Origin of the sequence: Agrobacterium sp. ICMP 6402, from assembly GCF_009498615.1 — a bacterium.
GTDB lineage: Bacteria > Pseudomonadota > Alphaproteobacteria > Rhizobiales > Rhizobiaceae > Agrobacterium > Agrobacterium burrii.
The window spans coordinates 191,337-638,184 of record NZ_QSNV01000001.1; the positions used below are offsets into that span (position 1 = coordinate 191,337).

General features: G+C 60.2%; 453 protein-coding genes, 3 tRNA genes, 2 pseudogenes and 1 riboswitch (2 of these 459 only partly in view). Of the genes and pseudogenes, 248 read left to right on the forward strand and 210 right to left on the reverse strand.

Translation table 11 applies throughout. The features are described from left to right. The 8 genes from DXT96_RS00920 to DXT96_RS00955 form a co-directional block, all read right to left on the reverse strand. Positions 1-1,240, reverse strand: partial view of a glutamate--cysteine ligase gene (locus DXT96_RS00920; RefSeq protein WP_153513223.1) — the 5' portion only. The gene continues 134 nt to the left of window position 1, outside the view; 1,240 of the gene's 1,374 nt are visible here — the first part of the coding sequence; the start codon lies at positions 1,238-1,240; its stop codon lies off the left edge, out of view. Positions 1,241-1,358: 118 nt separating this feature from the next. After that, positions 1,359-2,096 carry a 16S rRNA (uracil(1498)-N(3))-methyltransferase gene (locus DXT96_RS00925; RefSeq protein WP_194287516.1) on the reverse strand — a complete coding sequence of 246 codons (738 nt, stop codon included), beginning with the start codon at positions 2,094-2,096 and terminating at the stop codon, positions 1,359-1,361. A gap of 17 nt (positions 2,097-2,113) precedes the next feature. Beyond that, positions 2,114-3,619, reverse strand: a complete 1,506-nt coding sequence (locus DXT96_RS00930; RefSeq protein ID WP_149898638.1) for an inorganic phosphate transporter — start codon at positions 3,617-3,619, stop codon at positions 2,114-2,116. A 163-nt stretch (positions 3,620-3,782) separates the two neighbouring features. Then, positions 3,783-4,223, reverse strand: coding sequence for an NUDIX hydrolase (locus DXT96_RS00935; protein WP_188355960.1), 441 nt, complete (start codon positions 4,221-4,223; stop codon positions 3,783-3,785). 261 nt (positions 4,224-4,484) lie between these two features. Next, positions 4,485-5,255 (reverse strand): HAD-IIB family hydrolase, encoded by a 771-nt coding sequence (locus DXT96_RS00940; protein ID WP_153513225.1) that lies wholly within the window; start codon positions 5,253-5,255, stop codon positions 4,485-4,487. Beyond that, the gene (locus DXT96_RS00945) at positions 5,252-6,598 is read right to left on the reverse strand and encodes a glycosyltransferase family 1 protein (protein ID WP_188355961.1); all 1,347 of its coding nucleotides are present in this window, start codon (positions 6,596-6,598) and stop codon (positions 5,252-5,254) included. The genes DXT96_RS00940 and DXT96_RS00945 overlap by 4 nt, the downstream gene beginning before the upstream one ends. A gap of 103 nt (positions 6,599-6,701) precedes the next feature. Continuing rightward, entirely contained in the window at positions 6,702-7,475 is a 774-nt protein-coding gene (locus DXT96_RS00950; RefSeq protein WP_153513226.1) for a FadR/GntR family transcriptional regulator, read from the reverse strand. A gap of 156 nt (positions 7,476-7,631) precedes the next feature. Continuing rightward, positions 7,632-8,531, reverse strand: coding sequence for a LysR family transcriptional regulator (locus DXT96_RS00955; protein ID WP_371418760.1), 900 nt, complete (start codon positions 8,529-8,531; stop codon positions 7,632-7,634). A gap of 97 nt (positions 8,532-8,628) precedes the next feature. Between DXT96_RS00955 and DXT96_RS00960 the strand changes: the two genes are divergently transcribed. The 3 genes from DXT96_RS00960 (at position 8,629) to glcF (ending at position 12,799) form a co-directional block, all read left to right on the forward strand. Continuing rightward, positions 8,629-10,077 carry an FAD-linked oxidase C-terminal domain-containing protein gene (locus DXT96_RS00960; protein ID WP_153513227.1) on the forward strand — a complete coding sequence of 483 codons (1,449 nt, stop codon included), beginning with the start codon at positions 8,629-8,631 and terminating at the stop codon, positions 10,075-10,077. A 202-nt stretch (positions 10,078-10,279) separates the two neighbouring features. Then, positions 10,280-11,482 carry a glycolate oxidase subunit GlcE gene (gene glcE, locus DXT96_RS00965; RefSeq protein WP_153513228.1) on the forward strand — a complete coding sequence of 401 codons (1,203 nt, stop codon included), beginning with the start codon at positions 10,280-10,282 and terminating at the stop codon, positions 11,480-11,482. Positions 11,483-11,497: 15 nt separating this feature from the next. Further along, on the forward strand, positions 11,498-12,799 hold the full coding sequence (glcF, locus tag DXT96_RS00970) for a glycolate oxidase subunit GlcF (RefSeq protein ID WP_153513229.1): 1,302 nt from the start codon (positions 11,498-11,500) through the stop codon (positions 12,797-12,799). Here glcF and DXT96_RS00975 read toward each other — a convergent pair. Further along, positions 12,796-13,455, reverse strand: a complete 660-nt coding sequence (locus DXT96_RS00975) for an outer membrane protein (RefSeq protein ID WP_153513230.1) — start codon at positions 13,453-13,455, stop codon at positions 12,796-12,798. The genes glcF and DXT96_RS00975 overlap by 4 nt on opposite strands. A gap of 263 nt (positions 13,456-13,718) precedes the next feature. Beyond that, positions 13,719-14,495, reverse strand: a complete 777-nt coding sequence (locus DXT96_RS00980; RefSeq protein WP_153513231.1) for a L,D-transpeptidase — start codon at positions 14,493-14,495, stop codon at positions 13,719-13,721. A 238-nt stretch (positions 14,496-14,733) separates the two neighbouring features. Between DXT96_RS00980 and DXT96_RS00985 the strand changes: the two genes are divergently transcribed. Then, positions 14,734-15,363 (forward strand): DNA-3-methyladenine glycosylase I, encoded by a 630-nt coding sequence (locus DXT96_RS00985; RefSeq protein WP_153513232.1) that lies wholly within the window; start codon positions 14,734-14,736, stop codon positions 15,361-15,363. Beyond that, a complete protein-coding gene (locus DXT96_RS00990; protein WP_153513233.1) occupies positions 15,360-15,803 on the forward strand; it encodes a hypothetical protein in 444 nt (147 codons plus the stop codon). Before DXT96_RS00985 ends, DXT96_RS00990 begins: the two co-directional genes overlap by 4 nt. A 7-nt stretch (positions 15,804-15,810) precedes the next feature. On the opposite strand, the gene DXT96_RS00995 is transcribed toward DXT96_RS00990, so the two are convergent. Further along, positions 15,811-16,854, reverse strand: coding sequence for a YeiH family protein (locus DXT96_RS00995; protein ID WP_149898650.1), 1,044 nt, complete (start codon positions 16,852-16,854; stop codon positions 15,811-15,813). Between the two features lie 81 nt (positions 16,855-16,935). Here DXT96_RS00995 and DXT96_RS01000 point away from each other — a divergent pair, with 81 nt between their 5' ends. Beyond that, the gene (locus tag DXT96_RS01000) at positions 16,936-17,853 is read left to right on the forward strand and encodes a LysR substrate-binding domain-containing protein (RefSeq protein WP_149898651.1); all 918 of its coding nucleotides are present in this window, start codon (positions 16,936-16,938) and stop codon (positions 17,851-17,853) included. A gap of 163 nt (positions 17,854-18,016) precedes the next feature. On the opposite strand, the gene DXT96_RS01005 is transcribed toward DXT96_RS01000, so the two are convergent. Genes DXT96_RS01005 through DXT96_RS01025 form a run of 5 tightly spaced genes read right to left on the reverse strand, consistent with a single transcriptional unit; the run spans position 18,017 to position 20,147 of the window. Then, complete coding sequence (locus DXT96_RS01005; RefSeq protein ID WP_153513234.1) at positions 18,017-18,391, reverse strand: DUF305 domain-containing protein; 375 nt, start codon at positions 18,389-18,391, stop codon at positions 18,017-18,019. A gap of 58 nt (positions 18,392-18,449) precedes the next feature. Beyond that, complete coding sequence (locus tag DXT96_RS01010) at positions 18,450-18,854, reverse strand: hypothetical protein (RefSeq protein WP_246670514.1); 405 nt, start codon at positions 18,852-18,854, stop codon at positions 18,450-18,452. A 41-nt stretch (positions 18,855-18,895) separates the two neighbouring features. Beyond that, a complete protein-coding gene (locus DXT96_RS01015) occupies positions 18,896-19,660 on the reverse strand; it encodes a hypothetical protein (RefSeq protein ID WP_153513235.1) in 765 nt (254 codons plus the stop codon). A gap of 6 nt (positions 19,661-19,666) precedes the next feature. Continuing rightward, on the reverse strand, positions 19,667-19,936 hold the full coding sequence (locus DXT96_RS01020) for a type II toxin-antitoxin system RelE/ParE family toxin (RefSeq protein WP_149898654.1): 270 nt from the start codon (positions 19,934-19,936) through the stop codon (positions 19,667-19,669). Then, positions 19,920-20,147: a DUF6290 family protein gene (locus DXT96_RS01025; protein ID WP_063947698.1), complete on the reverse strand. Its 228-nt coding sequence runs from the start codon at positions 20,145-20,147 to the stop codon at positions 19,920-19,922. Before DXT96_RS01025 ends, DXT96_RS01020 begins: the two co-directional genes overlap by 17 nt. A gap of 156 nt (positions 20,148-20,303) precedes the next feature. Here DXT96_RS01025 and hisS point away from each other — a divergent pair, with 156 nt between their 5' ends. The 4 genes from hisS to hisG all read left to right on the forward strand — a co-directional run bounded on the left by hisS (position 20,304) and on the right by hisG (position 24,367). Then, positions 20,304-21,887, forward strand: coding sequence for a histidine--tRNA ligase (gene hisS / locus DXT96_RS01030; protein WP_153513236.1), 1,584 nt, complete (start codon positions 20,304-20,306; stop codon positions 21,885-21,887). 278 nt (positions 21,888-22,165) lie between these two features. Continuing rightward, a complete protein-coding gene (locus DXT96_RS01040) occupies positions 22,166-22,534 on the forward strand; it encodes a VOC family protein (protein WP_153513238.1) in 369 nt (122 codons plus the stop codon). Positions 22,535-22,550: 16 nt separating this feature from the next. After that, positions 22,551-23,678 (forward strand): ATP phosphoribosyltransferase regulatory subunit, encoded by a 1,128-nt coding sequence (locus tag DXT96_RS01045; RefSeq protein WP_153513239.1) that lies wholly within the window; start codon positions 22,551-22,553, stop codon positions 23,676-23,678. Then, on the forward strand, positions 23,675-24,367 hold the full coding sequence (gene hisG, locus DXT96_RS01050) for an ATP phosphoribosyltransferase (protein ID WP_149898657.1): 693 nt from the start codon (positions 23,675-23,677) through the stop codon (positions 24,365-24,367). The genes DXT96_RS01045 and hisG overlap by 4 nt, the downstream gene beginning before the upstream one ends. Positions 24,368-24,433: 66 nt before the next feature. Here hisG and DXT96_RS01055 read toward each other — a convergent pair whose 3' ends face one another. The 4 genes from DXT96_RS01055 to groES form a co-directional block, all read right to left on the reverse strand. Further along, entirely contained in the window at positions 24,434-24,880 is a 447-nt protein-coding gene (locus DXT96_RS01055; RefSeq protein ID WP_149898658.1) for a DoxX family protein, read from the reverse strand. 153 nt (positions 24,881-25,033) lie between these two features. Continuing rightward, entirely contained in the window at positions 25,034-25,468 is a 435-nt protein-coding gene (locus tag DXT96_RS01060) for a hypothetical protein (RefSeq protein ID WP_149898659.1), read from the reverse strand. 632 nt (positions 25,469-26,100) lie between these two features. Beyond that, the gene (gene groL / locus DXT96_RS01065) at positions 26,101-27,735 is read right to left on the reverse strand and encodes a chaperonin GroEL (protein WP_153513240.1); all 1,635 of its coding nucleotides are present in this window, start codon (positions 27,733-27,735) and stop codon (positions 26,101-26,103) included. A gap of 73 nt (positions 27,736-27,808) precedes the next feature. Beyond that, a complete protein-coding gene (gene groES / locus DXT96_RS01070; protein ID WP_003522946.1) occupies positions 27,809-28,105 on the reverse strand; it encodes a co-chaperone GroES in 297 nt (98 codons plus the stop codon). Positions 28,106-28,477: 372 nt separating this feature from the next. Here groES and DXT96_RS01075 point away from each other — a divergent pair, with 372 nt between their 5' ends. The 4 genes from DXT96_RS01075 (at position 28,478) to DXT96_RS01090 (ending at position 34,390) form a co-directional block, all read left to right on the forward strand. Continuing rightward, positions 28,478-29,326: a TIGR01459 family HAD-type hydrolase gene (locus DXT96_RS01075; RefSeq protein ID WP_153513241.1), complete on the forward strand. Its 849-nt coding sequence runs from the start codon at positions 28,478-28,480 to the stop codon at positions 29,324-29,326. A gap of 43 nt (positions 29,327-29,369) precedes the next feature. Continuing rightward, positions 29,370-30,350 carry a bifunctional riboflavin kinase/FAD synthetase gene (locus DXT96_RS01080; RefSeq protein ID WP_142839169.1) on the forward strand — a complete coding sequence of 327 codons (981 nt, stop codon included), beginning with the start codon at positions 29,370-29,372 and terminating at the stop codon, positions 30,348-30,350. 280 nt (positions 30,351-30,630) lie between these two features. After that, a complete protein-coding gene (gene ileS / locus DXT96_RS01085) occupies positions 30,631-33,534 on the forward strand; it encodes an isoleucine--tRNA ligase (protein WP_153513242.1) in 2,904 nt (967 codons plus the stop codon). A gap of 199 nt (positions 33,535-33,733) precedes the next feature. Then, entirely contained in the window at positions 33,734-34,390 is a 657-nt protein-coding gene (locus DXT96_RS01090; RefSeq protein ID WP_149898664.1) for a hypothetical protein, read from the forward strand. A 75-nt stretch (positions 34,391-34,465) separates the two neighbouring features. Here the strand turns inward: DXT96_RS01090 and DXT96_RS01095 are convergent, their stop codons facing one another. Next, the gene (locus DXT96_RS01095; RefSeq protein WP_153513243.1) at positions 34,466-34,924 is read right to left on the reverse strand and encodes a nucleoside deaminase; all 459 of its coding nucleotides are present in this window, start codon (positions 34,922-34,924) and stop codon (positions 34,466-34,468) included. A 71-nt stretch (positions 34,925-34,995) separates the two neighbouring features. Here DXT96_RS01095 and DXT96_RS01100 point away from each other — a divergent pair, with 71 nt between their 5' ends. The 3 genes from DXT96_RS01100 to DXT96_RS01110 all read left to right on the forward strand — a co-directional run bounded on the left by DXT96_RS01100 (position 34,996) and on the right by DXT96_RS01110 (position 38,567). Further along, entirely contained in the window at positions 34,996-37,017 is a 2,022-nt protein-coding gene (locus DXT96_RS01100) for a pseudouridine synthase (RefSeq protein WP_153513244.1), read from the forward strand. Beyond that, on the forward strand, positions 36,998-37,555 hold the full coding sequence (gene rsmD / locus DXT96_RS01105) for a 16S rRNA (guanine(966)-N(2))-methyltransferase RsmD (protein WP_153513245.1): 558 nt from the start codon (positions 36,998-37,000) through the stop codon (positions 37,553-37,555). The genes DXT96_RS01100 and rsmD overlap by 20 nt, the downstream gene beginning before the upstream one ends. Positions 37,556-37,640: 85 nt before the next feature. Further along, positions 37,641-38,567, forward strand: coding sequence for a patatin-like phospholipase family protein (locus DXT96_RS01110; protein ID WP_153513246.1), 927 nt, complete (start codon positions 37,641-37,643; stop codon positions 38,565-38,567). A 202-nt stretch (positions 38,568-38,769) separates the two neighbouring features. Here DXT96_RS01110 and DXT96_RS01115 read toward each other — a convergent pair whose 3' ends face one another. Continuing rightward, positions 38,770-40,596, reverse strand: a complete 1,827-nt coding sequence (locus DXT96_RS01115; protein WP_153513247.1) for a monovalent cation:proton antiporter-2 (CPA2) family protein — start codon at positions 40,594-40,596, stop codon at positions 38,770-38,772. Positions 40,597-40,712: 116 nt separating this feature from the next. Between DXT96_RS01115 and DXT96_RS01120 the strand changes: the two genes are divergently transcribed. From DXT96_RS01120 to lpxK, 6 genes are all read left to right on the forward strand, one after another. Next, the gene (locus tag DXT96_RS01120; RefSeq protein WP_153513248.1) at positions 40,713-42,059 is read left to right on the forward strand and encodes a TldD/PmbA family protein; all 1,347 of its coding nucleotides are present in this window, start codon (positions 40,713-40,715) and stop codon (positions 42,057-42,059) included. Between the two features lie 93 nt (positions 42,060-42,152). After that, positions 42,153-42,959, forward strand: coding sequence for a 3'(2'),5'-bisphosphate nucleotidase CysQ (locus DXT96_RS01125; RefSeq protein ID WP_153513249.1), 807 nt, complete (start codon positions 42,153-42,155; stop codon positions 42,957-42,959). Between the two features lie 61 nt (positions 42,960-43,020). Then, positions 43,021-43,260, forward strand: coding sequence for a DUF4170 domain-containing protein (locus DXT96_RS01130; RefSeq protein WP_046800695.1), 240 nt, complete (start codon positions 43,021-43,023; stop codon positions 43,258-43,260). 213 nt (positions 43,261-43,473) lie between these two features. Next, positions 43,474-44,796 carry a lipid IV(A) 3-deoxy-D-manno-octulosonic acid transferase gene (gene waaA, locus DXT96_RS01135; protein ID WP_153513250.1) on the forward strand — a complete coding sequence of 441 codons (1,323 nt, stop codon included), beginning with the start codon at positions 43,474-43,476 and terminating at the stop codon, positions 44,794-44,796. Continuing rightward, positions 44,790-45,527 (forward strand): HAD family hydrolase, encoded by a 738-nt coding sequence (locus tag DXT96_RS01140; protein ID WP_153513251.1) that lies wholly within the window; start codon positions 44,790-44,792, stop codon positions 45,525-45,527. The genes waaA and DXT96_RS01140 overlap by 7 nt, the downstream gene beginning before the upstream one ends. 230 nt (positions 45,528-45,757) lie before the next feature. After that, complete coding sequence (lpxK, locus tag DXT96_RS01145) at positions 45,758-46,804, forward strand: tetraacyldisaccharide 4'-kinase (protein ID WP_153513252.1); 1,047 nt, start codon at positions 45,758-45,760, stop codon at positions 46,802-46,804. 201 nt (positions 46,805-47,005) lie between these two features. Here lpxK and DXT96_RS01150 read toward each other — a convergent pair whose 3' ends face one another. Both DXT96_RS01150 and mutL read right to left on the reverse strand, forming a co-directional pair. Continuing rightward, complete coding sequence (locus DXT96_RS01150) at positions 47,006-47,227, reverse strand: DUF2093 domain-containing protein (RefSeq protein WP_153513253.1); 222 nt, start codon at positions 47,225-47,227, stop codon at positions 47,006-47,008. 139 nt (positions 47,228-47,366) lie between these two features. After that, positions 47,367-49,199, reverse strand: a complete 1,833-nt coding sequence (gene mutL, locus DXT96_RS01155) for a DNA mismatch repair endonuclease MutL (RefSeq protein ID WP_149899007.1) — start codon at positions 49,197-49,199, stop codon at positions 47,367-47,369. A 405-nt stretch (positions 49,200-49,604) separates the two neighbouring features. Here mutL and DXT96_RS01160 point away from each other — a divergent pair, with 405 nt between their 5' ends. Next, entirely contained in the window at positions 49,605-51,224 is a 1,620-nt protein-coding gene (locus DXT96_RS01160; protein WP_194287586.1) for a response regulator, read from the forward strand. 140 nt (positions 51,225-51,364) lie between these two features. Next, a complete protein-coding gene (locus tag DXT96_RS01165; RefSeq protein ID WP_153513255.1) occupies positions 51,365-52,717 on the forward strand; it encodes a bifunctional diguanylate cyclase/phosphodiesterase in 1,353 nt (450 codons plus the stop codon). 52 nt (positions 52,718-52,769) lie between these two features. On the opposite strand, the gene DXT96_RS01170 is transcribed toward DXT96_RS01165, so the two are convergent. Genes DXT96_RS01170 through DXT96_RS01185 form a run of 4 tightly spaced genes read right to left on the reverse strand, consistent with a single transcriptional unit; the run spans position 52,770 to position 55,990 of the window. Continuing rightward, a complete protein-coding gene (locus DXT96_RS01170; RefSeq protein WP_153513256.1) occupies positions 52,770-53,657 on the reverse strand; it encodes an SMP-30/gluconolactonase/LRE family protein in 888 nt (295 codons plus the stop codon). A gap of 4 nt (positions 53,658-53,661) precedes the next feature. After that, positions 53,662-54,291, reverse strand: coding sequence for a 2-dehydro-3-deoxy-6-phosphogalactonate aldolase (locus DXT96_RS01175; protein WP_153513257.1), 630 nt, complete (start codon positions 54,289-54,291; stop codon positions 53,662-53,664). A 14-nt stretch (positions 54,292-54,305) separates the two neighbouring features. Next, positions 54,306-55,220: a 2-dehydro-3-deoxygalactonokinase gene (locus DXT96_RS01180; RefSeq protein ID WP_153513258.1), complete on the reverse strand. Its 915-nt coding sequence runs from the start codon at positions 55,218-55,220 to the stop codon at positions 54,306-54,308. Next, entirely contained in the window at positions 55,220-55,990 is a 771-nt protein-coding gene (locus DXT96_RS01185) for an SDR family NAD(P)-dependent oxidoreductase (protein ID WP_246670516.1), read from the reverse strand. The genes DXT96_RS01180 and DXT96_RS01185 overlap by 1 nt, the downstream gene beginning before the upstream one ends. An 82-nt stretch (positions 55,991-56,072) precedes the next feature. Here DXT96_RS01185 and DXT96_RS01190 point away from each other — a divergent pair, with 82 nt between their 5' ends. The 12 genes from DXT96_RS01190 (at position 56,073) to DXT96_RS01245 (ending at position 67,990) form a co-directional block, all read left to right on the forward strand. Further along, the gene (locus tag DXT96_RS01190) at positions 56,073-56,942 is read left to right on the forward strand and encodes an IclR family transcriptional regulator (protein WP_194287517.1); all 870 of its coding nucleotides are present in this window, start codon (positions 56,073-56,075) and stop codon (positions 56,940-56,942) included. Positions 56,943-57,151: 209 nt separating this feature from the next. Continuing rightward, positions 57,152-57,892, forward strand: a complete 741-nt coding sequence (locus DXT96_RS01195) for a LuxR C-terminal-related transcriptional regulator (protein ID WP_153513261.1) — start codon at positions 57,152-57,154, stop codon at positions 57,890-57,892. A gap of 78 nt (positions 57,893-57,970) precedes the next feature. Continuing rightward, complete coding sequence (locus tag DXT96_RS01200; RefSeq protein WP_153513262.1) at positions 57,971-59,194, forward strand: CmpA/NrtA family ABC transporter substrate-binding protein; 1,224 nt, start codon at positions 57,971-57,973, stop codon at positions 59,192-59,194. Positions 59,195-59,323: 129 nt separating this feature from the next. After that, positions 59,324-60,457 (forward strand): Mrp/NBP35 family ATP-binding protein, encoded by a 1,134-nt coding sequence (locus DXT96_RS01205; protein ID WP_153513263.1) that lies wholly within the window; start codon positions 59,324-59,326, stop codon positions 60,455-60,457. 338 nt (positions 60,458-60,795) lie between these two features. Continuing rightward, on the forward strand, positions 60,796-61,773 hold the full coding sequence (locus tag DXT96_RS01210) for a magnesium transporter CorA family protein (RefSeq protein ID WP_046800709.1): 978 nt from the start codon (positions 60,796-60,798) through the stop codon (positions 61,771-61,773). Positions 61,774-61,788: 15 nt separating this feature from the next. Further along, complete coding sequence (locus DXT96_RS01215) at positions 61,789-63,708, forward strand: potassium transporter Kup (protein WP_149898686.1); 1,920 nt, start codon at positions 61,789-61,791, stop codon at positions 63,706-63,708. A 165-nt stretch (positions 63,709-63,873) separates the two neighbouring features. After that, complete coding sequence (locus tag DXT96_RS01220) at positions 63,874-65,037, forward strand: cell wall hydrolase (RefSeq protein ID WP_194287518.1); 1,164 nt, start codon at positions 63,874-63,876, stop codon at positions 65,035-65,037. A gap of 270 nt (positions 65,038-65,307) precedes the next feature. Next, on the forward strand, positions 65,308-65,673 hold the full coding sequence (locus DXT96_RS01225) for an AtpZ/AtpI family protein (protein ID WP_153513265.1): 366 nt from the start codon (positions 65,308-65,310) through the stop codon (positions 65,671-65,673). 60 nt (positions 65,674-65,733) lie between these two features. Continuing rightward, complete coding sequence (locus DXT96_RS01230) at positions 65,734-66,483, forward strand: F0F1 ATP synthase subunit A (RefSeq protein WP_003503121.1); 750 nt, start codon at positions 65,734-65,736, stop codon at positions 66,481-66,483. A 73-nt stretch (positions 66,484-66,556) separates the two neighbouring features. Beyond that, the gene (locus DXT96_RS01235) at positions 66,557-66,784 is read left to right on the forward strand and encodes a F0F1 ATP synthase subunit C (protein ID WP_003494147.1); all 228 of its coding nucleotides are present in this window, start codon (positions 66,557-66,559) and stop codon (positions 66,782-66,784) included. Between the two features lie 80 nt (positions 66,785-66,864). Then, positions 66,865-67,503, forward strand: a complete 639-nt coding sequence (locus tag DXT96_RS01240; RefSeq protein ID WP_153513266.1) for a F0F1 ATP synthase subunit B — start codon at positions 66,865-66,867, stop codon at positions 67,501-67,503. 1 nt (position 67,504) lies between these two features. Further along, complete coding sequence (locus DXT96_RS01245) at positions 67,505-67,990, forward strand: F0F1 ATP synthase subunit B (protein ID WP_153513267.1); 486 nt, start codon at positions 67,505-67,507, stop codon at positions 67,988-67,990. A 526-nt stretch (positions 67,991-68,516) separates the two neighbouring features. Here the strand turns inward: DXT96_RS01245 and DXT96_RS01250 are convergent. The 3 genes from DXT96_RS01250 to DXT96_RS01260 all read right to left on the reverse strand — a co-directional run bounded on the left by DXT96_RS01250 (position 68,517) and on the right by DXT96_RS01260 (position 71,818). Then, positions 68,517-69,539 (reverse strand): RelA/SpoT domain-containing protein, encoded by a 1,023-nt coding sequence (locus tag DXT96_RS01250; RefSeq protein WP_246670517.1) that lies wholly within the window; start codon positions 69,537-69,539, stop codon positions 68,517-68,519. 130 nt (positions 69,540-69,669) lie between these two features. Beyond that, on the reverse strand, positions 69,670-70,323 hold the full coding sequence (locus DXT96_RS01255) for a ribonuclease HII (RefSeq protein WP_153514131.1): 654 nt from the start codon (positions 70,321-70,323) through the stop codon (positions 69,670-69,672). A gap of 337 nt (positions 70,324-70,660) precedes the next feature. Then, entirely contained in the window at positions 70,661-71,818 is a 1,158-nt protein-coding gene (locus tag DXT96_RS01260) for a PA0069 family radical SAM protein (protein WP_194287519.1), read from the reverse strand. A gap of 306 nt (positions 71,819-72,124) precedes the next feature. Between DXT96_RS01260 and DXT96_RS01265 the strand changes: the two genes are divergently transcribed. After that, entirely contained in the window at positions 72,125-72,643 is a 519-nt protein-coding gene (locus DXT96_RS01265; RefSeq protein WP_153513268.1) for a glycosyltransferase family 2 protein, read from the forward strand. Between the two features lie 159 nt (positions 72,644-72,802). Beyond that, positions 72,803-73,663: a glycoside hydrolase family 75 protein gene (locus DXT96_RS01270; protein WP_153513269.1), complete on the forward strand. Its 861-nt coding sequence runs from the start codon at positions 72,803-72,805 to the stop codon at positions 73,661-73,663. A 71-nt stretch (positions 73,664-73,734) separates the two neighbouring features. Here the strand turns inward: DXT96_RS01270 and DXT96_RS01275 are convergent, their stop codons facing one another. Genes DXT96_RS01275 through DXT96_RS01285 form a run of 3 tightly spaced genes read right to left on the reverse strand, consistent with a single transcriptional unit; the run spans position 73,735 to position 76,860 of the window. Continuing rightward, complete coding sequence (locus tag DXT96_RS01275) at positions 73,735-75,165, reverse strand: FAD-binding oxidoreductase (protein WP_153513270.1); 1,431 nt, start codon at positions 75,163-75,165, stop codon at positions 73,735-73,737. 48 nt (positions 75,166-75,213) lie between these two features. After that, entirely contained in the window at positions 75,214-76,191 is a 978-nt protein-coding gene (locus DXT96_RS01280) for an L-threonylcarbamoyladenylate synthase (protein ID WP_153514133.1), read from the reverse strand. A 60-nt stretch (positions 76,192-76,251) separates the two neighbouring features. Next, complete coding sequence (locus tag DXT96_RS01285) at positions 76,252-76,860, reverse strand: DUF6656 family protein (protein ID WP_371418762.1); 609 nt, start codon at positions 76,858-76,860, stop codon at positions 76,252-76,254. A 332-nt stretch (positions 76,861-77,192) separates the two neighbouring features. Between DXT96_RS01285 and DXT96_RS01290 the strand changes: the two genes are divergently transcribed. From DXT96_RS01290 to DXT96_RS01305, 4 genes are all read left to right on the forward strand, one after another. Next, complete coding sequence (locus DXT96_RS01290) at positions 77,193-78,437, forward strand: aromatic ring-hydroxylating dioxygenase subunit alpha (protein WP_153514134.1); 1,245 nt, start codon at positions 77,193-77,195, stop codon at positions 78,435-78,437. Between the two features lie 7 nt (positions 78,438-78,444). Continuing rightward, positions 78,445-79,527, forward strand: a complete 1,083-nt coding sequence (locus DXT96_RS01295; RefSeq protein WP_149898697.1) for a hybrid-cluster NAD(P)-dependent oxidoreductase — start codon at positions 78,445-78,447, stop codon at positions 79,525-79,527. 177 nt (positions 79,528-79,704) lie between these two features. Beyond that, on the forward strand, positions 79,705-80,169 hold the full coding sequence (locus tag DXT96_RS01300) for a BA14K family protein (protein ID WP_153513272.1): 465 nt from the start codon (positions 79,705-79,707) through the stop codon (positions 80,167-80,169). Positions 80,170-80,390: 221 nt separating this feature from the next. Then, complete coding sequence (locus tag DXT96_RS01305; RefSeq protein WP_153513273.1) at positions 80,391-80,912, forward strand: BA14K family protein; 522 nt, start codon at positions 80,391-80,393, stop codon at positions 80,910-80,912. 57 nt (positions 80,913-80,969) lie between these two features. Here the strand turns inward: DXT96_RS01305 and DXT96_RS01310 are convergent, their stop codons facing one another. Next, on the reverse strand, positions 80,970-81,965 hold the full coding sequence (locus DXT96_RS01310; RefSeq protein WP_153513274.1) for a transporter: 996 nt from the start codon (positions 81,963-81,965) through the stop codon (positions 80,970-80,972). 223 nt (positions 81,966-82,188) lie between these two features. Between DXT96_RS01310 and DXT96_RS01315 the strand changes: the two genes are divergently transcribed. The 3 genes from DXT96_RS01315 (at position 82,189) to DXT96_RS01325 (ending at position 85,327) form a co-directional block, all read left to right on the forward strand. Next, the gene (locus DXT96_RS01315) at positions 82,189-83,973 is read left to right on the forward strand and encodes an acyl-CoA dehydrogenase (RefSeq protein ID WP_153513275.1); all 1,785 of its coding nucleotides are present in this window, start codon (positions 82,189-82,191) and stop codon (positions 83,971-83,973) included. A 10-nt stretch (positions 83,974-83,983) separates the two neighbouring features. Beyond that, entirely contained in the window at positions 83,984-84,742 is a 759-nt protein-coding gene (locus DXT96_RS01320; protein ID WP_153513276.1) for a crotonase/enoyl-CoA hydratase family protein, read from the forward strand. A gap of 270 nt (positions 84,743-85,012) precedes the next feature. After that, the gene (locus tag DXT96_RS01325; protein WP_153513277.1) at positions 85,013-85,327 is read left to right on the forward strand and encodes a hypothetical protein; all 315 of its coding nucleotides are present in this window, start codon (positions 85,013-85,015) and stop codon (positions 85,325-85,327) included. Here DXT96_RS01325 and DXT96_RS01330 read toward each other — a convergent pair whose 3' ends face one another. After that, positions 85,328-86,578 carry a class I SAM-dependent RNA methyltransferase gene (locus DXT96_RS01330; protein WP_153513278.1) on the reverse strand — a complete coding sequence of 417 codons (1,251 nt, stop codon included), beginning with the start codon at positions 86,576-86,578 and terminating at the stop codon, positions 85,328-85,330. It lies immediately after the preceding gene. After that, positions 86,575-87,327 carry a TlyA family RNA methyltransferase gene (locus DXT96_RS01335; RefSeq protein ID WP_149898704.1) on the reverse strand — a complete coding sequence of 251 codons (753 nt, stop codon included), beginning with the start codon at positions 87,325-87,327 and terminating at the stop codon, positions 86,575-86,577. Before DXT96_RS01335 ends, DXT96_RS01330 begins: the two co-directional genes overlap by 4 nt. A 270-nt stretch (positions 87,328-87,597) precedes the next feature. Between DXT96_RS01335 and DXT96_RS01340 the strand changes: the two genes are divergently transcribed. Further along, positions 87,598-89,622: a methyl-accepting chemotaxis protein gene (locus DXT96_RS01340; RefSeq protein ID WP_153513279.1), complete on the forward strand. Its 2,025-nt coding sequence runs from the start codon at positions 87,598-87,600 to the stop codon at positions 89,620-89,622. A gap of 93 nt (positions 89,623-89,715) precedes the next feature. Here the strand turns inward: DXT96_RS01340 and DXT96_RS01345 are convergent, their stop codons facing one another. Continuing rightward, a complete protein-coding gene (locus DXT96_RS01345) occupies positions 89,716-90,678 on the reverse strand; it encodes a nucleoside recognition domain-containing protein (RefSeq protein ID WP_153513280.1) in 963 nt (320 codons plus the stop codon). Positions 90,679-90,797: 119 nt separating this feature from the next. Between DXT96_RS01345 and DXT96_RS01350 the strand changes: the two genes are divergently transcribed. Further along, complete coding sequence (locus DXT96_RS01350) at positions 90,798-91,250, forward strand: Lrp/AsnC family transcriptional regulator (RefSeq protein WP_149898707.1); 453 nt, start codon at positions 90,798-90,800, stop codon at positions 91,248-91,250. 7 nt (positions 91,251-91,257) lie between these two features. Here DXT96_RS01350 and DXT96_RS01355 read toward each other — a convergent pair whose 3' ends face one another. Next, positions 91,258-91,578, reverse strand: coding sequence for a putative quinol monooxygenase (locus DXT96_RS01355; protein ID WP_371418763.1), 321 nt, complete (start codon positions 91,576-91,578; stop codon positions 91,258-91,260). 5 nt (positions 91,579-91,583) lie between these two features. After that, positions 91,584-92,378 carry a helix-turn-helix domain-containing protein gene (locus DXT96_RS01360; protein ID WP_153513281.1) on the reverse strand — a complete coding sequence of 265 codons (795 nt, stop codon included), beginning with the start codon at positions 92,376-92,378 and terminating at the stop codon, positions 91,584-91,586. 107 nt (positions 92,379-92,485) lie between these two features. On the opposite strand from DXT96_RS01360, the gene DXT96_RS01365 reads away from it, so the two are divergent. Next, positions 92,486-92,848 (forward strand): nuclear transport factor 2 family protein, encoded by a 363-nt coding sequence (locus DXT96_RS01365; protein WP_153513282.1) that lies wholly within the window; start codon positions 92,486-92,488, stop codon positions 92,846-92,848. Positions 92,849-92,890: 42 nt separating this feature from the next. Here DXT96_RS01365 and dxs read toward each other — a convergent pair whose 3' ends face one another. The 7 genes from dxs to DXT96_RS01400 all read right to left on the reverse strand — a co-directional run bounded on the left by dxs (position 92,891) and on the right by DXT96_RS01400 (position 99,031). Then, a complete protein-coding gene (gene dxs, locus DXT96_RS01370; protein WP_149898711.1) occupies positions 92,891-94,810 on the reverse strand; it encodes a 1-deoxy-D-xylulose-5-phosphate synthase in 1,920 nt (639 codons plus the stop codon). Positions 94,811-94,909: 99 nt separating this feature from the next. After that, entirely contained in the window at positions 94,910-95,833 is a 924-nt protein-coding gene (locus tag DXT96_RS01375; protein WP_149898712.1) for a pirin family protein, read from the reverse strand. A gap of 101 nt (positions 95,834-95,934) precedes the next feature. Beyond that, a complete protein-coding gene (locus DXT96_RS01380; RefSeq protein ID WP_153513283.1) occupies positions 95,935-96,189 on the reverse strand; it encodes an exodeoxyribonuclease VII small subunit in 255 nt (84 codons plus the stop codon). A gap of 2 nt (positions 96,190-96,191) precedes the next feature. Continuing rightward, on the reverse strand, positions 96,192-97,127 hold the full coding sequence (locus DXT96_RS01385) for a histone deacetylase family protein (protein ID WP_153513284.1): 936 nt from the start codon (positions 97,125-97,127) through the stop codon (positions 96,192-96,194). A gap of 25 nt (positions 97,128-97,152) precedes the next feature. Continuing rightward, on the reverse strand, positions 97,153-97,716 hold the full coding sequence (locus DXT96_RS01390) for a biotin transporter BioY (RefSeq protein WP_153513285.1): 564 nt from the start codon (positions 97,714-97,716) through the stop codon (positions 97,153-97,155). A gap of 5 nt (positions 97,717-97,721) precedes the next feature. Then, on the reverse strand, positions 97,722-98,354 hold the full coding sequence (locus DXT96_RS01395; protein WP_153513286.1) for an energy-coupling factor transporter transmembrane protein EcfT: 633 nt from the start codon (positions 98,352-98,354) through the stop codon (positions 97,722-97,724). Next, on the reverse strand, positions 98,351-99,031 hold the full coding sequence (locus tag DXT96_RS01400; RefSeq protein WP_153513287.1) for an energy-coupling factor ABC transporter ATP-binding protein: 681 nt from the start codon (positions 99,029-99,031) through the stop codon (positions 98,351-98,353). The genes DXT96_RS01395 and DXT96_RS01400 overlap by 4 nt, the downstream gene beginning before the upstream one ends. Before the next feature lie 110 nt (positions 99,032-99,141). Between DXT96_RS01400 and DXT96_RS27040 the strand changes: the two genes are divergently transcribed. Both DXT96_RS27040 and DXT96_RS01410 read left to right on the forward strand, forming a co-directional pair. Then, the gene (locus DXT96_RS27040) at positions 99,142-99,438 is read left to right on the forward strand and encodes a hypothetical protein (protein ID WP_153513288.1); all 297 of its coding nucleotides are present in this window, start codon (positions 99,142-99,144) and stop codon (positions 99,436-99,438) included. A gap of 85 nt (positions 99,439-99,523) precedes the next feature. Continuing rightward, positions 99,524-100,720 (forward strand): winged helix-turn-helix domain-containing protein, encoded by a 1,197-nt coding sequence (locus DXT96_RS01410; RefSeq protein ID WP_153513289.1) that lies wholly within the window; start codon positions 99,524-99,526, stop codon positions 100,718-100,720. A gap of 268 nt (positions 100,721-100,988) precedes the next feature. Here DXT96_RS01410 and ribB read toward each other — a convergent pair whose 3' ends face one another. Continuing rightward, a complete protein-coding gene (ribB, locus tag DXT96_RS01415; protein WP_149898718.1) occupies positions 100,989-102,089 on the reverse strand; it encodes a 3,4-dihydroxy-2-butanone-4-phosphate synthase in 1,101 nt (366 codons plus the stop codon). A 12-nt stretch (positions 102,090-102,101) separates the two neighbouring features. Next, positions 102,102-103,199: a chorismate synthase gene (gene aroC / locus DXT96_RS01420; RefSeq protein WP_153513290.1), complete on the reverse strand. Its 1,098-nt coding sequence runs from the start codon at positions 103,197-103,199 to the stop codon at positions 102,102-102,104. A 435-nt stretch (positions 103,200-103,634) separates the two neighbouring features. Between aroC and DXT96_RS01425 the strand changes: the two genes are divergently transcribed. Then, positions 103,635-103,895: a DUF1344 domain-containing protein gene (locus DXT96_RS01425; protein ID WP_006309807.1), complete on the forward strand. Its 261-nt coding sequence runs from the start codon at positions 103,635-103,637 to the stop codon at positions 103,893-103,895. Between the two features lie 163 nt (positions 103,896-104,058). Here the strand turns inward: DXT96_RS01425 and DXT96_RS01430 are convergent, their stop codons facing one another. The 4 genes from DXT96_RS01430 to DXT96_RS01445 all read right to left on the reverse strand — a co-directional run bounded on the left by DXT96_RS01430 (position 104,059) and on the right by DXT96_RS01445 (position 107,411). Then, a complete protein-coding gene (locus DXT96_RS01430) occupies positions 104,059-104,652 on the reverse strand; it encodes a histidine phosphatase family protein (protein WP_153513291.1) in 594 nt (197 codons plus the stop codon). 32 nt (positions 104,653-104,684) lie between these two features. Next, positions 104,685-105,503, reverse strand: a complete 819-nt coding sequence (gene fabI / locus DXT96_RS01435; protein WP_153513292.1) for an enoyl-ACP reductase FabI — start codon at positions 105,501-105,503, stop codon at positions 104,685-104,687. A 131-nt stretch (positions 105,504-105,634) separates the two neighbouring features. After that, positions 105,635-106,750, reverse strand: a complete 1,116-nt coding sequence (locus DXT96_RS01440; RefSeq protein ID WP_153513293.1) for a DnaJ C-terminal domain-containing protein — start codon at positions 106,748-106,750, stop codon at positions 105,635-105,637. Positions 106,751-106,961: 211 nt separating this feature from the next. Then, on the reverse strand, positions 106,962-107,411 hold the full coding sequence (locus DXT96_RS01445) for an RT0821/Lpp0805 family surface protein (RefSeq protein ID WP_149899011.1): 450 nt from the start codon (positions 107,409-107,411) through the stop codon (positions 106,962-106,964). A 56-nt stretch (positions 107,412-107,467) separates the two neighbouring features. On the opposite strand from DXT96_RS01445, the gene pdxH reads away from it, so the two are divergent. Further along, positions 107,468-108,088 carry a pyridoxamine 5'-phosphate oxidase gene (gene pdxH / locus DXT96_RS01450; protein ID WP_153513294.1) on the forward strand — a complete coding sequence of 207 codons (621 nt, stop codon included), beginning with the start codon at positions 107,468-107,470 and terminating at the stop codon, positions 108,086-108,088. A 30-nt stretch (positions 108,089-108,118) separates the two neighbouring features. Here the strand turns inward: pdxH and DXT96_RS01455 are convergent, their stop codons facing one another. Beyond that, on the reverse strand, positions 108,119-108,898 hold the full coding sequence (locus tag DXT96_RS01455; protein ID WP_188355966.1) for a sulfite exporter TauE/SafE family protein: 780 nt from the start codon (positions 108,896-108,898) through the stop codon (positions 108,119-108,121). Positions 108,899-109,053: 155 nt separating this feature from the next. Between DXT96_RS01455 and DXT96_RS01460 the strand changes: the two genes are divergently transcribed. After that, positions 109,054-109,359: a MazG nucleotide pyrophosphohydrolase domain-containing protein gene (locus tag DXT96_RS01460; protein ID WP_153513295.1), complete on the forward strand. Its 306-nt coding sequence runs from the start codon at positions 109,054-109,056 to the stop codon at positions 109,357-109,359. Between the two features lie 43 nt (positions 109,360-109,402). Here DXT96_RS01460 and DXT96_RS01465 read toward each other — a convergent pair whose 3' ends face one another. The 5 genes from DXT96_RS01465 to DXT96_RS01485 all read right to left on the reverse strand — a co-directional run bounded on the left by DXT96_RS01465 (position 109,403) and on the right by DXT96_RS01485 (position 113,401). Continuing rightward, positions 109,403-109,780, reverse strand: a complete 378-nt coding sequence (locus tag DXT96_RS01465; protein ID WP_149898725.1) for a hypothetical protein — start codon at positions 109,778-109,780, stop codon at positions 109,403-109,405. A 129-nt stretch (positions 109,781-109,909) separates the two neighbouring features. Then, complete coding sequence (locus tag DXT96_RS01470) at positions 109,910-110,584, reverse strand: HAD family phosphatase (protein ID WP_153513296.1); 675 nt, start codon at positions 110,582-110,584, stop codon at positions 109,910-109,912. A 5-nt stretch (positions 110,585-110,589) separates the two neighbouring features. Next, positions 110,590-111,075 carry a VOC family protein gene (locus tag DXT96_RS01475; RefSeq protein WP_149898727.1) on the reverse strand — a complete coding sequence of 162 codons (486 nt, stop codon included), beginning with the start codon at positions 111,073-111,075 and terminating at the stop codon, positions 110,590-110,592. Between the two features lie 302 nt (positions 111,076-111,377). Further along, positions 111,378-112,793 carry a metalloprotease TldD gene (gene tldD / locus DXT96_RS01480; RefSeq protein WP_153513297.1) on the reverse strand — a complete coding sequence of 472 codons (1,416 nt, stop codon included), beginning with the start codon at positions 112,791-112,793 and terminating at the stop codon, positions 111,378-111,380. Positions 112,794-112,876: 83 nt separating this feature from the next. Beyond that, entirely contained in the window at positions 112,877-113,401 is a 525-nt protein-coding gene (locus tag DXT96_RS01485) for an invasion associated locus B family protein (RefSeq protein WP_003494243.1), read from the reverse strand. A 446-nt stretch (positions 113,402-113,847) separates the two neighbouring features. Here DXT96_RS01485 and coxB point away from each other — a divergent pair, with 446 nt between their 5' ends. The 12 genes from coxB to DXT96_RS01545 all read left to right on the forward strand — a co-directional run bounded on the left by coxB (position 113,848) and on the right by DXT96_RS01545 (position 124,102). After that, on the forward strand, positions 113,848-114,711 hold the full coding sequence (gene coxB / locus DXT96_RS01490; RefSeq protein ID WP_153514136.1) for a cytochrome c oxidase subunit II: 864 nt from the start codon (positions 113,848-113,850) through the stop codon (positions 114,709-114,711). A gap of 17 nt (positions 114,712-114,728) precedes the next feature. Further along, complete coding sequence (gene ctaD, locus DXT96_RS01495) at positions 114,729-116,444, forward strand: cytochrome c oxidase subunit I (protein ID WP_153513298.1); 1,716 nt, start codon at positions 114,729-114,731, stop codon at positions 116,442-116,444. A 390-nt stretch (positions 116,445-116,834) separates the two neighbouring features. Beyond that, entirely contained in the window at positions 116,835-117,788 is a 954-nt protein-coding gene (locus DXT96_RS01500) for a heme o synthase (RefSeq protein ID WP_153513299.1), read from the forward strand. Then, positions 117,788-117,919 carry a hypothetical protein gene (locus tag DXT96_RS27300; RefSeq protein WP_149898732.1) on the forward strand — a complete coding sequence of 44 codons (132 nt, stop codon included), beginning with the start codon at positions 117,788-117,790 and terminating at the stop codon, positions 117,917-117,919. The genes DXT96_RS01500 and DXT96_RS27300 overlap by 1 nt, the downstream gene beginning before the upstream one ends. A 29-nt stretch (positions 117,920-117,948) precedes the next feature. Then, positions 117,949-118,581, forward strand: coding sequence for a cytochrome c oxidase assembly protein (locus DXT96_RS01510; RefSeq protein ID WP_149898733.1), 633 nt, complete (start codon positions 117,949-117,951; stop codon positions 118,579-118,581). A 58-nt stretch (positions 118,582-118,639) separates the two neighbouring features. Further along, positions 118,640-119,515, forward strand: a complete 876-nt coding sequence (locus DXT96_RS01515) for a cytochrome c oxidase subunit 3 (protein WP_153513300.1) — start codon at positions 118,640-118,642, stop codon at positions 119,513-119,515. Positions 119,516-119,867: 352 nt separating this feature from the next. Continuing rightward, positions 119,868-120,284, forward strand: a complete 417-nt coding sequence (locus DXT96_RS01520; RefSeq protein ID WP_153513301.1) for a DUF983 domain-containing protein — start codon at positions 119,868-119,870, stop codon at positions 120,282-120,284. Positions 120,285-120,294: 10 nt separating this feature from the next. Beyond that, positions 120,295-121,029, forward strand: coding sequence for an SURF1 family protein (locus DXT96_RS01525; RefSeq protein ID WP_153514137.1), 735 nt, complete (start codon positions 120,295-120,297; stop codon positions 121,027-121,029). Positions 121,030-121,104: 75 nt separating this feature from the next. Next, positions 121,105-122,151: a 4-hydroxy-3-methylbut-2-enyl diphosphate reductase gene (gene ispH, locus DXT96_RS01530; protein WP_149898736.1), complete on the forward strand. Its 1,047-nt coding sequence runs from the start codon at positions 121,105-121,107 to the stop codon at positions 122,149-122,151. Positions 122,152-122,245: 94 nt separating this feature from the next. Then, complete coding sequence (locus tag DXT96_RS01535; protein WP_153513302.1) at positions 122,246-123,214, forward strand: homoserine kinase; 969 nt, start codon at positions 122,246-122,248, stop codon at positions 123,212-123,214. Further along, positions 123,211-123,651 carry a ribonuclease HI gene (gene rnhA, locus DXT96_RS01540; protein WP_003511799.1) on the forward strand — a complete coding sequence of 147 codons (441 nt, stop codon included), beginning with the start codon at positions 123,211-123,213 and terminating at the stop codon, positions 123,649-123,651. The genes DXT96_RS01535 and rnhA overlap by 4 nt, the downstream gene beginning before the upstream one ends. Positions 123,652-123,793: 142 nt before the next feature. After that, positions 123,794-124,102 carry a Dabb family protein gene (locus DXT96_RS01545; protein ID WP_149898738.1) on the forward strand — a complete coding sequence of 103 codons (309 nt, stop codon included), beginning with the start codon at positions 123,794-123,796 and terminating at the stop codon, positions 124,100-124,102. A gap of 147 nt (positions 124,103-124,249) precedes the next feature. Here the strand turns inward: DXT96_RS01545 and DXT96_RS01550 are convergent, their stop codons facing one another. Both DXT96_RS01550 and DXT96_RS01555 read right to left on the reverse strand, forming a co-directional pair. Beyond that, on the reverse strand, positions 124,250-124,735 hold the full coding sequence (locus tag DXT96_RS01550) for a peroxiredoxin (RefSeq protein ID WP_153513303.1): 486 nt from the start codon (positions 124,733-124,735) through the stop codon (positions 124,250-124,252). A 122-nt stretch (positions 124,736-124,857) separates the two neighbouring features. Further along, a complete protein-coding gene (locus DXT96_RS01555) occupies positions 124,858-125,706 on the reverse strand; it encodes a protein-disulfide reductase DsbD domain-containing protein (RefSeq protein WP_153513304.1) in 849 nt (282 codons plus the stop codon). A gap of 161 nt (positions 125,707-125,867) precedes the next feature. On the opposite strand from DXT96_RS01555, the gene DXT96_RS01560 reads away from it, so the two are divergent. The 3 genes from DXT96_RS01560 (at position 125,868) to DXT96_RS01570 (ending at position 128,052) form a co-directional block, all read left to right on the forward strand. Continuing rightward, the gene (locus DXT96_RS01560) at positions 125,868-126,473 is read left to right on the forward strand and encodes a YqgE/AlgH family protein (RefSeq protein ID WP_142839235.1); all 606 of its coding nucleotides are present in this window, start codon (positions 125,868-125,870) and stop codon (positions 126,471-126,473) included. Positions 126,474-126,595: 122 nt separating this feature from the next. Then, positions 126,596-126,787, forward strand: a complete 192-nt coding sequence (locus tag DXT96_RS01565) for a CsbD family protein (RefSeq protein ID WP_003494272.1) — start codon at positions 126,596-126,598, stop codon at positions 126,785-126,787. Between the two features lie 170 nt (positions 126,788-126,957). After that, positions 126,958-128,052: a putative zinc-binding metallopeptidase gene (locus DXT96_RS01570; RefSeq protein ID WP_153513305.1), complete on the forward strand. Its 1,095-nt coding sequence runs from the start codon at positions 126,958-126,960 to the stop codon at positions 128,050-128,052. A gap of 186 nt (positions 128,053-128,238) precedes the next feature. Here the strand turns inward: DXT96_RS01570 and DXT96_RS01575 are convergent, their stop codons facing one another. Genes DXT96_RS01575 through thrC form a run of 4 tightly spaced genes read right to left on the reverse strand, consistent with a single transcriptional unit; the run spans position 128,239 to position 134,500 of the window. Next, positions 128,239-131,154: an EAL domain-containing protein gene (locus DXT96_RS01575; RefSeq protein ID WP_153513306.1), complete on the reverse strand. Its 2,916-nt coding sequence runs from the start codon at positions 131,152-131,154 to the stop codon at positions 128,239-128,241. Then, a complete protein-coding gene (locus DXT96_RS01580; RefSeq protein ID WP_153513307.1) occupies positions 131,151-131,750 on the reverse strand; it encodes a GNAT family N-acetyltransferase in 600 nt (199 codons plus the stop codon). Before DXT96_RS01580 ends, DXT96_RS01575 begins: the two co-directional genes overlap by 4 nt. A gap of 32 nt (positions 131,751-131,782) precedes the next feature. Next, positions 131,783-133,081, reverse strand: a complete 1,299-nt coding sequence (locus DXT96_RS01585; protein ID WP_149899014.1) for a pitrilysin family protein — start codon at positions 133,079-133,081, stop codon at positions 131,783-131,785. Positions 133,082-133,102: 21 nt separating this feature from the next. Continuing rightward, positions 133,103-134,500 (reverse strand): threonine synthase, encoded by a 1,398-nt coding sequence (gene thrC / locus DXT96_RS01590; RefSeq protein WP_371418764.1) that lies wholly within the window; start codon positions 134,498-134,500, stop codon positions 133,103-133,105. Positions 134,501-134,764: 264 nt separating this feature from the next. Here thrC and DXT96_RS01595 point away from each other — a divergent pair, with 264 nt between their 5' ends. Beyond that, positions 134,765-135,304: a PilZ domain-containing protein gene (locus tag DXT96_RS01595; RefSeq protein WP_153514139.1), complete on the forward strand. Its 540-nt coding sequence runs from the start codon at positions 134,765-134,767 to the stop codon at positions 135,302-135,304. A 71-nt stretch (positions 135,305-135,375) separates the two neighbouring features. On the opposite strand, the gene DXT96_RS26850 is transcribed toward DXT96_RS01595, so the two are convergent. From DXT96_RS26850 to DXT96_RS01605, 3 genes and pseudogenes are all read right to left on the reverse strand, one after another. Then, positions 135,376-135,690 (reverse strand): BrnA antitoxin family protein, encoded by a 315-nt coding sequence (locus DXT96_RS26850; RefSeq protein WP_194287589.1) that lies wholly within the window; start codon positions 135,688-135,690, stop codon positions 135,376-135,378. Between the two features lie 12 nt (positions 135,691-135,702). After that, positions 135,703-135,864, reverse strand: a pseudogene (locus DXT96_RS27105) (BrnT family toxin); the annotation flags it as partial. 71 nt (positions 135,865-135,935) lie between these two features. Then, a complete protein-coding gene (locus DXT96_RS01605) occupies positions 135,936-136,625 on the reverse strand; it encodes an HAD family hydrolase (protein ID WP_153513310.1) in 690 nt (229 codons plus the stop codon). Between the two features lie 221 nt (positions 136,626-136,846). Here DXT96_RS01605 and DXT96_RS01610 point away from each other — a divergent pair, with 221 nt between their 5' ends. Together DXT96_RS01610 and DXT96_RS01615 are read left to right on the forward strand one after the other, a co-directional pair. Then, on the forward strand, positions 136,847-137,527 hold the full coding sequence (locus DXT96_RS01610) for a GntR family transcriptional regulator (RefSeq protein ID WP_153513311.1): 681 nt from the start codon (positions 136,847-136,849) through the stop codon (positions 137,525-137,527). Between the two features lie 47 nt (positions 137,528-137,574). Then, positions 137,575-138,036 (forward strand): DUF1284 domain-containing protein, encoded by a 462-nt coding sequence (locus tag DXT96_RS01615; RefSeq protein ID WP_153514140.1) that lies wholly within the window; start codon positions 137,575-137,577, stop codon positions 138,034-138,036. Here the strand turns inward: DXT96_RS01615 and DXT96_RS01620 are convergent. Continuing rightward, positions 137,996-139,096, reverse strand: coding sequence for a hypothetical protein (locus DXT96_RS01620; RefSeq protein WP_153513312.1), 1,101 nt, complete (start codon positions 139,094-139,096; stop codon positions 137,996-137,998). The genes DXT96_RS01615 and DXT96_RS01620 overlap by 41 nt on opposite strands. Positions 139,097-139,330: 234 nt before the next feature. Here DXT96_RS01620 and DXT96_RS01625 point away from each other — a divergent pair, with 234 nt between their 5' ends. The 3 genes from DXT96_RS01625 to DXT96_RS01635 all read left to right on the forward strand — a co-directional run bounded on the left by DXT96_RS01625 (position 139,331) and on the right by DXT96_RS01635 (position 143,274). Beyond that, complete coding sequence (locus tag DXT96_RS01625; protein WP_153513313.1) at positions 139,331-140,476, forward strand: site-specific DNA-methyltransferase; 1,146 nt, start codon at positions 139,331-139,333, stop codon at positions 140,474-140,476. 558 nt (positions 140,477-141,034) lie between these two features. Further along, the gene (locus DXT96_RS01630; protein ID WP_153513314.1) at positions 141,035-141,511 is read left to right on the forward strand and encodes a hypothetical protein; all 477 of its coding nucleotides are present in this window, start codon (positions 141,035-141,037) and stop codon (positions 141,509-141,511) included. A gap of 248 nt (positions 141,512-141,759) precedes the next feature. After that, positions 141,760-143,274: a DegQ family serine endoprotease gene (locus DXT96_RS01635; RefSeq protein ID WP_153513315.1), complete on the forward strand. Its 1,515-nt coding sequence runs from the start codon at positions 141,760-141,762 to the stop codon at positions 143,272-143,274. Between the two features lie 66 nt (positions 143,275-143,340). On the opposite strand, the gene DXT96_RS01640 is transcribed toward DXT96_RS01635, so the two are convergent. Then, positions 143,341-143,952, reverse strand: coding sequence for an HAD family phosphatase (locus tag DXT96_RS01640; RefSeq protein ID WP_153513316.1), 612 nt, complete (start codon positions 143,950-143,952; stop codon positions 143,341-143,343). Then, the gene (mutY, locus tag DXT96_RS01645; RefSeq protein ID WP_153513317.1) at positions 143,949-145,052 is read right to left on the reverse strand and encodes an A/G-specific adenine glycosylase; all 1,104 of its coding nucleotides are present in this window, start codon (positions 145,050-145,052) and stop codon (positions 143,949-143,951) included. The genes DXT96_RS01640 and mutY overlap by 4 nt, the downstream gene beginning before the upstream one ends. 97 nt (positions 145,053-145,149) lie before the next feature. Between mutY and DXT96_RS01650 the strand changes: the two genes are divergently transcribed. The 3 genes from DXT96_RS01650 to DXT96_RS01660 all read left to right on the forward strand — a co-directional run bounded on the left by DXT96_RS01650 (position 145,150) and on the right by DXT96_RS01660 (position 150,040). Then, positions 145,150-145,677, forward strand: a complete 528-nt coding sequence (locus DXT96_RS01650; RefSeq protein WP_153513318.1) for a DUF721 domain-containing protein — start codon at positions 145,150-145,152, stop codon at positions 145,675-145,677. Between the two features lie 130 nt (positions 145,678-145,807). Beyond that, the gene (locus DXT96_RS01655; RefSeq protein ID WP_149898756.1) at positions 145,808-146,488 is read left to right on the forward strand and encodes a DsbA family protein; all 681 of its coding nucleotides are present in this window, start codon (positions 145,808-145,810) and stop codon (positions 146,486-146,488) included. Positions 146,489-146,572: 84 nt separating this feature from the next. Next, the gene (locus DXT96_RS01660) at positions 146,573-150,040 is read left to right on the forward strand and encodes a chromosome segregation SMC family protein (protein WP_153513319.1); all 3,468 of its coding nucleotides are present in this window, start codon (positions 146,573-146,575) and stop codon (positions 150,038-150,040) included. 466 nt (positions 150,041-150,506) lie between these two features. Here the strand turns inward: DXT96_RS01660 and DXT96_RS01665 are convergent, their stop codons facing one another. Then, the gene (locus DXT96_RS01665) at positions 150,507-151,484 is read right to left on the reverse strand and encodes a VOC family protein (RefSeq protein ID WP_149898758.1); all 978 of its coding nucleotides are present in this window, start codon (positions 151,482-151,484) and stop codon (positions 150,507-150,509) included. Positions 151,485-151,712: 228 nt separating this feature from the next. Between DXT96_RS01665 and ppdK the strand changes: the two genes are divergently transcribed. Next, positions 151,713-154,439, forward strand: coding sequence for a pyruvate, phosphate dikinase (ppdK, locus tag DXT96_RS01670; protein ID WP_153513320.1), 2,727 nt, complete (start codon positions 151,713-151,715; stop codon positions 154,437-154,439). Here the strand turns inward: ppdK and DXT96_RS01675 are convergent. The 4 genes from DXT96_RS01675 to DXT96_RS01690 all read right to left on the reverse strand — a co-directional run bounded on the left by DXT96_RS01675 (position 154,417) and on the right by DXT96_RS01690 (position 157,564). Continuing rightward, positions 154,417-154,689: a hypothetical protein gene (locus DXT96_RS01675; protein WP_149898760.1), complete on the reverse strand. Its 273-nt coding sequence runs from the start codon at positions 154,687-154,689 to the stop codon at positions 154,417-154,419. The genes ppdK and DXT96_RS01675 overlap by 23 nt on opposite strands. A 166-nt stretch (positions 154,690-154,855) precedes the next feature. Beyond that, a complete protein-coding gene (locus DXT96_RS01680; RefSeq protein ID WP_246670518.1) occupies positions 154,856-155,449 on the reverse strand; it encodes a demethoxyubiquinone hydroxylase family protein in 594 nt (197 codons plus the stop codon). A gap of 201 nt (positions 155,450-155,650) precedes the next feature. Further along, entirely contained in the window at positions 155,651-156,049 is a 399-nt protein-coding gene (locus tag DXT96_RS01685; protein ID WP_153513322.1) for a hypothetical protein, read from the reverse strand. Positions 156,050-156,199: 150 nt separating this feature from the next. Continuing rightward, entirely contained in the window at positions 156,200-157,564 is a 1,365-nt protein-coding gene (locus DXT96_RS01690; protein ID WP_153513323.1) for a dicarboxylate/amino acid:cation symporter, read from the reverse strand. Between the two features lie 762 nt (positions 157,565-158,326). Between DXT96_RS01690 and DXT96_RS01695 the strand changes: the two genes are divergently transcribed. Continuing rightward, positions 158,327-159,247 (forward strand): DUF1499 domain-containing protein, encoded by a 921-nt coding sequence (locus tag DXT96_RS01695; protein WP_153513324.1) that lies wholly within the window; start codon positions 158,327-158,329, stop codon positions 159,245-159,247. A 279-nt stretch (positions 159,248-159,526) separates the two neighbouring features. Here the strand turns inward: DXT96_RS01695 and DXT96_RS01700 are convergent, their stop codons facing one another. Continuing rightward, entirely contained in the window at positions 159,527-160,435 is a 909-nt protein-coding gene (locus tag DXT96_RS01700; RefSeq protein WP_153514141.1) for an MBL fold metallo-hydrolase, read from the reverse strand. A gap of 203 nt (positions 160,436-160,638) precedes the next feature. Between DXT96_RS01700 and DXT96_RS01705 the strand changes: the two genes are divergently transcribed. Next, positions 160,639-160,713, forward strand: a tRNA-Gln gene (locus DXT96_RS01705). A 12-nt stretch (positions 160,714-160,725) separates the two neighbouring features. Here the strand turns inward: DXT96_RS01705 and DXT96_RS01710 are convergent. The 4 genes from DXT96_RS01710 to DXT96_RS01725 all read right to left on the reverse strand — a co-directional run bounded on the left by DXT96_RS01710 (position 160,726) and on the right by DXT96_RS01725 (position 164,140). Next, complete coding sequence (locus tag DXT96_RS01710; RefSeq protein ID WP_149898765.1) at positions 160,726-161,037, reverse strand: type II toxin-antitoxin system RelE/ParE family toxin; 312 nt, start codon at positions 161,035-161,037, stop codon at positions 160,726-160,728. Continuing rightward, a complete protein-coding gene (locus DXT96_RS01715; RefSeq protein WP_149898766.1) occupies positions 161,027-161,308 on the reverse strand; it encodes a type II toxin-antitoxin system ParD family antitoxin in 282 nt (93 codons plus the stop codon). Before DXT96_RS01715 ends, DXT96_RS01710 begins: the two co-directional genes overlap by 11 nt. Positions 161,309-161,597: 289 nt before the next feature. After that, positions 161,598-163,331: a malate dehydrogenase (quinone) gene (mqo, locus tag DXT96_RS01720; protein WP_194287520.1), complete on the reverse strand. Its 1,734-nt coding sequence runs from the start codon at positions 163,329-163,331 to the stop codon at positions 161,598-161,600. Positions 163,332-163,720: 389 nt separating this feature from the next. Continuing rightward, positions 163,721-164,140: a hypothetical protein gene (locus DXT96_RS01725; RefSeq protein WP_153513326.1), complete on the reverse strand. Its 420-nt coding sequence runs from the start codon at positions 164,138-164,140 to the stop codon at positions 163,721-163,723. A 264-nt stretch (positions 164,141-164,404) separates the two neighbouring features. Between DXT96_RS01725 and DXT96_RS01730 the strand changes: the two genes are divergently transcribed. Next, positions 164,405-164,481: transfer RNA gene (locus DXT96_RS01730), tRNA-Pro, on the forward strand. A gap of 263 nt (positions 164,482-164,744) precedes the next feature. Here DXT96_RS01730 and DXT96_RS01735 read toward each other — a convergent pair. From DXT96_RS01735 to DXT96_RS01755, 4 genes are all read right to left on the reverse strand, one after another. Next, entirely contained in the window at positions 164,745-164,966 is a 222-nt protein-coding gene (locus tag DXT96_RS01735; protein ID WP_142839283.1) for a hypothetical protein, read from the reverse strand. Between the two features lie 486 nt (positions 164,967-165,452). Next, entirely contained in the window at positions 165,453-166,934 is a 1,482-nt protein-coding gene (cysN, locus tag DXT96_RS01745; protein ID WP_046798544.1) for a sulfate adenylyltransferase subunit CysN, read from the reverse strand. Beyond that, complete coding sequence (gene cysD, locus DXT96_RS01750; RefSeq protein WP_153513328.1) at positions 166,934-167,887, reverse strand: sulfate adenylyltransferase subunit CysD; 954 nt, start codon at positions 167,885-167,887, stop codon at positions 166,934-166,936. Before cysD ends, cysN begins: the two co-directional genes overlap by 1 nt. 28 nt (positions 167,888-167,915) lie before the next feature. Continuing rightward, a complete protein-coding gene (locus DXT96_RS01755; protein ID WP_174372946.1) occupies positions 167,916-168,698 on the reverse strand; it encodes a phosphoadenylyl-sulfate reductase in 783 nt (260 codons plus the stop codon). 204 nt (positions 168,699-168,902) lie between these two features. On the opposite strand from DXT96_RS01755, the gene DXT96_RS01760 reads away from it, so the two are divergent. The 5 genes from DXT96_RS01760 (at position 168,903) to DXT96_RS01780 (ending at position 173,812) form a co-directional block, all read left to right on the forward strand. Next, positions 168,903-169,343 (forward strand): Rrf2 family transcriptional regulator, encoded by a 441-nt coding sequence (locus DXT96_RS01760; protein ID WP_153513330.1) that lies wholly within the window; start codon positions 168,903-168,905, stop codon positions 169,341-169,343. 472 nt (positions 169,344-169,815) lie between these two features. After that, complete coding sequence (locus DXT96_RS01765) at positions 169,816-170,841, forward strand: sulfate ABC transporter substrate-binding protein (RefSeq protein ID WP_149898773.1); 1,026 nt, start codon at positions 169,816-169,818, stop codon at positions 170,839-170,841. Positions 170,842-171,037: 196 nt separating this feature from the next. Continuing rightward, positions 171,038-171,895 (forward strand): sulfate ABC transporter permease subunit CysT, encoded by an 858-nt coding sequence (gene cysT, locus DXT96_RS01770; protein WP_153513331.1) that lies wholly within the window; start codon positions 171,038-171,040, stop codon positions 171,893-171,895. Beyond that, positions 171,888-172,760 (forward strand): sulfate ABC transporter permease subunit CysW, encoded by an 873-nt coding sequence (cysW, locus tag DXT96_RS01775; RefSeq protein ID WP_153513332.1) that lies wholly within the window; start codon positions 171,888-171,890, stop codon positions 172,758-172,760. Before cysT ends, cysW begins: the two co-directional genes overlap by 8 nt. 11 nt (positions 172,761-172,771) lie before the next feature. Continuing rightward, the gene (locus DXT96_RS01780; RefSeq protein WP_153513333.1) at positions 172,772-173,812 is read left to right on the forward strand and encodes a sulfate/molybdate ABC transporter ATP-binding protein; all 1,041 of its coding nucleotides are present in this window, start codon (positions 172,772-172,774) and stop codon (positions 173,810-173,812) included. A 405-nt stretch (positions 173,813-174,217) separates the two neighbouring features. On the opposite strand, the gene DXT96_RS01785 is transcribed toward DXT96_RS01780, so the two are convergent. From DXT96_RS01785 to DXT96_RS01800, 3 genes are all read right to left on the reverse strand, one after another. Continuing rightward, positions 174,218-175,231: an NAD(P)H-quinone oxidoreductase gene (locus tag DXT96_RS01785; RefSeq protein ID WP_194287521.1), complete on the reverse strand. Its 1,014-nt coding sequence runs from the start codon at positions 175,229-175,231 to the stop codon at positions 174,218-174,220. Positions 175,232-175,569: 338 nt separating this feature from the next. Further along, the gene (locus DXT96_RS01795) at positions 175,570-177,372 is read right to left on the reverse strand and encodes a GGDEF domain-containing protein (RefSeq protein WP_149898779.1); all 1,803 of its coding nucleotides are present in this window, start codon (positions 177,370-177,372) and stop codon (positions 175,570-175,572) included. Between the two features lie 180 nt (positions 177,373-177,552). Further along, positions 177,553-177,789 carry a type II toxin-antitoxin system ParD family antitoxin gene (locus DXT96_RS01800; protein ID WP_149898780.1) on the reverse strand — a complete coding sequence of 79 codons (237 nt, stop codon included), beginning with the start codon at positions 177,787-177,789 and terminating at the stop codon, positions 177,553-177,555. 359 nt (positions 177,790-178,148) lie between these two features. Here DXT96_RS01800 and betI point away from each other — a divergent pair, with 359 nt between their 5' ends. The 3 genes from betI to betA all read left to right on the forward strand — a co-directional run bounded on the left by betI (position 178,149) and on the right by betA (position 182,129). Next, entirely contained in the window at positions 178,149-178,769 is a 621-nt protein-coding gene (gene betI / locus DXT96_RS01805) for a transcriptional regulator BetI (RefSeq protein WP_149898781.1), read from the forward strand. Between the two features lie 12 nt (positions 178,770-178,781). Continuing rightward, on the forward strand, positions 178,782-180,263 hold the full coding sequence (gene betB, locus DXT96_RS01810; RefSeq protein ID WP_153513334.1) for a betaine-aldehyde dehydrogenase: 1,482 nt from the start codon (positions 178,782-178,784) through the stop codon (positions 180,261-180,263). Positions 180,264-180,479: 216 nt separating this feature from the next. Then, positions 180,480-182,129: a choline dehydrogenase gene (gene betA / locus DXT96_RS01820; RefSeq protein ID WP_149898783.1), complete on the forward strand. Its 1,650-nt coding sequence runs from the start codon at positions 180,480-180,482 to the stop codon at positions 182,127-182,129. A 3-nt stretch (positions 182,130-182,132) separates the two neighbouring features. Here the strand turns inward: betA and DXT96_RS01825 are convergent, their stop codons facing one another. Continuing rightward, positions 182,133-182,432 (reverse strand): type II toxin-antitoxin system RelE/ParE family toxin, encoded by a 300-nt coding sequence (locus DXT96_RS01825; protein WP_149898784.1) that lies wholly within the window; start codon positions 182,430-182,432, stop codon positions 182,133-182,135. Beyond that, complete coding sequence (locus DXT96_RS01830; RefSeq protein WP_149898785.1) at positions 182,429-182,701, reverse strand: YlcI/YnfO family protein; 273 nt, start codon at positions 182,699-182,701, stop codon at positions 182,429-182,431. The genes DXT96_RS01825 and DXT96_RS01830 overlap by 4 nt, the downstream gene beginning before the upstream one ends. Positions 182,702-182,847: 146 nt before the next feature. On the opposite strand from DXT96_RS01830, the gene DXT96_RS01835 reads away from it, so the two are divergent. Then, entirely contained in the window at positions 182,848-184,191 is a 1,344-nt protein-coding gene (locus DXT96_RS01835) for a chloride channel protein (protein ID WP_174372935.1), read from the forward strand. A gap of 4 nt (positions 184,192-184,195) precedes the next feature. Here the strand turns inward: DXT96_RS01835 and DXT96_RS01840 are convergent, their stop codons facing one another. Beyond that, a complete protein-coding gene (locus DXT96_RS01840) occupies positions 184,196-184,948 on the reverse strand; it encodes a DUF3750 domain-containing protein (protein WP_371418765.1) in 753 nt (250 codons plus the stop codon). Positions 184,949-185,021: 73 nt separating this feature from the next. Between DXT96_RS01840 and DXT96_RS01845 the strand changes: the two genes are divergently transcribed. Next, positions 185,022-186,020 (forward strand): asparaginase, encoded by a 999-nt coding sequence (locus DXT96_RS01845; protein WP_153513336.1) that lies wholly within the window; start codon positions 185,022-185,024, stop codon positions 186,018-186,020. Positions 186,021-186,168: 148 nt separating this feature from the next. Then, positions 186,169-186,789, forward strand: a complete 621-nt coding sequence (locus DXT96_RS01850) for a glutathione S-transferase family protein (protein ID WP_153513337.1) — start codon at positions 186,169-186,171, stop codon at positions 186,787-186,789. 140 nt (positions 186,790-186,929) lie between these two features. Here DXT96_RS01850 and DXT96_RS01855 read toward each other — a convergent pair whose 3' ends face one another. Together DXT96_RS01855 and DXT96_RS01860 are read right to left on the reverse strand one after the other, a co-directional pair. Next, positions 186,930-187,589, reverse strand: coding sequence for a glutathione S-transferase family protein (locus DXT96_RS01855; RefSeq protein WP_149898789.1), 660 nt, complete (start codon positions 187,587-187,589; stop codon positions 186,930-186,932). Between the two features lie 82 nt (positions 187,590-187,671). Next, complete coding sequence (locus DXT96_RS01860) at positions 187,672-188,187, reverse strand: MarR family transcriptional regulator (protein ID WP_174372932.1); 516 nt, start codon at positions 188,185-188,187, stop codon at positions 187,672-187,674. A 141-nt stretch (positions 188,188-188,328) separates the two neighbouring features. On the opposite strand from DXT96_RS01860, the gene DXT96_RS01865 reads away from it, so the two are divergent. Beyond that, positions 188,329-189,858 carry an MDR family MFS transporter gene (locus DXT96_RS01865; protein WP_194287522.1) on the forward strand — a complete coding sequence of 510 codons (1,530 nt, stop codon included), beginning with the start codon at positions 188,329-188,331 and terminating at the stop codon, positions 189,856-189,858. 31 nt (positions 189,859-189,889) lie between these two features. Here DXT96_RS01865 and DXT96_RS01870 read toward each other — a convergent pair whose 3' ends face one another. Beyond that, on the reverse strand, positions 189,890-190,189 hold the full coding sequence (locus DXT96_RS01870) for an addiction module antidote protein (protein ID WP_207135581.1): 300 nt from the start codon (positions 190,187-190,189) through the stop codon (positions 189,890-189,892). Further along, on the reverse strand, positions 190,170-190,484 hold the full coding sequence (locus DXT96_RS01875) for a type II toxin-antitoxin system RelE/ParE family toxin (RefSeq protein WP_153513339.1): 315 nt from the start codon (positions 190,482-190,484) through the stop codon (positions 190,170-190,172). The genes DXT96_RS01870 and DXT96_RS01875 overlap by 20 nt, the downstream gene beginning before the upstream one ends. Positions 190,485-190,719: 235 nt before the next feature. On the opposite strand from DXT96_RS01875, the gene DXT96_RS01880 reads away from it, so the two are divergent. From DXT96_RS01880 to DXT96_RS01890, 3 genes are all read left to right on the forward strand, one after another. Further along, a complete protein-coding gene (locus DXT96_RS01880) occupies positions 190,720-191,736 on the forward strand; it encodes a ligase-associated DNA damage response exonuclease (protein ID WP_194287523.1) in 1,017 nt (338 codons plus the stop codon). A gap of 1 nt (position 191,737) precedes the next feature. Next, positions 191,738-193,363, forward strand: a complete 1,626-nt coding sequence (locus DXT96_RS01885; RefSeq protein WP_153513340.1) for a cisplatin damage response ATP-dependent DNA ligase — start codon at positions 191,738-191,740, stop codon at positions 193,361-193,363. A 128-nt stretch (positions 193,364-193,491) separates the two neighbouring features. Further along, positions 193,492-194,457 (forward strand): S9 family peptidase, encoded by a 966-nt coding sequence (locus tag DXT96_RS01890; RefSeq protein WP_153513341.1) that lies wholly within the window; start codon positions 193,492-193,494, stop codon positions 194,455-194,457. 44 nt (positions 194,458-194,501) lie between these two features. On the opposite strand, the gene DXT96_RS01895 is transcribed toward DXT96_RS01890, so the two are convergent. Beyond that, positions 194,502-197,180 (reverse strand): heavy metal translocating P-type ATPase, encoded by a 2,679-nt coding sequence (locus tag DXT96_RS01895; protein ID WP_153513342.1) that lies wholly within the window; start codon positions 197,178-197,180, stop codon positions 194,502-194,504. Positions 197,181-197,347: 167 nt separating this feature from the next. On the opposite strand from DXT96_RS01895, the gene DXT96_RS01900 reads away from it, so the two are divergent. Further along, positions 197,348-198,256, forward strand: coding sequence for a L,D-transpeptidase (locus DXT96_RS01900; protein ID WP_149898795.1), 909 nt, complete (start codon positions 197,348-197,350; stop codon positions 198,254-198,256). A 154-nt stretch (positions 198,257-198,410) separates the two neighbouring features. Next, positions 198,411-199,136: a L,D-transpeptidase gene (locus tag DXT96_RS01905; RefSeq protein ID WP_003494344.1), complete on the forward strand. Its 726-nt coding sequence runs from the start codon at positions 198,411-198,413 to the stop codon at positions 199,134-199,136. 58 nt (positions 199,137-199,194) lie between these two features. On the opposite strand, the gene DXT96_RS01910 is transcribed toward DXT96_RS01905, so the two are convergent. Further along, positions 199,195-199,653, reverse strand: a complete 459-nt coding sequence (locus DXT96_RS01910; RefSeq protein WP_153513343.1) for a MarR family winged helix-turn-helix transcriptional regulator — start codon at positions 199,651-199,653, stop codon at positions 199,195-199,197. 193 nt (positions 199,654-199,846) lie between these two features. Between DXT96_RS01910 and DXT96_RS01915 the strand changes: the two genes are divergently transcribed. The 3 genes from DXT96_RS01915 (at position 199,847) to DXT96_RS01925 (ending at position 201,472) form a co-directional block, all read left to right on the forward strand. Continuing rightward, complete coding sequence (locus DXT96_RS01915) at positions 199,847-200,269, forward strand: organic hydroperoxide resistance protein (RefSeq protein WP_003511906.1); 423 nt, start codon at positions 199,847-199,849, stop codon at positions 200,267-200,269. 98 nt (positions 200,270-200,367) lie between these two features. Continuing rightward, complete coding sequence (locus DXT96_RS01920; protein ID WP_153513344.1) at positions 200,368-200,751, forward strand: MbcA/ParS/Xre antitoxin family protein; 384 nt, start codon at positions 200,368-200,370, stop codon at positions 200,749-200,751. Next, a complete protein-coding gene (locus tag DXT96_RS01925) occupies positions 200,711-201,472 on the forward strand; it encodes an RES family NAD+ phosphorylase (RefSeq protein WP_194287524.1) in 762 nt (253 codons plus the stop codon). Before DXT96_RS01920 ends, DXT96_RS01925 begins: the two co-directional genes overlap by 41 nt. A gap of 206 nt (positions 201,473-201,678) precedes the next feature. Here DXT96_RS01925 and DXT96_RS01930 read toward each other — a convergent pair whose 3' ends face one another. Both DXT96_RS01930 and DXT96_RS01935 read right to left on the reverse strand, forming a co-directional pair. After that, positions 201,679-202,101: a YciI family protein gene (locus DXT96_RS01930; protein WP_153513345.1), complete on the reverse strand. Its 423-nt coding sequence runs from the start codon at positions 202,099-202,101 to the stop codon at positions 201,679-201,681. Between the two features lie 113 nt (positions 202,102-202,214). Continuing rightward, positions 202,215-202,661: a MarR family winged helix-turn-helix transcriptional regulator gene (locus DXT96_RS01935; RefSeq protein ID WP_153513346.1), complete on the reverse strand. Its 447-nt coding sequence runs from the start codon at positions 202,659-202,661 to the stop codon at positions 202,215-202,217. Between the two features lie 150 nt (positions 202,662-202,811). Here DXT96_RS01935 and DXT96_RS01940 point away from each other — a divergent pair, with 150 nt between their 5' ends. The 3 genes from DXT96_RS01940 to DXT96_RS01950 all read left to right on the forward strand — a co-directional run bounded on the left by DXT96_RS01940 (position 202,812) and on the right by DXT96_RS01950 (position 204,938). Beyond that, positions 202,812-203,540, forward strand: coding sequence for a thioredoxin family protein (locus DXT96_RS01940; RefSeq protein ID WP_149898800.1), 729 nt, complete (start codon positions 202,812-202,814; stop codon positions 203,538-203,540). 26 nt (positions 203,541-203,566) lie between these two features. Next, complete coding sequence (locus DXT96_RS01945) at positions 203,567-204,061, forward strand: DUF1579 domain-containing protein (RefSeq protein WP_149898801.1); 495 nt, start codon at positions 203,567-203,569, stop codon at positions 204,059-204,061. Positions 204,062-204,158: 97 nt separating this feature from the next. Next, the gene (locus DXT96_RS01950; protein WP_153513347.1) at positions 204,159-204,938 is read left to right on the forward strand and encodes a VOC family protein; all 780 of its coding nucleotides are present in this window, start codon (positions 204,159-204,161) and stop codon (positions 204,936-204,938) included. A 57-nt stretch (positions 204,939-204,995) separates the two neighbouring features. Here DXT96_RS01950 and DXT96_RS01955 read toward each other — a convergent pair whose 3' ends face one another. Next, positions 204,996-206,510, reverse strand: a complete 1,515-nt coding sequence (locus DXT96_RS01955; protein ID WP_153513348.1) for an ABC-F family ATP-binding cassette domain-containing protein — start codon at positions 206,508-206,510, stop codon at positions 204,996-204,998. A gap of 495 nt (positions 206,511-207,005) precedes the next feature. On the opposite strand from DXT96_RS01955, the gene DXT96_RS01960 reads away from it, so the two are divergent. Both DXT96_RS01960 and DXT96_RS01965 read left to right on the forward strand, forming a co-directional pair. Further along, the gene (locus DXT96_RS01960; RefSeq protein ID WP_153513349.1) at positions 207,006-207,383 is read left to right on the forward strand and encodes a type II toxin-antitoxin system RelE/ParE family toxin; all 378 of its coding nucleotides are present in this window, start codon (positions 207,006-207,008) and stop codon (positions 207,381-207,383) included. After that, complete coding sequence (locus DXT96_RS01965) at positions 207,380-207,682, forward strand: XRE family transcriptional regulator (protein ID WP_149898805.1); 303 nt, start codon at positions 207,380-207,382, stop codon at positions 207,680-207,682. The genes DXT96_RS01960 and DXT96_RS01965 overlap by 4 nt, the downstream gene beginning before the upstream one ends. A gap of 106 nt (positions 207,683-207,788) precedes the next feature. On the opposite strand, the gene DXT96_RS01970 is transcribed toward DXT96_RS01965, so the two are convergent. Further along, positions 207,789-209,363, reverse strand: coding sequence for a helicase HerA-like C-terminal domain-containing protein (locus DXT96_RS01970; protein ID WP_153513350.1), 1,575 nt, complete (start codon positions 209,361-209,363; stop codon positions 207,789-207,791). 313 nt (positions 209,364-209,676) lie between these two features. Between DXT96_RS01970 and DXT96_RS01980 the strand changes: the two genes are divergently transcribed. Next, positions 209,677-210,075: a DUF937 domain-containing protein gene (locus tag DXT96_RS01980; RefSeq protein WP_046798576.1), complete on the forward strand. Its 399-nt coding sequence runs from the start codon at positions 209,677-209,679 to the stop codon at positions 210,073-210,075. Positions 210,076-210,082: 7 nt separating this feature from the next. On the opposite strand, the gene DXT96_RS01985 is transcribed toward DXT96_RS01980, so the two are convergent. Next, on the reverse strand, positions 210,083-210,514 hold the full coding sequence (locus DXT96_RS01985) for a helix-turn-helix domain-containing protein (RefSeq protein WP_065115118.1): 432 nt from the start codon (positions 210,512-210,514) through the stop codon (positions 210,083-210,085). 103 nt (positions 210,515-210,617) lie between these two features. Between DXT96_RS01985 and DXT96_RS01990 the strand changes: the two genes are divergently transcribed. The 3 genes from DXT96_RS01990 (at position 210,618) to DXT96_RS02005 (ending at position 213,157) form a co-directional block, all read left to right on the forward strand. After that, entirely contained in the window at positions 210,618-211,376 is a 759-nt protein-coding gene (locus tag DXT96_RS01990) for an SDR family oxidoreductase (RefSeq protein ID WP_153513351.1), read from the forward strand. A gap of 70 nt (positions 211,377-211,446) precedes the next feature. Beyond that, complete coding sequence (locus DXT96_RS01995) at positions 211,447-212,253, forward strand: AraC family transcriptional regulator (protein WP_153513352.1); 807 nt, start codon at positions 211,447-211,449, stop codon at positions 212,251-212,253. A gap of 292 nt (positions 212,254-212,545) precedes the next feature. Further along, positions 212,546-213,157, forward strand: coding sequence for a LysE family translocator (locus tag DXT96_RS02005; RefSeq protein WP_153513353.1), 612 nt, complete (start codon positions 212,546-212,548; stop codon positions 213,155-213,157). Between the two features lie 24 nt (positions 213,158-213,181). Here the strand turns inward: DXT96_RS02005 and DXT96_RS02010 are convergent, their stop codons facing one another. Then, the gene (locus DXT96_RS02010; RefSeq protein ID WP_153513354.1) at positions 213,182-214,009 is read right to left on the reverse strand and encodes an aldo/keto reductase; all 828 of its coding nucleotides are present in this window, start codon (positions 214,007-214,009) and stop codon (positions 213,182-213,184) included. Between the two features lie 214 nt (positions 214,010-214,223). Here DXT96_RS02010 and DXT96_RS02015 point away from each other — a divergent pair, with 214 nt between their 5' ends. Together DXT96_RS02015 and DXT96_RS02020 are read left to right on the forward strand one after the other, a co-directional pair. Next, positions 214,224-214,934 carry a YafY family protein gene (locus tag DXT96_RS02015; protein ID WP_153513355.1) on the forward strand — a complete coding sequence of 237 codons (711 nt, stop codon included), beginning with the start codon at positions 214,224-214,226 and terminating at the stop codon, positions 214,932-214,934. 48 nt (positions 214,935-214,982) lie between these two features. Next, entirely contained in the window at positions 214,983-215,351 is a 369-nt protein-coding gene (locus DXT96_RS02020) for a VOC family protein (RefSeq protein ID WP_149898812.1), read from the forward strand. Between the two features lie 2 nt (positions 215,352-215,353). Here DXT96_RS02020 and tam read toward each other — a convergent pair whose 3' ends face one another. Next, positions 215,354-216,124 carry a trans-aconitate 2-methyltransferase gene (gene tam, locus DXT96_RS02025; RefSeq protein ID WP_153513356.1) on the reverse strand — a complete coding sequence of 257 codons (771 nt, stop codon included), beginning with the start codon at positions 216,122-216,124 and terminating at the stop codon, positions 215,354-215,356. A gap of 397 nt (positions 216,125-216,521) precedes the next feature. On the opposite strand from tam, the gene DXT96_RS02035 reads away from it, so the two are divergent. Together DXT96_RS02035 and DXT96_RS02040 are read left to right on the forward strand one after the other, a co-directional pair. Beyond that, complete coding sequence (locus tag DXT96_RS02035; protein WP_153513358.1) at positions 216,522-217,403, forward strand: branched-chain amino acid aminotransferase; 882 nt, start codon at positions 216,522-216,524, stop codon at positions 217,401-217,403. Between the two features lie 163 nt (positions 217,404-217,566). Then, positions 217,567-219,915 (forward strand): HAMP domain-containing methyl-accepting chemotaxis protein, encoded by a 2,349-nt coding sequence (locus tag DXT96_RS02040; RefSeq protein WP_153513359.1) that lies wholly within the window; start codon positions 217,567-217,569, stop codon positions 219,913-219,915. Positions 219,916-220,122: 207 nt separating this feature from the next. Here DXT96_RS02040 and DXT96_RS02045 read toward each other — a convergent pair whose 3' ends face one another. After that, positions 220,123-221,010, reverse strand: a complete 888-nt coding sequence (locus tag DXT96_RS02045; RefSeq protein ID WP_153513360.1) for a LysR family transcriptional regulator — start codon at positions 221,008-221,010, stop codon at positions 220,123-220,125. A gap of 96 nt (positions 221,011-221,106) precedes the next feature. On the opposite strand from DXT96_RS02045, the gene DXT96_RS02050 reads away from it, so the two are divergent. After that, positions 221,107-221,649: a GNAT family N-acetyltransferase gene (locus DXT96_RS02050; protein ID WP_153513361.1), complete on the forward strand. Its 543-nt coding sequence runs from the start codon at positions 221,107-221,109 to the stop codon at positions 221,647-221,649. 4 nt (positions 221,650-221,653) lie between these two features. On the opposite strand, the gene DXT96_RS02055 is transcribed toward DXT96_RS02050, so the two are convergent. Beyond that, on the reverse strand, positions 221,654-221,998 hold the full coding sequence (locus DXT96_RS02055; RefSeq protein WP_194287525.1) for a hypothetical protein: 345 nt from the start codon (positions 221,996-221,998) through the stop codon (positions 221,654-221,656). A gap of 220 nt (positions 221,999-222,218) precedes the next feature. Between DXT96_RS02055 and DXT96_RS02060 the strand changes: the two genes are divergently transcribed. Together DXT96_RS02060 and DXT96_RS02065 are read left to right on the forward strand one after the other, a co-directional pair. After that, the gene (locus tag DXT96_RS02060) at positions 222,219-222,821 is read left to right on the forward strand and encodes a superoxide dismutase (protein ID WP_077982731.1); all 603 of its coding nucleotides are present in this window, start codon (positions 222,219-222,221) and stop codon (positions 222,819-222,821) included. 120 nt (positions 222,822-222,941) lie between these two features. Then, complete coding sequence (locus DXT96_RS02065) at positions 222,942-223,787, forward strand: metallophosphoesterase (protein ID WP_153513362.1); 846 nt, start codon at positions 222,942-222,944, stop codon at positions 223,785-223,787. On the opposite strand, the gene DXT96_RS02070 is transcribed toward DXT96_RS02065, so the two are convergent. Then, the gene (locus DXT96_RS02070; RefSeq protein ID WP_153513363.1) at positions 223,776-224,474 is read right to left on the reverse strand and encodes a YafY family protein; all 699 of its coding nucleotides are present in this window, start codon (positions 224,472-224,474) and stop codon (positions 223,776-223,778) included. The two genes, DXT96_RS02065 and DXT96_RS02070, sit on opposite strands and share 12 nt — an antisense overlap. A gap of 132 nt (positions 224,475-224,606) precedes the next feature. Here DXT96_RS02070 and DXT96_RS02075 point away from each other — a divergent pair, with 132 nt between their 5' ends. The 6 genes from DXT96_RS02075 (at position 224,607) to DXT96_RS02100 (ending at position 228,649) form a co-directional block, all read left to right on the forward strand. Beyond that, entirely contained in the window at positions 224,607-225,251 is a 645-nt protein-coding gene (locus DXT96_RS02075) for a LysE family translocator (protein WP_153513364.1), read from the forward strand. A 247-nt stretch (positions 225,252-225,498) separates the two neighbouring features. Beyond that, positions 225,499-225,933 carry a cytochrome c gene (locus tag DXT96_RS02080; RefSeq protein ID WP_174372908.1) on the forward strand — a complete coding sequence of 145 codons (435 nt, stop codon included), beginning with the start codon at positions 225,499-225,501 and terminating at the stop codon, positions 225,931-225,933. 87 nt (positions 225,934-226,020) lie between these two features. Next, entirely contained in the window at positions 226,021-226,941 is a 921-nt protein-coding gene (locus DXT96_RS02085; RefSeq protein ID WP_153513365.1) for a cytochrome c, read from the forward strand. 90 nt (positions 226,942-227,031) lie between these two features. Further along, positions 227,032-227,261, forward strand: a riboswitch (cobalamin riboswitch). A gap of 161 nt (positions 227,262-227,422) precedes the next feature. Continuing rightward, positions 227,423-227,605, forward strand: a complete 183-nt coding sequence (locus DXT96_RS02090) for a CbtB domain-containing protein (protein WP_046798597.1) — start codon at positions 227,423-227,425, stop codon at positions 227,603-227,605. 11 nt (positions 227,606-227,616) lie between these two features. Then, positions 227,617-228,330, forward strand: a complete 714-nt coding sequence (locus DXT96_RS02095; RefSeq protein WP_065115137.1) for a CbtA family protein — start codon at positions 227,617-227,619, stop codon at positions 228,328-228,330. Positions 228,331-228,334: 4 nt separating this feature from the next. Continuing rightward, complete coding sequence (locus tag DXT96_RS02100) at positions 228,335-228,649, forward strand: hypothetical protein (RefSeq protein ID WP_153513366.1); 315 nt, start codon at positions 228,335-228,337, stop codon at positions 228,647-228,649. An 87-nt stretch (positions 228,650-228,736) separates the two neighbouring features. Here the strand turns inward: DXT96_RS02100 and DXT96_RS02105 are convergent, their stop codons facing one another. The 5 genes from DXT96_RS02105 to DXT96_RS02125 all read right to left on the reverse strand — a co-directional run bounded on the left by DXT96_RS02105 (position 228,737) and on the right by DXT96_RS02125 (position 231,911). Continuing rightward, on the reverse strand, positions 228,737-229,303 hold the full coding sequence (locus DXT96_RS02105) for a type 1 glutamine amidotransferase family protein (RefSeq protein WP_153513367.1): 567 nt from the start codon (positions 229,301-229,303) through the stop codon (positions 228,737-228,739). Positions 229,304-229,324: 21 nt separating this feature from the next. Beyond that, positions 229,325-229,813 carry a GNAT family N-acetyltransferase gene (locus DXT96_RS02110; protein WP_003509304.1) on the reverse strand — a complete coding sequence of 163 codons (489 nt, stop codon included), beginning with the start codon at positions 229,811-229,813 and terminating at the stop codon, positions 229,325-229,327. A gap of 194 nt (positions 229,814-230,007) precedes the next feature. Beyond that, positions 230,008-230,943: a prolyl aminopeptidase gene (pip, locus tag DXT96_RS02115; RefSeq protein WP_153513368.1), complete on the reverse strand. Its 936-nt coding sequence runs from the start codon at positions 230,941-230,943 to the stop codon at positions 230,008-230,010. A gap of 84 nt (positions 230,944-231,027) precedes the next feature. Further along, positions 231,028-231,441: a helix-turn-helix domain-containing protein gene (locus DXT96_RS02120; protein WP_035218370.1), complete on the reverse strand. Its 414-nt coding sequence runs from the start codon at positions 231,439-231,441 to the stop codon at positions 231,028-231,030. Between the two features lie 113 nt (positions 231,442-231,554). Further along, a complete protein-coding gene (locus tag DXT96_RS02125) occupies positions 231,555-231,911 on the reverse strand; it encodes a hypothetical protein (protein ID WP_153513369.1) in 357 nt (118 codons plus the stop codon). Between the two features lie 127 nt (positions 231,912-232,038). Here DXT96_RS02125 and dmeR point away from each other — a divergent pair, with 127 nt between their 5' ends. Together dmeR and dmeF are read left to right on the forward strand one after the other, a co-directional pair. After that, entirely contained in the window at positions 232,039-232,311 is a 273-nt protein-coding gene (gene dmeR, locus DXT96_RS02130; protein ID WP_003509296.1) for a Ni(II)/Co(II)-sensing transcriptional repressor DmeR, read from the forward strand. Positions 232,312-232,389: 78 nt separating this feature from the next. Beyond that, positions 232,390-233,373, forward strand: a complete 984-nt coding sequence (gene dmeF, locus DXT96_RS02135; protein WP_153513370.1) for a CDF family Co(II)/Ni(II) efflux transporter DmeF — start codon at positions 232,390-232,392, stop codon at positions 233,371-233,373. A gap of 10 nt (positions 233,374-233,383) precedes the next feature. Here dmeF and DXT96_RS02140 read toward each other — a convergent pair whose 3' ends face one another. From DXT96_RS02140 to DXT96_RS02165, 5 genes are all read right to left on the reverse strand, one after another. Further along, positions 233,384-233,671 carry a hypothetical protein gene (locus DXT96_RS02140; RefSeq protein ID WP_149898828.1) on the reverse strand — a complete coding sequence of 96 codons (288 nt, stop codon included), beginning with the start codon at positions 233,669-233,671 and terminating at the stop codon, positions 233,384-233,386. A gap of 405 nt (positions 233,672-234,076) precedes the next feature. After that, on the reverse strand, positions 234,077-235,210 hold the full coding sequence (locus DXT96_RS02145; protein ID WP_153513371.1) for a glycine betaine/L-proline ABC transporter ATP-binding protein: 1,134 nt from the start codon (positions 235,208-235,210) through the stop codon (positions 234,077-234,079). After that, positions 235,203-236,111, reverse strand: a complete 909-nt coding sequence (locus tag DXT96_RS02150; RefSeq protein WP_149898830.1) for a proline/glycine betaine ABC transporter permease — start codon at positions 236,109-236,111, stop codon at positions 235,203-235,205. The genes DXT96_RS02145 and DXT96_RS02150 overlap by 8 nt, the downstream gene beginning before the upstream one ends. 256 nt (positions 236,112-236,367) lie before the next feature. Next, the gene (locus tag DXT96_RS02155) at positions 236,368-237,378 is read right to left on the reverse strand and encodes an ABC transporter substrate-binding protein (RefSeq protein ID WP_153513372.1); all 1,011 of its coding nucleotides are present in this window, start codon (positions 237,376-237,378) and stop codon (positions 236,368-236,370) included. A gap of 497 nt (positions 237,379-237,875) precedes the next feature. After that, on the reverse strand, positions 237,876-239,975 hold the full coding sequence (locus DXT96_RS02165) for a S9 family peptidase (RefSeq protein ID WP_153513373.1): 2,100 nt from the start codon (positions 239,973-239,975) through the stop codon (positions 237,876-237,878). Between the two features lie 255 nt (positions 239,976-240,230). On the opposite strand from DXT96_RS02165, the gene DXT96_RS02170 reads away from it, so the two are divergent. The 4 genes from DXT96_RS02170 to DXT96_RS02185 all read left to right on the forward strand — a co-directional run bounded on the left by DXT96_RS02170 (position 240,231) and on the right by DXT96_RS02185 (position 243,783). Then, positions 240,231-240,632, forward strand: a complete 402-nt coding sequence (locus DXT96_RS02170; RefSeq protein ID WP_153513374.1) for a DUF930 domain-containing protein — start codon at positions 240,231-240,233, stop codon at positions 240,630-240,632. Between the two features lie 105 nt (positions 240,633-240,737). Further along, on the forward strand, positions 240,738-241,646 hold the full coding sequence (locus DXT96_RS02175; protein WP_153513375.1) for a dihydrodipicolinate synthase family protein: 909 nt from the start codon (positions 240,738-240,740) through the stop codon (positions 241,644-241,646). A 53-nt stretch (positions 241,647-241,699) separates the two neighbouring features. Next, entirely contained in the window at positions 241,700-242,425 is a 726-nt protein-coding gene (locus DXT96_RS02180) for a polysaccharide deacetylase family protein (protein WP_153513376.1), read from the forward strand. A 266-nt stretch (positions 242,426-242,691) separates the two neighbouring features. Then, a complete protein-coding gene (locus DXT96_RS02185) occupies positions 242,692-243,783 on the forward strand; it encodes a bifunctional transcriptional activator/DNA repair enzyme AdaA (protein WP_153513377.1) in 1,092 nt (363 codons plus the stop codon). Positions 243,784-244,137: 354 nt separating this feature from the next. On the opposite strand, the gene DXT96_RS02190 is transcribed toward DXT96_RS02185, so the two are convergent. Further along, positions 244,138-245,322 (reverse strand): AI-2E family transporter, encoded by a 1,185-nt coding sequence (locus DXT96_RS02190; RefSeq protein WP_153513378.1) that lies wholly within the window; start codon positions 245,320-245,322, stop codon positions 244,138-244,140. An 86-nt stretch (positions 245,323-245,408) separates the two neighbouring features. Then, entirely contained in the window at positions 245,409-246,269 is an 861-nt protein-coding gene (locus DXT96_RS02195) for a VOC family protein (protein WP_153513379.1), read from the reverse strand. Here DXT96_RS02195 and DXT96_RS02200 point away from each other — a divergent pair. From DXT96_RS02200 to DXT96_RS02220, 5 genes are all read left to right on the forward strand, one after another. After that, positions 246,252-246,500 carry a hypothetical protein gene (locus DXT96_RS02200; protein ID WP_153513380.1) on the forward strand — a complete coding sequence of 83 codons (249 nt, stop codon included), beginning with the start codon at positions 246,252-246,254 and terminating at the stop codon, positions 246,498-246,500. The two genes, DXT96_RS02195 and DXT96_RS02200, sit on opposite strands and share 18 nt — an antisense overlap. Before the next feature lie 48 nt (positions 246,501-246,548). Continuing rightward, positions 246,549-246,959: a universal stress protein gene (locus DXT96_RS02205; protein WP_149898841.1), complete on the forward strand. Its 411-nt coding sequence runs from the start codon at positions 246,549-246,551 to the stop codon at positions 246,957-246,959. Positions 246,960-247,019: 60 nt separating this feature from the next. Beyond that, complete coding sequence (locus tag DXT96_RS02210) at positions 247,020-247,340, forward strand: TraR/DksA C4-type zinc finger protein (protein ID WP_153513381.1); 321 nt, start codon at positions 247,020-247,022, stop codon at positions 247,338-247,340. 338 nt (positions 247,341-247,678) lie between these two features. Continuing rightward, positions 247,679-248,347: a hemolysin III family protein gene (locus tag DXT96_RS02215; RefSeq protein WP_149898843.1), complete on the forward strand. Its 669-nt coding sequence runs from the start codon at positions 247,679-247,681 to the stop codon at positions 248,345-248,347. 122 nt (positions 248,348-248,469) lie between these two features. Next, the gene (locus tag DXT96_RS02220) at positions 248,470-248,964 is read left to right on the forward strand and encodes a GNAT family N-acetyltransferase (protein ID WP_153513382.1); all 495 of its coding nucleotides are present in this window, start codon (positions 248,470-248,472) and stop codon (positions 248,962-248,964) included. Positions 248,965-249,184: 220 nt separating this feature from the next. Here DXT96_RS02220 and msrB read toward each other — a convergent pair whose 3' ends face one another. Further along, a complete protein-coding gene (gene msrB, locus DXT96_RS02225; protein WP_149898845.1) occupies positions 249,185-249,592 on the reverse strand; it encodes a peptide-methionine (R)-S-oxide reductase MsrB in 408 nt (135 codons plus the stop codon). Positions 249,593-249,819: 227 nt separating this feature from the next. Between msrB and DXT96_RS02230 the strand changes: the two genes are divergently transcribed. From DXT96_RS02230 to DXT96_RS02275, 10 genes are all read left to right on the forward strand, one after another. After that, positions 249,820-252,189, forward strand: a complete 2,370-nt coding sequence (locus DXT96_RS02230) for a putative monovalent cation/H+ antiporter subunit A (protein WP_153513383.1) — start codon at positions 249,820-249,822, stop codon at positions 252,187-252,189. Beyond that, positions 252,186-252,605, forward strand: coding sequence for a Na+/H+ antiporter subunit B (locus DXT96_RS02235; protein WP_149898847.1), 420 nt, complete (start codon positions 252,186-252,188; stop codon positions 252,603-252,605). The genes DXT96_RS02230 and DXT96_RS02235 overlap by 4 nt, the downstream gene beginning before the upstream one ends. Further along, positions 252,605-252,982: a Na+/H+ antiporter subunit C gene (locus DXT96_RS02240; protein WP_142839358.1), complete on the forward strand. Its 378-nt coding sequence runs from the start codon at positions 252,605-252,607 to the stop codon at positions 252,980-252,982. Before DXT96_RS02235 ends, DXT96_RS02240 begins: the two co-directional genes overlap by 1 nt. Before the next feature lie 20 nt (positions 252,983-253,002). Next, a complete protein-coding gene (locus tag DXT96_RS02245; RefSeq protein WP_153513384.1) occupies positions 253,003-254,577 on the forward strand; it encodes a Na+/H+ antiporter subunit D in 1,575 nt (524 codons plus the stop codon). Continuing rightward, entirely contained in the window at positions 254,574-255,053 is a 480-nt protein-coding gene (locus DXT96_RS02250) for a Na+/H+ antiporter subunit E (RefSeq protein WP_371418767.1), read from the forward strand. Before DXT96_RS02245 ends, DXT96_RS02250 begins: the two co-directional genes overlap by 4 nt. Beyond that, entirely contained in the window at positions 255,050-255,436 is a 387-nt protein-coding gene (locus DXT96_RS02255) for a cation:proton antiporter (protein WP_149898850.1), read from the forward strand. The genes DXT96_RS02250 and DXT96_RS02255 overlap by 4 nt, the downstream gene beginning before the upstream one ends. After that, positions 255,433-255,765: a monovalent cation/H(+) antiporter subunit G gene (gene mnhG / locus DXT96_RS02260; protein WP_153513385.1), complete on the forward strand. Its 333-nt coding sequence runs from the start codon at positions 255,433-255,435 to the stop codon at positions 255,763-255,765. The genes DXT96_RS02255 and mnhG overlap by 4 nt, the downstream gene beginning before the upstream one ends. Positions 255,766-256,198: 433 nt before the next feature. Further along, the gene (gene ros, locus DXT96_RS02265) at positions 256,199-256,627 is read left to right on the forward strand and encodes a MucR family transcriptional regulator Ros (protein WP_003512037.1); all 429 of its coding nucleotides are present in this window, start codon (positions 256,199-256,201) and stop codon (positions 256,625-256,627) included. A 390-nt stretch (positions 256,628-257,017) separates the two neighbouring features. Continuing rightward, positions 257,018-257,455 carry a helix-turn-helix domain-containing protein gene (locus DXT96_RS02270; RefSeq protein ID WP_153513386.1) on the forward strand — a complete coding sequence of 146 codons (438 nt, stop codon included), beginning with the start codon at positions 257,018-257,020 and terminating at the stop codon, positions 257,453-257,455. After that, positions 257,448-258,308, forward strand: coding sequence for a DUF6456 domain-containing protein (locus tag DXT96_RS02275; protein ID WP_153513387.1), 861 nt, complete (start codon positions 257,448-257,450; stop codon positions 258,306-258,308). Before DXT96_RS02270 ends, DXT96_RS02275 begins: the two co-directional genes overlap by 8 nt. Positions 258,309-258,311: 3 nt before the next feature. Here DXT96_RS02275 and DXT96_RS02280 read toward each other — a convergent pair whose 3' ends face one another. Beyond that, entirely contained in the window at positions 258,312-258,728 is a 417-nt protein-coding gene (locus DXT96_RS02280) for a SufE family protein (protein ID WP_149898854.1), read from the reverse strand. A gap of 192 nt (positions 258,729-258,920) precedes the next feature. Continuing rightward, positions 258,921-259,346, reverse strand: coding sequence for a DUF5330 domain-containing protein (locus DXT96_RS02285; protein WP_149898855.1), 426 nt, complete (start codon positions 259,344-259,346; stop codon positions 258,921-258,923). 485 nt (positions 259,347-259,831) lie between these two features. Here DXT96_RS02285 and DXT96_RS02290 point away from each other — a divergent pair, with 485 nt between their 5' ends. The 3 genes from DXT96_RS02290 to DXT96_RS02305 all read left to right on the forward strand — a co-directional run bounded on the left by DXT96_RS02290 (position 259,832) and on the right by DXT96_RS02305 (position 262,885). Further along, positions 259,832-261,361 carry a HAMP domain-containing sensor histidine kinase gene (locus DXT96_RS02290; RefSeq protein ID WP_153513388.1) on the forward strand — a complete coding sequence of 510 codons (1,530 nt, stop codon included), beginning with the start codon at positions 259,832-259,834 and terminating at the stop codon, positions 261,359-261,361. Continuing rightward, a complete protein-coding gene (locus DXT96_RS02295; protein WP_194287526.1) occupies positions 261,333-262,247 on the forward strand; it encodes a peptidoglycan-binding protein in 915 nt (304 codons plus the stop codon). Before DXT96_RS02290 ends, DXT96_RS02295 begins: the two co-directional genes overlap by 29 nt. 284 nt (positions 262,248-262,531) lie before the next feature. Beyond that, positions 262,532-262,885, forward strand: coding sequence for a DUF1491 family protein (locus DXT96_RS02305; protein WP_153513390.1), 354 nt, complete (start codon positions 262,532-262,534; stop codon positions 262,883-262,885). 23 nt (positions 262,886-262,908) lie between these two features. On the opposite strand, the gene DXT96_RS02310 is transcribed toward DXT96_RS02305, so the two are convergent. Further along, positions 262,909-263,850, reverse strand: coding sequence for a DUF2336 domain-containing protein (locus tag DXT96_RS02310; protein WP_153514150.1), 942 nt, complete (start codon positions 263,848-263,850; stop codon positions 262,909-262,911). Between the two features lie 554 nt (positions 263,851-264,404). On the opposite strand from DXT96_RS02310, the gene DXT96_RS02315 reads away from it, so the two are divergent. Beyond that, positions 264,405-264,593, forward strand: a complete 189-nt coding sequence (locus tag DXT96_RS02315) for a hypothetical protein (protein WP_153513391.1) — start codon at positions 264,405-264,407, stop codon at positions 264,591-264,593. A gap of 20 nt (positions 264,594-264,613) precedes the next feature. On the opposite strand, the gene DXT96_RS02320 is transcribed toward DXT96_RS02315, so the two are convergent. The 3 genes from DXT96_RS02320 to DXT96_RS02330 all read right to left on the reverse strand — a co-directional run bounded on the left by DXT96_RS02320 (position 264,614) and on the right by DXT96_RS02330 (position 266,462). Further along, positions 264,614-265,162 (reverse strand): DUF1254 domain-containing protein, encoded by a 549-nt coding sequence (locus DXT96_RS02320; protein WP_153513392.1) that lies wholly within the window; start codon positions 265,160-265,162, stop codon positions 264,614-264,616. Then, on the reverse strand, positions 265,155-265,742 hold the full coding sequence (locus tag DXT96_RS02325) for a DUF1214 domain-containing protein (protein ID WP_149898862.1): 588 nt from the start codon (positions 265,740-265,742) through the stop codon (positions 265,155-265,157). Before DXT96_RS02325 ends, DXT96_RS02320 begins: the two co-directional genes overlap by 8 nt. 111 nt (positions 265,743-265,853) lie before the next feature. Beyond that, entirely contained in the window at positions 265,854-266,462 is a 609-nt protein-coding gene (locus DXT96_RS02330) for a LysE/ArgO family amino acid transporter (RefSeq protein WP_153513393.1), read from the reverse strand. Positions 266,463-266,592: 130 nt separating this feature from the next. Here DXT96_RS02330 and DXT96_RS02335 point away from each other — a divergent pair, with 130 nt between their 5' ends. Further along, positions 266,593-267,492: a LysR family transcriptional regulator ArgP gene (locus tag DXT96_RS02335; protein ID WP_153513394.1), complete on the forward strand. Its 900-nt coding sequence runs from the start codon at positions 266,593-266,595 to the stop codon at positions 267,490-267,492. A gap of 277 nt (positions 267,493-267,769) precedes the next feature. On the opposite strand, the gene DXT96_RS02340 is transcribed toward DXT96_RS02335, so the two are convergent. From DXT96_RS02340 to DXT96_RS02350, 3 genes are all read right to left on the reverse strand, one after another. Beyond that, positions 267,770-269,065 (reverse strand): serine hydrolase, encoded by a 1,296-nt coding sequence (locus tag DXT96_RS02340; RefSeq protein ID WP_194287590.1) that lies wholly within the window; start codon positions 269,063-269,065, stop codon positions 267,770-267,772. A 25-nt stretch (positions 269,066-269,090) separates the two neighbouring features. Then, positions 269,091-270,536: an alginate export family protein gene (locus DXT96_RS02345; protein ID WP_153513396.1), complete on the reverse strand. Its 1,446-nt coding sequence runs from the start codon at positions 270,534-270,536 to the stop codon at positions 269,091-269,093. A 314-nt stretch (positions 270,537-270,850) separates the two neighbouring features. Continuing rightward, positions 270,851-273,037 (reverse strand): transglycosylase domain-containing protein, encoded by a 2,187-nt coding sequence (locus DXT96_RS02350; RefSeq protein ID WP_149898867.1) that lies wholly within the window; start codon positions 273,035-273,037, stop codon positions 270,851-270,853. A 265-nt stretch (positions 273,038-273,302) separates the two neighbouring features. Here DXT96_RS02350 and DXT96_RS02355 point away from each other — a divergent pair, with 265 nt between their 5' ends. Both DXT96_RS02355 and blaOXA read left to right on the forward strand, forming a co-directional pair. Next, complete coding sequence (locus DXT96_RS02355; protein WP_153513397.1) at positions 273,303-273,782, forward strand: YcgN family cysteine cluster protein; 480 nt, start codon at positions 273,303-273,305, stop codon at positions 273,780-273,782. Positions 273,783-273,894: 112 nt separating this feature from the next. Continuing rightward, entirely contained in the window at positions 273,895-274,719 is an 825-nt protein-coding gene (gene blaOXA, locus DXT96_RS02360) for a class D beta-lactamase (protein ID WP_142839376.1), read from the forward strand. 27 nt (positions 274,720-274,746) lie between these two features. On the opposite strand, the gene DXT96_RS02365 is transcribed toward blaOXA, so the two are convergent. Both DXT96_RS02365 and DXT96_RS02370 read right to left on the reverse strand, forming a co-directional pair. Next, the gene (locus tag DXT96_RS02365) at positions 274,747-275,082 is read right to left on the reverse strand and encodes a type II toxin-antitoxin system YafQ family toxin (RefSeq protein ID WP_149898870.1); all 336 of its coding nucleotides are present in this window, start codon (positions 275,080-275,082) and stop codon (positions 274,747-274,749) included. Continuing rightward, positions 275,079-275,354 carry a type II toxin-antitoxin system RelB/DinJ family antitoxin gene (locus DXT96_RS02370; protein ID WP_153513398.1) on the reverse strand — a complete coding sequence of 92 codons (276 nt, stop codon included), beginning with the start codon at positions 275,352-275,354 and terminating at the stop codon, positions 275,079-275,081. Before DXT96_RS02370 ends, DXT96_RS02365 begins: the two co-directional genes overlap by 4 nt. Positions 275,355-275,470: 116 nt before the next feature. Here DXT96_RS02370 and DXT96_RS02375 point away from each other — a divergent pair, with 116 nt between their 5' ends. The 8 genes from DXT96_RS02375 to DXT96_RS27115 all read left to right on the forward strand — a co-directional run bounded on the left by DXT96_RS02375 (position 275,471) and on the right by DXT96_RS27115 (position 280,879). Beyond that, positions 275,471-276,079, forward strand: a complete 609-nt coding sequence (locus DXT96_RS02375) for a class I SAM-dependent methyltransferase (protein WP_153513399.1) — start codon at positions 275,471-275,473, stop codon at positions 276,077-276,079. Positions 276,080-276,242: 163 nt separating this feature from the next. After that, positions 276,243-278,828 (forward strand): heavy metal translocating P-type ATPase, encoded by a 2,586-nt coding sequence (locus DXT96_RS02380; protein WP_194287527.1) that lies wholly within the window; start codon positions 276,243-276,245, stop codon positions 278,826-278,828. Further along, positions 278,825-279,247 (forward strand): Cu(I)-responsive transcriptional regulator, encoded by a 423-nt coding sequence (gene cueR, locus DXT96_RS02385; RefSeq protein ID WP_371418768.1) that lies wholly within the window; start codon positions 278,825-278,827, stop codon positions 279,245-279,247. Before DXT96_RS02380 ends, cueR begins: the two co-directional genes overlap by 4 nt. A 56-nt stretch (positions 279,248-279,303) precedes the next feature. Further along, on the forward strand, positions 279,304-279,504 hold the full coding sequence (locus DXT96_RS02390; RefSeq protein ID WP_153513400.1) for a heavy-metal-associated domain-containing protein: 201 nt from the start codon (positions 279,304-279,306) through the stop codon (positions 279,502-279,504). Positions 279,505-279,573: 69 nt separating this feature from the next. Continuing rightward, the gene (locus DXT96_RS02395; RefSeq protein WP_149898875.1) at positions 279,574-279,840 is read left to right on the forward strand and encodes an AbrB/MazE/SpoVT family DNA-binding domain-containing protein; all 267 of its coding nucleotides are present in this window, start codon (positions 279,574-279,576) and stop codon (positions 279,838-279,840) included. Beyond that, the gene (locus tag DXT96_RS02400; RefSeq protein ID WP_153513401.1) at positions 279,840-280,199 is read left to right on the forward strand and encodes a type II toxin-antitoxin system PemK/MazF family toxin; all 360 of its coding nucleotides are present in this window, start codon (positions 279,840-279,842) and stop codon (positions 280,197-280,199) included. Before DXT96_RS02395 ends, DXT96_RS02400 begins: the two co-directional genes overlap by 1 nt. Before the next feature lie 79 nt (positions 280,200-280,278). Then, a complete protein-coding gene (locus DXT96_RS02405; RefSeq protein WP_153513402.1) occupies positions 280,279-280,548 on the forward strand; it encodes a type II toxin-antitoxin system ParD family antitoxin in 270 nt (89 codons plus the stop codon). Then, positions 280,538-280,879 (forward strand): type II toxin-antitoxin system RelE/ParE family toxin, encoded by a 342-nt coding sequence (locus tag DXT96_RS27115; protein ID WP_371418769.1) that lies wholly within the window; start codon positions 280,538-280,540, stop codon positions 280,877-280,879. Before DXT96_RS02405 ends, DXT96_RS27115 begins: the two co-directional genes overlap by 11 nt. A gap of 17 nt (positions 280,880-280,896) precedes the next feature. Here the strand turns inward: DXT96_RS27115 and DXT96_RS02415 are convergent, their stop codons facing one another. Continuing rightward, positions 280,897-281,145, reverse strand: coding sequence for a hypothetical protein (locus DXT96_RS02415; RefSeq protein WP_153513403.1), 249 nt, complete (start codon positions 281,143-281,145; stop codon positions 280,897-280,899). A gap of 176 nt (positions 281,146-281,321) precedes the next feature. Between DXT96_RS02415 and DXT96_RS02420 the strand changes: the two genes are divergently transcribed. Continuing rightward, complete coding sequence (locus DXT96_RS02420; protein WP_194287592.1) at positions 281,322-282,710, forward strand: MFS transporter; 1,389 nt, start codon at positions 281,322-281,324, stop codon at positions 282,708-282,710. Positions 282,711-282,737: 27 nt separating this feature from the next. Here the strand turns inward: DXT96_RS02420 and DXT96_RS02425 are convergent, their stop codons facing one another. Beyond that, positions 282,738-282,911 carry a hypothetical protein gene (locus DXT96_RS02425; protein ID WP_149898881.1) on the reverse strand — a complete coding sequence of 58 codons (174 nt, stop codon included), beginning with the start codon at positions 282,909-282,911 and terminating at the stop codon, positions 282,738-282,740. Between the two features lie 73 nt (positions 282,912-282,984). After that, positions 282,985-284,703 carry a glycoside hydrolase family 32 protein gene (locus DXT96_RS02430; RefSeq protein ID WP_149899026.1) on the reverse strand — a complete coding sequence of 573 codons (1,719 nt, stop codon included), beginning with the start codon at positions 284,701-284,703 and terminating at the stop codon, positions 282,985-282,987. 177 nt (positions 284,704-284,880) lie between these two features. Here DXT96_RS02430 and DXT96_RS02435 point away from each other — a divergent pair, with 177 nt between their 5' ends. After that, positions 284,881-286,341: a YdiU family protein gene (locus DXT96_RS02435; RefSeq protein ID WP_371418808.1), complete on the forward strand. Its 1,461-nt coding sequence runs from the start codon at positions 284,881-284,883 to the stop codon at positions 286,339-286,341. A 205-nt stretch (positions 286,342-286,546) separates the two neighbouring features. Here DXT96_RS02435 and DXT96_RS02440 read toward each other — a convergent pair whose 3' ends face one another. Further along, entirely contained in the window at positions 286,547-287,647 is a 1,101-nt protein-coding gene (locus tag DXT96_RS02440; protein WP_153513406.1) for a saccharopine dehydrogenase family protein, read from the reverse strand. A 147-nt stretch (positions 287,648-287,794) separates the two neighbouring features. On the opposite strand from DXT96_RS02440, the gene DXT96_RS02445 reads away from it, so the two are divergent. Beyond that, a complete protein-coding gene (locus tag DXT96_RS02445; RefSeq protein WP_153513407.1) occupies positions 287,795-288,226 on the forward strand; it encodes an Lrp/AsnC family transcriptional regulator in 432 nt (143 codons plus the stop codon). 130 nt (positions 288,227-288,356) lie between these two features. Here the strand turns inward: DXT96_RS02445 and DXT96_RS02450 are convergent, their stop codons facing one another. Continuing rightward, positions 288,357-288,725 carry a helix-turn-helix domain-containing protein gene (locus DXT96_RS02450; RefSeq protein ID WP_153513408.1) on the reverse strand — a complete coding sequence of 123 codons (369 nt, stop codon included), beginning with the start codon at positions 288,723-288,725 and terminating at the stop codon, positions 288,357-288,359. Between the two features lie 143 nt (positions 288,726-288,868). Between DXT96_RS02450 and DXT96_RS02455 the strand changes: the two genes are divergently transcribed. Then, the gene (locus DXT96_RS02455; protein WP_153513409.1) at positions 288,869-289,708 is read left to right on the forward strand and encodes an SDR family oxidoreductase; all 840 of its coding nucleotides are present in this window, start codon (positions 288,869-288,871) and stop codon (positions 289,706-289,708) included. Positions 289,709-289,736: 28 nt separating this feature from the next. Here DXT96_RS02455 and DXT96_RS02460 read toward each other — a convergent pair whose 3' ends face one another. Then, the gene (locus DXT96_RS02460) at positions 289,737-291,377 is read right to left on the reverse strand and encodes an alpha/beta-hydrolase family protein (RefSeq protein ID WP_194287593.1); all 1,641 of its coding nucleotides are present in this window, start codon (positions 291,375-291,377) and stop codon (positions 289,737-289,739) included. 233 nt (positions 291,378-291,610) lie between these two features. Between DXT96_RS02460 and DXT96_RS02465 the strand changes: the two genes are divergently transcribed. From DXT96_RS02465 to DXT96_RS02515, 11 genes are all read left to right on the forward strand, one after another. Beyond that, positions 291,611-292,138 carry a hypothetical protein gene (locus tag DXT96_RS02465; protein ID WP_153513411.1) on the forward strand — a complete coding sequence of 176 codons (528 nt, stop codon included), beginning with the start codon at positions 291,611-291,613 and terminating at the stop codon, positions 292,136-292,138. Beyond that, on the forward strand, positions 292,135-293,394 hold the full coding sequence (locus tag DXT96_RS02470) for a DNA-packaging protein (RefSeq protein WP_153513412.1): 1,260 nt from the start codon (positions 292,135-292,137) through the stop codon (positions 293,392-293,394). The genes DXT96_RS02465 and DXT96_RS02470 overlap by 4 nt, the downstream gene beginning before the upstream one ends. Positions 293,395-293,944: 550 nt before the next feature. Beyond that, a complete protein-coding gene (locus tag DXT96_RS02475) occupies positions 293,945-294,583 on the forward strand; it encodes a hypothetical protein (RefSeq protein WP_153513413.1) in 639 nt (212 codons plus the stop codon). A gap of 42 nt (positions 294,584-294,625) precedes the next feature. Continuing rightward, a complete protein-coding gene (locus DXT96_RS02480; protein WP_153513414.1) occupies positions 294,626-294,949 on the forward strand; it encodes a Dabb family protein in 324 nt (107 codons plus the stop codon). A gap of 262 nt (positions 294,950-295,211) precedes the next feature. Next, positions 295,212-296,378 (forward strand): phage portal protein, encoded by a 1,167-nt coding sequence (locus DXT96_RS02485; RefSeq protein ID WP_153513415.1) that lies wholly within the window; start codon positions 295,212-295,214, stop codon positions 296,376-296,378. A 196-nt stretch (positions 296,379-296,574) separates the two neighbouring features. After that, on the forward strand, positions 296,575-296,895 hold the full coding sequence (locus DXT96_RS02490; protein ID WP_149898890.1) for a DUF6107 family protein: 321 nt from the start codon (positions 296,575-296,577) through the stop codon (positions 296,893-296,895). Positions 296,896-296,941: 46 nt separating this feature from the next. Then, a complete protein-coding gene (locus DXT96_RS02495) occupies positions 296,942-297,532 on the forward strand; it encodes an HK97 family phage prohead protease (RefSeq protein ID WP_153513416.1) in 591 nt (196 codons plus the stop codon). Between the two features lie 37 nt (positions 297,533-297,569). Then, complete coding sequence (locus DXT96_RS02500) at positions 297,570-298,838, forward strand: phage major capsid protein (RefSeq protein WP_153513417.1); 1,269 nt, start codon at positions 297,570-297,572, stop codon at positions 298,836-298,838. A gap of 198 nt (positions 298,839-299,036) precedes the next feature. Beyond that, positions 299,037-299,606 (forward strand): head-tail connector protein, encoded by a 570-nt coding sequence (locus tag DXT96_RS02505; RefSeq protein ID WP_153513418.1) that lies wholly within the window; start codon positions 299,037-299,039, stop codon positions 299,604-299,606. Positions 299,607-299,609: 3 nt separating this feature from the next. Beyond that, a complete protein-coding gene (locus DXT96_RS02510; RefSeq protein WP_153513419.1) occupies positions 299,610-299,945 on the forward strand; it encodes a phage head closure protein in 336 nt (111 codons plus the stop codon). Next, on the forward strand, positions 299,942-300,337 hold the full coding sequence (locus DXT96_RS02515) for a DUF3168 domain-containing protein (protein ID WP_153513420.1): 396 nt from the start codon (positions 299,942-299,944) through the stop codon (positions 300,335-300,337). Before DXT96_RS02510 ends, DXT96_RS02515 begins: the two co-directional genes overlap by 4 nt. 16 nt (positions 300,338-300,353) lie before the next feature. Here the strand turns inward: DXT96_RS02515 and DXT96_RS02520 are convergent, their stop codons facing one another. Continuing rightward, positions 300,354-301,544, reverse strand: a complete 1,191-nt coding sequence (locus DXT96_RS02520; protein ID WP_194287528.1) for an MFS transporter — start codon at positions 301,542-301,544, stop codon at positions 300,354-300,356. A 92-nt stretch (positions 301,545-301,636) separates the two neighbouring features. On the opposite strand from DXT96_RS02520, the gene DXT96_RS02525 reads away from it, so the two are divergent. The 3 genes and pseudogenes from DXT96_RS02525 to DXT96_RS02535 all read left to right on the forward strand — a co-directional run. Beyond that, the gene (locus DXT96_RS02525; protein WP_153513421.1) at positions 301,637-302,044 is read left to right on the forward strand and encodes a phage major tail protein, TP901-1 family; all 408 of its coding nucleotides are present in this window, start codon (positions 301,637-301,639) and stop codon (positions 302,042-302,044) included. Next, a complete protein-coding gene (locus DXT96_RS02530) occupies positions 302,044-302,403 on the forward strand; it encodes a gene transfer agent family protein (protein WP_153513422.1) in 360 nt (119 codons plus the stop codon). The genes DXT96_RS02525 and DXT96_RS02530 overlap by 1 nt, the downstream gene beginning before the upstream one ends. After that, a pseudogene (locus tag DXT96_RS02535) lies at positions 302,400-302,612 on the forward strand (rcc01693 family protein); the annotation flags it as partial. The gene DXT96_RS02530 and the pseudogene DXT96_RS02535, both read left to right, overlap by 4 nt. Before the next feature lie 5 nt (positions 302,613-302,617). Here the strand turns inward: DXT96_RS02535 and DXT96_RS02540 are convergent. Continuing rightward, a complete protein-coding gene (locus tag DXT96_RS02540) occupies positions 302,618-303,022 on the reverse strand; it encodes a DUF2442 domain-containing protein (protein ID WP_153513423.1) in 405 nt (134 codons plus the stop codon). Continuing rightward, on the reverse strand, positions 303,015-303,242 hold the full coding sequence (locus tag DXT96_RS02545) for a DUF4160 domain-containing protein (protein ID WP_149898900.1): 228 nt from the start codon (positions 303,240-303,242) through the stop codon (positions 303,015-303,017). The genes DXT96_RS02540 and DXT96_RS02545 overlap by 8 nt, the downstream gene beginning before the upstream one ends. Before the next feature lie 113 nt (positions 303,243-303,355). On the opposite strand from DXT96_RS02545, the gene DXT96_RS02550 reads away from it, so the two are divergent. From DXT96_RS02550 to DXT96_RS02630, 17 genes are all read left to right on the forward strand, one after another. Continuing rightward, positions 303,356-303,937: a phage tail tape measure protein gene (locus DXT96_RS02550; RefSeq protein ID WP_153513424.1), complete on the forward strand. Its 582-nt coding sequence runs from the start codon at positions 303,356-303,358 to the stop codon at positions 303,935-303,937. Positions 303,938-303,982: 45 nt separating this feature from the next. After that, positions 303,983-304,621 carry a TIGR02217 family protein gene (locus DXT96_RS02555; RefSeq protein WP_153513425.1) on the forward strand — a complete coding sequence of 213 codons (639 nt, stop codon included), beginning with the start codon at positions 303,983-303,985 and terminating at the stop codon, positions 304,619-304,621. Next, the gene (locus DXT96_RS02560) at positions 304,618-305,502 is read left to right on the forward strand and encodes a DUF2163 domain-containing protein (protein ID WP_153513426.1); all 885 of its coding nucleotides are present in this window, start codon (positions 304,618-304,620) and stop codon (positions 305,500-305,502) included. The genes DXT96_RS02555 and DXT96_RS02560 overlap by 4 nt, the downstream gene beginning before the upstream one ends. Further along, positions 305,499-305,933 carry an NlpC/P60 family protein gene (locus DXT96_RS02565; RefSeq protein ID WP_153513427.1) on the forward strand — a complete coding sequence of 145 codons (435 nt, stop codon included), beginning with the start codon at positions 305,499-305,501 and terminating at the stop codon, positions 305,931-305,933. Before DXT96_RS02560 ends, DXT96_RS02565 begins: the two co-directional genes overlap by 4 nt. Before the next feature lie 17 nt (positions 305,934-305,950). Continuing rightward, positions 305,951-309,751, forward strand: a complete 3,801-nt coding sequence (locus DXT96_RS02570; protein ID WP_153513428.1) for a glycoside hydrolase/phage tail family protein — start codon at positions 305,951-305,953, stop codon at positions 309,749-309,751. Positions 309,752-309,785: 34 nt separating this feature from the next. After that, entirely contained in the window at positions 309,786-309,992 is a 207-nt protein-coding gene (locus DXT96_RS02575; protein WP_149898906.1) for a hypothetical protein, read from the forward strand. 136 nt (positions 309,993-310,128) lie between these two features. Next, entirely contained in the window at positions 310,129-310,383 is a 255-nt protein-coding gene (locus DXT96_RS02580) for a hypothetical protein (protein ID WP_045017107.1), read from the forward strand. 91 nt (positions 310,384-310,474) lie between these two features. Continuing rightward, complete coding sequence (locus DXT96_RS02585) at positions 310,475-311,146, forward strand: response regulator transcription factor (protein ID WP_153513429.1); 672 nt, start codon at positions 310,475-310,477, stop codon at positions 311,144-311,146. Next, a complete protein-coding gene (locus DXT96_RS02590; protein ID WP_149898908.1) occupies positions 311,136-312,536 on the forward strand; it encodes a HAMP domain-containing sensor histidine kinase in 1,401 nt (466 codons plus the stop codon). The genes DXT96_RS02585 and DXT96_RS02590 overlap by 11 nt, the downstream gene beginning before the upstream one ends. Positions 312,537-312,641: 105 nt before the next feature. Continuing rightward, complete coding sequence (locus tag DXT96_RS02595) at positions 312,642-313,070, forward strand: hypothetical protein (RefSeq protein ID WP_153514159.1); 429 nt, start codon at positions 312,642-312,644, stop codon at positions 313,068-313,070. Between the two features lie 160 nt (positions 313,071-313,230). After that, positions 313,231-314,394, forward strand: a complete 1,164-nt coding sequence (gene ccmI / locus DXT96_RS02600; protein WP_194287529.1) for a c-type cytochrome biogenesis protein CcmI — start codon at positions 313,231-313,233, stop codon at positions 314,392-314,394. Continuing rightward, positions 314,391-314,900 (forward strand): cytochrome c maturation protein CcmE, encoded by a 510-nt coding sequence (ccmE, locus tag DXT96_RS02605; RefSeq protein WP_153513431.1) that lies wholly within the window; start codon positions 314,391-314,393, stop codon positions 314,898-314,900. The genes ccmI and ccmE overlap by 4 nt, the downstream gene beginning before the upstream one ends. After that, positions 314,897-316,891: a heme lyase CcmF/NrfE family subunit gene (locus tag DXT96_RS02610; RefSeq protein WP_153513432.1), complete on the forward strand. Its 1,995-nt coding sequence runs from the start codon at positions 314,897-314,899 to the stop codon at positions 316,889-316,891. The genes ccmE and DXT96_RS02610 overlap by 4 nt, the downstream gene beginning before the upstream one ends. After that, the gene (locus DXT96_RS02615) at positions 316,888-317,352 is read left to right on the forward strand and encodes a cytochrome c-type biogenesis protein CcmH (protein WP_153513433.1); all 465 of its coding nucleotides are present in this window, start codon (positions 316,888-316,890) and stop codon (positions 317,350-317,352) included. Before DXT96_RS02610 ends, DXT96_RS02615 begins: the two co-directional genes overlap by 4 nt. Positions 317,353-317,507: 155 nt before the next feature. Next, complete coding sequence (locus DXT96_RS02620; protein WP_149898913.1) at positions 317,508-319,061, forward strand: Do family serine endopeptidase; 1,554 nt, start codon at positions 317,508-317,510, stop codon at positions 319,059-319,061. Positions 319,062-319,333: 272 nt separating this feature from the next. Beyond that, on the forward strand, positions 319,334-320,092 hold the full coding sequence (locus DXT96_RS02625; protein WP_149898914.1) for a response regulator transcription factor: 759 nt from the start codon (positions 319,334-319,336) through the stop codon (positions 320,090-320,092). A gap of 9 nt (positions 320,093-320,101) precedes the next feature. After that, on the forward strand, positions 320,102-321,511 hold the full coding sequence (locus tag DXT96_RS02630) for a HAMP domain-containing sensor histidine kinase (RefSeq protein WP_149899031.1): 1,410 nt from the start codon (positions 320,102-320,104) through the stop codon (positions 321,509-321,511). A gap of 61 nt (positions 321,512-321,572) precedes the next feature. On the opposite strand, the gene DXT96_RS02635 is transcribed toward DXT96_RS02630, so the two are convergent. Further along, entirely contained in the window at positions 321,573-322,436 is an 864-nt protein-coding gene (locus DXT96_RS02635; RefSeq protein ID WP_153513434.1) for a MipA/OmpV family protein, read from the reverse strand. 321 nt (positions 322,437-322,757) lie between these two features. On the opposite strand from DXT96_RS02635, the gene DXT96_RS02640 reads away from it, so the two are divergent. Further along, on the forward strand, positions 322,758-325,727 hold the full coding sequence (locus tag DXT96_RS02640) for a bifunctional [glutamine synthetase] adenylyltransferase/[glutamine synthetase]-adenylyl-L-tyrosine phosphorylase (RefSeq protein ID WP_371418771.1): 2,970 nt from the start codon (positions 322,758-322,760) through the stop codon (positions 325,725-325,727). 192 nt (positions 325,728-325,919) lie between these two features. Here the strand turns inward: DXT96_RS02640 and DXT96_RS02645 are convergent, their stop codons facing one another. The 3 genes from DXT96_RS02645 to pepN all read right to left on the reverse strand — a co-directional run bounded on the left by DXT96_RS02645 (position 325,920) and on the right by pepN (position 331,597). Next, the gene (locus tag DXT96_RS02645) at positions 325,920-328,256 is read right to left on the reverse strand and encodes a PAS domain-containing sensor histidine kinase (protein WP_153513435.1); all 2,337 of its coding nucleotides are present in this window, start codon (positions 328,254-328,256) and stop codon (positions 325,920-325,922) included. A 236-nt stretch (positions 328,257-328,492) separates the two neighbouring features. Then, positions 328,493-328,813: a carboxymuconolactone decarboxylase family protein gene (locus tag DXT96_RS02650; protein WP_153513436.1), complete on the reverse strand. Its 321-nt coding sequence runs from the start codon at positions 328,811-328,813 to the stop codon at positions 328,493-328,495. A 135-nt stretch (positions 328,814-328,948) separates the two neighbouring features. Continuing rightward, positions 328,949-331,597, reverse strand: coding sequence for an aminopeptidase N (gene pepN / locus DXT96_RS02655; RefSeq protein WP_153513437.1), 2,649 nt, complete (start codon positions 331,595-331,597; stop codon positions 328,949-328,951). A gap of 348 nt (positions 331,598-331,945) precedes the next feature. On the opposite strand from pepN, the gene DXT96_RS02660 reads away from it, so the two are divergent. Together DXT96_RS02660 and DXT96_RS02665 are read left to right on the forward strand one after the other, a co-directional pair. After that, positions 331,946-332,350, forward strand: coding sequence for a hypothetical protein (locus tag DXT96_RS02660; protein WP_153513438.1), 405 nt, complete (start codon positions 331,946-331,948; stop codon positions 332,348-332,350). Positions 332,351-332,535: 185 nt separating this feature from the next. Beyond that, a complete protein-coding gene (locus DXT96_RS02665) occupies positions 332,536-333,474 on the forward strand; it encodes a DMT family transporter (protein WP_153513439.1) in 939 nt (312 codons plus the stop codon). Positions 333,475-333,852: 378 nt separating this feature from the next. On the opposite strand, the gene DXT96_RS02670 is transcribed toward DXT96_RS02665, so the two are convergent. The 3 genes from DXT96_RS02670 to DXT96_RS02685 all read right to left on the reverse strand — a co-directional run bounded on the left by DXT96_RS02670 (position 333,853) and on the right by DXT96_RS02685 (position 336,446). Further along, positions 333,853-334,044 carry a hypothetical protein gene (locus DXT96_RS02670; RefSeq protein ID WP_003509784.1) on the reverse strand — a complete coding sequence of 64 codons (192 nt, stop codon included), beginning with the start codon at positions 334,042-334,044 and terminating at the stop codon, positions 333,853-333,855. Between the two features lie 151 nt (positions 334,045-334,195). Next, on the reverse strand, positions 334,196-335,104 hold the full coding sequence (locus tag DXT96_RS02680) for a uracil-DNA glycosylase family protein (protein ID WP_153513440.1): 909 nt from the start codon (positions 335,102-335,104) through the stop codon (positions 334,196-334,198). 43 nt (positions 335,105-335,147) lie between these two features. After that, positions 335,148-336,446, reverse strand: a complete 1,299-nt coding sequence (locus tag DXT96_RS02685; RefSeq protein WP_149898922.1) for an Hsp70 family protein — start codon at positions 336,444-336,446, stop codon at positions 335,148-335,150. Between the two features lie 431 nt (positions 336,447-336,877). On the opposite strand from DXT96_RS02685, the gene DXT96_RS02690 reads away from it, so the two are divergent. Next, entirely contained in the window at positions 336,878-337,855 is a 978-nt protein-coding gene (locus DXT96_RS02690; RefSeq protein WP_153513441.1) for a sensor domain-containing diguanylate cyclase, read from the forward strand. Between the two features lie 22 nt (positions 337,856-337,877). Here the strand turns inward: DXT96_RS02690 and DXT96_RS02695 are convergent, their stop codons facing one another. Continuing rightward, a complete protein-coding gene (locus DXT96_RS02695) occupies positions 337,878-338,666 on the reverse strand; it encodes an SDR family oxidoreductase (protein WP_153513442.1) in 789 nt (262 codons plus the stop codon). Positions 338,667-338,746: 80 nt separating this feature from the next. Here DXT96_RS02695 and DXT96_RS02700 point away from each other — a divergent pair, with 80 nt between their 5' ends. Continuing rightward, positions 338,747-339,667 carry a cation diffusion facilitator family transporter gene (locus DXT96_RS02700; protein ID WP_153513443.1) on the forward strand — a complete coding sequence of 307 codons (921 nt, stop codon included), beginning with the start codon at positions 338,747-338,749 and terminating at the stop codon, positions 339,665-339,667. Positions 339,668-339,758: 91 nt separating this feature from the next. On the opposite strand, the gene DXT96_RS02705 is transcribed toward DXT96_RS02700, so the two are convergent. After that, the gene (locus DXT96_RS02705; protein WP_153513444.1) at positions 339,759-340,652 is read right to left on the reverse strand and encodes a sensor domain-containing diguanylate cyclase; all 894 of its coding nucleotides are present in this window, start codon (positions 340,650-340,652) and stop codon (positions 339,759-339,761) included. Positions 340,653-341,236: 584 nt separating this feature from the next. Here DXT96_RS02705 and DXT96_RS02710 point away from each other — a divergent pair. Together DXT96_RS02710 and DXT96_RS02715 are read left to right on the forward strand one after the other, a co-directional pair. Then, positions 341,237-342,901, forward strand: a complete 1,665-nt coding sequence (locus DXT96_RS02710; protein WP_153513445.1) for an electron transfer flavoprotein-ubiquinone oxidoreductase — start codon at positions 341,237-341,239, stop codon at positions 342,899-342,901. Positions 342,902-343,284: 383 nt separating this feature from the next. Then, positions 343,285-344,025 (forward strand): pentapeptide repeat-containing protein, encoded by a 741-nt coding sequence (locus DXT96_RS02715; protein WP_153513446.1) that lies wholly within the window; start codon positions 343,285-343,287, stop codon positions 344,023-344,025. Positions 344,026-344,116: 91 nt separating this feature from the next. Here DXT96_RS02715 and DXT96_RS02720 read toward each other — a convergent pair whose 3' ends face one another. Next, positions 344,117-345,133, reverse strand: coding sequence for a zinc-binding alcohol dehydrogenase family protein (locus DXT96_RS02720; RefSeq protein WP_153513447.1), 1,017 nt, complete (start codon positions 345,131-345,133; stop codon positions 344,117-344,119). Between the two features lie 103 nt (positions 345,134-345,236). Here DXT96_RS02720 and DXT96_RS02725 point away from each other — a divergent pair, with 103 nt between their 5' ends. Next, positions 345,237-345,626, forward strand: a complete 390-nt coding sequence (locus DXT96_RS02725; protein WP_149898930.1) for a helix-turn-helix domain-containing protein — start codon at positions 345,237-345,239, stop codon at positions 345,624-345,626. Between the two features lie 120 nt (positions 345,627-345,746). Next, positions 345,747-346,583 (forward strand): undecaprenyl-diphosphate phosphatase, encoded by an 837-nt coding sequence (locus DXT96_RS02730; RefSeq protein ID WP_149898931.1) that lies wholly within the window; start codon positions 345,747-345,749, stop codon positions 346,581-346,583. A gap of 68 nt (positions 346,584-346,651) precedes the next feature. On the opposite strand, the gene mgtE is transcribed toward DXT96_RS02730, so the two are convergent. Together mgtE and DXT96_RS02740 are read right to left on the reverse strand one after the other, a co-directional pair. Beyond that, entirely contained in the window at positions 346,652-348,025 is a 1,374-nt protein-coding gene (mgtE, locus tag DXT96_RS02735; RefSeq protein ID WP_153513448.1) for a magnesium transporter, read from the reverse strand. Between the two features lie 247 nt (positions 348,026-348,272). Continuing rightward, positions 348,273-349,517 carry an MFS transporter gene (locus DXT96_RS02740; RefSeq protein WP_153513449.1) on the reverse strand — a complete coding sequence of 415 codons (1,245 nt, stop codon included), beginning with the start codon at positions 349,515-349,517 and terminating at the stop codon, positions 348,273-348,275. A 235-nt stretch (positions 349,518-349,752) separates the two neighbouring features. Here DXT96_RS02740 and DXT96_RS02745 point away from each other — a divergent pair, with 235 nt between their 5' ends. The 3 genes from DXT96_RS02745 (at position 349,753) to DXT96_RS02755 (ending at position 352,860) form a co-directional block, all read left to right on the forward strand. Further along, a complete protein-coding gene (locus DXT96_RS02745) occupies positions 349,753-350,661 on the forward strand; it encodes a diacylglycerol kinase family protein (protein WP_149898934.1) in 909 nt (302 codons plus the stop codon). Between the two features lie 292 nt (positions 350,662-350,953). Continuing rightward, positions 350,954-352,327 carry an aspartate aminotransferase family protein gene (locus DXT96_RS02750; protein WP_153513450.1) on the forward strand — a complete coding sequence of 458 codons (1,374 nt, stop codon included), beginning with the start codon at positions 350,954-350,956 and terminating at the stop codon, positions 352,325-352,327. Positions 352,328-352,389: 62 nt separating this feature from the next. Next, a complete protein-coding gene (locus tag DXT96_RS02755) occupies positions 352,390-352,860 on the forward strand; it encodes an OsmC family protein (RefSeq protein ID WP_153513451.1) in 471 nt (156 codons plus the stop codon). A gap of 588 nt (positions 352,861-353,448) precedes the next feature. Here the strand turns inward: DXT96_RS02755 and DXT96_RS27120 are convergent. From DXT96_RS27120 to DXT96_RS02785, 6 genes are all read right to left on the reverse strand, one after another. Continuing rightward, positions 353,449-353,532, reverse strand: a complete 84-nt coding sequence (locus DXT96_RS27120) for a type II toxin-antitoxin system VapB family antitoxin (protein WP_369809632.1) — start codon at positions 353,530-353,532, stop codon at positions 353,449-353,451. Positions 353,533-353,592: 60 nt separating this feature from the next. Further along, positions 353,593-355,098 (reverse strand): AMP nucleosidase, encoded by a 1,506-nt coding sequence (gene amn / locus DXT96_RS02770; protein ID WP_153513453.1) that lies wholly within the window; start codon positions 355,096-355,098, stop codon positions 353,593-353,595. Positions 355,099-355,201: 103 nt separating this feature from the next. Beyond that, complete coding sequence (locus DXT96_RS26870) at positions 355,202-355,375, reverse strand: hypothetical protein (protein ID WP_194287531.1); 174 nt, start codon at positions 355,373-355,375, stop codon at positions 355,202-355,204. A gap of 10 nt (positions 355,376-355,385) precedes the next feature. After that, positions 355,386-355,568, reverse strand: coding sequence for a hypothetical protein (locus tag DXT96_RS26875; RefSeq protein WP_174372822.1), 183 nt, complete (start codon positions 355,566-355,568; stop codon positions 355,386-355,388). A 159-nt stretch (positions 355,569-355,727) separates the two neighbouring features. After that, the gene (locus tag DXT96_RS02780) at positions 355,728-356,324 is read right to left on the reverse strand and encodes a hypothetical protein (RefSeq protein ID WP_153513455.1); all 597 of its coding nucleotides are present in this window, start codon (positions 356,322-356,324) and stop codon (positions 355,728-355,730) included. 156 nt (positions 356,325-356,480) lie between these two features. Then, positions 356,481-356,819 (reverse strand): DUF2147 domain-containing protein, encoded by a 339-nt coding sequence (locus tag DXT96_RS02785; RefSeq protein WP_153513456.1) that lies wholly within the window; start codon positions 356,817-356,819, stop codon positions 356,481-356,483. Between the two features lie 480 nt (positions 356,820-357,299). Here DXT96_RS02785 and DXT96_RS02790 point away from each other — a divergent pair, with 480 nt between their 5' ends. Then, entirely contained in the window at positions 357,300-357,566 is a 267-nt protein-coding gene (locus tag DXT96_RS02790) for a sel1 repeat family protein (RefSeq protein ID WP_046798706.1), read from the forward strand. Positions 357,567-357,855: 289 nt separating this feature from the next. On the opposite strand, the gene DXT96_RS02795 is transcribed toward DXT96_RS02790, so the two are convergent. Both DXT96_RS02795 and DXT96_RS02800 read right to left on the reverse strand, forming a co-directional pair. After that, complete coding sequence (locus DXT96_RS02795; RefSeq protein ID WP_153513457.1) at positions 357,856-358,968, reverse strand: pyridoxal phosphate-dependent aminotransferase; 1,113 nt, start codon at positions 358,966-358,968, stop codon at positions 357,856-357,858. Between the two features lie 138 nt (positions 358,969-359,106). Then, positions 359,107-359,454, reverse strand: coding sequence for a hypothetical protein (locus DXT96_RS02800; protein ID WP_149898944.1), 348 nt, complete (start codon positions 359,452-359,454; stop codon positions 359,107-359,109). 328 nt (positions 359,455-359,782) lie between these two features. Here DXT96_RS02800 and DXT96_RS02805 point away from each other — a divergent pair, with 328 nt between their 5' ends. Both DXT96_RS02805 and DXT96_RS02810 read left to right on the forward strand, forming a co-directional pair. Continuing rightward, a complete protein-coding gene (locus DXT96_RS02805; RefSeq protein ID WP_371418809.1) occupies positions 359,783-361,000 on the forward strand; it encodes an NAD(P)/FAD-dependent oxidoreductase in 1,218 nt (405 codons plus the stop codon). 7 nt (positions 361,001-361,007) lie between these two features. Next, positions 361,008-361,808, forward strand: coding sequence for an aldolase/citrate lyase family protein (locus DXT96_RS02810; RefSeq protein ID WP_153513459.1), 801 nt, complete (start codon positions 361,008-361,010; stop codon positions 361,806-361,808). Between the two features lie 3 nt (positions 361,809-361,811). Here DXT96_RS02810 and DXT96_RS26880 read toward each other — a convergent pair whose 3' ends face one another. Together DXT96_RS26880 and DXT96_RS02815 are read right to left on the reverse strand one after the other, a co-directional pair. Further along, a complete protein-coding gene (locus DXT96_RS26880) occupies positions 361,812-361,988 on the reverse strand; it encodes a hypothetical protein (protein ID WP_194287532.1) in 177 nt (58 codons plus the stop codon). A 93-nt stretch (positions 361,989-362,081) separates the two neighbouring features. Further along, positions 362,082-362,423 carry a hypothetical protein gene (locus DXT96_RS02815; RefSeq protein ID WP_149898946.1) on the reverse strand — a complete coding sequence of 114 codons (342 nt, stop codon included), beginning with the start codon at positions 362,421-362,423 and terminating at the stop codon, positions 362,082-362,084. A gap of 163 nt (positions 362,424-362,586) precedes the next feature. Between DXT96_RS02815 and DXT96_RS02820 the strand changes: the two genes are divergently transcribed. The 4 genes from DXT96_RS02820 (at position 362,587) to DXT96_RS02840 (ending at position 366,623) form a co-directional block, all read left to right on the forward strand. Next, positions 362,587-362,677, forward strand: a tRNA-Ser gene (locus DXT96_RS02820). A 288-nt stretch (positions 362,678-362,965) separates the two neighbouring features. Beyond that, on the forward strand, positions 362,966-363,274 hold the full coding sequence (locus tag DXT96_RS02825) for a hypothetical protein (RefSeq protein ID WP_153513460.1): 309 nt from the start codon (positions 362,966-362,968) through the stop codon (positions 363,272-363,274). A 694-nt stretch (positions 363,275-363,968) separates the two neighbouring features. Further along, a complete protein-coding gene (locus tag DXT96_RS02835; protein ID WP_153513461.1) occupies positions 363,969-365,060 on the forward strand; it encodes a porin in 1,092 nt (363 codons plus the stop codon). A 516-nt stretch (positions 365,061-365,576) separates the two neighbouring features. Next, positions 365,577-366,623 carry a porin gene (locus DXT96_RS02840; RefSeq protein WP_153513462.1) on the forward strand — a complete coding sequence of 349 codons (1,047 nt, stop codon included), beginning with the start codon at positions 365,577-365,579 and terminating at the stop codon, positions 366,621-366,623. Between the two features lie 167 nt (positions 366,624-366,790). Here the strand turns inward: DXT96_RS02840 and DXT96_RS02845 are convergent, their stop codons facing one another. Further along, positions 366,791-368,863, reverse strand: coding sequence for a lytic transglycosylase domain-containing protein (locus DXT96_RS02845; RefSeq protein WP_194287533.1), 2,073 nt, complete (start codon positions 368,861-368,863; stop codon positions 366,791-366,793). A 401-nt stretch (positions 368,864-369,264) separates the two neighbouring features. On the opposite strand from DXT96_RS02845, the gene dapA reads away from it, so the two are divergent. Beyond that, positions 369,265-370,149 (forward strand): 4-hydroxy-tetrahydrodipicolinate synthase, encoded by an 885-nt coding sequence (gene dapA / locus DXT96_RS02850; protein ID WP_153513463.1) that lies wholly within the window; start codon positions 369,265-369,267, stop codon positions 370,147-370,149. A 161-nt stretch (positions 370,150-370,310) separates the two neighbouring features. Beyond that, the gene (smpB, locus tag DXT96_RS02855) at positions 370,311-370,793 is read left to right on the forward strand and encodes an SsrA-binding protein SmpB (protein WP_149898000.1); all 483 of its coding nucleotides are present in this window, start codon (positions 370,311-370,313) and stop codon (positions 370,791-370,793) included. Between the two features lie 181 nt (positions 370,794-370,974). On the opposite strand, the gene DXT96_RS02860 is transcribed toward smpB, so the two are convergent. Next, positions 370,975-372,474 carry a globin-coupled sensor protein gene (locus DXT96_RS02860; RefSeq protein ID WP_153513464.1) on the reverse strand — a complete coding sequence of 500 codons (1,500 nt, stop codon included), beginning with the start codon at positions 372,472-372,474 and terminating at the stop codon, positions 370,975-370,977. A 216-nt stretch (positions 372,475-372,690) separates the two neighbouring features. Further along, a complete protein-coding gene (locus tag DXT96_RS02865; RefSeq protein WP_013635795.1) occupies positions 372,691-373,260 on the reverse strand; it encodes an NYN domain-containing protein in 570 nt (189 codons plus the stop codon). A 392-nt stretch (positions 373,261-373,652) separates the two neighbouring features. On the opposite strand from DXT96_RS02865, the gene rpoZ reads away from it, so the two are divergent. The 11 genes from rpoZ (at position 373,653) to recO (ending at position 383,062) form a co-directional block, all read left to right on the forward strand. Further along, positions 373,653-374,042, forward strand: a complete 390-nt coding sequence (gene rpoZ, locus DXT96_RS02870; RefSeq protein ID WP_006311530.1) for a DNA-directed RNA polymerase subunit omega — start codon at positions 373,653-373,655, stop codon at positions 374,040-374,042. A gap of 132 nt (positions 374,043-374,174) precedes the next feature. Further along, positions 374,175-376,409, forward strand: coding sequence for a bifunctional (p)ppGpp synthetase/guanosine-3',5'-bis(diphosphate) 3'-pyrophosphohydrolase (locus DXT96_RS02875; RefSeq protein WP_149897998.1), 2,235 nt, complete (start codon positions 374,175-374,177; stop codon positions 376,407-376,409). Positions 376,410-376,606: 197 nt separating this feature from the next. Continuing rightward, positions 376,607-376,753, forward strand: a complete 147-nt coding sequence (locus DXT96_RS02880) for a hypothetical protein (protein ID WP_003496944.1) — start codon at positions 376,607-376,609, stop codon at positions 376,751-376,753. Between the two features lie 451 nt (positions 376,754-377,204). Next, entirely contained in the window at positions 377,205-377,783 is a 579-nt protein-coding gene (locus tag DXT96_RS02885; protein ID WP_149897996.1) for a DUF2062 domain-containing protein, read from the forward strand. Beyond that, positions 377,780-378,184 carry a holo-ACP synthase gene (acpS, locus tag DXT96_RS02890; RefSeq protein WP_153513465.1) on the forward strand — a complete coding sequence of 135 codons (405 nt, stop codon included), beginning with the start codon at positions 377,780-377,782 and terminating at the stop codon, positions 378,182-378,184. Before DXT96_RS02885 ends, acpS begins: the two co-directional genes overlap by 4 nt. A 210-nt stretch (positions 378,185-378,394) precedes the next feature. Then, positions 378,395-379,141: a signal peptidase I gene (gene lepB, locus DXT96_RS02895; RefSeq protein ID WP_149897995.1), complete on the forward strand. Its 747-nt coding sequence runs from the start codon at positions 378,395-378,397 to the stop codon at positions 379,139-379,141. Then, positions 379,138-379,857 carry a ribonuclease III gene (rnc, locus tag DXT96_RS02900; RefSeq protein WP_149897994.1) on the forward strand — a complete coding sequence of 240 codons (720 nt, stop codon included), beginning with the start codon at positions 379,138-379,140 and terminating at the stop codon, positions 379,855-379,857. Before lepB ends, rnc begins: the two co-directional genes overlap by 4 nt. Before the next feature lie 74 nt (positions 379,858-379,931). Continuing rightward, the gene (era, locus tag DXT96_RS02905) at positions 379,932-380,882 is read left to right on the forward strand and encodes a GTPase Era (RefSeq protein ID WP_174372814.1); all 951 of its coding nucleotides are present in this window, start codon (positions 379,932-379,934) and stop codon (positions 380,880-380,882) included. A gap of 90 nt (positions 380,883-380,972) precedes the next feature. Continuing rightward, positions 380,973-381,725, forward strand: a complete 753-nt coding sequence (locus DXT96_RS02910) for a Crp/Fnr family transcriptional regulator (RefSeq protein ID WP_149897992.1) — start codon at positions 380,973-380,975, stop codon at positions 381,723-381,725. A gap of 137 nt (positions 381,726-381,862) precedes the next feature. Further along, positions 381,863-382,240, forward strand: coding sequence for a response regulator (locus DXT96_RS02915; RefSeq protein WP_149897991.1), 378 nt, complete (start codon positions 381,863-381,865; stop codon positions 382,238-382,240). A 57-nt stretch (positions 382,241-382,297) separates the two neighbouring features. Next, entirely contained in the window at positions 382,298-383,062 is a 765-nt protein-coding gene (recO, locus tag DXT96_RS02920; RefSeq protein ID WP_149897990.1) for a DNA repair protein RecO, read from the forward strand. A gap of 2 nt (positions 383,063-383,064) precedes the next feature. On the opposite strand, the gene DXT96_RS02925 is transcribed toward recO, so the two are convergent. Beyond that, the gene (locus tag DXT96_RS02925; protein ID WP_153513466.1) at positions 383,065-384,279 is read right to left on the reverse strand and encodes an MFS transporter; all 1,215 of its coding nucleotides are present in this window, start codon (positions 384,277-384,279) and stop codon (positions 383,065-383,067) included. Positions 384,280-384,459: 180 nt separating this feature from the next. Here DXT96_RS02925 and DXT96_RS02930 point away from each other — a divergent pair, with 180 nt between their 5' ends. Further along, positions 384,460-385,194 carry a class I SAM-dependent methyltransferase gene (locus DXT96_RS02930; RefSeq protein WP_153513467.1) on the forward strand — a complete coding sequence of 245 codons (735 nt, stop codon included), beginning with the start codon at positions 384,460-384,462 and terminating at the stop codon, positions 385,192-385,194. A 30-nt stretch (positions 385,195-385,224) separates the two neighbouring features. Here DXT96_RS02930 and DXT96_RS02935 read toward each other — a convergent pair whose 3' ends face one another. From DXT96_RS02935 to DXT96_RS02950, 4 genes are all read right to left on the reverse strand, one after another. Next, positions 385,225-386,067 (reverse strand): MOSC domain-containing protein, encoded by an 843-nt coding sequence (locus DXT96_RS02935; protein ID WP_153513468.1) that lies wholly within the window; start codon positions 386,065-386,067, stop codon positions 385,225-385,227. An 11-nt stretch (positions 386,068-386,078) separates the two neighbouring features. Beyond that, positions 386,079-386,723 (reverse strand): HD domain-containing protein, encoded by a 645-nt coding sequence (locus DXT96_RS02940; RefSeq protein ID WP_153513469.1) that lies wholly within the window; start codon positions 386,721-386,723, stop codon positions 386,079-386,081. Then, positions 386,720-389,491, reverse strand: coding sequence for a DUF2339 domain-containing protein (locus DXT96_RS02945; RefSeq protein ID WP_194287534.1), 2,772 nt, complete (start codon positions 389,489-389,491; stop codon positions 386,720-386,722). Before DXT96_RS02945 ends, DXT96_RS02940 begins: the two co-directional genes overlap by 4 nt. Positions 389,492-389,761: 270 nt before the next feature. Next, positions 389,762-391,321: a VOC family protein gene (locus DXT96_RS02950; RefSeq protein WP_153513470.1), complete on the reverse strand. Its 1,560-nt coding sequence runs from the start codon at positions 391,319-391,321 to the stop codon at positions 389,762-389,764. Positions 391,322-391,611: 290 nt separating this feature from the next. Here DXT96_RS02950 and DXT96_RS02955 point away from each other — a divergent pair, with 290 nt between their 5' ends. The 3 genes from DXT96_RS02955 to DXT96_RS02965 all read left to right on the forward strand — a co-directional run bounded on the left by DXT96_RS02955 (position 391,612) and on the right by DXT96_RS02965 (position 394,466). Further along, positions 391,612-392,655, forward strand: a complete 1,044-nt coding sequence (locus DXT96_RS02955; RefSeq protein WP_153513471.1) for an ABC transporter substrate-binding protein — start codon at positions 391,612-391,614, stop codon at positions 392,653-392,655. A 207-nt stretch (positions 392,656-392,862) separates the two neighbouring features. Further along, the gene (locus tag DXT96_RS02960) at positions 392,863-393,651 is read left to right on the forward strand and encodes an ABC transporter ATP-binding protein (RefSeq protein WP_194287535.1); all 789 of its coding nucleotides are present in this window, start codon (positions 392,863-392,865) and stop codon (positions 393,649-393,651) included. After that, complete coding sequence (locus DXT96_RS02965) at positions 393,648-394,466, forward strand: ABC transporter permease (RefSeq protein ID WP_149897983.1); 819 nt, start codon at positions 393,648-393,650, stop codon at positions 394,464-394,466. Before DXT96_RS02960 ends, DXT96_RS02965 begins: the two co-directional genes overlap by 4 nt. Before the next feature lie 193 nt (positions 394,467-394,659). On the opposite strand, the gene DXT96_RS02970 is transcribed toward DXT96_RS02965, so the two are convergent. The 9 genes from DXT96_RS02970 to DXT96_RS03010 form a co-directional block, all read right to left on the reverse strand. Continuing rightward, positions 394,660-395,346: a metal-binding protein ZinT gene (locus DXT96_RS02970; protein ID WP_153513472.1), complete on the reverse strand. Its 687-nt coding sequence runs from the start codon at positions 395,344-395,346 to the stop codon at positions 394,660-394,662. Between the two features lie 185 nt (positions 395,347-395,531). Beyond that, positions 395,532-396,353: a mechanosensitive ion channel family protein gene (locus DXT96_RS02975; RefSeq protein WP_153513473.1), complete on the reverse strand. Its 822-nt coding sequence runs from the start codon at positions 396,351-396,353 to the stop codon at positions 395,532-395,534. Positions 396,354-396,431: 78 nt separating this feature from the next. Further along, positions 396,432-396,950 (reverse strand): tyrosine phosphatase family protein, encoded by a 519-nt coding sequence (locus DXT96_RS02980; RefSeq protein ID WP_153513474.1) that lies wholly within the window; start codon positions 396,948-396,950, stop codon positions 396,432-396,434. Then, on the reverse strand, positions 396,947-397,570 hold the full coding sequence (locus tag DXT96_RS02985; protein ID WP_174372803.1) for an HD family hydrolase: 624 nt from the start codon (positions 397,568-397,570) through the stop codon (positions 396,947-396,949). Before DXT96_RS02985 ends, DXT96_RS02980 begins: the two co-directional genes overlap by 4 nt. 2 nt (positions 397,571-397,572) lie before the next feature. Beyond that, on the reverse strand, positions 397,573-398,421 hold the full coding sequence (locus DXT96_RS02990; protein WP_153513475.1) for a folate-binding protein YgfZ: 849 nt from the start codon (positions 398,419-398,421) through the stop codon (positions 397,573-397,575). A gap of 122 nt (positions 398,422-398,543) precedes the next feature. Next, positions 398,544-399,311, reverse strand: a complete 768-nt coding sequence (locus DXT96_RS02995; protein WP_153513476.1) for a hypothetical protein — start codon at positions 399,309-399,311, stop codon at positions 398,544-398,546. Between the two features lie 14 nt (positions 399,312-399,325). After that, positions 399,326-399,583 (reverse strand): hypothetical protein, encoded by a 258-nt coding sequence (locus DXT96_RS03000; protein WP_003496894.1) that lies wholly within the window; start codon positions 399,581-399,583, stop codon positions 399,326-399,328. 105 nt (positions 399,584-399,688) lie between these two features. Next, the gene (locus DXT96_RS03005; RefSeq protein ID WP_149897977.1) at positions 399,689-400,129 is read right to left on the reverse strand and encodes a TIGR02301 family protein; all 441 of its coding nucleotides are present in this window, start codon (positions 400,127-400,129) and stop codon (positions 399,689-399,691) included. 83 nt (positions 400,130-400,212) lie between these two features. Beyond that, positions 400,213-400,629: an NUDIX hydrolase gene (locus tag DXT96_RS03010; RefSeq protein ID WP_153513477.1), complete on the reverse strand. Its 417-nt coding sequence runs from the start codon at positions 400,627-400,629 to the stop codon at positions 400,213-400,215. A gap of 142 nt (positions 400,630-400,771) precedes the next feature. Here DXT96_RS03010 and DXT96_RS03015 point away from each other — a divergent pair, with 142 nt between their 5' ends. Together DXT96_RS03015 and DXT96_RS03020 are read left to right on the forward strand one after the other, a co-directional pair. Further along, the gene (locus DXT96_RS03015) at positions 400,772-401,095 is read left to right on the forward strand and encodes a YnfA family protein (RefSeq protein WP_149897975.1); all 324 of its coding nucleotides are present in this window, start codon (positions 400,772-400,774) and stop codon (positions 401,093-401,095) included. 10 nt (positions 401,096-401,105) lie between these two features. Next, complete coding sequence (locus DXT96_RS03020; protein ID WP_153513478.1) at positions 401,106-401,867, forward strand: SOS response-associated peptidase; 762 nt, start codon at positions 401,106-401,108, stop codon at positions 401,865-401,867. Between the two features lie 221 nt (positions 401,868-402,088). Here DXT96_RS03020 and DXT96_RS03025 read toward each other — a convergent pair whose 3' ends face one another. From DXT96_RS03025 to DXT96_RS03045, 6 genes are all read right to left on the reverse strand, one after another. Beyond that, positions 402,089-403,381 (reverse strand): PleD family two-component system response regulator, encoded by a 1,293-nt coding sequence (locus DXT96_RS03025; RefSeq protein ID WP_153513479.1) that lies wholly within the window; start codon positions 403,379-403,381, stop codon positions 402,089-402,091. 386 nt (positions 403,382-403,767) lie between these two features. Further along, the gene (locus tag DXT96_RS27305) at positions 403,768-403,899 is read right to left on the reverse strand and encodes a hypothetical protein (RefSeq protein ID WP_256367995.1); all 132 of its coding nucleotides are present in this window, start codon (positions 403,897-403,899) and stop codon (positions 403,768-403,770) included. A 171-nt stretch (positions 403,900-404,070) separates the two neighbouring features. Then, positions 404,071-404,934: a CDP-diacylglycerol--serine O-phosphatidyltransferase gene (gene pssA, locus DXT96_RS03030; protein WP_149897972.1), complete on the reverse strand. Its 864-nt coding sequence runs from the start codon at positions 404,932-404,934 to the stop codon at positions 404,071-404,073. A gap of 23 nt (positions 404,935-404,957) precedes the next feature. Continuing rightward, positions 404,958-405,692: a phosphatidylserine decarboxylase gene (locus DXT96_RS03035; protein WP_149898154.1), complete on the reverse strand. Its 735-nt coding sequence runs from the start codon at positions 405,690-405,692 to the stop codon at positions 404,958-404,960. A 128-nt stretch (positions 405,693-405,820) separates the two neighbouring features. Continuing rightward, entirely contained in the window at positions 405,821-407,707 is a 1,887-nt protein-coding gene (locus DXT96_RS03040) for an ABC transporter ATP-binding protein/permease (protein WP_153513481.1), read from the reverse strand. A gap of 110 nt (positions 407,708-407,817) precedes the next feature. After that, positions 407,818-409,851, reverse strand: coding sequence for a LysM peptidoglycan-binding domain-containing protein (locus DXT96_RS03045; protein WP_153513482.1), 2,034 nt, complete (start codon positions 409,849-409,851; stop codon positions 407,818-407,820). A gap of 156 nt (positions 409,852-410,007) precedes the next feature. On the opposite strand from DXT96_RS03045, the gene DXT96_RS03050 reads away from it, so the two are divergent. Both DXT96_RS03050 and DXT96_RS03055 read left to right on the forward strand, forming a co-directional pair. Continuing rightward, positions 410,008-410,628 carry a TIGR00730 family Rossman fold protein gene (locus DXT96_RS03050; protein WP_080842185.1) on the forward strand — a complete coding sequence of 207 codons (621 nt, stop codon included), beginning with the start codon at positions 410,008-410,010 and terminating at the stop codon, positions 410,626-410,628. Between the two features lie 242 nt (positions 410,629-410,870). Beyond that, entirely contained in the window at positions 410,871-412,631 is a 1,761-nt protein-coding gene (locus DXT96_RS03055) for a penicillin-binding protein 2 (RefSeq protein WP_153514165.1), read from the forward strand. A 54-nt stretch (positions 412,632-412,685) separates the two neighbouring features. On the opposite strand, the gene rarD is transcribed toward DXT96_RS03055, so the two are convergent. From rarD to alr, 14 genes are all read right to left on the reverse strand, one after another. After that, positions 412,686-413,594, reverse strand: a complete 909-nt coding sequence (gene rarD / locus DXT96_RS03060) for an EamA family transporter RarD (protein WP_153513483.1) — start codon at positions 413,592-413,594, stop codon at positions 412,686-412,688. 241 nt (positions 413,595-413,835) lie between these two features. Next, positions 413,836-414,792, reverse strand: a complete 957-nt coding sequence (gene pip / locus DXT96_RS03065) for a prolyl aminopeptidase (RefSeq protein WP_149897967.1) — start codon at positions 414,790-414,792, stop codon at positions 413,836-413,838. Continuing rightward, complete coding sequence (locus tag DXT96_RS03070; RefSeq protein ID WP_153513484.1) at positions 414,789-415,274, reverse strand: GFA family protein; 486 nt, start codon at positions 415,272-415,274, stop codon at positions 414,789-414,791. The genes pip (DXT96_RS03065) and DXT96_RS03070 overlap by 4 nt, the downstream gene beginning before the upstream one ends. After that, positions 415,274-415,735, reverse strand: a complete 462-nt coding sequence (locus DXT96_RS03075) for a GFA family protein (protein ID WP_153513485.1) — start codon at positions 415,733-415,735, stop codon at positions 415,274-415,276. Before DXT96_RS03075 ends, DXT96_RS03070 begins: the two co-directional genes overlap by 1 nt. Continuing rightward, positions 415,732-416,208 (reverse strand): GFA family protein, encoded by a 477-nt coding sequence (locus DXT96_RS03080; protein ID WP_153513486.1) that lies wholly within the window; start codon positions 416,206-416,208, stop codon positions 415,732-415,734. Before DXT96_RS03080 ends, DXT96_RS03075 begins: the two co-directional genes overlap by 4 nt. Continuing rightward, positions 416,205-416,513 (reverse strand): endonuclease domain-containing protein, encoded by a 309-nt coding sequence (locus tag DXT96_RS03085; RefSeq protein WP_246670519.1) that lies wholly within the window; start codon positions 416,511-416,513, stop codon positions 416,205-416,207. Before DXT96_RS03085 ends, DXT96_RS03080 begins: the two co-directional genes overlap by 4 nt. 331 nt (positions 416,514-416,844) lie before the next feature. Further along, complete coding sequence (gene cysS, locus DXT96_RS03090; RefSeq protein ID WP_153513488.1) at positions 416,845-418,230, reverse strand: cysteine--tRNA ligase; 1,386 nt, start codon at positions 418,228-418,230, stop codon at positions 416,845-416,847. Between the two features lie 216 nt (positions 418,231-418,446). Next, positions 418,447-419,187 carry an SDR family NAD(P)-dependent oxidoreductase gene (locus tag DXT96_RS03095; RefSeq protein ID WP_149897962.1) on the reverse strand — a complete coding sequence of 247 codons (741 nt, stop codon included), beginning with the start codon at positions 419,185-419,187 and terminating at the stop codon, positions 418,447-418,449. 146 nt (positions 419,188-419,333) lie between these two features. Continuing rightward, positions 419,334-420,842 carry an amidophosphoribosyltransferase gene (gene purF / locus DXT96_RS03100; protein WP_149897961.1) on the reverse strand — a complete coding sequence of 503 codons (1,509 nt, stop codon included), beginning with the start codon at positions 420,840-420,842 and terminating at the stop codon, positions 419,334-419,336. Positions 420,843-420,980: 138 nt separating this feature from the next. Further along, a complete protein-coding gene (locus DXT96_RS03105) occupies positions 420,981-421,568 on the reverse strand; it encodes a CvpA family protein (RefSeq protein WP_153513489.1) in 588 nt (195 codons plus the stop codon). Between the two features lie 89 nt (positions 421,569-421,657). Then, positions 421,658-423,064, reverse strand: coding sequence for a DNA repair protein RadA (gene radA / locus DXT96_RS03110; protein WP_153513490.1), 1,407 nt, complete (start codon positions 423,062-423,064; stop codon positions 421,658-421,660). 6 nt (positions 423,065-423,070) lie between these two features. After that, the gene (locus DXT96_RS03115; protein ID WP_153513491.1) at positions 423,071-423,379 is read right to left on the reverse strand and encodes a type II toxin-antitoxin system RelE/ParE family toxin; all 309 of its coding nucleotides are present in this window, start codon (positions 423,377-423,379) and stop codon (positions 423,071-423,073) included. Then, the gene (locus DXT96_RS03120) at positions 423,318-423,629 is read right to left on the reverse strand and encodes a type II toxin-antitoxin system ParD family antitoxin (RefSeq protein WP_153513492.1); all 312 of its coding nucleotides are present in this window, start codon (positions 423,627-423,629) and stop codon (positions 423,318-423,320) included. The genes DXT96_RS03115 and DXT96_RS03120 overlap by 62 nt, the downstream gene beginning before the upstream one ends. A 65-nt stretch (positions 423,630-423,694) precedes the next feature. Continuing rightward, a complete protein-coding gene (alr, locus tag DXT96_RS03125) occupies positions 423,695-424,870 on the reverse strand; it encodes an alanine racemase (protein ID WP_153513493.1) in 1,176 nt (391 codons plus the stop codon). A gap of 86 nt (positions 424,871-424,956) precedes the next feature. Here alr and DXT96_RS03130 point away from each other — a divergent pair, with 86 nt between their 5' ends. The 3 genes from DXT96_RS03130 to DXT96_RS03140 all read left to right on the forward strand — a co-directional run bounded on the left by DXT96_RS03130 (position 424,957) and on the right by DXT96_RS03140 (position 426,910). Next, entirely contained in the window at positions 424,957-425,814 is an 858-nt protein-coding gene (locus DXT96_RS03130) for an AraC family transcriptional regulator (protein ID WP_194287536.1), read from the forward strand. A gap of 92 nt (positions 425,815-425,906) precedes the next feature. Beyond that, a complete protein-coding gene (locus DXT96_RS03135) occupies positions 425,907-426,611 on the forward strand; it encodes an AzlC family ABC transporter permease (RefSeq protein WP_153513494.1) in 705 nt (234 codons plus the stop codon). Further along, positions 426,608-426,910: an AzlD family protein gene (locus DXT96_RS03140; RefSeq protein WP_153513495.1), complete on the forward strand. Its 303-nt coding sequence runs from the start codon at positions 426,608-426,610 to the stop codon at positions 426,908-426,910. Before DXT96_RS03135 ends, DXT96_RS03140 begins: the two co-directional genes overlap by 4 nt. A 202-nt stretch (positions 426,911-427,112) precedes the next feature. On the opposite strand, the gene DXT96_RS03145 is transcribed toward DXT96_RS03140, so the two are convergent. Continuing rightward, the gene (locus DXT96_RS03145; protein WP_153513496.1) at positions 427,113-428,600 is read right to left on the reverse strand and encodes a replicative DNA helicase; all 1,488 of its coding nucleotides are present in this window, start codon (positions 428,598-428,600) and stop codon (positions 427,113-427,115) included. 312 nt (positions 428,601-428,912) lie between these two features. On the opposite strand from DXT96_RS03145, the gene DXT96_RS03150 reads away from it, so the two are divergent. From DXT96_RS03150 to DXT96_RS03160, 3 genes are read left to right on the forward strand one after another with little or no spacing between them, the layout of a single operon-like run. Continuing rightward, the gene (locus DXT96_RS03150) at positions 428,913-429,368 is read left to right on the forward strand and encodes a MarR family winged helix-turn-helix transcriptional regulator (RefSeq protein ID WP_149897953.1); all 456 of its coding nucleotides are present in this window, start codon (positions 428,913-428,915) and stop codon (positions 429,366-429,368) included. Further along, on the forward strand, positions 429,365-431,110 hold the full coding sequence (locus DXT96_RS03155) for an MFS transporter (RefSeq protein ID WP_194287537.1): 1,746 nt from the start codon (positions 429,365-429,367) through the stop codon (positions 431,108-431,110). The genes DXT96_RS03150 and DXT96_RS03155 overlap by 4 nt, the downstream gene beginning before the upstream one ends. A 19-nt stretch (positions 431,111-431,129) precedes the next feature. Continuing rightward, on the forward strand, positions 431,130-432,197 hold the full coding sequence (locus DXT96_RS03160; protein WP_153513497.1) for an HlyD family secretion protein: 1,068 nt from the start codon (positions 431,130-431,132) through the stop codon (positions 432,195-432,197). 269 nt (positions 432,198-432,466) lie between these two features. Here the strand turns inward: DXT96_RS03160 and rplI are convergent, their stop codons facing one another. The 6 genes from rplI to DXT96_RS03200 form a co-directional block, all read right to left on the reverse strand. Beyond that, on the reverse strand, positions 432,467-433,042 hold the full coding sequence (rplI, locus tag DXT96_RS03170; protein WP_149897951.1) for a 50S ribosomal protein L9: 576 nt from the start codon (positions 433,040-433,042) through the stop codon (positions 432,467-432,469). A gap of 14 nt (positions 433,043-433,056) precedes the next feature. After that, entirely contained in the window at positions 433,057-434,031 is a 975-nt protein-coding gene (locus DXT96_RS03175; protein WP_174372785.1) for a DUF2232 domain-containing protein, read from the reverse strand. Positions 434,032-434,216: 185 nt separating this feature from the next. After that, positions 434,217-434,465, reverse strand: a complete 249-nt coding sequence (gene rpsR, locus DXT96_RS03180; RefSeq protein WP_003496832.1) for a 30S ribosomal protein S18 — start codon at positions 434,463-434,465, stop codon at positions 434,217-434,219. 13 nt (positions 434,466-434,478) lie between these two features. Continuing rightward, positions 434,479-434,940 carry a 30S ribosomal protein S6 gene (gene rpsF, locus DXT96_RS03185; protein ID WP_045016900.1) on the reverse strand — a complete coding sequence of 154 codons (462 nt, stop codon included), beginning with the start codon at positions 434,938-434,940 and terminating at the stop codon, positions 434,479-434,481. A 266-nt stretch (positions 434,941-435,206) separates the two neighbouring features. Further along, positions 435,207-435,842: a DUF2272 domain-containing protein gene (locus DXT96_RS03195; protein WP_153513499.1), complete on the reverse strand. Its 636-nt coding sequence runs from the start codon at positions 435,840-435,842 to the stop codon at positions 435,207-435,209. A 174-nt stretch (positions 435,843-436,016) separates the two neighbouring features. After that, a complete protein-coding gene (locus tag DXT96_RS03200; protein ID WP_153513500.1) occupies positions 436,017-437,060 on the reverse strand; it encodes an aldo/keto reductase in 1,044 nt (347 codons plus the stop codon). Between the two features lie 221 nt (positions 437,061-437,281). Between DXT96_RS03200 and fabD the strand changes: the two genes are divergently transcribed. From fabD to fabF, 4 genes are all read left to right on the forward strand, one after another. Beyond that, a complete protein-coding gene (gene fabD / locus DXT96_RS03205) occupies positions 437,282-438,226 on the forward strand; it encodes an ACP S-malonyltransferase (protein WP_153513501.1) in 945 nt (314 codons plus the stop codon). Positions 438,227-438,323: 97 nt separating this feature from the next. Beyond that, positions 438,324-439,061, forward strand: coding sequence for a 3-oxoacyl-[acyl-carrier-protein] reductase (gene fabG, locus DXT96_RS03210; protein WP_149897945.1), 738 nt, complete (start codon positions 438,324-438,326; stop codon positions 439,059-439,061). A gap of 351 nt (positions 439,062-439,412) precedes the next feature. Further along, the gene (locus DXT96_RS03215; RefSeq protein ID WP_003502080.1) at positions 439,413-439,649 is read left to right on the forward strand and encodes an acyl carrier protein; all 237 of its coding nucleotides are present in this window, start codon (positions 439,413-439,415) and stop codon (positions 439,647-439,649) included. A gap of 251 nt (positions 439,650-439,900) precedes the next feature. Further along, positions 439,901-441,163 (forward strand): beta-ketoacyl-ACP synthase II, encoded by a 1,263-nt coding sequence (gene fabF, locus DXT96_RS03220; protein ID WP_153513502.1) that lies wholly within the window; start codon positions 439,901-439,903, stop codon positions 441,161-441,163. Positions 441,164-441,389: 226 nt separating this feature from the next. On the opposite strand, the gene DXT96_RS03225 is transcribed toward fabF, so the two are convergent. Then, positions 441,390-441,572 carry a hypothetical protein gene (locus DXT96_RS03225; RefSeq protein WP_153513503.1) on the reverse strand — a complete coding sequence of 61 codons (183 nt, stop codon included), beginning with the start codon at positions 441,570-441,572 and terminating at the stop codon, positions 441,390-441,392. On the opposite strand from DXT96_RS03225, the gene mltG reads away from it, so the two are divergent. The 3 genes from mltG to gmk all read left to right on the forward strand — a co-directional run bounded on the left by mltG (position 441,562) and on the right by gmk (position 444,402). Further along, positions 441,562-442,782, forward strand: coding sequence for an endolytic transglycosylase MltG (gene mltG / locus DXT96_RS03230; RefSeq protein WP_149897942.1), 1,221 nt, complete (start codon positions 441,562-441,564; stop codon positions 442,780-442,782). The two genes, DXT96_RS03225 and mltG, sit on opposite strands and share 11 nt — an antisense overlap. 65 nt (positions 442,783-442,847) lie before the next feature. Beyond that, positions 442,848-443,735 (forward strand): YicC/YloC family endoribonuclease, encoded by an 888-nt coding sequence (locus tag DXT96_RS03235; protein WP_153513504.1) that lies wholly within the window; start codon positions 442,848-442,850, stop codon positions 443,733-443,735. Between the two features lie 4 nt (positions 443,736-443,739). Beyond that, positions 443,740-444,402, forward strand: a complete 663-nt coding sequence (gene gmk, locus DXT96_RS03240) for a guanylate kinase (protein WP_153513505.1) — start codon at positions 443,740-443,742, stop codon at positions 444,400-444,402. A 13-nt stretch (positions 444,403-444,415) separates the two neighbouring features. Here the strand turns inward: gmk and DXT96_RS03245 are convergent, their stop codons facing one another. The 3 genes from DXT96_RS03245 to pdxA form a co-directional block, all read right to left on the reverse strand. Beyond that, positions 444,416-445,027, reverse strand: a complete 612-nt coding sequence (locus DXT96_RS03245; RefSeq protein ID WP_174372781.1) for an alpha/beta hydrolase — start codon at positions 445,025-445,027, stop codon at positions 444,416-444,418. Positions 445,028-445,100: 73 nt separating this feature from the next. Further along, positions 445,101-445,931 carry a 16S rRNA (adenine(1518)-N(6)/adenine(1519)-N(6))-dimethyltransferase RsmA gene (gene rsmA / locus DXT96_RS03250; RefSeq protein ID WP_153513506.1) on the reverse strand — a complete coding sequence of 277 codons (831 nt, stop codon included), beginning with the start codon at positions 445,929-445,931 and terminating at the stop codon, positions 445,101-445,103. Next, positions 445,931-446,848 carry the 3' portion of a 4-hydroxythreonine-4-phosphate dehydrogenase PdxA gene (gene pdxA / locus DXT96_RS03255; protein WP_174372780.1) on the reverse strand. Its footprint extends 105 nt past the window's final position, so only the last 918 of its 1,023 coding nucleotides appear in the window; its start codon lies off the right edge, out of view — the gene reads right to left on this strand; it ends in the stop codon at positions 445,931-445,933. The genes rsmA and pdxA overlap by 1 nt, the downstream gene beginning before the upstream one ends.

The window sequence follows — 446,848 nt, forward strand, 5'->3', positions numbered from 1 at the left end:
CCTGTCCTTCGCCATTCAGCCTGTTGCGGTTTTTGAGGCCGGTGCGGGAAATATCGACAACCTCGCGGGCGATACCGAGAAGCGGCTTGCCGGCAATCTCGGCGCCCAGACCCTTGACCGGCACGGCATCGCGAAGCGCGATGACCTCGTCGAAGCTCCAGCCAGCGGTCAGTGCATCGGCAGCGTCAAGCGCTTCCTGATTATAAAGAAGGCCAACCCAGAAAGCCGGCAGGGCGCAGATGCGCCTCCATGGGCCGCCATCCGCGCCGCGCATTTCCAGAAAACGCTTCAGGCGCACATCCGGGAAGAGGGTGGAGAGATGGTTTGTCCAGTCACCCATGGTCGGCTGCCAATCGGCGATTTCGCCTTTCAGCGCTCCATTCATGAACTGACGGAAGGTGACATGGGTGCAATCGTGATATTTGCTGTCGCGTACGATGAAATACATCGGCACATCAAGCGCCCATTCGACATAGTCCTTGAAGCCGAAATCGTCGTTGAAGGTGAAGGGCAGCACGCCGGAACGCTGATTGTCGGTGTCGCGCCAGATATCGCCGCGCCAGGAGAGAAGGCCGTTCGGCTTGCCTTCGGTGAAGGGCGACGAGGCAAACAGTGCTGTCGCCAGCGATTGCAGCTTCATGGAAACGCGCATCTTCTGGCGCATATCCGCTTCGGAGGAGAAGTCGAGGTTCACCTGGATCGTGCAGGTGCGGTACATCATGTCAAGACCCTTGGTCCCGACCTTCGGCATATAACGCGTCATGATCGCATAGCGTGATTTGGGCATATGCGGTGTTTCGTCATAGCTCCACAGCGGGCTGCCGCCGATGCCGAGGAAACGGATGCCCATCGGCTCGGCCACTTCGCGCAGCGTCGCCAGATGCTGGTTGGATTCCTTGCAGGTCTGGTGCAGGTTTTCGAGCGGCGCGCCTGACAGTTCGAACTGGCCGCCCGGCTCGATGGAGATGGCCCCCATACCGTGCTCCTCGCCAAGCCCGATGATGTTCTCACCGTCCATGATCGGTTCCCAGCCGAGCTTTTCCTGCATGCCCTTAAGAAGCGCTGAAATGCTGGCCTCGCCGAAATAGGGAACCGGGCTGTTATCCTCGCGGAAGAAGGCAAATTTCTCGTGCTCGGTGCCGATGCGGAAATCGGCTTCAGCTTTGTTCCCGCCCGCCAGATAATCGGTAAGCTCCGTAACGGAGGAGAGGGGGGTCTGGTCGGTCGTGTCGCGTGCCATGGCTTACCTTGTTATGACGTCTCTGTTGCGGCGAGGCATATGATTGGCAGATAGAGCCGGATCGTATCTGGTGGCAAATGAATTTCTTTTAAAGATGCATGAAGCGTAATATTCGCCTTCAATTCCAGTCGCCGACGGTTGCCTGAATGACCGCCAATGCTGCGACCGCGGCCGTGTCGGCCCGAAGGATGCGCGGCCCGAGCGGAATGGGGGTGACGAAGTCAAGACTGCGCAGAAGCTCCCGTTCCTCCTCGGAAAACCCGCCTTCCGGGCCAACCAGCAGGGCGATTTTGCGTTCCTTGACGGATTGCAGAACGGGCAGCGGATTTTGTCCGGTATCGCCTTCGTCGCAATAGATGATGCGCCGGTCATGTGGCCAGCTCTCCAGCATGTCTTTCAGTTTCACCGGCTCCGCGACATCGGGCAGGGACAGTATGCCGCATTGCTCGGCGGCCTCGATGGCATTGGCGCGCAGCTTTTCGGTATTGTGGATCTTGCCCTGAACATGCTGCGTCATCACCGGCTGCAAAAGACCAGCACCCATCTCAACCGCCTTCTGCACCAGATAATCCATGCGCCCGACTTTCAGCGGCGCGAAGAGATAATGCAGATCCGGCGCGTCCGGCTGTGGCCGCGTCTGTTCCAGAGGGACAAGGACGATCTTCTTGCGGCTCGGAAAGGACAGTTTTGCCTTCCACTCGCCGTCACGGCCGTTGAACAGCAGGATTTCCGCGCCATCGGTCATGCGCAGCACATTGGCGAGATAGTTGAATTGTTCGCCTGTCGCCTCCAACGCCACGCCATCGGCAAGGGCGGCTTCGATAAACAGGCGTTGCATCCGGAAATTTGCGCGCATGGGATTTGGTTTCAGGTTCACATAAAGAGGAAAGACATCAGCCAGTAAAGCAGCGCCGCAAGCGTAGCGCTTGCGGGAACGGTGACCAGCCAGGCGGCGATAATCGTCATGAAGTGGGAACGCCGGACAAGATAGCGCCGGCGCACCTCGGACGGGTTTTCAGCATATCTGTCGGCTCTGCGGATTTGGCCGGAACCAACCTGGACCAGTTCCTGCCGCCGTCGCGACGCCTGCGTGTACCATTCGCGGAAGAAACCGACGCCGAACACCGCGCCGATTGCGGTGTGGGTGGTGCTGACCGGCAGGCCGAAGCGTGATGCGACAAGAACGGTGAGTGCCGTCGCCACGGAAACACAGAAGGCGCGCATCGGATTGAGCTTGGTGATCTGCTCACCGACAAGGCGGATGAGACGCGGGCCATAAAGCAGAATACCGCAGGAAAGGCCGAAAGCGCCGACCAGCATCACCCATAACGGTGCGCGTGCCGAGGTTCCAACCGTCTCGTCATGCAAGGCCCGCACGATGGCCACCACCGGGCCGATGGCGTTGGACACGTCATTCGCCCCGTGCGCGAAGGACATCAGCCCGGCGGCCAGCACGAGCGGCCACTGGAACAGGATCCGAAGCGACTGGTTGCGGTTCTCCAGCCCTTGCGATTGTTTGCGGATGATCGGTACGCAGAGACGCCAGGCGACGAGACCGGTCACGAGCCCGATGAGGCTGGCATGGCCAAGCGACACATGCATGAGCTGCCGCAACCCGACCCAGATGAGATAAGCGGTGAAAACCCCCGCCATCAGGCCGATAAGCACCGGCACCCACAGCCGCGCGGATTCTATCTTGTCCTCGCGGTAGATGATGCATTCCTTGATGAAGGCAAGCATGAGGATGGCGATGGCGGCGCTGATGAAGGGTGCCAACACCCATGCAAACGCAATGCTGCCGAGCGACAGCCAGTCGACGGCACCGATGCCATAGGCCGCCATGCCGGCACCTGCAACGCCGCCGACCACCGTATGGGTGGTGGAAATCGGCGCTTTGGTCCAGGTTGAAAGATTGACGAGAAGGCCGGCGGCGAGAAGTGCCGACAGCATCGCCCAGGAAAACACGGTCCTGTCGGGAATGGTCTCGATATTGATGATGCGGCTGGAAATGGTCTCGACGACATTACCGCCGGTGATCAGCGCGCCGGCGATCTCGCAGATGGCGGCAATGATGAGCGCTGCGGCCAGCGGCAGCGCCTTGGCGCCGACCGCCGGGCCGACATTGTTCGTCACATCGTTCGCGCCGATATTGATCGCCATATAGGCGCCGATGGCGACGGCCGCGATGATGATGACCGAGCCGTCTGTGCCGGTAACAAAGGCACCGGCGAATATGGCCGCCAGGACAACGAACATGAACCCCGCGCCAAGGCCGGCAAGCTGCTGCGTGACATGCAGCGTCGCCTCTTCGACACGGGTGATCTTGTCGAGATCCTTGTCGAGCGTCGGCTTCATGTTCGATGGCGGCTTTATTGCCAATTCAGACCTCGTTTGCCAGCATTCCCTCTCGTCCGGCAATGTCGCAGGTTGAAGGCAATTTTACAGAAAGACTGTTACATCTCGCACATCTTTCCAAAATGAAAGACGATAAAAGCCATGTTGGAAAAACAAACTGCACATTGCCACGCTTCGGGCGGCAGCGCTATTTCGAATGCGCCATCCGCTTGTCGAAAGCGAGCATCAGCGCCTTCAGCTCCGGCTCGTTGACCCGCCTGTTGGCTTCCTGGGGGGTGACCCATTCCAGCCGTCTGGAGTCTTTTTCGGGAAAGCTATCCTGCATTTCCGAGACTTCGAGCAGATGCACCTGAACCCTGCACGGCACGTTGATGCCGCTGTTCAGTTTTTTCTCATATTCATAAAAGCCGAAGGGAGCCTTCTCCACCGTGCCTTTGACACCGGCTTCCTCATAGGCTTCCTGTTCGGCCACCGCATGGGCTTTCTTGCCGCCCATCGGCCAGCCCTTGGGAATGACCCATCGTCCTGTATCCCTGCTGGTCAGCAACAGGACTTCCGGCTCCGGATGTTTTTTGGAGAATCGATAGCACAGCGCCGCATATTGCTGTCGCGGCGGTCTGCGCAACATCAAGCCAACATCTGTCGCCAATCGATTCAAAATCTTCAATCCGTATAAATCCTTGTTTGCCGGGTAGTGATAATTGCTAATATAGATACACTGTATGTTCCGCCAATCCCCCTTTATCCATAACCCACTATTGTCTTCACGCTGATGAAGATTAAAGGGCACAAATGGAGGCGAACGGAAGCTTGCCGGGGTCCCCGGTTCAACAGCCGATTGCGGAATTCCGTATCTGTCTGCTTTCAGGTCATTCGGAACGCAAACCGCTCAACGGTTACGGCCGGAATTGCGCTGGCCCGCATCCAGTCCCCAATGCCGGAGACCTTCCATCACACCATCCGCTTCAGTCGCGCCCGAGAGGTAAAACCGGCTATTGCCGTTTGCCAGGGAAACAAGTTCCGGCAACGCATTGCCAACGATCACGCCGCGAACGTCATTTAACTCGAACATCGCCCGATCATTGCCAGTATCGCCTGCGACGACCGATTCGTCGAGACCGATATGCAGTTGTCCACATAACCATGCCAGTGCGGCACCCTTGTCGGCGGCCTTCGGCAAGATGTCCAGGTCGCGACCGCTGGAGTAGACGATCCGGGCATCGATATCGGCCGTCAGCAGCGCGTTTTCAATATCGGCAAGCGCCCTTTCATCGGCATCATGCAGGAACCAGCTGGATTTGAGGCCGTGCTGATATTGCTCTTCCTGCATCGTCACATCGGATATGCGGCCCATGACATCGGCAATCCTCTTCGCGTCGAAGCCGGTGCCGAGGGAGTGCCTGTAGGCGCCTTCCAGCTCGCTGCGCTCCTTGGCATGCAGCATGGTTCCGACGCCGCCGATTATATAATCGGGCCGCGGCAGCGGCACCTCTTCCAACAGCGCAAGCTGGTCATCGACCAGCCTGCCGCTGTTAAAGACCAGAACCGGACGATGCTCGTCCGGCAAGGATTGCCAGAAATCGCGAAACCGGCGCGTGGCATCGTTGTTGCCAACGACGGTTCCGTCAAGATCGGTGGAAAAAAGGCGAAGCGGTCTCAATCGCCGTCATTCCACGGTTCGGCCCAGTCCGCCTCTTCGAGAACCGGCATCATGGTCCTGCCTTCAACAAGCGCCAGCAATTGCTGGGCAATGCCCGTCCAGGTGAACAGGCTGCGCGCCTTGTGTGCGCCCATGCGGGAAAGCCGCCCGTAAAGTCGCTCATGCTTGAACGGTTTCATCATGGTAATGCCGAGGTCTTCCTTGTCGAAAGGATCGGCAAACAATGCATGGCGGCCATAACTGACAGCCCGGAATAGCCCGCCATGGATGGTAACGACGGTCGGCGTGCCGCTCGCCATCGCTTCGATCGCCGTCATGCCGAAAGGTTCGTAACGGCTGGAAAGCACGAAGAGATCGGCAGCGCGGTATATATCCGGCAGGTCCTCATCTGCGACGTAACCGGAAAATGCCACCTTGTCTTCCAGTCCAAGCGCTTTTACGCGGTCCTTCAGCTGGTTGAGGATGGTGGTTTCCTGCTCGTCCATATTCTCGCCGCCGACGGCCAGATGCAGGCGGGCCTCCGGCTCGCGCTCGGCAAGGACGGAAAAGCCGTCGATCAAAAGGTCGTAACCCTTGTTGGTGGCCAGCCGCCCCAGCGCCAGCACCACCTTGCCTTCGAAACCGAAACGCTGGCGGATCATCTGCCGCGTCGCATCCGAAACCGGGAAGAAGCGGTTGTCGTCATAACCCGGCGGGATCATGTGGATGTGTTTGCGCTTTTGCCCGTAATCTTCGATCAGCACGTCAAGCTGCACCGGTGTCGTCGCGATCACCATGTCGCAGCTGCGATAGATGATCAGCTCGTGCTGGATACGCTCCCTGAAATTGAATTCCAGTTCGAACGTATCGGCCTTTTCCGGATAGTCGGTCTCCATCTGGCGTTTCTTCCAGATGCCGAGCGAATGCGGCGTATGCAGATGCGGAATTTTCAGCGCTTCGGAAAGCCGCTGCCCGGCCACGCCCGCATCCCAGTAGTGACTGTTGATGAAGGAGTAATTGAGGTCATTTTTCTTGATGAAACGCAGTGCGTTTTCGCACCATTCCATCAGGTGACGATGCAGATATTCCTTGGGAATGAAATCGCGCCCGCCACAGGGAATGCGCACCACGCGGACGCGCTCGTCAACCTCGTCGAATTCCGGCTGGTCTTCGAAGCGGCGGGTATAAAGATCGACAGTATAACCGAGCTGGCCGAGTTTGCGTGCAAGCTCAAGCACATAAACCACCTGTCCACCGGTGTCGGCAGCGCCCAGTGGTGGATGCGCGGCGACATAGCCATGCGTCGATATGAGAGCTATCCGCGGATAGCGTTCAGTTTCGCTCGTGGTTGTCATGGGTCCCATCTTGGTAAATTTTTCCAATTAACCCGATAAAAAGACCAAAGAGCACAAAAGGTTCCATAAAAACCTGAATAAAGTAGGTGCCGTATTTCGCCGGATAGCGTTTTCAGACGCTGCGCTGCTGCTGCCTCAAACGGGAAATCCGGTCCCATTCACGCGCCTGATGCGCCCTGGATGTCGTCTCCACGATGAAGTCGATATGGGCCTCCGCCGCTGCTCTTGCCGCTGCCGGACTACCCGCCGCAATGGCGTCATGGATGGCGATATGCTGTCTCAGCACCTCATCATGCGCGCCTGCGACGGTGAAGATGAGATGGCGATTATAAAAGATATCATCGCTCAAAAGCCGGTAACATGACCGCAACGTATGCATCAGCACGATGTTATGCGCCGCTTCGCCAATGGCATTGTGAAATTCCACGTCGCCGGAAAGCTCTTCGTCGAAACGGCCCGCCTCATGGGCCTCACGCATCCTGTCTATAATGGCGGCAAGGTTGCGCCTGTCCGGCTCCGTCGCCCGCTGCGCCGCAAGTTCGGCGGTCATGCCTTCGATATAGCGGCGATATTCGAGAAAATCCCGCGTCGCCCGGTTGTGGCGGGTGATCAGCGCGCTCAGGGGGTCGGAAAACACGGGGCCGACAATATCGGCGACATAGGTGCCGCCTCCATGTCTGCTCACGAGAAGGCCACGGGTTTCAAGCTCCTTGAGCGCTTCCCGAAGGATCGGCCGCGAGACGTCCAGCCGCTGCGCCAGTTCACGCTCGCCGGGCAGCCGGTCGCCATCCCGCAATATGCCGTCGAGGATCAGTTCCTCGAAACGCAAGATCACCTCCTGCGATGTGCGGCTGTGCTCAATGCGCGCAAAAAGCGTTTCGTCCATCGCAGAAGTCTCCGGCGAAATCCCGCCTTCATGTTTGATGTCGGGCAAATTATCAGCGAAGCATTGCACTGGTCAAATATTCTGTCCAGTTCCGCGCCAGCCGAACTCATCGGCATCTGCGGCAGCGCGGAACCTGTTCAAATCGGCTTCGGCGCTTCAATCCTGTTCCCAATAGGGTGCAGGCCCATAAAGCCCGGCCAGATAATCGATGAACAGCCGTACCTTCGCTGGCAGAAACTGCCGGCTTGGATAAACCGCCGAAAGCGTGACGTTGCGCGAACCCTCGTAACCCGGCAGAACCTGCACCAGTTTGCCGGCGCGCAATTCATGGCCGATATCCCAGGTGGAACGCAGTGCAATGCCAAGCCCAGAAATCACCGCCTCGCGGATCACCTCACTGGAATTGGTGACCAGCATGCCTTCCGGGCGGATGCTGAGCGCGCCGCCCGATCCTTCCAGCCGCCATACGTCGTTATTATGCGCCGGCAGGCAACGGTGCTTCTTCAGATCCTCGATTGTCGCCGGCATGCCGTGCGCGGCCACATAATCCGCCGATGCGCAGAGCACACGGCGAACCGGCGCCAGCCTGCGGGCCACGAGGCTCGACGAGTTGAGGTCGGCGATACGGATCGCCAGATCGTAACTGCCCTCAATGATATCGATGAATTCATCGCTGAGCACCAGATTGACCGAGAGGTCCGGATGCCGCTCCATGAAGGTCTTCAGATGCGGCGCGATATGCATGCGCCCGAAGGAGGTGGGGGCGGAAATCTTCAGCGTGCCGTTGACGGTGTTGGCCCGTCCGGACACGAAATCTTCGGCCTCTTCAAGCCCTTCCAGCACGGCAAGTACCCGCTCGTAAAATCCCTGTCCGGCCTCGGTCAGCGAAATTTGCCGCGTGGTGCGCTGGAAAAGCCGTGCGCCAAGCTTTTCTTCCAGCCGCTTGATGCGCTTGGAAATGACGGCCGGCGAATAGCCAAGCTCCTTGGCGGCCAGCGACATGCTGCCGGAGGCGACAACGCTTGCGAAGACTTCCAGATCACCCAGATTTGTCACAGCTGCCCTCGATTATTTCCAGAATAGAAAAAATCCATAACATTTGATTGCTTTGTTTCAAAGTGGTAAAGAAAGAATACCAGTTGGCAGGACGTACATGGAGGAGGGGGCGGTGACGCAGCCGATCAAGTTTCTGGAGACGCGTGCGAAGGTCGTCGCAAGCCGTGACCGCATCATATCCGACCTGAAGGATATCTTGCCGGAAGACTGTCTTGTGCACCAACCGCGCGAACTCGTGCCCTTCGAGACCGATGCTTTCGTTTCCTACCGCCGTCTGCCACTCGCCGTCGCACTGCCGAAGACGACGGAGCAGGTGTCAGCGGTGCTGAAATATTGCCACCGTTATGGCATTCCGGTTGTGCCGCGCGGCGCCGGCACCTCGCTGTCCGGTGGCGCCATTCCGCAGGAAGATGCGGTGGTAATCGGCCTTTCGAAAATGGCCTCGATACTCGAACTCGATTTCTATAACCGCACCGCACGGGTGCAGGCGGGCGTCACCAATCTCTCCATTTCCGATGCGGCCGGCGCGGAAGGCTTTTTTTATGCGCCGGACCCAAGCTCACAGCTTGCCTGCACCATCGGCGGCAATATCGGCATGAATTCTGGCGGCGCGCATTGCCTGAAATACGGCGTCACCACCAACAATCTGCTTGGCGTGAAAATGGTGCTGGTGGATGGCACGGTGCTGGAACTGGGCGGTAAGCACCTCGACGCTGACGGTTACGATCTGCTCGCCCTCGTCTGCGGCTCGGAAGGCCAGCTTGGTATCGTAACGGAAGCCACGGTGCGGCTGATCGCCAAGCCGGAAGGCGCGCGACCGGTGCTGTTCGGTTTCGAAACGTCCGAGGAGGCCGGCTCCTGCGTCGCCGATATCATCGGCGCGGGCATCATTCCTGTTGCCATCGAATTCATGGACAAGCCGGCGATCGAGATTTGCGAGGCCTTCGCCCATGCGGGATATCCGCTGGATGTCGGCGCGCTTCTGATCGTCGAGGTCGAAGGCTCCGAAGCGGAAATGGACGCCATGCTGGCCGATATCGTCACCATCGCCAGAAAACACGGCGTGAAGACCGTAAAGGAATGCCAGTCGGCCATGGAGGCGGCGGCGATCTGGAAAGGCCGCAAATCCGCCTTCGGCGCGACGGGCCGTATTGCGGATTATATCTGCATGGATGGCACGGTGCCGCTCTCCCAGCTTTCCTATGTGCTGAAAAAGACCAGCGAGATTACCGACCGGCTCGGTCTTCGCGTTGCCAATGTTTTCCATGCGGGCGATGGCAACATGCACCCGCTCATCCTGTTCAACGCCAACGATCCGGATGATGCGGCCCGCGCCGAGGAGGCGGGCAATGAGATATTGAAGCTCTGCGTCGATGCCGGCGGCTGTTTGACCGGCGAGCATGGTGTGGGTATCGAAAAACGGGATTTGATGCGCCATCAGTATGGCGAGGCCGATCTGGCCCAGCAGATGGCGGTGCGGGCAGCTTTTGACGAGGGGTGGTTGATGAACCCGTCGAAGGTGTTTCCGCTGGAGGGGAGGGAGTGATGGGTGTGAGGTTTGTGACGCTTACGGGTGTGGCTCCCCCCCCTCTGCCCTGCCGGGCATCTCCCCCTCAAAGGGGGAGATCGATATGCCGCGCTCGCCCGTTCCATAGGCAGGGTGCCATCCACTTGCCGATCTCCCCCCTTGAGGGGGAGATGCCCGGCAGGGCAGAGGGGGGTATCTCTTGCTCAAAGGCCTCCACCCCATGCTGACCCCCTACGCAGAAACACAGGCCGCCGATATCATCCGCGACCACGCAACCCGAAAAGCCCCACTGAAAATCATCGGCGGCAACACCCGCTCCGGTTTCGGCAACGCAGTCGCGGCAAATAATACGCTCTCTTCCCGCGCCATGAACGGCATCGTCTCCTACATCCCCGCCGAAATGGTCATGACCGTAAAGGCCGGCACCCCGCTCGCCAGCGTCGAAGCCGCCCTTGCTGAAAACCGCCAGATGATGGCTTTCGAGCCGATGGATCACCGCCCGGTCATGGGCACCGCAGGCGAACCGACCATTGGCGGCGTCTTTGCCGCCAATGTTTCCGGGCCGCGCCGTTATGTGGCAGGTGCGGCACGCGACAGCCTGCTCGGCATCCGTTTCGTCAATGGCAGCGGAGAGATCATCAAGGCAGGCGGCCGGGTGATGAAAAATGTCACCGGGCTCGACCTTTCGAAATTCCTCGCTGGCTCCTTCGGCACGCTCGGTTTCCTCACCGAAGTTACCTTCCGCGTTCTGCCGAAGCCGCAAGCTGAAAAAACCGTGGTCGTGTCCGGTCTGGATGACGAGGCGGCGACGCGCATCATGGCGGCGGCGATGGCTATGAGTGTCGAGGTTTCCGGTACGGCGCATCTGCCGGAAAATGTCCGTTCCCGTTTCATCAACGGCGCTCTGCCGGAAGGTCCGGCAACGATCCTGCGGCTGGAAGGGCTTGCCGCATCTGTGGAAGCGCGCTCTGCCAAACTCCTCTCCGTCATGGATAGGGTCGGGCCGTGGGTGCTGCTGGAGGATGAAGAGAGCAGTCTGTTATGGCGACAGGTGCGTGATGTCGCACCCTATGCCGGGCAAAATGCCAAACCGCTCTGGAAAGTCTCGGTCGCGCCGGCCGAAGGCCATAGGCTGGTCGGCGCCCTGCGCATGGAAGCGGGCATCGATGCCTTTTACGACTGGCAGGGCGGCCTTGTCTGGATGCAGATGGAGGCCGACCCCGAGGCGGATTTGCTACGCGGCGCCATCCGGGCGCTCGGCGGCGGCCATGCAACGCTGGTGCGGGCGAGCGATGCGGCGCGCGCCACCGTTGCCGCCTTCGAACCGCGTCCGGCGGCGGAAACCATCCTGTCGGCACGGATCAGGGAAAAGCTCGATCCGGTAGGTATATTTAATCCCGGCAAGATGGCCGGAACGATATAAAGGGCGGTCTGAACCATGCAAACATCCTTCACGCCCGAGCAGCTGGCCGATCCGCATGTGGCGGAATCTGAAAAAATCCTGCGCAAATGTGTGCATTGCGGCTTCTGCACCGCCACCTGTCCCACCTATGTCACGCTTGGCAACGAGCTGGACAGCCCGCGCGGCCGCATCTACCTCATCAAGGACATGCTGGAAAACAGCCGTCCGGCCGACCGTGAGGTCGTCACCCATATCGACCGGTGCCTGTCGTGCCTTGCCTGCACCACCACCTGTCCCTCCGGCGTGGACTACATGCATCTGGTCGATCATGCCCGCGCCCATATCGAACAGACCTATAAACGGCCGTTGATGGATAGGCTGTTCCGCAATCTTCTGGTTGCCGTCCTGCCCCATCCCACGCGTTTCCGGGTGGCCTTGCGCCTGGCCCGACTGGCGCGGCCCTTCGCAGGTCTGCTTGCCAAGGTTCCGGCGCTGAAACCGCTGCAATCCATGCTCGCTCTTGCGCCCGCTGCCGTACCTCCGGCTTCCGCTTCCGCCCGTCCGGGTGAGCGGCCAGCCGAAGGCGAAAAACGCGGCCGTGTCGCCATTCTGACCGGCTGCGCCCAGCCCGTGCTCGACCCCGGCATCAACGAGGCGACGCTGCGCCTGCTTGCGCGGCTCGGCATCGAGGTCGTGGTGCCGAAGGGGGAGGGCTGTTGCGGTTCTCTGGTGCATCACATGGGCCGGGAGGAAGAAGCGCTCGCTTCGGCGCGCCGCAATGTCGATGTCTGGACACGGGAGATGGAGAATGGTGGTCTGGACGCCATCATCATCACCGCTTCCGGTTGCGGCACCACCATCAAGGATTATGGCCATATGCTACGGCTCGATCCGGCCTATGCGGACAAAGCCGCGCGGGTCTCGGCGTTTGCAAAAGACATCACCGAATATCTCGCCAGCCTCGATCTGCCGCAAATGCAAAGCCAGGGACTGACGGTCGCCTATCATTCGGCCTGCTCCATGCAGCATGGCCAGAAGATCACGCTTGCGCCGAAGCAATTGCTGAAAGCGGCGGGTTTTACCGTGCGCGATCCGGCGGAGGGCCACCTCTGTTGCGGATCGGCCGGAACCTACAACATCCTGCAGCCGGAGATTTCCGACAAACTGAAGGCCCGCAAGGTGAAGAACATCGAAGCCACGCGTGCCGATGTCATCGCCACCGGCAATATCGGCTGCATCACGCAGATCGGAACCGGCACTGATATGCCGATCCTGCACACGGTTGAGCTGCTGGACTGGGCCTATGGCGGGCCGAAGCCTGCCCGGCTTTCCGCTTAGAACTTATACGCAACGCCGAAGTTCACCGCATTGGTCATAATATCGGTTTTCAGCTTGCCGCCATTGTCCATATCGACATCGATAAAGGAATAGGTGCCCTTATATTCCACGAAGGTCGACCAGTTGTCGGTGATGCGGTAGCTGAGGCCGGCCTGCGCCTGCAGGGTGGCGCCGCCCAGCTGGTACTCGAAGGTTTTGCCCGACGGGCGGGTGACTTCCACATGCGGCACGTTGATGCCGACGCCGGCGCCGACATAAGGGGTCAGGCGCCATGTCTCCAGCGGAAAGCGATAGAGCGCGTTCAGCGTCAGAAGGTTCAGGCCGTTGGTAAACTCGAAATGCGACCAGCCGGAGCGGGCAAGGGTCTGATCGTCGGCATAGACCTTGTCGTGGGTGTAATCGAGCGAGATACCGAAATTGTTGAGCTGGCCTTCCTCGAACCAGTAGGTGCCGCGCACGCCCCAATAGGCCGGGCTGGAAAACGACTTGCCTTCCCATCCGGCCCTGAAGTCCGGTCCGTCGGAAACCGTCACATCGCTGTGCGGGGCGCTTTGCCAGCCGCCATAGCCGGAAATTTCAAATTCGCCTGCGATGGCGGCAGAGAAGGAAACGCCGCTGAAGAGCAGGGCGCAGACAAATGAAGTATAGCGCGGCATGAAGAGAATCCAGATTGATATCAGAAATCCACCAAACCGCTTTTTGATAACATTTGAATGACAGAAACGAAAAACGGGCGGTCAGTTGACCACCCGTTTCAAGGCCGTTCCATCATCCCCCTGAGAGAGGTCCGGCGCCTGGCGTCCCCCGCCAAGTCTCGCAAAATCAATCTAGTAACGATTGTATTGCTCCGGGACAGCAATTCAAGCGTGATGCGCCGCCAGGCCGGCTGCGAGCCGGCGTATTAGCGGCACCGTTGCCGTCATATCACAATGACGGTGGTTCCGACGTTCACGCGCTCGAAAAGATCGGTGACATCCTCATTGCGCATGCGGATGCAGCCCGACGAATTGTTGCTGCCGATCGTCCATGGCTGGTTGGTGCCGTGGATGCGGTAAAGCGTGGAGCCGAGATACATGGCGCGTGCGCCCATCGGGTTGGCCGGGCCGCCTTCCATGAAGGCCGGCAGGTAGTGTCCCTTCGCCGCTTCGCGGGTAATCATTTCCTTCGGCGGCGTCCAGCTTGGCCATTCGGCCTTGCGGGTCACCTTGTGGGTCCCGGCCCATTCGAAGCCGGGTTTGCCGACGCCGACACCATAACGCCGCGCCTTGCCATCCGCCATGACGAGATAAAGGAAGCGGTTCGGCGTATCGATGACGATGGTGCCGGGTTTTTGAGTGGTCGGGTAGGTCACGATCTGCGGCAGGAATTGCGGTGCGATCTGCGTGCGCACTGGTGCGTTGGGACGCACGGCGGCATTCTGCACCCGCGCCGGACGCTGCGATGTGACGCCGGAGCTGGGGCGCTGCGGCATGGCGACCTGGCGCTGCTGGAAGAACGGCTGGCGTGCGGCAGGGGCGCGCGGATAAACCACCGGGCGCACATTGCCGCGGCCACCCAGCTGCGTGACCCATGGTGCGGAAAGGTCCGGGCTGACGACGACCGGCGGGCGCTCGCGATAACGCTCATTGGCCAGGGCGGCCGGCACTGCGAGGGTGGAAACGAGGCTCAGCGCCAGAAAAACGGACTTCATCGTCATCGGGTGGACTCTCTCTGCGGGATGCCGCAACAATGGAAATGGCGGGGAATATTGTCCCGCATTGCCGGACACGTTCGCACCTCGACGCCAGCGAATCGTAAATGGCCGTTCATTAAAAAGCCCTTGATTAGGGAAAGCTGGATTTAAGGTTAGCACCCGGTTTTGAAACGTGGTGAATGAGTGGTAAGTGCGCAGCTTCCAACGGTTACGGGCGGGAGCGGAAAAGGGTTGTTGCGGAATGAGTGAAGCGGGACTTGAAACCGGTGCGGATGGTCGGGTGCGGTGCTTCTGGCAGCAGGGGCTGGAGGATTACAGCCGCTATCACGATGAGGAATGGGGTTATCCCGTCACGGATGATCGCCGCCTGTTCGAGAAGGTCTGTCTGGAAGGTTTCCAGTCCGGCCTTTCCTGGTTGACGGTTCTGCGCAAGCGCGAAGCTTTCCGGCTTGCCTTCGCCAATTTCGAGTTCGAAAAAGTGGCTGAGTTCGGTGATGCGGATATTGAGCGCTGCGTTGCGGACAAGGGCATCATCCGCCATCGCGGCAAGATCGTTTCGACCATCAACAATGCCCGTCGCGCTTTGGAACTGCGCGATGAATTCGGCTCGCTTGCCCGATATTTCTGGGGTTTCGAACCCGCTGCCGCAGAAAGGCCGCAAAGGCTGGACTATGCGACGTTAAGGGCCAATCCCACCAGCGCCGCCTCCGTTCGCCTTTCCAAGGATTTGAAGAAGCGGGGCTGGACTTTCGTCGGCCCGACGACCGTCTATGCATTCATGCAGGCCATGGGTATGGTCAATGACCACATCGAAGGCTGCCATTGCCGCCAGCCGATTGAGGCCATGCGGCGGGAGTTTGTACGTCCATGAAGGTAACCTCCCTGCTTCTGGCTTTCACCATGACTGTGGCCGCCGTGCCGCATCCGTCCTTTGCGGAAAGCCGCAATGTCGACGGTATCTGGCTGGATGATGGCGAAAGACTGAAGGAGGTCGCGCTGCCGCCGTCCGGACCACTGACGCTGGATGGCTGGACTCGGCGCGGACGTGGTGATGTCTATCGCCTGAAAGTGAAAGCCGGGCAGACGGTGAAGATCGAGCTCGCCGCCTCCAGTGAATTCGTCCTGATGGCGGTCTTCGATTTTTCGACACCGGATGAGGATGCCATCTTCTTCAGCGATTCCGGCGGCAAGATCGCCACCTTGACACCGAAGGCGGATACCGAATGGCTGATCCGCCCGACACTCATTCTGGGGTCGCCGCGCCGTGGGCTCGGCGCGCATTACACGTTGACGGTCAGCACCGGAAAATAACGTCGCCTCAGATTGTCTGCGTCAGCATGATCAGGCCAAAGCTCAGAACACCAAGCAGCACCAGCGACAGGCTGGCGGCGAGGATGACCTTGCCGCCAGCATGGCGAAGGCTGCGGATATCGACAGAGAGGCCCAGTGCCGCCATCGACATGATGGTCAGGATATTGGAGAGCGAGGCGACCGGAGAAAGCAGAACTTCGGGGATAAGTCCAAAGGAACGGGCCATGATCATCAGTACGAAGCCGATGATGAACCACGGAACCATCTGCTGCAACTTCAGGCGTCCCTTGCCGGACTGGCCATGGATGACGGAGAGCGTGGCGATGACAGGACCCAGCATCAGGACGCGGATAAGCTTGACGATGGTGCCGGTCTGCACGGCCACGGCTCCAAGCGGGGCGGTGGCGGCCAGAACCTGCGGCACGGCATAAACCGTCAGGCCAGCGAAGATGCCATATTGGGTGGCATCGAGGCCAAGGAGTTGTGGCAGGAACGGCATCAAAAGCACGGCGACGACGCCGAGGACCGCAGTGAAGGCAATCGAAGCGGCAACATCTTCCGGTTTTGCTCCGATGGCGGGCGCGGCGGCAGCGATGGCGGAGTTGCCGCAGATGGAATTGCCGCAGGCGATCAACGTTGCAAGCTTGGGCGGCAGCCCCAGCATCCGCCCGGCGAAATAGCTGATGATCAGCGACAGTGCGACGATCAGCGCGATGCCACCGATCAGCAGCCCGCCGGCGCCCTTGAGAATGGCAAGGCTGAGGGACGCACCGAGAAGCGCCACGGCGATCTCAAGCAGGGTCTTGGCGCTGAATTTGATGCCGGCCGAAGCAACCGCCGGCAGGGACACCAGCGACCGCAGAAGCGTGCCGATCAGAATGGCCAGCACGAGATCGCCAAGCCATGCATGGCCTGCTAGCCGCACCTGAAAGCGCTCCGCCAGAATGGCGGCGCAGCTGACCGCCGCGCAGAGCAGGATACCCGGCAGAAGCGGGGTGAGCCAGCGAAGGGAAAACTGAAAGGGATGGGAGAGGGTGCGATGCTGTGCCATGGTCAGACAATGCCGCAGCCGCCTGTTTTATTCTATCAAATAATATGGCATATATTATTCGATAAAATCGAATGAAAAGCCATGACTTTTGAACAACTACGCATCTTTATCGCCGTTGCCGAACGGGAACATCTGACAAGGGCCGCCGAAGCCATCGGCCTGACAGCTTCTGCCGTCAGTTCCGCCATCAAGAATCTCGAGGCCTTTTATAATGTCGAGCTATTCCATCGCGTCGGCCGCAACATCGAGCTGACCGAAAGCGGCCGGGTGTTTCTGGGCGAAGCAAAGGCGACATTGGCACGCGTGCGCAATGCCGAATTGATTCTCTCCGAAATGGGCGGCCTGACGCGCGGCGAAATCACCGTCTGCGCCAGCCAGACCATTGCAAGCTACTGGCTGCCGCCGATCCTGATGCAATTCAAGAAACTCTATCCCGGCGTCACCGTCCGGCTCGACATCGGCAATACCAAGACTGTCACGCAGGCGGTGCTGGATGGTCTGGCGGAGGTCGGTTTCATCGAGGGCAGGATCGACGAGCCGGCATTGATGGTGCAGCCCGTCGTGTCGGACAAGCTGCTGGTCGTCACGGGTTCGGCCCACCCCTTTGCCGATGGCCGTTATCTAACCGCGCTCGACATGCTCTATGGCACCTCGTGGGTGCTTCGCGAACAGGGCTCCGGCACCCGCTCCGCCTTCGAGGCGGCGGTGCGGCAGATGGGGGTGGATCCGGGCGAGCTTTCCGTCATGCTGGAGCTGCCGTCCAACGAGGCGGTGGTGATGGCGGCGCGCTCCGGCGGGGCTGCGACGGCAGTTTCCGCCTCGGTGGCGTCGCTGTTTCTGCGGCAGGGTTTGCTGGTCCGTTCAGGTATCGATCTGCCCGCCCGAAACTTCGCTTTGTTGCGCCATAAGGAGCGTCACACAAGCCGGGCTGCCATGGAGTTGGAACGCCTCAGCCGGGCGGCATCGGAGGACTATAAGGCCGGTCTTGCGGGGTTGTAGGGCGTGGCAAACCTTCGCTCATAGCTCCAGTCATCTTATGGGCCAATGCCGGTGCCGATGGATTGAGCGGTTACCGCTTGTTTCTTCTCCCCGGCGGGGAGAAGAAACCTGCCGCGAGGCCGAAGGAGCGCCGTAACCAGCGCTCCTCCTTTAACAATAGCAATCACTTGCCCTTGGACTTCAGCCAGGCCTTCATCATGGCGATTTCGCCTTCCTGCGCCTTGATGACCTCTTCGGCCAGCTTGCGGATTTCCGGGTCCTTGCCATATTCGAGCTGGACCTTGGCCATATCGATCGCGCCCTGATGATGCGGGATCATGCCGCGCACGAAATCGACATCGGCATCGCCGCTGTAATCGATGGCCATATCGCCATGCATTTTCTTGCTGGCTTCCATGAAAGCCTTGGTGGAATCGGTTTCGCTTGCGGCACCCTTGGACATGGTGTGCCCGGCATGGCCGCCCGCTTCCTGTGCGAAAACGGGCATGGCGAATACTGCCGCGAAAGCGGCGACGAGCGTGATGGTCTTGATAGACATGGATTATCCTTCCTGTGTCTGTCGGATTTTTCGATGGATTAACTGGAAAAATCTGGCGTCAGGCGCGGGGAGGCGGCAGCGGCGGGGCGAAAGCCTTGCCATTAAAGAGAATGCCACGCTGCGGCTTGGGGTAGGCGAAGATCATCCGGCCAGCGTCGGCAAAGATCATTTGCGGAACCACAATCAGGCAGGCGGCGCAGGACCCGGGATGCGCAGCGTCATCGCCATGTGGGCAGCAATCGCCCATGCCCGAATTATGGGCTTTGGCTGTATCCTGCCCATAGGTCTCGGCACCGAGGTCCCGATTTCCGGTATGGTTTGAATGGCCATTTTCATGGTTCATCGCGGGTTGCGACGAAACGGCCATATCCGCGCTCACCGGCATGCTCATCGCCATCTGCGCCGGCATTGCACCGTAAAGCAGACAGGCAAGGAACATCAAAGTGCGGATCATCAGGCGCATGACACGAATTTACCGCGAAAATTGTGGAATAAGCATGACGTTCAGGTGAGTTCACGCGCGATGACGTGATGCACGATACGATAATCCCTGCTTTCCTCTCCAAGGGGGGCAAGCGGCCATTCCCATGCGGCTGGGGGTGCCGGAATATTGACGCCATGCAGCAGGTCTTCATGCTGGTGCAGACTGCCATTCTTGCCGATGATATCGAAGGATGTGTCGGTTACCAGACAGACCTTGCAGGGAAGCCCGGCCAGCGCATCAAGATGCGTCTGAATGAGTTTCGGCAGCAGATCGTCCGGCGCATTCGCGATTTTCTCCCGCTCCAGCCGATGGCGCGCGCCGGTGCCGATCTGTGACAGGAGGTTGGCCGATACCACGAAATCGAGATAGGGCACCCGCCGCAGGAAATCGAGCGGTTCCGGGTCTTTGCCGGCGATAATCTCGTCGAAGCCGGAAAGATCGCGATTGGCGACGCGCACGTTCTTTTTGGAGTTGAGGCGCAGCTTTGCCTGCACGCTGGCAAGATGCACCAGATCAACCAGAACGACGGTATCGAACATCGCCACCAGTGCATCATGAGGCACATCGCGCAGCAGGCCCGATCCCAGCACCACCGCCGTGCGCCGCTGTTTCAGCTTTCTGGCGGATTGCAGCACGAATTGCCGGCTGTTGTCCTCATGCTCCGCCCATGCCTTGGCGCAGCGGTTGGCGCGTGCCCACAGGTTGACGGAATACCGGATATGCGGCCGGAATTCTTTGGGTGTAACCGCGCGGGTGGCGGCATATTGCAGGGCTTCGAGGATCATGAATGCCTAACGGTAGATTTCACGGCGATGGCCGATTTCGACCACCAGCACGACCAGCTTGTGGTCCTGTATATCGCAGATGATGCGATAGTCGCCTACCCGGTAACGCCAATAATTGCCGAGTTCGGAGCCTTGCAGGGCGGCGCCTGTCTGACGGGGATTGTCGAGCGCCGCTACTCTTTCTTGAAGGAAAGCGCGGATACGCTGACGGGTCTGCGGATCGATTTTCCGCATCTCTTTCTGGACAAGAACATCGTATTCAATTGTCCAGATCACGCCAGAACTCCTCGGCGCTTATTACCTTTGATTCACCGCGCTGGATGCGCCGCGTCGCCTCTTCGGCAAGATAAAGATCTTCCATATCCTCGATATGCTTCTCGATCGCCTCGCGGATATAATAGGCGGAGGTGCGGCCGGTGCGCTCGGAAAGCGCTTTCAGCCGCTCATAGGTCTCATCCGGCAGGCGAATTGCCGTCTGTTTGCTCATGGCGTGCGTCCTTTCCGACTAAAATGGGATACATGCATCCCATATAGCACCGCTTGCCCCGTGCTGCCAGTAAAACCAGAGCCTTTGCGGCTTGCCGCACAGGGCTTCATCCTCTAATACACCGGCATAATTTCAGGAAAATATCGGATCGGCATCATGAGCGAAAAAGCAAAAAAGCCTCAGAAACTGAAAGCCCGCCTGCCGCGTGGCTTCGTGGACCGCTCGGCTGCCGATATCCATGCCACCAATGAGATGATCGACAAGATCCGCAGGGTATACGAGCTTTACGGTTTCGATCCGATCGAAACGCCGCAGTTCGAATATACCGATGCGCTCGGCAAGTTCCTGCCTGATAGCGACCGTCCGAACGAAGGCGTGTTTTCGCTGCAGGATGATGACGACCAATGGATGAGCCTGCGCTACGATCTGACCGCGCCGCTCGCCCGTCATGTTGCGGAAAACTTCAACGAAATCCAGCTGCCATTCCGCACCTATCGCGCCGGTTACGTGTTCCGCAATGAAAAGCCCGGCCCCGGCCGCTTCCGGCAGTTCATGCAGTTCGATGCCGATACGGTGGGCGCGGCCGGTGTGCAGGCAGATGCCGAAATGTGCATGATGATGGCCGATACGCTGGAAGCGCTCGGCATTGCGCGCGGCGACTACGTCATCCGCGTCAATAACCGTAAGGTACTGGATGGCGTCATGGAAGCCATTGGTCTCGGCGGTGAGGAGAATGCTGGTCGGCGTCTCAATGTCCTGCGCGCCATCGATAAGCTCGATAAGTTCGGCCCCGAGGGCGTGAAGCTGCTGCTCGGCCCCGGCCGTAAGGATGAGTCCGGTGATTTCACCAAAGGCGCGGGGCTGGATGCCGAAAACATCACACTTCTGATTGGTTTCCTTAAGTCCACAGTGAGCATCGGAAGTCATCAGATAGCGTACGCGAACAGTGAGCAGAGCGTTAATACAAAGCTGATGCCTCACGCGACGTTTCCATACGACGGCAACCGCTTGATCACGAATGAACGCTTTTCTGAGGGAATCGCGGAGTTGTCCACGATTCGGAGTTTAATTCACTCTGCTGGTTACGGCCCTGATCGCATCAAGATCGACCCCTCCGTCGTACGTGGCCTCGAATATTACACCGGCCCCGTCTATGAGGCCGAACTGACCTTCGATGTCACCAATGAAAAGGGCGAAAAGGTCGTGTTCGGTTCGGTCGGCGGCGGCGGGCGTTATGATGGTCTCGTGTCGCGCTTCATGGGTCAGCCGGTTCCGGCCACGGGCTTCTCCATCGGCGTTTCGCGCCTGATGACCGCCCTGAAGAACCTCGGCAAACTTGGTCAGGTCAAGCCGCTTGCGCCCGTTCTCATCACCGTCATGGATGGCGATGTGGAGAGCATGGGGCGTTACCAGCGCTTCACGCAGGCGCTGCGTGCCGAGGGCATCCGCGCCGAAATGTACCAGGGCAACTGGAAGAAATTCGGCAACCAGCTGAAATATGCCGACCGTCTCGGCTCCCCCATCGCCATCATTCAGGGTGGTGACGAGCGTGCCGAAGGCGTTGTGCAGATCAAGGATCTGATCGAAGGCAAGCGCCTGTCCGGCGAGATCGAGGACAATGCCAGCTGGCGCGAGGCGCGGGTGGCGCAGGTCAGCGTGCCGGAGGCTGAAGTGGTGGCGAAGGTCCGCGAGATTCTGGCCGCGCAGGCTGAGGATGTGCTGCGGGCGCAAGGCAAGTAACGTGATGCGCGCCGCTTACCCCCCTCTGCCCTGCCGGGCATCTCCCCCACAAGGGGGGAGATCGATCTGCGGCTATGTTCCGGTCATCTCGGTGCTAGAGAATAAGGCGGCGTTTGCGCTCCTTGCCGATCTCCCTCCTTGTGGGGGAGATGCCCGGCAGGGCAGAGGGGAGTATCTCGCGGCCCAGCCATCATTTTTTATTGTTCTTGATCGACGAGGCGGAATTTTCCAGAGAAGTGCCGCAATAGTTCGCCGCGCCGCCGAAGGGCGCTGAGGTCATGGCGATCCTTGCGCTCGATCATCTTCAACTGGCGATGCCGGCCGGTCGGGAAGACGAGGCGCGCGCTTTTTATGGCGGCCTGCTTGGCTTTGCGGAGCAGGCAAAACCAGCCAATCTGGCCGCGCGCGGCGGCTGCTGGTTCACCTGCGGCGCGATAAAACTGCACCTCGGCGTCGAGCAGGATTTCTCGCCAGCGCGCAAAGCCCATCCGGCCTTTGTGGTCGATGATCTGGCAACCTTGCGAAAAACACTTGAAACAGCAGGCTGCCATGTGGTTGAGGATGAGCCGCTGGAAGGGTATCACCGGTTTTATGTCCATGATCCCTTCGGAAACCGCATCGAAATGATGCAGCCGCTCGAACCGTGACGAAAAGTACCGTTCCATGCCCCTGATCGACATGCCGGAATTTTCCGGAGAGCTACTGGAAGAATTCGCCGCGCGCCGCACGAGCCGCGTGAATACGCCCGTCATCCAGCCTGCCGAACCGTTTCTGGATATGGCCGGCGAGGATTTGCGCCGCCGCATCTTCATGACGGAAAGTGAGACGGGAACCAGCCTCTGCCTGCGGCCCGAATTCACCATTCCCGTCTGCCTTCGCCATATCGAGACGGCGACCGGCACGCCGAAGCGTTATTCCTATCTCGGTGAAGTGTTCCGTCAGCGCCGTGAAGGTGCGAACGAATTTTATCAGGCCGGCATCGAGGATCTCGGCGATACCGATATTGCCGCCGCCGATGCCCGCGCCGTGATCGACGCGACCGGAATATTGAAGCGGCTGCTGCCCGGCCGCACGCTTGCCGTCACGCTGGGTGACCAGCAGGTGTTCGAGGCGGTGGTCGCGGCCCTCGGCCTGCCACTTGGCTGGCAGAAACGGCTGGTGCAGGCTTTTGGCGACATAGTGCAGCTTGAAGCACTGCTCGAAAGCCTCGTGCACCCCAAACCCATGACCGGTCTCGACGCGCGGGTCGCCGGCCTTCTGGCAACGGGTGACGAGGCGGTGCTGGTCGATTATCTCGATACGGTGATGCAGGAAACCGGCTATTCCACCAATGCCAGCCGCTCGCCGCAGGAAATCGCCCGCCGTCTGCGGGAGAAGCTGGCGCTTGCCGCCACCCGCCTGCCGGATGAGAGTTTCGAGCTGCTCAAGCAGTTCCTGGCCTTGCAGGCGCCTTTGCCGCAGGCCTCGCAAATCCTCCGCGACTTCGCCGAAAAGGCAAAACTGAAACTGGACGGTGCGCTTTCCGCTTTCGATAAGCGCGTTGCAGCGCTTGCCAATGCCGGTGTCGATCTTGAAACCGTGACCTATGGCGCGGCTTTCGGTCGCCCGCTCGATTATTATACCGGCCTCGTTTTCGAGGTGGTGGAAGCGGGCAGTGACAGCGTGCTTGCCGGTGGCGGCCGTTTCGACCGGCTGCTGACGCTGCTTGGTGCGCAGGAAAAAATCCCGGCCGTGGGCTTTTCGCTCTGGCTGGATCGCATCGAAACGGTGCGTGGGAGTGACAAGCCATGATCACCATTGCATTGCCCTCCAAGGGCCGGATGAAGGAAGATGCCTCCGCCGTTCTGGAACGCGCCGGGCTGAAAGTCGCTTCTGTCGGCAATGACCGTTCCTATCGCGGCCGCATCGAAGGACGCGACGATATCGAGATCGCTTATCTGTCGGCCTCCGAGATCGCCCGCGAAATCGGCGCTGGCACGGTGGATTTCGGCGTAACGGGCGAAGATCTGGTGCGCGAGGGGCTGGCAAATGCCGATGCGCAGGTGGAGTTTTGCGCTCGCCTCGGTTTCGGCCATGCCGATGTCGTGGTTGCCGTGCCGGAAATCTGGCTGGATGTGGACAGCATGGCCGATCTTGGCGATGTGGCGTCTGAGTTCCGCGCCCGCCATGGCCGGAGACTGGCGATTGCCACCAAATATTGGCGGCTGACGCAGCAGTTCTTTTCGCGCCAGCACGGCATCCAGCTCTACCGCATCGTTGAAAGCCTCGGCGCGACAGAAGGTGCACCGGCGGCGGGGCAGGCGGATATCATCGTCGATATCACCTCCACCGGCTCGACGCTCAAGGCCAACCACCTGAAAATCCTCTCGGACGGTATCATTGTTCGCTCGGAAGCCTGCTTCGTTCGCGCCCGCAAGCCGGAACATGAGAATGATGCGGCGGTTCACGAGATTGCTTCGCGCATAAAAGCGGCGCTCTGAGAATTAAAAACAAAAAAAAGCCGCCGGAGCGATCCGACGGCTTTTTTGTTGGTTTTTTAATTCGACTCAGGCGTGGGCCAAAGCCGCGCCGCGCTTGGCGTCGACGGAATAGGCGCCCGGACCGAAGGCGGCGAGCAGGATGTAAGCGCCGGCAAGGGTGATGTTCTTCATCAGCATGATGCCGTTCAGTGCATTGATCCAGCCGAGGGCCGGGTCAGGCCAGCCGGGCACGGCAACGGTGCCGCTGTGGAAGACGAGGCCGGTGAAGACGCAGAAGACGGCAAGCGCCCATGCGGCAATCTTCGTCTGGAAGCCGGCGAGAATGGCAAGGCCGGCAACGAATTCGAACAGGCCAGCAAGATAGGCAAGCGCGGTTGCGGCGGGCAGGCCGGCGCCTGCGATCATGCCGGCGGTGCCGGCCGGATCGGTCAGCTTGCCAAAGCCGGAATAGATGAAGATGAAGGAAAGCAGAATGCGGGCGATGAGAACGAGAACGTTCTGGCTGCTGGTCATGGATATCTCCGGTAGATGATCGGCGTGTCGCCGGTTAGCTGCAAGGCAATGTCTGGAGATATCAATGGCCGAAATTCATCCGTCCATAAAGATGAACAATAGGAGACAAATTGTCTTCATTTTGTGAACGAAGCTTATTCGCTTGCGTAATATTTAGGCGGCGAAGCGAATATCTTCGAAACGCGGAAACAGGAACAGCCCGGAAATCCGACCCTGCTGGCCGTCGTCGAAACCGGAGGATTCACCCATGCAGATGACCGGCTGCCGCATGGTCGGCAAGATGGAGACGCCGGTCGAAAAACAGAAACGCGAGGCCGCGGTGGACGCCTGTTCGAAAAGCTCCAGCACACGGGCATGGTCACCACGATCATAACAGCGGATCAGGCTGAGCAGACCGCATTCGCCTGGCGGCAGGCCGTGCATGAAAGACGCGTGTTCACCAAGCCGGAGGACGCCGCTTGAAAGGTCGCTGTTCCATTCTTCTGAAATGAAAAAATGTGACAGGGTTCGCGGATCGGGCATGGTTGCCGCAGCCATAGGCAGAGCATCGTTGCGTCTTGATATTTCAAACAAATCGCGCCCCCGCATGAACATCGTGCCAGCGCCGCTATTTCAAGCTTCGCCGCCAGGTCGAATTTTCACCGCCATCCGCAGTCGAACGTATTTGCCAGGCATTGAAACCCCTTCAATGCTTGCGTCCAGTCGCGGCACCCTTATGGGGGGTGACTTATAGTTTATTTTCTTCCGCCTACAACAACCGCTCAGTGAGAAAATCAAAAATATTATGTATTCCTTCATCGCAATCGCGAAATATATGAAAAAAGACAACTAAATGTCGCACATATAAGCTTGATGAAGCGGAAATTCGGCCGGTCGGCAATGGTGATTCGCCTGTCTTGACGTCCTATTATTGCATAGGTCACCGAAAACAAGCCGGCTAAATTTGCCGCTGTCTCAAAAAGAGACAATATCTTGAGCCTGTGCCCGGCATCTCGCGCGAGAAGATATTCTGCCATCTGGCAAGGCAGTTTTTCCTACGAAATTTCAACAGAAAGGGCGATCCGAAGACCGGCCTTCTGCATTCCAGAGACAGGACCGATTGGAAGTCCATGCTGCGCATCTGGTGCGCTTGCGACGCCGCACCTGCAAAAAAGTATGGGCGGTAACAAAAAAAGGGCGATCCGAAGACCGCCCTTTCCTTATTCCAGAGACAGGACTGATTAGAAGTCCATGCCGCCCATGCCGCCGCCAGGCATCTGCGGCATTGCCGATTCCTTCTTCGGAAGTTCGGCAATCATGGCTTCGGTGGTGATCAGCAGCGAAGCAACCGAAGCTGCGTTCTGCAGGGCTGTACGAACAACCTTGACCGGGTCGACGATGCCGAGCTGGATCAGGTCGCCATATTCGCCGGTCTGAGCGTTGTAGCCGTAGTTGTCTTCGTTCTTGTCGAGGATCTTGCCGACAACGATCGAAGCTTCATCACCAGCGTTTTCTGCGATCTGGCGAACCAGAGCCTGCAGAGCCTTGCGAACGATGTTCACGCCGGCTTCCTGGTCGTCGTTCTCACCCTTGACGGTGATCTTCGTGGAAGAACGCAGCAGGGCAACGCCGCCGCCCGGTACGATGCCTTCCTGAACGGCAGCGCGCGTCGCGTTGAGAGCGTCGTCGATGCGGTCCTTCTTTTCCTTCACTTCAACTTCCGTCGAACCGCCAACGCGGATAACGGCAACGCCGCCAGCGAGCTTGGCAAGACGTTCCTGCAGCTTTTCGCGGTCGTAATCCGAAGTGGTTTCTTCGATCTGCGCCTTGATCTGGGCAACGCGGCCTTCGATGTCGGACTTCTGGCCAGCGCCATCAACGATCGTGGTGTTTTCCTTGGAGATCGAAACCTTCTTCGACTTGCCGAGCATGTCGAGAGTAACGTTTTCGAGCTTGATGCCGAGGTCTTCGGAAATGACGGTACCACCGGTCAGGATGGCGATGTCTTCCAGCATGGCCTTGCGGCGGTCGCCGAAGCCAGGAGCCTTGACGGCAGCGATCTTGAGGCCGCCACGCAGCTTGTTGACGACGAGCGTTGCAAGAGCTTCGCCTTCGACGTCTTCAGCGATGATGACGAGCGGCTTGCCGGTCTGAACGACAGCTTCGAGAACCGGCAGCATGGCCTGGAGGTTCGAAAGCTTCTTTTCGTGCAGAAGGATGTAGGCGTCTTCGAGATCCGCAATCATCTTTTCCGGGTTGGTCACGAAGTAGGGCGACAGGTAGCCGCGGTCGAACTGCATGCCTTCGACGACTTCGAGTTCGGTTTCAGCGGTCTTGGCTTCTTCAACGGTGATGACGCCTTCGTTGCCAACCTTCTGCATTGCTTCAGCAATGTCGAGGCCGATCTGACGCTCGCCGTTTGCAGAGATCGTGCCGACCTGTGCAACTTCTTCCGAGGTGTTGATCTTCTTGGCCTTGGCCTGAAGGTCCTTGACGACTTCTGCGACGGCGAGATCGATGCCGCGCTTCAGGTCCATCGGGTTCATGCCGGCAGCAACTGCCTTGGCGCCTTCGCGAACGATGGCCTGGGCCAGAACCGTTGCGGTGGTGGTGCCGTCACCGGCGATGTCGTTGGTCTTGGAGGCGACTTCGCGAACGAGCTGTGCGCCCATGTTCTCGAACTTGTCTTCCAGTTCGATTTCCTTGGCGACGGAAACGCCGTCCTTGGTGATGCGCGGAGCGCCGAAGGACTTGTCGATAACGACGTTACGACCCTTCGGGCCGAGGGTTACCTTCACTGCATCAGCAAGAACGTCGACGCCCTTGAGCATCTTTTCGCGCGCTGTGCGGCCGAATTTTACTTCTTTGGCTGCCATGTTCAAAACTCCTGGTTTCGAATGGCCGGACCGGGTCCGGCTTGAAATTTAAGGAAGGACGGGTTCGGCTAAATCAGCCGATGATGCCCATGATGTCGGCTTCCTTCATGATCAGAAGGTCTTCGCCGTTGAGCTTGACTTCGGTGCCCGACCACTTGCCGAACAGAACGCGGTCGCCAGCCTTGACGTCGAGAGCGACGACCTTGCCGGACTCATCGCGTGCGCCGGAACCGACGGCGACGATTTCGCCTTCCTGCGGCTTTTCCTTGGCGGTATCGGGAATGATGATGCCGCCCTTGGTCTTTGCTTCGGATTCAACGCGACGAACGACGACGCGATCGTGAAGCGGGCGGAAATTGGTGCTTGTCATTGCCTAATCCCTCGATCAAATGACTTCAGGAACCTTTTGGAGGTTCACGAGATGGGTGTTAGCACTCTCTTTGTTTGAGTGCCAGCGGAACCGAGATAAGGAGGCGTTCTGCCTGAGTCAAGAACGCGCCGTCGGAAAAATTTCACGACTTATGGTTATCAGCGTTCCATGACAGAAATTTCCCATGCGCTGAGCGGCGGGTGAAAACCAGCCCTTTTGGCAACTCCTCATCCGTTACGGGCCTAGCGGGGTTTTATGTCCGCACGGTGGCGGGTGGATTGCAGGCAGGCTCGGCACCGCTTTTTTCCTTGCCATCGGCGTCCTGCTTTGCGATGTCACGCACACTCTTTTCTCGCATCCGGAAAGCATATCATGGCCCATCGCATTCTCACCCTCGGCGAAATCACTGATGGGTTCGACGTTATTCTTTCGGATGTCTGGGGCGTGCTGCACAATGGCGTCAACGCCTTCCCGGATGCGGCTGTTGCGCTGCACGAAGCGCGCAAGGCCGGCAAGACGGTGGTGCTCATCACCAATTCGCCGCGCCCGGCTCCCGGCGTTATCGCCCAGCTGCGCGTGCTCGGCGTGCCGGATGAAGCCTATGACCGCATCATCACCTCGGGCGATGTCACCCGTGGCCTGATCGCGGAAGGCCCGAAAAAAGTCTTCCTGCTTGGCCCCGAGCGGGACATGCCGCTGCTGGAAGGCCTCGATGTCGAACGGGTGGGTGAAACGGAAGCGCAATCCGTTGTCTGCACCGGTTTCTTCGATGATGAGACGGAAACGCCGGAGGATTACACCGAAATGCTCAAGGGCTTCATCGCCCGTAAAGCCCCGATGATCTGCGCCAATCCCGATCTGGTGGTGGAACGCGGTGAGCGCATCATTCCCTGCGCCGGCGCCATGGCCGCCTATTACGAACAGCTCGGCGGCGAGGTCCGCATTGCCGGCAAGCCGCACACGCCGATCTACGAAGCCTGCCTTGCTGCGGCGAAAGAAGTGCGCGGCGCCTTCCCCAAGGATCGTGTGCTCGCCATTGGCGACGGCATGCCGACGGATGTGAAGGGCGCGATTGCGAGCGGCCTCAACCTTCTTTATATCAGCGGCGGCATTCACGCCGCCGAATATACGCTGAATGGCCACACGGACGAGGCGCTTCTCAACGCCTATCTCAAGGGGCAGGGCGCGGCTCCCGGCTGGTGGATGCCCCGCCTTGCCTGAGAAACGTCTGGCTTAAGCCGGCGTAAAATATGGATCGACTGCCATGACCGTCTTTCATCGCAATGAAAAAAAGGAGCCGCTGCCGGACAATCTTCGCGGCGGCGTCATCGCGATCGGCAATTTCGATGGCGTGCATCGCGGCCACCGCGCCGTTCTGGACCGGGCGCTGGAACTGGCGGAAGCGCGCGGCGTTCCCGCGCTGGTTCTGACCTTCGAACCGCATCCGCGCTCGGTGTTCCGCCCCGACGTGCCGGTCTTCCGCCTCACGCCCGCGCCGTTGAAGGCGCGGATTCTCGAGGCCATTGGCTTCCGCTCCGTCATCGAATATCCCTTCGATCGGGAATTCTCGCAGCGTTCGGCGGAAGAATTCGTCCAATCCATTCTGGTCGACTGGCTGGGCGCGAGCGCCGTCGTCACCGGCTTCGATTTCCATTTTGGCAAGGGCCGCGAGGGCGGCCCGGCATTTCTGATGGCGGCCGGCAAGCGCCACGATTTCGACGTGACGCTGGTGGACGCCTTTCGCGACGAGGGGGCCGATGTCGTCTCCTCCAGCCGTATCCGCTCGCTTTTATGCGAGGGCGATGTGGCGGGGGCTGCCGGACTCCTTGGCTATCGTTTCACCGTTGAAAGCGAAGTCATAGACGGCAAGAAGCTCGGCCGCACGCTGGGTTACCCCACCGCCAACATGGCGCTGGCACCGGAGACGGAACTGAAGGCGGGCATCTATGCCGTGCGGTTCCGCCGTCCTGACGGCTCGATCCGCGATGGCGTCGCGAGCTTCGGCTATCGCCCGACCGTCACGGAAAACGGCGCGGCACTGCTTGAAACATTCGTCTTCGATTTTTCCGGCGATCTTTATGGCGAGGTCTGTTCGGTGTCCTTCTTCGGGCATCTGCGCGACGAGCTGAAATTCGACGGCCTCGAACCGCTGGTCGCACAGATCAGGCGTGATGAGGAAGAGGCAAGGGCGATGCTGTCAGGTGTGCGGCCGCTGAGCGAACTGGACGCGAAGATCGCCTTTTGAGCGGAAAGGGCCGACCGACCCCTATTCCGGCCCCGATTGCTGTCGCTTTTCTCTTCCTTTTTACTGGAAAACCGCATAAACAATCCGCCATGTCCCAATACCGGTTGATGTTTAAAACTCAGATTAGCCGAATTATTGGCCCGGCTTTCCGCCCGCTCTGACGAGCCGGAAGGTCCGGGATTTTGGCGCTTGTCATGACAGTCGTCATGGCGCTTTCCGTATTTGCCCTGTTTTAAATTGAGACGGCGCGACCGACATGGCGCGCAACAACGGTACGATTATGAGCGACACCGCAGAAAAACTCGACTATTCCGCCACCCTTTATTTGCCGCAGACGGATTTTCCGATGCGCGCCGGTCTGCCGCAGAAAGAACCGGAAACGGTGAAGCGCTGGCAGGAAATGGGTCTCTATAAGAAGCTGCGCGCTTCCGCCGCCGGCCGCGAAAAATTCGTACTGCATGACGGCCCACCCTATGCCAACGGCAACATCCACATCGGCCATGCGCTGAACAAGATCCTCAAGGACGTCATCACCCGCTCGTTCCAGATGCGCGGTTTCGACGCCAATTACGTGCCGGGCTGGGATTGCCATGGCCTGCCGATCGAATGGAAGATCGAGGAAGCCTACCGCGCCAGGGGCAAGAACAAGGACGAGGTTCCGGTCAACGAATTCCGCAAGGAATGCCGTGACTTCGCCGCCGGCTGGATCAAGGTTCAGTCGGAAGAGTTCAAGCGCCTCGGCATCGAGGGCGACTTCGAAAATCCCTATACGACGATGAACTTCCACGCCGAGGCCCGCATCGCCGGCGAACTCCTGAAGATCGCCCGGACCGGCCAGCTCTATCGCGGCTCCAAGCCGATCATGTGGTCGGTGGTGGAACGCACGGCGCTGGCGGAAGCCGAGGTCGAGTATCATGACGTTGAGAGCGACATGATCTGGGTGAAGTTCCCGGTGGTGGATGCGGCATCCGCTCTTTCCGGTGCCTCCGTCGTCATCTGGACGACCACGCCGTGGACCATCCCCGGCAACCGCGCCATCGCGTTCTCTTCGCGGGTCGAATATGGCCTGTTCGAAGTCGAGAGTGCTCAGAACGATTTCGGCCCGCAGCCGGGTGAAAAGCTGATCTTCGCGAAGAAGCTTGCCGATGAGGCAGCGGCCAAGGCGAAGCTGACCTTCAAGCTCGTTCGCGATGTCAAAACCGAAGAACTGGCCGCCATCACCTGCGCCCATCCTTTGGCTTCGATCGGCTATGATTTCCCGGTTCCGCTTCTCGATGGCGATCACGTCACCGATGATGCCGGTACGGGCTTCGTGCACACCGCGCCGAGCCATGGCCGCGAGGACTTTGACGTCTGGACCGCGCATCAGCGCGAGCTGGAAGCGCGTGGCGTCTCGCCGGCCATCCCGTTCCCGGTCGGCGATGACGGTTTCTACACCGAAGACGCTCCCGCTTTCGGCCCGTCCGCCGAGGGCGGCGCTGCCCGCGTCATGGACGATAACGGCAAGAAGGGTGACGCCAATGATCGCGTCATCAAGGCGCTGATCGCTGCCAATAACCTGTTTGCGCGAGGTCGCCTGAAGCACAGCTATCCGCATAGCTGGCGCTCCAAGAAGCCGGTCATCTTCCGCAACACGCCGCAATGGTTCGTCTATATGGACAAGGAACTGGGCGACGGCACGACGCTGCGTTCGCGCTCCCTGAGCGCCATCGACCAGACGCGCTTCGTTCCGGCTTCCGGCCAGAACCGCCTGCGCGCCATGATCGAAGGCCGGCCCGACTGGGTTCTGTCGCGCCAGCGCAGCTGGGGCGTGCCGATCGCCGTTTTCGCCGACGAGAAGGGCGAGGTTCTGATCGACGAGGCCGTCAATGCCCGAATCCTCGAGGCTTTCGAGGCCGAAGGTGCGGATGCCTGGTTCGCCGAAGGCGCCAAGCAGCGATTCCTCGGCAATGACCACGACCATGACAAGTGGCTGCAGGTCATGGATATTCTCGACGTCTGGTTCGACAGCGGCTGCACCCATACCTTCACGCTGGAAGATCGCCCGGACATGAAGTGGCCGGCGGACGTCTATCTTGAGGGTTCAGACCAGCATCGCGGCTGGTTCCACTCGTCGCTGTTGGAAAGCTGCGCGACGCGCGGCCGTGCGCCCTACAATGCCGTCGTCACCCATGGTTTCACCATGGATGAGAAGGGCGAGAAGATGTCCAAGTCCAAGGGCAACGTCGTCTCGCCGCAGGAAGTCATGAAGGATGCCGGCGCGGATATCCTGCGCCTGTGGGTGATGACCACCGATTATTGGGACGACCAGCGCCTCGGCAAGGCCATCATCCAGACCAATGTCGATGCCTATCGCAAGCTGCGCAACACCATCCGCTGGATGCTCGGCACGCTCGCCCATTATGAGGGCGAGGAGGTTGCTTACGCCGATCTGCCGGAGCTGGAAAAGCTGGTGCTGCACCGCCTGTCCGATCTGGATAAGGTTGTGCGCGAAGGTTATGACGGTTTCGAGTTCAAGAAGATCGCCCGCGCGCTGGTGGACTTCTCGAATGTCGAGCTTTCTGCCTTCTATTTCGATATCCGCAAGGACACGCTTTATTGCGACGCGCCGTCGTCGCTGAAGCGCCGTGCGGCGCTGTCGGTCATTTCCAGGCTGTTCGATTGCCTCGTTTCGTGGCTGGCGCCAATGCTGCCCTTCACAACGGAAGAAGCGTGGCTGTCGCGTTATCCGCAGGCGGAATCGGTGCATCTCGTCCAGTTCCCGGCAATCCCGGCGGAATGGAAGAATGATGCTCTTGAAGCCAAGTGGGACAAGATCCGCAAGGTTCGCACCGTCGTGACCGGTGCCCTGGAAGTCGAACGCCGTGAAAAGCGTATCGGCTCCTCGCTGGAGGCAGCGCCTGTCGTGCACATCGCCGATGCCGATCTTCTGGCGGCGCTGAAGGGCCAAGACTTCGCCGAAATCTGCATCACCTCTGCCATCTCGGTGGTTGGGGATGAAGGCCCGGCCGATGGCTTCCGTCTGCCGGAAGTCGCAAAGGTCGTGGTCGAGCAGAAGCTGGCGGAGGGAGCAAAATGCGCTCGCTCCTGGCGCATCACCACCGATGTCGGTTCCGATCCGGACTATCCGGAGGTTTCGGCCCGCGATGCGGCGGCACTGCGCGAGCTTGCATCACTGGCATGATTTGAAGCTGCGCATCGTTCCTTCTGAAACCGATTCCGGTTTCGGGCCGATGCATAATGAAAATGGCCGGATGAATTGCGCTTTGCCTCTTCATCCGGTACACCTGCCTGAAAATGGCCGGATTTGCACGGCAATGCGGGTTGCCGCCTGCCGAAAGACGATGTCTGGCGCAGTGGGACGGACGGCTGGAAGGGTTTTTATGACGACGATGAAGGCTTTTGGGCAGGCTAATGCGCAGGGTTTTGGTATGTTTCGCACGGTTGCAGGCATCACGGCGATAGGCGTGCTGCTTGGCGCCTGCACCAGCCCGACCTACGGGACAGGTAAGACGTCGGCGGAACAGCTTGTCGACGATCTCGGCAATGCGACCTCGATTACCGGCAACGACCAGGAAAAGCGCAACCTGAAATACAGCCCGCGCCCTGGCCTCGTCGTTCCGGCCCAGTCCCGCGCCGAACAGCTGGCCTCGCCGCAGCAGAACATGGCCAACCGCGAATCCAATCCGCAATGGGTCGAATCGCCGGAAGAAACCCGCGAACGCCTGCGCGATGAAGCGGATGCCAACAAGAACAACCCGCATTACCGCTCACCGCTGCTCGCCGGCAACGGCACGGCTGGTCAGATGACCGAAACCCAGAAATGGGAAGCCTTCCGCAAGGCCAAGGCCGATGCCCAGGGCGGCTCCGTCGTCAACAACCAGCGCAAGTTCCTCACCGATCCGCCGGCCGAATATCGCAGCGTTCCGCAAGATCAGCTGACCGATCTCGGCGAGCCGGAACAGAAGAAGGAAAAGCGCCGCAAGAAAGAAGCGGCCGTGGCAAACACCGGCAAAAGCTGGTGGAACCCTTTCCAGTAAAAGCTGGCCAATAAAAACAGGCCAGTAAAAAATGGCTGATGGTCGGCGGGAGGCTTTGTCTTTCCCGCTCGCCGCTCAATCCTCGAGACGTTTGTCGCGAAAGAACTGTCGCAGAATGTCAGCACTGTCGCTTTCCGCCAGTCCCGAATAGACATCCGGCGCATGGTGGCATGTCGGCTGGCTGAAGAAGCGCACGCCACTCTCCACCGCGCCGCCCTTGGGGTCTTGCGCGCCGTAATAGAGACGGCGAATGCGGGCAAAAGAGATCGCCGCCGCGCACATGGTGCAGGGCTCCAGCGTGACGTAAAGATCGGCACCGGGCAGGCGTTCCTGTTCCAGCGCCTCGCATGCCATGCGGATCACGGCGATTTCGGCGTGCGCCGTCACATCGTTCAATTCACGGGTGCGATTGCCGGATCGGGCAATGACGCGGCCGTCCAGAACCAGTACGGCACCGATCGGAACCTCCTGCCGCTCAGCCGCGGCACGGGCTTCCGCAAGCGCCAGTTCCATGAAATGCGTCGTTTCGGCCATTGCGTTTCAATTTCCTCTTAACCCTCGTGCTTGGACCTGATAGGACAGCCCAAACAACAGGCAAACAACAAATGACTTTTAAAGACAAGCCGAAGCGTGACGGTGGCAAGACGTTTAGCCGCGACAACAAGCCGAAAGGCCCCGGTAAACCCGCTGCAGAGCGTGAAAAGAAACCGGCGGAAGCTAAGGCTGCCCCCGTGGGCGAGATCGTTGGCGGCACCAAGCCGGAACGTATTTCCAAGATCATGGCGCGTGCCGGTGTCGCTTCGCGACGCGATATCGAGCGCATGATCATGGAAGGCCGCGTTTCGCTGAACGGCGTTCTGCTGGACAGCCCGGTGGTCAACGCCACGCTGTCCGACAAGATCGAAGTGGATGGCATGCCGATCCGCGGTGCGGAGCGCACGCGCCTGTGGCTGTACCACAAGCCCGCTGGTCTGGTGACGACCAACTCCGACCCGGAAGGCCGCCCGACCGTTTTCGACAATCTGCCCGGTGAATTGCCGCGTGTCCTGTCCATCGGCCGCCTCGATATCAACACCGAAGGCCTGCTGCTTCTCACCAATGATGGCGGGCTTTCCCGCGTTCTGGAACTGCCGACCACCGGCTGGCTGCGCCGTTACCGTGTGCGCGCCCATGGCGAGGTCGATCAGGCCGCACTGGACAAGCTGAAGGACGGCATCGCCGTCGACGGTGTGCTTTATGGCGCAATCGATGCGACGCTCGACCGCACCCAGGGCCACAATGTCTGGATCACCATGGGCCTGCGTGAAGGCAAGAACCGCGAAATCAAGAACGTGCTCGGTGCGTTAGGTCTCGAGGTCAACCGCCTGATCCGCATCTCCTACGGTCCGTTCCAGCTTGGCGATCTGCCCGAGAGCAAGGTGCTGGAAGTGCGCGGCCGCATGCTGCGCGACCAGCTCGGCCCACGTCTGATCGAAGAGTCCGGCGCCAATTTCGATGCGCCGATCTACACCAATGCGCCTGCCGAAGACGAAGAAGACAACGCGCCCAAACGCGCGCCGAAGTCCGAATGGGCAAAGGGCGGCGACGCGCCGGAAGGCAAGCCGCGTTTTGAGAGATCGGCCGGCAAACCGGAAGATCGCCGCGAAAAGGCGCTCGGCCGTCTCGACACCAAACGCGGTGATAAGCCAGCCGGCAAGTTCGGCGCGAAGCCTGCCGGAAAATTCGCTGGCAAGGGCCGCAAGGAAGATGACGGCGAAGAGCGCCGCAGCCCCCGCCAGCCCGCCGGCACCAGCCGCACCGCCAATGTGTGGATGGCGCCCGGTGCAAGGCCGACCCGCGACGGCAAGGAGCGCAAGTCGTCTGCCCGCGCCGAAGCCGAAAACCTGTTCAAGAAGCCGTCCGCCCAGGACGAAGCCCGTCGCAGCCTCGTGCGCCATGCCGATGAAGAGGGTGAGTGGATCCGCTCGGAACCCACCCGCGAGGATGATCGCGCCCCCGGCCGTGGCGACCGCTCGGCACGCGGCGAAAAAAGCTTTGGCGATCGCGGTGGACGCGGCGGCAAATCCTTTGGCGGCAAACCGCCCGGCGACCGGCCTTTCCGGGATCGCCCCCGTGAAGACGGCGACCGCCCCCGTGGCGAGCGTCCTGCACGCAGCGGCGCAAAGAGCTTCGGTGATCGTCCGGCGCGCGGCGACAAACCCTTCGGTGACCGGCCGTTCCGGGACCGGCCTCGCGAAGATGGTGATCGCCCGCGCAGCGACCGTCCGCGTGGCGAGAAGAGTTTTGGCGATCGTACCGCGCGTGGTGAAAAGCCATTCAGCGAACGGCCGTTTCGTGACAAGCCCCGCGAAGAAGGGGATCGTCCCGGCAGCGATCGTCCACGCGGCGACCGGCCTTTCGGGGACAAGCCCCGTGGCGCAAAGCCGGGCGGCAGGCCCGCATCCGGCAAGCCGTCCTTTGGTAAGTCGGGCGAGCGTGGCGAGCGTGGCGAGCGTTCGGGTTTTTCGGGCAAGGGTAAAGGCCCCGGCGGCAATGGCCCCGGCGGCGGCAAGCCGGGCGGCAAAGGCCCGGGTGGCAAACCGACTGGTGGCAGGGGAATGACACGTAATGCGGATCGTAGGCGGTGAGTTTCGCGGCCGGAATCTGGCCGCGCCGAAAACAAATTCCATTCGTCCGACCATCGACAGGACGCGGGAAAGCCTTTTCAACATTTTAAGCCACGCCTATCCGGAAAGTCTTGATGGTACGCGTGTTCTTGACGTTTTCGCCGGAACGGGCGCGGTGGGGCTGGAAGCCCTGTCACGTGGCTGTCGTGTGGCGCTCTTCGTCGAAAACGGCGTCGAGGGCAGGGGGCTGCTCTGGGAAAACATCGATGCGCTGGGGTTGCACGGGCGTGCCCGTATCCTGCGTCGTGATGCCACCAAGCTCGGCGGCGTCAACAATATCGAGCCCTTCGATCTTCTCTTCGCCGATCCGCCCTATGGTCAGGGCCATGGTGAGAAGGCTTTCGCTGCCGCCCATGGCGGCGGCTGGCTGGCGCCCGGCGCGCTCGCCATTCTGGAAGAGCGCGGCGATGTCGCGGTCACCGTCGATGCGGCGTTCAAACTTCTCGAAAGCCGTATCTTCGGCGACACGAAAATGCATTTCTACCGCTACGAACCCTGACGGGAAGGCCTTCCCGTCACGCCACGGTCTTGTCTTGTTTGCGCAATAGGCAGGATTTTTCTGCGGAAAGAATTTGGGTATTCGCATGGAGCAGGGTGTAAACGAGGGTGTCACGATCGTGCGTGCCGGGGAAGATATCCTCGAAGGCGCCGGCGCGGGTGGCCATGAGCCGACATTCGGACTGGCACTCGGCGGTGGCGGCGCCCGCGGTATCTGCCACATCAACGTCGTCGAGGCCTTCGACGAACTCGGCATCCGCCCGGTGGCGTTGTCCGGCTCCTCCATCGGCTCCATCATCGGCGCGGGCATGGCGGCCGGCATGAGCGGCCGGGAAATCCGTGAATACACCCTCGAACTCATGGGGCGCAAAGGCTCGGTTGCAAACCGGCTCTGGAGCCTCGGCCCAGCCTCGATGCGCCATGCGGTCGATGGTTTTCGCCTCGGCCAGTTCAATCTCGAACTCATCCTGCACGCCCTGATGCCGCAGGCCCTGCCGAAGGATTTTTCGGAACTCGCCATCCCGCTGAAGGTGCTGACCACGGATTATTACGCGCAGACCGAAGTGGTGGTGGAAACCGGCGAAATAATCCAGGCGCTTGCGGCATCCGCCGCCATTCCGGCGCTGTTCATGCCGGTGCGTATCGATGGTCGCATCATGATCGATGGCGGTATCTTCAATCCGGTCCCTTATGAACATCTGCTGGACAAGGCCGATATCGTCATCGGCGTCGACGTTGTCGGCGGCCCGGAAGGTGACGGCACCACTATGCCCAACCGGCTGGAAAGCCTGTTCGGCGCCAGCCAGTTGATGATGCAGGCGGCGATTGCCCTGAAGCTGAGACTACGCCCACCCCACATTTTCCTCCGGCCGCCAGTTCACCGTTTCGGCGTGCTGGATTTCCTGAAGTCGGAAGAGGTGCTGAACGCTTCCGCCGGCATCAAGGACGATCTGAAACGGCAGGTCGAAATGCAGGTGGAGCTGTTTCATCGCGGGCAGGGCGTCGAGGCCTAAGCAGCGATCCCTGAGTATTCGCTGCGAAGCGAGCGGTTGCCACGTGTTTCTTCTCCCCGTCGGGGAGAAGGTGGCCTGAAGGGTCGGATGAGGGGGCAACGTTGCCGTATCTCACTACCCTTGCCCCTCATCCCGCTGCCGCGGACTTCTCCCCCTTGAGGAAAAGAAACAAGCGGGGCCCTCTCAGCCAGTGCCGCGAAGTTCACAACGACACTTCCGTCTCGCTGTCCTCCATATCCTCTTCCTCCCGCTTCTCCGCCTTGTTCTTCGGCTTCATCAGCGGCTCCGGCTTCACCTCTCGCACCGGCTTGTTGTGCAGCATCTGCCGGCCGGCGGCGAGGCCTTCCACGGCTTGAAGCTGCAGCCGCTCCTCGTCGCGTTCACGAATGTCGTCGGAGATCGCCAGCGCCCGCTCGCCATCCATATCCAGCCCCTCCAGAATGCGTCGGCCGAATAGCAGGCCGGATTCCAGCGTCTCGCGCAGTTCATATTCCACGCCCTTTTTTCTGAGATCGAGGGAGTGCACGCGATCATAAGAGCGGGCATAGATGCGTACGCTTGGAAATTCCGACTGGATCATGTCGATGATGCGGTCGGTCACTTCCTTCTTGTGGGTGCAGACTGCCACCAGATCGGCCCGTTCGATGCCGGCGGCGATCAGCACATCCTTGCGGGTGCCGTCGCCAAAAAAGATGCGGAAACCGAAACGTGCGGCCTGACGCACGCGATCGGCGGAACTGTCGATGACCGTCACGTCACGCCCGCCTGCGAGAAGGATCTGTGAGGCGATCTGGCCGAAGCGCGAAAAGCCGATCATCAGCACGTCCGCGCCAGCCCCGTCGAAATCTTCGTCCAGCGTGTCTTCGGCGGCATCCTCTGCCGTCAAACGGCGCGATATCACCGCCAGAAGCGGCGTCAGCGCCATGGAAAGCGTGACAATGGCGACGAGGATTGAGGCGGTCGCCTGTGGAAACAGCCCGGAGGAGGCGGCGGTGGTGAAGAGCACGAAACCGAATTCACCGCCCTGCGCCAGAAGCAGCGCGATACGGCTCGATGCATAACGCGAAGAGCCGGCAATGCGGCAAAGGCTGTAGATCACCGCGGCCTTCACCGCCATCATTGCCGGCACGGCGATCAGGATGAGGACAATGTGCTCATAGACGATGTTGACATGCAGCGACATGCCGACGGCCATGAAGAACAGCGCCAGCAACAGCCCGCGAAACGGCTCGATATCGGCCTCCAGTTCATGCCGGTAGGAAGATTCCGACAGCATCAGGCCCGCAAGCAACGCCCCCATGCCCATCGACAGTCCGACAGCCTCCATGATGGCGGCAGCGCCGATGACAACGAAGAGCGCCGCCGCGATCATCACCTCGCGTGCACCCGTGCGGGCAATGATCTGGAACATTGGCGTCAGCAGGAAGCGTCCGGCCAGCACCATGCCCGCCACCGCAACGACCGAGGCGACGAGATCGTAAACCATCGAATCCGACGCCACGTCCGGCCGGTTGGAAAGAATGGTGACGAGGGCGAGAAGCGGCACGATGGCAAGATCCTGAAACAGCAGGATCGAAAACGAGCGGTTGCCGTGCCGCGTGTTCATGTCGCCGTCGTCTTCGAGGATTTGCAGCGCAAAGGCGGTGGAGGACAGCGCAAGGCCGAAACCGGCGACAAGGCTGCCGCGCGCGTCGATCAAGCCGGCCCACCACGCAATCGCCGCCAGTGCGCTGCCCGTCACCAGCACCTGCGCCAGCCCGAGCCCTAAAATATCGCGGCGCATCTGCCAGATGCGCGATGGCTTCAGTTCCAGACCGATGATGAACAGCAGGAAAACCACGCCCAGTTCCGAGACATTGAAAATGTCTTTCGCATCTGTGACCAGATGCAGGAACGGCCCGATGATGATGCCGGCCACCAGATAACCGAGCACGGTGCCAAGCCCGAGCTTGCGGAAAACCGAGGCCGCGATGACCGCGCCGGCCAGAAGCAGCAATGGTTCGGAAAAGAGAGCGTCGTGCTCGGTCATGCGGGCTGACTTTCGAATATGGTGGCGATAGAGCCTTGCCGATTGAGAAAGCGGCGTTTCGCCCTTGATGCGGGGTTGCTGGCACAATAAATGGAACAGGAATGAAAGGCCAACTCATGTCCTCAGAAATAGATTCTTCCAAACTTCTCGATCGCGCCAGCGAACTTGTCGATCTTGCCCGTGCAGCGGGCGCGGATGAGGCGGATGCCGTTGTCGTCCGCTCCCGGTCTCAATCGGTCGGGGTGCGGCTTGGCAAGGTGGAAAGCACCGAATCCTCCGAAAGCGATGATTTTTCGCTGCGCGTCTTTGTTGGCCGCCGGGTGGCAAGCGTTTCGGCCAATCCCGGTTTCGACCTGAAGACGCTGGCCGAGCGGGCAGTGGCCATGGCCAAGGTCTCGCCGGAAGACCCCTTCGCCTGCCTGGCGGACAAACAGCGGCTGGCGACGTCCTATGACGATCTCCAGCTTTTTGATGCGACCGAGGTGTCGTCCGATCAGCTGCGTGAGGCGGCACTCGCTTCGGAAGAGGCGGCACTTGCGGTCAAGGGCGTCAGCAATTCTTCCGGCGCCGGTGCATCGAGCGGCATGGGCGGCCTCGTGCTCGCGACCTCGCACGGTTTTTCCGGCAGCTACATGGGTAGCCGCTTCAGCCGCTCCGTCAGCGTCATCGCTGGCGAGGGCACGAAGATGGAGCGCGACTACGATTTCGACAGCCGCCTTTATTATGCCGACCTGGATGCAGCCGAAGAAATCGGCCGCCGCGCCGGTGAGAAAGTCGTGCGGCGGGTAGGACCCCGTCAGGTCGATACGGGCAGCAACATTACTGTGGTATTCGATCCGCGCATCGCCCGTGGATTCGTCGGTGCGATCGCCGGCGCGATCAACGGCGCTTCGGTCGCCCGCAAGACCAGCTTCCTGCGCGATAAAATGGGCCATCAGGTTCTGAAAAAGGGCCTTTACCTCACCGACGATCCGCAGATCGTCCGCGGCCCGTCCTCCCGTCCTTTTGACGGTGAAGGTGTCCGGGGCGAGAAGATGACGATGATCGAGGATGGGGTGCTGAAACACTGGTTCCTCTCCACCTCGGCGGCGCGCGAACTCGGGCTTGAAACCAACGGGCGCGGCGTGCGTGGCGGCACGTCGGTATCGCCGTCCTCCAGCAATCTGGCTCTGGAACCGGGCGATATCTCGCCGCAGGATTTGCTGCGACAGGTTGGAACCGGCTTTTACGTCACCGAACTGATCGGCCATGGCGCTAACATGCTCACCGGTGAATATAGCTGTGGCGCGAGCGGCTTCTGGATCGAGAACGGCGAAAAGACCTTCGCGGTGTCCGAAGTGACGATCGCCTCGAACCTCAAGGACATGTTCATGCGGGTCACGCCGGCCAATGATATTGACCGGAAATACGGCGTCGCCGCACCAACGCTTGCCATCGAAGGCATGACGATCGCCGGCAAGTAAGGCGACCCGCGGGTTGTTTTCGTCGGTACTTTGTGTGCAAGTGCGAAGAGAAAAGCAGGCGCGCCGTTTGAGGCGCGCGGAAAAGACGGCAAAATGAACGATATGGCTGAGGCCCGCTGGGCCTCCGATTTGCGGCTGGTCCTCGAAGCCGCGCGCAAGGCGGGCGAGACGGCCCTCGGTTTCTTCCGCAAGGACCCCGAGGTCTGGTGGAAGAATGGCGGCCTCTCACCGGTCAGCGCCGCCGACTACGCCGCCAACGAAATTCTCGAAACCATCCTGCGTTCCGCCCGGCCGAATTACGGCTGGCTTTCGGAAGAGACGGATGACGACACGGACAGGCTTTCCCGCTCCACCGTCTTCGTCGTTGATCCCATCGACGGAACCCGCGCCTTCATCGGCGGCAGGGATACCTGGTGCGTCAGCGTTGCTGTTGTGCATGAGGGTCGTCCCGTGGTTGGCGTCCTCGTGGCGCCAGCGCTTGCCGAGGAGTTCACCGCGCTTGAGGACGGTGAAGCCCTGAAGAACGGAGAGCCGGTTTTCGCCGTGCGTGAAAATGCCGGCATCTTCCATCTGGCTGCGCCGGAAGATGTGATCACGCATCTGCCGGAAGAGATGCGTGCTGGCGTCAAGCGCATTCCGCATGTGCCTTCGCTCGCCTACCGGCTGGCGATGGTGGCGGATGGCCGTATTGACGGAACGCTGGTCAAGGCCAATTCGCACGAGTGGGATTTGGCCGCCGCCGACCTCATTCTGGAAAGAGCGGGCGGGCAGCTTGTCGGCCTCGATGGAAAACCTCTGATGTATAATCGTCGTGAGGTGAACCACCCCGCATTGTGCGCCGCAGCAAATTATGCGCTGCCAGCGCTTTTGAATGCGTTTTCACATCTCTCCGACGGTTGACGTTTGCCCGGAAATCCCGCAGATGAAGGCCTCTCTCAGCGTTTAAGAAAGAGATAAAGACATGACGGAATCCGGCAAACCAAAACAGCTGCTGCACCTCGTCTTCGGCGGCGAACTGGAAAACCTTCAGGATGTTCAGTTCAGGGATTTGAATGCGCTCGATATCGTCGGCATCTATCCTGACTATGCTTCAGCCCTCACGGCATGGAAATCCAAGGCGCAGATGACGGTCGATAATGCCCATATGCGTTATTTTATCGTGCATATGCACCGTCTTCTCAATCCCGACGACAAAAATTGAGTCCTTTTGCCCTTGCGTTGTAATACTATTGGGTGAAGGCGAGCTTTTCCGTGATTCCTGCCGTTCAACGCAGGCCGGCAGTTCCGGCACGAGAAAATGTGATCGCGCTTTCGTTTCCGATGATAAAAAATGACGCAATTTAAGAAGAAGTAGGCGGCGACAACAACAAGAACAGGGGCAGGCTTTGCGCGGAATGATCAAGGGCAGAATGTCATGAGCAGCCGTATCGCACGTTTCGCTCTTTCGGGTTACCGGATCGCCGGTATCGCCGCCTATCCCTTTGCCCGACCCTATCTTTCCTGGCGGGCTGCGAAGGGCAAGGAAGACAAGCGCCGCCGCTTCGAACGTTTCGGTTACGCCAGCGCCGAGCGCCCGCGCGGGCCGCTCGTGTGGTTCCATGCCGCAAGTGTGGGCGAAACGCTTGCCCTCATCCCGCTGATCCGCGAAATTCGCAAGCGCGATATCTTCGTGCTGCTGACCACCGGCACCGTCACCTCGGCCGAACTGACCCGCACCCGGCTTGGCGACGATGTGATCCACCAATATGTGCCGCTCGATATCAAGATCGCGGTCAACCGTTTCCTCACCTATTGGGCGCCGGATGCCGCCATAACAGCTGAATCGGAAATCTGGCCGGTGACGATGATGGAGCTGGAGCGCCGGCACATTCCGCAGATAAGGGTGAATGCCCGTCTGTCCGACCGTTCCTTCGACCGCTGGAAAAACCGTCACGATATTGCGGAATCGCTGTTTTCCAAGCTGGCGCTGGTTGTGGCGCAGTCCGATCTCGATGCCGAACGTTTCCGTGATCTTGGCTCCTGGCCGGTGGTGATATCAGGCAATCTCAAGGGCGATACCGACCCGCCGCCCTGCGACGAGGCGCTGCTGGAGACCTATCGCAAGCAGGTCGGCAATCGCAAGACATGGGCGGCGATCTCCACCTTCGATGGTGAGGAAAAGGCCGCAGCCACCGTGCATGCGGCGATCAAGTCGCGCAACGGCCAGTTGACCATCATCGTGCCGCGCCATCCCGAGCGTGGCGACGATGTGGAAACCATGCTGAAGGGCATGGGGCTGACGGTGGCGCGCCGCAGCCGCAACGACGTGATCACGCCGGAAACCGATATTTTCCTTGGCGATTCCATCGGCGAGATGGGACTATACCTGCGGCTGACCGAGCTTGCCTTCGTCGGCCGCTCGCTGACGGCGGAAGGCGGGCAGAACCCGCTGGAGCCGGCCATGTTGGGCTGCGCCGTATTGTCGGGCGCGCATGTGCAGAATTTCCGCGAGGCCTATCAGAAGCTCATCCGTGCCGGCGGCGGTCGCATCATCCGCGATGTCGAGATGCTGGCGAAGGCGGTGCATTATCTGCTGGTCAACGACAATGAGCGTTACAAGATGATCGATGCCGGCAACCGGGTCATTCAGGATATGCGCGGTGCGCTGTCCTCCACTGTCAAGGCGCTGGAGCCCTATATCAATCCGCTCACCGTTTCGGCCAAGCTGCAACCGCGGAGCGCCATCGGTTCATGGTAGCGGATATCAAAATTGACGCGACGCCGTCGATTGCCGCGGTGCTTTTCGACAAGGACGGAACGCTTTTAGGTTATGACGCCAGCTGGGGACCGGTAAACCGCGAGCTTGCGGCGATCGCTGCCAAGGGCGATCCTGTCCTCGCCGACCGCCTGCTGGCCGCCTGCGGCATGGACCCGATCACCGGCCACGTGGTGCCCGACAGCCTGCTCGCCGCCGGCAATACGGCGGAAATCGCCGCCGGTCTGGTTGCTGCCGGCTCGCCCTGCGATGTTGTTGAACTGACGCAGCGCCTCGACCGGCTCTTCACCGAGGCCGCGGATAAATCCGTGCCCGTCACCGATCTCAAGGCGTTTTTCGCACGGCTGAAGGCGCGCGGCTACAAGCTCGGCATCGCCTCCAGCGACAATGAAAACTCGATCCGCCAGACGGCCATCCGCTTCGGTTTCGAGAGCGATGTCGATTTCGTCGCGGGTTATGACAGCGGTTATGGCACCAAGCCGCAGCCCGGCATGGTTCTCGGTTTCTGCGAGGCGATCGGATTTCCGCCGGAACGTGTGGCTGTCGTCGGCGACAATAACCACGATCTGCATATGGCGAAAAATGCGGGCGCGGGCCTGCGCATCGCCGTTCTAACGGGAACCGGTTCGCGCGAAAGCCTCGGTGCGGATGCGCATTATTGCTTTGATGACATTACCGGGCTTGAGGCGCTGCTGCCGGAACGGGTTGTTTAAGAAGGACCCCCATCTCTTCCGTCATCCAGCCTCGAGCCGGAATCCAGCCAGCCCAAGTCCTGGGCTGAAAAAGACTCTTCCCGATGCGCAGACGCGCGCCGGATGAATTCCGGCTCGAAGTCGGAATGACGGAGAGCTTTTTTGCAATTTACGGTTTTTTCTGGCAAACAACCCCTGACGTATAACATCCGAACGAATGCCGTGGGCGACGCGGCCGGGAGCGGGCATAGATGGTTTCTGAAGCGCCGCCATTCTGGTGGCAGAAAGCGGGCTGGCAGGCATGGCTCCTGTCGCCTTTCTCGCTTCTCTACGGCAAGATCGCCGGACGGCGGATGCGGACGGCAAAGCGGGCAAGCGTATCCGTTCCGGTGATCTGCATCGGCAATTTCACCGTCGGCGGAGCGGGCAAGACGCCGACGGCGATGGCAATCGCCCGGGCTGCTACCGCTAAAGGCCTCAAACCCGGTTTCCTCAGCCGCGGTTATGGCGGCACGCTCGATGTCACCACCCTTGTTGATCCGCAGCACCATCGCTCCGCCGATGTCGGCGATGAGCCGCTGCTTCTGGCGCGCGAGGCGGTGACGGTGATTTCGCGCCGACGTGTAGAAGGCGCACAGCGGCTGGTGAAGGAGGGCGTCGATCTCATCATCATGGATGACGGTTTCCAGAGCGCCCGCCTGACGCTGGATTATGCGCTTGTTGTCATTGATACGATGCGTGGCATCGGCAATGGCCATCTTGTGCCAGGCGGCCCTGTGCGTGCGCCGCTTGCCGAACAGATGCGGCAGATGACTGGTCTTCTGAAAGTGGGCAATGGCCATGCCGCCGATCCGCTGGTGAGACGGGCGGCAAAGGCCGCCAAACCCGTCTTCGTCGCGGCGATCACGCCGCAGGAGCCGCAGGATTTCAGGGGAAAGCGCGTATTGGCCTATGCCGGCATCGCCGATCCGGCCAAGTTTTATCGAACCGTCGAGGCGCTTGGCGGCGACATCGTGCAGCAGCGTTCCTTCCCGGACCATCACCACTTCAGCGACGACGAGGTCGCCGATCTCCTGCAGGATGCGGGCAAGGAGAACTTGCAACTGGTGACGACGGCCAAGGATGCCGTGCGGCTCAACGGGCATCATGGTCGGGCAGAGGAACTGCTGTGGAACAGTCAGGTTATCGAGATCGACATGGTGTTTGACGACCCCAATGCGGCCGCGACGATCATCGATGCCGCGATCCAGCATTGCCGCGCCCGCCTGCTGCGGGAAAATGCGCGGTCGTCATTCTAGAGGTTGTCGGAAAGGTCCGGAAACCGCTCCTCCGTCATGCTCGGGCCTGTCCCGAGCATCTGCAACCTATCGATTTATGAGACATCAGCAGATACTCGGCACAAGGCCGAGGATGACGTCGAGTGAGGGTGTCAGCCGCCTCTACAACTGCTCCTGAGAAAGCCGCTTGACATGGAAACGCTTCAGCACGCCGTTTCCGGCTCACGCCGGCAGATTGCCGGCCTTTCGTTCAGCTTCCAGCGAGGCGGCGGCATCCACATAGGCTTCCTGCCGCTCCACGCTCCAGTAGCGTAATTCGTCGAGCGGAATGGTCTTGGCCGTCAGGGCGCAGACGACATGTGAGCCGGTTTGCACGATCCGGAAGTCACCGTCGAGATATTCGATGACGGCGAGACGATTTCCGCCTCCCTCAAATCTGTTCATCCGTTTTCGTCTCCTGCTCTGTCCTGTCCGCGCACCCAGTCCGAAACGGCGTAGCGTTTTCCTGAACAATCCGGATGCTCCAATGTCCTAGATTTATATCGTTCGGCGCGGCTCAAGGCCAGCCCTGCCGGGTTGCACCTCAGCTTCGGCCGAAGAGCCGTTCTATATCGGAAAGTTTCAGCTCGATATAGGTTGGCCGGCCGTGATTGCACTGTCCCGAACCAGGCGTGTTTTCCATCTGCCGCAGAAGCGCGTTCATCTCCTCCGGCCGCATGCGCCGGCCGGAGCGCACGGAACCGTGGCAGGCCATGGTGGCCGCGACATATTCGAGCTTATTGGCAAGCGTCGAGGCGGCGTCCCATTCGGCGATCTCGTCGGCAAGCTGGCGCACCAGCCCCTGCACATTGACCTCGCCGAGCATCGCCGGTGTTTCCCGAACCGCAACCGCTCCCGGCCCGAAACGCTCGATGACGAGGCCCAGCGCATCGAAACCGGCGGCGTGATCCATCAGCCGGTCGCAATCCTCTTCGGGCAGGTCGATGATTTCAGGGATGAGCAGCACCTGCGAAGGCGGGCGCCGGGAATGCAGCGCATTGCGCATTTCCTCGAACACCAGCCGCTCATGCGCGGCATGCTGATCGACGATGACGAGGCCGTTTTCCGTCTGCGCGATGATGTAGTTCTCGTGCAGTTGCGCCCGTGCCGCTCCAAGCGGATACAGCACTGACTCCGGTGAAGGGCTTGCGGAAGCCTCATAGGTCTCACGCGGTTCGGCCCGCGCCGTCGGCATGGTAATGTCGGAAAAGCGTGATTGCACCGCTTCCGCAAATTGCATGTCCCCGGAAACGGCGAGCGGCCGTGAAGGCGAGGTGGCGGCGGACCATGGCGCGGAAGCCGGCATGGAAGGGGAGGGCCGCAGGCCGGACGGGCTGTAGCCGGGGCGGAAGGCGTTCATCATCTGGCTCGCGCCCGTCGTCGCTGCCCTGTCGCCGTCGCGCGTCAGCGCCTGCCGGATTGCGCCGACGATCAGCCCGCGAATGAGGCCGGGATCGCGAAACCGCACGTCGGATTTCGCCGGATGCACATTCACATCCACAAAAGCGGGATCGAGCGTGATGGAGAGCACCGCGACCGGGTATCGTCCATGCGGCACGGTTTCGGCATAAGCGCCGCGAATGGCTGACAACAGCAGCTTGTCCTGCACCGGGCGGCCGTTGACGAAGACATATTGATGCGCCGAGTTGCCACGGTTGAAGGTCGGCACGCCGGCAAAACCGGTAAGCGTCACATCCTCGCGCCCGGCATCGATCTCGATGGCGTTGTCCTTGAATTCAGCGCCGAGAATCTGCGCCATGCGGGCCAGATGATCATCGCCGGTCGAGGGGATTTCGAGCGTCGAACGGTCGGTGCCTGATAATACGAAGCGGATATGCGGAAAGGCGATCGCCATCCGCTTGACGACCTCGGTAATGGCGGCTGCCTCCGCTCGTTCCGTCTTCAGGAATTTCAGCCGCGCGGGCGTGGCGAAGAACAGGTCGCGCACCTCGACGATGGTGCCGGCATTCGAGGCGGCGGGGCGCACGTCCGAAACCTTGCCGCCGGTAACCGAAATCACCGAACCCTGTTCCGCGCCCTGTTGGCGGCTGGTGATCGAAAGCTTGGCGACCGAGCCGATGGAGGGCAGCGCCTCGCCGCGAAATCCAAGCGTGCGGATGTCATCCAGCGTCGTGGATATTTTCGAGGTGCAATGACGCCTCACCGCAAGCTCCAGATCGGTGGATGACATGCCGGAACCGTTATCGGTAATGCGCACCAGCCCCTTGCCGCCGCCCGCTGTGGCAATCTCGATCCGGGTCGCGCCGGCGTCGATGGCGTTTTCCACCAGTTCCTTCGTGGCGCTGGACGGTCTTTCGATGACCTCGCCGGCGGCGATCTGGTTGATGAGGGTTTCTGAAAGCTGCTTGATGGCCATGATCGTCATTTTCGCGGATTCGCCATGGCTTCGAAAGCAAAAAACGCCAATTGCGGCACTTTGCACATGTTTTGTGGACTTCCGGGCATTTGATCATTTCCGTCAACATCTGGGTAAGCGTTAATCCGCTTTTAATCGGCCCTGATTATGGTGGGGCGGCTTGAAATGACCGCAGGCAAGAGGCCCCCTTTTTGGGTGGTGTGTGACGTCGACTATGGGTGAACGTCATCTTCTCCTCAAGACTGCTTCAAGTGGCGAACCCTGATGTCTCTTTTTCGGAATTTGTCGTTTCATCCCGGCATCTGCCCTGAACGATTCCAATAGAAACATAAGCCTGACCCATTAACAGGCGGGAGTTTGCAGTTGAGTGATTTGGCGCCCACCGGCGCGGGCGTTCATACGGTGATGCTTGATGCCCTTTGCGACGCGCTTGGCGCGGCGATCGTCGTCTACGACCGTAACGATCACATTATTTTCGCAAGCCGGAAACTCCTCAGTTTTTTTCCGCTGGAAGAGGCCGTTGTCGGGCCGGGCGCGCGGCTGCGCGACTATCTGAGCGCGCTCTACGATTGTTACCTTATCGAGGCGGAAAGTCTGGCCGCCAATGCCCGCCAGCTCGGGCGGGAAGAATGGATCGGCGAGCGGCTGGCGCTGCACTGGAAGGAAAGATCGGAAAAAACCGAACGTCTGAAGGGCGAGCGTTTCCTGCGTTTCGTCATGAACCGCCTGCCATCCGGGCTCGGTATCAGCGTCATCGCCGATATTTCCGAACAGAAGAAGAGAGAAGAACAGTGGCGCATCGACCTTGAGCGCGTGCAGCTGATCGAGGACATTCTCGACAATCTGCCGTTTCCCGTCTTCGTCAAGGATCGGAACATGGCCTATGCGGCCGTCAACAAATCCGCCTGCACCATGGTTGAAACCAGCGCTGAGAGCATTCTCGGCAAGACGGTTTTCGATCTGCATTCGCGCAAGGTCGCCGCGCAGATCGATGCGGCCGACCGCGCGGTCATGGACAGCGGCACGCCGAGCCTCATTCCCGAAAGGGTGAAACGCCTGAATGGCGAAGAGGTGCTGACGATTACCCGCAAGCAGCGCGTGGGCCGCCCGGGCCGGCATTTTCTGGTGACGACCATGGAGGATGTCACCGCACTTGCCACCGTCGATGCGGACGGCAGGCCCGTCATCCCCTCGCTCGAACATGTCGCCTTCGTCGCCTCCTCCTATGGAAAGGACGAAGGGGACGCGCCGGCCAAAGACCTGCTGAAAAGCAAGGCGGTGCTGGTCGTCTCCGAAAGCGGGCGTTTTGCCGAAGCTGCCGGCCGCCGGTTGACGGCAGGCGGCATGGATCATGCGGCAGTGACGAGCGAGGAAGAACAGCAGGCATTCATCGATATCGCCACCTCCGCCGGCGTGGACATCGATGTCGTCGTGGTCGATGCCCAGATGAGCGTCATATGTCTCGATATCGCCGCTGCGCATGACCTGCCAGTCGTCACCATCGAGGAAGAGGACATCGACGCATCCCTGCTGAATTACGTCGCCATTGGTCTCAGTTCATCTCCTGGCGAGAAATCGCCGGAGGAAGACTGGGAGATCATGACGGAAGACCTGCCCAAGACCCTCAAGACGGGCGGTGTCTGCGAGATACTTCTCGTTGAGGACAACCGGGTCAACCAGATCGTCTTTTCGCAGATACTCGAGGGACTGGGGCTTTCCTGGCGGCTGGCCACCTCGGGTGAGGAGGCCTTGCGGCTTTTTGCGGAGCAGGCGCCCACCGTCGTGCTGCTCGACACGACGCTTCCCGATATCGACGGTTTCGAGGTCGCCCGCCGCATGCGGGAACTGGCCGGGGACCAGAACATTCCCATCGTCGGGGTCATTACCCACGCCTTCGAGGGCGATCTCGACAAATGCCTGGCGTCCGGAATGAACGACATGCTGCTGAAACCCGTCAGTCCTGACATGGTCGAAGCGGTTTTCCTGCGCCTTTTCGGCACGGATGCGGTGCGGCTGCAGGCCTGAAAGCCCACTGACCGGGCCGTTTTTCGCAAGCTGTAGACTTTCCGAAAATGCCGCCGCGTTTTTGGTTCGCGACTCTATGGTTTTTTTAATACTTGCCCTGCATTGTGAGCGCGTTCACACAGGATTAACGAGATGCAGGAATGAAACGGGCAGAACCGCAATCGTTGCAGGTCAGCCAGAACGAGCTGCAGGCGATGGCCTACAGCGACCCTCTGACAGGGCTCGGCAACCGTTACCGCCTGCGGGACAAGATCCGTATGCTGGCAAGCGAACGCTCCAGCGACCCCGCGCCCTTCACCGTCGGCATCGCCAATATAGACGGTTTCAAACCCATCAACGATCTTTTCGGTGTGCAGGCGGGCGATGAAATCCTGTGTCAGGTCGCGCACCGGCTGAAGGCCTGCATTCCCGATGGCGCCATCGTAACGCGCCATGACGGCGACGAATTCGCCTTCGTGCTGCCGCTGGTGTTCGAGCGCACCGGCGCGGAGCGCATCGGCAACATGATCAAGGATGTGCTTTCGGCCCCTTACGATCTTGGCGACCGTAACGTCCGGCTTTCCTCCTCCTTCGGTTTTGCCATCTATCCCTTTGCCGGCGATGACTTCGAGGATCTGCTGAAAAGTGCAGAGACGGCGCTTTACCGCTCCAAGCGGCGCGGTCGCGGCCAGATAACGGTCTATTCGCGTGAGATCGCGCATGAAATGAAGCGCGCCACGCAGCTGGAACAGGCCTTGCGAAACGCCATCATCACCGATGCGATCGATGTGCATTTCCAGCCCATCGTCCGGCTGGAGGAGGCGAAGGTCATCGGTTTCGAAGCGCTGGCCCGCTGGAACGATCCCGATCTCGGCTTCGTGTCGCCGGCCGTCTTCGTGCCGCTCGCCGAAGAACGGGGTTTCATCGACGCGCTGTCGGAAGCCCTGCTCCGCAAGGCGGCGGAAGCAGCACTCTTCTGGCCGCGCGAACTGTTCCTGTCTTTCAACCTGTCTTCCGCGCAATTGATGGACCCGAGCACCGCCGACAATATTCTTTCGATCCTCGCCCGCGTCGGTCTCGATCCGCACCGGCTGGAGCTTGAAATCACCGAAACGGCTGTCATGACGTCTGCCGAGACCGCGCAACGCATCATCAGCGAGTTGCAGAGTGCCGGCGTTCGCATTTCGCTTGATGATTTCGGCACCGGTCAGTCGAGCCTCGGCCGCCTGCGCGATTTCTCCTTCGACAAGGTGAAGATCGACCGCGCCTTCGTCTCGCGCATCAGCAGTGACCGCCCCTCGGAACACATCATCAAGGCCATCGTCGCCATGTGCGACGGACTTGATCTCGAAGTGGTGGCCGAAGGCATCGAGGAGCGGGTGGAAGAGGAAAAGCTGCGCGCACTCGGTTGCGCCATGGGGCAGGGCTATTTCTACGGCCGCCCCGCCGATGCCGCCGCGACCCAGCGTTATCTGCACGAAAACTATCGCGAAATCCTGTCGGATATTCCCTGAGACATTCCGGGTGTTCGACATTCGCGGGCTAACCGCGAATGTCTGAAATGCCCTAGAGCCGGTAAAGCGGCTCGAACCGGCCCTTGACCTCGATGCCGAGGTCGAACGTCAGGCCATGCTGCGGATTGGCGGCAAGCGCGTCGGCGTCCAGACCTTCCCGCGCGGAGGTGACGAGCAATCGCGATGCATCGGGGCCGATGAAGGCCGGGCAGGTCGTCTGTCCCGCCGGTACTTCATAACGGCCGATGTGCTTGCCGTCGGTATCGTAGCGATCAACCACGCCGATGCCCCAGCGAGCATTCCAGATATGTCCTTCGGCATCGCATACCGACCCGTCGATACCGCCTTGAACGCCGGCGGAATCGATGAACACCTCGGCCTTGCCGGTTGGAAGGCCGGTCTGAGCGTCGAGCGGCACCCGCATCAGCTTGTTCACCTTGGTATCGACGTAATATCCCGTCGCACCATCCGGTGAGAAGCAGATCGAATTGGGAATGCTGACCTCGGCAAACAGCTTCGTCACGACGCCTTGGGCAACGTGATAGATGCTGCCGGCACCCGTTTCCGCTTTCCTGCCCATGGTGCCGATCCACAATGCACCGGAGGCATGCATGCGCCCGTCATTGGAGCGGTTGCCGGGCAGGTCTTTTTCCAGTTCCGCATGCAATGTCAGCACGCCGGTCGCCGTATCGCGCAGGAAAAGCCCGTCATCAGAGGCGATCAATTGCTTGTGGTCGCTGATCTTTGCCAGTGCGCTGCCCATGAAGGGCAGGGCGTAAACGGTTTTGCGGCCGGAAGCGAAATGCAGCTCGTGCAACTCGCGCTCGACGATGTTGAACCACCAGGCGGTGCCGGTCGCGGGGTCGAAGGTCGGGCCTTCGCCAAGCATCATCGGCGTTTCGTCAAGCACATGTCCGGCAAAGGGAAAAACGGTTGCCAAGCTCTTATCCTCCGATGGCTGCGTCATAGGCCGAAAGCGTGACGGTAGCGCGCTCACGCACCTCGGCCGCCGTCATGCCCGGCTTGTAGAGGCTGGTTCCGAGCCCGAAAGCCAGAATTCCGGCCGAGGTATATTCGGCGAAATTTTTGTCGGAAACGCCACCCACGGCGGCAATGATGAGGTCCTTCGGCAGGATCGTTCGGATCGCATTGATGCCGGCGGGGCCGATGATGCTGGCGGGAAAGAATTTCAGCCCCGTCGCCCCGGCCTTTGCGGCGACAAGCGCTTCAGTTGGGGTGAGAACGCCGGGCATCGTCACCATGCCCTTGACGCGCGCGGCGACGATGACTTCAGCATCGGCGTTGGGGCTGACCATCAGCTTGCCGCCGGCGGCATCCAGCGATTCCACGTCTTCCACGCTCAGTACGGTGCCTGCGCCGATCAGGCAATCGGCCGGCGCCGTCTTCGCGGCGATCTCGATCGAGCGGAACGGATTGGGCGAGTTGAGCGGGATTTCGATGGCGCGGAAGCCGGTTTCGATCAGAGCGCCGACGACGCCTTCGGTTTCCTCGGGTTTCAGACCGCGCAGGATGGCGATCAGCGGATATTTCATGGCAGGGAAGGGGATACGCATGGTGGGTCTTTCTTTTATGACCAGATGGTATTGGCGGCGGCCAGCAATCCGCGCCGCACGGCCTCGTCTGCGTCGATGACCGTATATTGGATATCAAGGGCCGTGAAGGCGCCTTCGTAAAGCGCGCCGAGCGCGCCGGAACCGATCAGCACGACAGGAGTATCCCGCCGCGCATTGGCATGCGCGCCGGCGATTTCCAGCCCGATCATGATGCCGGAAAGCTTGGCCTTGGCATCTATCGCGGTGAGGCCATGCAGCAATTGCCCGGAGCGCAGGGTAAACAGCCGGTTGGTGGCGAGCTGCGGATTGGCGTAGATGTCGCGCACGGCAGCCCTGAAGGTCTCGTGTTCACCGGTGAAGGCGTCCGCTTCGGCCACCGCATGGGAAAGGATCGTCTGTTTGGAGATGACCTCGAACAGTTCGCCGGTCATGAAGGTGGCAAAGCCGGTGACGTCGCCGCCCCTGACCGTCACCCATTTGGAATGTGTGCCCGGCATGCAGACCAGCTTTTCACCGGCATCAGTGGAGGCGAGCGCGCCGAGCAATTGCGTTTCTTCACCGCGCATCACGTCGGGTGCATTTTTATCCCGCTGCGCCAGCCCCGGCAGAATGCGCACATCCCGCGCCTGACCCGGCACGCGAACCGCGCCGTCAAGAACCGTTGAAAGCGATGCCGGCACGTCGATATAACCCGCCTCAACCCAGCCCTGCCGCGCGCCCGCCATGCCGCAGACGAGAACCGGCAGATTGTCAGGGGCGCTTATGGCATCGAGATGCGATTGCAGCACCTCGGCAAAGCCGGTGCGCATGGCGGTCGTCATGCCTTCCGCGCTGCGTCGCTCGGCCAGCACCACGCCCGAGCGGCTGAGCAGCCAGAGCCGGAAACTGGTCGTACCCCAGTCGACGGCGATAAAAGCGGGTTCGGACATTATAACAGACCTCCGTCTACGATGATGGATTGCGCCGTGATGGCGCTCGATGTCGATGATGCGAGAAACAGGCACGGCCCGGCGAGATCGGCGGCGACGAGCGTGCGCTTGAGACATTGCCGCGCCGTGGTTGCGGCGATGCCCTCGTCGGTCAGCCACAGTTCTTTCTGCCGCTCCGTGACGATCATGCCCGGCAGGAGCGTGTTGACGCGGATATTGTCAGGTCCCAGCCTGCCGGCAAGGCTCTTCGTCAGTCCGATAATGCCGGCCTTGGCCGCCGCATAGGACGGTAGATCGCCCATGTTCAGCAGAAATGAGATGGATGAAAAATTGACGATGGATGCGTCCTTCGCCTGTCTGAGATAGGGCAGCGCGGCCTGAACGGTGAAGAACATCTGCTTGAGATTGACGGCCTGGTTGGCGTCCCAATAGGCTTCCGTCACCGTGTCGATGTCGTGGCGGTCATCCCACGCGGCATTGTTGACCAGCACCTTGATGCCGCCGGTGGCGGAGGCCGCCGCATCCACTGTCCGCCCGATGGCGGGAATGTCGCTCAAGTCGGTCTTGAAAAAATGCACCGGATGGGGAGCCACTCCTGCGAGCCGCTGGACAAGTGCGGCGCTCGGTTCTTCGGCGATGTCGATGAAGGCGACCCTCGCTCCCTGCATCGCGAAGGCTTCCACCAGCGATGCCCCTATGCCGGAGCCGCCACCGGTAATGAGCACGCCCGCATCCTTGAGGTCGGGAAATTGGGCTTGCGTCATCGACATCGTCTCATCCATGAGGGCTTGATTGTTCCAATATATGGAACTAGATTTTACTAATTGGAATTATTCTCTTGGCGTCACACTTATGTCAAGGCAGATGACGGTGGATGTTGCCATGCCCGATAATAAAACGCCCAATGCTCAGCAACGTGGCCCCGTTCCCGGTCACGCCCGAAAAACGGAAAGCGAGACCGGCACGCTCGGAAAGGCCGTCTCGCTTCTGGAGCTTATCGCCTTAGCGGAAAAACCGATGCGTTTTACCGATGTGGTCGAGGCTTGCGGCCAGCCGCGCGGCACGGTTCATCGCCAGCTCGCCCATCTTCTCGCCGAAGGCCTGATCGACCATGCCAACGATCAGACCTATGCTGTCGGCCTGAGATTGTTGCAATTTGCGGCGAAAGCCTGGAGCGGCAATGATCTGCGCAGCGTCGCCGCCCCGCATCTGGCCGCGCTGCAGGATGCCACGCAGGAATCCGTGCATCTCGCCGTTCTGAACGGCGGGCAAGTCACTTATCTCGACAAGATCGAGGGCAGACATACCCTGCGGATGCATTCGCAGGTCGGTAAAACCTCGCCGGCCTATTGCACGGGCGTGGGCAAGGCGGCGCTGTCCCTGCTGTCTGCTGATGCGCTGGCAGACCTCGCTGCCGGATTGGAGTTCCTCCGCTTTACGGAAAATACGATCATAACGCCGGAGGCGCTGATAAGGGATGTGTCGGCCATTCGCGTGAATGGTTACGGTTTCGACCTTCAGGAACACGAGATCGGCATTCATTGCGCCGCCGCGCCGGTCCATGCGCCGGGACGCAATTTCCTTGCGGCGATTTCCGTCACCGGCCCCGCCTACCGGGTGGATGTGGAGCAGCTTTACAAATGGGCGCCGCTGGTGCGCGAAACCGCGGACAAAATTTCAGCGGAGCTTGCCTGCCGATTGTCGCCGGTTGCCGATGGTTGAGGAACAACGCAGGCGCTGCTCCGTTGTTTTCGCGGCCGGGCAGACGTGTTTAACGTCAAATTGCGCGAGTTAAATCTTATTTTCGACTATTCTGAATTAAGTTTTCAACTTTTGTTTGCATGAATCATTTTGGTGAGTAACATCCCCGGCAATTTCCGGGCAAAGGTGGCCTTTGCGACGGCATTTCTCATTCTCGAAGAACAGCTTTCATGCAGAAAACAGAGACGGACGCCGTTCAGGCGATTGGTGTTGATTGCGTTCGCGAGATCGCCGGTCTGAACACGCAATTCGACATATTCCGGTTCTTGAAACGGTTGACGGAGGCCTGGGAGTTCAGGGCCTTTATGGTGCTTGACCTGTCATCCGAACTGGCGAGCGAGCTGTCGCAATATACCATCATCACCAGCTGGCCGGCTGAGCTTCTGCAGCGGTACGACGAAGAGGGGATGCTGCAGAACAGCAAGGTGATGGTGCAGCTGAAAAAATCGACGGTGCCCTTTTCCGTTGCCATGGATTTCCTGGATGGAGGCAACGAACCGATCGCCAAAAAGAACGTGATTGGCCTGTTCGAGCGATTTGAGATGATCAACTCCGTATGGTTTCCCGTTCACGATGTCACCACCACCCGGGGCGCGGTGTCTTTCTCCGGCAACAAGACGATTTTGCCGGCAAGCCGGCTGGCGGAACTGTTTTACATTTCCTGCCATGTCTTTGCCCGGCTATCGGAAATCCGCCGTCTTGATCTCAGGGTTCCCGAAACATTGAGCGAGCGGGAGATCGATTGTCTGAACTGGACGGCGGCCGGCAAGACCAGCGCCGAAATCGCTGAAATCATGATGTTGTCGGAACATACGATCAATCATTACCTCAACCGCGCGACCAAAAAACTCGACACGGTCAACCGCACCCAGGCTGTCGCCAAGGCATTGCGGGTCGGTTTGATAAAATAGCGAAATCGTAATTTTATCATTGTGATAAACCCTTTCCTGGGCGATCCTTCTTCCGAATCACCGGAAAGGAGAAATCGTTTGCCGGAACGGCATAAGGTAAAAGCGGGATTTTCTCCGACTGTCGATTGCGCCGTGCTGATAGTCGCTGCCGAAAAAGGCTTTGCTGCCGATGAAGGCATAGAACTGCAACTCGTCCGAAAACAATCCGCACGCGCTGTTTTGACGGCGCTTGCCGAGGACGAGGTTCACATCGCTCATCTGCCCGCTCCGGTGCCGGTCGGTTCCGCAGCCGGCCTCGATGAGCTGCCGGCCGATATTATCGGCGTTTTCACACTTTCCCTCGGTGGATCGGCAACCACCGTTTCGCACGAATTTTACGATGAGCTTTACCGCGAAGGTCTGAAGCTTCCGGACCCTGCGGCCTTCGGGAGAGCCATGGCCCGCGTCTGCGCGGCGCGGCGGGCGGCAGGTAAAAACCCGCCGGTCTTTGCGGTCGAAGATATCGTGTCCACACCGTTTTATATGTTGCGTTATCTGCTCGGCAGCTGCGGCGTGCTGCTTGGCCGCGACATGGAAATTGTCGAAGCCCTGCCGAAAGCCATGCCCGGCCTGCTGGAAAGCGGCAAGGTCGATGCGCTCTGTACAGCCGAACCCGCAGGCAGCGCCGCCGTGCTCGGTGGTACGGGACGGATGGTGACGACCGGGGCGCTGATCTGGCACAATGCGCCGGAAAAGATACTGGCCGTGAAGCGGCAGTGGGCTGAGGAGAACGCCACCCTGCTGGAAGGGCTGCTGCGTGCGCTCTACCGCGCTGGCGAATGGTGCGCCAATTCCGCCAATATCGAGGAATTGACCGGTATTCTCGCTGCTCCTCATTATATGGACGAAAACGGCGAATTCCTGCTGCCGGCGCTGACGGGCTATATTTCCACCTCGCAGAAGGACATGCGGCGTTATCCGGAATTTTTCGTGACCAGCGCCAAGGCTGCGAATTTTCCGTGGCAGAGCCAGGCGCTGTGGTTCTTCAGCCAGATGTTGCGTTGGGGCGAGGTTCCCGCCGAATGTCGGTTCGACGCGGCCGTGGTGGAGGCCGCGCGCAACGCCTATCGGCCGGATATTTTCCGCAAGGCGATGAAGCCGCTTTTCGTGCCGGTGCCGGGCGCCAACCTGAAACTCGAAGGCACGCTCCGGGAGCCGGTGCATGTCGGCGCGTCGCGCACGGGTCTGGTCCTGGGTCCTGACTGTTTTTTCGACGGCCGGGTCTTTGATCCTGAAACGCTCGATATGGACGATGAAATCTGAAATGGCAGCGGTGAATCGTCGCTAATCTCTTCTGTTTGCGCTTTGCCATTGGCGAAGCGCTCCCGCTTGTCTATGGATGGCGCGGAAGAATGCCCATATCCGGCCGGACCATGTATACGGAGTAAGACAATGGCAGAAGTCAGCAAGAACCAGGTGGAAAAGGCTCTGGAAGCCGTCATCTATCCCGGCAGCGGCAAAAGCATCGTGGCGCTCGGCATGGTCTCGGAAATCTTCATCGCCGATGCGAAAGCCTATTTTTCAATTACCGTTCCGTCCGACAAGGCAGCGGAGATGGAGCCGTTGCGGCTAGCCGCTGAAAAGGCGGCCAAGGGCGTTCCTGGCATCGTCGGGGCAGTCGTTGCGCTGACGGCGGATCGCAAGCCCGGCCAGCCGCAACAGCCGGCACCGGCACGCCCCGCCGCTGCATCCGGCCGGCCCGCCGCGCAGCCCGGCTCCTCCAAGGTCGGCGTTCCCGGCGTCGGCGCCATCATCGCGGTGGCCTCGGGCAAGGGCGGGGTCGGCAAGTCGACAACCGCCGTCAATCTGGCGCTCGGCCTTCAGGCGCTCGGCCTCAAGGTCGGCATGCTCGACGCCGATATTTACGGCCCGTCGCTTCCCAAACTCCTGAAGATTTCCGGCCGCCCGCAGCAGCAGGAAGACCGCATCATCCTTCCCATGGAAAATTATGGGCTGAAGGTCATGTCCATGGGTTTTCTGGTGGATGAGGAAGCGGCAATGATCTGGCGCGGGCCGATGGTGCAGTCCGCCCTGATGCAGATGCTGCGCGAAGTCGCCTGGGGCGATCTGGATGTGCTGGTACTGGACATGCCGCCCGGCACGGGTGACGCGCAGCTGACCATCGCCCAGCAGGTGCCGCTTGCCGGCGCTGTCATCGTGTCCACGCCGCAGGATCTGGCGCTGATCGATGCGCGCAAGGGCATCACCATGTTCCGCAAGGTGGAAGTGCCTTTGCTCGGCGTGATCGAGAATATGAGCTATTTCATCGCACCGGATACCGGTGCCCGCTATGATATTTTCGGCCATGGTGGTGCAAAGGCCGAAGCCGAGCGGATCGGCGTGCCGTTCCTCGGCGAGGTGCCGCTCACCATTTCCATCCGTGAAACGTCGGATGCCGGAACGCCGGTCGTCGTCGTCGAGCCGGATGGCCCGCAGGCGCAAATTTATCGCGATATCGCGCAAAAAGTCTGGGCGCGCATCGGCGCGGGTGAGAGAAAAGCCGCGCCGAAGATCGTTTTCGAATAACGCAGCGGCTTTCGGCATAAACCGAAGAGGCGTCTGTCGATCTTGAATAATCTTTTTAAAACAGAAGATTAATCGTCAGTATCAGGTAAGTTTTCCGGATTTGAACATCGAGAAATGCTTCGCCTGCAATGCTGTCGAGAAAAAATATTGCTTGATTGCATCTCGCTTTGGGCGCATACGCCTGCGCCGTTTGGCTCTTGGTCCATCGGGCTGGCGAGATATGAAATCCCGCTCGTTCCGGCGTGCCCTGAAGTGTCGTCCAAAGGTTTGCCGACCGCAAACAGGATATGTTAAGCAGCATTGCGGCTGAAGCTTGCGATGTGGACCGGAGAAGCGGATTGATAAAAGCCTATCGCGCCAATTGCGAGGCGATCAGCCTGTCGCCAGACGACGGCTCCGGACAGATTCCCGACGACATCGTCTGGATCGACATCGTCAATCCCGACAGGGCGGAAGAGCAGCATGTGGAAAAACTGCTGGGGCTCGATCTGCCCACCCGCGAGGATTTGAAAGATATCGAACCCTCCAGCCGCCTTTATATGGAAGACGGCAATGTCTTTATGACTGCCTCTCTGGTGTGGAAGGCGGAATCGGACGATCCACGCCTCACGGATGTCGCTTTCATTCTTGCCGGCAAGCGCCTCGTGACGATCCGTTATGCCGAGCCGAAATCCTTCCACCTCTTCATCGCCGCCATTACCCGCGTGCCGCACGAAATGCGCAGCGGCACGGCCCTGCTTTTGAAGCTGCTGGAAACCATCGTCGACCGCACGGCGGAAATTCTCGAAAACTCTGTCGCCGGCATTGACAATCTCGCTGCCGACATTCTCGGCAGTCAGGCACGTTCCAAACGCAAGGCGCCGCGCTATCTCGAAGACCGTCTGACCAACATCGCCGCCTATCACCGGCTGATCTCGAAGGTCCGCGTCAGCCTCGCATCGCTGGCGCGCCTGCAGACCTTTCTGTCCACCAGCGATCAGGCTCGCGGGGACAAGGAAGCGCGGGAACAGGGCAAGTCGATCGGGCGCGATATCCAGTCGCTGAACGAACATGCGGCCTTCGTTTCCGGCAATCTGACCTTCCTGCTGGATGCGTCTCTCGGCATCATCAATATCGAGCAGAACGGCATCATCAAGATATTCTCCATCGCCTCGGTGGTGTTCCTGCCGCCGACGCTGGTGGCCTCGGTTTATGGAATGAACTTTCAGCTCATGCCGGAGTTGAACTGGACATTTGGTTATCCACTCGCGCTCGTCATCATGCTGATGTCCGCAATCATTCCGTTTCTCTTTTTCCGTTGGAAGGGCTGGCTCTGAGGAGCCAGAATCAACATGTCTCAGATCGTTGACAAGGATCTTGCCGAGAAACCGGATGCGGACGACAAACATCAGAACAAGGGGCTTTATGCCGCAATCCTTGGTTCGATCGGTGTCGTATACGGCGATATCGGCACCAGCCCGCTTTACGCCTTCCGCGAAGCCCTGCGGCCGATCGCCTATGATGGCGTGACGCGAGAGGAAGTCATCGGCCTGACATCCCTGATGCTCTGGTCTTTGACGATCATCGTGACGTTCAAATATATCACGCTTCTGTTGCGCGCCGACAATGACGGCGAAGGCGGCACGCTCTCGCTGCTGGCGCTGCTGATGAAGACGGCGGGCACCCATCGCGGCGTTCTCATCGTGCTCGGTCTCATCGGTGCGGCACTTTTCCTCGGTGATGCGATGATCACGCCAGCACTTTCGGTGCTGTCGGCGGTGGAGGGTCTCAAACTCGTCACGCCTGCCATGGACGACTTTATTATTCCGATATCCGTCTGCATCCTCATCGGCCTCTTCGCCATCCAGTCGCACGGCACGGGAGTGGTGGCGAAATTCTTCGGGCCGATCACGGCCGTGTGGTTTCTCGTCATGGGTGTGGTGGGCCTCGTTCATATCGCCGATGATTTCGGCATTCTCTTCGCCTTCAACCCGTGGCACGCGGTGGAGTTTCTGGCCAATGAAGGTTTTTACGGCATCGTTGTGCTCGGCGCGGTGTTTCTGACGATCACGGGTGCCGAAGCGCTTTATGCCGATCTCGGCCATTTCGGCCGCCGCCCCATCCAGTGGGCATGGTTCTGTCTGGTTTTCCCGGCGCTGACGCTGAACTATCTCGGCCAGGGCGCGCTGGTGCTGAAAGACCCGGCGGCAATGTCCAATCCGTTTTATCTGATGTTCCCGCAATGGGCGATCCTGCCGGCCGTCATTCTGGCCACCGCCGCCACCATCATCGCCAGCCAGGCGGTCATCACAGGCGCGTTTTCGCTGGTGCGTCAGGCCATCCATCTCGGCTACCTGCCGCGCATGGAAATCCTCTTCACCTCGGAAACCAATACGGGACAGATCTACCTGCCGGCCGTCAACACCATCCTTTTGTTCGGCGTCGTCGCTCTGGTGCTCACCTTCAAGAGTTCCGATGCGCTGGCCACCGCCTATGGTATTTCCGTCACCGGCGCCATGGTCGTCACCAGCTTGATGTTCTTCGAATTCGTGCGCAAACGCTGGCAATGGTCGGTGTGGCTGGCGCTTGCCGTGCTGGCGCCGCTTCTGCTGCTGGAACTCGTATTCCTCGGCGCGAACCTGCTGAAGATCCATGATGGCGGCTACGTGCCGGTGATGCTGGCGATCGCCTTCACCATCATCATGACCACCTGGCAGCGCGGTTCGAAAATCCTCTTCGCCAAGACCCGCCGCAGCGACGTGCCGCTGAAGGCTTTCGTCGCCTCGGTGGAAAAGGAAAGCGCCCATGCGCCGGTGCGTGTGCCCGGCACGGCGATTTTCCTGACCGGCGATCCGGAGGCAGCGCCAGCGGCCCTGCTGCACAATCTCAAGCACAATCACGTCCTGCATGACAAGAATGTCATCCTGACGATCCGCACCGAGGATCAGCCGCGCGTCCGCCCGGAGAACAGGTACACGCTGACGAAACTCAGTGATCGTTTCGCGGTGGTGGAACTGCATTTCGGCTTCATGGAAACCCAGAATGTCACGCAGGCGCTGGGGTATCTCAGGCGCACCGGCTACAAGTTCGACATCATGTCGACGTCGTTCTATCTCGGCCGCCGCAAGCTGGTGCCGGATCCGAAATCCGGCATGCCGGGCTGGCAGAACCGCCTGTTCATCGCGCTTGCCGAAACCGCCGCCGACCCGTCGGACTATTTCCGCCTTCCGGCCAACCGTGTGGTGGAACTGGGTTCTCACGTCGTCGTGTGATTATTCGCTTGTCTTTTGACTATTAGAAGGTGGTTACACATTAACGTGAAGCCATGTCCGCCCGCGGCGTTAACCAAGCATCAAGGTTAATAAGAGATTCTCGAACACCTGTAGCAAATATGGTTGTCGGTGTTCGGAGTGCTGGTTTTGCGTTCGAAAAGTGTAATGCGTCGTCGGTCCCCTGCGTCCCTTCAGGCATGGACCGCCAGATGGGCCTCACCCGTCGTCTTCGGCCTTGCCGCCTGGCTCGTCTTTCCTTCTCTCGCCGCGCGCGCGGATCTGGCCTCGCTGCTGGCCGGGCTGGATAATGGCGGCGAACAATGGCGCATGGTGCTGACCGCCTCTCCGGCCGGTTCGGTGCACAACGCCTCGCTCACCTTCAATGATGCGGCAGGCGAGGCGGCGCTGCATGGCAGCGGCATGACCCTGCCCAATGGCAGCAAGGTCGCCTTCGTCACCAACAAGAAGGGCGAGGCCACGACGCCGGACAGCGAGCGTGTCAACCGCGCCGCCAAGAAGGGCCGCATCGTCGCAACCGAAATCATGCAGCCGCCAAAGGCTTTCACCGCCGGTTCTGTCCTTCAGCGCACCAGCATGTTGGACATAGAGCCGCTGAAGCGCAAGGACCGCACGGCTTTCGTGAAACCCAAACGCGGCAAGGATGTCGAACTGGCTTCCTTCTATTTCCGCCGCGACGAAAAAAAGGCGGACAAGAGTGTCTCGCCGATGCTGGCGGAACTCATCACCAACCGTACCCCCGACATTCTCGCCACGGCCTACGCGCCGGCCACGCCGGATTTCGCCCGCGAATCGCCCTTCGACGCCATTCTCAAAAAACCGGAGGCCGGCCGCTTCGTGCCGCAGATCAGCCCGGAAGATCACGCCTGGGCGGCGACTCCGCTGCCGGCCGAGGTGTTTTCCGCAGCCGAACAGCAGTGCCTCGCATCCGGCATCTATTTCGAAGCGCGCGGAGAATCGGTCAAGGGACAGGCGGCGGTGGCGCAGGTCATTCTCAACCGTGTGCGTAACCCTTCCTATCCGAAAACCATCTGCGGCGTCGTTTATCAGAATAAGGACTGGCGCAACCGCTGCCAGTTTTCCTTCGCCTGCGACAATATCAAGGACCGCGTCAATTCCGAACGCCATTGGAAAATGGCGCGCGAAGTGGCCATGGCCACCACCGCCGGAAAAATCTGGCTGAATGAAGTTGGCTCAGCAACTCATTATCATGCCGTCTATGTACGTCCCGCCTGGGGCCGGACGATGAAGAAGGTCGGCCGCATCGGTCTGCACGTGTTTTACCGTACCTATGGTGGCGGCTGGAGCTGATACCACCGCCAATTTGTCGCATTTTGCGTGTCAAAAATGCCGATTCCCTCGCGAAACATCGCCGCCAAACAGCGATTTGGCATCAAGCTATTGTTTTTCAATGATTAATTTGTGTTGAAACAAGCTGCCGCAGCGCCTTGACTAGAGAAGCCCCTAAAACTATGTTGCGCGCGACTTCAGAGCGGGCTGGAACAGGCTTAATCCGTCACCGTTTACAACTCCAAAGGGTTCTGGCATGGCTGGAACGGAGAAAATGGGTGGGATTCTAAGATGACTGGCAACCGTGACGATAGTCTGGACGAGCGTCGCAAACGCCTTGCTGATGAGTTGGCAAAGGTGAAAGCGGAGGATGAGGCGGACGTGAGGGCGGAGACCAACGCTGCGGAAAACCGGAAAGGTTTTGCGATGGCGGTGAAGCTCTCATCGGAGTTCATTTCGGCCATCGTGGTCGGCGCTATGCTGGGTTATCTTCTGGATTATTTTGTCGGCACGACGCCGTGGGGGATGATCGTTCTTCTCCTTCTCGGTTTCTGCGCAGGCGTATTGAATGTGTTGCGCTCTACCGGCGCGGTGGCCAAGCCGCCGCTGCTGGAGAAGGCGGACAGGCGAGACGAGGGTGGAAAAGGCGGCGTTTAAGCTGTTTTTTCTTGCAGTTGAGATGCCGCCAGGTGCGGCAACAGGTAAAAAGGGCAGCCGGTGGCAAACGATCCGACCCATCAGTTCTTGGTGCAGCCGATCATTCCGATCGAAATTGGCGGCGTTGATTTTTCCTTCACCAATGCGTCGCTTTTCATGGTTGCGACCGTGGCCGCCGCATCCGGTTTCCTTTATTTCGCAACGTCGAACCGCGGTCTGATCCCGACCCGCATGCAGTCCGTTGCTGAAATGTCCTATGAATTCATCGCCTCCATGCTGCGCGAAGGCGCCGGCAAAAAGGGCATGGTGTTCTTCCCCTTCGTCTTTTCGCTGTTCATGTTCGTGCTGACGGCGAACCTTCTCGGCATGTTCCCGTATTTCTTCACGGTCACCAGCCAGATCATCGTCACGTTCGCGCTCGCCTGCCTCGTCATCGGCACGGTCATCGTTTACGGTTTCTACAAGCACGGCCTGCATTTCTTCGGCATCTTCGCCCCCTCGGGCGTGCCGAAGGCGCTTTTGCCGCTTGTGGCGTCCATTGAAATGATCTCGTTCCTGTCGCGTCCGATCAGCCTTTCCGTTCGTCTCTTCGCGAACATGCTGGCCGGCCACATCACGCTCAAGGTTTTCGCGGGCTTCGTCGCCTCCATGGGTGCGCTCGGCGCGCTCGGCATCGGCGGCGCGGTCCTGCCTCTCATCATGACGGTCGCAATGACCGCTCTCGAATTTCTCGTTGCCTTCCTGCAGGCTTATGTGTTCGCGGTACTGACTTGCATGTACCTGAACGACGCCGTGCATGGTGGTCACTGAGAAGTAAAGTCGCTGGCCCCGGCAACGGGCGCCAAAAAACAGCCGCAACAACCAATATCTCAAGGAGTCTCACATGGAAGCGGAAGCAGCAAAGTACATCGGCGCAGGTCTCGCATGCCTCGGCATGGCTGGTACGTCCCTCGCACTCGGCCGTATCTTCGGTGATTACCTGTCCGGCGCACTGCGCAACCCCTCTGCTGCCGACAGCCAGTTCGGCCGTCTGGTATTCGGCTTCGCCGTTACGGAAGCTCTGGGCATCTTCTCGCTGCTCGTTGCTCTCCTTCTCCTGTTCGCTGTTTAATATCGGCATCAGGTCTGGATCACGGCCCGCACTGTAGCGTGTCGTGATCCTTCGCATTTGCAGTCCCCCTGGAGGTGAGCATGTTCGTGACCGAGGCTTTTGCCCAGTCAGCACCGACCGTAGGTGAAACGCATACGGAAACTCCGGCTGTTGGCCAGCCACAACCGGCAGCCACGCACACGGAAACCGGTGTCGCACATGGTTCCGAAGGTGCTTCCGGCGTATTCCCGCCGTTCGATCACACTACTTATGCATCGCAGGTCCTTTGGCTGGCGATCACGTTTGGCCTTTTTTATCTGCTTATGCAGAAGGTCATCGTTCCTCGCGTCGGCGGTATTCTCGAAAACCGTCATGGACGCATCGCACAGGATCTCGATGAAGCAGCACGGCTGAAAAGCGAAGCTGACGCAGCCGTCGAAACCTATGAAAAAGAACTCGCGGCAGCCCGCGCCAAGGCAAGCTCGATCGGCTCCGCGGCACGTGACGCCGCCAAGGCCAAGGCTGATGCCGACCGCGCCGCCATCGAGGCAGGACTTGCTGAAAAGCTGGCCGCCGCCGAAAAGCGCATTGCAGGCATCAGGGATCAGGCTTTCGCCGATGTCGGCGTCATTGCCGAGGAAACCGCGACCGCAATCGTCGACCAGCTGGTTGGCGCCAAGGTCAAGGATACCGACGTCAAGGCCGCAATCGCCGCCGCTTCTAGCGTGAAGGGAGCCTGACATGGCATTTGATGCATCATTTTTCGCTCTTGTCGGTCTCGTCCTTTTCTTTGTCCTGATCGCCTATCTCAAGGTTCCGGGCATGCTCTCCAAGTCTCTGGACGAGCGCGCCCAGAACATTCAGGACGAGCTGGCCGAAGCCAAGCGTCTGCGTGAAGAGGCCCAGCACCTGCTGGCCGAATATCAGCGCAAGCGCAAGGAAGCCGAAGCCGAAGCCGCCGGCATCGTTGCCGCCGCTGAACGCGAGGCAGCCGCTCTGACGGAAGAAGCCCGGCAGAAGACGGAAGAATTCGTCGCCCGCCGCACGGCCCTTTCGGAACAGAAGATCAAGCAGGCCGAAGAAGACGCCATCGGCGCCGTCCGCGCCGCCGCCGTTGATATCGCCATTGCCGCTTCCGAGAAGCTGCTGGCCGAAAAGACCACGGCTGCCGCAAAGGCCAAGCTTTTTGCCGACACGATCGGCGAAGTGAAGTCGAAGCTGAACTGAGATTTACTCGGGCTATTCAAGACCCCTCCGGTGCGAGCCGTGAGGGGTTTTTTGTTTGTGTTAGAAAAGACTATCAGAGATGCGACGCGGCAGCCAAGGATGGAACTCAATCAACATGTAAGGACGCTGCGGAAGTTGTAATCGAATTCTCTCTTTTGAGGGAGATACGCTTTCCGGCGATACATGGGTGATTGCTGGGGATGTATCGGACAAATTGAGGTCGATCATGGCGGTGATCCGCCGAAGAAATTTCGATTAGATTTGTAGCAAAGGAAATCTAATGTGGCTGGGGAGGAACTCCACGGAATGCCGAAGTCACAAACATTCTTCCAGCAACATCCAAAATATTGGCGTGCCAAATGACCGGTTATCGCTATGTCCGAACTTTTAGCTAGGATACCAGCGTGTATAGCGCCTGGTCAGATTGCGCACATCCCCTTGGAGCTGCGGTTTCGGAATTTTCACGCGCTCCTGCTGAATCAGAGTGAATTCTAGCGCATCTTGACCTCGAACAATCCTTCTCAGATTACTTCAAGAAGACTCCCACGTCGCCGAAATAATTCGGGTAGGTTCGCACGAGGTTGTTAATGCGTGAGACTTCGACGGTTACGACTTTCGCACGTGTAAAGCCTTCCTCAATTTGCCGTTCGATGAACGCGAGACGAGCCTGAAGCTGCAATATTTCAGAGTATCGCTCGACCGTAACGGTGTGATCATCGTTGTTATAAATAATTAAGAAGAATTTCCCATCACCATAGAGGTATGTCTCGGCATAGGTGGTCGCTGTGCGAATATTCTCTAAAGTGGAGATTGCGTCCAGCTTCGCTTCTAAAGTCTTGATTTCAGCAATTCGAAGCGGTCGGTCAGACACGCCAGAGCCAACAGCGCAGCCCTCGACATATGCGAATTCACCCGACATAAGCTTGAACAGACGGAGCCAGTCGGTATTGCCGTGATGATGTTTCAAGTCCTCGCCGTTGAACAGGCTTACAGCTTCAACTGCGGTCGCCCATGAGTGTTGGAGGCGTGTTCTAATTTGAAACTCCACCCGGCGACCGGCAAAAATTGCTTGTTCCTTCCTCCGAGGGCAAAACTCGAAAGAGATATGGTGGCTACGATACCCGTCGTCTTTCGGCGCATCTATGTAAGGCCATTGCCGCCGGTCATGATGAGGGAATCCGTCATTGATCGCAGCAAGCAAGGAACGAACACCTGCGATATCATCGAGAATGGCGCGACAGCCTCCTATATCCTGCATACGGTCGAGGTGAATGTCGGATTCACGGAGCTTCCTTCGAATGCTGGCCATACGCTTTGGTCGAGCCGCCATATCGCCCTTAATACCAATGTTGCGCATGCGATATGCGGCAGAGAGATAGACGGAGCGCATGGGAAAAAAATGGCTGTCGCGCCATGAGTTTGCGACTGCAAAAACATGATGCGCGTCGCGCCAGTCAACTGCGGAGTATAGGTTCAGTTCGTCCTTTAGACGTTTTCCAGCGGCTCTTACTTCCTGCATACTGAATTTAAGTTCAGGGTAAACCGGCATCGCGAATCTGATCCAAATGTTCACCCAAGGATACTAGAAATTTTTATTTGAACAATCATCAACCCGAGGGCGCAATACACAGATTAGCACGCGTAATCTACGTGCTCGGCCCTCTACTACTCCGTCCAGATCAATCCCGCTTCAACGGCCGAAAGCTCATCCTGTGCAACGGGCAGGGGCCGTTGCTTTCGATAGCGCGCAAATGAGCGGGCGTGCCGTAACCGGCATGGCCTTCAAAACCATAGGACGAATGCACCAAACCGGCGCGTTCCATCATCCGGTCGCGGGTCACCTTGGCTATGATCGAGGCGGCGGCGATGGAGAGGGAGCGGGAATCGCCCTTGATGACGGCTTTGGCTTCGCAGGTGATGCCCGGCGGCCTGTCGCGGCCATCGGCCAGCACGAGGGCGGGGGAGGTTTCGAGGCCGAGTACGGCGCGGCGCATGGCGTCGAGGCTGGCGCGCAGGATATTCATGCTGTCGATCAGGCCGGGGCCGGAGGAAGCGACCGATACGATCGATGTTTCCATGATCTGTACGAAGAGGCTTTCCCGCTTCAGCTTCGTCAGCTTTTTGGAATCGTCCATACCCTCAGGGATATTGTCCGGATCGAGAATGACGGCGGCCGCAACCACCGGGCCGGCGAGCGGCCCACGGCCCGCCTCATCCGTGCCTGCCACGGGCCAGAGGCCGTTCTTTTTTGCCTCAAGCTCGAAAGAGAAATCCGGGCCGGTATCGGCAAGATCGAAGAGGGCAGGAGAATCGGGTGCGGTGCGGCGTTTCATGCGGCGAAACTTGCACACACACCCGATCTCCTGCAAGCCCCCGGAGGCGGGCGATGACAGCACGGGTGAGCCGGGTCGAGGGGCATGGCTCACTGTGCCTTCGAGGTCATCATGACCTTTGATCCTCCAGCGGGGCGGCGGAGGAAAAACGATCGCACGCGAGGCGGCGGTTCCGGGGGGCGATGTCCGGCTGGCCAGGGAAAACCCGCCGGGCATTTCATGGGGAGTGTGGCCGCTAGAAGGGAAGAGGCCAGCGCTCCTTGTCGTGTTCTGCCTGATATCGCCGCACGCGCTGTGCGGTGCTTCGATCAGGCTGGATGTTTTCAGCGTCCGTTTTTCAAAGCAGCGACAATTGCACCCCTGCGCCGCCCGGAGGCACAAAGAGATCGTCGCGCAGATGAATGCCTCGGCGGATGAGGCCAAGCCGCTTCGTCGCCATCTCGAAACGCCTGCCGATCTGCCAGGCGTAAGGGCCGGCCCCCTTCATGCGTTTCCCGAATTCCGCGTCGTAGTCCTTGCCGTCGCGCATGGAGCGCACCAGTGACATGACGTGACGATAACGGTCCGGATAGTTGCGCAGCAGCCAGTCGCGGAAGAGCGGGCTCACCTCCAGCGGCAGGCGCAGCAGCACGTAAGACGCTTCGGTCGCGCCGGCGGCCTTGCCGGCTTCAAGGATCCGTTCGATTTCGTGATCGTTGAGCGCCGGAATGACAGGCGCCATCATCACGGCGACCGGAATGCCGGCTTCCGTCAGCGCCTTGACCGCTTCCAGCCGCTTCTCCGGCGTGGCGGCGCGCGGCTCCATATTGCGCGAGAGCTTGCGATCCAGCGTCGTCACGGAAATGCCGACCTTGGCGAGACCCTTTTTGGCCATCGGCGCCAGAATGTCGATATCCCGCTTGATCAGCGCCGATTTGGTGACGATGGCGACGGGATGGTCGGCCTTGGCCAGCACTTCCAGTATCTGCCGCATGATGCGCCACTCGCGTTCGATCGGCTGATAGGGATCGGTATTGGTGCCGATGGCGATCACCCGCGGCTTGTATCCCGGTTTCGCCAGTTCTCTTTCCAGAAGCTTCGCCGCATCCGGCTTGGCGAACAGCTTCGACTCGAAATCCAGCCCGGCTGAAAGACCCATATAGCTGTGTGTAGGCCTCGCGAAACAATAGATGCAGCCATGTTCGCAGCCGCGATAGGGGTTGATCGAACGGTCGAAGGGGATATCGGGGGAATCGTTGCTGGTGATGATGCTGCGCGGCTTTTCCACCTGCACCTCGGTGCGGAATTCCGGCATGTCTTCGAGTGTCTGCCAGCCATCGTCGAAAACCTCGCGCTGCAGGGCCTCGAAGCGTCCATCCGGATTGATCCCGGCGCCACGGCCGCGACGACGGTCGATCTCGATCCGCAGGCCCGATGCATCGGCCAACGCATTGGCAATATCTGGCATATGGCTCGGCTGGAAGGCAGCCTGCCCCGAAAGCGTATGGTTTCTCATCTGGATGCTCCAAGAGCGCCGCGGGTTGGAAGGCCCACCAGACACCCTAAACCGTTTCCGTTCGAGCAGGCTTTCATCACCTCTTCGATGATTAAATTCCTAACTCAAGAGCGAGAACAATACAAGAACAAAAAACACAAATCCGCTCTCATTCCACATTGTGTCAGAGATGCCCCATATTGTGTGCGGGACGCATTGCGGGCTGATCCAGCAGGTGGGTGGGATGGTGGTCCGTATGGAAAATGGCGGATTTTACCGTGACGGGTGCAGTGGCAATTTATTGTGCGATGCGTTAGAGCTATGCATATGTTGACAGTCATAATGGAATGCCGGGATCAGGAACCGGAGTTGGCGCATACCTTGTCTGCGCTTGTAACCGGTGCCGTGGAAGGGCTTGTAAGCGATGTGGTGATCCTCGATCACGGTTCGCGCGATGGATCGTCGCGTGTCGCCGATGCCGCCGGTTGCCGCTTTTATGGGCAATGGGATATTGAAGATGTCATGCGCTCTGCGCGTGGACAGTGGATATTGCTGGTGGAGCCGGGTGCGCGGCCGCAAAGCGGCTGGATTGAGGAAATACTGGAATATGTGACGGTATGTGCGGAGCCGGCGCGGTTTTCCCCGTCCCGTTATCACAAACGTCCGTTTTTCAGCCGAATCATGCGCCGCCCGCCGCCGTTGGAATATGGCTATCTGATGCCGAAAAAACATGCGGTGGCGATTGCGAAATCCGGCATGGGCCTGACGCAGTTCGTCCATGCGCCAAAACCTCGCCGCCTGAATGCGGAACTGGTTCCCGCCTGGACCGCCCGGCCGTCGGGTTAGCCCGCAATCCTGAAGCTTCCAGAAGAGTAATTCTGAAGAGCTGAAGATTGAAACGGGCAGAAATGGCGGGGAACACCAGATTCTGTCCCTGAATAAGACTGGACTCGACTCCTGAATGAATAAATGCAACCTATACATGTTTTGTAGGGGGAGGGTTGCATGTCATACGGATTTTTCAAGTCGAATTCTTCGAAAATTCACGCTGTCTTTTGCGCTGCCACACTATTGGCGCTGCCAACGACTGCCCTGTCTCAGGCCCTATGCGGAACGGGAGGCGTCGTTTTTTCCACAAAGGAACTCAAGGTCGATGCCGATGGGGCGCCCAACTCTTATCTCGTGAATGGGGAGGGGCTGTCTTATACCTGCGACGGGCTGACTGCTGTCGGTTCAACACCCGATACGGACCCAAAGGGATGGCAAAAAAAATGCCAGGATGCCTGGAAGAAGGCCGTTGCCACGGGTGATTATTCGAAGGTCAGAATATTTGGCTTTTCGAAAGATGAGAACAATAAGCCGATAATTCAAAAAGCCGGCGATCCCTTGCCGGGCAAGGCTTTTATCACCGAAACATCTGTTTCGGTTCCCGATGGACCGGCAGGAACACAAAGGCATTGGGTCGATGCCACCGAAATTCCCTATGTTGTTTTGTCCAGCAGCTTCGTGAAGAAATATGGCGTGAAGGACGGCGATATCGCCGTGGTCTATCGCCCGGCGACCAAGCGCTTCGCTTACGGGGTTTATGGTGACGGCGGCAAGCTCGGTGAGGCTTCCGTGCGCTTCCATCAGGATATCGGCAACAATCCGCTGGTGAACAGAGGTGGCGTTCTGAGAGCGAAATCGGGCATTGCCGACCAACGCAAAAATAAAGATCCAATCCCGGTTATTACGGTGGTGTTTCCCGGAAAGACGTCTCACCCGACCGTTGATGCTAAAAAATGGCGGGCTGAAATTGCGGCAATGGGAAAAACGCATTTCGACAATTGGGGCGGTCTTCAGAAATTGATCGAATGCGCCCGTTAGTTTGAACTGGCCCTATCGTCACCAAAAGCGGGCGGCCAAAACCGCCCGCGTCAACCCTCCCAATCGCCTATCTACCCGGCGGCAAGCACCTTGCCGGGGTTCATGATGCCGGCGGGGTCAAAGGCGTGTTTGATGCGCCGCATCAGGTCCATTTCGATGCCGGGCCGAATGGCGGCCAACTCGTCGCGTTTTAGCTGGCCGATGCCATGTTCGGCGGAAATGGAGCCGCCAAGCGACAGAACGATACCGTGGACGATCTCGTTCATGTCCCGCCAGCGGCCGAGGAACTCGGCCTTGTCGGCACCCACCGGCTGGGAAATATTGTAATGGATGTTGCCATCGCCAAGATGGCCGAAGGCGCAGACGCGGGCGCCGGGAATAGCGGCGATGACCGCCTTTTCCGCCGTCGCCATGAATTCCGGTATTTTCGAGACCGGCACGGACACGTCATGCTTGATCGAGCCACCTTCCGGCTTTTGCGCATCCGACATGCTCTCTCGCATGTGCCACAGCGCCTGTCGCTGGGCTTCTGAAGCGGCGATCACTGCATCCGCAACCAGCCCAGCCTCAAAACCGCGCTCCAGCAGCGATTGCATCATCGTCTCGGCTGTCTCCGCCGAATCGGAGGTGGAGATATCGATGAGCGCGTACCAGTCATGCGGCGTCTGCAGCGGGTCGCGCACGCCGGGAATATGTTTCGTGGTGAATTCGACGCCGATGCGCGGCATCAGTTCGAAGCCGGTCAGCGCCGTGCCGCAGAGGTTCGAGGCCATTTCGAACAGCTTCAATGCGTCTTCGGTGGAGCCGAGCCCGGCAAAAGCCACCTGATGGCCGAGCGGCTTCGGGAACAGTTTCAGCACCGCGCCGGTGATGACGCCGAGCGTGCCTTCCGAACCGATGAAGAGATCGCGCAGATCATAACCCGTATTGTCCTTTTTCAGCCGGCGTAGCCCGTTCCATATTTCGCCGGTCGGCAGGACGACTTCAAGCCCAAGGCACAGCTGGCGCATATTGCCATAGGCAAGCACCGCCGTGCCGCCGGCATTGGTGGCGAGATTGCCGCCGATGCGGCAGGAGCCTTGCGAGCCGAGCGACAGCGGGAACATCCGTTCCACCGTCTCCGCTGCCTTATGGATGTCATCGAGAATGCAGCCGGCATCGGCGACGATGACATTGGCGACCGGATCGATATCGCGGATGCGGTTCATGCGCTCCAGCGACAGGATGATGTCGGTGCCTTCCTCCCGGGGTGTCTGGCCGCCGACAAGCCCGGTATTACCGGTCTGCGGCACGATGGGTGTGCCGGTCTCGCTGGCGAGCTTCAGGATGGCGGCAACCTCTTCAACCGAACCGGGTTTCAGCAGCAAGGGTGAGACGCCGCGATAAAGCCCGCGATTTTCCACCAGACGCAGCGCCATTTCCGCCGGGTCGCGCACCGCATTTTTCTCACCGACAATGGCGGTGAAGCGGTCAAGAATGTCCGAGGAGGGGATGGTGGTCATGGGCGTCTCGCTGTCGTTTGAAACATGGGCGAAAGGGGTTAAGTGCCGTCAGCCTCTCGGTGCGGCGGCGCGGGAAAGGCGGTCGTTGATCGCCTCTCCGAGACCATGTGTGGGAATGGCGGTAATGGCGATGGTCTTCGCGCCGGTCGCATCGGCGGCTTTCAGATAATCGAACAGATTGGCGGCGGCCTCGGCAAGATCGCCGGCGGGGCTGAGATCGAGAACGGTGCGGGCGGTCTCTTCGCCTTTAACGGCAATGCCGCCGAACCGGATCAGTGCTTCACCGGGCAAAACCGATGCGGCATCGAGGCGCACAGTGGCGCCCGGCGCATAGTGCGACGCCAGCATTCCGGGCGCTTCAATGGCGGCAGAGGCTTTTTCGGGCCGTTCCAGCCTCAGGCCGGCAAGGCTCTCGATGTCTTCGGTGACGATACCGCCGGGACGAAGCAGCCGCACCCGGCCATCCTCTTCCACCTTGACGATGGTGGATTCGACGCCGACGGAGGCTGCCCCGCCATCAAGAATGAGATTGATCTTCTGGCCGAGATCGGCCTCCACATGGGCGGCACTTGTCGGGCTGATCTTGCCGGAACTATTGGCGCTGGGGGCGGCCAGCGGCCTGTCGAACCGGCGGATCAGGTCACCGGCGAAACCCTGCGGCACGCGGATGCCGACCGTATCAAGCCCGGCCGTCGCCAGCGAGTGAATGCCGCTTTCCGGTTTCAGGGGCAGAACCAGCGTCAGCGGGCCGGGCCAGAAGGCCTGCGCAAGCTTCAGCGAAATGGGGTCGAAAACCGCATAACGTTCGGCCATGGCAATATCGGCCATATGGCAGATCAACGGATTGAACTGCGGCCGGCCTTTCGTCTCGTAAATGCGGGTGATGGCAGCCGGATTGGTCGCGTCGGCGGCAAGGCCATAGACGGTTTCCGTTGGCAGGGCGATGGGCTGGCCGTCCGCAAGCTCCGTTACGGCTGCCTGCAACGCGGTTTCCCGCTCGTTTTCGATGTTGATATGACGCGCCATGATGCTGCCTTTCAGCGCGCTCAATAGCGTATTTCTGGCCGGGATGGAAAGCGCTATCGTTTATATCGCCTTGATGATCCTGCGCATCTCCTCCGAGCGCGCACCGAGCAGCAGCACATTTTTCAGCGCCACGCGCGGATCATGCGTCTGGAACAGCAGGCCGCCGCGATGGAAGGAGGTATCGACGGCAAATTCCTTATCGGGAAGCGCATTGATGGCGACGGCAAAATACATCCGCGAATAACGCGCATCGATATTCTCGAAGAAGTTTTCGGCACCGCTCAACTCGGCGAAGAAATTCGCGAAATAGAAGGACCAGAGCACGTGGCGTTCAGCGTCGAAACTGGTTTTCGCCGCCGTGACATGACAATAACCGAGATGTGGCCGGTCGTTGAGCAGATGGTGGGAGACCATCTTGGGAAAACGGATGGACTGGTGAAAGGTGTTGAGGCGGCTATGGGTGGCATCGGCGGCGGCTTCGAGCTTGCGCCCGGTCATCGCCGCCACCTCATCATGGCTGTAATAGACGCGCTCCCTCGGCAACCAGCGTTCTTCAAAACGGCTGATCCGGCCGGTGCGCAGGAAATCCGAATGCGCGGTCTTCGACCGTATCGGCATGATCGAATGTCTGGCCGCATCGAAATAACGTATGCGTGTCGCCTTCTCCACCAGGAACGCCCTCGTTGCCTTTGATCAGGCAAGATAATTTAGTTCGCGTTAATACTCCGTTGCGCCGCACCCCCTGTTTTCTGATGGGTGGACAGGCAATTGCGCACTATCATGCGTCATATTGCGACGTGGTTTTGTTCACCGAATAGCTGCCGGATTTAGCAGCGGAATGGGCTGTGGCAGGCATTCGCGCATGTCGCAATTTGTCGCCAATGCGGAAGCCGATGTCGCTGTCTGTGCTGCTGCAAATCACCGCCGGTGTTTAGATGGGATCATGGTTCCGCAGCCCGGTAAATGGTGTCGGGCAGGGCGGTTTGATCGAGGATTTGGCCATGGAATTGCGTGAGACCGTATTGCGCCAGCTGAAGAACCGCCGCGAAGGCTTCAGCCTGGAACAGCCTTTCTACACGGACCAGGATTATTTCAAGCTGGATATGGAAACCATCTGGTATCGCGACTGGCTGTTCGTCGGCCATGATTGCGAAGTGCCCAAATCCGGCAATTATTTCACCGTTCAGGTCGGCTCCTATTCCGTCGTTATCGTCCGGGGACGCGACGGCGAGATCCGCGCCCTTCACAATTCCTGTCGCCATCGCGGTTCCCGCGTCTGCTCCGCCCACAAGGGCCAGTCCGCCCGTCTCGTCTGTCCCTATCACCAGTGGACTTACGATCTGGACGGCAAGCTCTTGTTCGCCCGCCATATGGGCGAGGAGTTTGACAAGGCGGAATTCGGCCTGAAGCCTGTCGCCTGCGAGACCGTTGCCGGTTACGTCTTCATCTGCCTTGCCGACCAGCCGGCGGATTTCGCGCCCATGCGGGCCGAAGTCGAAAGCTACATGGCCCCGCACCGTATCCGGGAAGCCAAGGTCGCGCATGAAAGCACGATCATCGAAAAGGGCAACTGGAAGCTCGTCTGGGAAAACAACCGCGAGTGCTACCACTGCGCCGCCAACCACCCGGAACTCTGCCGCACCTACCCCGAAAACCCCAGTGTCACGGGCACGGATGGCGGCGCCAGCGACCCCGAGATCGGCGGCCACTGGGCGCGCTGCGAGGCCGCCGGCCTGCCGAGCCGTTTCAAGATGGATCCGCAAGGCCAGTTCCGCGTTGCCCGCATGCCGCTGATCGGCGAGGCGGAAAGCTACACCATGTCGGGCAAACGCGCCGTGCGCCGGCCGCTGTCCGAAGATGTCAGCATCAGCCATATCGGCGCGTTGCTGCTGTTCCATTATCCGACGACCTGGAACCACTTCCTTGGCGACCACACCATTTCCTTCCGGGTGCTGCCGCTCAACGCCAACGAAACCATGGTCACCACCAAATGGCTGGTGCACAAGGATGCGGTGGAAGGCGTGGATTACGATCTGGAAGACCTGACCCACGTCTGGAACGAAACCAACGATCAGGACCGCCGCATCGTCGAGGAAAACGCCTTCGGCATCCGTTCACCTGCGTACCAGCCCGGCCCTTATTCCATGGAAGACGAGGGCGGTGTGATGCAGTTCGTCAACTGGTATTCCGATTTCATGATCGACCGGCTTTCCGGCGACAAGGCCCGGCTTTCGGCAGTAGCGTGACGCGAAGATGAATATGGTTGTGACCTATAAGCACATAGACGAGATGAAGCCGTGGAGCGACAAGCTCCAGCTGCTGGAGTGCATTTCGGTGACACCCGAAACGCAGGATGTGATGACGTTCCTGTTCCGCTCCGAGGATCAGAACTGGTTCCGGTATCTGCCGGGCCAGTTCGTCACACTGGAACTGCCGGTGGGCAAGGAGCCGCTCTATCGCACCTACACACTGTCCTCCAGCCCGTCACGGCCCTATGCGCTTTCGGTCACGGTGAAGGCGCAGGCCAACAGCATCGGCACGCGCTGGATGTTCGACAATCTGAAGCCCGGCATGAAAATCCGGGCGCTCGGCCCGCTCGGCGATTTCTCCTATGTGCGGCATCCCGGCGACAAATATCTGTTCATTTCGGCAGGCTCCGGCGTCACGCCAATGATGTCGATGGTGCGCGATATGAGCGACCGTGCGCCGCAGAGCGACATTGCCTTCATCAATTGTTCGCGCTCGCCGTCCGATATCGTCTTCCGCCACGAGCTTGAATATCTCGCCCGCTTCATGCCGAAGCTGTCGCTCGGTTTCATCGTGGAAAATTGCGGCCGCACCGATCTCTGGTCCGGCCTGAAGGGCATGGTCGACAAGGCCAAGATCGCGCTTCTCTCCCCTGACTTCATGGACCGCACCGTGTTCTGCTGCGGGCCGGAGCCGTTCATGGCCGCCGTCCGTTCCATGCTCGATGCGTCCGGTTTCGACATGAGCCGTTACCATCAGGAAAGCTTTTCTCCTGCCGCCCCGGTCAAGGTCGGTGAGAGCGTTCTCACCGATGTGGATGGTGAAGCGCTGTCGATGGTGGGCTTCACGCTGTCCGGAAAAGAAATGGCCTGCCAGCCCGGCCAGACGGTTCTGATGACGGCGCGTGCCGCCGGGGTGCGCATCGGCGCGGCCTGCGAATCGGGTATCTGCGGCACCTGCCGGGTGCTGAAGCTTTCGGGCGAGGTGGAGATGAACCATAATGGCGGCATTCTCGATGACGAGATCGAGGAAGGTTATATTCTCGCCTGCTGCTCGCGACCTTTGACCGATGTGAAGGTTGAAGCCTGACGCGTGTTATCTTCCTGCCCTTCGCCGGATAGTTGTCATGGAACTAAATTTCCCTAAACTCGTTTGCACGTCATCGAATTCTTTTCGGGTGCAGAAACGGGGCTGACCCTTATCTCCGACAAGAGCGAGTGCGTGAAAAGGCGCGGTCCAACGCGCTGAAGCAAACGGAGGAAGATCATGATGAGTTTCCGGACAACGAGCATCGCCACGGCGATGATCGTGTTCATCACAAGCTTTACGCCGTCTCAGGCGTTCCAGGTGCCTGTGCCGATGCCCAAGCCGGCGGTTTCGACCGACAATGTGGTGCAGGTGCAGTACCGTGAATGGGACCGCCGCAATGACCGCAGACACGGCGACCGCATGTACCGTCCGCGTCCGTCGCGTGACGGCTACTACAACGGTCACCGCGGCTATCGTGACCGTCGGGCGGGCTACCGTTATCACAACGGTTACTGGTTCCCGCTGGCCGCTTTCGCCACCGGCGCCATCATTGGCGGCGCGATGCAGAGGCCGGCACCTGCCTATGGCGGCAGCCATGTTTCATGGTGTCAGAACCGTTGGCGCTCGTATCGCGCTTACGACAATACCTATCAGCCGAACAGCGGTCCGCGCCGCATATGCGTATCGCCTTACAGCCGATAACAGGATTTTCGAAAGCCCGGATTTTGATCCGGGCTTTTGTTTTCCGGCCGCCGGATTGAGTAACCGAAGCGTGATGGGATCGTTAATGCTGGGTTCAGGCGAAAACGCCTAGCCTGCAACCTCTAATGTTCCAGCCAGATCGAAAACTGGCCGAGTGAGAAGAAAAAGTGCTATTATTCACGGAGAACGGCCTGTTGACCGTCGTGAATGGAGGAAGTCAGATGAGAAACTATATGAAGAATATCTTGGCTGTCGGTCTTTCTGCGATTGTGGTTGCAGGAGCGATCGTTCCGGCAGAAGCAGCAATGCCATTGCCGATGGCGCCGAAGAGCGTCGAGGCCACGGGCAACGATGCAGGCAATGTCGTCAATGTGCAATATTGGCGCGATCGTGGTGGTCGCGGCGACTGGGGTGACCGTCGTGGCTGGTATGGCGGCCATCGCGGTTATCGCGATTATCGCCCCGGCTATCGTCACCATGACGGTTACTGGTTCCCGCTTGCAGCCTTTGCGACGGGCGCAATCATCGGCGGCGCCCTGTCGCAGCCGCGTGAAGTCTACCGTCCCGTGCCGGAATATCGTCCGCGCCCGGTCTATCGCGAATATCGCCCGGTCCGCCGTGGCGGCATGAGCCAGGCGCATGTGAACTGGTGCTATGGCCGTTATCGTTCCTACGATGCCTATAGCAACACGTTCCAGCCTTACCACGGTCCGCGTCAGGCCTGCTATTCGCCTTACAGCTGATAGAGCGCCAGGCTGAAATTGACAGAGCCGTCCGGTCATCACCGGGCGGCTTTTTTATTACAAAATCCGTGCCCGTTTGAGCACGAACCAGGCAAGCACGACCGAAATCACGATAAAGACGCCGGCCGACAACGTGCCGCCGGTGCCGACCGTAAATGGCAACTCATCCGTATTCATGCCGAAAAAGCCTGTCACCAGCGAGGGCGGCAACAGGAATGCCGTCATCAGCGACAGGATATAGAGGTGCCGGTTGGTTTCCGACGAGAGTTTGGAATCGATTTCTTCGTGCAGCAGCCTTGCGCGCTCCTGCAGGGCATAAACATCGTGATCCACCGCTTCGAGGCGACCCATCAAGCGTGAGGCGACATCTTCAAAACCGTCAGGCATCTCGTCCTCATCGGCGGCCGAAGCGCGTCGCATCAGGGTGAGAACGGTGCGCAGATGCCGGTGCAGGCGAACCACCGTGCGGCGCAGCGGGGCAAGCCGCCGCCGTTCGTCACGGTTCTCGCTGTCATAGACCATGTCCTCGATGGCGTTCAGTTCTTCGGTCGTCTCCATCACCAGATTGATGAGCGAGCGCTGGAATTCCGCAACCAGCCCCTCGAACACGTGTGATGGCGTGAGATAGCGGTTGGAATTCTTGTCAACCGCCGCCTTCAGCCGGTCCACCGAGTGCAGCGGTTGCAGGCGGGTGGTGATGATGAAACGGTCGCTCACCGCAAAATGCAGCCAGCCGAAATCCCGGGTCTCCTTGTCGAATTCCCGCTGGAAATCGACCAGCGTACCATAGAGCGATTTTTCATCGACCACGATGGATGGGTGCGTTTCATGGGTGGTGAGGCTTGCCCGCGCCGCCGGATCGAGGCCGTCGATGGTTTCCAGAAAACCCGCCACCCGCTGGTCCGCGAGATTGAGATGCAGCCAGAAGAAACCTTCGCACTCGGCCATTTCGTGAAAGCGCGCATCGGCCGCCAGCCGGCGGCAGGGGGCTGTGCCGGGGTGGAACTGATAGGCCCAGACAAGGCCGGGAATTTTGGGCGTTATGAGATCCATCGTGGCAGTCCTGACCGGCTGGATGGGAGGAGGGAGGCGTCCGTCGCCCCGGTGTGGGAACGGCAGCGGCGGCATTGCGCCTTTCAGCGCATGCTGAGCAAATTCATATGACAGTTTTATAACAAACCTGCCGAAATGGTGGGAATTTTCAAATTGACGTTTACGTAAAAATCATTTAGCCCGAAGAGCAGCACGATAGGCAAAAGCTTCGGGAGGAGGCAGCATGTATAGCGCGCCGGTGGATGATATCGCCTTTACACTCAAACATGTAGCGGGTCTTGAAGACGCGCTGGCAAAGGGTGTGCTGGGTGATCTCGGTGAAGATCTGGTGGATGCCATTCTCCAGGAAGCCGGTCGTTTTGCCACGGAACAGGTCGCGCCGCTCGCCGATATCGGCGACCGCCAGGGCGCGAAGCTTGCCGACGGCAAGGTCACGACGCCTGATGGCTGGGCCGATCTTTACCGCCGCTGGGCGGAAGCCGGCTGGAACAGCCTGACGGCGCCTGAGGAATTCGGCGGTCAGAACCTGCCGCATATGCTGAATGTTGCAGCCCTCGAAATGTGGAACTCCGGTTCCATGGCGTTCGCGCTGGCGCCAACGCTGACCATGGGCGCGGTGGAAGCCATCGTCACCCACGGCAGCAACGATCTGAAGCGCACCTATCTGCCGAAACTCGTTTCCGGCGAATGGACCGGCACGATGAACCTCACCGAGCCGCATGCGGGATCGGACCTTGGTGTCCTGAAGAGCCGGGCGGAGCGCAATGGTGATGGTACCTATCGTATCTTCGGGCAGAAGATTTTCATCACCTGGGGCGAACACGACGCGGCTGACAATATCATCCACCTCGTTCTTGCCCGCCTGCCGGATGCGCCGGCCGGAACGCGCGGCATCTCGCTGTTTCTCGTGCCGAAATTCTTACCCGACGAAAACGGCGCGCCGGGCAGCCGCAACGATCTTTTCTGCCATTCGCTGGAACACAAGCTCGGCATTCACGGCTCGCCCACCTGCACGATGATTTTTGGCGACGGCAAATTTGGCGACGAGAAGGGCGCGCTGGGCTGGCTGATCGGTGAGGAGAACAAGGGTCTCGCCTGCATGTTCACCATGATGAACAATGCCCGCCTTGCCGTCGGCATGCAGGGCGTGGCGATCTGCGAGGCTGCCACCCAGAAGGCCATCGAATACGCCAAAGAGCGCACGCAGGGCAAGGCGCCCGGCTGGCAGGGTTCCGGCATGAGCCCGATCATCGAACATCCTGACATCGCCAGAACGCTTCTGACGATGAAGGCGCTGACGCAAGGATCGCGGGCGATCTCCTTCAGTTGCGCCCACGCCATCGATATGGCGCATGCGAGCGAAGACGCCCAGCAGCGCGCTCACTGGCAGGAGCGCGCTGCCCTTCTTACGCCGATTGCCAAATCCTTCTCCACCGATGCCGGTGTCGATGTCGCCTCCATGGGCATACAGGTGCATGGCGGCATGGGCTTCATTGAAGAAACCGGGGCGGCGCGTTATCTGCGTGATGCACGCATCGCACCGATCTACGAAGGCACCAACGGCATTCAGGCCATCGATCTGGTGCTGCGCAAGCTGCCGCTTTCCGATGGCGCACAGGTGCGGGGTTTCATCGCCGAACTGCGCGAGATCGCTGCCCGGACGGCCGCTTCGAACCGCGATGATCTCGGCGAGACCGCCCGTTATCTCGAAGCCAGCCTCAACGATCTGGAAACGACGACCGAATGGTTGCTGGACCGCATCAAGGCAAGCGAAACCGAAACCGCACTCGCCGGCGCGACACCCTATCAACGTCTCTTCGGTCTGGCGCTGACAGGTGCCTATCTCGCCAAGGGCGCATTGGTCTCCGTCGATGATGGCAGGGGCGCGCACCGCGCGGCACTTTGCCGTTTTGCGGCAGAAAACCTGCTGGCGGAAACGGCAGCGCTGAAGGATCGCGTCATATCAGGCGCGGCAAGCCTTGCTGCCGCCCGCACCCTATTGGCTTGAGGAGATTCAGATGTCGGACGATCATATTCTCGTCGAGCGGGTCAGCCATGCGCCGGAGGTGCTGACCATCCGCTTCAACCGGCCGGAAAAGAAAAACGCCATCACCGATGCGATGTATCTGCGCATGGCGCAGGCGCTGCAAGCCGCCAATGACGACCCGGAAATTCGCGTGGTCGCGTTTCTTGGCACGGAAGGCTGCTTTTCTGCCGGTAACGATATGGCCGATTTCCTCGCCTTCGCCATGTCCGGCGCAAAGGGCAAGCTTGCGGTGCTCGATCTCCTGAAGGCGCTCGCGACCTTCGAAAAACCGCTGGTTTCGGGCGTTGACGGCCTCGCCATCGGCATCGGCACGACGCTGAACCTGCATTGCGATCTGACCGTCGCCTCCAATCGCAGCCTGTTCAAGACACCCTTCGTGGATCTGGCGCTGGTGCCGGAAGCCGCCTCCAGCCTGCTTGCGCCAAAACTCATCGGCCACCAGCGCGCCTTTGCGCTGCTTGCCATGGGCGAGGGCTTTTCCGCCGAACAGGCGTTGCAGGCCGGGATGATCTGGAAAGTCGTTTCCCCTGAGCATGTGGAGAGCGAAACGCTGGCGCTCGCGACACGGCTCGCCGCCAAGCCGCAGCAGGCGCTGAAAATCGCCCGCGATCTGGTTCGTGGCAAGCCGGAAGATGTGCTGGCCCGCATCGACGAAGAAGCCCGCCATTTCATCGCGCAATTGCAGAGTGCCGAAGCCCGCGCCGCCTTTGAGGCATTCATGCGCCGCTAGGCGTTTCGAGAATCTGGGAGCGCGCCACTCGTTTCTTCTCCCCGCCGGGGAGAAGTCCGCGGCAGCGGGATGAGGGGCAAGCTCTCCGAAATTCGGCAACGTCACCCCCTCATCCGACCCTTCGGGCCACCTTCTCCCCGGCGGGGAGAAGAAACGAGCGGCATCGTGGAGTTTGGAAGCCTCTGTGCTTTTGAATACGGATTATATATCGTCCATCAAACAGGTCCGGCAAAAACGGATCGCGCAAACTCTCCGTCAAAGGCCACCCGCATGCGTCACCTCGTTTTCGCCCTGTCTGTCTTTCTCTCCGCCGCAACTATTGCAGAGGCAGCAGCGATCACGCCATTGCCGGTTTCGAGCAACAACATCATTCTGGCGCAGTCCAACGACGACGATAGCCCGAACTTCAATTCCGGCAACAGCCGCAGTCACCAGCGCCGCGCGCGTTTCGTCTGCGTCATCACCCCGCCGGACAGCGCCAATCGCCGCCGCCCTTATATCTGCCCGATCGAGCAGGGCCGCGTCGGCGGTTCCTGCCGTTGCTCCGGCGTGGTCGGCAACGGTACGGTTGATACCGCCTGGTGATTATTTCTCCAGCACCGCCACCGCTTCCACATGCGGCGACCACAGGAATTGGTCGACCGGTGTGACGCGGGTGACGCGATAGCCGCCCTCAACCAGAAGCGCGAGATCGCGGGCCAGCGTCAGCGGATTGCAGCTGACAGCGACGATTTTCTTTACCGTGCTGCGCGCCAGCTCCTTGCACTGGACTTCCGCCCCGGCGCGCGGCGGATCGAACACGACGGCGTCGTAATTCTTCAATTCGCTGGTCATCAACGGCCGGCGGAAAAGGTCGCGTTTTTCGACGCTGACCGGTTTGAGGCCCTGCGTATTGCGGGCCGCGAAATCCAATGCCTTCAGTGCCTTGTCTTCGGCTTCCACCGCATGCACCTTGCCGATGCGCGCGAGTCTCAGCGCAAATGTACCGGAACCGCAGAAGAGATCGGCAATGCGTTTGGATTTGCCGATATGGGCAAGCACCAGTTCCGCCATGGCGTCTTCGGCCTGTTTCGTCGCCTGCGTGAAACCGCCGGCGGGCGGCGACACCGGAATGCCGCCGAATTCGATGATCGGTTTTTGCGGTTCGATCAGGATTTCACCCGACAGCGAGACGCGGGCGATGCCGCGCATGGCCAGCACCGTTTCCGTCAGCGTCCGCCGCTGCTTGTCGTTGACCGACTTGATGCCCTCGACGGAAATATCGAGACCCGAGAGCGTTTCGAGAACGGTCATGCGGAACGGCTCGGCATTTGCCGCCATCGAAAGGCCGATGGCGCGAATGGCATCGAGCCGCGAGACGATGCCGGGCGAGGTGACGGGACATTCTTCGATGGCGACGATGTGATGGCTGCTCGCCTGGCTGAAGCCCAGCAGCAGGCCCTTTTCCGTCCTGCGGGCGGCAAACACCGCGCGGCGGCGCTCGCCGGGGCGACAGATGACGAGATCATCCACGGGCGGTGTCAGACCCTTGGATTTCAGCGCTGAAACCACCAGTTCCCGCTTGAAAGCATGGTAGGGCTGGTCGGCCAGATGTTGTAGCGAACAGCCACCGCAGGTGCCGTTGATGCCTTCAGGGCCGAAGTGCCGGCAGACGGGTTCGCTGCGGTCCGCAGAGGCTTCCGCAATCGACATGACCGTGCCGTGGTCCTTCACTTTGGCGATGGCCACGGTTTCGCCGGGCAGGGCGAAGGGCACATAGACCGGGCCGTCGGGACAGTGCGCGATGCCATCGCCCTGCGCGCCAAGGCTCTTGATGCTGACGGTCTGGGTGCTCATGGCTTTTCGCCTCCGAGAAGAAATTCAACATTGCCATCGCCGCCGGCAATCGGCGAGGGAATGAGCCCGAGGCTCTTCCAGCCCATGTCTTCGACGAGCCAGCGTTCCAGCTCGGCTGCCACGGCGGGCGCCGTTTCCGGCTCCTTCAACAGCCCGGCCTTGCTGATCGCATCGCGGCCCGCTTCGAATTGCGGCTTCACCAGCAGGATCGCCAGAGCACCCGGCTCCGCAAGCTCAAGTGCCGGGGCAAGCGCCAGCTTGATGGAAATGAACGACACGTCGGAAACGATGAAGCCGATTGCCCGGTCATCGATATCTTCGGTGGTGAGGAACCGCGCATTCAGCCCTTCGAGACTGGTGACGCGCGGATCGTTCTCGATCCTTGGATGGATCTGCCCGTGGCCGACATCGATGGCGACGACATGTTTCGCGCCACGGTGCAGCAGCACCTCGGTGAAACCGCCGGTGGATGCGCCGACATCGAGACACTCAAGGCCCTTGGGATCGAGATTGAAATGATCGAGCGCGGCCGTGAGTTTGAGGGCGGCGCGAGAGACGTAAGCCTGCGCCGGATCGGTAATAGCGATCTTGACGTTTGCAGCGACGGTCTGGCTCGGTTTGGTGACGATTTTGCCGTTCACGCTCACGGTGCCGCGCGAAACCGCGTCGCGCGCACGCGAGCGGCTGGCGAAGTGGCCGAGCGACACGAGAAGCTGGTCAAGCCGTTCATTTTCAGGTGTTTTGGACATGGTTCCGTTCAATGACCGCCAAACCCCGCCGATGCAAGCGATTTATCGCTGAAATGGCCCGGAATGCCGCTGTCGTCGGTCAAGGTTGTGTTGCACCGCAAAGTCAGAATGTTCGATTAATCCAATATAAAGGCTTGTATTGCACTTTGTGCCCAAGGCCCGTGCGGCCACCGGAACCTGCCATGACGGCATCTCCTCCCATTCACAGAATTGCGACCGTTGCAGCGCAGACGCTTGCTCCGAGGCATCGGGTCGCCGAGAGAGTTTGCGATGTCGCTGAAAAATCTCCCCATTAACATAAAGCTCATTGTCACCTTCTGTGCCTTGATGAGCGTGTGCCTGCTCGCCTCTGCGGTCGTATTCTGGCAGACGCTGGGGAGCGAGCGTGTCACGATCGAAAACAACCGGACCAAGGACATCATCCAGGCAGTGGATGGTGCGACGGCCGCCATGCTGGAACAGGCCGTTAACCAGCGCGGCTTCCTGTTGTTTCGCAGCGACAGCACATACAACGATGTTTTCGCCCAGCGCGACATCATGTTGAAGAAGCTTGACGAAGCCCGCGCGCTCGCCGCAGGCCAGCCGGATATCCTGCAATCCATCGATGACATGCAGAAATCCGCCACCGTGTTCTTCAAGGAACTGGCGGAACCGCAGATCGCTGCCCGCAAGACCACGGAAGCGCCGATTTCCGACATCATCGAGATTGGCCGCAATCAGGCCAAGGGCCAGCTCGACGGTTTCCGCGCCGCCGCCGCCAAGATCAAGGAACAGCTGAACGGCCTGTCGACCGCCTATGCGGCTGAACAGCAGGCGGCAGCGCTGAACCTCAAATATGCGCTTCTGGGTGGCGGTGCCGTCGCCGGTCTTCTGGCCGTTGCCCTCATCTGGGCGCTGTCGCGCTCGATCGTCACGCCGATCGTCGGCATGACGGCGGCAATGAGCAGGCTTGCAGATGGTGACATGACTACCGAAGTTCCAGCCGTTGATCGCGGTGACGAAGTCGGCAAGATGGCGAAGGCCGTTCTCGTCTTCAAGCAGGCCGGACTGGAAAAGTCCCGCCTTGCCGGTGAAACCGAGCGCATGCGCTCCGCAACCGAGACCGAGCGCCGCCGGAACGAAGAAGAGAAGGCGCAGGACGAAGCCGCCAACACGCTTGCGCGCGACGAGCTGGGCAAGGGTCTTGCGGCTCTGGCCGAAGGCGATCTCGCCTACCGCATCGAAACACCTTTCGCTTCCTACATCGATCCCATCCGTATCGATTTCAACAGCGCAGTTGAAAAGCTGCAGCAGGCCCTGCGCACCGTTGGTGAGAACGCCGCCGCGATCAATGCAGGCGCTTCGGAAATGCTGTCGGCCGCCGACGATCTGTCGCGCCGCACCGAACAGCAGGCTGCCTCCATCGAAGAAACCGCCGCAGCATTGGAAGAAGTCACCACCACCGTGCGTGACAGTGCGCGCGGTGCGGAAGATGCCGGCAATCTGGTTCAGCGCGCCCGCGCCGGTGCGGAAAAATCAGGTGTTGTCGTGCGCAATGCGGTTTCCGCCATGCGCGAAATCGAGAAGTCCTCGGGCGAAATCGGCAACATTATCGGCGTCATCGACGATATTGCCTTCCAGACCAACCTGCTGGCGCTGAATGCCGGCGTGGAAGCTGCCCGCGCCGGTGATGCCGGCAAGGGTTTTGCGGTCGTCGCGCAGGAAGTCCGCGAACTCGCCCAGCGTTCCGCCAATGCCGCCAAGGAAATCAAGACGCTGATCAGCGCTTCCAGCCGTCAGGTGGAGAACGGTGTCAATCTCGTTGATGAGACGGGCAAGGCGCTGGAACTCATCGTTTCGGAAGTCGAAGAGATCAACGCCCATGTCAGCGCCATCGTCGTCGCGTCACGCGAACAGGCGACCGGCCTTCAGGAAATCAACACGGCCGTAAACACCATGGATCAGGGCACGCAGCAGAATGCCGCCATGGTGGAGCAGCAGACCGCCGCCAGCCATTCGCTCGCCCGTGAAGCGGAAGCCTTGAACAGCCTGCTTGGGCAGTTCCGGGTAGGCGGCGCTCACGGTGCGGTCGCCAGCGCCGGCGGTTATGCCGCCCCGCGCCAGTCTTCCTCCAGGCCCGCTTTCCAGCCTGCACCGCAGGCAGCGATGAAAAGAGCAGCGCCCGTGAAATCGGCGTCCGCCACCGCACGGCCAGTCAAATCACCGGCACGCGCCCTCGGCCAGAGCCTCGCCCGCGCCTTTGGCGGCGCTGCGGAAGCCCCGGCCGCGAAGGATCAGGACTGGACGGAATTCTGAGTCGGTTCTTTTGGATTGAACCCAAGGAAGGGGCCGTGAGGCCCCTTTTTGCATCAGCTTTTCAGATGAGATCGACGGCGTGCGCCGATCCGCCTACGTACTCTGTGGCCTGAATATCCGCTGGAAAAACACCTCATCGGACAGGCGGTGCAGCAAGGCGGCAATAGCTGCGGTTGCCGCGATGGCAAAAACCAGCCGTCCGACCAGAACGCCGTAAATATCGGCCCCCAGCGCCATCACCACAAGGGTGTCTTCGATCACGCTATGGGCAAAACCCATGAACACGCAGGACAGGAAGACCTGACGCGGCGAGATTGCCCCTGATTGCGCTTCGCGGATGAGAAAACCCGCGCCATAAGAAATACCGAGGAATAATCCGATGGCGGTGAGATGTTCGGCCTCGCCGCGAATGCCGGCAAGCCGCAGCAGGGGTGACAGCGCTTTCATCATCAGTGCCAGAAGGCCGGTCAGTCTGAGAATTTCCAGTCCGAGGGACAGCACGAGGAGGATGACAAGCATCCAGATCATGGTTTCACCGAGGCCCAGAAAATAGTCTCCCCATTCAGGCGTGGCGCCCATGGCAATCCAGGCGGGATTCACCGGGGTCGATAGCCACCCGGTCACGTCCAGAAGCTGGTGCAGGAGAAAGGCATAGAGCAATCCACCGCCGATGCGCAGCGCCGTGGTGACGAGCATGCCCGGTCCTGCCTTTTCGATGATTTTCTGCTCGATTGGCAGGCCATGCGCGAAGAGGATGAGCGCCGAAAAGACCGTGATATCGGCGACATCAAGCGAAGACGCGGGAACAAGCGTGAAGATAAGCGGCACCGCACCCCATATGCCGACCAGCATTGCCGTCAGCCATGCCAGACCGAGTTCCGGCGGCAGCCCGACGAGGTTCATCACCGGCGCAAAGGCCGGCGCCACCGCCTCGATCGCACCCATCCTCGACAATAGCTCGGTCAGGATGGCGATCGGAACGGTGATCCGCACCAGCACCCAGTAGATATCAAGCGTTTCCCGGGTTTTCTGCCAGATGGTGACGAAAATGGGCATGTGAGGCTCCTCGAAGGTTGTCCTCATCCACTAGGCCGAACCCGTTCGCATTTGCGGTCAAAGGTTGCATGTTTGTGCAATTTTATTGCAAATTTATCCGCGAGAGATATGCTTCCAGCATGGATCGGATCGACCGGAAACTTCTGAACCTTTTGCAGGGCGATGCGTCGCGCACCAATGTGGATATGGCCGACGAGGTGGGGCTATCCCCTTCCAGCTGCCTGCGCCGCCTGCAGCGGCTGCGCAAATCGGGGGTGATCGACCGTATCGTCGCGATCCTCAATCCCGCAAAGGCCGGGCGCGTGATCAAGGCTTTGGTGACGGTGGAGCTGAAACTGCATGGCGAGCAGCATATGCGCCGCTTTCTGGATATTGCCAGTGCCGAAGAGGCCGTGTCACATGCCTATGCCGTGACAGGCGCAAGCGATGTCGTGCTGATGCTGCGCCTGCGTGACATGGAGGAATTCGACGCCCTCTGCGACAGGTTGTTCGATGACCAGCACAATGTCGCGCGCTTCTTCACGATGGTCGTCATCAAGACGGCGAAAGAGGAAACGGCCATCAGGCTTTGACCAGAGGTCACGATCTCGCCTGTGCGGCGTGATCCGCCCGCACCGGATGCCAGACGGAGATATCCCGTGGGGCATCCAGAAGGTCGGGCAGGGCATCGTGCCATGCCTGGCGATAGGGGCGATGAATCTGGACATCGAGCACGTCCTGATGGTCGCTCCAGGTCTCGTGCAGCAGGAAGCGGTTGTCGTTTTCACCGTCCCGATGCAGGGTGGCGTTCACGAACGTCCTTTCATGCCGCATGGCGTCGAGAAGTGCATTCAGCAATTCCAAAAAGCGCTCGCGCTGGCCGTCACGGACCTGGAAGCCGATGAGATAGGTGGTGTGCACGGGGCTTACTCCTTTGTGCCTGTCATCAGGGCGGCGCGGGTTGCCGCATCGGCGGGGTAGAAACACTCCAGCACCAGTTCGGACAGCGTGACATCGGTTGCGGTTCCGAAAACCGTGGTGGTGGAAATGAAACTCAAAACGGCGCCCGATGCCGGATCGCGCAGTTGCAATGGTATGGCCAGCGGATCGGCCTCGGCGGCATGGGGCGAGGCCTTCGGCGCTGGATAGGCGGAAAGCTCCGCATGCAACCGGCAAAGCACCTCGTCTCCCGTTTCCTCGACCTGACGGCGCAGACGCTCCAGCAGATGATGCCGCCATTCGGCGAGGTTGGCGATGCGGGAGCTTAATCCATCAGGATGCAGGCTCAGCTTCAGCGCATTGACGGGTGGCCGAAGCAGCTCCTCGGAAACACCAGCCAGAAGCGACGTGATCGCCTCATTGGCGAGAACGACGTTCCAGTGACGATCAACGGCAAGGGCGGGAAAGGGCATGTGGCCCTGCACCACTGTTTCGACGGCCTGTCGGGCCGCCGCCATGTCGGGCGCATCCAGCGACCGTTCGGAATGAACAGGTGCATAACCCGCCGCCAGCATCAGCCGGTTGGCGGCGCGGGCGGGCATGGAAAGCTGCTCCGCCAGTTTCGCAAGCATCTCGCGGCTGGGGGATGATCGCCCGCTTTCCACAAAGCTTAGATGGCGTGCGGATATTTCCGCCTCCATCGCCAGATCGAGCTGGCTCAGCCTGCGGCGGGCACGCCATTCCTTCACCACCTGGCCAACATGTTCTCGATGATGTGTCATGCCCCGCAGCCTAGCAGAACATATCGGCAATGCGATTACCTCGCAGGTAATTGTTTCGCTTATCGACCCCCCGCATGTTTGGGCCGTCAACCAGAAGGAGCGCAATCATGACGCAACATCTCGCAATCGCCCAGACCTATCTCGCAGCCTGGAACGAAGAAGACAATGAACGCCGCAGGCATCTCGTCGGTCAGGCGTGGGCAGAAAACACACGCTACGTCGACCCGCTGATGCAAGGCGAAGGACAGCAGGGGATTGCCGCGATGATCGAGGCGGCGCGCCAGAAATTTCCGGGATACCGCTTCGTTCTTGCCGGCACCCCGGATGGCCACGGCAACTTCACCCGTTTCTCATGGCGTCTGATTTCGCCTGACGGAGATGATGTCGCTGGTGGCACAGACGTCGTCAGCCGTGATGCCGAGGGGCGGATCGAAAATGTCGTCGGTTTTCTCGATGGCGCCGCATCCTGAGAAAGAGGCGGGATCGTCCCGCCTCCTGTCTCGGCAATCTTGTCAGCCGGCGAAACCGACGCCGGCCTGACGCTGGCCGAGCGCATTGAACACGGTGGAAACGATGCCGGCACGGTCGAGGCCGGCATTGGCATACATGGTCTCGGGCTTGGCCTGCTCCACCCACTGGTCGGGCAGGGTCAGCGTCCGGACCTTCGGACCATGGTCGAGCAGGCCGGCGCTTGCCATGAAATGCAGCACATGCGCGCCAAAACCGCCAACAGAGCCTTCTTCGATCGTCACCAGAACCTCGTGATGGCTGGCCAGCTGGCGGATAAGGTCGAGATCGAGCGGCTTGGCGAAGCGCGCATCGGCAACCGTGGTGGAAAGGCCGGCCGCTTCAAGGTCTTCGGCCGCCGCCAGGCATTCCGCCAGCCGCGTGCCGAAGGAGAGCAGCGCAACCTTGGTGCCTTCCTTGATGATGCGGCCCTTGCCTATCTGGAGAATCTCACCACGCGCGGGCATCTCGACGCCCACGCCTTCGCCGCGCGGGTAGCGGAAGGAAATCGGGCCTTCATCATAGGCCGCCGCCGTGCGGACCATATGTTTCAGCTCCGCCTCGTCGGCTGCCGCCATCACCACCATGCCAGGCAGGGTAGCAAGGAAGGTGGTGTCGAAGGAACCGGCATGGGTCGGCCCGTCAGCACCGACGAAACCGGCGCGGTCGATGGGGAAACGCACGGGCAGGCTCTGGATGGCCACATCATGCACCAGCTGGTCGTAACCGCGTTGCAGGAAGGTGGAATAAAGCGCGCAGAACGGCTTGTAACCATCAGCCGCAAGCCCCGCCGCAAAGGTGACGGCATGCTGCTCGGCAATACCGACATCGAAGGTGCGGGACGGGAAAAGCTCGGCCATCTTGTCGAGGCCTGTACCGTTCGGCATGGCGGCGGTGACGCCAATGATCTTGTCGTCCAGCGTCGCTTCCTGGATCAGGGCTTCGGCGAAGACGCTGGTATAGCTCGGCGCATTCGGCTTGGCTTTCGCCTGCGCGCCGGTGATGACGTCGAACTTGTTGACGCCGTGATATTTGTCCGCAGCGGCCTCCGCCGGCGCGTAGCCCTTGCCCTTCTGCGTCACCACATGAATGAGAACAGGGCCTTTCTGGTTGTCGCGCACATTGCGCAGCACCGGCAGCAGGTGATCGAAGGAATGACCGTCGATCGGGCCGATGTGGTAGAAGCCAAGCTCCTCGAACAGCGTGCCGCCGGTCACATAGCCGCGCGCATGGGTGACTGCGCGGGTAATGGCGCGGTCGATGGTCTTGCCGAGATAGGCCGTGAGTTTCTTGCCGAAATCGCGAAAGCCCATATAGGTGCGGCCGGAGGCGAGGCGTGCCAGATAGGCGCTCATCGCGCCCGTCGGCGGCGCAATCGACATGTCGTTGTCGTTGAGGATGACGATCAGCCGCGCGTCGAGCGCACCGGCGTTGTTGAGTGCCTCAAACGCCATGCCCGCCGACATGGAACCGTCGCCGATGACGGAAATGACCTTGCGGTCGCTGCCATCAAGACCCGCCGCAACCGCCATGCCGAGGCCGGCGGAAATGGAGGTGGAGGAATGGCCGGCGCCGAAATCGTCATATTCGCTTTCGGCCCGCCGGGTGAAACCGGAAAGCCCGTCTTCCTGTCGCAGCGTGCGGATGCGGTCGCGGCGGCCGGTCAGGATCTTGTGCGGATAACATTGGTGGCCGACATCGAAGATCAGCCGGTCTTCCGGCGTGTTGAACACCTTGTGAATGGCAATCGTCAGTTCCACCACACCGAGGCCGGCACCCAGATGGCCACCGGTCTTCGACACGGCGTCAATCATCTCGTCGCGCAGTTCCCGTGCCAGTTCCGGCAGGTCGCGATCGTCGATCTCCTTGAGATCGGAGGGAAAATTCACGCGGTCGAGCAATGGTGTTTGTGGCATTCCGGTCAATCGTTCGGCCTTTTCTTGTCGTCAGCAGGGCGTGCCAGATCGTCTTTCATGTCGAAAGCCGACGGTGCAGCCATGCATGTCGTACACTTCTATAGAATTTCAACCTTCCGGCAAAGGGACAAACTCTTCTTCGTCGCCGGGAACGATGTCGAAGCGTCCGGTTCTCCACTCCTGTTTGGCCTGTTCTATGCGTTCTTTTGATGACGAAACGAAGTTCCACCAGATGTAGCGGCGCTGATTAAGTGCCGCCCCGCCGAAGATCATGATGTGACAGCCATTGCTGCCGGCCTGCAGCGTAATGTCGTCGCCGGGCCGGAAGACGAGCAGCTGGTCGGCGGCGAAGATATCGCCCGCCACATCCAGCGAACCGGACAGAATATAGATCGCCCGCTCCTCATGATCGGCGGAGAAGGGAAATTTTACCCCTGGCTCCAGCGAAAGATCGACATAAAGCGTATCGGTAAAGGCCGAAACGGGGGAGGTGAGGCCTTCGAATTCGCCGATCACCACCCGGCCGGACGCGCCCTTGAGGTCGATCAGCGGCATGTCTTCCTTCGCCGTGTGGGCAAAGGCGGGGGCGATTTCTTCCATATTGTCGGGCAGTGCCAGCCAGGTCTGCAGGCCGGACATGGAAAGCGGATGGCCGCGCAGGTTTTCCGGCGTGCGTTCCGAATGCACGATACCACGACCGGCCGTCATCAGGTTGATGTCGCCGGGGCGAATGACGAGTTCGGTGCCGAGACTGTCTCGGTGCTTGATTTCGCCGTCGAACAGATAGGTAACGGTGGAAAGCCCGATATGCGGATGCGGTTTGACGTCGAGCGCCTCACCCGCCTTCAGGATCGCCGGTCCCATGCGATCGAAAAAGATGAACGGCCCCACAAGCCGCCGCTGCCGAGTGGGAAGCGCACGGCGCACGGCAAAGCCGCCAATATCGCTGGTGCGGGGAATGATGAGGTTTTCGATGGCATCGCAGGCAAAAGCATCACCCGCGACGGGATCGTTACCGGGAAAGAAGGACATCGCAAGCTCCTCGTATCGTTAATCGGAAGCTTACCACGAACGGAACGGGGTGGGAGCGTCGGAATGGTGAACGCAGCGTCACACCGTTCAACAGGACGTGTTTACTCGCCGTCGAGCGGCTCGACGCCCTGCGGTTTTCCGGACCGGTCGAGACGGATTTTTTCGATTCGCTTTTCGGCGGCGTTCAACAGCGTCTCGCAGTGCTTCTTCAGGGCTTCGCCGCGCTCATAGATGGCAATTGATTCGTCCAGCGCCACGTCTCCGCGTTCCAGGCGTGCGACAATGCTTTCCAGCTCGGCGACGGCCTTTTCGAAGGAATAACCGCTGACATCGGCTGTGTTGGCATTTTCCGTCATGTTCAACCCTTCATCATTCTCAAAATATGCATGGCTGCCGATTCCGCCAGCCCTTCCAGATCATAACCACCTTCAAGCAGGCTGACGACCCGGTTCGATGCGTATTTGTCGGCCATTTCCAGAAGCCGGCCCGTCGCCCAGTCGAAATCTTCGCCGACCAGATTGATCTGCGCCAGCGGATCGCGGTGATGCGCGTCGAACCCGGCGGAGATGAGGATGAGGTCGGGCGAAAAATCGGCAATTGCCGGCAGCACGCGGGATTTGAAGGCCTCACGAAAATGGTCGCTGCCGGTATTGGGCGAAAGCGGGGCGTTGACGATATTGTTCTTCACGCCGGTTTCGTTCTTATCGCCGCTCCACGGGTAAAGCGGCATCTGGTGGGTGGAACAGAACAGCACCGATGTGTCGTTCCAGAAGATATCCTGCGTGCCGTTGCCGTGATGCACGTCCCAGTCGATGATGGCGATGCGCTCTGCCCCATGTTTTTTCTGAGCATGGCGGGCGGCGATTGCCACATTGTTGAAAAGACAGAAACCCATGGCCTTGGCGGTTTCCGCATGGTGGCCGGGCGGGCGGGCGGCGACGAAGACATTGTCGGCCGCTCCGGTAAACACGTCATCCACCGCCGCCATTGCGGCACCGATGCCGGTCAGCGCCGCCTGCAGGCTTTTGGGCGAGACGTAAGTGTCGGCCTCGATACGGTTGATCTCGCCATCCTCTTGCGGAATCTGGCGCATGACGGCAAGCAGATGCTCTTCCGGATGCGCCAGCAGCACCGCATCCTCATTGGCCTGCGGCGCTTCTTTCCGTTCCAGCCGCTCGAAATTCGGATGTTCGAGCGCGATGTTCAGCGACCGCAGGCGGTCCGGCCGCTCCGGGTGACCTTCGGGCGTGATATGCTCGAGGAAGATCGGGTGTTCGTATAAACGCGTCGCCATGCTTTTCCTCCTGAAGAAAGTCTGTTCAGGCGCGCTGCGGCAGAAGCGGATAACCCGCCATCACGGCGCGGCCGGCCAGTGCGGCAAGCACGGCCTTCAGCGCATCGCCGGGAATGAAGGCGAGCGAACCCATGAAGGCCTTTTCGAAACCAAGCCCGACAACCAGCGCCAGATAGGTGATGCCGAAAGCATAAAGCACGACCACGCCGCCGATGAGGCTGGCGACGAAGAAGCCAATACCCTGCGCCAGAGCGGACTGGCTGCGATTGACGAGTTTTTCCGAGAGCGTGCCGGTGACGAAGACAGCTGCGATCCAGCCGATCAGGAAGCCCGTCGTCGGCGTGGTGAAAATCGAAAGACCACCGCGTCCGCCCGAGAGTACCGGCAGGCCGATGGCGGCAATCAAGATCGTCAGCAGCACCGCGAGCGTGCCGCGCTTCGCACCCAGCACGACGCCGGCCAGCATGACTCCGAGCGACTGCGCGGTGATCGGCACGGGGATGAAACCGAGCGTGATCGGCGGCAAAAGCCCGAGTGCGATGATGATGGCGGAAAACAGCGAAATCAGCACAAGGTCGCGGGTCGTCATGTCACTCAAAACTCCGGATGGTTATCTGGCGCCAAGCTTTGGCCTCTGAAACCGCGCGCGTCAATGGCGTCGGCAATGGCGTCGGCATCCTTCAACGTCATAATGACGAGTGGCACGATGATGGTGGCCATCCGCACGGGCAGGCCGCGCGCCCGGTGGGCATCGCGCACCGCATGATACCGGTTGACGATCTCGGGCACGAACCGCACGACGAGCCCGACCGCAAGCCCGATATCGGCAGCCTTGACCAGCCCCAGCCTCTCGAGAGGGGCGGCGGCAAGCGCGATCTCGTCCATGAACTGCGAAATGCTGACGGTGATGGTGACGGCGGTGGCGAGCAGCGCCAGCGCCGTCAGCCGCAAAAGATTGACACTCGCATCATGGGCCGGAAGCAGAACATAGCTGAAGGCGGCGACAAGCAGGATGGTCAGCATCACCGGCCGCAGCCGCAGGCCGATCTCCCGGAAGGGTAGTCGCGTCGCGCGCAGGATGATAACGGCCAAAATCACGGCGCATCCCAGCACCAGCAGATCGCGGGTGAGGAACAGCGCGATGCTGAAGCCCATAAGCGTGATGAGCTTGAGGCGCGGCGAAACGCGATAGAGCCAGCCGGTGCCTTCGACATGCAGCGATTTCATGACGATGCCACCTCCAGATAGTGCGCCACTGCCTCTGCAGGCGCAGCATCTTTAACCAGCGCGCCCTCATGGAAAACCAGCACGCGGTCGAAGCCGGCAAGCAGCGGCAGATCGTGGGTGATGACGATCAACGCCTGCGACAGCACCGCCATGGTCTTTTCCACGATAGTGCGGTTTTTCAGGTCCAGCTGGTTTGTTGGTTCATCGAGAATGAGGATTTTCGGCTCGGTAACCAGAAGGGCGGCCAGTGCTGCCAGCTGCAACTCCCCGCCGGAAAGCTCATGCGCGCGCCGCTCTTCGAGATGAGAAATGCCAAGCCGGGCAAGAACGGCCTTCACCCGTGTTTCGGTTTCCGCCTTGCCGATGCCTAGGCGCTTCAGGCCAAAGGCGACATCGTCGCGCACGATCGGCAGGATTATCTGGTTCTGTGGGTTCTGGAAAATGAAGCCGACCGTCTGCAACACGGTTTTCGCATGCTTGACGGTATCGAGACCGTCCACCGACACCTTGCCCTCGGTCGGCTTGGTCAACCCGTTGATCAGCCGCGCGAAGGTGGTCTTGCCCGAACCATTGAGGCCAATCACGCCGATACGCCGCTCTGTCAGCGTCAGAGACAATGGGTGCAAGGCCCGCCTGCCCTCGAAGGCCACACCGGCGGCGTCGAAACGGATTTCCAAGTTCTTATGTCCTTAGGGTCTGTTTCTGGTCCTATATCCCGTCACAAACAGAAGTAAAAGATGATGAAGGAATCAGATATGTTCCGTCGTTAAGTTGTTAGGAGGCTCAAATGGTCCTGCATACCCCATGTGAAGCTCTGCGTTCGGCTAAGTGCCTTGAACTACGATATGACGGATACGTTCGCGTTGTTGAGGTCCATGCTGTCGGCATTACGGATGAAGGAAACGGCATTATGCTTGTGTGGCAGGTCCGAGGCGGTAGCAATAGTGGTGAGCGCCAAGGCTGGAAGCTGATGCGGCTCGACGAAACATTCTCTATCCATTTGATTGAAGAAAAGTCTTCTGCGCCTCGTGCTGGATATAAACGAGGGGACAAAGCAATGGCCTCCATACGGTGCCAGATTTAACAGGTAGTGATTGCGAAAACAAAACTGAGGGAAGAACAAAAAAAGAACATTGCAATCCTGAAAAAGCCGTTCTACCTTCTGCCCCATGGTGATCAAGGTTTCGAACGAAGCGGCAAGGCGGATTTTTCTGGCGCGGCAGGGGCTTTGCTCCCCGCCCGGCAAGGCGCTTTCCAAGGGCGATTTACTGCAACTCATTACCGAACTCGGCTTCGTGCAGGTGGACAGCATCGGCACGGTGGAGCGCGCCCACCATCAGATTATTTTCTCCCGCAACCAGACCTACAAGCGCGAGCATCTGACCACGCTTCTGGAAAAGGACCGCGCGCTTTTCGAGCACTGGACGCATGACGCTTCCATAGTGCCGACAGAATTTTATCCCTATTGGAAGCACCGCTTCCGCCGTCGTGAACCGATCATTCAGGAGCGCTGGCGCAAATGGCATGGCGAGGGCTTCGATGCCGCTTTCGGTGAAACGCTGGAGCGCATTGCCGCGACAGGTCCGGTTCTGGCGCGGGAACTGAAGGAGGAGGGGCATCAATCCGGGGGCTGGTGGAACTGGCATCCGTCCAAGACCGCGCTCGAATATCTCTGGCACACCGGCAAGCTCGCGATTGCCGGCCGCGTGAATTTCCAGAAGGTCTATGATCTGGCCGAACGGGTCATTCCCGGCGAGCATCACGAAAGCGACGTGGAGCATGCAGAATTCGTCGACTGGGCCTGCCGGCAGGCGCTGAAGCGGCTGGGTTTCGCCACCCACGGCGAAATCGCCGCTTTTTTTGATCTCGTCACCCCACAGGAGGCGAGGGATTGGGTCAAAAGCCACCGCGACGAACTCTGCGAGGTCTCGCTTCTTGCAAGCGACGGCGAGAGCGCCCGCCCGTCCTATGCCTTTGCTGATTTCAGCGCCGATATCTCGGACCTGCCGGAACCCTCACCGCGCGTCCGTGTGCTGAGCCCTTTCGATCCGTTGTTGCGCGACCGCAACCGCATGGAGCGGCTATTCGGCTTTTATTACCGCATCGAGGTCTTCGTTCCGGAGCCGAAACGGCAATATGGCTATTATGTCTTCCCGCTGCTGGAAGGCGACCGTCTGATCGGCCGCATCGATATGAAGGCCGACCGCAAACGCGGGACGCTGGATGTGCGCCGCCTGTGGCTGGAGCCCGGCGTGCGCGCCTCGGCCGGACGGCTGGAGAAGCTCGACGCCGAACTGGCGCGGCTTGCCCGGTTTACGGGGGTGGAGAGCGTGAATTATCTGGAGGGCTGGCGGGAGGAGAAGTGAACTTCGTGGCTGGTGGCATGGTGAGACGGATGTCCTCACACGACGCCATCTTCGCCCTTGAGGTAGCACAGCGTTGCCGCTGGTTTCTTCTCCCCGCCGGGGAGAAGGTGGCCCGAAGGGTCGGATGAGGGGGCAAGCTCTCCGTTTATCGACAACGTGGCCCCCTCAATCCGCTGCCGCGACCTTCTCCCCCTCGGGGAGAAGGCGGAAAAAGCACCCGCTCGCCTCACAATTGCGGTATGAAGCCGGGCCTTCTAGCCCTCAGAAATCAGCAGATATCCGTCGCCGAAATCTGGATACCGAAACCTTCAAGCCCGACATAATGCCGTTCGCGGGTGGTCAGCAGCTTGATGGAGCTGATGCCGAGGTCTTTCAGAATCTGTGCGCCGAGGCCAATTTCCAGCCATTCATTCTCGCGCGACCGGGCCTGGGCATGTGCTTCGTCCGGGTCACGCGCCTTGCGCCGCCCGGCCACCTGGCCGACACCGACGGAGCCTTCGCGCAGATAGACGATGACGCCGCGGCCTTCCTCGGCGATCTTCTGCATATAATGCCGCACCGGCTGGCGGTCGCCGAACACGTCGTCTGCGACGTTTTCCGGGTGAAGACGGACGGGAATGTCGACGCCGTCCCTGATGTCGCCGAAAATCACCGCCATGTGCTGCATCGGATCCCAGGGCAGGGAATAGGTCTGCGCCTTGGCCGGCCCGAAGGGTGTTTCGATGGTGAAGGAGGATTCCATCTCCACCAGCGTTTCCTTGCGCTGGCGATAGGCGATGAGATCGGCGACGGAAACGTGCTTCATGCCGTGCCTGTCGGCGAAATCCAGAACCTGCGGGCCGCGCATTACGCTGCCATCATCATTCACCAGCTCGCTGATGACGCCGATGGGCGGCAGGCCGGCGAGCCGGCAGAGATCGACCGCCGCTTCGGTATGGCCGGAACGCATCAGTACGCCGCCCTCGCGGGAAATAAGCGGGAAGATATGGCCCGGCCGTGTGAAATCGGAAGCGCCGACATTGGGGTTTGCAAGGTTGCGCACCGTCAATGTGCGGTCGTCGGCGGAAATGCCCGTCGTGGTGCCGTGCTTGAAATCGACGCTGACGGTGAAGGCCGTCGTATGCGCGCTGTCGTTTTCTGCCACCATGGCGTTGAGGTTCAGCCGCTTGGCTTCCTCGCGCGGCATGGGGGCGCAGACGATGCCGGAGGTATGGCGCACGATCAGCGCCATTTTTTCCGGCGTGCAGTGAACCGCCGAAATGATCAGATCGCCTTCATTCTCGCGGTCGTCATCGTCGGTCACAACGACGATTTCGCCGGCTTCGAAAGCGCGGATGGCGTCGACAACGCGTTTCTGGTCATAGGCCATGGCGATATCCCCTCACTTCAACCGGCCGGTCTGGCCGCGGTCCCTCAGATAATGGTCGGCAACGGTGCAGGCCACCATCGCCTCACCAATCGGCACGGCGCGGATGCCGACGCAGGGGTCGTGACGACCCTTGGTGCGCACATCGACATTATTGCCGTCGGTATCGATGGACAGACGCTCCGTCAGAATGGAGGAGGTGGGCTTGATGGCGAAGCGGGCGATGACAGGCTCGCCGGTGGCGATGCCGCCCAGAATGCCGCCCGCATGGTTGGAGAGAAAAATCGGCTTGCCGTCATTGCCCATGCGCATCTGGTCGGCATTCTCTTCGCCGGAAAGCTCGGCAGAGGCGAAACCTTCGCCGATCTCGACGCCCTTGACGGCGTTGATCGACATCAGGCTTGAGGTGATATCCTGATCGAGCTTGGCATAGATCGGTGCGCCGATACCGGCCGGAACGCCTTCCGCCACCACTTCGACGACAGCACCGATGGAAGAGCCCGCCTTGCGGATGCCGTCGAGATACTCTTCCCACACCGGCACCATGGCCGGATCGGGGCAGAAGAACGGGTTCTGGTCCACCTGGTCCCAATCCCAATTGTCACGATTGATCTTGTGTTTGCCGATCTGCACCAGCGCGCCGCGCACATTGAGATCAGGCACCACCTTGCGCGCAATCGCGCCCGCCGCTACCCGCGCTGCGGTTTCGCGCGCCGAGGAGCGTCCGCCGCCGCGATAGTCGCGAATGCCGTATTTCAGATCATAGGTAAAATCCGCATGGCCGGGGCGGAAACGTTTGGCGATCTCGCCATAGTCCTTGGAGCGCTGGTCGGTATTTTCGATCAGCATGGAAATTGGCGTGCCTGTTGTGATCATCGTTTCGCCGTCCTCGTCCAGCATCACGCCGGAGAGAACTTTCACGATATCGTCTTCACGACGCTGGGTGACGAAACGGCTCTGGCCGGGTTTGCGCTTGTCCATCCAGTGCTGCACTTCGGCAAGGGTAAAGCGCAGGCCGGGCGGGCAGCCATCCACCACGCAGCCAAGTGCCGGCCCATGGCTTTCTCCCCAGGTGGTAACGCGAAAAAGATGACCAAAGCTGTTATGCGACATAGTTCTCAAAACCGGAAAACAGGGCGCCTGCGGGTAGCGCCGTTTAAAACAAGCGGATTTGTCTTAGTGTAAATCCGGACAAGGCAAAAGCCTTTCTTTCGCTGCGGCAGGATAAGTGCCGAACACGACATCAACAGGCGTCTTCCCCATCCCGCAGGCAAGCGCCGGGATGAGAGTGTGCGGCGATTCGTGTCGGCCGACGAGATTTTTCGAGATGACGGAAATGTAAAAGCGCCGTCGTTTTCCACGTTTATCCGGAGTTTTCCAATATTGCCGCGAAATGCGGTGTAAAAATCACTAACGGCTTGAACACGATCCCAAATCCGTTCATCAATTGGGCCGAAAATGTCATGGTTGCGGGCGATTTCCGCCACATTCGAAAGGCAATTCTTCATGCATGTAAGGTTTTCACGCAAATCCACGAAAGCTAGATCGATGCGTATGATGATTGCCGCCCTTCTGGCCACCGCCAACCTCCTGATGCCCATCAACAGCTTCGCACAGAGCGTCGATGTGGAAGGCACGATCAGCAAGATCGATGCGAACGGGCTGAGCATTACGCTCAACGACGGCAAGACCTATCGCGTGCCGGAAGAGTTTAACTTCGAAGGTTTGAAGGCGGGCGTGAAGGTCGTGGTTTTCTACACGGAAGTGGATGGGAAACGCGTGGTCGACGATCTTCAGGTCGTTGAGTAAGACCAGCCCCTTACTCAGCCCTTATGCCAAACCTCCGTTGTGAAACGAGCGAGTGCATCTAGCTTTCTTCTCCCCGCCGGGGAGAAGAAAGTAGCGGCGTCCGCTCAGCCAATTTACAAGCGTTTCAAAGGCGACGGCGCAGAGAATTACGCTCCGCAAACCCTCACGACACCCACTCCGCACTGTTCCTGTCCATCTCGACCTTCAAAATCCGGTCCTGCGGGATTTGCGTTCGTGAAGCCTCGTCCTTGTCCATGCCGGAGACCAGCCGGAAGATCGAGCGGATGACGCCGCCGTGGCAGACGCAGACGGTTGGCACCTCGACGGAGGAGAGCCATGCGCCGATGCGCCAGGAGAGGATTTCATAGCTTTCGGCATCCTGGCCGGGGGGAATGAAGTCCCACTTGTTGGCCTTGCGCGCCTTCACCCGGTCAGGAAATTCCTTTTTCAGATCGGGCAGGGTGTGGCCTTCCCAGTCGCCGAAGGAAACTTCGATCAGGCGGTCATCGGTGCGGTAGGCAAGGGGGTCGAGACCCATCGCGCTGCGCATCAGTTCCATGGTTTCGCGCGTGCGGCCCAGCGGGCTTGCCACATAGTCGAAATCCGTGGCCTGCTCGCCGAGCAAATGGGCGAGCAGCCTGCCATTGCCGACCGCCTGCTGGCGGCCGAAATCATTGAGTGGAATGTCTTTCTGGCCCTGAAGCCGGCGTATCGCATTCCAGTCCGTTTGTCCGTGCCGGATCACATAGACGAGCAAGGCGATACCCCTGTTTCAAGCATTCCTGATGGTTAGTCCTTGACCACCGAAATGTCAGGCGCATCCACCGCCTTCATGCCGATGGTGTGGTAACCGGAATCGACATGGTGGATTTCGCCGGTCACGGCGGTCGAAAGGTCGGACAGCAGGTAAAGCGCCGACTTGCCGACTTCCTCGATCGACACCGTGCGCTTCAGCGGCGCATTATATTCATTCCACTTCAGAATATAACGGAAGTCGCCGATGCCGGAAGCGGCCAGCGTCTTGATCGGGCCGGCGGAAACGGCGTTGACGCGGATGCCGCGATTGCCCAGATCGACGGCCAGATAACGAACGCTAGCCTCAAGTGCGGCCTTGGCCACGCCCATGACGTTGTAGTTCGGCATGACCTTTTCGGCGCCGTAATAGGTCAGCGTCAGGATCGAGCCGCCATCATTCATGATCGGCTCTGCGCGCTTGGCGACAGCGGCCAGCGAAAAGACGGAAATATCCATGGTGCGGTTGAAGTTATCGCGGCTGGTATCGAGGTAACGACCGGTCAGCTGGTCCTTGTCGGAAAAGGCGATGGCGTGCACGACGAAGTCGATCTTGCCCCAGTGCTTTTCCAGCGCGGCAAAAACCGCGTCGATCGTCCCGAGGTCCGTCACGTCGCAATGGCCGGCCATGAAGGCGCCAAGTTCCTGCGCCAGCGGCTCGACACGCTTCTTCAGCGCGTCACCCTGCCAGGTGAGTGCGAGTTCAGCGCCTGCGTCAGCGCAGGCCTTGGCAATGCCCCAAGCGATTGAACGATTATTTGCGACGCCCATGATGAGGCCGCGTTTGCCAGCCATAAGGCCGGATGCCTGAGCCATTTTATGCTCCCTGATACTTTCGATTGATCCTGCCTATGGCATAGGCTGCAATCCTGTTCAAGATTGCCAAAGATCATCAACTGTTAGGGAGCGTAACAAAGGGTGCGTTGTCCCGGCTATTCGCAAAACTTTCACAAATAAAGGCCTTCGCGCATGTGGCGCATCAGGTCGGTCACCTTTTCATCCGGCTTTTCGAGCAGGACGATGCGCAATTCGATGACGAGATCGCCATATCCACCCTTGCCATCGGCAAGGCCTTTACCGGCGAGCCGCAGCTCGCGATCCGAACCCGACCAGGCGGGAATGCTGAGATTTTCCTCGCCAAGCGGGGTGCGGACTTTCGTTTCGCAGCCCAGAACCGCATCCCCGAGCGAGATCGGCAACGTCGTGTGAATATCGAAGCCGCGAACGGAAAAGGCGTCGTCGCGTGCGGCAAGCAACGTCACGGCAAGATCGCCGCGCGCCATGCCGGGAAGTTTCAGCCCCTGTCCTTTGAGCCTCACCACATGGCCGTCAGTCATGCCCGGCTCAAGCTGGAAGCGGGCTTCCCGCTCCTCGGCAAGCCCAATGGTAACCCATTTGCGCTCGAGAAGATCGGCAACCGTGATGGTGGCTTCGGCCGTGATGTCCGGCGCCTTTTCCGGAACCGGCTGCGGTGTGCGGAACCGGCGCACGAGAGCGCTGAAAAGATTGCCGGCGAGCGAGGAAGGTGCGGATCTGTCGTCAGCGGCGGCGGGTTGTGCCGTTTCACTCGTCCTCGGAACGTCGCCTTTTGCGCCGCTGGCCGCAGCCTTCGCCGCTTCGGCCGCCTGTTGCACCTTGGGATCGTTCTGCGCATCGGCGCCGAAAATCCGCTCGACGATATCCTCGGCTGTTTCGGGCTTCCCGTCGGTTTTCTGGCCGGTCTGCGCCCGGTTGCGGGCATCGGCACGGGCCAGTTCCTCCATCAGCTTCTCAGCGGCCTTGGCGCGTTCCTCTGCCTCGCGGGCCGACGCCCGCTGCTGCATGATGGTTTCGCCGCGCTGCTTCTTCTCGGCCGCCTTGCGGGCCTGATCGTAAAGATCGCGTTTTTTGGGGTCTTTCAAAAGGTCATAGGCCTGGCCGATCTCGGCGAATCGCGCCGAAGCGTCGGGGTCGTCGCGATTGGCGTCGGGATGCACGGTTTTCGCCTTCGTGCGCCAGGCGGTCTTTATTTCCTCGTGGCGGGCATCACGCTTAACGCCGAGGATCGAATATGGATCGCGCATCCGAAACACCAGTTACGTTGGCTCAGGCGCCTGCTGCCCATCATGGCGCAATCCTGAAACTAACCTCTCCGAAAAGGGATGCCGCGATCATTCGCGGTCACGCCCTCGGTTTAATCAACGTCGACTGTTGCAATAAGTTGCTAATCACTCCTTTACGCGCGAAGCGCGGCGCGGGGTGGCCGGCTTTATTCCATGCGCCAAGGTAAACAGATTATTTCTGCTCGAAGCGGGTCATCAACCATTCGCCGGTTTCCGAAAGGCAGGCCTGTCCGGAGTAAGCGGCTACGCCTTCGAAGGAGTGGCGTGTCGTCCTGAAATCGCGGCAGACGAAACCGCTGGATTTGTCTTCGTGAATGGCGGTGACGACACCCGCGCTGCCGGTTGCGGCATTGGCCCAGGGCAACGGCTGGTCGGCCAGTTTGGCAAGATCGGCGGATGTTACCGCATTGCGAATGGTCGCATCATCCGTCTGCTGGCCGTTATTCGGCTGGTTGGGAACGGAGGCTGTGGAAAGCGTGCGGTCGACCTTGTCCCCGCCGAACAGATCGAGGCTGACGCAGCCGCTCAGCACCACGAGCATTGACACGACGGCGGAAACTTCCGCGATCGACGAAAGGAGGCCCTTTGTTCGACTGTTCGACTTTGCTATGACGGTCACCATCTTTCGCCAGAAATCATCTCTGGGGTCCAAATCAGCTCGGGAGCATTTTAGTCAATATGTCGGAAACGGGGTTAACATCCAGTGACTTCACGGAAGAAAATGAACCTTTCGCGCTTTTTGCCGAGTGGCTAAAGGATGCGACGGCTTCCGAGATCAATGATCCGAACGCGGTAGCGCTCGCAACCGTCGATGAAAACGGCCTGCCGAATGTGCGCATGGTGCTGTTGAAAGACGTCGATGATCGCGGCTTCGTTTTTTATACGAATTTCGAAAGCCAGAAGGGCCGCGAGATTCTTGGCCAGAAAAAAGCGGCCATGTGCTTCCACTGGAAAAGCCTGCGCCGGCAGGTGCGTCTGCGCGGCGAGGTGGAGATCGTCAGCGACGCGGAAGCGGATGCCTATTACGCGTCGCGTCCGCGCGGCAGCCGCATCGGCGCCTGGGCGTCCAAGCAGTCGCGGCCGCTGGAAGGCCGTTTCGCGCTGGAAAAGGCGGTGGCCGAATATACCGCCAGATATGCCATCGGCGATATTCCGCGCCCGGCCCACTGGTCCGGTTTTCGCATTCGCCCGGTCAGCATCGAATTCTGGCACGACCGCAAGTTCCGCCTGCACGACCGCGTCGAATTCCGCCGCGAGACGCCGGATGCGCCGTGGTCGAAGGTTCGTATGTATCCTTGAAGGCGGCAAGGGCAGGCCGGTGCGGCCTGCCTATTTCAACAGCGAATCGAACAGCGGCAGGCCGATGACGGCCGAAATGGCGATCAGGCCGTAACAGATGCGTCTGAATGCGGCCTCATCGGCAAATCCGTGCAGGCGCGCGCCGGCGTAAAGACCCGCCCCGTAAAATGGCAGGGCCAGCAGGAAAAAGACGAAGACATCGGCGGTGAAAAGACCACTGAGGAAATAGCTTGCCGTGGAAATCACGGTCGAAATGGCGAAATAAACAATGACATTGGCGCGCACGAAGGCGCCTTTGAGCGCCCCGCCCAGCCAATAGGCGACGACGGGCGGGCCGCCCAATTGCGCCGCACCCGAAAACAGCCCGGCGAGAAACCCGGTAAACAGGGTCAGAGGCGTCTTCGGCCGCCCGCTATAACGCCAGCCGGACAACAGAAACAATAAAAGCACGACGACCACGGTGGAAATGATCCAGCGCAGGGTCAGCGGATCGCCATGGGAAAGCAGGATGGTTCCGAGCGGCACGCCGACAAGTGCGCCTGCCGCCATGGTGAAGACTTCGCGCCGGTCCGCCATGCGAAAGGCGGGCGGTATCATGCCAAGCGTCAACACGCCGTCCACCACCAGCAGAACCGCTGACGCGATGCGTGGCCCGACGATCGCGCTTGCCAGCGGAATGAAGATGAGTGCTGCGCCGAAGCCGGAAAAGCCGCGGGCAAGACCGGCGAGAAACGCCGCACCCGCAAACATGGCCAGCAGCGTCGGACTATGCGCGGTGATAAGCGATGAGAAAAAATCGAGATGGGACATGGGCGATGGCACGGTTGTTCGAATACCTTTTCTCTATCTCGCCTGCAGGCGCATGTCGCGGAAATTTCCGTTCATGGCCGCATGACGCCCCTGACGGGTCGACGCCGTCAGAGAATCATGATTAGAGTTGTAGTGCATGAACAAAGGATGAACAAATGCTTGCTGACATGATGCGTCGGTTTGAAGAGGCCTCGCAAAAATATGCCGCTGAAAACGGAATATTCCGCGACCCGGACTGGTACATGCTGAAGCTTCAGGAAGAGGTTGGCGAGGTCACGCAGGCCTGGAACCGGCTGACGGGGCGGGGCCGCATAAAGGGCAGGAACAAAGAGGAGATGAAACGGGATCTGGCCGACGAAACCGCCGATCTCCTCGGCCATGTGCTGTTGCTGGCCCACTATAATGGTCTCGATATGGAAGGGGCGATCGAGCGCAAGTGGCGTTTTACGCCGTCGAGATGATGGGTTGCGGCGGGCGGCGGCTATGCCCTGTCCATCGCTGCGGTTACAAGCGCGAGACGACAAAGAACAGAGTTGCCAGAAATCCGGATAACGGCGTCATGACCAGGCGTTCTGGGCGGCTTCGCGATATAGAGTTCAACCCGGCGATCACCGAGAGAGTACAGGCCATGGTCCAGATGACGGGTTCGATCCAGCCCGCCGGCCAGAGGCCGACGAAGCCAGCCTTTTGCAGCAGGAAAGACGCGGCGAGAGAATAGATCGGGACAGAGGCCACGCTGGCAATGCGTTGCGTGGCTGGAAGGACGCTGTATTCGCCGCCCCAGGCGAAACGGCCGAACGGCGCACCCGCCGCAAGGGCAATTTGAAATATCGAAAGAAAAAGCAAAATCAGCGTCGCGAGTGACACGGCAATAAGCTGCATGACCGCCTCGATTTATGGATGCGCCGACAGAGGAACCCTGACAAAATCGGCGCGTCAATCAATATGACATTCACTATAGAGGCAAATGGCAAAGACCATGTGACATGGTCTCGCGCTTGTAGCCTGCTTTCACGCCCCTGATGGCTGTGTTTCCTGCAAAAGCCTTGCCACCGCATGCAGATCACTCGAAACGGCGATGCATTTTTCCCGCATTTCCTCGGTCGGCGGCGCCACATCCGGCACCATGATCGTCATCATGCCCGCCGATGAGGCAGAGCGGACGCCGGAATAGGAATCCTCGAGCGCAAGGCAGCGGCCCGGATCGATATCGAGACGCTGTGCGGCGGTGAGATAAGGCATGGGCGCGGGCTTCGGCTCGGTATAATCGCCGCGTGCGACGATGGTGTCGAAACGCCTGAGCAGATCGTAAGGACCGAGATGGCGTGTGACCGAATCGTGTCGCGAGGATGTCGCGATGGCGCGGCGGATATCGAGCCGGTCGAGGAGATCGAGGATTTCGACGACACCCGGCTTCAACGCCACGCCCTCCGCCATCATCACGGCAAGGTGCCGGAGCCATGCGTCGCGAAAAGCGTCTATGGGGAAATCCGCGCCGTAATCGGCAAAGATGGTGCCGGTGATGACATCCCACGGACTGCCGCAGACCTTCTGATAGGTCTCGACCTGCATTCCATGGCCGCCTTCCTGCGAAGCCGCCAGGAATGAATCGCGATAAAGCACCTCGCTTTCGATCAGCAATCCGTCCATGTCGAAAACTACCGCATGCGGGAAAAAGGGCAGCATGGCGTTTACCCGAACCGGAAGGGGCGTTCGCCCAGGCTCTCGAACGGGCGGATCAGATAACCGTCCGGATCGGCGACGATGAATTGCCGGTTGCCGACCTCGACGGTGCCGCGCCTGTACCATTTTTCTTCCGCGGGCAGGACGAGGTCGATCGAAGAGCGCTCCAGCCGGGTGAGAATGGGCTGCAGGGAGGGGACGGCGAGCTGCAGGTTCATGCCCCGGCCCATCGGAAACTCAAGGGCTGCATTCTCGGCCACGAAGGTTCGGGTTGCGCCGATCTGGTCGATCATCAGCTGCGCCTCATCGAGCGCAAGATAGGCGAAACCTTCTTCGGCGCGTTCATAGACCACATGAAAACCGATCAGGTCGCAATAAAAGGCGCGGCTTTTCAGCCAGTCGGTGACGGCAAGTTCGGGGACGAGGGCATTGCGTATGATGGTCGGGGTCTCCTTATGCCACGCAGGCCGGGCGGTGGGAGGAGGGCCTGCCATGAGGGGTGATCTTATCGTCTTCTCGGTGAGGTGCCAGAGGAAACCTCATCATGGCAGCCATGTGTGAGGTTATGGGCTGCCCGGCTGCAAGACTGGTGGTTGAGCTTGTCGCGGCAGGCTCGACGTTTCGCGTGACCGCAACTCTCTCTGCCGTCATGCCGGACCAGATCCGGCATCCAGCCAGCCCAAGTCCTTGGGCGGACAAGACCCCTCTCGCCGCGCAGATGCGTCGGCTGGATACCGGCTCAGGGCCGGTATGGCGGAAGTTGGGACAGACCGCAGTCCCCCACACACGGAATGTCCTATGCCTTCGTACCGCCAACGGTGATCTGGTCCATGCGCAGATGCGGCTGGCCGACGCCGACCGGCACCCATTGGCCGGCCTTGCCGCAATTGCCGATGCCCGTATCGAGTTTGGAATCATTGCCGATCATCGAGACGCGCTTCATTGCATCCGGTCCGTTGCCGATCAGCATCGCGCCCTTCACCGGCGCGCCGATCTTGCCGTTTTCGATGAGGTAAGCCTCGGTGCAGCCGAACACGAATTTGCCTGACGTGATATCCACCTGTCCGCCGCCGAAGGACACGGCATAGATGCCCTTCTTGACGGAGGAGATGATCTCTTCCGGCGTCTTGTCGCCAGACAGCATGTAGGTATTGGTCATGCGCGGCATCGGCACATGCGAATAGCCCTGCCGGCGACCGTTGCCGGTGGCCTTTGCGCCCATCAGCCGGGCATTCTGGCGATCCTGCATGTAGCCCACCAGCCTGCCATTCTCGATCAGCACATTATAAGCTGATGGCGTTCCCTCATCGTCGATGGTGAGTGAGCCACGGCGGCTGTCGATGGTGCCGTCATCCACCACAGTCACGCCGGGGGCGGCAACCATTTCGCCCATCAGGCCGGCAAAGGCCGAAGTCTTCTTGCGGTTGAAATCGCCTTCCAAACCATGGCCGACCGCCTCGTGCAGCATCACGCCGGGCCAGCCGGAGCCGAGCACCACATCCATGGTGCCGGCCGGTGCATCGATGGCGGTCAGGTTGACGAGCGCCTGACGCAACGCTTCATCCGCGCCGCGCTGCCAGCTTTCCGTTGTAATGAAATCGCCAAAACCGACGCGGCCGCCAATGCCGTAGGAGCCGCTTTCCTGCCGGTCGCCTTCGCCGGCAACCACTGAAATATTGATGCGGGTCATCGGCCGGATATCGCTGACGCGATGGCCGTCGGCGCGCAGAATATCCACCACCTGCCAGCTTGCGGAAATCGTCGCCGTCACCTGCCGGACGTTAGAGTCCTTGTCGCGCAGATAGGCATCGATGTCGGTGAGGAGCTTCACCTTCTCTTCGAAGCTCGGGCTGCCGATCGGGTTCTCGTCGCCGTAAAGCTTCTTGTTGGTGCGCTGGGGTGCGGCGGCATAGGAGCCGGAATAACCGCGGGTGACAGCGCCAACCGCATCCGAAGCGCGCTTCAGTGCGCCTTCCGAAAGCTCGCCGGCATGGGCGTAACCCACCGTCTCGCCGGCAACGGCGCGCAGGCCAAAACCCTGATCGGTGTTGAAGGAGCCGCCCTTGAGCCGGCCATTGTCGAAGGTCAGCGATTCGGCCTGCGCATGTTCGATGAACAGCTCACCGTCGTCAGCACCGGCCAGCGCCTCTCCGACAAGCTTGCGCAATTGCGTTTCATCGCAATCGAAGAGTTTTACAAGATCGTCGGTCATGGGAGGCTCCAGTCATTATCGTTCAATGACCGATTTAGGCACTGGAGCGGGGAGACGCAAGGCTGCCCGTTGACGACGAGGCGTTACGGCAGTGCGTCGTAGCCCTCGGCAAAGCCGGTCAGCTCGATCGGAATGCCGACACGATCCTGATCGACCGATTCACGCAGCGCAAAAACGGCGGCCTTGCCGGCACGCAGAACCTTCAGCAGCTCGTCGTCGATATCCACCTCGACATAGCAGCCTTCGGAGAAGCAGCGGGTGAAATAGGCGCGGCCGATATTGTTGTTGTCGATATAAAGCTCCATGCCGTCCTTCAGCAGAACGCCAAGCGGCGCGAGGATACGCAGGATGCGCGACTTGCGGTCGGCGGTCTTCAGCACCACCACCGAAAGCCCCACTTCCGGGCGGTCGTCGGCAATCACGTTCTGCATCAGGGCGCATTGCTCTTCCGACGCACCGGCCGGCTTGTCGCAGATGACAGACCATGCGCCATGCGTCGATTTCGGCGTGCCGGGCGGCTGCTGTTGCGCCAGCGCCGCAGCAGCGGGGGCGATGATGGCAAGACCGGCGGCGGCAAGAAAAGTGCGCGCGAGCGGGGAAAGACGCATGGATACCTCTGGGATTCGAATCAGTGCGGCTATTTTGACGCCATAATCCGGAAAAAAAAGCCTACAGCCTTCAATTCCAGCGGAGTTGGGCGGAAATAGGACCTTTCCGCTTTGTTCATGTGTGTAATTTCTGCGCCCGCCACCCCGTGTCCGGCCTGCGCTGGCAGGCTGCAAAACCCTCTGAAAGAAGGGCCTGTGCCGCATTTTGACTGTTTGAAACCGGTTGCGGCCTACCCATGCTGTTGCGGAGTGCGGGAAAGTCGACCGTCAATTGACCAATGGCAAAATTGGCGGGCATCCGTGTCCCGACGCATATTGCGGCAGAGGGCAAACTGTGGTTTTAAGTTAGTACCATTAGCATGGATTCTGCGTCTGTGATTGATCAAGATCAGACGCGTGAGGGAGAGGGTACCGTGAGGAATAGGATTTACGCAGCATTGGCGGGGATGACCTGTCTGCTCACGGCTGTCGGCGCCCACGCCGATCAGCCGGTGCATTGGCAAATGGGCATGCAGGAGGCCGCCACGCCGATCATGCACGAAATACGCTGGTTCGAACAATATACGCTTTGGTTCATTGTTCCGGTTACGCTTTTCGTACTTGTGCTGCTCATCATCGTCGCCCTGAAATTCCGCGCCGCGAAAAATCCGGTGGCTTCCAAGACCAGCCATAACACGGCGATCGAGGTGGTGTGGACGCTGGCGCCTGTGCTCATACTCATGTTCCTTGCCATTCCCTCGTTCAATCTTCTGAACGCGCAGCTGACCCAGCCGGAAAACCCGGACCTGACGCTGAAGGCGACCGCCACGCAGTGGCTGTGGAATTATGAATACAAGGCCGCTGAGGGCGCCGAGCCGCTCGCCTTCGACAGCTATCTGCTGAAGGAGCAGGATCGCGCTGCTGCGGGCAAGGAGGACAAGGCCCGCTATCCGCGTCTTCTTGCTGTCGACAATGAAATGGTCGTTCCGGTCGGCAAGACCGTTCGCCTTCTGGTGACGGCGGCTCCGACCGATGTCATTCACGCCTTCGCCATGCCCGCTTTCGGCGTCAAGATCGACGCTGTTCCGGGCCGCCTCAACGAAACATGGTTCAAGCCGGAGAAGGAAGGCCTTTATTACGGCCAATGTTCCGAGCTTTGCGGCAAGGACCACGCCTTCATGCCGATCGCCATTCGGGTGGTTTCCGAACAGCAGTACAATGCCTGGCACGCCGCCGCCGCTTCTGATCTGAACGGCGCGAACCGGGCGCTGATGGCCTCCGTCGACGGCGCTCCGCGCACGGTCGATGTTGCCGCCAACGAAACCAACTGAGACCTGGAGTGACGACAATGGCTGGACCTTCCGCACACGACGATCATCACTCGCATGGTCAATCCGCAAATGAAGCGCACGCGCATGACGATCATTCGCATGATGCGCATCATTCCCATAAGCCGGGCTTTTTCGCCCGCTGGTTCCTGTCCACCAACCATAAGGACATTGGCACGCTCTACCTGATCTTCGCCATCATCGCGGGCATCATCGGCGGCGGGCTGTCGGTTGTCATGCGCATGGAACTGCAGGAGCCGGGCATCCAGATCTTCCACGGTCTGGCCGCCATGGTTTACGGCTTCGAGGGCGACGCCGCCATCGACGGCGGCAAGCACATGTTCAACGTGTTCACGACAGCGCATGCGCTTATCATGATCTTCTTCATGGTCATGCCGGCGATGATCGGCGGTTTTGCCAACTGGATGATCCCGATCATGATCGGCGCTCCTGACATGGCTTTCCCGCGCCTCAACAACATTTCCTTCTGGTTGATCGTTCCAGCCTTCATCATGCTGCTCCTGTCGCTCTTCGTCGAAGGTCCGGCGGGCGGTTACGGCGTGGGCGGCGGCTGGACCATGTATCCGCCGCTATCGACCAGCGGCATGCCCGGACCGGCGGTGGATCTGGCGATCTTCTCGCTGCATATCGCCGGCGCATCCTCGATCCTCGGCGCGATCAACTTCATCACCACCATTCTCAACATGCGCGCCCCGGGCATGACGCTGCACAAGATGCCGCTGTTTGCCTGGTCGGTTCTGGTCACCGCATTCCTGCTTCTGCTGTCGCTGCCGGTTCTGGCGGGTGGCATCACCATGCTTCTGACCGACCGTAACTTCGGTACGGCATTCTTCTCGCCGGAAGGCGGCGGTGATCCGATCCTCTACCAGCACCTGTTCTGGTTCTTCGGTCATCCGGAAGTGTACATCCTGATCCTGCCCGGCTTCGGCATCATCAGCCACATCATTTCCACCTTCTCCAAGAAGCCGGTCTTCGGTTATCTCGGCATGGCCTATGCCATGGTCGCCATCGGCGCAGTCGGCTTCATCGTCTGGGCGCACCACATGTATACGGTCGGCCTGTCGCTTGAAGCGCAGCGTTATTTCGTCTTCGCAACCATGGTCATCGCGGTGCCGACAGGCATCAAGATCTTCTCGTGGATCGCGACCATGTGGGGCGGTTCGCTGACCTTCTCGACCCCGATGATCTGGGCGATCGGCTTCATCTTCCTGTTCACGGTCGGTGGCGTCACCGGCGTGCAGCTCGCCAATGCCGGTCTCGACCGCTCGCTGCATGATACCTATTACGTCGTGGCCCACTTCCACTACGTTCTGTCGCTCGGCGCGGTCTTTGCGATCTTCGCCGGCTGGTATTACTGGTTCCCGAAGATCACCGGCTACATGTATAACGAGTTCATCGGCAAGCTGCATTTCTGGGTCATGTTCGTCGGCGTGAACCTGATCTTCTTCCCGCAGCACTTCCTGGGTCTCGCCGGCATGCCGCGCCGCTACATCGATTATCCCGATGCGTATGCCGGCTGGAACCTGGTGTCTTCTTACGGTTCCTACATCTCAGCCGTTGCCGTGTTGATCTTCCTTTTCGGCGTCTGGGAAGCCTTCGCCAAAAAGCGGATCGCCGGCAACAATCCCTGGGGTGAGGGTGCGACAACGCTCGAATGGCAGCTGTCTTCGCCGCCGCCTTACCACCAGTGGGAACAGCTTCCGCGCATTCGCTGAATGCCGGACCGGAAGGCGCGGGCGTGGCTCGCGCATTCCGGTTGCTGAAAAAGGGGACGGCGTGGTTGCGTCCGTGCCGTTTCCGAAGGTGGATGGGTCCGCCGCCCGCGTGACATTTTGTCCAAGCGAAGCTTATCGTCCGACGTGATACATGCCTGAATGTGATAAATGCCAAGTTTGGCCTTTATGAATAAGCAGGCGCAGACGAATGGCGGGGCGGGCGCGGCGACAGGCCAGGCGAATGGCATCGGTTTTTCCCGATGCGGCCCATGCCGAAACGTTCGGACCCAATGAATTGACGCATCGCGCATGCCGGAAATCACATTCGTTTTTCGGGCCGGTGCAGGGGATGCCGCGACAAGTGGCATCTGAAGGAAAACAGGACAGGAAATGACCGTTATCGACAATCGCGATATGCTGGGTGTTGAAAGCTCCGAACTCTCGGAAGCCGGCGCGCGCGATTATTTCGAATTGCTGAAGCCGCGCGTCATGTCGCTGGTCGTCTTCACGGCCTTTGCCGGCCTCGTGCTGGCGCCGGGCGAAATCAATCCGGTGCTTGGGCTGATCGCCATTCTCTGTATCGCCGTCGGCGCTGGCGCATCCGGCGCGCTTAACATGTGGTACGATGCCGATATCGACGCCGTGATGAGCCGCACCGCCAAGCGGCCGATCCCGTCCGGCCGCATCGCGCCGCGTGAGGCGCTGGCCTTCGGGCTGACGCTGTCGGCCTTTTCGGTGGTCATCCTCGGCCTTGCGGTCAACTGGTTCTCCGCCGGCCTGCTTGCCTTCACCATCTTCTTTTACGCTGTCGTTTATACGATGTGGCTGAAGCGCTCGACGCCGCAGAACATCGTCATCGGCGGTGCTGCCGGCGCTTTTCCGCCCATGCTTGGCTGGGCCTGCGTTACCGGCGGCGTGTCGCTGGACAGCATCATCCTGTTCCTCATCATCTTTTTGTGGACGCCGGCGCATTTCTGGGCGCTGGCGCTGTTCAAGATGCGCGATTACGGCTCCGTCGGCATTCCGATGATGCCGAATGTGGCGGGCGAGCGCTCCACCAAGAACCAGATGATCGTTTATGCCGTGCTGACGGCGGCGGCTGCCGTCGCACCTTATTTCACGGGTCTGGCGAGCGCCGGTTACGGCATTTTCGCCGCCGTGCTGAGCGCTATCTTCGTTTACTGTTCGCTCGTTGTCCGGCGCATGCCTGAGGGTGACGAGAAGATGCTGCCGGCCAAGAAGATGTTCGCCTATTCGGTGCTGTACCTCTTCGCTATTTTCTCCGGCCTTCTGGCCGATCATTTTGCGCCGGCCCTGAAGGCCGTGATGACGGGAGTTCTGTGATGGAAACTGTGGAACTGAGCGCGGCGCAGAAAAAATCGCGACGCGGGCGCAACATCGCGCTCGGCGTTTTGCTGGCGGGTCTGGTGGTGCTGTTTTACGTCATCACCATCATCAAGATCGGCGCGAATTAACGGTCTGATCTGAGGGAGCGGAAGAGGACATGGCGAATACCGGGGGGGCGAATATGGGAACAGACACGGCAACGGCCAACACGCAGCGAGTGAGCAACCGCTCGATCCTGGTGCTCTGTCTGGTATTTTTCTGCGCCATGATCGGCATGGCTTACGCCGCCGTTCCGCTCTACAGTCTGTTCTGCCGTGTCACCGGCTATAACGGCACGACCCAGCGCGTTGAGCAATATTCCGACGTCATTCTCGACAAGACCATCAATGTCACTTTTGACGCCAATACGTCGAACGGCCTCAACTGGGATTTCCGCCCGGTCGACAAGATGGTCAAGCCGAAGATTGGCGAGACGATACAGGTCACCTTCAAGGCGACCAACCGTTCGCCCGTGGCGACCACGGGCACGGCGGTATTCAACGTCACGCCGATGGAAGCCGGTGCCTATTTTAACAAGGTGGAGTGTTTCTGCTTCACCGAAACGACGCTGCAGCCGGGCGAAACACTGGAAATGCCGGTGGTTTTCTTCGTCGATCCTGATATCGCCACGGCGCGCGAAACCAAGAGCATTCATACTTTGACGCTGTCCTATACGTTTTATCCGGCCAAAACCGAAAAACCGGTTGCGTCCTTGCCGGTAAAGACTTCATCTGGCGAAAGCAAATTGTGAGAGGAGACCTGGCCTCTTTGAGGCCGGGTCAGGGAAGAGACATTCGGGGATTGTCGCAATGGCAGATACGCATCAGAAGAACCACGATTACCACATCATAGATCCAAGCCCATGGCCTATCCTGGCCTCGATCGGCGCCTTCATTCTGACCTTCGGCGGCGTCTGTTACATGCGTTACCTGTCGGCCGGCTCCTTCAAGCTGTTCGGCATGGAACTGGCCAATCCCTGGCTGTTTTATATCGGCCTCGTCATCGTGCTCTACACGATGTACGCCTGGTGGGCGGACACGATCAAGGAAGCCAATGAGGGCAGCCATACCCGCGTCGTTTCGCTTCACCTGCGTTATGGTATGATCATGTTCATCGCCTCGGAGGTGATGTTCTTCGTCGCGTGGTTCTGGGCCTATTTCGATGCCAGCCTTTATCCGCACGAAGCAGTTCAGGCGTCCCGCCTCGAATATACCGGCGGACAATGGCCCCCCAAGGGTATCGAGGTCATCGACCCCTGGCACCTGCCGCTCTACAACACCGTCATCCTGCTTCTGTCGGGCACCTGCGTCACCTGGGCGCATCATGCCCTGCTGCACAATGATCGCAAGGGCCTGATCAGCGGCCTCGCGCTCACCGTGGCACTTGGCGTGTTGTTCTCCACCGTGCAGGTTTACGAATACATACACGCCCCGTTCGACTTCAAGAACTCGATCTATGGCGCGACCTTCTTCATGGCGACCGGTTTCCACGGTTTCCACGTCTTCGTCGGCACGGTCTTCCTGCTGGTCTGCCTGTTCCGCGCCATTGCCGGCGGTTTCACGCCCAAGCAGCATTTTGGTTTCGAAGCGGCCGCCTGGTACTGGCATTTCGTTGACGTCGTCTGGCTGTTCCTGTTCTTCGCCATCTACATCTGGGGTGGCTGGGGCGCGCCGGTTCACGGTTAATCGGGCCGGGTAGCAGCCACATTGCTTCTTGATCGAGCGGGTGCCGCGTATTTCTTCTCCCCGAGGGGGAGAAGGTCGCGGCAGCGGGATGAGGGGGCAAGGTCGGCGGTATGCGGCAACGTTGCCCCCTCATCCGACCCTTCGGGCCACCTTCTCCCCGGCGGGGAGAAGAAACCAAAGGGCAACGCCGAGCGATAAGTGATTGCTCTGGTTTCGAGGCGGCTTCCTGCAGACACGACGTCATCCTCGGGCTTGACCCGAGGATCCATAGGCCCGCTGAAAGCGTGGATCCCTGGGCCAAGCTCAGGGATGACCGATGCGGGTGTTGGGAAACTTCGCGGGAGTTCTCTCCATGTCTGAACAATCGAAGTCTGAACAATCGAAATCCGAACCATCAAACGGCGATTTCGCACCCGTTGATCCCATCAAGGTGGGCTGGAGAGGCTGCTGCCCGCGTTGCGGTAACGGCCGACTGTTCGACGGTTTCCTGACCCCGAAACCGGCCTGCACCGCCTGCGGGCTGGACTATGGTTTCGCCGATGCGGGTGACGGTCCGGCGGTCTTCGTCATGCTGATTGTCGGTTTTCTGGTGGTCGGGCTGGCGCTCTGGTTCGATCAGCGTTTTGCGCCGCCCGTCTGGGTGCATGTCATGCTCTGGTTGCCGTTTACGGTGATCATCTCGCTCGTGCTTTTGCGCAAGCTGAAGGGGATCATGATTGCGCTGCAATACCGCAACAATGCAAGCGAAGGCAGGCTTGATCGTGAATGAGGTTTCCCACATGAAGGCGGCGGACAGACGGGTCTGGTTCGCCGCACCGCTCGTCCTGCTGGCGCTTGCCATTCTTCTCGGGCTCGGTACATGGCAGGTGAAGCGGCTTTACTGGAAAGAGGCGCTGATGGCCGATATCGAGCAGCGGCTGAGCGCGAGCCCGGTTCCGCTTGCCGATATCGAAGCACTGGCAAAAAGCGGCGGCGAGATCGAATATCGCAGGGTCAGGCTGTCAGGCACTTTCGACCACGCCCGCGAGCGGCATTTCTTCGCTACCCATCAGGGCCGAACCGGTTATTACATCTATACGCCGCTGACGCTTGACGATGGCCGCATTCTCTTCGTCAATCGCGGTTTCGTGCCCTTCGAGATGAAGGAACAAGCCAAACGAACGGAAGGACAGGTAACCGGCGAGGTCGCGATAACAGGGCTGGCGCGCGCGCCACTGGTTGCCAAACCCTCCTCGCTGCTGCCGGATAACGATATCGCCAAGAACATCTTCTACTGGAAGGATCTGGCGGTCATGGCCTCGAGCGTCGATATCCCCTCCAATCGGCTGGTCAATCTCTTCGTTGATGCCGACACGGCGCCCAACCCCGGCGGCTGGCCTCAGGGCGGGGTGACGCTGATAGATTTGCCCAACAATCACCTGCAATATGCGATAACGTGGTATGGCTTGGCGCTGGCCCTTGTCATCGTCGTTGGTTTTGCCTATTTCCGGAACCATAAGGCGCGCGACGAATAACGTGCGCCCCGCCCGGCAAGGGCAGGCTATCGGGCAAGGCATGGAACTCGCCAAGAAGCAGGCCAAGGAGCACGAATGAACATCGCCGTTTCCAAACCCCCTTTGACGATAAGGCTGTGCGGACCGCGCGGCTTTTGCGCGGGCGTGGACCGGGCGATCCAGATCGTTGTGCTGGCGCTGAAGGCCTATGGCGCGCCGGTCTATGTCCGCCACGAAATCGTGCATAACCGTTATGTGGTGGAAGGGCTGGAAGCCAAAGGCGCGATTTTCGTCGAGGAACTGCATGAAATCCCCGCCGAACATCGCGAGCAGCCGGTGGTGTTTTCCGCCCATGGCGTGCCGAAATCGGTGCCGGAAGATGCACAGGCGCGCAACCTGTTTTATCTCGACGCCACATGCCCGCTGGTCTCCAAGGTTCACAAGCAGGCCATGCGCCACCAGCGCCTTGGTCGCCACGTGGTGCTGATCGGCCATGCCGGTCACCCTGAGGTCATCGGCACCATGGGCCAGCTGCCTGAAGGCACCGTGTCGCTGGTCGAGACGGTGGAAGATGCGGGTGTCTACGAACCCGTAGACCGTGAAAACCTCGGTTTCGTCACCCAGACGACGCTTTCGGTCGATGATACCGCCGGCGTCATCGCCAGACTTCAGGAACGCTTCCCCGCCATTCAGTCGCCCGCCGCCGATAGCATCTGTTACGCAACCACCAACCGTCAGGATGCGGTGAAGCAGGCAGCGCCCGGCTGCGACCTGTTCATCGTGGTCGGCGCGCCCAATTCCTCCAATTCCAAGCGGTTGGTGGAGGTGGCGCTGCGCGCCGGCGCCAAACACTCGGTGCTGGTGCAGCGGGCCTCGGAAATCGATTGGGACACGATCGGCGATATCCGCACTGTCGGACTTTCGGCCGGCGCATCCGCCCCTGAAGTTATCGTCGATGAGATCATCGAAGCCTTCAAGGCGCGTTTCGACACCACGCTCGATCTTGCCGTGACGGTTGAGGAAACGGAACATTTCCTCGTCAATCGTGAACTGCGCAGCATCGAACTGACGACGGACGACATGGCTTTCGTCAACGGCAATGCCAGCAATGCGCTGCCGCCGAAAGCCACCGCCGGTGCCTAGAACGGGATGATGACGAGGTGAGGGGGTTCTCCCCTTGTATCCGTCATCTCCACCCCCGAGATTTTCATTCCATCCTTCATCAAGAGATTTGAAATTGGCAGTTTACACGGACATCACCGAAGATGATCTGAGGAATTTCCTCACGCAATATGACACCGGCAGCCTCACCTCCTATAAGGGCATTGCCGAAGGCGTCGAAAACACCAATTTCCTGCTGCATACCACCAAGGACCCGCTGATCCTGACGCTTTATGAAAAGCGGGTGGAAAAAAACGATTTGCCGTTCTTCCTCGGCCTCATGCAGCATCTGGCTGCCAAGGGCCTGTCATGCCCCTTGCCCCTGCCGCGCAGGGATGGGGAATTGCTGGGCGAATTGTCGGGCCGCCCGGCGGCGCTGATCTCCTTCCTCGAAGGCATGTGGCTGCGAAAGCCGGAAGCCAAACATTGCCGCGAAGTCGGCAAGGCGCTGGCCGCCATGCATCTGGCCGGCGAGGGGTTCGAGATAAAGCGGCCGAATGCGCTCTCCATCGAAGGCTGGAAGGTGCTGTGGGACAAGTCGGAAGACCGCGCCGATGAGGTGGAGAAGGGTTTGAGGGACGAGATTCGCCCTGAGCTCGATTATCTCGCCGCCCATTGGCCGAAGGATCTGCCGGCCGGCGTCATCCATGCGGATCTGTTTCAGGACAACGTGTTTTTCCTCGGCGATGAGCTGTCCGGCCTTATCGACTTTTATTTCGCCTGCAACGATCTGCTCGCTTATGACGTGTCGATCTGCCTCAATGCCTGGTGCTTCGAAAAGGATGGCGCATATAACGTCACCAAGGGCAAGGCGCTCTTGGAAGGTTATCAGTCGGTGCGCCCGATGAGCGAGGCGGAGCTGGATGCCCTGCCGCTTCTGGCGCGCGGTTCGGCACTGCGTTTCTTCCTGACGCGGCTCTACGACTGGCTGACGACGCCGGAGGGGGCTATGGTAGTCAAGAAAGACCCGCTGGAATATCTGCGCAAGCTGCGGTTCCACCGCGCGATCGCCAATGTCGCCGAATATGGGCTGGTCGGCGAATGAAACATGTCGATATTTTTACCGATGGCGCCTGCTCGGGTAATCCCGGTCCCGGCGGCTGGGGCGCTGTGCTGCGATATGGCGAGACCGAAAAGGAACTCTCCGGCGGCGAGGCCGATACCACCAATAACCGCATGGAACTGCTGGCGGCGATTTCGGCGCTCAATGCGCTGAAAAGCCCCTGCGAGGTCGACCTTTATACCGACAGCGCTTACGTCAAGGACGGCATAACCAAGTGGATTTTCGGCTGGAAAAAGAAGGGCTGGAAAACCGCCGATAATAAGCCGGTCAAAAATGTCGAGCTATGGCAGGCGCTTGAAGCGGCGCAGGAGCGCCACAAGGTTACCCTGCACTGGGTCAAGGGCCATGCCGGCCACCCGGAAAATGAGCGCGCCGATGAATTGGCACGCAAGGGCATGGAGCCCTTCAAGCGCCGGTAATGCAAGCCTGCTTTATGTCCGCTCGGTTCAGTCCGAGCTGATTTAACCCGGGCCGCCTTTATCGGGGTTGTGAAAACCGAAACCCGACTTATCTTGTCGTCAAGGGCGCCTGCGTTGCGTCCAACGGAGGAGAGGAATCCGGATGATCCTGCATTGTGTATTTCTACGCTTCAAGGCTGCGACGGCATCCTCTGAAAAACACGCCGCGTTCGAGGCGATCGCTGCCCTGAAGGACGTGATACCCGGCATCATCGATGTGAAATACGGCCAGAATGTCTCGCCCGAAGGCCTGAACGGCGGCTTCGTCGACGGCTTCATCGTGACGCTCGAAAGCCCCGAGGCCCGCGACGACTATCTCGCCCATCCGCAGCATGTGGAGGCGGGGGAACGTCTGGTGTCGCTCACCGATGGCGGTCTCGCCGGTCTTCTGGTGTTTGATATGAATGTTTGAGAGGACGGCTTCTCGCCGCTCTCTTCCGTCATGCTCGTGCTTGTCCCGAGCATCTGCAACGTCTCGATTGAATTGGACGTGATTAGATCCTCGGCACAGGGCCGAGGATGACGTCAGATCCAGGGCCAAGAGGCCATCTTCTTAATGTCAAAGCTGCTCGATCATCGCCGCAGCAGCGGAAACAGTCGCCTGACCGGGATTCTCTTCCACGTTGAGCGACTTCACCACACCATCTTCAACCAGCATCGAATAACGCTTGGAGCGCACGCCAAGCCCGCCGCCGGAAAGGTCGGCATCGAGGCCCAGCGCCTTGGTGAAGGCGGCGTCCCAGTCGGCGAGGAAGTGGATCTTGCCCTGACCGCCTGATGATTGCGCCCATGCGCCCATGACGTGCCAGTCGTTGACGGCGACGACGGCGATGTCATCCACGCCCTTGGCGAGAATGGCGTCGCGGTTTTCGAGGTAGCCCGGCAGGTGGTTCAGCGAGCAGGTGGGGGTGAAAGCGCCGGGTACGGCGAAAAGAACCACCTTCTTGCCGCCGAAAAGCTGGTCGGTGGTGGTTTCCACCGGGCCGTCGGCCGTCTTTTCCTTGAAGGTTGCGGAAGGCAGTTTTTCGCCGATCTTGATGGTCATATCAGTGCTCCTGTGGCCGTTCGGTTCGCGCGACTATAGAGCACGAAAATGAAATCTGTCATGCGGTTTTCGAGGTAAATTCCAGAGCTGAATCACCTGCTCGGGAACGACCGAAGAAGCGCTCAGGGTTTCGGGAAATTCAGCATCGTCTCCATCGCCCGATCCCCGGATTTGACCAGAATGGGCCAGCTGTTGCCCTGCACCTGATAGGTTTTCGGCAGGCCCTTGATGTTCATGTAGAAGGAGAGCTTGCGCTTGTCGCGCACCAGGTTCTGCGGTTCGTAATAGGCAAAGCCCGAAGGACCGGCGATGAAGATCTCGGTTTCCTTCGGCGCGTTTTCCGGCAATTGCAGCTGCACGCCGAGCATGGTCTTGTCGGGCGTGATATGGAAATCGATCACCTTGAAATCGTCGGATGCCGCTTCTGGCAGCGTTTCGCGCGCTTCCTCGAGCAGGCGCCGTTCCTCATGGTCGTCATCACCGGCATTGCCACGGTCGATCGAGAATGTCGCCTCGAAGGGAATGCAGATATTCTGGCACACCCCGATAAAGGCGGTGAGGTCGATCTTTCCGCTGGCCGCCGGGTCGGCTGCCTTCAGCTGAAAGGGCAGGCTGACGGCCTGGTCGTAGCCGATATCGGTGATTTCGCCATTTTCGATGAGCTTGGGAACGGGATAGGCCATGGTGGTGAGTGTCACGCCGCTTGCCGGATCAAGCGTGATCTTCGGCGGAATGCCGGCTTCGCCCGGCTCGCGCCAATAGGTTATCCAGCCGTCTTTCGGCTCGATCTGCAGCACGCCGCGCACCACGCCATCGGCATCCATGGCAAGGCTTGCCACGCGCATCTGGCCGCCTTCGCTTCTGGCCCAATCGGTAATTTCGGCCCGGGCGACGTCAGCACCGCCGAGGAGAACGGCGAATGCGGCCGCGAAACGAAGATGTGAAAGTCGGAAGAATGTCCTGGCGCTCATTCCTTCCGTCTAACCCAACATCGCTCAGCCGACCAGTTACGAATTCGTGCGGTTCATCATTTTCGGTTGATTGATCGGGCGCTATGCCGCATCCTGTTCCCTGTCGAAGTGCGAACGCCGTTTTCCGTTCAACGACGGAATTCGGTCTGCTGGAGGCGCCGGTGAGCTTTTCAACCCTGATGGACAAACGCGAACGTGGCTTTCTCGATGGTCAGTTCCTCATGGCGATGCCGGGGCTGGACGACGGTAATTTTGCCCGTGCGGTGATCTATATCTGCGCCCATTCGGATGCCGGCGCCATGGGCTTCATCATCAACCGGCCGCAGCAGATCACGTTCACCGATATTCTGCTGCATCTGAAACTGGTTGATAGCAACGACGCCATCATGCTGCCCAACCGCACCCGCGAATTTCCGATCCAGTGCGGCGGTCCTGTCGAATCCGGCCGAGGTTTCGTGCTGCATTCCGATGATTATTTGAGCGAATCCAGCATTCCGGTCAGCGACGATATTTCGCTGACGGCGACGCTGGATATCGTCCGCGCCATTTCCAACGGCCGCGGCCCGCAAAAGGCTACCATGCTGCTCGGTTACGCGGGCTGGGGGCCGGGCCAGCTGGAAAACGAGATCGCCAATAATGGCTGGCTGAATTGCCCGGCGGCGGAAGAGCTGATTTTCGACCGTGGGCTGGACAATAAATATGAACGGGCGCTGGCCCTGATGGGCGTGGACGCGCGCATGCTCTCCACGGATGCCGGCCACGCTTGATTTGACGCGCCTGAAATTTCCGCAGCCGCCATGTAATTATAGGCTGGAACCAAATCTTGCTCCCTCACGTTAGTCACCCGGAAAGCCGAACAGACAGTACGGCTCAACTAGGGAGCAGTGACATGGGTAGCACATCAGACAAGATCGCCGGTAAAGCCAACGAAGTTGCAGGCAAGGTCAAGAAGAACGTCGGTGAAGCAACCGGCAACAACGAGTTGCGCGCCAAGGGTGCCGCCCAGGAAACCAAGGGCAAGGTTCAGAAAAACGTCGGCAAGGCAAAAGACGCCGTCAAGGGCGCCGTCGACCGGATGTAATGCCGCCTGACGGATTGCGCCTCTCTAACGGTGCGGCGCTTGGAGCGCATGTGTTATCGCACATGCGCTCTTATCGTATGGGGTGCCGGAACGATGGGTTTGTTACGCCGTTCACGTTGCCATCGTATGTTTGCATCCCCCCCCACTGATCCATCGCAAGGGTTTCATCAATGAAGCTTTTTTCCTGCGCATCCTGCGGCCAGCCGGTCCATTTCGATAATCGTTTCTGCGTCTCCTGCGGCCATCGCCTGGCCTTCGTGCCGGAGCGTCTTTCCATGGAGGCCCTGGCGCCCGCAGGCGAGCCGAACTGGCAGATCGTGGCGGAGCCGCAAAAACAGCTACGCTTTTGCGCCAATGAGGTGAACGACATCTGCAACTGGTCGGTGCCGGCGGAAAGCGAGAGCGCCTTTTGCCCCGCCTGCAGCCACAACCGTCTGGTGCCTGACATCGCAACCGAACAGGGCATCGAACAATGGCGGCGCATCAGCCAGGCGCAGCGGCATCTGTTTTATTCGATGCTGCGGCTCGGCCTGCCGCATCCCAACCGCGATGCCGATCCGGCCGGCGGGCTCGTCTTCGATTTTCTGGTCGACGAGGTCGCGCCCGACGGTTCCGTCATTCCCGCCATGACCGGCCACGACGAGGGCCTGATCGCCATTCGCGCGGCGGAAGCCGACGATGCGACGCGCGAGCAGGTGCGAGCCAACATGAATGAGCCCTATCGTACCATGCTCGGCCATTTCCGCCACGAGGTCGGGCATTTCATCTGGAACAAGCTGGTCCGCGATGCGAACCGGCTGGAGGCCTGCCGCGCGGTGTTCGGCGATGACCGCGAGGATTATGGCGCGGCGCTGCAACGCAATTACGAACAGGGTCCACACCCCGACTGGCAGGAGACTTTCATAAGCTCCTATGCTTCCGTCCACCCCTTCGAGGATTTTGCCGAGTGCTTCGCGCATTATCTGCACATTGTCGATACGCTTGAGACCGCCCGCGCCTTCGGCGTCGCGATCGATCCTGACGGGCATGAGGAAATGGCGGCGGAGGTGACGTTCGATCCCTATAAGGCCCGCAGCGCCGCGCAGCTGGTCAAGGCCTGGATCCCGCTCAGCGTCGCCATCAACTCCATCCAGCGCAGCATGGGGGAGGCGGACCTCTATCCCTTTGTGCTGGCACCGCCGGTGGTGGCGAAGATGGAGTTCATTCACGACCTGCTGCATGGGAAGGTGGCGGCGGATGCGCAGTATGGGGCGATGGTTCAGTGAAGATTGGCGCGTTGCTATAAAAATCCAAGACTTTTAGGAGAAGGAATAACCTCTCCTCCGTCATCCTCGGGCTTGTCCCGAGGATCTGCCAACGGTCATTTTAGGATGCGTGATTAGATCCTCGGGACGAGCCCGAGGATGACGTCGCGTTCGTCTAAAGCAGGACACATTGCCCCTGCTATCCCGTCACGAAGCCCGCTTCGTCGGCTGGAACCGCTCCCGCAGAAGCTTCAGCGCGGCGTCGCCCGAAACCGGGGTACCGAACAGGAAGCTTTGCCCGAAATGGCAATTCATGCGCGCCAGTTCCGCCGCATCCTCAGGCGTTTCGATGCCTTCCGCCACGACCTGCATGTCGAGCGCGCGCGCCATGGCGATGACCGAGCGCAGCAGCACATTGCGCTTGTCGCTGGTATTGGCCACCAGCGCCTTGTCGAGCTTGATGGTGTCGAAGGGGAAGCGGGTAAGATAGGCGAGTGACGAATAGCCGGTGCCGAAATCGTCCATGGCGAGGCTGAGGCCGGTTTCCTTGAGCTTCGAAAGCACCAGCCGCGCCTGTTCCGGGTTCTCCATGACAACGGATTCCGTCAGTTCAAGCTTCAGCTGCTGCGGATTGCAGCGGGTGCGCGTCAGCATGCTGCGCACATCGTTGTACAATTCGTTGTTCAGCAATTGCGCACTGGAAATATTGACGGAAATGAAGATCGGCATCTTCTCGATGGCGTGCTGCCAGTCCATCAGATCGGTCGCTGCGCGTTCCAGAGCGAACATGCCGAGCGGCTCGATCAGACCGGAGGCCTCGGCGATTGGAATGAACTCGCTCGGCGGAATATTGCCGCGCTTGGGGTGTTCCCAGCGCATCAGCGCTTCAAAGCCGGCCAGCTCGCCATCATCAAGCTTGACGATCGGCTGGTAGGCCAGCGACAGCTCCTTGCGCTCGATGGCGCGGCGAAGGTCGCTTTCCATTTGCAGCCGGTCGGTGCCGGAGGTTCGGAAGGCGGGGCGGAACGGCTCGACACGGTTGCCGCCGGCGCGCTTGGCGCGATACATGGCCAGCTCCGCATCGCTGAGCAGTCCGGCAGCACTTTCCTGCTGGTCGATCCATGAGACGAGGCCGATGGAGGCGGTGAGGATGATTTCGCGATTGGCGAAATTGATCGGCACCATGATCGCCTTGTTCACCGCATCGGCAAAATCGGCCACACGCTGCGGATCGCGCTCCGAGGTCAGGATCAGACCGAATTCATCGCCGCCGAGACGCGCCAGCGTATCCTGCGGTTTCAGCAGACGGCGCAGGCGCCGGGTCAGCGCGATGAGAATGTTGTCGCCCGCAGCAATGCCCAGCGTATCGTTGACCAGCTTGTAGCGGTCGATATCGATCGCCATCACGGTCGGCCGCACGCCCTCGCTATCGGAGGAAAGGTTGAGGATCGATTGCAGGCGGTCGAGAAACACCTGCCGGTTCGGAAGCCCGGTCAGATTGTCGTTCATCGCATCCTGCAACAGCCGCTCGACCGAATTCTTCTGCTCGGTAATATCGGTGATGGTGCCGACGCAGCGGATGATTTCACCGTTGGAGCCGAGAACCGGACGGGCGCGGATTTGCAGCCAGTGGAAATGTCCGTCTTCGGCGCGAATGCGGAATTCGTGGTTGAGACGGCCCTTGCGATGGTCGAGCAGCACGTCAAGCGTCGCCTTGAACCGGTCGCGATCGTCAGGGTGCAGGCGCGGCAGCCAGTTGCGCGCAGCGCCATGCATGGTGCCGGGCTCCAGCCCCAGCCGGTTGGAAATGTCAGGCGTGGTGACGATGCGGTCGCGCGTCACATCCCAGTCCCAGACCGTGTCGCCGCTTCCCGTCAGCGCCAGCGACTGGCGTTCGAGGTCTGAAAACAGGCCTTGCTGATAGGCACTGCCGGCAAAGGCATGCTGGATGACGGTGAAGCCGATCAGAAGCACGATCAGCACCAGCCCGCCACCGAGCGCCGGCTGCACGATGTCATTGTCCAGCTGCCCCGTCACCGTCAGCCAGCCGCCGAACAGCCAGACGAGGATGAGCGCCCATGATGGAACCAGCAGAATGGCCCGGTCGTAACGGTTGAAACCGAGATAGACGATAAGCGCGATACCGGCCGTCGCCGTCAGCGCAAACGACACGCGGGCAATGCCTGACGCGACCGAAGGATCGTAGATCGCGACGCCGAACAGCAACGCGAGACCCACCACCCACGCAAAGGTCGCGTAACCCAGATGCGCATGCCAGCGGTTGAGATTGAGATAGGTGAAGAGGAAAACCACGAAGCTGGAGGCGAGCGCCACTTCGGCACCCGCCCTCCATATTCGCTGGTCGCTTGAAGTGACGGTGATGAGCTTTTCAAGAAAGCCGAAATCGACGCAGATATAGGCCAGAACCGCCCAGGCGAGTGCCGCCGAGGCCGGCAGAACCGAGGTGCCCTTGACGACAAAAAGGATGGTCAAAAGCACGGCCAGCAGGCCGGCAATGCCAAGCACGATGCCGCGATAAAGCGTAAAGGCGTTGATCGTGTCCTTGTAGGCTTCCGGCTCCCACAGATAAAGCTGCGGCAGCTGCGGTGTCGAAAGCTCGGCGACGAAGGTGATGACGGAGCCGGGGTTGAGCGTGATGCGGAACACGTCGGCATCCGGGCTCGGCTGCCGGTCGAGCGCAAAGCCTTCGCTCGGCGTGATCGCCATGATGCGCTGCGAGCCGAGATCGGGCCAGAACAGCTTGGAATTCACGAGGCGGAAATGCGGGGCGACGATGACGCGCTCCAGCTGTTCTTCCGAGACGTTGGCGAGCGCGAAAACCGCCCAGTCGCCCTGGTGGTCGGTGGAGCTGGCGCGCACCTCGATACGGCGGCGGATACCATCAGGACCGGGTGCGGTCGAGACCTGAAAGGCTTCGCCCTGATTGGCATAGATATCGGTGGTGGCGGTGAGGTCGAGGGCCGTGTCGTCACGGGAAATCTTCACCGGCTCGAAAGCATAGGAATAGGAGGAGAAAAGCAGGAAAAGCAGGAAAAACGGTGCAGCCAGTGCGATTGCCGCCAGACGTTTCGACAAGCAAGGCGCAGGGTGATTGTAGGTCATGTATCGTACTTCGTTCCGCCGGAGCTTTGCTTGTCGGCAAGAAGGGAAAACATCATATGATCCCGCCATTGGCCATTGATTTTCAGATATTCCCGCAAGAGGCCTTCCCGCTGGAAACCGGCATTTTCGAGAAGCCGGATGCTTTTGAAGTTTTCCGGAATACAGGCTGCCTCGATACGGTGCAACTGAAGTCCGTTAAAGATGTATGGTATTACCAATTTTAATGCGGCAGACATATGGCCTCGTGCCGCGTGGCGCTCGCCCACCCAGTAGCCGATCATGCAGCTCTGCGCAGCGCCCCGGCGAATGTATCCGATGGTGATGCCGCCGACGAGCAGCGTCTCTTTTTCGAACAGCAGAAACGAGACGGCGGTGCCGGAGGAAAATTCCTGCCCGTTGCGCACCACGCGCGTGCGGTAGGAGCCTTCCGTCAGTTCATCCGGACGCCAGGTAGGTTCCCAGGGCTGGAGAAACTGCCGGCTTTCGGAGCGCAGCACGTGCCATTGCCTGAAATCGCTGTAGCGCGGCAGTCTGAGAAGATAGTCGGCGCTGCGCAGTTCGGGCGTGTCGCTATGTCGGGAAAGAAAACGCAGCATTCACCATCCCTGTGCGGAAGAAACCGCCATTCTCAGCCGTTCGCCTTTATCCTTGCAGGCTGCTGCGCGGAAAGCGCGGCAGTGATGTCTGAAAGAGGCGGCAGATGTTCGAGCGGGCCAATTGCGGACAATGTCGGAACTGTATCGAAAAACAGCCGTCCCGCAAGATCGGTCAGGCGTTCGCGCGTGATGTCGTTCAGGCGCTCCATCATCTCCTCATTGGGGATGGGCCGGCCGTAAAGCATCATCTGCCGGGCCATCTGGCCGGCGCGGGCGGCGGGGCTTTCCTGCCCCATCAGCAATTGTGCACGGATTTGCGCGCGGGCGCGGTCGATTTCTTCCTGATGGATGGTTTGGGAAGACTTGCGCAACTCGTCAACGATGACGGGCATCAGTTCCGGGAGGTCGTTGCCGCCGGTCGCCGCATGCACGCCGAAGATGCCGGTATCGGAAAAACCCCAATGGAAGGCATAAACGGAATAACAAAGGCCGCGCGCCTCGCGCACTTCCTGGAAGAGGCGCGATGACATGCCGCCGCCAAGAATATTGGCCAGAATCTGCGAACAATAAAAATCACGGGCGTGATAGGCCTTGCCCTCGAAACCGAGCAGCACCTGGGCGTCCATCAGGTCTCGGGTCTCGCGGATTTCGCCGCCGGTATAGATAGCCTTTTCCATGACGGGTGTTGCTGCCGGAACGAGCGGCAGCGAGGCAAAACGCTCTTCCACCTGCTTCACGAAGCTTTCGTGATCGACAGCACCTGCCGCGACAACGAAGATGCGGTCCGTCGTATAATTGCGGGCAAGATAATGCCGGATCTGACCACTGGTGAAGGATTGAACGGTTTCCGGCGTGCCGAGGATCGGCCGGCCAATGGTCTGGTCGCGATAGGCGACACCGGAGAAATTATCGAAGATCACGTCATCAGGCGTATCGGTCGCAGCGCCGATTTCCTGGAGAATGACGTTTTTCTCGCGCTCCAGCTCGTCTTCGTCGAAGAGCGATTCCGTCAGGATATCGGCAAGGATATCAACGGCGAGCGGGACGTGGTCTTTCAGGACCCGGGCGTAGTAGGAGGTTGTTTCCGTCGATGTCGCGGCGTTGACTTCGCCGCCGACATTTTCGATTTCTTCGGCGATCTGCCTTGCGGTGCGGCGCGCCGTGCCCTTGAAGGCCATATGTTCGAGAAGATGGGCGATGCCGTGTTCGGCAGTCGTCTCGTTGCGGGACCCGGATTTGATCCACACCCCAAGAGCAACGCTTTCGAGATGCGGCATTCTCTCCGTCACAACGGTCAACCCGGACGAAAGCCGGGTCACATTAACTCTCATACTCAACGTCTTTCCGCGTCTCTATTTGCCGGCGCGTGCATGTTGGCCGATGAAGGTTTCCACGGCTTTCAGCTCTGCGTCCAGAATGTCGAAACGCTCCTCCCGGTTCATAATGTCAGCTAACCATACTGGAAGCGCAGGCTCGATTGCGCAAGCGGATTTTACAGCCGCCGGGAATTTAGCCGGGTGAGCGGTAGACAGAACCACCATCGGGCTGGCGGCCTTTTCGTGCTTTTCCGCCACGAAAACGCCGGTCGCCGTATGCGGGTCGATCAGGTATCCGGTTTTCTCAAGCGTCTCACGGATCGTCGCCGCCACCTGCTTTTCGGTGGCGCGGCCGGCGCGGAAATCTCGTCTGATGAATTTCAGGGCCGCCGGCGGAATTTCAAACGCGCCGGACTGCTTCAGGCCGTCCATCGACGCCTTTACCGCAGCGGAATCACGGCCATAGGCTTCAAACAGCAACCGCTCGAAGTTGGACGAGATCTGGATGTCCATTGAGGGCGAGGTGGTGGGCTGCACACCGCGCATCTCGTAACGGCCTGTTTTCAGCGTGCGCGCCAGAATGTCGTTGTCATTGGTGGCGATGACGAGCTTGTCGATCGGCAGGCCCATCTTCTTGGCGACGTAACCGGCGAAGATATCGCCGAAATTGCCTGTTGGAACGGTGAAGGAAATCTTCCGGTCCGGCCCACCGAGCGACAGCGACGCGGTGAAATAATAAACCACCTGCGCCATGATGCGCGCCCAGTTGATGGAGTTGACGCCGGAAAGCTTCACGCCGTCGCGGAACTTCACGTCATTGAACATGTCTTTGACCAGCGTCTGGCAATCGTCGAAATTGCCGTTGATCGCCAGCGCATGCACGTTGGAAGCGGTGGACGTCGTCATCTGGCGCTGCTGCACCGGCGAGACCTTGCCGTTCGGGAAAAGGATGAAAATGTCGGTGCGCTCACGGCCGGCAAAGGCGTCGATCGCCGCGCCGCCGGTATCGCCGGAGGTTGCGCCGACAATGGTGGCGCGCTCGCCGCGTTCCGTCAGCGTGTAATCCATCAACCGGGCGAGAAGCTGCATCGCCACATCCTTGAAGGCGAGCGTGGTGCCGTGGAAAAGCTCCAGCACGAAGGTGTTCGGGCCGGTCTGCGTCAGCGGCACGACGGCCGGGTGGCGGAACGTCGAATAGGCGTCGTCGATCATCGCCTTGAATTTGTCTGCCGGAATTTCGCCGCCGGTGAAACGGTAGAGAACCTCGAAGGCGACGTCCTGATAGGACTTGCCGCGCAGGTTGCGGATTTCCTTTTTCGACATGGAGGGCCATTCGCGCGGCACGTAAAGCCCGCCATCACGGCCAAGGCCCGCCAGAAGCGCGTCGCAGAAACCAAGCGAAGGGGCCGCACCCCGGGTCGATACATATTTCACGAGATAGTCCCTTGTCCTTACCGTTCTTACCGGCGTCTTTATCGGCAGCGTCTCACGGAAATGAGGCGATTGGCGAGGTCATGAACGGCTTTTTTGAAAATTCAAGCAAAACCGAACATGCCAATCGATTTTTTCCGGCGTCGCTGCTATAGACCATCGCCAACCTGCGTGAAAGGTCAATAAACAGCGTCTCCGGTTCGGTTCCGGGACAATGGAGAGGGAATTAGAAGAGTGTCAGGGAATTTCTTGCGTTTGTCCGCCGCGATGTCGCTTCTCGCCGTCGTTGCAGGGTGCAATTCCTCCAATCCAGCGGACTCGCTTGCCATCAACCCTCCGGCGGCGCAGGCCAATGCCGTTGCCCCGGTGGTGCAGGCCAATTGCCCGACGGTTACAGTTCTCGACGCCAGCGCCGTCCACCGCGTTTATGCCGGCGGCGCCAAGGACGATCCGCAGAAACTCGTCTATCAGGTTTCGCTCTCCGACACGACGCGTTCGTGCAGCGCCAACGAATCGACGCTGACGGTCAACGTGCTGGCGCAGGGTCGCCTCGTTCCCGGCCCCATGGCCAAGCCCGGCCGCGTGACGGTTCCCATCCGCGTGACGGTGAAAGATGGTGACGGCGAAATCTACGGCGAAACGACCAATTTTGCCATCGATGTCCCGGCAGGTCAGGCCGGCACTCAGTTCATCTTCAACAATGACCACGTTGCCATTCCCAATGGCCCGGGCGGCGCGCCGAAGTCGGTCAGCGTCTATATCGGCTTCGGCGGCGAGAGCGCCAAGGCAAAGACCAAGCGCCGGTGATTTGACGGGCTAGATGAAAAAACCGGAGGCTGCTTCTGCAGGCTCCGGTTTTCTGTTGAGTGGCAACGAATTTAAATGCCTGCTGCCTTTCGTAAGGCCTCATTGATGCGGCTTTGCCATCCTTTGCCACTGTTACGAAAACGCTCCACCACGTCTTCATCGAGGCGCAGCGTCACCTGTTTCTTTGGTTTATCTACCGGCGGGCGGCCACGTGTCTTTCGGTATTCATTAATTGCTTCAAAAAAAGCGGGCGGCAAAACGTCCCGGGCAGGACGCGTATTGGCGAGTTCCTCTTCCGTCATTTCCGGAAAATCGACCGCGTTCCAGTCCGCTTCGGTATAGCCGTGTCCGGGTTTGAATTCTTTCAGTTTTGCAGCTTTGGCCATGGCAACAGTCCCGTTCCGGAAATGTCCTATCGCTTTGAAGCGCGAACTTCCCGATTCGGCCAAGCTTTTCTCGATGATGGCGTTCTCCCAGTCAAAGCCATCGATATCTGCAAAGTCGAAGCCGTGCTTCTCGATATTGGCGAGCCTCTTGGGCTCGTCCCATATGATTTTCATGAATTAATGTAGCTACATTTATTGAAAGATCAATGTAGCCATTCAGATCATGAAAGAATCGATTTCACAACTCAAAAAGCGCCTTCCCACTCGGCCATCGCCGCAATCACGGCGGGCAGGTCCTGCATGCGCGAAATCACCGTTTCCGCGCCCGCATCGGTCAGCCGGTCGGCATGGCTCGGATAGGTGTGGGATGCGCCGGTAAAGCCGATGACGCGCATGCCGGCGGCTTTCGCGCCGTGGATGCCGTGGACGGAATCCTCGATAACGACGACGCGGTCGGGGGAGACGCCGAACTGGGCCGCGCCATGCAGGAAGATATCCGGCTTTGGCTTCACACGGTCAGCGCCGAGGTCCTTGGCGGAATAGATATGCGGCGCGAAATAGGGCTTCAGGCCCACCTTCGTCAGCATCATGTCCAGACGGTGGCTGGAGGAATTCGAGCAGATGCAGCGCGGCGTGGTCAGGCGCGACAGCGCGAACTTGACGCCCTCTATGACCTTCACATCGCGTTCCAGCCGCGCATCGAGCAGCTTTTCCGACTTGTCGAGGAGGGAGGCGGACAGCGGAATGCTGGCTTCCTTTTCCACCTGCAAAAGGATGTTTTTCCAGGTCATGCCGGCAAAGCGCTCGCCCATTTCCTCGACGGAGATCGGATAACCGGCCTCGGTCAAAAGGCGGGATTCCACCTGTGCCGCGATGATTTCGGAATCGACCAGAACGCCGTCGCAGTCGAAAATAATGAGGTCGAAGCCGCTCATGGGCGCTCCCTGTATCGAATTTGCCTGGAAAAGTGATGCCGGGCTTTTAGACCATGTCCGCGCCAAGCTCAACCGGCTCACCCGCAAGGGTCGGTCCCATCAGGCTCATAGCTTGGTTCGGCTTCAGCAAGTGCCTGTACGGCTTTAAATATTCGCTGTCGCTTATTTCCCGCCTGCAAAAACCGCTACACAGTCTCGCGCCATATGCGTTATGGGATATTATGCCCAAGCCAGTGAAATCACGACCTGAAGACACCATTGCCGCACGCATCAGCCGTACGCTCGCCGAGCGCATCGTTCGCGGTGAACTGTCGCCGGGCGAACGCCTGCGGCAGGATCATATCGCCGCCGAATTCGGCGCGTCGCATGTGCCGGTGCGCGAAGCGTTCCGCAGGCTGGAAGCGCAGGGTCTCGCCGCCAGCATTCCGCGCCGGGGTGTCAGGGTCGCGGATTTCGGCCTTGACGACGTGCGCGAGGTGGCGGAAATGCGCGCAGCCCTTGAGGTTCTGGCGCTGCGCCACGCCATTCCCAACATGACCCCTGCCATTCTCGATCAGGCCGAGGCCGCAACGCTCGAAGGCGACAGCGCCGTCGATGTGCAGCACTGGGAAGAGGCCAACCGCCGCTTCCACCGCCTCATCACCGCGCCCTGCAACATGCCGCGCCTGATGGAAGCGATCGACGGTCTGCATGCGGCAAGCGCCCGCTTCCTGTTTTCCGCCTGGCGGGCCGGCTGGGAGCGCCGCACCGATACCGACCACCGGGCGATCATCGACGCGCTGCGCGGTGGCAGGGCGGAGGAGGCGGTGCGCATTCTCGACGGACATGTGCAATGGATCGGCCGCAAGGCGATCCGCACCTCGTCCGGCTCGGTGCGCGACGCCTTCGCGATTGTCGGATAGGCGGCGGCCCCGTGACTGTCCGGCTCCGCCCCCACCACCTTCTCTGTATGCTGACCTATGTGGGCAAGGGCTACACCTCCGGCTTCGTCGAAAATTACGACCGTGTCGCCGCTCGCCTGAATGCGGGCGAAGAGGATATCGAACTGGTGGACGGTCCCGATGATATCTGCGTCGGCCTGTTGTGCGAAAGCCATGCCCACTGTTTCAACGAGGGTGTGGTGCAGCGGGACGAGGCGGCCCGGCTTTCGGTTTCGACGCTTCTGGGCGAGACGCTCGCCCCCGGAAAACGGCTGCGGGCGACACCGGACTTTCTGGCGAAAATGCGTCTCGCTTTCGCCGCCGGAGATATCCGGCAGGCCTGTCGCGGTTGCCAGTGGATCAGATTGTGCGACCGCATCGCGGCGTCAGGGTTCGCCGGCGTAAAAATCGGCGAGCCGCCAGCGCGCCCGGCCGGGAAGCGGCTTGCACCTACTCCGCCACATTCGTCTCGGTTCTCTCGGCGGCCTTGACCGTCGCCTTGATTTCCTTGGGGTCGCGGCCGGATTTCTTGTCGTAGCTCACCTTTACCGAATAGTCGCCGGGATGCAGGGTTTCCTGATGCTGTGTGCCGTAGCGGCCGGAAATTTCTTTCTGCGTGCCCTGAAGGTCTTTGGTCGTCTCGACGATATCGATCCGCTCCGCGCCCGGAGCCGTGATCGCCAGAACGCCCGCATCGAGGTTGATGGTGATCTCGGACCGCTTTCCGGCGGTCACGGTGAATGGCTGCTCCACCGTCACCTTACCGAGACGGGCGCGCATCACGAAATCGCCGGCGGGCATTTCCATCATCTTACCGGTGCCGTAAGTCCCGTTGATGGTCTGGCGCGTGCCATCAAGCGTTTCCTTGGCCGACATCGCCTCAAAACGGATCTCGTCCGTTTCAACAGCTTTGCCGTCCTGCGCATAAACCGCCCTGGCTACCACCACGCCACTGGGGATGACAAGCTCGTGGCTGATCGTCTCGCCCGCCTTGACGGCAAGTGTTTCCTGCGCCTTTGCCGGGCCGATGCTGCCAGTGAGAACAATCTCGCCCGCCGGCACGAAGACCGCATTCTGGCCGTAGACGCTATCCCTAAAATCACCCTTGGTGATTTCGGTTTTCGCCTGGCTTTCCACATCGCCATCAGGGCTGCGTTTCGGCACGACAGTCAGTTCCGCCGCATCGAAATTCACCTTCGGTCTTGCGACGCTGCCATCCTTCACCTCGAAGGCAATTTCGCGGGTCACATTGCCCAGTGCCGCGACGCCGACATATTTGCCGGCGGGCAGTTTTGCCTCGAAGGTGGCGTCATAGGAGCCGCCGGCATTCTCGTCGGTTCGCGCTCCAGCGCGGTCGGTTTTGTAGAAATCCCAACGCACCTTGTTGCTGTTGCCAAGCGAAGGGCCGCCATCGAACAGCACCGCATCCGTTACCACGTTAAATTGCGCCGTTGGCGCCTGCGCCCGCAATGGCGATGGAAGCGCCGCAACGACAAGCGCAGCGCATACGATATGTGCGGAAAAAGAAGCCATTTTCATCATCGACCCCATTGCGGATCACCCCTTGCCATTGCCGTCTTCCTGCCGCGCAGAACAGCGCGACAGACTAACCCGTTGTGCACAACGTTTTCGTGCCGCTTCGGGTTCCCCGCCCGCCGCCGCAAATCCCACCTGTCAGCGTTAAAAGCTATTTATTTTGCGTTTTCCGTGACTTGTTCAGGCTTTGATAACCATCTTCGGTAACCATAAGCGTCAGTAGAGAGTAAGCGTATGGAGCGAGTACCAATGGCAGCAGTTTTTCCGCTGGCCGATTTTCGGCGTGCCGGTTTTGATCGTGCGGGCGAGAGTGACGCCTGGAAAGACAGCATCATCAAAGGTGATTGTGTCGCTGCCTTGGATGCCCTCCCGAGCCAGTCGGTCGATGCGATTTTCGCCGACCCGCCCTATAATCTCCAGCTTGGCGGCACGCTGCACCGGCCCGATCAGTCGCTGGTCGATGCTGTCGATGACGAATGGGACCAGTTCGCCTCCTTCGAGGCCTATGACGCGTTTACCCGCGCCTGGCTGCTCGCCTGCCGCCGCGTACTGAAACCCAATGGCACCATCTGGGTCATCGGCTCCTATCACAATATCTTCCGCGTCGGCTCCATGCTCCAGAACCTCGATTTCTGGATCCTCAACGATATCGTCTGGCGCAAGACCAATCCCATGCCCAATTTCAAGGGCCGCCGTTTCCAGAACGCCCATGAGACGATGATCTGGGCCAGCCGCGATCCGAAAGCCAAGGGCTACACCTTCAATTACGATGCGCTGAAGGCCTCCAACGACGATGTGCAGATGCGCTCCGACTGGCTGTTCCCCATCTGCAGCGGCCACGAGCGGCTGAAAGGCGACGACGGCAAGAAGGTGCATCCCACCCAGAAGCCGGAAGCCTTGCTGGCACGCATCATCATGGCGTCCACCAAGCCGGGTGACATCGTGCTCGACCCGTTCTTCGGCTCCGGCACCACGGGTGCCGTTGCAAAACGTCTTGGCCGCCACTTCGTCGGCATCGAGCGCGAACAGGACTATATCGACGCGGCCTCTGCCCGCATCGCCGCCGTCGAACCGCTCGGCAAGGCGGAACTGACCGTCATGACGGGCAAGAAGGCTGAGCCGCGCGTTGCCTTCAACACGCTGGTGGAAAGCGGCCTCGTCCGTCCCGGCCAGGTTCTGACGGATGCAAAGCGCCGTTATAGCGCCATTATTCGTGCCGATGGTACTTTGGCATCCGGCGGGACCGCCGGCTCCATTCACCGCCTCGGCGCGAAGGTGCAGGGTCTCGACGCATGCAACGGATGGACATTCTGGCATTTCGAGGACGGCGATGACTTGAAGCCGATCGACGATCTGAGAACCATCATCCGCAGTGAAATGGCAAAGGCCGAATAGTCAAAAGCCTTGGAGGCTGGAGACGGACGATCCACCGCCCGCCCTTGTCAGAATACGTCTCCGTCCGGTTTAGTACCTTCAGTCCCGGATGGAGAACGACCAAAGCCCGGCACCTCGGTGTCGGGCTTTGGTATTTTCGAATATATTATTTTAGCCAGACAAGTTTCGCGCAAGAGACGGCCCATACTGTCTTGGTCAAAGCAGTGGTTGTGAAAATCCGGTTCGGACAGATCACGAAAACATTGCTGTCCCATGCCGCTTGCGGCAGGACTGGCGCAGGCCGGAGACCGCCATTTCCGCCTGCGCCAATTTTCTTTATGCGGTCTCCGCAGGCGTTCCTGCGCCGCTCCATAGCGGCTCGCCCGGCCAAGACGAGTTCCCTTGCCTTAACATTAGATGTCCTGCGCGTTACGGAAGATTAACGTGACGCTACACACGGCGGGGAGTACATATTCTCCCAGGCTGAGTGTCGCCGGTGACCGGAAACGATCGCGACGCGACGATGCGAGACAGCCGGATTCGCGAGGCGCAGACCTGCGATGAATAAGGAGGCGTGCCATGCGCTCGCTTTTCAAAACAGTCACAATTGCATCCTTCATTCTGGCGGCCGCCACCGGCGGTGCTTTCGCGGCCGGACATTCGCATGGCGAGCATTCCGGTTCCGGCGGAATGCATAGCGAACGGTCCCACGATTTCGATCGGGGTGGGAGACATTTCTTCCGCCATAACGATGACGACCTGTTCATGAACGACATGTATACCGGCTATACCGGCCCCGCCGCTTACGGACAGAGGCCGCATCTGGTTCGCGTTCTCCATGAGCTTCGCGTCGCCGACCACAGGATCGACTTCGAACGCCAGCAGGGCAAGTTGACCGCAAGCGCATTCAACAGGCTCGAAAACGAAGCTTCCGCAATCCGCACCCAGGCATTGAAAACCGCCGACATGCATCGTGGCTATATTCCCATGAAGGCGTTTGCCACGCTTCAGGGCGAAGTCCGGCAACTTGACCGGAATATCGTTCGAATGAGCTGACCGGGGCTATTCTGTCCTCGGCAGCATGAGGACAGACCAGGCTGCCACGAATAGTGCCGGAGAGCGGTGACAACGCTGCGACCCGCCCTCCGGCCTTCAGGAATATCACCCCGTTCGGGGTTGCGCGGATTTCGAAAGAAACGATCGAAAACTCAAAAAACCATGTGCCCGGCCGGATGCATGGGGTGCGGGCAAGCCTGCTCCCCGATGGCTGAGGCCTTGAGCATGTCCTTGAAAGGAGAAACGTCATGTCCGGCATTCTACGCAGATATCGCATTGCAGCTTTGCTTGGCGCAGCCTTTGTCGCCGCACCGCTTGTGACGCCCGTCTTTCTGCATAACACCCCCGCTTTTGCCCAGGCCGGATTATCGGCCGTTCCCGGTCCGGTGACGTCAGGCGGTTCCTTCGCCGGGATCGTTACCGCCGACAAGCCGGCGGTGGTGACCGTCACCACCGAAATGAAAACGCAGGAACAGGCGACCGATGACACCACGCCGTTTGACCAGCAGTTTCGGCAGTTCTTCGGCGAGCAGGGCATTCCCCTGCCGCAACAGCAGCCGCAGCAGCGTCAACCCCAGATCGCGGAAGCGCTGGGTTCCGGCTTCATCATCTCGCCGGACGGCTATATCGTCACCAACAATCACGTCATCGACAATGCCACCTCCATCAAGGTGACGCTGGATGACGGCACGGAACTTCCCGCCACGCTTGTCGGCGCCGATCCGAAATCGGATCTGGCCGTCCTCAAGATCACCGCTTCCAAGCCGCTGGCGGTGATTTCCTGGGGGGATTCCGACAGGCTGAAGGCCGGCGATCAGATATTGGCAATCGGCAATCCGTTCGGCATCGGCACCACGGTCACGGCCGGCATCGTCTCGGCCCGTGGTCGCGATCTACACAGCGGACCCTATGACGATTTTATCCAGATCGACGCGCCGATCAATCACGGCAATTCCGGCGGTCCGCTGGTCGATGTCGAAGGCAAGGTCGTCGGCATCAACACGGCGATCTATTCACCGAATGGCGGCAGCGTCGGTGTCGGTTTCGCCATTCCTTCCGATCAGGCGCAGAATGTCGTCGTCCGCCTCATGAAGGATGGGTCGATCCACCACGGCTTCATTGGCGTCCAGATACAGCCGGTGACGCCTGACGTGGCCAACGCCATCGGCCTTGCCACGCCGGAAGGTGCGCTGGTCGCCAAGGTGGAAGCGAGCACGCCCGCAGGCCGCGCCGGCATCAAGACCGGTGACGTGATTACCGCGCTCGGCGGCCAGGCGATCAAGTCCCCGCGCGACCTGTCGCGCATGGTCGCCGATCTGTCGCCGGGTCAGAAGGAACACGTTACAGTCTGGCGCCAGGGCGAGACGAAAGACTTGCTTCTCACCGTGGGTGGCAATGATGGCCAGAGCGCACAGGCATCCCCTGACAATGGCCAGCAAAAGGGCGACACCTCATCGCAAGCCCTGCCGATGATCGGTATCGGACTGGCCGATATCACCCCGGCGATCCGTGAATCCCTCAATCTCCCGCAGGATGAGAAGGGTACGATCGTCGAAAGCGTGACACCCTCCAAACCCGCCGCCGAGGCCGGTTTGCAGGCGGGAGATGTGATCGTTTCAGTCAATCAGACCGCGGTGAAATCGGCTGCTGACGCCAAGGCGGCCATTGCGCAGGCCGGCAAGGCCGGTCGCAAATCCGTTCTGCTGCTCATCCAGCGTGGCGATTCGCAGACCTATGTCGCCGTGCCCTTCGCACAGGGCTGAACGCCGGTTTTCCGGTAAAATCTCAGGGAACGGGCAACTCCATAGGAGCTGCCCGTTCTGTCATTTTCAGGCATCCACCCCATAGGCCCGCAGATCCTGCCGCAGCTTTTCCGCGCCGGTGAAATGCAGCGCCTGCCAGCCGGCTTGCTTTGCGCCTTCCACATTCGCCAGCGTATCGTCGATGAAGATGCTGGCAGCGGGATTGAGGCCGAATTCCTTGGCGTGCAGATCGTAGATCGCCACGTCAGGTTTCAGCAGCTTCACATCGCCCGAAACCGTCACGCCGCGCGGCAAAGTCAGGAAGGGAAACATCTTCTGCGCCTCACGAAACGTATCGGAGGCGAAATTGGTGAGCATCGTCACGTCGTGGCCACTGTCGATCAGGCCAACCATGATCGCGACGCTGTCATCATAGGAATGCGAGACCATCTCGTGCCAGAATTTGCGGAAGGCGCGAATATGTTCTTCCCGTTCGGGAAACTGCTCCAGCAACAGCGCTTCGGCATCCTCCCAGCGGCGACCGCGATCCTGTTCGAGGTTCCAGTCGTGGGTGCAGACATTGTCGAAGAACCATTGGCGCTCGTCGGCATCGGGAATGAGACGGCTGTAGGGGAGATGCGGATCGTAGTGGATCAGCACTTTGCCGATGTCGAATACGATATGCTCAATCTTGGTCATCGAAATTTCCTGCGTTCATCGAATGCGGATGGAATAGCCTGCGCGATGACTTTTTTCATCACCGTTGGCAGCGCCTGCGCGTCAAGATTTGTAACCGGCTCCCACCATCCGTCATCCGCCCCTGTTTTGAGGCTATCCGGCACCTGCACGCGATAGACGGTGAGCCGCAGCTCGAAATGGGTGAAGACATGCACGATCACGCCCGCCGCCTGCCAGCCGGCGGAAAAGGGCGCGTGGTTCGTCTCCGTGCCGCCATCCACGCGGGCGGTCCATGCCGTTGTCGGCACCTCGGTCATGCCGCCGAGAAGCCCGCTGTCGATGCGCCGCCGTAGCAGGATTTCGCCGCTCGTATTCACCGCCACGAAGGCGGCCCCAAGCCGCACCGGCTTTGCCTTTTTCGCAGGCTTGACTGGAAAACGCTCCGGCTCGTCATGGGCAAGCGCCAGACACTGGCCATTGAACGGACAGAGCGCACAGGCCGGCCGTTTCGGCGTGCAGATCGTCGCGCCGAGATCCATCATCGCCTGGGCAAAATCGCCGGGCCGGTCGGCAGGGGTGAGTGCCGCCACCTTTGCCTTCATGGCGGGTTTGGAGCCGGGCAGGGGGGCATCGATGGCAAACAGGCGGGAGATGACGCGCTCGACATTGCCGTCCATGACAGCCGCCTGCCGGTTAAACGCGATTGCCGCCACGGCGGCAGAGGTGTAATCGCCGATGCCGGGCAGCTTTTTCAGGCCCTCTTCGGTATCCGGAAAGACGCCGCCATGCTCTTTCGCCACGGCTTCCGCGCATTTTTTAAGGTTGCGGGCGCGGGCATAATATCCAAGCCCCGCCCATGCGGCCATCACATCCTCAACCGGTGCCGCCGCCAGATCGCTGACGGTTGGCCAGGCGGCGAGAAACTTCAGAAAATAGGGTTTTACCGCCTGCACCGTCGTCTGCTGCAGCATGACTTCCGACAGCCAGACGTGATAGGGATCGGCACGTTGTCCCCGCGCGGCCATGGCCGGGGAGGTGCGCCACGGCAACTCGCGATGGTGGCGGTCGTACCATGCCAGCAGCATCTGCGCGTGAGACGGCGGGGCGGTTTTCTGGAGCATGGTTTGCCGTTTCCGTTGGATTCGGCCTATAGTTGGGACATCAGGACCGGCCGATCAAGAACACCCCGATGGTGCGGTCAAAAATCGCGAGTGAAACATGCGTTATCCCCAGAAGGGCGTCGGATACAAGAAGGGCGTGGTACAGATCGCCGAAGTCGCCAATGGCATCATGGATCCGGTGCTGTCGAAACGCGCCGGCATCAACACGGCGCTGCTCGGCTCATGGGACGAGATCGCAGGTGACGACTTTGCCGATTGCACCCGCCCGGAAAAGATCACGTGGCCGCGCCGCGACGAGGGGCCGGATCGCGGTGGCTATCAGCCGGGTGTGCTGACGATTGCCTGCGAAGGCGCACGCGCCCTGTTTCTCACCCACGCACAGGGCGAACTCATCGCCCGCATCAACGGCTTTTTCGGCTTTCCGGCGGTGCGCCAGATCAGGATCGTGCAGAAGCCGGTTTCCCAAACCATTGCCCGCAAAAGAAAACCGCCGCCGCTGCGCGGCGATGCGGCAAAACGTCTCGATGACATGATGCAAGGCATCGAGAGTGAGGCGCTGCGCAAGGCGGTGGAAAGACTTGGCACGGCGGTTTTGCAGAGGAAGCCGGGGCGCAAGACGATTTGATGAAAGAGGTGCCGTCCTTGACTGGTCACAATTCTTTGACAGGAAGAGTTCAAAACCCCGCTTGTGATGAACAGGCCGTCGCTATATCGGAATCAACAGACAATAGAGTCTATTACCAACAGGTGCTTTCATGCATTTTCCCGAACTGACTATTTCCCGTCGCAGCCTGCTTGGCGGTGTTGCCCTTGCCGCCGTTGCCGCAGCCCTGCCGTTTGCCTTTGCGCCGGGCATCGCCGAAGCGCAGGAATTGCCCCAGTCCACCGGTGATGTGGATATGGCTGCGGTGATGAAGCCCGGCCCGCTGCCGGAAGCAGCGCTCGGTGATGCCAACGCGCCCGTCAAGATCGTCGAATATATGTCGATGACCTGCCCGCATTGCGCCAATTTCCACAACAAGACCTTCGACGAGATCAAGAAGAAATACATCGATACCGGCAAGGTCTATTTCGTGCTGCGCGAATTCCCGTTCGATCCGCGTGCCGCTGCCGCCTTCATGCTGGCGCGTTGCGCACCGGAAGGCCAGTATTTCCCGTTCGTTTCCATGCTGTTCAAGCAGCAGCAGGGCTGGGCCACGGCGCAGGATGCCCGCGGCGCTCTGCTGCAATTGTCTAAAATGGCCGGTTTCTCACAGGAGTCTTTCGAGGCCTGCTTGACGAACCAGAAACTTCTGGATGATGTGAACGCAACCATGCAACGCGGTGCGACGGAATTCGGCATCAACTCCACGCCGACTTTCATCATCAACGGCAAGAAATACGCAGGAGACATGTCGGTTGAAACCATGTCGGCTGTCATCGACAAGCTGCTCTGATCGCCGAACCCCGAAAGAGACGGGCGGCGGATATCTCCGCTCGCCCGTTTTTTATTGCCGTGTGTTTAGGCGGAGCATGGCGGCATGAAGTTCAACAAGCTGCGCGTCGTCGGTTTTAAATCCTTCGTCGAACCATCGGAATTCATCATTGAGCCGGGCTTGACCGGCGTCGTCGGCCCTAACGGCTGCGGCAAGTCCAATCTGGTCGAAGCGCTGCGCTGGGTGATGGGCGAAAATTCCTACAAGAACATGCGCGCATCCGGCATGGATGACGTCATCTTCTCCGGTTCCGGCAATCGCCCGGCCCGCAACACCGCCGAAGTTGGTCTCTACCTCGACAACTCCGACCGCACCGCCCCCGCCGCCTTCAACGATGCCGATGAAATTCAGGTGACGCGCCGCATCGAGCGCGAAAACGGCTCGGTCTACCGCATCAACGGCAAGGAAGCCCGCGCCAAGGATGTGCAGCTGCTGTTTGCGGATGCCTCCACCGGCGCACGCTCGCCCTCGATGGTGGGGCAGGGCCGCATCGGCGAACTCATCAATGCCAAGCCGCAGGCCCGCCGCCAGCTGCTGGAAGAGGCGGCCGGCATTTCCGGCCTGCATTCCCGCCGCCACGAGGCGGAGCTTCGCCTGCGCGCCGCCGAGACCAATCTGGAGCGGCTGGAGGACGTAACCTCGCAGCTGGAAAGCCAGATTGAAAGCCTGAAACGCCAGGCGCGGCAGGCGAACCGTTTCAAGATGCTGTCGGCGGATATCCGTTCCCGCGAAGCGACGCTTCTGCACATTCGCTGGGTGGAGGCGAAGGAGGCGGAAGGCGAAGGGGAAAGCGCGCTCAATCAGGCCACCAACATCGTCGCCGAAAAGGCGCAAGCGCAGATGGAAGCGGCAAAACAGCAGGGTATCGCCAGCCTGAAGCTGCCGGAGCTGCGCGAGGACGAGGCCCGTGTCGCCGCCGCCCTGCAACGCCTGCAAATCGCCCGCACCCAGCTGGATGACGAGGCAAACCGCCTGCTGCGCCGTCGCGACGAGCTTGCCCGTCGTCTGTCGCAGCTTGGCGAGGATATCGTTCGCGAGGAACGGCTTGTCTCGGATAATGCCCAGATCCTTGCCCGGCTCGATGAAGAAGAGGCCGACCTTCTCGAAATCCTGTCGGATCAGGGCCGTCACGGTGAAGAACTGCGGGAGGCCTTCGAGGCTGCGGCCGTCAAACTCACCGAGAGCGAAGCCGTTTTCACCGCCATCACCGCCGAGCGCGCGCAGGCCGCCGCCTCCCGTCAGCAATTGGAAAAGACGATCCGCGATCTTTCTGATCGCAAGCTGCGGCTGGAACGCCAGTCGCAGGAAGCATCGTCCGAGATCGATGCTGTCGATGAAAAACTCGCCGGCCTTCCCGATCCTTCGGAGCGCCGCGAAGCGGTCGAGGCAGCCGAGATCGCGGTTGAGGATGCGCTGATCGTGGCGGAGGAGGCGGAAGCCGCCGTCGCTGCGGCGCGTTCCGCCGAAGCACTGGCGCGCGGACCGCTGGAAACGGCCAGAAACCGTCTGAACGCGCTGGAAACCGAAGCGCGCACCATCACCAAAATCCTCGCTTCCAGTGCGGCTGCCAATGGCAGCTTCACACCGGTGGCTGAGGAGATGACGGTGGAGCGCGGGTTTGAAGCGGCGCTGGGGGCGGCCCTTGGTGACGATCTCGAAAGCTCGCTCGACCCCGCCGCCCCGGCCTATTGGGCCGGCAATGGCGATGGCGCGGGCGATCCCGCCCTGCCGCCGGGTGTGAAACCACTTCTGGACTACGCGCAGGCGCCGAATGCGCTGCGGCGCTCGCTCGTCCAGATCGGCGTCGTTGCCGACACCGCGGAGGCTCTGCGCCTGATGCCACAGCTGAAACCCGGCCAGCGGCTGGTGACGCGCGAGGGCGCGCTGTTTCGCTGGGACGGCCATATCGCCAGCGCCGATGCACCGGGAGCCGCCGCCCTGCGTCTGGCGCAGAAAAATCGCCTTGCGGAAATCGAGACCGAACTGGATGAGGCCCGTTATGGCCTCGAAGAGGCCGAAGAACAGCTCGCCATCAGAACCGAAGACATCCGAAGCGCCGAAATGCGGCTTTCGGAGGTGCGTGACAGAAACCGGCTGGCGACACGCCATCTCGCCGAAGCGCGTGAGGCGCTGACGGCTGCCGAACGGGCATCGGGCGATCTGCTGCGCCGCCGCGATATCGTCTCCGAGGCGCTGAACCAGATCGGCGCGCAGATCGATGAGATCACGGTGCAGGAAGAGAACGCCCGCATCGAAATCGAGGATGCCCCCGATCTTTCCGTGCTCGATCTCAAGCTGCGCGAAAGCCAGCTGGAAGTCGCCACCGACCGTGGCCTGCTGGCGGAAGCGCGCGCCCGCCACGAGGGCGTAAGCCGTGAGGCGGAAGCTCGCCAGCGCCGGCTACAAGCGATTGCGCAGGAGCGTGCTACCTGGGCATCGCGGGCGGCCAGTGCGGCCGATCATATAGCCACCCTGCGCGAACGCGAGGAAGAGGCGCGTGAGGAAATCGCCGAGCTGGACATAGCGCCGGAGGAATTCGATGAGAAACGCCGCAATCTTCTCAACGAGCTTCAAAAAACCGAAGACGCCCGCCGGGAAGCCGCCGACCGGCTGGCCGAGGCGGAAAACCTGCAACGCGCCGCCGACCGCACCGCCACCACGGCGCTTTCCGAACTGGCCGAAGCCCGCGAAAAGCGCGGCCGTGCCGAAGAGCGACTGGTGTCGGCCCGCGAAAAACGGCAGGAAACCGAACATCGCATCCGTGAGACGCTGAATACCGAGCCGCATATGGCGCTGCGCCTGACCGGCCTTGGGCCTGACCAGCCGAAGCCCGATATCCGCGATGTCGAGCGCGATCTCGACCGCTTGAAGATCGAGCGCGAGAGGCTTGGCGCGGTCAATCTGCGCGCCGAGGAGGAGCAGGCCGAGCTTTCCGCCAAGCTTGCGGCGCTGATCAAGGAACGCGACGACATCATTGACGCCGTGCGGAAACTGCGCGCCGGCATCCAGAGCCTCAACCGCGAAGGCCGCGAGCGGCTGATTGCCGCCTTCGATGTGGTTAATTCGCAGTTCCAGCGGCTGTTCACCCATCTTTTCGGCGGCGGCACGGCGGAATTGCAGCTGATCGAATCCGACGATCCGCTGGAGGCGGGGCTGGAAATTCTCGCACGTCCTCCGGGCAAGAAACCGCAGACCATGACGCTGCTTTCGGGCGGCGAGCAGGCGCTGACGGCCATGGCGCTGATTTTCGCGGTCTTCCTCACCAATCCAGCACCGATCTGCGTGCTGGACGAGGTGGATGCGCCGCTCGACGACCACAATGTCGAGCGCTACTGCAACCTGATGGACGAGATGGTGGCCTCGACGGAGACGCGTTTCGTCATCATCACCCACAATCCCATCACCATGGCGCGCATGAACCGCCTATTCGGCGTCACCATGGCCGAACAGGGCGTGTCGCAACTGGTATCGGTCGATTTGCAGACCGCCGAACAGTTGCGCGAAGCCGTCTGAGGCGGCTTTTCCGGGGATCAGTCCCGACTTTTGCTCAATGTGAATTTATCTTGCCGTATCACCCATTCGGGTGAGCGACAATGCGCGGCATTTTGCTATGTTTTATGAAACAACCAAGGGCTCTCACCAGACCCCACCATCCGGTTTCCTGTACCGGATGGAATGCCTTGCGAGGCCGCTGCCGTGGCCTCGCAAGGCTTTCTTTTAATTGGCTTCATAGTTTGATGCGGCGATCTGGCTGGTAGTCGTTTCCGGGGAGCAAACCTCCTCCGTCATGCCGGCCTCGAGCCGGTATCCAGCCAGCCCAAGTCATTGGGCTGAAAGGAACCCTTCCTGTCGCGCAGACGCGTGCCGACTGGATTCCGGCTCAAGGCCGGAATGACGAGAGGAGGGGTGCTACGAATTCTGGTAAACGCGTCACTTGCCGCAACTGTCAATCACGCAGTGTGCGTGTTTCTGTGCTCACTCAAGCCGGCACCAGCCGCAGCCGCGTGCCCCACGGATCAATCGCTTCCACCACATCGTTCTCCATCTCCACCAGCACATAAGCGGCGGCCCGCAGCCGGGTCTTCTGCGCTTCGAGATCGTCGGGATTTCGGACAGTGAGTGAAAACCAGTCGAGGCCGGTCTCTGTGGCGTTGCGTTCCTTCGCCCCCCGGCTGTTCCATGTATTCACCGCCAGATGATGGTGATAGCCGCCGGAGGAGAGGAACGATGCGTCCGAACGCGCATCCTGCGTCGGTTGCAGGCCGACGGCGGTTTCATAAAAGCCACGGGCGGTGGCGATTTCGCCGACCCGCAGGTGAATATGGCCGATGCGCATTCCCGCCGGTGCGACCTCATAATGGTCGGTTTTGGTGTCGGTCAGCGCCACTAGATTATCGACATCAAGCGGTTCGGTGCCCATTTTCACCACCCGGCCGCTCCAGACCCATGCGTCCTGCGGGCGGTCGCTGTAAACCTCGATACCGTTGCCCTCGGGATCGTTGAGATAGACCGCTTCGCTGACATTATGGTCGGCAAAACCCGAAAGCGGCACCTGCCGGAGCGCCGCATGCACCAGCCAGCGGGCAAGATCCTTGCGGGAGGGCATCAGATAGGCGATGTGGAACAGGCCGGCGGAGGTGGGGCTTTCGTAATCGGCTGCCGGTTTGTGCACGAGATCGAGCAGCGGCACGGTGCCGACGCCAAGCGTCACGCCTCTGGCCGTGCGTCCCACCTCGTTCATGCCAAGCACCGAACGGTAATAATCGATCATCGGATCAAGATCGCGCACGCGAAGTGCTGCTTGGCCGATATGCATGGGTGTCGTGAGGGCAAAGGGCAGGGCGGTTGCGGCATTTGCGGCGGGCGTGCCGCCCTCGGCCTTGAGCGCACCGGCCAGCGCCGTGGCGGCGCAAGAAATTCCGGCAAATTTCAACGTATGGCGGCGAGTAAATTGCATGAATAATCTCTTTGTCGGCGATTGTAATGGCTTAGGGAACACTCCGTTTCTGCGCACTACACGAATGCGTCAGTCCTGCTGTTATTTTGTGTTTGCGGCAATTCTGGCGCGCAATTCGCCGCAATTATGCTGCACTGCGATGTAAACTGCACGTTGCGGCGTTTCCAACATGCTGGCAATGCTGTAGATGATAGAAAAATGACAACGCTTCTGGGTGGAGAGCGTGGAATGAAAAAATGGGTTTATACCTTCGGCAATGGTGTCGCCGAAGGCAGGGCAGGTGACGTTGCAATATTGGGCGGCAAGGGCGCGAACCTTGCCGAAATGGCAAGTCTCGGCCTACCCGTCCCCCCCGGCCTTACCATCATTACAGATGCCTGCGCCCTCTATCATAAGAACGGCCGTGATCTTCCAGAAGACCTGAAGTTACAGGTCATGGCTGGCCTGCACGGCATGGAAAGCGTGACCGGAAAGACTTTCGGCGGCAGCCAGTCGCCGCTGCTTCTCTCCGTCCGCTCCGGCGCGCGCGCCTCCATGCCCGGCATGATGGACACCGTTCTCAATCTCGGTCTCAATGACCGCACGGTCGAGGCGCTGGGCCACGATGCCGGCGACGCCCGTTTTGCCTGGGACAGCTACCGCCGCTTCATCCAGATGTATGCCGATGTCGTCATGGGCCTCGATCATGAATTGTTCGAGGAAATTCTCGAGGATGAAAAAGGCCGGCTCGGCCATGAATATGATACCGATATGTCGGCGGTCGAATGGCAGCACGTCGTCCAGCTTTATAAAAAGCTGATCGAGGATGAGCTGGGCGAAGCCTTCCCGCAGGACTGTCACGTCCAGCTCTGGGGCGCCATCGGCGCGGTCTTCGCCAGCTGGACCAACCACCGCGCCGTTACTTATCGGCATCTGCACAATATTCCGGGTGATTGGGGTACGGCGGTCAACGTTCAGGCCATGGTCTTCGGCAATCTCGGCTCGTCATCGGCAACCGGCGTCGCCTTCACCCGCAATCCTTCCACCGGCGAGGCGGAGCTTTACGGCGAATTCCTCGTCAATGCGCAGGGTGAAGACGTGGTCGCGGGCATCCGCACGCCACAGTCGATCACCGAGGCCGCGCGGCTGGCGTCGGGTTCCGACAAGCCCTCCATGGAAAAGCTGATGCCGGAGGCGTTCGTTGAATTCCTGGCCATCTGCAAGCGGCTGGAAAACCATTATCGCGACATGCAGGATCTGGAATTCACCATCGAGCGCGGCACGCTCTGGATGCTGCAGACCCGTTCCGGCAAGCGCACCACCCGCGCCGCCATGAAGATCGCCGTCGATATGGTGGAAGCAGGGCTGATTTCGCAGGAGGAGGCCGTTTGCCGCATCGAGCCGTCCTCGCTCGACCAGCTGTTGCACCCGACAATTGATCCGGGCATTTCCCGCCCCATCATCGGTTCCGGCCTGCCGGCCTCTCCGGGCGCGGCGACCGGCGAGATTGTCTTCACCTCGGAAGAGGCTGTTGCGGCAGAAGCTGAAGGCCGCCGCGTCATTCTGGTGCGCATCGAAACCAGCCCGGAAGATATTCATGGCATGCATGCCGCCGAAGGTATTCTGACCACGCGCGGCGGCATGACCAGCCACGCCGCCGTGGTGGCGCGCGGCATGGGCATCCCCTGCGTCACCGGTGCCGGTTCCATGCGTGTCGATATGCGCAACAAGGTGCTGATCGGCGTCGGCTGCATGCTCAAGCGCGGCGATATCATCACCATCGATGGCTCTTCCGGCCGGGTGCTGAAGGGCGAAGTGCCGATGACGCAACCGGAACTGTCAGGCGATTTCGGTAAGCTGATGATCTGGGCTGACAATCTGCGCCGCATGACGGTACGTACCAATGCAGACACCCCTGCCGACGCCCGCGCCGCCCGCGCCTTCGGTGCCGAAGGCATTGGCCTGTGCCGCACCGAACATATGTTCTTCGAAGGCGATCGCATCCATGTGATGCGCGAAATGATCCTTGCCGAAAGCGAAAAGGGCAGGCGGGCGGCGCTCGACCAGCTTTTGCCGATGCAGCGCTCGGATTTCACCGAACTGTTCCAGATCATGCACGGCCTGCCGGTGACGATCCGCCTGCTCGATCCGCCGCTGCATGAATTCCTGCCGAAGACCGATGGCGAGATCGTCGAGGTGGCGGCCGCCATGGGCATGCCGCAGACCGTTTTCCGCCAGCGGCTGGATGCGCTGCACGAATTTAACCCCATGCTCGGCCATCGCGGCTGCCGGCTGGCGATTTCCTATCCGGAGATCGCTGAAATGCAGGCGCGCGCCATTTTCGAAGCCGCCGTTGAGGCCGCGCGTATCACCGGCGCGCCTGTTGTGCCTGAGATCATGGTGCCGCTGGTCGGCCTGCGCTCAGAGCTGGATTATGTCACCGAGGTTATCGATCGCGTCGCTGCCGCCGTGGCGGAAGAGACCGGCATGGAACTCGAATATCTGACCGGCACCATGATCGAGCTGCCGCGTGCGGCCCTTCGTGCCCATGTGATTGCGGAAGCCGCGGAGTTCTTCTCCTTCGGCACCAACGATTTGACGCAGACGACCTTCGGCATTTCCCGCGACGATGCGGCGCGCTTCATCAACACCTATCAGCGCAAGGGCATCATCGAACGTGACCCGTTCATTTCGCTCGATTTCGACGGTGTGGGGGAGTTGATCCGTATCGCCGCCGAGCGCGGCCGCCAGACGCGGCCGGAACTGAAGCTCGGCATTTGCGGCGAACATGGCGGCGATCCGGCCTCGATCCATTTCTGCGAGGATGCGGATCTCGATTACGTGTCCTGCTCGCCCTTCCGCGTGCCCATCGCCCGCCTCGCCGCCGCGCAGGCAACGCTTGCGGCAAAGGCGGATAAAGGCAAGGCGGCAAGCAACGTCGCCTTCATCCCCATCAGGGGTTCTGTCGGACGATAATCTGGCGCTCGACCACGACCGGCCGGTAGAACATGTCGCGGTTCATCTGCGCCTGCCAGGCGCGGTTGTCCGCACGGCGGTCGAGATCGAGGTCGAGAAGGCATCCGGCCATCTGGTCGGTGCCGGTGCGAAAACCATAACCCCGGCACGTCGCCTCATCCCGCGCCCGCCGCTCTTCTGGCGTCAGCGTCTGGCAGGCGGTGAGCGCCAGCATGGCGGCAAGCGAACCGAGGACGATGGAAACGCGCATCTTGTTTCTCCCTTGAACATGACAGCCGTACGGCACTTTATTGCCGCGATTGATACGCCTGTTTTCATATGGGGAAAAGCCGCGTTGGCGCGGAAAGTTGCGTTTGGAACGAGAACCTCTCTATCGTCATGCCGACCCTTAGCCGGCATCCGCATCCAGACGACGCTCAGCGTCCAGCCTGTCTGGACCTCGCCATTTCGGCGCGCATCCAGCTTGAGTCCCCCCATGTCGAGAGCCAGATCATCAGATCGGTGAGACAGCCGATGACCTGCAGCAGAAGCCTGTGGCCCAAACCGCGCGTCGTCTGATTTTTCTCGGCTTCCTGTAGATGAGCCAATTCCTGTTCTTGAATTGAAGCGATAAGCTGGTGAAGCGCGGGATCTCTTGTTTGCAGGAAGGCCAATTGATCTTCCAGGTGGCGGTGAACGGTGCTTTCAACGGCTTCGGTGCAAATCCAGACCATGTTGCGTCCGCCGAGTGCGGTCAAAAAACCGAGAACGAGACCTCCAAGGCTCCAGAACGACATTATGCGACAAGGTTTTGCGTTTCTGTCCGGCATGGCTTCCCGGAACAGGCGGCAATGATCAATCTCGTCCTCCAGCATTTCCTGTAGAGCGGGCACAATGTCCGGAAACAACCAGCGAGCTATCCATATCTGCGCTCCGTAGATACGAATGGCGCCAAACTCACCGGCGTGATTGACCTTGAGAATGCGGCGAATGGTAAGAGCCGGATCGTGTTTGTCGGAACTGCCAAGCATTCGAAGCATTACCAAGTGGCGTTCCATTCCAGCCGAATTTAGCAGATTTTACCGGCGCTGTGCGAACGGTTGTCACCATCACTGATAAATCTGTTTTCGTGCGGGGAAAACCCCATCTCGGTGGAAAGTTAGTTCCGGCTGGGCGGAAGATGTTGGTTTGATCGCCTCCGTCTATCGCGGAACCAAATGTCCTGACTCCGTTCAAAGATCGCGAAGTAAAGAGGGAGGAAAAAAGCCATGCAGAATGAGCCAGTCACTCAATAACAGCGTGAGGATGGCGGCTAGAAGGATGCCACCCATGAAGGCGATGAGGCCGAGCGTGGCGCGTGTCCACCGGCGGGTCTGATAAAGATAGATGGCAAGGCCGACAGGCGCGAGCAGAATGGTCGCGATTTTGGCGGCAGAACTGCGCCGGATGTCCCGCTTTTCTGCATCTTCTATCTGCCACCAGGCAAACAGCGTGATGATTCCGATCATCTGTACGAGATCATTTGCGTTAAAGGAAGTTGGAGGTCCGGCGGGCCAGATGGCGGCGTCGATGAGGAGGCCGAGGGAGAGAAAGGTGAGCAGGGCGACATAAATCCAGTTACGTTTCGCCATACACAGGTCCCGCCGAAAGACGCATTGTTGTCTGTGCCGATATTGCTATCGATGAAACCATCGCCGTCAATCCCAAACTCTTATGGAGTAACGGAAGTGGCACACGTGGGGCGTTTCCTTTTTCACCGGAATGCCCCACGATTATAGCAATCAGGCCGGCGCTACCTCCCGGTCATCGAGCGCGTCGATGTCCTTGGCGTTGTTATAAACGGCCTCATTGAGAATGCCCTCGCGCTTGGCGACAATGGTCGGCACCAGCGCCTGACCCGCGACGTTGACCGCCGTGCGGCCCATGTCGAGGATAGGGTCGATGGCAAGCAGCAGGCCCACGCCTTCGAGCGGCAGTCCGAGGGTGGAGAGCGTCAACGTCAGCATTACCACAGCACCTGTGAGACCCGCTGTTGCAGCCGAACCGAGCACCGAGACGAAAACAATCAGCACATATTCCTGAATGCCGAGCGGCACCTGGAAGAACTGTGCGATGAAGATCGCCGAGATCGCCGGGTAGATGGCGGCGCAGCCGTCCATCTTGGTGGTGGCGCCGAGCGGCACGGCGAAGGCGGCATATTCGCGCGGCACGCCGAGGCTCTTTTCCGTCACGGTCTCGGTGACGGGCAGGGTGCCGATGGAGGAGCGCGACACGAAAGCCAGCTGGATGGCTGGCCATGCGCCCGCAAAGAAGCGTGACGGCTTCAGGCCATGGGCGATCAGCAACGCCGGATAAACCACGAAGAGCACCAGCGCGAGACCGATATAGACGGCCGCCGCATACCAGCCGAGCTGCGACAGCGTCGTCCAGCCATATTGGTCAACCGCGCGGCCAAGCAGGCCGATGGTGCCGATGGGGGTGAGGCGGATGACCCACCACAGGATTTTGCGCACGATGGCGAGCAACGACTGGTTGAAAGCAAGGAACGGCTCCGCCGCCTTTCCGGCTTTCAGCGCCGCAACGCCAAAGGCAATCGATACCACGAGCAGTTGCAGCACGTTGAAGTTCAGCGAGGTGCTGCCGGAACCGTTGTTGATTTTGGTAGACGCTTCAAGGCCGAAGACGTTGGCAGGAACCAGACCCTTGAGGAAGTCCAGCCACGAACCGGTGGAGGAGGGGGCAGCCGCTGCCGTATTGGCAATCGCCGTGTTGACACCCGGCTGAATGACGAGGCCGAGCACGATGCCGATGACCACGGCGATGAGCGCCGTGATGGCGAACCACAAGAGCGTCTGCCATACCAGCTTTGCCGCATTGGAAAGGTTCTTGAGATTGGCGATGGAGGCGACGATGGCCGTGAAGATCAGCGGCGGTACCAGCGCGCGCAGCAGCTGCACGAAAATGCTGCCGATGGTCTGCAGCGTCACCGAAAGCCCGTTCGGGCTGCCGGCGGCATCGGGACCGATGTTGCGCGCAACGAGCCCGAGCAGCAGGCCGATGACCATGGCGCTCAGAACCTGAAAGCCGAAATTGCGATAAAAGGGTTTTGGCCCGGACGGGCCGGCGGGCGTCGTTGCCTGTGACATGGCTTGTCTCTTTATTGTGCAAGAAAACGAGAATGTTGCACTTTTTAAACGCATTCTCGAGGGAAGTCGCCGAGGATACGCCGATTTCCTCAGCAATTAAGGGATGAGCTTGCGTATTTGTTGCATTGTCGGGGAATTATTCTCCTAAGCGACACTCATGCGGAAAAATATTCCGATTTCTTGTTGCCATGGCCTTTCAGTCTGCCGGAGCGATACCGGAGGCCCGGAGAGCGTCTGCCTTTGGCAAGAACGTTGTGGCCGCACCCCGTCTCCCCGGACCATGTCCGCTACTGTCCGGTTTAAATTTTTCAAAGAAGGCATAGGTCGATGGTTCTATTATATTTTTGGCCGTACCGTCTCGAACTGGACACGAAAGAAGATCAGCGTCGTTAGATGGTAAGGCCGGGCATGCCACTCAGTCATCGTCATCCTCGGGCGTGTCCCGAGGATCTGCAACGTATTGATTTTATTCAACGTGATTAGATCCTCGGCACAGGGCCGAGGATGACGCCGAGAAAACTAGCACTCACTGCAAGGGACTGCATCCTGCCCGGAAATTTAAACCTGACAGCAGTGGATCATGTCCGGCATCACGGAAGAGAGGTCTTGGGAGGTTGTGAGCACGCTTTACCCGCAGATCGGTTCCCTCCTTTGTTTTCCTCGCCGCAAATCCGGTCTATGACATCATATGCAGGTGATTCCCTTGCCAGATTTCGGGTCCAACGCTTTTACGCCAATGCGATCTTACGGATATCCGCTTCCATGACTGTGCGTTTCGTCCGGCCTTTTTCGGTTGCAGCCTATCTTTCCCGCTATCTCGGGCTAGTGGCGCTGGCGCTATTTCTGATTGCCGCCGGTATCCACCGTTTCGGGCCACTGACGACGCCTGACCTTGTGGGGTTGCTGATGATTGCCGCAGGCATCGCGCTTACGGCGGTGCTTCTGGCGCTGATCGGCCTTGAGCGGCTGTGGACAAAGGGCGCGCGGGGCGGGCTTTCGGCGCTTGCCGCTCTTCTTCTGTCGGCCCTGCCGCTCGGTGTGGTCGGTTACGGCGCATATCTTTATTGGCAGCAGCCGAAGATTTACGACATCTCCACCGATCTCACCGACGTGCCGGAATGGCTGGTGACGCCCGCTGCCAACCAGCAATGGCTGGTCAGGCCCGCGACGGTTGCGAAACAAGACCGTGATGCGCAGGCCATCGCCTATGCCAGCCTCGCCGGACGCCGTTATGAAGGCGCGATAGACCGCATCTATGCCGCCGCCAAGAAGATGGCCGCCGCCCAGAATATTCGCGTCACCCATACCAGGGGTGTCATCGGTGCGGTGGAGCCGCCCTCCGTCGGCGTTCCCGAACAGGACAAGACGCCGCCCGGCGAAGAGGGGCCGGTGGAAGACCTGCCCTCCATCGTGCCTGTGCCCATGGCCCGCCCGGCCGAGGCGCCGCAGCCCACCTTTTTTAACGGCAGCGGCGTGGTGCTGATGCAGGGCGAAACGCGCACCCGCATCTGGGGCCTGCGTTTTGATATCCTCATCCGCCTCAAGGAAGAGGCGGAAACCACCATCGTCGATATCCGCGTGGCCTCCCGTTACGCTCCGCACGATCTCGGCATGGGGGCTGCCATCGCGGAGGCCTATCTCGATGCGCTGGATGCGGAAATGCAGGGGTTGAACGACAACTGAGACGTTTTGGGTGAATGAAGCAGAGGTGCTGCGGGTCGTCTTGATTGTATGGCAGTGGCGTCGCCGCTTGTTTCTTCTCCCCGCCGGGGAGAAGGTGGCCCGAAGGGTCGGATGAGGGGGCAACGTTGCCGTATCTCGTCACCCTTGCCCCCTCATCCCGCTGCCGCGACCTTCTCCCCGGCGGGGAGAAGAAACAAGCGGCTTCCGCTCGCCCCCATCAATGGGCGAGCGAGTGGCGAGGCCAGAGCAAGCCTTGATGTCGAGCGCCAGAAATATCCGTTAAGCCGGAAAATATTCGCCCAGCAGCGAAGGCGCACCCTCGGTCTGTACCTCACCCTTCTCGATCAAATCTTCGATATGCGCCAGCACGGAAAGGGCCGCGGCGCCATGCAGGCGCTTGTCGGTGCTGGCATAGATCACCTTCACCATCTCGGCGATCAACCGGTCACCCTCGCGGATGCGCTTTAGCACCGCCTTTTCCCGCATGCGGCGGTGGGCGCGCAGCCCGCGCATGAAGGCGGCGGGGTCGGTGACCGGCCCGCCATGGCCGGGCAGGAACAGCCGGTCGTCGCGGGTCAGCAGCCGTTCCAGCGAGGCCATGTAATCGCTCATCGCCCCATCCGGCGGTGCGACGATGGTGGTGGCCCAGGCCATGACATGATCGGCGGAAAAGACGATGCCGCTGCCATCAAGCGCAAAGGCGGCGTGGTTGGCGGTGTGGCCCGGCGTGTGCAGGGCAGTCAGCGTCCAGCCATCGCCGGAAAGGCTCTGCCCGTCGCCAAGCGCAATATCAGGCACGAAAGCCATATCGGAGCTTTCGGCAAATGGGTTGGTTTCACCCGCATAGAGCGGCCGGGCGGCGCGGTGCGGACCTTCCGCCACCGTTGGCGCCCCCGTGGCTTCCTTCAACCGCCGGGCAAGCGGCGAGTGATCGCGATGGGTGTGGCTGACGAAGATATGGGTCACCTCGCGGCCGTCAAGCGCCGTCATCAGCGCCTGAAAATGCGCCTCATCCTCCGGGCCGGGATCGATGACGGCGACGGAACGGTCGCCGACGATATAGGAATTGGTGCCATGGAAGGTGAAGGCGGAAGGATTGTTGACGGTAAGGCGCTGGATCAGCGGGGCGACAGGAACCGCCTCGCCATAGGCCGGCTTGAAATCGAGATCGAATGCCGGGTCCGCCATCGAGACCTCCTGAATGAATGCCATGCCGCCAGTGCCGACGGCGCCCGCCGCACAATCGCCAAGCCCTATCATGCTGTCTGCGACGCAGCATCCAAAAAGCTTGGGTTTTGTGAAAAAATTGGTCGCCGGGTCATTGCCGCGCCGGGCAGGCTTTGCTAATCAGGCGCGGTTCAGGCAGCGGCGTTTCGCTTTCGCTGCCCTGTTGGGGCGTCGCCAAGCGGTAAGGCACCGGTTTTTGGTACCGGCATTCCCAGGTTCGAATCCTGGCGCCCCAGCCATCCATTCCAAAGTCAGAACAATGTTCGCAGGTCCCGGCGACCATCGATCACGCGAACGATTTCCACGGAATATATTTCGCCGTCATCGGTATCCGGCACAGTTTCGTAGAGAATGACATAAGGTGCTTCGACGAGCATACGGGCAGACGGAAAAATTTCCGGATGGCGTTCGCCAAGATGGGGATGGACGACCAGACTCACCGCCTTGGCGCGGAACCGAGCGAAATACCGCTCTGCGGCAAGAGGCTGTGATTTGCCAATATCGAGATAGATTTTCTTCACATCGCCGCGTGCGCGGGGTGTCCAGACAAGCTTAATGGTCACGATTTTTCAACGAAGCCAGTTCTGCACGCGCTTCATTCAGCGCCTCGTCAAAATCCACTTCGGTTGAACTGCCACTGGCTTTGCCCTCAGCCCACAACGCGCGCAGCTTGGCGATGTCGTCGCGTCGCTGGAGCCATTTTGCAGACCAGTCTCGCATCGCTTCACGGATGACTTCGCTGCTGCTGGCATAAGCGCCGCTTTCCACGGCATCACGCAAGATTTCGGCGTGCTGGGGCGTCATCGAGACGCTGATCTTTTCTACGTTGGCCACGGCAATCTCCGTCATCTGGTAGGAATTATTACCACCAAGTATGTTTGGGGGCCAGATATTTCGGTGGCGGTATATCCGATGATGGCCAGCTTGCTACGCTATAACGTTAAGCGCGAAAACCTGTCCTCCGCCCTCCTCGGGCTTGACCCGAGGTCCACGATCCGTTGAAGTTAATGGATTCTCGGGTCAAGCCCAAGGAGGACGTTGAGTGCGGAGAAAGGCCTGCATCAACAAAAACGCCGCGCATCCAAAGACACGCGGCGTCAAATCTAACAATCGCGACGATGCCTTAAAGCGCGATATCCGGCACCTTCTTCACCGGCGCACCCGCAGGTGCCGCACCAGCACCCTTCAGCGCATCAAGATCGATCTGCGGAGGGGTCGGCAGCTGCAGGTGTTCGGCGGTGTAGGCCCATTCCTCACGCACCTTTTCCGGGTCGTCATTCAGCTTGGTGCCGTAGCTCGGCACGATCTGGCGGATCTTGGCCTGCCATTCCGGTGTCGCCACCTTGTCCTTGAACACCTTTTCCAAGACGCTCAGCATGATCGGGGCGGCGGTGGAGGCACCCGGCGAAGCGCCGAGCAGGCCGGCGATGCTGCCGTCCTGTGCGGAGACGACTTCGGTGCCGAGCCGCAGCACGCCGCCCTTTTCTTCGTCGCGCTTGATGATCTGCACGCGCTGGCCCGCCTGCCACAGACGCCATTCGCCCTGCTTGGCATTGGGGAAATATTCCTTCAGCGCGGCAAAGCGGTCGTCATCCGACATCATCAACTGGCCGGCGAGATATTCCACCAGCGGATATTCATCGATGCCCACGCGCACCATCGGCCAGGCATTGCTTGTCGTGACGGAGGAGACGAGGTCGAAATACGAGCCTTCCTTCAGGAACTTGGTGGAGAAGGTGGCGAAAGGTCCAAACAGGATAACACGCTTGCCGCCCAGCACACGGGTGTCGAGATGCGGAACCGACATGGGCGGCGAGCCGACCGAGGCCTTGCCATAGGCCTTGGCCAGATGCTGCATCGTCACATCAGGATTGTCGTTGATGAGGAACGAGCCGCCCACCGGGAAGCCGGCATAATCATCGGCTTCCGGAATGCCGGACATCTGCAGCAGATGCAGCGCGCCGCCGCCGGCACCGATGAACACGAATTTCGCATCCACCACCTGTTCGGCATCGGTCTTGGTGTTGGTGTAGGTCACGCGCCAGCTGCCATCGGCATTGCGCTGAATGTCGGAAACCTCGCTGTTGACCTGCAGGTCGAAATTCTCGTCCCCCTGCAGGTGCGACACGAACTGGCGGGTGATTTCGCCGAATTCCATGTCGGTGCCGAGCGGCGACCACGTCGCGCCGATCTTCTGGGAAGGATCGCGGCCTTCCATCATCAGCGGCACCCATTTCTTCAGCTGCTCGGGGTCGCTGGAATATTCCATGCCGGCGAAAAGCGGGCTTGCCTTCAGCGCCTGATAGCGCTTTTCCAGATAGGCGATGTTTTCATCACCCCAGACGAAGCTCATATGCGGCGTGTGGTTGATGAAGGAGCGCGGGTTCTTCAAAACGCCGTTGCGCACCTGCCAGGCCCAGAACTGCCGGGAAATCTGGAAGGATTCGTTGATGTTGACGGCTTGCGTAATCTTGATGTTGCCGTTGTCGTCTTCCGGCGTGTAGTTGAGTTCCGCCAGTGCGGAATGGCCGGTGCCGGCATTGTTCCAGCCGTTGGAGCTTTCAAGCGCCACGCCATCCAGCCGCTCCAGCATCTGCATCGACCATGTGGGCTCCAGTTCGCGCAGCCACACACCGAGCGTCGCGCTCATGATGCCACCGCCGATCAGAAGCACATCGACCTTCTTGGCGGTCGTGTTGGCGAGAAGCGGAGAGGAGGGCAGCGCCGCTGCGGCAATCCCGGCAAGCGCGCCGCCCAGAACCTGACGGCGGTTCATTGGAAAAGCGTGGGAAAGGGAAGTGTCCTGGGAGAGATCAGTGAGCTGGGATTTGTCTTGATCGATGGGAGTCACGGCCATACCTGATTCTTGTTTTGTGTTAAAAACACTCCTCCCAGCCGCCCCGTTACAGCAAAGCGCAAACCGGCACAACCCGGACTTATCCACTCCAGTTCAAGCGCTTTCGCCGGGGTTTTGCCGGGACATAAGGTCGCAACGGTGAATTTCGCGGTTTTGCCGATTGTCATTTTTCAGGATCGCAAAGATTAGCCGGTGCTTTAAAACGGTTGAAAGGGTCTTGTGAGCCGGATATCGCGCAAAGCCTCGCAATCCAGCCCTTGCAGGGCATCATCAGGCGGACCGAGCCGTTTCGGCTAAAATTTTTCGCAGAAAAATGGCAATAATCCCGAAAAAGTGAAAAGGCCCGCCGGTTGGGCGAGCCTTTCTGTTCCGGTTTTCTGGCCGAAAATTCAGTTCGCGGCGAGGAATTCCGCGCAGTAGCTGGGGCCATTGACGCCGGGGCGGTCTGAGACCGTGCGCACGGAGGTGATCGTATAATTGCTGGAGACGACCAGCTGCACCGTGCAGGAGAGCGAGGCGGTGCGGGCGGGCGAAATCTGGCGACCCTTCTTGCCGTCCTTGCCTTCTTCGAACCTGGCCGGAACGGTGGCCTTCTTGTAACCGCCGCGCCAGTTGTAGACGGTCGAGCTGCCGGATTCCGTGTCGCTCAGCGGCGGGCCGAATTTCGCGAAGAAAATACCTGCCGACTGACCGACCCACCGCGTTTCAACGGGGCTCTTCTGGGTGAAGGAAGGCACGGAGCCTTCCGATGTCGTGCAGGCGGAGAGCGCAATGGCGAGCCCTGCGAGCGTTACGCTGCGAAATAGCATGGTGAAATGTCCTTTGTGCCGTGTCCGGCTTCCCGCCGGTCATTCCGTTCCCCTAGCAGATTTGGCGGCGACGGGCAGGGGAGGTATGCGGCTTGACGAAAATTTCCTGCCACAATTGCTTTTTTGTAACGTTTTTCAGCCCTGCGCCCTTTGCCGCAAGCGGTTGGCGAGACGGCCTCGCTGTGGGGAGGAAACTTGTCATAAAAAATGCAATAAGCCGCTTGTCGAATGCCGGAGGCTGGTCTATAGAAGCGCCGCTGGTCACGGAGTGTAGCGCAGTCTGGTAGCGCACGTCGTTCGGGACGACGGGGTCGGAGGTTCGAATCCTCTCACTCCGACCAGCTTGAAGCCTTGTATTTACGATGGCTTGCAACTGATCCCGATATTTCCTGAAAATCCCTGAATCAAAGTCTCGTGCCGAACCGACGTCTGAGCCCCCCGGTCGGCTAGTATGCAGTCGACGACTGTTCGGAATCGACGCACGGTTGTTCCGTCGATTTGCGACTGCACAAGCATTTCTCATTCTCGTCAGTGCGAGAATGAGAAATGCAAACAACGGCCGGACGCCGGTAAGAGGCAATAGGACTAATCCAGTCGACCATTATCAGCGGTAGCGGTGGTCACCACGCCAGTCGCGGCGATCACGCCAATCCCTCCGGTCGCGCCAGTCGCGACGATCATAATCACGGTAGTGGCGATCGCGGTCATAGGTGCGGTAATACACGCCGGTCGTATAGTATCCGCCGCTCCGGTATCCTCTGTCGTCAACACAGCCGCTCAGGATGCCGACCGAAACCAGACAGATCGCTGCAGTCAAAATTTTCATGATCTTCATCTCCCAATGACGAACCCCAACGTGCGCTGGAGTTCGTAGTTCCATGGTTGAGAGAGTGACGTGTCGGCCATTAACCGGGCCTGAACGCGGTTCCACGGGTTTCCCTAAGGACAGGTCGTGGCTGCGCGATGGATGACGGCACAGGCTCCAGCGCCGATGTGGCGGGGTACCATGGCGAGCCATCTTCTCGGTTTTTCCCGCCTTCGCAAACCTGATGCATTTGCCGTTATCAACTGCGATGAAGCCAATGTCGGCTCAGCCACAGGGAACGCAACCGCGCTTCAGCCGTTATCCATTCACAACAACGATGGAGGATAATATGCTGAAGGGTATTGCACTGTGGGCTATGGGCGTTCCGGTCGTCGTGATCATTCTGCTTTATATGTTCGTGTTTTAAGCGGCGCCTAACACCAATGGCCCGCAACGAAAAAAGGCGACCGTTTTGCGGTCGCCTTTTTGTTTGTATCGCAAACTTTCTCAGTCCAGATCGGTGATCAGCCTTGAGGCGGTCGCCACGTCGGTGCGGCGGATGTCGATCTCGTCGCGATGTCTGGCCAGCAACTCGCTCGCCAGTAGCTTTTCGGCAAGATCGGCGGGCAGGGACAGAATGACCCGGTCACCCTTTTCTTCCGCCGCGCCAACGCTGCGCTTGCTGGTGATCATGCCGCCCGCAACCGTGTTGTTGGTGTCGGGGTCGATCAGGATGAAGGAACCGGTCGCCCGGTTTTGTTCATAGGCATCGAAAATCGCCGTCTCATCAAAGGAGAGCCGCACCTTGCCGATGGCGTTCATGGAAAGCGACGTTTCATGCGCCTGCCATTCGCCTTCCTTGAGGTTCAGCTGGCTGATCGGCTGCACGCTGACGCGCTGGCGGCGGCTGCCGCTTTTCAGCCAATAGCGCTTTCCGGCCTCGATGCCGCCGGGCTGCAAAGCCACGATCTGCGCGTCGAAGGCAAGTCCCGTCTGCGGCTGCGCCTCGATGGAGACGATCATGTCGCCGCGCGACACATCCACCTGACGGTCGAGCACGAGCGTGATGGCGTCACCGGCCACGGCGGCGTTGCGTACCAGATCGAAAGTGACGATCTGCTTGACATTGGCGACCATGCCCGATGGCAGGACGACAACGCTGTCTCCGGGCTTCACCGAGCCGCCGGCAACCGTGCCCTGATAACCGCGAAAACTTTCGCCGGGACGCGACACGCGCTGCACGGGGAAGCGGAAGCCGCCCGATTGCGCCGAGCGAACCGTTGCCAGTTCCAGCGTTTCGACCAGCGTCGGTCCTTCATACCACGGCATGGCGGCCTTGCCTGATAGCACGACGTTTTCGCCCTTCAGCGCCGACATCGGAATGGCGGTGATCTGCTTGATGCCGAGATTGGAGGCGAACTCGCGGAACTCATGGGCGATCAGCTCGAAACCAGCCTTGTCGTAATTCGTCAGGTCGATCTTGTTGATCGCCAGCACGAATTGGCGGATGCCCATCAGCGCCGCAATGGTGGCGTGGCGACGGGTCTGTTCCAGAATGCCGGTGCGGGCATCGACCAGAAGCACGGCGAGATCGGCCGTGGAAGCGCCGGTCGCCATGTTGCGGGTATATTGCTCGTGGCCGGGGGTGTCGGCCACGATGAAGGCGCGCCGGTCGGTGGCGAAATAACGATAGGCGACATCGATGGTGATGCCCTGTTCGCGCTCCGCCTGCAAACCGTCGAGCAGCAGCGCGAAATCGGGCAGGCCGAGATCGTTCTGCTTGCCGCTGTCGCGGTGCAGCGTGGCGGCCTGATCTTCCTTGACGGCTTTCGTATCCCAGAGGAGACGGCCGATCAGGGTGGATTTGCCGTCATCGACGCTGCCGCAGGTGATGAGCCGTAGTGGACGCGTATCGCGCGTCGCCTTCGAATGTTCGGCAAAGGGCAGAATGGTGGCGGAAGAGGGGGTGTTGGCGATGGCTGCACTCATCAGAAATACCCCTCGCGCTTCTTTTTCTCCATCGAGCCGGACTGGTCGCGGTCAATCGCGCGGCCCTGCCGTTCGGAAACGGTGGCGATTTCCAGTTCGGCGATGACCTCCTGAAGCGTCGTCGCCTCGGAACGGATCGCGCCGGTCAGCGGGAAGCAGCCGAGCGTGCGGAAGCGGATCGAGCCATGCTGGATTTCTTCGCCGGGCAACAGTTCCAGACGCTCGTCCTCGGCAAGGATCATCATGCCGTCACGTTCCACATAAGGACGCTCGGCGGCATAATAGAGCGGCACCAGCGGAATGTTTTCCGCCTCGATGTAACGCCAGATATCCACTTCGGTCCAGTTGGAGAGCGGGAAGGCGCGCACGCTTTCGCCCTTGCGGACCATGCCGTTATAGATGTTCCACAGTTCCGGGCGCTGGTTGCGCGGGTCCCATTTGTGGTCGGGCGAGCGGAAGGAATAGATGCGCTCCTTGGCGCGGCTCGCCTCTTCGTCGCGCCGTGCACCGCCAAAGGCCGCGTCGAACTGGCCGGCGTCGAGAGCCTGACGCAGCGCTTCCGTCTTCATGATGTCGGTGTAGAGCGCCGATCCATGCGAGAAAGGCGTGACGTTCTCAGTCGCACCGCGCGGGTTGGTGTAGGAAATCAGGTCGAGATCATATTCCTTAACGATATTGTCGCGGAATTCGATCATTTCCTTGAACTTCCAGCCGGTATTGACGTGCAGCAGCGGGAAGGGAATGCGGCCGGGGAAGAACGCCTTGCGCGCCAGGTGCAGCAGCACGGATGAATCCTTGCCGATGGAATAGAGCATCACTGGATTATCGAATTCGGCGGCGACTTCGCGGAAAATATGAATAGCTTCGTTTTCAAGCGCCTTCAGATGGGGATCGAGCGGCGGCTTGGATGCGACAGTATTCTTGCTGTCCGTCTCGTGGACTGCGTTGGACATTGTGAACTCCGGGAGATTTACTCAGTGATTATCGTTGCGGGATGGCGGAAATGGCGGAGGTCTGCTCCGCACCGGCGACGTGAAGACCGCATTCGCGCTTCTCGTCGTTTTCCCACCACCATCGTCCGGCGCGCTCAGGCTCACCGGGCTTGATGGCGCGCGTACACGGCTCGCAGCCGATGGAGGGGTAACCGCGCGCATGCAACGGATTGACGGGAATATTTTCCTTGGCGACATGCGTCCGGATAAGGTCGATATCCCAGTCCGCCAAAGGATTGATCTTGATGAGATTGCGCTCCGCGTCGAATTCGGCGAACGGCGTCGTGGCGCGATTGCCCGACTGGCCGCGACGAAGGCCGGTAATCCAGAAAGCGGCTCCCTCCAGCGATTTGCCGAGCGGGATCAGCTTTCTGACATGACAGCAGGCATGACGGGCCTCGACGCTTTCGTAAAAACCGTTGAGACCGTATTTTTCCGCATAAGCGTCGATATCGTCCTGCTCGGGCCGGAAGCGGCGGATTTCGATGCCGAAACGCTCCTCGGTCTCATCGATGAGATCGACGGTTTCCTTGAACAGACGGCCTGTTTCCAGCGTCACGACATCGATCGGCAGGCGATGCGTGCCGATGGCCGCAGTGATGACCTGATCCTCGATGCCGAGACTGGTGGTGAAAACCGCACGGCCACCAAGGCCGGCTACGAAGGCGAGACGTCCCGCAAGGTCGAGCCCGGCCAGCGTGGCGTCGAGGGATGCGGTATCGGCAGAAACATTTGCTGAATTGATGGTCATTGTCACGTCCGGGATTTCCATGGCCGATTATTGTTGAAATCCGGCCTTTGGAACAGAAATGACAATGCTTGTGCGCTGCACTTGAGAGCAAAAATGCCTCTCGCGCGCATAGTCTGAGCAAAAGATACCCGTTCACCTTCTTTGCAGCCTGGATTTGAATTGTGACAACTTCTGCGCTAAGCCGGAATTGCCGGGTTACCGGGCTTGTGATCTACTGGTTTTACGATGATTTCGCAGAAGGCAAAATATGCGCTAAGGGCGCTCCTTTCGCTGGCCAAGGCCGACGGCGGCTGTCCCGTGCAGATTTCCGACATCGCCCGCGAACAGGCCATTCCGAAAAAATTCCTCGAACAGATCCTTCTGGAAATGAAAAAGGAACGCATCGTTGAAAGCCGGCGCGGCAAGCAGGGGGGGTATCTTCTGGCGCGCCCGGCCGCAGATATCACCTTCGGCGAGGTGCTGCGCCTCATCGACGGGCCGCTCGCCCCCTTGCCCTGCCTGTCGCAGACCGCCTATCGCCGCTGCGAGGATTGCGACGGCGAGAAGCAGTGCGAGATCCGCCACGTCTTTGCCCGCGTGGCCGATGCCACCCGCAACATCCTTTTCAACACCACCATCGCCGATGCCGTAGCCGGTGTCGAAGTGCCCGAGCTTTTGACGGCCTAGCACCACACCATCCACGAACTCCACCGTCATCCTCGGGCTCGACCCGAGGATCCATGGTGAGGCTGGGTTGTGGATCCTCGGGTCAAGCCCGAGGAAGACGGAGGAGAGGCCGGGCATACCCGCCAGCATACGATGCTGCAATGGATGACACGGGTTTCGCGACTGATGCGCGAACGACGAAACAGGCGGAAGAGTTCCGATGTGGTCCCCCTCCTCACGCCTCCCAAACGAAAAAATCGTCTAAAACTCCATAATATTTTTCGCCGTCAGCGCAAAAAACCAGCAAAAATGTGAAACGGTTTTGCATTCAGCAAAGTTTTACACGACGCTTGTTGCGCCTTTCGCTTATGCTGCGCTGTATTTGTTGCCCGGAGAAACGCTCAAGGGAAACACTTTTTCGATCGTATTCGGCCTCATTGACCAACTCTACTCAACCGGTAGAGTTAAGCCATCTTCACAGGAGGGAATACCGATGTCTAAGCTTCTGTCCGGTTTGAGCGTTGCCGCTCTCGGCCTTTCACTGGCTTTGGGGGGCGTTGGCACGGCGTTCGCGCAGACCAAGCTGCTCAATGTGTCCTACGATCCGACCCGCGAGCTCTACAAGGATTTCAACGAGGCCTTTGCCAAGAAGTGGAAGGCCGATACCGGTGAGGATGTCACCATCCAGCAGTCGCATGGCGGCTCCGGCAAGCAGGCGCGCTCGGTCATCGACGGTCTGGAAGCGGATGTGGTGACGCTGGCGCTGCAGAGCGACATCGACGCCATCGTCCAGAATTCCGGCAAGATCAACAAGGACTGGCGCACCCGCCTGCCGCACAATTCCTCGCCTTACACCTCCACCATCGTGTTTCTCGTGCGTAAGGGCAACCCGAAGGGCATCCATAATTGGGGCGATCTGGTGAAGGGCGACATCCAGATCGTCACGCCGAACCCCAAGACATCAGGCGGTGCACGCTGGAACTATCTTGCCGCCTGGGCATGGGCGAATGAAGAGTTCAAGGGCGATCAGGACAAGATCAAGGCCTATGTCGGCGATCTCTACAAGCGCGCCCCGGTTCTCGATACCGGCGCCCGCGGCTCCACGGTCACTTTCGCACAGCGCCAGATCGGCGACGTGCTGCTGGCGTGGGAAAACGAGGCCTATCTCGCCGGTCAGGAATTCGGCGCTGACGCCTTCGATATCGTCGTGCCGCCGATCTCCATCCTTGCCGAACCGCCGGTTGCCGTTGTGGATGCGAATGTCGACGCCAAGGGCACCCGCAAGGCGGCGGAAGCCTATCTGCAATATCTCTATTCCGACGAGGGACAGAACATTGCGGCCAAACACTTCTACCGTCCGTCCAACCCGGCCGTTGTCTCCAAGGACCTGCTGAAGCAGCTGCCCGACATCAAGCTCGTCACCATCGACGACCCGATCTTCGGCGGTTGGGCCAAGGCGCAGCCGGAACATTTTGGCGATGGCGGCATCTTCGACCAGATTTACAAGCCCGCGAAGTAAGCGGATGATAGGGTGACAAGAGATCACCCCGTCCACCGGGACAAGATAAACAAAAGCCTGATCGACCGGACACCATGCCGGTCGATACTTTATAATAAACGCCGGGGAACGCCGGCTCCCAGAGAGCATTTCCAGGAAAAGTGGACCCCGGTTTCCTGTCCGGAAATGCGCCAAACAAAGATTATCCGGAGCCTTGATGAGCAATAATACATCCGGAAACAGGTGGAAGTGGCGGCAGTCGAGTGTCATACCCGGCTTCGGCCTGACATTCGGTTACACCGTCACCTATCTGTTTCTCATCATTCTTATTCCGCTCGGCGGCCTTGTCTGGTCCACGGCGAAACTTGGTTTTGCAGATTTTTTCGCGATTGCCACCGATAGCCGCACGCTGAATGCGCTGCGCGTCAGTTTCGGCACGGCCTTCATCGCCGCGCTGGTCAACGCGGTGTTCGGCGTCATCGTCGCCTGGGTTCTGACGCGGTATCGTTTCCCCGGCCGCCGCTTCGTTGATGCCATCGTGGATTTGCCCTTTGCCCTGCCAACGGCGGTTGCAGGCATCGCGCTCACCACGCTTTATGCCAATCGCGGCTGGGTCGGCTCGCTGTTCGAACCCTTCGGCATCAAGATCGCTTTCACGCCGACTGGCATCGTCATCGCGCTGATCTTCATCGGCCTGCCCTTCGTCGTTCGCACCGTGCAGCCGGTCATGGAAGAGATCGACCGGCAGGTGGAAGAGGTCGCGGCGACGCTCGGCGCCAACCGTTTCCAGACCATCACCCGCGTTCTGCTGCCGAGCCTCACACCCGCCATCCTCACGGGTTTCGCGCTCGCCTTTGCGCGCGGCGTCGGCGAATATGGCTCGGTCATCTTCATCGCCGGCAATATCCCTTACGTCTCGGAAATCGCGCCGCTCCTCATCGTCATCCGGCTGGAGGAGTTCAACTATGCGGCCGCCACCGGCATCGCTACCATCATGCTGATCATTTCCTTCGTCATGCTGTTCCTCATCAATCTCATTCAGGCCTGGAGCCGCAAGAGGTACGGTTATGTCTGAGACCGCTTCCCGCACCGCGCCCCGGCCGTTCCGCGATCCCGCCAGCGAAAGCCTTCCCGCCCGGCTGGCGCTGATCGCCGTCGCCTTCCTGTTCCTGGCGGCCTTCCTGGTGCTGCCGCTCGTCTCGGTGTTCTTCGAAGCCTTCCGCAAAGGCGGGTACGCCTTCTGGGAAGCCATCGTCGAGCCGGATGCGCTGTCGGCCATCCGCCTGACGCTGCTGGTCGCGGCCATCTCGGTGCCGCTCAATGTGGTCTTCGGGGTTGCCGCCGCCTGGGCCATCGCCAAATTCGAGTTCAAGGGCAAGGCGTTTCTGATCACGCTGATCGACCTGCCGTTCTCGATCTCGCCGGTCATATCGGGTCTTGTTTATGTCATCCTGTTTTCCGCCCACAGCGTGCTTGGGCCGTGGCTGAAAAGCTACGGCATCGAAATCCTGTTCGCGGTTCCGGGCATCGTGCTCGCCACCATCTTCGTCACCTTTCCCTTTGTCGCGCGTGAGTTGATTCCGCTGATGCAGGATCAGGGCAATGGCGATGAGGAAGCGGCGATTTCGCTTGGTGCCTCCGGCTGGCAGACCTTCTGGTATGTCACGCTGCCGAATATCAAATGGGGGCTGCTTTATGGCGTGCTGCTCTGCAACGCCCGCGCCATGGGCGAGTTTGGCGCCGTTTCGGTGGTATCAGGCCATATTCGCGGCGAAACCAACACCATGCCGCTGCACGTCGAGATCCTCTATAATGAGTACAATATCGGCGCGGCCTTTGCGGTGGCGACGCTGCTGGCTGGTCTGGCGCTTGTAACGCTCGTTCTCAAAACCATTCTCGAAATACGCTTTGGCGCGGGCAACGCAGCCGGCAAGCATTGAAAGGCATCTTCATGGAAGTAAAAGTTTCCGGCATCACCAAGCAGTTCGACCGCTTTCCAGCGCTGAACGACGTGTCGCTCGACATTCGTTCCGGTGAGCTGATCGCGCTGCTCGGTCCTTCCGGTTCCGGCAAGACGACGCTGTTGCGTCTGATTGCCGGTTTGGAGCAGCCGACGAAAGGCCATATCTACTTTGGCGACGAGGACGCCTCGCACCGCTCCGTGCAGGAGCGCAATGTCGGTTTCGTGTTCCAGCATTACGCGCTGTTCCGCCATATGACGGTGGCCGACAATATCGCTTTCGGTCTGAAAGTGCGTCCCTCCGCCACCCGCCCGCCGAAAGCGGAGATTCGCAAACGTGTATCCGAGCTTCTCGACATGGTGCATCTCTCCGGTCTCGAAAAGCGTTATCCAACTCAGCTTTCCGGCGGCCAGCGCCAGCGCGTGGCGCTTGCCCGCGCCGTCGCCATCGAGCCGAAGGTGCTGCTTCTCGACGAACCCTTCGGTGCGCTCGACGCCAAGGTCCGCAAGGAGCTGCGCCGCTGGCTGCGCGAATTCCACGACCGCACCGGCCACACCACCGTTTTCGTGACCCACGATCAGGAAGAGGCGCTGGAACTGGCCGACCGCGTCGTCGTCATGAGCCAGGGCAAGATCGAACAGGTCGGCACGGCCGATGACGTCTATGACACGCCCAATTCCCCCTTCGTCTTTTCCTTCATCGGCGAATCCTCCAGCCTACCGGTCACGATCCGCGACGGCCATGTGCTGTTCCAGGGCGAAAGCATCGGCATAAACGAAAGCGGCGCAGGCGAGGGCGAGCTGTTCTTCCGGCCGGAAGACGTCGTGCTGACGGACGAGAAGGACGCGCTCTACGGCAAGGTCACCACCTGTCGCCGCCTCGCCGGCACCCGCATCGCCGAAATCGACATCGCCAATAACGGCCATGAGCCCTATCACCTCGAAATCGAAGTGCCGCTCAACGCCGCGGTGGCCGTGGGTGCCGAACTGCGCTTTCGCCCGACACGCTGGAAGGTGTTTGGGAAGAGGTAGGCTGGGAACAGGCCTATCAGATTTCCTCATTCCTGTGCTTGTCACAGGAATCCAGCCGACGCGCGTCTGCGCGTCGAAAAGGACTCCTTTCAGCCCAAAGACTTGGTCTGGCTGGATCTCTGTGACAAGCACAGAGATGAGGGAGGTACACCCAATCCCCACAAACAGAAAAGGGCCGCCAGAGGCGACCCTTCCATGAGTTTGGTCCTGTTTACAGACCCGGGACTGTTTCTCAACGTTCCGAAGGCTGGTGGTTTTACGCCGAGGGTTGCCCCGTCGCACACACACCCTTTCCATTGCCTGAACCAGAAACCGAAATCTCATTAGACATTGGATCACCTCCTTCCGATACGTTGAACATAATTAGAAGGTAGTACGATTCGCGGTGAATGCAAGAGGCAGTCGTCACGACACCCGCATCACGATCTTGCCGATATGATTGCTGCTTTCCATCAACCGATGTGCCTCCGCGACCTCATCCAGCGCAAAGACCCGATTGATGACCGGTACGATTTTGCCGCTTTCGATGAGCGGCCAGACCAGCTCGATGAGGTCATCGCGGATCGCGCGTTTCTCGTCGGCGGTGCGGGGCCGCATGGTGGAGCCGGTGACGGTGAGGCGTTTGACCATGATGGGGCGCAGGTCGACCTTTTCCGCCACGGCGCCGCCCAGAAAGGCGATGATGGACAGGCAACCGTCCTTGGCGAGGGCGGCGATGTTCTTTTCGAAATAGGCAGCGCCGATCATATCCAGAACGACGTCCACGCCCTTGCCGCCGGTCTCGGCCTTGATGACGGCGGCGAAATCTTCCTCACGGTAATTGATCGCCCGTTTGGCGCCGAGCTTGACGCAGGCGTCGCATTTCTCCACTGAGCCCGCCGTGGCATAGACTTCCGCGCCAAAAGCTTTGGCGAGCTGGATGGCCGTTGTCCCGATGCCGCTGGTACCGCCGTGGATCAGCACGGTTTCGCCTTCGGTGAGGCCCGCCATCTGGAAGAGATTGGCCCAGACCGTGAAGAAGGTTTCCGGCAGCGCTGCGGCTTCGACGGCATCATAACCCTTGGGGAAGGGCAGGGCCTGTCCGGCCGGCACGGTGCAATATTCGGCGTAGCCGCCGCCATTGGCGAGCGCGCAGATTTTATCGCCCGGTTTGAATTCGGTGACGCCTTCGCCGAGCGCAACCACTTCTCCGGCAATTTCCAGGCCGAGGATCGGGCTTGCATCCTTGGGCGGCGGATAGATGCCCTGTCTCTGTGCGACATCGGGACGGTTGACGCCCGTTGCCTCGACCTTGACCAGAATCTCGCCTTTGGCGGGTTTCGGCAAAGCCATCTGCGAAAGCTGCATCACTTCCGGGCCGCCATTCGAAGGAAGGTCGATGAAGCGCATTGTTTCGGGCAGGGTCGTGGTATCGGACATGGGTGAGGGCAACTCCCTGGGGATTGGCGTTACCTTAAAATGTAGGCCGGATGCGTCCTTTAGGAAAGGCGGCTCTTTGACGCTGGAGTACGTTGGGTGTTGTTGGTTCGCATGGGCGTGGAGTGCGCGGCTTTACCCCCCTCTGCCCTGCCGGGCATATCCCCCACAAGGAGGGAGATCATACGCGGCGAGGTTTCGCCCCTCTTAAAGTTTGAGAATGAAGCGACGGTAGAGCCGCTTGCCGATCTCCCTCCTTGTGGGGGAGATGCCCGGCAGGGCAGAGGGGGGTAAAGCCGCAAACTCCGGGTCAACCGGATCCCAAACTCGCCCCCTATTTCTCAATTTGTCTCGCCAAACACCCGGATGACGAGGCCGCCTTCGTTTTCCTTCGCGGCTGTCTTGACGCCGGCAATCTCGCTGCCGATGCGCTCGGGATTGGCGATGATCAACCCTTTCGGCAGGGTGAGGACACCGATCGAGCAGCGCAGCAGGGCGAAATCCCGCTCATTGCCGCGACGGTCGAGCCCGACCATGTGCCCGGCGTCGCGGTCCTCCTGCGAATAGAGTTCCGCCACGTCGTCGTGGAAATCGCTGAGCAGGCGTTCGAGGATTTCCGTCAGCTCTTCCACCGTCCAGTCACGCACGCCGATGAAGAAATCGTCGCCGCCAATATGGCCGAGAAAACAGTCGCCGGCGAAGAAGTAACGGCGCATCAGCGCCGAAAACAGGGTGATGGCGTGGTCGCCGGCGTTGAAGCCGTATTTGTCGTTGAAGGGTTTGAAATTGTCGAAGTCGCAATAGCAGAAGAACCGCGTCTCGTCGCCGTCGCCGCAGCTGTCGGATATGAAGCCGCCAATGGCGCGGTTGCCGGGCAGCGCCGTCAGCGGGTTCTGGTCCTGCGCCATCTTCAGCTGTTTTTCATTGATGACCTTGATGAGTGAGGCCGCCGAGACGATGCCGGCATAACGCATGTTTTCGGTCAGGATGATGCAGGCGCTGCCGCCCATGCTGGCGAACATGTTCATCAGCTGATCTGCATCGGCATCAAGGCCGACGATCGGCGCGGGATCGACGAAATGGGAGATGGTGCGCTCATAAATCTTGTTCTTGAGCAGGTCGCGGCCGAAAGGCCGGTAGATATATTCCTTGAGGTGATATTCGTTGATAACGCCGCGCGGTTCGCCATTGGCGTTGAGAACCGGGAAAAATGCCTGCTGCGGGTTTCTGCGGAACAGTTCGAAGACATTATCGACGCTGTCATGCTCATAGACAGTGGGAAGCCGCTCGATTTCCCGGCGGATCAATATTTCGTCCAGCGACTGGCTGCTGCGCCGCGCCACGCCCATGCGGTTGAGGTGCGGAAAGCTCTCCGGCAGCTCGCTGGTGAAGACCGTCGGTCTGGCGATCAGCCAGCCCTGCACCAGATCGACGCCATATTCGCGGCAGGTCAGGAATTCCGCTTCCGTTTCAATGCCTTCCGCAATCACCCGAACGCCGAGAACATGGGCGATGTTGACGATGTTGCGGACGAGATGCTGTTTGCGCGGAAGATGATCGACACCACTGATGAAGTGCCGGTCGATCTTCAGGTAGTCCAGCGGATAGTCGCACAAAAGCTTCATCTCGCCGTGACCGGCGCCGAAATCATCGATCGCCAGCTTGAAGCCTTCCTTGCGCATACGGGCAATCAGCGCCGTGAATTCCGGCACGCTGGTATTGTCGAAACGTTCGGAAAGCTCAAAGCAGATGGAGGAGGCCGGAATGCCTGCCCGCGCCAGATGGCCGACAAGCTTGTCGAGGATGGCGTCGCCGTGCGGGATCAGCCGCACATCGAGATTGAGGAACAGGGTGGTGGAGGAAAAGTCGGGCAGGGTGGAGAATTTCGCCAGCGCGCGGCTTGCCAGCATCTGCTCGAAAGCCTTCAGTTCGCCGTCCGCAGCAGCCTGGTCAAGAAGCGCCAGCGGATTGGAAAAACCAAGCCGGTCATGGCCGCGCATCAATGATTCATAGCCGAAAATCGTGCCCGTCGTCGCCTCGACAATCGGCTGAAACGCGGTTTCAAGCACAAGCTTTGCCATGGGAAACATGTGCCCGGAGGCAAATCGCCTTATGACATCATTCTCCATCGTGACGGCCTGCATTTCTTTCTCCGCAATTGGCCAGCCCCGAGATTGCATGGCGTGAAAATCCGCCACAACGGGGCCGTTTCTTTTACGGCGAACAATTGCAGATCACAGGTCAACAAAAGCTTTCACGATTGTGAAGCTTTGATGAACGTTTTGTCACAACCCCCTCAATATGCGGGGTTGCCGGGCAAAGCCTCAGGCCCGGCGCGCATGCCCGGTGTGAGCGGCGTAAAGTTCCGCAACATTCATGCGCTCCCGGTCCGCTTCGACAGGGGCGGGAGGCGTTGTTTCAGTGCCGTGTTGGGCAGAGGCCGCCCATAGCCGCAGCGCGGCCCTGACGACCTCGCTGCCGGATGCGTAAGCGCCGCTATTCACGGCCTCGCGCATTCTTGCTGCCTGTTCCGGGGAAATCGATACTGTTACCATTGGCATGATATCACTCCCTTCTTTAAACGCTGCGATCGAACCTTTGATGTCCAATGTGCGGACCAGGTATCGTCGTGGTCTATGGCGGGCGTTTTTATTGTTTTTCGTCTGGCGCCGCTTCCAGCGAAATTTGTATCACTTCTTATATTAGCACGAAACGCGTTTCATTCCCAATTAGCAGTATATCACGGTTTAGTTTTTCCCCTGTGAGAGGGGTAATGAGCCGGATGCCCGGCATTTGTGAAATTATTGGAATACGGCGTCGGAAAATATGATCCATCGCAAATCCGCGACATAAAACGGCGCATTTTTTATTGATTGATCGATCAATCAAGAATAATTTGCCATCCGTCAAGGAGACGATGATGCCAAAGATCGGAATGGAGCCTCTGCGCCGCAAGGCGCTTGTGGATGCGGCGCTGCGCACCATCGGCCACCATGGTTCGCTGAATGTGACGATGTCTGACATTGCCCGGGAAGCGGGCGTGTCGGCGGCACTTGCGCATCATTATTTCGGCAGCAAGCAGCAGCTTCTTCTCGAAACCATCCGCAGCCTGTTGCGCGACCTCAGGCGCGATGCCGTGGCGGCGCTGACCCGCGCTTCCGGCCCGCGCGAGAGGCTGAGCGCCATCGTGCACGTCTCCTTCCAGAGTGACCAGTTCACGCCGGAAACGGTGGCGGCATGGCTTGCCTTTTATGTCGAGGCGCAGCGTTCGGAGGAAACCCGGCGGCTGCTGGTGATTTATTCCCGCCGCCTGCGCTCCAATCTTCTGTCCAGCCTGTCCCGCCTTTGCCCGCCGGATGATGCCGCACGCATCGCGGAAGGGGCGGCAGCGCTGATAGACGGTCTTTACATCCGCCACAGCCTGCGGTCCGCCCCGCTCGGCCTCGCTTCCGCGCCGGCGCTTGTCGAGGATTATTTCGACATGCAGCTCAAACCCTATCCCGATGGACAGCGCCCCAAGCCGTCCATCCGCGTTCTCTAAGGAGACTTCGACATGACTATCGCCACGCCTCTCCGGGCGCAGCCCAAAGCCTCGCATTTCATCGACGGCGACTATGTCGAAGACACTGCCGGCACGCTGTTCGAAAGCATCTTTCCGGCCACCGGCGAGGTTATCGCAAGGCTGCATGCGGCAACCCCGGCGATTGTCGAGCGCGCCATCGCGTCTGCCAAACGCGCCCAGAAGGAATGGGCGGCGATGACCCCCATGGCGCGCGGCCGCATCCTCAAACGCGCCGCTGATATCATGCGTGAACGCAACGATGCGCTTTCCACGCTGGAGACACTCGATACCGGCAAGCCGATCCAGGAAACCATCGTCGCCGATCCCACCTCCGGCGCGGATGCCTTCGAGTTTTTCGGCGGCATCGCACCTTCTGCGCTGAATGGTGATTACATCCCGCTCGGTGGCGATTTCGCCTATACCAAGCGCGTGCCGTTGGGAGTCTGCGTGGGCATCGGCGCATGGAACTATCCGCAGCAGATCGCCTGCTGGAAGGCAGCGCCGGCACTCGTCGCCGGCAACGCCATGGTCTTCAAGCCCTCGGAAAACACCCCGCTGGGCGCACTGAAGATCGCCGAAATCCTCATCGAAGCCGGTCTGCCCAAGGGCCTGTTCAACGTCATTCAGGGCGATCGTGATACCGGTCCGCTGCTGGTCAACCACCCCGATGTCGCGAAGGTCTCGCTGACAGGCTCAGTCCCGACCGGCCGCAAGGTGGCCGCTGCCGCTGCCGGGCATCTCAAGCACGTGACCATGGAGCTCGGCGGCAAGTCGCCGTTGATCGTTTTCGACGATGCCGATATCGAAAGTGCTGTCGGCGGTGCGATGCTCGGCAATTTTTATTCCTCCGGTCAGGTCTGCTCCAATGGCACGCGCGTCTTCGTGCAGAAAAAAGCCAAGGACCGCTTCCTCGAAAACCTGAAGCGCCGCACCGAAGCGATGATCCTCGGCGATCCGCTTGACTACGCCACGCATCTCGGCCCGCTGGTCTCCAAGGCTCAGCAGGAGAAGGTTCTTGCCTACATCGAAAAGGGCAAGGCGGAGGGTGCGACGCTGGTGACCGGCGGCGGCATCCCCAACAATGTGTCGGGTGAGGGGGCCTATGTGCAGCCGACCGTTTTTGCCGATGTAACCGACAACATGACCATCGCCCGCGAGGAAATCTTCGGCCCGGTCATGTGCGTGCTGGATTTTGACGATGAGGACGAGGTTCTCGCCCGCGCCAACGCCACCGAATTCGGCCTCGCCGGCGGCGTCTTCACTGCCGATCTCGCCCGTGCTCACCGTGTGGTGGATCAGCTGGAGGCGGGCACGCTATGGATCAACACATACAATCTCTGCCCGGTGGAAATCCCCTTCGGCGGCTCGAAACAATCCGGCTTCGGGCGGGAGAATTCGGCGGCGGCGCTGGAGCATTATAGCGAGCTGAAGACGGTTTATGTGAGTACGGGGAAGGTGGACGCGCCTTATTGAGCGGTTGGTGCGTGGGGCTTGCCCCCCTCTGCCCTGCCGGGCATCTCCCCCACAAGGGGGGATCGACGTGAGGCGAGGTCCCGCCCATCTCCACATTTGAGATTGAAGTGACAAACGCGCGTCCTGCCGATCTCCCTCCTTGTGGGGGAGATGCCCGGCAGGGCAGAGGGGGGTGAAGCCCCACCCAGAACCGGAACCCTTGGGAGAGAAACGGTAATGCAAGCAGATTACGTCATCGTCGGCTCCGGTTCCGCAGGTTCCGCCATCGCCTACCGCCTGTCGGAAGACGGTCGCTATTCCGTCATCGTCATCGAGGCTGGCGGGTCGGATTTCGGCCCCTTCATCCAGATGCCGGCCGCACTCGCTTGGCCGATGAGCATGAAGCGCTACAATTGGGGTTACCTCTCCGAGCCCGAACCCAATCTCGACAATCGCCGCATCACCGCCCCGCGCGGCAAGGTCATCGGCGGCTCGTCGTCCATCAACGGTCTCGTTTACGTGCGCGGCCATGCCGAGGATTTCAACCGCTGGGAAGAGCTTGGCGCGCATGGCTGGGCCTATGCGGATGTGCTGCCCTACTTCAAGCGCATGGAACACAGCCATGGCGGCGAGGAAGGCTGGCGCGGCACGGACGGGCCGCTGCATGTGCAGCGCGGGCCGGTGAATAATCCGCTGTTCCATGCCTTTATTCAGGCAGGCGCACAGGCCGGCTTCGAGCTGACGGACGACTATAACGGCTCCAGGCAGGAAGGTTTCGGCCTTATGGAGCAGACCATCCACCACGGCCGTCGCTGGTCCGCCGCCAATGCCTACCTGCGGCCGGCGCTGAAGCGCGGTAATGTTACGCTGGTTGGCGGTTTTGCCCGCAAGATTGTCATCGAGAATGGCCGCGCCGTGGGTGTCGAGATCGAGCGTAAGGGCCTGGTGGAAACCATCACGGCCAATCGCGAAGTCATCGTGTCCGCCTCCTCCTTCAACTCGCCGAAACTGCTGATGCTTTCGGGCATCGGCCCTGCCGCGCATCTGGCTGAGATGGGCATTGAGGTAAAGGCGGATCGTCCGGGTGTGGGCGCAAACCTTCAGGACCATATGGAGTTCTATTTCCAGCAGGTCTCGACCAAGCCGGTCTCGCTTTATTCCTGGCTGCCATGGTTCTGGCAGGGCGTGGCTGGCGCGCAATGGCTGCTGTCGAAAGGCGGGCTTGGCGCCTCCAATCAGTTCGAGGCCTGCGCCTTCCTGCGCTCAGCACCGGGGCTGAAACAGCCTGACATCCAGTATCATTTCCTGCCCGTCGCCATTTCCTATGACGGCAAGGCGGCCGCGAAAAGCCATGGTTTTCAAGTGCATGTCGGCTATAACCTGTCGAAATCGCGCGGCAATGTCACGCTCCGCTCCGCCGATCCGAAGGACGATCCGGTCATTCGTTTCAACTATATGAGCCATCCGGAAGACTGGGAAAAATTCCGCCATTGCGTGCGCCTGACGCGCGAGATTTTCAGCCAGAAAGCCTTCGACGATTTTCGCGGACCGGAAATCCAGCCGGGCGAAAATGTCGGGACGGACGAGGAAATCGACGCCTTTTTGCGTGAGCATCTGGAAAGCGCCTATCACCCCTGCGGCACCTGCCGGATGGGCGACCGCAACGACCCGATGGCCGTCGTCGATCCCGAATGCCGGGTGATCGGCGTGGAGGGACTGAGGGTCGCCGACAGCTCGATCTTCCCGCATGTGACCTATGGCAACCTCAACGGCCCGTCGATCATGACTGGCGAAAAGGCGGCCGATCATATTCTTGGCAAGACCCCGCTGCCGCGTTCCAACCAAGAGCCGTGGGTAAACCCGCGCGCCGCGGTCAGCGACCGGTGAGGTTCAGTGGTAATCATCCTCGCGCTGGTGGCGGACGGCAGCGATGGTGACGGTTTCCGCGCTGTCGATGCGAAACAGCACGATATAGCCGGACGAACCGAATGGCACGAGAAGTTCGCGTATCAAGCTGTTCTCTGGAGATGCTTTGCGGCAGCTGAACGGAAAGTCGGTCAAAACCTCAAGGCCTGCCCTGATAGCGCGGATAGCCTTTTCCGCGACATCGATGTCGTAAACAATGAGAAAATCATAAATGCGATCAAAGTCATCCAACGCTTCTTGGGTATAACGAAGCGAATATGTCATTTTCGCTTTGCTGCCTTTGCCGCATCGAGCTTCTTCTGCATCATGGAGAGGACATCGTCGGTTGTATAATATACACCGGTACGCTCAGCCTCTTCCAGCGACGCCAACCCGCGCGCGATAAACTCTGCCTGCGATCTGCGGATTTCTACCTGCCTGCGCACGGAATCCTCAACGAAGGAGGACAACGTTTCGCCGTCCTTCAACACACTTTCTGCGGCTTCACGAAAGTCAGCCGTCACACGCAGTGAAGGCAAGGTTGCGTTTTTCATCTCGTCTCTCCATGCGTTGCATTTGCAATGCAAATCATCGCCCTACTCCCCTGAAGAGTCAAATGCAAAACTTGCAATCACCGGCTGACAGGCCGATAAAAGGACCTCCCGCCCGATAATGACTGAAATTACCGATCTGGACCGCCATGCCCGTCGATTACAAGAAGCTGAAGATGCTCCGCCGTTCCCGTGTTGTCTGGGGGTCGTGGCGGGCGTGGAAACCGCGGGCGGTTTTCTGGGTCGGCGCGCTTGCGGTGGGGGTCATCAGCGTCGGTTTTGCATGGGCGGCGGATCGCGCCCAGCATCTTTTCTTCGCGGCCACTTCTTCGGGGCCGTGGGCGTTCCTGTTACCGCTCATCATCACGCCGCTCGGTTTCACGCTCTGCGCCTGGCTGGCATTGACGGTTTTCCCCAATGCCGGTGGCAGCGGCATTCCGCAGGCGATCGCGGCGCGGCATCTGCGTGACGATGCGGATCGCTCGCGGCTTCTGTCGCTGAAGCTCGCTTTCGGCAAGGTGGTGTTGACGGTGGCGGGTCTTTTGTCCGGTGCGTCGATCGGGCGTGAGGGGCCGACCGTTCAGGTGGGTGCCTCGATCATGCTGCAGGCCGCCCGCTGGGGCGGCATGGCGCAGGCGAAGGGTCTCATCCTTGCCGGATCGGCGGCGGGCATCGCGGCCGCCTTCAATACGCCGCTGGCAGGCATTGTCTTTGCCATCGAGGAAATGAGCAAAACCTACGAATCACGCGCCAATGGCCTCGTTCTCACCGCCGTCATCCTGTCCGGCCTTGCTTCGCTGGCGCTGGTCGGCAGCTACACATATTTCGGTACGAGTTCCGTTCTGGCGAAAACGACAGCAGACTGGCTTCTGGTGCTGATCTGCGGCATTGGCGGCGGCGCTTTCGGCGCGCTTTTCAGCGCCGGGGCGCTGCGTCTGTCCGCCCGCATCCGGCGCTTCGCGCAAACCATGCCTTTGAAGCGAATGCTGGCGGTTGCCGCCGCCTGCGGCCTCGCTTCGGCCGTCATCGGCATTGCAACGGGTGGCGCGACCTTTGGAACCGGCTACGAACAGGCCCGTGCGGCGATTGAGGGGCAAGCCGCTCCGACCTTCTTCTTCATCGAAAAGCTGGCGGCGACATTTCTTGCAATGATGTCGGGTATTCCCGGCGGCATCTTCGCGCCCTCCCTGTCCGTGGGTGCCGGTTTTGGCAGCACCATGGCCGCTCTGCTCGGCACCAGCATCGGCCTTGGCGCGATCGTTGGCATGGCAGGATATTTCGCCGGCGTGGTGCAGGCGCCGATGACGGCTTTTGTCATTATCCTCGAAATGACCGGCAATCATGAAGGCGTCATCCCCATCATGGTCGCATCGATGCTGGGATATCTGACCTCCCGCCTGTTCTCCCGGGAGCCGCTCTATCATGGCCTGTCGCGCGTTTTCATCGCCCAGGCCATCCGCGCAAAAAGGGCAAGTCACGCCGCCGATGCCTGATGCGTCAGACGCGTGCGCCGGCCACCCCGAAATAACCAAGCCCCGGTATCTTGATGCCCGGGCGGCTGAAATCGATCCCCGCGACCAGACCGAGAAAATTGATCTCGAAACCGCTGCGCATTCCCGCCGAAATACCAAACAATCCGCCCAGCGAAACACTCGCATCCTTCCAGTCGTCGGCAACATGATAAAACGCGCCGTTCGGCAGATAGTCGCGGCCCACCGCATCTGATGGCAGCACCACGCCGAGTTCCGGCACGCTGCGAAGCACATGGGCGACGAAGGTGTTGGAGTTCGGGCCGGGATAGATGCGGTAGCCGCCCGGCTTGCCGTAGGGGTAGTCGGCAATCGCTTGTTCGATCTTGGGGATCAGCTTTTCCGCCGCCGCGCCGTGAACGGCCACCACCTGGCGCGGCGTGTTGGAATACCAGAAGGCATCCGCCGCATAGCCATTGCGGCGAATGGGCGTTCCCCAACCCACCTTGTCATAGCGGTCATAGGCCGTCGCACCCGGCTTTTTCAGCACGATCCAGGCATGGCTGGCGACGGAGCCCTTGAAGCCGCCAGTCATGGCGGAAAACACGTAAACCGCCGCTTCCCTGTCAGCGTCGGCTTTGGGAAGGGTGCCGGAGGAGGACCAGCGGGCATCGCGCCAGCCCTGCGGATGGTCCCGCATGGCCCACAAGCCGGCGGATGCCAGAGCGGGAAGCAGATAGATAATGGCAATCGCCAGCAGCAGACGTTTTGCAAATTTCACTGAGAGCCCCGTGCATCGAAAAATCAATTGCGGTATCAACGACATAAAATCAGAATTTTTTGAGGCTGAGAGAATGAACAATTCCGTTACCGTCGAAATCATCAGGGGCAGTCTTGTCGAAAGCCGCCATCAGGGCCTTGCCGTGGTGGTGGATGGCGATGGCGGTGTTGTGTTTGCGGCAGGCGATATCGAGCGCGGCATCTTCCCGCGTTCCGCCTGCAAGGCCATGCAGGCGCTGCCGCTGGTGGAAAGCGGCGCGGCGGATGCCTATGGTTTCGGCAATCGTGAACTGGCGCTTGCCTGTTCCTCCCATTCCGGTGAAGACGAACATGCGGCGCTTGCCGCTTCCATGCTGGCCAAAGCGGGACGGGATGTGGAGACGCTGGAATGCGGTGCGCACTGGTCATCCGACCAGAAAACCATCATCCATCAGGCCCGCACGCTGGAAAAACCGACGGCGCTACACAATAATTGCTCCGGTAAACATTCCGGCTTCATCTGCGCCTGCTGCCACACGGGCACCGACCCCAAGGGCTATATCGGTTATGATCACCCGTTGCAGAGGCAAATCCGCGCCACGATGGCAAGCCTGACGGGGGCGGAGCTCGGCCACGACAATTGTGGCGTCGATGGTTGCTCCATCCCGACGTATGCGGTGCCGCTCACGGGTCTGGCGCATGGTTTCGCCAGGATGGCGACGGGCAGCGGGCTGGAAGCGGGCCGCGCCAAGGCCTCGCGCCGTCTCATCGAGGCCTGCATGGCGGAACCCTTTTATGTGGCAGGCACCGGCCGCGCCTGCACGAAGCTTATGCAGATCGCACCGGGCAAGATTTTTGCCAAGACCGGCGCTGAAGGCGTTTTCGTGGCGGCCCTGCCGGAAAAGGGCATTGCCATGGCGGTGAAATGCGAGGACGGCACCACGCGCGCGGCCGAAGCCATGGTCTCGGCATTGCTAGCCCGCTATTTTGATGAGGGCAGCGCCGAGCAGCAGGCTCTGACAGGCATGGCCAACCGGCAGATGCGCAACTGGAACGGCATCCATGTCGGTGACGTCAGAGTCGTCGGGCTGTAAGAAACGCCATAAAACCTTTGACGTCGCCGGTTGCCGGCACGATGATGGCTTGCCCTGCGCGTGATGGCCGACTCCCGGCCGCCGGCAAGGTCCGGCGTTCACAGCAAGAGGAGGTGGACGCCTTCATTGTCCTGGAGGTCGCATATTCATGTTTACCCTGTTTTTCTCCCCCGGTTCCTGCTCGCGCGCCAGCCATATCGTGCTTGAGGAATCCGGCCTGCCTTACACGGCCCACCGCGTCAATTTTGCGCAGGGCGAACAGCGTTCCGAGACATTTTTGAAGATCAATCCGAAAGGCCGCGTACCGGCGCTCGCCACCGCAAGCGGGGTGCTGACCGAGACACCGGCCATCCTCGCCTTTATCGCCCAGATGGCTCCGGAGAAGAAACTTGCGCCGCTGGATGATCCCTTCGAATTCGCGGTCATGCAGTCTTTCAACGCCTTCATCGCCTCCACCGTGCATGTCGCCCATGCCCATGGCCGGCGCGGCAGCCGCTGGGCGAATGAGGATGCGTCTCTGGCGGATATGAAAGCGAAAGTGCCGCAGACCATGGGCGAGTGCTTCGAATTGATCGAGCACGGCCTGCTGCACGGCCCCTGGGTTCTGGGCACGGCCTATTCGGTGGCTGACCCCTATCTTTTCGTCATGTCCGGCTGGCTGGAAAGCGACAGCGTGGATATTGCCCGCTTCCCGAAAGTGCACGATCACTTCCGCCGCATGAACGACCGCCCGGCAGTGCAGCGGGCGCTGGCGAGCGAGAGGGGCTAATAGTTGCTGTCGTCATCCTCGGGCTTGTCCCGAGGATCTGCAACGTATTGATTTTCTTCGACGTGGTTGGATCCTCGGGACAAGCCCGAGGATGATGTTGAGTACGGATGGACGTCTCCAGTCCGCGCCCAAAGCTCATTTCAAGCCGCCTCAGCCGCGCGCGTATCCCACATGGTCTTGAACGCCGTGCGCGCCTGGCAACGGGTGAGCCAGGCCTTAACCGCCGGATGGGCGTCAAACAGCGGCGGGTGGCCCTGCGCGTAACGAACGATTTCCGCGGCATTGAGATCGGCAACGGTGAAGCGATCACCCACCAGATAATCATGGCGGACAAGATGCTGTTCCAGCACCCGGAAAGGGCGTTTCAGCAGGCGCGCCGCAACGTCGATCACCGCCCTGCCGGCATCGCCTTCCGAGAGCCCTTCGGCGACGGCGGAAGAAATCTTCAGCGAATTGGCTTCGACTTCGGTGGCCGCAAAGAACGACCATTGCAGCATCGCCGCATCTTCCTTGAGGTCCACAGGCGCCAGCGGCCCGCCATATTTGCGGGCGAGGTAAAGATTGATGGCCATGGATTCATAAAGCACCATGCCGTCATCTTCGACGCAGGGAATGGTCCCCATCGGATTGATGGCGAGAAACGCGGGCGACAGTGTGTTGAGCGGCGCGTCGGCAGCGAGCGGATCGGCAAGGCGGCGGGCCTGTATGACAGGCACATGTTTGAATTCTATGCCGAGTTCCCCTGCGAGCCACAGCGTGCGCGTGGCGCGGGACCGGTAGACACCGTAAATCGTCAACATCGAAATTACCCCTTGAACCTGTTCGATGGCGGCACGTTACGGTCTCGTTGTTTTAAAGTGAAGTTGCAGAGCGCCGGGGCAACTATGATTTTTTCTGATCCGTCAACAAGTCCGTATCCGGCGACAACCGGTATTCGAAACGGTCGATAAACCGCTCGAACAGGCGCGCGAAAGTCTCCACATCGTCGGCCGGCCAGCCATCCATCACATCTTCGATGACGCTCATCTTGGTGCGGCGCATTTCCTGCAGCAGGCTGGTGCCGAGCGGCGTAATCTCGACGATGCTGCGGCGGCCATCCTCCTGCGAGACGCCGCGTTTCAGCAGGCCGCGCCCGACCATGTCCGCGACGACGCGGCTGCCACGCGAGGGATCGATGCGCATGCCCTCGGCAATCGCACCCACGGTGACATCACCTTCGGCGCGCCGCAGAATATCCAGAACGTCGATATGCGAAAGTTCGAGACCCGGAGCGAGCTTGGCAAGCGCCATGCGGCCGATGATGCGGCGGCCGATCATGATGCGCATGCGCGTCATCGTATTGCCGATCCGCTTGATGTCCTCGGGCAAATCTTCGTTCCAGTCTTCCTCGGTCGCCACTCTCAGCCGTTCCTTTTCTTGCTCGTTCGCGATCACATTTAGCGCGAATAGCATGGATGTCAAAAACTTGCCATTGACATATATATGCTAATAGCACACAAATTGTCGCAGCAAAACCGCCGAAACTCAACGAGATTTTTCATGGATATGTCCGCAGCCCCCGTGGCGCCGCTTGTGTCGGATCATCGGCGCAGGCTCATCGTTTTCCTATTTCTGATGCTGGCCATGTTCATGGCCACGCTCGACAACCAGATCGTATCGACAGCACTGCCCACCATCGTCGGCGAATTCGGCGCGCTGGAACGTTTCGGCTGGATCGGCTCCGCCTATCTTCTGGCAACCAGCGCGGTCATGCCTGTTTATGGCAAGCTCGGCGATCTGTTCGGGCGCAAATATGTGATGATCGCGGCGGTGGTTATCTTCACGCTGGGCTCGCTCGCCTGCGGCGTGGCCTGGTCGATGGATAGCCTGATTGCCGCCCGTGTGTTGCAGGGCCTTGGCGGCGGCGGCATCATGGTGTCGATCTTCTCCGTCAATGCGGATCTGTTCGAACCGCGCGAACGCGCCCGTTACCAGAGCTATTCCAGCCTCACCATCATGGCGTCGGGCAGTGTCGGCCCGATCCTCGGCGGCACGATGAGCGACCTGTTCGGCTGGCGGTCGATCTTCCTCATCAACCTGCCGCTCGGCATTATCGTCATTGCGGGCCTGGCGCTGATGCTGCCTTACCGTCGCCCCGCGCGCCAGCCGAAGATTGATTATCTCGGTGCGGTTCTGCTGGCGGCCACCATCGCCAGCGTGGTGTTCTGGGCCGACAGCAGCGAATTGTTCGGCTCGCTGATCGCGGCACCGAGCCTTGGCATCATCGCCTTCGCCGTCATCGCCGCTTTCCTCTGGGTGCAGGTGGAGCGTCGCGCGCCGGAACCCGTCGTACCGCTCAGGTTGTTCAAGGATTCGACCTTTCCGCTGCTGATGATCGTTTCGCTGACCAGCGGCGGCATCGGCATCGGCATGGTCAATTATTATGCCCTGTTCCTGCAGACCACGACGGGCCTTTCCCCCTCTCATGCCGGCCTGTTCTTCATCGCTGTCACCAGCGGTATCGTCATGGGTTCGCTATCGGCCGGCCGGCTGATTTCGATCACCGGCGTCTATAAGCCGTTCTCGGTGGCGGGCCTCACCATCAATCTCATCGCCATGCTGCTGTTCACGCAAATGCATGCGGGCACGCCGCTTTGGCTGATTGCGGTGCTGATGCTGGTGCAGGGTTTCGCCGTTGGCCTCGGCCAGCAGGCGCCGATCATCGGCGTGCAGAATTCCGCGCCCAAGGCCGATATCGGTGCGGCGAGCGGCGCGGTGACGCTGACCCGCATGGGCGGCGCCGCCATCGCCATCTCGGTCTATGGCGCGATCGTCACCTCCAGCCTCAAGGGCGTGGCGGTGGATATCCCCGGCGTCGGCAGAATAGAGGAACTGACGCCGAAAATGCTCGCCGAACTGCCCACCGCCTCGCAGGCGGCCGTTGCCTCGCTCTACTCGGATGCGTTTACACCGCTATTCTTCGCGGCCGCCGCAACCGCTGCCATCGGCCTTGCGGCAGCGCTGATGCTGAAACCGGTGCGCCTGCCTGCAGCGGTTGAGGCGAAGCCCGCGGAAGCAGCGGGGGAATAAGATGGTGAAGGCCGGCGTGTAAACGCCGGCCTTACGCGGCGTTCAATGATTTTTCGACGGCCAGCCGGAAACCCAGCGCATGCAGGACTTTCTGCACGGTTTCGTAGCGGAGCTTCGAACCGGGTTTAAGCGCTTTATAGAGACTTTCCCGGCCGAGACCCGATACATCCGCGACATGCGACATTCCGCGAGCTCTGGCGACTGCGCCAAGGGCGGCGATGAACACATCGGGGTTCTCGTCTTCCATCGCCACTGCCAGATATTCGATCATGGCTTCATCGCTATCCAGATAGTCCGACACATCGAATTTACTAAATTCCGTCATGGCCATCCCCTGCTATTGTTTGCGCCATCGCGATTGCGCGCTTTATGTCCCGCTTCTGCGACGACTTATTCCCGCCGATCAGGAGGAAATAAATCCTCTTGCCGACACGCGTGAAATAAACCCGATAACCCGGACCGAAGTGGATGCGCACTTCTGAAACGCCTCCATCTACCGGTTGACAATCGCCGAAATTCCCGTGCTCGGCTGCCGTGAGGCGATGAAGAATCCGCACCTTTCCGGTACGATCTTTCAAAGCCTTCAGCCACTCGTCGAACTCTGCCGATTTCTCGAAACTGTTCATCACGACATGTATCCGAATGGATACATTCCCGCAAGCTCAAATCTCATGATTGTCCTCTCAGCCGGTCTTACGCTGGTCTCGTGTGCGAACCGCCGTCACAACTCGATACAGCCCCAGCTAAAAGCCGAAATGACAGGGAGGTGACGGCAAAACAAAAACACCCCTGCGGGAAATTTAACGCCCGTTCCGCGTTATGCTCGCAGCACTTTACATTCGCGCGGGCGGCCCTATCTCAATGCATATGAAGCCGGAACAGCTCCTGAACTCCACGCCCAAAGGCCTTTATTGCCCGGCGGGCGATTTTTATATCGATCCCGTGCGCCCCGTGGCGCGGGCGCTGATCACCCATGGCCATTCCGATCACGCCCGTGCCGGCCATGGCGCGGTGCTGGCCACGCGCCAGACGCTCGATATCATGCGTATCCGTTATGGCGAGGATTTCTGCGGCAGCGAGCAGGCGGTGGCATTCGGTGAAACGGTGGAGGTGAACGGCGTCACTGTCGGGTTCCATCCGGCCGGCCATGTGTTGGGCTCGGCGCAAATCTCCGTGGAGATGAACGGCATGCGCATCGTCGCATCGGGGGATTACAAGCGCGGCATCGACCCAACCTGCGCGTCCTTCGAGACGGTGCCCTGTGATGTCTTCATCACCGAGGCCACCTTCGGTCTGCCTGTGTTTCACCATCCGCTGCCGCGTGTGGAAATCGGCAAGCTGCTTACCTCCATCAAACAATTCCCCGAACGCACCCATCTGGTCGGGGCCTATTCGCTCGGCAAGGCGCAACGCGTTATCCGGCTATTGCGCGACAATGGTTATGCCGAGCCGATCTACATCCACGGCGCGCTGGCGCGGCTTTGCGATTATTATGTCTCGCAGGGCATTGATCTCGGCGATCTGCGCCCCGCTACGCTCGAAAAAAGTGACCCCGCCGCTTTCAAGGGTGCGATTGTCGTCGGCCCGCCCTCGGCCTTTCAGGAGCGCTGGGCGCGGCGCTTCAACGAACCGCTGATCGCCTTCGCCTCCGGCTGGATGATGGTGCGGCAGCGGGCAAAGCAGGGCGGCGTGGAACTGCCGCTGGTCATATCGGACCATTGCGACTGGCCGGAACTGTTGGAGACCATCAAGGAAATTTCCCCGCAAGCCGTCTGGGTCACCCATGGCCGGGAGGAGGCGCTGGTGCGCTGGTGCGAATTGCAGGGCATTGCCGCCAAGCCGCTGCATCTTGTCGGTTACGAAGACGAGGGGGATTGAAATGAAAGCCTTCGCCACGCTTCTCGATCGCCTTGTCCTCACCCCGTCGCGCAATGGCAAGCTGAAGCTGCTGACCGATTATTTTCGCGATACGCCTGATCCGGATCGGGGTTACGGGCTGGCGGCGATTGCCGGCACGCTGGACCTCAAAAGCGTCAAACCCGCCATGCTGCGCGAGCTGGTTATGGAGCGGATGGACGAGGTCCTGTTCCGTTATTCCTATGACTATGTCGGAGATCTCGCCGAGACCATTTCGCTGGTCTGGGGGAATATCGGTGGTGCTGACGATTCCGAGGCGCAGGATCCGCGCCTCGGCGACGTCGTGACGCTGATGAATTCGCTGGGGCGCACCGAAGTGCGCGGCGCGGTGCGCGATCTGCTCGACCGGCTCGATACATCCTCACGTTTCGCCTTCCTCAAACTCGCCACCGGCAGCCTGCGCATCGGCGTTTCGGCGCGGCTGGCGCGGCAGGCGCTGGCGGATTTTGCGGGGAAGGACATCACCGAAATCGAAACCCTCTGGCATGGGCTGACGCCTCCCTACACCACGCTTTTTGCGTGGCTGGAGGGCAAGTCGGACCGGCCGGTGCTGGCCACCCCCGCCATCTTTCATTCGGTCATGCTGGCCACACCGGTGGCCGAAGGCGATCTCGATGCATTGGACCCGGCGGATTATGCCGCCGAATGGAAATGGGACGGCATTCGCGTGCAGCTATCCCGCGCCGGGGAGACGCGAAAGCTTTACTCCCGCTCCGGCGACGATATTTCCGGGGCATTCCCGGATGTGCTCGATGCGCTTGATTTTGAAGGCGTGATGGATGGCGAGTTGCTGATTGGCGGGACAGTGCGCTCCAACAATCTCACCCGCACCTTTTCCGACCTGCAGCAGCGACTGAACCGCAAGACGGTGACTGCGAAGATGCTGGACGACTACCCCGCCTTCATCCGCGCTTACGATCTGCTGTTCGATGGCGAGAGCGATATCCGCGCGCAGAGCTATCTGGAGCGTCGCGGCCGGCTGTCTGACATCATCGAACATGCCCCGCATGACCGCTTCGACCTGTCGCCATTGATCTCGTTCTCCACATGGCCGGAACTCGACACGTTGCGCGCCGCCCCGCCCGATCCGGTGATCGAAGGCGTGATGATCAAGCGCCGCGACAGTGCCTATCAGGCAGGCCGCGCCAAGGGTCCGTGGTTCAAGTGGAAACGCGATCCCTATAATATCGACGCTGTCATGATGTATGCCCAACGCGGCCACGGCAAAAGGTCGAGCTATTATTCCGATTTCACCTTCGGTGTGTGGGCGGAAGGTGAGGATGGCGAGCAACTCGTGCCCGTGGGCAAGGCCTATTTCGGTTTCACCGATGCTGAACTTGAAGTGCTGGACAAGTTCGTGCGCGACAATACCGTTGAGCGTTTCGGCCCGGTGCGGGCGGTGCGGGCCACGCCGGATTTCGGTTTTGTGCTGGAAGTGGCCTTTGAGGGCATCAACCGCTCCGCCCGCCACAAATCCGGCGTTGCCATGCGGTTTCCGCGCATTGCGCGGCTGAGAGCCGACAAGCTGCCGGCCGAAGCGGACCGGCTTTCGACATTGGTGGCGATGATCGATGGCGCGGAAGGGTAGGGTGGCCGTCCAGAAATTGCCATGAATGCTGCGAATACATTGTTGTCATTCGCGAATCCGTGATTGGACAGTCTCCCGCCGCAGTGCTGAACTGCTAATATTTCCATCCCCGTCCTCAGAGTGCACCCATGGCAGATAAACGCTTTCTTTTCTCAGCCTTCGGACAGGAAGAGAGCGGCGTGATTTGCGAGGGCCTGAGCCGGCGTAGCCTGCTTGCCGGCGCCATGGGCCTGTCAGTGGCAGCGCTTCTGCCGCAGGGCGCGAAAGCCGGCATTGCTGCCCCGGAGGTTTTGCCGCTTGAAAGACAGGATTACGCGGAGGCGCGTCAACATTTTCACACCCACCTGCTGCGCAAGATGGCCGCGCCGGAAAAATCCTCGGCCCTCGGCACGCCGCCCGGCGCGGAACGCGTGACTTATCCAGGCGGGCCTGATGGTTCCATCGAGCTTGTCGCCTGGCTCTCCCATTATCAGCCTTCCAGGACACTAAAGCCGGCAGTGCTTTTCCTCCACGGCGGCAATGCCACGGGAGACGGCCACTGGGCGCTGATGAAGCCCTATTGGGAGGCTGGTTTTGTCGTGCTGCTGCCGTCTTTCCGGGGAGAGAACGGCCAGAACGGCAATTATTCCGGTTTCTACAATGAAACGGCGGATGCGCTGGCGGCGGCAACCTATCTGGAAAACCTGCCCGGCATCGATAAAAAGCGCTTTTTCATTGCCGGCCATTCCAATGGCGGCACGCTGACGCTGCTCGCCGCCATGAGCCGTAAATTCCGTGCGGCGGCACCCATGTCGGCGGGCGTCAATTCATGGCGATATTTCAATCGCTATTCGGACGAGATCTGTTTCGACGAAACCGACGAGCGTGAATTCATCATGCGCTCCTCGGTCTGTTTCGGCCCCAGCCTCAAATGCCCGGCACTCTTGCTGCGCGGCGATGAGGAGCGGCCTTTCGACGCCGACCACCAGCTTTTTGTGGATCGTGCCCTGATGTCCGGGTTCAAGGTTGATAAAAAACTTCTGCCCGGCACCCACAATGGCGTGGTCCCGGGCGCGGTAGCGGAAAGCATCCGTTTTTTCAATCAGTTCGCATAAAAGGGCCGAAAACCACCGCTGCAGCTTTCGGCCTTCCTGCGAAATCAGACGCTCTTCTTGAAATAACCAAGCAGCCGCATGGCGTTGGCAGTCACCAGCACCGTCGCGCCGGTGTCGGCAAACACCGCCAGCCACAGGCCGGACAGGCCGGTGACGGTCGTGACCAGAAACACCGCCTTGAGGCCGAGCGAGATCGCCACGTTCTGGCGGATATTGCTCATGGTGGCGCGTGAGAGGCCGATGAGGCGGGCGGCATCGCCGACATTGTTGCGCATCAGCGCCGCATCCGCCGCTTCCATGGCCACGTCAGTGCCCGAGCCGATGGCGACGCCGACGCTGGCGGCGGCCAGCGCCGGTGCATCGTTGATGCCGTCACCCACCATCACCACGGTCTTTTTGGCGGCCAGCTTGCGGATTTCCTCGACCTTGTTTTGCGGCAAGAGTTCACCGCGTGCTTCAAGACCCAGCTTGTTGCCGATGGCCTTGGCCGTGCGGGCATTGTCGCCCGACAGCATCAGCGAAGAAATACCCATCTCCTTCAGCGCCTTGATGCCTTCAGCCGCATCCTTGCGCGGCTCGTCGCGCATGGCGAAGAGGCCGGTTGCCGCATCGCCGGCCATGACGACGGCCACCGTCTTGCCTTCGCTCTCAAGCGCAGTAATGCGGTCGACCAGCTCTGGCGAGAGGGTGCCGACATCGGTTGCGAAGCGTGGCGCGCCGATGAACAGGCGCTTGCCGTCAACGATGCCTTGCATGCCACGGCCGGAAATCGCCTTGATCTCCGAACCGGGCAGGGGCTTCACGCCGGCCTTCTCGGCATGGTTGACGATGGCTCTGGCCAGCGGATGGCTCGATTCATGCTCGATGGTTGCGGCTTGCGCGATGAGGCCGGCCTCGTTGCCGTCAAGCGCTACCACGTCTGTCACGACAGGTTCGCCGAGCGTCAGCGTGCCGGTCTTGTCGAAGGCGACGGTTTCCGTGCGCGCCAGCATTTCGATAACCGCGCCGCCCTTTACCAGCATGCCGTGGCGTGCCGCAGCCGAAAGGCTGGAGGCGATGGCGGCGGGAACGGAGATGACCAGCGCACAGGGGCAGCCGATCAAAAGCAGGGCCAGACCGCGATAGATCCAGGTATCCCAGTCGCCCAAACCGACAAGCGGCGGCACTATGATGGTGAGCGCCGAAATCGCCACGATCAGCGGCATGTAATATCGCGAGAAATTCTGGATGAAGCGCTCGGTCGGGGCGCGGGCATCCTGCGCTTCCTCGACGAGCGTGATGATGCGGGCGATGGTGTTGTCTTCCGGCGCGCGGTCAACGCGGATGCGCAGCGAGCCGTCATGGTTGATCGAACCGGCAAACACGCGGGCGCCTTTTTCCTTGGCGACGGGAATGCTCTCGCCGGTCATCGGCGATTCGTCGACGCTCGATTCGCCCTCCATCACCACGCCATCAGCGGCGATTCTATCACCCGGCCGCGCCACGACCACCTGGCCGATGCGGACCTGATCGGCGGCGACCTGACGGAGCGCGCCGTTTTCTTCCACCAGCGCCGTTTTCGGCAGCAATGAGCCAAGCGCCTTGATGCCGGAACGCGCCCGTGCGGCCGCAAAGCCTTCAAGCAGTTCGCCGATGGAAAACAGCAGCACGACGATCGCCGCTTCTTCCGCCTCGCCGATGAAGATCGCGCCGATGGCGGCAATGGTCATCAGCATCTCGATGGTGAAGATCGCGCCGAAACGGGCGGCGTTGAAGGCATTGCGCGCAATCGGAAACAGCGTCACCAGCGTGGCGATGATGAAGGCGTAACCGCCCCAGGCCGGGAAGGTGAGTTCTGCCGCATAGGCGACAGCGACCAGAATGGTGCCGGTGAAGGTGTTGCGGGCCTTTGCCGTGCGCCACCATGCGCCCTTTTCGTCCGCGCCATGGGCGTGTCCGACCTCGGCGCTTGGGGTCACTGCCGCGGGCTGCGCCTTTCCATGCGAATGCTTGGCGTGATCATGGTCATGGCCGCCGCAATTGGCGTGGTCATGATCCGCATGATCGTGCCCCAAATGGTCATGGCCCGAGTGATCATGATCACCGTTGCAGGACCCGTGGTCGTGCCCGTCATCTTCCACCTTGTCCCGCGCCGACTTGTCTTGCGGCAGCAAGGCGGGTTTGAAGCCGAGCTTGCGCAGCGTATCCTCGATTTTTGCGGTCGGGGTTGTGTTCTCGGCAAGCGACAGGTTCAATCTTTCGCGCGCAACCGACACCTTGACGTCGGCAACACCGGGCAGGCGGGAAAGCGCGGTTTCGATCTTTGCGGCGCAGCTGCCGCAATCCATGCCGCCGACCGAGAAGGTCAGGGCATTGTTCTGCTCGACGCTCGGTGCTGCTTCGGCAGGGTGATGACCGCCACAGGATGAATGGTCGTGGTCATGCCCATGGTCGTGAGGTTCCGCCGCGATCTTTTCGCGCGGAGCCTTCTCCTGCGGCAGCAAAGCTGGCTTGAAGCCGAGTTTGCGCAGAGTATCCTCGATTTTTGCAACCGACGTTTTGTCTTCCGCCAGCGAAAGGTTCAGCCTTTCGCGTGCAACGGATACCTTGACGTCGGCAACGCCGGGCAGGCGGGAGAGCGCGGTTTCGATCTTCGCCGCACAGCTGCCGCAATCCATGCCGCCGACCGTGAAGGTCAGGTCTCCTGCTTCCCCGTTCAAACTGCCGCGTGTCGAAATATTCATGGTTCTCGCTCCTGAATTCCACTCGACAGCCAATCTGGCACCTCTAGCAACTAGAGGTTCAAGAGCAAAAATGCAGATTTCCGATTTTTTTTGAAAGGCACACACCAGCCTCGCGCCAGCCGCGCGGTTCATCATGCAGCCATATTGGATTCCATGAAGCGGTTCAGATGACAGCACTCCTTTTGAAACACTGCCGCCGGGCGGCCTCTCTGGCGGGCCTTGCGGCTCTGCCGCTCCTGAGCGGCTGCCTTTTCGTGACGGATACGACCCGGATGGACCCGGATGTCTTCGTGCGGGAAACGGCGCCGGTCTTCAACTTCAATTCCGTCAGCTCCAACCGCCAGCCGGAATTGCCGCCGCAGCCGGGCCAGCTTTCGACGCGTCCGCCGGACCTGTTCAGAACCCGCTTCCATCAGGAGTATGGCCCGCCGGTGCGCGGACAGGGGCTGAGCGCGCCGCAGGTGCAGGGTCAGGCCGCACCGCTCTCCCCGGATCGCATGGTGACCTATGGCCTGCCGGTTTCCAATCCGCTGCATCGGGTCATGTATGGCCCGATCCGCGACGAAGACCGTTCACTTCCCGCCATTCCCTATGGCCGCATCGACCCGCGTTATCTGCGGCAGGAAGTCAGCTATCAGACGGCGGAAGCGCCGGGCACCATCATCGTCGATACCAAACAGCATTTCCTTTATCTGGTGCAGCCGGGCGGCAAGGCGATCCGTTACGGCGTCGGTCTCGGACGTGATGGTTATGCATGGTCGGGCCGAGGCAAGATACAGTGGAAGGCGAAATGGCCGCGCTGGACACCCCCGGACGAAATGGTCAAGCGCCAGCCGGAGCTCACCTCCATCTCGGCGGCCAATGGCGGCATGACGCCGGGTCTCAATAATCCGCTCGGCGCGCGTGCGCTTTATATTTTCAAGGACGGCAAGGACACGCTTTACCGCGTGCACGGCACGCCCGACTGGCAGTCCGTCGGCAAGGCGACGTCGTCCGGCTGCGTGCGCATGCTCAATCAGGATGTCATCGACCTTTACGAGCGTGTGCCGAAAGGCGCGCAGATTGTGGTTATCTGACCACGCTCGAAAAGAAAGAGATGTGGGCAACATTCCGCCAGCAGCTTGTGACTGGCTTTTAGCGGTCGGTTAACTATTTTCGCAATACGCATGAAACGGAACAAATGACGTACAACGGCGATATAGCCGTTCGAATGTGGGACAAACCGGCCTTATGACAAGCACCGACACAGATCTTTCCAGACGCACCTTTCTTTCCCTTCTCGGCATCTCCTCTGCTTCGCTTCTGGCGGGCTGCGCCTCATCCGGCACGGGAGACGCCATCCGCCAGCAGGCGAGCGCCATCGGCAGCGATTTCCGCCAGATGTTCTCGCCCGGCGTCAGCGATGCGGAACTGGCCGTCATGTACGGTTCGGTTGAAGACGGCGGTTATGTCATTCCCGCCGTACCCTATCAGAAAATCGACCGGCGTTATTATCGCCAGCGGGTTGTCGACCCGACCGGCGAGCGCCCCGGCACCGTCGTTGTGGATACGCGCTCGCGCTTCCTCTACGTTGTGGAGCAGGGCGGCAGCGCCATGCGTTACGGCGTCGGCATCGGCCGCGATGGTTTCGCCTGGTCGGGCGAAGGTGTCATCCAGTGGCGTCAGAAATGGCCGAAATGGACCCCGCCGGACGAAATGGTCGCCCGCCAGCCGGAGTTGGTCAAATATTCGTCCAAGAATGGCGGCATGCCGCCAGGCCTGAAGAACCCGCTCGGCGCCCGCGCCCTCTATATCTTCCAGAACGGCAAAGACACGCTTTACCGCCTGCACGGCTCGCCGGAATGGAACTCCATCGGCAAGGCCGTCTCCTCCGGCTGCGTGCGCCTGATGAACCAGGACGTCATCGACCTCTACGACCGCGTGCCGCAGAAGGCGCGTGTGGTGGTCTGGCAGTAAGCTGTAGCTTATTCGCATAAATGAAGGCGGCCTCGTGCCGCCTTTAGTTTTTTCAGGGTTACGTGCGGGCAAGGCCATCCTTCAACGCATTCACCTTGTCCCGCAGCTGGGCCAGTTCCTCCAGCCCGCAGCCGGTGGCGCCGCCGATGGCCGCCATGATCTTCACGCCCTCTTTTTTGAGGTCGGCGCCCTTTGGCGTTAAGGCCACCAGCACCTGCCGCTCGTCCACCGTGCCGCGCTTGCGGGTGATCAGTCCGGCATGTTCGAGCCTTTTCAGCAGCGGTGACAGCGTGCCGGAATCCAGCCCCAGCATTTCGCCAAGCGCCTTGACGGTGGAAGTCTGCTTTTCCCAGAGCGCCATCATGACCAGATATTGCGGATAGGTCAGGCCGATCGGGTCGAGCAGCGGCTTATAGGCGCGTGTGAAGGCGTGCGCTGCGCCGTAAAGGGCAAAGCATATCTGCTGGTCCAGCCTCAACAGGCTTTCCATCTTCGTGTCGTTGCCCTCTGCGCCCATAGTCCTCTCCAAAATAAAACCGGGGAGGGAACAATCGGCCCCCGCTTTCGGTTCCTGCCACATAGATGTGCGGCGAAATTTCGTGAAAACTATCGCAAAAAACAAAATCTCATTCAATGCGCAAAATCATATTGCGCACAATTTAATTGTTCGCTATAAAACATCCAATACCAACCCGAAGGGAGTAAATGCCATGCCTATTCTCTACACGACCAAAGCATCCGCCACCGGTGGCCGTGCAGGTAACGCCAAGTCGGAAGACGGCGTTCTCGACGTCACGCTGACCGTTCCGAAGGAACTGGGCGGTGACGGTGCCCGCGGCACCAATCCAGAGCAGCTTTTCGCCGCCGGTTATTCGGCCTGCTTCCTCGGCGCGCTGAAGGCGGTTGCCGGCAAGCAGAAGGTAAAGATCCCCGAAGACACGACTGTGACGGCAACCGTCGGCATCGGCCCGCGCGAAGATGGCACAGGCTTCGGCATCGAAGTGTCGCTGAAGGTCAATATTCCCGGCCTGGAGCGCGAAAAGGCAGAAGAGCTGGTCGCTGCCGCCCATATCGTTTGCCCTTATAGCCACGCCATGCGTACCTCCACGGAAGTGCCGGTTTCGGTGGCCTGATATTGTAGACTTAAAAAAAGAGGCCGGGGCTCATCCCTCGGCCTTCTTGTTTGTGGAAATAAATATGCTATATTATTTCTGAAGAAAGGATGTGCGCCATGAATATTCACGCCAAAACTGCCATGGATCCTGCAGCACAGGGCAGGGTCGTCACCAAGGCCGTTATCGCCGCTGCCGAGCGGCTGGGCCTGAATGCCGCCCGCATGGCGGATATTCTCGGCGTTTCCGCCCCCACCGTCTCGCGCATGAAAAGACTGGATTTCCTGCTGGAGCCGGGCGCCAAATCCTTCGAGCTGGCGGTGCTGCTGATCCGGGTTTTTCGTTCGCTGGACGCGATTGCCGGCGGTGACGAGGCCGTTGCGAAAAACTGGCTGCGCAATCACAATCTTGCGCTGAACGCCGTGCCTGCCGAAAAACTCACCACCATTACCGGATTGATCGATGTCCTCTCCTATCTGGACGCCCGACGCGCTCCTGTCTGAAAAACGCGCCGCATCGGGAAAATACTGGCGGCTGGTGGAAGCGCAGCATCAGGTTTCCACCATGAAGCTGGTGGACACGGTGGAAGAGCAATCGCTGCTGGAAGATATTCTCGAGACGAGCAAGCGGCCGTTTCCGCCTGAATGCGCCGGTTTCGATTATCTTCTCGCCACGCCGTTCCGCTATGGCGCGGCCTATCCCTATGGCTCGCGTTTTCGCCGCGCAGGTTTCACCGAAGGTGTTTATTACGCCGCCGCCAGGGTGGAGACGGCGCTTGCCGAAATGGCCTTTTACCGGCTGCTGTTTTATGCCGAATCGCCGGGTACACCGCTGCCCGCCAATCCCGCCGAATATTCCGCCTTCGCCGCCCGTGTCGCCACCGATGCCGCACTTGACCTGACGAAACCGGAGCTCAGCCGTAACGAGGCGCTGTGGACCGATCTCACGAATTACGAGCCGTGCCAGGCATTGGCAGAGCAGGCGCGCGAGGCAAAGGTTGAAGCCATCCTTTACCGCTCGGTTCGCGATCCCGCAGGTGGGATGAACATCGCAATCCTGTCGCCAAAGGCCTTTGCAGCCAAAACGCCGGTAGAGCGGATGAGCTGGCGAATTCACCTGTCGAAAACCGGGGTGCAGGCGTTGTGCGAATTCCCGATGCGCCGGACAGGGTTTTTGGCCTCGGATTTTGCCAATGACCCGCGTCTGGCCGGCCTGCTGGGGTGACGGCTGCTGGTTGAGCAGACGCTGCCGCTTCTTTCTTCTCCCCTCCGGGGAGAAGGTGGCCCGAAGGGGCGGATGAGGGGCTGGCTCTCGGTTTATCTCTACCCTTGCCCCCTCATCCCGCTGCCGCGACCTTCTCCCCGGCGGGGAGAAGAAACAAGCGGCATCCGCTCGGCTTGTTCAGGCCCGACGGTAAGCCTGAGCCCCCGCTACTGCTTGCCCACACGGGCGCGCAGTTCTTCCACATGCGCTGCAATTTCCGGGGTCACCGCATCGCCAAAATCTTCCATTTCGAACAGCGGACGGATTTCGATTTCGCTGCGCTCCAGCATCGGGTTGGGGCAGCGTTTCACCCATGCCACCGCTTCATCCATGTCCTTCACATTCCACAGCCAGAAGCCGGCAACCAGTTCGTTGGTGTTCGGGAACGGGCCGTCAACCACGGTGCGGCTGTCGCCGTCGAAAACAACCCTCTTGCCCTTGGAGGAGGGATGCAGGCCATCACCGGATTGCATGATGCCGGCATTCACCAGCTCCTCGTTGAATTTTCCCATCGCTTCCATGAGTTCAGTCGTGGGCATGACGCCATCTTCGCTGCTTTTGGTGGCTTTTACAAAAACGATTGCACGCATGATCTTTCCTCCTAGATTGCGTTTTCCGGGTAGTTTCGTCCGTAGTTTCGTCTTCCAGCACGACGGCCCGATGACATTCTGGCCGATAAAAGTGGCGTTATGCCGTCGGCCTTTCAGCCGAGATCGATAAGATCGCGGCGCAGTCGGTCGGGGTCGCCGCTGCCAATTTTCGCTTCGATTTCCGCATGGGTCTGTTTCCAGATGGGAAAAGCGGCGGCAAGCACGGCCATGCCATCCGCCGTCAACCGCAGGCGTTTACCGCGTCTGTCTTTCGGGTCCTGCTCGATGCTGACCAGCCCGCGCCGTTCCAGCGGCTTCAGCGCCGCCGTCAGCGTCGTGCGATCCATGGCCAGAAGATTGGCGACCGGCCCCATCGGCGGCGGCTCCGGCCGGTTGAGCGACATCAGCAGGGAAAACTGGCCATTATTGATGCCAACAGGCTTCAGCGCATTGTCGAACAACCGCGCCAAAGCCCGTGCGGCGCGCTGCGCATGCAGGCAGAGACAGGCGTCCCGCACGAAAAGAGTTGTCGAAAAAGGAATCAGGCCAGCGTTTGACATGCGATAAATATGTTGATATCAACCTAATTAGTCAAGCGGAACTTGATGTCCCGCTGATGGTTTAACTGACTTTCAATGCAGAAATAGGCGGCGCCCTCCGGTGGAGCGGAGTGGCGCCGTGGTGAAAGACGGATCCAAGGAGGAAAGATCATGTCTCATCCTGTTGTTTCGAATGAAGAGTGGCTTGCGGCCCGCCGCGATCTGCTGGTGAAGGAAAAGGAACTGACCCGCGCGCGTGATCGGCTGAACGAGGCGCGGCGCGCATTGCCCTGGGAAGAAGTGACGAAAGACTATATTTTCGATGCGCCTTCCGGCCCGAAATCGCTCCAGGAACTGTTCGGCGATTGCAGCCAGCTCATCGTTTATCACTTCATGCTGGCGCCCGACTGGGAAGAGGGCTGCACCGGCTGTTCCTTTTTCGCCGACCATGTCGATGGCGCGATGATCCATCTCAAACATGGCGATGCCGGTTTCGTCGCGGTTTCCCGCGCACCACTTGAAAAGATCGAAGCCTATAGAAACCGCATGGGCTGGAAGTTCCCTTGGGTTTCCGCATCAGGCAGCGATTTCAACTACGATTATCAGGCTTCCTTCCGCGATGAGGATATCAAGGGCGGGGCGATCACTTATAATTATCGTGAAATCGAACCGATGGGCGACCTGAAGGACCTGCACGGCGTCAGCATTTTCGCCAAGGGCGAAGATGGCAAGATTTATCACACTTACTCGGCTTATGCCCGCGGCATGGAACAGGCGCTCGGTACGTTGATGTTGCTCGATCTGGTGCCAAAGGGCCGTAATGAAGATGGTGTAATGGATTGGGTGCGCCGGCACGATCAATATGAGGACGCGCCGAAAGCTGCAGCCTGCTGCCACTGAAACGCACAGACGAGGAGGAGACAACAATGGAAATGGAAAGCGCCAAGCCGCAGAAGGAACATGAATTCCTGTCGAGAATCGTCGGGAACTGGGTCATGACCGCCAGTTCCGGCCATGGGGATTATGATGCCGACGACCCGTCGCAGCGCTTCACCGAGACGGTCCGCTCCATCGGCGGGCTGTGGATCATCGGCGAAGGCACCGGCAAGATGCCGGACGGGACGCAGATGACGGCGGTGATCACGGTCGGCTTCGACCAAGCCAAGGGCAATTTTGTCGGAAGCTGGATTGGGTCGATGATGACCTACCTCTGGGTCTACAGGGGCTGGCTGGAAGAGGACGGCAAGACCCTGACGCTGGAAGCAGAAGGCCCCGCCTTTGACGGCTCCGGCCGCATGGATACCTATCGCGATGTGCTGGTGCTGCATGACGACAATCACCGCAGCTTTTCCGGCAGCGTCAAGCAGCCGGACGGTACGTTCAAGACCTTCATGACATCCGAATTCAGGCGCGAAGCGTAAAGCCCTGCCGGAATTTGCCAGAAACAGAAAAGCGCCGCCGCGTCCTGCGGCGGGCGATCACCAAATATAGATGCCCAAACCTCCTGAGGAGACGACGATGTCCGATACACATGGAAAATTCATCTGGGTTGAACTGATGACGCCTGACATGGAAGAGGCCGCCCGCTTTTATGGCCACGTCGCCGGCTGGCAGACCAAGGATTTCGGTTCGCCGGAAATGCCCTATCTGGTGCTGGAGGCTGACGGCAAAGGCATGGGCGGTGTCATGGAACTGACCGAAGAACACAAGGGTCAGGGCATTCCGCCGAACTGGACCGGTTATGTTGCCGTCGACGATGTTGATGCCTCGGCCAGGCTTTTCGAGGAAAAGGGTGGCTCCGTCATGCGCCAGCCGCAGGATATCCCTGAAATTGGCCGGTTTGCGGTGGTCGCGGACCCCTATGGTGCGGTTCTGTGCATCATGACGCCGCTGCCGATGGAAAGCGGCGGTTTCCCCGAAGACGCGCAAAGCCTGCCCGGCCATGTCGGCTGGCATGAGTTGATGACGGACGATGTGGATGGAGCGACCGCCTTTTATGGCGAGGTCTTCGGCTGGACCAAGGACCATGATTTCGACATGGGCGAAATGGGGCCGTATCGCATCTTCGCCTATAACGGCAAGGCCATCGGCGGCATGATGAAGCGTATGCCGCAGGTTCCCGTCTGTCATTGGAGTTATTACTTCAATGTCGATGGCATTGATGCCGCCATCACCCGCGTCAGCGCCGGCGGCGGCAAGGTCATCAACGGTCCGATGGAGGTTCCCGGCGAAAGCTGGATCGTCAATTGTCAGGACCCGCAGGGCGCCTTTTTCTCGCTGTTGTCGCAGAAGAAATAACAATGCATGCCCCTCCCGCCATTGGATTGGCGGGAGGGGCCTTCGCTTTGAGTATGGTTATGCCGAGGCGAAAAACGCTTCCGCATCCTCGACTTCCACCAGCCGGCGTTTGTCGATCAGCCAGAAGCGGGTTCCAACCGTGCGCACGAAACTCCGGTCGTGCGAGACGAGCACGCAACTGGCCTGGCGGCCGGTAATTTCCGCCTCCAGCGCTTCCTGCCCCTCGATGTCGAGATGGTTGGTCGGCTCGTCCAGCAGGTAGAAATTCGGCTCGGTCAGGCGCAGCGCCAGCATGGCAAGCCGCGCCTTCTGCCCGCCGGAAAGCGTCGCGATGCGACGTTTCTGCATTTCCATATCGATGCCCGCACCGGCGAGCAGCCCATGCGCGCGCTGGTCACCTATGTCGAACCGATGCGTGATGAGCGTCAGCGGCGTGCTGGCATCATCGATCTCGGCGAGCGACTGGTCGACATATCCCGCCACCAGCGAAGGGGTGGCCTTGATGCCCTCCGCCACCTGTTCGTCAGCCCTTACAGCCGCCTTCAGAAGCGAGACCAACCGCGTCTTTCCGACGCCATTGTGGCCGAGAATGACGATTCGGTCGCCCTGGCGGATGAATTGCTGGCCGGTGCGGAACAGCAGGGTGCCATCCGGTGTCGAGACGGGAATGTCCTCCAGCGTCACCAATACCTTGGCGTGCGTGCCGCGATTGGCAAGCTGGATCTTTCCGGCAGATCGATCCTGATGGGCGGGTCTGGCTTTTTCCTCCAGCTTCTCGGCGCGCTCGCGCAACTGCTTGGTCTTGATGGTTAGAAGATCGCTGCCCGAATTGATGCCGATATTGTTGAGCTTCGCCGCCTGCCGGCGCAATTGCTGCACGGTCTTCATGTCGCGCTCGAAACGCCGCTCATCGGCGGCATCCTCCTCTTCGAGCGCCCGCCGCGCATGGCCATAGGGCAAGCGGAAGAGCGAGGAATTTTCCGGCCGCAGGAACAGCGTGGTTTTGGTGACATTGTCGAGAAAGGCACGGTCATGGCTGACAATGACCACTGCCGTATCGCGCGGTAACTGTTGAAGAAAACCCTCCAGCACCTTGATCTTTTCAAGGTCGAGATGGTTGGTCGGCTCATCGAGCAGCAACAGGTCCGGCTCGGTGACCCATGCCCGCGCCAGCATGGCGAGCCGCTGCCAGCCGCCGCTCAGAGCCTGCAGCGGCCGATGGCGATAGCTTTCCGGCACGGCCATCTCGTCAAGGATAATATCGGCACGCCAGCTGTCGCTGTCGATCACATCCGCGGGCAGGGCGGATAATACCGCATCCCGCATTGTCCGTGTGAGAAGGGCCGGGGGCAGATGCTGGTGGACGATGGACTGCGTCAACCCGCGCAACCGGGTGATATCGCCGCTGCTGGCATCCAGTTCGCCAGCAAGGCAATTGAGCAAGGTAGATTTGCCGCAGCCATTCGCGGCGACGATGCCGATGCGGTCTCCCGCATGGATGGTGAGGCTGAGACCGGAAAAAAGCGGCTTGCCCAGGATAATTCCGAGGTTTCGAAGCGTGATAAGGGTCATGATGTATCTCTGGTGAAACGGATCATCGACGAAGCTGGCTGCCACATGCCGGCAGGGCTGTTCAGTCGCGATGATCCGTCATGAAAACATGCGCAATGGCAGACGAGCTGCGTCCCGCGCGGCCTTTTGGGCAAACCAGATTCTTGGAAGTTCCGGTCAGCCCTGCAAACGCATCTGCAGGGCAGAAAGGTGGCGGATCTGGCGGTAACGCCAGAAGCAGGAAATATCCATGCGAAGCCTCCTTTCTTGATTTGGGGTTGAACCGTCTGATGATTAGCAGCGGTGGTGACGGGAGGCAATGGGTTTTGCGGGCGGCCGGGAGGATGGAGTGGGGCGGCAGAGAAATTCCACCAAAAACGATACTCAACTCGTTAGACTGTCGCCGTTAGCAGATAGGTTGAGAGCCTATAAGAGAGGTACGGCTGAAGCTGCGATTACATGTTTCCGGAATAATTACTTTGTCAAATTGAACCTTATACGGTACAAGGATTTTATATGAAGCGCATCGTGGCGAAGTTCTTCGCGACGGGTGAGGGAGTGGAGCCCGTTAAAGACTGGCTTATCTCACTCGACAGGGATGACCGCCGCACGATCGGCTCGGACATTGCGACCGTTGAGTTCGGTTGGCCAATTGGAATGCCTACTTGCAGGCCGATCAGGGATGGCGTTCGCGAAGTCCGTTCCAGCATCAAAAATGGAAGTGTTGAAGCCAGAACCTATTTCGGAATTGATGGCGGGGTAATGCTCCTGCTTCACGGGGAAGAGGGCAAGGAAGGCCAACAGGACGCGATCAAACAGGCGATCAAGCGTTGGAAAGAGCATCAGGAGCGATCCAAGCGATTGAAAAATATCGATAAAGGGAAAAAGAAATGAGCGATGCAAAACCTTCTATCGGCGGTACCCTCGAAGATTTCCTTGATGGGCTTGGCGAAAAAGAAGAGATCTATGGCGAGGCGATCAAGCGAGTTTTGGCATGGCAGATCGAAGAAGCCAGAAAGAAGCAATCCCTCACCAAGTCCGAAATGGCTGCGAGAATGGGTACCAGCCGTACCCAGGTCGAAAGAATACTCGATCCTCACAATGTTGCAGTCTCGCTCGATACGCTCGAGCGAGCGGCTCGTTCAGTGGGTAAAAAGCTGAAGATCGAGCTTGTCGACGTCAAGCCGATCTAGAGCATTTCCGCATTTATCCGAAACGCGAAAATGCTCTATCCATTTGTTTTTACGCATTTTCCGGACGTAGAACCGCTACGCACTTTTACTGGAAATGCTCTAGTCGTTACCGCTTCAAACTACCCAAAATCCCGCGCACGATCGCCCGTCCCACTGAGGTCGCCACCGAGCGGGCGGCACTTTTCATCGCCGCCTCGATCACCGTCTCGCGCTGGTAGCCGGTCTTGCGCGTGCCGCCATTGCGGGCGCCTGTGGTGGAGGCCGGTACGGGCTCCTCGTCGCCGAAGCCCGGCAGACGCCAGCGTCCGGAAGCGTTGTCGGACTGGTTGCCGGCATTTTCCTCTTCCGCGCGCTTGGCGGCTTCGGCTTCCGCCGCCTTCTGGGCGCGGGCGTTGAGGATTTCGAAGGCCGATTCCCGGTCCAGATCCTTGTCGTATTGACCGGCGACCGGGCTCAGATCCATCAGCGATTGACGTTCGGCATCGGTGAGCGGCCCGACGCGGCCGGAGGGCGGGCGCACGAGGGTGCGCTCGACGATGGAAGGCGCGCCCTTGTCATGCAGGGTGGAAATCAGCGCCTCACCTGTGCCGAGCGTGGTGATGGTGTCGGCGGTGTTGAAGGCCGGGTTCTGGCGGAAGGTATCGGCCGCGGTGCGCACGGCCTTCTGCTCGCGCGGCGTATAGGCGCGCAGCGCATGCTGCACACGGTTGCCGAGCTGGGCGAGAACGGTTTCCGGCACGTCGAGCGGGTTCTGCGTCACGAAATAGACACCCACGCCCTTCGAGCGAATGAGGCGCACCACCTGTTCCACGCGCTCGACCAGCACCTTCGGCGCATCGTTGAACAGCAGATGCGCCTCGTCGAAGAAGAACACGAGACGCGGCTTTTCCGGGTCGCCCACCTCAGGCAGTTCCTCAAACAGTTCCGAGAGCATCCAGAGCAGGAAGGTGGCATAAAGGCGCGGGTTCATCATCAGCCGGTCAGCCGCAAGAACGGAAACCGTGCCGCGGCCATCCGCGCCGACGCGCATGATGTCGGCGATTTTCAGTGCCGGCTCCCCGAAGAAATTTGCGGCTCCCTGCTGTTCGAGAACCAGCAGCCCGCGTTGCAGTGAACCGACCGAGGCCTTGGAAATCAGGCCGAACTGGCTGGAAAGCGCCGATGCGTTTTCGCCCATATAGTTCAGCAGCGATTGCAGGTCTTTCAGATCGAGCAACGGCAGCCCGCCCTGATCGGCGATCTTGAAGGCGATGTTGAGCACGCCTTCCTGCGCTTCCGATGCGTCCATCAGCCGGGCGAGCAGCAGCGGTCCCATCTCGGCGATGGTGGCGCGCACGCGGTGGCCTTTTTCACCGTAGAGATCCCAGAAGATGACAGGCGACTTGCCATAGGAGAAATCCGTAAAGCCGATCTGCTCGGCGCGTTTCTGCACCCAGTCTTTCGCCTCGCCCTCGGCCGCAATGCCGGAAAGGTCGCCCTTGATATCGGCGCAGAACACCGGAACGCCGGCCTTCGAATAGCCTTCGGCGAGAACCTGCAACGTCACGGTCTTGCCCGTTCCCGTCGCGCCGGTGATCAGGCCATGGCGGTTGCCGAATTTCAGTTCCAGATATTCGCCCTTGTTCAGGCTGTCATCCGGATTGCGGCTGGTCCCGATATAGAGCTGTCCGTCCTGCAACATCGACCATTTTCTCCTGCGGCTGATGCATGACCCTTAAAATCGGAATCGATTTAACAAAAGCCATGTCCGAATTAAAAGCGTTGCGACATTCTTTGGCCGCTCAAGGTAAAAGCGGCCTTTTCATAGTTTGGTTGTGATGATCTTATAAGGACAGTTTCAAGGCGCAACAACTGCTTGATGGCGATGAATAAAAAGCGCTTGATGAAAGTTGCCGCACCTATCCGTGGCCGCTTGAATGCGGCATGAGATTGTTTTACGTTGACGTTAACGTCAGTTATTCGATGTTGGCGTCGTTTTTCAACAGGAGGCAAGAATGAACGAAATCGTTGATCAGATCGCCGCAAAGGCGGGTATCGACCCTCAACTGGCCGAAAAGGCCGTTGGCATGATTCTCGGTTTTCTCCAGCGCGAGGCGGCCGACGGACCGATCGCCAAGATGATCGAAGCCATTCCGGGCGCCAGCGATCTCGTGGCGCAATATAACGGTGAGGGCACCGGTAATGGCGGCGGCGGTCTGCTGGGCGGACTGATGAGCGCGATCGGCGGCGGCGGCATCATGGGTCTTGGCCAGCAGTTGATGAGCCAGGGCATCGGCATGAGCGAGATTTCCACGCTCGCCAAGGAAACCATCGCCGTTGCCCGTCAGCACGCCGGTGACGAGACCGTTGACCAGGTGATCGCCTCGGTTCCGGGCCTCAGCCAGTTCGCTTGAAGCGCGACTAATCCATTGCGGGGCGCGGTGGCTGTTCTTTGAAACGCCGCCGCGCCTCTTCTATGTCCGCATGGTGCGTTTCCGCCCAGATCCATACGCCGCAAAAGGCGCTGCCGAGCGTGCGGCCGAGATGGGTGAGATCATAATCCACATGCGGCGGAATGACGGGATGCACGGTGCGGCGCACCAGCCCGTCGCTTTCCATCTGTCTCAGTGTTTTTGTCAGCATCTTCTGGCTGATGCTGCCCACATGCTTGCCGATCTGCGTGAAGCGCAGCGTACCATGCTCTTCCAGCACCTCCAGAATGAGCATCGTCCATTTGTCCGCCACCTTGGCGATGATATCCTGAACCAGCGCCTCGATGACCGGATCGGTATCCGTGGGCGGCGGAACCTTGCGCCGGCTCTCGATGGCGGGGTCGGCGGCGTGCCGTTTCATCTTACACTCTCCTTTGGGTAAGTATAAATCTTTTGGGTGCCTACTTTCGATTAGAGAGTATCATAGCTAACTTCCTTTCAGCCAACAAGCAAAGGATGCTGCAATGAAAATCACCGGTAACACCATTCTCATCACCGGCGGCGGTTCCGGCATCGGCCGGGCGCTGGCGGAAGCGTTCCATCAGGCCGGCAACAGGGTCGTCATTTCCGGCCGCCGCCAGGCCGTGCTCGACGAGGTGACGGCCGCCAATCCCGGCATGGCCTCGATGGTCATGGACGCGACGGACGCCGCAGGCATCCGCGCGTTTGCCGAAGCTCTGGTGAAGGCCCATCCGAGCCTCAACGCCGTCATCAACAATGCCGGCATCATGCGGCCGGAAGAGATCGTCGCCGCGCCGGATTATCTCGATACGGCCGAAGAAACGATTGCCACCAATCTTCTAGCGCCCATCCGCCTGACGGCGGCGCTTTTGCCGCATTTCCTCAAGCAGCCCGCCGCCGCCGTATTGACAGTATCCTCCGGGCTGGCCTTCGTGCCCATGGTGCTGACCCCCACCTACAGCGCCACCAAATCGGCCATCCACGCCTATTCGGTCGCGCTGCGGGAGCAGCTGAAGGAGACGCCGGTGGAGGTCATCGAAATCGTGCCGCCCTATGTGCAGACGACGCTGATGGGCGAGGGACAGGCCAATGACGAAAGGGCCATGCCGCTAGAGGCCTTCATTTCCGAGGTGATGGACATTCTTGAAAATCGTCCGGACGACAGGGAAGTGGTGGTGGAACGCTGCAAGCCTTTGCGTTTTGCTGCGCAGAACGGCAATTTCGATCAGGTCTTCGCCATGATCAACCATATGCATCCTTAAGCGCCGGCGTCTGTCGCACAAGGACATCCTGTGATAGCGTCGCGCTCTTTCCCGCGGAGCGCGCGCTTTCATGGCCCAAGGCCAGTTCCTGATGCCGAAAACCAGCATGCCCGGTGTAGCCGCCGTGGTGGCGGATAGCGATCGTTGCTTTCCGCGCCATATGCATGATCAGTTCGGCATCGGCCTCATCGAGCGCGGCGCGCAGAAATCGCTTTCCGGCCGAGGCATGGTGGAAGCGGGCGCCGGCCACGTCATCACCGTCAATCCGGGCGAGGTGCATGACGGCATTCCGCTCGGAGAAGGTGGTCGCGCCTGGCGGATGCTCTATCTCGACATCGATATCGTTCGCGACGCCATTGCCGATGTCTGCGAGAAGGATCACGGCTCTTTCGAATTTGCCTATCCCGTTGATGCAAGGCCGCTCGCCCCCCGGTTCAGCGCCGTCTTTTCGGCTGTTACCGCAAGGCAGCGGCCGGGCGAAACCCTTCATGGCGACGAGGCCCTGCTGATGCTTTTGGCGGGTGCGATGGAGGTGGTTGCCAAACCGCGTGAAACTGCCGCGCCCGACAGCATAAAACGGGCGAAACGCAGAATTGATGACGATCCCGCCCGGCCGTTCCGCCTTGCCGATCTGGCCGCGGAGGCCGGTATGAGCCAGTTCCGCTTCCTGCGGGCCTTCGCCAGGGTAACCGGCCTGACGCCGCACAGCTATCTTCTCCAGCGCCGCGTCCATCTGGCCCGGCATGCGCTCGCCGGCGGCGCGCCACCCGCCGAGGTGGCCTTCATCGCCGGTTTTGCCGACCAGAGCCATCTGAACCGGGTTTTCGTGCGCCAGTTCGGGGTGACGCCGGCGGTTTATCGGGCGGCGCTTGCGTAAGGCAGGTTACTCCAAAAGGGGAAAGGTCTGTGCGGCAGTCTGGGGTTTCTGGGGAGCGCAAACGCACCCTCTTTCCTCATTCCTGTGCTTGTCACAGGAATCCAGCCAGCCCAAGTCTTTGGGCTGAAAGGGCTCCCCCGCCGCGCAGACGCGCGTCGACTGGATTCCTGTGACAAGCACAGGAATGAGGGGGAGGGAGCCTCCGGGCATCAATCCTGCAATTTCATCCAAGACACCCACCCCACGCACCATCATGCTCCTGTCCTCCACCCCAAGAGGACATACCCGCATCATGACTCCCGAATTCCTCATCACATCCTTCATCGTCGCCGCGTCTCCCGGAACCGGCGTGGTCTACACGCTGGCCGCCGGTCTTTCGCAGGGGGCGAGGGCGAGCGTCATCGCGGCCTTCGGCTGCACGCTCGGCATCGTGCCGCATCTGCTCGCCGCCATCACCGGGCTTGCCGCCATTCTGCACACCAGCGCGCTCGCCTTCGGCATAGTCAAATATCTGGGGGTCGCCTATCTCCTCTACATGGCGTGGAACACGCTGCGGGAAGACGGTGCACTGAAGATCAACGATACGAGGGAACCCCGGAAGGCCGCCCGTGTCATCGGCGATGCGATCCTCATCAATCTGCTGAACCCGAAACTGTCGATCTTCTTTTTCGCCTTCCTGCCGCAGTTCATCGCGTCGGATGAGGCTTTGCCGACATGGCGCATGGTCGATCTCGGGCTGATTTTCATGGCCATGACGTTTCTGGTCTTTGCGCTTTATGGCTGTTTCGCCGCCTCGGTCCGGCGGCATGTGGTGTCACGCCCGGCGGTCCTCGCCTGGCTGCGGCGCAGCTTCGCCGCCGCTTTCGTGGCGCTGGGTGCGAAGCTGGCCCTGACCGAGAGATAGACGGGACCAAATGGCCCCGTCGCCTCAGTCGTCCCAATCGGGCGCGAGGTGGCCGGGGCTGACGATGCGGCCATTCGGCCTGGCAAGGGCGTGGATCGCCCGCATTTCCTCTTCCGATAGCGCGAAGTCGAAAATATCGAAATTCTCCTTGAGGCGGCTTTCCGTCGCCGTCTTGGAAAGCGCCACGATATCAGGCTGCTGCACCGCCCAGCGCAGGGTCACCTGCGCGGCGGTCTTGCCGTGTTTCGCGCCGATATCCTTCAGCACTGGATCGTTCGGCACCTTGCCGTCGGCCATCAGATAATAGGCCGTCACCGACATTCCGTGCTTGCGCGCGGCGGAAACCACCTTCGTCTGGTCGAGATAGGGGTGATATTCGATCTGATTGGTCGCAAGCGGCGTGTCGGACAGTTTCACCGCCTCGTCAGTCAGCGCCACATTGAAGTTGGAAATGCCGATATTGCGCGCCTTGCCGGCCTTGCGCACCGCGTTCAGTGCACCCATGCGTTCAGCAAGCGGCACGTCGCTTTTCGGCCAGTGCAGCAGCAGCAGATCGACATAGTCGGTCTTCAGCTTCGTAAGGCTTTCATCAACGGAGGCAAGAAAATCATCGTGACGGTAGCGGTCCACCCAGACCTTGGTGGTCAGGAAGATATCGTGCCGGGAAATGCCTGACTGAGCGATGACCTCGCCAACGGCGCCCTCGTTCTTGTAGATCTGGGCGGTATCGACATGGCGGAAGCCGAGTTTCAGCGCTTCCGGCAGAACGCGCCTGATATCGTCTTCCGGAATGCGGAAGGTGCCGAAACCGAGGGCGGGAATATTCGCGCCATTCGCGCTGACGTCATACATGGATGTCTCTCCTGTTTGCTGAAAACATGGCCGGCGCAAGAGGCCGGGCGGGAAGCCGTCTTTCATTAACTGCCATCCGCGCGATCGGTTTCAACCGTTTTGACACGATCACCCATCCGCGCCATTGCGGGCGGAGAAGCGCGGCGATAACAGTCGGCGGCAGAAGATCATATCGCGGTGTGGATTTGAATATGCGGATGGAAGGAAATGTCGCATGTCACGCTCAGAACGGCTTCTCGATCTGTTGCAGATCCTGCGCTCTCACCGCATGCCGGTCAGTGGTGCGGCCCTTGCCGCGCAGACCGGCGTCAGTCTGCGCACGCTCTACCGCGATATAGCGACGCTTCAGGCGCAGGGCGCGGATATTGAGGGCGAGGCGGGCGTGGGTTATGTGCTGCGCCCCGGCTTCCTTCTGCCACCGCTGATGTTTTCCGGACAGGAAATCGAGGCGCTGGTGCTGGGCTCGCGCTGGGTGGCGGGTCGCGCCGATGCCGGGCTTGCCGAGGCTGCCCGCGCCGCCCTCGTCAAGATCGCTGCCGTTCTGCCCGATGCCCTGCGCGAAGAACTCGACAATTCCACGCTTCTCGTCGGCCCCGGCCAAAGCATGGCAACCATCCGCGTCGATCTCGCCGCCATTCGCGATACGATCCGCGAGCAAAGCAAGGTCGTGATGACTTATCGTGACGAAAAGGGAGAGTTGACGGAGCGGGTGATCTGGCCCTTCGCACTCGCCTTTTTCGATCTGGTGCGGGTGGTGCTGGCATGGTGCGAAACGCGGCAGGATTTCCGCAGTTTCCGGGCCGACCGTATCGAAACTTTCCGCCCGATGGACAGCCGTTATCCCCGCCGCCGGCAGGCTTTGCTGAAAGAATGGCGTGAGCGTGAAAAACAACGGCGTCGGCAACACCATGCTGACAAAAACTGACAGCAGGCGGGTCTAGATACCGTTCATCCGCAACACAGGAGAACGACCATGACTCACCCCGATTTCACTATCCTCTATGTCGATAACCCGCCGGCCAGCACGGAATTTTACAAGACCCTGCTGGGTACAGAGCCGGTCGAAGCCTCGCCGACATTCTCCCTGTTCATTCTTCAGAACGGCATGAAGCTCGGCCTCTGGTCGCGCCACACGGTGGAGCCGAAGGCATCGGTGACGGGCGGTGGCGGTGAGCTTGCCTTCCGTGTCGGAAACGACGCACAGGTGGATGAGACTTTCGCCGGATGGCAGGCAAGAGGTGTTCCCATGCTGCAGCAGCCCGCGAAAATGGAATTTGGCTACACTTTTACGGCCGCCGACCCCGACAACCACCGTCTCAGGGTCTATGCCTTCGCTGGTTGACGCTACTTCTTCACCGCCACCACAAACAGCCGTGGAAAGCGCAGCAGCAGACGGCCGTCCGCCATCGGCGGATAGGCCGCCTTGATACGCTGCGTATAGTCGGTGAGGAAGGCTTCGCGGTTTTCCTCACCGGCGGCGGCGAGGTAGGGGCGCAGCCCCGTGCCCTTCACCCATTCGACGATGCTTTCCGCATCCTTCATCGGGTGGTTATAGATGGTGTGCCACACATCCACGCGGGCAGCTTTCGGCGCCAGCGCGTTGAAATAGTCCGATGGCGCGGGCAGGGGTTTGCGCCGCAGTCTGCCGTCAGTAAACGTATCCTTCCACGGGCCGTTCGCGCCGGTCGCTTCCATGGCGCGATGTGTCGGTTCCTGCAGATTATCCGGCATCTGCACCGCCAGAACCCCGCCGCTGTCCAGCTGGTCCATCAATTGCGAAAGAACGGCAAGATGATCCGGCACCCACTGGAAAACCGCATTGGCGTAAAGCAGATCGGCCTTGTGGGCCGGTCGCCACTGCGAAAGATCGGCCTTGCCGAAGTTGGTATTTGGCAGCCGGTCCGCCGCCTTGGCCAACATGTCGTCATCGCTGTCGATGCCGGTGATGACATTGACGCCATAACGGTCGGTCAGAAGCTCGGTGGAATTGCCCGGCCCGCAGCCGAGATCATAGCCGTTCAGCACCCGCTCCAGCGGCACCTGCGCCAGAAGGTCCCGGGCGGGCCGCGTCCGCTCATCTTCGAATTTCAGATATTGCTGGGCGGACCATGCCATGATTTCCTCCTGCCAGAGAGCTGTAAGACCGTGAGCATCGCACGGGCGAAATAGCGCCGCCATCATCCGATGCATGAATTATTGTGATGAACCTATTCACCAACCTTTTGTTTCGCCTCATAAAACATCTTTATCGGTGCGTCGCTTTGTTATTTTCCATCAAAATCAGAAATCGTGGCAATTAAAACTTGACCTCATCAGGCGAGAGGCATTCACTCCGGCCGATTTTCCAAAGCATTTCCAGCAAAAGTGCGAAGCGGTTTTGCGTCTGGAAATGCGACCAGAGACAAGCAGCCCATTTCCAGCAAAATGCAAAGCGTTTTGCGCCCTGAAATGCGACAGGCAAAAAGACGGAGCGTTTTCGCCTTACGGAAACGCTTGAAAACAGGAGCCCGCCATGAGCGTCGATACAGCACCCCGATCAACCACCTGGACCTATGTTGACGGTCAATGGCTTCCCGGCAACCCGCCGCTCATCGGCCCGACCTCGCATGCCATGTGGCTGGCCTCCACGGTGTTCGACGGCGCACGCTGGTTCGATGGCGTCGCTCCCGATCTTGATCTGCATTGCCAGCGCGTCAACCGCTCGGCCGTCAATATGGGCATGAAGCCGACGATGACGGCGGAGGAGATCGAGACCCTGGCGCTGGAAGGCGTCAAGAAATTCGATGGCAATATGGCGATCTATATCAAGCCGATGTATTGGGCCGAACACGGCATGCCGGGCAGCGTCGTGGCGCCGGATGCCAGCTCCACCCGTTTCGCGCTCTGCCTGTTCGAAGCGCCGATGGATGCCGGCAAGCCGCTGACGCTCACCGTCTCGCCGCTGCGCCGTCCCTCGCCGGAAACCGCGATGACCGACGCCAAGGCCGGCAGCCTCTATCCCAATAGCGGCCGCGCCATTATTGAGGCCCGCGCTCGGGGCTTCGACAACGCCCTGATGCGCGACATGAATGGCAATGTCGCCGAATCCGCATCCGCCAACGTCTTCATGGTCAAGGACGGCGTAGTCCTCACCCCCGTTCCGAACCGCACCTTCCTTGCCGGCATCACCCGGTCGCGGGTGATGGGCCTGCTGCGCCAGGCCGGTTTCGAAGTGCGCGAAGCAACGCTCTCGGTCGAGGATTTCCGCGAGGCGGACGAAATCTTCTGCTCGGGCAATTATTCGAAAGTCTCGCCTGTCGTGAAGCTCGATGACCGCGTGCTGCAGGCAGGCCCGGTGGCGCGCAAGGCGCTCGATCTTTACCTGGACTGGGCGCGTCTCGGCACAGACGTCTGAGACCCGGTACCCCGTTTTGAAAAGCTGCGGCAGGGTCATGACCCTGCCGCAGTTTTTTTTGAATTATGATATTTCCCCTGAAAATCGAGGGGCAATTTAATCCAATTTTAGAAAAACTCCCTGTAGCTTGCGGCATTATCGGTTTGGGCTACGGGGGCCACCAATGTCTTTCAGCATACGCAATATACTTGTTGGTTTTTTTCTGCTTGTCGGCATTGCACTGGCCGGCTTCGTGGGCAATGCCATGTGGCAATCCGTCCATCGAGCCCGCACTTTTTCCGATGTAGCGCAGCTCGTTTCGCTCGACAGGCTGCTGTTTAACGCCCTGCTAAACTTTCGGAGCGAACGCGGCAACAGCGCTTCGGCGCTGACCGTTGATCCGGCGAAGACGGCGAGTACCATCGCCAGCGTGCAGGCATCGCGCCAGAAGGTGGATGCGGCCATGGGCGGATTTCTCGAACAGTCCGCAGCACTTGGCCAGACCGGGCTGCAAGCGCCGCTTGCCCGCGTGAAAGACATCTACGCGCAGGTTCTGGATTTGCGCAAAAAGATCGACGCCAACGTCACCTTGCCGCTCGACCGCCGCGAAAGCGGGCTGGACAAGGCCGTGCTGGCGCTCGGGGCGGATTTCCTGACCGCGCTCGAGACAGGATCGACGGCGGTGGAAGGCGAGGTCCGCTCGCTGGATCAGAGCCTGACGGGCCTCATACAGCTCCGGTCCTATGGCTGGTCGGCGCGCGCGCTTGGCGGCAGCGCCACCGTCGTCATCAATGCGGTCGTCGCCCAGCAGCGGCCGCTGACCCCGCAGGAAACCCAGCAGCTTGGCAATTTCGATGCCGGCGCGGCCTTTGCGTGGAAAGCCACCGGCGAACTCGTCGCGCATGAATCGACGCCGCAGGCCCTTAAGGATATCTACGCCGTCGCCGACCGGACCTATTTCAAGGGCGATTTCATTACCGAGCGCGCCAAGCTGATCGACGATCTGAATAACGGCCGCACGCCGTCCTTCACCATCGACACGTGGCGCAATACCGTCACGGCCAACCTCGACACGGTTGCGAAAATCGCTTCCGAAGCGATGGACGTTCTCAATGCCAATGCCGAAAAGGCGAAACAGGACGCCCTTGTCGGCGCGATCATTTATCTGGCGGCCTTCATCGTCACTCTTGGGGTCTGCATTCTCTGTCTCGCCGTCATCATTGGCCGCGTTACCCGCCCGATCAGCCGCTTGACCAATTCGATGATGGAACTCGCCAACGGCAATCTTTCCATCGACGTGCCCGGTGCCAAACGCAGCGATGAAATCGGCGAAATGGCCCGCGCGGTCGAGATTTTCCGTGAGGCGGCAATCCGTAACCGGCAATTGGAGACGGATGCCGTCGGCAATCGCGAAAAGGCCGAACGGGATCGTATCGAGTTGCAGCAACGCACGGAAGCCGAGGCCGAGGAACGGCTCACGCAGGCCACCGGTTCGCTGGCTGGCGGTCTTCGTCGGCTTGCCTCCGGCGATATGGTCTGCGAGATCGCCACGCCGTTCGCGCCGCAGTTCGAAGCATTGCGACACGATTTCAACAGTTCCGTCGTTCAGCTGCGCGAGGCGCTGGCAAGCGTCGGCAATTCCGTCCAGACCGTGAATGGCGGCGCGCACGAAGTGTCGTCCGCCTCCGACGACCTTTCCCGCCGCACCGAGCAGCAGGCCGCCTCTCTGGAAGAAACCGCCGCCGCACTGGAAGAAATCACCGCCAATGTGTCGTCAACCTCCAAGCGGGCGAGCGAGGCGCGCGATACGGTGCGCGAGGCGCGCACCAAGGCCGACCTTTCCGGCAAGGTGGTGCGCGATGCCGTCTCCGCCATGGAGCGTATCGAACATTCCTCCAAGCAGATCGGCCAGATCATCGGCGTCATCGATGAAATCGCCTTCCAGACCAACCTTCTGGCGCTGAATGCCGGCGTCGAGGCAGCGCGCGCTGGCGAGGCAGGCCGGGGCTTTGCGGTCGTGGCGCAGGAAGTGCGCGAACTGGCGCAGCGTTCCGCCAAGGCCGCCAAGGAGATCAAGCAGCTCATCAACACCTCCGCCGCAGCAGTGGGTGAGGGCGTGAAGCTGGTCGCCGATACCGGCGTCGGGCTTTCCGAAATCGAGCAGCTGGTGCTATCCGTCAACGCCCATATGGACGCCATCGCGACGGCGGCGCAGGAACAATCCTCGGGTCTCGCGGAGGTCAACACCGCCGTCAACCACATGGATCAGGCCACGCAGCAAAATGCCGCGATGGTCGAGGAAATGAACGCTGCCGGCGCCGGTCTGGCGCAGGAATGCGCCAATCTCCAGTCGCTGCTTTCGCAATTCCAGCTCGGCCAGCAGGCCTCGGCATTGCGCGATACGGCAAGGCAAATGCAGCGGGCCGCAAGCCCGGCACGTGCTCCGGTCTCTCCAGCCCCGAAAGCCCGCCCGGTTGCCGCGCGCGGCAATGCGGCGCTGGCCGTGAAGGGCGACGACTGGACGGAGTTCTGAGTTTCGCACGCCAGCTCCGCCTCATCAAAAGGCCTCGGCAACGTTGTTGCCGAGGCTTTCTCCATCCGCGATGTCATCCTCTGGCTTGTCCCGAGAATCTGCAATAGATTGATTTTGTTGACGTGTTTAGATCCTTGGGACAAGCCCAAGGATGACGCTGAAGACATGCGCGCTATTCGCCATCAGCTTCGATGACCGAAACTGGCCTCATCGTTTCCGCAAGTCCGGCAACGCACCGGCAAGCGCCCGCAGCGGCGCGGTCATGTGTTTGTCGCGCCGCAGCGCCAGCGCGATCCGCCGTTCGAGCGGCGGTTCGAGGGAGCGCCACTCCAGCCCCGATGCCGCCCCTTCATGCTCCATGGCCATGCGTGGCACGATGGCGAGGCCGAGGCCCGCGCCCGCGAGCTTCTTGATGGCTTCGACGCTGCCCAGCTCCATGGCCGGCTGTACCGTGCGCCCGCTCACTGAAAACCACTGATCCACGAGCCTGCGCGTATTGCCGCCCTCGTAGAGGAGCAGCGGCTGCGTCGACAGCTTTTCGGCATTCAGCACCGTCGCCCCGGAAACGGAGCCGTGCGGGAAAACCGCGACCAGTTCGTCGAGATGGATATCGCGGATATCGAGGCTGCGGCCGCTGGCCGGCAGGGCCACCACCGCGGCATCGATCGTATTGGCTTCCAGAAGCCGTAAAATATCGTGGGTATTGCCGGTCTGCACGACGATGTCGATGCCCGGCATCGCCTGGCGGATACGGCCGAGCACCGGCGGCAGTAGGTAGATGCAGGCGGTGGCGCCCGTGCCGATGCGTAAGCGTCCCGTCACCCCGCTGCGATGCGGCGCGACGGTATCGATGGCATGCGCCACTTCTTCGGCGATGCGTCTTGCATGGATGAGGAAGTCCCGGCCCGCCGCGGTCGGCTGCGCCCGCCTGCCGACGCGTTCGATCAGCCGCACGCCGAGCTGCTTTTCCAGCAGTCTGATGTGAAGGCTGATGGCCGGCTGCGTCAGCCCGACTTTGTCGGCGGCGGCGGAGAAGCTGCCAAGATCGGCCACATCCATGAAGCTGCGCACCTGCCGCAGATCGAGGTCCATCATCAAAGAAAACCTTATCGTTTGTATAAGACAGATAATCTTTATTTTGATTGCGCCGCAATGCACAATGAGGCCGTGAATGACCGCAGGACAGCAAGAATGACCCTTCCCACCGTTCCCAGCCTTTTAATCCGCCCCTGTGAAGAGGCGGATATTCCAGCCATCACCGAAATTTACCGGGATGCCGTGCTCCATGGTAGCGCCAGCTTCGAGATCGACCCGCCGACCGTGGAAACCATGATCGAGCGCCGCCGCCTTCTGGTAGAGGGCAACTATCCCTATCTCGTCGCCGAGTGCGATGGAAAGGTAGCCGGATATGCCTATGCCGGCGCTTACCGCGCCCGCCCGGCCTATGGCGCGGCGGTCGAGGATTCCGTTTATATCGATCCGGCCATGAAGGGCATGGGTATCGGCCGCAAGCTGCTCGATGCGCTGATCGAAGATGCAACCGCGCGCGGTTTCCGGCAGATGATCGCCGTCGTCGGCGATAGCGCCAACGCCGCTTCGGTCGGCGTCCACCGCGCCGCCGGGTTCGAGCTTGTCGGCACGTTCAAGTCCATCGGCTGGAAACACGGCCAATGGCTGGACACGGTGCTGATGCAGCGCGCGCTCGGCGAGGGCGACACCACGCCCCGCTTCTGAGCGATCAGGGCTTAGTCGAGCCGGGGATTTCGACCTTCAGCGTATCGCCGGCAAGTTCGCTGCCCAGTTCCACGGCCTTGGTCTTTTTGTCATAGACGCAGATATGGCTGACCGTCGCATCCGTGCCTTTCGCCTTGCCGGTGAGGATGGCGAGACCGTAATTTTCGCTGCCGACGGGATCGACCACCGCCTTGGCATCCTCGATCATGTCCTTGGCCACGCCAAGGCAGGCGGTCTGCACATCCGCCACGAATTCCTTCCACGCATCATCCGACGATGCGGCGGCGGGTAGCGCCAGCGATGAGAGGGCGGTAAAGAACAGAACGTTTCGGGCGATGAAGCGCGTCATGGAATTTCCTTCCTGCATTTTCGGCAAAAGCGAACCGATAGGGTGGAAAACGGTACGCCAGGGTTGTGAAACAAATGTGGTGGCGGCTGGCTCGAGACGAATTTTCTCTTTTGTCGGAACATTTTGATATTTCGCAGGTTGCCCAAACAGAGGTTCGCTCCTATGGTCCGCGCACACGGTTTCAAGGAGCGGTCCAGCCGCTGCAACAAGGAGTAAAACCATGGCCTTCGAACTTCCCGAACTCCCCTACGACTACGACGCGCTTGCACCTTACATGTCGCGCGAGACGCTCGAGTTCCATCACGACAAGCACCACAAGGCATATGTCGACAACGGCAACAAGCTGGCGGCCGAAGCCGGTCTTTCCGACCTGTCGCTCGAGGAAGTCGTGAAGAAGTCCTTTGGCACCAATGCCGGCCTCTTCAACAACGCTGCCCAGCACTACAACCACGTTCATTTCTGGAAGTGGATGAAGAAGGACGGCGGCGGCAACAAGCTGCCTGGTAAGCTGGAACAGGCATTCGCTTCCGATCTCGGCGGTTACGACAAGTTCAAGGCTGATTTCATCGCAGCCGGCACCACGCAGTTCGGCTCCGGCTGGGCGTGGCTCTCCGTCAAGAACGGCAAGCTCGAAATCTCCAAGACCCCGAACGGTGAAAACCCGCTGGTTCACGGTGCAGAGCCGATCCTCGGCGTCGACGTCTGGGAGCACTCCTACTACATCGACTACCGCAACCTGCGCCCGAAGTACCTCGAAGCCTTCGTTGATAACCTCATCAACTGGGACTACGTCCTGGAGCGTTACGAAGCCGCTGCCAAGTAAGGCTTGGCGAACGGAATTTTTGAACACCCGGCCGTTGTGCCGGGTGTTCTGCTTTTTGGGACATGCCGTTCCGGCCGCTTGTCACAAGCCTGTCATCAGCCGGGTTTATCGCGGCGCATCATGACTGAAAAAAGCAAGCCTCTCTTCTCCTTCGGCATCGTCGCCGATCCCCAATATGCCAATGCCGATCCCCGTCCGGACATGGGTCGCTATTATGCCGAAAGCCCGAAAAAGCTTTCCGAAGCGGTGGCCGCCTTCAACGAAGAGGACCTCGCCTTCGTGGTGACGCTCGGCGACATCATCGACCGCGGTTTCGACAATTTCGATGCGATCCTCAGCGTTTATGACGGGCTTCGCCATCCCTCGGTCCTGTTGCCGGGTAATCATGATTTTTCAGTTGCGCCTGAACGTCTGACCGCCATCCATGCCCGCCTCGGCATGCCGGCCCCCTGGCATGACTTCGCCATCGGCAATGTCCGCTTCGCCGTGCTCGATGGCAACGAGGTCAGTCTCTTCGCCCCGCCGCCCGGCGATCCGCGTCGCGCACTTGCGCAGGAGCGGCTGAAGCACCTGCAGGAAGCGGGCGCGATCAATGCACAGGACTGGAACGCCTCGCTCAGCGACGAGCAGTTCGAATGGCTGCAAAGCCTCCTGCAAAAATCGGATGCGGCCGGCGAAAAAGTGGTCGTGCTGTGCCACTATCCGCTTTATCCGGAAAACGCTCACAACATGTGGGATGCACCGCGCATTCTCGATCTTCTCGACGCCCATGCTTCGGCCGTCGCATGGTTCAATGGCCATAATCACGAAGGCAATTATGGTGTGCTGGGCAACACCCACTTCGTCAATTTCAAGGGCATGGTGGACACGCCCGACCAGAACACCTTCGCTATATCAGATGTTTTCGAAGACCGGATCGTCATTCGCGGCTTTGGCCGCGAGGAGGATCGTCTCTTACAGCTGTGAGGATGGACTGCCCTGCCAGCCGCTCATCCACAATTGCCGCAGCTTTTCACCTTCAAGCTTGAAAAAGCTGCCGGTGCTTTCGCAGGTCAAAACCCGGTCCGAGCGGAAGTTGCGGATCGCCTGCCGTAATTCGCACCAGCCGACGATATTCACCGTCTCAGAATAATAGATCACGGCAATGGGCCGGATCTGCCGCCGGGTCTCTGCGCCGGTTTCATCGCGATAGCTGATGTCCAGCCTCTCTTCATCGCGCACCGCCCGCCGGACGGTGGCAAGATCAATGCCGGCAGGTGCTGGCGCGATGCTGCCCCAGGCATGCAGGGCATTGGCCGACAGGGTTTTGGACAGGGGTTCGGGCAGCGAGGCGGCAATCTTGTCGCTCGCTTTTCTCGCCGCCTGCCGCAATTCGGCATCACCGGAACGGCCAACCATGGCGAGCGCCAGCACGATTGCCTCGGTCTCTTCGATGGAAAACATCAGCGGCGGCAGGCTGAAGCCAGGGCGCAGAATATAACCGACGCCGCGCTCGCCTTCGATGGGCACCCGCATGGTCTGGAGGGCGGCTATGTCGCGATAGACCGAACGCGCCGTCACTTCCAGCTTTTCCGCAATCATCTGGGCGGTAACGGGCCGGCGCGCCAGCCGCAGGATCTGAATGATCTCGAACAGTCTCGACGCCTTGCGCATTGACATTTTCCCGGCGTTTTTTCAAGACAACTGACATAATGCTGTCAGTTGGCTTTTTCTATAAACGGCAAAACACATTGAGAAACATGCATATTCCTAAATGTGCCATGAACCGTCTGGGGAGATACTGACATGAGTTACGCCGAAAATCTCTGGCTTTTCTTTCTGGTCCTGTTCGGCATCATCATCCTGCCGGGCATGGACATGCTGTTCGTGCTGGCGAGTGCGCTGACGGGCGGCAGGAAAACCGGCCTTTCGGCCGCAAGCGGCATGAGCGCCGGCGGCATCGTGCATTCGCTTTATGGCGCGGCCGGCGTTGGCCTGCTCGCCGCCTGGATGCCGTCGCTGTTTCTGCCGCTTCTCATTGTCGGCGCTGCCTATATGGTCTGGATCGGCATCGGCCTGATGCGCAGCGCAATCGTCGTGAATGGCGATGAGGCGCAGGCAAGCACCTCATCGAAAAAAGCGTTCTGGCGGGCGGTGCTGACCTGCCTTTCCAACCCGAAAGCCTATCTGTTCATGATGGCGGTCTATCCGCAATTCTTAAAACCGGCCTATGGTCCGATCTGGATGCAGGGGCTGGTGATGGGGGCGATGGTGGCGGTAACGCAGTTTACCGTTTATGGCGCGCTGGCGCTGACGGCGGATAAAAGCCGGCAATGGCTGGTTTCTTCACCCGGCGCCACGATCTTCATCGGTCGCGCTGCCGGTTTCATGCTGGTTGCCGCAGCCCTGCTGACATTTTGGGAAGCTCTGTCGTGGAGCCTCGGCGAATAAGAGGAACAGGTTCCGCCGCTCCAGGGAGGCTATTCCCTGGCAAGCCAGCGAATGCTCTCCTTTGGCCCGTTGTTTTGTCACGGGTTCTTGTCGGAAAACCTTCGGACACTTTTCGGCCTGATACTCTAGACTTCTGTTTTCACGGCGGAATTCACCGCAATGTGACTTCTTTTCGCCATGCGGAAAGGGCATCCTCGCGCCGTTCCATCAAGCGTCCGGCACCCGGCCGGAATCAAGGAGAGAGTGTATGAAACTGAAAACCATCGCGGCGGCCATGCTTTTCGGCTGTCTTTGCGCCGGAGCGGTCTTCGCTGCCGGCGAAGTCGAAAAACGTGAAGGCATGATGAAGCAGATCGGCGGCTCCATGGGCGCGCTTGCTGCCATCTCCAAGGGCCAGAAGCCCTTCGACGCCGAGGCCGTCAAGGCTGCCGTGACGACCATCAGCACCAATGCCAAGGCTTTCCCTGATCAGTTCCCGAAGGGTTCCGAGACCGGCAGCGCGGCTGCCCCCGCCATCTGGGAAAATTTCGAGGACTTCAAGGCCAAGGCGGCCAAGCTCGGTGCTGATGCCGATACGGTTCTTGCCAATCTCCCCACCGATCAGGCGGGCGTCACCACCGCCATGAAGACGCTCGGCGCTGATTGTGGCACCTGCCACCAGACCTATCGTCTGAAGAAATAAATCATGAATTTCAAAACGCTGCTTCCCGGCGGCGTTTTTTCACTTTGAAAGACACCTGATCACTCGGGTGAGAATGGGGAGAGGGGTATGTCTTCCATTTGGACGAAGCTTGTGGGCGGGGCCGTGATCGCGGCCATTGCCGGCTACGGCATTTTCGCCTGGGTCACCGCGCCGCAGCGGCAGGCGCCCAGCCATTGGGTCAGCCTCGGAGAGCCGGATCTGGCCAATGGCGAAACGCTGTTCTGGGCGGGTGGCTGCGCAAGCTGTCATGCCGCACCGGATGCCACGGGTGACGCGATGCGGACGCTTGCCGGCGGGCAGGCGCTGAAAAGCCCCTTCGGCCCCTTCCATGTGCCCAATATTTCCTCTGATCCACAGCACGGTATCGGCAGCTGGACACTGGCGGAATTCGGCGATGCCATGACGCGCGGGGTGGGAAAGAACGGCGAACATCTTTACCCGTCCTTCCCTTACGCCTCCTATGCGCGCATGACGCAGAAGGACGTGAACGACCTGTTCGGTTATCTGAAAACCCTGCCGGCCAGCCAGAATGATGCTCCGGATCACGACTTGCCGTTTCCCTTCAACCTGCGCATGGCGCTCGGCGGCTGGAAATTCCTGTATTTCGACACTTCCGCACCGCCGCGCGTCGAGCTTGCCAATGCCAATGCCGAATTGCTGCGCGGCCAATATCTGGTCGAAGGGCCGGGCCATTGCGGGGAATGCCACACCCCGCGCAATGCGCTCGGCGGTTTTCTGGAGGGCAAATGGCTGGCTGGCGGCCCCAATCCCGAAGGTGAGGGCCGCATTCCCGATATCACGCCGGGTTCTGCGAGCATCGGATCGTGGACGACGGCGGATATTGCCGGCTATCTGGAAACCGGCTTCACCCCGGAATTCGACAGCGTCGGCGGCTCCATGGTCAAGGTGCAGCAGAACATGGCGCATCTCACCGCCGAAGACCGCAATGCGATTGCGGCCTATCTGAAGGCGATCCCGTCTCGATAACTGGGCATGGCTTGGGTTGGCGCTCACCACATGCTTAACATCATGCTGGTGCCAAGGAGCCGCCACCATTGACTCCCGCACGCACCCGGCCGATAACATGTCCGTGATGGTTCCTTCCGGGCGTTCCGGAAGGTGAAAAGGGAACACGATAGGGAGAAATCCTCATTCGTGGCTGCCCCCGCAACTGTGAGCGGAGAGCCTGAAACGAAATGCCACTGGCAAGCCATCTCGCCCTTTTTTTACGGCGAGGGCGATGCCGGGAAGGTGTTTCAGGTTTTGACCCGTAAGCCAGGAGACCTGCCATCACGGAAATGTCCATGCCGGCGGGGTGTCCGGAAGAGCGGAATGTCAGGGTCGTCGGCTTCGATACCCCTGTGTCAGTCTCGTATCCCCGTGGTGAAGTGTATCATATGCGGTCTGGTGGCTTTTTGCCGTTCGGCCGCATCTTATGGCGCGGGGTCGCGCCGGGAGAGGGGTCACCATGTCTATCCAGCAGAATACGGCCAATGCTGCCGTTTCAGCAAAAACGGGCAGCTTCGCGCAATCGCTGACGGCGATCGTGCTTGGCCTGTTCGTCGTCGGTTTTGTCGGCTTTTCGCATGTGGAAGCCGTTCACAATGCCGCGCATGACACGCGTCATGCCAATGCCTTCCCCTGCCATTGAGGGGAAACGGCATGTCATTTTTTCGCAATATCGTCTTTACCGCCGTTCTGGTCGGCATCGTTGGCGGTTTGGCCGTCTCGGCCATGCAGGCTTTCGGGACCACGCCGCTCATCCTTCAGGCGGAAACCTTTGAAAGCGCCGGCGGCGAAGCGGCCCATAGCCATGATGCGGCAGCGCCCGGCGCTGCGGTTCCCGCCCATGAGCACAATGACGAGGCATGGGCTCCGGCCGATGGTTTCGAACGCACCGCCTATACTGTCGCTGCCAATGTGCTGACCGCCATCGGTTACGCGCTGGTGCTGACCGGTCTCATCTCGCTGCGCGGCACCGATGCCGGCTGGCGCGAAGGTCTTCTGTGGGGCGTTGCCGGTTTTGCCGCCGTCATGCTCGCGCCGATGATCGGCCTGCCGCCGGAATTGCCGGGAAGCCCGGCCGCAGCACTTGAGGCGCGGCAAATCTGGTGGCTCTCGACGGTTGCCGCAACCGCGGGCGGCATTGCGCTGATTGCGTTTCGCCGCGAGCCCTGGGCCATCGTTCTTGCTCTGGTCCTGATCGTCGCGCCGCATGTGGTGGGCGCACCGCTGCCGCCGGAAGGCGAACATGCGCTGGCACCGCTGCCGCTGGAACGGCAGTTCATCGTTGCCGCCACCATCACCAGCTTCGTTTTCTGGGCGCTGCTTGGAACACTGAGCGCGTTTTTCCTGAAACGCTTCCAGTCGGCGTAAATTCATGCAGGACGCAGCGGAATGGAGTGACGAACTCGATGCGCTGCGTTTTGTCGTTCCCGGTCACGGTGCATTCTGCGCCGTGCACCGTCTTGCCTTCAAGGCAGTCCTCGGGCCAGACCCGGTGCGCGAGGCGGCTCTCGCCTATTTTCATGAAAACGAGGCCGGCTTTATCGCCGCAGCCCTTGCCAAGATAAAACGTTCAAACTTGCCTGCCGGCCGCAGCTTGCATTTGAACAGCCGCGATATTCGCCGTGCGATTGCCGGGGAAGGCGAGGACGCCACGCCCCGTGTTTGCCGGGTGCTTGATCGGCACTGACTGGCCTGATGTTCCCACTTCCATCATACCGGCTCAAGGCCGGAATGACGGGGAAGTGGGAGTGCATGGCATCAAGACGGCTGCGTCTTACCGATGCTCCGCCGCGAAAATTCCAAGTTCCGCCTCGGCTTCCGGACCAAAGAGGCCGAGGTTTTTCAGAATTTCCACCGCGAAGCTGACCGGCGCGCTGCCGGCTGCCGTGATGACGCCGCCATCGCTGACCGCCTTCGGCTGGTCGTGATAAAGACCATCGCCGCTATAGGCGGGATAGGCCTTGTGTGAGGCGAGAGAATTGCCGGTGTGGGCGACATGGTTCAGGATACCCGTGCCGGCCAGCGCGCTTGCCGCCGCACAGATACCGGCAACCAGCCGGTCTTTTTCGCGAAAGCGCTGCACCAGCCCGCCAAGATCGGCGGCCGTACCCTTTTCCCAACTGAGACCGCCGGGAATGACGAGCGCATCGATGCTGTCAGGATCAAGCGCGTCATAGGAGGTTTCGGGTGTCACATTCAGCCCGCCCATCGATGTTACCGGCCGCCCGTCCGGGGTGGCATGAACGATCTCGACGCCGAGATAGCTGCGTGCCGCCGCCGTTAGCAGCGCCGGTTCCCAGTCCGCAAAATCCTGCGCCAGCGCAATCGCGATACGTGTCATGGCCGTCTCCGTCGGTTGTGATCAGGCGATGGACTGCATGTAGCGCATGCCGGTGACCGGACGTGGCGCGAAATCCATGTTTTCGTAGAAACGATGCGCCGCCACATTGCCGGTCGTGGCGCTGACGGATAGATAGTCGCAACCCAGCCGCTTGGCGATATCACGGGCACGGGAAACCAGATGCTGGCCCGTGCCGTGGCCGCGATGGCCGTCACGCACGAAGAGATGGTGCAATTCAAGCCCGCGTCGGCCTTCCTGCGCCCTGTAGAGCGGCAGAAGCAGCGCGTAGCCGATCAGCGCGCCATCGGCTTCGGCGACAAGACCATGCACCCAGGGCAGGGGGCCGAACAGGTCGCGCTCAAGCTTGGCCGGCGTGATTGCCGCCGCATCGCCGTGGTAGGAGGCGAGCAGCGTGATCATCTCGTTAAGCTCGGGCAGATCGGTCTTGCGCGCGCCGCGAATGATGACGACGGGCGGTCTTTCCAGTGTAAGGGAGCTATCTTCGGTCATTTTTTCGGTCCTTTGGTCTTATTGGTGCCGTCAGGACGTTTGAAAACAACAAAGCCGCCTGACGGCGGCTTGTTGACAATATGATCTGTCGAGCCGCCCTTAAAGGTAGGCCCAAAAGTACGAGCAGGAGATGGGTGCGCGTTCGTTGATCATGTCATTGCAATGCGCCCGAATCCGTAATCTGTCAAGCGGCTTCAATTTGCAAATCGTGCGATCGCCGAAACAATCGCATCCTCCATCCCGGCATCACCGGTGGAATGCCCGGCTCCACCTATGGCGATCAGCTGGCTTCCCGGCCATGCGGCGGCAAGCTCGTAAGCGGTGACGGGTGGCCCCTGCAGGTCGCGCATGCCCTGGATGAGTATGCCGGGGATGCCCGCCAGCACGCCGGCATTGCGCAAAAGCACGCCGTCCTCCAGCCAGGCCGCATGGTGGAAATAATGGGCGCAGAGGCGGGCGCGGGTCAGAATATAGTCGGCATCACGCCATTTTTCTGGAAAGTCCGCGCTGGACTCCGCGCTGATCGAACCCGCCTCCCACAAATGCCATTCAAGCGCCGCCATCCGGCGGATGACCGGGTCAGGATTGTTCAAAAGCTGGAGATACGCGCCGACGGGATCTTCCTTCGCCAGGTGATCCGGGATGGCCGTGATGAAGCGCTGCCATTGCTGCGGCAGGAACATCGCCAGCCCCTTGTAAAGCCAGTCGATTTCCTTTTGCCGCGTGGTGGTGACACCCGCCAGAACCATGGCGCGCACATGCCGAAGGTGGCGCTGGGCATAGGCAAGCGCAAGCGTGGAACCCCATGATGTTCCGAACACCAGCCAGTCATCGACGCCAAGCGCCGTACGAATGGCCTCCATGTCGTCGATCAGATGCTGTGTGGTGTTGTGCTCAAGGCTGACGGCGGCATTCGGCGTGCTTTGCCCGCATCCGCGTTGGTCGAACTGGATGATTCGATAACGCTCAGGATCGAAATAACGCCGCGCCGTGACCGATATTCCGGAGCCGGGGCCGCCATGCAGCAGGATTGCGGCCTGTCCCGCCGGGTTGCCCGAAATCGTCACATGCAGCCTGTGGCCTTCGGAAACATCGATGAAAACTGTGTCGAAGGGAGAGATTTCGGGCATCCGGCAGGTCTTTTTGAAAGAGATGGGACGCGCATATATCGTGCGGATGACAACTGGATGTCACCATCTCGATCCGTCGGCGTCTCAATGCTCGCCTTCGCACATGCCGTGGTCGGAAAGCGCGCGGATGACGTAACAATCCTCGATGGAATGGCCGTGGCAATGGGAGACGATGCGCTCCAGCTCGTGTTCGAGCTTTTTCAGGCTGGCGATCTTTTCGCGGACATGGGCGAGATGTTCGGCGGCGATACGGTCCGCCCCCTCACACGGCATTTGCCGGTGCTGGCTGAGCGCGATGAGTTCGCGAATGGCATCGATGTTGAGGCCAATATCACGGGCATGGCGGATAAAGGCCAGCCTTTCGAGGTCGGTTTTTTCGTAACGGCGCTGGTTACCTTCCGAACGGTCCGCCTCGCGGATGAGGCCCATCTGCTCATAATAGCGGATCGTCGGCACCTTGACGCCGGTACGCTTGGACAGTTCACCGATGGACAGCATGGCTTTCTCCATATCTCTGGCGCAGCGGCAACAGAGCGGGGTATTTCCGCCGCTCATGGTCCGATGCTCTAGTCTCTAGAGATATGGCTTTTCAGCCTGCTGTTCAATGGGTGTCAGGCGGCGGCGTCCACACCGAGCGCCTGAGCCAGCGCTTTCAGAACCTCTGCCTCGAGGCTGGATGTGGCTTCAGGTTGGGCGGAGGATGCGGCCATCTCCAGCACGGGCGTAGCTGTGGTGGAGGCGCCGCTGTCGAGGTTCCACAATGCGGCGGCAAGACCGGCGGAAACGCTGGCGGCGGCCGGTGCGACCGCGGTGGCGACGCTCTCGGCGCTCGAGATGACGCGGTGTGCGGCGCGGGTCAACTCCAGCAGGGCTTCAGTGGTGGAGTGGGTTTCCCTGTTTTTCGTCGGCTCAAGGGTCCGGACCGGAGAAGCATAATAGCTGGTGGTGGTTGCTGCGATAGTCGTCATGACTGAGTCCCCAAGTTCTGATGGAGCATTTTTAGGGGCCGAAACATTCGCGAGGATTGCGTCACGCAGGACTTGAACGAAAAATCAACACAATATAGTATACCCCCCTATACTATATGAGGTGCTTATGTCCCATACGATCCGCAACAAGGAGAAGCTTCTGGCCCGCATCCGCCGCCTGAAAGGGCAGATGGAGGCGGTGGAGCGTGCGCTTGATGACGCCAAGCCCTGCGGCGAGGTGCTGCAATTGCTGGCTTCGGTGCGTGGCGCGCTTTCCGGCCTGACGGGAGAGGTGATGCAGGAGCACCTGCACGAACATGTGGTGCACGCCGAAAATGAAGACGAGCGGGCGCGGGCGGCGGAAGAGCTGGCCCAGGTGCTGAAGACCTACATCCGCTAGCAAGCCCTCCAAAGTGTCCGCTTTGGGAAAAAGCCATGCGTGGAACGACTACCTTGAAGATCGAACAGGATAAGCGACATGACGACGACATCCGAATTCCCTGCCGCGACCGGCCACGACCATGTTTTTCTCGGCCAGAACCATGAGCGCAATGAAAAGCGTGTGTGGATGGTCATCGCGCTGACTACCGTGATGATGGTGGCAGAGATTGTCGCCGGCAACTGGTTCGGCTCCATGGCATTGACGGCAGATGGCTGGCACATGTCCACCCATGCGGGCGCGATGCTGATTTCGGCGCTGGCCTATCTTTATGCCCGGCGCGAGGCGCGCAACCCGCGCTTCACTTTCGGCACCGGCAAGTTCGGTGATCTCGCAGGCTTCGCCAGCGCCATCGTGCTGGCGGTGGTGGCGCTGCTGATCGCCGTTGAAAGCGCGATGCGGCTTTTCAATCCGGTGCAGATCGACTTCAATCAGGCGATCCTCGTCGCCGTCATCGGTCTTGCCGTCAATCTCGTCAGCGCCGTGCTTTTGAAAGATGACCATCATCATGATCACGGGCATGGACACGGCTCGCATGCCCATCATGATCACGGATCGCACGCGCATCATGGAGACCATGGCGCAGCAAAGGGCGGCAGGGACAATAATCTGCGGGCCGCCTATCTGCATGTGCTGGCGGATGCGCTGACCTCGGTTCTTGCGATCGTCGCGCTACTGCTCGGCAAATGGAACGGCTGGTCTTTCCTTGATCCGGCAATGGGCATCGTCGGCGGTCTGGTCATCGCCCACTGGTCATGGGGTCTTGTTCGCTCGACGGCGACAACCCTGCTCGATGCCGTGCCGCAGACCGAAGATCTGCCGCAGGAAATCCGTGAAAGCGTTGAGACGGAAGAGGACCGCATCACCGACCTGCATGTCTGGCAGGTGGGGCCGGGCCATCACGCCGCCATCGTGGCGATCCAGTCGCAGGCGCCGAAAGCGCCGGCTTTCTACAAGCAGAAACTTGCCGCCATACATGAACTGTCGCATGTGACAGTGGAGGTCAGCCCGGCAAGGGCCTGAGAAGAATCGCCTATTCGTATTCGGAATAGGCGCTGCGCACCCACTCGGCCTGCGCTTCCGCCTTGTCCTCGGCGGAAGCGGCCGCCGGCGTGTCCTGATAGGCCGGCGCGTTGCCATTCCCAACGGCCCACAGCACATTTGCCAGCGATTGCGAAAGAATGGTGCTGGAAACGGTGGGGTTGCCCGGGCCGCGTTTGACGGCCTGCTCCTCCGGAGTGCTCTGCGCGCTGCCGGTTTTTTCGATCTCGCGGATACGTCCCTGATAATTGTATCCGCCGATATTGCTTTCGATCTGCATGTCGGTGATTCCGCGTTCAAAAGTTAACGAAGGGTTAACGGCGGCGACTTGCCTGAAACTTGCGCTTGCTGCGTTGCAGCGACTGTCCCTGCTTGACAGGCGGTGAAGTGGTGCTTCGTTTTTGCGGGAAGGAGGATGGGGAAGAGGCAGGAAAGAGGCGGGTAGGGAGAAGTGGTCCTCCCTGATCGCGCAACGAAGACGAATAAGATCACGTCATGCCGACGCCGTTACAGGCTTCGCCCCACCCTCCGCGTCATCCTCGCCCTTGAGGCGAGGATCCATTTTTAAGCCCCATGGCGTCCGGCCGTGGATCCTCGCCTCAAGGGCGAGGATGACGCGGAGTGCGGGGTAAGGGATGATGGATGAGCAGTGCGGGGTGAGGGATGAACCCCAGAACTTATCGGACTATGCCGTTTCCTTCTCCACCGGTAAAACCGCCTCCCGCACCTTCGCGGTCTCCTCCACGGCCTCAGCCTCCTGCGGCATGGGCGTTGCCTCAACCGTCGCGTCCGGCTCCTGCGCAGCGGGTGTCACCATGGCCGCCACCAGCGTGTCGAGGCCGATCGAACCAACCGGCTTGCCGTCCTCATCCACCACATGCGCCTGTGTCTCGTTGGCCTCCGACATATCGCGGGCGATGGTTTCCAGCGTCGCACTTTCCAGAACGGACATGCCCTGAGGTTTGCTATCCAGCGGCTCCATGACAGTGGTAGCCTGCAGCACACGGCTGCGATTGACGTCGCGAACGAAGTCGGTGACGTAACCATCGGCGGGCGAGAGGATGATGCTCTGGCCGTCGCCCTGCTGCACCACTTCACCGTCCTTCAGAATGGCGATGTGGTCGCCCAGCCGCAAAGCCTCGTCCAGATCGTGGGTGATGAAGACAACTGTCTTCTTCAGCTCCTGCTGAAGATCGAGCAGCATCGTCTGCATGTCGACGCGGATCAGCGGATCGAGCGCCGAATAGGCCTCGTCCATCAAGAGAATATCGGCGTCGTTGGCAAGCGCGCGGGCAAGGCCCACACGCTGCTGCATGCCGCCGGAAAGCTGGTTCGGATAATAATCCTCGTAACCGGAAAGCCCGACACGCTCCAGCCAGTAACGGCCCTTTTCTTCGCTTTCCTTGCGCGGTACGCCCTGAATATCGAGGCCGTAGACGCTGTTTTCCAGCACGGTGCGGTGCGGCAACAGGCCGAATTTCTGGAACACCATCGCCGTCTTGAGGCGGCGGAATTTCCTGAGCGCCGAGGTGCTCATGCCGCAAATGTCGTCGCCGTCATAGAGAACCTCACCGGCTGTCGGGTCGATCAGCCGGTTGATGTGGCGGATCAGCGTCGATTTGCCGGAGCCGGACAGCCCCATGACGACGGTAATCTTGCCGCCCGGCATGGTGATGTTGATGTTGTTGAGGCCAAGCACGTGGTTGTGTTTGTCGTTCAGCTCCACCTTGTCCATGCCGGATCGCACCGCTTCGAGGTATTTCTCGGGATGCTTGCCGAAGATCTTATAGAGGTTGCGGATTTCGATGCTTTTAGCCATGGGAGACCTCGCGGTATTTCTGCAGACGCTTGCCAAAAGCCTGGCTCGCCCGGTCAAACATGATGGCGATGGCGACCAGAGCGAAACCGTTCAGGAAGCCCACCGTGAAGAACTGGTTGTTGATGGCCTGCAGCACGTTCTTGCCAAGCCCGCCGACGCCGACCATGGAGGCGACGACGACCATGGCGAGCGCCATCATGATGGTCTGGTTGATGCCGGTCATGATGGTGGGCAGCGCCAGCGGCAGCTGCACGTTGAACAGCTTCTGGCGGTTGGAAGACCCGAAGGCGTCGGCCGCCTCAAGCACTTCGCGATCCACCAGACGGATGCCGAGGCTGGTCAGGCGAATGACCGGCGGAATGGCGTAGATCACCACCGCAATCAGGCCCGGTACCTTGCCGATGCCGAAAATCACCACCACGGGGATGAGATAAACAAAGCTGGGCAGGGTCTGCATCACGTCCAGCACGGGGTTGATGAGGCGCTGCAACCGTTCGGAGCGTCCCATCAGGATGCCGAGCGGCAGGCCGATGACGATGGCGATCAGCGTGGCGATGGCGACGATGGAAAGCGTCGTCATGGCGTCGCGCCACAGGCCGACCGCGCCGATCATGAGGAGCGAGATGGCAGTGCCGCCGGTGATCTTGAAGCTGCGCCCGGCCAGATGCACGATGGCGAGAATAACCAGCATCGTCACGATCCACGGGGTCTGGATGAACAGCCGCTCCGAGGCGTTGAGAAAGAGTTGCAGCGGATGCACGATCACATCGATCGCATCGCCATAATTGCGCACGATGTCGCGAAAACCGTCATCGATGGTTTTGCGTGCCACACGCATCGTGGAGTTGTCGATGGCCGGGAACTTGCAGAGCAGGTCCGGCAGGTAATTGCAGAGGGCCATTATTGTTGTTTTCCCTTTGGGTTTTGGGATGGGCGGCGGAGGTTGGAGTGCGCGGGCACCCCCCTCTGTCCTGCCGGACATCTCCCCCTCAAGGGGGGAGATCGACAAGCGGCGAGATATCGCCCATCACACACGTTGCGGATTCGGCAGAAGAGTGCTTCCTGCCGATCTCCCTCCTTGTGGGGGAGATGCCCGGCAGGGCAGAGGGGGGTAAAGCCTCGGATACCAACCGAAACTTCCCCCTCCCATCAACCAATCACATCGAAGCCTTGATCTTCTCCGCCACCTCGGCCGGAACCCACTTCGTCCAGATTTCCTCATGGTTTTCGAGGAAATACTCCGCCCCATCCTCGTTGGTACCCTGGTTTTCATCCATCCAGGCAAGGATTTCGGCGACCATCTTGTTGTCCCAGTTGCGGGCCTTCAGATAATCCATCGTCACACCGGCCTTGCCTTCGAAATCCTTGGTGATGACGGTAAAGACATCGGCCACCGGATAGGCATTGACCTTGGGATCCGCACAATCGACCTTGGCCGTGCACTCGTCGAAATGGGCGCGGTCAAGCTCAACGCCGTCATCCAGCTTCACCATCTCGTATTTGCCGAGAATGGCGGTGGGCGACCAGTAATAGCCGAGCCAGCCCTGTTTCTTTTCGAATGCATTGGCGATCGAGCCGTCAAGGCCGGCGGCCGAGCCGGTATCGACGAGGGTAAAGCCCTTTTTGTCGCCTTCGCGCGCCTTGTAGAGATTGGTAGTCGTCACCTGGCAGTTCCAGCCGGAGGGGCAATTGTGCACGGCGCCCTTGCTGGCGTCTTCCGGAGCGGGGAAGAGCTCGGGATGTTTCAGCGCATCCTCGACGGTCTTGATATCGGGGTGTTCGTCGGCGATGAATTTCGGGATCCACCAGCCTTCGATGCCGCCTTCGGAAAGGATTTTGGAGGCTTCGATCAGCCGGCCGTCCTTGACGGCAGCGTCAAGCGGCTCGCGCACGGCGTTCACCCACAATTCGGGCGCCATATCAGGCTGGCCCTTGTCGTTCATGGAGGCGAAGGTCGGCATGGTATCGCCGCTGATGACGTTGACCGTGCAGTCATAGCCGTTTTCCATGATGAACTTGTCGACGTAAGCCGCGACACCGGCGGATGCCCAGTTCATTTCGGCGATGGTGATGCTGCCGCACTCTTCGGCGGCATTGGCGGAATTTGCTGCACCGGCAGCGATGATAAAGCCCGTTACGAGAATGGTCGAGGCTAGGAGTTTCTTCATGGTGTAAGACCCCCAAGTCTGATGCAGTGTTTTCAATTGGCAAAGCGGGAGCACTGCAAAGCCCGGATTGCCAAGGGCGAACTGACATGGCGCGTGAAAAAGCCGAAAAAATCCGGCATCAAGAATATCCGCAAGACGTGCTGCAGGATTGCCGCGGGAAGGGCGGCGAAAAGGCGCATGAATATGTCAACGACCGGCATAATACGGCCAAAAAGTGATATTGCAACGCGAAATGGCGCATCGCAGCCATGCGTTCGATTTTCGGAACATTTCCCCATGTCGTGTAATACATGGGAGTTATTTGGATTTATGAGAGATATATTTTGAGTTGCAGTATCTGGAAATAAAAATTTACTAGTGGCGAAAGTTGCATTTATAGAAGAGACGCAGTCGAGATTTTGTGGAAAAAATATTCATAAAGAGGTTTTTTGTGGGTATTTTCGTCTCTGGAAGGGTCGGGCGACGATTGAATCGCCGCCCTTTTTGCAATCAGTGTCTCACACGGCGTCTTTGCCCGCCACCTTCAGCGCGAAGGCATATTCGAAGGCAATTTCCTCCAGCCGCTGGAAACGGCCCGACTTGCCGCCATGGCCCGCCGCCATGTTGGTTTTCAGCAGGATGGGGGCTTCCCCGGTGGTTTTCTCGCGCAGTTTCGCCACCCATTTGGTCGGTTCCCAATAGGTCACGCGCGGATCGGTGAGGCCGGAAAGCGCCAGCAATGGCGGATAGGGTTTCTCGCTGACATTGTCATAGGGGCTGTAGGCGGCGATCCAGCCATATTCCTCCGCCGATTCCAGCGGATTGCCCCATTCGGGCCATTCCGGAGGGGTCAGCGGCAGGGTATCATCCAGCATGGTGGTCAGCACGTCCACGAAGGGAACGGCGGCGATGATGCCGGCGAATTTCTCCGGCGCCATGTTGGCGACAGCCCCCATCAGCATGCCACCGGCCGAGCCGCCTTCGGCGATGATGCCGGCGTAAGAGGTGAAACCTTCCTGAACCAGATGATCGGCAGAGGCGATGAAGTCTTTGAAAGTGTTCTGCTTGTCTTCCATCTTGCCGGTTTCGTACCACTCGAAACCCTTGTCCTTGCCGCCGCGAATATGGGCGATGGCATAGATGAAACCACGGTCGGCGAGCGACAGCGTAGTGGTGGAGAAGGAGGCGGGAATGCTGATGCCGTAAGCGCCATAACCATAAAGCAGGCAGGGCGCGGAACCATCAAGCGGCACATCCTTGCGGTAGAGCAGCGAGACCGGCACCAGCTGGCCATCATGGGCAGGGGCCATGATGCGGCGGGTAATGTAATCATCGGGGTTGTGGCCCGATGGCACTTCCTGCGTCTTCAAGAGCGTGCGCTCGCGCGTCACCATATCGTAATCGAACAGCTGGCTCGGCGTCGTCATCGAGGAATAGGAGAAGCGGATGACGTTGGTGTCGTATTCCGCCGCACCATGCAGGCCGAGCGAATAGGCCTCTTCGGCAAAGGCTATGGAATGTTCCTCGCCCGTGCGGCGATCGCGGATGACGATGCGTGGCAGGCCGTCGCGACGTTCCAGCCAGATCAGATGGCGGGCATAGGCATCGACGGAAAGAATGAGACGACCCGGCTCGTGCGGCACGGTCTCTTTCCAGTTTTCCTTGCCCGGTGCGGTAACCGGCGCTTCCATGATGCGGAAATCCTTGGCGTCGCCGTCATTGGTGAGGATGTAGAAAACGTCGCCGCCCTCGCACATCGAATATTCGATGCCCTCTTCGCGCTCCGCCACCACCGCAGGTTCGGCCATCAGATCCTTGGTGGAAAGCAGCCGGTATTCGCTGGTTTCATGATCGTGAATGTCGATGAAGATGAAATCGTCGAGAACGGACGCGCCGACACCCATGAAGAAGCCGGGGTCGGTTTCCTCATAGACCAGCCGGTCGGCCGATTGCGGTTCGCCGATAATGTGGTGGAAGACCTTGGAGGGGCGATGGTTTTCATCCTGCAGCGTATAGAAGAAGCTCTTGCCATCAGGCGCCCATGCGCCGCCGCCACCGGTGTTTTCCACGATGTCGGCAAGGTCTTCACCGGTTTCGAGGTTGCGGATGCGCAGGGTGAAATATTCCGAGCCCTTGTCGTCATAACCCCAGATGCCGTGGCTGTGATCGGAGGACTGGTCGAGACCGGCCAGACGGAAATAATCCTTGCCTTCCCCTTCCTTGTCGCCGTTCAACAGCACGTGTTTTTCGCCGCCATCACGCGGGGTGCGGAAATAATGCGGCTGCTCGCCGCCGGTCACGAACAATGTCCCGTAAGCATAAGGCCCATCATTCACAGGCACGGAAGAATCGTCCTGCTTGATGCGGCCCTTCATTTCTTCGAACAGCTTTTCCTGAAGCGCCTTGGTGTCGCCCATGGCCGCTTCCATATAGGCGTTCTCGGCCTCCAGATGGGTGCGGATGGCCGGGTCGAGCAGGGTAGGGTCCTTGAACATGGCCTGCCAGTTATCGGCCCGGAACCATGCGTAATCGTCGGTGCGGGTAATGCCGTGATGCGTGTCCTGAACGGGCCGTTTTTCGGCGGTCGGGGCGGCGGGCAGGTTCTTGAAAATCGGCAAGGGAAACTCGCTTTCGTATGAAAAATCCGTGGTCGCTACCAAGGTGCGGCACCAAGATGTAGAGTGACCCTCCCGGCCGATCAAGTTTCAAATCTCCACAGATGAAATGAGGCTTCGGCACAATTTCGTCGGCTTTCGATCACATTTTGGCAATATCTGGCAAATCGGCGATGATGCGCGGCGGTTGCCGGCCGAACGTCCTCTGCTCGAAACAGACCAAAAGACAAGAACAAACGAAAAAACTGACAGGATCCCATGCGAAAGCTTCTTCCCGCTGCCCTTTCTGCCTTTTTCCTTGGCTTGCAGGCCTTCGACCCCGCTTTTGCGATCGACGCCAGCGTCATGCGGCAGCTGAATGCGCTTGCCCCGGAAGAGCGTCTCGAGCAGCGCTGCGATATCGAGGCGATGGAAAGGATAGCGACGGAGCAGAAGGGCATGCGGCCGGACAAGGTCATCGCCTATACCTTTGGTGATCCCGAGGTTGGCAAGAACTCCATCAAGGCGCCGGGTGCGGTCTTCAGAAGTTCCGGCGAATGGTACAAGCTCAAATACAAGTGCCAGCTCAAGAGCGACAGCCTCAGCATCCAGACCTTTGATTACCGCGTCGGCGACAGGATTCCCGAAGAGCAGTGGAAGAAGTTGTATCTTTATGACTAAGCAAGGATTTTTTCGGTTGCGGGCAGGGGTTTAGCCGCCACTTTTCTTGCCGCTCCGCCACTGGCTCTGTAACCCTGCTTGCCGATCAAAGCGAGGGAGACGGGCATGGCGACACGATTCAAGGGACTTTCGGCTTTTCCGATAACGCCGGCCGATGAGGCCGGGCGGGTGGACACGCAGGCCTTCTCCGCCCTGATCGAACGGCTGGATGCGGCGGCGGTCGACTCCATCGGCATTCTCGGCAGCACCGGCATCTACATGTACCTCACGCGGGAAGAGAGACGCCGCGCCATCGAGGCGGCAGCTGCGGTCCTCAAGGGCAAGCGCATATTGATGGCCGGCGTCGGCGCCTTGCGCACCGATGAAGCGGTGGCGCTGGCCAGGGATGCGGAAGCTGCCGGCGCCGATGCCCTGTTGCTGGCGCCCGTCTCCTACACGCCGCTGACGCAGGAAGAGGCCTATCACCATTTCGCCGCCGTGGCCGGCGCAACGGCCCTGCCGCTCGCCATCTACAACAATCCGACGACTACCCGCTTTGCCTTCAGCGACGAGCTTCTGGTGCGGCTTGCCTATATCCCGAATATCCGCGCCATCAAAATGCCGCTGCCGGCCGATTCCGATTATGCGGGTGAGCTCGCGCGGCTGAGGCCGAAGCTGTCGGATGATTTCGCCATCGGCTACAGCGGCGACTGGGGCTGCGCCGAGGCGACACTTGCCGGCGGCGACACCTGGTACAGTGTGGTTGCCGGCCTGCTGCCGGTTGCAGCCCTGCAATTGATGCGGGCGGCTCAGGCCAAGAATGCGGAAGAGGCAAAAAGGATCGATGCCGCATTCCAGCCGCTCTGGGCGCTGTTCAAGGAATTCGGCAGCATCCGCGTGGTTTACGCCGCGGCCAACATCCTGCAATTGACGGCGTGCGAACCGCCCCGGCCGATCCTGCCGCTCACCAGCGCGGAACGACAGCGGGTGGAAGAGGCGCTGGAAGCCCTGTCCGCGCTGGAAACCGCGTCATAATTCGGGCGCTTTGCGGGCGGATTGCCACGGGATTATACTTCGGAAAACCAAAAATGCTGCGTCGCCTCTTCATTGCCGCCCTGTTAGTATCTGCCTCATCCGCCGCATTCGCGGGCACCGGCCTCGTCGAGCCGACGCTGAAAATGACGCCGCGACATGACGGCAACGTGCGGGTGGCGATGACGCTTGATGCCTGCATGGGCAAGACCGATCACCGCATCCTCGATACGCTGGTGAAGGAGCGCATTCCGGCAACGATCTTCGTCACCGCCCGCTGGTTAAAACACAATGGCGAGGCGCTCGCCGTGCTTACGGCGCATCCAGACCTGTTCGAGATCGAAAACCACGGCGAAAACCACGTGCCGGCGGTGGATAAGCCGGTGTCCATCTACGGCATCGCCGCTGCCGGTTCGGAAGCGGCGGTCGAGCAGGAAGTGGAAGGCGGCCGCCAGGCGATCGTCGCTGCCACCGGTCTCCAGCCGCAATGGTTCCGTGGGGCGACGGCCAAATACACCAGGTCCTCCATGGCCACCATCAACCGGCTTGGAATGCGGGTGGCCGGTTATTCCGTCAATGGCGATGGCGGCTCGCTGCTGGGGGCGGCCATGACAGCAAAACACATCGCCTCCGCAAAGGATGGCGATGTCATCATCTCCCACATCAACCAGCCCACCCATGAGGCGGGCGAGGGCGTGGTGAAAGGCCTTCTGGCGCTGAAAGCCCGCGGCGTGGTGTTTACGAGGCTGGACGACCCATCTTTTTCGCCGCCGGGGAATTAATCCAAAAGGTTGCCTCTCGTTTCTTCTCCCCACGGGGGAGAAGATGGCCCGAAGGGTCAGATGAGGGGGCAAGCTCTCCGCATATCTCTACCGTAGCCCCCTTATCCGGCGCTGCGCGCCACCTTCTCCCCGGCGGGGAGAAGAAATATGCCGCACTCTCTCTCTACCGGAAGCAGCCTCATCAAGGCTGGAAATTGAAGATATATCCCCACATCCACGCCCGTTTTTCGGCGGCGCGGACCAGAAAATTGCGCTAGCATCCTCCCATGATGCTGTTCAAACGCCCCGACACCGAAACGCTGTATTCCGCCCTTGTGAACAAGGACCCCGCCTATGAAGGCGTGGCCTATGTCTGCGTGACCTCGACCAAGATCTTTTGCCGCTTCACCTGCACGGCGCGAAAACCGAAGATCGAAAATTGCCGGTTCCGCGAGACCATCGCCGAATGCCTTGAGGCGGGTTTTCGCCCCTGCAAGCGCTGCAAGCCGATGTTGTCCTATGGCGCTCCTGACGAGACCGTCACCTCGCTTCTGACGGCGCTGGAAAACGAACCGGCGCGGCGCTGGTGCGAGGAGGATGTGGTGGTGCTGGGACACGATCCCTCCACCGTGCGCCGCACCTTCAAGCGTCGTTTTGGAATGAGCTTTCTGGAAATCGCCCGGCTGCGCCGGCTCGGAGACGCGGCGACGAGCCTTGCCTCGGGTGAGGCGGTGATCGGCGCGCAGATCGATGCGGGTTACGAATCCGGCAGCGGCTTTCGCTCGGCGATCAACCAGTTCTTCGGCACGTCGCCCGTCGCCCTGAAGGGCAAGGGGTTTTTGAAGGGTGACTGGATCGATACGCCGATCGGCCCGATGCTGGTCGTTGCCGACGATCATGCCCTGCATCTGCTTGAATTCGCCGACCGGCCGGCCCTTCCGGCCGAGCTGAAGCGGCTGAAGGCCCGCACCGGCGCGGATATGGTGCTGGGCCGCACCGCGGTGACCGGCCAGATCGCGGCGGAACTTGCCGCCTATTTCGCCGGCAGTTCGGCTGCCTTCGAAACCCGGCTCGCCGGCCACGGCACGCCCTTCGAGCGCGATGTCTGGCGCAACCTGCGGGAAATTCCGGTGGGTGAGATCGTCAGCTATTCCTCGCTGGCAACCAGCATGGACAGGTCATCCGCCGTGCGCGCCGTGGCCCGCGCCAATGGCGCCAACCAGATTGCGATCGTCGTGCCCTGCCATCGGGTGCTGGGGGCGGATGGCAGCCTGACCGGTTATGGTGGAGGCCTGTGGCGGAAGAAATGGCTGATCGAGCATGAGCGCCGCATGGCGGGCGCGCAGGGGGAGGGGCAGAGAATGCCGCTCGCTTCCTGAGGGTCTTGGCTGTTGGATTTTGGGGGGTTGTTCATTTAGTTGAGCGGGGTGTGTGGGGCTTTACCCCCCTCTGCCCTGCCGGGCATCTCCCCCACAAGGGGGGAGATCGATTCGCGGCTGTGTCTCGTTCATCTCGACGTTAGAGTATGAAGTGGTGGAAGAGCGTCTTGCCGATCTCCCTCCTTGTGGGGGAGATGCCCGGCAGGGCAGAGGGGGGTAAACCACACGCGCCCTCCGCCCGCCATCAACTGACACCGCCCCTAAACCCACATCTGGAGCGATTTCGCGTTTCTTCGAATCACGAAAACACTCCAATCCCCTGTCTTGTCGCTTTTCCAGCCAGAAAACCGCCGCTCAATCCGGCAATTTGGGAACCACCTTGCGCGAAGGAAACAGTTCTCGCGTCACCGTCATGGCAATCAGCGACAGCGGCAGCGCCAGCATGGCGCCGGCCGCCCCCCACATCCACGTCCAGAAGATGATCATCACGAAGACGAGGAACGGGTTGATCTCCATGTTGCGGCCTACGACAGCCGGAAAGGCGAGGTTTTCCATCAACAGGTGAATGGTGAAGAAGATCGCCGCCGGCATGAGTGCGAAAATCATGTTGTCATGGGTGATGATGCCGGCCACCGTCAGCGATATCGTCATGGCGGTGATGCCGAGAAACGGCACGAAGCTGGAGAGAAAGGCGAACAGCCCCCAGAGGAGCGGCATGGCCAACCCGCCCAAATAGGCGATAACCACCATCGTCACGCCAAGCCCGGCATAGATCAGCGCCGCCGTGGCGAAATAGGTGCCGAGCACTTCTTCCACCGAGCCGATGATGCGGATGGTTCTGAGACGCTGGTGGCGGGCCGGAAAGGCCATGATGATCGCCTTGCGCAGCCGCAGCCGGCTATAGAGAAACATCAGCAGCGCGGCGAGGAAGATCAGCCCCTGAATGACGGCGGGCGTGATGTTGGCGCCGAGCACGGAAATGATTTCGCCGCTGCGCGAAATCAGCGATTCCATCGACATCGACCCCATGCTGAAACTCGCCGCCGAAATATTCAGCCATCTGAGACTTTGCAGATAGGGCAGGAAGCGGTCGATGCTGCGCTCCACCAGCGCCGGCCCTTCCGAAGCGAGCAGGGAAAGCGGCTCGCTCAGCGAATTGACCACCAAGAACATCACCGCCGCCACGAGCGTGGAGAGAATGAGCGCGACGCCGAAACCGGGAATGCCATAGGAGCCGAGTTTTTCGGCGGCGATGCCAAGGATCATGCCGACCACGATGGCCATCACCACCGGGATGAGGATGAGCGACAATTCGTGAATGACCGCCATGAGCATGATGAGGAAGATGCCGATCACCGACCAGGCGACAACGACATCAAGCGCTTCGCGGCCGAGCGGCTGCTGGCTGCGCGCATCGTCGCGGCGTGAACCGGAGGCGGGGGGGTCCAGCGGATCAGCCCTTGCCACCGGCGCGGCTGCGGTGCTGGCCACGTGATGGCCCAAAATACCGGTTTTGTCCGGTCTGGCATTTTCATTCATCGAACGGTCCCCCAATAAGGGGACAAACGTTCGAAAAATATGGCGGTTCCGGGGCGGCGCAAATTTTTGGCCGCCCCGTTTTATGTTTATGCGGAAAGCTTTAGTCCGATGCCCCATGGGTCTTTCAAAACGATGCCATCGCTTTGCCGCTCGGTCGCGATTTCCAGTCGGTCGAGCGCGGCGACAGCCTTTTCGAGTGCTTCAGGCTCGTTGAATTTCAGCGAGTAACCGGCAAGCCCCGTCATATTGTCCTTGCGCGCCGCAGCACCCCGGCTGTTCCAGATATTGGCGGCCACATGGTGGTGATAGGCCCCGGAGCCGAAGAAGCTGGCGCCCGGATACCGCGTCATGATGTTCAGCCCCAGCACGTCCTGATAAAATTCATCCGCCTGCGGAATATTGCCGACCTGCAGATGAATATGGCCGATGGCCGTTCCCTCCGCCGCACCGGCAAAAGCGGTTTTCGGTGCGCTGTCATAAAGTGCCTGAAGATTGAGGGCGAGGGTAGCCATCTCCACCGTGCCATCAGGCTGGTAGGTCCATTCCGACGGCTGCCGGTCGCGATAGACCTCGATACCGTTGCCTTCCGGGTCGGCAAGGTAGATCGCCTCGCTGACCAGATGATCGGACGCGCCCTGAAGCTGGACGTTGTTATGCGCCGCATGCGCCAGCCATTGCGCCAGATCATCGCGGCTCGGCATCAGGAAGGCGGTGTGGAACAGGCCGGCGGCATTGCGCGGCGCGCGTTCCGCCGTGTTGGAGGTGGAAAGTGTCAAGAGCGGCTGGCCATTCACGCCCAGAACCTCGCCGCTTTTGCTCTTTTCAAGCACCGAAAGGCCGATGATCTTCTGGTAGAAATCCGAAACGCGCGGCAGATCGTGGACGACGAGATGAGCCTGCCCGACATAGGCCGGCCGCGTCAGGGCGAATTGTTTGATTTCACTCATCATAATCTCCATATTGAATATGACGCGCCGGAAAGCGGATCGGCGGTCACCGGCATTGGCCGACGCCGCTTTGCGGCGTTTGTCTGTGGTGAATATGGGCGGATTTTGTCGTTCAGCAAAGATCGCCTTATGGCGATTGACCGTTCACTATTTGTTGACAATGCCCTGTTGCGAGACCGGCACAGCCTTGACTTCGATCAAGGCGGACCAAGCGATGGCAGGGAAATATGAGCTTGAGCACGACACGCGAAACGGCGGAATAAGCCAAAGGAGACAGCCATGTACAAGAAGATCATCGTACCGGTAGACCTCAGCGCCACCGACAAGGGGGAAAAAATCCTTGAAAAGGCCAAGGCGCTGCTGGACGCCGATGGCGAGATCGTCCTCATCAACGTGGTTGAGGAACTACCCGGCTACATGGCGATCGACCTGCCCGTCGATCTCATCGAAAACGCCATCAAGGACGCCAAGACGAAGCTTGCGGACCTCAAGGCGAAGAGCGGCTTCAAGGGCAGCCAGGAAATTCGCAGCGGTGCGCCTGCGCGCGAAATCATCGCCGCCGCCGAGCAACACAAGGCGGACCTCATCATCATCGCGTCGCATACGCCGGATTTCAGCAATTATTTCATCGGCGCCACCGCCGACCGCGTGGTGCGCCACGCCAAATGTTCGGTGCTGATCGACCGGTAAGAGCGGCCATAAAAAGGGTTGCGGGCGAATGGCCGCCCGCACCGGCTGGAGGAAAACACCATGAATGTCGAGAGTTACGAGAAAATCCTGCGCGACCGCCAGCGTGAGCTTTATCGCCGCCTGCACCGCATCGAGGCCGATTTCGAACAGCCGCGTAATCCCGATGACGAGGAGCGCGCCACGGAGCGCAACAATGACGAGGTGCTGGATGAGATGGGGCAGGTGGGGCAGGACGAGCTGCGCGCCATCGACGCAGCGCTCGACCGCATCACCAGGGGCACCTTCGGCACCTGCGTCAAATGCGGCAAGACGATCTCGGAGGACCGTTTGAAGGCGGTGCCCTATACGCCGTTCTGTCAGGAATGTGCTGCGGCTTTGTGATAAGGTGGAAGTGAAGGCTTGGGTGGCACGACATCACGGCAAGTTTCTTCTCCCCGCCGGGGAGAAGGTGGCCCGAAGGGTCGGATGAGGGGGCAAGCTCTCCGCATATCTCTGACCTCGCCCCCTCATCCCGCTGCCGCGGACTTCTCCCCGGCGGGGAGAAGAAATAGGCGGCAACCGCTCGCTCCATCGGCGATTGCTGTGGCCGCAGAACGACCCGTACCTCTCCTTTCGCAACAGCCTCGAACGCAATTTGATCGACGTTAACCGGCTGCTGTCTTGTTCCTGTCTAATATTGTCTCCATGCTTTGATGGAAGCACGCAGACGGGAATGGACTATGAGTGATTTGTGGCGGTTCGGGCGCAAATATGATTTTCACGAGATTGTCGCCGATGGCATCGTCCATGGCGTCGGCATTGTTTTTGCGCTGGTCGGCGCCACGGCGCTGATTTTTTACGCCACCGTCTGGGGTACGCTGAGCGCGATTGCGGCCGCGTGGATTTATGGTTTCGGTCTGGTTGCCTGTCTTTCCGTGTCCTTCACTTACAATATCTGGCCGCATTCCCGAGTAAAGTGGTTCCTGCGTCGGCTGGATCACTCGGCGATCTTCATCCTGATTGCCGCCACCTATACGCCCTTCCTGATGCGCGGCATCAACGATCCGCTGATCGCCACCATGCTGGGGTTGATCTGGCTCACCGCGCTTTGTGGTATCTTCCTCAAATGTGTCTTCCCCGGCCGATACGACCGGGTGGCCATCGGCCTTTATCTCGCCATGGGCTGGAGCGGCATCATGGTGGTAGAGCCCCTGTCGTCGCATCTCGCTCCCGTCACGCTCTGGCTGATCGTCGCCGGCGGCGTCATCTATTCGCTTGGCGTGATCTTCCATGTCTGGGAAAAACTGCGCTTCCAGAATGCCATCTGGCACGGTTTCGTCGTCACCGCCGCCGCCATTCATTATTTCGCCGTGGTCACCGCTTTCAGCCTTGTTCCGCTGGCGTCCTGAATAGCCTCCCCCTATCACGCCGCAGACACTGGACAGGCCGCGGCGTCATCGCTTAAGGCTCGTGAGGATCGCGACCGCAACCATGCCGGCGCGTATTCCGCAATGAGCGAGGGCGAAGGATAATGACCGTGGAACTGCGTGACGCGACCGTGTATGATCTCTCCGGCATCATGGAGATTTACAATGATGCGGTCGTCAATACGACGGCGATCTGGAACGAGGTGCTGGTCGATCTGGAAAACCGCAAGGAGTGGTTCGCTGCGCGCAAGGCGCGGGGCTTTCCGGTCATCGTCGCCATCCTTGACGGCAAGGTTGCCGGCTACGCATCCTATGGCGACTGGCGCGCTTTCGACGGTTACCGCCACACCCGCGAACATTCGGTCTATGTGCACAAGGACGCGCGCGGCCACGGCATCGGCAAGCGGCTGATGCAGGCGCTGATCGACCACGCTTCCGGCAATGACGTGCATGTGCTGATCGCCGCCATCGAAGCGGAAAACACCGCTTCCATCCGCCTGCACGAAAGCCTCGGTTTTAAGGTTGTCGGAAGGTTTTCGGAAGTCGGCACCAAGTTCGGCCGCTGGCTGGATTTGACGTGTATGGAGCTGAAGCTCTGAGCTGAAAGCTGAAGGCCACCTGTATATCGAGCGGGCGCCGCGTTGTTCTTCTCCCCGTCGGGGAGAAGTCCGCGGCAGCGGGATGAGGGGGCAAGCTCTCGGTCTATCGTCGGCGTTGCCCCCTCATCCGACCCTTCGGGCCACCTTCTCCCCGGCGGGGAGAAGAAACAAGCGGCACCGTTTTGATCCACATACGGTCGAGTGAGAGACTCTCAGCCCCTCAAACCGGCTCAAACACCATCGAATGGCCGTTGATACAGTAACGCAGGCCGGTCGGCGGCGGCCCGTCCGGAAAAACGTGGCCGAGGTGGCCGCCGCAATTGGCGCAGCGGATTTCGGTACGCACCATGCCGTGACTGGCGTCGCGCAGTTCCGTCACCGCGTCGGGTTTGATCGGCTCGAAATAGCTCGGCCAGCCGCAGCCGGCATCGAACTTGGTGTCGGAGAGGAATAGCGGTTCGTCACAGGCGGCGCAGCGGTAGAGGCCTTTTTCGGTCGAGTTCCAATAGGGACCGGTGAAAGGGCGCTCCGTGCCGTGCTCGCGCAGAATGTGATATTGCTCCGGCGTCAGTTGTTCACGCCAGTCGGCATCGCTCTTGTTGACTTTGGGGGGCGTCAGATCGCTCATGGAATGATCCTTTCTGTTCCTGCCAGAAATAGTCATCGCCGCCACGGATTGAAAGAGGGCAGACCGTCATAACGCGTTCGTTATGAGCCGGAAGTGTCGATTTGGGTTGAGATGCCTTTAGCTATGCCTTAACTGAAAAAATCGATTTAAAGAGAACGCCAGTCATTGGCGCGCAGGGGTGGGGGACACCCCAGGCAGATGTGTGGGGGACACCCCGGGAGATGTGAATGACACCAGATGTCACGCCGCTGACATTCCTGTCGCTGTTTCTGCCGTTTATGGCAGCACTCGCCGCACCGGTGCTGGTGAAGAAGTTGGGGCACAATGCCGCCTGGGTGCTGGCGCTTGCGCCGGGGCTGGCCTTTGTCCATTTCGCGCTGATGCTGCCCGACATTGCGGCGGGCGGTGTGGTGACGGGCGGTTACGCCTGGGTGCCGAGCTTCAATCTCAGTTTCTCCTGGTTCATCGATGGCCTGTCGCTCACCTTCGCGCTGCTGATCACCGGCATCGGCCTGCTGATCGTGCTTTATGCCGGCGGTTACATGAAGGGCCATCCGCAGCAGGGCCGCTTCCTGTCCTTTCTGCTTCTGTTCATGGGGGCGATGCTGGGCGTCGTGGTCTCCGACAGCCTGCTGATGCTGTTCGTTTTCTGGGAACTGACCTCCATCACCTCGTTCCTGCTGATCGGCTTCGATCATGAGCGTGCCGCCTCGCGCCGCGCCGCCCTGCAGGCGCTGGTGGTGACGGGTGGCGGCGGTTTGCTGCTGCTTGCCGGGCTGATCTTCATCTGGGACATCAGCGGCATGACGCAGCTGTCGATGCTGGTGCGCGGCGGCGATATTTTGCGCGACAGCCCGTTTTATCTCGCCGCACTGCTTCTGGTCCTCGGCGGTGCCTTCACCAAATCGGCGCAGTTTCCCTTCCATTTCTGGCTGCCGAACGCCATGGAAGCACCGACACCTGTTTCGGCCTATCTGCATTCGGCAACCATGGTGAAGGCCGGCGTCTATCTGTTGATGCGCCTCAACCCGGTTCTCGGAGACACGGCCGCCTGGCAGATCCTGCTGCCCTTCTTCGGTGGGCTGACCATGCTCACCGGCGCGTTGCTGGCCGTGCGCCAGACCGACCTGAAACTGATGCTTGCCTATACCACCGTTTCGTCGCTCGGCCTTCTGGTGATGCTGACGGGCTTCGGTTCGGACCATGCCATTGAAGCCGCGGTGCTTTATCTGGTGGCGCATTCGCTGCTCAAGGGCGCGCTGTTCATGGTCGCCGGCATCATCGACCACGAGACCGGTACGCGCGATGTCACGAAGCTTGGCGGCTTGCGCAAGGCCATGCCGATCACCTTTGCAGCGGCGCTGGCCGCAGCGATTTCCATGGCCGGCCTGCCGCCGTTTTTCGGCTTTCTCGCCAAGGAAGAGATTTATTACGCGCTGGCGCATGGCAATCCGCGCGCCGTGCTGTTTACCGGCATCGCCATTTTCGGCAACGCGCTGATGTTCGCCGTCGCCTTTGCGGTGGGACTGAAACCCTTCCTCGGCAAGCCGGTGAAAACGCCGAAACATGCGCATGAGGGGCCGCTGCTGCTCTGGCTCGGCCCGGCGCTGCTGGCGCTGAAGGGGCTCACCATCGCTCTCTTTTCCGGCATCGCGCATTTCTACATCTCCATCCCCATGGCAAGCGCCATTGCCGGTGAGCCGCGTCCGGTGGAAATCTCGCTCATTCCCCATATCGGCGTGCCGCTCGGCCTGTCCCTGCTCACGGTCGCGCTCGGCATCGTCCTTTATACGCAGCTTGTCCCGCTCCGCGGCCTGACGGACCGCACGTTCAAGGCGCTGGGAGCCGGGCCGGACAGGGGTTTCGATGTCTTCATCGACGCGCTGGTGAAAATCTCCTTCCACGTCACGCGGCTCATTCAGCCCGGCCGGCTGGAATTTTATGTCACCGCCACCTTCGCCGTCATCGCCGCCGTGCTGCTTGTGCCGCTATTTCTTTACGGCGAACTTCCGGCGATGCCCTCTTGGCCGCACGATATGCAGATCCATGAACTGACCTTCATCGCCATCGCGGTGGCGGGGCTTCTTGCAGTGCTGACGGCATCGAGCCGGCTCACCGCCATCATCGCGCTTGGCATTCAGGGCTTTGCGGTGGCGGTCATTTTCCTGCTGTTCGGCGCGCCCGACCTGTCGTTTACGCAGTTCATGGTCGAGACCCTGTCGGTGGTCATTCTGACGCTGGTCATGACGCGGCTTCGCCTGTCGCCGTCGGACCATCGCGGACTTGGCCAGAAGCTCCTGGACAGCACCATCGCCATTGCCTGCGGAACCGGCTTTGCCCTGTTCCTGATGCGGGCGACGGAGGCGAGCTTCGACAACCGCCTGACGGACTTCTACAACACCTATTCCAAGGTCATCGCCCACGGCGCCAATGTCGTGAATGTCATCATCGTCGATTTCCGCGGTACGGATACGCTGGGCGAAATCGCGGTGGTGATGATCACCGGCCTTGCCATCCTCGCGCTCATCCGCATCCGCCCGGCCGCCGCCGTCAAGGGACCGGCGAAAACGGCGAAAAAGAAGGGAGCACGGGCATGAATACGTTGATCCTGCGCACCGTCGCCCCCGTTGTCACCAGCCTCATGGTGCTGTTTTCCATCTTCGTGCTGCTGCGAGGCCATAACGAGCCGGGCGGCGGCTTCATTGGCGGATTGGTCGCGGTCTCGGCGCTGGCAATCTATGGCATCGCTTATGGTGTGGCGGCGGTCAGACGCGCCATCGTGTTTCATCCGCTCGCCATCGCCGGAGCAGGGTTGCTGATGGCGATGTTGTCCGGCGTCGTGTCGATGGCCGCAGGCGTGCCCTTCATGACCGGGCTCTGGGTCTATCCGAGCCTGTTCGGCGTCGAGGTGCCGCTTTCCACCGTCATGTCCTTCGATATCGGCGTTTACCTCGTCGTGGTCGGCGCCATCACCTCCATTGCGCTGGCACTGGAAGAAAGGGAAAGCGACTGATGGAAGCGGTCTTTTCCATTCTCGTCGGCATCTTCTTTTCGGTGGCGATCTATCTCATGCTGTCTCGACACAGCATCCGCATGCTGCTCGGCATCGCCATTCTCGGCAACGCGGTCAATCTGTTGCTGTTCACCGCGGGCAGGCTGACGCGCGAAGTGCCGGCGATCATTCCGGCCGGCATGGATACGCTGCCGGCGGGTGCTGCCAATCCGCTGCCGCAGGCGCTGATCCTCACGGCAATCGTCATTTCCTTTTCCTTCTTCTGTTTCCTTCTGGTGCTGACCTGGCGTGCGTTCCAGGAATTGCAGACCGACGACACGGACGAAATGCGCACCGCAGAACCGGCCGGCGAGCCTATGCCGCCGCTCGGTTATTGAGCGGGCAGGGCTTCAGACACATGGCTTCATCCACCCCTTCCGCAGTTACCGATCTTTCCGCAGCACTCGTCATGGCGCCCGTGCCGCTGTCCGACTGGCTGATCATCCTGCCGGTCGCGCTCTGCATCGGCGCGGGCGCGGTGCTGATGATGATGCGCCACGCCATCCGCCACCATGGCGCCGTTGCCATCGCGGCGCTCTTCCTGCTCGTGGTGCTCGATGCAGCACTTTTGTGGAAGGTCGCGACGCAAGGCCCGTTCACCATGGTCATGGGCCGCTGGCTGCCGCCTTTCGGTATCGCCTTTACCGCTGATCTCACCGGCGCGCTGCTGTCGCTTGCTGCTGCCATCGTAGCGCTTGCGGGCGCCATCCATGCCGCCAGCGATATCGACGCCAGCGGCAGGCGCTACGGTTTTTATCCGTTCCTGATGCTGCTGATGGCGGGTGTCACCGGTGCCTTTCTGACAGGCGATCTGTTCAACCTCTATGTCTGGTTCGAGGTGCTGCTGATCTCGTCCTTCGGTCTCATCGTGCTCGGCTCGACGCGCGAACAGATCGACGGGGCGTTGAAATACGCCATCTTGAACCTTATCGGCACCACGCTGTTCCTGATCACGGTCGGTTATCTCTATGCCATCTTCGGCACGCTCAACATGGCCGATATCGCGCTGAAGGCGAACGTCCTGCGCGGCACCGCGCCGCTGATGACGCTCGCCAGCCTCTTCGCGCTTGCCTTCGCCATGAAGGCGGCGGCCTTTCCGGTGAATTTCTGGCTGCCCGCCTCCTATCACACGCCACGCATCGTCGTGTCCGCCCTGTTCGGCGGCCTGCTGACCAAAGTCGGCATCTATTCGCTGCTGCGCGTCATGGTCATGCTGTTTCCGGTCGAGCGTGAGGAACTGAGCATCGTCATCGCCATCTCGGCCGCCCTGACCATGGTGCTGGGGGCGATGGGCGCACTCGCCCAGAACGACATCCGCCGCATGCTCGGTTACATCGTCATTTCAGGCATCGGCTACATGATGGCCGGCATCGCCATCGGCACGCCGTCGGGCGTGTCGGGCGCGATCTTTTACGCGCTGCATTCCATGGTGCTGATGACGGCGCTTTATCTTGCCGCCGGCCATGCCGCCCGCCTCGGCGGCGGCTTTAGTCTGACGGCGCTGAGTGGCCTTTACCGGCAGGCCCCATGGTTTTCGGCGCTGGCGCTGGCGCTGTTTTTCGCCGGTTCCGGCCTGCCGCCTTTTTCCGGCTTCTGGCCGAAGGCGGTGCTGGTCAAATCGGCGATCGATATCGGCGCATGGTGGCTCGCCGCCGCCATTCTCGTTTCAGGTTTCATCGCTACCATCGCCTTCGGACGGATTTTCCTTTTGTGTTTCTGGCGCCCGGCGCCGTCGGCAGGCCAGCCGCCATCACCGGCACCGCCCTCTCAGGCGCTCCCCTCCGTCGTACCGCTGGTCGGACTGACCTTGCTGGTGGTATTTTTCGGCCTGTTTCCGGAAAGCCTGCTCAGTCTCAGCCAGCAGGCAGCAGTGGGGCTGGGTGATCCCCAAGCCTATATCCAGTCGGTCTTTCCCGAGGGAGGCAAACCGTGAGCCTCTATATCGTCCTGTCGATGTTCCTCGCCATCTGGCTTGCTATAACCGGCAGCGTCACACCGGCGAATATCGTCTTCGGTGTCATCGTCTCGGCACTGGCGCTCGGGCTTATCCGTCATCAGATACCCAGGGGCAACAATCACTGGCTGCGGCTGACGCGGATACTGTCGCTCGTGCTGCTGTTCTTCAAGGAACTGGCGCTGTCGGCCTGGAAGGTGGCGGTGCTGGTGACACGGCCGAAGCTCGACGTGCAGCCCGGCATCTTCGCCTATCCACTGACGGTGACGACGGACTTCCAGATCACGCTGCTCGCCAATCTCATCACGCTCACCCCCGGCACGCTGTCGGTCGATGTATCCGAGGATAGAAAGACGCTCTACGTCCACGCCATCGATTGCAGCGATATCGAAGCCGCGAGGAACGACATCCGCAACGGCTTTGAAAAAAAGATCATGGAGGCGTTTCAGCAATGACGCCGGAACAAATAGTTTCATTTGCAACTATACTTGCCTCGGTTGTACTCTCGGCAGCCTTCCTGCTGACAGTATATCGTGTTGTCATCGGGCCGACTCTGCCGGACCGGATCGTCGCGCTCGACATGCTGGTCGGTATCGCCATCGGCTTCATCGCGGTCATCGCCATCCGCACCGGCTTCACCCTTTATGTCGATATCGCGATTGCGCTCGGGCTTGTCGGTTTTCTGGCAACGGTGGCCTTTGCCCGTTTCGTGTTGGCGCGCGGCGCAGACGGCGGGCGAAAGTCGAAGGCGGTGCTGGATGGCGAAAGGGTGTCGGAAGACATTGAAAAAACGTCAAAAAATCAGAAGGTTGGCGGAAAAAGAAAGGGCGGAAAATGATCGGCTGGCTTGTTGCTATCCTCGTTGCGGCGCTGACGGTCTCGGGAGCCGCCTTTTCACTGATCGCCGCAATCGGGCTCAATCGCCTGCCTGATGTCTATACCCGCATGCATGCGGCCTCCAAGGCGGGGACGGTGGGGTCCGGGCTGCTGCTTCTGGCCGTGGGCATTCATTCCATGGATATGCCGACGCTGGCACGGGCACTCGCCGGTTTCTTCTTCTTCATTCTGACAGCACCGGTCTCGGCGCATCTTCTTGCCATGGCCGCGCATAAGGCAGGTTATCCGCTTCATGTTAAATCGGTAGTTGATGACCTCAAGAAAATTTGAAGTTGAAATTCCCCCCAATAATAGGGGGTGTTCATTTTCAATTGCTACTTGGCATAGTATTTTATTACCCGTAATTTTTTGTATTGCGATTAGACTGTTTTGAACTGAAAAATTCATAATAGGAATTTGACTTTTGCTGTTTTGCTGTTATCCAAATTAAGTGTAAAGTTGCTAATCGCGATTTGCATCTAGCCTCTTCATAGTCGGCATAGACATTTTATTAATGTCTAATCTATGGTCCATCAGACCATTGCTGCCCATGTCGCGGGCCATAAGTTGAATCTCGGATCAATACGTTTCCGGTTTTCGCTTGAAATCTAGGGGTAGGTTTCACGTTGGTTTCAACAAGGCGAAGGTGGGGCACCGGGTAACTTCACATCGCTCGAAGCGGCGTTCGCCCGCTTCCGGAGATAAATAAACAGGAGATACTTAAATGACGGAAACTGCATACGGTAACGCCCAGGATCTGCTGGTCGAACTGACGGCGGATATTGTGGCTGCCTATGTTAGCAACCACGTCGTTCCGGTTACAGAGCTTCCCGGCCTTATTTCGGATGTTCACACGGCACTCAGCGGCACCTCGGCCCCGGCATCGGTGGCGGTCAATGTTGAAAAGCAGAAGCCTGCCGTCTCGGTTCGCAAGTCGGTTCAGGACGATCATATCGTCTGTTTGGAATGCGGCGGTTCGTTCAAGTCGCTCAAGCGCCACCTCACGACGCATCACAGCATGACACCGGAAGAATACCGCGAAAAATGGGACCTGCCGGTCGATTATCCGATGGTTGCGCCCGCCTATGCCGAAGCCCGCTCGCGGCTCGCCAAGGAAATGGGTCTCGGCCAGCGCCGTAAGGCCAACCGCTAATCGGATCTGCCTATTCTTCTCCCCGACCGGGGAGAAGGTGGCCCGAAGGGTCGGATGAGGGGGCAACGTCAGCGATAGACCGCACCCTTACCCTCTCAACCCGCTGCCGCGAACTTCTCCCCGGCGGGAGAAGGCGGCAAGCGGAGCCCGCCCGCTCCACATGCTCCCTTTGAAGCTGTCTTTACCGTCACATGAATACCCAGCCGGTCCATCGACCGGCTTTTTTATTGTCGCGTTGAATCTTTCGTGAGGAAAAAAATCCTTTATTGCTTGCGTCATTTCTGCAAAAATAAAGCTATATCAAGGGTATATTCTTCCGCGTCAAATTCACGCTTCCCCACGGCTGCCCTCGGGTGTATGAATTAATTCCTATTCGTAGAGGAGTTGCATATGCCGTCGGATACATCGCCCCTGTCTGTCGCCGCGCGGCCATGCGCGCCGGTTACCGATCGTCATTTCCGCCGCTGGCCACCGGCTGCCGGGCGGGAGGAGATTTCCCGCATCTGCCGGCTGGTCCGGCAATTGACAGCCGAAATGGTGCAATTGACCGGTGAGCGTTTGGCCGGCCCCCGCTTGTCCGGACACCGCGACAGGCGGCGCAGCGAATGCCATATCCGTCAGATCGCCATGTATGTGTGCCATGTGCAGCTCGGCATCGCCATGTCGGATATCGGCCCCTGTTTCGGCAGGGACAGAACCACGGTCGGCCATGCCTGCCAGGTGGTCGAGGATCGACGTGACGAACCGGCCTTCGACGAGTTCGTCGCCATGCTCGAGCGGCTCGCCGGCAGCATTTTCAACGTGATGAGGGGTGTTCGCGATGAGTGAGGCGAAACAGACACCCATCGCTCGTCCCGATCCTGTTCTCTTACGGCTGGTGCGTTTTATCGCGGCTGGCGCGGCTGAAGCGTTGGAAGAGGGTGGCGAAATGGTATTGCGGCGGGCTAATGCAGCGAAAGAAGGGGCAGGGAAAGAGAGGGAAGGGAGTGAGAGATTGCGATTCCCGGCAGTGACGGTGAGGCTTGCCGTCGCATCGGGTCTGGTCGTCCGGCAGGGCGACACGCTTTTAGCCGCAGCGCCGCTCTCGGCCTATCTGAGGCGCGCGATCGCGAAGGATCGCGACGAGATTTTTCAGGAGCAGCACCGGGATGTGCAGACGGTGATCGTGGATGTCGGCGAGGGCAGGCAGCCCGCCCGGCACAACCTCAAAACCTCGCCTTTGACCAGCCTGTCTCGCCTGAAGGAGCGGGACGGCACGGCCTTCTTTCCGGCTGACGCCTTACAGGCTGGAGAACGTCTCGCCGCTGATTTTCACCGCGCGCATCTCAACCCCAGGGTCACCGCGACATGGGAACCGCGCATTGCGAACCGAACAAAGGGGGAGGCGGGCGGTGCGCTCGATCTCACCGAGGCTGCGATGGCCGCACGTGTGCGGTTTTCCCGTGCGGCGGATGCGATGGGGCCGGAACTGTCGGGCGTCGCCATCGATATCTGCTGTTTCGAAAAGGGTCTGGAAACGGTGGAGCGGGAGCGGCAATGGCCGGCGCGGTCGGCAAAACTGCTGCTGCGCGCCGCACTCCTGTCGCTTGCCCGGCATTACGTGCCTCAGGCCAACCGCTCAAAAAGAGCAAGCCACTATTGGGGGGATGAAGATTATCGCCCGTCCATCATCGCGGGCTAAAGATCAGGCGGCCAGCAGCCTGGCTTCCTCGCGGATGCGCTTGACCATCGACCGCAGGCCATTGGCGCGCTGCGAAGAGAGATGTTCCACCAGCCCGATCTTGTCGAACACCTGGATGGCATCGAGACCAGCGATTTCGGAGGCCTTTTTACCGGAATAGACGGCAAGGACGATGGCAACGAGGCCGCGCACGATATGCGCGTCTGAATCGCCCTCGAAGGTCATGAGAGGGTCTTCCGCACCGTCGCTATGGCTGACGAGCCAGACCTGGCTGGCGCAACCCTGCACCTTGTTTTCAGCGGTGCGCTTGTCTTCCGGCAGATCGGGCAGCGCCTTGCCCAGTTCGATGACATAACGATAGCGATCCTCCCAGTCGTCGAGGAAGGCGAAGTCATCAAGGATCGTTTCGAGAGAGGCCATTTGCGCGCCGTATCGTCCACTATTGCATATCTTGGCTACGATATAGGGCAAGTGCGGACGGTTTTGAACCATCTGGCCATGAAAAAGCCCACGGAAAACAGGTTTCCGTGGGCAAGTCTGGCAGGCAGTCACGCAGACGGACATATCCGGCTGCAAGGAAGGGGCGGTGCGACGAGGCGCGACCGCGAAATATCAGGGGGCAGGGCGCTTCTGCGGCAGGGGAATGACGGTGCCGGTCTTCAGCATGTCGGTATTCCCGGGAAATTCGACGCTGATGGCCGGGGCTTCGGCCAGTTTTTCGGTCTCGGCGACGATCTGCGTGGCGGGAGCGGTTTTGTCACCGGCGGCAAGCTGCGCGTCGAGCAGTTCATAGGCGACCTTGGCGCCTTCCTTTGCCCGCTCACCGAGCGCATGGAAGGTTTCCGCACCCTTGATGCAGACGTCGGGTTTTTCAATGCAGATGGCGCTGACATAACGATAGGCCTCACCGGCGGCCGAAACGGCGCTGGGAAGATCGAATGCCGAAGGTTCCTTGGTGGGGTCGTTGTAGCTACCGAAATAGGACAGCGCCACCAGCACCAGCGAAAACCAGAATGTTCCTTTGATCAGAAACCACATTGTCAGACACCCTGCCAGATGATCTTTGTTTTGAAGCCCCGCCCGGTTTCGGGTCATTGGCCTTTGTCCCGTTTTTCGGGCTTGGGGAGAAGCTACAGGCGACCGGCGAACAGCCAATTGCAAAAAGCGGCGCAATTTAATTCAAATTGTATCTATTCTCCTCGCATAGGCACGTGCGCCATCAATTCATTCGCATTTTAACAGTCCATGTTAAGCATAATTGCGACAGAGCCCGCGCGTTCCGGGGCAAAGCGGCGGCACGCTTTGCCACAAAGGTTAACGCGATGGCAAAAATGAAGCGAAATCCGTCGCTTACCCGTCATTAACCATGATTGGCAAAGCTTCGAATAAATGCCCCGTATTGGGACTGCGGCGCATTTGAAGGCCGTTTGCGGCCATTCTTTTTATCCATTCCTTAAGCCGCCGCCTTCTATTGTCGGGGCCATAAGATCCGCCTCAGGGATTCGGTATTGGTATTGCGTAATATGAGAGAAAAAGCGGTCGCACTGGTCGACCATGCCGCGGGCAGATGGCTTGCGCGTATGGAAGAGGACGCCGAAAGGCGCGCCGGAACCGTTGCGCGCCTGCGCCGCCTTATTGCCTTCGGTGCCGTCGGCCTTCTGGTTGTGCCCGCCCTCTTCAGCTTCGTCTTCAGCCCCGCCATCGCGCTGCCCATTGGTGCTGCCCTGGTGCTGGCGCTGTTTCTATCCGCCGCCGCCCTGTCGATTGCTTTTTCCCGGCCGCTGCGTGTTGTAGCATCCTCGTCCGCTCCTGCGGCTGATGACGACCTTGTCGCAGCATCGCAGGTGCCGGGCCTCGTGCTCACCATCAATGAAAACGGCCTCGTCGAACGTGTCTCCGGTCGTGACCGTGAGAAATTTCCGGCCGAGCTTCAGGCCTGCAAAGACCACGTCTTTGCCGAATATGTTTATGTGTCTGATCGTATCGAACTGATGCAGGCCTTCGATCTTTTGCGGCAGGGCGAGGACAAGGCCAGCGCCGAGCTTCGGTTTGAAACCGGCGCGAAATCGCGCCCGGCGCAGTTCATGCATGCGCGCATCGAAATGACGGCGATCCGCAGCGCGTCCGGCCGGCTGCGCCGCGTCGTCGCCCAGCTTTCCGACGTCACCGAGATGGAGCTTCTGCGCCGCGATGTCGCCCGCAAGGCGGCGGAGGCGGAATCGGCCAATGACGCCAAGTCGCGTTTCCTTGCCGCCGTCAGCCACGAGCTGCGCACGCCGCTTAACGCCGTCCTCGGTTTTTCCGATATTCTGGCCGGTGAATATTTCGGCCGGCTGGAAAATGATCGTCAGCGCGAATATGTCGGCTTGATCCGCCAGTCCGGCGCCCATCTCCTGTCGGTGGTCAACACCATGCTGGATATGAGCAAGCTGGAAGCGGGCCGCTACGAGCTGCTGATGGAAAGCTTCCCGATTTCCGAAACCATCGCTTCCTGCGAGGCGATGCTTGGTCTGCAGGCCAGGGAAAAAGGCCTGACTTTGACCAGCCGCATCCAGCGCAATATCGGCGAAATCTCCGCCGACCAGCGCGCCATTCGCCAGGTTCTGATCAATCTGGCCGGCAATGCCATAAAATTCACCGATGCGGGTGGTGTTGTATCAATCGACGCCGCGCGCGAAGGCAAGATGCTGAAGCTGACGGTCAGCGATACCGGCATCGGCATCGCGGCTGACAAGATTGACCTGCTGGGCCAGCCCTTCATGCAGGTTCAGAATGAATATACCCGTCGCTATGAGGGCACGGGTCTCGGACTATCCCTGGTCAAGGGGCTGGTGGCACTGCATGGCGGCACGTTCGTCATCGCCAGCAAGCCCGGAGAGGGAACGGTCGTAACAATCATGTTGCCTGCCGATGGTTCCGGCATGGCGGGTGGCGAAGACGCTGAAACTGAATGCATGGTGGAATTTCCGCCGCGCATCCGTCAACTCGGCGAAATGGCTGCGATTATGAAGAAGGATGGTGACGATGGCCCCGCGAAAGCGAAAATCGCCTAAGAAAACAACGGCCCAGATTGGCGCCGGGTTTGTTTCCTTGGTGGTTGCGGCCATCGGGCGCGAAGTCCTGCGCCATCCGAAACTGGTTGGCGGCTGCGGTGCCTTCGCGGTCGTCTTCGGTTTTGTTGCGGCCAATGCGCTCTGGTACCAGCCGGGCATTCACCCGTCTCCCTTCCTGCGCACGCGTGATGCGGAAAACCCGAACGGTATCGCCGGTTATCGCCCCGCAGAGCCGCTCGGCACCCACGGCAACGTCACCACCTTTCGCATAGAGCGGCCGGCCGAAACGGAAGCGACGCAGCCACCGGCCGCCGAGACCGCGGCTCTGCCGCCAGCCGAAAGCCAGAAGCCGCAGCAGATCGTTGCAGATATTCAGGGCGAACTCAAAAAACGCGGGCTTTACGACGGCGACGCGGATGGCCGCATGGGGCCGAAGACCGCCGCCGCCATCATGTTCTTCGAAGAAACCCTTGGCATGGAACAGACCGGCGAGCCGACGACCCGGGTGCTTGCCGCCCTCAGGATCGACGGCGCCACCGTTGCGGCAATTCCAAAGGACCGGCCGTCCGACACCAACACCGGCGGCGGAGTGGAAATCGACCCGGTCGCCGCCGCCATCCGCAAGGCGGAAGCGCCGCGCCCCAAGGCCGAGCCGGTGTCGCTCAACAGCGCGACTGCCGCTGCCAAGCCGGCAAGCAGCGCGCTGATTGCCAAGATTCAGCAGGGGTTGATCAATATCGCCTATGCCGACGTGAAGGTGGACGGCGTGGCCGGCCAGCAGACCCGCAACGCCATCCGTGCTTTTGAAAAACACTATCGCCTGCCGGAAACCGGCGAGCCGAGCGAAGTGGTGCTGAAGAAACTGAAGTCGATCGGGGCGCTTTGAGGTTTTAGCCTCAGGAGGTTCGTTGATGGCGGGCCGGAGTGGGCGTGGCTCACCCCCCTCTGCCCTGCCGGGCATCTCCCCCTCAAGGGGGGAGATCGATCTGCGGCGAGATCTCGCCCATCGCAAAGCTTGAAAATGAAGTGGCGGTAGAGCGCCTTGCCGATCTCCCCCCTTGAGGGGGAGATGCCCGGCAGGGCAGAGGGGGGTAAACCCCACGCACCTCGATCCGTTGACAAATCCAACATCGAGAGCACGTCCCACTCTTTCCACCGAAAGCACCACCAATGCGCCTCAAATCCGAAATCTTCGTCTCCGCCCTCATCCGCCGCGTTTTCGCCGCCGGCGGATTTGCTGCCATCGAAAAGAGGGGCGCGGAGGCGGCGGGTGCGATTTTCATCCGCCAGCGCCTGCGCGACGGCCGTGAAAACCTCTATGGACCGGCGCCGCAAAGCTTCGCCGATGACGAGGAAATCCGCGCCGAGCGCCGTTTTGAAACGCGCCTTGCCGGTGCGGAGGCTGAGGAAAGCACCGCCCTACTGGAGAAGGAACGGCGCTTCGACAGCGATCTGTGGATCGTGGAGATCGAGACGGATGAGATCGGCACTTTGCTGACGCTGGTGGACCAGCCACCGGCTTAGACGGCCAAAGGCCGTTTACCCCTTCACGTCCCGGTTTTGCGGGGAACGACGGTAAGACGGCTCGGCCGCTCGCGGCCATGCGTATAGCTATCCGCCCGACGCCAGCTTTCCACCCGCTCTTCGGACTCCACGATGTCGAGACGGTCGAGCAGGGCCTCGGCGCGGCTCATGTCGCCCTCTGTGGCGGCCAGATGCGGATAGAAGCATTGCAAGACGAAGGCGGCTTCGGAAAACTCCATGCCAAGCCCGGTAAGCGTGGTCGCAAGCTGCGCGCCGGAAATATCGAGCATGATGCGTTCCGACAGCCAGTAGCTGGATGACAGCGAATCCGATAGCGCAATGGCAAACTGCCGTGCATTGCGTTCACGGGCGAAACGCACGAGCAGGGCTTCCTGCACGTCGCTCAGGCGGCGCAGGCCAAGCACGTCACTTTCCGGGCGGTTGAGATGATGCGCCATCTGCTTGATCCGCTGACGCATTTCCTCTTCGAGCGCGGATGCGGCGTCAATTTTCGCCGTGGTCTCAGGGATGGCCACGTCCGCCACTTCCGGTTCGGCTGCGGCTGCCACCTGCGGTTCGGTGGCAGTCGTCGGCTCATCCGGCCGCTTCAGATCTTCGGCATGCCGCAGGCCAACCAGCGCATCGATCACGGTGGGGGAGAGGTCTTCTCGCCGCACGATGGCGCGGGCATGCGCGGCACCCTGCGTGCGGGCAATGGTGATCAGCGTCTCGTCAGTGAGGCACTTCGAGGAGATGAGGAAGGGGGCAGCAAGCGAAATCGGCTGGCAGGCGATGAAGAAGGCGACAGCCGAAGGCACGCTCGGATGCTGCGACAGCGCGGCGATCGCTTCGCGCTTGGCTTCCTCGGTGGAGGCATTAAAAAGCGGCATGAAAAGCTCGGCGAATTGCCGGAGGTCCGTTTTTGACGGATGGGACACAGACTCGAAATTCGTCACCGTGGCCATAAGCACCACATCTTTCTTCCTAATGGCTCTTGGCCTCTCAAGTTCTCGAAACCGGTCGGTCAACGCACTACCCAACAAACGCAAACACAATATCGGCTCAAATTAGAGCAAATCCGTTGACGTCCTGTTAACTATGGGGGGTGGCAAGAGATATTCTGCCTCTATCAACAAGGAAATTTTAAAACCTTCATGACGGAAAAAATGTCATGGAACTTTGCCGCATCGCCTTTGTTTTCAACGGGTGCGGCCCTTTCGGCGATAAATTGGCGTCCAGCGATTAGGGTTAACGGATCATTAACCTCTGTCTGTTTGTAATTTCATGGGCAGTATTAGGATTCCATGTTATTCTGACGTTCGGAATAAAAGCCAAAATGGCCGCGAAATGCCTGAATGTCCGCATAGTCCCGCGCTAAAACCTTATGCGGTTTTAGGGACATGCGAAAACCAGCCTGTGGGCTGGATTATGCGCAATGTGATGGTGATGAAATTCCCGACGCAAGACGAGGCTTGCGCGGTTCCCATAGGCAACATTGACTCCCGAAGAGGAGAGAAGCATGGCAGACATTATTCCAATCGGCGACGCCCGACGAAGCCTGCGCCCCGCCGGCATCGTGGCCAAGGTGATTGGCCCCGCAAAGGTGGTGCTGTTTACCGGCGTACGTTATGAGAAGCGCGAAACCGAGCCCACTGGAAAGGTCGTGCGCAAGGGCAAATCCGCACCGGAAACGGCTCTGAAATCCTGATTATATGTAAAAGACCGGCGTTATTTCCACGGCGTCGGCTGGCATTTCGCTTCGTTCAGGAAACGTTCGGCTTCTTCCCCGAAGCTTGGCTGCGGCACCAGGGTCCGCAACACCACATATCCTTCCGTCTGATCCGATTTCGCCAGAATGGCCTGTGAGAGCGATGGCGGCTGCGCCTTGCGAATGGCGGCTATCTGCACCGCATCGGCGACCAGAATATCCATCACCCCGCCAGCAGACGTGCGGTCGTTCATGCTGAACACCTCGTTCGAGGCCCTGTCGTAAACCGCGACAGACCAGAACGGTACGGCGCCAAGTGCGGTGAGCCGGACAGGTTTTTCTTCGATATTAAAAGTACAGACCGCGACCCGCATGAAGGGATCGCCGCTGCCAAGCGTCTTCTTCTCGGTCGTCTCTTCGAGCAGGTGAAACAGATGCGGCTTTCCTTCCGCCACCGCGCGGGTATAGGCATCGCGATTGCTGAAATGCGGTATCGCCAGAAGAATGATGACGTGCAGCACGGCGGCGGCGACGAGGCCGGTGAGGATGGCGAGCAGGACCCTAAGCATTGCCACACCCCAGCTTGCGGATTTGCGGCATGGCGATATCGATCAGGCCGGAACTGCCGGCGACCGGCGTATCGAGCAGCGTCATCACCAGCTTGAATGTCTGGCCCTGCGGCACCGCCAGCCAGTTATAGGCCTGGGCGTCGGGAGCGATGGTGATGTCGATGCCGCCATCCGCACTGCGCAGAAGCGTGCGGGAATTCAGCGCAAACGGCCGCCCGGCATCTTCCGCCAGCACATTGCCCTGCTGATCGGCGGTATAAAGCGTCCAGAACCGCGAAGGCGGCACGGCGCCGGCCAGCCGGTAACGGCATTCGCCGCTGAGCCGCTGGCCATCGCTGTCGACGGAGGCGGTAAAGGCCAGCCCCTCGGTCGTGCCATAAAGCAGCCTGCCGGCATCGGCGCGGTGCGATTTGGCGTAAGGGTCAGCCTCGATTGTCTGCGCTTCGGGAAACGCGTCCCAGGAACCGATGCGGATCGATCCGAAACCGGATGTCGCCTCAAGTGCTGCGAGCGTAACGGCAATACCGCCGCCAAAGGCGATCAGAAGGGCAATGCCGACAAGGAATGGAACTCGGAACACGCTGTTTTCCCGTTTTTGAACAGGTCGAGAACTATCACTGATTCCCCGTTTGGAAAATGGTGCCCTTTGTTTAGTCTTTGTGAAAATGAGGGGAATTGCTAATTCCGGTTCTCACGCACCCATGACCAGCTTGAAGGCGATGGCCCACATGGTAACCGCGATGACGCCTTCGAGAATGCGCCAGGCGGAAGGTTTTTCGAAGACCGGCCGCAGCCAGCGCGCGCCATATCCCAGCGAAAAGAAGAACAGCACCGAGCCGGTGGCCGCACCCGCCGCAAAGGTCTTTTCGAAGCCGGGAAATTGCGTGGAGATGGTGCCGAGCAGCACGACGGTATCGAGATAGACATGCGGATTGAGAAAGGTGAGCGCCAGACAAATGGCCAGCGTCTGCCACAGGCTCGCCTCCTGCCGCTCAGCCACCGACAGCGCTTCGGATGAACGCAGCGCCGAATGCAGGCTTTTGGCGCCATACCAGATAAGGAAGGCAGCTCCGGCATAACGCATGATGGGATCAAGCGCCGGCATGACGGCGCTGATCCGCTGAAAACTGAAGACGCCGACGGTGATCAGCAGCGCATCGGCAATGGCGCAGGTGGCGCAGACCGCGAACACATGCGAGCGCGCCAGCCCCTGTTTCAGAACAAAAGCATTCTGCGCGCCGATGGCGACGATGAGGCTCAGACCCATCGTCAGGCCGGTGAAGAAGATTTGTATATCCATGCGCGTCGGGAGCCTCTTGTCTCTGTCCATGCGGAATGGCGCAAGCCGTCGCCTGCGGACCGAGTACTTGGATATTGAGGTAGGATGGTTTAATCCAGTTAAATAAACTCAACCTAGATAAGTGTGGCTAATGCTAGACTATCCCTCCATGCGGGCCGTGGCGCTCGTTGCCCAGACCGGCAGTTTCGAAAAGGCGGCGCAGCTGCTCTTCGTCACGCCATCAGCCGTCTCGCAGCGTATCAAACAGCTGGAGGAGCGGCTGGGCGTGGTGTTGATCGTGCGCGGCAACCCTTGCGTTGCGACGGAAAAGGGCGAGTGGCTCTGCCGGCATATGGACCATGTCGGCATGCTGGAAAGCGAATTGTTCCGCCAGCTTCCAGCGCTTGCAGAGGCGGGATCGGTACAGGAGCGTGTGACGCTCAACATCGCCACCAATGCCGATAGCCTCGGCACATGGTTTCTCGATGCGGTTTCGAAATTCACCGGCAGCAACGATTATCTCGTCAATATCGCGGTGGACGATCAGGATCACACGGTGGAATGGCTGCGCGGGGGCAGGGTGCTTGCCGCCGTCACCGCCCATGCCAAGCCCGTGCAGGGCTGCCGCGTCACCCCACTCGGCGTGCTCAGATATCACGCTACCGCCAGCCCGGATTTCATGACCCGCCATTTCGCCGATGGCGTCACGCCCTCAGCCCTTGCCCGCGCACCGGGACTGACCTTCAACCAGAAGGACAGGCTGCAGGCGAGCTGGATCAGGCAGGCGCTGGGAGAAGACGTCTCCTATCCCACCCACTGGCTGCCCTCGACCGATGGTTTCGTGAAGGCAAGCCTTGCCGGCATGGGCTGGGGGCTCAATCCGGTGCAGCTGGTGGCGGAGCATTTGAGGGAAGGGCGGCTGGTGGAGGTTGTTCCCGGTACGCCGCTTGATATTCCGCTTTATTGGCAGGTCAATCGTTTGGCCGCCGACCGTCTGGCGGCGCTGACATCACATATTGTGGAGACGGCTAGGGCGGTGTTGTTGCGGTGAGGCGTTTCGCGCCGGGTTGCGGTTTTGCAGTTTGGAGAGACGGAATCGGTGGAACGCGTGGCTCACCCCCCTCTGCCCTGCCGGGCATCTCCCCCTCAAGGGGGGAGATCGGCAAGAGGCCCTTATGTCGCTTCATCCTCAAGTTTTGAGATGGGTGAGACCTCGCCACAGATCGATCTCCCCCCTTGAGGGGGAGATGTCCGGCAGGACAGAGGGGGGTGAGCCACAGGCTCCGACAGAAATCTTCAGGCGATGCCCCGACTTCACCGCCTTGCCCTCACGGTTTTCCCACCCGTGTCATCAGATAGCGGGCAACCGCCTCATAAGCCGGCAACGATGTCGCATCGTTGGCGGCGTTACTGGCAACAGGATGCGAGGAAAACCGGGCGATGACCATTTCGGCTGCGGGGTCGATGTAGATTGCCTGGCCGTGCACGCCACGCGCCATGAACGCGCCGTTGGCATTGTGGGTGACCCACCACATGGCACGATAGCTCCAGCCCTGCAGCGCCGGATAGCCGCCCTTCGCAAAAGCCGCCTTGTCTCCGCCGTGGCGGATATTGTCGATCGCCTTTTGCGGAATGAGACGCTGGCCATCCACGACGCCGCCATCGAGCAGCAACTGGCCGATGCGTGCCATGTCGCGCAATCCGGCATTCAGCCCGCCGCCGGCAAACGGCGTGCCGGTGGAATCGACGGTGTAATAGGCGTCCTGTTCGGCGCCCATCCGGCTCCAGATCCGCTCCGAGAGCAGCTCTGCCACCGATTTTCCCGAGACGCGGGCGATGATCCAGCCGAGCGCATCGCTGTTGATCGTCTTGTAGCCGAAGGCGGAACCGTGTTCCCCCTGTTTCACCACCGTCTTCAGATAATCGAAATAGCTGCGCGGCCCTTCATAACCCTCGGGCTTGGGAAGAGGGTTGCCGGCCGCCGAATAGGTCCACACATCGGCATTGGGATCGGCATAGTCCTCGCTGTAACGCAGGCCCGTCGTCATATCGAGCACCTGCCGGATCGTCGCATCGCCGAAGGCGCTTTTTTCAAGTTCGGGAACGACGGTCGCGACCTTGGCATTCTCGTCCAGTGTACCTTCGGCAACCAGCATCTCGCCCAGAAGCCCGGTCAGCGACTTCGTCACCGACATGGCGCCATGTTGCCCCGCATCGTTGAGGCAACCGGAATAGCGCTCATAGACAAGCACGCCCTTGTGCAGCACGACGATGCCGTCGGTATAATTGGCCGACAGCGATTGTTGCCAGTTCATGTCCCGGTCTGCGCCGGTCGGCCGGAATGTCACGGCATCAATGGCGGGATCGAGCTTGCGCTCGAGCGTTGCGGGTGCGCCGAGGCCGCGGCTCACATTGACCGTCGGCATCAGCTGACGGAAATGGCAGACCGTCCAGCGCGATTTCGGAAAGTTGAAATAGTCGCTGTCCGAGAAGCGGATGATTTTCTCTTCCGGTGGCGGAAAGCCCTGCATCCAGCCGAGCTTGGTCGGGTCTGACTGCTCGGCCGAAAGCGGCGTGGCGTTCTGGCTGGACGCGGCGTAAGGGTAGGCCAGAACGGACAGCATGGTCGCAAGAACGATCGACAGGGTTTTAGAAATTGACGATGACATTGACGAAGCCTCCAAGCCAGTTCGGCGAATTGTCTGCGGTCAGGGAATTCATGCCCTTGCCGGGGAAGGAAATGCTGACGCCCGCCGTGAGATAGGTGTTGGGATTGATAACGCGCGAATATTCCAGATAGATATCATCGGCGAGATGGTGGTCGCCCACGCCGGCAACCGGGGTGGGCGTGCCGTCTATGTTGTCGAGGCGTGTGCCCTGGCCGAACTGGATCGGGCTGTTCAGCTCATTGGCGCGGATATGTGCGTAGCGCAGCGTCCACGTGTCGGCCTGCGTCGGTTTCACCTGCAGGCTGATCTGATGCGCATTGACGTTCGAATTCAGGAACATCATGGAAGATTTCGTGCCCGTCGACCATGCACTCGGATTGCCTTCGTAATAGAGCGGGTCGAAGCGTTCCAGACGCGAGGTCGAAGGATCGTCGCCGGAGAAGGTCTGGTAGCTGTAGGCGATGGTCGGCGTCCACGAAACCTCTTCGAACGCATAACCGACCTGAGTGCGGCCGCCCCAGGCCCTGAGGTCGATATCGGGGTTCCACTGATAGGCGATATCGCCACCGATGAAAAAACCCGGCAGGGGCGCATCGAACGGATTGGTGCGGGTATAGGCGTTGATGAAGCTCAATCCCTCGCGCGCACCCGGCATGATGACCGGCGCGCCGATGCCGCCAGCCGCAGCCCGGGCGTAGGGTGAGCCGGATTCCGGAACATGGCCGAATGTAATGCCGACATATCGACCTTCTTGCGGTTCATAACGCAGATCCGCTCCCACGATCTTCGTTCCGCTGTCCTTGTCGGATAATTCATTCGCGTCGATGAAAAAGGCCGTCGCCGTCAGGTCATCCTTGCCGAACCGGAGGATGGCGGCCTGTTCCCATGCTTTTCTCGGCCCAAGTTTCAGGGCGCCGCGCTCGAAACCGCTCGAACCGCCATTGGCGATCAGCATGCCTGTGCCGGTCTGGAACGGACGCGGTCCGAGGGAAATATCGAAGAAGGGGCCGGTTTCAGCTCTGGAGCGCAGGCCGAGATAGCCGTCTTCAAGTGTGATGGCGCCCGTGCCGCCGGCATCGAAGGCATCAGTGCCAAGCGTGCCGGAGGCAACGGCGGAAATCTTTCCATAGATCTGGAGCCGCTCGCCGGCATCGGCGGTGAAACCGAGGCCGGGCATCAGGTAGCCCTCAAGCCAGCGCGTGTCGCTATCGAAGCCGGCGGACGGAGCGAAAGTATCGGCGAAGTTCCAGAACAGGTTCTGTTCGGCCACGGCGTTCACGCCGGCCTGAAAATGCAGGCGCAATTCGAAGCCCGGCTCGTCGATCAGGAGCATGGGATCCTGCGCACGGGCCGCATGGGGTGCAAGCCCAAGGCCAGCAGCAAGAACAGCCGCCACCGCCCGCCTTGCATTTCCCGCATCGTTCATGCCGTCCTCCGGGATCGCTTTGTGACCAGACAGAAATAACCGCATTCACTTAGACATGAATTGGTCGGAATGGTCTATTCAATCTTGGAGTGTAGAAAGACGATTTCGTGTTCTTATTCTCCGGTGCGAGAATATTTTTGGTCGCGCGCAATGTAAATTAACCTGTAGGCCGTCGATTTATGCTTGAGTTATTTTTCTCAAGCAAATGCGCCGACGCCATCCTCTTGGTGCAATATACAGCCTATGATTGAAAGCGATCCAGCCAATCAGCCGGTCTGAAGGTCGCGCAGTGCATAACCCGGTATCCGGACATCCTAACGCCGCCCAGCCTCGCCCACGCCTTCCCGCAGCGACGCATCCGCCACCTTCTGCGTCGTCACGCTCAGGGCCGAAGCATCCTTCATCTTCTTGGCGATGGAGCGGATGACACGTGTCGCCTCGGCCGAGAGCGAACGCGGGCGGGTGAGCGCCGGCATGGCGGGCGTGCTGGCGGATGCGACTTGCGCCGAGGGTTGCGGGCGCGCGCCCGTCGGCAGCGGGTTCTGGATGCCGGGGATCGGGCGCAGTTCCATGCCCTGATGGGCGTAGTCCATCAGCCGCTTGTAGGTCATGGCGGGAAGCGCGCCGCCGGTCATGTTGTTCATCGGCGTGAACTCGTCATTGCCGAACCAGACGGCGGTCGTATAGTTGCCTGTAAAGCCCACATACCAGGCGTCGCGATAGGCCTGCGAAGTGCCGGTCTTGCCGCCGGAGACGATGCCGTTATCCAGCGCCCCGCGCCGGGCCGTGCCCATCACCGGGATGGTCACCAGCATCTGGTTCATCTTGGAATTGGCGTCCTCGGAGAGCACCCGCTTGGCGGGCGGCTCGTCATGGCTGAAATCGTAGAGAACATTGCCCTCATAATCCATCACCTGCTCGATGCCGTGGCGACGCGACTGCATGCCATCGGCCGGGAACACGGCATAGGCTGTGGCCTGATCGAGAACGGTGACTTCCGAAGTGCCGAGCGGAATGGTCTTGTCGCTGCGCAGCGGCGTGGCGACGCCCATGGCCTTGGCTGTATCGACGATCACCTGCGTGCCGAGCACATCCTTGGCGAGCCGCACAGGCACGGTATTGTAGGATTTGGCGAGCGCCATCTGCAGCGTTACCCTGCCGGCATAAGAACGGCCGTAATTCTGCGGCGACCACCCCCGCCATGTCACCGGCGCATCGGAAATCAGCGTGTCCGGCTTCATGCCCTTTTCCATGGCGGCCGAGTAGGTATAGACCTTGAAGGAGGAACCCGGCTGGCGAAGGGCTGCCGTGGCGCGGTTGAACTGGCTTTCGCCATAGTCACGGCCGCCGACCATGGCGCGCACGCCGCCGCCGTTTTCAATCATCACCATTGCGCCCTGCTTGACGCGGTAACCCTCGCCATATTCACGCAGTTCCATTTCCATCGCCTGTTCAGCCGCCTGCTGCAGGCCGGTATCGATGGTGGTGCGCACAACGACGGTGTGATCCCTGAACTTGCCTTCGGCGGCCAGCCGCTGCACCTCGTCGAAGGCCCAGTCGAGGAAATAATCCGGCGCCTTCACATCGGCGCGGTCAATGACGGTGGCCGGGTTGCGCCGCGCGCCGATCACCTGGCCCTCGGTCATCAGCCCGCTCTGCACCAGGTTGGAAAGCACGGTATTGGCGCGGGCGCGGGCCGCCGGCAGGTTGACATGCGGCGCATATTTGGCCGGCGCCTTGAACAGGCCGGCCAGAATGGCGGATTCCGAAAGCGTCACGTCGGTCAGGTTCTTGCCGAAATAAAACTGCGCCGCGGCCGCAGCACCAAAGGTGCCGCCGCCCATATAGGCGCGGTCGAGATAAAGGCTGAGGATTTCCTTCTTCGACATGTTGCTCTCAAGCCAGAGCGCGAGGAAGGCTTCCTTGATCTTGCGCTCCAGCGAGCGCTCATTGGTGAGAAACAGGTTCTTGGCGAGCTGCTGCGTCAGCGTCGAGCCGCCCTGCACTACACCGCCGGCGCGGGCATTCTCGCTCATGGCGCGGGCAAGGCCGATGAAGTCGATACCGAAATGGTCGAAGAAACGCCGGTCCTCGGTCGCCAGAACCGCCTTGATGAAATGATCCGGCATCTGGTCGATCGGCACGCTGTCTTCATGGATGATGCCGCGATGGCCGATGGTGTTGCCGTAACGGTCAAGGAAGGTGACGGCGAAGTCGCCGCGATAACGCCAGTCCTTCTTGGTCTCTTCGAAAGCCGGCATCGCCAGCGCCAGAAGCACGACGGCACCAGCGGTTCCGAAAGTCAGCGCATCGCAGGTCAGGTTGACGACCAGTTTCTTCCAGCCGCGCACATGCAATTTGCGCGAGGCGATGGTGACGTCTTCCCAGAAATCCACCAGTCGCGCCGCAGCCGTCCACAGGCCGCTATCGATGAAGCTATCGATCCGGAGCAGGATATGCCGCTTTTTGCGGCCGTTTTTATCGTCTTTTTCTTCCTGCACCTGGCGATGTTTTCCTGTTCAACGCAACGCGGCCCGTCGATATGCCTGCCTGATATTCCTCTTCCAACCCATTCCCGACGCAAAAGCGTGGCATGGTTATGTCGGAATTGCTTGACGTGGCGACTTCTTGCGGGCCAATGACCCTCAGCCGCCGCCAATATGCTAAAATATCGTACAAACCAGCCCTTGGCGATACGATATAAAGGATTAGGGACCGGTTAAACACTCCCGTCCAAGAGATCAAAATGAAACGGAAATGTTAACGATGAATGACGCGCCGTTCTGGAAAACCAAATCGCTCACCGAGATGACCGGCGAGGAATGGGAAAGCCTGTGCGACGGCTGCGGCCTGTGCTGTCTCAACAAGCTGGAAGACTGGGACACCGGCGAAGTGGTGTTCACCTCGGTTCGCTGTGTGCTGCTTGACGGTGAAAGCTGTCGATGCTCCAACTATGAAAATCGCCGCGCCACCGTGCCGGACTGTATCCAGCTTGACCTGAAGAAGGTGCATGAGATCGGCTGGCTGCCGCCCACCTGCGCCTATGCGCTGGTGCGTGATGGCAAGGATCTGTACTGGTGGCACTATCTCGTCTCCGGCGATACGCAGACGGTGCATCAGGCCGGCATTTCGGCACGCGGCAGAACCGTCAGCGAGGCCGATGTGGATGTTGACGACTTCGAGGATTATGTGGTCGATTGGCCTCTGACAGTGGGTGAGAGGGCAGGCGAAAAGGAACGGACTTGACGGAAGACGTCAATTTTCGTTTTGGTCCTATTCCTGCCCCATCAGTCACCTAGACCGCTCTCACCATTCAGGCAAATGATCCGCAAAATGCGGACGAGGGACATCAAAACGCATGCGCTACCGGCTGCCCGCCATCGTTCTTTCGTGCCTTGCCCTTCCGGGCTTCCTGCCGCTTTCCGCTTCCGCCCAGCAACAGCCGCAGGCGTTTGAATGCACGCTGGTCACCTCCATCGAGACGGGGGCGGTCATCAACCAGCAGGGCGCCTGCGACCAGCGCGTCGCACCGGCCTCCACCTTCAAGGTGCCGCTGGCGCTGATCGGCTACGATGCCGGCATCCTTCAGGATGAAAAGTCGCCCGCCTGGGACTGGAAACCCGGCACGGAGGCCCGCGCTTCGGACCGTAAGACGGTTGATCCCACCATATGGGAGCAGGATTCGGTGCTATGGTACTCGCGCGAAGTCACCCGCCGTCTCGGCCCGGAAAAATTTGCCGCTTATGTAAAGCGCCTCGGTTACGGCAATGCTGATGTTTCCGGTGAGCCCGGCAAGAATAACGGGCTGACCCATTCCTGGCTCGGTTCGTCGCTGACCATCTCACCGGTGGAGCAGGTCGGCTTCATCCGCCGTCTGCTGGCCGGCAACCTGCCTTTTTCCCGCGATGCGCAGGCAAAGACCCGGGCGATCGTTCCAACGTTCGATGCGCCGGAAAGCTGGGCCGTGCATGGCAAGACCGGCACCGGCTATATGCGCGATGAAAAGGGCAACCCCGACCGTAACCGTCCTTTCGGCTGGTTCGTCGGCTGGGCGGAGCGGGAAGGCCAGCACATCGTCTTCGCAAGGCTGCGCGTTTCCGACAAACCATCCAACGAACCGCTCGGCCCCGCCGTACGCGACGCCTTTTTGCGTGATATTCCGCGGCTGGCGGTGCATCGGTAGAAGGATCGTCCGGTTTGGATTACGCCTTTATCTGAAAAGCTCGGCGTGCGTTCCGGTGCGCGTGAAAACGACGAGATTCTGCTTCTCATCAAGGATGTAGATCAACAGAAAGTCGCCGCCGACATGGCATTCGCGATGATCGCGCCATTCTCCGGTCAATTCATGGTCATGAAACTGTGGCGGCAACGGCCCCTCATTGGCGACGAGGAGAAGCATGATCTTCTTCAGTTTCTCCATATCGTAGCGCCCGGAATTGTTCAGACGCTGCCAGTCTTTAAGAAATTGCCGGGTGAAATCTGAACTGCGCGGCAACGTCGTCCGCTTTGATGCGGCCGGCTTTTCACGGCCTTTTCCGTCTGTCACCGCTTGTCGCCGTCAAGGGCGGTGAGCATAGCTTCCGTTGTTTCGAAGCGGGGACGCCTCGCCGCCGCGAGAGCGCGTGCTTCCTCGATAGCGGCAAGCGTTTCGGCATTGGGTCGCGTCAGTTCGATGGGCAGGGCTTTTTCGCGGGCGATCCGCGTCAGCATCATGCGCATGACATCGGAAACGGTCAGCCCCAGACTGTCAAGCACAGCGGTCGCATCGTCCTTGATCGCCTGATCGATACGCGCTCTAACATAAGCATTTGCGGTCATGCTCGACCTCCTTTTGAGAATGTTGTATGTAGCTCAAATGAGCATCATTTTCAATATTCGATGCACAGGTAACGCCAGGGCCGGAATGCCTTGAACCCGGGAAAGGACATCAGGAAATGTCGAACGCCTCCCGCGATGTCATCGGGCTCTATACCGAACACGGCGCTGATTTCGACAAGGAGCGCGGCCGGTCCCTTGCCGAAAAACCATGGCTGGACAGGTTTACCTCGCTTTTGCCTGATGGCGGTTCCATTCTCGATATCGGCTGCGGTTCCGGTGAACCGATTGCCGGCTATTTCATCGCCAATGGCTATGACGTCACGGGCATCGACGCGTCCCTGCCGCTGATCGAACTTTGCCGCAGCCGGTTTCCGGAAAATCTCTGGGCGGTTGCCGATATGCGCGAGCTGGCTCTCGGTCGCCGTTTTGACGGTTTGATTGCCTGGCACAGTTTTTTCCACCTGAAGCCCGAAGATCAACGCCTGATGTTCGGCATTTTCCGCCAGCACGCCAATGACGGTGCTGCCTTGATGTTCACCGCCGGGCCGGGCCATGGCGAAGCGATTGGCACGTTCCATGGCAAGCCGCTTTATCACGCCAGCCTTGCGCGCGAAGATTATGAGAGCCTGCTCGCCGCACATGGGTTCCGGCTTCTCGATCACATCGTCAATGACCCGCAATGCGGTGGGGCGACGGTTTATCTCGCCAGGCGCGTGACGGCCTGAGAGGCGACCGCGCGGTTACCCGACGGAAAAGGTAAACGGCGGAAATTCCTGCTTTTATGGCTGTTTTCTGTGCTCACGATTGTGTGTTCAACAAAAAGCTTGCCCATACCTTGACCTTCCCATCATGGGAAGCCCTACATAGGGTCTCGAAAGGGGATTTCCCATGAACGAGACAGTCAGACACGCCCATTCGAACCAACCGGTTTCCATTCCCGTGGAAGGCATGACCTGCGCGTCATGCGTGCGGCGGGTGGAAACGGCCGCGGCCAAGGTGCCGGGCGTCGCCTCAAGCTCCGTGAACTTCGCGACAAAGAAGCTCACCGTGGAGCCGGCCGAAGGATTTTCGGCCAGGACGCTTGGCGCCGCCATCAAGAAGGTGGGTTACGATATCGCACCGGACCGGCATGAATTTGCCGTCGAAGGTCTGCGCAATGACACGGATGCTGGGCGGTTGAAGTCCGTTCTGGACGCCGTCGCCACCACCGTCGATGTGAAGGTCGATGCCGCAGCCGGCAAGGTCGCGGTGGAAACCATCGGCGGCCGACGTGAGCGGGATGCGCTGGTGGAAACGGCAAAGCTGGCCGGCTTTACCTTGACGACACGCAAGCCGCACGATCATTCCGCCCATCAAGACCACAGCCAACACCACCGACATCATCAAAGCCACAACCAGATGCCAGCGGCCGGCGAAAGCGGCGGCCATGACCATATGCAACATGCGGGCGAAGAGGGAGCGCTGAAACGCGACCTGACGATCGCCGCCATCCTGACCGCGCCGCTTTTCGTGCTGGAAATGGGCGGCCATCTCTATGAGCCGATGCATCACTGGCTGATGGGTCTCATCGAGACGCAGAACCTTTATTACATCTATTTCGTGCTGGCGACGGCGGTGATTTTCGGGCCGGGCCTGCGCTTCCTCAAGACCGGTTTTCCAGCACTTTTGCGCGGCGCGCCGGAAATGAACTCGCTGGTGGCGCTGGGTGTCACGGCGGCCTATCTCTATTCGGTCGTGGCGACCTTCGCACCCGATCTGCTGCCGGCAGAGGCGCAGTTCGTCTATTATGAAGCGGCCACCGTTATCGTAACGCTGATCCTCACTGGGCGGCTCCTCGAAGCCCGCGCCAGCGGCCGCACGGGAGACGCCATCCGCAAACTGATGAGCCTGCAGGCGAAAACCGCCCGGGTGGAGCGCGACGGTGCGACCATCGATATTTCCCCTGACGATCTGGTGACGGGCGATATCATCGTCATCCGTCCCGGTGAAAGGCTGGCGGTGGATGGCGAAGTCGTCGAAGGCTCGTCCTATGTCGATGAATCCATGATATCCGGCGAACCCGTGCCGGTGGAAAAGACGGTCGGCGCAACGGTCGTCGGCGGCACCATCAACAAGACCGGTGCCTTCAAGTTCAAGGCGACCAAGGTCGGCGCGGATACCATGCTGTCGCAGATCATCCGCATGGTGGAGGAGGCGCAAGGGTCCAAGCTGCCGATCCAGTTGCTGGTCGACCGCGTCACCGCGCTGTTCGTGCCTGTCGTCATCGCAATCGCTGTCCTGACCTTCATTGTCTGGGCGATTTTCGGCCCTGAGCCCGCCTATACTTTCGCGCTGGTCAATGCGGTGGCGGTGCTCATCATCGCCTGCCCCTGCGCCATGGGTCTCGCCACGCCGACCTCGATCATGGTCGGCACCGGCCGGGCGGCGGAGCTGGGCGTGCTGTTCCGCAAGGGACAGGCCCTGCAGGAACTGCGCTCGGCGCAGATCGTTGTGGTCGACAAGACCGGCACTGTCACCAAGGGCCGTCCGGAACTGACCGATCTGGTGGTTGCGGAAGGGTTTGCCGATAACGAGGTCTTGGCGCTGGTCGCTGCCGTCGAGGGCCGTTCGGAACACCCGATTGCCGAAGCGATCGTGCGGGCTGCGGAGGAAAAGAAGGTTGCGACCCCTGCAGGACTCGAGCCTGCCACCGTCGAGAACTTCGAAAGCGTGACGGGTTACGGCATAGCCGCCACCGTCAATGGCCGCAGGGTCGAAGTCGGCGCGGATCGTTACATGGCCAAACTCGGCCATTCCGTGGGTATCTTCGCTGAAGCCGCCGCAAGGCTGGGTGACGAGGGCAAGACGCCGCTTTATGCCGCCATCGACGGCAGGCTGGCAGCCGCAATTGCCGTCGCCGATCCGCTGAAACCGTCAAGTGTCACCGCCATCCGGGCGCTGCAGGCGATGGGTATCGAAGTGGCGATGGTGACGGGCGACAATGAACGCACGGCAAACGCAATCGCCCGACAGGTCGGCATCTCCCGCGTAGTGGCGGAAGTGCTGCCCGAAGGCAAGGTGAAGGCGATCCACGAGATGCGCGCCGGCGGCAGGGTGCTGGCCTTCGTCGGCGATGGCATCAATGATGCGCCGGCACTGGCCGAAGCCGATATCGGCATCGCTGTCGGCACCGGCACGGATGTCGCCATCGAAAGCGCCGATGTGGTGCTGGTTGGCGGCGATCTTCTCGGCGCGGTCAATGCCATCGAGATGAGCCGGGCGACCATGCGCAACATCAAGGAAAACCTGTTCTGGGCCTTTGGTTATAACGTGGCGCTGATACCGGTTGCGGCGGGTGTGCTTTATCCCGCCTTCGGCATCACGCTGTCGCCGATGATCGGCGCGGGCGCCATGGCGCTGTCCAGCGTCTTCGTTCTTGCCAATGCGCTGCGGTTGAAAAGGGCGAAGGTTGCGCACAGGGAGGTGACGTCGTGAATATCGGCCAGGCATCGGAAGCATCGGGCGTTTCCGCCAAGATGATCCGTTATTACGAACAGATCGGCCTCATCACCCCCGCTGCCCGCACCGGCAATAATTACCGGGTTTATGGCGAGCAGGACGTGCACAATCTGCGCTTCATCAAACGGGCGCGCACGCTTGGTTTCTCTCTGGAAGAAACCGAGACGCTGCTGAAACTCTGGCAGGACAAGAGCCGTGAGAGTTCGGCGGTGAAGGAAATCGCGCTCGTCCACATCGTCGATCTGGAGCAGAAGATCGCCGAGATGAAGAGCATGGTGAAGACCCTGTCCCATCTCGCCCATTGCTGCGGCGGCGACCACCGGCCCGATTGCCCCATCCTCGATGATCTCGCCGGCTCTGAAAAGAACGCCGGGAAACCCGCAAGAACCCACTGAACTGCAATGACAGCCGGCGCGACCACATCGCTACCGGTCAAAAAGGAGAAAAAACCATGAGTGCAACCACCTTCCTCGTTTCGGACATGACCTGCGGCCATTGCGAAAAGACCCTGCGCGGCGCTCTCGCCGACGTGCTGCCCGACGCGTCTGTCAGCATCGATCTCGCCACCCACAAACTCACGGTGGCGGGCGACGCCTCAACGGCTGAAGCGGCGATCCGCGATGCCGGTTATTCGCCGGAACGGGTGAGCTGAAAGGCGGCTTCCGTTTGCGCAAAGGTAAAAATGTGCTACATATGTTGCACAAAATCGGAGTGCAGGCGGATGACCGTAACCACGAGAATAAGACGTCAGGGCGGGGCGGCGGTGATGACCATCCCGCCCGCTCTTTTGAAAATGCTGGGGCTGGAAATCGGTGAGCAATTGACCCTTGAGGTTGATAACGGTGCTCTGGTAGCAAGCCCTCTACGGCCGGAAAAGAAGCGCTTCACACTCGCCGAGTTGTTGGAGGGTGCTGATGAAGTCGCCGCGCTGAATGCAAAGGCACAGCAGTGGGATGAAGCGCCGCCAGTCGGCAAAGAAGCGCTTTGATGGTCCGCAGCCAGGTTCCGAAACGCGGCGACGTCTATCTGGTCGACCTGAACCCGGTTATTGGCAGTGAAATCAAGGACGAACACCGCTGCGTCATCATCACGCCGAGGGAAATCAATGCGGTCGGCCTATGTCTCGTCGTTCCCGTAACCACCGGCGGGATGTTCACGCGCAAAGCAGGGCTTGCCGTGAACATATCGGGCCACAGAACAACCGGTGTCGCGCTTTGCAATCAGGTGAGAAGCATGGACATCGTCGCCCGTGTTGCCCAGAAGAAAGCGAAATACATCGAAACCCTTGATGATGCGACGATCGATGAAATAGCCGGGCGTATTATCAGCATGATCGATCCTGCATGATCAACCTTCGGGCCGCTGGTGGAAGTGCGTAAAATGTGCTACTGAGTAGCATCATTTGAGCTGCAAAAGGAGTGCCGCAATGTCCGTCAAGGCATCCGTATCCATTTCCGATCAGCAGGATAGCTTCGCCCGCCGGCTGTTGGAGGAGGGGCGTTATGCCAGCCTCAGCGCCGTGGTACAGCGCGGGCTGGAACTGCTTCGGCAGGAAACCGAACTGAAGGACGCGGAGCTCGCCGCGCTTCGCGACTTGCTTGTCGAACGCAGGCAGGGCGACTTTGTATCGGTCGGAGAGGGCAAGGACAGAACCGCGGCCATGATCGCGGCCAAAAAGGCCGGCTGTGGCCTTTAGGGTTCTGCGTTCGACACAGACGGACAAGGACCTCGGCCTCATTCTCGACCATCTCGTCCAGTCCTATCTCGATCTTGGCGATGCTTTGCCGGCCGCATTCACGCGGGCTGCACGACGGGTGGGATCGATTGAGGCGGATATGGACGCTCTTCACAAAGCGCCGTTTCAGGGAACGCTAACACCAGAATTGCTACCCGGCCTTCGCCGGGTAACGAAAAATCAGGCAGTTTTTTATTTCGATGTCGATGAGGGCGAAAAGACCGTGCGTATTCTTGCCGTCTTCTTCGGCGGGCAGGACCATCAGCGCCATATGCTGCAGCGCGTTGTATAAGGCTCCGGCAGCCCTGATTAAACCTCGTCGAAAGCCCCGCCTTCCCGCGAGGGATTGCGGTTGATCACCCGCTCTTCCGCGTCGTCGGGAAGGGCCTCGTCTCTTTCCTGATAGGGGTCATCCTCGCTCTCGGCCTCTTCCTCCTCGATTTCCTGTTCGATGGATTGCGGAATTTCGCCCTTGGCGGGAAGCGCATCGACGTCGAGGTCGAGCAGATCCTCGTCCATGGCGTCTTCGTTGAGCGGCATGATTTTCTTGCGGTCCATGACGATATCCTTTCTGTCGGTTCTTCAGCAAACGGCCGGGCGGGCGCAGGGTTCCTGCCGCCAGCCAATTCCTTCAAACCAGATTACGTGAAAAAGCCGTCTTGACCTCAATGGTGCTTGAGGTTCTAGTTTGTCCGCCGTATCGCAAAAACGGAAAGGATACGGCTTTGACGAGTATGGAAATGACGGAGAAAAACGGCTGGGGCGAATTACTGAGCGGGGCGAACCTCTCGCTTCTGACCGTCATTTCCTCCGGTATAGGCCTGCATGCCTTCAACCAGTTCGCGGTGGTGACGGCCTTGCCCGTTGCCGTCAACGAAATTGGCGGGGCTGCCTATTATAGCTGGGCCTATAGTCTCTATTTCGTTGGTTCCGTGGCGGGTGGCGTTACCGCCGTGCTGTTTCGCGAGCGTTTTGGCGCACGCGCCGTTTTGCTTCTGTGCTGCCTGATCTTTTCCTTCGGTTCGGTCCTCTCGGCAATCGCCGGGGATTTTTTATGGGTTGTCGTCGGCCGGGCGTTGCAGGGGCTGGCCGATGGGCTGATCGTGGCGGTGTGCTACAGCCTCATACCTGCCGGTTTCCGCTCCGGCCTGTTGCCGAAGGTCTTTGCCATCGAGGCGGCGATCTGGGCGGTCGCTTCCTTCATCGGCCCGCTGACGGGTGGTTTCGCCACCGAACACATGTCCTGGCGCGCTACCTTCCTGCTGTCTGCGCCGTTGATCGTGCTTCTGCTGGTCTACACGACCGTTGCCGTTTCGGCCGAGCGACCGGTGGCAGCGACGCGCAAACCGATGGTGCCTCTGGTTCTCTGCCTTGTCGGCGCATTGGCCTTCTCCGCGCCTTCCGCCTTTGAGGATGCGAGCCTGCGGGCGATCTCCCTGCTGGCAGGAGCTGCGCTGTTGTGGGCGTCGTTGCGAATGGGCGTCCGGCCGTCCTTCGGCCTGTTCCCTAAGGATTCTTTCCAGCTGAAAACGGTGCTCGGCGCCGGTTTCTGGGTGTTGTTTCTGATGTCCTATGCCCATGCGCTGGGCAGCGTCTATCTCGCTTATGTCGCCATCAATCTCTGGCACTATGAGCCAACCTTCGCCGGCTTCATTGTGGTGACGATGCCGCTTGCCTGGAGCTTCGTGGCGATGCTGATCGGCAGCTTGCGGTCGGCTCGTCTCAGGGAGTTTTGCCTGCATTACGGCCCTTACCAGATGGTGCCGGGCTGCGCCCTGCTGGGGCTGGGGCTGGCAAACGGAAACTGGGGCGAAATGTTACTCGGGCAAATCCTGATCGGGTCTGCCTTCGGCATGTCCTGGGCCGGCATCAGTCAGGCCGCCATGGAGGCAGCACCGGAGGAAGAGCGCAAGATGACCGGCGCATTGCTTCCCACGGTCGCGACGCTGGGTGCGGCGGCCGGCGCGGGTGCAAGCGGCACCGTCGCTGCCGCCACCGATCTCGTTGCGCAGATCGAGCGTGCGGATGTGATGATGCCGATGGTCTATCTTTACGGGCTGGGTGCGGCGGTGTCGCTGATTGCGCTCCTGACCGCCCGCGGGCTGCGAAGCGCACGGGGCTGAGCACCGGTTTCCGGCCAAGGCGAGGGGTTAAGACTGCGTGGCGGCGATGGTGATCGCCGCCAGATAAACGACGAAGGACATGATCGCGATCGCGCCGATAATGATGATGATGCCCTTGCCGGCGCGTTTTTTCTCGGCCTTGTTTTCATTGGCTTCGGTCGGAAACAGGATGGGATCGCGGGTATCGCGGATTTTGGTCATGCCGTTGCTCCTTTTTGCGGGTTAGGCTCGGCTTTTGCTGGTCTATCAACCGCCATGTCCGCCAAAAGGTTCCTCAGGGTTTGAGCGCCCAGCTGGTCGCGTGCACCACCGCGCCGGGGGCCGCTTTCAGCAGCGCCGAACGCACGGGTTCGAAACCCTCAATGCGTTTTGTCCCCACATAGCGGCCACGGTTGGCAAAGACTTCGATGGAGCCGTAATCCAGAAAAATACGGATACGTGAGGCCCGTGCCCCCTTGGCGATATAATGCGGCGAAGGACCATCGCGACCGTCCTCGTGGCGGATCCACAAGCCCGTTTCATCGGAAACGAGACCAAGCGTGACCGTCGGATGATCGAGCGCCAGCTCGAATGGCGCGCCGGGCGAGGCGAACTCGATTAGAATTTCCACTGCGCCGTTGATGAATGTGACACGTTCGCCCGCCGCCAGCCGCGTGCGGTCGAGAATATGGCTGCGCAGGCTTTCCGCAGCGCCGATGGGCGGGGTCAGAAGCTCGCCATTGGCATAGTGAATCCGGCGCGGCAGCGTCATGGAGGTGGGGAAATCGATTTCGGGACTGGCATCCGCCCAATTGGCGAGCCAGCCGATACCGATAATGCTGTCACCATCCAGAAACGCCTGAAAGGCGTAATTGTCGGTGCCGAAATCCAGTTCCTGACCGGATTCCTTGGTGAAGGCCTTGCCGTCAAACCAGCCGACATCGGCCATGGTCAGGTTCTTGCGGCCTGTCTCCGGGTCTTCCGAATGCATCAGCCCGTAGATCAGCACCCAGCGGGTGGAGCGGGCATTGGCCGGGCCGTCGAGCGGCAAAAGGCAGGGGCATTCGATCGCCGTGGTCTTGTAGCGCGTTTCCACCCACAGCTTGCCGACATAGGTCCAGCCGGATGCGGCGGTGGGGTCCAGCGTCTCGTAAAGCAGAATGACGCCACCGCCATCGCTCTGGCTGCCGAGCAGCATTTTCCACAATCCATCGGGGCCGCGAAAGACGTAAGGGTCGCGGAAATCCGGCGTCAGCCCCTGTCCGTCCGGGCGGTGGCCCAGAATAACCTCTGCCTGCCCGGCCATGATGAGATCGGAGGAGGTGGCGGTGAGCTGGATCTGCTGCTCGGGAATGCGGTCCTGTACCTGTTCGGTGAAGAATACCCGGATGCCGGTGCCTTCGACCAGTGGAATGGTTGAGCCGGAATAAGCCCCGCCGCGCTTGTCCGGCCGCGTCGTCAGATCCTCGGAGGGGAACAGGAAGATCGGCAGATGCCGCCAGCGCAGATAATCCGATGAGACGGCATGGCCCCAATGCATGGTGTTCCAGCGCAGCCCGTGCGAATAATGCTGGTAAAACAGATGTGGCCGGCCTTCGAAGCGGCCAAAACCGTTCGGATCGTTCATCCAGCCAAAGGGCGGGCGGAAATGATAGCTGCCCGGCAACTCGGGGGCGGCATTATCAGGTTTGCTGTGGACGACGGTGATGCCGGTTTCCAGCACATCGGAAGCAGTAAACCAGTAGATGACGGAAACGGCTGTCGTCACGGTGTCGTAGCTGAGTTCCACATGGCCGCCGCCGAACACCTGATAGATTCGAAAACCGAACTCTTCGGTGTTGACGCTTGAAACCTCAGCGAATTTTCCATTTTGGTTGGAGAAGGACACAGCACCCGGTTCGGCCGGTTTTTTCGCCTTCAGCCAGACATGGAAGGTGGCGTTGACGGGCAGATCGGTGTGAATGGTGCGGATGGCGCTTTCCGATACTTCCGTCACGGTTTCAACGACGCTCATTGCTGTTCCTTTCATTTCGGCATTCTGCGGGTCAAGCATAGGAACGATGATGGCGCTGGAAAGTTCATTGCGCAAAATACAATGAGTGGCGCTATAGGCACGGTGTGACGGCATTTATCACTCGCATCTGCGGTCTTGCCGCCCCATATAAAGGCAAAAGCAGGGAGTTTATCCGTGATCAGATTCGACAATTCCTATGCCCGCCTGCCGGAACGGTTCAGCGCCGCCGTGCTGCCGACGCCGGTGAAGGCGCCGCGCCTCATCGCCTTTAATCGCAAGCTTGCAGACGAACTCCTTCTGGATGTTTCCGGCCTTGACGATGAAAGGCTGGCGGCGATCTTTTCCGGCAATGTCGTGCCGCAGGGGGCAGAGCCGCTGGCAATGGCCTATGCCGGCCATCAGTTCGGCGGCTTCGTGCCGCAGCTGGGTGATGGCCGCGCCATTCTTCTCGGCGAAGTGATCGACAAAAACGGCAAAAGGCGGGATATCCAGTTGAAAGGCTCCGGCCCGACGCCGTTTTCGCGCAGGGGAGACGGCCGCGCCGCCCTCGGCCCGGTGCTGCGGGAATATATCGTCTCGGAAGCCATGTATGCGCTTGGCATTCCCGCCACGCGGGCCCTGGCGGCGGTCCTCAGCGGCGAAAGGGTGCAGCGCGAGGTAGGTCTGCCGGGCGGCGTCTTCACCCGCGTCGCGGCAAGCCATATCCGCGTCGGCACTTTCCAGTTCTTCGCCGCGCGCGAGGATGACGAGGCGATCAGGAACCTCGCGGATTACGTGATCGATCGCCACTATCCAGAGGCGAAAACCGCTGACAATCCTTACCTCGCTTTGTTGCGCGGCATCGCTGAAAGGCAATGCGACCTCATCGCCCGCTGGATGATGGTGGGCTTCATCCATGGCGTGATGAACACCGACAATATGGCCGTCTCTGGCGAAACCATCGATTTCGGCCCCTGCGCCTTCCTCGACGAATATCATCCCAACAAGGTGTTTTCCTCCATCGATGCGCAGGGCCGTTACGCCTACAACAACCAGCCGGGCATCGCCCAATGGAACATTGCCCGGCTGGCGGAATGCCTGTTGCCGCTTCTTGACCCTGAGGTGGAGAAGGCCGCCGAACGCGCCAACGCCGTGCTGGCCGATTTCGCCGCCGCCTTTCCCAAGCGCTGGCTGGCCGGCATGCGCGAAAAACTCGGCCTGACGCTGGAGGAAGAGGGCGATATCGATCTCGTACAGGCGCTTCTGGGACTGATGCAGGCATCGGAAGCGGATTATACTTTGACCTTCCGGCGTCTTTCCCACGCCGCAAATGGCGATGCCGAACCGTTTCGCGGCATGTTCATCGATATTGCCGGGGCGGATGAATTTCTGGCCCGCTGGCGGGAACGCGCCGGTCGCGAAGATATTTCCGATGCCGACCGGTCCCGGGCAATGTTATCAGTCAATCCGGCCGTCATCCCGCGCAACCACCGCATCGAGGAATTGATCGAGGCGGCGGTGGAGGACGATGATTTCGAACCGTTCCACGCCATGCTGACGGCAATTGCGACGCCCTTCGAGGAGCGGCCGGACAATTTTGTCTATATGCAGCCGCCGATGAGCCATGAGCGGGTGTTTCGGACGTTTTGCGGGACTTAATCTTTGCGCCATTCCGCAATGTCGGAGCGAGCGTGTGCGTCTTTCGCCTTCTCCCCGCCGGGGAGAAGGTCGCGGCAGCGGGTTGAGGGGGCACGGTCGCCAAAATCCGGCAACCGCGCCCCCTCATCCGACCCTTCGGGCCACCTTCTCCCCGGCGGGGAGAAGAAACCAGCGGCAACGCTGCGCCCTATAAAATATTAGCTCTTCACCCCACCCGGGCGAGCGGCTCATGCGAGCCGTAATACCGCCCAAACCGGTTTTCGAGGAATTTCGGCAGCGCCACTTCTTCCTGCCGCACAAAACCCTTCTGCGGCAAGGCACCTTCGGCCAGAAGGTCGAGAACGGTGCAGATGCCGGCGGCGGTGGTGATCTGGATGGCGCTCATCATCCGGCCGGAAACCGGGCCGGCATAGACCTTGTTGGCATAGGTTTCCTGCAGGAAGCGGCCATTGCGCGTGCCGCAGACGGTGACGAAGACGATGACTACATCCTGCATGGTGCCGGGCAGGGCGTTTTCGAACAGGTCCTTCAGCACATCGCGGCGGTTGCGCAGGTTGAGGTCGTTCAGAAGCGCCTTCATGATCGCCACATGGCCGGGATAACGGATGGTACGGTAATTCATCGTCCGCACCTTGCCTTCCAGCGTGGCGCAGAGCGTGCCGAGGCCGCCCGAGGTGTTGAAGGCCTCATAGGTAACGCCGTCGAGCGAAAATTCCTCACGCTCTTCCAGCGCCGGAACGGCGGTCAGGCGGCCTTCGACGATGGCTTCGCAGGGCTCGATATATTCGTTGATCAGCCCGTCCGTGCTCCAGGTGAGGTTGTAGTTGAGCGCGTTGGACGGATATTGCGGCAGCGCGCCGACGCGCATGCGCACGCTGTCCAGCTTGTCGAAGCGGGCGGCGAGATCGGCAGCGACGATGGAAATAAAGCCGGGCGCGAGGCCGCATTGCGGAATGAGTGCGGTTTCAGCCGTTTCCGCCAAGGCCTTGACCTTGCGCGTGGATTCGACGTCTTCGGTGAGATCTAGATAGTGGGTGCCGACGGCGACAGCCGCCTCTGCAATACCCGCCGTCAGGTGGAAGGGGGCGGCGGAAAGCACGGCGAATTTGCCCTTCAGCAGTGCCTCCATGGCTGGACGGTCGGTGATGTCGACGATCTCGGTATCGACGCGCTCATGCGCCGGCACGTTGGCCAGCTGGTCGGCCGAGCGATCGGCAACCGTGATGCGATAATCGCCTGTTGCGGCCAGCATCCAGGCGATGGCTGAACCGATATTGCCCGCGCCGATGACGACAATGTTTTTCATGTTTTTGTTCCCCGCAGTAAATTCGCATGCCTTTGCGCAACGAATGCGCCTCAAAGACAGAATGCCAGCTTTTATTGACGATTCGCAGCTTCACTATGTGCAGATAGCGGTCTATTATTGAGCAGTTAGACGACAGGATTGATCACTATGACGATCGCCGACAAGGACCGGGCGCTGCTGGCCCTGCTTTCCGAAAATGCGCGCATGCCGGTGGCGGAACTGGCGCGCAAACTCGGCCTTTCCCGCACCACCGTGCAGGCGCGCATCGGGCGACTGGAGGCTGACGGCGTGATCGCCGGTTATGGCCTGCGGCTTTCGGAAAGCTATCTTTCCGGGCTGGTGCGCGCCCATGTGCTGATTACCATCGCACCCAAGGCGCTGCCCGGCGTGACGGCCGCACTTGCCGCCATCAAGGAGGTGACGACGCTGCATTCGGTGAGCGGCACATTTGACCTGATTGCGATTCTGGCCGCCCCTTCGATCCTCGATCTCGACCGTTTGATCGACGGCATAGGCGCGCTTGACGGTGTGGAGCGCACGCTGTCGTCGATCATTCTTTCGACGCGGATTTCGCGGTAGGGGATTTTGGGCGAGACGCGGAAGTTACGCATGCTCACTCCGGCATGAGGGAAGCGGTGGTCTACAAAACGAAGCAGCAAAGGAGCTTGTCGCTCCCATGCTTTTGTCGCTACGCGAGGGCAAAAACCATCTAGGCCGCAGCCTTCTCGTCATAAGCCCGCTGCGCCGCCATCACCGCATCGATATTACCCTCGGCCCAATGGGCGAGCGCCGCCACCGTGTCGGTCAGCGTCCGCCCCAGCGGCGTCAGCGAATATTCGACCGTGACCGGAACCGTTGGGAAGGCCTGCCGGGAAATCAGCCCATCGCGCTCGAGCTTCTTCAGCGTCTGCGACAGGACCTTTTGCGATATGCCCTTGATCTCGCGCCGCAGCAGGTTGAAGCGCACGGGGTCCCGCCGCAGCTTGTCGAGGATCAACAGCGCCCATTTGTCGGCGATCCTGTCCAGCACCATACGTGTCGGGCAGCGGTCCTCATAAACGTCATAGATCTTCGCCATCGATTTCACCCTGTTGTTTCAAGGCCATGCCGGTTTCCACAAGGAAACCAGATAACCGAAAAGTGCTCTCTTTTCATGATTTCGCAAACGCAGTACCTGTATTTCCGAAACATGGTTTCCATTAGATACTAAGGATATTTAAGATGACAGGCAAGATACTCGTAATCGGTTCCACCGGCACCATCGGCACGCCGCTGGTCAAGGCACTCGTGGCAAAGGGTGAAAGCGTGAAGGCTGCCTCGCGCAGCGGCAAGGCGGCGGACGGCGCGGAAGGGGTGCGCTTCGATTATACCGATGCCTCGACTTACGCCGATGCATTCGACGGCGTGGACCGGCTGTTCCTGATCCTGGCGGGCGGGCGTCTGGATGCCATCGACGCGTTGACGCCTGTTGTCGAGGAGGCCGCTCGTCGCAAGGTGAAGATCGTCTTCCTCAGCGTCCTCGGCGTCGATGCTGACGATTCCATTCCCTATCGCCAGATCGAACTGAAGATCATTGCGTCGGGTACGCCTTACGTCATCCTGCGCCCCAACTGGTTTGCCGATAATTTTCACAGCTACTGGAAGGCCGGCATTGAACATGGCGAGATTGCCGTGCCGGCCGGCGAGGGCAAATCGAGCTTCATCGACGTGCGCGATATCGCCGACAGTGCGGCTGCCGCGCTGACCTCTGACGCCTTTAATGGCAAGGCCTTCAACCTGACCGGCCCGAAGGCCTTCGGTTACGGCGAGGCCTGCGCGGTGATTTCACAGGCGATCGGCAAGCCGGTCTCGTATGCTGCCGTCTCGGATGAGGTCTTCATCGGCATCCTCACCGGTGCGGGTGTGCCGAAGGACTACGCCTCTTTCCTCGCATCGATCTTTTATCCCGTGCGCGAAGGCTGGACGGCGGTGGTGACCGGTGACGTCGAAACATTGACCGGCCATGCGCCGCGCTCGCTGGAAACCTATGTGGCCGACCATCTGGACGCGCTGAAGGGCTGACGTCGGCAAACAATAACGCCTGCCGCGCTCACGCCGGATCGGTTGAGCCGCGGCGGGCCTTGAAAAACATCTTCAGCCGCTGGATCTCCTCGGCGCTCCAGCCCTCCGGTTGGGTCACCTCCGTCCATGCATCGATATAATGTTCCGGCGCATAGACATGGCCGTAACCGATCGGCGCCGTGGTGGCGGAGGCGACATCGAGGCCGAGCTGCAGCAGCGTCACGACCGGAAACCAGCGGAAGGACGTGGAAACATCCGGCCCGTGATGTGCCATCCACTCTGGACGCCGATAGAGCGAAGCGGTTTCGAAGAAGGTGATCGGATCGCTCGCATATTGCAGATAAACGATCCGCATCGGCCCCCATTTCGCATCAGGCATATGGGCGGTGGTATATTGGTTGGCAAAACGGATGACGGAGGAATCGCGGAAACGCGGCAGCCATTCCGGCGTGCCCTCAACCCGCCCATTGGTGGCCATGCGCCACGTGGGGCTGGAGAACGGCGGGCCGCTCCACAGCGCGCCCTGGAAGGGATCGGAGAGCACATCGTAAAGATCGGAGGATTTCTGCGAATTGAGCGAACCGAGGCTCAACCCATGCAGATAAAGCTTCGGCCGGGTTTCCTTGGGCAGGGTGGTCCAATAGGCGTAGACGGCCTGAAACAGCGCCCGCGCCGTTTCCACGCCATAGTCAGGCTCGGTCAGCAGCGCGATCCAGCTGGAAAGATAGGAATATTGCACGGCGACGCTGGCGATGTCGCCATCATGCAGATATTCGACCGTATCCAGCGCTTCCGGGTCGATCCAGCCGGTGCCGGTGGGGATGACGACCAGCAGCACCTTGCGCTCGAAACCGCCGACCCGCTTCAGTTCCTCCAGCGCCAGTTTGGCTCTTGCTTCGGGTGTCGCGGCCGAATTCAGGCCGGCATAGACCCGGAGCGGTTCGCTGGCCGGACGATGGGTGAAGGCGGTGATTTCCTGCGCTTCAGGCCCGCCTGCCACGAATTCCCGTCCGCGGCGGCCGAGCGATTCCCATGTCATCAGCGACGCGCTGCTGCCGGTCTTGAGCGGATCGGACGGGCGCGGCACGTCAGGCTCGATCAGCGCATCCACCTGTTTCAGCGAAGAATCGGCAAATTTCAGGCCGATATCGAAGATCAGGCCATTGAGCAGCATCCATGACAGCACGATGGCAGCGGCAATGCCGAGAACATTGGCGAGCCGGCGCGGCAGGAAATGCCGGCTGCGCGCGGCAAAGAACCGCCGGATAAGCTGGAAAAGCCGACCCGCGCCAATGAGCACGGCGGCGACCAGCACCGCGATACCGCCGGTCTTGGTGGGATGGGCGCTGGGCAGCGGATCGAGTTCCATCAGCACGCGGATGGAATTCTGCCAGTCCTTCGCCTGCCACAAAAACGCAATGGCCGTGATGGCGGCGGCCAGCGCGATGAGAAAACGAATGCCGCGCACGTTATGTCGCGAGGGTTCGGGCAGTTCCAGATAGGCCCAGACGGCGTGCAGGGCAACGCCGATCAGATAACCGATGGCAAAGGAAAACCCGCACAGCACACCCTGCATCAGCCATGTGCGCGGCAGAAGCGAGGGTGTGAGCGAAGCGCAGAACAGGACCGTGCCGAAGACGATGCCGGTTGCCGAAAGACCCGCAAACAACCGCCCAACCCATTGTTTCACCAACTTGACTTGCCCCTTCTGCTCACTGCCTGGCGCGGAGTGTAATATGCGGCGGGCGAGGGTGCAAATTCTGTTGGCAGGATAAAAATCATTAAAATAGGAAAATAATCCTTTACAGCGTGACGGTGGTTTGGTAGTGTTTGGCTACAGTCGGAGATTTGCGGCTGACGGAGGGTTTTTACCCTTCACCTCATTTCTCGCAGGCCAATCCCATGACGATGTCTCAAAATTGCGACCCGACGCTTTACGGCGTCTGGCCGGATGCGCCTGCCTCCGCGGATGAGGACACGCCGGAAGCCGCACCCGAGACGAAGTCGCGGGCCGACAGGCTGGCCGCCGAAGATGCGGCGCGCAACGGCAACCTGCGGCAGCTGCTGAACGAACTCACGGTGGAGATGCGCGAGCAGTTTTGCCTGTACCGAAACCTGCGACAGGCGAGCGAAGCGGCATTTCTGTCGACGGTGGAGGATGCTTCGGGCAAGCAGGCGCGTGCTGATGTGAAGGCTGCGACGGATCAGCTTTCGCTGATCGTGCGCACGCTGGAACGGATTGACGCCCTGCAACGCGTGCTGGCGGAAGAGAGGGAAGCTCTTTCCGCTGAGGACGAAACCGGTGCCGAGGCTTATGAAGCGGCAGTGGCGCATTTCCTCAAACGCATCGACGAACTGGCCGAACAGAAATGCCGTGCGAGGCTGGAGGCCGATCTGGCCGCCGGCGCATCGGCGGACGCTGATACATGACGCAGCCTTCATCCAATCCCCGCCTGCAGGAGCAGGTCTTCGCCCTTTCGCGCGACTGGCGTTTTCTCGGCAACCTGCCGCAGCAACCGCCAGAGGGCGACTGGCGGACATGGCTTTTGATCGGCGGGCGCGGTTCCGGCAAGACCCGCGCCGGGGCCGAGTGGGTCCACAGGATTGCTTCCGCCGGCAAACAATCGGATTTGCGCATTGCGCTGGTGGCGGAAACGCTGGGTGACGCCCGCGAAGTGATGATTGACGGCATTTCCGGCATCTGCCGCATCGCCCGCCGTCGCCGCCCCGCTTTCGAAGTCACGCGTCGCAGGCTCCTCTGGCCGAATGGTGCGATGGCACAGGTGTTCTCCTCGGAAGACCCCGAAAGCCTGCGCGGCCCGCAATTCCACATGGCCTGGGCGGATGAGCTGGGAAAATGGAAATATCCGCAGGAAACCTGGGACATGCTGCAATTCGGCCTGCGTCTGGGCGAAGCACCGCGGCAACTGGTGACCACGACGCCGCGGCCCATTCCGCTGTTGAAGGCGCTGCTGGCCGATCCTTCGACCCGGGTTGCGCGAATGCCGACCGCCATGAATGCGCAGAACCTGTCGCCCGGTTTCCTGAAGGCCATGCAGGACCGTTATGGCGGTACGCGGCTCGGGCGTCAGGAAATCGGCGGCGAGCTGATCGACGAGCGCGAGGGCGCATTGTGGAAACGCGCCGATCTAGAAGCAATTGTCGAGGTGACGCATGAGCCGCTCTCGCGGATCGTGGTGGCGGTCGATCCGCCTGCCGGCGCTGGCGAAAATTCCTGTTGCGGCATCGTCGTTGCGGGGCTTGGCATGTCGGGTAAACTCGCCGTGCTTGCGGATTGTTCGGTGGAAGGTGAAACGCCGGCCGGCTGGGCACGCGCCGTGGTCGCCGCCTTCCGCCGCCACGAGGCTGACCGGGTGGTGGCCGAGGTCAATCAGGGCGGGGAGATGGTTCGGGCGATGCTGCAAAGCGTGGACGCCGACCTGCCGCTTACTCTGGTGCGGGCCAGCCGAGGAAAATTCACCCGCGCCGAGCCGGTCGCCGCACTTTACGAGCAGGATAGGGTGCGCCACGCCGCGCGGTTTGAGAAGCTCGAAGACCAGATGACGGATTTCGGGCCGGACGGCCTGTCATCCGGTCGCTCGCCCGACCGGCTGGACGCACTTGTCTGGGCGATAACGGCGCTGACGACGATGGTGGTGAATGAGCCGAGAGTGCGGGGGATGTGAGCCGGGCGATTTTCAGCCCCGCGAATGAGAGCGGGTTGGCATTCGCGCGAGCTCTCACCGCTTGTTTCTTCTCCCCGAGGGGGAGAAGGTCGCGGCAGCGGGAGGAGGGGGCGACGGTAGAGATATTCGGAGAGGTTGCCCCCTCATCTGACCCTTCGGGCCATCTTCTCCCCGGCGGGGAGAAGAAATTTTCGGCGCCGTATCCGCCCCTATCCGGGCGTCGGGCAAGTCTTACTTCTTCGGAGATTGCGCCGGTTTCGGCTGGGAGCCGGTTTCGCGCATCTGGCGCCACTCGTTTTCGAGACGGTCATAAACGGTCTGGGGGATTGTCGCTGTCATGGTGGCATTCCTCCTTGAATTGTTAACGCGGCTGGATTGCGCGGTGAGTGGAGTTAGCGCGCCAAGGCTCCGGAATTCAAGGAATTTTTTACCCCAAAACCGCGGCCTGCGGATTAAAATCGATTAAGGTTTTTTCAAATCGATTTAGTCCTGATGGCCGTCATGTGGAAAAACCGGGCGTCGTATCGCCTCTCATTTTCAGGAGCCGGCTATGGCCTATGACGAGGCGCGATTCTTCGCGTCGGTGCGCGTTTCGATCTTTGGCGGCCGCCTGCGTGCCGCGCAACTTGCGGGGACGAAGACGATACTTGACGGATGTGCAAAGGCCGTGCCGCAAAGCGATGCACGCTGGCTGGCCTATATGCTGGCGACCAGCTTTCACGAAACGGCTGCCACCATGCAGCCGGTGCGCGAGACCCTGGCGGCAAGCGATGCGGAGGCGATTGCGCGGCTGGATAGCGCCTTTACCGCCGGCCGCCTGCCGATGGTGCGCAAACCCTACTGGCAATGTGACGCGGATGGAAAAAGCTGGCTGGGGCGAGGCTTCGTGCAGCTGACGCATCGCCGCAACTACGAGGCCATGTCGGCCCTGACGGGCATAGACCTGGTGGAACGGCCCGAAAGAGCCATGGAAACGGAGGTGGCGACAGCCATCCTGATCCACGGCATGATCGCCGGCAGCTTCACCGGCCGCCGGCTTGCCGATTTCTTCGGCGCGCAGCGGGAAGACTGGGAGGGTGCACGCGCCATCATCAATGGCAGCGACCGGGCGCGGCTTGTGGCTGGCCAAGCACGCGCATTTCATCGCGCCCTCGTTGCGGCGCGGATTGAACCGGCGCGGGCCAGATGATAACCCGTTATGCGCGGGCCGAAAGCCGCATCCTAATTTTGCATGACAGGTGACACCGTGATCCGCCATATCGTTTTTTTCACCGTTCCCGAGGAAAACCGCGACGCCGTGCGCAAGGGGCTTTCCGGCCTCACCGCGATACCGCATTCGCTGACGCTGGAAATCGGTGAGAACGTGAAGAAGGACCAATGGGGCAACTCGGTCGATTTCATCGTTTACGGCGAGTTTGAAAACGAGGCGGCGCTGGCGGCTTACAAGGCCGACCCCGCCTATGATCTTTCCACTCGCACGGTGAAGCCGCTGCGCGAGACCCGCGTCGCCGCCGATTTCAATAGCGATACGGCGGTGAAGGCACCCATCCGGTAAACATCTCATTTCGCCGAAGTCAGCGTGATGGCACTTGCTCTCTAACACCCGACGTCATCCTTGGGCTTGTCCCAAGGATCCAATCACGTCTCGTAGAATCAAGACGTTGCAGATGCTCGGGACAGGCCCGAGCATGACGGAAGAGAGCCTTCAGGATTTATCAACAATCTGAGGAACGCGGAGCGCCCCTTTCCTGCAGGTGAACCTGGGACGCTCTTATCCCGGATGCGACGCCACGCGGTATCAAAACAAGGACAACTCCATGCGATTTCCATTTTCCCTGCCGTGGCTGCGCCCGGCGGATGGCAAAGCCGTGCCCGAAAGCAAAATGACGGCGGGCGGCTTCATGGCTGTGGCGACGCAGGGCGGGCAGGCCTTCTGGTCCGGTCGGTCCTATGCCGCACTTGCCCGCGAAGGTTTCATGAAAAACCCGGTTGCCCACCGCGCCGCCCGCATGGTGGCGGAAGCGGCCGCATCGGTGAACTGGCTGCTTTATGATGGCGACGAGGAAATCGGCGATCATCCGCTGCTGGCGCTCCTGACAAAGCCGGGCGCGCATATGGGCGGGCCGGATTTTTTCGAGGCGCTGTATGGTCACCTGATGCTGGCCGGAAATGCCTATGTCGAACCGCTGACAGTCGGCGGGCGGTTGCGCGAACTGCATCTGCTGCGGCCGGATCGGGTGAGCATCGTCGAAGGCGCGGATGGCTGGCCGGTGGCTTATGACTACCGCGCCGAAGGTCGCGCGTCGCGCCGCATCGCCGCCGAGCGCGACGGGCTGGGGCTGCTGCATCTGAAACTTTTCCATCCGCTGGATGACCGGGCGGGTTTTGCGCCGCTGGCTTCTGCCGGTGCCGCGCTTGATCTGCACAATGCCGCAAGCCACTGGAACAAGCGCCTGCTCGACAATTCCGCCCGGCCTTCGGGTGCGCTGGTCTACCAGCCGAAGGAGGGTGGTAATCTTTCCACCGAGCAATATGAACGGCTGAAGCGCGAGCTGGAGGAGGGGTATCAGGGCGCGATGAATGCCGGCCGCCCGCTGCTTCTGGAAGGCGGGCTGGACTGGAAGGCCATGGGCCTTTCGCCGCGCGACATGGATTTTCTGGAAGCCCGCAACGGCGCGGCGCGCGATATCGCGCTGGCGCTCGGCGTGCCGCCGATGCTGATCGGCATTCCCGGCGACAATACCTATGCCAATTACCAGGAGGCGAACCGCGCCTTTTATCGCCTCACCGTGCTGCCGCTCGTCAACCGCACGGCGGCAAGGTTGTGCGGCTGGCTCGCGCCGGTCTTCGGTTCCGGTCTGCGTCTGGAACCGGATCTCGACAAGATCGCCGGGCTTGCCGGTGAGCGGGATGGGCTTTGGACGCGCATCGGCGCGGCGTCGTTTCTGAGCGACGAGGAAAAACGCGAAGCCGTCGGTTACTGATCGCGCCGAAGGGTGGATCGACGCTGAACCTTGCCTGCCGAACCATTTTCTGAAGTGGCGGATTCTCTTTGTGAGGCTTTCCGCCGAAGCTTCTCCGAAGACTCGAGAAATCACCCATCGCAGGCGCGCAAACAGCGCCTGCGGGCGACGCGGTGCGTTCGCCCGATTGCAACATCCTAGAGCGGAATGATTACCCATGTCTGAATTCGCCAATGAGGCCGGCATCTGGGCCGCCCGCATCACCGGCGCCGTTGCGGGTGCCGGCGTGTCGCTTGTCTATCTGCTGCCGAAAAGCAAACGTGAAGCCGCGAGCCGTTTCATCACCGGGGTGTCCTGCGGCATGATCTTCGGCGGGCCGATCGGCCTGTGGATCGTGCAGCAGCTCGATATTGCCGGCGCGCTTTCCGGCCGGGAAATCATGGTGGCGGGCTCCGCCGCAGCCAGCATGATGGCCTGGTGGGGGCTGGGCGTGATGGTGCGCGTGGCCAGCCACTACGGCACACGCCCGCGCCGCTGAGCCCGCGCCGCAAGGCGGCTTCATTGCCACATCGCAGGAGTTCCCCATGCACGCCTATCGCGGGCCGCGTCCCGCCACGCGCAAATTCGCCAGTCTGGAACTGCGCGGCATCGCCGGCGACGGCACGTTTTCCGGTTATGCCAGCGTCTTCGGCGAGGTCGATCTCGGCCACGACGTGATCGAGCGCGGCGCTTTCCGCCGCTCCATCGAGGAACGGGGAGCGGCCGGCATCCGTATGCTCTACCAGCACGATCCGGCTGAGCCGATCGGCGCCTGGCGCACCATCCGCGAGGACGAGCGCGGGCTTTATGTCGAGGGCGTTCTGGCCCCCGGCGTCGCGCGCTCCCGCGAGGTGCATTCGCTGATGAAGACCGGCGCGCTGGACGGGCTGTCGATCGGTTTTCGAACCGTCCGCTCGGGCAAGGAAGCGCGTTCCGGCAAGGCGGGGCGTTCCGGCGTGCGGCGCATTCTTGAGGCTGATCTCTGGGAAATCTCGGTCGTGACCTTTCCGATGCTGCCGTCCGCGCGCGTCTCGGATGTCAAACACGCCCGCTTCTTCCGCGACCGCGAAACCGAACTGGTGCGCACCATGCGCCGCGCGGCGCGCTCGCTGTTCGGCACCGCCTTCAAACGCTGACTTTCCGACAACTACTTCCGACAACAAGGATGGCGACATGACAGACCAGATGACCAAACCGGCCGCAATGACGGTTGCGCCGCAGGTAAAGGCCGTGCCCGACACGATGACGGCGGCCTTCGACGAGTTCATGGAGGCTTTCGAGGCTTTTCGCGATACCAATGATCAACGGCTCAATGACATCGAACGCAAGATGGGCGCGGATGTCGTGACCCGCGACAAGCTGGACCGTATCGACAGGGCGCTCGACGATAACAGGAGGATCATGGACGATCTGGCGCTCAAAAAGGCGCGGCCTGCGCTTGGCCGCAAGGATGCGCTCTCGCATGATGCCGAAGAACATAAGGCTGTCTTCGAGGCTTATATTCGCCGGGGTGAGGAGGGTGCGCTGCGCGATCTGGAGGCCAAGGCCTTTGCGGGATCGAGCGGCACGGATGGCGGCTTTCTCCTGCCGACCGAGACGGATGGCGAGATTGGCCGGCGCATGACGGCGATTTCGCCGATCCGGGCGCTGGCCACCGTGCGGCAGGTGTCCACGGCCGTGCTGAAGAAACCCTTCTCTGCGGGCGGTCTTGCCACCGGCTGGGTCGCCGAAACCGCAGCCCGCCCCGAAACGGCGACACCGAAGCTGTCTGAGCTTTCTTTCCCGACCATGGAACTCTATGCCATGCCGGCCGCCACCCAGGGCCTACTGGATGATGCGGCGGTTGATGTCGAGGCATGGATCGCATCAGAGGTGGATATCGCCTTTGCCGAACAGGAGGCTGCCGCTTTCATCGTCGGAGACGGCGTCAACAAACCGAAGGGTTTCCTCTCCTATACGGCCATTGCCAATGACAGCTGGAGCTGGGGCAATATCGGTTATGTCGCGACAGGCGTTTCGGCCGGCTTCGCCTCCGCCGGGCCGATGGACGTGCTTCTGGATGCCGTTTATGGCCTGAAGGCCGGCCACCGCCAGAACGGTACTTTCCTTCTGAACCGCAAGACGCAAGCGGCGCTGCGCCGTTTCAAGGATACGACCGGCGCCTATCTCTGGCATCCGCCCGCCGCCGCCGGCCAGCCCGCCTCGCTGATGGGCTTTCCGGTGACGGAGGCGGAAGACATGCCGAATGTCGCGGCGAACAGCTTCGCCATCGCTTTCGGAGATTTCCGCTCCGGTTATCTCGTCGTCGACCGCACCGGCGTGCGCATCCTGCGCGATCCCTATTCGGCCAAACCCTACGTGTTGTTCTACACCACCAAACGTGTGGGCGGCGGCGTACAGAATTTCGAGGCGATCAAGCTGGTGAAATTCGGGGTGAATTGAACCTCGAGTTTGCCGCTCGTTTCTTCTCCCCGCACGGGGAGAAGGTGGCCCAAAGGGTCGGATGAGGGGGCAACGCCAGCGATTGACCGCACCCTCGCCCCCTCATCCCGCTGCCGCGGACTTCTCCCCCACGGGGAGAAGAATTCGTTGCGCCCGCTCGCTCATCCAGCCTGCAATTACCGTCATCCCGGAGACCCCATGACCTACGCCCTCATAAATCCACCGCAGGCGGAGCCGCTGACGCTTGCCGAGGTCAAGGCGCATCTGCGTCTCGATAGCGGTGACGAAGACACGCTTCTGACCGCGCTGATCCGCACCGCCCGCGAGCATCTGGAGCGCACCACCGGCCTTTGCCTGATCCGCCAGACCTGGCGGCTTTATCTCGACCGATGGCCGCAAACGGGCGTGATTCCGATTGGCAAGACACCGGTGCAAACCATCGAAACGATTCTGGTTTTCGGCAGTGACGGGCGCGAGACCGACATCACCGCCGCCGACAAATTACTCGACGGCGCGTCGCGTCCGGCACGGCTGTGGCTGCGCGATCCGCCCGCCCCAGGTCGGGCGATGAACGGCATCGAGATCGACTTCATCGCCGGTTATGGCGAGGCCGGAACGGATGTGCCCGATACGCTGAAGCGCGCCATGCTGATGCATGTGGCCCAGATGTTTGCTTTCCGTGGTGCCGTCGCCCTGGAAAACCAGCCGGCGGCGGTTTCGGCCGGTTATGAGCGGCTGGTGTCGCCCTTCTGCCGTGTGGGGCTTTAAGCCATGAACCTCGTTTTTCTCGACCCCGGCAAGCTGACAGCGCGGCTGGAGCTGGAAGGGCGCATCGAGACGCCGGACGGACAGGGTGGTGTGGCGGAAGACTGGAACGCCCTGCGCTCGCTTTGGGCGGCGATCGAACCCGTTTCGGATATGTCCCATGAACGGGCCTCGGCCGAAGGCGTGACGATCACCCACCGCGTCTGGCTGGTGTGGCGCAGCGACATCGCCGCCGGCATGCGCTTCCGCAAAGGCCGGCGCATTCTGGTGATCCGCACGGTGATGGACCCGGACGAGACCCGCCGCTTCATCGTCTGCCGTTGTGAGGAGGAGATCCCATGAGCGCCGCGAATGCCCTTTTGAAAGCGATTTTCGCGCGGTTGACCGGCGATGTAACGCTGACAGCACTGACATCAGGCGGCATCGTCGACCGGCTTTTGCCGCGTGCGCTTCTGCCCACAATCGTCATCGGCGAGCTTGAAAGCCGCGACTATTCGACGGCGACGGAAAAGGCCGAGGAGCATTTCCTGTCGCTGGAAATCTGGAGTGATGCCGGCGGCCGCAAACGGGCGGGGGAAATCGTCGAAAGGGTGAAAATCCTGCTCGACGATGGCGCACTTCCGCTCGCTGGCATCTCGCTGGTCAACCTGCAACTCCGCTCCTGCCGCTCGCGGCGCGAGCCGAAGACACGGAATTTCATCGCCGATATGCGCTTCAGGGCGGTGACGGAATAGCGCTGTTTCAGGAAGGCTATTTGCGCACGGTCTTCCACAGGACGATCAGCAGCAGAAACGAAATGCCGATCAGCACGGCGGCGATGGTCAACATGGCCGCGACCCCGCCGCGATCCAGCGCCAGCGTGAAGATAACGGGCGCAAAGGCAATGGCGAGGTTCTGCGGCAGCGAGATACGTGCGGCCTGCAGGCCATATTGCTCCGGGGAAAACACCGCCAGCGGCAACACGGCCCGGCTGACGGTGAGCACGCCCGCGCCAAAACCGAAGAAAACGATGAAGCTGATGAAGGCGGGCATGGCCGGGGCAAAGGCGAGCAACAGCAGCAGGGACAGGAACAGCAGACAGAGGCCGATCATGGCTGTCACGAACGGGTTGCCGTATTTGCCAAGCAGGAAATCCAGTCCGCGCGCCGTGATCGCAAGAACGCTGCGCACGGATGCCAGCTGCACGGCCAGCGATTGTGATGCGCCGGCGTTGACCAGCAGCAGGGGCAGCAGCGGAGACAGGCCGAAGGTGGTGAAGGCGCTGATCGTCGTCATTGCCGCCAGCAGCAGAAAGGCACGTCGCGTATCGACCGGCGAGGGCGAAATCGCAGCGGCTTCCTGCGGCGTTACCGCTTTGCGGACCGGCCGGCCGGGAAGGACGAAGACATAGAGAGGCAGAAGCAGGAAGAGCTGCAGACAGGCATAACCGATGAGCGTGCCGCGCCAGCCGAAATGTTCGGTGGCAAGCGTGGTGAGCGGCAGGAAAAATGCTGCCGAAAGCCCGGTAAACAGCATCAGCAGCGTCAGCAACCGGCCGCTTTCCGCGCCGACACGCTCCACCACCGCCGCATGGGCCGCCGTCGTCAGGCCGCAGGTGGCGGCAAATCCGATGACGGCCCAGCCGAGCAAATAACTGATCACGCCGCCCGCAAAGGCGAGCACGACAAAACCCGCCGTGAAAAGCAACGAACCCGCCACAAGGACGGGCGCTGCGCCGTGGCGCACGAGCGTTCTTCCCAGAAGCGGGCCGCAGAGCGCGCTGATCGTCATCATGACGGTGAGGCCGGCAAACACCACCTCGTTGGCGATGGTCAGCTCCTGCCCGATCCGTGGGCCGAGCACGGCCAGCATGTCGAAACCGCTGCCCCAGCTGATGATCTGCCCAACCGCAAGCACACCGATGAGGCGCGCGCGGGACGGGAAGGGGGTGGCTTCAGACATGATGGAAATCAGGGGTGCGAGATGCGGAGGAATTATTTGGTAGCAGGCCAATTGCGGCCCGGCAACATCAATCGAGGCCAAAGGAGAACACCATGGTGGCGCAGAAGGGCAAGGACCTGCTGCTGAAGATCAATCATGCCGGTGCCTATGTGACCGTGGCGGGGCTGAGAACCAAGCGGCTGGCCTTCAACGCGCAGGCCGTCGATATTACCGACGGTGAAAGTGCGGGGCGCTGGCGCGAGCTTCTGGCCGGTGTGGGCGTGCAGCGGGCATCGCTGACGGCATCCGGCATCTTCAAGGATGTAGCGAGCGATGCGCTGGTGCGCGGCGCATTTTTTGCCGGCGCCATTCCGGGCTGGCAGATCGTCATTCCGGATTTCGGCACCATCACCGGGCCGTTCCAGATCGTCGCGCTCGAATATTCCGGCCGCCACGATGGCGAGGTGCAATTCGAGACCGCGCTGGAATCCGCCGGTCTCCTTAATTTCGGAGCGCTGTGATGCCGCAAGGGTTACGCTACGGGCGGGCGAACCGCCATCGCGGCGAGATCGAGGCTTTGATCGACGGCGAAAGGCGCATTCTCTGCCTGACGCTCGGGGCGCTGGCCGAACTCGAAACCGCCTTTCAGGCCGATGACCTGACGGCACTCGCCGAACGTTTCGCCAGCGGCCGCATGAAGGCCGCCGACATGATCCGGGTGATCGGTGCGGGCCTGCGCGGCGCGGGCAATGTGTTTTCCGATGAGGATGTGGCCGCCGCAACCGTGGAAGGCGGCGTCGCCGGCCACGCCGCCATCATCGCCGACCTTCTGACCGCCACCTTTGGCGGCCCGAAAGGAGAAACACAGCCGGACCCTTAAGCGCCGCAGCAGGCGAGGCGACGCCGCGCCCTTTCCCCTGGGAGACGGTGATCCATACCGGCTTCTGTCTGCTGCGGCTTTCTTCCGAAACCTTCTGGCGGCTGACACCAAGGGAATTCTTCGCGATGACCGGCGGCGTGCGTGCTGGTTCCGGCAGCCCCGATCGTCGGGCGATAGAGGCGATGATGCGGCGGTTTCCGGATGGGTGACGGTGTCAGGGCATTTTTCGCGGACGGCCACCCTTCGCACCGTTGGCGCGGCTGGCGGCGGCCTTGGCCGGGGAGCGGGATTGCCCGCCCTTGCGCTGCGCTTCCATGAAAGCGCGGCTGCCGAAAATGCCGTTCATAAGCCCGCTGATCGTATAATCCGCATCGAGGCTTTCCCAATGCAGGCCGGTCTCGCCGAGGAGCTCGACCTCGGCCAGCTGTTCCGGCGTGGCGTTCTCCAAGCCCTCCAGCGCGTGGGCTGGAAACATGAAACAGGCGCCATTGGTGAAATCGACAATGACCCGGGCCGATGCCGCATCGAAACGCACGGCAACCGGAACAGGACGTTCCGCGTGTTCCTGCCGCCAGCGCTCCTTGGCGGCGGCAAGTTCGGCATCGCTGACCTCAACCATGATATTTTCTCCACGTTTCAAGAAAAAGCGTCCGGTTTTCTTCGATCACTGCAACCGCGCGCCGTACATCCCTGTCCGACATGCCGCCCTGCGTCATGACGGTAAGGGTTACGAGATCGATACGGGCTTCACCCTCTCCGTAGACATGCGCATGCGGAGGCTCATGATCGGCCGTGTAGATGACGAAGCGCATGCCATGCTGTCGCAGAACCGTGACCATGAAGACTATAACCCAAGAAGCTAGGTTTTAAAAGGCTTTGGCTGAAGCAGCAGATTTTTTTGAAGCTGTTTCAGCAGCATGCATTCCCCAGTTGAATCAGAAAGGCAAGCGCGATGGCAGGCGAAGGATCGATTGCGGGCGACCGCCAGGAGGCGGAAGCGCTTGTGGAGGTGATGGGCGATCTCGAGCGGCGGTCCGAGCGGTTCGGGGCGGCGCTGACGTCGGCCCTGCAGGCGGCGACGACAGGCGGCAAGGGGCTGGACGAGGTGCTGCGCGGGCTTGGAGAACGTCTGTCGGGCATGGCGCTTTCCGCCGGGTTGAAGCCGCTGGAGAACATGATCGGCAACGCCGTTGGCGGGCTTTTGAACGGTGGCGGTTCGTTGTTTGCCTTTGCCGATGGCGGGGTGCCGGGGCGCAGCATCACGCCTTTTGCCGATGGTGGCGTGGTTTCCAGCCCCGCCTTTTTTCCGATGGGCGGCGGGCTGGGCCTCATGGGCGAGGCGGGGGCGGAGACGATCCTGCCGCTGAAACGTGGTTCGGATGGCTCTCTAGGTGTGGCAGCACCGGCGGGCGGCAGCGGTGCGCAGATCGTCTTCAACGTGACGGCCACCGATGCGGCGAGTTTTAGAAAAAGCGAAGGCCAGATCGCCGCCATGCTGGCCCGCAGCGTCGGGCGCGGCCAGCGCGGTTTGTGACGCACCGACCTTTCAACACAGCAAAAAGATTCGTGGAACAACGACATGGCGGCATTTCATGAAGTGCGGTTTCCGCTGCGATTGGCGCTCGGCGTCAGCGGCGGGCCAGTGAGGCGAACCGATATCGTCAATCTTTCCAACGGGCGGGAGAACCGCAACCAGCGCTGGAAGAATGCCAGACGCGCTTATGATGCGGGATCCGGCATCCGCTCCGTCGCCGATCTCTATGAGGTGCTCGCCTTTTTCGAGGCGCGGCGCGGCGAGCTTTACGGCTTCAGGTTTCGCGATCCTGTCGATTTCAAATCCTGCCCGCCGGGCGAAGCGCCCGCCGCGACCGACCAGAGAATCGGCACGGGCGATGGTGCAGCGGCGCAGTTTCCGCTGGTGAAAACCTATGCGGATGCGGGTGGCTCCTTCACGCGGCAGGTGGAGAAGCCGGTCGAAGGTTCGGTTGTCGTGTCAGTCGAGGGGGTGCGTGTCCCGCCTGCGGATATGTCGGTCGATCATGCCACCGGCATGGTGACGTTTCGCGCCGGCAAGGTGCCGCCGGCCGGCGCGGTGATCCGGGCGGGTTTTGAATTCGACGTGCCGGTGCGCTTCGCGATCGATCGCATCGACGTCAACCTCACCGCTTTCGAGGCGGGCCGCATTCCCTCCATTCCACTGATGGAAATCCTGCCATGAAGATCATTCCTGTAGCCCTTGCCGCGCATCTGAAGGGCGATGCCACGACCACCTGCCATTGCTGGAAGGTGACGCTGAAGGAGGGCGCTGTGATCGGTTTTACCGACCACGACGAGACACTCTCTTTCGCCGGCACGGACTATCTCGCCGCCAGCGGTTTCGGGGCGAGCGACAGCGACAGTGAAACCGGGCTGGGTGCCAGTGCCGGTGAGGTGGCGGGCGGTTTTTCCAGCGAGGCGATTTCGGAAAGCGATCTGGCCGCCGGGCGTTTCGATGGCGCACGGGTGGAGCTTTACCTCGTCAACTGGCAGGCGCCGGATGAGCATGTGCTGCTTTCCATGCGTGAGATCGGCGAGGTGACGCGGGCGGGCGGGGCGTTTCGCGCCGAGTTGCGCAGCCTCGCCCATCGCCTCGGGCAGCCGCAGGGCAGAATCTATGGGCGTCGCTGCGATGCTGCACTGGGTGACTGCCGCTGCGGCATCGACCTTTCGCGGTTCACCGGCAATGGCAGCGTGGCGGCGGTGGATGCGGCGGGTAACCTGCTGGTCTCGGGGCTTGACGCTTTCACCGACGGTTTCTTCAGCCGGGGAAAGTTGCGGTTTCTCAGCGGTGCACTCGCCGGCAAGAGTTTTGACCTCGATGGCCATGCGCGCCGCGACGGCGGCACGATTCTGTCCTTCTGGCTGGTGCCGGAACAGATGCCATCGCCCGGAGACGGATTTTCTGTCACCGCCGGCTGCGACAAGAGTTTTGCCACCTGCAAGGCGAAATTCGCCAATCACCTGAATTTCAGGGGCTTTCCGCATCTGCCGGGAGCGGATTTCGCCTATTCCTACGCCAACGGCGGCCAGACCCATGATGGCAGGGCACTGTTTCCATGAGCGATACCGGAGAAAAAGTGCTGGCGCTGGCGAAGTGTTGGATCGGCACGCCCTACCGGCATCAGGCCTCGTTAAAGGGCGTCGGCTGCGATTGCCTCGGCCTCGTCAGGGGCATCTGGCGTGAACTTTATGGCGCGGAGCCGGAATTGCTGCCGCCCTATGCGCCTGATTGGGCCGAACGTGGCGGTGAAGACCGGCTGATGGCGGCGGCGAAGCGCCACTTTCTGCCGGTGCCTGACATGGAAGAGGCAATACCGGGAGACCTGCTGCTGTTCCGCTGGCAGGCCGATGCGGCGGCCAAACATCTCGGCATCGTCGCCGGGCCTCAGCATTTCATCCATGCCTATGAACAGGCGGCGGTGGTGTGTTCCGCGCTGGTGCCAGGCTGGAAACGGCGCATCGCCGGCACCTTCCGTTTTCCCGATCCCTGAAATTTTTCGAGGCAAACATGGCGACCATAGTTTTTCAGGCGGCGGGTGCGGCCCTGGGCAGTTTTTTCGGCCCCTTGGGCGCCATCATCGGCCAGGCGGCGGGTGCGCTGGCGGGCAATGCCGTCGACCGCGCTTTGCTGTCGAACGGAAGAACCGTATCCGGCACGCGTCTTTCGACGGCGCGCATTCCGGGGGCGGATGAGGGTGCGGCCATCAACCGGCTTTACGGCACGGCGAGGATCGGCGGCACGCTGATCTGGGCGACGCGCTTCGAGGAAAGCATCGAGGTCGAGCGGCGCGGCGGCAAGGGCAATCGCGGCCCGAAGGTGGAGACTTTTCGCTATTTCGCCAATCTTGCCATCGGCCTCTGCGAAGGCGAAGCGGCCATGGTGCGGCGCGTCTGGGCCGATGGCGGACAAGTTGATCTGACCGGCGTCGAGATGCGTTTTTACCCCGGCAGCGAAACGCAATTGCCCGATCCGCTGATCGAGGCGAAGCAGGGAAGCGGCAATGCGCCGGCCTTTCGCGGGCTGGCCTATGTGGTTTTCGAGCGGCTGCCGCTCGATGGTTATGGCAATCGCATTCCACTGATGCAGTTCGAAGTCGTGCGCCCGGTCGGCCGGCTGGAAAAATCCATCCGCGCCATCACCGTCATTCCGGGCGCAACGGAGCATGGTTATGCAACAGTGCAGGTGTCGGAAACGACCGGCATGGGGCAAAGCCGCATCATGAACCGCAACGGCCTGACGGCCGCGACCGACTGGCAGGCGGCCATCGACGAGTTACAGGCGCTTTGCCCCAATCTGCAAAGCGCCGCACTGGTGGTCAGCTGGTTCGGCACGGATATGCGGGCGGGCGAATGCCGTATTCTGCCCGGCGTGGAAGTGGCAGGCCGCGATGGAGAAACCGCGCCATGGTCCGTCGCCGGGCTTTCGCGCGGGGTGGCGCATCTGGTCAGCCATCACGGCGGCGGCCCGGCCTATGGCGGCACGCCGGACGATCAAAGCGTGCTGCAGGCGATAGCGGACCTCAGGGCGCGGGGGCTGAAGGTCTGCCTTTATCCCTTTGTGATGATGGATGTGCCGGCAGGCAACGGCCTGCCCGACCCCTATGGCAAAGGCGAGCAGGACGCCTATGGCTGGCGCGGGCGCATCACCTGTTTTCCCGCACCCGGCAGAGCCGGTTCTCCAGATCGCAGCGCCGGCGCGCGGCGGGAGGTTTTGGCCTTCTGCCATCGCGCTGAGGGATATCGCCGCATGGTGCTGCATTATGCGGCGCTTGTGGCGCAGGCGGGCGGGGTGGATGCTTTCCTGATCGGCTCGGAGCTGCGTGGTCTGACGAGCCTGCGCGATGAGAATGATGCCTTCCCCTTCGTGGAGGAACTGGTGCGGCTGGCGGGGGATGTGCGCGCCGTTGTCGGACCGGCGGTGAAACTGACCTATGCGGCGGACTGGAGCGAATATTTCGGTTACCAGCCGGCAGATGGTTCGGGCGATGTGTTCTTCCATCTCGATCCGCTCTGGGCGAGCCGCGATATCGACGCCATCGGCATCGACAATTACATGCCGCTGTCCGACTGGCGCGACGAGGATGCCGCAAACGGCAATCCTGATGGCATGAGCGGCCCGGATGATGCTTCCGCCTTCCGCCGCGCCATCACGGTAGGTGAGGGCTTCGACTGGTATTATGCCAGCGACGCGGACCGTGCGGCGCGGCGGCGCACGACCATCACTGATGGACTAAAGGGCAAGCCATGGGTGTTCCGCTACAAGGACATCGGGAACTGGTGGGGAAACCGCCATTACGACCGGGTGCGGGGCGTGGAGAAATCGACAGCCACCGCATGGGTGCCGGGCTCGAAACCGATCTGGATCACCGAACTCGGTTGCCCGGCGGTGGACAAGAGTGCGACGCGCCCGAATGTCTTTCCCGATCCGAAATCGGCGGAAAACGCCTTTCCGTATTTCTCCCGCCGCAGCCGGGCCGACAGCCAGCAGCGGCGGTTTCTGGAAGCGCATCTTGACCATTGGGGTCAAGGCGATGCGGCGATGGTGGATGCAAACCGCGTCTATCTCTGGACCTGGGATGCGCGGCCCTTTCCCGCCTTTCCGCAGAATGGTGCGGTGTGGAGCGATGGCGGCAACTGGCGCACCGGCCATTGGCTGAACGGCCGGTTGGGGACAGTGACGCTTGCCGATACCATTACCGCAATCCTGACCGACCACGGCTTTTCTGCTTTCGATGTCTCCGCCGTCAGCGGCGACATGACCGGTTATGTACAGGGCGATGTGACCTCGGCGCGCGCCTTGCTGGAGCCGCTGATGGCGGCGTTTCACGTGGATGTGGCGGAGGATGGCGGAACCCTTTGCTTCCGTTCCCGCAACACGGCGGTTTTGCCCGTCCGCGATATTTCCGTGCTTGCCGATCTCGATAGTGAGCCGCTGTGGTCGGAAAATCGCGGTCATGACAGCGATTTTGCCGCTGAGGCCGTGTTGACCTCGTTTAACCCAGCGTTGGACTACGAGCAGGCAAGTGCGCGTTCCCGCCGCATCGACAATGCCGGCAGCCGGGTGATGCGGCTAGACCTCAACGTCGCCTTGCCGGCGGAAACGGCGGAAACCGCTGTCGAGGCGGTGCTGCGGGACAACCGTCGGGCACGGCGCACAGTGCGTTTTGCCCTGCCACCTGCCGATATCGCCCTTGAGCCCGGTGATTGCATCCGTTTGCCGGAGGACGCCTTTCCGCAGGCTCCGGCAGGCCGGTTTCTAGTCAGCCGGATCGAAGATGGCGCTATGAGGCAAGTGGAGGCGCGTGCTTTTTCCGCTGCGTTTTCGGTTTTTGCGGGTGCGGCGGATGAGCGACGCGCCGGCGGCATAAGCGGTGCCGAGGGCTTTGCCCCGGAAGTGTTGTTTCTCGACCTGCCGCACCATGATGGTGTCGCTGCGGAGCATTCGGCGCGGATTGCCGTTTTCGCAAGGCCATGGCGGCCGATCCTCGTTTCCGCATCCTCGGGCACGGAAGGTTACCGGCAACGCGCCGTGCTTGACCAGCCGGCGATGATCGGCACGCTGGCAATGCCGCTTAAGCCCGGCCCCTCCGGCCGCTTCGATCGGGGGAATGCCATCCTGATCGATCTGCCCTATGGCGGGCTTGCCTCGGCGCTGGAGTTTGCAGTGCTGAACGGTGAGAACCGCATCGCCATCAAGGCCGCCAACGGCGTCTGGGAAATCGTCGCCTTCGCAAAGGCCGAGGAAATCGCGCCCTCGCGCTGGCGGCTCTCGGTCCTCCTGCGCGGACTGGCGGGCACGGAAGATGCACTGGCGGTGGGCGCGCCCGCAGGTGCACCGGTGGTGGTGCTGGATGCGGCGGTGCAGCCGCTCGGCCTTGCCCTTAGCGAGCGCGGACGTCGCCTGAACTGGATGGTCGAGGCAGCGGGAAAGGCGAGCGCTTCGGCCGGGCCTTTCGCATTCGAGGGTGGATTGCGGGCGCAGACGCCGCTTGCGCCGGTGCATCTTTCCGGCGAGCGGAAAAGCGATGGCGTTCTGATCAAATGGAAACGGCGTGGCCGGATGGAGGCCGATGGCTGGGATGCAAGCGACATCCCGCTGGACGAGCCTTTCGAGCGCTACCGCGTCGAGGTGCTGGAGGGAGAGGCCGTCAAACGAATGGCGGAGGTCTCCGAACCCTTGTGGTTTTACCCTGCCGCCGCCGAACTCACAGATTTCCCGATCTTGCGGGATCACATTTCCGTGCGTGTCCGCCAGCTCGGCCGCGCGGTGCCTCTGGGAGTGGCGGCGCAGGCCCTTCTCCCGCTCTGATAACTGCCTGAAAAACAACGCAAAGGATGAGAGAATGGATAGCACCAAGGCATGGTATCAATCGCGCACGATCTGGGGCGCGCTGATTGCGGTTTTTGCACCGCTTTTCGCCGTCGCAGGCTTCGACTTGCCGGCCGGTCTGCACGGCGAGCTGGCGGAAGGGCTGGTAACGGTTGCAGGCGGAATTGGCGGCCTGATTGCACTTTATGGCCGCCTTTCGGCAACCCGCGCCATCCGCTGACGATAACAGCAGCAGCAAAGCCCCCGCCGCGGCTCATGGCGGCGGGGGTAGCATTCATTTGCCATTCAGACGCTTTGCGCTACATATTCGGTCACAATAAGGTTCGAGACGCACCCGGTTTTTGGAAGTTTGTAGAATGGCATCACCTCTCATCATCGCGACGCTTGCAGCCGGGCTTTCCGGTTTCACGGCGCCCGAGGCTGATCTGCAGGGCCACTACATTCTGGCTGCCAGCGATTGCGGCGCAGCCGTCTCCCGCGTCGTGCGCGAAACCGGCGGCCAGCTGCTTTCGGTCTATCCTTCCGGTGACGGTCAGTCCTGTGTCGTCACCGTTCTCGTCCAGGGCAATGGCGAGCGCCCGCGCAAGGTAACGATGCGCGTGCCGATGTAGCTTGCCCGCATCGCCGAAATATCGGAAAACGATCCGAGACACTTAGCATGACCGGAACGCAGGCGGGCCGGGACACAGGAAAGGGCTGATAATGCGTATTCTCGTTGTTGAGGATGATGCCAATCTCAATCGTCAGTTGACCGATGCGCTGAAAGAGGCCGGTTATGTTGTCGATCAGGCATTTGACGGCGAGGAAGGGCATTATCTCGGCGATACCGAACCCTATGACGCGATCGTTCTCGATATCGGCCTGCCGCAGCTGGATGGCATCACCGTCGTTGAAAAATGGCGTGCGGCCGGCAAGGCCATGCCTGTCCTGATCCTCACCGCCCGTGACCGCTGGAGCGACAAGGTGGCAGGCATCGATGCCGGTGCCGACGATTACGTCACCAAGCCTTTCCATGTGGAAGAAGTGCTTGCCCGCGTGCGTGCGCTCATCCGCCGCGCCGCCGGCCACGCGTCCTCGGAACTCACCTGCGGTCCGGTCAAGCTCGATACCAAATCCTCCAAGGCGACCGTCAATGGCACGACGCTGAAGCTTACCTCGCACGAGTTCCGTCTCTTATCCTATCTCATGCATCACATGGGCGAGGTCGTCTCGCGCACGGAGCTGGTCGAACATATGTACGATCAGGATTTCGACCGGGATTCCAACACGATCGAGGTGTTTGTCGGGCGTTTGCGCAAAAAGCTTGGGGTCGATCTGATCGAGACGATCCGTGGTCTCGGTTACCGGATGCAAGCCCCGGCCGATGCGAAATAGCTCTCTCACCGCCCGCGTTCTGCTGCTTGCCTCCGCCTGGTCGGCGCTGGCGCTGGTGGTGATCGCCGTCGTCATTTCGACGCTTTACCGGCAGGGCGTGGAGCGCAGCTTCACCGACCTTCTGCGGGCGCAGCTTTACAACGTCATCAATTCCGTGACGATTTCCAACGAAAATACACTGGCCGGCAGCCCGCAGCTCGGCGATCTCCGGTTTTCGCAGCCCGATACCGGCTGGTACTGGGTGGTGGAGCCGCTTGGCAATTTCCAGACCGCGCCACTGGTTTCTTCCTCGCTCGGCGTGTCGACGCTGCCGGTGCCGAGCATTATCGACGCACCCTTCGACAACAGATACGAGCGCTTTTATGCCGTCACCGATGAGGCGGGTAACAAGGTACGCGTGGCGGAAACGGAAGTGGTGCTTGACGGTGAGGGCCGTGCGGCGCGGTTTCGCGTCTCCGGCAATCTGAATGTCGTGGAAGACGATGTGCGTGATTTTTCCAACAGCCTTTATCTGGCGCTGGCCGTTTTCGGCGTCGGCAGTCTCGTCGTCAACGGCCTTGCCATTCTCTACAGTCTGCGGCCGCTCGATCAGGCCCGTGTCGCGCTCGGCAAGATCCGGGGCGGGGAGGCGGAGAGCCTCGAGGGCGAATTCCCGCGTGAAATCCAGCCGCTGGCGAATGAAGTCAACGCGCTGATCGACAGCAACCGGCGGCTGGTGGAGCGCGCCCGCATGCAGGTCGGCAATCTCGCCCATTCCCTGAAGACGCCGATCGCCGTGCTTCTGAACGAGGCCCGCACGCTGGAGCCGCAGCATGGCGATCTGGTGCGGGCGCAGGCCGACGCCATGCAGGCGCAGGTGCAGTCCTATCTCTCCCGCGCCCGCATCGCCGCCCAGCGCGGCTCCATCCTCGCCCGCGTGGAGGCCGAACCGGCGCTGGAACGGCTGGTGCGTGTGATGCGCCGCCTGAACCCCGAAAAGCAGTTCGTGTTGAATTTCGAGCAACCCGGCGCGGTGCTGGGCATGGAGCAGCAGGATCTGGAGGAGGTTGTCGGCAACCTTCTGGAAAATGCCGCGCGGTTTGCCGAGACCCGTGTGGTCGTCACGCTTGCCACCGGCACGCACCCTTCCTCCGACGCCGAAATCGGCCGCCGTTCGTGGGTGGAACTGACGGTAGAGGATGATGGGCCGGGGCTGGAGCCGGGACAGATCAGTGAGGCGATGAAGCGCGGCAGGCGGCTGGATGAGAGCCGTCCGGGAACGGGACTGGGACTTTCCATCGTTTCCGAAGTGGTGTCTGAGTACCATGGCCGCTTTTCGCTGTCGCGCAGCGCGATCGGCGGGCTGAAAGCCGATCTGATTTTGCCGGGCCTTTCGAAAGAGCTTGCGTGAGGCAAGAAAAAAGGCAAGAAATTCAATGGCACCATATTAGGTGCAATGCGGCAGGAAAGAGGACAGGGTTTGGTTGACGTGTATGATGGCTGTCGCTCCGTGACGATGCGTTCGCTGGTGTCACGCCCGGTATTTCTCTCGATCCTGTGCGTATCGATGCTGAGCGCCTGCACCACCACGGGCACCCGCCCGGCGGGCGGTGGCCTGTTTGGCGGCTCCGCACGGCCCGCAACACCGTTCCTCGCCAATCTCGAAGGCGGCATCGTCGGACGAAGCGGCGTGCAGCTCGACAGGGGCGACCAGACCAAGGCGCTGGAGGCGGAATACAAGGCGCTGGAAACGGCGCCTGTCGGAACCCCAGTCGTGTGGAACGGCGATGACGCCAAGGGGCAGGTGGTTGCCAATGCGCCCTATCAGGTCGGCAATCAGAACTGCCGGCAATATTCGCATAGCCTCACCGTGGATGGACGCGAAATCAAGGTGCGCGGCGCGGCCTGCCGCAATGGCGATGGCAGCTGGTCGCCTTTGACCTGACGAGTTTGACGTAAATCAAGGTCACCGACCTCTGGCGATGACAAGAAGAGGCACGGCGGAACAGCCGAAACAGGGCTTTTGGTGCGGCGTGATGTCTCAAATTCACGTCATCCCCGCGCTTCATGTTTCCATGTGCCGCGCATTCGAGTAATTGAGCCTTATGTTCTGGATTGTCGTTGCGATATTGACGGCGGCTGTCGCCATCGTCCTGATGTACCCGCTGATGCGGAAGACCGAGGTGCCTGAGACGCGCCGCGACGGTGAGGTTGCCGTTTACCGCGACCAGCTTGCCGAGTTGGACCGTGAGCGCGCTGCGGGCCTGATCGGTGAAACCGAAGCGGATTACGCCCGCGCTGAAATCGGTCGCCGCCTGCTTGCCGCCGCCGATTCGGAACAGGAAGTGGTAAAAGAAACCCGGCCGCTGCGGCACAATCTTGCCGCCAGCCTGATTACCGTTCTTCTGCCCGCCCTCGGTCTCTGTCTTTACATCTGGAACGGCAGTCCGGAAGTGCCGGACATGCCGCTAGAGGCACGTCTTGAAAAACCCGGCAATGACATGAACCTGCTGGTCGCCCGGGCGGAACGGCATCTGGCGCAGAACCCGGATGACGGCGCCGGCTGGGATATTCTGGCCCCGATCTATTTCAAAACCCTGCGGCTTGGCGATGCAGAGCTTGCCTATCGCAATGCGCTGCGTCTTCTGGGACCAAGCGCCGAACGGCTGACGGGACTTGGCGAAACGCTGGTGGCCGGCAATGACGGCATCGTCATCGAAGCGGCACGTGACGCGTTTGCCGAGGCCGAGCAGTTGAGCCCCGGTAATCCGCGCGCGCGCTTCTATCTGGCGCTGTCGCTGGAACAGGCGGGCAAGGCCGACGAGGCACGTGCGGCTTTTGCGGCGCTGGAGGCCGATGCGCCGGCCGGCGCGCCCTGGCTGCCGCTGGTTCGCGAACATATTACCCGCACCGGCCGCGAGACAGCCCCAGCCGCGCCTGGCCCGACCGCGCAGGATATGGCGGCGGCCAATGACATGACGGCCACCGACCGGCAGGCGATGATCGAGGGCATGGTGGCGAGCCTTGATGCCAAGCTGAAGGAAAACCCGGCCGATTTCGAAGGCTGGATGCGGCTCGTGCGCGCTTATTCGGTGCTGAAGAATGAGGCCAAGGCCGGTGAAGCCTTGAGGGCCGGCCTGCAGGCATTCCCGCCGGAGGGTGAGCAGGGCAGGCAGCTCCTTGCACTGGCGAAGGAACTGGGCGTTTCCGCCGGGCCGATCCGCACCAACGGGCAACAGGATGCCGCGCCGCAGGGAGTGACGCAATGACCCGCAAACAGAAACGACTGGCGATCATCGGCGGCGGCACGAGCTTCATTGTCGCGGCGGTGCTGCTCGTCATGTTCGCCTTCGGCCAGTCCATCGCCTATTTCTACATGCCGGCCGATCTTGAAAAGACACCAGTTAATCCCGGCACCCGTATCCGTCTCGGCGGTCTGGTGGCGGAAGGCTCGGTCAAGCGCGGCGAGGGCCGCACGGTGAGCTTCACTGTTACGGATGGCGAGGCCAATGTGCCTGTCAGCTACACCGGCATTCTTCCAGATCTTTTCCGTGAAGGGCAGGGCGTCGTGACCGAAGGCGTATTCGATGTCGCCACCCATGGCTTCGTGGCCGACAGCGTGCTGGCCAAACACGACGAAAACTACATGCCGAAGGAAGTGGCTGACCGGCTGAAGGACAAGGGCCTGTGGCAACACGGTGGCGACGGTGAGAACCCCGCCGCAACGCCGTCAGCCGGTGCCGTCTCCACTGACAAGACCGGAGCAACGAAATGATCAACGAGATCGGCCACTATGTTCTGGTTCTGGCGCTTGGTGTGGGGCTCATCGTCTCAACGTTGCCGGTGATAGGCGCGCGCCGCAACGACCGGGCGCTGATGGATGTCGCCTCGCTCGGCTCCGTCATGATGTTCCTGCTGGTGGGTCTTTCCTTCGCGGCGCTGACACGGGCTTACGCCGTCTCGGATTTCTCCGTGCGCAACGTCTGGGAAAACTCCCATTCGCTGATGCCGATGCTCTACAAATTGACCGGCGTGTGGGGCAATCATGAAGGCTCCATGCTGCTTTGGCTGCTCATTCTGGTGTTTTTCAGCGCGCTTGTCGCCGCCTTCGGCCGCAACCTGCCGGAAACGCTCAAAGCCAATGTTCTGGCCGTGCAGGCCTGGATTTCCGTTGCCTTCCTGCTGTTCATCCTGCTCACCTCCAATCCGTTCCTGCGTCTGTCACCGGTGCCGGCCGAAGGGCAGGACCTGAATCCGATCCTTCAGGATTTCGGCCTCGCCATCCATCCGCCGCTGCTCTACCTCGGTTATGTCGGCTTTTCCGTCTGCTTTTCCTTCGCGGTCGCCGCCTTGCTGGAAGGCCGCATCGACGCCGCCTGGGCGCGCTGGGTAAGGCCGTGGACGCTCGCCGCCTGGACTTTCCTGACCGCCGGCATCTCCATGGGTTCCTACTGGGCCTATTATGAACTCGGCTGGGGCGGCTGGTGGTTCTGGGATCCGGTGGAAAACGCTTCCTTCATGCCGTGGCTGGCCGGAACAGCACTTCTCCATTCGGCGCTCGTCATGGAAAAGCGCGAGGCGCTGAAGATATGGACCGTGCTTCTGGCGATCATGACCTTTTCGCTGTCGCTGCTCGGCACCTTCCTCGTCCGCTCCGGCGTCTTGACCTCAGTGCATGCCTTCGCCACCGATCCGAGCCGCGGCATCTTCATCCTCGGCATTCTGACCATCTTCATCGGTGGGGCTTTCGCGCTCTTTGCCTGGCGCGCGCCGTCGCTGAAGGTGGGCGGACTGTTTGCGCCGATCTCGCGCGAAGGGGCACTCGTCCTCAACAATCTCATTCTCACGGTCTCGACCGCCACGGTGCTGATCGGCACACTTTATCCGCTCATCCTGGAAACGCTGACGGGCGAAAAAATCTCGGTCGGTGCACCCTTCTTCAATCTCACCTTCGGCCTGCTGATGATCCCGATCCTGATCGTCACGCCCTTCGGGCCGATGCTGGCGTGGAAGCGCGGCGATCTTCTTGGCGCATTCCAGCGGCTTTATGTGGCCGCCGCCATTGCAGCCCTTGCCGGTCTGGCGCTCTGGTACGTGGAAAATGGCGGTCCGGTGCTGGCGGCGCTCGGCATCGCCGCCGGTTTCTGGCTGATTTTCGGTGCGTTTGCCGATCTCTGGTATCGCGCCAATTTCGGCAAGCTGGCCTTCGGCATCGCATTCCGCCGTCTGAAGGGCCTGCCGCGCTCTGCCTTCGGCACCGCGCTGGCGCATATGGGCGTCGGCATCACCGTGCTCGGCATCGTCATCGTCACCACCTATGAGACCGAAACCGTGCTGGAAATGAAACAGGGCATGGTGGCGGAAGCGGGCGGCTACAGCCTCACCTTTGATGGCATCCGCCACGCCGTTGGCCCCAACTTCACCGAGGATCGCGGCCATTTCACCGTGCGCAAGGCGGGGATCGAGGTGGGCGACGTCTGGTCGTCCAAGCGGCTCTATACCGCGCGGCGCATGCCGACGACGGAAGCCGGCATCCTGACCTTCGGCCTTAGCCAGCTCTATGTCTCGCTGGGCGACCCGATGGCCGATGGCGGCATGGTGGTGCGCATCTGGTGGAAACCCTTCATCCTGTGCATCTGGGGCGGCACCCTGTTCATGATGGTGGGTGGTTTCATCTCGCTCTCCGACAGACGCTTGAGGGTGGGGGCACCAAATCGCAAGGCGAAGCCAGTCCGACCAGCAGTAATGCCGGAGGCGGCGGAATGAGGAAGATGGTGGCAAGGCTTGCGCTTCTTCTGACCCTCATCTTTGCCGTATTTCCTGCCTTCGCCTTCAACCCCGACGAGGTGCTGAAAGACCCCGCGCTGGAACAGCGCGCCCGGAACCTGACCTCGCAGCTGCGTTGCATGGTCTGCCAGAACCAGTCGATTGATGACAGCAATGCCGAACTGGCGCGCGATTTGCGCGTTCTGGTGCGCGAGCGGCTGGTTCAGGGCGATAGCGACAATGCCGTCATCGATTATGTCGTGTCGCGTTATGGCGAGTTCGTGTTGCTGAAGCCTCGCCTCAGCCTGCGCACCGTGCTTTTGTGGGGCGCACCCATCGGTCTTACCCTTGTCGGCATTTTCGCTGTCTTCGTCTTCTCCCGCCGCCGGGCAACGCAGGAGCGGCCGCAAAAACTGAGCGCGGACGAAGAAGAGAGAATCCGTAATATCATTGAAAAATAACCGGTTTCCATATCGGTCCCCGGTTCTTTTTCAACATTACGGATTTTTCATTCGTCAGACACTTCGCCGTAAGGTGTTGCCTCCTATATCTTCATCATCCACCGCTTCTCCCCCGGTCAAACGGGCTCTAGTCTGAATGAAGAAAGAAGGTACCAATGTCTCACTCTCAAAACGGACGTTTCTCGCTGAAGACGGCCCTGAAGGCCACGACCGTCGGCGGTCTTGCCGCGCTGATGCTGTCCACCGGCATCGCCGCACCGATCGCCCATTCGTTTGCAGCACCCGTCGAAGTGACTGCGCCGCAGGTTCCGAGCTTTGCCAATGTTGTTGATGCGGTTTCGCCCGCCGTCGTCTCCGTTCGCGTCCAGTCGAACGTGCAGCCCGCCTCCGATGATTCCAGCAATTTCTCTTTCAATTTCGGCGGCCGTGGTCTCGACCAGCTGCCGGACGACCATCCGCTGAAGCGCTTCTTCAAAGAATTCGGCGGCCCTAACCAGGATCGTTCCGACCGTGGCCCGAACCGCCACCGTGACGGTAAGGGTCCGCTGCGCCCGGTCGCTCAGGGCTCTGGCTTCTTCATCTCCGAAGACGGTTATGTCGTCACCAACAACCACGTTGTCGATGACGGTTCCGCCTATACGATCGTGATGAATGACGGCACCGAACTCGATGCCAAGCTCGTCGGCCGTGATCCGCGCACCGATCTGGCGCTGCTGAAGGTCGATGTGAACCGCAAGTTCACCTATGTGAAATTCGCCGATGACACCAAGATCCGCGTCGGTGACTGGGTCGTCGCCGTCGGCAACCCCTTCGGTCTCGGCGGTACGGTGACCTCGGGCATCATCTCCGCCCGCGGCCGCGATATCGGCTCCGGCCCCTATGACGACTACCTGCAGATCGACGCTGCCGTGAACCGTGGCAACTCCGGTGGCCCCGCCTTCAACCTCAACGGTGAAGTGGTCGGCATCAACACCGCCATCTTCTCGCCCTCCGGCGGCAATGTCGGCATCGCCTTCGCCATCCCCGCATCGGTGGCCAAGGACGTGATTGCCGACCTGCAGAAGGACGGCAAGGTCGAACGCGGCTGGCTCGGCGTGCAGATCCAGCCCGTCAGCAAGGATATCGCCGAATCGCTCGGTCTTTCCGAAGCAAGCGGCGCACTCGTTGTCTCGCCGCAGTCCGGCTCGCCGGGCGACAAGGCCGGCATCAAGCAGGGTGACATCATCACCGCCGTCAATGGCGAACCCGTCAAGGATGCCCGCGACCTGTCGCGCCGCATCGGTGGCATGGCCCCCAACGCCAAGGTTGAAATCTCGCTCTGGCGCGGTGGCAAGTCGCAGTCGGTAACCGTGACGCTCGGCGATCTCGCCAGCGACGACGCTTCCAAGGCGACGCCTGCCCAGAACGACGACAAGGGCAGCCAGTCCTCCAGCGAGAAGGTGCTGTCCAGCCTTGGTCTCACGGTTTCGCCCGCCGATGACGGCAACGGCCTTGCCATCACCGATGTCGATCCCGACAGCGACGCCGCTGCCCGTGGCCTGAAGACGGGCGAGAAGATCACCTCCGTCAACAACCAGCAGGTCGCTTCCGCCGCCGATATCGAGAAGATCCTCGAACAGGCCAAGAAGGACGGACGCTCCAAGGCGCTGTTCCAGATCCAGACGGACGACGGCAGCCGCTTCATCGCTCTGGATATCGACCAGGGTTGATAAATAGAAAGGCGATGTCGGTTCCTTAGGGAGCCGGCATGGCCACTGAATATGTTTCGTCTCAAGGACGAGACAAAGCATATGGAGTGAGCGAGCGCCGCTTGTTTCTTCTCCCCGAGGGGGAGAAGGTCGCGGCAGCGGGATGAGGGGGCAAGGGCAGCGATAGACCGCACGCTTGCCCCCTCATCCGACCCTTCGGGCCACCTTCTCCCCTGCGGGGAGAAGATAAGGACCCGCAACGCCGGTCCAAGCAGCATCGCGGAGGAAACCTCATGGAAAACAAGGCCCAGGAAATGTCTGTCGCATCTCTTTCCGGTTGTGCGGAAAAGGGCGAGGGCGCTATTGTCCCGCACATGAAGATTCTTGTCATTGAAGACGACCTCGAGGCTGCGGCCTATATGACCAAGGCGTTCCGCGAAGCCGGGATCGTCGCCGATCACGCGAGCGACGGTGAGAGCGGCCTGTTCATGGGCTGCGAAAATTCTTACGACGTGATGGTGATCGACCGCATGTTGCCGCGCCGTGATGGGCTTTCCGTCATCAGCGAGCTGCGCCGCCGGGGCATCGAGACGCCGGTTCTGATCCTTTCCGCGCTGGGACAGGTGGATGACCGCGTGACGGGCCTGCGCGCGGGCGGCGATGATTATCTGCCGAAACCCTACGCTTTTTCCGAATTGCTCGCCCGCATCGAGGTGCTTGGCCGCCGCAAGGGCAAGCCCGAGCAGGACATGGTCTACCGGGTCGGTGATCTCGAACTCGACCGCCTGTCGCATGATGTGCGTCGCGGAGGTAAGGAAATCCTGCTGCAGCCGCGCGAATTCCGCCTGCTGGAATATCTGATGAAAAATGCCGGTCAGGTGGTGACCCGCACCATGCTTCTGGAAAATGTCTGGGACTATCATTTCGACCCGCAGACCAATGTGATCGACGTGCATGTCTCGCGCCTGCGCTCAAAGATCGAGAAGGACTTCGAAAAGCCGCTGCTGAAGACCATTCGCGGTGCCGGTTACATGATGAAGGATGAGGGCTGATTGCCGAAAATGGCCCGCCTCAGAATATTGTTCCGGTCGACCGCGGTGCGCCTCTCGGCGCTCTATATCCTTTTATTCGCGCTCTGCGCCGCCTTTCTCGTGTTTTACGTCACCGCCCTTTCCGAAAAGCTGCTGAACCAGCAGACGCGCGACGCGGTGCTACAGGAAGTCTCGGATGTGCAGCGTATCTATAATCGTGGCGGCATTAATCCGCTGCTGCGGATGATGGAGCGCCGCGCCCGCCAGCCGGGCGCGAGCCTTTACGTCATTGCCGGGCCGAATGGCGAAATCCTCGCCGGCAACGTTGCCTCCGTGCAGCCCGGCATCTTCGACAAGGAAGGCTGGACTGGTTTCCCCTTCCGTTACGAGCGTTATTCCGAAAGCGGCGACAGCGTGCAGCATCTCGCCACCGCCAATATATTCCTGCTGGATAATGGTCTGCGCATTCTGATCGGCCGCGATCTTGGCGAGCCGACCAAGTTCCGGGCGCTGGTGCGCAATGCGCTGATGGTGGCGCTGGCCATCATGAGCGGCGGCGCGCTGCTCATCTGGTTCGGCATCGGCCGCAATGCGCTGAAACGCATCGACCGCATGTCGGCGGCGACCAAGAAGATCATGGCCGGCGATCTTTCCCAGCGCCTGCCGCAGGGCCGCTCGGGAGATGAGTTCGACCGGCTGTCCGGCTCGCTCAATGCCATGCTCGGCCGCATCGAAAAACTGAACGAAGGCTTGCGGCAGGTTTCCGACAATATCGCCCACGACCTGAAGACACCGCTGACCCGGCTGCGCAACAAGGCTGCCGCAGCATTGGACGACGATGACGAAACCAAAAGGCGCTCAGCACTCGAGGGCATTATCGCCGAATCGGACCAGCTCATCCGCACCTTCAACGCGCTGTTGATGATCTCCCGCGTCGAGGCCGGCTCGATCGCCGCCGAAATGACCGATGTGGACGTCTCGGCAATCGCCGCAGACAGCGCCGAGCTTTACGAGCCGGTGGCCGAAGATGCCGGCCTTGTGCTGGAAACCCAGATAGCACCCGGACTTTCGGTGCAGGGCAACCGCGAACTGATCGGCCAGGCCCTATCGAACCTCATCGACAACGCCATGAAATATGCCTGCGAAGGCGAAGGCGACAAAAAGCTCGTCGTCCGTCTGGCGAGAGAAGAAGACGCAATCGTGCTGTCCGTGGCCGATAGCGGTCCCGGCATTCCCGCCGACAAGCGCGGTGAGGTGCTGAAACGTTTCGTGCGGCTGGATGAAAGCCGCTCCAAACCCGGCACCGGCCTTGGTCTCTCTCTGGTAGAGGCGGTGATGGAACTGCATGGCGGTTCGCTGGTGCTGTCGGACACCGATGCGTCGAATGCGGCCTGTCCGGGACTGACGGTTTCGATGGTGTTTCCCGGCAATAGCCGCTGAGGATCGTCAACAAGCGTATCTGGCGGGGAAGGGTATCCCCGCCGAACGGTTCAGATAAGCCTTAAAACGTATAGGCCACGCCCACCATCGCAAATGGCTGTATGTCCTTCTTCACCACCGGGCTGTCCTTGGCGTCGCCCAGGAGGAAACCGACGCCGCCGGTGCCGGTGATCATCCAGTTTTCCGTCATCATGTAAGAGACCGAGGCGCTGGCGTCGATGCGCTTGAAGCCGGCTTTGGCGTCATAACGGCGCAGGCCGGAGCGGGCGGATTGGGCCGAGGTGACGCCGAAATAGGATTTCATGTGGTTGTCATCCGCCCAGGTAGCGGAAAGGTCCGCGCCGAGGATGAACTGGTCGACCTTGTGCGAGACGCTCGCGCCGACCGTGGCCGTCAGGCCTTCGCTGCCGCCAATGGTCTTGTCGACCTTCGCGTAGATTTCGAAGGGGTCGATGCCATAAGCGATGACGCCGCCGACCACGCCGCCCGCCTTGATGTCGCCCATCCCACGCAGGTTCTTCTTGTCGTCTTTCTCCTTGCGTCCGGCTTCCCAGCCGCCCTTGATACCCAGTCGGAAACCGTTCTGGTTCAGGACATTGACGGTGGCGCCGCTGAAATCGATGCTCAGCGTATCGCCATATTGCACGGAGACCAACGGAACGGCACCGGCTTCCAGCTTGTCGGAGCCTTCATATTTGGGGGCATAGGCCGCGCCCACGCCGAGTGTGATCTTCCAGTCGCTGGAGTTGCTGTAGCGGGCATTGTCGAAATTGCCCTGCGGATCGGCGAGCCTGTCCGATTTGCCGATATCGGCGGCAAAAGCGGGCGTAGAGATGATCTGCGCCATGGGCAGCGCTGTCAGGCACAATGCCATCGCACGCAGGTTCTTTTGCCATTTCACCGTAAAAAATTGTTTCATGATCATATCCGTTGCAGCATCGAGCGTTGGAAAACCGGGGAGTCGGGTTTCGTTGAGGAGGACGCTACGCGGGCACAATTGCGGAGACATTACGTGGTGCCGGGACTTGCACTTGCGAGTGAAAAACCGGGGCGCGGCCTTGGAAAACGTCGCCAAAAACGGTTTTCCTCATCGCAAAGCGCCTCGCATTTGTTACAACGCCAAGTCTATGCGTCCAAACGCTTCGGCAGAGGACGGCGGCGGGACGGTTTGCGGGGAGCGGCCCGTCCCTGAAAAAGCTGCAGGCAGAAGAGTGCGGATGCGAAAGCGGCAAGAGGGAGAGAGACGGTGACGAAACCCCAAAACGCCAAAAGGCGGCTGAGCGAGGTTCTGCCGGGCGTGATCCGCCCCTATACGCAGACGGAACTGAAATCCGTTCTTTCCACGCTGAAGGACATCGGCAAGGTTGAGCCGGCGGTGGCCGCGTTGCTGGCGGAGGAAAGCCCGCTGAAAGATTTCATTGCTGCGGCTTTCACCCTGTCACCCTATCTGCGCGACATGGCCTCGGCGGATGAGGGGCTGCTGACGCTGGCGATTTCGAAGCCGCTCACACCGTTGCTCACCGATCTCGTCCGTGACGCGCGCGATTGCTGGAAGCCTGGACAAGAGGGCGGCGTCCCCGTCGAAAACGAGGTGATGTCGCGGTTGAGAGTAGCCAAGCGGCGGCTCTCCTTCGTGGCAGCCCTTGCCGATCTGGCACGCATCTTCACCGCCCGCGATACGACGAGCTGGCTGAGCGAGATGGCGGATGCATCGCTCTCCGCCGCCATTGATCACCTGCTGCTTTCCGCGCATGAAAGCGGCAAGCTGAAACTGAAGAACGTCGCTGCGCCGAGCGAGGGTTCCGGCCTGATCGTTCTCGGCATGGGCAAGCTCGGCGCGCGCGAACTCAACTATTCTTCCGATATCGATGCGGTCGTCTTCTTCGAACCAACGGCTGGCATTATCGACGACCCCTATGATGCAACGGAGAATTTCGGACGCATGATGCGCCGTCTTGTGCGTATCATGCAGGAGCGCACGGCGGATGGTTATGTCTTCCGCACCGATCTCAGGCTGCGGCCCGATCCCGGCTCGACGCCGCTCGCGATTCCGGTGGAAGCGGCGCTGCTTTATTACGAGGGCAGGGGCCAGAACTGGGAACGCGCCGCCTATATCAAGGCGCGGCCGGTGGCGGGCGACATCAAGGCGGGTGAAAACTTCCTGCGTGAGCTGACGCCCTTCATTTTCCGCAAATATCTCGATTACGCGGCGATTGCCGATATCCACTCCATCAAGCGGCAAATCCATGCGCATAAGGGCCACGGCGCCATCGCGGTGAAGGGCCATAATGTCAAGCTCGGGCGCGGCGGCATTCGCGAAATCGAGTTCTTCGCGCAGACGCAGCAGCTGATCGCCGGCGGTCGCATGCCACCGCTACGCGTGCGGGCGACAGAGGAGGCGCTTGCGGCGCTGACGGAAGCGAAATGGATCGATGCCGAGACGCGTGACAGCCTGACTGAGGCCTATTGGTTCCTACGTGAGGTGGAGCATCGCATCCAGATGGTGCGCGACGAGCAGACCCATGTGCTGCCGGACACTGAAACGGAATTGAAGCGCATCGCCTTCATGCTCGGTTTTGCCGATACCAAGGCCTTTTCCGAGAAGCTGGAAGAGGTGCTGCGGTTGGTGGAGCGGCGTTATTCGGCGCTGTTCGAGCAGGAGACGAAACTGTCGGGCGAGGCCGGCAATCTGGTCTTCACCGGCCAGAAGGACGATCCCGATACGTTAAAGACGCTCTCCACGCTGGGCTTCGAGCGGACGGAGGATATTTCCCGCGTCATCCGCACCTGGCACAATGGCCGCTACCGGGCGACGCAATCGGTAGAGGCGCGTGAGCGGCTGACGGAGTTGACGCCGGACCTGCTGCGCGCCTTCGGCGAAAGCAAGCGGGCGGATGAGGCGCTGCTGCGCTTCGACAATTTCCTCTCCGGCCTGCCGGCGGGCATCCAGCTGTTTTCACTGCTCGGCAACAATCCGGCGCTGCTGTCGCTCTTGGTAACGATCATGTCTTCGGCCCCGCGTCTTGCCGAAATCATCGCCGCCCGCCCGCATGTCTTCGACGGTATGCTGGACCCGGCGCTGATGAGCGACGTGCCGACGCGCGAATATCTCGCCCATCGTATGGGCAATTTCCTCTCCAATGCCCGCCATTACGAGGATATTCTAGACCGGCTGCGCATTTTCGCCGCCGAACAGCGGTTCCTGATCGGCGTGCGGCTTTTGACCGGTGCGATCCGCGGCGAGGTCGCCGCCCGCGCTTTCACCCATCTTGCCGATCTGGTGATAGAGGCGGCGCTAAATGCCGTGCTGGCGGAAATGGAAGCGGCGCATGGACCTTATCCCGGCGGCCGTGTCGCCGTCATGGGCATGGGCAAACTCGGCTCCTTCGAACTCACCGCCGGTTCGGATGTCGATCTCATCCTGCTTTACGATTATGACGATGCCGCCCAGGAATCCACCGGTGCAAAGCCGCTCGATGTGGTGCGGTATTTCACCCGCGTCACGCAAAGGCTGATCGCGGCACTGTCTGCGCCAACGGCCGAAGGCGTGCTTTACGAGGTGGACATGCGGCTTCGCCCTTCCGGCAACAAGGGGCCGGTGGCGACGCGTATTTCCGCCTTCGAGAAATATCAGCGCGAGGAAGCCTGGACCTGGGAGCACATGGCGCTTTCCCGTGCCCGGCTGATCTGCGGCGAAGCCTCACTGATGGAAGATGCAAGCGACATCATCGCCTCCATCCTTTCGCAGAAGCGCGATGTGGCCAAGGTTTCCGCCGATGTGCTGGAGATGCGAAACCTCATCGAGCAGGAGAAGCCACCGGAGAACATCTGGGACTTCAAGCTTATCAATGGCGGTTTGGTTGATCTGGAATTCATCACCCAATACCTGGCGCTGGTCGGCCCCGTAAAAGGCCTTGGCCCCCATGAACCGGGCCGCAACACGGCTGAGGCGCTGCAGGTGCTGGCCGCGCCCGTGATGGAGCCGCAGGCGTTCGACGACTGCATGGCGGCGATGGGGCTTTATACCGAGATATCGCAGATCGTGCGGCTATGTATCGACGGCGCGTTTAATCCGAAGGAAGCGCCGGCTGGATTGATCGACCTCGTCTGCCGGGCGGGGGATTGCCCTGACATCGCGACGCTGGAGGGGGAGGTGAAGCGGCTGTCGAAGGTGGTGCGGAAGGTTTTTGTGGCGACGGTGAAGAATGGTGGTTAGGGTTGGTGGGTGTGGCTTACCCCCCTCTGCCCTGCCGGGCATCTCCCCCACAAGGAGGGAGATCGACCCGCGGCAATCGCTCGATCATCTCAAACCTTGCGAATTTGTCGGTGAGCATCCTTCTCGCTGATCTCCCTCCTTGTGGGGGAGATGCCCGGCAGGGCAGAGGGGGTAAGCCCGGACTGCCAATGTTCAATGCACCGTCCCACAATGCCCCGCCGCATGCGGAATAATGATCGTCACCACCGTGCCCCTACCTTCGCAGGAGCGTATCTTCATCGTTCCCCCATGCAGCTTCACAAGCGAGCGGGAAATCGCAAGCCCGAGACCAGAGCCGCCCTGGCTCTTGGCATATTGGCTCTGCACTTGTTCAAAGGGTTGACCGATCTTTTCCAAAGCCTGGGTGGGAATGCCAATGCCGGTATCGGCGATGGTGAGGATCATCGCGGCTTCATGCACATGGGTGCGCAGCGCAATGCGGCCGCCGTCGCCTGTGAATTTTACGGCGTTTGACAGAAGGTTGAGCATGATCTGCTTCATGGCGCGGCGGTCGCCCTGCATGGTCAGTCCGGCGCAGACCTTCTGCTGCACGGTGATGTTCTTCTGCTCAGCCTGAATGGCGGTCAGACGCAGCGTTTCCTCGATCAGTGGTGCGAGATCGATGGTCTCGCGGTTGATGCGCATATGGCCCGCCTCGATCTTCGACATGTCGAGAATATCGTTGATGACATTGAGCAAGTGCTTGCCGCTGTCATGGATATCGCGGGCATACTCAGAATATTTCGGCGAACCGACCGGCCCGAACATTTCGTTCTGCAGGATTTCGGAAAAGCCGAGAATGGCGTTGAGCGGCGTGCGCAACTCATGGCTCATATTGGCCAAGAATTCGGATTTCGCCCGGTTGGCGGCCAGAGCGCGCTCTTTTTCGGCGAGGTAATTGGCATTGGCGTCGGAAAGCTCCGTCTTCTGCCGCTCCAGCTTGTGCTGGGAGGCGGAGAGATCGCCGATGGTCGCCATTAGCCGGCGTTCGGAATCGCGCAGCCGTTCCTGATGGCGCTTGAGCAGCGAGATATCGGTGCCAACGGAAACAAGGCCGCCATCATGGGTGCGGCGTTCGTTGATCTGCAGCCAGCGCTCGTCGGCCAGCTGCACTTCCGTGGTGCGCGACAGACCGGACTGGTCGGCATCGGCCACGCGACGCTCCACCACGGGGCGGGCTGCCGCCGCATGCACGGTGCTTTTTTCGGTGCCGGCCACCAGCACGCTGTCCGGCAGGCCATAAGCCTTCTGGTAATGGGTGTTGCACATCACCAGACGGTCGTTTTTGTCCCAAAGCACGAAGGCTTCCGAGGTGGATTCGATCGCATCTGCAAGGCGCTGGTCGGCCTCGGCGTAACGCTGGGCGAGGCGGTGCTGTTCGGTGACGTCCATGGCGATGCCGATGACGCGCGGGCCGTTACTGGTTCGAATGACCTGGGCACGGGCGCGCAGCCAGACATAGTGGCCCTTGGCGTGGCGCATGCGGAAAATCTGGTCGATCTGGCGCAGGTTGCCGCAGCCGACGGCACGGGCAAGCTCGTAGAGATTGCCGTCTTCCGAATGCATCATCCGGGCAGCATCGGAAAAGGACAGTGGTGCAGCTTTGGGCGGCATGCCCAGAATTTCGTAAAGCGAGCCGGACCAGAACATGCGGCGCGAGGAAAGATCGAAATCCCACAATCCGCAGCGGCCACGCGACAGCGCCGTTTCCACCCGCAGGTTGGATTCGGCGAAGATGTCGTCGGCGTCGCGGGCGCGCTTCACCTGCATGTAGTAGGCGTAAAGCACCACGAGCAGGATCGAGGAGATGCCGGCAAACAGCGTGACATTCATGGCGATTTCGCTGCGCCAGAAGGAGCGTATCGGCTGCAGCGAGCGCGCCGCAATCACCATCGCGCCGTCGTCGCCGAAGGGGATCATCGTCGCATAATGCTGCTGGCCGTCAATATTGGTCTCGATGGTGCCGGGGGAGCCGGGAAAACGCTGTACGATGGCGATTTCCGGAAGCAAGGCGGGAAGCGACGTGCCGATATAGAGCATCGCTTCCTTGCCGGCGCCGGCAAAAATCCGGCCATTGCTGCCGGAAAGCAGCACCATGGTGCCATCGGCAAGGCTGCCCGATGGCAGCGCTGCGACAAGGCTTGCCTCGGCCCGGGCGCGATCCTGCGAGGTGAAGACGGTGCCGTTGTTGACGAGGGCCGCCTTGGCGGTGAGCGCGGTGAGTGCGGTGGAGTGGCGGGCGGCCTCTTCCATGCGGCTGTATTCGGCAACGATGCCGAGCATGCGCGAGGCTGCAACAACGACCAGAAAGGCGAGGATGAGAATGGGGATGAGCCGCTTCAGCAGCGTCTCGACCTGCGGCGCCGGGCGGTCGGAGCCGTTCATCAAACCCATCAGGTCGCTGGAGAGCTTCTCACCCCAGGCCGCAAGATCGGAAAATTTGGCATACGGCCGCTCATCGCCCGCAGTCGCCCGCCGCACGTTCGTCATTGTCCCGCCTTTGTGATGTCCCCTGATTCGAAGCGCCGCCGCTCGAATATGGCTAGTGAATCAAATGCGATTCGCCCTGTCCAGAGGCAAAAGTTAAAAGAATTTTAACCCCTTGAACCGACTCCGTATTTTTTCGGGACGGTTCCGCCCGGCCCCGTCGAAGTCGGGAATTATGAGCGAAATCAGTGATCCGGCACTCCAGTGCCGGCTGTCGCGGGAGGCGGGGGAAGCGGCTTTCAGACGCCGTCGAAGGCGTCGAGAGCGGGGCCAAGCGCGCTGACGACGCCGTTTCCGGCGGCCGGCAGACCGGTCAGCACCGCGCTGATGATATCGTCGCGGCTTGCGCCACGCGCTTTGGCTTCCATGACATGAAAGGCGATGCCGCTTTCAAGGCGCAGGGCGGCCAGAATGCCGATATAGATCAGGCTCTGGGTCTTCACATCAAGCGTGGATGCCACACCCAGTTTCTGCACGGTGTGAAGCCATGCCGCACTGTGGGCGGGAGCGTCCGTCATGAAGCGCTGAAACGAAGCGCTGGCCCTGGACATGTCGGTCATCTGCAATTCCTTCCTGCTGCCGGGCCGGTTTTGGCCCCTTGAGATCATCATGTTGCGCAATGCGTTACGCCGCCTTGATGGATATCAAGACGGCGTAACGGCATGTTCGAAATGGTGGCAAAGCGGAAGTTTGGGTTAGCCCTTCAGGATACGCCCGACAATGTCGCTCACATCCGTGGACAGGCCGTTGGCGTCAGCAATCGTCGAAAGTGCCGCCCTGGCGTGTTCGGCGCGGCTCGCCTCCAGAGACCGCCATGAACGCATGGAGGTGAGAATGCGCGCGGCAAGCTGCGGGTTGCGTTTGTCGATGGCGATGATCTGTTCCGCCAGGAACCGATAGGCCGCGCCATCGGCACGGTGGAAGCCGGTCGGGTTGGCGAAGGCGAGCGTGCCCACCAGCGAGCGAACCCGGTTCGGATTGGTGGCGATGAAATGTTTCGATTTCATCAGCGCCTTGATGCGGTCCAGTGCCCCGTCGCCGGGAATGGCGGCCTGCAGCGAGAACCACTTGTCGAGAACAAGCGCATTGTCGGCGAAGCGTGTTTCGAAGGCGGTAAGCGCTTCTTTCGTCTCGGCACTGTCGGGGAAACGCTGGGTCAATACGCTGAGCGCATGGGCGAGATCGGTCATGTTGGTGGCGTCGGCATAGGCTTTTGCCGCACGGGCAGGGGTTTCCTCGGCAAAGGCAAGGAAGCTGAGCGCGCCGTTGCGAAGCGAACGGCGTCCGGCACTGTCCGCATCCGGGCTGTAGGCCTCGCCGTTACCCGCTCCTTCCGCAAGCTGCCTGAAGGTTTCAAGCCCGGCTGTTGCGATCGCCTTTATGGTGGCGTTGCGCGCCTTGTGAATGGCGTCCGGATCGGTATTGCCACCCAGTTCGCGGGCGATATCCGTTTCGCTTGGCAGCGCCAGCGCCTGTGCGCGGAAAGCGGGCTCGAGCGAGGAATCGCCGACGATTTCAATAAGCGTTGCGATGAGTTCGGCGTCCGTGCGCACTTCAGCGCCGTTCTGCACGGCTTTGGTGGCGGCAATCAGTGCCGGCAAGGCAAGATCGGTCAGCGCCTGAAAACGGGCAAACATATCCGTCTCGTGTCGGGCGATCTGCACCAGATCGGCGGCATTCTGCTCGAAATGCAGATTGACCGGTGCCGAGAAGCTACGGTTGATCGACAGCACGGGCCGCGACGAAATGCCGGAGAAGGAGAAAGTCTGGTTGCGCTCGGTCAGGTGCAGTACACCATCCCGATATTCGCCGCCGGCGACTGTCTGTGGCTCGGCGATCTGACCATTGTCGAGAATCAGCGCCAGCGACAGCGGAATGTGCCGTGGCTGTTTTACCGGCTGTCCGGGTGTCGGCGCCACGGTCTGTTCCAGCGTCAGGCTGAACATGGCCTTGCCGGCATCATAAGCGGAAGAGAAGGAGACCAGCGGCGTGCCAGCCTCGGTATACCACAGCGAAAACTGCGACAGATCGCGGCCGCTGGCATCGGCAAAGCTCTTGACGAAATCTTCAACCGTTGCGGCTTCGCCGTCATGACGTTCGAAATAAAGGTCCATGCCCTTCTTGAAATCGTCAGCACCGAGGATCGTGGCGATCATGCGGGTGACTTCGGCACCCTTTTCATAAACGGTCGTCGTGTAGAAATTGTTGATTTCGCGGTAGGTATCGGGACGCGGCGGATGCGCCAGCGGACCGGAATCCTCCGGAAACTGCTCCGATTTCAGGTGGCGTACATCGGCGATGCGCTTGACCGGGCGCGAGCGCATGTCGGCGGAAAATTCCTGATCGCGATAAACCGTCAGGCCTTCTTTCAGGCACAGCTGGAACCAGTCGCGGCAGGTAATGCGGTTGCCGGTCCAGTTGTGGAAATATTCATGTGCAATGATGCGCTCGATATTGGCGTAGTCGGCGTCAGATGCGGTTTCCGGGTCGGCCAGCACGAATTTGTCGTTGAAGACGTTGAGACCCTTGTTCTCCATCGCCCCCATGTTGAAATCGGAGACGGCGACGATCATGAAGATATCGAGGTCGTATTCGCGGCCGAAACGTTCTTCGTCCCATTTCATCGAACGCTTCAGCGCGTCCATCGCATAGGCCGCACGCGGCTCCTTGCCGTGCTCGACATAGATTTTCAGCGCCACTTCACGGCCGGAAACCGTGGTGAACGTGTCTTCCACCACGCCGAGATCGCCGGCGACGAGTGCGAAGAGATAGCTGGGTTTCGGATGCGGGTCGAACCAGGCGGCGAAGTGCCGGCCTTCATCGTAGTTGCCACCGCCGAGGAAATTGCCGTTCGACAAGAGCAGCGGATTGCCTTCCTTCGCCGCGATGATCGTCACCGTATAGGGCGCCAGAACATCGGGACGGTCGGGGAAATAGGTGATGCGGCGGAAACCTTCCGCCTCGCATTGGGTGCAATAAACGCCATTGGTGCGATAAAGCCCCATCAGCTGCGTATTGACCTGCGGATTGATGTAATTGGTGACGCAAATCTCGAAGGGCGTTTCCGCCGGCAGATCACGGATGGTCAGGCTGTCGGGCGTCGCGTCATATTGGCTGGCAGGGATCTCGACCTGATCGAGCAGCAGGCCCGAAAGCGTCAGCTCGTCGCCATCAAGAACAAGCGGTGCCTGTGGGTCGACGCCTTCGCGCCGGTGAAAGATCAAACGGGCTTCGACCTTGGTATGCTTGGGGTCGAGTTCGAAGGTGAGATCCACCCGCTCCAGAACGAAATCGGTGGGGCGGTAATCTGCCAGGTGAACGATCTGGCCCGTGTCTGTTCGCATGACTGTTCCTGAATAACTTAGCGTGGTCTTCCCGCCATCATGTCGTCATAAGGCCGGGATGTAAAATAGGTGGAGTATTCGTCACGTTCATGTGCGCATCGGAGGACATTCTGTCCCGCCATAAAAGGCTTTACCGGTCATGCAGACGATCCTCCCGCCGCCGGACCCATGGACCATCGCAGCAAATGTTGAACGATTGCTGAAGTGTTTCTAATTTTATGAAAAACTTATGTCGATCGATCCGCCAAAACTATTTACCTGCAGCACAGCGGCGAAATTGATATCTAGTTGCAATTTTTTTAGTAGTTGCGTCGTCGACTGGCTGACACAGATTTTTAAGGGCTTTAAATGATGGCGCGGCTGCTTTTTTTTATTGTGATGTTGTCATTGTCCATCTTGGCTTCGGCGCCAGCATTCGCTGACGCGGCCAAAACCCATCGTTCTCGGACCTCTGCTGAAATGGCAGAGTGGATGCGTAACGTACATCGAGACCTTGGTAGGCAACGCAAAAACATTTTCACATCGATGGCGGGTAGCAGTGAGCCGCAACAGCAGGGGGAAGCCATTATTGGATTGACGGTGAAAGCCGATGGATCGATCTCGCATCGAAAAATTCGTTCTGCCGAGGGAACGCCGTCCATAAAAAGGCGGCATATGATCGCCGTTAAGCGCATACCAAATCTCAGGCCGCTACCAAAAACTGAAAAGCGGCAATCGGTTAATATCGTTTTCCCCGTCCTGTACGAATATTGATCGACGGGCATGTCGGGAGCGAAGCAGCACAACAATCAACCGAATTCATGGGTGAATAACATTTTTTGATGTAAAGGCCGGAAGGAATGTTCTAGCCTTGCGCAAATCCAATTCCCCTGCGTCGTCCTCCCCGCATGAAAAATTTACCGATGGCGTGTTTGCGCAGCCGATATGAGTAACTGCCAATGAACGCCGAACCGACCAATCCCTTCCGCGGGATCAGCATGAAGCTGATTTCGGTTGGCTTTTTTCTTGTCATGCAGACCTGTATCAAGGCCGCCGGTCCCGATGTGCCGGCCGGCCAGATCACCTTCTTCCGTTCCGCTTTCGCCATTATCCCGATTGTCGTCTATCTCGCCTGGCTGCATGCGCTGCCAAGCGCATTGCACACCAACAATCTTCTCGGTCATTTCAAGCGCGGCTTTCTCGGCATCCTGTCCATGGCCTGCGGCTTTTACGGGCTGACCATGCTGCCGCTGCCGGAATTCATCGCCATTGGCTACGCATCGCCGCTGCTGGCGGTCGTCTTCGCCGCTTTCATCCTGCGGGAGAAGGTGCGTGTCTATCGCTGGAGCGCGGTTTTCGTCGGCATGATGGGCGTGCTGGTGATTTTATGGCCGAAGATGACGCTTCTGCGCGAAGGCGGCTTTGCCGCCGGCGAGGGGCTGGGGGCAATTGCCGTGCTGTGTGGTGCAGCCCTTGGCGGGCTGGCGATGATCCAGGTGCGGCAATTGGTCGATACCGAAAAAACACCGACCATCGTGCTCTATTTTTCGCTCACCGCCACGTTGCTGTCGCTGGTGAGCGTGCCCTTCGGCTGGAGCGTATTGACCATGACGCAGGCCGTGCTGTTGATCACCAGCGGCATCTGTGGCGGCATTGCGCAAATCTTTCTGACCGAAAGTTACCGCCATGCGGAAGTCTCGGTCATCGCACCCTTCGAATACAGCTCCATCATCTTCGGGATCGCGGTCTCTTACGTCCTGTTCGGAGACATTCCCACGCTCACCATGCTGATCGGCACGGCGATCGTTATCCTCGCCGGCATCTTCATCATTTTCCGCGAGCATCAGCTGGGGCTGGCGAGACGCGCGGCACGCAAGGCCTCGACACCGCAGGGATGAAGTTGCCGTTCCCCGATGTGTTCCGTTGAAGTTGATGACGACGGATATTTCTTCTCTCGACGTCATCCTCGGGCTTGTCCCGAGGATCTGCCAACATTTTGATTTTGTTGAGGTGATTAGATCCTCGGGTCAAGCCCGAGGATGACGTCGCGGGAAAAATGCTACCCTTGCGCCCTCAATTTCGATGTCATGAGCGTGCAGAAATCTGAATCGGACAACACTACGAAAAGCCCGAGGATGACGTCAGAGTATTTGGCAAGGTTCATAACCTCGCCGTCTCTCTCAGCAAAACCCACAAAAGCAAAAGGCGCCTTCCCGAGGAAAGACGCCAGCGCGCAATCATATATGTGGACCAGCTTTATACTGGCCTGAGTGCTCTTAGCGCTCGCGGAAATCCGCAAAGACAGCCGAAGGACGCGTCACGCGGACCTGCTGCATGGCAGCGCGTGCGGTCATCTGTTCGTTAGCGGCAGCGCCGAAACGATGGTAACCCTGACTGGAGCGTGGGCCGAGGCCCGCCAGACGGAGCGTTTCAAAGCCGGAATGCACCGGACGGAAGCGAGTGGTCATTGCCTTGGTTCCTTAAACCGAATTCCTCCCAAGACACGACGGTATATCGCAGCGCAGCATGGATTCGGCAAGCCAGCCAAATGCGTCGCTGTTATGCGAATTGCGCATGGCTTTTTTCATAATTCGTTTACACTGAGCAGAAATAAGGCAATCAGCCTTGCGTAACCTTTGCCTGAAACGCCAATAAGTCCTGCCATGCCAATGACTTGGAGGCTGGTGCGTTCAAAAGTTCCTGCGGGTGCAGGCTGGCCAGAGCCGGCAAAACAAGGTGCCCGGCTGCGACATCACGCCACTGTCCGCGCATCGTATGGATCGTTCCCGTGCCGCCGAAGAAGAAACGTGCGGTGAAGTTGCCAAGAAGCAACAGGTGTTTCGGCTCCGCCAGCGCGATCTGACGCTCGATGAAGGGGCGGCAGATATCCATTTCCGCCTGAGTCGGCGGGCGGTTGCCCGGCGGCCGCCACGGCACGACATTGCCAAGCATGATGGTGCTGCGTTCAAGGCCGATGGCTGCAAGCATCCGGTCAAGCAGAAGCCCGGTCTTGCCGGCGAAGGGCAAGCCCTCGCGGTCGTCATCGGCATCCGGCATGGGGCCTAGAATCATGACAGGGGATGCGGGGTCGCCTTGGGTGAAAATCGTGCTGCGGGCGCTGTTCTTGAGATTGCAGCCGCTGAAACCCTCAAGCGCGGTTTTCAGCTCGGCAAGCGATCTTGCGCTTTCGGCTGCAAAACGCGCTGCCGCGACGGCCTGTTCGTCCGGCATGGCAACATTCTGCTGAATGGCGGGGGCAGGAGGCGCGCCACGGGCCGGTGCCTGGCGTTTCGGCTGCTGCTGCGGCGAGTGCTGGGGTGTGTCGCTGCGTTCCATCGGTCGCTGCACGGGCTGGCGTGCGGCAGCGCCCGTCTCCTGTCCCTGCATCGGCCGGGCAGGGCGGGCGGCGGCAAATTCGGCAAAACGGTCGAGCGGCTGGTCTTCCAGCAGCCAGTCCACGCCCGCATCCGCATGGAAATGCAGGAGGGCGGCAAGTTCGGCCGGAGAAAGGTCGTGGGCGGCGATCATGGGTGGAAATTATCCCATGTTCCCCGCCCGGGGAACCCGTAAATCACGCTGTCCAGCGCTGAATGTCGCCGCTTTCGCCGATCATGGCCAGACCATGGGCAATCGAGAGCAGTTCGCCACCGGTTTCGATCTTGTCCGCATCGAAACGACGGGTGAAAAGCTCCCGCACCGCCGGCACGAAGGAGGTGCCGCCAGTCAGGAACACCTTGTCGATGGCTTCGGGGGCTACCTGCGTCTTTTCCAGAACCTCGTCCAGCGCGCCCTCGATCTTGGCGAGGTCGTCGGCGATCCAGCCGTTGAAGTCGCTGCGTTTCACCATCTTGCGCCCGGCCTTGCCAAGTGGCGTGAAGTTGAACTCGGCCTCTTCAGCCGAAGAAAGCGCCATCTTGGTGGCGGAAATCGCCTGATAGAGCGGGTAACCCTCATCATGGTCCACCAGATCGATGAACATTTCGAGCTTTTCCGGCTCCAGCGCCGAGCGCACCAGCGATTTAAGGGCGGTGAATTCCTTAGAAGTCTTGAAGATCGACAGCTGGTTCCAGCGGCCGAAATTCACGTAATAACCGGATGGTACGTCCAGCACCTTGTCGAAACTCTTGAACTTGCTGCCCTTGCCGATCTCGGGCGAGACCAGATTGTCGATCATGCGGAAGTCGAAATGATCGCCCGCCACGCCGACGCCCGAATGGCCGATGGGGGTGGCGGAAAGCTTGCCGGCATGGGTCTCGAAACGGATCAGCGAATAGTCGGTGGTGCCGCCGCCGAAATCCGCTACCAGCACATTGGCGTCCTTCTTCAGGCTCTGGGCGAAATAATAGGCGGCCGCCACCGGCTCATAGACATAGTGGATTTCCGGAAAACCGGCGCGCGTCAGCGCCTCGTTGTAACGGGCAAGCGCCAGCGCTTCGTCCGGATTGCCCCCGGCGAAACGCACCGGCCGGCCGGCGATGACGGTCGAGACGTCGCCCGGCCATTCGTCACCCGCATAGGTTTTCAGCTTGCGCAGGAACACCTCCATCAGATCCTCGAAGCTCTGGCGCTTGGCGAAGATAAGCGTGCCCTGAAACAGCGGCGAGGCCGCAAATGTCTTGATCGACTGCAGGAAACGACAGTCCCCGGCATTGTCGATGAATTGCCGGATGGCGGCATGGCCCGCCTCCACATGCAGCGCGGCCGCACCAAGGCCTGCATCCTTCATGAAGGAAAGCGCCGTGCGCATGCTGTCATCCGTACCGGCGCTGCTGGTGAAACGCATGGAACGGCTGTCGCCGTCACCGTTGGAAAGAGCCATGACCGTGTTGGTCGTGCCGAAATCGAGGCCAAGTGCCCGCTTTTGCGTCATCGCCATATCCTTGTCGCCGAAAGAAATATTCGCCCGGCCCTTGGGTGGCCCGGCGTGAAAATAAGGGATGCCTTTGGCGTCCCGATGTCAGAGGAGGGCGGTTGATTGCACAGGGCAGATGGAATGGCAAGCGTCGGCCGCCGTTTTTCGGCCGATCGCTGCCGGAGGGGCTGTCCCCTTTGCCTGAAGGGGGCTGGGGAAACATCTATAGGGCAGCGGATGGTAAACGATTTGCTTATGCGAGCATGAAAGAATGCAGATAGTTTTCTGCAATATCTTTAGGGGTTTGCGGTTATAATGGTACAAATCGGAAGATTAGGTGGCAAGGCAACGGTCGGGTCCACATGTACTAAATACTTTATACTCGAAGAATATAAATCGAAGTTCCTATATTGCGTTTCACCTGTTGACTTCCCAACCCGGAAATTTTGATGTCCCGCAAGATGACCAATTCCCTCCTGGAAAACGTGCCGTTGGACTGTCCCGAGTCGGTGCGGGGCGAGATTACGGTTTTCAACCGGCAGCTTCTCAACCTCATGGAAGCGTCGCAGCAGGGTTATGCGCTTTTTGACGGCAGCGACGAGTTGCGTTTCGCCAATACGGTGTTTCGCAAGGCGCTCGGCATCGGCCCGGCTGGTTTTCCGAGTTGGGTGGACCTTATGCGTAGCGGATATCGCAGTTCCACCGGCACCGCCGTCGAAACCTCCGATTTCGAACTCTGGCTGCGTTCCGCCAGAACGCGGCGCGGCAAGCTGCCCTTCCGCACCATTGAGACCAGTCTCAATGATGGGCGCTGGGTGCTGACGACTGAAACGACGTTGCCGGGCGGCTGGATGCTGTGCGTGATCACCGATATTTCCGAACTCGGCATCGAATTGCGCGATCTGCGGCAGGAGCGCGACAGGGCGTTGAAGTTGGCGTTGAGCGACGAACTAACCGGTCTCGGCAACCGCCGTTATGCGATGGATAGCCTCAATCACATGCTCGGCCCCAACAAGGCGCAGGCGCTCGCCGTCATCATCATGGATATCGATCACTTCAAGTCGGTCAATGATCGCTTCGGACATGCCTGCGGCGATCTGGTTCTCAAGGATTTCGCCGCGCGGCTTTCCGCGAGCGTCGGGCGCGACGATCTCATCGGCCGGATCGGCGGAGAGGAGTTCCTGCTGGTCCTTGGCGGTTCGCGGATGCATAACGCCGAGGCCGTCATGCAGGGGCTGCTGTCGTCGCTGGCTGATGCGTCACCGCTCGGGGATATGCCGGATTTCCGCTATAGCTGCTCGGCCGGCATCGCTTTTGCCAATCCCGGTGAAAGCGCCAGCGACGTTCTGCGTCGCGCCGACACGGCCCTCTACGAAGCCAAGAATACCGGCCGAAACCGCTTCGTGATCTACGAAGCGGTCTCCTGACGGGTGTATGTGTTGGCGGCTGTCAGTTCGACTTCGCCGCGCCGCCATCCACCCGCAGCATCGTGCCGGTGATATAACTTGCGGGCACCGAGCAGAGGAAAGCGCCGGCGGCGGCGAACTCTTCCACCGTGCCGAGGCGACCGGCCGGAATGGTCTTGACCGAAGCTTCACGGATTTCCTCGACGCTTTTGCCCAGACGTTTGGCGTTGGCGCCATCCAGCTCGTCGATGCGATCGGTGTGGATGCGGCCGGGCAAAAGCAGGTTGGAGGTGATGCCGAAACCGGCCACTTCGCTGGACAGCGTCTTGCTCCAGCCCACCAGCGCGCCGCGCAGGGTGTTGGAGAGCGCCAGATTGGCGATGGGTTCGAACACGCCGGATGAGGCGACGGTCAGGATGCGGCCAAAGCCCTGTTCCTTCATCTGCGGCAACAGCGCGTTGGTGAGCGTGATGACGCGCAGCACCATCGACTGGAAGAAGGTGTCGAGCTTCTCGGTCGTCATCTCCTGTGCAAGGCCGGGTGTCGGGCCGCCGGTATTGTTGACGAGAATATCGATGCCGCCCAGCTTGTCGTTCACGGCCTGAACCATGGCCTCGACGAAATTGTCATCGGCAAGATCACCCCAGACCCAGTCGGCCTTGCCTTTGCCGAGCGCATTGATTGCCTTGCAGTTTGCAGCCAGCTTCTCGCCGCTTCTGCCGACGAGAAGAACGTTTGCGCCTTCCTTGGCCAGCGCCGTGGCAATGCCCAGCCCAAGGCCGCGAGAGGAGGCGAGAACGAGGGCGCGTTTGCCGGAAATGCCGAAATCCATGGGGTTTGTCCTGTCTTGTGAGGAGTGTCTGTGCTGTTTATAGGAAGGTGGCGTCCGATTTTGAAGGTCAAATACACGTCATGACAGAACAATCTCTGCTGAAGTTTTCCATCGCCGTCACGGTCCTGCTGGCCGCGTTCGGCATTGGCGCGGGTCTGTTCTCCGGTTCTTTCGCGGTGGTGTTCGATGGCGTTTATGCGCTCACCGACGCCTTCATGACGGTGCTGGCGCTGCTGGTGGCGCGACTGATCGCGGCCTCCGCCGCGCCGCGCCCCGGTGGCAGACTGGCGGAGCGCTTCACCATGGGTTTCTGGCATCTGGAGCCGATGGTGCTTGGCCTCAACGGCACACTTCTGATGGGCGCTGCGATCTATGCGCTGATCAATGCCATCGACAGCCTGATGGATGGCGGCAGATCGATCGAGTTCGACTACGCCATCATCGTCACCTTCTTCAGCTTCGCCGTCTCGCTTGCCATGGCATGGTTCGTCAAAAGGCAGAACCGCAGGCTGAAATCCGCCTTCGTGGCGCTGGACGCCAAAAGCTGGCTGATGAGCGCGCTCTTGAGCATCGCGCTGTTCGTCGCCTTCGCCATTGGTTATGGCCTCACGGGAACGACCCACGCGTGGATCGCCCCCTATATCGACCCCGCCGTGCTCGCGCTGGTCTGCCTCGTCATCATCCCCATGCCGCTCGGCAATGTGAAACAGGCGCTCGCCGATATTCTTCTGGTCACCCCGCTGGAATTCAAGCAGCATGTGGATCGGGTGGCGACAGAGACGGTGGGGAAATTCGGCTTCGCCTCGCATTATTCCTATGTCGCCCGCGTCGGCCGTGGCCGACAGATCGAACTCTTCTTCATCGTCCCGAAAAACTGGCCGCCCCGGCATCTGGAAGAATGGGATGCGATCCGCGACGAGATCGGCGATGCGCTGGGCGGCGAGGGTGCGGATCGCTGGCTGACGATTGTGTTTACGACGGATGAGGAATGGGCGATTTGAGGGGGGCAGTTGATGCGAGGTGGCTGACTACATTGGTCGCTTCTGGTCCGAAGCCACCCCTCTAAGGAGGAACAGTTTGCGTCGACTGGAATTATAGAGCTGACACCCGGTTGCGACCGGCGCGTTTTGACAAATACAAGCCCTCGTCGGCGCGTTTGAGTATATCGCTGGAAAAGCGATCAGGCTGGCCGAATTCGCTGACACCGCCGCTGATAGTCGCTTCGTAACGCAGGCTTTGCTTCAGGGTGATCGGAACATTCTCACGCAGTCGCTCGGCAATTTCCAACGCATCGTTACGATGGGTGCCCGGCATCACAACCACGAACTCGTCTCCCCCGAAACGGGCAATCACATCGTTCTGGCGCAGGTGCTGTCGGCACAGGCGCGCAATTTCCACCAGGGCCATGTCGCCTGCGTGATGCCCCATCTGGTCATTAAGCTGTTTGAAATTGTCGAGATCAAATACGAGTAAAGAAGTCTGCGATTTTTCTTGTTCAAAGATCGCTAACCGGTGGTCGAGCGTCTCAATCAGCTTGCGTCTGTTATATAGCCCCGTCAGGGCGTCGGTTTCGCTCAGTTGGCGGAGCTTCTGCTGGACGTCATTCTTATCGGTAATATTGCTCGCTACCCAGACAACGGCAGCCTCGCCCTCTACTTGAAAATCGAGCGCCTGAACGCGGCCTTCGAACCAGATGGAATGACTGGGACCGTCGCCGGCTCCTTTGACATCACTGCCGCTGAGTTCATATTCGACGATATGGAGCACACCGCTTGCCAGCGCCTTTTCAATTTCGGTAGCGAACCACCTTGCCTTCTCTTCTTTCAGCATCTCGAACATACTACGCCCGACAAGACCGCTACCGTCATGATAGTGTCTAAGGTCTTTCCCTCCGAATACAGCCGCATAACGGCCGCTGCGCGTCAAGATGAACGCGGGGTCTGGAAGGGAGGAAAGGATGGAAATCAATTGCTGCTGTGTAAACAAGGAATCGCTTTCTCACATTGCCTGACGACGTGGCCCTGCTACAAAACACCCGTATGTGCACGCACACATGGCACGTATTTCATTTGCAGATCAGCCTGCTGGTTCCTCCAGATTGCCACAACAGCATTTCACTTTTCTTAAATGCTAAATTATGGGAGGTGCGAAAGTCGTTCCCGACTGACCGGGAGGAGCTTTAACTTCGACAGCGATCCGTTTCTGCTCGTCGCAGATTGGAGCCTGCGTCAGCCATTGCCGACGAATGTGAGCCATATGCGCTTGTGGCGCAATGCGGAAGCCCCAGCTTCCCCAAACACCAACCACTCTTGACGCAAATACGCATCGCTCTTATTTTATTACGTGAACGTAAAAGTAATAAATCAATCATCAGGTTGTCTGACAATTGACTGGCCTGCGACATGTTTTGCCGCTATAGAAGCTCGACAAAGGCGTCTTGCTTTGCGAAGACAGGGGAGGCGAACTCCTTGTTGCGCACGGGCTTTTTACCTCGCACCGGCAATGCCCTGTCGATGCCGGAAAGCGGATATAATAACAGCCGGATGGGACCGGCGATCTGAGAGGACGAGATGACGGAAGCGATGGAACTGCCCGAACGCGAAGCGATGGAATTCGACGTTGTGATTGTCGGAGCGGGTCCTGCGGGTCTTGCCGCCGCGATCCGGCTGAAGCAGGTGCAGCCTGAGCTTTCGGTCGTCGTTCTTGAGAAGGGTGCTGAAGTCGGCGCCCATATCCTCTCCGGTGCGGTGGTTGATCCCATCGGCATTGACCGGCTGTTGCCCGGCTGGCGCGAAGAGGAGGGGCATCCCTTCAAGACCGAGGTCAAGGACGACCAGTTCATGTTTTTAGGCCCGGCCGGTTCCATCCGCCTGCCGAATTTCATGATGCCGCCCTTGATGAACAATCACGGCAACTACATCGTCTCGCTTGGGCTGGTCTGTCGCTGGCTGGCGGAAAAGGCGGAAGGGCTCGGCGTCGAGATCTATCCGGGCTTTGCCGCCACCGAAGTGCTTTATAATGACAAAGGCGCTGTCATCGGTGTCGCCACCGGCGATATGGGCATCGAAAAGAACGGCGAGCCTGGCCCTGCCTTCACCCGCGGCATGGAACTGCACGGCAAATATGTGCTTGTTGGAGAGGGCGTACGTGGTTCGCTCGCCAAGCAGCTGATTGCCAAATTCGACCTGTCGAAGGATCGCGAGCCGCAGAAATTCGGCATCGGCATCAAGGAACTCTGGCAGGTCAAGCCGGAACACCACAAACAGGGCCTCGTGCAGCACTCCTTCGGCTGGCCGCTGGGCTTCAAGACCGGTGGCGGCTCGTTCCTGTATCATCTCGAGGATAATCTCGTTGCCGTCGGCTTCGTGGTGCACCTCAATTACAAGAACCCCTATCTTTATCCCTTCGAGGAATTCCAGCGCTTCAAGACGCATCCGGCCATCCGCGATACATTCGAAGGTGGCAAGCGCATCTCCTATGGCGCGCGCGCCATCACCGAAGGCGGTTACCAGTCGGTGCCGAAGCTCACTTTCCCGGGCGGCGCGCTGATCGGCTGTTCCGCCGGTCTCGTCAACGTGCCGCGCATCAAGGGTAGCCATAATGCGGTGCTGTCGGGCATGCTGGCGGCGGACAAGATCGCCGCCGCGATTGCAGTCGGCCGCGCCCATGACGAGGTAGCGGAGATCGAGGCCGAATGGCGCGAAGGCGATATCGGCAAGGATCTGAAGCGGGTCCGCAACGTCAAGCCGCTATGGTCGAAATTCGGCACGCTGGTTGGCGTCGGCCTTGGCGGTCTCGACATGTGGACGAACCAGCTGTTCGGCTTCTCGGTCTTCGGCACGCTGAAGCATGGCAAGACGGATGCGCAAAGCCTCGAGCCGGCTTCGAAGCACAAGCCGATCGCCTATCCCAAACCCGATGGCGTTCTGACTTTCGACCGTCTGTCCTCGGTGTTCCTGTCTTCCACCAACCATGAGGAGGACCAGCCGGTGCATCTTCAGGTGAAGGACATGGAATTGCAGAAGCGCTCCGAACATGACGTCTATGCCGGTCCCTCAACACGCTACTGTCCGGCCGGCGTTTATGAATGGGTGGAGAAGGACGGCGAGGAGGTCTACGTCATCAACGCCCAGAACTGCGTGCACTGCAAGACCTGCGACATCAAGGATCCCAACCAGAATATCAACTGGGTGCCGCCGCAAGGCGGTGAGGGGCCGGTTTACGCCAATATGTGATGTCGCAGAGGCATCCGCCGTCATCCTTGGGCTTGTCCCAAGGATCTAAACACGTCGCCAAAATCAAGACGTTGCAGATCCTCGGGACAGGCTCGAGGATGACGTCGTGCTTGGGTTGAGGGCCTGCATTGATTAAACCCAACGTGTGGTCCGGCTGGAAGAAGGCGTTTTCGGCATGATGGCAAAAAGACATCCACAGCCTCTTTGCCCCCTGCCTATTTGTGGATTGCTCTTCGATTTCTTACATATAGGATGTTGGGGTGTCCTGCCGTCAACTGGCCCGTGGAATGCGGAATGGAAATGCGGTAACGCCTTGAATGTGCATATGGTCCCCAGGGGCGGCTCAAGTTTGTGCCGTCGCTCCGGTGGCAGGGAGTAAGAGAATGTCCGGCGTTCAGAAGCTGAATATCGTGCGGAAGACAAGGTTTGGTGCCGCTTTGGCGGCCGGCGTGGTTATTGCCGTTTCGCTGAGCGGCGGTCCGCTGGTGGCTGCCAGCTGCCGCACCGATGCCATGGCCGGCATAGACTGGCGCGAATGCAACAAGCGCCTTTTGATGCTGGGCGGCAGCAATCTCGATTCGGCGATGCTTTACGGCACAGACTTCACCTATACCGACCTGCGCGGCTCTTCGATGAAGGGCGCCAATCTTGAAAAGGCGAAACTCATCCGCACGGCGCTGGGGGAGGCGAACCTGCAGGGCGCCAATCTGACCAAGGTGGAAGCTTATCGCAGCGACTTTAGCGCCGCCGACGCCACCAATGCGAAATTTATCAACGCCGAAATGCAGCGCACCAAGTTCGAAAAAACCAAGCTTGACGGCACGGATTTCACCAAGGCCGAACTCGGGCGCGCCGATTTCGAGGGTGCAACGCTGAACGGCTCGAAATTTTCCCTCACGAACCTGTCGCGCGCCCGCTTCGGCGGCGCGACACTTGGCGGGCCGGTGGATTTCACCAGTGCCTTCCTGCTCCTGACGCGTATCGAGGGGCTCGATCTTTCCACCGCGACGGGGCTGGAGCAAAGGCAGGTCGATATTGCCTGCGGCGACGCCAAGACAAAATTGCCGAGCGGCCTGACCACGCCCGCATCATGGCCATGCCCGGAAGATCCGGACGACGACTGATAAAGAGAAAGCCACGCGAGATTTTTCGCGCGTGGCAGAGGCACAGGGCGGAATTGGCGCGCCCGCACATGCGGACGCGCCGTCGCGTCGATCAGAAGCCCGAAAGCACGATCTTGCCCTTGGCCTTGTTGCTCTCGATCAGCGCATGCGCCTTGATGAGATTTGCTGCATTGATGGTGCCAAAGACTTCCGTCAGCGTCGTCTTGATCTTGCCGCCATCGACCAGTTGCGCAACGTGGTTCAGCAGCTTGTGCTGCTCGATCATGTCTGGCGTCTCAAACACGGCGCGGGCAAACATCATTTCCCAATGGATCGATACGCATTTGCGCTTGAAGGCCATGACGTCGAAACCGCCGGCCGGATCGTCGATCAGCGCGAACCGGCCCTGTGGCGCAATGGCCGCCACGCTGTCGGCGGCGTGAATGTCGCTATGGGTGGTGGAGAAGACAAAGCCCGGCGCGCCGAGGCCAAGTGCTTCCACCTGCGGAGCAATCGGCTTGCTGTGATCGATGACGTGATGCGCCCCCAGTTCCTTTGCCCACGCCATCGTGTCCGGCCTTGACGCCGTGGCGATGACGGTAAGGTCCGTCAGCGCGCGCAAAAGCTGAATGGCGATCGAGCCGACGCCACCGGCGCCACCGATGACCAGAACGGCATTTGCGGCACCCGGAACCGGCTCCTTCACCCGCAGCCGGTCAAACAGTGTCTCGTAAGCGGTGATTGCGGTCAGCGGCAGGGCGGCGGCTTCCTCGAAATTCAGCGATGTCGGCTTTGCGCCCACAATGCGCTCATCGACCAGATGGAATTCGCTGTTGGAACCGGGACGGTTGATGACACCGGCGTAAAACACCTCGTCGCCCGGCTTGAACAGCGAGACCTTGTCGCCGACGGCCCTCACCACGCCCGCAGCGTCGAAGCCAAGCACGCGGGCAGCACCATTTTCCGGCGGCTGATTGCGGCGCACCTTGGTGTCAACGGGATTGACCGAAACCGCCTTCACCTCCACCAGAATATCGTGCCCCTTCGCCTCCGGCTGCGGCAGGTCGATATCGACAAGCGCATCCTTTGCGGTGATGGGCAAGTTCGTCTTGTAACCGATGGCGCGCATGAACAGTCTCCTTTGCTTGTTTGCGTGCCTCTTACTTGATACATATGAACATCGATCGCAAGAATGCACATTTTGTGATGATACATACAAAAAGGATACTGTGATGTCGCGACCGCGCGCCAAGCTGACAGGCAATTTCCCCGGCTGCCCGGTGGAATCGGCTTTGAGCTTTCTCGATGGCAAATGGAAAGGCGTGATCCTTTATCACCTCATCAACGAAGGCGTTCTGCGCTTCAACGAGTTGCGCCGCCACATTCCAAGTGTCACCCAGCGCATGCTGACCAAGCAGCTGCGCGAACTGGAAGAGGCGGGCCTGATTTCGCGCACCGTCTTCCCGGTGGTGCCGCCACGTGTGGATTACGCGCTGACACCGCTTGGCGACACCATGAAGCCGGTGATTTCGGCGCTGAAAAGCTGGGGTGACGCCCATGTCGTCTGCAAGAACGGCGCGAAATACACACAGCTTCCGCAGGCCGCGGAAAAGGCCGCCTGAAAAATCACGGGTAAAACCACGTGCCGCTCTCAATGCTCGGGATGGTGCGATGCAACATGCATTTGCCCCGATTAATGCATAATGCTGCCATCGTGATTCGCAGCAGGGACATCAAAGCACATGAGCATGGGTTGGATGGAGGCCGGGTTTCTCGGCCTTTTGCAAGGGCTTACGGAGTTTCTTCCGGTTTCTTCAAGCGCGCATCTGCGCATCGCCGGGGAGTTTCTCCCCTCCGGCACCGATCCGGGCGCCGCCTTCACCGCGATTACGCAAATCGGCACGGAAATGGCAGTACTGGTCTATTTCTGGTCCGATATCATGCGGATCGCCGCCGCCTGGCTAAGGCAGAACCTTCGCCTCGGCCCCTATGACAAGGCCGATGCCCGGCTCGGTTGGCTGATCATCGTCGGTTCGGTGCCGATCGTGTTTCTTGGCCTGTTCTTCAAGGACGCCATCGAGCATTCGCTGCGCAACCTCTATATCACCGCCGTGATGCTGATCGTCTTCGGCATCGTTCTCGGCATTGCCGACAGGATCGGTGAGAAGCGCTACAAGCTGAACCAGCTGATCTGGCGCGACGGCATCCTGTTCGGTTTTGCGCAGGCCATGGCGCTCATCCCCGGCGTCTCGCGCTCGGGCGGCACCATCAGCGCCGGCCTGCTGCTCGGCTATACCCGCGAAGCGGCAGCCCGTTATTCCTTCCTGCTCGCCGTTCCCGCCGTCTTCGGCTCCGGCTTCTACCAGCTCTTCAAAAGCATCGGTGAAGACAATCCGGTCGGCTGGGGGCCAACAGGTCTCGCGACCCTGATCGCCTTCATTGTCGGTTATGCGGTGATTGTCGTCTTCCTCAAGCTGGTCTCCACCAAGAGCTATATGCCCTTCGTCTGGTATCGCGTGGTCATCGGCTTCATCCTGCTTGCGCTTCTGGGAACGGGCGTCATCAGCGCCGGCGGGTGATGAGCACTTGCGCGCAGGCGCATTCCGCAAATGAAAAGGCCCGCTCGGAAAAGCGGGCCTTTTGTCTTTTAAAGCAATGTGCCGCTGAGGATCACCAGCGCCACCGAGAAGTAGATGACGAGGCCGCTGACATCCACCAGCGTGGCGACGAAGGGTGCAGAGGCGCTGGCGGGGTCGAGACGCAGGCGCTGCAGGATGAAGGGCAGCATGGAGCCTGCAAGCGAACCGAAGGTGACGATGCCGACAAGTGCCGAAAACACGGTGGCGCCCACCAGTAGCCAGTGGTCCCCGTAGTCATAAAACCCGGCCTGTTGCCAGACCGTCAGGCGCAGGAAGCCGATGGCGCCCAGAATGCAGCCAAGCGTCAGACCCGTCGGAATTTCCCGCAGCAGCACCCGCCACCAGTCGGAAAGCTTCAGTTCGCCAAGCGCCAGCGCCCGAATGATGAGCGAGGTGGCCTGCGAACCGGAGTTACCGCCCGAAGACATGATGAGCGGAATGAACAGCGTCAGCACCACGGCCTTTTCCAGCTCACCCTCGAAATGCTGCATGGCGCTTGCCGTCAGCATCTCACCGAGGAAGAGTGCTGCGAGCCAGCCCGCGCGCTTGCGGATCATGTCCGGGAAGCCGATCGTCATATAGGGCTTGCCCAGCGCTTCCATACCGCCGAACTTGTGGGCGTCTTCCGTAGTGTCGGCGATCATGGTGTCGATCACGTCGTCAACGGTGACGATGCCGAGAATATGCGAGTGGTCATCGACGACGGGCAGCGCCAGAAGGTCGTGTTTGCGGATCAGCCGGGCGACATCCTCCTGCGACATCATCGGACCGGCGCAGACGATGCCTTCCTTCGATGCGACGGAGAGGATGGAGGCGCCGGCTTCGCCGGTCAGCAGGCGGCGCAGCGTCACCACGGTCGAAAGCGTTCCGTCCTGCGCCAGCACATAGATGGCATAGACCGTTTCACGCGACCGCTCGACGACGCGGATGTGCGAAAGGGTCTGTTCCACCGTCCAGTCATCAGGCACGCTGACGAACTCCGTGGTCATGATCGAGCCGGCGGTGCGCGGCGGATAACCCATCAGGTGCTTGATGGAGAGAGCCGTCGTGCGGTCCAGCCTTGCAAACAGCTTTGCGCGCGGTTCTTCGGCCATTTCCGCCATGACGTCGGCAACGCGGTCGTCAGACATCAGGTTGACGAAGCGGGCAGCCTGTTCGACAGGAATATGGGCGATGATGGCGGCTGCGCCATGCAGTTCGGGCCGGTCGAGAATGGCGACGGCCTTTGCCTGCGGCATGGCGAGGAGGGCGGTTGCGGCATCGCCGACATCAAGCGTGTTGAGGTGCTCGACGCGTTCGGCAATGGTGGTGGAGCCGGCATTTCCGCTACGAAGAAGACGTGCGGCCTTGCTGGCCCTCTGGGAGAGGTTGTGGAAGTTCATGATTGCTCACCTTTCCGTCGATTCGCCGATAACGGCGAACGCGGTGGTGAGCCGACAGCGTCGGATCAGTTCACGTTCACCGCTCTCGGCAAAGGCAATCGACTGCTACTGTCGCTAGACATCTAATGATGCTCCGTTGAAATCCGCGCTGGGCCGGTCGGCCTGCGCGTAAAGCCGTGTTGCGCCTGAAACAAAAAAGAGTCAAGCGCCCGATTGTGAATTTTCCGTAAGCTTCGATGCGGCCGGTTCAGGCCGCCTTTTCGCGCCGCTCGACGGTGACGGAAACGAGGAAAACCCCAAGCCCGAGAAGGGACAAAACCGCGCCGACATAACCGGTTGAGGCATAACCGAAGCCCATGGAAATCACGAGCCCGCCGAGCCATGCGCCGAGTGCGTTGGCGATGTTGAAGGCGGAATGGTTGGAGGCGGCGGCCAGCGTCTGGGCATCCTGCGCCACATCCATCAGCCGCGTCTGCACGGCGGGGCACGCGGCAAAACCGCAGCCGATCAGGAAGACGCAGAGGCAGAGCATGAAAGGATCATGCGCGGTCATGCCGAACAGGACCATGACAAGCACGTTAAAGGCCAGGATGCCGCCAATCGTGCCGTTGAGCGAGATATCGGCCAACCGCGAGCCGACCACATTGCCGACATTCATGCCGATGCCGAACAGCGCCAGCACCATGGAAACGGTGGAAACCGGCATCATCGCCACATCAGTGGTGGTCTTGGCGATATAGCTGAACACCGAGAACATGCCGCCGAAACCGACGGAGGCTATGGCAAGCGTCAGCCACACCTGCACGCGGCGGAAAGCGCCGAGTTCGCGCCAGACGCTTGCACCTTCCTCCACCCGGTCACGCGGCTGGAACAGCCACAACAGGGCGACGGTGAGTAGCGCTATGCCGCCGACCAGCATGAAGGCGGCGCGCCAGGACAGCAGCTGGCCGAAGAAGGTGGCGAGCGGTGTGCCGAGCAGCGTGGCGATGGTGAGGCCGAGCATGACGCGGCCGACGGCGCGGGCGCGTTTATGGATCGGCGCCATGGAGGCCGCCACCAGCGCGGCAACGCCGAAATAGGCGCCATGCGGCAGGCCGGTGATGAAGCGCAGCACTGTAAAGCTCAAAAAATCCGGTGCGATGGCGCTCAGGATATTGCCGGCCGCAAAAAGACCCATCAGGCCGAGGAGCAAAGCGCGCCGCGTCATGCGCGCCGCAAGAACCGCGATGATCGGTGCACCGATGACGACACCAAGCGCATAGGCGGTGATGACATAACCCGCCTGCGGCACCGTCACACCATAGGTCGTGGCAACGTCAGGCAAGAGGCCCATAATGGCGAATTCGCCGGTGCCGATGCCGAAGCCGCCGGCGGCCAGAGCCAGTTCTATAAGCGCGATGGCAAGCGGCGACAGCGCCACGGCCGGAGCGTCCGTGTAAACGGTTTCATTCTCCGCTGCGGGGTGGGCTTCGGAAATTTTCGACTGGCTCATGGTGACCTGAGAAGGGGGAGTACCCAACAGAAAAAAGGGCAAGACCGTATGGGAGCGGTCTGCCCTGACTGGAGATGCGCGGTCATGAAAATGACCTTAAGTGACCTCTAACATGAAATGACGCGTTGCGGTAGAGCGATTCTCGGCAAAAGAGCATCTTCACGCGATGGTGTTTGGAACCCTATATAACCCCAGGCATTTACGCGCGGCTGCCTCACAGGATCAGGTTGGAAACATGAAGCTCATCGCAATTTTCAATCGTGACGGCGGCACCTTTCGCACCACGGATATGGATGCCTATTGCGAACACGCCCACGCAGTCTTTTCCCGTGCCGGGCACACGATCGATTGCCGTTTGGTTTCCGGAAAAGACATTGTCGAGGAAATGCAACGCGCCGCCGATGAGCCTGATATTGAAGGCATTATCGCCGGCGGTGGCGATGGCACCATTTCGGCCGCCGCCGGCATTGCCTGGAAACAGGGCATTGCACTTGGCATCGTGCCGGCCGGCACCATGAACCTGTTTGCCCGCTCGCTGAAACTGCCGCTCGACATTCGCCTCGCGCTGGAAACGCTGGCGAATGGCGAGATCGCCAGCGTGGATATAGCCAGCGCCAATGGCCGCCTTTTCGTCCACCAGTTTTCCGCCGGCCTGCATTCGCGCATGGTGCGCTACCGCAACAATCTCGCTTTCGCCTCCCGTCTCGGAAAGATCAAGGCAAGCATTCGCGCCGCCATCAGCGTCATCCTCAATCCGCCGGTCTTCGAGGTGGAATATACCGTCAATGGTGAAACCCAGCATCGTAAGGTCTCTGCCATTTCCGTCTCCAACAATGAATTTGGCCAGAATTCGCTGTTGGTGGCGGATAGTGTGTCGGGTGGCCATCTCGGTTTCTATCTCACGGACCCGCTACGCCCCTCCGGCGTAGCTAAGCTCGTTTTCGACATCCTGCGCGGCAGGCTGAAGGAAAATGCTGCCGTCACCGCCATGACGGTCACGGATGTGGAGCTGCATTTTCCGAAAAAGCGCCACGATGTGCGCTGCGTCATCGATGGCGAATTGCTGCCGATGGAGCGGGATGTGGCGCTGGAGGTTCACGCCGGCGAGTTGAAGGTGCTGGTGGGGCGGGCTTTTTTCGCGTAGCGCGTGACCGGAGTGCGTTTGGATTGGGAGCGCGCCGCTTGTTTCTTCTCCCCGCTGAGGAGAAGGTCGCGGCAGCGGGATGAGGGGGCAAGCTCTCGGTCTATCGCTGGCGTCGCCCCCTCATCCGACCCTTCGGGCCACCTTCTCCCCCTCGGGGAGAAGAAACCCAGCCGCATCCGCTCGTTCATGCTGACCCCTGAAAACCACCAGCCTTGCCAAATCAAAGCCGCCCGGCCATGTTCGGTTGCGCGGTAGCGTCAGCGCCGTCGTCTTTGCGGGAGTGCGAACTGTCATGAATGAAGTCTCCAAGCCGATATCCAACCTCGCCGCCATCGATGCCGCCCATCACCTTCATCCGTTTTCCGACATGGGCAAGTTGAACGCCGCCGGCACCCGCATCATCGAGCGAGCCGAAGGGGTGTTCATCTATGACAGCACCGGCAAGAAATACCTTGACGCCTTTGCCGGCCTCTGGTGCGTGAATATAGGCTACGGACGCCGTGAAATCGCCGATGTCGTTCAGAGGCAGATGAACGAGCTGCCCTATTACAACGCGTTTTTCGGAACGACCACACCGCCGGCAACGCTTCTGGCGCAGAAGATCGCCTCGCGCGCCGGGCCTGACATGAACCATGTGTTCTTCACCAATTCCGGTTCGGAGGCCACCGACACCTGGTTCCGCATGGCGCGGGTCTACTGGAAGGCGCTCGGCCATCCGACGAAAACGAAGGTCATTGCCCGCCGCAACGGCTATCACGGCTCGACGGTGGCCGGCGCCTCGCTCGGTGGCATGAAGTGGATGCACGAGCAGGGCAATCTGCCGATCGAGGGCGTTGCCCATATTGGCCAGCCCTATTGGTATGCCGAGGGTGGCGATCTTTCGCCCGCTGAATTCGGCCTGAAAGTGGCCCGCGAACTAGATGCGAAAATCGATGAACTCGGCGAGGAAAATGTCGCCGCCTTTGTCGCCGAACCCATTCAGGGGGCAGGTGGCGTCATCGTGCCGCCGGAAACTTACTGGCCGGAAATCGCCCGCATCTGCAAGGCACGCAATATCCTGCTCGTCTCCGACGAGGTGATCTGCGGCTTCGGCCGCCTCGGCTCCTGGTTCGGTTACCAGCATTTCGGCGTGGAGCCGGATTTCGCGCCCGTCGCCAAGGGCCTGTCATCCGGTTATCTGCCGATCGGTGGCGTCATCGTTTCCGACCGGGTGGCGCAAGTGATGTTGTCAGAAGTCGGCGACTTCAACCACGGTTTCACCTATTCCGGCCATCCCGTCTGCGCCACTGCTGCGCTGGAAAATCTCCGCATCATCGAGGATGAGCGGTTGGTGGAGCGTGTGCGTGACGATATCGGCCCTTATTTTTCTGAAGGCTGGAAAAGTCTCACCGACCACGAACTGGTGGGGGAAGCTGTCAACGTCGGCCTGATGGGCGGCCTGCAGATAACGGCCGACAAGGCGACCCGCAGGCGTTTCGCCAAGCCGGATGACATCGGTACCGCCGTGCGCAACCATTGCCTGGCAAACGGCCTTGTCATGCGCGCCACCGGCGACCGTATGCTGGCCTCGCCGGCGCTGACAATCAGCCGCTCGGAAGTGGATGAGATCATCGACACGCTGCGCAAGGGGCTCGATCACGTGCGTGATATGCGAGAGCATTTCTAGGAAAAATGGACACCGGGTTTCCGTCAGGAAATGCGAAAAAAGGTTCCAAGGGAGGAATGATAATGGCAGGACAGGAACATCACTACGCCGTGCAGGTGAAATGGACCGGCAATCGCGGCAAGGGCACGTCTGGCTATCGCGATTATGAACGCGACTACACGATTTCCACGGCGGGAAAAGCCGACATCGCCGGTTCCTCAGACCCCGCTTTCCGTGGTGATCCCTCCCGCTGGAACCCGGAAGACCTGCTGGTCGCCTCGCTATCGGCCTGCCACAAGCTCTGGTACCTGCATTTCTGCTCCGTCAACGGCATCATCGTCGAAGACTATGTCGACAATGCCGAAGGCACGCTTGTCATGGAAAAGGACGGCGCGGGGCAATTCAGCGAAGTGGTACTGAAACCGGTCATCACCATCTCGAAAGGCGACCCCGCCCGCGCGGACGAACTGCACCATGATGCGCATGATAAGTGCTTCATCGCACGGTCGGTGAATTTCCCGGTGCGGGTGGAGGGAACGGTGAAAACCGTTTAGGAAGTGCGGTCAGCCGTTTCTGGCGAGCTGCTGAACTGCTTCCTTAACACTCGTCATCATTCTCGCGCCTGCTCACCGCCGTGCGGTTTAGATGAAGCTCCGGCGTCATCCTTGGGCTTGTCCCAAGGATCTAAACACGTCAACAAAATCAATCGGTTGCAGATCCTCGGGACAGGCCCGAGGAATGACGTCAGAGTGATTGGCTGGATTTGCCATTCATCGGATGACCCCAATATTTCATTCGTGTCCGAACGATGTAATGCGTCTGAACAGCATTAAAAATCAATGCCATAGACGGTGCTCGAAAATTCAAACCGGACAGCCGTAGGCTCGTCCCAAGGAAAACGCCGAGAAAACGCGCCCACTTTGCGATCAACTTCAATGCAAGGCAGCCTGTCTCGAGATTTAAACCGAGCAGCAGTGGGTCGCGCCGCTGGATGACGGCTCCCGTCTGCCTTCATCCGCTAGGCTTCATCGGTGCTCCAACGATCGCGGATTTCACCGAGATTGCCTTCCCAGCCAATGCCCCGCAGTTCATCGAGCGCACGTCTCTGCTGATGTATCCGGACAAATTCTCTCAAGGCCGTTTCAACCGCCTTGAGCATCGGATAGACCGGTAATTTCCATGATCTCTGCGATCAGTGCGTCATCCAGATCGATCATTATTCGCATTGCAACGCCTCAAGGTGAAGGAACCAACACCGACACCTTGAGGGGCGAGGATGCGCAATCTTACTGGAACGCCGTCTCGTAAAAGCTTCGAAGTTTGCGCGAATGCAGCGTTTCCGTCGGCATGGCGGCGAGCTTCTGTACTGCGCGGATGCCGATTTGCAGATGCTGTGCGACCTGCGTGCGGTAAAACTCCGTCGCCATGCCCGGCAGTTTCAGTTCGCCGTGCAACGGCTTGTCCGAGACACAGAGCAGGGTGCCGTAGGGCACACGGAAGCGGAAGCCGTTGGCCGCGATGGTGGCCGATTCCATGTCGAGTGCTATGGCGCGGGACTGCGACAGGCGCTTGACCGGGCCGGCCTGATCCCGAAGCTCCCAGTTGCGGTTGTCGATGGTGGCGACGGTGCCGGTGCGCATGATGCGCTTCAGCTCGAAGCCCTCGTAACCCGTGACTTCCGCCACAGCACCTTCCAGCGCCAGCTGCACTTCGGCCAGCGCCGGGATCGGCACCCAGACCGGCAGGTCGTCGTCCAGAACGTGGTCCTCACGCACATAGGCATGCGCCAGAACATAATCGCCCAGCCGCTGGCTGTTACGCAGGCCGGCACAATGACCGACCATCAGCCAGGCATGCGGGCGCAGCACGGCGATATGATCGGTGATCGTCTTGGCGTTGGAAGGGCCGACGCCGATATTGACGAGCGTGATGCCGGCATGGCCCTTCTTCTTCAGGTGATAGGCGGGCATCTGCGGCAGGCGGGCGAGCACGGCGTCCGTTTCAGGCCTGTCGGAACCGGCGGGGGTGATGATGTTGCCCGGCTCCACGAAAGCCGTGTAGCCTTCGCCGCCATTCTTCATCATCTGCCGCGCCCATGCGGCGAATTCGTCGATATAGAACTGGTAGTTGGTGAACAGCACGAAATTCTGGAAATGGCTGGCGCTGGTTGCCGTATAATGGCTGAGGCGGGCCAGCGAATAGTCGATGCGCTGCGCGGTAAAGGGCGCCAGCGGCGCGGGTTCGCCCGGCACCTGGTCATATTCGCCATTGGCGATGAGATCGTCGGTATTGTTGAGATCGGGCGTATCGAACAGATCGCGCAGCGGCACGTCGGAGAGCGAGGATGCGGCTGCCGCCTCGACATAAGCGCCTTCGCCGAAAGCGAAATGCAGCGGAATGGGGGTGGCCGATTCCGACACCGTGACCGGAACGCTATGGTTCTTCATCAGAAGCCCCAGCTGTTCCTTAAGATAATGGCGGAAAAGCTCCGGACGGGTGATCGTCGTCGTATAGACGCCGGGCGCGGTGACGTGACCATAGGAGAGACGCGAGTCGACATGACCGAAGGTCGCGGTCTCAAGGCTGACCTGCGGATAGCAGGCACGGTAACGGCCGGCGATCGGCGCGCCCTTGGCAAGGTCGGTGAAGGAGTTGATCAGGAACGCCGTATTGCGTTCGTAAAGCGCGGTCAAAGCCTTGACTGCTTCTTTCGGGTCCGTGAAGGACTGCGGCGCGAAAGGCTCGGGGCTGATAAAGGCGAAGGGCGGAATCGTTCGTTTTTCTATTGTCATGGCCCATTATAAGAGGGCAATTTCGACAGGCAAGCGACAGAAATACGAAGAAGCTGAAAAGAAACGGAAAATACGGTCGGGGCGAGGACGGGGTGGCGAAATTTCAGCCGAGCGCGCCGCGCTGCAGGCTCATCAAGAGCACAAAACCAGCGCCCTTGGATGCCGGGCGGGGATCGGCCTTGTAAACCGCAAGTCCCGCCACCGGGCCGAGAAAGATCGTGGCCATCAGCGCCAGCCGCAGGGCGGAGAACAGGCCATTGGAGAAGGTGCGGGTCATCGGCCGGTCCTCAAAGTACGACCGGGCAATTGGCGACAGGCGACGGGCCGTGCTGGCAGGCGATTGCCGCCCCCGCATTCACCCGCTGGAAACTGCGGTTGGGGTTGACGACGAGCGAAGCGAAGGACATGGCGAAGATCGCCATGAGAAACGCGAAGATTGCCAACCGGCTGATCAACTTTGTCATGTCCATTCCCCTTTACTGGAGTTGATGGACAGAGTTTTGCCATACTCGGACTGAACGGACCCTGAGACCCCGGTTCATATGGTGTTCAGGGATGTTAACGGGTGGTGACGGGACAGATTAATGCCGCAATGGCACCGGGAGAGACCTCGGTCGCCCGTCGTCTGATCACGAAAAAGAGGCGGTCACGCGCCCGGCAATATCGGCCACGAGGGTTTCGAGTGCTTGCGGTTTCGTCACGTCGACAACCGGCACGTGATGTTGCTGCGCCGACGCCAGCATCTCGGTATTCTCCCGCAGCGAGCGCTCGATGAAGGCGTCGATGATCCGTCGCTGGCTGGCCGTTGCCTCGTCATATCGGGCGTGAGAGCGCATCCGCTTGAGAAGGAAATCATTCCCGGCATGCAGAAACACCCCGGCGACCGTGTTGCTGAGCAGGGGCGATATAAGTTCCGGGCGCAAAGCCGCGCCCTCGAAGATCGCGGGATTGCCGGTATTGGAGCTGCTGTCGATCATCGAGCGGATCAGCGGCCAGATGTTCTGGTGATGCACTTTCAGAAACCAGTGGATCGTGTCTGCCGAAAGCTCTGCGTAATATTCCTCCACCGGCGCCGGTATGCCCGGCCAGGGCCTGCCGGGGTGGCGGGCGAGGCTGTCGGTCGATATCGCCTCACAGCCGAGCTTTTTACTCAGAAGACCGGCTAGGGTGCTTTTGCCCACATGCGAGGTGCCGGCAATCAGGATCGTCGAAAGGGGGAGGGGCATGCGTGCTCTCGTTGGTCTGTGGCTGGGCGGCCACGATACATCAACGATCAGGGATGTTCCACGCGGCGTCCGCTCGCGGCCGCACTACAGGCAGATCTCCCGATGCCGCGCCGCGTTGGCTGGCGGCGAGCCGAAGGCCCGCCCGCCGTCCTTCTGTTACAACCGCGTCCAGGTCTGCGATTTGCAGAAAACCTTCAGCACGCAGCCCTTCATGCTCAGCGAATTACCGGAAACGGTGCCGGAGCCGCTATAGGTCTTGTCGTTGGCGGGGTCGGTGATATCACCGGCATAGCTGTTTCCCTTGCCGGAAAGCTTGCCGATCTGTTTGCCCGCATGTTTGCCGGTCTTCAGCGTCACGCAAAAGGCCGCGCCGCAGGGGCCGATCACGGCGGTTTCGCCGCTCGCCGTCTTCCAGTTGCCCTCGATTGCCTCTGCGGCAAAGGCAAGGTTGCTGCCCATCATCAGGGCAGCGGCAATCATCATCACACGCTTCATAAAAGCTCCTCCCGTGCATGTCGCGCTGTTCTTTGCCCGTTTCGTCCTCCGCACGGGCAGGCGGATACTATTTTACGTTAACGTAAAAGGAAATAGAAATTTGCGGGCATAGGGCGGCGTTTGCGGCGGGCAAGGAGGCGGAAAAGAAGAAAATCGAAAATCGATGTTTTGATCGTGGTGAACGAAGGGTTGAAATCCAGATGTAAACTTTTCGTAAAATTCCTCTGAAAGTCCTTAATTTCCGCACCTCGTGATATTTAACAAAAAACCAATTTTACCAATCGTTTGCAGTTTGTTTGCGGCCCATTAATCATGCCTTTTAAGCGCCCGTTGAAAGGCTTGGGGCATAGTGAACTCATCAAAAGCGCAGGGAAAACCTGCCGGCCCGAAGGACAAAAAGCCGCATAAGACGGCGGTTCTGAAGGTTAGCCTCATAAAGAAGGCGATTGATGAAACAGGTAGAAGACAGGGATAAAAACGATGGCACGCTTTGAAATTCGCGATATCGAAATGGCAGTTGCCGGTGGCGAAACCCGCGCCGACACCCTTTGCAATCTCGGCCTGGTCTATGCGACCGGCCGGGGCTGCACGGTGGATCTGGTTGCGGCCCACAAATGGCTCAACATCGCCGCGATCCGCGGATCGGAAAGAGCAGCCTCGCTGCGTGCGGATCTCGCCCGCAACATGACGAAGGCGGAACTGGCCGAAGCGCTGCGTGCCGCCCGCGACTGGATGACGATGCACTAACACACCGTATCCACGACAGAATTTCCGGTCCGGCTCCCTCCAGTCCCGATGACCGGTGCAAACGAAAGTAAACCCGAAGGGGAACGCGGCGAGGGCTTTGAAAAGAAGCTTTTGCGCTGACACATCAAACCGCGACCGGCAGGAACAAGGCCGGCGCGGTTTTCTTATGTCCGGCGATGTCGGTTACGGAAAATGATTCGCGAACAGTGGTTTGCGGCGTGGTTTTGAATCGCATTCGCAGCATATGGCTCAAGGCCGCAATGACGGAAGCGAGAGCCTGTCGTCCGCCTCACCCAATCGCCTTGATAACCTTCGGCAATGCCCGCTCGAAAAGGTCGAGCTTGTCGTCTGGCCCGACGCTCACGCGAATGCAGCGGTTGAGCGGCGCGACGCCCGGCATGCGGATGAACACGCCATGCTCCATCAATCCATCAACGATGGCGCGGGCATAAGCGCCGTCGCGGTGACAATCGATGGTGACGAAATTGGTGGCCGAGGGCAGCGGTGCAAGGCCGTTGTCGCGGGCGATTGCGGAAATGCGATCGCGGGCAGCGGAAATCTTTCCAACGACTTCATGCAGATAGGCTTGATCCTTAAGTGCCGCGAGGGCGCCGGCGACAGATATGCGCGCCATGCCGAAATGGTTGCGGATCTTGTCGAAGGCTTCGACATTGCCAAGCGTGCCGATGGCATAACCGACGCGCGCGCCGGCCAGCCCATAGGCCTTTGAGAAGGTGCGCATGCGCAGGATGTTCGGTTGGCCGATCAGTGAGTCGATCGCCGGCACGGCGCTGGCGGGCGCGGTTTCGCAATAGGCCTCGTCCAGAATGAGCAGGCAGGTTTCCGGCAGCGCGCGCGCAAAGGCAACGACCTCGCTCGCCTCCCACCAGCTTCCCATCGGATTATCCGGATTGGCGAAATAGACCAGCGGTGCGTTTTCGCGGATGACGAGATCGAGAAGCCCATCAAGGTCTTCGTGATCGTCCACATAGGGCGTGGTCACGAGTTTACCGCCAAAACCATTCACATGATAATTGAAGGTGGGATAACCGCCAAACGAGGTCACAACAGGCGTGCCGGGCTCGACAATCAGCCGGGCGATCTCACCCAGCAATCCGTCCACGCCGCTGCCGATGGCGATATTGCCGCGCGCAACGCCGTGATGGATGGCAAGCGCTTCCTTCAATTCGAAATTTTCCGGGTCGCTATACATCCAGGTGTCAGCCGCCGCATCGCGCAGGGCCAGAAGCACGGATGGGGCGGGGCCAAAGCCGCTTTCATTGGCGCCGATCCGCGCTTCCATCTTCAGGCCACGGTTCCGCTCGATGGCTTCCGGGCCGACGAAGGGAACGGTTGAAGGGAGCGAGACGGCAAGCGGCGTAAGGCGTGAGAAAGCGGACATTGGCTGAAAGTTCCGGTAGCTGTGTTTGAAAACCCGGCTCACAATAGGTGCAAAAAAACCGGACGCAAGCCGCGCCCGGTTATCCAATGACTGTTTTGGAACAGTTTTTTCCGCCCCCGTGCCGTCCGTCGTGCCCGCTCAGGCGCTGGTCTCGAAGCTCAGCCGGCGCACATGGTGCAGGAATTCGGCATCGATCAGCATGTTGAAGCCGATGGTGACCTTTTCCTCTTCCCGGCGGATCAGCGTGCAGCCGATCTCATCGCGGATGCCGAGAATTTCCAGATAGAAATTGGCGGGCATTTCCAGATGCGGCCCGACTTCGATCTCTGCGCCATAAAGGGAAATGGTGCGCACGAGGCAGCGCAGGGTGTCGCTGGCGCTGAGATGATGCCCGATGAAGGTGATCTTGCCGGGTCGGTCGATCTGAAATTTCTCGTACTTCTCGTCCTGCGGGACGTTCTGACGGGGATCCATATGCAAAGCCATGACAACCTCCCGGATTGCCTCTCTTGATGCTGATTTTAACGCGGCTTCCTTGCCAGGTCGTGAAGGAAATCCGCGCAACTGTCTGTTGTCCGTCTCGACATGGGCCAATCTTCGTTTCGCAAGCCGATGTTTCCTTTGATAGAATGCGCTTGGCTCGGTCCGGTTGCAGGCGTGTCGCAGCCTGTGCTGATAATGTGTCATGCTTGCACCGGGCTGGCGTCGCAGCGTGGTTGACGCGGGCCGTACTTGGCGTTACGCCTGATCCGGTAATATGGCTTCGCGAGCATGGCAGGATCGGCCTGTCGCTATTCGTGTCTGGGAGTGGAATGTGACGGGAAGGCTGGTAATCGTCGGGGCGGGGCAGGCCGCTTTCGCGCTGGCGGCAAAGCTCCGGGCGCTGAAGGATGAGCGTCCCATCACGGTCGTCGGCTCCGAGGATGCCTATCCCTACCAGCGGCCGCCGCTCTCCAAAAAATACCTTCTCGGCGAGATGAGCTTCGACCGGCTGATGTTCCGCCCGCAGGAGTGGTACGCGGACAATAATGTCGATATCCGGCTGTCCACCTGGGTGGAAGATATCGACCGCAAGGCCAAAACGGTGCGTATGCAGGATGGCAGCACGCTTGCTTATGACAAGCTTGTGCTGGCAACCGGGGCAGCACCGCGCCTGTTGCCCGCCAGCATCGGTGGCGATCTGGAAGGGGTCCTGACCGTTCGCGACAAGCGCGATGCTGACCGTCTGATGGAAGAGATGAAGCCGGGCCGCAGGCTGCTGGTGATCGGCGGCGGTTATATTGGCCTTGAAGCGGCCGCGGTTGCCCGCAAGCTCGGTCTCGATGTGACGCTGATCGAAATGGCCGACCGTATTCTCCAGCGCGTGGCGGCGAAAGAAACCGCCGATATCATGCGCGGCATCCATCAGGCGAACGGCGTTTCCATTCGCGAAAAGACCGGCCTCGTGCGCCTTGTCGGCATGGATGGCCGGGTGGCCGCCGCCGAATTGTCCGACGGCTCGACGCTCGATGTGGATTTTGTCATCGTCGGCATCGGCGTGACGCCGAATGACCGGCTTGCCCGCGAATCGGGCCTCGATGTCGGCAACGGCATTGTGGTGGATCACTATACCCGCACATCCGACCGGGACATTCACGCGGTCGGCGATTGCGCCCTGCTGCCTTGGCGCGACCAGCATGTGCGTCTCGAATCGGTCCAGAATGCCGTCGATCAGGCCGAGGCGACAGCGGTCGTGCTTGCCGGGACTGAAACCGCCTATGAGGCGAAACCTTGGTTCTGGTCGGATCAATATGAGGTGAAGCTGCAAATCGCCGGCTTCAATCTCGGTTATGACGAGACGGTACTGCGCCCCGGCGCCCGTGAAGGCAGCTGGTCGGTCTGGTATTTCCGCGACGGGCGTTTCGTGGCGGTGGATGCCGTCAATGATGCCAAGGCCTATGTCGCGGGCAAGAAACTGCTCGATACCGGTGCGGAACCGGATCGCGCCATCCTGGCGGACGCCTCCGCCGATCTGAAATTACTGCTTTCCTGAGGACATCATGCCTGCTCCCGAAAACCGTTTCAAAACCGCCATCCATGCCGGCAAGCCGCAGATTGGCCTCTGGCTCGATATGGGCGAGGCCATTACCGCGGAAATTGCCGGAACCGCGGGTTTCGACTGGCTGGTGATCGATGGTGAGCACGGTCCGAACGATCTGCGCAGCATCATCGATCAGCTGCGGGCGCTCGCCACGTCGCCGGCAGAACCCGTGGTGCGCGTGCCGGTCGGCGAAAGCTGGATGATCAAGCAGCTTCTGGATGCAGGCGCACGCACGCTCCTCGTGCCGATGGTCGATTCGGCCGCGCAGGCTGAAGGTTTGGTCAGCGCCATGCATTATCCGCCGCGCGGCATCCGCGGCATGGGGGCGGCTGTGGCCCGTGCGTCGGCCTTCAACACCATAACCGACTACGCCGACAGCGCCTCCGATAGCGTCTGTCTGCTGGTGCAGGCCGAAACGCGCGCCGCGATCAACGATCTCGACAATATTCTTGCGGTGGAAGGCGTGGATGGCGTCTTCATCGGCCCGGCGGATCTCGCTGCCGACATGGGCTATCTCGGCAGGATCGACGAGCCGGAAGTGCAGGCGATGATCGAAGCGGCGATCGTCAAGATCGTCGCGGCCGGCAAGGCCGCCGGCATTCTCACATTCAATGAGGCCTATAATCGCCGTTATCTCGAACTTGGCGCATCCTTCGTCGCCGTTGGCGCCGACGTCACGGAATTTTCCAACACGCTGCGCTCCCTGTCCGCCCGCTACAAGGGCGGGGCAGCGCCTGCGCCGTCGAAATCCGGCTACTAAGCCTCAATCATCGTTGCTGGCATTCAGCTTTTCCGGCGGAATGCCTTCTTCGCCGGAGGCGAGGTAGCCGCTGTTGATAAGGGCGGCGCGGACGATGCGGTGGATGGCCTCGTCCCTGTCGATGCCATGATCTCTGGCAAAATCCACCAATGCCTCTTCAAGATCGTTGCTGAACAGCATTTCTGGCCCCCATTCTGGTTGTCTTGACATCAATGCAAAAAAGGCAAGGCGGGACTTTGCCGCCTTGCCTGAATTCTAACGCTCGTGCGGCAATCAGCGCCAGCGATAAAGGCTGCTGTTCGACGAGTTCTGCTGCGTGCCCGCACCAACCGCATAACCGATTGCGAAACCGAGTGCGCCGACGATCGTCAGCAGCGAGGTTGCCGTACCGGGATTTTCCTTGACTGCTTCCACCACATTCTGGCCCTGGGCACGGACATTGCTCGCAGCCTTGCGAACGCGGCCGCGTGCCTCGTCCAGAAATTCGGATGCATCCTCACTCACGCCTTCCGCGCGGGCGGAAACGGATTTGGAGAGCGACGAGATTTGCGAGCGCAGCTCGGCAATCTGGTTTTCGATCGTGTCTTCGACAACATTCAGTTTGGTCTGAGCCATTAGAAACACCTCTTTTGTTACCGAAGCGAGAACGTGCCGACCTTAAAGAAGTTCCCGAATTGCCCGCAAAGTTTCGCGCGCGGCTGTTCAGCCAACAGGTTTTTCGGCTTCTTGGCGAAAAACCCTTGCATTCATTTTTTTTACGCAATAATCAGGCCGCACCGGAGAGGTGGCCGAGTGGTCGAAGGCGCTCCCCTGCTAAGGGAGTATACGTCAAAAGCGTATCGTGGGTTCGAATCCCATCCTCTCCGCCATCAAATTTTCCCAGGACTTATATTGTTGGACAATTCAGGCTGGCTGGTTTGTCGTTCATTTGTCTGCGCGTTGCAGGCGCCCGCCAAGTTGCAGCCCACGCTTTGACTCTCTTTGTCGTGCAGCCAAACGCGCGTTGATGGGCCTTCAGTAGTCTGGAGTATGCCTGCTGGTCGATCACGCATATTTTAGAAATTTGATCCAGTGTTTTGTGCGGATGATCCCGGATACATCTCGTTCTTTGACAAAGAGCACCTATCTAGGTTTTTCAGGCATGCGAAGGAGATTTGATGATCGACGAATACGGCCCCTATGTGCAGATGGGCACGCTTGCAGAGCAGATGGCCGCTCGGTACCAGATGGACGCGAATCTTGAACTGGGATCGCATCTGTCGCACTATATGGAGGAGGTCGAAGTAAATATCGCTGCCGACCGCTTTGACCACGTGGGTTTCATGAGCAAGATTCGCGGGCGACTGACAATGACGCTGGCGACAGCCGCCGAGCCTCGCCGCCGAGAGTTCCTGCACGCCGTTGTGGCCGCGCTTCAAGAGCGCATTGATCGACATTCGCTCGATGTGGCGGTGGACGGCATCTAAGTGTTGCCACCGGTTCATCCTGAGCGCTAAGGGCCGGTCGATCTCCATGGTGATTTTTGAGGCCAGGCCAGTCGGTAAATCCGACTGGCATCGCGGCCCCCATAGATAGGGGCGGCCACGACGGCGAGATCGCCCAGGACGGAAGCCCGAAACGGAAGCGCTTGTGTCAACAAGGTACAGCACGCGCCGAGAGTAAATCGATTTGCCAAATCGCCAACATGTTCCACGCTTCGAATCGTTATCCGGTGAATCAGCCGCCGGATGAAGGATTTTCCTGCCATTTCCTGACAGGCGCATCTGTGTGGTGTCATGTGCCACGATCGATCAAAGCAAAAATTTCCCATACATGCCACCGGCAGAGCAACACATCGCCGAAAAAGCCGGTAGTTTAGAAAGACCTTGTTAACCTCGCTAACTAACGGATTTTCAAGGAAATTCTTAACGCATTGTAAAAGCCTCTGCCGCCCGACGTGGCGCTGTGTGTTGTTTCCGCAACAAACCGAAATGAAGCATATACGTAAATGCTATTTATCGGATGTTCGCGATTGCAAGCGGCGAAACCTTTTGTATTTTCACGACCAGAAGCGAGGCGGTGGATCGTTTGGCTTCTAAGAACACGGGAATGGGGCAGGGAATGCTGTCCTTCAGCTAAAAGTACCCAAACCCAATTAAAAACTTTGACTGGAGGTCAATCATGAACATCAAGAGCCTTCTTATCGGCTCCGCTGCGGCTCTCGCAGCAGTATCCGGCGCCCAGGCTGCTGACGCTATCGTCGCTGCTGAGCCTGAGCCCCTCGAATACGTTCGCGTTTGCGACGCTTTCGGCACTGGCTTCTTCTACATCCCCGGCACCGAAACCTGCCTGAAGTTCGACGGTTACATCCGTTTCCAGACGGACTTCGGTCGCAACGCTTCCGGTACGTCTGACTGGAACTCGTTCACGCGCGCCCAGTTCAACATCGACACCCGCACCGACACCGAACTCGGCGCTCTGCGTGGCTACATCGGTTTCCGTGGCCAGGCTAACAACGACAACGCACGCGGCGTTGTTGTCGATCAGGCTTTCATCGAGCTCGGCGGCCTGAAGGTTGGTTACTACTACAACTGGTGGGATGATGGTCTCTCTGGCGAAGTTGATAACCTGTCTTCGAACTTCACGCGTCTGAACGCTATCCGTTACACCTACGATGCCGGCTCCTTCTACGCTGGTGTTGCAGTTGAAGAACTGGAAGCTGTTGTTGCCGGTAACGGCGTTGGCAACCTGACCAACAACCTCGGCGTTTCGCAGCTGAACTACACCCTTGCTAAGGGCGAGCGCGACAACAACGTTGGTATCAGCGCCATCATCGGCGGCAACTTCGGCGCTGTTAAGGCTAACCTGCTTGGCGGTTACGACACCGATGCTGAAAACGGTGCTATCCGTGCAATCGTCACGGCTGACATCGGCCCCGGCACCCTCGGCCTCTCCGGCGTATGGGCTTCTGGCGCAAACGCTTACTACGAAGAGTCTGAGTGGACTGTTGCTGCTGAATACGCCATCAAGGCAACTGACAAGCTGACCATCACCCCCGGCGCTCAGTACTTCAGCACTCTGGACATCAATGCTAACGGCGACTTCGTTGGCGACCGTGACGCATGGCGCGCTGGTGTAGCTGTTGGCTACAAGATCACCCAGGGCCTCTCCACGCTCGTTTCGGTTAACTACCAGGACGTAGACGGCACTACCGGTGTTAACGGCGGTGGCGACCAGTGGACTGGTTTCGTTCGCCTTCAGCGCACGTTCTAATCTGATCTGACATTGTCAGTGATGGAAAGCCCGGCTCTTTGAGCCGGGTTTTTTTGTTTGGCCGGTCGACTCATCTTTTGCTGATTCGCTTACACATGTGTGTTGCCGAAGCGGAGACTGTAAACCTTGCTCCCAAGCTGATTCTCGTGCGGCGGCGAAAAGAAGTTGATTCTCAGCCAATACAATCGCCTTTTGGACAAATTCCCGTGGCCCGGCTATGTCGGGATTTTGGCGGTCGAATGCGTTTTACGGGAGCGGATCAGCTTGCGGCTTCGTTAAGTATCTGAAAACCATTGTTTATTAACGATTCTTTAATAAACGCGGCCCTGTCGGTTAGAATTGTAGCTATTTCGCAACAATGAAAAACTAAGGACACCTTACTGTCTTCCTCTTGTCATGATTGCGATTGCCTCTGCGGCCGGTTTTGGCTCTAATCATGTTCATAAGCGGCACGCATTTATTTGTGTTTTCCCACTCGCTGCTTACGAAGATTAAGCGTTTGACTGGAGGTCAACCATGAACATCAAGAGCCTTCTTATCGGCTCCGCTGCAGCTCTCGCAGCAGTATCCGGCGCACAGGCCGCTGACGCTATCGTCGCTGCTGAACCTGAGCCCCTCGAATACGTTCGCGTTTGCGACGCTTTCGGCACCGGCTTCTTCTACATCCCCGGCACCGAAACCTGCCTGAAGTTCGACGGTTACATCCGTTTCCAGACGGACTTCGGTCGCAACAAGTCCGGTACGTCTGACTGGAACTCGTTCACGCGCGCCCAGTTCAACATCGACACCCGCACCGACACCGAACTCGGTGCTCTGCGCGGCTACATCGGTCTGCGTGGTCAGGCTGACAACGACACCGACCGTGGCGTCAACGTCGACCAGGCTTTCATCGAACTCGGCGGCCTGAAGGTCGGTTACATGTACACCTGGTGGGATGACGATCTCTCCGGCGAAACCGACATCCTGTCTTCGAACACCACTCGTGGCAACGCTCTGCGTTACACCTACGATGCTGGTTCCTTCTACGCTGGCATCAGCGTTGAAGAGCTCGACTCCGTACGTGACGGCACTTCTAACCTCGGCGTCGTCAAGGGCGGCACCTTCGAAGGCCCGAACAACGTTGGCGTAAGCGGTATCATTGGCGCCAAGTTCGGTGCGATCTCCGCCAACCTGCTCGGCTCCTACGACACGGACCAGGAAAACGGCGCAATCCGCGCTATCCTGTATGCTGACATCGGTCCTGGCACATTCGGTCTCTCTGGCGTTTGGGCTTCTGGCGCAAACTACTACTACGAAGAGTCCGAGTGGGCAGTTGCTGCTGAATACGCCATCAAGGCAACTGACAAGCTGACCATTACGCCTGCTGCTCAGTACCTCGGCACGATCGACATCGCTCCGGACGGTGACTTCACCGGCGACAACGATGCATGGCGCGCTGGCCTGACGGTTGATTACAAGATCACCCAGGGTCTGGATGCCAAGGTTACCGCCAACTACCAGGACGTCGATGGACCGACTGGCGACAGCTGGACCGGTTTCGTTCGCCTTCAGCGCACGTTCTAATCTGATCTGACATTGTCAGTGATGGAAACCCCGGCAGAAATGCCGGGGTTTTTCGTTTGAATGCATCACACATCGAAGCGTCCGCTACTCGGATTCACGAAATAAAAAAGCACCGGGCCAGCCGGTGCTTGAATGTTCTGAGATGACTTTCGGCCGGTGAGATCGGCTTACCCCGCACGCCCATGGCGCAGATCGTCGACAATATCGGCCTGCTGCCCAAGCCGGGTCTTGTAGACCTGATAATTTTCCATCACCCGCTGCACATAGTTGCGCGTTTCGGGGAAGGGGATGCGCTCGATCCAGTCCACCACCTCATCGATCGGCTTGCCACGCGGGTCGCCATAACGGGCAATCCACTCCGGCACGCGTTTCGGCCCGGCGTTGTACGCGATGAAGGTGAGGATGTAGGAACCGCCGAAACTGTCGATCTGCTCGCCGAGATAATGCGCGCCGAGTGTGGCGTTGTAGCCCGCATCACTGGTCAACATCGCCTGTGTGTAGGGCAGGCCGTGGCGACCGGCTACGCCCTTGGCTGTTCCCGGCAGCAATTGCAGCAGGCCGCGGGCATTGGCGGCGGAGACGGCGGAGGGGTTGAAAGCACTTTCCTGCCGGGCGATGGCATAGGCGAGCGCCTTGCCTGAGCCGGCAATATTGGCGCTGGCGGGAATGACGCCGAGCGGATAGGCGAGCGCTGCCGCATCGATGCCGCGGCTGAAGGCCGTCTTGCCGATCTGCAGCGAAACCTGATGATTGCCGTTGCCTTCCGCCCTTGCCGCCAGAATGGCAAGCTCGCCTGGGCTGTCCAGCTGGTCGGCCAGCGAGCGGTAAAGACTGTCGGCCCGCCAGCTATAACCGGCGGCCTCCAGCCGGTCGATGGCGCGCACGGCCTCACGACCGGCGAAGCGTTCCCGGTCACCGGTGCTTGGGCTCGGATAGGTGACGTTCAGCGTCGTGGTGCCTATCCGTGCGGCGGCCAGCTGGCCGTAAAACGTGCCGGGATGGGCGGCGGCCTTGGTGAAGAAGTCACGGGCATTACCCGGTCCGCCCGCTTCCGCCGACCGTCCGAGCCAATAATAGGCGCGCGAGGCGGAAAGCGGCCGGTTCGAGGTCTGCAACAGCGTGTCGAAGTGGCGCGAAGCCGCCGCCGGATCGCGCAGTGCTCTGAGCGCATACCAGCCCGCATGGAACTCCGCATCGGCGATATCGACGGGCGAGGTGGCCGAATGATTGGCGACGATGCGATAGGCTTCGGCAAAATCGCCGAGATCGGCAAGGCCACGCGCGATGATACGCCGTTCGTTCCACCACTCGCCGGGATTGACGAGTTTGGCCGCCTCTTTCGGGGCCTGCTTCAAAAGTGCTGCGGCTTCGGGATATTTCTGCTGGTTGCGCAGGTTTTCGATCCGCGCGAAGAGAAAAGCGGTGTCGCTGCGCCAGTTGGCGTCAACCTTGCCGAGCAGGGTGCCGGCAGTGGCGGATCGCTGCAGAACGGCTGCCCAGGCATTATAAAGCGACTGCGCCTTGCCGAGATCGCCGAAACGCTTCGCCTGGCCGATACGGCTGCGATACATCAGATAATCCATGCGCGCCTTGTGATCGGCGGGCGTCAGATAGGCGGGAAACTCGGCAAGCACACGGTCTTCCATGTCCTTGTCCATGCCTTCGCTGACCCAGAGCTGGCGAATGAGACGCTGGGAGTCCACCACCTTGCCGGAGGAGGCGAGCGCCTTGGCAAGCACCACGGTGCCCTCGGCCGTTTCCGGCCGGCTGCTGCCGAAGGCGGCAAGCACCTGGGGCGCTGGCGGATCTTCGCGGTAAAGCGCTTTTTCGGAGTTGGCCCGCAGGGTGGCTGCACCCGGCCAGCCGGTAAGCTCGCGCTGGGCGGTGGCGATCTCGGACGAAGGCACATCCTTCTGGCCGGAAACGGCAATCGCCCAAGACAAGATGTGCCGGTCCAGGCTGCCGGTCGGCATGGTGTTGCGCAGCGCAATCGCCCGCGTCGCATCGCGGCTGGAGAGCGCATCAAGGCCGGCCTTCAATTGGCTTGCATCATCGGGGCGGTTAAGGCGCGGTATGGCGCCGGTAATCTCGGGCGAGGCCGGCATGAAGGCGGGAACGGTTGGCGCATTCGGCTTCACATAGGGAAGCGGCACCGCACCTTCCGGCAAAGGCCCGGCCAGCGCGTTCCAAACGGTTGCGGCGAGGCCCGCCGCCATCAATCCCCAAACTGTTTTTTTCATACCGTTCTTCATCGTCAGACGGAAACAATCGACCTTCTTGTATTGTCGTTCTTGTATTGTCGTTTCATTGCAGCGGGATTGCGCAAATCGCTTGAAGCTTGGTTTCGTATCCCGCCCTCGTGTTCTGCATTGAATCTACGGATATTGAGATTAACGAAACCTTAACCGCCCGCCGCGCAGTCCCATCAACTTTTATTCACCGGCTCGCGAGCGGCCTGCAATTTCGCCGCCGCGATTTTTTAACTGTGGTGTGACGTTTCCGGACTGTCACACTTCCGACAATTTCGGGCAAAATAGGCTGCCTTTGCGCTTGTCGGCGCCAAGGGCTGGCACTAATGTGTGCCGGTTTTAACCATCGAATGCGGCCGAAGCATGAACCGGCTCGGCGCCAGGAGCTTTGCATGTTCAAGGGATCTATTCCCGCCCTCATTACCCCGTTCACGGACAATGGCGCCGTGGACGAACAGGCGTTTGCCGCCCATGTTGAATGGCAGATCGCCGAAGGCAGCAAGGGCCTTGTGCCCGTGGGTACGACGGGGGAATCCCCGACGCTTTCCCACGATGAGCACAAACGGGTTGTTGAACTGTGCATCGAGGTTGCGGCGAAACGGGTTCCGGTCATCGCGGGCGCAGGCTCCAACAATACGGATGAAGCGATAGAGCTTGCGCTCCACGCGCAGGAAGCCGGCGCGGATGCGCTGCTGGTGGTCACCCCCTATTACAACAAGCCGACGCAGAAGGGCCTGTTCGCTCATTTCTCCGCTGTTGCCGAAGCGGTGAAACTGCCGATCGTCATCTACAATATCCCGCCGCGCTCGGTGGTGGACATGTCGCCGGAAACCATGGGTGCGCTGGTCAAGGCGCACAGGAACATCGTCGGCGTCAAGGATGCGACGGGCAAGCTCGACCGCGTTTCCGAACAGCGCATTTCCTGCGGCAAGGATTTCATTCAGCTCTCGGGTGAGGATGGCACGGCACTCGGTTTCAACGCCCATGGCGGCGTCGGCTGCATTTCGGTTACGGCCAATGTCGCACCGCGCCTCTGTTCGGAATTCCAGGCGGCAATGCTGGCCGGTGACTACGCCAAGGCTCTGGAGTATCAGGATCGCCTGATGCCGCTGCACCGGGCGATCTTCCTGGAGCCGGGCGTCTGCGGCACGAAATATGCGCTGTCGAAGACACGTGGCGGCAACCGCCGGGTCCGCTCGCCATTGATGAGCACGCTGGAACCGGCGACCGAAGCGGCGATTGACGCGGCGCTGAAACATGCCGGCCTGATGAACTAAGAGACGCCTTAAAGCCTTAAAGGCGCGCAATGGGACCGCTTCGCGACAGAAGCGGCTCCGCGCGCCTTTTCTTTTTGCGGCGACGATACTAAATAGAGGCTCGAAAACCGCTCTGGCCGACAGGCTGCGGCGCAATAAGAAAAACAAGGGATTGAAATATCATGGCCCCCAAAGGCAGCCAGCGCGTGGTGAACAAGATCGTTGCGGAAAACCGCAAGGCTCGCTTCAACTACGAAATCATCGACACCTACGAGGCGGGCATCGTGCTGACCGGCACCGAGGTCAAGTCGTTGCGCGAAGGCAAGGCGAACATCGCCGAATCCTACGCTTCGGACGAGGGCGATGAAATCTGGCTGATCAATTCCCACCTGCCGGAATATCTGCAGGCCAACCGGTTCAACCATGAGCCGCGCCGCCGCCGCAAGCTGCTGTTAAGCAAACGCGAGATCAGCCGCCTGCGCGCCGGCATCAACCGCGACGGCATGACGCTGGTGCCGCTGAAGGTCTATTTCAACGACCAGGGCCGCGCGAAGCTGGAGCTGGCGCTCGCCAAGGGCAAGAAGCTGCACGACAAGCGCGAGACGGAGAAGGAACGCGACTGGAACCGGCAGAAGTCTCGGATTCTGAAAGGTAATTCGCAGTGAGTTCTGCCGGGCAGGGGTTGCCGCCTTTCGCCGCATGCTCCTGCTTCATGCCGCACTAGATCCGGCATCCAGCCACGGCGCGTCTGCGCCGTGAAAGGTCTTTCTCGCGATCAAGGACTTGATCGCGCTGGACCCCGGATCAGGTCCGGGGTGACAGAGTGAAGATCACTCCGGTCAAGTCTCAGGCAGCCCTATAAGTCCGCTCCACATAAGTCCTCGAAGCCGAGACGCTGAACTTGCTGACCAGCGCTGCGAGATTGGCGCTGACATCGCTCAGATTATGTGTGGCCGCATTGGTTTCTTCCACCATGGCCGCATTCTTCTGGGTCAGATTGTCCATGCTGTTGATGGCGGCGCTGATTTCCTGAATGCCGACGGACTGCTCCTGCGCCGCCTTGGTCAGCGAGGCGATATGTTCCTGAATGTGATCCACCTTGTTACCGATCGTATTCAGGGATTCGCCCGTCTTGTTGACCAGCGACACACCCTGCATCACATCGTCTGAGGATTTGGCGATCAGCGTCTTGATTTCCTTGGCCGCATTGGCCGAGCGTTGGGCAAGCTCGCGCACTTCCTGGGCGACGACCGCAAAACCCTTGCCCGCTTCACCGGCGCGTGCGGCCTCCACACCGGCATTCAGCGCCAGAAGGTTGGTCTGGAACGAGATCTCGTCGATGACGGAAATGATCTGGGTGATCTTCTGCGACGATTCCTCGATGGCGCCCATCGCCTTGACGGCTTCCGTCACCACATCCCGCGAGCGCGCTGCCTCAACGGCCGAGCTTTCGACGATGGCCTTGGCCTCTTCCGAGCGCTGCGCCGAGAGTTTGGAAATGGTGGTGATTTCCTCGACGGCGGCGGCGGTTTCCTCAAGGGCGGCGGCCTGCTGTTCGGTCCTGCGGGCCATATCGTCAGTCGCAGAGGTCAGCTCACGGGTGTTGCCGGAAATCTTGTTGGCCTCTTCGACGATCTGCGCAAAGGCGCCGGAGAGATTGCCGACCGCGGCGTTGAAATTGGCGATCAGCCCTTCAAATTGCGGCGCGGTCTTTTCGCCGATGCTAGAGGTGAGGTCGCCATTGGCCAGCTTGTTCAGCGCATTGTTTAGCAGTTCGAGAACGTGCTCCTGTTCCTTCTTCATCTGCGCCTGCTCAGCCTCCACCTTGAGCCTCTCGGCGGCCAGCACGTCGAGATAGACGGAGATCGAATAGTCCATGTCCAGAAGGGCGGCCTTGATGGTGGCGGACAGCCCGTCCTTCAATTTTTTGGCCTTCTTCTCCATGAAGAGGCCCTTCAGTTCGGAACTGATGACGGCCTTGACGATGCCATCGAGCATCAGCGCATAACCGCCAATATACCAGCGCGGCTCCAGCCCCAGCCTGGCATGGGTGCGGCCGATGGCGGTGACGGCGTCGGTATAATCGCCGTTGAACGTGCCGGAGGCGATCCTCGCCCAGTGTTTCAGCTGCATGCTCTTGGCATGGTGGATATGCGCATCGTTGGCGAAGAACTTTGCCGTCTCCGGCACCGAGCGAACCTTGGCATAAAAACGGTCGAGCGAAGCATCGAGCGAGCCGGTGATGACACCTTTCATCTCGGAGAGATTTTGCCGCTGTTCGTGGCCAAGTCCCAGAAAATTCAGTCTTTCATCGAGTTGTCGGTCGGTTTTTGCTTGGCCATGCATGTCTAAATATCCTGATTTGGCACCGAAATCACATCGTTGGCGCCGTTACGTCTTTTAGACACGTCTAAAATTAACCAAGTTATAATTTCGACTTACCGAATTTGATGTTTGTTAATTCTAAAAAGAATTTTTACCTCGCTGGCATAGTGCAAACAGAAACGCGCCCGTCTTTTCAGGACGGACGCGTTTATGATTTCGTCGCAGCAAAAACTTGGATCAGATCGTCTCAGGGCTTTCGACATGCCGGGCAGGGCGCTCGTTCGGGTCGCGCCCGATCTCGGCCTTCAGCGTCATCAGGTCGATGAAGTGATCGGCCTGCCGGCGCAGATCGTCGGCGATCATGGCGGGCTGCGTTGCCATGGTGGAAACCACGGAAACCTTGCGGCCCTTGCGCTGCAGCGCATCCACCAGCTTGGTAAAATCGCCGTCGCCGGAAAACAGTACCAGGTGATCGACGGTCTCGGACTGTTCCATGGCATCGACTGCCAGTTCGATGTCCATGTTGCCCTTGATCTTGCGGCGACCGAGCGCGTCGGTGAATTCCTTCGCCGGCTTCGTCACGACCTTGTAGCCGTTATAATCCAGCCAGTCGATCAGCGGACGGATCGAGGAATATTCCTGATCCTCGATCAATGCGGTGTAATAATAGGCGCGCAGCAGGTATCCACGCTTTTGAAAGGCCTTCAGGAGCTTGCGGTAGTCGATATCGAATCCCAGGCTTTTCGATGCTGCATAAAGATTGGCTCCGTCTATGAAGAGCGCAATTTTCTCCCGTGGATCGAACATTCCATCCCATTCCTTTTTTTGGAAAGGCCATTATCTGGCTTTTATTTCCGGTCGATAACGCAAAAAGTCATGTCGTATCAACGAGCTTCGCGTACCGCCGTTGCGTTTTAAGTAAGCTACCTTCCCCCGTATTCCAAGACAATTTTTCTAGACATTTTGTTCATCAGACGCCAAACATCGGCAATAAGGTGCCAAAAGACGCCAAAGACAGGAAAAACTTGAATTCCGCGGCCAATGGCTGTATCGGAAGCTGGAAAGCTTCGTCGCGTGAAATCCTGAATGTTTTTCGCAAGGCACGAAGCGCAGATTCAATAGGTTAGAGCATCCCTTGTGCACCCCGAAGAAAGCACGGCGCTCTGATCCACGACATTACGACACGCAAAGGACAGGCAATGGCCCGCGTCACAGTTGAAGATTGCATTGATAAAGTAGACAACCGTTTCGAACTGGTGCTTCTCGCCAGCCACCGTGCACGCCAGATTTCCCAGGGCTCCTCCATCACGGTTGACCGTGACAACGACAAGAACCCGGTCGTGGCGCTGCGCGAAATCGCTGACGAGACGCTGTCTCCGGACGATCTGAAGGAAGACCTTATCCATTCGCTGCAGAAGCATGTGGAAGTTGACGAGCCCGAGCCCGATCCGGTCACGCTTGCCGCCTCCGCTGCCGATGGCGAAGACGACGACCAGCCGGAAACCGTTACTTTCGACCAGATGTCGGAAGAAGAACTGCTGGCCGGTATCGAAGGCCTTGTGCCGCCGGAAAAAAATGACGACTATTGATCTAAGTTTATGACGCCATTGGCAGGCGGTGGTTACCGTCTGTCAATATTTCCCGTCATAATCTGATCCCTATTGATGCAGCATTGTGCGCCGACCCCATGGTTGGCGCGCTTTCTTTTTGTGGAATATCGCATGATGCGGCAATACGAACTCGTCGAGCGGGTTCAAAAATATAAACCGGATGCGAATGAGGCCCTGCTGAACAAGGCCTATGTTTATGCCATGCAAAAACATGGCCAGCAGAAGCGGGCCAATGGCGACCCCTATATCTCGCATCCGCTGGAAGTTGCCGCAATCCTCACGGAAATGCATCTCGACGAATCGACCATCGCGGTGGCGTTGCTGCACGATACGATCGAGGACACCACGGCCACCCGCGCCGAAATCGATGAACTCTTCGGTGAAGATATCGGCCGGCTGGTGGAAGGGCTGACCAAGCTCAAGAAGCTTGACCTCGTCACCCGCAAGGCCAAGCAGGCCGAAAACCTGCGCAAGTTGTTGCTCGCCATTTCCGACGACGTGCGCGTTCTTCTGGTCAAGCTCGCCGACCGCCTGCACAATATGCGTACCATGGAATATATGCCTGCCGACAAGCGCAGCCGCATTTCCGAGGAGACGATGGAAATCTATGCGCCGCTCGCCGGCCGCATGGGTATGCAGGATATGCGCGACGAGCTGGAAGACCTGTCCTTCCGATATCTCAACCCGGAAGCCTATGAGACGGTGACCAACCGTCTGCAGGAGCTGGAAACCCGCAATGAAGGCCTCATCAAGAAGATCGAGGACGAGTTGCGCGAGCTTCTGGTGGCCAACGGGTTGCTCGGCACCAACGTCAAGGGGCGTCAGAAGAAGCCCTATTCGGTGTTCCGCAAGATGCAGTCGAAGTCGCTCTCCTTCGAGCAGCTTTCCGATGTTTACGGTTTTCGTATTCTGGTGGACGATATTCCCGGCTGCTACCGGGCGCTTGGCATCGTGCACACTCGCTGGCGCGTGGTGCCGGGCCGCTTCAAGGATTATATCTCGACGCCGAAGCAGAACGATTATCGCTCCATCCACACCACCATCGTCGGCCCGTCACGCCAGCGTATCGAGCTGCAGATCCGCACCAAGCGCATGCATGAAATCGCCGAATTCGGTATCGCTGCCCATGCACTCTATAAGGATGGTGAAAACGGGGAGGGCGATCTGCTCTCGCCGGAATCGAATGCCTATTCCTGGCTGCGCCACACCATCGAATCACTGGCCGAAGGCGACAGCCCGGAAGAATTCCTCGAACACACCAAGCTTGAACTCTTCCAGGACCAGGTATTCTGCTTCACGCCCAAGGGCAAGCTCATCGCCCTGCCGCGCGGCGCGACGCCTATCGACTTTGCTTATGCCGTTCACACCAATATCGGTGACACCACCGTCGGCGCGAAGATCAACGGGCGGATCATGCCGCTCGTCACCCGCCTGAACAATGGCGACGAGGTGGAGATCATCCGCTCCGGCGTGCAGGTGCCGCCGGCCGCATGGGAAGAGGTGGTGGTGACGGGCAAGGCCCGCTCGGCCATCCGCCGCGCCACCCGCATGGCCATCCGCAAGCAATATTCCGGCCTCGGTTATCGCATTCTCGAGCGTACTTTCGAGCGCGCCGGCAAGGCTTTCTCGCGGGAAGCTTTAAAGCCTGTGCTGCATCGTCTGGCGCAGAAGGATGTCGAAGACGCCATCGCCGCCGTCGGTCGCGGTGAGGTCTCCTCGCTCGATGTGCTGCGTGCGGTCTATCCGGACTATCAGGACGAGCGCGTGACGGTGAAGATGACCGGCGACGATGGCTGGTTCAACATGCGCAGCGCCTCCGGTATGGTCTTCAAGATCCCCGGAAAGTCGCGCTCCGTTCTGGAGGACGATGGCGCGGCCGAGATGCTGGACGGACCCGACCCGCTGCCGATCCGCGGCCTTTCCGGCAATGTCGATGTGCATTTCGGTGCCGCCGGCGCCGTTCCGGGAGACCGCATCGTCGGCATCATGGAAAAAGGCAAGGGCATCACCATCTATCCCATTCAGGCGCCGGCGCTGCAGCGTTTCGACGATGAGCCGGAGCGCTGGATTGATGTCCGCTGGGACCTCGATGAGGCGAACAAGTCACGCTTCATGGCGCGGGTGATGATCAATGCGCTGAACGAGCCGGGCACGCTCGCCTCGGTGGCGCAATCGATCGCGACGCTCGATGTCAATATTCGCGGCCTGAACATGGTCCGCATCGGCACTGACTTCTCCGAGCTGGCGCTGGATGTCGAAGTCTGGGATTTGCGGCAGCTGAACCAGCTTCTGTCGCAGCTGAAGGATCTAGACTGCGTATCAACAGTGGCGCGTGCCTTCGATTGAGGCATTTTTAGTCGCTCTTGCAACTCAAAAGGCCGCTGTTATGCATTCATTGCATGGCAGCGGCCTTTTCCTGTCTCTGGTCGCGGACAGGCTTTAAGACTATCTTCCTTTCAGAAATTGAAGACGGGAACGCGGCGTGCCGGTGGGATTTACACCGATGAGAAACGCCAATCCCCAAACCGAAAGGACCGAAAATCATGTTTACTCCGCTTCGCAAGATCGCCCGTGCCGTCCGTGGCAAGACCACCCAGGAACGCGAATTCGAATATCTCAGCGGCTCGGTATCGAATGTCGACCTCGAGTTCCGTCAGCGCGAAATCGACCGCGGCCTGTTCCGCCGGTAATGCGCTCAGCGCATGGCAGCCCTTCGCCATGCGTATGCGACCGGCAGGAGCAGCTGGTACCCGCTAGTGTTCCTGCATTTCGTAAATCTATGTGAATGTGCGCTTCAAGCGGGCGTTCCACCGCTGTCCGGTCAAAATGATGGGACACGCTGCCTTTGCAGCGAAGTTGGCGGCGAGGGGTGCGTATTTCCTCAACGTCATCCTTGGGCCTGTCCCAAGGAACTAATCACGTCGAAAAATCAATCGGTTGCGGATCCTCGGGACAAGCTCGAGGATGACGTCAGAGCGCCCGGCAAGCTCGTACCCATCTGGTGACGCCGCGCGGATGCCCTAATGCCGGCTTCCGGCCCCACACCCGAATGACGGCAGCGGGCAATAGGGTCTGCAAAAGAATCCTCCTGTTATCCGCCGACCCCTTGGCTGCGCCCGGTCGATGAAATAGACTGCCCCCATGCCGTTTCGCCGCCGTGAACCCGTTGGTTTTTCAGAGAAGATTCGCGACCTCTTCTGGCCGCGCACGGGTTTTTCCCGTTCGCTGCGCTATATGAAGCTGCGTCTGCTGCGGCTTTCCGCCTCTCCCCATTCGGTTGCTGCCGGTGTTGCCCTTGGTGTCGGCGTGGCCTGGACGCCGTTTCTCGGCGTTCACATCCTCATCGCCATGGCGCTCGGTTTCCTCATGCGGGTCAATCTCGTCGCCGCAGCCCTCGGCACCACTTTTGCAAATCCGCTGACATTTCCATTCATATGGGCTTCCACCTGGGAACTCGGGCACCTCATTCTCGGCCGGCAAACGGCGGAAAGTGCTGCACATGTGGATTTCGTGGCGCTGTTCAGCCATCTCGAATTCCGGCAGATATGGACACCGGTGCTGGAACCCATGACCATCGGCGCGATTCTGCCTGCCGCCGTCAGCGCGATCATCGCTTATATCGCCGTTTTCGGCCTTATCAGCGGCTTCCAACGCCGCAAGATGGAAAATCTCGCGCACCGAGCCGCCAACAAGAATGCTTCTCTGGAGATGTTGAAATGATCATTGGATTGGGCAGCGACCTGATCGACATTCGCCGCGTTGAAAAGTCGATCGAGCGTTTCGGCGAACGGTTCACACACCGCTGTTTCACCGATATCGAACGCGCCAAATCCGATGGCCGCAAGAACCGCGCCGCTTCTTATGCCAAGCGTTTCGCCGCCAAGGAGGCCTGTTCCAAGGCGCTTGGAACAGGCCTTGCGAATGGTGTTTTCTGGAAGGACATGGGCGTCGTCAATCTGCCGGGCGGCAAGCCGACCATGCGTCTGACCAATGGGGCAGGGGAAAGACTGGCGGCCATGCTGCCGGCCGGCCATCGCGCCAATATCCACCTGACGATCACGGATGATTTCCCTTATGCTCAGGCATTTGTGATTATCGAGGCGCTTCCCGTGAATGGCTGAGACGCGGTGCGGCCGCATTGGCGGCCTATTTGCACCCGTGTCATAGAAGCGCTTCCCTTCGGGCTGGAAAGGTTCTAGAGAAGTCGCAGAAATATGAAAGCGTTGCCGGCTGTGTGAAGACTGCTTCATATGGCATAAGCACGACAAAACAACGGCCCCGATGCCTTCGTGAAACCGAAGAAGCCGGGAAACAATCAGGCAGGTCTTTAAGTGTCCGAAAAAGCTGAGAAGAAGCAGAACGCCCTCTGGGAGAACGTCAAGGTCATCATTCAGGCGCTGCTGCTGGCCATGGTCATCCGCACCGTTCTGTTTCAGCCCTTCACGATCCCATCAGGCTCGATGATGCCGACACTTCTGGTGGGCGACTATCTTTTCGTCAACAAGTTCTCTTACGGCTATTCGAAATATTCGCTGCCCTTCTCGCCGAACCTGTTTTCGGGCCGTATTCTGGAATTCAGCAAGCCCAAGCGTGGCGATGTCGTGGTGTTCCGCCTGCCGCCAAATCCTGAAGTGGATTACATCAAGCGCCTCGTCGGTCTGCCGGGTGATCGCATCCAGGTGACGAACGGCGTGCTCTTCATTAACGGCCAGCCGGTGCCGAAGCAGCCAGACGGCGCCTTCACCTCGGATTACCGCGCCGACCCGGGTGCCAATGTGCCGGTCTTCCGCGAAACGCTGGATAATGGCGTCACCTATGACACGCTCGATCAGTCGCCCGATTCGCGCGGCGACAACACCCGGGAATTCCTGGTGCCGGAAGGCCATTATTTCATGATGGGCGACAACAGAGACAATTCGCTCGACAGCCGCTTCGACGTCGGTTTCGTGCCGGAAGAAAACCTGATCGGCCGCGCCAGCGTCATCTTCTTCTCGCTGGGCAACGACACGCCGTTCAGCCGCATTTGGGAATGGCCAGCCAACATGCGTTGGGACCGCCTGTTCAAGGTTGTGGAATGAGCAAGACCAAGCCGCTTTCGACGGACGAGATTTCGCGTCTGGAAGCGTTGATCGGATATGAGTTCAAGGAAAAGGCCCGGCTCGACCGGGCCTTGACCCATGCCAGCGCCCGCTCGGCGGCGGCCGGCAATTACGAGCGGCTTGAGTTTCTGGGCGACCGCGTTCTTGGCCTCTGCGTCGCAGAATTGCTGTTCTCCATCTTTCGTGACGCCACTGAAGGCGAGCTTTCCGTCCGTTTGAACCAGCTGGTCAGCGCCGAATCCTGCGCCGCGATCGGCGATGAGATGGGCCTGCACAATTTCATCCGCACCGGATCTGATGTGAAGAAGCTGACCGGCAAGGCGATGCTGAACGTGCGCGCCGATGTCGTCGAAAGCCTGATCGCCACCCTTTATCTGGATGGCGGGCTGGAAGCATCGCGCAAATTTATCCTGAAATACTGGCAGGGCCGCGCAACGCGCGTGGATGCCGGGCGGCGGGATGCCAAGACCGAGTTGCAGGAATGGGCGCATGCCCGATTTGCGGCGACGCCCTCTTACCGGGTTGACGACCGCTCCGGACCGGATCACGATCCAAGCTTCACCGTAACGGTGGAAATTCCCGGCGTGAAGCCGGAAACCGGCGTCGAGCGCTCCAAGCGCGCAGCCGAACAGGTGGCGGCCACCCGCTTGCTGGAGCGCGAAGGCGTCTGGCAGAAAAGCCCCACCAAAAACTGAGCACCCGACCATAGGGTGCCAAAATCGAGCGCATGGCGGACCCTTTGGCCGCATGTTGAATACCTCAGACCTTGATGGATACTATGACCGATCACGAAAACCCCGCCGTTGAAGGCGAAGACAACAACCTTCCGACCCGTTCCGGCTTTGTGGCCCTGATCGGCCCGACCAATGCCGGCAAGTCGACACTGGTGAACAGGCTGGTGGGCGCCAAGGTTTCGATCGTCAGCCACAAGGTGCAGACGACGCGCGCGGTGATGCGCGGCATCGCCATTCACAAAAATGCACAGATCGTTTTCATGGATACGCCCGGCATCTTCAAGCCGCGCCGCCGGCTTGACCGCGCCATGGTCACCTCCGCCTGGGGTGGGGCAAAGGATGCCGATCTCATCCTGCTTCTGATCGACAGCGAGCGCGGCCTGAAGGGCGATGCCGAGGCCATTCTCGAAGGGCTGAAGGACGTTCCGCAGAAGAAGATCCTCTGCCTCAACAAGATCGACCAGGTGAAGCGCGAAGACCTGCTGAAACTTGCCGCCGCCGCCAATGAGACGGTCACTTTCGACCGCACCTTCATGATTTCGGCCACCAATGGTTCGGGCTGCGAAGACCTGATGGATTATCTGGTGGATACCCTGCCGGAAGGTCCGTGGTATTATCCGGAAGACCAGATTTCCGATCTGCCGATGCGCCAGCTCGCTGCCGAAATCACCCGCGAAAAGCTGTTCCTGCGGCTGCATCAGGAACTTCCCTATGCGTCGCATGTCGAGACGGAAAGCTGGGAAGAGCGCAAGGATGGCTCCGTGCGCATCGAGCAGGTGATCTATGTCGAGCGCGACAGCCAGAAGAAGATTGCGCTCGGCAAGAACGGCGATGCCATCAAGGCCATCTCCACCGCCTCGCGCAAGGAACTGTCGGCTATCCTTGAGCAGCCGGTCCACCTCTTCCTGTTCGTCAAGGTGCGTGAGAACTGGGGCGATGACCCTGAACGCTTCCGCGAAATGGGCTTGGAATTTCCGCGAAACTGAATATCTTCAGCGTTTTATCGGGAACCGAATACGTTCGGGCGGGTTGTTCCAAAACAATTGGGCGCAACCTTTTTTCGATGACGGATATTCATGTCGCCAAAAAAACCGAACGGGATTTCCACCACGCCTTGCCAGCAGTGTCCCCTGCGCGACCTGCCGCATTTCAGGGATTTCGCCCCTCCCGAACTCGATTTCGTCTCCCGTTTCAAAACGGGGGAACTTGCGGTTGAAAGCGGCTCCGTCATCCTGATGGAAGGCTCGCACAGCGCCCATCTCTATACCGTGCTCAATGGCTGGGCGTTCCGCTACAAGACGCTGGAAGATGGCCGGCGGCAGATCCTCAACTATGTCATGCCGGGCGATCTCGTCGGCCTGCAGGGCACGGTGATGGGGGAAATGCAGCATTCGGTGGAAGCGTTGTCACCGGTGACGCTGTGCGTTTTCGAACGATCCCGCCTCAACAACCTCTTCACCGATCATCCGACCCTTGCCTATGACCTGACCTGGATCGCGGCGAGCGAAGAACGCATGCTCGACAGCCATCTGCTCAGCATCGGCCGGCGCACCGCACTGGAGCGCGCCGCCTACCTCATCGCCTTCCTCTACAGCAAGGCGAAAGCGGTCAATCTCGTTCGCGGTGAGATGCCGATCCCGGTCACCCAGCAGCATGTTGCCGATACGCTCGGCCTTTCCATCGTCCACACCAACAAGACCTTGAGAAAGCTCGTCGATCGCGCGTTGATTCGCTGGACGGACAAGGGCTGTCTGGTGCTGGATGATGCCGGACTTGCCCATGTGGCTGGCTGGGAAAGCGATGAAAAGCGCCAGCGACCCTTCATCTGATCCTGTCTCGACATGTCTTTTTTAAATGACGTTCCAGCCGTAATTTGCGACTCCTGTGATAATATCTCGCTGGAACGCAATTCCGGAGACCGCTTCGCAGAGCCGGCTGGCTCCTTCATCTAGGAAGAAGAAAACATATGGTGCCACAACGGGTTATCATCGTTGAGGATGAATATCTGGTGGCGCTCGATGTCGAAGCGGTTCTCCAGTCCATGGGCGTTGAAACCATCATCATAGCCACAACGCTTGCGCAGGCCGGTGAAGCCTTTGAACAGAACGGTGCGGACTGCGTGCTTCTCGATGTCAGCCTGTCCGATGGCAAGAGTTACGATTTTGCGCGCCTGCTGCGCGAGGCGGGCATTCCTTTCGGTTTCGTCAGCGGTTACGGCGACACGGCGGGGTTTCCGGACGATCTTTCGCAGGCGCCTCTGCTTGGCAAGCCGTTCGGGGAAAATGAAATCTCCGATTTCGTCCTCAATCTCGTCGGCGTGGCGAAAGACGCCGTAAAAGAATAACGTTTCGCCGCCATATCGGTTATGATCGGGCTTCAAATCGGAGTTCGGACAGGTTTCATGCAGTGGCAGGATGAGGCAATCATTCTCGGCGTAAAACGCCATGGCGAAACGAGCGTCATCGCCGAGGTGATGACCCGTACGCGCGGCCGACACCTCGGCATGGTGCGCTCCGGGCGCTCCCGCAGTATGCAGCCTGTGCTGCAGGCGGGCAACCGGGTGGATGTCATCTGGCGGGCGCGACTTGACGACCATCTTGGCGAATACCGCATCGAGCCGCTGCAATTGCGCGCAGCCCAGCTGATGGAAACGGCGACCGCCGTCTACGGCGTGCAGGCCATGGGCGCGCTTCTCAGGCTTCTGCCGGAGCGCGACCCGCATCCGCATCTCTATCAGGCGCTCGATATCATCCTCGACAATCTTCATGAGCCGGCCGATGCAGGGGAATTGTTCGTGCGGTTTGAACTCGCCGTGCTGAACGATCTGGGTTTCGGGCTCGATCTCACCGAATGCGCGGCGACCGGGCTGCGCACCGATCTCATTTACGTGTCGCCGAAAACGGGCAGGGCGGTCTGCCGCACGGCCGGCGCGCCCTATGCGGAGCGGATGCTGTCGCTGCCCGCTTTTCTCGGTGAGGGCCAGTCGAAAGCTGCCGATCCCGAAAGCCTCGCGGCGGCCTTCCGCCTGACCGCCCATTTCCTCAATCGACATGTCTATGATCCGCGTGGCCTGAATGAAAACGCCGCCCGCGACGGTTTTGTGCAGGCGGCGCTGAAGGCGCTGCAGCGCAGGGCGTCACCGCCCGCGCTCGATAAGGCCGTGTAGTCTCAGGCCATTGCCGGCCGCGGCGCGGGCCGCTCCTGAATGGGCCAATGCACGATGGCTGCAAAAATCCCCATGCCGACGCCAAGCCACCAGACGAGATCATAGGAACCCAGCCGGTCGTAAAGGAAACCGCCGAGCCAGACGCCGAGGAACGAGCCGATCTGGTGCGACAGGAACACGACGCCGCCGAGCATGCCGAGATGGCGGGTGCCGAACATGATCGCCACCAGCGCATTGGTGGGCGGCACGGTGGAAAGCCACAGGATGCCCATGATGGCCGCAAAGAGGATGACCGACAGCGGCGATTGCGGCAGAAGCAGGAAGGCGGTCACGACAACCGAGCGGGCAATATAGATATAGGCCAGCATATAGGGTTTCGAATAACGCTGGGCGATGACACCGGCGGCGAGCGATCCGATGATGTTGAAGAAACCGATCAGCGCCATGGCAATGACGGCGTAACGCGGTTCGATGCCGATATCGCCGAGATAGGCCGGAAAATGCGCGGTGATGAAGGCCACCTGAAAACCGCAGACGAAGAAGCCGGTGGTCAAAAGCAGATAGCTCTTATGGCCGAGCGCCTCCTTCAACGCTTCGCCGGCCGTCTGCTGAAACTGCGCCTGCGACTGGCTGCCGGAAGAGGAGTTGCCGCGCATCGGAAAGGCGAGCAGCGGCACGAGCATCATCATGACGGCAAGCCAGACGAGCGTATCCGACCAGCCATAGGTGGAAATCAGCCCCTGGCTGATGGGCGCAAACAGGAACATGCCCGCTGAACCCGCCGCCGTGCCGATGCCGAAGGCGAGCGAGCGCTGCTGCGGCGTCACATGGCGCGCGAAGGCAGACAGGATGACGCTGAAGGAGCCGGCCGCGATGCCAAGCCCGACAAGCACGCCGCCGCCGAAATGCAGCCAGAAAGGCGAGGTGCCGAAGGACATGCAGATGAGGCCGGCGGCATAAAGAAAGCCTGACAGAACGAGCACGCGGCCCGTGCCGTATTTATCGGCGATGGCGCCGAAGAAGGGCTGGCCGAGGCCCCAGAAAAGGTTCTGCAAGGCCATGGCGAGGCCGAAGGTGGAGCGATCCCAGCCGGTATCGGCCAGCATCGGCAACTGGAAGAAGCCCATGGCCGAACGCGGCCCGAAGGTCATGACGGCAATCAGCGACCCGGCGGCGATAATCAGCCAGGGCATGGTCTGGCGTGTGGCTTGCGACATGAAATTCTCCTGCTGCAGCATGCGCCTTGGAGATGGCGCAAATCTCCTGCAGATTCCCTCTGATCGGGGTGAATATTAGCTTTTGTCAGCCGTCCCCACTAGCGACTTTTCTTGACCCCCAGTATTCATGGGATTGATGGGATGCCCGCACATTATTGCCGGAATTCCGGAGAGATGACGATGAAGCAGAATATTTACGACGACCCCGGGTTCTTCGAGCGCTACAGCGCCATGCCGCGCTCCGTGGAAGGGTTGCGGCAGGCCGGCGAGTGGCACGAACTGCGCGCCATGCTTCCGCCGTTGCAGGGCCGGAGCCTACTCGATCTCGGTTGCGGTTTCGGCTGGCATTGCCGTTATGCGGCAGAGCAGGGGGCGGCCCATGTCGTCGGCGTCGATCTTTCGGAAAACATGCTGCGCCGTGCAGCCGAAATAAATGGCGGGTCCAGTATCGAATATCACCGGGCGGCAATCGAGGACATCGATTTTCCGCCGGAAAGTTTCGATGTGGTGCTGAGTTCTCTCGCCCTGCATTATGTCCGCGATCTTGACCTGGCATTCGCGAAAGTTTCCGCCGTGCTGAAATCCGGCGGTGAGTTCATCTTTTCCATCGAACATCCCGTTTTCACGGCGCTGGAAAAACAGGACTGGTTCTATGACGAGAAGGGCGAAATCCTCCACTGGCCGCTCGACAATTACCAGAACGAAGGCGTGCGCCATTCCAACTGGATGGCGGATGATGTCGTCAAATATCATCGCACGGTGTCCGGCATTCTCAACAGCCTGCTTTCTGCCGGCTTTGCCCTGACGCGTCTGGTCGAACCGAGGCCCGATCCCGCCTTGCTCGCAGAGCGACCGGAGATGAAGCACGAAGATCGCCGTCCGATCTTTCTGATCGTCAGCGCTCGCAAGCCGTAATGGCATGAGGGGCGCTGCAACGCCCGTGGCCTAGCGCCTCTTGATCGCCCAGCCTTCCGGCCGTTCCTCCACCACCTTGGCCAGGTCGCCGACCGACAGTCTGCCCTGACTGCGCGGCGTCACGTTCCAGCCGAACAGCGGGCCGGGCACGCGCCGGTCACCCGACATGCGGATGCGGCCCATGGCCTTCATCGGCGAGGGCACATCGCGGGAGCCGGTTATCTGGTCCTGCGTGGTCATGATGCAGCGGGCGCAGGGTTTGACGAGATCAAAACGAATGCCGCCGATCTCGATGGCCGCCCAGCGGTCCTCCGCCCATGCTTCGTCCGTGTCCAGCACGATATTCGGCCGGAACCGCTCCATGCCGACCGCGTCCTCACCATTGGCGCGCATATTGTCGTTCAGCGCGGCAAGCGAGGCGGTGGTGGTGACGAGGATCTGGTAGCCGTCCGCAAAGGTGACGGGCGTTTCGTTGCCGGTCCATTCGAGGCTCGCAATGCGTTTCGAGGCATCATCGAAGAATGCCAGCTTTACCTCGCGCCCGAGCCACGCCGAGAGCGTATCGTTGGTCTCGTCATCGGCGATATTGGCGCTGACGATGGACTTCCACACCGCCACATCCATGCGCTCTCCGGACGGTCTTGCGACGATCTCGTCGTCCTTTTCCCGCGCAAGCGCCATGCCGCCATTCTCATGCCGTGCCAGAACCGTGGCGATGGCAGGCAGTTCGCGCTGGGTGATGAAGTGGCCGGAAGGGTCGATCAACATGGCTCGACGATCGCCCGGCAGGCCCTCGGCCGAAACAGCGCTCTCGGAGAGGGGAATGCCGCGCGCGCTTTTCAGCGGATAGATGTTGAGTTCGGTCACACGCATCTTGGATATCCTCAAATCTCGTCGAGAAACAGGTCGAGTACTTGTTGCAGCCGCTCATGGCGGGCCTTGGCCATCTGCCGCCCCGTCCCGGTGCGAAAGCCGTCCGCCAGTTTGAACAGCTTGGTTTCGAAATGGTCGATGGCAAAGGCGCGGTCGTCAAGCGGCCGGTCTTTCGCCAGCGGATCGGCCGGATCGTAAAGCGCCGAGCCCATGCGTCCGGCAATGTAAAAGCAGCGGGCTGCCCCCACCATGCCGATGGCATCCAGCCGGTCGGCATCCTGAAGGATTTTTGCCTCCAGCGTCTGCGGCTCGATATTGGCGGAAAAACTGTGGGTGGTGATGGCGTGTGTGGCGGCGTCGATATCTTTCTGCCGCCAGCCGAGCTCGGCCAGAATCCCGGCAGCCTTTTCCGCCGCAAGCCGTGAGGCCTGAGCGCGCAGCGGCGAGTTCTTTTCCACCGCCACGCAATCATGCAGCAGCACGCTCGCTGCGAGCACGGTGCCATCGCCGCCTTCGCCCGCATGGATGCGCATGGCATTGCGGAAGACGCGGTGAATATGGGCAAGATCATGCGAACCGTCGCCCGTATCGGCGGCGTGCGGTATCAGGTCCTGCGCAAGCGTCGCATAGGGCGCGAAAGCCTCGGCCGCGATCATGCCTGCGGCTTCCGGGTCAGGATTTTCTGGTAGAACAGGCCGATGCCGATCAGCACTGCGCCGAGCCCGATGAAGGACAGCGCCCTGAGCACGCCTTCAAGGTTGCTCATGTCGATCAGGAACGCCTTGGCAACCGAGATCAGCACGAAGGCGGCCGATGCCAGACGCAGGCTGCGAGCATTAAAGCGCGAGCCAAGCACCAGCAGCAGCACGCCGATCAGCAGCCAGACCACCGAATAGCTGTAGGTCTCGCCCTGCATAAAGCCCTTCCAGTCGGCGATGTTTTCGCCCTGCCAGAACCGGCGGACCGAAAGCGTTGCCCAGGCAAAACCGAGCGCGGCACCAGCCACCGCCAGCATACTGACATAGGGCGGCGGACGTTTGCCGCGCGCATAATAGGCAAGGCCGCCATAGGCGAGCGCCGGCAGGAGGTAACCGATCAGCAGCAGGTTGAGGACTGGAATGCGCCCGGTATTTTCGCCGGTGAAATAAGGGTTGAGCGTGAAGAAATGCATCGTCAGCACGTTGATGACGGCTATCACGCCGGCAATCATCGAGCCGTAACGGAAGATGGGGCTGGGGCTCTTGAGATCCAGCGTCATCAGCACGCCCGAGAAGCCGATGGTCAGCAGCGTGTAGATCGACTGTTCGCCAAGCGTCGGTACGCTGTTATCAAGCGTGCCGCCATTCATCGCGTGGCGGATGAGGATGGCGACGGCGAGAAGCCCCATGACGCTGGCAATCGCCTGCAGGAAGTTCTTGGCCCTCACGCCCGGCCAGTCGCGCAGCAGCCATGCCGAGGCGACGGCAAGCAGCGCCGGAATGCCATAACCCGGCAGAAGCGCGTTGAAGACCGGCGTGAGCCCAAGATTCTGCGGCCCGACAATCGTGGGCTCCCAGGCGATGCGGCCGAGAACGGCGACACTTGCCACCGCCATGACCCAGGGCAGCACATCCCAGTTGCGGTAACGGCTGGCCAGCACATAAACAAAGCCGATGACCGAAAGCAGAACGGTTGTCGCCAGCCCTTCCGTCAGCGTGTGCAGGCTGAGCGCGAAGGCGGCAAACGAGCCGAGCACGAGAATGTTGAGCGGCTTGCGATAGGCTTCGTTGTGCTGCCGGTGCAGCCATTCGGCCCCGGCAATCAGCACCAGGCCGAGACCGAGACCATAGGCGGCGTGCAGCCAGTCGCGGCCGAGATTGCCATATTCAACGAAGCTTGCGGTTGCCAGCCAGACCGGGAACAGCGCGGCAATACCTGCCCACAGCTGGGCGAAATCCGCATCGTCAGCGCCCTTGCGTTTCAGGAAGGAGAAGGCGCAGAGCACGAAGACCGCGCCAAGACCAAGCGCCATGGCGATTTCAGCCGTATAACCTGTTCCGACGGGCGGAAGCGTTACGCCGGTATCGTTGATAAGGCCGATGAAATCGATGCCCTGCCGCGACATCAGCGCGACCGCCGTCTGCGCCCCGAGCGCGGCGATGATGGCCGGCCACACCGCGTAGCGGCGGGCAGCACCTAGGGCCGCAAGTGCTGCGATGAGCGCCGAGACGATCAGCGCCGGGTGGGTGTCGATGCCGCCACTGGCGAACAGGAAGCCGATGGCCGGCAGGATGACGGCCATCGATACGGTGAGGTTGATGGCAAGCGACGGGCGCAACAAAAGCCGTAGCCCACGGATGGCGCCCCGCTCCGGGGCCGCGGTTTCGCCGGTTTCTGCCGGCGGTGTGTCGAGGTGTTTCCCGGGCCACAGGAAGATCGTTCCGGCCAGCATGACGAGCAATGCGAGCGTCGGTGGTTCGGCATTGATCGTCTCGGAAAAGCAGATATAGCCGAGCGCCCAGAGGCCAAGGCCGGTATTGGCAAGTGACGGAACCACGGTCCAGCCCTGCCTGCGTGCTGCCGCCGCCGTCGCCAGCCACGAGATCGTCAGGAAAACGAACAGCGCCCAGATATTTGGCGTTTCGCTGGAAATCAGCGCCGGCGTCAGCATCGAGCCGAGAAGACCAAGACCGGCCAGCGCCTGCCCATGCAGAAGCGACAGGCCAATAGTGGCAAAGGCGACAAGCCCGAGCAGGATGAAAGCTGTTCCTGAGCCGATATAGTCATAAATTCCATAGGCCGCATACACCACGCCGAACAGCGTCAAAGCGCCGGCCGCCGTCAGCACGCCCGGTATCATCGCGTTGGAATAGGCGGCGGCGATGCCCGGCACCGCCTTGCGGCGGATCGCTTCGCCGGCAAGCCCGAGAACGAGGCCGAAAATGGCGGCAAGCGAAAGCCTGACCGCCGGGCTGAGCAGCCCCGATTCGATCGAATATTTGACGAGGAAAATACCGCCAAGTGCCAGCGCCAACCCGCCGGCCCAGACAGCCCAGCGCGCGCCGAGCAGGCTTTCGAAGCTTTCTTTCGTGGCCGGCGCGGACGCGGTCTCGCTGGCGAGCGCAGGCGGCGCTTCTTCACGGGCTACGTCCCCAGCTTCCACTATCGCGGCAGCTTCCTCGGGCTTTGAGGCATATTCAGCTTGGGAAGCCGCTGCTTCGGGCAAATCTCCATTTGTCTCTTCCGCCTCGAAATCCGTCTTTTCCGAGGATTCCGCGCTTTCAGCCTGTGCCGTCACGGGAGACGTGACCCCGGCAGCCATCAGCCGCTTGAGGCTGAGGACCTCACGTTCCAGCGACTTGATTCGGCTTGAATTACGGATGCTCGCGACCAGCGTGTAGATAAAGGCCGCGATGAGGGCGAGGATGAGAAACGGGATTTCCAAACGGGCTCTCCAATTACGAAGCTGTTTTTAAAGCCCTTTTGGCGAATTTATGCAAGGCCCGGTTGATGTATGGCAGGGGGTAACATGGAGCGAGCGGGTGTCACTTGTTTCTTCTCCCCGCCGGGGAGAAGTCCGCGGCAGCGGGATGAGGGGGCAAGCTCTCGGTCTATCGTTGGCGTTGCCCCCTCATCCGACCCTTCGGGCCACCTTCTCCCCGGCGGGGAGAAGAAATGGGCGGCACCCGCTCGGCGCATGCCCATCTATCGAAAATCACGAAGCATCCACCAGCCAGCGCCGCGCCGCTTCTATGTCGGCAAGCCCCAGATCATGCCCGTCATCCAGCATTTCCACCCGTGCCTCCGCGCCGCTCGCCGCAAGCCGGTCTTGCAGCGCGGTTGCTCCGTCGCGATATTTGTCGCGTTCTCCGGCGACGAGCAGGAAATTCCGGCCGGAAAGATCGGTTTGCGGCCATGGTTCGAGAACTGGCATGGGGCGGTAGAGCAGGGCGTCTCCGGCAAGGTCGGGATAAAGTGCGGCAAAGGCCGCATAGAAATTTGCGCCATTCGAATGGCCGAGAAACCGCAGCTTCGAACGATCAAGACCGTAGGAACGGATCGCACCCTCGACAAAGGCGGCAAATGCCTCTGCTTCTGCTGCAATATCGTTCTGGTCGAAGCTGAAATCGGGGAAACGCCGGAACCAGCGGGCGATCTCTTCTTCCGTGCTGCGGCCGCGCACGCCTAAAAGTGTCGCGCCGCGCGCGGCCCTGTGCGCCAGCGGCATGAGGCTTGTTTCGCTGCCGCCCGAGCCGTGCAGCAGGATGATGGTGCTGCCATCCGGCTCCTCGGGCGTATAGAACCGATGCACGAAGGGCAGGTCGCGATAAATGATACGCTCCTCGCCCGGCATGGAGAATTGCGGCAGGGCGACGCGCACATCCGCCTCGTCCTTCATGAACAGCGGCGGAATGAACAATTGTTCGCCAAGTGCTTCCAGCGGTTCGTCGATCGTCATGCCGGGGCCGTCGGTTGCCATTTCGATCAGCACGCCGCCCGGTTCGCGGACATAGAGCGAATGGAAATACTTTCGGTCATGGGCATTGGTGGTGCTGGAATTGAGCGATTTCAACCCGGTGAGAACGGCGTTCAACTCATCCATATCCTCAGCGCGGAAGGCGATGTGATCGACCGTGCCGGTGCCCGGCGCGCTGGACCAGAAGCCGGTGGCATCGCGCACGTCGATGATGTCGCCGCTATCGGAGACGAGCCGGCGGATCGCGCCAGTCTGGCTTTCCTGACGGTAGCCGAAGTGCTTTTCCAGAAACGCCACGGTTTCTTCCGGTACTTCGCTCAGCATCGTCGCGCCATAGATGCGGCGAATCGCGTCGTGCGCAGAAATATCGTCTGTCACATGTGGCGTCGCATCGGCAAAGGCGTGGGTGCCGACCAGCTTGACGATCAGGCCATCAGGGTCTTTCAGCCGGATGACCGGCTCGCCGAATTCGTCGGATGGCCCCTCGGCGCGGATGCCGAATTTCAGTGCCCGCGTCAGCCAGAAGCCGATCGCGGCCGGATCGATCGCTACCGAGACTTCGAGTGTCTGGCCGTAACCGACGCGGCCCTGGCCGCCATCTTCCCAGACGAGAAATGTCAGAAGCGAGCCGGGCGAGGCGATGTCGTCGCCATAAAGCAGGTGAAGCTGCATGGCGTCTTCGAAGCCGGCGGTGCGCTTGACCAGCTTCAAGCCGAGGAAGCCAGCGTAGAAATCCACATTCGCCTGCACCTTCCGGGTGATCATGGTGATGTGGTGTATGCCCAGTGCAGAATTCATCTCGCCGTCCCGTCGTTTCGCCTGCTGTTCGTCGCCCTATTTGTCCTACGCTGCGCCTGATCCGCAACCCCGGCAAATGAGAACGCTGTGTTCTCTGCGTGAACGATATTGCATCCGCTTCGTTGCACGCACGCTGCGCAGAAACTGGGCTTTTTGCCTCTATATAAAACTCATTTGCATATAAAATAAGCATAGAAAATAACGGCTATTTTGTATGCAATTTTGTCTTGCCTTGAGGGTGGGAATTGGCTCTTATGCAACCAATCCAACAAAACCATCAGGGGGAATAGATGATCTTAACGCGCAGGTTGTTGTCCAAAGGGCTAGCCATTGCTGCCATCGGCGTTACAGCCGGAATGGTGCTGCCGGTAACGGGCGCTTATGCCGAAACGCCGGTCAAATTCACGCTCGACTGGAAATTCGAAGGCCCCGCCGCCGGCTTCCTGCTGGCGCTCGACAAGGGTTACTTCAAGGCGGAAGGCCTCGACGTCACGATCGACAGCGGCAATGGCTCGGTGGAAGCCATTCCACGCGTGGCGACGGGCGCCTACCAGATGGGATTCGGCGATATCAACTCGGTGATGAAGTTCCTCGACGAGGATCCGAACCAGAAGATCAAGGCCGTTTATATGGTCTATGAGCGCCCGACCTTTGCCGTCGTCGGCCGCAAGTCGCTCGGCGTCACGGGTGATCCGAAGTCGCTGGAAGGCAAGAAGCTCGGCGCGCCGCCGCCGGATGGCGCCTTTGCGCAATGGCCGGCCTTCAAGCAGGTCGCGGGTCTCGATGAGAGCAAGATCAAGATCGAATCGATCGGTTTTCCGGTGCGTGAACCGATGCTTGCCAAGGGCGATGTCGATGCCGTCTTCGGTTTTGCTTTTTCTGTCATCCTCAACTTGAAGAAGCAGGGCATTGCGGATGACGACATCTCGACCATCCTGATGGCCGAGCACGGCTTGAATCTTTATGGCAATGCGGTGCTGGTAAACACTGATTTCGCTGAGAAAAACCCTGATGCCGTAAAGGGGTTCCTGAAAGCGCTGGCCAAGGGATTCGCCGATTCCGTCAAGACCCCGGAAGAAGGCGTGGCGGCCGTGCTGAAGCGCAACGAGACGCTGGATAGCGCCATCGAGCTGGAGCGCCTCAACATGGCCAACAGCATGAACATCAAGACGCCTTATGTGGTGGAAAACGGCATGGGCGGCGTCGATCCGGCCCGGCTTGCCGCCTCCGTCGAGACGTTGAAGGTTTCCATGGGCCTGAAAGGCAATGTGAAGGCGGAGCAGGTGTTCGATGCGACCTACCTGCCGGCCAAGGAAGAACGCATGCTGCCCTGATGGGTAAAATGAGCGGGTGCGGCCTGCTTCTTCTCCCCGCCGGGGAGAAGTCCGCGGCCGCGGGATGAGGGGGCAAGCTCTCAGTCTCTCGCTGGCGTCGCCCCCTCATCCGACCCTTCGGGCCACCTTCTCCCCCTCGGGAAGAAGAAACAAGCGGCAATGCTGCAGGGTTCAATAGCCCGATCAGCAACTGAAAACGGAACTGCGATGTCACATCTCGTGGAAATAGACAATGTCGACATGCGTTACGGCGGGTCGGCCGGAACGCTGGCCGTATCCGGCCTCAATCTCACCGTCGACAAGGGGGAATTCGCGGCCGTTGTCGGCCCGTCGGGCTGCGGCAAGTCCACGCTGATGAAACTGGTGACGGGACTGCATATTCCGCAAAAGGGCAATGTCATCGTTGCCGGACGGCAGGTCACGGAGCCGGTCTCCATCGTCGGCATGGCGTTTCAGAACCCGACGATGCTGCCCTGGCGCACGACATTGGAGAACATCCTGCTGCCGCTGGAAATCGTCGAGAAACACCGCCGCCGTCTGCGCGCCCACAAGGCGGAATATGTCGCGAAAGCCGAGCGCCTTCTGGAGATCGTCGGTCTGAAGGGCTTTGGCTCAAAATATCCATGGCAGCTTTCCGGCGGCATGCAGCAGCGCGCAAATCTCTGCCGCGCGCTGATCCACGAGCCGGATCTGCTGATGCTCGATGAGCCATTTGGCGCACTAGATGCCTTCACCCGCGAAGAATTGTGGTGCGTCATCCGCGATCTGCATGCCGCGCAGCGGGTCACCATCATTCTGGTAACCCACGATCTGCGCGAAGCGACCTTCCTCGCCGACAAGATTTTCGTGATGAGCGCAAGGCCGGGCCGCGTCCTGGCGGAACATCGCGTGCCCTTCGCCCGCCCGCGTCAGCTCGATCTCATGTATGACAAGGGTTTCAACGACATGGTGCAGGCACTGCATGGTGAAATCGCGCAGGCGAGGGTGGCGGCATGAGCGCGATCATGGAAAGCACCGTCACGGCTGAGCCGCGCAAGCCGCTGATTGCCCGCATCAACTGGGTGAAGGCCGCCCCCTGGCTTTATACGCTGGCACTCTTCGTGCTGTGGGAACTGCTGGTTTATGCGCTGAAAATGCCGCCCACCATCCTGCCGTCACCGGTGAGAGTAGGTCAGGCCATCCTGCAATATTGGTCGCCGATCTGGAAGAATTCGCTGCAGACGCTTTATACGACGACGTTGGGCTTTGCCATCGCTGTTGTCGCCGGCCTTGCCATCGGCCTGTTCATCGGCTGGTCGAAAACCATCTATGCCGGGCTTTATCCGTTGATGATCGGCTTTAATGCCATCCCCAAAGTGGCGCTGGTGCCCATCCTCGTCATCTGGTTCGGCATCGGCACTGTCCCCGCGGTGTTGACCGCCTTCCTGATTTCCTTCTTCCCCATCGTCGTTAATGTCGCCACCGGCCTTGCCACCATCGAGCCGGAAACCGAGGACGTGCTGCGGGCGCTTGGCGCGAAGAAGATGGACATCATGCTGAAGGTCGGCATTCCGCGTTCCATGCCGTATTTCTTCGGCTCGCTGAAAATCGCCATCACGCTCGCCTTCGTCGGCTCGGTCGTCTCGGAGACGGTCGCCTCCAATTATGGCCTCGGCAACATGATGAGTTCGGCGCAGAGCCAGTTCAACGTGCCGCTGGTCTTTGCCGGCCTCCTGATGCTCGCGGTGGAAGGCATCGTCATGTACGCCATCATGGCCTGGCTGGAGAAACGCATGACCGGCTGGGCGCATCGTTCGACCATGGGTCAGTGAAGGGGACGATCGTTTCTTCTCCCCGTCGGGGAGAAGGTGGCCCGAAGGGTCGGATGAGGGGGCACCGTTGCCGAATATCTCGACCCTCGCCCCCTCAACCCGCTGCCGCGACCTTCTCCCCGGCGGGGAGAAGGCGAAAGAGGCACGCGCTCGGCGTTCCTCACGCTCCGGAAAGCCGTGAGCCTGCGATGGTTCAATGCGCCGCCATTTCCTTGACGATATCAGCGCCGTCCATCAGGAACGGATAATAGGTCGGCCAATTGGTGACTTCGTCCAGCAGGGCCTTGCGGTCATTCCCCCAATAGAGGTGGTAATGACCGGCCTTTACCGGGGCGATGGAGTGGTCGCTGAACTGGATGAACTGCGGAGCGGCCTCGTCGCCGGCGGTCTTCTTGAAGATATATCGCACGCCGCGATTGCCCTTCTTGTAGGTCAGGATTTCCTGACCGTCGCTGGCATATGTGCCTTCGACGGGTTTGCCTTCCCTGTAGAAAGCCACGCTGTCGCCCTTGATGACGATACGGTTCACATCCGTCTTGTAACCGATGTCGTAATAGGCGCGATATTCTGCGGCCGTCTTGTCGCCATGTGCGGCTTTTTCGGCCATGACGGAATCAAGCGAGCCGTTCAGCAGGTAAGGATAGACAGACTGCCAGTCGCCGTCCCAGTCGGAAAGCGTGCGCGGCTTCACCTGGGCATCCTCGAAATAACCGCTGTAAATCTTCTTTTCCGCCTCGGTCATCTGGTGGCCGTGATCGTGCCCATGGTCATGGCTGTGGGCGGCGGATTTGTCACCCCCGGCGGCCGTGGCAGCAGCTGCCACCAGCAGCATGGAACCAAGTGCCACCGCGCCGGTGACGAGGATGTGTTTCTTCTGCATTGTTTCGGCCCTCTTCAGTCCGTCAAGATAAATTAAGTTACGTAATAACATTACAATATGACCTATAGAGGTGTCTTTTGCATGACGCAAGGGTGCGGGCTGACGTGCCATAATGAAAAAGCGCGATGGCCATCAAAGGCCACCGCGCTTGAGACATGGAGGAGGGGAAAAGAGAGCTTTGAGGCTCAGGCGGGCTGCGCGCTCACTTCCGCCTTGCGTTCATCAAAGGCAAGCTTCATGGCCTTCGTCACATCGCGTGTCGTTGCAAAATAACTCTCGCTGCGCACCCAATAGCGCAATTTGACCGTGGCGCTGTCGGCGCTGACGGAATCGACGAAGGTGACGGGGGAAGGGTCCAGCAGCACCCGGCTTTCGGCGCGCACCACGCGCATCAGCATATCCTGCGCGGCAGCCAGATCCTCGTCATTCTTCACCGTCAGGCTAAGCTCGTGGCGGCGCGAGGGAAAGCGGCTGTAATTGGTGATCGGTACATTCCAAAGGGTGGAATTGGGCGCGAGGCGATAAAGTCCGTCGCTGGTTTTAAGCTCGGTGGCAAACAAACCGATTTCCACCACCGTGCCGCTGACCGTACTGGTCTCGATATATTCACCCACCCGGAAGGGGCGCAGCACCAGAAGCATGATGCCGGCGGCAATGTTCTGCAGCGTGCCCTGCAACGCAAGGCCGATGGCGAGACCGGCGGCACCCAGCGCCGCGAGAATGGAAGCCGTCTGCACGCCGAACTGGCCAAGCACCATGACCAGCACCAGAATAAGCACGACATAACGGATCGCGCCTGCGAAAAAACCGGCGAGCGTCGCATCGAAGCCGCGAATGCGCGACAGGCCCTGAAAAGCCCAGCGCTGCAGGAAGGTGGCGGCCAGCCAGCCGATGATCAACAGCAGAAGCGCGCCGACGATCGAAAAGGAATATTGCACCGCCAGCGCGCTCGCCTGCCGCACGGCGGCCTGCGATGCGACGATGATATCGGTTGCCTGTTGTTCCATGAATTATCCCGTGATTTTCATTGCAGTTCAGGGTTGGTAACGAACGGGTGCCGCAGGGGTTCCGCCAAAAATCGGGCGTCAGCCGCCAAGCGGCAGCACAAAAGGCACATTGCCGTCGGTATCGGCCCCCCTGCCGATCGCCTTGATTGCCTTGACCAGCCTGCCTTCCCGCGCCAGCAGCCGGTCGCCGATGGCGATGATGCGGGCATTGGGGGTGACATAGGGCGAGACGGCGCGCAGGCGAAGCGCAAGCGCCATTTCGTCCTGATCCGGATAAAGGCTGAGTGCGGCAATGACGGCGGCGGCCGGTGAGCGCGAAATCCCCATCCAGCAATGGATGAGCAGCGGCGCGGACTGATCCCATTCCCGGGCAAAATCGATGAGTTTCAGCACATGCGCATCATCAGGGGCGATAAGATTACCAGTACCCTTGAAGGCGATGTCGTTCATGGCAAGCGTCAGATGCCGGTCAGCGGCAATGACCGCCGGGCGGTGGAAGCTCTGCTCCTTGGCAATCAGCGTCACCATTTCGCGGGCCTTGTGCTTCACGGCCATTTCCGCGATCCGCGACAGCGGCGATACCACGATGGTCGTCATGTGGCGCTCCCGGTCCTGGTTGCGCGCAGCGCCTCGATTGCTTCGAAACGTTCGATGAACAGTTTCTGCGCTTCCGTCGAGGGCATGGGCGTGATGGTGAACATGTCGCGGGTGATGCCGCGCGGCAGGCCGAAGAATTTCTGCGCCTCGGCGGTGGAAAAGCCGGCAAGCTCCGTCGCCTCGAAAAAGGCGGCAACCGTATCGGCCTTCTTGATGCGGTCCTTCAATTCGCGGGATGCATGCGGCGGCAGGCCGAAGCGCAGATGCACGGCGGCCTCCAGCCGTTTTTCCACGGTCTTGTAACCGCCGCCAACCACGGATTTGAACGGCGAAATCATGTCGCCGATGACATATTCCGGTGCATCATGCAGAAGCGCCATCTGCATGTCGCCGGGCGTTGCATCCGCACACATGCGGCAGAAAATCGTCTCGACGATAAGGCTGTGCTGGGCGACGGAAAAGGCATGATCGCCGCGCGTCTGGCCGTTCCAGCGGGCAACGCGGGCAAGCCCGTGGGCGATATCGGCGATTTCCACGTCGAGCGGCGAAGGGTCAAGCAGATCGAGGCGCCGCCCGGAGAGCATGCGCTGCCAGGCGCGCGGGCTTTTTGCGGGAGCCACGCCTAGTCCTCCGCCCGTGCTGCGGGATCGGCGGCCGGGAAGGCAAGGCCGCTCCAGGCCGGCAGGGCCATGGTTACGGTGACATTTTCCGCAAGAAGCGGGGTGCCGGAGGCAAGCGCATCGGCAATGCGATCAATCCGCACAATGGCAAGCGCGGTGCTGCCGCACACGGTCCCAAGCGTGCCCACCGGTTTTCCATTGGCGGTAATCTCTGTCCCTGTGGCGGGAAGCGGACCTTCCGCCGAAACAGTAACGACGCGACGCCTTGCCGTGCCGCGATGTTTCATGCGGGAGACGACTTCCTGGCCGACGAAGCAGCCCTTCTTGAAGGAAACGCCGTCATTCACATCCATCAGCACATCATGGGGAAATGCATCCTGCAGCGCGTAATCCCGGCCGGATTCGGCAATGCCGTGTTCGACGCGCAGCGCGTCATAGGCAGCAGCGTCGCCGGTGGCCGACGCGCCCGGCACGCGGAACACATCGACGCCCGCCTTGACAAAACGACCATCCCGAACGCCCGCTTCCGGCGCATTCTCATCCCAGAAAATACTAACGCCTTCGGTCGCTTCAGCCTTCAGATCGATGAGTGCGCGCAGCTTGTACATGGTCAGGCGGCGCAGCAGCGCATCCTGCTCGGCGGCACCCGTCTCGATCAGGTAATCCGCTCCATCGCGGGCAATCAGGAAATCGAACAGGATCTTGCCCTGCGGCGTCAGCAGTGCCGAAGCGCGAGCTTCGCCCTCAGCCAAATTTTCAACATCGGCGGTGATGAGATTGTTCAGAAATTCCTCGGCGCCTGTGCCGGAAACTCTGATCAGGCGGCGGTCGGCAAGAAAGGCGGAAGGCATGGGGTCACCGTTCGGTTCATCGAGACTGCGCGATCTCCGGCAAAATGCAGATGCACTTCGCCGGACGGCTCATTCCGCACAGTTAGGATTTTTACCGGAGAACGGCAAGCACCGTGAGGCGATCAATCGCCGGCGGTGAAGAACTTCCACTTGCCATCAGGCGAAATGCCGATGCGGTAGAAGCTGTAATTGCCCAATTCCTGCATATCTGCCAGATCGCCTGCCGTGATGATGCGCAGGAGCTCCACCTTTTCCGGCGGCGTCAGCGTATTCAGCGGCTTCCCGGCGAAATAGGGGAAGACGTAGGCTTCATCCGGCGTGCCGGCATCCACATGGGCATAACCCGTCGACAGAAGGTCGATGATAATCGCCAGTACTTCCAGCCCGTCGGGATCGCCGGAATAGCTTTTCAGCGCCGCGATCGGGTCTTCGCCGTCACCACTGTCTATGCGGAATGCATTCTGACCAGCGGCGATGAAGGGCCGCAATTTTTCGATATCACCCGAAGCGGCTGCATCGATGATCTGCTGGCGCAGCTTGCGCACGGCTTCCGGGGCCTTGGAAATGTCGTGCTCGATCACGACGGACATTTCCGGCGTATTGCCCGGCGCGGCAGACTGTTGGTTCCCCTTGCCGACGGAACGGTCAACCAACGGGTCGGGCAGGGGAATGCCGTCCGAATCACCTTCGATCTCATCCGGCTCAGCCACCTGTGGCTGCTGCGGCTGATCGCCGTTCTGGGCCTGCGGCTCGCTTTCGGTGTTTTGCGCCGGTTTCAGCTCGGAAAGCGCAAAGGCCCGGCTCGGCAAGCCAATCGACCCGGCGGTCAAGGCAAGCAGGATAGACAGCATGGCGGAAGAGCGCAAAAGCCCCTTGCTCAGGCAAGACATGACAGACCCCTGCTTTACTGTATCACCCGCTGCGGAGAAAATTCGCCTTCAAGCATCCGCTGGCGCAGCGATTCCAGCATTGCTTCCGCACCGGCTTCGCCATGCATGCGGATGGTTTCGCGCATGGCCAGAGCAATGGCGGCATCGGCGATGATCTCAGGCTCGATGCCGTCGGCCATGCCGTCAGCCCATGCCTCGTTCTGGTGTTCCAGAGCGACCTGCATCTTTTCATGCACGATCATGTCGTCGATTTCGTTACGGCTCGTCTGCATTTTTCATCCTCGACAGGGCGGGCAAGTCCTTACCACCCTGTTAACAACACTATCAGTCTTTTATCAAAACGGCACGGCCTGCGGCGAAAAGAGGTTAACAATCCGCTAATTTCCGAACCGCGACGCGATTTCCTGAGCGAGTGTTGCCCCTTCGTTACGGTAGCTCTCTTCTGCCATGACGGCGGCGCGTGTGCAACTGGTGTGGATGGCTGCAAAGGAGCGGTATCCACGGTTGAATGCAGCTGTCATGCGCTGACGTCGCTCAGGTTCGCTGGCCGTGTCCGCAGCCAGAAGATCGCTCATCGATCTGCGCCAGTCTTCCGGGCCGGAAGAGGGGCACAGGGTTCTTAAATATTGCACCGCGCCCAGTATTTCAGAAAGCCGTGCCAGCTTGTCGTCATAGGGAGCGGGTTTGGGCGGCGTCGCTTCCGGGGGGCGTGCCTCCTTGGAAACCGCCTTCGAAGGCTGTGCATAAGCGACGTCCGCTTGCCCGACCGTGGCCAGCATGGTCAGCAAAAGAGACAGGAAAATGATTGGCCGCATCAAAATTCTATTCAGCCCCACACATACTCGTGAACACCCGGCGGGCGGACATGCCCTAAATAATCGCGATTCTGGCTGACTGGCAATCATGCAAACAGGCGCTCGGCGCATTCGACGACGCTTTCCGGCGCCGGCAGCCGGCGGATTTCCGCCAATGTGTACCAGCCCGCATCCGCCGCATCGTCCGCCGCCGTTACTGCCGGGTCGGTATCCGTTTCCACCGTGAAGACCGACAGGAAATAATGGCTGGTCAATGCGCCTTCCGCATCACGCGACGGCAGATCGTAGGTCGCGAAGAGTTGCGGTTTGCGCGCGATGATGCCGGTTTCCTCGTGAAGTTCGCGAAGTGCGGTCTCGGCCGGCGTTTCCCCTTCTTCGCCGCGCCCGCCCGGAAAAGCGAACATGTCCTTTGACGGCGGATTGGCCCGACGCACGAGAAGCAGCCGGTCGCCATTCCTGACGATGGCGGAGGAGGCGGGGCGGGGCTTGATGCGAATGCTCATGAAAGGGTTTCTCGTTTGGGCCGTCTCCGGCCTGTCTGCATATTATGGTGTGAGAGCGCCGACGCGCCCTTTCGGAGATGGCCCGAAGGCTCTAACCTGTTGTGTAACAACAAGCCCCATTGTGCACGCAGAAGACGGTGGAATGAAGGTCTATCTTATTTACATATTGGCGGCACTTGCGGAAATCGCTGGTTGCTTCTCCTTCTGGGCCTGGCTGAAGCTCGGCAAGCCGGTCTGGATATTATTGCCGGGCATGCTGTCGCTTGCCGCTTTTGCCTGGCTGCTGGCACTGGTGCCGACCGAGACGGCGGGCAGGGCCTATGCCGCCTATGGAGGGATTTACATCACCGCATCGCTTCTCTGGCTCTGGGGCGTTGAAGGGCAGTTGCCGGATAAATGGGATGTCGCCGGCGGAGCCGTCTGCCTTGCCGGCACGGCCATCATCCTGTTTGGCCCACGCGCCTGAGGAGAAGAAAATGTGCGGACGTTTTGTCCTGAAGGCGACGCCGGAAGAAATCGCCGATTATCTCGACCTGATCGGCCTTGAGGATTTTCCCGCCCGTTTCAACATCGCACCGACGCAGCCGGTTCTGGTGGTGCTGGAAGGCGAGCGGCAGGAGCGCGGCAGCAACCTGCCCAACCGCCGGGCCGTGCTGGTCCGCTGGGGTTTTTTACCGGGCTGGGTGAAGGACCCCAAGGATTTTCCCCTGCTCATCAATGCGCGTTCGGAAACCGCCATCGGTAAGGCATCCTTCCGTGCCGCCATGCGCCACCGCCGCGTGCTAATTCCCGCCACCGGCTTTTACGAGTGGCGGCGTCCGCCGAAGGAGGAGGGCGGCAAACCGCAGCCCTATTTCATCCGCCCGAAAAGCGGCGGCATCGTTGCCTTTGCCGGCCTCATGGAAACATGGTCTTCCGCTGACGGATCGGAGGTCGATACCGGCGCAATCCTCACCACGGCCGCCAATGCCGCAATCGGCCGCATCCACGACCGCATGCCTGTTGTCATCGCGCCCGAGGATTTCAGCCGCTGGCTCGATTGCAAGACGCAGGAGCCGCGCGAGGTGGCCGATCTGATGCGGCCGGCTCAGGACGATTTCTTCGAGATGATCCCGGTATCGGACAAGGTCAACAAGGTCGCCAATGTCGGTGCCGATCTCATCGAGCCGGTGCCGGAAAGCACGCCGCTGGCAAAGATCAAGCCGGCGAAGGATGAGGGGCAGATGTCGCTGTTTTGATGTGTTTGCGAGGCGTCCGAGGCCAGTTATTTGCGGTTGGACGTTGCCGCGAGTTTCTTCTCCCCGCCCGGGAGAAGGTGGCCCGAAGGGTCGGATGAGGGGGCGACGTTGCCGAATTTCGGAGAGCTTTCCCCCTCATCCCGCTGCCGCGGACTTCTCTCCGGCGGGGAGAAGAAATATGCGGCACCCGCTCGGCCCATGACCCTGTCTACGGGAAAATCTCAGCCGTTTTGACCCATCTTCTGCAGGCCTTCCTGGATCATCACGTCTGAATACACCCGGTTGCGTCCATTGGCCTTGGCGAGATAGAGCAACTGGTCGGCGGCATTCAGCTGGTTGTCGAAAGGTTCGCCCTTTTCGATTTCCACAACGCCGAGTGAAATCGTCAGCGCCAGGCTGCTGCCGCTCAACTGGCGGCCATTGCTTTCGACAGCGCCGCGCAGTTCCTCGCAGAACTGATAGGCGGCACGGGCATCGAGCCCCCGCAGGAACACCGCGAATTCCTCGCCGCCGAGGCGGGCGGGAATATGGCGTTGCTCATGGCACATGTCGTGCAGCAGTTCCGCAAGCTTCTTCAGCGCCCGGTCGCCGGCGTCATGTCCCAGCGTATCGTTGATCTTCTTGAAATGGTCGATGTCGAGAATGGCGACTGCGCCGTTTTCGTCATTGTCGTTGATGATGTCCATCAACGCCCGGGTGCGCTCGAAGAAGGAGCGGCGGTTCGGCAGACCTGTCAAATGGTCGCGTTCGGCCAGTTCGCGCAGGCGCTTCAGCTGTTTCAGCGTTTCGATATTATTGTCGATACGGCACTGCAACTCTTCCGGCACGAAGGGGCGGTAGACGAAATCCGAGGCCCCCGCCTTCAGGAAGCTTGCCGAAAGCAGCCGGTCCGTGGAGGACGAGATGCCGATCACCCGGAGATCCTCCGAGGAGCGGCTGTCGCAGATACGGCGCGTCAGCTCATAACCGTCCATGTCAGGCATATGGTAATCGGTGATGACAAGCTGGATCGATGGGTCCTGCGACAGGATTTCCAGCGCCCGGTTGCCCGAATGGGCCTCGCTAACCCTAAAATTCTGCCGCTCCAGAATTTCCACGAGGCCGGAACGGGCTGTGCGCGCATCATCGACCACCAGAACGGAAAAGCGCTTATTGTTCAAAATCCGGTCGACTGTCTTGACCACCGCATCGACGGTACGGTGACCGTCCTTGACGATATAATCGATGATTTTCTTTTCGGCATAACGCTTGCGCGCCTCTTCATCCACCGTTGCGGTGAAGACGATCGCCGGCACCCTGTGCTCGGAAAGAAGAGCTAAAATCTCTCCCTTCGGCGCGTCAGGCAGATTAAGCCCCGTCAGCGCCAGCGTAAAATCATGGGCGCGCAACAGCGTATCGGCGGCAGCCATGCTGTCACAATGAATGACATCGGCTTCGGTTTCTTCCGATAGCCGCGACTTCAGCAGCATGGAAAGAGCAATGGAATCTTCAATCAGAAGGATTTTATCCTGCATGGCCGTCCCAAGCCCCCCTGGCCTGTCTCCGCAATCTTTCCTGAACACCGGATCGTCACCCGCATGTCTGCGGATTTGAAAGTCGGCTTATGCATTGTTTTGGAAAAAAAACTGCGAAAAATAGAAAATTCTTTGATATTCACTAGTCTATACGTTTGCGCTCGTACAGACGTTTCGTAGAGGCCGCGCTTTTACTTCACTTTCGTTGCAGCTTCGTTACAAAAATTTCCTGAATTTATGAATGCCGGTCGTTCGTGCTGTACACGGAATAAAAAACGGCGCCGGTGAAGGCGCCGCGCGATTGCTGAAATTCTGCCGGGGAATGTTGATTCTTAACCCGATGCACCAGATGATCCGAAAACCGCTGGCCAAAAAACTGAATGTTTTCAGGCGGGTTTGACGGCTGGCTTGCGCTTCAGCATCAGGGCTGCGGCCGCGACGGCCTTCAGTCCAAGCGGGCGATAGTGGCTTTTGAGGTCCGGCTTCGCCTGCGGCTGTGCCTTCGTCTCGTTCGTCATTTCTTTTCTCCATAATTCACGCCATTCGCCGGTGCGAAGCGTGTGAAGCCCCTTTCTCGGGGGTAATCTTGACGGATTCGAGGCGAAAAAAATGAAGCCGGCTTTTGGGGATGCGACATTTTGCGTCACATCCTCACGCAAGGTCATGCGAGAAAAATAACACCTGTGGTTTCAAATACCGCGATCGAGACCGTTGCCGCCATTGGCATCGTCATGCGCGTCTTCCTCGATGGTCAGCGTGCCGTAGCGGCGGTGCCACAGGCGGGCGCTGATGGGAATGAAGACGAGATAGGCGGCGACTGTCAGAACCAGCACTTCCCAGGTGAAGCTCATCAGCATCGCCACGTAAAGCACCACGACAAGGATCATCGGCAGCACCAGATCGCGGCGAATGCCGCTGGTGCCCGATTTGCCCGACCAGACCGGCAGGCGGCTGATGAGAAAATAACCGATCAGCACGGTGTAGGCTGCCGCCACATAAGCGAAGGGCTTGCCCGGCTCCACGCCAAGGAAGCCGAGATAGACCGGCAGAAGCACCAGCATGGCGCCCATCGGGGCCGGCACGCCCACGAAGAATTCGTTCTGCCAGGGTGCTTTCACCGGCCGTTCGATCATGACGTTGAAGCGCGCCAGGCGCAGGCCGGCGGCGATGACGTAGATGAGGCCGGCGATCCAGCCGATCGAACGGACCTGATCGAGCAGATAGATATAGACGACGAGGGCAGGGGCGACACCGAAATTGACGATGTCGGCCAGACTGTCCATCTGTTCGCCAAATTTGGAGGTCGCCTTCATCATCCGGGCGATGCGCCCGTCGATGCCGTCGAGGAAGGCGGCGAGCAGCACCATGCCGACGGCCAGCTCAAAGCGGCCTTCGATGGCAAGACGCACGCCGCTGAGGCCCGCGCAGATCGCCAGAACGGTGATGAGATTGGGAACCACGAGGCGAAAGGGAATTTCCCTCAGACGTGGGCCACGGCCGCTATCGCTGCGGCCTTCCTGTTTTCCGTTCTGCTCGGCGATCGGCGTTTCCATGGCGCATGCCCTTCCTGTTCGTCTCAGCCGCGTCGGCTAAGCACCGGACCCTTGGCGGAACCGAATTCGGCAAGCACGGTCTCACCGGCGATCGCCGTCTGGCCGACGGAAACGCGCGGCTGGAAACCTTCCGGCAGGAAGATATCGAGACGCGAACCGAAACGGATAAGACCGAAACGCTCACCGGCATCAACGGGTTCATTGGGCTTGACCCAGCAGACGATGCGCCGCGCAACCATGCCGGCGATCTGCACCACGCCGACCTTGCCATGCGCGGTCTCGATGACGAGGCCGTTACGCTCATTGTCTTCGGAAGCCTTGTCCACTTCCGCATTGAGGAACAGGCCGGGGCGGTAAGCGACATTGACGATGCGGCCACGCACCGGCGCACGGTTCACATGGCAGTTGAACACGTTCATGAACACCGAGATGCGCACCATCGGCTCTTTGCCGAGTTCCAGCTCCAGCGGCGGAACGACGGTCTGGACGGCGGAAACCTTGCCATCGGCGGGGCTGATGATCAGATCGTCATCCTGTGGTGTGACGCGCTCGGGGTCGCGGAAGAAATAGGCACACCAGGCCGTCAGCACGAGACCGACCCAGAATAGCGGTTCGGAAATCCAGCCGAGCACCAGCGATGCGACGAAGAAGGCGGCGACGAAGACGTAACCTTCCTTGTGGATCGGTACGATGGTGTTGCGAATGGTGTCGAACAGACTCATGAGATTCCTTGCTCCGGTTTCCGTTGTCGCGTCTATATGTGGTCGTGATACGACACGATCCACACGGCAATGCGACAAATTTTGCCTAGCTGGTTACAGCCAAACGACCCGCCCGGCAATGGCCCGGTGGGTCTGCGACCCCGGTTGTCAGGGGGTTATACCCGTCAATGCGCCGGTTCGCCGCGGTCCACGACGCCGAGATCGTCGGTTTCGCGAACATGGCGCAGCATCTCTTCCGCCCGGATCGCTTCGCGCTGACGGCTCCACATCGAGGCGTAGAGACCATTCTGCGCCATCAGCGAGGCGTGCGTGCCGCGCTCGGCGATCAGCCCTTCCTTCAAAACGATGATTTCGTCGGCGTGGATGACAGTGGACAGGCGGTGGGCGATGACCAGTGTGGTGCGGTTTTCCGAGACAATATCGAGCGCGCTCTGGATTTCCTGTTCGGTATGCGTATCGAGCGCCGAGGTCGCCTCGTCGAGAATGAGGATCGGCGGGGCTTTGAGAATGGTTCTGGCAATCGCCACGCGCTGCTTCTCGCCGCCCGAGAGCTTCAGACCCCGTTCGCCGACCATGGTCGCGTAACCATCCGGCAGCTTGCCGATGAAGGCGCTGATCTGCGCTGCATCCGCCGCCGCCGTCACCTCCTCGGTCGTTGCCGAAGGGCGACCGTAACGGATGTTATAGGCCAGCGTATCGTTGAACAGCACCGTATCCTGCGGCACCATGCCGATGACGGAGCGCAGGCTTTGCTGTGTGACGTCGCGAATATCCTGTCCGTCGATGGTGACGGAACCTTCCTGAATGTCATAAAAACGATAGAGCAGCCGCGAGATCGTCGATTTTCCCGCCCCCGAAGGCCCGACGATTGCCACCGTCTTGCCGGCCGGCACGTCGAAGGAGACGCCCTTCAGGATCGGCCTTTCGGGATCATAGGCAAAATGTACATCGCGGAACGAGATCGCGCCCGGTCCGGCGCCAAGCGGTTTCGCGTCCACCTTGTCGGTAACCTCGGCCTCGACCTCGAGAAGCTCGAACATCTGCTCTATGTCGGTCAGTCCCTGACGGATTTCACGATAGACGAAACCGATGAAATTGAGCGGCACCGAAAGCTGCAGCAGCAGCGCATTGATGAACACGAAATCGCCGATGGTCTGTTCGCCGCGCTGCACGGCCAGCGCCGACATCACCATCATGACCGTGGAACCGATGCCGAAGATCACGCCCTGACCGAAGTTCAGCCAGCCAAGCGAGGTCCAGATCGAGATCGCCGATTTTTCATAACGCTCCATCGCAACGTCGAAGCGTTTCGCCTCCATCTCTTCGTTGCCGAAATATTTGACGGTTTCGAAGTTCAGGAGCGAATCGATTGCCTTGGTATTGGCGTCGGTATCGCTGTCGTTCATCGCCCGGCGGATGCCGATACGCCAGTTGCTGGCGCGTACCGTGAACCAGATATAGGCCCAGACAGTGATAACCGTGACCAGCACATAGGAAAAACCGTAGGAGGCCCAGAAAATAACTGCCGTCAGCAGGAATTCGATGAAGGTCGGCGCAGTGTTGAGAATGGTGAAACGGACAATGGTTTCGATGCCCTTGGTGCCACGCTCGATAACCCGCGAAAGCCCGCCGGTCTTGCGTTCCAGATGGAAACGCAGGGAAAGCCGGTGCATATGGACAAAGGTCCGGTAGGCAAGCTGGCGCACCGCATGTTGGCCGACGCTGGCAAACAGCGAATCGCGCAGCTGGTTGAGCCCGACCTGTATCAGCCGCGTCAGATTATAGGCGATGACCAGAGCGACCGCGCCGAGCAGAAAGGCCGGAACCAGCCCTGCCATGTCCAGTTTGCCGTTCAGCGCATCCGTCGCCCATTTGAAAAAATAGGGAACGAGGATCAGCACCAGCTTGGCGACAACAAGGAACACGGTGGCCCAGATCACCCGCATCTTCAGGTCCCACCGGCCTTCCGGCCACATATAGGGCCAGAGATTGATCAGGGTCTGGGTGGGATTGCTGGAATCCGCGGAAATGGTTTTTTTCTGCGTGGGCATGGTTCACTCCGGTCTCTGCCGGAAGCCGACAGCAGGGCGGCGGCCTTGAGAAGCCGCCGCGCGTGTCATAGATGGGGTCGTCACGGGTTCACCGCAACGTCTTAAAGTGCTCAGGAACCGCCCTTCAGCCGCTTGCGGTGCAGTTCCTCGGCATTCGGCAGGGCTTTTTCCGGTACACCGAAAATCTGACCGGGCTCGATGAGGTCAGGATTTTTGATCTGGTCCTCATTGGCGAGGTAGATCGTCGTGTAACGCACACCCTGTCCATAAACGCGCCGGGAAATCTGCCACAGCGTATCGCCGCGACGGATAATGACGCTGTTCTGGCTTTCGGCAAGCGGGGCCTGCTCGAAGGTCTGCGGACCGGCGGGCGCTTGCGGCGCGGGTGCGGCTGGCGCGGTAATGTGGAGTTCCGCAAGCTGGCTTGCCAGCGATGCGATGCCCTTGCCGATTGCCGCGACGTCATTCGGCCAAGCCTGTACCAATGCCAGCAGATCGCGTGCCTTGGCGGTGATGCCACCTGCAAAGGCGGTGAAGGCCGGCTCTGTGGCCGCCGCGGTACGGAACTCGGAGAGCGACTTGAGGCCGATCGTCACGGCGGAACGGCCGGCAATCGCCTGATCGAGCGCCGGCGTCGCCTGATCCTTGTAGAGATTGGAAAGAATGCCGAAAGCCTTGGAAACGTCGTCACGCAGCTTTTCAAAGGCGGCGCGGTCGCTTGTCGTGCTCTGGTTTTCAGCCGGCGCGGCTGTGGCGGCGGCGGGCGAAGCGGTGGGCGCCTGCATGGCGACGGTTGCCTGATCGGTCTGTGGCCGCTCGAAGGGAACACGCACGCGCAGCTTCACGCTGCCATCGGCATTCAGCTCCTCGACGGTGATGATATGGCTGCCAACGGCAAGATCGATATCACCCTCGACGACGAAATGACCGGAGGTTTCCGTAACGCTCTTGCCGATCTCCCGGTCATCGACCAGCGCACGCACCGTCGAACCGGCGGGCGCGGAACCCGCGACGAAAATCTTCGATCCTTCAAATTCCACGGCGGTGACCTGAACGGTCGAGGCCGCTGCCTGAGCCGGAGCGGAACCGGTCGCAGGCGGAGCCGTCACTCCGGCAACGGCTGCCGGCGTAGTGGCGGCATTGCCGGTTTGGGCTGTTGCTGCTGCGGGCTGTCCCGATTGTGCGGTCTGCAGCGCCGGGGGGGCGGCCTCCGGCATCGCCAGCACGCGGCTTGCCTCGCCGGGCTTGGAAACCATCGCCAGAAGTTCGCCGGCCTTGCCATTGGGCACGGACACGGTCGCGACTTCTTCGGATTGTGTTGTCTTGCCGCTGGTGTCAGTGGAGCGCAGCACCAGCTCATGGTCACCCGGCGGCAGGGGATTGTCGAAAACCGCGGCGAAATCGCCGGTGCCGTCGATGGTTGTCTGGGCGATCACCTTGCCATTGCTGAGAATTTCGAGCTTGGAGCCGGGCTGCGCCTTGCCGGCGACCACGGCCGAACCATCCGGCTCGACGCGCAAAACGTCAAAGGTCGGCACGCCGGGCGTTGCCGGGGCAGCACCGGCCGGCGCTGGGACGGCAGGCGCGGCGGCGGGCTGTGCCGGCTGCGCTGCACCATCGTCGGTGCCGGCGAAAACGCCTGCCAGACGGCGGATCTGGGCTGCGGCCGCTGCCGCATTGTCGGGCAGGCCGCGCAGGAAGGCAGTGGTGCGCTCGGCCGCCGTGCGCGCGGTGGTGATCAGCCGCGACGTCGTTTCGTCCAGCGATTCCGGAATTTCGATATTGGTCAGTTCCTTGAGAGAGGCTTCGACCTTTTTGCGCGCCGCTGCGAAATCGGCGTCGGAGGGAACCTTGCTATCGGTGAAAAGCGTGGTGAGATCCTTGATCGACTGGGTTGCAGACGCCGCCAGACGCCCCACCTTGTCGGCGATATTGGCGGTTTCCTCGGCAGCGTCGGACAGGATGTCGCCCGCCTTGTCGCCGCCCATTTCAACGCTGTTCTTCACCGCATTGCCGGCCTCGTTGATGGCGTCGCCAATTGGTTTGCCGTCGTTGGAAATTCTCGGCAGGACGAAAAAGATCATGAGCAGGGACGCAATGCCCAGCACGATCAGCGCCAGCAAACCGGCTTTATTGTTTTTCATCCTGGGTGCTCCGGGTATTTCAAGCTTTTCACACGAGTTGAGATTGCTAGCGTCTTACCTGACGCCAGACAAGCGGCCTGTGGCCAAAAGGCCATATTTACAAGGGATTTCCCAAATTTTCTTGACGTGCCGCATCGCGCATAGTTCCTTCCTCTCATGACGGACAAAAATACAGCGATTCGATCCATCTGCGTTTATTGCGGCTCCCAGCCCGGACGTGACCCGGCTCACATGGAAGCAGGCCGTGCGCTTGGGAAATCCATTGCCGAAAACGGCATTCGCCTGGTTTATGGCGGCGGCACCAAGGGCATCATGGGCGCGGTTGCCAGCGGCGTTCTGTCCAACGGCGGCGAAGTAACCGGCATCATACCGGAATTTCTGGTCGATATGGAGGCAACGCGCCATTCTCTCGGACAATTGAACGAACTTGTCGTTACGAAAGACATGCATGAGCGCAAACATATGATGTTTGAGCGCTCGGATGCCTTCGTGACCCTGCCGGGCGGTGTCGGCACGCTGGAAGAGATTGTCGAGATCATGACCTGGGCGCAGCTTGGCCGTCACGCCAAGCCGATGGTCTTTGCCAATATCAACGGCTTCTGGAACCCGATGCTGGAACTGGTGCAGCACATGCGCGACCAGGGTTTCATCCACCGCGCCCACCTTTTGAACCCACTTGTCGTCGACGAGGTGAAGGACATCGTGCCCGCCATCATCGACCGGGCGCTGGCGCAGCAGAACCCGGAAGGCGACCCTTCGGTCATTTCCCGCCTCTGAACCATGTCGCCCGGGAGCGCGCAGCGGTTTCGGGATAACGGCACGCATCGCGCATCGAAAAATCGTTAATGAACCGCCGCGCGGTTCATTATAATTTTAAGTGTATATTAATACCGATTTAACAGCGGCATCGCTCAACCCGCTCTTTTCATGGCCCCGCGACTGATCCTGTGCCAGCGTCACCAGGACGTTGGCCGTCGCGGAATCTCATTTCGCCGCCATGAGATTGGGTGCATCAGGAAATGATTGCTTTTGTGGTGCGGCTTAAAAGCCGGACACATTTCATTATTCAGAGAAGCCCGTTGCGGGGCAGGGAAGGCGTGCTTGGCTCCGCCGCCCGCCGCCGGGTGGATACGCGCATGCGGCTCGGTATCCTGATCGCCGTTTTCGTCGCGATCTACGCCGTCGTCGCTGCGCGCCTCGTTCAATATGGGCTTGCGGAACCCGTGGCAACCGCCTGGATCAACACCGGCGCCACCGCTGTCGCGTCGCGGCCGGATATAGTCGACCGCAACGGCAAGCTGCTGGCGACCGATCTCAACATGGTGTCGCTTTATGCCGATCCGCGCCGGGTGGTCGATCCGGATGAGGTGGTGGAGAAGCTGGCGACCGTCATCCCCAATCTCGACTGGCGCGACACGCACCGCAGATTGCGCTCGGATACCGGCTTCCAATGGCTGCGACGCCAGCTCACGCCCCGTCAGCAGGCGGATATCCTCAATCTCGGCATACCCGGCATCGGCTTCCGGCCGGAAAAACGCCGGTTTTATCCGGGTGGCCCGACGGCCTCGCATATTATCGGCCACGTGAATGTCGATAATCAGGGCCTTGCCGGCATGGAGCGTTATCTCGACCAGCAGGGGCTCGCCGATCTGCGCGCCACCGGTCTTGCAAGCGGCGTGGCGCTGGAGCCGGTGAAACTGTCGATCGATCTGCGGGTGCAGAACATCGTCCGTGAGATCGTCATGAAGGCGAAAACCGACTATCAGGCGGAAGCGGCGGGTGCGGTGATCCTGGATGTGGAGACGGGCGAAGTGCTGGCCATGGCCTCGGTGCCGGACTACGACCCCAACGAACCGTCCCGTACCCTTGCCGATGGCAGCATCGACAGGGAGTATGAAAAAGGCTGGTTCAACCGCATGAGCAATGCCACCTTCGAGATGGGCTCGACCTTCAAGAGCTTCACGCTCGCCATGGGGCTGGATGCCGGCGCGATCACGCTGAATTCGGTGGTCGATGCGTCGCGGCCGATCCGCATGGGCGGCTTCACCATCAAGGATTTCTGGGGCAAGAACCGCCCGCTTTCAATCGCGGAAGTGTTTCAATACTCATCCAACATCGGCACGGCCGCGGTTGCCGACATGGTCGGTGTCGAAGGCCACCAGCAGTTCCTGACGAAACTGGGGCTGCTGTCGCGCATGGAGACCGAAATGCCGGGTGTGGCCATGCCAACCCAGCCGAGGACGTGGAAGAAGATCAATTCCGTCACCATTTCCTTCGGGCACGGTATCGCCACCACGCCGTTGCAGACGGCGGTTGCCGCCGCAGCGCTTATCAATGGCGGAAACCTGATTTCGCCGACTTTCCTGTCGCGTTCAAGGGAAGATGCGGCAACGGTTTCCCGTGCCGTCATCAAGGGAAAGACCAGCGCCGATATGCGTTATCTTTTCAACTGGAATGGTATCAAGGGTTCCGGCAGGCGTGCGCAGGTCGAAGGATTTCACGTCGGCGGCAAGACCGGCACCGCCGACAAGGTCATCAATGGCCGATATGCCAAGGATATCAATTTCAACAGCTTCATCGCCGCCTTTCCGATGCACAGGCCGAGATATGTCGTGCTGTCGATGATTGATGCTCCGAAAACCGGCGAGAATGGCGGGCGCACAGCTGCCTCCACCGCAGCGCCGATGATCCGCGAAATCGTCGCACAGACCGCAGCGCTCCTCGGTGTCAAACCGCGTTTCGGTTACGAAGCGGATCCGCAATTGCTGATGGATTATTGATGTCTGCCTTTCCTCGTTCCCGCGACGGGCACGGGAACGAGGGAGGGAGCCAGATTACCGCTTGAGCCGCATCAGGCTGGAGCCGGTATAGATCGCCAGCGCCACCCAGATCATCGCAAACGCCGCCATCCGCACCGTGTCGAAGGGTTCCTCGAAGATGAAGATGGCGATGAGGAAGATCATCGTCGGCGCAATATATTGCATGATGCCGATGGTCGATAGCCGCAGCAGTTTTGCGCCATTGCCGTAGAGAATGAGCGGAACGGCGGTGACTACGCCGCTTGCTGCCAGAAGCCAGGTGTCGGCGGAATTGCCGCCCATGAAATGCGCCTGTCCGCTGAAGCCCAACCAGGCCATGACCAGCACGGCCGGAATGGACAGCAGCATGACTTCCAGCAGGAAGCCCTGCGTCGCACCAATCGGCAATGTCTTGCGGAAAAAGGCGTAAAAACCCCAGGAAACAGTCAGCGCGATGGACACCCAGGGCAAGCTGCCGGCATGCCAGGTGAGGATTGCCACCGCCAGCGCGACGAGGCCGATGGCTGCGATCTGCGCCGGATAGAGTTTTTCCTTCAGGAGAACAGCGCCGAGGAAGATGCTGAACAGCGGATTGATGAAATAGCCAAGCGCGGCATCCAGCGCGCGGCCCGCGCCGATGGACCAGATATAGACGCCCCAGTTGATGCTGATGAGGGCGGCGGTGAGGCTCGCCATGGCCAGCATCTTCGGGTTTTTCAGTGCTGAGCGGATTTCCGTTGTCCGACCCAGCGCAATCAGCACTGCCGCTGCAATCGGCACCGACCAGATGACGCGATGCACGATGACTTCGATCGGAGAAATATGCGCAACCGCCTTCATGTAGATGGGAAGGAAGCCCCACAGCAGATATGCGGAGAGCGCGAAAGCAAAACCGCGCGCGCTGTCGCCGCCCTCTTGGGCCGGGAGCGATTTGTCGAGTGCCATGGGGAGTACCGCCAAAATTGTTCGGATGGCGTTTTATAGCGGATCGCCACAATGGCCGCCAATTCATTTCCGTGAAGGGTTCATGAGAAAAACTGCATGAATAACAGGCGCTTTGCTCTTGAAATAAGCTGCTACCGTAACCGTCCGGGCGCTCCACGCGGGAAATCCCCCGTGAAACCCCATGTGAATCCCCACATGAATCATTGTCTCATCCGGCTGTTTTAAGCAGCTGAAAAGACTCTTATTTCCCGGCAAAGCGATCGTTGGCGCGGATCAGCTGGTCAAGAATGCCCGGCTCACTCATCGCATGTCCAGCCGCCTCGACAATGTGGAAATCCGCCTTCGGCCATGCCTTGGCCAGCTGCCAGGCATATTTCAGCGGGCAGGGCATGTCGTAACGCCCGTGCACGATGACACCAGGAATATCCCCAAGCTTGCCGGCATCGCGCAGCAGTTGCCCTTCTTCCAGCCAGCCGGCATTCACGAAGAAGTGGTTCTCGATGCGCGCAAAAGCGATGGCGTATTTATCTTCGCCGAAATCCTCGACACGGTCAGGATCGGTGACGAGCGCGATGGTCGCGCCTTCCCACTGGCTCCATGCCTTGGCGCATTCAAGCTTCTTTGCCTCGTCAGCGCCGGTGAGATAGCGATTATAGGCCTGCATCATCTCGCCGCGCGCAGCCTCCGGGATGGGCGCTATGAATTTTTCCCACTGGTCCGGATACATTTCCGAGACGCCGAACTGGTAATACCAGTCCAGCTCCGGCCGGGTGACGGTATAGATACCGCGCAGAACCAGTTCGCTGACGCGGTTGGGATGGGTTTCGGCATAGGCGAGCGCCAGCGTCGAGCCCCAGGAGCCGCCGAAAACCAGCCATTTTTCAAAGCCGCAAAGCTCGCGCAGCCTTTCAATGTCGGCGACCAGATGCCAGGTGGTGTTGGCCTCCAGTTCCGCATGCGGCGTGGAACGGCCGCAGCCGCGCTGATCGAACAGGATGACGTCGTAAAGTGCCGGATCGAAAACCCGGCGATGCGTTGGGTTCACCCCGCCGCCGGGGCCGCCATGCAGGAAAACCGCCGGTTTCGCGCCACGCGTGCCCACCCGTTCCCAATAGATCACATGCCCATCACCGACATCGAGCATGCCGGTCTCGAAAGGTTCGATCTCGGGGTAAAAGCCGCGCAGTTCTTCGGTCATGGGTCACTATCCTCTGGTGGCCACTTGGCCGTGTCGTGGTCCGGATGCTGCCGGCTGTTCACCGGCGCAGGCGCATCATCCGTTGCAGGTTCCGGCTCGACCGGCAAGCCGTCAAGCCCGGAAAACCAGTGCATCTTGCTGGTGAGATTGGACTGCGCCTCCGGTTTTATCCGCTCTGGCTCATCCAGCGAACCAAGGGTAATATTGATGAAATCGGCGCCCGGCATGTCATAAAAAAGCGGCGTGCCGCAGCGACCGCAAAAACCGCGGCGCACATGGTTGGAAGACTGGAACCATGATGCTTCGCCGCGGGTCATCTCAAACTGCGTGAGGCTACTTGCCGCAAGCGGCATGAAATAATTGCCCGACGCCTTCTGGCACATGCGGCAATGGCATAGATGCGGATAGCGCAACCCGCCCTTGATCCGGTAACGCACTGCGCCGCACTGGCAGCCGCCGGAAAAGCCCGTCAGCTCGCCCATCAGCGACCTTCTTCCGGCGGCCAGACCTGCGTGTCGTGGTCAGGATGCTGATAGGAGTTGATCTCGGCCTCGTCCACGCCCTGTTCCGCGGCCGGTTTGGAAAACAGCTGCTCGATCCACGGCATGCGCTTGTGAAAGTTGACCTGCACCTGCGGCTCGATCCGCTCCGGGTGATCGAAAGCGCCGATGGCGATCTCTACGCCACCCGGATAATGATAGGTCAGCGGCGTGCCGCATTTGTTGCAGAAACCGCGATGGATCTTGGTTGAGGAGTGGAAGAGGGCAGGCTGGCCGCGTGTCCAGACCAGATGCGCCTGATCGGCGCTGACCAGCGCGCCGAAGAAATTGCCGAAATGTTTCTGGCACATGCGGCAATGGCAGATGGAGGCCCGGCCAAGCTTGCCGGCGTGAAAACGCACGGCACCGCACTGGCAGCCGCCGGAAAATCCCAATTCACTCATTTTCTGCTCTCCGGCGGCCAGCTTTCAGTGTCGTGGTCGGGATGCTGATAGGAGATCAGGTTGGTGAGATAGTCCACCGAGGTCAGGTCGTCTTCCGTGGGAACAGCGGGCAGCGTGTGGATGCTGTCGACGAAATCGATCTTGCGCTCGACGCCCCACTGAATGGTCGGCGGCAGGGCGGCTGGATCGTCGAAAGAACCGGCGGCAACCGCCACGCCATCCGGCGCCTCATAGGTCAGCGGCGTGCCGCATTCCGGGCAGAAGCCGCGCTTGACGACACTGGAAGACTGGAAGCGCTTCGGCTCACCGCGCGTCCATTCGAATTCGACCTCACGCACGGAGACCAGCGGCGCATAATAAGCCCCGAAAGCCTTCTGGCACATGCGGCAATGGCAGACGGAGCTGTCTTTCAGATCGCCGGTCGCGCGAAAGCGGATCGCGCCGCACTGGCATCCGCCGGTATGGGTGGTCATGGTTGGTTCTCCTTCACCGTTCGGATAATGTGGAGACAGACGTTGTCGATGTCTTTGAGGATATCATCGTTCCAGAAGCGGAGGACGGTCCAGCCAAGTTCCTCAAACGTCTGTGTTCTCTGCTGATCATAGTTTGCCGCAGCATCTTCCGCGTGCTGAAACCCATCTAACTCGAAGATGATCTTATGCGAAGGACAGGCGAAATCAACGATATATGCGGCGACCGGCAGCTGGCGTCTGAAAGCCAGACCTTCGAGGCGATGAGCACGGACCGCGTTCCAGAGTTTCAGTTCTGGGTCAGTCATAGCCTTTCGCATCTGCCGAGCATATTCCCGATGTCGGGGCTTGATCTTGGCGTGGGGCATGAGTGCGCTCGCAGCTTGAAGGGGTTCTGCGAGATTGGAATATGGTATGGGCGAAAGCAAGGGCCTGTCGTGTGGCATCACCCCCCTCTGCCCTGCCGGGCATCTCCCCCTCAAGGGGGGAGATCTGCAAGATGCGCTACCTCAACTTCATTCTCTCACCGTGAGATGGGCGAGACCTCGCCGCAGATCGATCTCCCCCCTTGAGGGGGAGATGCCCGGCAGGGCAGAGGGGGGTAAGCCACGAGCCGCAGCCTCAGCCGCCCACGCTCCCCTACCGCTTCAACTCCCAAGTCGTCGTCCGCTCGCCCGTCTCCTTGTCCTTGCCATCCTTCAACTGAATGCCCTTCTCCGAAAGCTCGTCGCGCAACCGGTCAGCCTCCGCAAAGTTCTTCGCCTTCAGCATCTCGAGCCGCAATTCCACCAGCGCATCGACAGCCGAAACGATAGCCTCATCCACTTCCGCCGTCTTGGGCAAAACACCAAGCAAAGCGGCGCTGGCCGCGAAGGCCGGCAGCTTGGAAGCGTCCACATTGGCGGCGTGCGCCAGCGCGTGCAGCGCCTGCACGGCGGCAACCGTGTTCAGATCGTCGGCAAGCGCCTCGAGTACCGTTTCATCCGGTGCCGCGTCAGAGGCATCAGCCGTCGGCCACTTGGCCAGCAGACGTTCAGCCTCTTCCAGACGCTTCACCGAAAAGTCGATCGGCTCACGGTAGTGCGTCATCAGCATCGCAAGACGAAGCACGTCGCCCGGCCATTGGCGACCGCCGAACTTTTCCGTGTGCAGCAATTCATAGATGGTCACGAAGTTGCCTTCGGACTTCGACATCTTGCGGCCTTCCACCTGCACGAAGCCGTTATGCATCCACACATTGGCCATGACATGCGTGCCATGGGCGCAGCGCGATTGCGCGATTTCGTTCTCGTGATGTGGGAAGATGAGATCGAGCCCGCCGCCGTGAATGTCGAACACCTCGCCGAGGTATCGCCCGGCCATGGCCGAGCATTCGATGTGCCAGCCGGGACGGCCACGGCCCCAGGGGCTTTCCCAGCCCGGTTCGTTATGCGAGGACAGTTTCCACAGCACGAAATCGCCGGGGGTTTTCTTGTGGGCTTCCACCGCCACGCGTGCGCCCGCCTGCTGCTCGTCCAGAGGCCGCTTCGAAAGCTGGCCGTAGTCGGCCATCGAGCGGGTATCGAACAGCACCTCGCCGCCCGCCGTATAGGCATGGCCGCGGGCGATCAGTCTTTCGATGAGGTCGATCATCTCGGCGATATAATCGGTGGCGCGCGGTTCGACGGTCGGCGGAAGGCAGCCGAGCATGGCCACATCTTCATGGAACTGATCGGCGGTCTTTTTCGTCACCGCATGGATCGCGTCGTTCAGCGGCAGATGCGGATAGTCGCGCAGCGCCCGCGCATTGATCTTGTCATCGAGATCGGTGATGTTGCGGGCATAGGTCACATGGGTCTCGCCATAGACGTGACGCAGCAGCCTGTAGAGAACATCGAACACGATGACCGGGCGCGCATTGCCGATATGGGCAAAATCATAGACCGTCGGGCCGCAGACATACATGCGCACATTATCGGCGTCGATTGGCGCAAATTCCGCCTTTTCGCGTGTCAGGGTGTTGTGGAGTTTGAGGCGCAAGGACATGCGGGTGTTCCCTAAAGGCAGTCAATTGTCCTGACCGGACCGTTTGTCTGTTGGACCTTGCGGGGAGACGAAAACGATCTGGCCGGCGGCGAACCAGCAAAATTTATTCAGCAGCAGGTGCAGATCGTTGTTTTCATGTCTTGCCTTATGGCGCGGCGGTGCCGTCCGGTCAAGAGCATCCGTGGTGACCGCATCGGCTCCCAGAGCATGAAATAGTCACTCCGGCAGGCGGTAGTCCACGAATTTCCTGTCCCGCACGACAAAGAGCTTGCCGGTTTCGGCAAGCTCAGGCGAGGCAAGCGGAAGAATGGCGGCGGCGACCTCGGAAGGATGCGGCACATCTGCGGGGTCTTCGCCGGGCATGGCCTGGGCGCGCATGGCGGTGCGTGTAGCGCCGGGATTGACGCTGTTGATGCGCAGCGCGCTTTTTTCGGTCTCTGCGGCCCAGGTACGGGCGAGTGCTTCCACCGCAGCCTTGGAGGTGGAATAGACACCCCAGAAGGGGCGACAGCTATGGGCGGCCCCCGAAGACAGGATCAGAGCGCGGCCGGCGTCCGATCGCAGCAGCAGCGGCTCAACCGAGCGGATCAGCCGCCATGTGGCGGTGACATTGATGGTCATCACCCGCTCGAAGACCTTGGCCTCGATGTGGCCAACCGGCGAGATGACACCGAGAACGCCGGCATTGGCGACAAGAATATCGAGCTTGCCCCAGCGTTCGAAGATATTAGCGCCCAGCGCATCGATGGCGTTCATGTCGGAGAGATCGAAGGGAACCAGCGTCGCCGTGCCGCCAACGGCCTTGATGGCGTCGTCCAGTTCCTCAAGGCCGCCAACCGTGCGGGCGCAGGCGATGACATGCGCGCCGGCCTTGGCCAGTTCCAGCGCCGTGAAATAACCGATACCGCGCGAAGCGCCGGTGACGAGCGCGATCCGGCCCTTGAGATTGATGGTCATGTTGCCCCTCCGAAATGATTGCGCCTCCTTTTACGAAGCCACAGCGGCCGGCTGCAAGCGATTAAATCGTCGCACGGGACGGCCTGAACAAAAGGCAAGAAAAAAGCGGCCCCCGGAAGCCGGCGGCCGCTTGTTCATTCGGGCTATCAGCCGTTGCTGGCCAGCATGGAAATCTTGCTGCCCATCGCCTCGCCATTCTGGTCGAGAAGGCGGGTCGGATAGTCGCCGGTGAAATAATGGTCCGTGAACTGCGGCCGCGCATGGTTGCGGTTTTCGCCGCCAACGGCGCGGTAAAGCCCGTCAATCGACAGGAAGGCCAGCGAATCGGCGCCGATGAATTTCGCCATCGCCTCGACATCGGCATATTGGTTGGCGAGCAGCTTGTCCGCATCAGGCGTGTCGATACCGTAGAAATCCGGATGAAAGATCATCGGGCTGGCGACACGGATATGCACTTCCTTGGCGCCCGCCTCGCGGATCATTTGCACGATCTTGACCGAGGTCGTGCCGCGCACGATGGAATCATCCACCAGCACAACGCGCTTGCCTTCGATCATCGCCCGGTTGGCGGAATGCTTGAGCTTGACGCCGAAAGCGCGAATCTGCTGCGTCGGCTCGATGAAGGTGCGGCCGACATAATGGTTGCGGATAATGCCGTATTCGAAGGGAATGCCGCTTGCCTGCGCAAAACCGAGCGCTGCCGGCGTGCCGCCATCGGGAACCGGGACAACGACATCGGCTTCCAGCGGTGCTTCTTTGGCAAGGTTCATGCCCATATTCTTGCGCGTCGTATAGACGTTGCGGCCGCCGACGACGGAATCGGGACGGGCAAAATAGACATATTCGAACAGGCAGAGACGCTCCGGCTGCGGCTTCGAGGGCTTGCGCGCATCGATGGTGATCGAACCATCAGGCTGGATTTCGCAGATGATGACTTCGCCGTTTTCAACGTCGCGCACGAACTTTGCGCCGATAATATCGAGAGCGCAGGTTTCCGAACAGAAGATCGGCTTGCCATCAAGTTCGCCCATGACCAGCGGACGGATACCGATCGGGTCGCGCGCGGCGATCAGCTTGGTACGCGTCATCGCCAGCATCGAATAACCGCCTTCCATCTGCCTGATAGCGTCGATGAAACGGTCGGCGGTAGAGGAGTGGCGCGAGCGGGCGATGAGGTGGAGAACGACTTCGGTATCCGATGTCGACTGGCAGATGGCGCCGGTGGCGATGATCTGGCGGCGCAGCGTCAGGCCGTTGGTGAAATTGCCGTTATGGGCAATTGAAATGCCGCCTTCTTCCAGCTCGGCAAACAACGGCTGCACGTTGCGCATCGCCACTTCGCCTGTCGTGGAGTAACGCGTGTGGCCAATGGCGATGGAGCCGGGCAGGCGGGCAAGCGTGACGGGATTGGTATAATGATCGCCGACGAGGCCCATATGGCGTTCCTGGTGGAAGCGCTTGCCATCGAAGGAGACGATACCGGCCGCTTCCTGGCCGCGATGCTGAAGCGCATGCAGGCCGAGAGCGGTGAGCGCCGAGGCATCGGCATGGCCGAGAATGCCGAAAACGCCGCATTCTTCATGCAGCGTATCGCCGTCGATCTCTTCCTTGAAAGTGGCCCCAGGGAACGGGGAATGCGAAAGCGGCTCAATCATCCGGCTTGCCCTTGCTCTCTAACGAGAAAAAAGAAAGACCCCTCCGGTGAGCATGTCTCCCGGTCGGTCTGTCTGTGTCATGCTTGATATTTAGCACAAATAGCGCGCCTTGCATGCATTGCAAGGCGCACCCTCGTGTCAATTATTCGTTGCCGGCGGATTTGTTGCCGGCACATCTTCCGCAGGCGCCTGCGCGGCCGTCGGTTCCTGCGGTTTTCCAAGGATACGGGCGCGGATCTGCGGCTCGATATCGTCAGGCAGAACCGCCTCCAGCTTGCCCACCAGCACGTCGAGGAAGGGCTTGGACTTGGCCTGCGTCACCCACTCCGGCTGCGTCTTCACATCCACCAGCCAGTTCCAGAAGGCGACCGCGACGACAAGCAGCAGAATGCCGCGTGCTGCACCGAACAGGAAACCGAGCGTGCGATCCAGCGCGCCGATGCGGCTGTCGATGATGAAATCGGCAATGCGCGAGGTGATGAAGGAAATCACGATCAGCGAGACGAGGAAGACGACGCCAGCCGAACCGGCAATGGCGATCTTGTCATCATCGGTATAGTTGCGCGCATAGGGCAGCAGGACCGGATAGAGATAATAGGCGGCGGCGACCGAACCGGCCCAGCTTGCGATCGACAGAATCTCGCGGGAAAAACCGCGTACCATCGCGAGAACGGCGGAGAAAAGAACAACGGCGATGACGATGCCGTCGAAAATTGTAATGGGCATATACCAACTCCGGAGGTGCGACGCCTTGTCAGACGCTGCCTTGCCAATTTTGCGATCCTCTTACACCACTGTTTCCCTTGGCGAAAGGATCAATATTCGTCGTCCTCAACCTGTTTGAACCGGTTGCCGGAGCCGGCGATGCGCGCCACGAGGTCCGGAAGGCTTTCAATTTCCGTCCAGCGACCCTTGCCCGCTTTCGGCAATTCAGCCGAACCAGACGGCAGAAGTGCGGCGGAAAAACCAAGTTTCTCAGCTTCTTTCAACCGCTGCACAGTGTGCGCCACCGGCCGCACCGCACCCGACAGGCTGATTTCGCCGAAATAGACGCAATCGGCCGGCAGGGCAAGACCGGCAAGCGAGGAAACCAGTGCAGAGGCAATCGCCATATCCGCCGCCGGTTCGGAAATACGGTATCCGCCCGCCACATTCAGGTAAACGTCGTGTTGACCGAGCTTCACGCCGCAATGGGCTTCCAGCACGGCAAGGATCATGGCAAGCCGCGAACTGTCCCAGCCGACGACGGCACGGCGCGGCGTGCCAAGCGAGGTGGCCGCCACCAGCGCCTGCACTTCGACGAGCACCGGACGGGTGCCTTCGATACCGGCAAAAACCGCAGCGCCGGGGGATTTTTCATTGCGCTCGCCCAGAAACAGTTCGGAGGGGTTGGAGACTTCCCGCAGACCGCCATCCGACATTTCGAACACGCCGATCTCGTCCGTCGGCCCGAAGCGATTCTTGACGGTGCGCAGGATGCGGTAATGGTGGCCACGATCGCCTTCGAAATAAAGCACGGCATCGACCATGTGCTCCACCACGCGCGGCCCGGCGATCTGGCCTTCCTTGGTCACATGGCCGACAAGCACCATGGTCGCGCCCGTCTGCTTGGCGAACCGGATCATCGCCTGCACGCCGGTGCGCACCTGCGTCACCGTGCCGGGGGCGGAATCGGCCGTGTCGCTCCACAGTGTCTGGATGGAATCGATGATGATGAGATCGGGCCGCTTGCCTTCCGCAACCGTCGCCAGAATATCTTCGACATTGGTTTCCGCTGCCAGCAGCACATCGGTATCTGCAGAACCAAGTCGCTGGGCTCGCAGGCGCACCTGCGCCACGGCTTCTTCGCCCGAAACATAGATGACACGGTGTCCGCGCCGCGAAAGGGCGGCCGCCGCCTGCATCAGCAGGGTCGATTTGCCGATGCCCGGATCGCCGCCGATCAGAACCGCCGAACCGCGCACGAAACCGCCGCCGGTCGCCCGGTCCAGTTCGCTGATGCCGGTCGGAATACGCGGTGCTTCCTCGATCTCGCCGGACAGCGATGTCAGCGTGACGGGTCTGCCCTTCTTCGGCACCTTGCCCGGGCCGGAGCCGATGCCGCCCATCGGGTCTTCTTCGACGATGGTATTCCACTCGCCGCAGCCTTCGCATTTCCCCGCCCAGCGGTTATGCACCGTGCCACAGTTCTGGCACACGAATTGAGTCTTGGCTTTGGCCATGTGTTTTCAGTTTTCTTCTTGTTTGAAATCTTTGGCGGAGATGTCCTGATGGCCGTGCAGCACGCGCAGAACATACATCTTCTTGTCATCGACAACGAAATAGATGCATCGATCACGATAGGGGAAAGCCCGCAAATTCGGCGCAAAGCTCCGAGGTACGCCTGTTATCCCGTATCGTGCCAGCGAGATCATTTTAACGTTGATATCGTCCAGAAAGCGCCTTGCAGCAACGGGATTGAATTGCGCGATATAATTATGATCGGCGAGAAGATCGTCCAGCGCCCGTGCGGTGATCACCAGACGCCTTCGCTTCATTCTGTTCCCCCGCGAGCTTTATAATATGTGCGGTTAAATCATCCGCCGTGGAAAATTCCATCACCCGGCCGGCTTCCACATCGTCTAGCCCTTCCTGGATCAGTCGCTGAAGCTCTACGAGCTTGCCTTCCTTACTGCCAAGCAGACGCAAACCGGCGGATATCACCGCATCTGCATCCTCAAAGATGCCCGCCGCCACCTGCTCCTCAATGAACTTCTCGTCCTGCTCGCTCAAATGGATTTCGGGCATTTCGATCTCCTTTTGTTCTCTTGTAGCACAGGTCGCTTCCGCTTTCCAAGAGCTAAGGTCTCAGCTTACTCGTCAGCCATCAGATATTGCCGCTCGTAGCGCAGGCCAAGCCCTGTCAGCATTTCATAGCCGATGGTGCCGGCCGCCCGCGCGGTCTCATCGACCGGCACATTCGGGCCGAAAAGCTCGATGTAATCGCCGCTGCGAATGGCATTTGCGGGCACATCCGTGACGTCGAAAATGGTCAGGTCCATGGTCACGCGGCCGGCCACCGGCACCTTATAACCATTGACCACGCCATATGCGCCGCCATGGCCCATTTCGCGCAGCGGAATGCCTGAACCGGAAAGCGAACGCTGATATCCATCCGCGTAGCCCACGGAGGCGATGGCAAGCCGGCTTGCGCGCTTGAGCAGGAAGCTGCCGCCATAGCTCACCGTCTGGCCTTCGCCTGCTTCGCGTATCTGGATGATCCGCGCTTCGGCCCTGGCGACGGGCCGCATCGGGTTGGCCATGTCATTGACCGCCTCGCCGCCATAAAGGGCGATGCCGGGGCGGGTGAGGTCGAAATGATAGTCGGGACCGAGAAAGATACCGGCCGAGGCCGAAAGGCTTGATTCGATACCTTCGAAAGCGGCGCTAACCCTGCGGAATGATTCGAGCTGGACCCTGTTCATCGGCGAAGAAGGCGTATCGCCGCAGGCGAGATGCGACAGCACCAGAACCGGATCGAAACTCGCCGGCCGCGTCACGTCGTCGGCCAGAAACAGCGCGTCGTCGAGCGGCAGCCCAAGCCGGTTGAATCCGGTATCCACATGCAGCGCGCAGGGGTGGTCGCCACGCTCGGCCACCGTCGCCATCCAGAAGGACAGCTGCTCCTCGGAGGCCAGCACCGGCACCAGATCATTGTCGAAGACCTGCCGTTCCTGCCCCTGCCAGATGCCTGATAGCACGAAGATGCGCGCTTCCGGGGCATAGGAACGCAGGGTAGCGCCCTCGGCCACCGTCGCCACGAAGAAATCCCGCGCGCCGGCATGGTAGAGGGTGGCACCGCAATCCTCGATGCCGAGACCATAGGCATCGGCCTTGACGACAGCCGCCGTCCGCGCGCTTCCCGAACGCTTTTTCATATTCCGCCAATTGTCGGCGAGCGCGCCGAGATCGATGGTGAGCCTTAGTGGCGCGTGTTCGAAAGCGTCGGTTTCATTTTCAGCAAATGTGTCTTCGAAGTCGTCTGTCATGCCATGCGCCCGGTTGATTTTGGAACCGGCCAGACCCTAGCACTTTTGTTCAAGACGGTAAGGATCGAATGCTTTAAACTCGGCTCATGCACAATGTTTCGCAGGAACAGGCCATAGATGTCATGCCGATTGCCGCGACGGAAACGACGCGTTTCTGGCGCGACCGGCGTTTCGGCGGCATGGAATGTCTGAGTGCGACTTTTCTTACCCACGAATATTCGCCGCACGCGCATGATACATTCTCGATCGGCGCGATCGAAAGCGGCTCGCAGATTTCCACCATTCAGGGCACCACCGAACAGACAGGGCCGGGGCATCTTTATCTCATCAATCCGGATGAGGTTCACGACGGCGCGCCGGGCGGCGGCGGTTATCGTTACCGGATGATCTATCCCGACAGCTTGCTGCTGCGTGATGTCATCGAGGATGTCACGGGCAGGGTCTTTCACGGCACACCGTCTTTTCCAAGGTTTCTGCCGCGCGATCCGCAGATGGCCGCAGCCTTCCAGATGGCGCACCGGCGGCTGGAAACGAAATCCGGCGCTCTGGAAGCGGATGAGGGCATGTTCTCGGTTCTCGCCGCCCTGTTCGGCAGGCACGGCAGCGCCACCCTCCTGCGCATCGAAACCCGCGAGAAAACGGCTGTTCATGCCGCCCGGGATTATCTGTCCGACAATTACGAGACGGATATCGGCCTGGAGGAGCTGGCCTCGATTGCCGGTCTCAGCCGCGCGCATCTGATCCGGGCGTTTAGGAGAGAATTTCATATCACGCCGCACGCCTATCTCACGGATGTGCGCATTCGGCAGGCGCGCCGGCTGCTGCGGGCCGGTGAGATGCCGGCTGATGTTGCGGCGCTTTGCGGTTTTGCCGATCAGGCGCATTTCACGCGGCATTTCAAGGCGCGCACCGGCGTCACGCCGGGGCAATTCCGGCTGGCGTGATCCGCCACCTGCGTTTGCGCCGCGATGTCACTTTTATTCAAGACCATTAGATTTTCCGGGCGTATCGCACTCTTTTTGAAAAGGAGAATGCGATGTCCATATCGGAAAAGCGCACGGAATTCGGGGCGGGGCTGAGAGCTGCTGCCCCCTTGCTGGTCGCCATGGTGCCGATTGGCGTGGTGTTCGGAGCGGTCGCCATCGGCAAGGGCCTGTCGCCGCTGGAAGCCTCGCTGATGTCGCTGCTGGTCTTTGCGGGCGGCTCGCAATTTGTCGCCATGGATTTGTGGACACATCCGGCGAGCTGGAGCGCACTCGCTTTTGCCGCGTTGCTGGTCAATCTGCGCCATGTGCTGATGAGCGCCTCCATCGCCGGCAAGCTGGATGATTTTACCGGCTGGCGAAAATATGCGGCCATGCTGATGCTGACGGATGAATCCTGGGCGCTGTCGGAATTTCGGGCGATGACTGCAAGTTTGACCGCAGCCTTTTTTATCGGCGCGGCGCTGCCGATCTATCTGCTCTGGAATCTAAGCACACTTGCAGGCGCGCTGCTTGGCGCGGTCATGGGCGACATGTCGGTCCTCGGTCTGGATTTCGCTTTCCCGGCCGTCTTCATCGTGCTGCTCATGGGGTTCTGGAAGGGCAGGGAGACAGGCTTCGTGCTGCTGGCAAGCGCATCCGCCGCCTGTCTCACCCATGCGCTGGTTCCGGGCGCCTGGTATATTGCAGCCGGCGCCCTGGCGGGGCTTGCCGTCGCTGCCTTCGGTCACGAAGAACAGGCGGAGCAGCCGGCATGACGCTTGATGTCAATACCCTGCTGACGATCCTTGCCATGATGGCGGCAACAGTCGCCACACGGCTTGGCGGCCTGCTGCTGGTCAGCCATTTCACCCTGACGCCCCGCCTGAAGAAGGCGCTCGGTGTGGTGCCGCCCGCCGTTCTGATGGCCGTTGTCACGCCCACCGCACTTGCCAGCGGCCCGGCTGAAACCATCGCCTGCGCGGTGACTGCGATTGCGGCGCTGCGTCTCAGCCTGTTGCCAGCCGCCACGCTCGGCGTCGTCATGGTGGCGTTGCTGCGCGGAATCGGATTGTAAGAAAACCCCGCCAAGGCCCTGAAAAGACTCCCTCGCTCATATCGAACGCAGGGTAGGCGGTGAGGGCGAAAACCGTTTCGCCCTCATGATCCGGTTCGAGCATTTCCGTCAAAAGTGCGAAGCGGTTTTACGTCCGCAAAATGCGTAAAACAAAGAGATAGAGCGCTTTCGCGTTTCGGAGAAAAGCGGAAGCGCTCCAGGATCAATGCTCCTCGTACTGGCTGAAGCTCGAGTCGGCCAGATCCGCGAAGCGGGTGAATTCGGACTGGAAGGCGAGCTTCACCGTGCCTGTCGGTCCGTGACGCTGCTTGGCGATGATGACGTCGGCGGTGCCTTTTACCTTATCGAAAAGGGCTTCCCACTCCCCATATTTGGGATCGGAAATATCCCGCGGCTCCATGTTCTTGACGTAATATTCCTCGCGGAACACGAACAGCACCACGTCGGCGTCCTGCTCGATGGAGCCGGATTCACGCAGGTCGGAAAGCTGCGGGCGTTTGTCCTCGCGGCTTTCCACCGCACGGGAGAGCTGTGACAGCGCAATGATCGGAACGTTGAGTTCCTTGCCGAGCGCCTTGAGACCCGTGGTGATCTGGGTGATTTCCTGCACGCGGTTTTCACCACTCTTGCCGGCGCCGGTCATCAGCTGAATATAGTCCACGACAAGAACGTCTAGGCCGCGCTGGCGCTTCAGGCGGCGGGCGCGGGCGGAAAGCTGGGCGATGGAGATACCACCGGTCTGGTCGATGTAAAGCGGCACCTTCTGCATCATCTGGCTGCAGGCGACGAGCTTTTCGAAGTCCGATTCAGTGATGTCACCGCGGCGGATTTTCGAGGAGGACACTTCCGTCTGCTCGGAAATGATACGGGTAGCCAGCTGTTCGGACGACATTTCGAGCGAATAGAAACCGACGACGCCGCCGTTTTTTGCCTTGAACGAACCATCAGGCTGCACTTCCTGATCATAGGAGGCCGCGATGTTATAGGCGATGTTGGTGGCGAGCGACGTCTTGCCCATACCCGGACGACCCGCAAGTACGATAAGGTCGGAACGCTGCAGACCGCCCATGCGGGCATCGAGCGAATGAATGCCGGTGGAAATGCCGGAGAGATTACCGTCACGCTCGAAAGCGGCGCCCGCCATGTCGATCGCCAGCGCCACCGCATCGTTGAACGACTGGAAGCCGCCGTCGTAACGGCCGGTTTCCGCCAGTTCGAACAGACGGCGCTCGGTGTCTTCGATCTGCGCCTGCGGCGGCATGTCCAGCGGCGCGTCAAAGGCGATGTTGACGACATCCTCGCCGATCTGGATCAGCGCGCGGCGCAGCGCCAGATCGTAGATCGCCCGGCCGTAATCCTCGGCATTGATGATCGAGACGGCTTCTGCGGCCAGACGCGCAAGATATTGCGCCACCGTCAGGTCACCGACCTTGTCATCGGCGGGCAGGAAGGTCTTGATCGTCACCGGATTGGCGGTCTTGCCCATGCGGATGATATCGCCCGCCACCTCGAAAATCTTGCGATGCAGGGCTTCGTAAAGATGCACGGGCTTCAGAAAATCCGAAACACGGTAATAGGCGTCGTTATTGACGAGGATAGCACCGAGCAGCGCCTGTTCGGCCTCGATATTGTTCGGGGCTTCGCGGTAATGGGGTTCCGCCGGGGTGATCTTTCTCACAGCGTCGTTCATGGTTTGCGCGATCTCCCTTATGCCTTTGTCCGTAAACGTTGGGTTTGGCTTCCTGGGGCATGGCAGTCAATGATATTGTTGCAACACTATACGGCAGGCTGACGTCCGCTCTGTAAAGCTGGATCACATCTTCAGTTGTCCCCAGCAATCCACAGGCGGGTGGGGACAAGGCGCCGGAATTTTCCGGCAACGTGATTCGCTGCCATGAGTTTACCGCATGGCAGACCCGGCATGAAAGAAACTTGAAAATCGTCAGGCTTACGAATAAATAGGCAGAAAATAAGTAGTGTGCTAATTATAAGGCTTGCTGACATGTCCCGCGAGACCGACAAGGAACAGCTTCTCGATGAGGTTTCCGCTTTCACCCGCAAACTGCGCGCGTTTTTTGATGCGCGGGTAGGGGAAAGCGGCCTGACGCTGGCGCGTGCCCGTGCGCTTTTTGCCCTGTCGCGGCGTGGCCCGCTGACGCAGACCGAGCTTGCCGAAGAAATGGAAATCGAAACGCCGACGCTGGTGCGGGTTCTCGATGGCATGGAAAAACAGAACCTTATCGAACGCCGCTCCGATGAAAACGACCGCCGCGCCAAGCGCATCCACATGACGGAAGAAGGTGAAAAGACCTCCGGCACGGTGCAGGCGGTGGCAAAGGCGCTGCGCTCGGAAATCACCGCCGATATTTCCTCTGAGGATCTGGCCAAGGCGCTGGATGTGATGCGGCGGCTTTCGACCAATCTGCAAAACCTTGCGGCCGGGAGGGTGCAATCATGAGCACCGTGTTGCCGCAGACCACGGACGAAGCTGCCGCTGAAAAGGATGTGACTGTTGTCAGGCCAGAGGAAACCGTGGCTACCACTCAAACGGCGAGCGATGCCGATGGCGGTGAGACCTCGCCGGAACCCGCTGTTCCCGCCGCACCGCAGCCGGTTGAGCAGCCGGTGTGGCTGCGGCTGTGTTTCATTTTTGCGGGCCTGTCGTTCTTCATAACCCAGGGTCTGGGCATGAACCTCGTCATGGCCAATATCTACCAGTTACAGGGCGAATTTTCCGCCACGGTGGCTGAGGTGGCATGGCTTTCCGCCGCCTATATGGCACCCTATGCTACGTTTTCCATCGCGCTCTTCAAGATCAGGGCGCAATATGGCCTGCGACCCTTTGCCGAAGTCTCGATCATCACCTTTGTCGTCGCTTCCTGTCTCAATCTGTTCGTGACGGACCTGCATTCGGCAACCGTGATCCGTTTCGTCAGCGGCATGGCCGCCGCGCCGATCTCGTCACTTGGATTCCTTTATATTCTCGAGGCCTTTCCGCCGGCGCGGAAATTCTCGCTCGGTTTCAGTATTGCGCTGACAGGCACATTGCTGTCGGCACCGATCGCGCGCATGGTTTCTCCGTCCCTGCTGGAAATCGGCGGGTGGAACGCGCTGTATTCCATGGAAGTGGGCTTTGCGCTGATCTCCTTCGCCATGATCTATGTGCTGAAAGTCACGCCGCCGCCGCGCGCCAAAGTCATCGAGCGCATGGATATTCTGAGCTATCTGCTGTTTGCGGGCGGTCTCGGTTGTCTGGCGGTCATGCTGACGCTCGGCCGGTTCTACTGGTGGTTCGAAACATGGTGGCTGGGCGTGCTTCTGGCGACGTCGATCGCGCTCCTGACGCTCATGGCCTTCATTGAATTGCCGCGCAAGAACCCGCTGCTCGACCTGCGCTGGATTTTCTCGAAAACCAACCTGCATGTTATCGCTGTCCTGCTCGTCTACCGCGCGGTTTCATCCGAGCAATCCTCAACGGCGGTCGGCTTTTACCAGCAACTTGGCCTGCTGAACGAACAGACGACGACGCTTTATGCGCTGGTGCTGCTGGCGACGGTGCTTGGCGGTGCGGCCTGCGCCTGGCTGATGCTGACAAAATATGTCGATACGGCCCATGTGATCGCGCTGACGCTGATTGCCGCCGGCTCGTTCATGGACAGCCAGTCCACCAATCTGACGCGGCCGGCGGAGATGTACCTCAGCCAGATGATGATCGCCTTCGGCGCTGCCATGTTCCTGCCGCCCGTCATGTCCAAGGGATTTGCCGCAGCACTTGCGCGTGGCGCGCCCTATCTGGTGAATTTCATCGCCATCTTCCTGTTCACCCAGATCACAGGTTCGATGCTGATGACCGGGTTGCTCGGCAGTTTCGTGACGCTGCGCGAAAAATTCCATTCCAACGTTCTGGTGGAAAATATCCTGCTCACCAACCCCGTGGTCGCCCAGCGCGTATCCCAGCTTTCCGGCGCTTACAGCCATGTCATCACCGATCCGGCGCTGCTGAAGGCCGAGGGGCTGTCGCTTCTGGGACAGCAGGTCAGCAGGGAGGCCTATGTGCTCGCCTATAACGACACGTTCCTGCTGATATCCGTTGTTTCGGCGCTGGCGCTGGCAGCGCTTTTACTCCACCTTGCATGGATGCGCATCCGTCCGTTCCTTTTCCGGGACAATGTCGAAGCCGCACCGGCACTACAGTCTTGAACATTCCAAGAGTGACAAAATGCTGAAGAAGTTTTTTACCCCCGTTTCCATTCTCGTGCTGCTCGGCGGTCTCGCCGGCATAGCGCTCGTGCTTTACGCCTGGCGGCTGCCGCCGTTTCTCTCCACCGTGGAAATGACCGACAATGCCTTCGTGCGCGGTTACGTCACGACCATGAGCCCGCAGGTCAGCGGTTATGTCGTGGATGTGCCGGTCAAGGACTATCAGGAGGTCAAACAGGGCACGTTGCTGGCAAAGATCGATGATCGCATCTACCGCCAGAAACAGGCGCAGGCGGCTGCATCGCTCGATACGCAAAAGGCGGCGCTCGACAATTCCCGCCAGCAGGAAAACGCCGCCAATGCCAATATTCTCTCCAGTCAGGCGGCTGTCGACAGCGCCGGGGCTTCGCTGAAACAGGCGCAACTGGCATCCGACCGGCAGGATAATCTCATCAAAAGCGGCGTCGGAACCTCCAGCCTGCAGGAAGAGGCGCATGCCGCGCTTGAAAAGGCCCGGGCATCCCTGTCGCAGGCGAAAGCCGCCCTCGAAGTTTCGCGGCAGGATTTGCAGACGATCATCGTCAATCGCAGCTCGCTGCAAGCCGCTGTCGCCAATGCCGAAGCCGCCGTCGAACTCGCTAAAATCGACCTCGACAATACCGAAATCCACGCGCCGGTGGACGGCAGGCTCGGCGAAGTCGGCGTGCGCACCGGCCAATATGTCACCGCCGGCACGCAATTGATGGCTGTCGTGCCGCATGATGTCTGGGTCATCGCCAACTTCAAGGAAACCCAGCTTGCTGGCATGCAGGTCGGCCAGCCGGTAACGATCTCGGTGGATGCGCTGCATCGCCGCAAGCTCAACGGCCGTGTCGAGCGGTTCTCGCCGGCCACCGGATCGGAATTCGCGGTCATCAAGCCCGACAATGCGACGGGCAATTTCGTGAAGATCGCCCAACGACTTGGAGTTCGCATCGCGATCGATGCGGATCAGCCGCTGGCGGCGGATCTGTCGCCGGGCATGTCGGTGGTGGTGCATGTGGATAAAAGCGCGGCGGTTGAGGGGGCGGAGACGGCGGCGAGGTAGCGGGTGTTGAGGGTGCGGAGAGGTTACCCCCCTCTGTCCTGCCGGACATCTCCCCCACAAGGGGGGAGATCGACAGGCGGCTACCGCTCGATCATCTCAACGCTGCGAATGTAGCGACGTAATATCGCCTTGCCGATCTCCCTCCTTGTGGGGGAGATGCCCGGCAGGGCAGAGGGGGGGTGAACCTCTCCACACACTCAACATCCCAAAATACAAAAAACCCCGGATGCTTCCATCCGGGGTTTTCCTTATGGCCGCTAGGCCAAGTCTTATTCGTCGTCGCCGTTGCCGTCAGCTTCCGGATCGAAGAAGTCTTCCGGACGCAGTGCGTCTTCGTCAACGCCGTAGATGGCGTCGGCGGAGGTGAGGCTTTCGCCCTTGGACTGGCGTTCGGCTTCTTCGGCGGAACGGGCAACGTTCAGCGAAACCTGAAGCTCGACTTCGGCGTGCAGGTGCAGGGTAACGTCGTGCAGGCCGATGGTCTTGATCGGCGTGTTCAGTTCAACCTGGTTGCGGCCGATGTTGAAGCCTTCGGCAGCCAGGATATCGACGACGTCGCGAGCAGCGACAGAGCCGTACAGCTGGCCGGTTTCGCCAGCCGAACGGACGACGATGAAGGACTTGCCTTCAAGCGCTTCGGCAACCTTCTGGGCTTCCGACTTGCGCTCGAGGTTACGGGCTTCAAGCGTTGCGCGCTCGGTTTCGAAACGGGTCTTGTTGGCGGCGTTGGCGCGTAGCGCCTTGCCCTGCGGCAGCAGGAAGTTACGCGCGTAACCGTCGCGAACCTTGACGGTTTCGCCCATCTGGCCGAGCTTGTTGATACGTTCGAGAAGAATGACGTCCATCTTCTTGATCCTTTCTATGGTTTGGTTTCGTTCGTTGTGTCGGTTTTCCGTGCAGGCGTCAGCGAGATCGTGCTGCGCACGTCGCTCAAGCCGAGCACGAGAATGATGAACAGCGGAAAGACAAAGACCGCCGAGAGATAAGCGAGGATGAGAACCGGCAGCCGCCAGTCCTTTCCGCGCGCCTTTTTATGCAGCGAGGCAAACCCCGCCATCAGGAAACCTGCGCCGAAGGTGCCGCAGATGACGGCGCCGACCATGGCGGCAACGCCCCCGAAGAACATGGCGACGATGCCGCCGAGAAAAATGAAGATGGCGTTGCGGTGCATGCGCAGCGCCGAAGCGATGTCTTCGCGCGGGCGAAGGCCCTTGCCGAAGGAACCGACCAGCCGGGCCGCAAAATAATAGGCCGCAAACAACAGAATGACCCACAGGCCGCCCTGAACGATCGGCAACATCAACACCAGCAGCGATTTCGTCTGCGTCAGCGCCTCGGCATTGGCCTCGAACAGCGGCTCGCGGCTCTGCACTGATGTCATCATCAGGTCGACGATGCGGGCGACGAGATCGGGACCGTAGCCGATCATCCAGCCGAGTATGATGACGGCGACAGAGACCAGAATGCACAGGTGCAGCACGATGCCGGACAGCGGATACCATGCAAGCAGATCATCCGGGCCGCCGAGTTCGGAGGCCGGGCGCGCCAGATTGGCAAGATGCGAAAGCCAGCCCGCCGGGATCAGTGTGAAGATGGCGATGGTGAGCGCGAAAAGCGGCGACATGACCAGCGCGCCGATAATGGCGGTGGTGATGATCGCGACGATGGCGGCGCGGTTGCCCCAGCCCATCCCGGCGATGAAGATCGGCATGGCCGACCCGGCGTAGAGCAGGAAGGAAAAGGACGACTGTGCCGTTGCGCCAAGCGTTAAAAACGCGGCGCATATGCCGGCGAGAACGCCGGAGATCAGCACTGTCTGGTTCAACTTTTGCACTTCGCTGTCCTGCTGAAATTTAAGCAGTTAGAGGATCGTTCCTAAGGAGCGTCATCCCCAACATGGGTTTTATGGTATCGATCCGCGCCCAACGCGGAAGGATTTGAACTCGCAACCTACTGATTAAAAGCAAGTTGCTTTAGAGAAAACGAGGCCGCGCCAAAACGCAGCCTCGCTTTAATTCATTACGCTACGACGTAAGGCAGCAGGCCGAGGAAACGGGCGCGCTTGATCGCCTGGGCGAGTTCGCGCTGCTTCTTCTGGGAAACGGCCGTGATGCGGGAAGGAACGATCTTGCCGCGCTCGGAAATGTAGCGCTGCAGCAGACGAACGTCCTTGTAGTCGATCTTCGGAGCGTTTGCGCCGGAGAAGGGGCACGTCTTGCGACGGCGGTGGAACGGGCGGCGTGCCTGGGAAGAGGATGTATCAGCCATTGGTCAATTCTCCTTATGCACGGTCTTCGCGCGGACGGCGCGGACGGTCTTCGCGGTCGCCGAAGCCACCTTCACGCGGCGGACGCGGACCACGATCTTCGCGCGGGCCACGGTCCGGACGGTCGCCGTCACGGCGCGGACGGTCGTCACGATCGCGCTTCTGCATCATCGCGGACGGGCCTTCTTCGTGGGCTTCGACGGCGATGGTCATGTAGCGAAGAACGTCTTCGTTGATGCGCATCTGACGCTCGATTTCATGGATCGCAGGCGCCGGAGCGTCGATGTCCATGAGAGCGTAGTGAGCCTTGCGGTTCTTCTTGATGCGGTAGGTAAGGGACTTCAGACCCCAGTTCTCGACGCGTCCGACTTTACCGCCAAACGATTCGATAACGCCCTTGTACTGCTCGACAAGTGCGTCGACCTGCTGGGCAGAAATATCCTGCCGGGCAAGGAAGATGTGTTCGTAAAGAGCCATTTAAGCTTTGCCTTTCTTGCGTTTCGTCCTTCACCCGGCAACGGCGCTAAGCCTCAACGACTGCTCCTGGTTAGGCGAGAAAGCCTTAAAGCAAGAAAAGCGTTGTTCGAGACGGTCGAGAGCGGAGACACGGGAGGCCGGAAAAACCTTATGGTTCCTGCTGTTTCGTTACCGAAACCAGCCCTCCGTTCAGCCACCAGCCAATTGGACCGGGTGTTGTGAACAGCGCGCTTATACGGATTTTTCACGTTTTGGCAATGGTTTTGTCAGTTAAGCGCGTTTTTCTTCAGAACGACGAACCATTTATGCCTGGTATCGGCGATATGGCCGCTTTCACTGAGCGGGATCGTTTTCTTTGTCACCGAGTCGAGAACATTGAAGCCTATGACGTCGATTTCTCCCGGTCGTCTGGCAACGACAATATCGGTATGGGATTTATAGCTGCCCACCTTGTCATAATAACCCTGCGCCTGCTGGAAGCTGACTTTGTCATAGGTATAGCCAACGATATCGCCGACATCAGGGGTCGCGCCAGCCTCCTTCAGCCGGTATCCGTGATAGAGGGCGCTCGTCGAGTTTTGCTTACGCGCTTTTATGAAATGGCGAATCCATACGGAATGCGATTCCGCGAAAGGAAACTCTTTCTTGCTGAATTGCGCGGCATGGAACACGTAGGAAATTCCGACGGCCGACCAGAAATAGTGGTCGTTCATAACATCATCCTCCGTCGGCGTTCCACCTCCAACGGAATTATAGTTCTTGATGACGTATTTTGCGAATATGCGGTCGTCATCCTTGTGCCGGATCTGCCTGGCGTCAGTAGAAAGGTTCCATGTGGAGTTTCCCCAGTGCTTCCACTCCTGATCGGCAACATTGAGAATATCTGAGACTGTCCTGGCCATCGAATTCTCCCAATTGTAATATATTTGTTATTTTTGTAAAAAATCCGGTCAATTATTTTATCTATTTATGAAGTTCACCGGCGTGTACCGATATACGCGCCGGTGAACATAATAATACAGAATTCAATTGGTATTGAAAGATGGTTTTATTTGAATTTATGGCCCGGGGATAGTTTAGATCGCCATCGGATACTTCCGATGGATCGCCGCAATCCCCTTCAGCACCTCTTCTGACAGCTTCACATCCGCAGCCGCAATATCCACCTTCAACTGCTCGTTCGTCGTCGCGCCGATGATGGCCGAGGCCATGAAGGGGCGGGTGAGGCAAAATGCGATCGCGAGCTGCGCCGGATCGAGCCCATGTTGCGCCGCAAGCTCCAGATAGGCCTTGACCGGCGCTTCCTGATGCGGCTGCAGGCGGCCGCCGAGTTCCCTGTTGATGGTGCCGCGGGATCCCGCCGGATATGCGCCATTCTGGTATTTGCCGGTGAGAAGTCCGGCCGCCAGTGGCGAATAAGCGAGCAGGCCGACATCCTCGTGATGAGCGACTTCCGACATGTCCAGATCGAAGCTGCGATAGAGCAGATTATATTCGTTCTGGATGGTGGCGACGCGCGGCAGGCCACGGGCCTCGGCGATGTCGATATATTTCTGCGTGCCCCAGGCGCTTTCGTTGGAGAGGCCGATGGCGCGGATCTTGCCGGCTTTCACCAGTTCGCCGAGCGTATCGAGCTTTTCCGTGATTTCGGCGATCGTGCGCTCCTTGTCCTGGCCGGAGGCATCGAAACCCCAGGCGCCGCGGAAGTGGTAGGTGCCGCGGTTAGGCCAGTGGATCTGGTAAAGGTCGATATAGTCCGTCTTCAGACGTGCAAGGCTGGTATCCACCGCCTCGCGGATGGCGCTCGCATCGATATCGCGGCCACCGCGAATATAATCGCGCCCCGAACCGGCGACCTTGGTGGCGAGCACGACCTGATCGCGCTTGCCGGTCTTTTCGAACCACGTGCCGATATATTCTTCCGTCCGCCCCTGCGTTTCGGCGGAAACGGGGGTGGTGGGGTAAAGCTCGGCCGTGTCGAAGAAATTGACGCCGTTTTCGACGGCGTAATCCATCTGCGCATGCGCCTCGGCTTCAGTGTTCTGCGTGCCCCACGTCATGGTGCCAAGGCAAATTTCGGACACGGATATACCCGTGCGGCCCAATAGTCTCTGTTTCATGGAAATGTCCCGGTGCTTGGCGAGATGGAGTGAAAGGTCGCATGAAAGTAATGGGGAATTGCCGCAGTGCAAGAAAAAATATGACTAAAAGAAAGAGTGAATAGGGTGGCAAAACCCTGCGGATGCGCCTGCCGCAGGGCGTCAAGTCTTGACACCGCTGGCCGGAATGTGAATGGAAGTCGCTGGAATAAGGGCAATCCAGAAAAGAAGGACCACATCCCATGGGTATTGCATTCACATTTCCCGGTCAGGGAAGCCAGGCCGTCGGCATGGGCAAGGAACTTGCCGATACCTATGTCGAGGCGCGCGCCGTGTTTGCGGAAGTTGATGAGGCGCTCGGCCAGAAGCTTTCCGATATCATGTGGAACGGCCCGGAAGAAACGCTGACGCTAACGGCGAACGCCCAGCCCGCCCTCATGGCGGTGTCCATGGCGGTCATGCGGGTTCTCGAAGCGCGCGGCCTGAAGCTGTCCGACGCTGTTTCTTATGTTGCCGGCCATTCGCTCGGCGAATATTCGGCGCTCTGTGCCGCCGGCACTTTTTCGATTGCGGATACCGCGCGGCTTCTGCGCATCCGCGGCAACGCCATGCAGGCCGCCGTGCCTGTCGGCGAAGGCGCGATGGCGGCGATCATCGGGCTGGAGCATGATGTGGTTTCGGCAATCTGCGACGAGGCCGGTGTTCTCGGCGTCTGCCAGATCGCCAATGATAATGGCGGCGGCCAGCTGGTCATTTCCGGCTCCAAGGCCGCTGTCGAGAAAGCCGCCGCGATCGCTTCCGAAAAGGGTGCCAAGCGCGCCATCATGCTGCCGGTTTCCGCGCCCTTCCACTCCGCGCTGATGGCGCCGGCTGCGGAAGCCATGCGTGAGGCGCTGGCCAAGGTCAAAAAGAACAATCCAGTCGTGCCTGTTATCGCCAATGTGCGTGCCGCTCCCGTTTCCGACGCCAATGAGATCGCCGCTTTGCTGGTAGAGCAGGTGACGGGCCAGGTACGCTGGCGCGAGACGGTGGAGTGGTTTGCCGCCAACAATGTGACGCAGCTTTACGAGATCGGCTCCGGCAAGGTGCTGACGGGCCTTGCCCGCCGCATCGACAAGACCGTGAACGGCGTTGCCGTCAACGGCGCTGCCGATATCGACCAGCTTCTGGCCACTCTGATAGGCTGATAGCGGGTTTCGCCCGCAATGGCTTTTTTGTTTTTGACAATTCCCGATGCAGAACCGCAAAATTTCCTGCGGAGTTGCTCTAAAGAAGGAACAGGACATGTTAGATCTGACAGGCCGCAAGGCTCTCGTTACCGGCGCGACCGGTGGCATCGGCGAGGAAATCGCCCGCCTTCTGCACAAACAGGGCGCAACCGTCGGCCTGCACGGCACGCGCGTTGAAAAACTCGAGGCGCTGGCGGCGGAACTTGGCGATCGCGTCAAGATTTTCCCGGCTAACCTTTCCGATCGCGCCGAGGTCAAGGCGCTCGGCGAAAAGGCCGAAGCCGAGCTGGAAGGCGTCGATATTCTCGTCAACAATGCCGGCATCACCAAGGACGGCCTCTTCGTGCGCATGAGCGACGATGACTGGGACAATGTCATCGAAGTGAACCTGACGGCGATGTTCCGCCTGACGCGTGAGCTGACGCATCCGATGATGCGCCGCCGTTTCGGCCGCATCATCAACATCACCTCCATCGTCGGCGTTACCGGCAACCCCGGCCAGGCCAATTATTGCGCCTCCAAGGCCGGCATGATCGGTTTTTCGAAGTCGCTGGCGCAGGAAATCGCCACCCGCAACGTCACCGTCAACTGCGTGGCGCCGGGCTTCATTGAAAGCGCCATGACCGGCAAGCTGAACGACAAGCAGAAAGACGCCATCATGGGCGCCATTCCCATGAAGCGCATGGGCACCGGCGCAGAAGTCGCGTCTGCCGTTCTTTATCTGGCTTCCAACGAGGCAGCCTACATGACCGGCCAGACCCTGCACGTCAACGGCGGCATGGCGATGATCTGACGGCGCTTCCAGCCGTCATGAAAACGATTGCGGCGCTATTTCAGCACCTTGTTGGGTAGCTTGCGCCGCAAGGCCCCGCCGACCGGTTTCCGGCTAAATTGCCTGTCATACGCTGTGCTTAGCGCGTTTTCAGGCTTTTCGACCGATTGAAACCGTGTTAATCGGGCCAAGACTGTGAACAGTCGTCCCGGAGAGACAGGAAGCCGTTGCGATTTTGCGTGACGATGTCTAGCTTGGACCGGGTTGAACGGGTTTGCCAGCGGTGCCGGATTTGAACGGCGCATGAGGGCTTCTAACAGGGCAGGGTGCCGCAAGGCATTCCCTTTCAAAATAAAGGTCGAGGAAACCGACATGAGCGATATCGCAGAACGCGTAAAGAAAATTGTAATTGATCATCTTGGCGTTGACGCCGACAAGGTTGTTGAAGGCGCCAGCTTCATTGACGATCTGGGCGCTGACTCGCTCGACACCGTTGAACTGGTCATGGCTTTCGAAGAAGAATTCGGCGTTGAAATTCCCGACGACGCAGCTGACTCGATCCTGACTGTTGGCGACGCCGTCAAGTTCATCGAGAAGGCCCAGGCCTGATCGACCTTCATGGGGGAGGTGCAATATCCTCCCATCTTGGCCCGGCTCGTCCGGGCCAATGTTTTATAAAGAGACGGTGCGTGCCCGAACAGGCGCGTGTTCCGGCCTCCGCATAAGCGTCCCGGCCGGAAACGGTGCGTGGCGAAGATTGTGCGGACATTCGAAATGCTGCAGCGTCTCGCAAACGTCACTCGATGGCGTCCGGCATTGCAGAAGAGACTGATGATTTGGATAAGGGCGGAGCGTTGGCGATGAGGCGTGTCGTTATCACCGGTACCGGCATGGTATCTCCTCTTGGATGCGGAACGGAAATCACCTGGGAAAGGCTGCTCGCCGGCCAGAACGGCGCCCGTCTCGTGACTGAGTTCGAAGTCGAAGATTTGCCCGCAAAGATCGCCTGCCGCATTCCCGTCGGTGATGGCTCCAACGGCACCTTCAATGCCGATGACTGGATGGAGCCCAAGGAACAGCGCAAGATCGATCCTTTCATCCTGTATGGCATGGCCGCCGCCGACATGGCGCTTGCCGATGCGGACTGGCACCCGGAAACGGATGAAGACCAGATTGCCACCGGCGTTCTGATCGGCTCCGGGATCGGTGGCCTGGAAGGCATTGTCGATGCGGGTTACACGCTTCGCGACAAGGGTCCGCGCCGTATTTCACCATTTTTCATTCCCGGCCGTCTGATCAACCTCGTATCCGGCCAGGTTTCCATCCGCCACAAGCTGCGCGGCCCGAATCATTCCGTGGTGACGGCCTGCTCGACCGGCGCGCATGCCATTGGCGACGCCGCCCGGCTGATCGCGCTCGGTGATGCCGAGGTCATGGTTGCCGGCGGTGCCGAATCACCGGTCTGCCGCATTGCGCTTGCCGGTTTTGCCGCCTGCAAGGCGCTTTCCACCCAGCACAACGACGATCCGCAGAAGGCATCCCGGCCCTATGATCGCGACCGCGACGGTTTCGTCATGGGTGAGGGTGCGGGCATCGTCGTTCTGGAAGAGCTGGAACACGCCAAAGCGCGCGGCGCGAAGATTTACGCCGAAGTCGTCGGTTATGGCCTTTCCGGCGATGCCTACCACATCACGGCCCCGTCCGAGGACGGCGATGGCGCCTATCGCTGCATGGCTATGGCGCTGAAGCGCGCCGGCCTGACGCCTGATGATATCGACTATATCAACGCCCACGGCACCTCCACCATGGCCGATACGATCGAGCTTGGCGCAGTCGAACGGCTTGTCGGCGATTCGGCTACGAAGATTTCCATGTCTTCCACCAAGTCGGCCACCGGCCATCTTCTCGGTGCTGCGGGTGCAATCGAGGCGATTTTCGCCGTGCTCGCGATCCGCGATAATATCGTGCCGCCGACGCTGAACCTCGATAATCCCGATGTGGAGACGAAGATCGATCTGGTGCCGCACAAGGCCCGCAAGCGCCAGGTCAACGTGGCGCTCTCGAATTCTTTCGGCTTCGGCGGCACCAACGCCTCCCTCGTGCTGCGTCGTTACGAAGCATAAGATTATATAAGCCGCGGCGGCTTTTGCCGTTGCGGTGGCAACCCGCGCCGCAAACCGCCTCGGACGGTTGCGGCTTTCTCCCGGCGGGTGCTGAAAGAGGGTGCTCTTTCCTTTGAAGAACGCATCGCGCGTCAGCGAAAGCCATTTCGATTTTCGCGCCGATATTGTAGTCGTTTACGGGAGACGGTTTACCGGTTTCGGGAGGATTATCTCGGTGTGGGCGATTTCACGCCGCAGAAGGTTGTTCCTGACCGGCTTTGCCGGAAAAGACGATTCGTGAAGGACGCAAAGACAACTTCACGATCTCTCTATGTGGTGCAGGAAGATATTCCGAACCTGTTTTTGCCGCATTACCTGCGCAAAAAGCGCTGACAACGCCGAACTGAAAAGGACCGACGGTGAGCGACACGAACCAGAACAGCCAGGGACCATACGGACGAGACGGTGGAAGCGAGGGCAATCGCGGCCCGATCATTCCGAAATCTCCGACCGAGGCGCTGCGCCCGGAAAAGGTGCCGGCTCCGCCCAAGCGCTCGCGCAAGGCCCATGGCCAGCTGGTGATCTTCCTGAATTTTCTGATGACGCTTGCGGTTGCCGTCTGCGTACTGGCCATTGCCGCTTTCTATTACATGATCAACGCGTTCCAGGAGCCAGGCCCGCTTGAGACGAACACGCATTTCACGGTGCGCAACGGCGCTGGCATCATCGAAATCGCCAATAATCTCGAGCGTAACGACGTTGTTTCGAATGCCCGTATTTTCCGCCTGATGACAGGTAGCTACCTGCAGAAGGACCAGACGCTGAAAGCCGGTGAATACGAGATCAAGGCCGGCGCATCGATGAAGGACATCTTGACGCTGCTGGAATCCGGCAAGTCGATCCTTTATTCCGTGTCGCTGCCGGAAGGCCTGACCGTCAAGCAGATGTTTGCGCGCCTTGCCGCAGACGAGGTGCTGGATGGCGAGCTGCCCTCCGCCCTGCCTGACGAGGGCAGTCTTCGCCCGGATACCTATCGCTTCACCCGCGGCACCAAGCGCGAAGAGATCATCAACCAGATGAGCGCGGCGCAGGACAAGCTGATCGACATGATCTGGGAGCGGCGCGACCCCGACCTGCCGATCAAGACCGTCGAGGAATTCGTGACGCTCGCCTCGATCGTCGAAAAGGAAACCGGCAAGGATGACGAGCGCGCCCATGTCGCCTCCGTCTTCTATAACCGGCTGAAGAAAGGCATGCGGCTGCAATCCGACCCGACGATCATCTACGGTCTGTTCGGCGGTGACGGCAAACCTTCCGACAGGCCGATCTACCAGTCGGACCTGCAGAAGCAGACGCCGTTCAATACCTATGTCATCAAGGGCCTGCCGCCGTCGCCCATCGCCAATCCGGGCCGGGCCGCACTTGAGGCGGTCGCCAATCCCTGGCGCACGGATGACATTTATTTCGTTGCCGATGGCACGGGCGGTCACGTTTTTGCCAAGACGCTGGACGAGCACAACGCCAATGTCCGCCGCTGGCGCAAGATCGAGGCGGAAAAGGCGGCAGCCGGCGGCAGTCCCGATGTTGCCGTCGACGGCCAGCCAGGTGGCGCAGAGGCGGAAAAACCGGCCAATAACTGATAATTCTTACCGGGTCTTGTTAGCGCAAGGCCCGGTTTCGTACGGCATGACGGGGGCTTCCAGATATGACATTGCAATCGATGACCGGCTTTGCGCGCAGCGAAGGAACATCCGGCCGTTACCGCTGGGCGTGGGAGTTGCGCTCGGTCAACGGCAAGGGGCTTGATGTGCGGCTGCGGCTGCCGACCGGGCTTGAAGCGCTGGAAACGGCGCTGCGGGAAATCGCCGGCGAGCATCTTGCCCGCGGCAATATTCAGGCAGGTCTGTCGCTGTCGATTGCGGAAAACCGGCTGGAGGCCGTCATCAACCGTGATGCTCTCGCCGCTGTTCTGGCGCTCAAGAAAGAACTTGGCGATGTCGTCGAAGATAAGCCGCTGAGTTTCGATACACTGCTGTCGTTGCGCGGGCTGGTCGATTTTCGCGAGGCGGAAGATGACGCTGAGGCGCAGGCCGCACGCAACGCCGATGTGCTTGCCGGTTTTGCTGCGGCCGTCGAGAAGCTGAAGGACATGCGCGAGCGGGAAGGAGCATCGCTATTTGCCATCCTGTCCGGCCAGATCGACAGGATCGAGACGCTGGTGGCGCTCATCGAAAACGATCCTTCCCGCCAGCCGGAACAGATCGCCGCAAGGCTTGCCCAGCAGATCGCCCTGATCGGCGAGGGCATGCACGGGCTGGATCGTGACCGTCTTCACGCCGAGGCGGCGCTGATCGCCACCAAGGCGGATCTGCGCGAAGAGCTCGACCGGCTGCGCGCCCATGTGCAGGCTTCGCGCGAGCTTTTGGCAAATGGCGGGCCTGTCGGCCGCAAGCTCGATTTTCTTGCACAGGAATTTAACCGCGAGTCGAATACAATCTGTTCCAAATCGAACGCCAGTGCGGTAACCGCAGCAGGCATAGAGCTGAAAGTGGTTATCGACCAGTTCCGCGAGCAGGTCCAAAATCTGGAGTAGACCCATGGCCCCGGTGAATGATTCTCCCGTTACGATTGCCCGCAGAGGGCTGATGCTGGTGATTTCTTCGCCATCCGGCGCGGGTAAATCGACGATTGCCCGCAACCTGCTCGAGAAGGACAAGAATATCAGCCTTTCCGTCAGCGTCACGACGCGTCCGCGCCGCCAGAGCGAGATAGAGGGCATCCACTATCACTTCATCTCCAAGCGCGATTTCGAGCGCCTGCGCGACAACGAGGAACTGCTGGAATGGGCTGAGGTCCACGGCAATTTTTACGGCACGCCGCGTGATCCGGTGGAAATAGCGATGGCTGCCGGTCGCGACATGCTGTTCGACATCGACTGGCAGGGCGCCGAGCAGTTGCAGGACAAGATGAAGGCCGACGTCGTCTCGATCTTCATCCTGCCGCCGACCATGACCGAACTGCAATCGCGCCTGCACCGCCGGGCGGAAGACACAGAAGAGGTGATAAAGACCCGGCTCGTTAATTCCCGCGCCGAGATCGAGCACTGGCGCGACTATGATTACGTCATCCTCAACGACGATCTGCAGGCCGCCTTCGAGGCCGTCGAAGCCATCGTCAAAGCCGAACGCGTCCGCCGCGACCGTCGCCATGGTATGTTTGACTTTGTGCGGGCGCTGCTTGAGGAAGAACCGCAGCTCTGATTTATGCTGCGGGTCAGCGCGCCAGCCATTGACGGGACAGTCGCTCGTCCATCGCATCCTCTGCCCATCCATGGCCCGCGTCGATCGTCTCCAGAACAACCTCCGCACCGGCTGAAGCCAGTTGCTCGGCCAGATGCGGAGCATCGGAGGGGTGACGCCGGTCGTCACGGGTGCCCGCAAGCAGAAGTATGGGATATCCTGCGAGGTTTGGAAGAGACTGTTCATTCCTCGGAGATAGGGGGCGAAGCAGGATAGCGCCCTTTGACTGATGGCGGTCCTGACATATCGTTTCAGCCGCGATGATCGCACCGTTCGAATATCCGACGAGAATGGGTCTTTGCCCCGTCTGCTGAAACACGAAGGTGACAAACCGGCATAATCTGACAGCTTGATGTTTCAGATCGCCGATATCGAGCTGTCTGTCAGGCTTTCTGCGAAAAAACGCGAAGCCATTTTCCCAGGGTACAGCCCCTCTCGGCGCATATAAGACGCCATTGGGAAAGGTGGCGCGGCCAAAAGAGATAAGGTCTTCTTCCGTTCGTCCCGATCCATGCAGCAAGACAACCGCGCAGTCGGGCGTTTCGGCGGGAATGTCGAGCTTATAGTGAAAACCGGCATTCTCCACGCGCTTGTTCCTCTATTCGCCGGGCCAACGGACCTATGTCCCACCGTCCAGAACAGTGCATCACAGAGCGTATTTACAGGCAATTCGCCAATGTCACGAATTCCTCCACCGACAGCGTTTCCGCCCGCCGTGTGGGGTCAATGCCCGCTTTTTCCAGCAGCGTTTCGCCGCCAAGGCTCTTGACGCTCTGGCGCAGCATCTTGCGCCGCTGACCGAAGGCAGCTTCGGTCACTTTTTCAAGCTTGGCGACATCGCAGGGCAGCGGCTTGTCCTTGGGCAGCAGGTGCACGACGGTGGACGTCACCTTCGGCGGCGGGCTGAAGGCCTGCGGTGGCACGTCGAAGGCCATTTCCGATACCGTGCGCCAGCCGGCGAGAACGCCGAGGCGGCCGTAATGATTGTCGCCTTCCTCAGCCACAATACGCTGGCCGACTTCCTTCTGGAACATCAGCGTCATCGAGAGCCAGAAAGGCGGCCACGCTTTTGGCAGAAGCCAGTTGACCAGCAATTGTGTGCCGACATTGTAAGGCAGGTTAGCGATGATGCGCACCGGTTCACCGGCGGGGATCATGGCCTCGAAATCGGTCTTGAGGGCATCGCCCTCAATTACTTCGAGACGCCCGGGATAATGCGCTTCGATTTCCGCCAGCGCCGGCAGACAACGGCTGTCGCGTTCGACGGCGATGACCTTTTTGGCACCGAGCGAAAGAATGGCGCGGGTGAGGCCGCCGGGGCCTGGGCCGACCTCGATCACCGTCACGCCTTCAAGCGGCCCCGCTGTCCGGGCGATCTTCTGGGTGAGGTTGAGATCGAACAGGAAGTTTTGCCCAAGTGATTTCTTCGCATCGAGCCCATGGCGCTGAATGACATCGCGCAGCGGCGGCAGTCCATCTATGGTGGCCATTATGCGTCAACCCGGCTGCGGGCGGAAATTTCCGCCGCCATTTTCAGCGCGGCCACAAGGCTTGCCTCATTGGCGATGCCCTGGCCGGCAATGCCAAAAGCGGTGCCATGGTCCGGCGAGGTGCGGATGAAGGGCAGGCCGAGTGTGACATTGACCGAATCGTCAAAGCCGAGCGCCTTGGCCGGAATAAGTGCCTGATCGTGATACATGCACACAGCGACATCATAACGCCTGCGGGCGGCATCGTGGAACATGGTGTCGGCGGGCAGGGGACCGAAAGCATCGATCCCGTCTTTGCGCAGCCGCATGGTCGCTGGATGAACCACGTCGCGGTCCTCGGTGCCAAGCGCGCCGTCCTCACCCGCATGCGGGTTAAGCCCGGCAACCGCCAGACGCGGTGCCTCTATACCGAATTTCTGCCGCAGATCGGCATCGATAATGCGGCATGTCTCGACGATCAGTTCTTCGGTCAGTGCAGCTGGCACGTCTTTGACGGGGATATGGATCGTCACCGGCACGACGCGGACCTTGGGGCCGGCAATCATCATCACCGGCATCACCTGCTCACCCTTAAGGCGCAAAGCCAGATCGGCCAGAAATTCCGTATGACCGGGAAATCCGAACCCCGCTTCGTAAAGCACGGATTTCGCAATCGGATTGGTAACGACGGCTGCAGCCTTGCCCTCAACGGTCAGGGAAACGGCGGTTTCTATCGCCTTGATCGTCGCATGGGCAGCGCCGACATGCGGCTGGCCCGCCTGAACCTCGAACCCGACGGGAAGAGGCAGGATCGGGAAAGCGCGGTCGAAAACGCTGACAGCATCCGCCACATCGCATGTCTCGATATTGACCGGCATGCCGATCAACGCCGCACGGCTGGCCACCACATCGGGATCGCCGATGAAGATGAACGGCGG

Coding starts and splice junctions, on each gene's coding strand:
- DXT96_RS02630 (WP_149899031.1), top strand. CDS start 320,102: ATGGCCCGCCTCAGAATATTGTTCCGGTCGACCGCGGTGCGCCTCTCG.
- DXT96_RS02935 (WP_153513468.1), bottom strand. CDS start 386,067: ATGCGTGTGACCGAACTCAACATCTATCCGCTGAAAAGCGCGCGCGGC.
- DXT96_RS02780 (WP_153513455.1), bottom strand. CDS start 356,324: ATGCCCCTCCCCCTTTCGACGATCCTGATTGCCGGCACCTCGCATGTG.
- DXT96_RS00975 (WP_153513230.1), bottom strand. CDS start 13,455: ATGCCGCGCTATACTTCATTTGTCTGCGCCCTGCTCTTCAGCGGCGTT.
- DXT96_RS01365 (WP_153513282.1), top strand. CDS start 92,486: ATGACGCAACATCTCGCAATCGCCCAGACCTATCTCGCAGCCTGGAAC.
- DXT96_RS02785 (WP_153513456.1), bottom strand. CDS start 356,819: ATGAAGCGTGTGATGATGATTGCCGCTGCCCTGATGATGGGCAGCAAC.
- DXT96_RS00945 (WP_188355961.1), bottom strand. CDS start 6,598: ATGGGACCCATGACAACCACGAGCGAAACTGAACGCTATCCGCGGATA.
- DXT96_RS01390 (WP_153513285.1), bottom strand. CDS start 97,716: ATGACGACCCGCGACCTTGTGCTGATTTCGCTGTTTTCCGCCATCATC.
- DXT96_RS01000 (WP_149898651.1), top strand. CDS start 16,936: ATGACTTTTGAACAACTACGCATCTTTATCGCCGTTGCCGAACGGGAA.
- DXT96_RS02305 (WP_153513390.1), top strand. CDS start 262,532: ATGCGCCTCAAATCCGAAATCTTCGTCTCCGCCCTCATCCGCCGCGTT.
- DXT96_RS02330 (WP_153513393.1), bottom strand. CDS start 266,462: ATGGATATACAAATCTTCTTCACCGGCCTGACGATGGGTCTGAGCCTC.
- DXT96_RS01880 (WP_194287523.1), top strand. CDS start 190,720: ATGCATATGAAGCCGGAACAGCTCCTGAACTCCACGCCCAAAGGCCTT.
- pssA (WP_149897972.1), bottom strand. CDS start 404,934: ATGGAAACGCCGATCGCCGAGCAGAACGGAAAACAGGAAGGCCGCAGC.
- DXT96_RS01485 (WP_003494243.1), bottom strand. CDS start 113,401: ATGCGTCTTTCCCCGCTCGCGCGCACTTTTCTTGCCGCCGCCGGTCTT.
- DXT96_RS02295 (WP_194287526.1), top strand. CDS start 261,333: ATGGCCCCGCGAAAGCGAAAATCGCCTAAGAAAACAACGGCCCAGATT.
- DXT96_RS02440 (WP_153513406.1), bottom strand. CDS start 287,647: ATGAAAAACATTGTCGTCATCGGCGCGGGCAATATCGGTTCAGCCATC.
- DXT96_RS01425 (WP_006309807.1), top strand. CDS start 103,635: ATGCGTATGATGATTGCCGCCCTTCTGGCCACCGCCAACCTCCTGATG.
- DXT96_RS01515 (WP_153513300.1), top strand. CDS start 118,640: ATGGCAGATACGCATCAGAAGAACCACGATTACCACATCATAGATCCA.
- DXT96_RS02615 (WP_153513433.1), top strand. CDS start 316,888: ATGAGGAAGATGGTGGCAAGGCTTGCGCTTCTTCTGACCCTCATCTTT.
- DXT96_RS27300 (WP_149898732.1), top strand. CDS start 117,788: ATGGAAACTGTGGAACTGAGCGCGGCGCAGAAAAAATCGCGACGCGGG.
- DXT96_RS01675 (WP_149898760.1), bottom strand. CDS start 154,689: ATGCGCGTTTCCATCGTCCTCGGTTCGCTTGCCGCCATGCTGGCGCTC.
- DXT96_RS02665 (WP_153513439.1), top strand. CDS start 332,536: ATGAACGCCGAACCGACCAATCCCTTCCGCGGGATCAGCATGAAGCTG.
- DXT96_RS01605 (WP_153513310.1), bottom strand. CDS start 136,625: ATGAGCGGCTTCGACCTCATTATTTTCGACTGCGACGGCGTTCTGGTC.
- DXT96_RS01140 (WP_153513251.1), top strand. CDS start 44,790: ATGGTAGCGGATATCAAAATTGACGCGACGCCGTCGATTGCCGCGGTG.
- DXT96_RS27305 (WP_256367995.1), bottom strand. CDS start 403,899: ATGACGAACGAGACGAAGGCACAGCCGCAGGCGAAGCCGGACCTCAAA.
- DXT96_RS03135 (WP_153513494.1), top strand. CDS start 425,907: ATGTCCATATCGGAAAAGCGCACGGAATTCGGGGCGGGGCTGAGAGCT.
- DXT96_RS00985 (WP_153513232.1), top strand. CDS start 14,734: ATGAGTGAAGCGGGACTTGAAACCGGTGCGGATGGTCGGGTGCGGTGC.
- DXT96_RS01300 (WP_153513272.1), top strand. CDS start 79,705: ATGATGAGTTTCCGGACAACGAGCATCGCCACGGCGATGATCGTGTTC.
- DXT96_RS02575 (WP_149898906.1), top strand. CDS start 309,786: ATGGATAGCACCAAGGCATGGTATCAATCGCGCACGATCTGGGGCGCG.
- hisS (WP_153513236.1), top strand. CDS start 20,304: ATGAGCGAAAAAGCAAAAAAGCCTCAGAAACTGAAAGCCCGCCTGCCG.
- DXT96_RS02405 (WP_153513402.1), top strand. CDS start 280,279: ATGTCCGTCAAGGCATCCGTATCCATTTCCGATCAGCAGGATAGCTTC.
- ppdK (WP_153513320.1), top strand. CDS start 151,713: ATGAAAAAATGGGTTTATACCTTCGGCAATGGTGTCGCCGAAGGCAGG.
- DXT96_RS01025 (WP_063947698.1), bottom strand. CDS start 20,147: ATGAGCAAACAGACGGCAATTCGCCTGCCGGATGAGACCTATGAGCGG.
- DXT96_RS03200 (WP_153513500.1), bottom strand. CDS start 437,060: ATGAAACAGAGACTATTGGGCCGCACGGGTATATCCGTGTCCGAAATT.
- rsmD (WP_153513245.1), top strand. CDS start 36,998: ATGCGGATCGTAGGCGGTGAGTTTCGCGGCCGGAATCTGGCCGCGCCG.
- DXT96_RS02335 (WP_153513394.1), top strand. CDS start 266,593: ATGCTAGACTATCCCTCCATGCGGGCCGTGGCGCTCGTTGCCCAGACC.
- DXT96_RS02590 (WP_149898908.1), top strand. CDS start 311,136: ATGCGAAATAGCTCTCTCACCGCCCGCGTTCTGCTGCTTGCCTCCGCC.
- DXT96_RS01760 (WP_153513330.1), top strand. CDS start 168,903: ATGATTTCGCAGAAGGCAAAATATGCGCTAAGGGCGCTCCTTTCGCTG.
- DXT96_RS01620 (WP_153513312.1), bottom strand. CDS start 139,096: ATGGGGTCGATGATGAAAATGGCTTCTTTTTCCGCACATATCGTATGC.
- DXT96_RS01545 (WP_149898738.1), top strand. CDS start 123,794: ATGATCCTGCATTGTGTATTTCTACGCTTCAAGGCTGCGACGGCATCC.
- cysT (WP_153513331.1), top strand. CDS start 171,038: ATGAGCAATAATACATCCGGAAACAGGTGGAAGTGGCGGCAGTCGAGT.
- DXT96_RS01335 (WP_149898704.1), bottom strand. CDS start 87,327: ATGTCCAAAACACCTGAAAATGAACGGCTTGACCAGCTTCTCGTGTCG.
- DXT96_RS01695 (WP_153513324.1), top strand. CDS start 158,327: ATGACTGTGCGTTTCGTCCGGCCTTTTTCGGTTGCAGCCTATCTTTCC.
- fabI (WP_153513292.1), bottom strand. CDS start 105,503: ATGGCTCAGGCATCCGGCCTTATGGCTGGCAAACGCGGCCTCATCATG.
- DXT96_RS02345 (WP_153513396.1), bottom strand. CDS start 270,536: ATGAACGATGCGGGAAATGCAAGGCGGGCGGTGGCGGCTGTTCTTGCT.
- DXT96_RS01900 (WP_149898795.1), top strand. CDS start 197,348: ATGACAGCACTCCTTTTGAAACACTGCCGCCGGGCGGCCTCTCTGGCG.
- DXT96_RS01380 (WP_153513283.1), bottom strand. CDS start 96,189: ATGACGGAAAATGCCAACACAGCCGATGTCAGCGGTTATTCCTTCGAA.
- DXT96_RS02045 (WP_153513360.1), bottom strand. CDS start 221,010: ATGATGGACCTCGATCTGCGGCAGGTGCGCAGCTTCATGGATGTGGCC.
- DXT96_RS02555 (WP_153513425.1), top strand. CDS start 303,983: ATGGCGGCATTTCATGAAGTGCGGTTTCCGCTGCGATTGGCGCTCGGC.
- DXT96_RS02550 (WP_153513424.1), top strand. CDS start 303,356: ATGGCAGGCGAAGGATCGATTGCGGGCGACCGCCAGGAGGCGGAAGCG.
- DXT96_RS02730 (WP_149898931.1), top strand. CDS start 345,747: ATGAGCATGGGTTGGATGGAGGCCGGGTTTCTCGGCCTTTTGCAAGGG.
- DXT96_RS02090 (WP_046798597.1), top strand. CDS start 227,423: ATGTCTATCCAGCAGAATACGGCCAATGCTGCCGTTTCAGCAAAAACG.
- DXT96_RS01340 (WP_153513279.1), top strand. CDS start 87,598: ATGTCGCTGAAAAATCTCCCCATTAACATAAAGCTCATTGTCACCTTC.
- DXT96_RS01195 (WP_153513261.1), top strand. CDS start 57,152: ATGCAGAAAACAGAGACGGACGCCGTTCAGGCGATTGGTGTTGATTGC.
- DXT96_RS02125 (WP_153513369.1), bottom strand. CDS start 231,911: ATGACGACTATCGCAGCAACCACCACCAGCTATTATGCTTCTCCGGTC.
- DXT96_RS02965 (WP_149897983.1), top strand. CDS start 393,648: ATGAGCGCGATCATGGAAAGCACCGTCACGGCTGAGCCGCGCAAGCCG.
- DXT96_RS00980 (WP_153513231.1), bottom strand. CDS start 14,495: ATGACGATGAAGTCCGTTTTTCTGGCGCTGAGCCTCGTTTCCACCCTC.
- DXT96_RS01185 (WP_246670516.1), bottom strand. CDS start 55,990: ATGTCGATGACGCAAGCCCAATTTCCCGACCTCAAGGATGCGGGCGTG.
- rnhA (WP_003511799.1), top strand. CDS start 123,211: ATGAAACATGTCGATATTTTTACCGATGGCGCCTGCTCGGGTAATCCC.
- DXT96_RS02790 (WP_046798706.1), top strand. CDS start 357,300: ATGGCACGCTTTGAAATTCGCGATATCGAAATGGCAGTTGCCGGTGGC.
- DXT96_RS03070 (WP_153513484.1), bottom strand. CDS start 415,274: ATGGGCGAGCTGACGGGCTTTTCCGGCGGCTGCCAGTGCGGCGCAGTG.
- DXT96_RS01180 (WP_153513258.1), bottom strand. CDS start 55,220: ATGTCCGAACCCGCTTTTATCGCCGTCGACTGGGGTACGACCAGTTTC.
- DXT96_RS02065 (WP_153513362.1), top strand. CDS start 222,942: ATGACTGAAAAAAGCAAGCCTCTCTTCTCCTTCGGCATCGTCGCCGAT.
- DXT96_RS01990 (WP_153513351.1), top strand. CDS start 210,618: ATGAAAATCACCGGTAACACCATTCTCATCACCGGCGGCGGTTCCGGC.
- DXT96_RS01845 (WP_153513336.1), top strand. CDS start 185,022: ATGAACAATTCCGTTACCGTCGAAATCATCAGGGGCAGTCTTGTCGAA.
- DXT96_RS01915 (WP_003511906.1), top strand. CDS start 199,847: ATGCCTATTCTCTACACGACCAAAGCATCCGCCACCGGTGGCCGTGCA.
- DXT96_RS02825 (WP_153513460.1), top strand. CDS start 362,966: ATGATCGACGAATACGGCCCCTATGTGCAGATGGGCACGCTTGCAGAG.
- DXT96_RS01970 (WP_153513350.1), bottom strand. CDS start 209,363: ATGTTGCAGGACGGACAGCTCTATATCGGGACCAGCCGCAATCCGGAT.
- DXT96_RS02100 (WP_153513366.1), top strand. CDS start 228,335: ATGCAGGACGCAGCGGAATGGAGTGACGAACTCGATGCGCTGCGTTTT.
- DXT96_RS03150 (WP_149897953.1), top strand. CDS start 428,913: ATGTCCCGCGAGACCGACAAGGAACAGCTTCTCGATGAGGTTTCCGCT.
- DXT96_RS01935 (WP_153513346.1), bottom strand. CDS start 202,661: ATGTCAAACGCTGGCCTGATTCCTTTTTCGACAACTCTTTTCGTGCGG.
- DXT96_RS03140 (WP_153513495.1), top strand. CDS start 426,608: ATGACGCTTGATGTCAATACCCTGCTGACGATCCTTGCCATGATGGCG.
- DXT96_RS01280 (WP_153514133.1), bottom strand. CDS start 76,191: ATGGCGCGTCATATCAACATCGAAAACGAGCGGGAAACCGCGTTGCAG.
- DXT96_RS02560 (WP_153513426.1), top strand. CDS start 304,618: ATGAAGATCATTCCTGTAGCCCTTGCCGCGCATCTGAAGGGCGATGCC.
- DXT96_RS26880 (WP_194287532.1), bottom strand. CDS start 361,988: ATGCTGTTCAGCAACGATCTTGAAGAGGCATTGGTGGATTTTGCCAGA.
- DXT96_RS01060 (WP_149898659.1), bottom strand. CDS start 25,468: ATGCGGGGGCGCGATTTGTTTGAAATATCAAGACGCAACGATGCTCTG.
- DXT96_RS01130 (WP_046800695.1), top strand. CDS start 43,021: ATGACGGAATCCGGCAAACCAAAACAGCTGCTGCACCTCGTCTTCGGC.
- DXT96_RS02505 (WP_153513418.1), top strand. CDS start 299,037: ATGACCTACGCCCTCATAAATCCACCGCAGGCGGAGCCGCTGACGCTT.
- DXT96_RS01640 (WP_153513316.1), bottom strand. CDS start 143,952: ATGACCAAGATTGAGCATATCGTATTCGACATCGGCAAAGTGCTGATC.
- DXT96_RS01795 (WP_149898779.1), bottom strand. CDS start 177,372: ATGCAGGCCGTCACGATGGAGAATGATGTCATAAGGCGATTTGCCTCC.
- DXT96_RS01445 (WP_149899011.1), bottom strand. CDS start 107,411: ATGGTGACCGTCATAGCAAAGTCGAACAGTCGAACAAAGGGCCTCCTT.
- DXT96_RS02120 (WP_035218370.1), bottom strand. CDS start 231,441: ATGCTGTCCATCGGTGAACTGTCCAAGCGTACCGGCGTCAAGGTGCCG.
- DXT96_RS01875 (WP_153513339.1), bottom strand. CDS start 190,484: ATGAACAGTTTCGAGAAATCGGCAGAGTTCGACGAGTGGCTGAAGGCT.
- DXT96_RS01290 (WP_153514134.1), top strand. CDS start 77,193: ATGGAATTGCGTGAGACCGTATTGCGCCAGCTGAAGAACCGCCGCGAA.
- DXT96_RS02380 (WP_194287527.1), top strand. CDS start 276,243: ATGAACGAGACAGTCAGACACGCCCATTCGAACCAACCGGTTTCCATT.
- DXT96_RS01555 (WP_153513304.1), bottom strand. CDS start 125,706: ATGAGCGCCAGGACATTCTTCCGACTTTCACATCTTCGTTTCGCGGCC.
- DXT96_RS01265 (WP_153513268.1), top strand. CDS start 72,125: ATGTTGACAGTCATAATGGAATGCCGGGATCAGGAACCGGAGTTGGCG.
- fabF (WP_153513502.1), top strand. CDS start 439,901: ATGAGGCGTGTCGTTATCACCGGTACCGGCATGGTATCTCCTCTTGGA.
- DXT96_RS01995 (WP_153513352.1), top strand. CDS start 211,447: ATGGCCCAAGGCCAGTTCCTGATGCCGAAAACCAGCATGCCCGGTGTA.
- DXT96_RS01525 (WP_153514137.1), top strand. CDS start 120,295: ATGAAGGCGGCGGACAGACGGGTCTGGTTCGCCGCACCGCTCGTCCTG.
- rplI (WP_149897951.1), bottom strand. CDS start 433,042: ATGGACGTCATTCTTCTCGAACGTATCAACAAGCTCGGCCAGATGGGC.
- DXT96_RS02725 (WP_149898930.1), top strand. CDS start 345,237: ATGTCGCGACCGCGCGCCAAGCTGACAGGCAATTTCCCCGGCTGCCCG.
- DXT96_RS01465 (WP_149898725.1), bottom strand. CDS start 109,780: ATGCAGCTTATTGCCGTGTCACTCGCGACGCTGATTTTGCTTTTTCTT.
- DXT96_RS02105 (WP_153513367.1), bottom strand. CDS start 229,303: ATGACACGTATCGCGATTGCGCTGGCGCAGGATTTTGCGGACTGGGAA.
- DXT96_RS02085 (WP_153513365.1), top strand. CDS start 226,021: ATGTCTTCCATTTGGACGAAGCTTGTGGGCGGGGCCGTGATCGCGGCC.
- DXT96_RS01585 (WP_149899014.1), bottom strand. CDS start 133,081: ATGAGAGTTAATGTGACCCGGCTTTCGTCCGGGTTGACCGTTGTGACG.
- DXT96_RS03010 (WP_153513477.1), bottom strand. CDS start 400,629: ATGAGCATTCGCATCAAGCCCCGCCCCGCCTCCTCCGCCATCGTCAGG.
- DXT96_RS02835 (WP_153513461.1), top strand. CDS start 363,969: ATGAACATCAAGAGCCTTCTTATCGGCTCCGCTGCGGCTCTCGCAGCA.
- DXT96_RS02275 (WP_153513387.1), top strand. CDS start 257,448: ATGAGTGAGGCGAAACAGACACCCATCGCTCGTCCCGATCCTGTTCTC.
- DXT96_RS01570 (WP_153513305.1), top strand. CDS start 126,958: ATGAAGCTTTTTTCCTGCGCATCCTGCGGCCAGCCGGTCCATTTCGAT.
- DXT96_RS01080 (WP_142839169.1), top strand. CDS start 29,370: ATGACCGTCTTTCATCGCAATGAAAAAAAGGAGCCGCTGCCGGACAAT.
- DXT96_RS01255 (WP_153514131.1), bottom strand. CDS start 70,323: ATGAAACGCCGCACCGCACCCGATTCTCCTGCCCTCTTCGATCTTGCC.
- DXT96_RS03115 (WP_153513491.1), bottom strand. CDS start 423,379: ATGAAGCGAAGGCGTCTGGTGATCACCGCACGGGCGCTGGACGATCTT.
- DXT96_RS02280 (WP_149898854.1), bottom strand. CDS start 258,728: ATGGCCTCTCTCGAAACGATCCTTGATGACTTCGCCTTCCTCGACGAC.
- DXT96_RS02075 (WP_153513364.1), top strand. CDS start 224,607: ATGAGTTACGCCGAAAATCTCTGGCTTTTCTTTCTGGTCCTGTTCGGC.
- DXT96_RS02235 (WP_149898847.1), top strand. CDS start 252,186: ATGAATACGTTGATCCTGCGCACCGTCGCCCCCGTTGTCACCAGCCTC.
- DXT96_RS01950 (WP_153513347.1), top strand. CDS start 204,159: ATGTCCGATACACATGGAAAATTCATCTGGGTTGAACTGATGACGCCT.
- DXT96_RS02800 (WP_149898944.1), bottom strand. CDS start 359,454: ATGGCTTTGCATATGGATCCCCGTCAGAACGTCCCGCAGGACGAGAAG.
- DXT96_RS01660 (WP_153513319.1), top strand. CDS start 146,573: ATGAAGTTCAACAAGCTGCGCGTCGTCGGTTTTAAATCCTTCGTCGAA.
- DXT96_RS01235 (WP_003494147.1), top strand. CDS start 66,557: ATGGAAGCGGAAGCAGCAAAGTACATCGGCGCAGGTCTCGCATGCCTC.
- DXT96_RS02430 (WP_149899026.1), bottom strand. CDS start 284,703: ATGAGCGTCGTTGAAACCGTGACGGAAGTATCGGAAAGCGCCATCCGC.
- DXT96_RS01980 (WP_046798576.1), top strand. CDS start 209,677: ATGAACGAAATCGTTGATCAGATCGCCGCAAAGGCGGGTATCGACCCT.
- DXT96_RS01475 (WP_149898727.1), bottom strand. CDS start 111,075: ATGGCAGGCCCTCCTCCCACCGCCCGGCCTGCGTGGCATAAGGAGACC.
- DXT96_RS02845 (WP_194287533.1), bottom strand. CDS start 368,863: ATGAAAAAAACAGTTTGGGGATTGATGGCGGCGGGCCTCGCCGCAACC.
- DXT96_RS02880 (WP_003496944.1), top strand. CDS start 376,607: ATGTTTACTCCGCTTCGCAAGATCGCCCGTGCCGTCCGTGGCAAGACC.
- DXT96_RS01330 (WP_153513278.1), bottom strand. CDS start 86,578: ATGAGCACCCAGACCGTCAGCATCAAGAGCCTTGGCGCGCAGGGCGAT.
- DXT96_RS02055 (WP_194287525.1), bottom strand. CDS start 221,998: ATGACGCGCTTCATCGCCCGAAACGTTCTGTTCTTTACCGCCCTCTCA.
- DXT96_RS02170 (WP_153513374.1), top strand. CDS start 240,231: ATGCGAAAGCTTCTTCCCGCTGCCCTTTCTGCCTTTTTCCTTGGCTTG.
- DXT96_RS02310 (WP_153514150.1), bottom strand. CDS start 263,850: ATGGCCACGGTGACGAATTTCGAGTCTGTGTCCCATCCGTCAAAAACG.
- acpS (WP_153513465.1), top strand. CDS start 377,780: ATGATCATTGGATTGGGCAGCGACCTGATCGACATTCGCCGCGTTGAA.
- DXT96_RS02320 (WP_153513392.1), bottom strand. CDS start 265,162: ATGCTTAGGGTCCTGCTCGCCATCCTCACCGGCCTCGTCGCCGCCGCC.
- DXT96_RS03000 (WP_003496894.1), bottom strand. CDS start 399,583: ATGCAGACGAGCCGTAACGAAATCGACGACATGATCGTGCATGAAAAG.
- DXT96_RS03050 (WP_080842185.1), top strand. CDS start 410,008: ATGACGGACAAAAATACAGCGATTCGATCCATCTGCGTTTATTGCGGC.
- DXT96_RS02445 (WP_153513407.1), top strand. CDS start 287,795: ATGACGATCGCCGACAAGGACCGGGCGCTGCTGGCCCTGCTTTCCGAA.
- DXT96_RS01270 (WP_153513269.1), top strand. CDS start 72,803: ATGTCATACGGATTTTTCAAGTCGAATTCTTCGAAAATTCACGCTGTC.
- alr (WP_153513493.1), bottom strand. CDS start 424,870: ATGACAGACGACTTCGAAGACACATTTGCTGAAAATGAAACCGACGCT.
- ileS (WP_153513242.1), top strand. CDS start 30,631: ATGAGCGACACCGCAGAAAAACTCGACTATTCCGCCACCCTTTATTTG.
- DXT96_RS02420 (WP_194287592.1), top strand. CDS start 281,322: ATGGAAATGACGGAGAAAAACGGCTGGGGCGAATTACTGAGCGGGGCG.
- DXT96_RS02425 (WP_149898881.1), bottom strand. CDS start 282,911: ATGACCAAAATCCGCGATACCCGCGATCCCATCCTGTTTCCGACCGAA.
- cysD (WP_153513328.1), bottom strand. CDS start 167,887: ATGTCCAACGCAGTCCACGAGACGGACAGCAAGAATACTGTCGCATCC.
- ctaD (WP_153513298.1), top strand. CDS start 114,729: ATGGCTGGACCTTCCGCACACGACGATCATCACTCGCATGGTCAATCC.
- DXT96_RS01630 (WP_153513314.1), top strand. CDS start 141,035: ATGCGCTCGCTTTTCAAAACAGTCACAATTGCATCCTTCATTCTGGCG.
- DXT96_RS01615 (WP_153514140.1), top strand. CDS start 137,575: ATGCTGACCTATGTGGGCAAGGGCTACACCTCCGGCTTCGTCGAAAAT.
- DXT96_RS02635 (WP_153513434.1), bottom strand. CDS start 322,436: ATGATCATGAAACAATTTTTTACGGTGAAATGGCAAAAGAACCTGCGT.
- coxB (WP_153514136.1), top strand. CDS start 113,848: ATGACCTGTCTGCTCACGGCTGTCGGCGCCCACGCCGATCAGCCGGTG.
- DXT96_RS01205 (WP_153513263.1), top strand. CDS start 59,324: ATGGCAGAAGTCAGCAAGAACCAGGTGGAAAAGGCTCTGGAAGCCGTC.
- DXT96_RS03195 (WP_153513499.1), bottom strand. CDS start 435,842: ATGGCCAGGACAGTCTCAGATATTCTCAATGTTGCCGATCAGGAGTGG.
- recO (WP_149897990.1), top strand. CDS start 382,298: ATGCAGTGGCAGGATGAGGCAATCATTCTCGGCGTAAAACGCCATGGC.
- DXT96_RS02980 (WP_153513474.1), bottom strand. CDS start 396,950: ATGACGACCATCGTGGTATCGCCGCTGTCGCGGATCGCGGAAATGGCC.
- waaA (WP_153513250.1), top strand. CDS start 43,474: ATGAGCAGCCGTATCGCACGTTTCGCTCTTTCGGGTTACCGGATCGCC.
- era (WP_174372814.1), top strand. CDS start 379,932: ATGGATACTATGACCGATCACGAAAACCCCGCCGTTGAAGGCGAAGAC.
- DXT96_RS01755 (WP_174372946.1), bottom strand. CDS start 168,698: ATGGAAATCCCGGACGTGACAATGACCATCAATTCAGCAAATGTTTCT.
- DXT96_RS03085 (WP_246670519.1), bottom strand. CDS start 416,513: ATGACTGACCCAGAACTGAAACTCTGGAACGCGGTCCGTGCTCATCGC.
- purF (WP_149897961.1), bottom strand. CDS start 420,842: ATGATTGAGCCGCTTTCGCATTCCCCGTTCCCTGGGGCCACTTTCAAG.
- DXT96_RS26850 (WP_194287589.1), bottom strand. CDS start 135,690: ATGGCCAAAGCTGCAAAACTGAAAGAATTCAAACCCGGACACGGCTAT.
- glcE (WP_153513228.1), top strand. CDS start 10,280: ATGCTGACCCCCTACGCAGAAACACAGGCCGCCGATATCATCCGCGAC.
- mnhG (WP_153513385.1), top strand. CDS start 255,433: ATGATCGGCTGGCTTGTTGCTATCCTCGTTGCGGCGCTGACGGTCTCG.
- DXT96_RS01440 (WP_153513293.1), bottom strand. CDS start 106,750: ATGCGCGATCCATATTCGATCCTCGGCGTTAAGCGTGATGCCCGCCAC.
- DXT96_RS02865 (WP_013635795.1), bottom strand. CDS start 373,260: ATGTTCGATCCACGGGAGAAAATTGCGCTCTTCATAGACGGAGCCAAT.
- DXT96_RS01520 (WP_153513301.1), top strand. CDS start 119,868: ATGTCTGAACAATCGAAGTCTGAACAATCGAAATCCGAACCATCAAAC.
- DXT96_RS26875 (WP_174372822.1), bottom strand. CDS start 355,568: ATGGACATGACAAAGTTGATCAGCCGGTTGGCAATCTTCGCGTTTCTC.
- smpB (WP_149898000.1), top strand. CDS start 370,311: ATGGCCCCCAAAGGCAGCCAGCGCGTGGTGAACAAGATCGTTGCGGAA.
- DXT96_RS01625 (WP_153513313.1), top strand. CDS start 139,331: ATGGCAGCAGTTTTTCCGCTGGCCGATTTTCGGCGTGCCGGTTTTGAT.
- DXT96_RS02990 (WP_153513475.1), bottom strand. CDS start 398,421: ATGCCTTCCGCCTTTCTTGCCGACCGCCGCCTGATCAGAGTTTCCGGC.
- DXT96_RS02515 (WP_153513420.1), top strand. CDS start 299,942: ATGAGCGCCGCGAATGCCCTTTTGAAAGCGATTTTCGCGCGGTTGACC.
- cysW (WP_153513332.1), top strand. CDS start 171,888: ATGTCTGAGACCGCTTCCCGCACCGCGCCCCGGCCGTTCCGCGATCCC.
- DXT96_RS01045 (WP_153513239.1), top strand. CDS start 22,551: ATGCCCCTGATCGACATGCCGGAATTTTCCGGAGAGCTACTGGAAGAA.
- DXT96_RS01785 (WP_194287521.1), bottom strand. CDS start 175,231: ATGTCCGATACCACGACCCTGCCCGAAACAATGCGCTTCATCGACCTT.
- DXT96_RS01825 (WP_149898784.1), bottom strand. CDS start 182,432: ATGACATATTCGCTTCGTTATACCCAAGAAGCGTTGGATGACTTTGAT.
- DXT96_RS01115 (WP_153513247.1), bottom strand. CDS start 40,596: ATGACCGAGCACGACGCTCTCTTTTCCGAACCATTGCTGCTTCTGGCC.
- DXT96_RS01580 (WP_153513307.1), bottom strand. CDS start 131,750: ATGCTGCGTTTTCTTTCCCGACATAGCGACACGCCCGAACTGCGCAGC.
- DXT96_RS01925 (WP_194287524.1), top strand. CDS start 200,711: ATGTCCTCTCCTATCTGGACGCCCGACGCGCTCCTGTCTGAAAAACGC.
- DXT96_RS02610 (WP_153513432.1), top strand. CDS start 314,897: ATGATCAACGAGATCGGCCACTATGTTCTGGTTCTGGCGCTTGGTGTG.
- DXT96_RS01455 (WP_188355966.1), bottom strand. CDS start 108,898: ATGTCCCATCTCGATTTTTTCTCATCGCTTATCACCGCGCATAGTCCG.
- DXT96_RS01965 (WP_149898805.1), top strand. CDS start 207,380: ATGAGCGATGCAAAACCTTCTATCGGCGGTACCCTCGAAGATTTCCTT.
- ros (WP_003512037.1), top strand. CDS start 256,199: ATGACGGAAACTGCATACGGTAACGCCCAGGATCTGCTGGTCGAACTG.
- pip (WP_153513368.1), bottom strand. CDS start 230,943: ATGCCCGAAATCTCTCCCTTCGACACAGTTTTCATCGATGTTTCCGAA.
- DXT96_RS01160 (WP_194287586.1), top strand. CDS start 49,605: ATGCTTGATGCCCTTTGCGACGCGCTTGGCGCGGCGATCGTCGTCTAC.
- DXT96_RS01510 (WP_149898733.1), top strand. CDS start 117,949: ATGGCGAATACCGGGGGGGCGAATATGGGAACAGACACGGCAACGGCC.
- DXT96_RS00960 (WP_153513227.1), top strand. CDS start 8,629: ATGGAGGAGGGGGCGGTGACGCAGCCGATCAAGTTTCTGGAGACGCGT.
- DXT96_RS02340 (WP_194287590.1), bottom strand. CDS start 269,065: ATGCTGTCCGTTCTGGCCTACCCTTACGCCGCGTCCAGCCAGAACGCC.
- DXT96_RS02970 (WP_153513472.1), bottom strand. CDS start 395,346: ATGCAGAAGAAACACATCCTCGTCACCGGCGCGGTGGCACTTGGTTCC.
- mutL (WP_149899007.1), bottom strand. CDS start 49,199: ATGGCCATCAAGCAGCTTTCAGAAACCCTCATCAACCAGATCGCCGCC.
- DXT96_RS02020 (WP_149898812.1), top strand. CDS start 214,983: ATGACTCACCCCGATTTCACTATCCTCTATGTCGATAACCCGCCGGCC.
- DXT96_RS01610 (WP_153513311.1), top strand. CDS start 136,847: ATGCCCAAGCCAGTGAAATCACGACCTGAAGACACCATTGCCGCACGC.
- DXT96_RS01930 (WP_153513345.1), bottom strand. CDS start 202,101: ATGCGTGCAATCGTTTTTGTAAAAGCCACCAAAAGCAGCGAAGATGGC.
- DXT96_RS01725 (WP_153513326.1), bottom strand. CDS start 164,140: ATGCTATTTCGCAGCGTAACGCTCGCAGGGCTCGCCATTGCGCTCTCC.
- DXT96_RS01885 (WP_153513340.1), top strand. CDS start 191,738: ATGAAAGCCTTCGCCACGCTTCTCGATCGCCTTGTCCTCACCCCGTCG.
- DXT96_RS02875 (WP_149897998.1), top strand. CDS start 374,175: ATGATGCGGCAATACGAACTCGTCGAGCGGGTTCAAAAATATAAACCG.
- DXT96_RS03025 (WP_153513479.1), bottom strand. CDS start 403,381: ATGCAGGATAAAATCCTTCTGATTGAAGATTCCATTGCTCTTTCCATG.
- DXT96_RS02955 (WP_153513471.1), top strand. CDS start 391,612: ATGATCTTAACGCGCAGGTTGTTGTCCAAAGGGCTAGCCATTGCTGCC.
- DXT96_RS02070 (WP_153513363.1), bottom strand. CDS start 224,474: ATGCGCAAGGCGTCGAGACTGTTCGAGATCATTCAGATCCTGCGGCTG.
- DXT96_RS01055 (WP_149898658.1), bottom strand. CDS start 24,880: ATGACCAGCAGCCAGAACGTTCTCGTTCTCATCGCCCGCATTCTGCTT.
- DXT96_RS01165 (WP_153513255.1), top strand. CDS start 51,365: ATGAAACGGGCAGAACCGCAATCGTTGCAGGTCAGCCAGAACGAGCTG.
- DXT96_RS01310 (WP_153513274.1), bottom strand. CDS start 81,965: ATGGATCTCATAACGCCCAAAATTCCCGGCCTTGTCTGGGCCTATCAG.
- DXT96_RS01800 (WP_149898780.1), bottom strand. CDS start 177,789: ATGCCAATGGTAACAGTATCGATTTCCCCGGAACAGGCAGCAAGAATG.
- DXT96_RS03015 (WP_149897975.1), top strand. CDS start 400,772: ATGAAGGTCTATCTTATTTACATATTGGCGGCACTTGCGGAAATCGCT.
- rpoZ (WP_006311530.1), top strand. CDS start 373,653: ATGGCCCGCGTCACAGTTGAAGATTGCATTGATAAAGTAGACAACCGT.
- DXT96_RS02015 (WP_153513355.1), top strand. CDS start 214,224: ATGTCACGCTCAGAACGGCTTCTCGATCTGTTGCAGATCCTGCGCTCT.
- DXT96_RS02680 (WP_153513440.1), bottom strand. CDS start 335,104: ATGATCGCCGCCCACGACCTTTCTCCGGCCGAACTTGCCGCCCTCCTG.
- tam (WP_153513356.1), bottom strand. CDS start 216,124: ATGGCATGGTCCGCCCAGCAATATCTGAAATTCGAAGATGAGCGGACG.
- DXT96_RS02150 (WP_149898830.1), bottom strand. CDS start 236,111: ATGGCCCTCTGCAATTACCTGCCGGACCTGCTCTGCAAGTTCCCGGCC.
- mqo (WP_194287520.1), bottom strand. CDS start 163,331: ATGGCCGTGACTCCCATCGATCAAGACAAATCCCAGCTCACTGATCTC.
- betI (WP_149898781.1), top strand. CDS start 178,149: ATGCCAAAGATCGGAATGGAGCCTCTGCGCCGCAAGGCGCTTGTGGAT.
- DXT96_RS02490 (WP_149898890.1), top strand. CDS start 296,575: ATGTCTGAATTCGCCAATGAGGCCGGCATCTGGGCCGCCCGCATCACC.
- ccmE (WP_153513431.1), top strand. CDS start 314,391: ATGACCCGCAAACAGAAACGACTGGCGATCATCGGCGGCGGCACGAGC.
- DXT96_RS03055 (WP_153514165.1), top strand. CDS start 410,871: ATGATTGCTTTTGTGGTGCGGCTTAAAAGCCGGACACATTTCATTATT.
- DXT96_RS01125 (WP_153513249.1), top strand. CDS start 42,153: ATGAACGATATGGCTGAGGCCCGCTGGGCCTCCGATTTGCGGCTGGTC.
- fabG (WP_149897945.1), top strand. CDS start 438,324: ATGTTAGATCTGACAGGCCGCAAGGCTCTCGTTACCGGCGCGACCGGT.
- DXT96_RS00925 (WP_194287516.1), bottom strand. CDS start 2,096: ATGCGCGCAAATTTCCGGATGCAACGCCTGTTTATCGAAGCCGCCCTT.
- cysN (WP_046798544.1), bottom strand. CDS start 166,934: ATGAGTGCAGCCATCGCCAACACCCCCTCTTCCGCCACCATTCTGCCC.
- DXT96_RS02080 (WP_174372908.1), top strand. CDS start 225,499: ATGAAACTGAAAACCATCGCGGCGGCCATGCTTTTCGGCTGTCTTTGC.
- DXT96_RS01360 (WP_153513281.1), bottom strand. CDS start 92,378: ATGACACATCATCGAGAACATGTTGGCCAGGTGGTGAAGGAATGGCGT.
- DXT96_RS01295 (WP_149898697.1), top strand. CDS start 78,445: ATGAATATGGTTGTGACCTATAAGCACATAGACGAGATGAAGCCGTGG.
- DXT96_RS02400 (WP_153513401.1), top strand. CDS start 279,840: ATGGTCCGCAGCCAGGTTCCGAAACGCGGCGACGTCTATCTGGTCGAC.
- DXT96_RS02095 (WP_065115137.1), top strand. CDS start 227,617: ATGTCATTTTTTCGCAATATCGTCTTTACCGCCGTTCTGGTCGGCATC.
- DXT96_RS01830 (WP_149898785.1), bottom strand. CDS start 182,701: ATGAAAAACGCAACCTTGCCTTCACTGCGTGTGACGGCTGACTTTCGT.
- DXT96_RS03095 (WP_149897962.1), bottom strand. CDS start 419,187: ATGACCATCAATCTCAAGGGCCGGATCGCGCTCGTCACCGGCGCTTCG.
- DXT96_RS01225 (WP_153513265.1), top strand. CDS start 65,308: ATGACTGGCAACCGTGACGATAGTCTGGACGAGCGTCGCAAACGCCTT.
- DXT96_RS02910 (WP_149897992.1), top strand. CDS start 380,973: ATGTCGCCAAAAAAACCGAACGGGATTTCCACCACGCCTTGCCAGCAG.
- DXT96_RS02885 (WP_149897996.1), top strand. CDS start 377,205: ATGCCGTTTCGCCGCCGTGAACCCGTTGGTTTTTCAGAGAAGATTCGC.
- DXT96_RS01565 (WP_003494272.1), top strand. CDS start 126,596: ATGGGTAGCACATCAGACAAGATCGCCGGTAAAGCCAACGAAGTTGCA.
- DXT96_RS02475 (WP_153513413.1), top strand. CDS start 293,945: ATGGCCTATGACGAGGCGCGATTCTTCGCGTCGGTGCGCGTTTCGATC.
- DXT96_RS01250 (WP_246670517.1), bottom strand. CDS start 69,539: ATGCCGGTTTACCCTGAACTTAAATTCAGTATGCAGGAAGTAAGAGCC.
- DXT96_RS27040 (WP_153513288.1), top strand. CDS start 99,142: ATGGTCCTGCATACCCCATGTGAAGCTCTGCGTTCGGCTAAGTGCCTT.
- DXT96_RS02240 (WP_142839358.1), top strand. CDS start 252,605: ATGGAAGCGGTCTTTTCCATTCTCGTCGGCATCTTCTTTTCGGTGGCG.
- DXT96_RS02455 (WP_153513409.1), top strand. CDS start 288,869: ATGACAGGCAAGATACTCGTAATCGGTTCCACCGGCACCATCGGCACG.
- DXT96_RS01240 (WP_153513266.1), top strand. CDS start 66,865: ATGTTCGTGACCGAGGCTTTTGCCCAGTCAGCACCGACCGTAGGTGAA.
- DXT96_RS03155 (WP_194287537.1), top strand. CDS start 429,365: ATGAGCACCGTGTTGCCGCAGACCACGGACGAAGCTGCCGCTGAAAAG.
- DXT96_RS01765 (WP_149898773.1), top strand. CDS start 169,816: ATGTCTAAGCTTCTGTCCGGTTTGAGCGTTGCCGCTCTCGGCCTTTCA.
- DXT96_RS02220 (WP_153513382.1), top strand. CDS start 248,470: ATGACCGTGGAACTGCGTGACGCGACCGTGTATGATCTCTCCGGCATC.
- DXT96_RS01375 (WP_149898712.1), bottom strand. CDS start 95,833: ATGTCCTTCTTTCCCGGTAACGATCCCGTCGCGGGTGATGCTTTTGCC.
- DXT96_RS01275 (WP_153513270.1), bottom strand. CDS start 75,165: ATGACCACCATCCCCTCCTCGGACATTCTTGACCGCTTCACCGCCATT.
- DXT96_RS03120 (WP_153513492.1), bottom strand. CDS start 423,629: ATGCCCGAAATCCATTTGAGCGAGCAGGACGAGAAGTTCATTGAGGAG.
- DXT96_RS01005 (WP_153513234.1), bottom strand. CDS start 18,391: ATGTCTATCAAGACCATCACGCTCGTCGCCGCTTTCGCGGCAGTATTC.
- DXT96_RS02415 (WP_153513403.1), bottom strand. CDS start 281,145: ATGGACCGCAAGAAAATCATGCCGCTCAACGAAGACGCCATGGACGAG.
- DXT96_RS01260 (WP_194287519.1), bottom strand. CDS start 71,818: ATGAGAAACCATACGCTTTCGGGGCAGGCTGCCTTCCAGCCGAGCCAT.
- DXT96_RS03145 (WP_153513496.1), bottom strand. CDS start 428,600: ATGAACGACGCTGTGAGAAAGATCACCCCGGCGGAACCCCATTACCGC.
- DXT96_RS02195 (WP_153513379.1), bottom strand. CDS start 246,269: ATGAGTGAAATCAAACAATTCGCCCTGACGCGGCCGGCCTATGTCGGG.
- DXT96_RS01920 (WP_153513344.1), top strand. CDS start 200,368: ATGAATATTCACGCCAAAACTGCCATGGATCCTGCAGCACAGGGCAGG.
- DXT96_RS01890 (WP_153513341.1), top strand. CDS start 193,492: ATGGCAGATAAACGCTTTCTTTTCTCAGCCTTCGGACAGGAAGAGAGC.
- DXT96_RS03075 (WP_153513485.1), bottom strand. CDS start 415,735: ATGAGTGAATTGGGATTTTCCGGCGGCTGCCAGTGCGGTGCCGTGCGT.
- DXT96_RS01120 (WP_153513248.1), top strand. CDS start 40,713: ATGTCCTCAGAAATAGATTCTTCCAAACTTCTCGATCGCGCCAGCGAA.
- DXT96_RS02050 (WP_153513361.1), top strand. CDS start 221,107: ATGACCCTTCCCACCGTTCCCAGCCTTTTAATCCGCCCCTGTGAAGAG.
- DXT96_RS02315 (WP_153513391.1), top strand. CDS start 264,405: ATGGCAGACATTATTCCAATCGGCGACGCCCGACGAAGCCTGCGCCCC.
- DXT96_RS02500 (WP_153513417.1), top strand. CDS start 297,570: ATGACAGACCAGATGACCAAACCGGCCGCAATGACGGTTGCGCCGCAG.
- betA (WP_149898783.1), top strand. CDS start 180,480: ATGCAAGCAGATTACGTCATCGTCGGCTCCGGTTCCGCAGGTTCCGCC.
- DXT96_RS01865 (WP_194287522.1), top strand. CDS start 188,329: ATGGATATGTCCGCAGCCCCCGTGGCGCCGCTTGTGTCGGATCATCGG.
- DXT96_RS02545 (WP_149898900.1), bottom strand. CDS start 303,242: ATGGTCACGGTTCTGCGACAGCATGGCATGCGCTTCGTCATCTACACG.
- DXT96_RS02210 (WP_153513381.1), top strand. CDS start 247,020: ATGAATGTCGAGAGTTACGAGAAAATCCTGCGCGACCGCCAGCGTGAG.
- DXT96_RS01960 (WP_153513349.1), top strand. CDS start 207,006: ATGAAGCGCATCGTGGCGAAGTTCTTCGCGACGGGTGAGGGAGTGGAG.
- DXT96_RS01910 (WP_153513343.1), bottom strand. CDS start 199,653: ATGGGCGCAGAGGGCAACGACACGAAGATGGAAAGCCTGTTGAGGCTG.
- groL (WP_153513240.1), bottom strand. CDS start 27,735: ATGGCAGCCAAAGAAGTAAAATTCGGCCGCACAGCGCGCGAAAAGATG.
- aroC (WP_153513290.1), bottom strand. CDS start 103,199: ATGTCGCATAACAGCTTTGGTCATCTTTTTCGCGTTACCACCTGGGGA.
- DXT96_RS03020 (WP_153513478.1), top strand. CDS start 401,106: ATGTGCGGACGTTTTGTCCTGAAGGCGACGCCGGAAGAAATCGCCGAT.
- DXT96_RS01395 (WP_153513286.1), bottom strand. CDS start 98,354: ATGAAATCGCTGCATGTCGAAGGCACCGGCTGGCTCTATCGCGTTTCG.
- DXT96_RS02495 (WP_153513416.1), top strand. CDS start 296,942: ATGCACGCCTATCGCGGGCCGCGTCCCGCCACGCGCAAATTCGCCAGT.
- mgtE (WP_153513448.1), bottom strand. CDS start 348,025: ATGAACTTCCACAACCTCTCCCAGAGGGCCAGCAAGGCCGCACGTCTT.
- DXT96_RS02255 (WP_149898850.1), top strand. CDS start 255,050: ATGACGCCGGAACAAATAGTTTCATTTGCAACTATACTTGCCTCGGTT.
- rnc (WP_149897994.1), top strand. CDS start 379,138: ATGAGCAAGACCAAGCCGCTTTCGACGGACGAGATTTCGCGTCTGGAA.
- DXT96_RS01595 (WP_153514139.1), top strand. CDS start 134,765: ATGTCGCTTCTCGCCGTCGTTGCAGGGTGCAATTCCTCCAATCCAGCG.
- DXT96_RS00990 (WP_153513233.1), top strand. CDS start 15,360: ATGAAGGTAACCTCCCTGCTTCTGGCTTTCACCATGACTGTGGCCGCC.
- DXT96_RS02180 (WP_153513376.1), top strand. CDS start 241,700: ATGCTGCGTCGCCTCTTCATTGCCGCCCTGTTAGTATCTGCCTCATCC.
- DXT96_RS02915 (WP_149897991.1), top strand. CDS start 381,863: ATGGTGCCACAACGGGTTATCATCGTTGAGGATGAATATCTGGTGGCG.
- rarD (WP_153513483.1), bottom strand. CDS start 413,594: ATGGCACTCGACAAATCGCTCCCGGCCCAAGAGGGCGGCGACAGCGCG.
- DXT96_RS01010 (WP_246670514.1), bottom strand. CDS start 18,854: ATGCGCCTGATGATCCGCACTTTGATGTTCCTTGCCTGTCTGCTTTAC.
- DXT96_RS01075 (WP_153513241.1), top strand. CDS start 28,478: ATGGCCCATCGCATTCTCACCCTCGGCGAAATCACTGATGGGTTCGAC.
- DXT96_RS02155 (WP_153513372.1), bottom strand. CDS start 237,378: ATGAAGAAACTCCTAGCCTCGACCATTCTCGTAACGGGCTTTATCATC.
- DXT96_RS02355 (WP_153513397.1), top strand. CDS start 273,303: ATGAATGACGCGCCGTTCTGGAAAACCAAATCGCTCACCGAGATGACC.
- lpxK (WP_153513252.1), top strand. CDS start 45,758: ATGGTTTCTGAAGCGCCGCCATTCTGGTGGCAGAAAGCGGGCTGGCAG.
- DXT96_RS02815 (WP_149898946.1), bottom strand. CDS start 362,423: ATGGCTCAGACCAAACTGAATGTTGTCGAAGACACGATCGAAAACCAG.
- rsmA (WP_153513506.1), bottom strand. CDS start 445,931: ATGGCCACCATAGATGGACTGCCGCCGCTGCGCGATGTCATTCAGCGC.
- DXT96_RS01345 (WP_153513280.1), bottom strand. CDS start 90,678: ATGCCCATTTTCGTCACCATCTGGCAGAAAACCCGGGAAACGCTTGAT.
- DXT96_RS02205 (WP_149898841.1), top strand. CDS start 246,549: ATGTACAAGAAGATCATCGTACCGGTAGACCTCAGCGCCACCGACAAG.
- DXT96_RS01575 (WP_153513306.1), bottom strand. CDS start 131,154: ATGACCTACAATCACCCTGCGCCTTGCTTGTCGAAACGTCTGGCGGCA.
- DXT96_RS02190 (WP_153513378.1), bottom strand. CDS start 245,322: ATGAATGAAAATGCCAGACCGGACAAAACCGGTATTTTGGGCCATCAC.
- DXT96_RS02960 (WP_194287535.1), top strand. CDS start 392,863: ATGTCACATCTCGTGGAAATAGACAATGTCGACATGCGTTACGGCGGG.
- DXT96_RS02565 (WP_153513427.1), top strand. CDS start 305,499: ATGAGCGATACCGGAGAAAAAGTGCTGGCGCTGGCGAAGTGTTGGATC.
- DXT96_RS01855 (WP_149898789.1), bottom strand. CDS start 187,589: ATGTTGACGATTTACGGTGTCTACCGGTCCCGCGCCACGCGCACGCTG.
- DXT96_RS01895 (WP_153513342.1), bottom strand. CDS start 197,180: ATGAATATTTCGACACGCGGCAGTTTGAACGGGGAAGCAGGAGACCTG.
- DXT96_RS01955 (WP_153513348.1), bottom strand. CDS start 206,510: ATGACCCTTATCACGCTTCGAAACCTCGGAATTATCCTGGGCAAGCCG.
- DXT96_RS03040 (WP_153513481.1), bottom strand. CDS start 407,707: ATGCCCACGCAGAAAAAAACCATTTCCGCGGATTCCAGCAATCCCACC.
- DXT96_RS02670 (WP_003509784.1), bottom strand. CDS start 334,044: ATGACCACTCGCTTCCGTCCGGTGCATTCCGGCTTTGAAACGCTCCGT.
- dapA (WP_153513463.1), top strand. CDS start 369,265: ATGTTCAAGGGATCTATTCCCGCCCTCATTACCCCGTTCACGGACAAT.
- DXT96_RS02620 (WP_149898913.1), top strand. CDS start 317,508: ATGTCTCACTCTCAAAACGGACGTTTCTCGCTGAAGACGGCCCTGAAG.
- DXT96_RS03235 (WP_153513504.1), top strand. CDS start 442,848: ATGACATTGCAATCGATGACCGGCTTTGCGCGCAGCGAAGGAACATCC.
- DXT96_RS02625 (WP_149898914.1), top strand. CDS start 319,334: ATGGAAAACAAGGCCCAGGAAATGTCTGTCGCATCTCTTTCCGGTTGT.
- DXT96_RS01190 (WP_194287517.1), top strand. CDS start 56,073: ATGTCAAGGCAGATGACGGTGGATGTTGCCATGCCCGATAATAAAACG.
- DXT96_RS02035 (WP_153513358.1), top strand. CDS start 216,522: ATGAGCGTCGATACAGCACCCCGATCAACCACCTGGACCTATGTTGAC.
- DXT96_RS01665 (WP_149898758.1), bottom strand. CDS start 151,484: ATGCAATTTACTCGCCGCCATACGTTGAAATTTGCCGGAATTTCTTGC.
- pip (WP_149897967.1), bottom strand. CDS start 414,792: ATGACCGAAGAACTGCGCGGCTTTTACCCCGAGATCGAACCTTTCGAG.
- DXT96_RS01410 (WP_153513289.1), top strand. CDS start 99,524: ATGGTGATCAAGGTTTCGAACGAAGCGGCAAGGCGGATTTTTCTGGCG.
- DXT96_RS03130 (WP_194287536.1), top strand. CDS start 424,957: ATGCACAATGTTTCGCAGGAACAGGCCATAGATGTCATGCCGATTGCC.
- DXT96_RS01690 (WP_153513323.1), bottom strand. CDS start 157,564: ATGTCACAGGCAACGACGCCCGCCGGCCCGTCCGGGCCAAAACCCTTT.
- DXT96_RS01655 (WP_149898756.1), top strand. CDS start 145,808: ATGCATTTTCCCGAACTGACTATTTCCCGTCGCAGCCTGCTTGGCGGT.
- DXT96_RS01040 (WP_153513238.1), top strand. CDS start 22,166: ATGGCGATCCTTGCGCTCGATCATCTTCAACTGGCGATGCCGGCCGGT.
- rpsR (WP_003496832.1), bottom strand. CDS start 434,465: ATGGCTGATACATCCTCTTCCCAGGCACGCCGCCCGTTCCACCGCCGT.
- DXT96_RS01150 (WP_153513253.1), bottom strand. CDS start 47,227: ATGAACAGATTTGAGGGAGGCGGAAATCGTCTCGCCGTCATCGAATAT.
- DXT96_RS02010 (WP_153513354.1), bottom strand. CDS start 214,009: ATGTATGACGTCAGCGCGAATGGCGCGAATATTCCCGCCCTCGGTTTC.
- cysS (WP_153513488.1), bottom strand. CDS start 418,230: ATGTCCTTGCGCCTCAAACTCCACAACACCCTGACACGCGAAAAGGCG.
- DXT96_RS02465 (WP_153513411.1), top strand. CDS start 291,611: ATGACGATGTCTCAAAATTGCGACCCGACGCTTTACGGCGTCTGGCCG.
- ccmI (WP_194287529.1), top strand. CDS start 313,231: ATGTTCTGGATTGTCGTTGCGATATTGACGGCGGCTGTCGCCATCGTC.
- DXT96_RS02040 (WP_153513359.1), top strand. CDS start 217,567: ATGTCTTTCAGCATACGCAATATACTTGTTGGTTTTTTTCTGCTTGTC.
- DXT96_RS01850 (WP_153513337.1), top strand. CDS start 186,169: ATGTTTACCCTGTTTTTCTCCCCCGGTTCCTGCTCGCGCGCCAGCCAT.
- DXT96_RS01835 (WP_174372935.1), top strand. CDS start 182,848: ATGCCCGTCGATTACAAGAAGCTGAAGATGCTCCGCCGTTCCCGTGTT.
- DXT96_RS01350 (WP_149898707.1), top strand. CDS start 90,798: ATGGATCGGATCGACCGGAAACTTCTGAACCTTTTGCAGGGCGATGCG.
- DXT96_RS01635 (WP_153513315.1), top strand. CDS start 141,760: ATGTCCGGCATTCTACGCAGATATCGCATTGCAGCTTTGCTTGGCGCA.
- DXT96_RS02530 (WP_153513422.1), top strand. CDS start 302,044: ATGCCGCAAGGGTTACGCTACGGGCGGGCGAACCGCCATCGCGGCGAG.
- amn (WP_153513453.1), bottom strand. CDS start 355,098: ATGACAATAGAAAAACGAACGATTCCGCCCTTCGCCTTTATCAGCCCC.
- DXT96_RS03160 (WP_153513497.1), top strand. CDS start 431,130: ATGCTGAAGAAGTTTTTTACCCCCGTTTCCATTCTCGTGCTGCTCGGC.
- DXT96_RS02245 (WP_153513384.1), top strand. CDS start 253,003: ATGGCTTCATCCACCCCTTCCGCAGTTACCGATCTTTCCGCAGCACTC.
- DXT96_RS03215 (WP_003502080.1), top strand. CDS start 439,413: ATGAGCGATATCGCAGAACGCGTAAAGAAAATTGTAATTGATCATCTT.
- DXT96_RS01385 (WP_153513284.1), bottom strand. CDS start 97,127: ATGGCGACGCGTTTATACGAACACCCGATCTTCCTCGAGCATATCACG.
- DXT96_RS02140 (WP_149898828.1), bottom strand. CDS start 233,671: ATGCAGATCGAAAGCAATATCGGCGGATACAATTATCAGGGACGTATC.
- DXT96_RS03045 (WP_153513482.1), bottom strand. CDS start 409,851: ATGAAAAACAATAAAGCCGGTTTGCTGGCGCTGATCGTGCTGGGCATT.
- DXT96_RS02720 (WP_153513447.1), bottom strand. CDS start 345,133: ATGCGCGCCATCGGTTACAAGACGAACTTGCCCATCACCGCAAAGGAT.
- DXT96_RS01550 (WP_153513303.1), bottom strand. CDS start 124,735: ATGACCATCAAGATCGGCGAAAAACTGCCTTCCGCAACCTTCAAGGAA.
- DXT96_RS02925 (WP_153513466.1), bottom strand. CDS start 384,279: ATGTCGCAAGCCACACGCCAGACCATGCCCTGGCTGATTATCGCCGCC.
- DXT96_RS01700 (WP_153514141.1), bottom strand. CDS start 160,435: ATGGCGGACCCGGCATTCGATCTCGATTTCAAGCCGGCCTATGGCGAG.
- DXT96_RS02695 (WP_153513442.1), bottom strand. CDS start 338,666: ATGGATTTCGGCATTTCCGGCAAACGCGCCCTCGTTCTCGCCTCCTCT.
- DXT96_RS02395 (WP_149898875.1), top strand. CDS start 279,574: ATGACCGTAACCACGAGAATAAGACGTCAGGGCGGGGCGGCGGTGATG.
- DXT96_RS02645 (WP_153513435.1), bottom strand. CDS start 328,256: ATGACGAACGTGCGGCGGGCGACTGCGGGCGATGAGCGGCCGTATGCC.
- radA (WP_153513490.1), bottom strand. CDS start 423,064: ATGGCCAAAGCCAAGACTCAATTCGTGTGCCAGAACTGTGGCACGGTG.
- ribB (WP_149898718.1), bottom strand. CDS start 102,089: ATGGCCTATGACCAGAAACGCGTTGTCGACGCCATCCGCGCTTTCGAA.
- groES (WP_003522946.1), bottom strand. CDS start 28,105: ATGACAAGCACCAATTTCCGCCCGCTTCACGATCGCGTCGTCGTTCGT.
- tldD (WP_153513297.1), bottom strand. CDS start 112,793: ATGACCGACGATCTTGTAAAACTCTTCGATTGCGATGAAACGCAATTG.
- DXT96_RS02175 (WP_153513375.1), top strand. CDS start 240,738: ATGGCGACACGATTCAAGGGACTTTCGGCTTTTCCGATAACGCCGGCC.
- DXT96_RS02710 (WP_153513445.1), top strand. CDS start 341,237: ATGACGGAAGCGATGGAACTGCCCGAACGCGAAGCGATGGAATTCGAC.
- DXT96_RS01685 (WP_153513322.1), bottom strand. CDS start 156,049: ATGGCGAAACGTAACTGGATTTATGTCGCCCTGCTCACCTTTCTCTCC.
- DXT96_RS02740 (WP_153513449.1), bottom strand. CDS start 349,517: ATGAGCCAGTCGAAAATTTCCGAAGCCCACCCCGCAGCGGAGAATGAA.
- DXT96_RS01945 (WP_149898801.1), top strand. CDS start 203,567: ATGGAAATGGAAAGCGCCAAGCCGCAGAAGGAACATGAATTCCTGTCG.
- DXT96_RS02005 (WP_153513353.1), top strand. CDS start 212,546: ATGACTCCCGAATTCCTCATCACATCCTTCATCGTCGCCGCGTCTCCC.
- msrB (WP_149898845.1), bottom strand. CDS start 249,592: ATGAGCGATCTGACGCCCCCCAAAGTCAACAAGAGCGATGCCGACTGG.
- DXT96_RS01305 (WP_153513273.1), top strand. CDS start 80,391: ATGAGAAACTATATGAAGAATATCTTGGCTGTCGGTCTTTCTGCGATT.
- DXT96_RS01680 (WP_246670518.1), bottom strand. CDS start 155,449: ATGCTTGGCAGTTCCGACAAACACGATCCGGCTCTTACCATTCGCCGC.
- DXT96_RS03105 (WP_153513489.1), bottom strand. CDS start 421,568: ATGCCCATTACAATTTTCGACGGCATCGTCATCGCCGTTGTTCTTTTC.
- DXT96_RS02520 (WP_194287528.1), bottom strand. CDS start 301,544: ATGTCTGAAGCCACCCCCTTCCCGTCCCGCGCGCGCCTCATCGGTGTG.
- DXT96_RS00995 (WP_149898650.1), bottom strand. CDS start 16,854: ATGGCACAGCATCGCACCCTCTCCCATCCCTTTCAGTTTTCCCTTCGC.
- DXT96_RS01175 (WP_153513257.1), bottom strand. CDS start 54,291: ATGCGTATCCCCTTCCCTGCCATGAAATATCCGCTGATCGCCATCCTG.
- DXT96_RS01905 (WP_003494344.1), top strand. CDS start 198,411: ATGACAAGCACCGACACAGATCTTTCCAGACGCACCTTTCTTTCCCTT.
- DXT96_RS02745 (WP_149898934.1), top strand. CDS start 349,753: ATGAAGCTCATCGCAATTTTCAATCGTGACGGCGGCACCTTTCGCACC.
- DXT96_RS01090 (WP_149898664.1), top strand. CDS start 33,734: ATGACGACGATGAAGGCTTTTGGGCAGGCTAATGCGCAGGGTTTTGGT.
- DXT96_RS02470 (WP_153513412.1), top strand. CDS start 292,135: ATGACGCAGCCTTCATCCAATCCCCGCCTGCAGGAGCAGGTCTTCGCC.
- DXT96_RS02995 (WP_153513476.1), bottom strand. CDS start 399,311: ATGTCTTGCCTGAGCAAGGGGCTTTTGCGCTCTTCCGCCATGCTGTCT.
- betB (WP_153513334.1), top strand. CDS start 178,782: ATGACTATCGCCACGCCTCTCCGGGCGCAGCCCAAAGCCTCGCATTTC.
- DXT96_RS02110 (WP_003509304.1), bottom strand. CDS start 229,813: ATGACCGAAGATAGCTCCCTTACACTGGAAAGACCGCCCGTCGTCATC.
- DXT96_RS02285 (WP_149898855.1), bottom strand. CDS start 259,346: ATGTGGTTTCTGATCAAAGGAACATTCTGGTTTTCGCTGGTGCTGGTG.
- gmk (WP_153513505.1), top strand. CDS start 443,740: ATGGCCCCGGTGAATGATTCTCCCGTTACGATTGCCCGCAGAGGGCTG.
- DXT96_RS03080 (WP_153513486.1), bottom strand. CDS start 416,208: ATGACCACCCATACCGGCGGATGCCAGTGCGGCGCGATCCGCTTTCGC.
- DXT96_RS02860 (WP_153513464.1), bottom strand. CDS start 372,474: ATGCATGGCCAAGCAAAAACCGACCGACAACTCGATGAAAGACTGAAT.
- DXT96_RS02975 (WP_153513473.1), bottom strand. CDS start 396,353: ATGGAACAACAGGCAACCGATATCATCGTCGCATCGCAGGCCGCCGTG.
- DXT96_RS02480 (WP_153513414.1), top strand. CDS start 294,626: ATGACAGGTGACACCGTGATCCGCCATATCGTTTTTTTCACCGTTCCC.
- dmeF (WP_153513370.1), top strand. CDS start 232,390: ATGACGACGACATCCGAATTCCCTGCCGCGACCGGCCACGACCATGTT.
- dmeR (WP_003509296.1), top strand. CDS start 232,039: ATGTCCCATACGATCCGCAACAAGGAGAAGCTTCTGGCCCGCATCCGC.
- DXT96_RS02810 (WP_153513459.1), top strand. CDS start 361,008: ATGCCTGCTCCCGAAAACCGTTTCAAAACCGCCATCCATGCCGGCAAG.
- DXT96_RS01015 (WP_153513235.1), bottom strand. CDS start 19,660: ATGATCCTCGAAGCCCTGCAATATGCCGCCACCCGCGCGGTTACACCC.
- DXT96_RS02485 (WP_153513415.1), top strand. CDS start 295,212: ATGCGATTTCCATTTTCCCTGCCGTGGCTGCGCCCGGCGGATGGCAAA.
- DXT96_RS02595 (WP_153514159.1), top strand. CDS start 312,642: ATGCGTTCGCTGGTGTCACGCCCGGTATTTCTCTCGATCCTGTGCGTA.
- DXT96_RS02580 (WP_045017107.1), top strand. CDS start 310,129: ATGGCATCACCTCTCATCATCGCGACGCTTGCAGCCGGGCTTTCCGGT.
- DXT96_RS02510 (WP_153513419.1), top strand. CDS start 299,610: ATGAACCTCGTTTTTCTCGACCCCGGCAAGCTGACAGCGCGGCTGGAG.
- DXT96_RS01320 (WP_153513276.1), top strand. CDS start 83,984: ATGTCGGACGATCATATTCTCGTCGAGCGGGTCAGCCATGCGCCGGAG.
- DXT96_RS02755 (WP_153513451.1), top strand. CDS start 352,390: ATGGCAGGACAGGAACATCACTACGCCGTGCAGGTGAAATGGACCGGC.
- DXT96_RS01095 (WP_153513243.1), bottom strand. CDS start 34,924: ATGGCCGAAACGACGCATTTCATGGAACTGGCGCTTGCGGAAGCCCGT.
- DXT96_RS01650 (WP_153513318.1), top strand. CDS start 145,150: ATGCGTTATCCCCAGAAGGGCGTCGGATACAAGAAGGGCGTGGTACAG.
- DXT96_RS02650 (WP_153513436.1), bottom strand. CDS start 328,813: ATGACCGACATGTCCAGGGCCAGCGCTTCGTTTCAGCGCTTCATGACG.
- blaOXA (WP_142839376.1), top strand. CDS start 273,895: ATGCGCTACCGGCTGCCCGCCATCGTTCTTTCGTGCCTTGCCCTTCCG.
- DXT96_RS02540 (WP_153513423.1), bottom strand. CDS start 303,022: ATGGTTGAGGTCAGCGATGCCGAACTTGCCGCCGCCAAGGAGCGCTGG.
- DXT96_RS01470 (WP_153513296.1), bottom strand. CDS start 110,584: ATGCTGCCCTTTTTCCCGCATGCGGTAGTTTTCGACATGGACGGATTG.
- DXT96_RS01460 (WP_153513295.1), top strand. CDS start 109,054: ATGCTTGCTGACATGATGCGTCGGTTTGAAGAGGCCTCGCAAAAATAT.
- DXT96_RS02390 (WP_153513400.1), top strand. CDS start 279,304: ATGAGTGCAACCACCTTCCTCGTTTCGGACATGACCTGCGGCCATTGC.
- DXT96_RS02795 (WP_153513457.1), bottom strand. CDS start 358,968: ATGTCCGCTTTCTCACGCCTTACGCCGCTTGCCGTCTCGCTCCCTTCA.
- DXT96_RS02930 (WP_153513467.1), top strand. CDS start 384,460: ATGAAGCAGAATATTTACGACGACCCCGGGTTCTTCGAGCGCTACAGC.
- DXT96_RS01215 (WP_149898686.1), top strand. CDS start 61,789: ATGTCTCAGATCGTTGACAAGGATCTTGCCGAGAAACCGGATGCGGAC.
- DXT96_RS02450 (WP_153513408.1), bottom strand. CDS start 288,725: ATGGCGAAGATCTATGACGTTTATGAGGACCGCTGCCCGACACGTATG.
- DXT96_RS02525 (WP_153513421.1), top strand. CDS start 301,637: ATGGTGGCGCAGAAGGGCAAGGACCTGCTGCTGAAGATCAATCATGCC.
- DXT96_RS01110 (WP_153513246.1), top strand. CDS start 37,641: ATGGAGCAGGGTGTAAACGAGGGTGTCACGATCGTGCGTGCCGGGGAA.
- DXT96_RS01500 (WP_153513299.1), top strand. CDS start 116,835: ATGACCGTTATCGACAATCGCGATATGCTGGGTGTTGAAAGCTCCGAA.
- DXT96_RS02185 (WP_153513377.1), top strand. CDS start 242,692: ATGATGCTGTTCAAACGCCCCGACACCGAAACGCTGTATTCCGCCCTT.
- DXT96_RS00935 (WP_188355960.1), bottom strand. CDS start 4,223: ATGTTGCGCAGACCGCCGCGACAGCAATATGCGGCGCTGTGCTATCGA.
- DXT96_RS02270 (WP_153513386.1), top strand. CDS start 257,018: ATGCCGTCGGATACATCGCCCCTGTCTGTCGCCGCGCGGCCATGCGCG.
- DXT96_RS02840 (WP_153513462.1), top strand. CDS start 365,577: ATGAACATCAAGAGCCTTCTTATCGGCTCCGCTGCAGCTCTCGCAGCA.
- DXT96_RS02290 (WP_153513388.1), top strand. CDS start 259,832: ATGAGAGAAAAAGCGGTCGCACTGGTCGACCATGCCGCGGGCAGATGG.
- DXT96_RS26870 (WP_194287531.1), bottom strand. CDS start 355,375: ATGACCCGCACCTTCTCCAATGGCCTGTTCTCCGCCCTGCGGCTGGCG.
- DXT96_RS02950 (WP_153513470.1), bottom strand. CDS start 391,321: ATGAATTCTGCACTGGGCATACACCACATCACCATGATCACCCGGAAG.
- hisG (WP_149898657.1), top strand. CDS start 23,675: ATGATCACCATTGCATTGCCCTCCAAGGGCCGGATGAAGGAAGATGCC.
- DXT96_RS01735 (WP_142839283.1), bottom strand. CDS start 164,966: ATGAAAATTTTGACTGCAGCGATCTGTCTGGTTTCGGTCGGCATCCTG.
- DXT96_RS01245 (WP_153513267.1), top strand. CDS start 67,505: ATGGCATTTGATGCATCATTTTTCGCTCTTGTCGGTCTCGTCCTTTTC.
- DXT96_RS02060 (WP_077982731.1), top strand. CDS start 222,219: ATGGCCTTCGAACTTCCCGAACTCCCCTACGACTACGACGCGCTTGCA.
- DXT96_RS01940 (WP_149898800.1), top strand. CDS start 202,812: ATGTCTCATCCTGTTGTTTCGAATGAAGAGTGGCTTGCGGCCCGCCGC.
- DXT96_RS02750 (WP_153513450.1), top strand. CDS start 350,954: ATGAATGAAGTCTCCAAGCCGATATCCAACCTCGCCGCCATCGATGCC.
- DXT96_RS01985 (WP_065115118.1), bottom strand. CDS start 210,514: ATGAAACGGCACGCCGCCGACCCCGCCATCGAGAGCCGGCGCAAGGTT.
- DXT96_RS02700 (WP_153513443.1), top strand. CDS start 338,747: ATGACAGAACAATCTCTGCTGAAGTTTTCCATCGCCGTCACGGTCCTG.
- DXT96_RS02940 (WP_153513469.1), bottom strand. CDS start 386,723: ATGATCGCGGCCGAGGCTTTCGCGCCCTATGCGACGCTTGCGCAGGAC.
- DXT96_RS02145 (WP_153513371.1), bottom strand. CDS start 235,210: ATGGCTAAAAGCATCGAAATCCGCAACCTCTATAAGATCTTCGGCAAG.
- DXT96_RS02585 (WP_153513429.1), top strand. CDS start 310,475: ATGCGTATTCTCGTTGTTGAGGATGATGCCAATCTCAATCGTCAGTTG.
- DXT96_RS02370 (WP_153513398.1), bottom strand. CDS start 275,354: ATGACCGCAAATGCTTATGTTAGAGCGCGTATCGATCAGGCGATCAAG.
- DXT96_RS02215 (WP_149898843.1), top strand. CDS start 247,679: ATGAGTGATTTGTGGCGGTTCGGGCGCAAATATGATTTTCACGAGATT.
- DXT96_RS02690 (WP_153513441.1), top strand. CDS start 336,878: ATGTCCCGCAAGATGACCAATTCCCTCCTGGAAAACGTGCCGTTGGAC.
- DXT96_RS01870 (WP_207135581.1), bottom strand. CDS start 190,189: ATGGCCATGACGGAATTTAGTAAATTCGATGTGTCGGACTATCTGGAT.
- glcF (WP_153513229.1), top strand. CDS start 11,498: ATGCAAACATCCTTCACGCCCGAGCAGCTGGCCGATCCGCATGTGGCG.
- DXT96_RS02685 (WP_149898922.1), bottom strand. CDS start 336,446: ATGACGCAAAAGCGGGCACTTGGCCTCGATTTCGGCACGACCAACACG.
- ispH (WP_149898736.1), top strand. CDS start 121,105: ATGAACATCGCCGTTTCCAAACCCCCTTTGACGATAAGGCTGTGCGGA.
- DXT96_RS02230 (WP_153513383.1), top strand. CDS start 249,820: ATGACACCAGATGTCACGCCGCTGACATTCCTGTCGCTGTTTCTGCCG.
- DXT96_RS01100 (WP_153513244.1), top strand. CDS start 34,996: ATGACTTTTAAAGACAAGCCGAAGCGTGACGGTGGCAAGACGTTTAGC.
- DXT96_RS02660 (WP_153513438.1), top strand. CDS start 331,946: ATGATGGCGCGGCTGCTTTTTTTTATTGTGATGTTGTCATTGTCCATC.
- DXT96_RS01315 (WP_153513275.1), top strand. CDS start 82,189: ATGTATAGCGCGCCGGTGGATGATATCGCCTTTACACTCAAACATGTA.
- DXT96_RS00950 (WP_153513226.1), bottom strand. CDS start 7,475: ATGGACGAAACGCTTTTTGCGCGCATTGAGCACAGCCGCACATCGCAG.
- DXT96_RS01780 (WP_153513333.1), top strand. CDS start 172,772: ATGGAAGTAAAAGTTTCCGGCATCACCAAGCAGTTCGACCGCTTTCCA.
- DXT96_RS01325 (WP_153513277.1), top strand. CDS start 85,013: ATGCGTCACCTCGTTTTCGCCCTGTCTGTCTTTCTCTCCGCCGCAACT.
- rpsF (WP_045016900.1), bottom strand. CDS start 434,940: ATGGCTCTTTACGAACACATCTTCCTTGCCCGGCAGGATATTTCTGCC.
- DXT96_RS02715 (WP_153513446.1), top strand. CDS start 343,285: ATGTCCGGCGTTCAGAAGCTGAATATCGTGCGGAAGACAAGGTTTGGT.
- fabD (WP_153513501.1), top strand. CDS start 437,282: ATGGGTATTGCATTCACATTTCCCGGTCAGGGAAGCCAGGCCGTCGGC.
- DXT96_RS02375 (WP_153513399.1), top strand. CDS start 275,471: ATGTCGAACGCCTCCCGCGATGTCATCGGGCTCTATACCGAACACGGC.
- DXT96_RS27120 (WP_369809632.1), bottom strand. CDS start 353,532: ATGCGAATAATGATCGATCTGGATGACGCACTGATCGCAGAGATCATG.
- DXT96_RS01220 (WP_194287518.1), top strand. CDS start 63,874: ATGCGTCGTCGGTCCCCTGCGTCCCTTCAGGCATGGACCGCCAGATGG.
- pepN (WP_153513437.1), bottom strand. CDS start 331,597: ATGCGAACAGACACGGGCCAGATCGTTCACCTGGCAGATTACCGCCCC.
- DXT96_RS02570 (WP_153513428.1), top strand. CDS start 305,951: ATGGCGACCATAGTTTTTCAGGCGGCGGGTGCGGCCCTGGGCAGTTTT.
- mutY (WP_153513317.1), bottom strand. CDS start 145,052: ATGCTCCAGAAAACCGCCCCGCCGTCTCACGCGCAGATGCTGCTGGCA.
- pdxH (WP_153513294.1), top strand. CDS start 107,468: ATGTCGGAAACGGGGTTAACATCCAGTGACTTCACGGAAGAAAATGAA.